The organism is Cypionkella sp. PAMC25878 (assembly GCF_058135695.1).
Window position 1 is genome coordinate 112024 of record NZ_CM176871.1, and the last position, 322977, is coordinate 435000.

General features: G+C 60.4%; 263 protein-coding genes, 1 tRNA gene, 2 rRNA genes and 16 pseudogenes (2 of these 282 cut by a window edge). 170 read left to right on the forward strand and 112 right to left on the reverse strand.

The window, feature by feature from the left end:
* The 6 genes from ACS5RD_RS00560 to ACS5RD_RS00585 form a co-directional block, all read right to left on the reverse strand.
* Positions 1–478, reverse strand: the 5' portion of a protein-coding gene (locus ACS5RD_RS00560; protein ID WP_489929536.1) for an exodeoxyribonuclease III. It extends 311 nt beyond the left edge of the window; only the first 478 of its 789 coding nucleotides appear in the window; it begins with the start codon at positions 476–478; the stop codon falls past the left edge of the window.
* Positions 479–739: 261 nt separating this feature from the next.
* Positions 740–934 (reverse strand): hemin uptake protein HemP, encoded by a 195-nt coding sequence (hemP, locus tag ACS5RD_RS00565; RefSeq protein WP_054008333.1) that lies wholly within the window; start codon positions 932–934, stop codon positions 740–742.
* A 163-nt stretch (positions 935–1097) separates the two neighbouring features.
* A complete protein-coding gene (locus tag ACS5RD_RS00570; RefSeq protein WP_489929537.1) occupies positions 1098–1874 on the reverse strand; it encodes a heme ABC transporter ATP-binding protein in 777 nt (258 codons plus the stop codon).
* A gap of 3 nt (positions 1875–1877) precedes the next feature.
* Entirely contained in the window at positions 1878–2948 is a 1071-nt protein-coding gene (locus ACS5RD_RS00575) for a FecCD family ABC transporter permease (RefSeq protein ID WP_489931430.1), read from the reverse strand.
* A gap of 1 nt (position 2949) precedes the next feature.
* Entirely contained in the window at positions 2950–3813 is an 864-nt protein-coding gene (locus ACS5RD_RS00580; RefSeq protein ID WP_489929538.1) for a heme/hemin ABC transporter substrate-binding protein, read from the reverse strand.
* Positions 3810–4850 carry a hemin-degrading factor gene (locus tag ACS5RD_RS00585; protein WP_489929539.1) on the reverse strand — a complete coding sequence of 347 codons (1041 nt, stop codon included), beginning with the start codon at positions 4848–4850 and terminating at the stop codon, positions 3810–3812. The genes ACS5RD_RS00580 and ACS5RD_RS00585 overlap by 4 nt, the downstream gene beginning before the upstream one ends.
* A 223-nt stretch (positions 4851–5073) precedes the next feature.
* Here ACS5RD_RS00585 and ACS5RD_RS00590 point away from each other — a divergent pair, with 223 nt between their 5' ends.
* From ACS5RD_RS00590 to ACS5RD_RS00605, 4 genes are read left to right on the forward strand one after another with little or no spacing between them, the layout of a single operon-like run.
* Complete coding sequence (locus ACS5RD_RS00590; protein ID WP_489929540.1) at positions 5074–7185, forward strand: TonB-dependent receptor domain-containing protein; 2112 nt, start codon at positions 5074–5076, stop codon at positions 7183–7185.
* Positions 7185–7973, forward strand: coding sequence for a tonB-system energizer ExbB (gene exbB / locus ACS5RD_RS00595; RefSeq protein WP_489929541.1), 789 nt, complete (start codon positions 7185–7187; stop codon positions 7971–7973). The genes ACS5RD_RS00590 and exbB overlap by 1 nt, the downstream gene beginning before the upstream one ends.
* A 12-nt stretch (positions 7974–7985) precedes the next feature.
* Positions 7986–8417: a TonB system transport protein ExbD gene (gene exbD / locus ACS5RD_RS00600; RefSeq protein ID WP_489931431.1), complete on the forward strand. Its 432-nt coding sequence runs from the start codon at positions 7986–7988 to the stop codon at positions 8415–8417.
* Positions 8414–9334, forward strand: a complete 921-nt coding sequence (locus ACS5RD_RS00605; RefSeq protein WP_489929542.1) for an energy transducer TonB family protein — start codon at positions 8414–8416, stop codon at positions 9332–9334. The genes exbD and ACS5RD_RS00605 overlap by 4 nt, the downstream gene beginning before the upstream one ends.
* Here ACS5RD_RS00605 and ACS5RD_RS00610 read toward each other — a convergent pair whose 3' ends face one another.
* The 5 genes from ACS5RD_RS00610 to ACS5RD_RS00630 all read right to left on the reverse strand — a co-directional run bounded on the left by ACS5RD_RS00610 (position 9335) and on the right by ACS5RD_RS00630 (position 14807).
* Positions 9335–10393, reverse strand: coding sequence for a DUF1513 domain-containing protein (locus ACS5RD_RS00610; protein WP_489929543.1), 1059 nt, complete (start codon positions 10391–10393; stop codon positions 9335–9337).
* Position 10394: 1 nt separating this feature from the next.
* Positions 10395–11366, reverse strand: a complete 972-nt coding sequence (locus ACS5RD_RS00615) for an imelysin family protein (RefSeq protein ID WP_489929544.1) — start codon at positions 11364–11366, stop codon at positions 10395–10397.
* A gap of 2 nt (positions 11367–11368) precedes the next feature.
* Entirely contained in the window at positions 11369–12892 is a 1524-nt protein-coding gene (locus tag ACS5RD_RS00620) for a di-heme oxidoreductase family protein (protein WP_489929545.1), read from the reverse strand.
* Between the two features lie 130 nt (positions 12893–13022).
* Complete coding sequence (locus ACS5RD_RS00625; RefSeq protein ID WP_489929546.1) at positions 13023–14288, reverse strand: imelysin family protein; 1266 nt, start codon at positions 14286–14288, stop codon at positions 13023–13025.
* A gap of 12 nt (positions 14289–14300) precedes the next feature.
* Positions 14301–14807, reverse strand: a complete 507-nt coding sequence (locus ACS5RD_RS00630; protein ID WP_489929547.1) for a hypothetical protein — start codon at positions 14805–14807, stop codon at positions 14301–14303.
* 206 nt (positions 14808–15013) lie between these two features.
* Between ACS5RD_RS00630 and ACS5RD_RS00635 the strand changes: the two genes are divergently transcribed.
* On the forward strand, positions 15014–16249 hold the full coding sequence (locus tag ACS5RD_RS00635) for an MFS transporter (protein ID WP_489929548.1): 1236 nt from the start codon (positions 15014–15016) through the stop codon (positions 16247–16249).
* Positions 16250–16458: 209 nt separating this feature from the next.
* Here ACS5RD_RS00635 and ACS5RD_RS00640 read toward each other — a convergent pair whose 3' ends face one another.
* Entirely contained in the window at positions 16459–17145 is a 687-nt protein-coding gene (locus ACS5RD_RS00640; RefSeq protein ID WP_054008531.1) for a response regulator transcription factor, read from the reverse strand.
* A 151-nt stretch (positions 17146–17296) separates the two neighbouring features.
* Here ACS5RD_RS00640 and ribA point away from each other — a divergent pair, with 151 nt between their 5' ends.
* Genes ribA through ACS5RD_RS00655 form a run of 3 tightly spaced genes read left to right on the forward strand, consistent with a single transcriptional unit; the run spans position 17297 to position 20805 of the window.
* Positions 17297–18382 carry a GTP cyclohydrolase II gene (ribA, locus tag ACS5RD_RS00645; RefSeq protein ID WP_489929549.1) on the forward strand — a complete coding sequence of 362 codons (1086 nt, stop codon included), beginning with the start codon at positions 17297–17299 and terminating at the stop codon, positions 18380–18382.
* Complete coding sequence (locus ACS5RD_RS00650; RefSeq protein WP_489929550.1) at positions 18379–18879, forward strand: L,D-transpeptidase family protein; 501 nt, start codon at positions 18379–18381, stop codon at positions 18877–18879. The genes ribA and ACS5RD_RS00650 overlap by 4 nt, the downstream gene beginning before the upstream one ends.
* A 54-nt stretch (positions 18880–18933) precedes the next feature.
* Positions 18934–20805, forward strand: coding sequence for an alpha-amylase family protein (locus ACS5RD_RS00655; RefSeq protein ID WP_489929551.1), 1872 nt, complete (start codon positions 18934–18936; stop codon positions 20803–20805).
* Here the strand turns inward: ACS5RD_RS00655 and ACS5RD_RS00660 are convergent.
* Both ACS5RD_RS00660 and ACS5RD_RS00665 read right to left on the reverse strand, forming a co-directional pair.
* The gene (locus ACS5RD_RS00660; RefSeq protein ID WP_489929552.1) at positions 20802–21455 is read right to left on the reverse strand and encodes a YggS family pyridoxal phosphate-dependent enzyme; all 654 of its coding nucleotides are present in this window, start codon (positions 21453–21455) and stop codon (positions 20802–20804) included. The two genes, ACS5RD_RS00655 and ACS5RD_RS00660, sit on opposite strands and share 4 nt — an antisense overlap.
* Before the next feature lie 113 nt (positions 21456–21568).
* Positions 21569–22507, reverse strand: a complete 939-nt coding sequence (locus ACS5RD_RS00665) for a porin (protein WP_489929553.1) — start codon at positions 22505–22507, stop codon at positions 21569–21571.
* A gap of 289 nt (positions 22508–22796) precedes the next feature.
* Here ACS5RD_RS00665 and ACS5RD_RS00670 point away from each other — a divergent pair, with 289 nt between their 5' ends.
* From ACS5RD_RS00670 to ACS5RD_RS00725, 12 genes are all read left to right on the forward strand, one after another.
* The gene (locus ACS5RD_RS00670) at positions 22797–23312 is read left to right on the forward strand and encodes a DUF3576 domain-containing protein (protein ID WP_489929554.1); all 516 of its coding nucleotides are present in this window, start codon (positions 22797–22799) and stop codon (positions 23310–23312) included.
* 80 nt (positions 23313–23392) lie between these two features.
* On the forward strand, positions 23393–26029 hold the full coding sequence (gene leuS, locus ACS5RD_RS00675; RefSeq protein ID WP_489929555.1) for a leucine--tRNA ligase: 2637 nt from the start codon (positions 23393–23395) through the stop codon (positions 26027–26029).
* Complete coding sequence (lptE, locus tag ACS5RD_RS00680) at positions 26016–26504, forward strand: LPS assembly lipoprotein LptE (RefSeq protein ID WP_489929556.1); 489 nt, start codon at positions 26016–26018, stop codon at positions 26502–26504. The genes leuS and lptE overlap by 14 nt, the downstream gene beginning before the upstream one ends.
* A complete protein-coding gene (locus ACS5RD_RS00685; RefSeq protein ID WP_489929557.1) occupies positions 26501–27151 on the forward strand; it encodes a phytanoyl-CoA dioxygenase family protein in 651 nt (216 codons plus the stop codon). Before lptE ends, ACS5RD_RS00685 begins: the two co-directional genes overlap by 4 nt.
* On the forward strand, positions 27148–28164 hold the full coding sequence (gene holA, locus ACS5RD_RS00690) for a DNA polymerase III subunit delta (RefSeq protein WP_489929558.1): 1017 nt from the start codon (positions 27148–27150) through the stop codon (positions 28162–28164). The genes ACS5RD_RS00685 and holA overlap by 4 nt, the downstream gene beginning before the upstream one ends.
* Positions 28165–28318: 154 nt before the next feature.
* Entirely contained in the window at positions 28319–28657 is a 339-nt protein-coding gene (locus ACS5RD_RS00695; RefSeq protein WP_162232922.1) for a hypothetical protein, read from the forward strand.
* Positions 28645–29733: an HPP family protein gene (locus ACS5RD_RS00700; protein ID WP_489929559.1), complete on the forward strand. Its 1089-nt coding sequence runs from the start codon at positions 28645–28647 to the stop codon at positions 29731–29733. Before ACS5RD_RS00695 ends, ACS5RD_RS00700 begins: the two co-directional genes overlap by 13 nt.
* A gap of 19 nt (positions 29734–29752) precedes the next feature.
* Positions 29753–30184: a GAF domain-containing protein gene (locus ACS5RD_RS00705; protein ID WP_489929560.1), complete on the forward strand. Its 432-nt coding sequence runs from the start codon at positions 29753–29755 to the stop codon at positions 30182–30184.
* Positions 30185–30381: 197 nt separating this feature from the next.
* On the forward strand, positions 30382–31548 hold the full coding sequence (locus tag ACS5RD_RS00710) for an ABC transporter substrate-binding protein (RefSeq protein WP_489929561.1): 1167 nt from the start codon (positions 30382–30384) through the stop codon (positions 31546–31548).
* 117 nt (positions 31549–31665) lie between these two features.
* On the forward strand, positions 31666–32664 hold the full coding sequence (locus ACS5RD_RS00715) for an ABC transporter ATP-binding protein (RefSeq protein WP_489929562.1): 999 nt from the start codon (positions 31666–31668) through the stop codon (positions 32662–32664).
* A 112-nt stretch (positions 32665–32776) separates the two neighbouring features.
* Positions 32777–33709, forward strand: coding sequence for an ABC transporter permease (locus tag ACS5RD_RS00720; RefSeq protein ID WP_489929563.1), 933 nt, complete (start codon positions 32777–32779; stop codon positions 33707–33709).
* Entirely contained in the window at positions 33699–34511 is an 813-nt protein-coding gene (locus tag ACS5RD_RS00725; RefSeq protein WP_489929564.1) for an ABC transporter permease, read from the forward strand. The genes ACS5RD_RS00720 and ACS5RD_RS00725 overlap by 11 nt, the downstream gene beginning before the upstream one ends.
* Before the next feature lie 117 nt (positions 34512–34628).
* Here the strand turns inward: ACS5RD_RS00725 and ACS5RD_RS00730 are convergent, their stop codons facing one another.
* Positions 34629–35051 (reverse strand): GNAT family N-acetyltransferase, encoded by a 423-nt coding sequence (locus ACS5RD_RS00730; RefSeq protein WP_489929565.1) that lies wholly within the window; start codon positions 35049–35051, stop codon positions 34629–34631.
* The gene (gene dapE / locus ACS5RD_RS00735) at positions 35048–36202 is read right to left on the reverse strand and encodes a succinyl-diaminopimelate desuccinylase (protein WP_489929566.1); all 1155 of its coding nucleotides are present in this window, start codon (positions 36200–36202) and stop codon (positions 35048–35050) included. The genes ACS5RD_RS00730 and dapE overlap by 4 nt, the downstream gene beginning before the upstream one ends.
* Before the next feature lie 229 nt (positions 36203–36431).
* On the opposite strand from dapE, the gene ACS5RD_RS00740 reads away from it, so the two are divergent.
* Positions 36432–37511, forward strand: a complete 1080-nt coding sequence (locus tag ACS5RD_RS00740) for a Hint domain-containing protein (RefSeq protein WP_489929567.1) — start codon at positions 36432–36434, stop codon at positions 37509–37511.
* 457 nt (positions 37512–37968) lie between these two features.
* On the opposite strand, the gene ACS5RD_RS00745 is transcribed toward ACS5RD_RS00740, so the two are convergent.
* The 4 genes from ACS5RD_RS00745 to ACS5RD_RS00760 form a co-directional block, all read right to left on the reverse strand.
* Positions 37969–38289, reverse strand: a complete 321-nt coding sequence (locus ACS5RD_RS00745) for a DUF8846 family protein (protein WP_054008362.1) — start codon at positions 38287–38289, stop codon at positions 37969–37971.
* 6 nt (positions 38290–38295) lie between these two features.
* Positions 38296–39123, reverse strand: coding sequence for a 2,3,4,5-tetrahydropyridine-2,6-dicarboxylate N-succinyltransferase (dapD, locus tag ACS5RD_RS00750; protein WP_054008363.1), 828 nt, complete (start codon positions 39121–39123; stop codon positions 38296–38298).
* A 220-nt stretch (positions 39124–39343) separates the two neighbouring features.
* The gene (locus ACS5RD_RS00755; RefSeq protein ID WP_489929568.1) at positions 39344–41515 is read right to left on the reverse strand and encodes an esterase-like activity of phytase family protein; all 2172 of its coding nucleotides are present in this window, start codon (positions 41513–41515) and stop codon (positions 39344–39346) included.
* 99 nt (positions 41516–41614) lie between these two features.
* Entirely contained in the window at positions 41615–42607 is a 993-nt protein-coding gene (locus tag ACS5RD_RS00760) for an AraC family transcriptional regulator (RefSeq protein ID WP_489929569.1), read from the reverse strand.
* Between the two features lie 171 nt (positions 42608–42778).
* Between ACS5RD_RS00760 and ACS5RD_RS00765 the strand changes: the two genes are divergently transcribed.
* Genes ACS5RD_RS00765 through ACS5RD_RS00775 form a run of 3 tightly spaced genes read left to right on the forward strand, consistent with a single transcriptional unit; the run spans position 42779 to position 45323 of the window.
* Complete coding sequence (locus ACS5RD_RS00765) at positions 42779–43543, forward strand: SDR family oxidoreductase (protein ID WP_489929570.1); 765 nt, start codon at positions 42779–42781, stop codon at positions 43541–43543.
* A gap of 45 nt (positions 43544–43588) precedes the next feature.
* A complete protein-coding gene (locus ACS5RD_RS00770) occupies positions 43589–44821 on the forward strand; it encodes a styrene monooxygenase/indole monooxygenase family protein (RefSeq protein WP_489929571.1) in 1233 nt (410 codons plus the stop codon).
* Between the two features lies 1 nt (position 44822).
* Positions 44823–45323 (forward strand): flavin reductase family protein, encoded by a 501-nt coding sequence (locus ACS5RD_RS00775; RefSeq protein WP_489929572.1) that lies wholly within the window; start codon positions 44823–44825, stop codon positions 45321–45323.
* Here ACS5RD_RS00775 and ACS5RD_RS00780 read toward each other — a convergent pair.
* Positions 45320–45886, reverse strand: a complete 567-nt coding sequence (locus tag ACS5RD_RS00780; RefSeq protein ID WP_489929573.1) for a winged helix DNA-binding protein — start codon at positions 45884–45886, stop codon at positions 45320–45322. The two genes, ACS5RD_RS00775 and ACS5RD_RS00780, sit on opposite strands and share 4 nt — an antisense overlap.
* A gap of 135 nt (positions 45887–46021) precedes the next feature.
* On the opposite strand from ACS5RD_RS00780, the gene ACS5RD_RS00785 reads away from it, so the two are divergent.
* The 5 genes from ACS5RD_RS00785 to ACS5RD_RS00805 all read left to right on the forward strand — a co-directional run bounded on the left by ACS5RD_RS00785 (position 46022) and on the right by ACS5RD_RS00805 (position 50524).
* Positions 46022–47113: an LLM class flavin-dependent oxidoreductase gene (locus tag ACS5RD_RS00785; RefSeq protein WP_489929574.1), complete on the forward strand. Its 1092-nt coding sequence runs from the start codon at positions 46022–46024 to the stop codon at positions 47111–47113.
* A gap of 66 nt (positions 47114–47179) precedes the next feature.
* Complete coding sequence (locus ACS5RD_RS00790) at positions 47180–47671, forward strand: flavin reductase family protein (protein WP_489929575.1); 492 nt, start codon at positions 47180–47182, stop codon at positions 47669–47671.
* A gap of 145 nt (positions 47672–47816) precedes the next feature.
* Complete coding sequence (locus tag ACS5RD_RS00795; protein WP_489929576.1) at positions 47817–48572, forward strand: SDR family oxidoreductase; 756 nt, start codon at positions 47817–47819, stop codon at positions 48570–48572.
* Positions 48573–48811: 239 nt separating this feature from the next.
* Positions 48812–49630, forward strand: coding sequence for an LOG family protein (locus tag ACS5RD_RS00800; protein WP_489929577.1), 819 nt, complete (start codon positions 48812–48814; stop codon positions 49628–49630).
* A gap of 408 nt (positions 49631–50038) precedes the next feature.
* Positions 50039–50524, forward strand: a complete 486-nt coding sequence (locus ACS5RD_RS00805) for a hypothetical protein (RefSeq protein WP_489929578.1) — start codon at positions 50039–50041, stop codon at positions 50522–50524.
* 143 nt (positions 50525–50667) lie between these two features.
* On the opposite strand, the gene ACS5RD_RS00810 is transcribed toward ACS5RD_RS00805, so the two are convergent.
* Entirely contained in the window at positions 50668–51315 is a 648-nt protein-coding gene (locus ACS5RD_RS00810; protein WP_054008372.1) for a carbonic anhydrase, read from the reverse strand.
* Positions 51316–51450: 135 nt separating this feature from the next.
* On the opposite strand from ACS5RD_RS00810, the gene ACS5RD_RS00815 reads away from it, so the two are divergent.
* From ACS5RD_RS00815 to ACS5RD_RS00825, 3 genes are all read left to right on the forward strand, one after another.
* A complete protein-coding gene (locus ACS5RD_RS00815; protein WP_489929579.1) occupies positions 51451–51843 on the forward strand; it encodes a hypothetical protein in 393 nt (130 codons plus the stop codon).
* A 104-nt stretch (positions 51844–51947) separates the two neighbouring features.
* The gene (locus ACS5RD_RS00820) at positions 51948–53324 is read left to right on the forward strand and encodes a leucyl aminopeptidase family protein (protein WP_489929580.1); all 1377 of its coding nucleotides are present in this window, start codon (positions 51948–51950) and stop codon (positions 53322–53324) included.
* A gap of 1 nt (position 53325) precedes the next feature.
* Positions 53326–54144, forward strand: coding sequence for a C40 family peptidase (locus ACS5RD_RS00825; protein WP_054008374.1), 819 nt, complete (start codon positions 53326–53328; stop codon positions 54142–54144).
* Positions 54145–54164: 20 nt separating this feature from the next.
* Here ACS5RD_RS00825 and ACS5RD_RS00830 read toward each other — a convergent pair whose 3' ends face one another.
* Both ACS5RD_RS00830 and ACS5RD_RS00835 read right to left on the reverse strand, forming a co-directional pair.
* On the reverse strand, positions 54165–54512 hold the full coding sequence (locus tag ACS5RD_RS00830) for a DUF2794 domain-containing protein (RefSeq protein WP_054008375.1): 348 nt from the start codon (positions 54510–54512) through the stop codon (positions 54165–54167).
* A 308-nt stretch (positions 54513–54820) separates the two neighbouring features.
* Complete coding sequence (locus ACS5RD_RS00835) at positions 54821–55813, reverse strand: asparaginase (protein WP_489929581.1); 993 nt, start codon at positions 55811–55813, stop codon at positions 54821–54823.
* A gap of 191 nt (positions 55814–56004) precedes the next feature.
* Between ACS5RD_RS00835 and ACS5RD_RS00840 the strand changes: the two genes are divergently transcribed.
* From ACS5RD_RS00840 to ACS5RD_RS00865, 6 genes are all read left to right on the forward strand, one after another.
* The gene (locus tag ACS5RD_RS00840) at positions 56005–56526 is read left to right on the forward strand and encodes an invasion associated locus B family protein (RefSeq protein ID WP_489929582.1); all 522 of its coding nucleotides are present in this window, start codon (positions 56005–56007) and stop codon (positions 56524–56526) included.
* A 166-nt stretch (positions 56527–56692) separates the two neighbouring features.
* Positions 56693–56986 carry a hypothetical protein gene (locus ACS5RD_RS00845; RefSeq protein WP_489929583.1) on the forward strand — a complete coding sequence of 98 codons (294 nt, stop codon included), beginning with the start codon at positions 56693–56695 and terminating at the stop codon, positions 56984–56986.
* Between the two features lie 136 nt (positions 56987–57122).
* Positions 57123–57605 (forward strand): 6,7-dimethyl-8-ribityllumazine synthase, encoded by a 483-nt coding sequence (locus tag ACS5RD_RS00850; protein WP_489929584.1) that lies wholly within the window; start codon positions 57123–57125, stop codon positions 57603–57605.
* Between the two features lie 95 nt (positions 57606–57700).
* Positions 57701–58882: a dual-specificity RNA methyltransferase RlmN gene (rlmN, locus tag ACS5RD_RS00855; protein WP_489929585.1), complete on the forward strand. Its 1182-nt coding sequence runs from the start codon at positions 57701–57703 to the stop codon at positions 58880–58882.
* Positions 58883–59102: 220 nt separating this feature from the next.
* Positions 59103–60146, forward strand: coding sequence for a fatty acid desaturase (locus ACS5RD_RS00860; RefSeq protein WP_489929586.1), 1044 nt, complete (start codon positions 59103–59105; stop codon positions 60144–60146).
* 4 nt (positions 60147–60150) lie between these two features.
* On the forward strand, positions 60151–60819 hold the full coding sequence (locus ACS5RD_RS00865) for a dienelactone hydrolase family protein (RefSeq protein ID WP_489929587.1): 669 nt from the start codon (positions 60151–60153) through the stop codon (positions 60817–60819).
* Position 60820: 1 nt separating this feature from the next.
* Here the strand turns inward: ACS5RD_RS00865 and ACS5RD_RS00870 are convergent, their stop codons facing one another.
* A complete protein-coding gene (locus ACS5RD_RS00870) occupies positions 60821–62128 on the reverse strand; it encodes an MFS transporter (RefSeq protein ID WP_489929588.1) in 1308 nt (435 codons plus the stop codon).
* 130 nt (positions 62129–62258) lie between these two features.
* Between ACS5RD_RS00870 and ACS5RD_RS00875 the strand changes: the two genes are divergently transcribed.
* The 3 genes from ACS5RD_RS00875 to cysN all read left to right on the forward strand — a co-directional run bounded on the left by ACS5RD_RS00875 (position 62259) and on the right by cysN (position 65956).
* Positions 62259–62672: a MarR family winged helix-turn-helix transcriptional regulator gene (locus tag ACS5RD_RS00875; RefSeq protein ID WP_489929589.1), complete on the forward strand. Its 414-nt coding sequence runs from the start codon at positions 62259–62261 to the stop codon at positions 62670–62672.
* A 434-nt stretch (positions 62673–63106) separates the two neighbouring features.
* Positions 63107–64042, forward strand: coding sequence for a sulfate adenylyltransferase subunit CysD (cysD, locus tag ACS5RD_RS00880; protein ID WP_489929590.1), 936 nt, complete (start codon positions 63107–63109; stop codon positions 64040–64042).
* The gene (gene cysN, locus ACS5RD_RS00885) at positions 64043–65956 is read left to right on the forward strand and encodes a sulfate adenylyltransferase subunit CysN (protein WP_489929591.1); all 1914 of its coding nucleotides are present in this window, start codon (positions 64043–64045) and stop codon (positions 65954–65956) included.
* Here the strand turns inward: cysN and ACS5RD_RS00890 are convergent.
* Positions 65889–67037 (reverse strand): iron chelate uptake ABC transporter family permease subunit, encoded by a 1149-nt coding sequence (locus tag ACS5RD_RS00890; RefSeq protein WP_489929592.1) that lies wholly within the window; start codon positions 67035–67037, stop codon positions 65889–65891. The genes cysN and ACS5RD_RS00890 overlap by 68 nt on opposite strands.
* The gene (locus tag ACS5RD_RS00895; protein ID WP_489929593.1) at positions 67001–67483 is read right to left on the reverse strand and encodes an iron chelate uptake ABC transporter family permease subunit; all 483 of its coding nucleotides are present in this window, start codon (positions 67481–67483) and stop codon (positions 67001–67003) included. The genes ACS5RD_RS00890 and ACS5RD_RS00895 overlap by 37 nt, the downstream gene beginning before the upstream one ends.
* Here ACS5RD_RS00895 and ACS5RD_RS00900 point away from each other — a divergent pair.
* From ACS5RD_RS00900 to ACS5RD_RS00930, 7 genes are all read left to right on the forward strand, one after another.
* Positions 67473–67670: a hypothetical protein gene (locus ACS5RD_RS00900; RefSeq protein ID WP_489929594.1), complete on the forward strand. Its 198-nt coding sequence runs from the start codon at positions 67473–67475 to the stop codon at positions 67668–67670. The genes ACS5RD_RS00895 and ACS5RD_RS00900 overlap by 11 nt on opposite strands.
* 57 nt (positions 67671–67727) lie before the next feature.
* Positions 67728–67871, forward strand: a complete 144-nt coding sequence (locus ACS5RD_RS00905) for a hypothetical protein (protein WP_156317721.1) — start codon at positions 67728–67730, stop codon at positions 67869–67871.
* 263 nt (positions 67872–68134) lie between these two features.
* Positions 68135–68572, forward strand: coding sequence for an energy transducer TonB family protein (locus tag ACS5RD_RS00910; RefSeq protein WP_489929595.1), 438 nt, complete (start codon positions 68135–68137; stop codon positions 68570–68572).
* 201 nt (positions 68573–68773) lie between these two features.
* Positions 68774–69187, forward strand: coding sequence for a carboxymuconolactone decarboxylase family protein (locus ACS5RD_RS00915; RefSeq protein WP_489929596.1), 414 nt, complete (start codon positions 68774–68776; stop codon positions 69185–69187).
* On the forward strand, positions 69117–70046 hold the full coding sequence (sigJ, locus tag ACS5RD_RS00920; protein ID WP_489929597.1) for an RNA polymerase sigma factor SigJ: 930 nt from the start codon (positions 69117–69119) through the stop codon (positions 70044–70046). The genes ACS5RD_RS00915 and sigJ overlap by 71 nt, the downstream gene beginning before the upstream one ends.
* Positions 70047–70223: 177 nt before the next feature.
* A complete protein-coding gene (locus ACS5RD_RS00925) occupies positions 70224–71459 on the forward strand; it encodes an efflux RND transporter periplasmic adaptor subunit (RefSeq protein WP_489929598.1) in 1236 nt (411 codons plus the stop codon).
* A 3-nt stretch (positions 71460–71462) separates the two neighbouring features.
* Complete coding sequence (locus ACS5RD_RS00930) at positions 71463–74573, forward strand: efflux RND transporter permease subunit (RefSeq protein ID WP_489929599.1); 3111 nt, start codon at positions 71463–71465, stop codon at positions 74571–74573.
* A 211-nt stretch (positions 74574–74784) separates the two neighbouring features.
* Here ACS5RD_RS00930 and gfa read toward each other — a convergent pair whose 3' ends face one another.
* Positions 74785–75357, reverse strand: a complete 573-nt coding sequence (gene gfa, locus ACS5RD_RS00935) for an S-(hydroxymethyl)glutathione synthase (protein ID WP_054008392.1) — start codon at positions 75355–75357, stop codon at positions 74785–74787.
* An 89-nt stretch (positions 75358–75446) separates the two neighbouring features.
* Entirely contained in the window at positions 75447–76682 is a 1236-nt protein-coding gene (locus ACS5RD_RS00940) for a cation:proton antiporter domain-containing protein (protein WP_489929600.1), read from the reverse strand.
* Between the two features lie 181 nt (positions 76683–76863).
* On the opposite strand from ACS5RD_RS00940, the gene ACS5RD_RS00945 reads away from it, so the two are divergent.
* Together ACS5RD_RS00945 and ACS5RD_RS00950 are read left to right on the forward strand one after the other, a co-directional pair.
* Entirely contained in the window at positions 76864–78069 is a 1206-nt protein-coding gene (locus ACS5RD_RS00945) for a winged helix-turn-helix domain-containing protein (protein ID WP_489929601.1), read from the forward strand.
* A gap of 152 nt (positions 78070–78221) precedes the next feature.
* A complete protein-coding gene (locus ACS5RD_RS00950; RefSeq protein ID WP_489929602.1) occupies positions 78222–78977 on the forward strand; it encodes an isocitrate lyase/PEP mutase family protein in 756 nt (251 codons plus the stop codon).
* Positions 78978–79224: 247 nt separating this feature from the next.
* On the opposite strand, the gene ACS5RD_RS00955 is transcribed toward ACS5RD_RS00950, so the two are convergent.
* Positions 79225–80874 carry a DUF4139 domain-containing protein gene (locus ACS5RD_RS00955; protein ID WP_489929603.1) on the reverse strand — a complete coding sequence of 550 codons (1650 nt, stop codon included), beginning with the start codon at positions 80872–80874 and terminating at the stop codon, positions 79225–79227.
* Between the two features lie 117 nt (positions 80875–80991).
* On the opposite strand from ACS5RD_RS00955, the gene ACS5RD_RS00960 reads away from it, so the two are divergent.
* A complete protein-coding gene (locus ACS5RD_RS00960; RefSeq protein ID WP_489929604.1) occupies positions 80992–82329 on the forward strand; it encodes an aspartate aminotransferase family protein in 1338 nt (445 codons plus the stop codon).
* A gap of 92 nt (positions 82330–82421) precedes the next feature.
* Positions 82422–82880 (forward strand): tetratricopeptide repeat protein, encoded by a 459-nt coding sequence (locus ACS5RD_RS00965; RefSeq protein WP_489929605.1) that lies wholly within the window; start codon positions 82422–82424, stop codon positions 82878–82880.
* A gap of 39 nt (positions 82881–82919) precedes the next feature.
* On the opposite strand, the gene ACS5RD_RS00970 is transcribed toward ACS5RD_RS00965, so the two are convergent.
* Positions 82920–83492, reverse strand: coding sequence for a helix-turn-helix domain-containing protein (locus tag ACS5RD_RS00970; protein ID WP_054008541.1), 573 nt, complete (start codon positions 83490–83492; stop codon positions 82920–82922).
* Between the two features lie 118 nt (positions 83493–83610).
* Here ACS5RD_RS00970 and ACS5RD_RS00975 point away from each other — a divergent pair, with 118 nt between their 5' ends.
* On the forward strand, positions 83611–85557 hold the full coding sequence (locus tag ACS5RD_RS00975; protein WP_489929606.1) for an oxidoreductase: 1947 nt from the start codon (positions 83611–83613) through the stop codon (positions 85555–85557).
* 129 nt (positions 85558–85686) lie between these two features.
* Here the strand turns inward: ACS5RD_RS00975 and ACS5RD_RS00980 are convergent, their stop codons facing one another.
* The 3 genes from ACS5RD_RS00980 to ACS5RD_RS00990 form a co-directional block, all read right to left on the reverse strand.
* Positions 85687–86709, reverse strand: coding sequence for an aspartate-semialdehyde dehydrogenase (locus ACS5RD_RS00980; RefSeq protein WP_489929607.1), 1023 nt, complete (start codon positions 86707–86709; stop codon positions 85687–85689).
* A 100-nt stretch (positions 86710–86809) separates the two neighbouring features.
* Entirely contained in the window at positions 86810–87979 is a 1170-nt protein-coding gene (locus ACS5RD_RS00985; RefSeq protein ID WP_489929608.1) for an MFS transporter, read from the reverse strand.
* Positions 87980–88000: 21 nt separating this feature from the next.
* On the reverse strand, positions 88001–89248 hold the full coding sequence (locus ACS5RD_RS00990) for an MFS transporter (protein ID WP_489929609.1): 1248 nt from the start codon (positions 89246–89248) through the stop codon (positions 88001–88003).
* 144 nt (positions 89249–89392) lie between these two features.
* Here ACS5RD_RS00990 and ACS5RD_RS00995 point away from each other — a divergent pair, with 144 nt between their 5' ends.
* Positions 89393–90997 (forward strand): alpha-glucosidase, encoded by a 1605-nt coding sequence (locus ACS5RD_RS00995; protein WP_489929610.1) that lies wholly within the window; start codon positions 89393–89395, stop codon positions 90995–90997.
* 187 nt (positions 90998–91184) lie between these two features.
* Here the strand turns inward: ACS5RD_RS00995 and ACS5RD_RS01000 are convergent, their stop codons facing one another.
* The 7 genes and pseudogenes from ACS5RD_RS01000 to ACS5RD_RS01030 form a co-directional block, all read right to left on the reverse strand.
* The gene (locus ACS5RD_RS01000) at positions 91185–91460 is read right to left on the reverse strand and encodes a hypothetical protein (RefSeq protein ID WP_489929611.1); all 276 of its coding nucleotides are present in this window, start codon (positions 91458–91460) and stop codon (positions 91185–91187) included.
* Positions 91461–91553: 93 nt separating this feature from the next.
* Positions 91554–91787: a beta-galactosidase trimerization domain-containing protein gene (locus ACS5RD_RS01005; RefSeq protein ID WP_235815736.1), complete on the reverse strand. Its 234-nt coding sequence runs from the start codon at positions 91785–91787 to the stop codon at positions 91554–91556.
* A 2-nt stretch (positions 91788–91789) separates the two neighbouring features.
* Positions 91790–92173, reverse strand: a complete 384-nt coding sequence (locus ACS5RD_RS01010; protein ID WP_489929612.1) for a beta-galactosidase — start codon at positions 92171–92173, stop codon at positions 91790–91792.
* A pseudogene (locus ACS5RD_RS01015) lies at positions 92173–92493 on the reverse strand (beta-galactosidase). The gene ACS5RD_RS01010 and the pseudogene ACS5RD_RS01015 overlap by 1 nt, the downstream one beginning before the upstream one ends.
* A gap of 93 nt (positions 92494–92586) precedes the next feature.
* Positions 92587–93438 carry an SMP-30/gluconolactonase/LRE family protein gene (locus tag ACS5RD_RS01020; protein ID WP_489929613.1) on the reverse strand — a complete coding sequence of 284 codons (852 nt, stop codon included), beginning with the start codon at positions 93436–93438 and terminating at the stop codon, positions 92587–92589.
* Positions 93435–94040, reverse strand: coding sequence for a 2-dehydro-3-deoxy-6-phosphogalactonate aldolase (locus ACS5RD_RS01025; RefSeq protein ID WP_489929614.1), 606 nt, complete (start codon positions 94038–94040; stop codon positions 93435–93437). The genes ACS5RD_RS01020 and ACS5RD_RS01025 overlap by 4 nt, the downstream gene beginning before the upstream one ends.
* Positions 94037–94939 carry a 2-dehydro-3-deoxygalactonokinase gene (locus tag ACS5RD_RS01030; protein ID WP_489929615.1) on the reverse strand — a complete coding sequence of 301 codons (903 nt, stop codon included), beginning with the start codon at positions 94937–94939 and terminating at the stop codon, positions 94037–94039. Before ACS5RD_RS01030 ends, ACS5RD_RS01025 begins: the two co-directional genes overlap by 4 nt.
* A gap of 85 nt (positions 94940–95024) precedes the next feature.
* Between ACS5RD_RS01030 and ACS5RD_RS01035 the strand changes: the two genes are divergently transcribed.
* Positions 95025–95801, forward strand: coding sequence for an IclR family transcriptional regulator (locus ACS5RD_RS01035; protein WP_489929616.1), 777 nt, complete (start codon positions 95025–95027; stop codon positions 95799–95801).
* A 26-nt stretch (positions 95802–95827) separates the two neighbouring features.
* Here the strand turns inward: ACS5RD_RS01035 and trhO are convergent, their stop codons facing one another.
* The gene (gene trhO / locus ACS5RD_RS01040) at positions 95828–96730 is read right to left on the reverse strand and encodes an oxygen-dependent tRNA uridine(34) hydroxylase TrhO (RefSeq protein ID WP_489929617.1); all 903 of its coding nucleotides are present in this window, start codon (positions 96728–96730) and stop codon (positions 95828–95830) included.
* Positions 96731–96844: 114 nt separating this feature from the next.
* Between trhO and pncA the strand changes: the two genes are divergently transcribed.
* The 3 genes from pncA to pncB all read left to right on the forward strand — a co-directional run bounded on the left by pncA (position 96845) and on the right by pncB (position 100957).
* Positions 96845–97453: a bifunctional nicotinamidase/pyrazinamidase gene (gene pncA / locus ACS5RD_RS01045; protein ID WP_489929618.1), complete on the forward strand. Its 609-nt coding sequence runs from the start codon at positions 96845–96847 to the stop codon at positions 97451–97453.
* A 64-nt stretch (positions 97454–97517) separates the two neighbouring features.
* On the forward strand, positions 97518–99731 hold the full coding sequence (locus ACS5RD_RS01050) for a sensor histidine kinase (RefSeq protein ID WP_489929619.1): 2214 nt from the start codon (positions 97518–97520) through the stop codon (positions 99729–99731).
* Complete coding sequence (pncB, locus tag ACS5RD_RS01055; protein WP_054008413.1) at positions 99665–100957, forward strand: nicotinate phosphoribosyltransferase; 1293 nt, start codon at positions 99665–99667, stop codon at positions 100955–100957. The genes ACS5RD_RS01050 and pncB overlap by 67 nt, the downstream gene beginning before the upstream one ends.
* On the opposite strand, the gene ACS5RD_RS01060 is transcribed toward pncB, so the two are convergent.
* The 7 genes from ACS5RD_RS01060 to ACS5RD_RS01090 form a co-directional block, all read right to left on the reverse strand.
* Positions 100954–101892 (reverse strand): phosphotransferase enzyme family protein, encoded by a 939-nt coding sequence (locus ACS5RD_RS01060; RefSeq protein WP_489929620.1) that lies wholly within the window; start codon positions 101890–101892, stop codon positions 100954–100956. The genes pncB and ACS5RD_RS01060 overlap by 4 nt on opposite strands.
* Positions 101889–102311 carry an alternative ribosome rescue aminoacyl-tRNA hydrolase ArfB gene (arfB, locus tag ACS5RD_RS01065; RefSeq protein ID WP_489929621.1) on the reverse strand — a complete coding sequence of 141 codons (423 nt, stop codon included), beginning with the start codon at positions 102309–102311 and terminating at the stop codon, positions 101889–101891. The genes ACS5RD_RS01060 and arfB overlap by 4 nt, the downstream gene beginning before the upstream one ends.
* 265 nt (positions 102312–102576) lie before the next feature.
* Positions 102577–103197, reverse strand: a complete 621-nt coding sequence (locus ACS5RD_RS01070; protein WP_054008416.1) for a queuosine precursor transporter — start codon at positions 103195–103197, stop codon at positions 102577–102579.
* 97 nt (positions 103198–103294) lie between these two features.
* Positions 103295–104191, reverse strand: a complete 897-nt coding sequence (locus ACS5RD_RS01075; RefSeq protein ID WP_489929622.1) for an esterase-like activity of phytase family protein — start codon at positions 104189–104191, stop codon at positions 103295–103297.
* Complete coding sequence (gene mepA / locus ACS5RD_RS01080; RefSeq protein ID WP_489929623.1) at positions 104164–105051, reverse strand: penicillin-insensitive murein endopeptidase; 888 nt, start codon at positions 105049–105051, stop codon at positions 104164–104166. Before mepA ends, ACS5RD_RS01075 begins: the two co-directional genes overlap by 28 nt.
* The gene (locus tag ACS5RD_RS01085; RefSeq protein ID WP_054008419.1) at positions 105048–106418 is read right to left on the reverse strand and encodes an MFS transporter; all 1371 of its coding nucleotides are present in this window, start codon (positions 106416–106418) and stop codon (positions 105048–105050) included. The genes mepA and ACS5RD_RS01085 overlap by 4 nt, the downstream gene beginning before the upstream one ends.
* A 67-nt stretch (positions 106419–106485) precedes the next feature.
* A complete protein-coding gene (locus tag ACS5RD_RS01090) occupies positions 106486–107019 on the reverse strand; it encodes an acyl-CoA thioesterase (protein WP_054008420.1) in 534 nt (177 codons plus the stop codon).
* A gap of 126 nt (positions 107020–107145) precedes the next feature.
* Here ACS5RD_RS01090 and ACS5RD_RS01095 point away from each other — a divergent pair, with 126 nt between their 5' ends.
* Genes ACS5RD_RS01095 through yaaA form a run of 3 tightly spaced genes read left to right on the forward strand, consistent with a single transcriptional unit; the run spans position 107146 to position 110326 of the window.
* The gene (locus tag ACS5RD_RS01095) at positions 107146–107433 is read left to right on the forward strand and encodes a YggT family protein (protein WP_054008421.1); all 288 of its coding nucleotides are present in this window, start codon (positions 107146–107148) and stop codon (positions 107431–107433) included.
* 39 nt (positions 107434–107472) lie between these two features.
* Complete coding sequence (gene recQ, locus ACS5RD_RS01100; RefSeq protein ID WP_489929624.1) at positions 107473–109518, forward strand: DNA helicase RecQ; 2046 nt, start codon at positions 107473–107475, stop codon at positions 109516–109518.
* A 34-nt stretch (positions 109519–109552) separates the two neighbouring features.
* The gene (yaaA, locus tag ACS5RD_RS01105) at positions 109553–110326 is read left to right on the forward strand and encodes a peroxide stress protein YaaA (protein ID WP_489929625.1); all 774 of its coding nucleotides are present in this window, start codon (positions 109553–109555) and stop codon (positions 110324–110326) included.
* On the opposite strand, the gene ACS5RD_RS01110 is transcribed toward yaaA, so the two are convergent.
* Positions 110323–112866 (reverse strand): hybrid sensor histidine kinase/response regulator, encoded by a 2544-nt coding sequence (locus ACS5RD_RS01110; protein WP_489929626.1) that lies wholly within the window; start codon positions 112864–112866, stop codon positions 110323–110325. The two genes, yaaA and ACS5RD_RS01110, sit on opposite strands and share 4 nt — an antisense overlap.
* Before the next feature lie 207 nt (positions 112867–113073).
* On the opposite strand from ACS5RD_RS01110, the gene ACS5RD_RS01115 reads away from it, so the two are divergent.
* Together ACS5RD_RS01115 and pbpC are read left to right on the forward strand one after the other, a co-directional pair.
* Positions 113074–118491, forward strand: coding sequence for an alpha-2-macroglobulin family protein (locus ACS5RD_RS01115; protein ID WP_489931432.1), 5418 nt, complete (start codon positions 113074–113076; stop codon positions 118489–118491).
* On the forward strand, positions 118488–120530 hold the full coding sequence (gene pbpC / locus ACS5RD_RS01120; RefSeq protein WP_489929627.1) for a penicillin-binding protein 1C: 2043 nt from the start codon (positions 118488–118490) through the stop codon (positions 120528–120530). Before ACS5RD_RS01115 ends, pbpC begins: the two co-directional genes overlap by 4 nt.
* Positions 120531–120572: 42 nt before the next feature.
* Here the strand turns inward: pbpC and bktB are convergent, their stop codons facing one another.
* Genes bktB through ACS5RD_RS01135 form a run of 3 tightly spaced genes read right to left on the reverse strand, consistent with a single transcriptional unit; the run spans position 120573 to position 122773 of the window.
* Positions 120573–121733 (reverse strand): beta-ketothiolase BktB, encoded by a 1161-nt coding sequence (gene bktB / locus ACS5RD_RS01125; protein ID WP_489929628.1) that lies wholly within the window; start codon positions 121731–121733, stop codon positions 120573–120575.
* Positions 121734–121742: 9 nt separating this feature from the next.
* Positions 121743–122354, reverse strand: coding sequence for a maleylacetoacetate isomerase (maiA, locus tag ACS5RD_RS01130; protein ID WP_489929629.1), 612 nt, complete (start codon positions 122352–122354; stop codon positions 121743–121745).
* Positions 122351–122773 (reverse strand): MarR family winged helix-turn-helix transcriptional regulator, encoded by a 423-nt coding sequence (locus ACS5RD_RS01135; RefSeq protein ID WP_054008428.1) that lies wholly within the window; start codon positions 122771–122773, stop codon positions 122351–122353. The genes maiA and ACS5RD_RS01135 overlap by 4 nt, the downstream gene beginning before the upstream one ends.
* A gap of 91 nt (positions 122774–122864) precedes the next feature.
* Between ACS5RD_RS01135 and ACS5RD_RS01140 the strand changes: the two genes are divergently transcribed.
* From ACS5RD_RS01140 to ACS5RD_RS01165, 6 genes are all read left to right on the forward strand, one after another.
* The gene (locus tag ACS5RD_RS01140) at positions 122865–123992 is read left to right on the forward strand and encodes an MFS transporter (RefSeq protein ID WP_489929630.1); all 1128 of its coding nucleotides are present in this window, start codon (positions 122865–122867) and stop codon (positions 123990–123992) included.
* A gap of 109 nt (positions 123993–124101) precedes the next feature.
* The gene (hmgA, locus tag ACS5RD_RS01145; RefSeq protein ID WP_489929631.1) at positions 124102–125463 is read left to right on the forward strand and encodes a homogentisate 1,2-dioxygenase; all 1362 of its coding nucleotides are present in this window, start codon (positions 124102–124104) and stop codon (positions 125461–125463) included.
* Between the two features lie 100 nt (positions 125464–125563).
* Positions 125564–126829 carry a fumarylacetoacetase gene (gene fahA, locus ACS5RD_RS01150; RefSeq protein WP_489929632.1) on the forward strand — a complete coding sequence of 422 codons (1266 nt, stop codon included), beginning with the start codon at positions 125564–125566 and terminating at the stop codon, positions 126827–126829.
* A complete protein-coding gene (locus ACS5RD_RS01155; protein WP_489929633.1) occupies positions 126830–127780 on the forward strand; it encodes an MBL fold metallo-hydrolase in 951 nt (316 codons plus the stop codon).
* Positions 127781–127784: 4 nt separating this feature from the next.
* Positions 127785–129323: an FAD-dependent oxidoreductase gene (locus tag ACS5RD_RS01160; RefSeq protein ID WP_489929634.1), complete on the forward strand. Its 1539-nt coding sequence runs from the start codon at positions 127785–127787 to the stop codon at positions 129321–129323.
* A 1-nt stretch (position 129324) separates the two neighbouring features.
* Positions 129325–129516, forward strand: coding sequence for a DUF2783 domain-containing protein (locus tag ACS5RD_RS01165; protein WP_054008434.1), 192 nt, complete (start codon positions 129325–129327; stop codon positions 129514–129516).
* Positions 129517–129519: 3 nt separating this feature from the next.
* Here the strand turns inward: ACS5RD_RS01165 and ACS5RD_RS01170 are convergent, their stop codons facing one another.
* The 3 genes from ACS5RD_RS01170 to ACS5RD_RS01180 all read right to left on the reverse strand — a co-directional run bounded on the left by ACS5RD_RS01170 (position 129520) and on the right by ACS5RD_RS01180 (position 133134).
* On the reverse strand, positions 129520–130251 hold the full coding sequence (locus tag ACS5RD_RS01170) for a metallophosphoesterase (protein ID WP_489929635.1): 732 nt from the start codon (positions 130249–130251) through the stop codon (positions 129520–129522).
* Positions 130252–130335: 84 nt separating this feature from the next.
* A complete protein-coding gene (serA, locus tag ACS5RD_RS01175; RefSeq protein WP_489929636.1) occupies positions 130336–131931 on the reverse strand; it encodes a phosphoglycerate dehydrogenase in 1596 nt (531 codons plus the stop codon).
* Positions 131932–131985: 54 nt separating this feature from the next.
* Complete coding sequence (locus ACS5RD_RS01180; protein ID WP_489929637.1) at positions 131986–133134, reverse strand: phosphoserine transaminase; 1149 nt, start codon at positions 133132–133134, stop codon at positions 131986–131988.
* 151 nt (positions 133135–133285) lie between these two features.
* On the opposite strand from ACS5RD_RS01180, the gene serB reads away from it, so the two are divergent.
* The 3 genes from serB to ACS5RD_RS01195 are packed head-to-tail and all read left to right on the forward strand — an operon-like array spanning position 133286 to position 135409.
* Entirely contained in the window at positions 133286–134161 is an 876-nt protein-coding gene (serB, locus tag ACS5RD_RS01185; protein ID WP_489929638.1) for a phosphoserine phosphatase SerB, read from the forward strand.
* Positions 134158–134634 (forward strand): GNAT family N-acetyltransferase, encoded by a 477-nt coding sequence (locus ACS5RD_RS01190; protein ID WP_489929639.1) that lies wholly within the window; start codon positions 134158–134160, stop codon positions 134632–134634. Before serB ends, ACS5RD_RS01190 begins: the two co-directional genes overlap by 4 nt.
* A gap of 13 nt (positions 134635–134647) precedes the next feature.
* On the forward strand, positions 134648–135409 hold the full coding sequence (locus ACS5RD_RS01195) for a TSUP family transporter (RefSeq protein WP_489929640.1): 762 nt from the start codon (positions 134648–134650) through the stop codon (positions 135407–135409).
* A 253-nt stretch (positions 135410–135662) separates the two neighbouring features.
* On the opposite strand, the gene zapE is transcribed toward ACS5RD_RS01195, so the two are convergent.
* Positions 135663–136742 carry a cell division protein ZapE gene (zapE, locus tag ACS5RD_RS01200; protein WP_489931433.1) on the reverse strand — a complete coding sequence of 360 codons (1080 nt, stop codon included), beginning with the start codon at positions 136740–136742 and terminating at the stop codon, positions 135663–135665.
* A gap of 205 nt (positions 136743–136947) precedes the next feature.
* Between zapE and tssK the strand changes: the two genes are divergently transcribed.
* From tssK to tssH, 17 genes are all read left to right on the forward strand, one after another.
* Complete coding sequence (tssK, locus tag ACS5RD_RS01205; protein WP_054008442.1) at positions 136948–138279, forward strand: type VI secretion system baseplate subunit TssK; 1332 nt, start codon at positions 136948–136950, stop codon at positions 138277–138279.
* The gene (gene tssL, locus ACS5RD_RS01210; RefSeq protein WP_489929641.1) at positions 138276–139979 is read left to right on the forward strand and encodes a type VI secretion system protein TssL, long form; all 1704 of its coding nucleotides are present in this window, start codon (positions 138276–138278) and stop codon (positions 139977–139979) included. The genes tssK and tssL overlap by 4 nt, the downstream gene beginning before the upstream one ends.
* Positions 139976–143551 (forward strand): type VI secretion system membrane subunit TssM, encoded by a 3576-nt coding sequence (gene tssM / locus ACS5RD_RS01215; RefSeq protein WP_489929642.1) that lies wholly within the window; start codon positions 139976–139978, stop codon positions 143549–143551. The genes tssL and tssM overlap by 4 nt, the downstream gene beginning before the upstream one ends.
* Complete coding sequence (gene tagF, locus ACS5RD_RS01220; protein ID WP_489929643.1) at positions 143551–144177, forward strand: type VI secretion system-associated protein TagF; 627 nt, start codon at positions 143551–143553, stop codon at positions 144175–144177. Before tssM ends, tagF begins: the two co-directional genes overlap by 1 nt.
* Positions 144178–144270: 93 nt before the next feature.
* Entirely contained in the window at positions 144271–145014 is a 744-nt protein-coding gene (locus tag ACS5RD_RS01225) for a PP2C family protein-serine/threonine phosphatase (protein ID WP_489929644.1), read from the forward strand.
* Positions 145011–147569 (forward strand): serine/threonine-protein kinase, encoded by a 2559-nt coding sequence (locus tag ACS5RD_RS01230; RefSeq protein ID WP_489929645.1) that lies wholly within the window; start codon positions 145011–145013, stop codon positions 147567–147569. Before ACS5RD_RS01225 ends, ACS5RD_RS01230 begins: the two co-directional genes overlap by 4 nt.
* A gap of 121 nt (positions 147570–147690) precedes the next feature.
* Positions 147691–149544 (forward strand): type VI secretion system Vgr family protein, encoded by a 1854-nt coding sequence (locus ACS5RD_RS01235; protein ID WP_489929646.1) that lies wholly within the window; start codon positions 147691–147693, stop codon positions 149542–149544.
* Positions 149544–150140: a DUF6931 family protein gene (locus tag ACS5RD_RS01240; RefSeq protein ID WP_489929647.1), complete on the forward strand. Its 597-nt coding sequence runs from the start codon at positions 149544–149546 to the stop codon at positions 150138–150140. Before ACS5RD_RS01235 ends, ACS5RD_RS01240 begins: the two co-directional genes overlap by 1 nt.
* Before the next feature lie 42 nt (positions 150141–150182).
* A complete protein-coding gene (gene tagH / locus ACS5RD_RS01245; protein WP_489929648.1) occupies positions 150183–151439 on the forward strand; it encodes a type VI secretion system-associated FHA domain protein TagH in 1257 nt (418 codons plus the stop codon).
* A gap of 157 nt (positions 151440–151596) precedes the next feature.
* Positions 151597–152895, forward strand: coding sequence for a type VI secretion system protein TssA (locus tag ACS5RD_RS01250; RefSeq protein WP_489929649.1), 1299 nt, complete (start codon positions 151597–151599; stop codon positions 152893–152895).
* A 130-nt stretch (positions 152896–153025) separates the two neighbouring features.
* On the forward strand, positions 153026–153550 hold the full coding sequence (tssB, locus tag ACS5RD_RS01255; RefSeq protein WP_054008451.1) for a type VI secretion system contractile sheath small subunit: 525 nt from the start codon (positions 153026–153028) through the stop codon (positions 153548–153550).
* Between the two features lie 59 nt (positions 153551–153609).
* Positions 153610–155097, forward strand: coding sequence for a type VI secretion system contractile sheath large subunit (tssC, locus tag ACS5RD_RS01260; protein ID WP_489929650.1), 1488 nt, complete (start codon positions 153610–153612; stop codon positions 155095–155097).
* Between the two features lie 72 nt (positions 155098–155169).
* The gene (locus ACS5RD_RS01265; protein ID WP_489929651.1) at positions 155170–155670 is read left to right on the forward strand and encodes an Hcp family type VI secretion system effector; all 501 of its coding nucleotides are present in this window, start codon (positions 155170–155172) and stop codon (positions 155668–155670) included.
* A gap of 99 nt (positions 155671–155769) precedes the next feature.
* On the forward strand, positions 155770–156324 hold the full coding sequence (gene tssE / locus ACS5RD_RS01270) for a type VI secretion system baseplate subunit TssE (RefSeq protein WP_489929652.1): 555 nt from the start codon (positions 155770–155772) through the stop codon (positions 156322–156324).
* A complete protein-coding gene (tssF, locus tag ACS5RD_RS01275; protein WP_489929653.1) occupies positions 156321–158258 on the forward strand; it encodes a type VI secretion system baseplate subunit TssF in 1938 nt (645 codons plus the stop codon). The genes tssE and tssF overlap by 4 nt, the downstream gene beginning before the upstream one ends.
* The gene (tssG, locus tag ACS5RD_RS01280; protein ID WP_489929654.1) at positions 158255–159250 is read left to right on the forward strand and encodes a type VI secretion system baseplate subunit TssG; all 996 of its coding nucleotides are present in this window, start codon (positions 158255–158257) and stop codon (positions 159248–159250) included. Before tssF ends, tssG begins: the two co-directional genes overlap by 4 nt.
* A 30-nt stretch (positions 159251–159280) precedes the next feature.
* Positions 159281–161914 (forward strand): type VI secretion system ATPase TssH, encoded by a 2634-nt coding sequence (gene tssH / locus ACS5RD_RS01285; protein ID WP_489929655.1) that lies wholly within the window; start codon positions 159281–159283, stop codon positions 161912–161914.
* A gap of 42 nt (positions 161915–161956) precedes the next feature.
* On the opposite strand, the gene ACS5RD_RS01290 is transcribed toward tssH, so the two are convergent.
* Together ACS5RD_RS01290 and ACS5RD_RS01295 are read right to left on the reverse strand one after the other, a co-directional pair.
* The gene (locus ACS5RD_RS01290; protein ID WP_489929656.1) at positions 161957–164215 is read right to left on the reverse strand and encodes a peptidoglycan DD-metalloendopeptidase family protein; all 2259 of its coding nucleotides are present in this window, start codon (positions 164213–164215) and stop codon (positions 161957–161959) included.
* A 169-nt stretch (positions 164216–164384) separates the two neighbouring features.
* A complete protein-coding gene (locus ACS5RD_RS01295; protein WP_054008459.1) occupies positions 164385–164783 on the reverse strand; it encodes a DUF1036 domain-containing protein in 399 nt (132 codons plus the stop codon).
* A 120-nt stretch (positions 164784–164903) separates the two neighbouring features.
* Between ACS5RD_RS01295 and ACS5RD_RS01300 the strand changes: the two genes are divergently transcribed.
* Positions 164904–166085, forward strand: a complete 1182-nt coding sequence (locus tag ACS5RD_RS01300) for a mandelate racemase/muconate lactonizing enzyme family protein (RefSeq protein WP_489929657.1) — start codon at positions 164904–164906, stop codon at positions 166083–166085.
* Between the two features lie 31 nt (positions 166086–166116).
* Here the strand turns inward: ACS5RD_RS01300 and ACS5RD_RS01305 are convergent, their stop codons facing one another.
* Positions 166117–166329, reverse strand: a complete 213-nt coding sequence (locus tag ACS5RD_RS01305; RefSeq protein ID WP_489929658.1) for a hypothetical protein — start codon at positions 166327–166329, stop codon at positions 166117–166119.
* Positions 166330–166606: 277 nt separating this feature from the next.
* Between ACS5RD_RS01305 and ACS5RD_RS01310 the strand changes: the two genes are divergently transcribed.
* Positions 166607–167215: a FecR domain-containing protein gene (locus ACS5RD_RS01310; protein ID WP_489929659.1), complete on the forward strand. Its 609-nt coding sequence runs from the start codon at positions 166607–166609 to the stop codon at positions 167213–167215.
* Here ACS5RD_RS01310 and ACS5RD_RS01315 read toward each other — a convergent pair.
* The gene (locus ACS5RD_RS01315; RefSeq protein ID WP_489929660.1) at positions 167212–169065 is read right to left on the reverse strand and encodes a CHASE2 domain-containing protein; all 1854 of its coding nucleotides are present in this window, start codon (positions 169063–169065) and stop codon (positions 167212–167214) included. The two genes, ACS5RD_RS01310 and ACS5RD_RS01315, sit on opposite strands and share 4 nt — an antisense overlap.
* Positions 169055–169768 (reverse strand): Crp/Fnr family transcriptional regulator, encoded by a 714-nt coding sequence (locus tag ACS5RD_RS01320; RefSeq protein WP_489929661.1) that lies wholly within the window; start codon positions 169766–169768, stop codon positions 169055–169057. The genes ACS5RD_RS01315 and ACS5RD_RS01320 overlap by 11 nt, the downstream gene beginning before the upstream one ends.
* 165 nt (positions 169769–169933) lie before the next feature.
* Between ACS5RD_RS01320 and ACS5RD_RS01325 the strand changes: the two genes are divergently transcribed.
* A complete protein-coding gene (locus ACS5RD_RS01325) occupies positions 169934–171817 on the forward strand; it encodes a calcium-binding protein (RefSeq protein ID WP_489929662.1) in 1884 nt (627 codons plus the stop codon).
* Positions 171818–171986: 169 nt separating this feature from the next.
* On the opposite strand, the gene ACS5RD_RS01330 is transcribed toward ACS5RD_RS01325, so the two are convergent.
* From ACS5RD_RS01330 to ACS5RD_RS01345, 4 genes are all read right to left on the reverse strand, one after another.
* Positions 171987–172802, reverse strand: coding sequence for an ATP-binding cassette domain-containing protein (locus ACS5RD_RS01330; protein WP_489929663.1), 816 nt, complete (start codon positions 172800–172802; stop codon positions 171987–171989).
* Entirely contained in the window at positions 172799–173815 is a 1017-nt protein-coding gene (locus tag ACS5RD_RS01335; RefSeq protein ID WP_489929664.1) for an ABC transporter permease, read from the reverse strand. Before ACS5RD_RS01335 ends, ACS5RD_RS01330 begins: the two co-directional genes overlap by 4 nt.
* A 123-nt stretch (positions 173816–173938) precedes the next feature.
* On the reverse strand, positions 173939–174919 hold the full coding sequence (locus tag ACS5RD_RS01340) for a substrate-binding domain-containing protein (RefSeq protein ID WP_489929665.1): 981 nt from the start codon (positions 174917–174919) through the stop codon (positions 173939–173941).
* Between the two features lie 109 nt (positions 174920–175028).
* On the reverse strand, positions 175029–176057 hold the full coding sequence (locus ACS5RD_RS01345; RefSeq protein ID WP_489929666.1) for a sterol desaturase family protein: 1029 nt from the start codon (positions 176055–176057) through the stop codon (positions 175029–175031).
* Between the two features lie 173 nt (positions 176058–176230).
* Here ACS5RD_RS01345 and ACS5RD_RS01350 point away from each other — a divergent pair, with 173 nt between their 5' ends.
* Complete coding sequence (locus tag ACS5RD_RS01350; RefSeq protein WP_489929667.1) at positions 176231–177277, forward strand: LacI family DNA-binding transcriptional regulator; 1047 nt, start codon at positions 176231–176233, stop codon at positions 177275–177277.
* A 1-nt stretch (position 177278) separates the two neighbouring features.
* Here ACS5RD_RS01350 and ACS5RD_RS01355 read toward each other — a convergent pair whose 3' ends face one another.
* The 3 genes and pseudogenes from ACS5RD_RS01355 to ACS5RD_RS01365 form a co-directional block, all read right to left on the reverse strand.
* Positions 177279–177986, reverse strand: coding sequence for a creatininase family protein (locus ACS5RD_RS01355; protein WP_489929668.1), 708 nt, complete (start codon positions 177984–177986; stop codon positions 177279–177281).
* 26 nt (positions 177987–178012) lie between these two features.
* Positions 178013–178984, reverse strand: coding sequence for an aldo/keto reductase (locus ACS5RD_RS01360; protein WP_489929669.1), 972 nt, complete (start codon positions 178982–178984; stop codon positions 178013–178015).
* Positions 178985–179137: 153 nt separating this feature from the next.
* A pseudogene (locus tag ACS5RD_RS01365) lies at positions 179138–179394 on the reverse strand (hypothetical protein).
* A 177-nt stretch (positions 179395–179571) separates the two neighbouring features.
* On the opposite strand from ACS5RD_RS01365, the gene ACS5RD_RS01370 reads away from it, so the two are divergent.
* The 4 genes from ACS5RD_RS01370 (at position 179572) to ACS5RD_RS01385 (ending at position 189843) form a co-directional block, all read left to right on the forward strand.
* Complete coding sequence (locus ACS5RD_RS01370; protein ID WP_489929670.1) at positions 179572–180324, forward strand: Crp/Fnr family transcriptional regulator; 753 nt, start codon at positions 179572–179574, stop codon at positions 180322–180324.
* Between the two features lie 310 nt (positions 180325–180634).
* A complete protein-coding gene (locus ACS5RD_RS01375; protein WP_489929671.1) occupies positions 180635–181048 on the forward strand; it encodes a hypothetical protein in 414 nt (137 codons plus the stop codon).
* 306 nt (positions 181049–181354) lie between these two features.
* Positions 181355–181522: a hypothetical protein gene (locus ACS5RD_RS01380; RefSeq protein ID WP_489929672.1), complete on the forward strand. Its 168-nt coding sequence runs from the start codon at positions 181355–181357 to the stop codon at positions 181520–181522.
* The gene (locus tag ACS5RD_RS01385; RefSeq protein WP_489929673.1) at positions 181519–189843 is read left to right on the forward strand and encodes a GH36-type glycosyl hydrolase domain-containing protein; all 8325 of its coding nucleotides are present in this window, start codon (positions 181519–181521) and stop codon (positions 189841–189843) included. Before ACS5RD_RS01380 ends, ACS5RD_RS01385 begins: the two co-directional genes overlap by 4 nt.
* Positions 189844–189917: 74 nt before the next feature.
* Here ACS5RD_RS01385 and ACS5RD_RS01390 read toward each other — a convergent pair whose 3' ends face one another.
* The 6 genes from ACS5RD_RS01390 to ACS5RD_RS01415 are packed head-to-tail and all read right to left on the reverse strand — an operon-like array spanning position 189918 to position 195308.
* Positions 189918–190712 carry an aldolase/citrate lyase family protein gene (locus tag ACS5RD_RS01390; protein ID WP_489929674.1) on the reverse strand — a complete coding sequence of 265 codons (795 nt, stop codon included), beginning with the start codon at positions 190710–190712 and terminating at the stop codon, positions 189918–189920.
* A 9-nt stretch (positions 190713–190721) separates the two neighbouring features.
* The gene (gene hpaH, locus ACS5RD_RS01395; RefSeq protein ID WP_489929675.1) at positions 190722–191525 is read right to left on the reverse strand and encodes a 2-oxo-hept-4-ene-1,7-dioate hydratase; all 804 of its coding nucleotides are present in this window, start codon (positions 191523–191525) and stop codon (positions 190722–190724) included.
* A complete protein-coding gene (locus ACS5RD_RS01400) occupies positions 191525–192385 on the reverse strand; it encodes a fumarylacetoacetate hydrolase family protein (RefSeq protein WP_489929676.1) in 861 nt (286 codons plus the stop codon). Before ACS5RD_RS01400 ends, hpaH begins: the two co-directional genes overlap by 1 nt.
* Positions 192382–193362 (reverse strand): 3,4-dihydroxyphenylacetate 2,3-dioxygenase, encoded by a 981-nt coding sequence (hpaD, locus tag ACS5RD_RS01405; protein WP_489929677.1) that lies wholly within the window; start codon positions 193360–193362, stop codon positions 192382–192384. The genes ACS5RD_RS01400 and hpaD overlap by 4 nt, the downstream gene beginning before the upstream one ends.
* A 32-nt stretch (positions 193363–193394) precedes the next feature.
* Complete coding sequence (hpaE, locus tag ACS5RD_RS01410) at positions 193395–194912, reverse strand: 5-carboxymethyl-2-hydroxymuconate semialdehyde dehydrogenase (protein WP_489929678.1); 1518 nt, start codon at positions 194910–194912, stop codon at positions 193395–193397.
* A gap of 9 nt (positions 194913–194921) precedes the next feature.
* A complete protein-coding gene (locus ACS5RD_RS01415) occupies positions 194922–195308 on the reverse strand; it encodes a 5-carboxymethyl-2-hydroxymuconate Delta-isomerase (protein ID WP_489929679.1) in 387 nt (128 codons plus the stop codon).
* Between the two features lie 179 nt (positions 195309–195487).
* On the opposite strand from ACS5RD_RS01415, the gene ACS5RD_RS01420 reads away from it, so the two are divergent.
* The 7 genes and pseudogenes from ACS5RD_RS01420 (at position 195488) to ACS5RD_RS01450 (ending at position 200988) form a co-directional block, all read left to right on the forward strand.
* A complete protein-coding gene (locus ACS5RD_RS01420) occupies positions 195488–196309 on the forward strand; it encodes a metalloregulator ArsR/SmtB family transcription factor (RefSeq protein WP_489929680.1) in 822 nt (273 codons plus the stop codon).
* Positions 196310–196312: 3 nt separating this feature from the next.
* Positions 196313–197323 (forward strand): ArsJ-associated glyceraldehyde-3-phosphate dehydrogenase, encoded by a 1011-nt coding sequence (locus ACS5RD_RS01425; protein WP_489929681.1) that lies wholly within the window; start codon positions 196313–196315, stop codon positions 197321–197323.
* Positions 197320–198015, forward strand: a pseudogene (locus tag ACS5RD_RS01430) (MFS transporter); the annotation flags it as partial. The gene ACS5RD_RS01425 and the pseudogene ACS5RD_RS01430, both read left to right, overlap by 4 nt.
* A 64-nt stretch (positions 198016–198079) precedes the next feature.
* A protein-coding gene (locus ACS5RD_RS01435) for an IS5 family transposase (RefSeq protein ID WP_489927796.1) occupies positions 198080–198837 on the forward strand; the annotation gives its coding sequence in 2 pieces (ribosomal slippage) (positions 198080–198398 and positions 198398–198837; 759 coding nt in all).
* A 26-nt stretch (positions 198838–198863) separates the two neighbouring features.
* Positions 198864–199424, forward strand: a complete 561-nt coding sequence (locus tag ACS5RD_RS01440; RefSeq protein WP_489929682.1) for an MFS transporter — start codon at positions 198864–198866, stop codon at positions 199422–199424.
* 233 nt (positions 199425–199657) lie between these two features.
* Complete coding sequence (locus ACS5RD_RS01445; RefSeq protein WP_489929683.1) at positions 199658–200617, forward strand: response regulator; 960 nt, start codon at positions 199658–199660, stop codon at positions 200615–200617.
* Complete coding sequence (locus tag ACS5RD_RS01450; protein ID WP_489929684.1) at positions 200614–200988, forward strand: hypothetical protein; 375 nt, start codon at positions 200614–200616, stop codon at positions 200986–200988. Before ACS5RD_RS01445 ends, ACS5RD_RS01450 begins: the two co-directional genes overlap by 4 nt.
* Before the next feature lie 19 nt (positions 200989–201007).
* Here the strand turns inward: ACS5RD_RS01450 and ACS5RD_RS01455 are convergent, their stop codons facing one another.
* The 3 genes from ACS5RD_RS01455 to ACS5RD_RS01465 all read right to left on the reverse strand — a co-directional run bounded on the left by ACS5RD_RS01455 (position 201008) and on the right by ACS5RD_RS01465 (position 206956).
* Complete coding sequence (locus ACS5RD_RS01455; RefSeq protein ID WP_489929685.1) at positions 201008–203413, reverse strand: ATP-binding protein; 2406 nt, start codon at positions 203411–203413, stop codon at positions 201008–201010.
* A gap of 71 nt (positions 203414–203484) precedes the next feature.
* Complete coding sequence (locus ACS5RD_RS01460; protein ID WP_489929686.1) at positions 203485–203901, reverse strand: response regulator; 417 nt, start codon at positions 203899–203901, stop codon at positions 203485–203487.
* Positions 203902–204055: 154 nt separating this feature from the next.
* Positions 204056–206956, reverse strand: coding sequence for a PAS domain-containing hybrid sensor histidine kinase/response regulator (locus tag ACS5RD_RS01465; protein WP_489929687.1), 2901 nt, complete (start codon positions 206954–206956; stop codon positions 204056–204058).
* A gap of 589 nt (positions 206957–207545) precedes the next feature.
* Between ACS5RD_RS01465 and ACS5RD_RS01470 the strand changes: the two genes are divergently transcribed.
* Positions 207546–208859 carry a calcium-binding protein gene (locus ACS5RD_RS01470; protein ID WP_489929688.1) on the forward strand — a complete coding sequence of 438 codons (1314 nt, stop codon included), beginning with the start codon at positions 207546–207548 and terminating at the stop codon, positions 208857–208859.
* 173 nt (positions 208860–209032) lie between these two features.
* On the opposite strand, the gene ACS5RD_RS01475 is transcribed toward ACS5RD_RS01470, so the two are convergent.
* Positions 209033–209791, reverse strand: coding sequence for a DeoR/GlpR family DNA-binding transcription regulator (locus tag ACS5RD_RS01475; protein ID WP_489929689.1), 759 nt, complete (start codon positions 209789–209791; stop codon positions 209033–209035).
* 286 nt (positions 209792–210077) lie between these two features.
* Between ACS5RD_RS01475 and glpD the strand changes: the two genes are divergently transcribed.
* The 9 genes from glpD to ACS5RD_RS01520 all read left to right on the forward strand — a co-directional run bounded on the left by glpD (position 210078) and on the right by ACS5RD_RS01520 (position 220407).
* Positions 210078–211667, forward strand: a complete 1590-nt coding sequence (glpD, locus tag ACS5RD_RS01480; protein ID WP_489931434.1) for a glycerol-3-phosphate dehydrogenase — start codon at positions 210078–210080, stop codon at positions 211665–211667.
* A 9-nt stretch (positions 211668–211676) separates the two neighbouring features.
* Positions 211677–212753 carry an ABC transporter ATP-binding protein gene (locus ACS5RD_RS01485; protein WP_489929690.1) on the forward strand — a complete coding sequence of 359 codons (1077 nt, stop codon included), beginning with the start codon at positions 211677–211679 and terminating at the stop codon, positions 212751–212753.
* Positions 212753–213829 (forward strand): ABC transporter ATP-binding protein, encoded by a 1077-nt coding sequence (locus ACS5RD_RS01490; RefSeq protein ID WP_489929691.1) that lies wholly within the window; start codon positions 212753–212755, stop codon positions 213827–213829. The genes ACS5RD_RS01485 and ACS5RD_RS01490 overlap by 1 nt, the downstream gene beginning before the upstream one ends.
* On the forward strand, positions 213829–214701 hold the full coding sequence (locus ACS5RD_RS01495) for a carbohydrate ABC transporter permease (RefSeq protein ID WP_054008493.1): 873 nt from the start codon (positions 213829–213831) through the stop codon (positions 214699–214701). The genes ACS5RD_RS01490 and ACS5RD_RS01495 overlap by 1 nt, the downstream gene beginning before the upstream one ends.
* A complete protein-coding gene (locus tag ACS5RD_RS01500) occupies positions 214701–215504 on the forward strand; it encodes a carbohydrate ABC transporter permease (protein WP_489931435.1) in 804 nt (267 codons plus the stop codon). The genes ACS5RD_RS01495 and ACS5RD_RS01500 overlap by 1 nt, the downstream gene beginning before the upstream one ends.
* A 1-nt stretch (position 215505) precedes the next feature.
* Positions 215506–215907, forward strand: coding sequence for a DUF2160 domain-containing protein (locus ACS5RD_RS01505; RefSeq protein WP_489929692.1), 402 nt, complete (start codon positions 215506–215508; stop codon positions 215905–215907).
* A 69-nt stretch (positions 215908–215976) separates the two neighbouring features.
* Positions 215977–217698: an ABC transporter substrate-binding protein gene (locus tag ACS5RD_RS01510; RefSeq protein WP_489929693.1), complete on the forward strand. Its 1722-nt coding sequence runs from the start codon at positions 215977–215979 to the stop codon at positions 217696–217698.
* 330 nt (positions 217699–218028) lie between these two features.
* Entirely contained in the window at positions 218029–219513 is a 1485-nt protein-coding gene (gene glpK, locus ACS5RD_RS01515; protein WP_489929694.1) for a glycerol kinase GlpK, read from the forward strand.
* A 136-nt stretch (positions 219514–219649) separates the two neighbouring features.
* A protein-coding gene (locus ACS5RD_RS01520) for an IS5 family transposase (RefSeq protein ID WP_489927796.1) occupies positions 219650–220407 on the forward strand; the annotation gives its coding sequence in 2 pieces (ribosomal slippage) (positions 219650–219968 and positions 219968–220407; 759 coding nt in all).
* Positions 220408–220410: 3 nt separating this feature from the next.
* On the opposite strand, the gene ACS5RD_RS01525 is transcribed toward ACS5RD_RS01520, so the two are convergent.
* Positions 220411–223005, reverse strand: coding sequence for an adenylate/guanylate cyclase domain-containing protein (locus ACS5RD_RS01525; protein ID WP_489929695.1), 2595 nt, complete (start codon positions 223003–223005; stop codon positions 220411–220413).
* Between ACS5RD_RS01525 and ACS5RD_RS01530 the strand changes: the two genes are divergently transcribed.
* The 5 genes from ACS5RD_RS01530 (at position 222917) to ACS5RD_RS01550 (ending at position 229701) form a co-directional block, all read left to right on the forward strand.
* A complete protein-coding gene (locus ACS5RD_RS01530) occupies positions 222917–224176 on the forward strand; it encodes a YcaO-like family protein (RefSeq protein ID WP_489929696.1) in 1260 nt (419 codons plus the stop codon). The two genes, ACS5RD_RS01525 and ACS5RD_RS01530, sit on opposite strands and share 89 nt — an antisense overlap.
* A gap of 171 nt (positions 224177–224347) precedes the next feature.
* The gene (locus tag ACS5RD_RS01535) at positions 224348–226114 is read left to right on the forward strand and encodes a peroxidase family protein (RefSeq protein ID WP_489929697.1); all 1767 of its coding nucleotides are present in this window, start codon (positions 224348–224350) and stop codon (positions 226112–226114) included.
* Between the two features lie 30 nt (positions 226115–226144).
* Entirely contained in the window at positions 226145–226606 is a 462-nt protein-coding gene (locus tag ACS5RD_RS01540) for a hypothetical protein (RefSeq protein ID WP_054007381.1), read from the forward strand.
* 644 nt (positions 226607–227250) lie between these two features.
* On the forward strand, positions 227251–228702 hold the full coding sequence (locus ACS5RD_RS01545) for an FAD-binding oxidoreductase (RefSeq protein ID WP_489929698.1): 1452 nt from the start codon (positions 227251–227253) through the stop codon (positions 228700–228702).
* A gap of 486 nt (positions 228703–229188) precedes the next feature.
* Positions 229189–229701, forward strand: a complete 513-nt coding sequence (locus ACS5RD_RS01550) for a universal stress protein (protein WP_489929699.1) — start codon at positions 229189–229191, stop codon at positions 229699–229701.
* A 394-nt stretch (positions 229702–230095) separates the two neighbouring features.
* Here ACS5RD_RS01550 and ACS5RD_RS01555 read toward each other — a convergent pair whose 3' ends face one another.
* Positions 230096–231643 (reverse strand): ISL3 family transposase, encoded by a 1548-nt coding sequence (locus ACS5RD_RS01555; RefSeq protein ID WP_489929700.1) that lies wholly within the window; start codon positions 231641–231643, stop codon positions 230096–230098.
* Between the two features lie 194 nt (positions 231644–231837).
* Between ACS5RD_RS01555 and ACS5RD_RS01560 the strand changes: the two are divergent.
* Positions 231838–232095: pseudogene (locus ACS5RD_RS01560) on the forward strand (IS110 family transposase); the annotation flags it as partial.
* Here ACS5RD_RS01560 and tnpC read toward each other — a convergent pair.
* Together tnpC and ACS5RD_RS01570 are read right to left on the reverse strand one after the other, a co-directional pair.
* Positions 232085–232654 (reverse strand): annotated as a pseudogene (tnpC, locus tag ACS5RD_RS01565) (IS66 family transposase); the annotation flags it as partial. The pseudogenes ACS5RD_RS01560 and tnpC sit on opposite strands and share 11 nt — an antisense overlap.
* A 30-nt stretch (positions 232655–232684) precedes the next feature.
* Positions 232685–233442, reverse strand: a protein-coding gene (locus tag ACS5RD_RS01570) for an IS5 family transposase (RefSeq protein WP_489927796.1) whose coding sequence is annotated in 2 segments (ribosomal slippage) — positions 232685–233124 and positions 233124–233442 — 759 coding nt in all. Because the reading frame shifts where the segments join, the coding sequence is not laid out codon by codon here.
* On the opposite strand from ACS5RD_RS01570, the gene ACS5RD_RS01575 reads away from it, so the two are divergent.
* Positions 233374–234507 carry an MFS transporter gene (locus ACS5RD_RS01575; protein WP_489929701.1) on the forward strand — a complete coding sequence of 378 codons (1134 nt, stop codon included), beginning with the start codon at positions 233374–233376 and terminating at the stop codon, positions 234505–234507. The genes ACS5RD_RS01570 and ACS5RD_RS01575 overlap by 69 nt on opposite strands.
* Before the next feature lie 96 nt (positions 234508–234603).
* Positions 234604–234741: pseudogene (locus ACS5RD_RS01580) on the forward strand (IS3-like element IS981 family transposase); the annotation flags it as partial.
* Between the two features lie 342 nt (positions 234742–235083).
* Here the strand turns inward: ACS5RD_RS01580 and ACS5RD_RS01585 are convergent.
* Positions 235084–244542, reverse strand: coding sequence for a Hint domain-containing protein (locus tag ACS5RD_RS01585; RefSeq protein WP_489929702.1), 9459 nt, complete (start codon positions 244540–244542; stop codon positions 235084–235086).
* 428 nt (positions 244543–244970) lie between these two features.
* Positions 244971–245294: pseudogene (locus tag ACS5RD_RS01590) on the reverse strand (DNA methylase); the annotation flags it as partial.
* Positions 245295–245437: 143 nt separating this feature from the next.
* On the opposite strand from ACS5RD_RS01590, the gene ACS5RD_RS01595 reads away from it, so the two are divergent.
* Entirely contained in the window at positions 245438–245704 is a 267-nt protein-coding gene (locus ACS5RD_RS01595; RefSeq protein WP_489931436.1) for an ATP-binding protein, read from the forward strand.
* Positions 245705–245707: 3 nt separating this feature from the next.
* Here ACS5RD_RS01595 and ACS5RD_RS01600 read toward each other — a convergent pair.
* Positions 245708–246465, reverse strand: a protein-coding gene (locus tag ACS5RD_RS01600; protein WP_489927796.1) for an IS5 family transposase whose coding sequence is annotated in 2 segments (ribosomal slippage) — positions 245708–246147 and positions 246147–246465 — 759 coding nt in all. Because the reading frame shifts where the segments join, the coding sequence is not laid out codon by codon here.
* Between the two features lie 240 nt (positions 246466–246705).
* Positions 246706–247239, reverse strand: coding sequence for a hypothetical protein (locus tag ACS5RD_RS01605; RefSeq protein ID WP_489929703.1), 534 nt, complete (start codon positions 247237–247239; stop codon positions 246706–246708).
* Positions 247240–247356: 117 nt separating this feature from the next.
* Here ACS5RD_RS01605 and ACS5RD_RS01610 point away from each other — a divergent pair, with 117 nt between their 5' ends.
* The 3 genes and pseudogenes from ACS5RD_RS01610 (at position 247357) to ACS5RD_RS01620 (ending at position 249390) form a co-directional block, all read left to right on the forward strand.
* Positions 247357–247494 (forward strand): DUF6900 domain-containing protein, encoded by a 138-nt coding sequence (locus ACS5RD_RS01610; protein ID WP_489929704.1) that lies wholly within the window; start codon positions 247357–247359, stop codon positions 247492–247494.
* 279 nt (positions 247495–247773) lie between these two features.
* A pseudogene (locus ACS5RD_RS01615) lies at positions 247774–248570 on the forward strand (IS66 family transposase); the annotation flags it as partial.
* Positions 248571–248632: 62 nt separating this feature from the next.
* Positions 248633–249390 (forward strand): IS5 family transposase gene (locus ACS5RD_RS01620; protein ID WP_489927796.1). Its coding sequence is split into 2 segments (ribosomal slippage): positions 248633–248951 and positions 248951–249390, totalling 759 coding nucleotides; the frame shifts between segments, so codons are not numbered across the junction.
* 103 nt (positions 249391–249493) lie between these two features.
* On the opposite strand, the gene ACS5RD_RS01625 is transcribed toward ACS5RD_RS01620, so the two are convergent.
* Complete coding sequence (locus ACS5RD_RS01625) at positions 249494–250432, reverse strand: LysR family transcriptional regulator (RefSeq protein WP_489929705.1); 939 nt, start codon at positions 250430–250432, stop codon at positions 249494–249496.
* Positions 250433–250534: 102 nt separating this feature from the next.
* Here ACS5RD_RS01625 and ACS5RD_RS01630 point away from each other — a divergent pair, with 102 nt between their 5' ends.
* The 19 genes and pseudogenes from ACS5RD_RS01630 (at position 250535) to ACS5RD_RS01720 (ending at position 268179) form a co-directional block, all read left to right on the forward strand.
* Complete coding sequence (locus ACS5RD_RS01630; RefSeq protein ID WP_489929706.1) at positions 250535–252094, forward strand: proton-conducting transporter transmembrane domain-containing protein; 1560 nt, start codon at positions 250535–250537, stop codon at positions 252092–252094.
* A 34-nt stretch (positions 252095–252128) separates the two neighbouring features.
* Positions 252129–252377 (forward strand): annotated as a pseudogene (locus tag ACS5RD_RS01635) (putative inorganic carbon transporter subunit DabA); the annotation flags it as partial.
* 105 nt (positions 252378–252482) lie between these two features.
* Positions 252483–253121, forward strand: coding sequence for a DUF6441 family protein (locus ACS5RD_RS01640; RefSeq protein ID WP_489931437.1), 639 nt, complete (start codon positions 252483–252485; stop codon positions 253119–253121).
* 187 nt (positions 253122–253308) lie between these two features.
* A complete protein-coding gene (locus ACS5RD_RS01645) occupies positions 253309–253764 on the forward strand; it encodes a GNAT family N-acetyltransferase (protein ID WP_489929707.1) in 456 nt (151 codons plus the stop codon).
* A gap of 96 nt (positions 253765–253860) precedes the next feature.
* The gene (locus tag ACS5RD_RS01650; protein WP_489929708.1) at positions 253861–254283 is read left to right on the forward strand and encodes an acyl-CoA transferase; all 423 of its coding nucleotides are present in this window, start codon (positions 253861–253863) and stop codon (positions 254281–254283) included.
* Between the two features lie 24 nt (positions 254284–254307).
* Positions 254308–254595, forward strand: a pseudogene (locus ACS5RD_RS01655) (phage tail tube protein); the annotation flags it as partial.
* Positions 254596–254901: 306 nt separating this feature from the next.
* Positions 254902–255576: pseudogene (locus ACS5RD_RS01660) on the forward strand (phage tail tube protein); the annotation flags it as partial.
* Positions 255576–256013: a phage-derived protein YdaY family protein gene (locus tag ACS5RD_RS01665; protein WP_489929709.1), complete on the forward strand. Its 438-nt coding sequence runs from the start codon at positions 255576–255578 to the stop codon at positions 256011–256013. The pseudogene ACS5RD_RS01660 and the gene ACS5RD_RS01665, both read left to right, overlap by 1 nt.
* On the forward strand, positions 256010–256240 hold the full coding sequence (locus ACS5RD_RS01670) for a DUF7697 family protein (protein ID WP_489929710.1): 231 nt from the start codon (positions 256010–256012) through the stop codon (positions 256238–256240). The genes ACS5RD_RS01665 and ACS5RD_RS01670 overlap by 4 nt, the downstream gene beginning before the upstream one ends.
* A complete protein-coding gene (locus tag ACS5RD_RS01675) occupies positions 256233–258689 on the forward strand; it encodes a phage tail tape measure C-terminal domain-containing protein (RefSeq protein ID WP_489929711.1) in 2457 nt (818 codons plus the stop codon). Before ACS5RD_RS01670 ends, ACS5RD_RS01675 begins: the two co-directional genes overlap by 8 nt.
* Positions 258689–259201 (forward strand): annotated as a pseudogene (locus ACS5RD_RS01680) (phage distal tail protein, Rcc01695 family); the annotation flags it as partial. The gene ACS5RD_RS01675 and the pseudogene ACS5RD_RS01680, both read left to right, overlap by 1 nt.
* Positions 259202–259606: 405 nt before the next feature.
* Positions 259607–259798 (forward strand): annotated as a pseudogene (locus ACS5RD_RS01685) (DUF2460 domain-containing protein); the annotation flags it as partial.
* Positions 259795–260679 (forward strand): DUF2163 domain-containing protein, encoded by an 885-nt coding sequence (locus ACS5RD_RS01690; RefSeq protein ID WP_489929712.1) that lies wholly within the window; start codon positions 259795–259797, stop codon positions 260677–260679. The pseudogene ACS5RD_RS01685 and the gene ACS5RD_RS01690, both read left to right, overlap by 4 nt.
* A complete protein-coding gene (locus ACS5RD_RS01695) occupies positions 260679–261119 on the forward strand; it encodes an NlpC/P60 family protein (protein WP_489929713.1) in 441 nt (146 codons plus the stop codon). Before ACS5RD_RS01690 ends, ACS5RD_RS01695 begins: the two co-directional genes overlap by 1 nt.
* A gap of 10 nt (positions 261120–261129) precedes the next feature.
* On the forward strand, positions 261130–265104 hold the full coding sequence (locus ACS5RD_RS01700; RefSeq protein ID WP_489929714.1) for a baseplate multidomain protein megatron: 3975 nt from the start codon (positions 261130–261132) through the stop codon (positions 265102–265104).
* A gap of 10 nt (positions 265105–265114) precedes the next feature.
* Entirely contained in the window at positions 265115–266869 is a 1755-nt protein-coding gene (locus tag ACS5RD_RS01705) for a DUF2793 domain-containing protein (RefSeq protein WP_489929715.1), read from the forward strand.
* 49 nt (positions 266870–266918) lie between these two features.
* A complete protein-coding gene (locus ACS5RD_RS01710) occupies positions 266919–267254 on the forward strand; it encodes a hypothetical protein (protein ID WP_489929716.1) in 336 nt (111 codons plus the stop codon).
* 90 nt (positions 267255–267344) lie between these two features.
* Positions 267345–267998 carry a TIGR02594 family protein gene (locus tag ACS5RD_RS01715; RefSeq protein WP_489929717.1) on the forward strand — a complete coding sequence of 218 codons (654 nt, stop codon included), beginning with the start codon at positions 267345–267347 and terminating at the stop codon, positions 267996–267998.
* Positions 267999–268011: 13 nt separating this feature from the next.
* Positions 268012–268179, forward strand: a complete 168-nt coding sequence (locus tag ACS5RD_RS01720) for a Pam3-gp28 family putative phage holin (RefSeq protein ID WP_489929718.1) — start codon at positions 268012–268014, stop codon at positions 268177–268179.
* Between the two features lie 28 nt (positions 268180–268207).
* Here the strand turns inward: ACS5RD_RS01720 and ACS5RD_RS01725 are convergent, their stop codons facing one another.
* Positions 268208–271039 (reverse strand): UvrD-helicase domain-containing protein, encoded by a 2832-nt coding sequence (locus ACS5RD_RS01725; protein WP_489931438.1) that lies wholly within the window; start codon positions 271037–271039, stop codon positions 268208–268210.
* Between the two features lie 268 nt (positions 271040–271307).
* Between ACS5RD_RS01725 and ACS5RD_RS01730 the strand changes: the two genes are divergently transcribed.
* From ACS5RD_RS01730 to ACS5RD_RS01750, 5 genes are all read left to right on the forward strand, one after another.
* Positions 271308–271562 (forward strand): ribbon-helix-helix domain-containing protein, encoded by a 255-nt coding sequence (locus ACS5RD_RS01730; RefSeq protein ID WP_489929719.1) that lies wholly within the window; start codon positions 271308–271310, stop codon positions 271560–271562.
* A 4-nt stretch (positions 271563–271566) separates the two neighbouring features.
* Positions 271567–271878 carry a type II toxin-antitoxin system RelE/ParE family toxin gene (locus tag ACS5RD_RS01735; protein WP_489931439.1) on the forward strand — a complete coding sequence of 104 codons (312 nt, stop codon included), beginning with the start codon at positions 271567–271569 and terminating at the stop codon, positions 271876–271878.
* 482 nt (positions 271879–272360) lie between these two features.
* Complete coding sequence (locus tag ACS5RD_RS01740; protein WP_489929720.1) at positions 272361–272957, forward strand: hypothetical protein; 597 nt, start codon at positions 272361–272363, stop codon at positions 272955–272957.
* Between the two features lie 2 nt (positions 272958–272959).
* Positions 272960–274030 (forward strand): helix-turn-helix domain-containing protein, encoded by a 1071-nt coding sequence (locus ACS5RD_RS01745; protein ID WP_489929721.1) that lies wholly within the window; start codon positions 272960–272962, stop codon positions 274028–274030.
* A gap of 164 nt (positions 274031–274194) precedes the next feature.
* Complete coding sequence (locus ACS5RD_RS01750; protein WP_489929722.1) at positions 274195–275451, forward strand: tyrosine-type recombinase/integrase; 1257 nt, start codon at positions 274195–274197, stop codon at positions 275449–275451.
* A 42-nt stretch (positions 275452–275493) separates the two neighbouring features.
* On the opposite strand, the gene ACS5RD_RS01755 is transcribed toward ACS5RD_RS01750, so the two are convergent.
* Positions 275494–276090: a hypothetical protein gene (locus ACS5RD_RS01755; RefSeq protein ID WP_489929723.1), complete on the reverse strand. Its 597-nt coding sequence runs from the start codon at positions 276088–276090 to the stop codon at positions 275494–275496.
* A 902-nt stretch (positions 276091–276992) separates the two neighbouring features.
* Between ACS5RD_RS01755 and ACS5RD_RS01760 the strand changes: the two genes are divergently transcribed.
* The 12 genes and pseudogenes from ACS5RD_RS01760 (at position 276993) to ACS5RD_RS01815 (ending at position 290041) form a co-directional block, all read left to right on the forward strand.
* Positions 276993–277256 (forward strand): hypothetical protein, encoded by a 264-nt coding sequence (locus ACS5RD_RS01760; protein WP_489929724.1) that lies wholly within the window; start codon positions 276993–276995, stop codon positions 277254–277256.
* On the forward strand, positions 277253–277645 hold the full coding sequence (locus tag ACS5RD_RS01765; RefSeq protein WP_489929725.1) for a VRR-NUC domain-containing protein: 393 nt from the start codon (positions 277253–277255) through the stop codon (positions 277643–277645). The genes ACS5RD_RS01760 and ACS5RD_RS01765 overlap by 4 nt, the downstream gene beginning before the upstream one ends.
* Positions 277642–278610 (forward strand): helix-turn-helix domain-containing protein, encoded by a 969-nt coding sequence (locus ACS5RD_RS01770; RefSeq protein WP_489929726.1) that lies wholly within the window; start codon positions 277642–277644, stop codon positions 278608–278610. The genes ACS5RD_RS01765 and ACS5RD_RS01770 overlap by 4 nt, the downstream gene beginning before the upstream one ends.
* A 71-nt stretch (positions 278611–278681) precedes the next feature.
* Positions 278682–279074, forward strand: a pseudogene (locus tag ACS5RD_RS01775) (DNA cytosine methyltransferase); the annotation flags it as partial.
* A gap of 52 nt (positions 279075–279126) precedes the next feature.
* On the forward strand, positions 279127–279873 hold the full coding sequence (locus ACS5RD_RS01780) for a DNA methyltransferase (protein WP_489929727.1): 747 nt from the start codon (positions 279127–279129) through the stop codon (positions 279871–279873).
* Positions 279870–280529, forward strand: a complete 660-nt coding sequence (locus tag ACS5RD_RS01785) for a hypothetical protein (RefSeq protein ID WP_489929728.1) — start codon at positions 279870–279872, stop codon at positions 280527–280529. The genes ACS5RD_RS01780 and ACS5RD_RS01785 overlap by 4 nt, the downstream gene beginning before the upstream one ends.
* 93 nt (positions 280530–280622) lie before the next feature.
* The gene (locus ACS5RD_RS01790; protein WP_489929729.1) at positions 280623–282167 is read left to right on the forward strand and encodes a class I SAM-dependent DNA methyltransferase; all 1545 of its coding nucleotides are present in this window, start codon (positions 280623–280625) and stop codon (positions 282165–282167) included.
* A complete protein-coding gene (locus tag ACS5RD_RS01795) occupies positions 282157–283464 on the forward strand; it encodes a restriction endonuclease subunit S (RefSeq protein ID WP_489929730.1) in 1308 nt (435 codons plus the stop codon). The genes ACS5RD_RS01790 and ACS5RD_RS01795 overlap by 11 nt, the downstream gene beginning before the upstream one ends.
* Complete coding sequence (locus ACS5RD_RS01800; protein WP_489929731.1) at positions 283464–284579, forward strand: Fic family protein; 1116 nt, start codon at positions 283464–283466, stop codon at positions 284577–284579. Before ACS5RD_RS01795 ends, ACS5RD_RS01800 begins: the two co-directional genes overlap by 1 nt.
* Positions 284580–284701: 122 nt before the next feature.
* Complete coding sequence (locus tag ACS5RD_RS01805) at positions 284702–287833, forward strand: type I restriction endonuclease subunit R (RefSeq protein ID WP_489929732.1); 3132 nt, start codon at positions 284702–284704, stop codon at positions 287831–287833.
* Between the two features lie 69 nt (positions 287834–287902).
* Positions 287903–288880, forward strand: a complete 978-nt coding sequence (locus ACS5RD_RS01810) for a hypothetical protein (protein ID WP_489929733.1) — start codon at positions 287903–287905, stop codon at positions 288878–288880.
* Positions 288881–289357: 477 nt separating this feature from the next.
* Entirely contained in the window at positions 289358–290041 is a 684-nt protein-coding gene (locus ACS5RD_RS01815; RefSeq protein WP_489929734.1) for a haloacid dehalogenase type II, read from the forward strand.
* Positions 290042–290240: 199 nt separating this feature from the next.
* On the opposite strand, the gene ACS5RD_RS01820 is transcribed toward ACS5RD_RS01815, so the two are convergent.
* From ACS5RD_RS01820 to ACS5RD_RS01865, 10 genes and pseudogenes are all read right to left on the reverse strand, one after another.
* Entirely contained in the window at positions 290241–291215 is a 975-nt protein-coding gene (locus ACS5RD_RS01820; protein ID WP_489929735.1) for an ABC transporter permease, read from the reverse strand.
* A complete protein-coding gene (locus ACS5RD_RS01825; protein WP_489929736.1) occupies positions 291166–292695 on the reverse strand; it encodes a sugar ABC transporter ATP-binding protein in 1530 nt (509 codons plus the stop codon). The genes ACS5RD_RS01820 and ACS5RD_RS01825 overlap by 50 nt, the downstream gene beginning before the upstream one ends.
* Positions 292696–292747: 52 nt before the next feature.
* Positions 292748–293917, reverse strand: coding sequence for a substrate-binding domain-containing protein (locus ACS5RD_RS01830; protein WP_489929737.1), 1170 nt, complete (start codon positions 293915–293917; stop codon positions 292748–292750).
* A gap of 91 nt (positions 293918–294008) precedes the next feature.
* Complete coding sequence (locus ACS5RD_RS01835) at positions 294009–294923, reverse strand: alpha/beta fold hydrolase (RefSeq protein ID WP_489929738.1); 915 nt, start codon at positions 294921–294923, stop codon at positions 294009–294011.
* Positions 294924–295531: 608 nt separating this feature from the next.
* Positions 295532–295621, reverse strand: a pseudogene (locus ACS5RD_RS01840) (transposase); the annotation flags it as partial.
* Between the two features lie 156 nt (positions 295622–295777).
* Positions 295778–296770, reverse strand: a complete 993-nt coding sequence (locus ACS5RD_RS01845) for an ABC transporter permease (RefSeq protein WP_489929739.1) — start codon at positions 296768–296770, stop codon at positions 295778–295780.
* 81 nt (positions 296771–296851) lie between these two features.
* On the reverse strand, positions 296852–298354 hold the full coding sequence (locus ACS5RD_RS01850; protein WP_489929740.1) for a sugar ABC transporter ATP-binding protein: 1503 nt from the start codon (positions 298352–298354) through the stop codon (positions 296852–296854).
* Positions 298351–299337, reverse strand: coding sequence for an ABC transporter permease (locus ACS5RD_RS01855; protein ID WP_489929741.1), 987 nt, complete (start codon positions 299335–299337; stop codon positions 298351–298353). The genes ACS5RD_RS01850 and ACS5RD_RS01855 overlap by 4 nt, the downstream gene beginning before the upstream one ends.
* A 189-nt stretch (positions 299338–299526) precedes the next feature.
* Entirely contained in the window at positions 299527–300513 is a 987-nt protein-coding gene (locus ACS5RD_RS01860) for a beta-keto acid cleavage family enzyme (RefSeq protein ID WP_489929742.1), read from the reverse strand.
* 348 nt (positions 300514–300861) lie between these two features.
* Complete coding sequence (locus tag ACS5RD_RS01865) at positions 300862–301935, reverse strand: substrate-binding domain-containing protein (RefSeq protein WP_489929743.1); 1074 nt, start codon at positions 301933–301935, stop codon at positions 300862–300864.
* Positions 301936–302396: 461 nt separating this feature from the next.
* Between ACS5RD_RS01865 and ACS5RD_RS01870 the strand changes: the two are divergent.
* Positions 302397–303345: pseudogene (locus ACS5RD_RS01870) on the forward strand (IS481 family transposase).
* 105 nt (positions 303346–303450) lie between these two features.
* On the opposite strand, the gene ACS5RD_RS01875 reads toward ACS5RD_RS01870, so the two are convergent.
* Together ACS5RD_RS01875 and ACS5RD_RS01880 are read right to left on the reverse strand one after the other, a co-directional pair.
* Entirely contained in the window at positions 303451–305016 is a 1566-nt protein-coding gene (locus ACS5RD_RS01875) for a glycerol-3-phosphate dehydrogenase/oxidase (protein WP_489929744.1), read from the reverse strand.
* Positions 305009–306046 (reverse strand): zinc-dependent dehydrogenase, encoded by a 1038-nt coding sequence (locus tag ACS5RD_RS01880; RefSeq protein ID WP_489929745.1) that lies wholly within the window; start codon positions 306044–306046, stop codon positions 305009–305011. Before ACS5RD_RS01880 ends, ACS5RD_RS01875 begins: the two co-directional genes overlap by 8 nt.
* 216 nt (positions 306047–306262) lie before the next feature.
* Between ACS5RD_RS01880 and ACS5RD_RS01885 the strand changes: the two genes are divergently transcribed.
* The gene (locus ACS5RD_RS01885) at positions 306263–307210 is read left to right on the forward strand and encodes a carbohydrate kinase family protein (RefSeq protein ID WP_489929746.1); all 948 of its coding nucleotides are present in this window, start codon (positions 306263–306265) and stop codon (positions 307208–307210) included.
* 112 nt (positions 307211–307322) lie between these two features.
* Entirely contained in the window at positions 307323–308270 is a 948-nt protein-coding gene (locus ACS5RD_RS01890; RefSeq protein ID WP_489929747.1) for a sugar-binding transcriptional regulator, read from the forward strand.
* Here ACS5RD_RS01890 and ACS5RD_RS01895 read toward each other — a convergent pair.
* Genes ACS5RD_RS01895 through ACS5RD_RS01925 form a run of 7 tightly spaced genes read right to left on the reverse strand, consistent with a single transcriptional unit; the run spans position 308267 to position 314962 of the window.
* Complete coding sequence (locus ACS5RD_RS01895; RefSeq protein WP_489929748.1) at positions 308267–308863, reverse strand: hypothetical protein; 597 nt, start codon at positions 308861–308863, stop codon at positions 308267–308269. The genes ACS5RD_RS01890 and ACS5RD_RS01895 overlap by 4 nt on opposite strands.
* Complete coding sequence (locus tag ACS5RD_RS01900; RefSeq protein WP_489929749.1) at positions 308856–309563, reverse strand: hypothetical protein; 708 nt, start codon at positions 309561–309563, stop codon at positions 308856–308858. The genes ACS5RD_RS01895 and ACS5RD_RS01900 overlap by 8 nt, the downstream gene beginning before the upstream one ends.
* A gap of 54 nt (positions 309564–309617) precedes the next feature.
* Positions 309618–310574 (reverse strand): carbohydrate kinase family protein, encoded by a 957-nt coding sequence (locus tag ACS5RD_RS01905; protein WP_489929750.1) that lies wholly within the window; start codon positions 310572–310574, stop codon positions 309618–309620.
* Positions 310571–311617 carry an ABC transporter ATP-binding protein gene (locus ACS5RD_RS01910; RefSeq protein ID WP_489929751.1) on the reverse strand — a complete coding sequence of 349 codons (1047 nt, stop codon included), beginning with the start codon at positions 311615–311617 and terminating at the stop codon, positions 310571–310573. Before ACS5RD_RS01910 ends, ACS5RD_RS01905 begins: the two co-directional genes overlap by 4 nt.
* 3 nt (positions 311618–311620) lie before the next feature.
* The gene (locus ACS5RD_RS01915) at positions 311621–312466 is read right to left on the reverse strand and encodes a carbohydrate ABC transporter permease (RefSeq protein WP_489929752.1); all 846 of its coding nucleotides are present in this window, start codon (positions 312464–312466) and stop codon (positions 311621–311623) included.
* Positions 312466–313440: a carbohydrate ABC transporter permease gene (locus ACS5RD_RS01920; protein ID WP_489929753.1), complete on the reverse strand. Its 975-nt coding sequence runs from the start codon at positions 313438–313440 to the stop codon at positions 312466–312468. The genes ACS5RD_RS01915 and ACS5RD_RS01920 overlap by 1 nt, the downstream gene beginning before the upstream one ends.
* Positions 313409–314962: an ABC transporter substrate-binding protein gene (locus tag ACS5RD_RS01925; RefSeq protein ID WP_489929754.1), complete on the reverse strand. Its 1554-nt coding sequence runs from the start codon at positions 314960–314962 to the stop codon at positions 313409–313411. Before ACS5RD_RS01925 ends, ACS5RD_RS01920 begins: the two co-directional genes overlap by 32 nt.
* Positions 314963–315222: 260 nt before the next feature.
* Between ACS5RD_RS01925 and ACS5RD_RS01930 the strand changes: the two genes are divergently transcribed.
* The 5 genes from ACS5RD_RS01930 to ACS5RD_RS01950 all read left to right on the forward strand — a co-directional run bounded on the left by ACS5RD_RS01930 (position 315223) and on the right by ACS5RD_RS01950 (position 321196).
* Positions 315223–316542, forward strand: coding sequence for an NAD(P)H-dependent oxidoreductase (locus tag ACS5RD_RS01930; protein WP_489929755.1), 1320 nt, complete (start codon positions 315223–315225; stop codon positions 316540–316542).
* Between the two features lie 89 nt (positions 316543–316631).
* Positions 316632–317555: a thiamine pyrophosphate-dependent dehydrogenase E1 component subunit alpha gene (locus ACS5RD_RS01935; protein WP_489929756.1), complete on the forward strand. Its 924-nt coding sequence runs from the start codon at positions 316632–316634 to the stop codon at positions 317553–317555.
* Between the two features lie 2 nt (positions 317556–317557).
* Entirely contained in the window at positions 317558–318586 is a 1029-nt protein-coding gene (locus ACS5RD_RS01940) for an alpha-ketoacid dehydrogenase subunit beta (protein ID WP_489929757.1), read from the forward strand.
* Between the two features lie 4 nt (positions 318587–318590).
* Positions 318591–320213, forward strand: a complete 1623-nt coding sequence (locus ACS5RD_RS01945; RefSeq protein WP_489929758.1) for an acetoin dehydrogenase dihydrolipoyllysine-residue acetyltransferase subunit — start codon at positions 318591–318593, stop codon at positions 320211–320213.
* 20 nt (positions 320214–320233) lie between these two features.
* Positions 320234–321196, forward strand: a complete 963-nt coding sequence (locus ACS5RD_RS01950) for a sugar-binding transcriptional regulator (protein ID WP_489929759.1) — start codon at positions 320234–320236, stop codon at positions 321194–321196.
* A 163-nt stretch (positions 321197–321359) separates the two neighbouring features.
* On the opposite strand, the gene ACS5RD_RS01955 is transcribed toward ACS5RD_RS01950, so the two are convergent.
* From ACS5RD_RS01955 to ACS5RD_RS01965, 3 genes are all read right to left on the reverse strand, one after another.
* Positions 321360–321436 (reverse strand) — tRNA-Met (locus ACS5RD_RS01955).
* A 91-nt stretch (positions 321437–321527) separates the two neighbouring features.
* A 5S ribosomal RNA gene (gene rrf, locus ACS5RD_RS01960) occupies positions 321528–321642 on the reverse strand.
* Positions 321643–321890: 248 nt separating this feature from the next.
* A 23S ribosomal RNA gene (locus ACS5RD_RS01965) occupies positions 321891–322977 on the reverse strand; it runs 1756 nt beyond the window's last position.

The following is a 322977-nucleotide window of genomic DNA, read 5'->3' on the forward strand; positions in this document are numbered from 1 at the left end:
CGTCATCCTCACGCGGGGCAATGTTTAGATCGCCGACCAGAATGGCTTTCGCGGGCTTCTCGCCATGAAACCAATCGCGCATCTCGGTTAGGAAATCCAGTTTCTGGCCGAACTTCACATTCTGCGCCCGGTCGGGAATATCGCCACCTGCAGGCACATAGCAGTTGTGGATCACCACGCCGTTCTCCAGCCGGGCAGCCACATGCCGCGCATGACCCATGGTGACGAAATCACGCCCCCCGGCATCCTCCAGCGGCAGCTTGGAGATGATCGCCACGCCGTTATAACCCTTCTGCCCGCGTGCCACCATGTAGCGATAGCCAAGCGCGCGGAACTGCTCCACCGGGATCATCTCGACCGGGCTTTTGCATTCCTGCAGGCACAGCACATCGGGGGCTTCCTCAGCCATCAGCTTGACCACCAGACTTTCGCGCAGGCGGACCGAGTTGATGTTCCAAGTGGCGAGGGTGAAGGTCATGGGCTGCTCCTGATCCAGAGCAATCAGCCTAAGCTGCGCCGCCCGCGTTCTCAAGAGGGCAAAGCCCGCGACGATAGGCTGAGCAGCAAGTACACAAAAAGTCGCCCAGCCAATGTGGCCGGGCGGGAGGTCCAACAGGGAGGTAATGTCGTACATATACCATAGAATACTGCGCATTTCCGTCCGCTGGTGCAAATTACCCAAGCCATGGCTTTTTGGCCACAACCCAAGATTGCGTCATGCGCAAGGCAGGCTTTGCGCCTATTTGGTCAGGATCAGCTTTGCCGATTTGGTGATGCGCAGGGTGTAAATCTGCCCGTCCAACTCGATCAGCGCGGTGCCCGCCCCCCCCGTCAGCGCCCGCGCGTCGTAGCGGAGGGTGCGGTCTGCGGATACGGGTTCGGCAGCGGCTTGCGACGCCAGAAACTGAGGGGTCAGGATTTGAGTTTCGTACATGTTGCGCTCCGCAAGAGATTAGGGTTGGCACTGAAAGACCGGCTTCCCAGAGGCGGGTGGCATGGCGATGGCCTATACCTAGCAAATTTGTCAGGAATATAAAACCTGATTCTTTTACTTATCTTTAGCGGACCCCTGCGCTGCGGCAGGGCTGTAACGCCCGTCAGCTGGCCACCGCCTGGGGCAGCAGCCAAGTGCCGTGGCTGGGCAGCGCGTTGGTGCGAATCGGGCAGTCGTAGGCGTTTGACAGCAATGTGTCGGTCAGCACGGTATCGGGCGTGCCTGCGGCGACCAAAGCCCCGTCAGCCAGCAATGCCAGCTTGTCGGCGAACATCGCGGACAGGTTCAGATCGTGCATCACCGCCACCACACCACCGCCCGCATCGGCAAAGCGCCGCGCAAGCCGCATCACTTGCAACTGATGGCCAAGATCAAGGCTGGCCACGGGTTCATCCAGAAACAACCAACGCGCGCCGCTTGCGCTTAACGGGTTCCAGACTTGCACCAAAGCGCGGGCGAGTTGCACGCGTTGGCGTTCGCCGCCCGAGAGATCTTGATAATTCCGGGCAGCGTGGTGCAGCAGGTCCACCTCGGCCAAAGCGCGCTGCGGCAGATCGCGGGTGTCGGCATTTTCGCCCATACTCAGGCCCAGCCGGATCACCTCTAACACGGTAAAAGGGAAGGCGAGTTGGGTTTCTTGGACCATCACTGCGCGGATCGCCGCCAGCTGCCATGCCTTCGCGCGCGCCACATCAAGCCCGTTCAGCGTGACCTTGCCCTGATAGGCAACCTCGCCCGTTATCGCGCGCAAAAGCGTGGTTTTGCCGGACCCGTTCGGCCCGACAATCGCGGTCAGCGTGCCTGGGCGGGCGGTTAAACTGACCCCACGCAGCACTGGACGGCGGTTCAAGGCCACACAGATATTTTCGACCTGAAGCATCGTCTAAATCCCCACAAGGCCCTGACGGCGCATCAAAATCCATAGGAACACCGGCGCACCCAGCACGGCAGTCACGATGCCAATCGGCAGTTCAGCGGGGGTGACGATGGTGCGGGCGATCATATCGGCTCCGACCAGCAGGCTTGCCCCTAGCAGAGCGACATTGGGCAAAAGGTAGCGGTGGTTTGGCCCGGTAGAGATGCGCAAAAGATGCGGCACGACGATGCCGATAAAGCCGATACCCCCCGCCATCGCCACCGCAGCGCCAGTAGCCGCCGCCACGCCGAGGATAATCAGTTGTTTCAGCCGTTCGACTTCGATGCCCAGATGCGCCGCTTGCGCCTCACCCAAGGCCAGCGCGTTCAGGCCGCGCGCCATCAGGGGGGAGAACAGCAGCACGGGCAAAATCAGCGGCAAAGCGGTTGCCAGCTTGCCCCAGCCCGCGCCTGCCAGTGACCCCATGCTCCAAAACGTCAAATCGCGCAGTTGTTTGTCATCGGCGAGATAGACGAGGATGCCGGTAAATGCCCCCGCTAAAGCCCCCAGCGCGATACCCGCCAGCAACATATTGGCGACCGAGGTATGACCGCCGCGTGTCGCAAGACGGTAAAGCAGCAAGGTCGCGCCCCAACCGCCCAGAAATGCCGCCACTGGCACCAGTTGGCCGCCGAAATGCACCGCAATCCCGGCGGGCAGCAGCCCGCCCACCACAATCGCCAACACCGCACCAAGCCCCGCGCCAGCACCGACCCCGACGATACCGGGATCGGCTAAAGGGTTGCGGAACAGACCCTGCATCAGCGCGCCCGACACCGCCAAGGCAGCCCCGATCAGCAGGCCCATCGCCAGACGCGGCAGGCGGATGTTCCACAGGATCACCTGATCTCGTGTCGAAAGCTCGCCCTTGATCGCCGCATGCGCCAAGTTAGCAAGGTTCAACCCCGCCGCTCCGGTGCCCAAGGACAGCACCGATACCACAAGCAAAAGTCCGATCAGCGCGCGCAGCATCAAAACCGCGCGGGCCTCACGTTCGCCACCCGTGCTGCGGCTGCGTCCCAAGGCGAGTGACAGCATCTCAGCCAGCCTGCGGATAGAGCGCGTCATACAGCGCTTTTGCCGCATCCGGTGTGCGAGGGCCAAAGCCCAGCAGCATCATCCCATCCATCCGCACAATGTTCCCGGCTTGTGCAGCAGGAGTCTGCGACAGCGTCGGGTGCGCCATAACATCCGCATTGCCGATGGCCAGATCGCCCTCGCGGTCCATCATCAGAATCAGATCGGGCGTGGCGGCCAGAACCGCTTCATCCGTCATCTGCTTGTAACCCTGAAACCCGGTCGCGGCATTGATACCGCCCGCCAGCGCAATGATGCCTTCCGCCGAAGACCCCTCGCCCCCCGCCATCACGCGACCGCCTTGCAGCGACAGCACGAACAGCACGCGCTTTTTATCGGTGACGGCGGCGGCGCGGGCTTCAGCCTCGGTCAACCCAGCCTGAACCGATGCCGCCAAAGCCTCGCCTTCCGCATCACGACCCAAAGCCCCGGCCACCGCCTTGATCTTCGCCACCACACCCGCGGGTGTCGGATCGCCCGGCATCCGCAGGAACGGCACGCCTGCGGCAGTCAAGACGTCCACCGCAGCGGGCGGACCTGCATCGGCTTCGGCCAAGATCAAATCGGGGGAAACCGATAGCACCCCTTCCGGCGACAGCGAACGAATATAGCCGACATCCGGCAAAGTGGTAATTTCCGCCGGATAGTTCGAGGTCGAATCCCGCGCCACCAACAGCCCCCCGGCGCCCAACGCCACGGCGATTTCGGTGACCGAGCCGCCCAGCGTCACGACGCGCTTTGCGTCCTCGGCCCCCGCCGGGGCGGTCAGGACGACTGACAAAACCAGCGCCAGACCAACCCGCAGAGAATTCATCGCGTGCATCATGCCATCTCCGCTTCCAGCGCCGGAAGCGCCATCACAAAGGCATCCCAAGCCAGCGGCGGGGCATCCTTGCGATAGCCGAAGATTTGCAGGATCAAACCACCCTCGGCATCAAATGCCTCAACCGAGATCGCATCGCCGCGCTGGGTCGGCTTGGTCACGCGCCAGACTTCGCTGATGTGATCCCCGCGCAGATGCAGGTTAAAGCGCGGGTCCATCACGTTGATCCATGGCCCCATCGGCACCACCTTTTCAATCGGCCCGCCGTGAATCTGGATGCAACCTGCATTGCCAACAAAGATCATCAACGGGATTTTCTGATCGGCAGCGGCGTGCAGCACTTGGGTGATCGCATTGCGCGCAACCGGGACCGCATAGGGTGCGCCGACCATCCGGTTCGCGCCCAAACGGTTGAACTTCAACCGTCGCGTCAGTTTCAGGAACTGATGCGTGTCGGTCATCGCTTTCCATTCGGCGCGCAGATCAGCGACGCGGGCCGGATCACCCTTTGGCGCCTCGACAGGTTCGCGGGGAACAAGAGTCAGCTGATCAGCCTGCTCGGGCAAGCGCAAAGCGGCGACCAAAGCGTCAAACGCCGCCACATTGGATTCAGGTTTCAGATGCACCTTATGCACCGCGTCGCCCGCCGCATCGAACACCTGAATGCTGCGCTTCGGGCCATCTTCGCCCGCCTCCACCACCGCAAAGCCGAATTTCCAATGGCTGGGGAACATCCGCATATCAATCTCGGACCCGAGCACCATCGCGGCGTGGGGACCGGAGTGGTAATCTTTGTAGATCCCCCGCCGCTCATGCACACAGCTTTCGTTGCGGGTCAGCGCCATCACTTCGCCCAGTTCCCCAATCAACGGAAACAAGGCGTCGGGGGTCGCATCAATCGCCGTGGCGCTATGGCCGACATAAGCCGCAACCAGTTCAGCCTCGGTGATTCCCTGCATCGCCGCAAAATCGCGGGCGCGCGCCTTCGGGTTTTCAGCGCGCAAAGCGCGAATCTGTGCGGGTATATGCGTATGGGTCATGCCAGAATCCTAAGTTTTACGAGGGGGCGCGGATCTGGCAGGCCATCGGGCCGTGGCTGGAGCGCAAGGGTCAAAACATATCTGCAGAGATATACTTGACAGTTATAGTCTGGATTTCTATGAGCTTATTCCTGACAGATCAAGTCGGAATATAACTCTGCCCGCCAGCTTGCCGCCATGACGGCAAGGCCAGCCATTCGCAGACCTTAAACAAGGAAAGCCAATGCTGCCTCGCCGCCCCGCCGCTCTGCGCGGTCAACTGCTGTTATCCACCTTTGCGATTGCGCTGATCGCCGCGCCCGTTGCCGCGCAAGAGACGGATGAAGGCATGTTTCAGATGCTGGGCCGGATCATCTTCGGCGCAGGTACGGCCAAGGTTGCCATCGACACGCCGCAGGCCGTCACCGCGCGCGAGCAAGCCGATCTCGACCGCGCCCAGCCCAACACCATGGGCGATGTGCTGAAGGGCATCCCCGGCGTGCAGGCCACGGGATCGTCTGCGCGGCCCATGGGTCAGGCGTTCAACATTCGCGGCATCGGCAATACCGAGCAAACGGCATCCGAAGCCCGCATCGCGGTCAGCGTCGATGGCGCACCCAAGTTTTTCGAGCAATACCGCCTCGGCTCGTTCTTCGGTGATTTTGAGCTGTTCAAGCGGATCGAAGTGCTGCGCGGCCCGGCCTCGTCCACGCTGTATGGTGCGGGTGCGATTGGCGGCGCGATTGCCTTCACCACCAAGGATGCCAGCGATTTCCTCGAAGAGGGCAAGACCACCTCCCTGCGCTTTAAGTCCGGCTATAACAGCAACGGCGACACGAAAAAGCTGGGCATTATCTTTGCCACCAAGCAGGGCAATGCCGAATACTTGGGCTCACTGAACTATTCCAGCGGTGGTGAGATCAAAGATGGCGGCGGCACTGTGCTGGCGGGCACCGCGCATGAAAGCCTGTCGGGCCTGCTGAAAGGCAAATGGACGCTGGGGCAGGATGACGACCAAAGTCTGACCCTATCGCTGTCGCGCACCGATACCGATCTGGACGATACGCTGCTGGCACAAACCGGAGGGGCTGCGGCGGTGTTCTTCGGCACCGCAGATATCCATTCGGTGGACGACACCGTGTCGCTGAGATGGAACAACAGCTTTGCCGAGAACCCGCTGCTCGACCTGTCGGTGCAACTTTCCTACACCAACACCACCGTCGATAAGAGCAACTTCTCGCTCGGCGCTGGCTGTCGCCTCGGGTCCAGCCAAGTGCTGTGCGCAGGTGATTTCGGCTATGCCACCACCACGCTCAAGGTTGAAAACACCGCAGAATTCGGCGGCAGCGGCTGGGATAACCGGGTGATCACCGGTGTGCAACTGTCGCAGCAAGAGCGCAGCGCCCATTCCAGCCTCGGCCCATACAGCTTCCATCCGCAGGGCACCGACACCAAAGTCGGCGTCTATGCGCAAGGCGAGTTTGTCTACAGCGAACGCCTGACCCTGATCCCCGGCGTGCGGATTGACTTCGGCCAGTTCAGCGCGGGCGATATTGCGGGCGGTCTGGACACCGACGACACCGCGATTTCGCCAAAACTGGCGATGATGTACAAGATCAACGATAGCTTCTCGGTGTTCGGCTCACTGGCGCATACTGAACGGATGCCGACGCTGGACGAACGCTATTCGACAGAAGCCGCAAGCACTTTGCCGGAACGGCTGGCAAGCGTGGGTCTGGCCAAAGAGGAAGCAGATTCGGTCGAGTTGGGCTTCACCCTCCGCCATGAAAACCTGCTGTCGGACGGCGATAGCCTGCAACTGAAACTGACAGGCTTTCACAATGATGTGGAGAACATGATCGCCACGACGCCGCGCGTCGCTGGTGGTCCGGCTGTGCCATACTATTCCAACGTCGCGGCTGCCGAATTGTGGGGCGCTGAACTGGAAGCCAGCTACGACGCCGAGCGTTGGTTCAGCAACCTGTCGTGGAGCAAAGTCCGCTCCAAGAACCTGAACCCGGCCGTGGGCGCAACCTCGACCACCCTGCCCGACACCCCGGCAGAAGCGATTTCGCTGACCATCGGGGCCAAACTGCCGGTGCAGAACCTGAACATTGGCTGGACTGGCTATTACTACGACAACATCAAAACTTCGTCGGCCACCACGACGGGCGATTCCTACCAGACCCACGATCTGTTCGTGAAATGGTCGCCACAAGAGGGCGTTCTCAAAGGCTTGGACGTGAACTTTGCCGTCGAGAACATGTTCGACGAGAAGTATAAAAACAACCTCGCCCTCGATAATGGTGTTGGCCGCAACTACAAACTGTCAGTCGCCAAATCGGTGAGCTGGTGATGCGCCACGTTTGCGCCTTTATCATCGGGGTGGGCCTTTTGGCCCATCCTGCCTTTGCCCAAGACATTGCCGCTGGCCTTGCAGCACCCCATGCCAGCACCGATCTGTTCAGCATTATCCTGTCGGCGCATTGGGTTGTGCAGGCGGTGATGGTGATCCTTGCGGTGGCCGCCTTTGCCGCCCTCACCATCATGGTGCAGAAAATCGCCGAACTGACGCTGGCCCTGCGTGCCCTGCGCCGCAGCGCCTTGAAACTGACCGCCGCCACCGATCTTCCTTCGGCGATCCGTGCGATGGCCGCACAACGCGACCCCGCCACCCAGATGATCCGTGTGGCGCATGAGGAATTCGTCAGCCTCGCCGATTTCCCGGTCGATCCCGCCTATGCCCATGCAGCCCAACAGCGCACCCGTCTGGCGATGGACCGGATAGAGGCCAGCGCGCTTGCCCGTCTGCGCGCAGGTTCGGGGTTGCTGGCATCCATCGGGGCGACCTCGCCCTTCATCGGCCTGTTCGGCACGGTGTTCGGCATTATGAACGCCTTTCTCGCCATTGCTGAAACCAAAACCACCAGCCTCGCCGTCGTCGCCCCTGGTATTGCCGAGGCGCTGTTTGCCACCGCCATCGGCCTGCTGGCTGCGATCCCGGCGGTGTTGATCTACAACGGCATGTCGCGCGCGATCACCGCCTATCGCCGCAAGCTGGCCGATGCTTCAGCGCAGATTGAACGGTTGCTCAGCCGTGATCTCGACCGCCGCAGCGCCGCCAATGTCAAAACCGCAGGCTAATCCATGGCAATCATCCCCAGCAGCCGCAGCGATGACGACGATGATGCGATGGCCGACATCAACGTGACACCGTTCATCGACGTGATGCTGGTGCTGTTGATCGTGTTTATGATTGCAGCGCCTCTCTCAACGGTGGATGTGCCGCTGAACCTGCCAACCTCCTCCGCCAAGGCCACCCAGCGCCCGGAAGACCCCATTTGGCTGAGCCTCGCGCCCGATCTGACGCTGACTTTGGGCAACCAGCCTTTGAGCGGGGCCGATCTGCAAGCCGCGCTTGACGCCCAAACCAAAGCCCAGCGCGATGTGCAGGTGTTCCTGCGCGCCGACCGCGTGGTGCCTTATGGCGATCTGATGACCGTCCTCGATCAGTTGCGGGTGGCGGGCTATCTGAAAGTCGCCCTCGTTGGGCTGCAAAGCACGACCGAAACGCAGGCCACGCCATGAGTCACCCCTTCCGCAACTGTCCGGTATCCTGCCCGATCGCCGCCTCCGCGCAGCAGCCGCGCACATGGCTCAGTTGGACCCTGTCGGCCACCATCACCGCGCTTATTCTTAGCGCCGCAAGTGCCTTGGCGCTGACCTCAACCCCCGCCCCCATTTTGGATCAACCGATCTTCCTCGCGCTGCCGCCCGCACCGGCTGCCGCCGAAAGCGTCGCCGCCATATCCGACCCTGCTCCGCTGGCCAGTGCCGAAGCACCCAGCCAAACCGCCGCAGCCCCCGAAGTCGATACTCCCCCCGATATTTCCGAACCGCAGCCCGCAGCCAAGCCAAGCCCACCCGAAATGGCAAAACCCGAACAACTGGCCGATGCCAAGCCCGAGATGGACGCCCCCCCGCAGCCACCCGATCCGCAGCCCGCGCCTGACGCGCCGCCCGCCGCGGCGAAGCCACCTTCGCCCGCACCAAAACCACCAGAAGCAACCAAACCAAAGGCAGAAAAGGCCGAAGCGAAACCGAAAAAAGCCGAGAAGAAGCCAACCAAAACCAAAAAGACCGACGAACCCGCACCAAAGAAAACCGCCAAAGCCAGTTCGGCGACCCCTAATGCGGGCGGCGCTATGGCCGCTTCAAAAGCGGCCAAGGCCACAGCACAAGGGCAATCGCCTGCGACCTACCAAAAGGCGGTGATGAAGAAAATCCGTGGTACCAAAAAGGGATCTAACCCCGGCAAGGGCAGCGCCGTGGTGGGCTTTGCGATCTCGGCAGGCGGTGGTCTATCACTGGTGAAGATCGTCAAAAGTTCCGGCTCGCCCGCCTTGGATGCGGCGGCGGTGGACCATATCCAACGCTCCGCTCCATTCGCGCCACCGCCCGCAGGGGTATCAACCCGGTTTTCATTTGAGTTTGTTGGGAAGTAATTAGCTGAGCGCGATCAAATGGTTATCCCAAGCGGTCGCATTGCGGCTAAGGGATGCCAGACCATCACGGCCATAGCTCCAAACTCCGCCCTGCCCATCGGTCAGCCGCAAGCCATCGCCCAAAGCCGCAGCACCCGAGACATCGGCACGTTGGTCGGTCGCAAGCCAGCCACCCGCGCCGTCAAACAGCATCACCACGCCGGCAGGGGCCGAGGTCAGCGCGATCAGATCACCCGCTCGGGCAACCGCAATCGACCCGGCATAGCCCTTCATCGCAAACGCCTGTTCATCCGGCGGCGGGCACAGTTTCGGCGCGGACCCAGGCACCCAAAGCCCCAGTTGTGCGACAGGCTCAGACGTATCACCCTCCCACTGCATCGCAAAAGCCACGCCCTCGCCATGCAAAGCCAGATGGCGGATTGAGTTTTGGTGCAACTCATCCGCCAATTCCACCTGATCCAACAGCGCACCATCGGCAGACAGCAGCGTCAGATTGGGCCGCATCGTGTTGATGTTCAGCTTGGTGCGGTCGCCGGGATCGGTTTCAATCCCGCCATTCGCCACCACAATCCGGCCATCCGCCAACCGCCGGATGTCATGCGGGCCAATGCCGTGACTGTCCCACTCGGCAATGCGGGCAAAGCCCGCCGTCTCCCACAACCCAATCCGCCCCGCCGAGCCGTCGGCGACCACTTCCGAGGTCATCAGCAGCGCCCCATCCGCCGAGAACGCGCCATGGCCGTTAAATTGTCGCCCTTCAGGTGGTGTCAGACGGTGCCGGACAGCCCCGGTCAAACAATCCAGCACCAGCGCAAACGTGCCGGGGCGGCGCGCAAACGCCACCGCCAAAGCCTGCGACGGATGTGCCGCCGCCGCATGGCCACGCGCGGGCAAGCCAATCTCAAACAGGCTTTCCCCCACCGCACTCAAGCCATGCAGCACAAATTCATCGCCCAGCTTCCCCGCAGCGAGGCAAGCTGGCGAGCCCACCTCGGCCCAAGACACCCGCGGCAAGCTGGCCGCCACCAAACCCGCCAAAAACGCCCGCCGCGTTGCCATCTCAGTCTCCATCCGCCGCGTTAAAGCCGACGCCGACATCCAGTTCGGGGCCAAGCTCAGCCATCACAGTATCAATCAAGGCACTGACGGCCTGCTGCAAAATCTCAACCTTCAGATGGCCCTGCGGCGTGGCAACCCCGGCGAAGGCCGGATCATCCAGCGCCTCCGTCAGCTTGATGGCATGATCAAACCCCGCCAAAGTCAGCGGCGCATCTGGTGTCATCGTCACCACCATCGCGCGCAGGCCATGCAGCGATAACAGCACGTTGCGCTGACTGCGGCCCGAGGCAATCGCCTCGGCCCGTTCCGGGCGCGGTTTGTCAAACGTGCCCAAGGGGCGACCAAGCCGTTGATCTTTATCAAACTCCAGCGCCGCCACCACTTGCGTGAACAGCGTTTGCCGCACTTCGGGCCGGGTCTGGAAGGTGGTGTTGCCCAGATCGCCCGCCGTCAGCACGGTTTTGGAATAAGTGTTGATCCAAGTGTCGTTGATGATCTTCGCCATGCGGGCAAGGTCCAACGTGGTGGCTTGGATCAGCGCGCAAGGGTCAGCGGGCAAAGGTTCCGCCGGATAGAGCAACCGCTCTAACCCCGTCAGACCGCGTGCCGCAACCGATTGATCAGGGAAATGCTCAGGGGTCAATTGCGCCGGATCGCCCAACAACAGCGCCCGCTGCGATTTCGCACCCGAGCCTTTCGGATCAGGCCAAAACGCAATCGCCACCGAAAGCCCATCCGCCTCAGCCGGGCCAAAGCGCAGGTGCTGCACGCCCAGCCAAGTGTCATAGGCCGCGTTGAAGGCAGGCTTCAAATTGTCCGCCGTGCAATCCTTGGCGGCAGCGTCAGACAAAGCCTGCGTGCTGGCCGCGAAAGCTGCATAGCCGGGCAGGATATGGTCGGACAGCGTCTGTTCAAAATCCGCCAGCGCCGGGGTGGCTAAGCATAAGGACAACAGCAGGGAGCGAAGCAGCATGATTACAGACTTTCCAGAAATGCGAGGATGGCGTCGCGGTCGCCTTTCGGCAAAGCCACTACGGCGTCACGTTGCGCCTGCGCCTCACCGCCATGCCACAGAACCGCCTCCAGCAGATTGCGCGCCCGTCCGTCGTGCAAAAATTCGGTATGGTCCGAGACTTGTTGCGTCATGCCAATTCCCCACAGCGGCGGGGTTTTCCATTCCGACCCGCTGGCCCGACCCTCGGGGCGGTTGTCGGCCAATCCCGGCCCCATGTCATGCAGCAGCAGATCGGTATAGGGCCAGATCAGCTGGAAACTTTGCTCGGGCTGGTCTTTCAACCGGTCCGTGACGTATTTCGGCGTATGACAGGACGTACAACCGATGTCGTAAAACACCTGCTTGCCGCGCAACACTTTCGGATCATCCACCCCGCGCCGCTCTGGCACGCCCAAATTACGGGCGTAAAACGTCACCAGATCAAGGCTTTGGTGATCCACCTCTAGCCCATCGCGCACGCCCGGTTCTTGCCCGCTGATTGCCAAGCGGCAGGCGTCTTCCACCTTGGTGCAATCGCCCCACGGATCGGGATGCAGCGAGGTCGCGAGCCCCATATCTCCCGCGAAAGCCCCCGCTGATTGGTCGCGGATACTGGCCTTGCCGCCCTTGAAGCCAAAGCGGCCCAGCATTGGTTTGCCATCAGAACCGCCCGGCACAATGCTGGCGCGGCCCGAAATGCCATCGCCATCCGCGTCAGTCTCATCGACCTTGGCCAGAATATCTGCCTCGGGAATCGCCTCTAGCAACCCCAAGCCGATCATCTGCGGCGCCACACGCGGCGATAGCATCACATCCTTGGCCATCGGCCCATAAGCCAGATCCGCCACCGAATATTTAGGCTGCCGCAGCGCAACCACCGTGCCATCGCCCAAGATCACCGGAACCTCGGTATAGTCGATCACCATCCGGCCCTCAGCGGCGATGCCGGTCGCGGCGAAATCCTGAAACTGCCCGCCATAAGTCGGCTCGTCCTGCGTCGCCAGCCAATCCTTGATCGCGGACGGATTGCTGCTCGCCTGTTCAGCGTTGGCCGGCACAGACAGCCGCAGGAACATCGACACAGCACTTTCTTCGGGCCCCGCAGGGACATGCCCGCGCCCGTCTTTCAGATGGCAATCCTGACAACCGCGCGCGTTGAACAACGGCCCCAACCCGTCCGAGGCCAAGGTCGAGGCAGGCGACGGCACCCAAGTCTTGGTGAACAACGCATTGCCAAGGTTGAAATTCATCTGCCGGTCAAACGGCATATTGCCCGAGAATTGCGAAAACGCATCCGCCGTGGGCCGTGCGCGCACTGTCGCCGCGCCGCCCGGTTTCGCCTCAAACTTCTCAGACGCACTGAAATCTTTGGGGGCCGCCAGCACCCCTGCAATCCGGGCAACCTCGGCCTTGGTGCGAGGGATCACGTTCAGCGGTTGATCATCTGCCCCTTGCGCAAAAGCAGGTCCGGCTAGCAGCGGTAATATCAAAAGGACGCGCAGCATCCGGGTCTTCCCTATATCAGTTGGCAGCGCAGTGGTCCGTTTACCCCGCGCCACCTGCCTACTCAGAGTGGGTTTAGCCGGGCTTTGTCAATCGCTGCTCGCGACCGACAAAGCTCCGTTAACGCAAGCGTTACTGGAACACGGTGCCCGGATTATCTAGGATGTCCGAACCTTCAATGCTGGTGCCGGTGAGCCCCAAAGTGGTGATCGCGCGCTCGATCGACGCGGTCTGGGTGACCAAAGCGTTGACGCCGCCCATCACCAAAGCCTCGCCTTCCTTATTGCCCGCCGCCAGCATCTGATCATAGGCCATGCCGCCATCCGACGCTGCTTTGATCGCACCCAAAGCCGTCACTGTCGCCGTCAGTTCCGCCTTCAACTGCGTATCGACAGCCGGGTCAGCCGCCGCCACAAGTTCCGACACCGACGGCCCCGACACAACGCTGCCATCGACGCGGGTGTATTTGCCGAGATAGACGTTCTGGATGCCGATGCCATCATAGTAATGGCTGTTGGCAGTGTTGTCCGAGAAGCAATCATGCTCCTCCTCGGGGTCGTTCAGCATCAGCCCCAGACGCATCCGCTGGCCCGCAACCTCACCATAAGACAGGCTGCCCATCCCGGTCAGAATGGCCGACAAAGCCGCCTTCGGATCGCTTTCAATCGTGGTGCGCGCAGCCCCGCCATTTGCCCACTGCATCGACATATCGGTCAGATCGCTGACGAGCAAATCGGTCGCCGCCTTCAGATACGCCGCGCGACGGTCGCAGTTGCCGCCCGTGCAGCCCTCGCCCTGCACATAATCGGTGAACGGCCGAGTGCCCGCCCCCGGCCCGGTGCCGTTCAAATCCTGCCCCCAGAGCAAAAATTCAATCGCGTGATAGCCCGAAGCCACATTCGCCTCGATCCCGCCCGCCTCTTGCAGCGTGCCCGAAATCAATTCCGGCGTGATCGTCGTCGCATCGACCTCAACGCCCGAAATCTTGAACTTCGGGTTGGCAATCACGTTCAACGTCGCCAGATCGTTTTCCTCCGACTTGCCGTAAGACGGGTCGACATAGTCGATCAGCCCCTCATCCAGCGGCCAAGCGTTGACCTTGCCCTCCCAATCATCCACTGCGACGTTGCCGAAGCGGAACGCCTCGGTCTGCATGTAGGACGGACGCGAGTCGATCCATGCCGCGCGCGCTGCCTTCAGGCTGTCCTCGCTGGGCGCTGCGATCAGCGCATCGACCGCCGCTTGCAGCGCTTTCGCGGTGATCAGACTATCCTCATATCCCGCCGCAGCAATATCGGCGTAAGTCTTTGCAACCGCTGCCGGATCGGCGGCAAACACGGGCTGGACCGCCGAGACGAAGGCTGTGGTGGCAAGAAGCACGAAGAACGAAGGGCGCATATGGGATCTTTCCTAGTGACGCGTGGCGGTGGTGGCGGAATGGCTGCCGTTGGCGGAGAGACGGTGGATCATATCAAGCGTCGCCCGGCCGACATATTCTGCAATCTGCACGGCTTCAAAAGCGATGTCGGGCGGCAGCATGGTCAGCGCGAACGCCATCGCATCTTCGCGATCGCCCGCCGTGGCCGCGGCCACCATCTGCGCGACGGCACTTTCATCACCGCCAAGGCAAGCGCATTGCGTGTGATGCCGCATCAACGGGCGGCGGCCCATTTGCACCATCAGCGTGATCAGATGCGCGAGGTTATTCACCTCAAGCGCCGCTCGCTCGGCCCCAAAAACCGCGGTGAAATCTTCGGCGACTGCAATACGACCCGCCTCGCCATCGCACCATTGCCGCAGCAATTGTACCACACCGCGCTCAAGCGGCGGCATATCGGCCAGCATCCCCACCGCAGCACCGCCGCGCACCGGGCTGGCAATGGCCACCTTCGACGATTTGAACCAAGAATAGCTCATGACTTCCAACTGCCTTTCGAGACTGCACGTTGCAACCAACGCCCTGCCGACAGGTTGGGCCTTGTTGCATTAACTGACGGATTCCCTCGGAATTGTAAATCCGATTCTTTCTGTCGGCTAATCGCAGCTGACCCTTGCTTGACCTCAGCCCAACTTAACTTCAGCCCATCTTGACCCCGCCTCGCGTGCCATGCAGTCATGCCGCCATGACCCAAAACGCGCTCTGGCAAAACCGCAACTTCCGCCTGATGTTCGCCTCATCCGCCGCCACCAACCTTGGCGATGGCCTGATCACGGTTGCCGTAGCGTGGCTCGCCACCCTGCTGACGCATGACCCTTTCCTGATCGGCCTCGTCGCCGCCGCCCGCAATCTGCCGTGGTTTCTGTTTGCCTTGCCCGCAGGCGTGATCACCGACCGCATCGAGCATCGCCGCCTGATCATCGGAGCCGATTGCCTACGGATCGTGATTTCCCTCGCCCTGCTGACCTTGGCGCTGACCGCCAACCCCGGCACCGCCCCCGTGCTGCTGATGGCCGCCCTGTCGTTCGTCTTGGGCAGCGCCGAGGTGCTGCGCGATAACACCGCGCAAACCTTCACGCCCTCGGTTGTCGAGAAATCGCAACTGGAACAAGCCAATGGCGCGATGTGGAGCGCGGAACAACTCGCAGGTCAATTCATCGGCCCACCGGTGGCGGGCCTGCTGATCGGCATATCGGTGGCGCTGCCGTTCGGCATCCAAGCCGCGATGCTGGTCGCAGCCGTCGTCCTGATCGCCAGCATAAAGCTGCCAAAGCGCGTGCAAACCACTCCACATCTGCCGATGCTGGCAGCCCTAAAAGAAGGCATGCTCTGGCTCTGGCGCGACATCCCGCTGCGCCGCTTGGCCTTCATTCTGGGCGGTTTCAACTTCATCGGCTATGGCTTTGCCGCCATACTGGTGCTGTACAGCCAGCGCGTGCTCGGCCTCGATGCCTTTGGCTTCGGCATTTTCCTGACCCTTCCGGCCATCGGCGGCCTCGCCGCCACCCTGATCGGCCCGCGCATCCTGCGCCACATCACCCCAAGATCGGCCATCCTGCTCGGCATGGCGGGCTTTACCGTTGCGGCCTTGGTCTTGGCGCTAAAATCCCCGCTCTGGCTGATCGCCATTTTCTTGGTCTTAGACGGCTTCTCCGGCATGCTGTGGAACATCGCCCAAGTCAGCTATCGCCAACGCCACATCCCCGCGCCGCTCTTAGGCCGCGTCAACTCCGCCTTCCGCTTCATCGGCACGGGTCCCGCCGCATTCGGCGCGTTCACCTTCGGTTGGCTGATCTCATGGGCGGGGTCGGGGGCCGCGCCTTGGGGCACGGCTGAAGCCGTCTTGCTGCCCTATTGGGTGGCCTTTGCCATCGCCGGCGCGCTCACGCTCTATGCCGCCGCCCGCCTGCAACTGCGATAGCAGGCACGGGATAAAAAAAGGCCGGGCACAAGGCCCGGCCAGGTCCAACAGGGAGGGTGCTGTGTCATAACCCCGACACAGCAAGGGGAACTTTCGGCCATCAGGCGGGGAGGACGCCATCTGGCCTGATCCGATAGATAATCATTCAATCAGGCAACAATAAGACCCGTAAGTGACGAAAACCTTACCTAAAGCGACCAATCCTTGCCTCAAGCGACCAGCTTATAGCCGCCATTCTCGGTCACCAGCAGCCGCGCATTGCTTGGATCAGACTCAATCTTCTGCCGCAGACGATAGATGTGGGTCTCCAACGTATGGGTCGTCACCCCTGCGTTATAGCCCCAGACCTCGTGCAGCAGTACGTCCCGCGCCACCACACCTTGTTGTGCGCGATAGAGATACTTCAGGATGTTGGTTTCCTTTTCGGTCAACCGCACCTTCTTGTCCTTGGCATCGACCAGCATTTTCTGCGCCGGTTTGAACGTATATGGACCCATCTGGAACACCGCATCTTCCGATTGCTCATGCGTGCGCAACTGTGCACGGATCCGCGCCAACAGCACCGGAAACTTGAACGGCTTCGTCACATAATCATTGGCACCCGAATCAAGGCCCAAAATCGTGTCGCTGTCGGTGTCATGCCCCGTCAGCATCATGATCGGGCATTTCACCCCGGCCTTGCGCATCCTGCGGCACAATTCGCGGCCATCGGTATCGGGCAAACCGACATCCAAAATCACCAGATCAAACAGACCTGCCTTCACCTTCTCCATGCCCTCAGCGCCCGTGCGGCCCTCAAACACGTCGAAATCTTCGGTCATCACCAACTGTTCGCTCAGCGCCTCGCGCAGATCGTCATCGTCATCGACCAGCAGAATCTTGCGTAACGTTGCCATATGGGCCTCCATCAGCCGAGCCGTTTGCTCTTGGGTAAACACATGCGCCCGCCTCACGGTTCCGGCAAGATTTGCTACAATCGTCTCACGCGCTCGTGTCGCTGGCTTGGGAAATGTTTCAATCCGTTCCAGTTTCGCCTATGTAACCCGCATGAGCCTACGCCCCTCCACCCCCGAAATCCTCGCCCGCGCCCGCGCTGACCTGCGGCTTGGGTTGGCCATTGTGCTGACAGGTGGCGGCCAAGCCATGCTTTGCGCGGCAGTTGAAGAACTGACCGATGCGCGCATTGCCGCCCTCCGCACCGAGGGCAAGCCCGAACTGGCGCTGACCGCCCGCCGCGCCGAGACGCTGAAGGCGATCCCCTATGACGACGATCTCGCCCGCCTGCGGGTGCCAAGCGATGCCGATCTGCGCTGGCTGCGCGCCGTCGCCGACCCGGCTGATGATCTGAACGTGCCGATGAAAGGCCCGCTGGTGGCTTTGCGCGACGGCCCCGCGACCCTGCACCGCACCGCGATTGCGCTGGCCAAATCCGCGCAACTGCTGCCCGCGATGCTGCTGGTTCCCGTCAGCGATGGCCTCGCTCTCGCCGCCCGCAACAACCTGACGCTACTGGCGAATACCGATTGCGCCGACCTAGACCGCCTCGCGCCTTTAGCCCCGGTGATCTCGGCCCGCCTGCCGATGGCCGCCGCCCAAGCCGGCCGTTTGCACATCTTCCGCCCTGATGATGGCAGCGCCGAACACTACGCCGTTGAGATTGGCCGCCCCGACCGCGACAAACCCGTTCTCGCACGCCTGCATTCCGCCTGCTTCACCGGCGACGTTTTAGGCAGCCTGAAATGCGACTGCGGCCCGCAACTGCACGCCGCCCTCGCACGGATGGGCCACGAAGGCGCAGGCGTTCTGCTCTATCTCAATCAAGAAGGCCGCGGCATCGGTCTGGCCAACAAAATGCGCGCCTATTCTCTGCAAGATCAAGGCTTTGACACCGTAGAAGCCAACCACCGCCTCGGCTTTGAGGATGACGAGCGCGACTTCCGCATCGGCGCCGAAATCCTGCAAAAGATGGGATTTTCCCAAGTCCGCCTGCTGACTAACAACCCAAAAAAACTCGCCATGCTGCAAGCCTGCGGCCTGACCGTGACCGAGCGTGTACCGCTGAAAGTCGGTCAAACCGCGCAAAACCAAGCCTATCTCGCCACCAAGGCCGCCAAATCCGGGCACCTGCTATGAAATCCCGCGACCTGATCCTGACCCCGACGGGTCTGCTGTTCCAAAACCGCCGTTTCCCCTGCACCATCGGGCGCGGCGGCGTAACCTCCGACAAACACGAAGGCGACGGCGGCACTCCAACGGGAACCCACCGCATCGTGGGCATGCTCTACCGCCCCGACCGTATCGCGCGCCACACCCTCCCCGACTGGGCCGTCCCAATCCGCCCCGGCGATCTGTGGTCCGACGACCCCAACGATTTCGACTACAACCAACTGGTCCGCGCGCCCTATCCCTATAGCCACGAGCGCCTGACCCGCAGCGACCCGCAGTATGATCTCATCCTTATCACCGATTGGAACTGGGACGATCCCACCCCCGGCCAAGGTTCCGCCATCTTCATCCACACATGGCGCAGCCCCAGCCACCCCACCGCAGGCTGCATCGGACTATCCCGCCAAAGTCTTTTGTGGATCGCCAACCGCCTGCGCCCCGAAAGCCGGTTGATTGTGCGCTAAGGCTTCCCAAAGCGGTTCGGATTTCTTATCCTAACTCCAAATCGGGGGGATAAGATGGCCAAAGCTGCAAAACCGGACGACCAGATTTTCGCCCTGCGCATGGCGCGCTCTGCCCCCGATCTGTGGCCGATGCTGGAACAGCTTTACGGCCAACATCCCAACTACAACCACTTCTGCACCGATCTGAGAGCCGCCCTCGCCGACGGCTGGAAAGCCCGCCCCGCCGACCTTAAACTGCTGGACCTAAAGCGCGATTTAGAGCCCGACTGGTTCCAGCGCGCCGATATGGCGGGCTATGTGTTCTACATCGACCGCTTTGCGGGCAACCTGCGCGGCGTGCTCGATCACCTTGATTACCTCGAAGACCTCGGCATCACCTACGTCCATTTCATGCCCTGCCTGAAGCCTCGTCCCGGCGATTCCGATGGCGGTTATGCGGTGATGGATTACCGCAGCATCAACCCGGCTTACGGCACACTGGATGATTTCAAAGCGGTTTCAACCGAACTGCGCAAACGCGGCATCTCGCTGTGCATCGACTTGGTGCTGAACCACACCGCGAAAGAACACGCTTGGGCGCAGGCTGCCGCGCAAGGCGACAAAGCCGCGCAAGACCTCTACTGGATGTTCGACACCCCCGACTTGCCCCAAGCCTATTCCAAAACGCTGGTCGAGGTTTTCCCGGACAATGCCCCCGGCAATTTCACCCATTACCCCGACTTCGGCAAATGGGTCTGGACCACCTTCAACAAACACCAATGGGATCTGAATTGGTCTAACCCGCAGGTTTTCCTTGAAATAACCCGCATCATGCTGCACCTCGCCAACATCGGCGTTGATGTGCTGCGCTTGGATGCCGTGGCCTTCATGTGGAAACGCCTCGGCACCCGCTGCCAGTCCGAACCCGAGGTACATATGCTGCTTCGCGCCTTACGCGCCTGTTGCCGCATCGCAGCCCCAGCAGTGATCCATCTGGAAGAAGCGATCGTTTCACCGCAAGAAATGCTGCCCTATTTTGGACGCGGAAAGCATGACGGGCGCGAGGGCAATCTGGCCTATCACAACACCCTTATGGTGCAATTTTGGAGCGCGCTTGCCACCCGCGACACCAGCCTGATGACGCATGTGCTGGCCAGCCACTTCCCGGATCGCCTCACCAACGCCACCTACGCCACCTATATCCGCTGTCACGACGACATCGGCTGGGCCGTCACCGACGAAGATGCGATTGCCGTGGGGATTTCCGGCGCAGCGCATCGCCGCTTTCTGTCGGATTTCTACGAGGGCACGTTTCCCGGCAGCTTCGCCATCGGTGCGCCGTTTCAGGTCAACGAGGCTACCGGAGACAAACGGATTTCCGGCAGCTTTGCCTCGCTTGCGGGGCTAGAGGCGACAGATGAGCATGACCGTGAAATGGCCGTGCAGCGCATGCTGATGGGCCATGCGCTGATCGCAGCGTTCGGAGGTATTCCGTTGATTTACATGGGCGATGAATTGGCCCTGTTGAATGACGACAGCTATCTGAATGATCCCGCCCACGCCCATGACAGCCGTTGGATTCACCGCCCGCGGATGGATTGGGCGCTGGCGGATGCGCGGCATTCCGGCAATTCCCTGTCGTCACAATGCTTCCTTGGCACGCAACACATCCTTGCCAGACGCCGCGCCACGCCAGGACTGCACGGCGCGCATCCGACGCAGATCGTGCAAACCGGGAATCCTACCCTGTTTGCGGTGCAGCGGGGCGCGCCAACCGGGCCGATTCTGTGCCTGTTCAACTTTTCGCACCACTGGCAGCATGTTGCGGGCGGTTGGCTGCAAGCGCAGGGCATCACACATTGGCACGATGCTTTGTCGGATCAGATTGTGACGCTGCATGGCGATTACCTCGCGCTGCCACCCTACGCGCGGGTTTGGCTAACCTAAGCGTAAGTGCGCGCGCCGAAAATCGCGGATCCGACCCGCACATGCGTCGCCCCGGCGGCAATCGCGGCCTCAAAATCGCCGCTCATCCCCATCGACAACCCGCTGAGCCCATGGCGTGCGGCCATATCGGCCAAGGCGGTGAAATGCGGCACCGAATCCTCGCCCTCGGGCGGGATGCACATCAGGCCCGCCAAGCTGAGATCCATCTTACGGCAATTAGCGATAAATCCATCCAGCGCCTCGGGCAGAATCCCGGCCTTTTGCGGTTCGGCCCCGGTATTCACCTGCACAAACAACTGCGGGCAGACCCCGCGCGCCTGCGCCAGCTTTGCCAGTTTCTCGGCCAAGGACACCCGATCCACGGTATGGATCGCATCAAACAGCTCGACCGCCAGTTTTGCTTTATTGGTTTGCAGCGGCCCGATCATATGCACCTGCACAGCCCCAAACTCGGCCCGAAAGCCTGGCCATTTCGCCTGCGCTTCCTGCACATAGTTCTCACCAAACAGCCGATGGCCCTCTGCCAGCACCTCGCGCACCCGCGCGTCAGGTTGCACCTTGCTGACCGCGATCAGTTGCACCGAACCCGAAACCCGCCCCGCCACCGCTTCCGCCGCCCGCATCCGCGCTAAAATCGCCTGCAACGCCATGCTATCTCCACGTTTTTTGGGTCCTTGCTTTGGCCGCACTTGATCACTGCCCTGCACAAAAGAAAAGAGCGGGCACAAGGCCCGCTCTTTCCATAACGTTTTGATCGGTTAGATCAGAACGACATACGCACGCCGAGGTCAGCAGTGGTTTGACCGTCGAAACCCGAGTGGATCGCGCCAGCCAAGGTTGCGCCACCGAGGTCGTAGGCAGCGCCCAGACCGTAAGCGGTGTCTTCTGCATCAACGTCCGAGTCGCTGACATAAGCGCCGAAGGTGATACCGTTGACGGTGTAGTTACCATAGATCGTCGTGGTTTTGCCGATGTTGTAACGTGCATCCGGGGTGAGCGGATTATTGTCCAAATCTGCAAAGCCGTCGCCGTTGTCATTGTAGTTGATGCCAACCGTGCCAGCATCGCTGAACTTGTAAGCAGCGCCAACGAAGGTCACGTAGTTGCTATCGATACCACCAGCGTTGTCAGCATAAGCAGCTGCCAAGGTCACTTGACCGAAGGTGTAATCAGCAGCGATCGACGATTCGTCAACGCTGTTTACATCAGTTTGGTTCGATTTGATGTACGAAGCCTTCAGGTTTACACCCGAAACCGAGTAAGCAGCATAGATGCCGACGCGGTCAGCATCGTAGCCGCCGCTGCTGAACGAGTAGAAGTTGCCGCGCGGATCGCCGTAGGACGATTCGGTGAAGCCGATTTCCGGGTTGTACATCAGAGCAACCGAGTCGATTGCGGTGTTGGCGTTACCAACTTCGATGCGAACGCCGCTTGCTTCAACGTACAGCATTGCTGGCGAGAAGTAAGCTTCACCGGTCGAGCCAGCGTCTTGGAAACGGATACGGCCGCCGTAGGTGACGCCGTTGTCAGCTTCGAACTTTGCGTTCACGTTCACACGCAGACGGTAGGACAGTTGGGTTTCAACAGCGCGGCTGTCGTCAAAGGTCAGACCGAAACGGCCCGAACCGCTCAGGGTGATTTCAGCCGAAGCTGCACCAGCGGTTGCTGCCAGCAGGGCGGTGGTGAGAAGAAGTTTGTTCATCGTGTTTCCTCGTTTTTTCTCAAAGACGCGACCATACTCTAGCGATGCTGAAGCAGGTATGCCGTCGTTTTCCTCCGCCACGGGTCTGATTGCAACGGGAAGCGCAGCAATCGGGCCAATCGGGTACTCGGTGATGCACCCTTGCCACAGTGCCGCCCCCCGCCGTTTCGACAGTTATAGACGCGCATCGAAGGCTGTCGCGGCCCGGAAGCCCGATTTAAATGGGAAAAGCCTTGGCACGCCCGAAGCTGTCAGTATAAACAGCGACAGGTTGGCATGGGGAAACCGGATGATCTTGCGTCGTATCATGGGTAAAGCGCTGAATTTTGGCTTGATGGCCGCGCTTTTGACCGGGATTTCCGCCTGCGGCATGCTTGGTAAAGCTGGCGGCGGGTCATATGACCCGAAAGTGCAGGCCGAACTGTCGCGCGAAAACCGCGATGCGGCGCGCGGTCGCCAAACCGGCATTGGCCAGCTGTTCCGCAAATCTGACAACCCCAACACCACGGTTGAGGTGAACAAATATCTCTGGAAGGCCAGCCTCGACATTCTGAACTTCCTGCCCATCGAATCGGTGGACCCGTTCACCGGCGTGATCGTCACCGGCTACGGCACACCTCCGGGTGGGGGCCGCTCGGTGCGCGCGACGATCTATGTGCAGGATCCGGCCTTGGATGCGCGCAGTCTGAAGGTGGCGATGCAGGGCAGTGGTGGCGGCTCTGTCTCACCCGAAACCATCCGCGCGGTGGAAGACGCCATCCTGACCCGGGCGCGTCAGTTGCGTATCCAAGACAGCGGCTTGTAAGGCGCTAATCTCTAACCGCCACTGGACCTTGCCCCCCAAGCCAGTGTATTCGCGCCTAGGAACTGACCGAGGGGCCTAAGATGTCGCGCTACGAACCCAAAACCATCGAAGCTAAATGGCAAGCGGCTTGGGAGAGCGCCGAGACGTTCAAGGCGCGGCGCGATCCGTCCAAGCCGAAGTATTATGTTTTGGAGATGTTTCCCTATCCGTCGGGCCGCATCCACATGGGCCACGTCCGCAACTATACGATGGGCGATGTGGTGGCGCGCTATAAGGCGGCGCAGGGGTTTTCCGTGCTACATCCGATGGGCTGGGATGCCTTCGGCATGCCCGCCGAGAACGCCGCGATGGAACGCGGCGGCCATCCCAAGGAATGGACCTACGGCAACATCGCCGAGATGCGCAAGCAGATGAAACCCTTGGGCCTGTCCATCGACTGGTCCCGCGAATTCGCCACCTGCGACCCGGAATATTACGGCCAACAGCAGGCGATGTTCATCGACATGATGGCCAAGGGCTTGGTGTATCGCAAGAACGCCGTGGTGAACTGGGACCCGGTCGATATGACCGTGCTCGCCAATGAACAGGTGATTGACGGCAAAGGCTGGCGCTCCAACGCTCCCGTTGAGCGTCGTGAGTTGACACAGTGGTTCTTCAAAATCAGCGATTATTCGGCGGAATTGCTGTCGGCTTTGGACGGCTTGAAAGACTGGCCGGAAAAGGTCCGGCTGATGCAAGCCAACTGGATCGGCCAATCGCGCGGCCTGCAATTTGCCTTCACCACGACAGGCGCGCCGGATGGCTTTGACCGGCTAGAGGTTTACACCACCCGCCCCGATACCCTGCTCGGTGCCTCCTTTGCCGCAATCAGCCCCGACCATCCGCTGGCGAAACATCTGGAGCGTCACGACTCTGCCGTGGCCGCTTTCACCGCCGAATGCCGCAAGGGCGGCACCACCGCCGAGGCGATGGAAACCGCCGAGAAGATCGGCATGGATACCGGCATCCGCGTGCTGCATCCGTTTGATAACACTATAGAACTCCCGGTCTATATCGCCAACTTCATCCTGATGGATTACGGCACTGGCGCGATCTTCGGCTGTCCCGCGCATGACGTGCGCGACTTTGAATTTGCGTCGAAATACGGCCTGCCGATCCCTGCGGTCTTTATCCCCGAAGGCGAAGAAGAAGCCGCGCTGGATGAACCCTACGTCCCGATGAAATCCGAGCGCGTGCAGTATATCCGCGGCTTTGCAGGCAACGATCTGCAAACCGGAGAAGACGCCATCGTCGCTGCCATCGCGGAATGTGAAGCCCGTGGCATTGGCCGCGGCGTCACCAACTACCGCCTGCGCGATTGGGGCATCAGCCGCCAACGCTATTGGGGCTGCCCGATTCCGGTGATCCACTGCGCGACCTGCGGCGTGGTGGCCGAGAAGAAAGAAAACCTGCCCGTCCGTCTTCCCGATGACGTGACCTTCGACATCCCCGGCAATCCGCTGGACCGTCACCCAACCTGGCGCAACTGCACCTGCCCGCAATGCGGTGCCGATGCCCGCCGTGAAACCGACACGATGGACACGTTCGTGGATTCAAGCTGGTATTACGCCCGCTTCACCGCCCCGCACGCCACCACCCCCACCATCGCGGAAGATGCCGACTACTGGATGAACGTCGATCAATACATCGGTGGCATCGAGCATGCGATTCTGCACCTGCTGTATTCCCGCTTCTTCGCCCGCGCCATGCACGCCACGGGTCATCTGCCCGCCAAGGCCATCGAGCCGTTCAACGCCTTGTTCACCCAAGGCATGGTGACGCATGAAATCTACAAAACCACTGACGCCGCAGGCCGTCCGATCTATCATCTGCCCGAAGATGTGACGAGTTTCAGCTTGGCCGACCGCCGCGTCACGGTGCTGGGCGATGTGCCTCCGCCCGACCCCGATATGATCGCCGACATCGACGCGTGGTTGCAGGGTCTGAACGACGAAGGCTCATTGGTCGAGGTGATCCCCTCTGCCAAAATGTCGAAATCGAAAAAGAACGTCGTCGATCCGATGAACATCATCGAAGCTTTCGGCGCCGACACCGCCCGTTGGTTCGTCATGTCCGACTCGCCGCCCGAGCGTGATGTGGAATGGACAGCCTCCGGCGCCGAAGCCACCTTCAAACACCTGTCCCGCGTCTGGGCCCTGTGTTCGCGCATCGGCGACATGCCCGCCGACCATCAGGGCATCGGCGACCAAGACATCGCGAAAGCCACCGCCAAAGCCGTCGAGGAAGTCACTCGCAGCATCGAAACCTTCGCCTTCAACAAGGCCATCGCGGCGCTCTACGGCTTGACCAACACCCTCGCCAAAGCCAACGGCTCCACCGATGCGATGAAACAAGCCATCCGTACCCTTGCGCAACTGATGTGCCCGATGACCCCGCATATTGCCGAATCGATCTGGACGTTCCAAGGCGGCGCAGGCCTCTGCGCCACCGCCCCATGGCCGAAAGCCGATCCGGCGCTGCTGATCGACGATACCGTCACCCTGCCCATCCAGATCAACGGCAAACGCCGCGCGGAAATCTCTGTGCCAAAAGACATGCCCGCATCCGAGGTTGAAAAAATCGCGCTGGCGGATGAAGCTGTGGTCAAGTTCCTTGCGGGTGCGCCCGTGAAGAAGATCATCGTTGTGCCGGGGCGCATCATCAATGTCGTCATTTAGCCGCCGCTCGTTTTTGCTGATGCCGCTGGCCCTCACCGCCTGCGGCTTCCAACCCGCCTATGGCCCCGGCGGCCCGGCGCAAGGCATCCAATCCAGCATCCGCGTCGCCGACCCAACCGACAAAAACGCCTTCGACCTCGTGGAGCGCCTCGAAGAACGCCTCGGCCGCCCGAAAGCCGACCACTTCGATCTGACCTACACGATCAAAACCACCGCCACCGGAGTCGGCATCACCCCCGACAACGCCATCACCCGCTATAACCTGAACGGCACAATCGACTGGGCTCTGACCAACCGCGCGACAGGCACACGCGTCACCGGTGGCCAAGTCAAAAGCTTCACCTCCTACTCTGCCACCGGTTCCACCGTCGCAGGCTTGGCGGCCCAAGAAGATGCCGCCCGCCGCCTGATGCGCATCCTCGCCGACCAGATCACCGCAAGACTGCTGGCAACCTCCGGCAGCTGGAACCAATGACCGCGCCCGCAGATTTTGCAAAGACGGGCAGGCTGTGGCTGCGCAAAGCCCTAAGCGAAGCCGATCTCACCCCCTATGACGCCATCGCGAACTGTAACCACGGCCCCGGCGCGCGGTTGGATCTGGGCGGCGGCTTTGGCGTGCAATCTGCCCTCACCCGCGCCGTAACCGCAATATTTCCCGATTTCCAAGCTGTCCGTGCCGTTGTTTTCAACAAGACCGAGGCCAACAACTGGGGTGTCCCTTGGCATCAAGACCGCCTGATCCCTGTCGCCGCACGGCACGAGATTGAGGGCTTTCACAACTGGTCGCAAAAAGCAGGCGTCTGGCATTGCGAGCCGCCCTTGGCCTTCCTCAACCAAATGCTGTTTGTGCGCCTGCACCTTGATCCCACTGACGCCGACTCCGGTCCGATGGAAATCGCCCTTGGCAGCCATCGCGCCGGACTGATCCCCAGCGCCGCGTCCGACGCCACCTCCGCCACGCATGAAACCGCGCTTAGCACAGCTCAGCGCGGCGATATCCTGATCCTGCACATGCTAACCCTGCACCGCTCTCGCCCAGCGCAGCTGCCGAGCGCCCGCCGCACTCTCCGTATAGACTTCGCCAAAGCCGCCCTGCCCGCACCACTCGAGTGGGCAGCATGAAACTCGCCGGGATCGAGGCCTCCCGCTACTGCGCCAAACCCGACCCCAACCGCGCGGGCCTGCTGATTTTCGGTGCCGACACCATGCGCGTAGCCCTGAAACGGCAAGAGGCCATCGCCGCATTGATTGGCCCGCAGGGCGAAGCCGAGATGCGCCTGACCCGCATCCAAGCCTCCGACTTACGCAAATCCCCCAGCCTTTTGACCGATGCCACCCGCGAAGCAGGCTTCTTCCCCGGCCCCCGCGTGGCTTTCCTGGAAGACGCCACCGACGGCCTCACCGCCTCTATCGCCGCCACCCTGCAAGACTGGCGCGCGGGCGATGCGCAGATCGTAGTGACTGGGGGGAACCTGACGGGCAAATCCACCCTGAAAACCCTGTTCGAAAAACACCTGAATGCCGTCAGCATCGGCCTCTATGACGACCCACCCACTCGCGAAGAAATCGAAGCCGAACTCGCCAAAGCTGGCCTGAAAAACTTCGCCCCCTCCGCGATGGCCGACCTCGCCACCCTCGCCCGCGCCCTCGATCCCGGTGATTTCCGGCAAACCCTAGAGAAAATCGCGCTTTACAAATACAACGACCCGACCCCGCTGACGCCCGAGGAAATCCACGCCCTCGCCCCCGCCACCATCGAGGCCGAGGTCGACGATCTGATCGCCGCCGCCGCCGACCAAAACGCCAATCTGATCGGCCCGCTGCTGCGCCGACTTGAGGGCCAAGGCATCCTGCCCGTCACCCTTTGTATCGGCGCACTCCGCCATTTCCGCAGCCTGCATATCGCCGCTTCCGACCCCGGCGGTATTTCATCGGGCATCATGAAAGCCCGCATCTTCGGCCCCCGCCGCGACTCCATGCAGCGCCAAGCCTCCAACTGGGGCATGCTGCGCCTGGAAGATGCCCTCAGCCTGCTGGTCGAAACCGACCTCACCCTACGCTCCACCTCCCGCGCCCCCGCAATGGCCGTTATGGAGCGCGCGTTGATCCGATTGGCGATGATGAAACGCGGTTAACCCTTAAATCTATCTAAAATTGTCATCCTCTGCGCTCAAATATCCCACGGGGGTCTGGGGGTGTGAAACCCCCAGCTGCAACGGCCACCCCAAGCCAAACCTTGACCTCCCCCGCCCCACCTGCTTCAACCCAACCAAACCAATGCAGGCAGCCATGGCCAAACAGCTCTCCCCGATTGAGACCTTCCTCGTCCCCCTCACCAAACTCGCCCTTAAATACCCCGAGGTTGAGGCCGAAGTGATCTGGGCCAATGGTCCCGAATGGGAACCGCAACAAGGCACCGATGCGCTGCTAGAGGCCGAGGAAATCCCGTTCTACGCCGAGGGCCTGCTGCTGGAAGGCTTCCAGATGCACTACCAAATCCTCGCCGATACCGATGCCCCGAAAGATCCCGCGCATGTCCGGCTGTTCTTCTGGCAAACCGAAGTCCCCAGCTTGCCCACCCCCGAACTGGGTCTTGCTCTGATCGCCGAGGCAACATGGACCACTTAAAGCACTTTTTGCACAGCCTCGGCCCCGCGATGCCTGCGCCAAAAGCCGTTGAGGCGTTGCGGGCCGGCACAGGTGCCGCCATTGGCCTCGGCCTTGCAGCGGCTCTCTTATGGCTGCTCGATCCAACCGCGAGCATGATAGATCACCCGCTGCTGATCGCCCCGTTTGGCGCTTCAGCTTTCCTGATCTTCGCCGTGCCGAACAGCCCGATGGCGCAACCGTGGTCGGCGGTGTTGGGCAACAGCGTCTCAGCCCTCGCCGCAATCTTTACCCTGCACGCGGGCCTTCCGATGCTGCCCACCGCCGCGCTTGCGGTGATGCTGGCGGTCCTCGCCATGGCCGCCTTGCGCGCCATGCACCCGCCCGGCGGTGCCGTGGCGCTTGCCACCGTGCTTTCCGCCCATCCCGACGCCTTGCCGGGCCTGCAGTATCTGCTGCTTCCGGTCGCCAGCGGCAGCCTTGCGCTTGTCGGCCTCGGTATCGCTTGGGCACACGCCACAGGTCGGCGCTACCCGTTCCGCATCGCGCCCGAGCCGACCCAGCACGGCACCAAAGACCCCGCCCCGGACCGCCGCTTCATCCCGTCGGAACAAGTGCTCGCCGCCACCCTCACCCGCCTGCGGCTCAGCGCCAACTTGGGCGTCGAAGACCTCGCCCGCCTGATCGAGACAGCCGAGACCGAGGCCAACGCCAGCCACCTCGGTCCGACCACCGCCGATCAAATGATGTCGCGCGACCTGATCCAAGTCGCCCCCGACACCCCGCTGCCCGTGCTTGCGGAAAGCTTCCGCGGCCACCGCTTCAAAACCCTGCCCGTGCGCAATCCCGATGGCAGCTTCGGCGGCCTCGTTTCGCAATCGGCTTTGGTGGGCCGCGCCGAGCCCAACCTGACCGCCCACCAGCTGATCGAGAGCGACCTGCGCAGCGCCAGCCCGCAAACGCCGCTCGCCGAACTGATCGCCCTGCTTGCCGACGGCGGCCAACAAGCCGTGCCGGTGCTGGAGGCCAACCGCCTTGTCGGCCTGATCACCCGTTCAGATATGATCGCCCTGCTGTCCGGCCACATGCCCACTTAACACCCCACGGAGACTGCAAATGCCCCAAGTCTACGACACCCTGCACACCGCCTGTGCCGCCCTCGGCACCCGGCTGTTCACCGTCACCGTGCAAGACCTGAAACTGGACGTGGCCCGCCGCGCCTATACCTCGCATCCGGTCGAGTACCCGGTATCCGGCACCAAACCGCTAACCCGCGACGGCTGGTATGACCACTGCATCACCGGTCAGCACACCTTCGTCGCCAACACCACGCCCGAATTTGCGAAATACTTTTTCGACCACGAACTGATCTCCTCCCTCGGCCTCGGCTCCTGCATCAACATCCCGCTGGTGGAAGCCGGCCATGTCCTCGGCACCGTCAATCTGCTGGCTGAAGAACACCACTTCACCCCAGAGAAACTGGCCGCTTACGAGGCCCTCGTTGCCCAACACTACGCCGCCCTTGCCACTGAAATGGCCAAAGGCTAAGCCGACCCTTACTGCACACGGGGCGGGTGACAGCCCGCCCTACCCGACTTGATGCCTGCACATTTCCATCGCCTCGATCTATCGTTTGATCAAAAAACTGCCGCCACCCCGCGATTTTCTGTTGCGAAACAGCCCCACCCCGCTACCCTGATGCCATGACCGGGAACCCGGCTTCGCTCAATCACAGGGAGCTTTCCATGACCAAAACCCATAAAGCGGCCACAACCGTCGCACTTCTCGCCAGTCTCGCCACAGCCATCACCCCCGCCTTCGCCGAGATGACCGAGGTTGGCGCCTCGGAAGGCCAAGTCAATATCGTCGCTTGGCCGGGCTATATCGAGCGCGGCGAAACCGACAAAGCCTATGACTGGGTCACGAAATTCGAGGCCGAGTCGGGCTGTAAGGTCAACGTCAAGACCGCCAACACCTCGGATGAAATGGTCGCCTTGATGAACGAAGGCGGCTTCGATCTGGTCACCGCTTCCGGCGACGCCTCTCTGCGCCTTGTCGCGGGTAAGCGCGTGCAGGCGGTCAATACCGCCTTGATCCCGTCTTGGTCAAAAATCGACCCCCGCCTGCAAGATGCCAAATGGTTCACCGTCGATGGCGTCCACTACGGCACTCCCTATCTCTGGGGGCCGAACGTATTGATGTATAACACCGATGTCTTCAAAGAAGCGCCGAAGTCGTGGAACATCGTGTTTGAGAAAATGGACCTGCCCGATGGCAAATCCAACGAAGGCCGGGTGCAGGCCTATGATGGCCCGATCCATATCGCCGATGCTGCGCAATATCTGATGTTCCACAAGCCGGAACTGAAAATTACCTCGCCCTATGAGTTGAACGAAGATCAGTACAAGGCAGCGCTCGACCTTTTGCGTGAGCAACGCAAACTGGTCAGCCGCTATTGGCACGACGCCTATATCCAGATGGACGATTTCAAGAACGAAGGCGTGGTGGCCTCCGGCTCTTGGCCGTTCCAGGTCGGCCTGCTGCAATCTGAGAAACTCCCGATCGCCTCGACCATCCCCGAAGAAGGGGCCACCGGCTGGGCCGACACCACCATGCTCGCCGCCGATGCCGCCAACCCGAATTGCGCCTATAAATGGATGGAGCATACGCTGAATTCTAACCTGCAATCGGATCTTTCGGTCTGGTTCGGTGGCAACCCGGTGGTGCCCGCCGCCTGCACCGACAAATCGGGGATGCAGACAGCCGAGGGCTGCACCGCCAACGGTCTGGATAACTTCGACAAAATCCGCTTCTGGACCACGCCCACCGCCAATTGCGCCCGAGGCGAAGGCGCTTGCGTGCCCTACTATCGCTGGGTGTCGGATTACATCGGCGTGATCGGCGGTCGGTAAGAAAAACCAGCGGTGGGTGAAACTGCGCAAAAGCGCAGAACCACCCATCCTACACGTTTGGCAGGGGTAAATGCCCCTGCCCGTCCCTCCCGCTCCGGCGGATAAAGGCCCATATTCATGCCCGCAGCCGTAGAATTTCGCAGCGTTTCCCGCCATTTCGGCCCCGCCTCCGCCCCGATCAAAGCCGTCGATGGCGTTGATCTGACCATTGCCGAGGGCGCGTTTTTCGCCATGCTCGGGCCCTCTGGTTCCGGCAAAACAACCTGCCTGCGGCTGATCTCCGGCTTTGAATCCCCCACGGCGGGTGAAATTTGCATCTTTGGCGAAAATGTCTCGAACACCCCGCCGCATCTGCGCAACGTCAACACGGTGTTCCAAGACTACGCCCTGTTTCCGCATATGAACGTCCGCGATAACGTCGCCTACGGGTTGATGGTCAAAGGCATGGCAAAGGCCCAGCGCTATGCCAAGGCCGAGGAAATGCTCGCCCTTGTCCACCTCGACGCCTACGGCCACCGCAAACCCGGCCAACTGTCGGGCGGTCAGCGCCAACGCGTCGCCCTCGCCCGCGCTCTGGTCAATGAACCGAAAGTCCTGCTGCTCGACGAACCCCTCGGCGCTTTAGACCTGAAACTGCGCGAAGCCATGCAGGATGAACTCAAATCCCTGCAACAACGCCTCGGCATCACCTTCGTCTTCGTCACCCACGACCAACACGAAGCCCTCTCAATGGCCGATAGCCTTGCGGTGTTCAACGACGGCAAAATCGCCCAAATAGGCACCCCCGCCGAAATCTACGCCCAACCCAAAACCCGCTTCGTCGCCGATTTCGTCGGCTCCTCCAACGTCCTGCCCCCCACGCTAACTCAGTCCCTCGGCGGCCCCGCCAAATGGTCCTCTTTGCGCCCCGAAACCCTGCATCTCGACCCCACGGGAGCCCTGCAAGGCATCGTCACCTCCCTGCGCTACCTCGGCTCCGGCCACCGCATCGCCCTCACCGCCCAAGGCCAAGACATCGCTGCCATCCTGCCCACCGGCACTCCCCTCCCCGAACCCGGCCAAGAAATCCGCCTCGGCTTCACCCCCGACGCCCTGCACATCATGGATGAAGCCTGATGCGCCGCAATTTCATATTGGCAGCAAATACTCCCGCCGGAGGCACCCCCCGCCAATGTGGAAGCCTCCGGCGGGAGTATTTCAAAAAGAGCAAATCCAAGGGGGTCGCACCATGACCGCCATCCTCCCCGCCAAATCCCTCGCCGACCGCCTCACCACCCTGTTCTGGCGCAAACCGAAGCTGCTGCTGGCGCTGCTGATCACCCCACCGCTGCTGTGGCTTGGCGTGATCTACCTCGGCTCCCTCGCCGCCCTGCTGCTGCAATCCTTCTATTCCATCGACGAATTCTCCGGCATGGTGGTCCGTGAGTTCACCCTGAAAACCTATGGCGAACTGCTGCGCCCGCAAAACTACGACATCATCCTGCGCACGCTCACGATGTCCGCCGCTGTCACAATCGGTTCAGTCATCCTCGCCTTCCCCATCGCCTACTACGCCGCGCGCTATGCCAAAGGCCGCTGGAAAGCCGTGTTCTACCTCGGCATCATGCTGCCCTTGTGGTCGTCCTACCTCGTCAAAGTCTACGCTTGGAAACTGATCCTCGCGAAAGAGGGCATCATCACCTGGGCCGCCACAAAAACCCACACCAACTTCCTGCTCGACGCCGCTCTTGCGCTGCCCGGCATCGGCGGCAACTCGCTGTCGACCAGCTATATCGGCATGTTTCTGGTGTTCACCTATGTCTGGCTGCCGTTCATGATCCTGCCGATGCAGGCCTCCTTAGAACGAGTCCCAACCTCAATGCTGGAGGCCTCCCAAGACCTCGGCGCAACCCGTGCGCAGACCTTCCGCACCGTGATCGTCCCCCTCGCGCTACCGGGAATCATCGCCGGATCGATCTTCACCTTTTCCCTCACCATGGGCGATTACATCATCCCGCAGATCGTCGGAAATTCCGCCAATTTCATCGGCATGGCGGTCTACCAACTGCAAGGCACCGCCGGAAATACCCCGCTTGCCGCCGCTTTCGCGGTGATTCCGATCGTGATCATGCTGATCTACCTCAGTCTCGCCAAACGCGCCGGAGCCTTCGATGCGCTCTGACCCCAACGCAGCCCCGCTCAGCCTGAAGATCGCAGCCGTCGGCGGCCTGCTGTTCCTGCACCTGCCGATCCTGCTGATCTTCCTCTACGCCTTCACCACCGAGGAACGCACCTACGCTTTCCCGCCCCCCGGCCTGACCCTGAAATGGTTCGCCGCCGCTTGGGAGCGCCCGGATATCTGGCAAGCCCTGACCCTGTCACTGCAAGTCGCCACCGCCGCCACCCTGCTCGCCCTCATCCTCGGCACCCTGATCTCCGCCGCCATGGCGCAAGCGCGATTCTTCGGGCGTGAGCAGATCAGCCTGCTGATCATCCTGCCCATCGCTTTGCCCGGCGTGATCACCGGCATGTCCTTGCGCTCCGCCTTCGGCCTGATGGACATCCCGTTCTCAACCCTCACCATCATCCTCGGCCACGCCACCTTCTGCATCGTCATCGTCTACAACAACGCCGTCGCCCGCTTTCGCCGCCTGTCCGGGGGCGTGCTAGAGGCGTCAGCCGACCTCGGTGCCAACGCTTTTCAGACCTTCCGCTACATCCTGCTGCCCAACCTCGGCACCGCCCTGTTGGCAGGCGGAATGCTCGCCTTCGCGCTGTCGTTCGACGAAGTCATCGTCACCACCTTCACCGCAGGCCAGCAAGCGACCCTGCCGATCTGGATGCTGGAAGAATTGATCCGCCCGCGCCAACGCCCGGTCACCAATGTCGTCGCCATGGTGGTCTTCGCGGCGACGTTCTTCCCGATCTTGCTGGCCTATTACCTGACCCGCAACGGCTCCGAGACCGCGGGCGCGGGCAAATAACCCCGCCGCAATTCGGTCGAAAAGTTAAGATATGGGGAAAATGTGGTCCTGCCGACCTCTGCGGCGCGGCCATAGCACTGATGCGGTAGCCCAAAAGGCCCGCCGCATCAGCGCGCTTCAAAGCGCCATCACCATATCGCGATGATCAATCCCGGCATCGTCATAAACCGGGCCAAACGCCTGAAACCCCAAGCCTTCATAAAACCCAAGCGCATGCATCTGCGCGCCGAGTTTGACTTGCATCACCCCCGGTACTTCGCGAAACCGCGCCACCGCCGCCTTAATCAAAGCCGCACCAATCCCGCTGCCGCGCGCCTGTTGCAAAACACAAACCCGGCCAATCTTGCCGACCTCGCTCTGCACTAACAACCGGGCCGAGCCCACCGCCTCACCCCCGACCAAAGCCAACAGATGCAGCGCGACCTCATCGAGATCATCCACCTCATCAGCCTCTGAAACACCCTGCTCCTCGATGAACACCACCCGCCGCAGCTTCCGGCACAGCGCAATATCCCGAGTCTCAACAATCTCCAAAGTCACGCGAAATAGTCCCGCAGCACCCGCGTATAAATCGCCTTCAAGGCATGGATCTGCGCCACTTCGACCCGCTCATCGACCTGATGCATGGTCTTGCCGACCAGCCCAAACTCCACCACCGGGCAGTGATCCTTCACAAACCGCGCGTCGGAAGTCCCCCCCGAAGTCGAATATTCCGGCACCCGCCCGGTTTCCGCCTGCACCGCCTTCGCAACCAGTACCGAAAACTCCCCCGGTGGCGTCAGAAAGCTTTCGCCCGACACTGTCACCCGCAAAGCAATCTCCACCCCGGTCGCAACCTGAACGGCATCCGCATGGCCCTGCAACCACGCCGTCAAAGACGCCCCCGAATGGCTGTCATTAAACCGGATATTCACCGTAGCCGTCCCCCGCGCAGGGATCACATTCGTCGCCTTATTGCCGCAATCCATCGTGGTGATCGCCAAGGTCGAGGCGTCAAAATGCGCCGTGCCTTGATCCAAAGGCTCCGCCTCCAACCGCGCCATCAACGCCACCAAAGCACTCATCGGGTTCTTCGCCCGATGCGGATAGGCGGAATGGCCCTGCACCCCCACGGCGGTAAAGTAACAGGTCATCGAACCGCGCCGCCCGATCTTCATCATCTCGCCCATCTCATTCGGGCAGGTCGGCTCGCCCACCAGACAATGCGTCATCCGCTCGCCGTTCAACGCCATCCAGTCCAGCAAAGCCACCGTGCCATCCAGCGCATCAGCCTCCTCATCCCCAGTAATCGCCAAAATCACCGCCCCATCCGGCGGCGTCTGCCGCACGAAATCCACCGCCGCCGCCGCAAAAGCCGCGACGCCCGACTTCATATCGGTCGCCCCCCGGCCATACATCCAGCCGTCCACCACCGCCGCGCCAAACGGGTCTTGCGTCCAAGCCGCCAGATCGCCCACCGGCACCACATCGGTATGGCCATTAAACCCAAACGACTTGTTCGCTCCCGCCACGCCCCAGCGCGCGTACAAATTGCAAATCCCGCCGCGATCCACCCGCGTGCAGGCAAACCCCGCCGCTTCCAGAACTCCCGCCAGCAGCACCAACGCGCCGCCCTCATCCGGCGTGACCGAGGCACAACGGATCAGATCAGCGGTCAGTTTTTCCGGATCGAGTGCAAGATGTGCAGCCATGACGATAGCCTTTTTGCTGATAAAACATGTGCCTCTGGGATACCGCCTTGGCCAAACCAATGCAACGCCCGCCCAATCTGTGACTCTCGCGCCACCATCGCGCCCGCCCTCAGCCGCAACTGCACATTGCCGTAGTCCCGCGCCGCATCCTGCCCTACCTTAACGGCAATACCATGCGCTGGGGCCAACGAGCCCCCGAAGTAACAGCGCCATGGCAACCGAGGCAAAGATGACAGCGGGCTACTTGCGCACCCCCGACCAAAGCCCCAAATCTCCCGATATCCTCGGGCCAATCGGGGATGCGCTGATGACGGACAGCTTCCACCAAGGCTGGGTCGCGCTGTCGGATCGCGGTCTGCTTACTCCCGCGACGCCCGACGCCATGCTGCACCAAGGCCTGTTCGTGATGGAACTCGCCCTGCCGCTGCAAAACGCCAGCCTCTTGCTGGATCACCAATCCAACACCGGCTGGCCGCGCACCTTTGCGATCTTTCACGATCCGGCCACCGGCATCGTCATCCTACACCGCCAAGGCAAAGATGTCGCCCGCCATGTCCTGCCCGGCCCCTTGCCACAAGGCAAAGGCACCGCCCGGCTGTCGTTTCATTTCAACGCCCCGGCCCGGTACTGGAGCCTATCCTTTGAACTCCTCGGCACCGACCCGCCTGTGGCCATCACCGCCGAGGGCCAAAACCCGCTGCCAATTCCGCTGTCCGATCTGCAAACCCTCTGCACCCGTGCCCGCCCCTCTGGCCCGGTGCTGTGGTTCGGCCTGACCGAAGGCGCAGCCCCGCCCGGAGCCGCACCCTGGATCGGCCTGCGCACCCCGGTGGAAACCAGCCTCGGCCCGGTGCTCGCAGGTCATCTGAAACCCGGCGACATCGTCATCACCGAAGACGGCCCCATCCCACTTCTCGCCGCCCAGCGCCTCGCTTTGCCCGCCCGCGGCAGCTTCGCCCCGGTGCTGCTGCGCGCGCCGTTCTTTGGCCAAACCCAAGATCTGCTGGTCTCTGCCGATCAACTGCTGGCGATCTCTGGCCCCGAGGTCGAATATATCTTCGGCACCGACGCCGTCCTCATGCCCGCCGGAGCCTTGGTCGATGGCCGCACCGCCCTTTCGGATCAACGCCGCGCCATCACCGGATCGGTCGCATTAGACCTCGGCACCCCGGCCCTCATCGAATCCAACGGCTGCCTCTTGGCCATCGGCCAAGACCAAACCTGCGACCTGCCGCTGCGCTGCCTGCAAACCTACGAGGTGCTCACTCTGATGACGCTGCTCGGTCGCACCCCGCGCCGCGCCGCGTAAACTCCCTAAAGCTTATCTAAAATTATCATCCTCTGCGCGCAAATATCTCACTGGGGTCTGGGGGTGTGAAAACCCCAGCGGCCAGCCCATCGCGCAACTTCAGCCAAACATCATCCGGCACCCGGTAGCCGCGCGCTATATTTTAACAGCTGACAGCTGGGGACGATAGAAAAGCAGCAGACCTTTTTCGTTTCGAACTTCGACACTGTCCGTGTTGTCCGCGATGCTTTGGCTGACTCCGTGCTGTTTGTCCCTGCGCTTGCAGGATAAAATCCGGGGGGTTCTTTTCAAAAGAATCCGATACGGCATCACGACCTCCCCAAATTTCGTGGCAGTACCTAAAAAAGCCACAAAAATGCGGCTGCAATATGGCGAGCATTGGAATGTCGGCCCAAAATCTACCAGTGCCGCCCCCGCAACCGCACCGAAAAACCACTTAAGTCATTGATTTTATGTATCAGTCAAAGAACGGCGTCATCTGCGCCACAACCACCGAATTCTCCGCCAAAGCCCGCGCCATCAGATCGCGTTCCTCAGCATCAATCTCATCGCCAGCCGCCAGACGCTCCTCCAGCGTGCCGTAACCGGACACATCCAGCGGTGCCAGATCCGCCTGCTTCAAGATCGCCACGGTTTCGCGCACCGCCTCGGCCTCGTCGACGCCCGAGGCATAGATCAGCAAAGCCGCCCCGGTCGCCTTATCCGGCAAGCCATCGCCCGGCTTGCGCCCCACTTCCACCGTCAAGGTATAAACCTGCTGTTTGCTGCCCTCTGACATCGGCCTTCAGTCCCTCAGCAATTCGTTGATCGAGGTCTTGCTGCGGGTCTTCGCATCGACCTTTTTCACGATCACCGCGCAATAGAGGTTGATCCCATTCTTCGACGGCATCGACCCCGCCACCACGACCGAACCGGCAGGCACTTCGCCATACATCACCGCCCCGGTTTCGCGATCGACGATCTTGGTCGATTGGCCGATAAACACGCCCATGCCCAGAACCGAGCCTTCGCGGATGATGCAGCCCTCAACCACCTCAGACCGAGCCCCAATAAAGCAGTTGTCCTCGATGATCGTCGGCCCCGCCTGCATCGGCTCCAACACGCCGCCAATGCCGACGCCGCCCGACAGATGCACATTCTTGCCGATCTGCGCACACGAGCCAACCGTGGCCCAGCCATCCACCATCGCGCCCTCATCAACATAAGCGCCGATGTTCACGAACGACGGCATCAGCACCACGCCCTTGGCGATATAGGCCGAGCGGCGCACGATAGACCCCGGAACTGCCCGGAACCCCGCCTTGCGCCAATCCGCCTCGGTCCAGCCCTGAAACTTCGACGGCACCTTGTCCCACCAGTTCGAGCCGCCATTGCCGCCCGAAATCTCAGACATATCGGTCAGCCGGAACGACAGCAGCACCGCCTTTTTCGCCCATTGGTTGACATGCCAATCGCCATTGCCGCGCTTTTCCGCCACCCGCAATGCACCACTGTCCAGCGCCGTTAACGTGGCTTCAATCGCATCGCGCGCTTCGCCCTTGGTGGTGGTCGAGATCGTGTCCCGCGCCTCCCAAGCAGCCTCAATCGCAGTCTCCAACGCGGCATAGCTCATGGCAATCTCCTCAAAGCTTTGCAGCCCTATAACGACGCAGACCTTGCCATGCAATCGCATCAGGTACGGTAGGGTGGGTGCAACCCACCGCTGGTTCAGATTTGGCGCAACGTTCAAAACCAATCGCCGCCCCTCAAATATTAAGGTACGGCGATGATCCTAACCTGCAAACAGACCCACTCGCGTCCGACGCCCAAAGCCCCCGACGCAAGCGCCCTGCTTACTTCACTTCCCCAATCGACCAGAACAGCGTCTCACCCGAGCTGTCATCGACGCCGTCATTGTCCGTCACCACCCAGCCATTGCCTGCGGCGTCAATCGTAAAGCCTTCGACCTTATCGACAATATACCCCTTCAGCGCAGCCAGATCGGGCACTAAATCCCGCACCAGTTCCTTGCTGACCACCGGAAGCGTACCGCCCAATTCAACCGGAGCCAACTGGCTCACCGCCACCCGGTACAGCTTTTTGGTCACAGCATTGCCCGCGATCTGGTTGTCGCGCTCGATGATATAAGCCCAATCACCCTTCACGGTGATTTCCGACAACCCCATCCAAGCGCCTTCACTCGGGGCATCCAGTGGGTAGTGCACTGCACCCCAGGTTTCTTCCTTGGTATTATAAGCCAGCAGCTTGACCATGCCTTTCGGATCGTCCTTCCACTCGCGCTGCACCGCCATCCACAGCGTGTCGCCCACCACAGTGATGCCCTCAATGCCATAGCGAGTCTCATTGGCCAGCAGGCTTTCCGGCAGACCAATCTCCTGATCAATCGCGCCTTCTGCATCGACATGATAAATCGCATGCGGCACCAAACGGTCGCTGCGGCCTTCCGACGCCAGCCAGAACCCGCCCTCGCCATCCGCAGCAATGCCTTCCAGATCCAACTTCTGCGCCGCATCGCCGCCGCGCGTCACCACCATCGCGCCGGTGATCTTCGCCGGGGTCTTCGTGGCATCAATGCTGAAAATCGTCGGTGCCGCCGCGTAAACGCTGTCGGACACCGCATAAAGCTTGCCCGCCTCTTTCGGATCAGCCGTCAGACCCGAAAGCGCGCCCCAACCGATCAGATTTTCACTGCCCGCCGAGGTGATCATCGGATAGGCCGCAGGCCCTTCCGCCAGTTGGTAAAGCATCACATGCGCCGGGGCCAAACCATCCTCGCGCAGGTCAACCTCATTCGCCGACACGAGCAAATTGCGCTGCGGAATGGCCACCATGCCCTCAGGCGAAACCCCCGCCGGCAACACCTGCTTCAGCACAGGAGCCTTAGGGTCCGTCAGATCATACACCCCAATCACCGAAGCCCGCTCCGAGGCCACAAACGCCATCGGTGTCTCGCCAAAGGTAACAATCTCGACCGATTCCAACTCAACCCCCTTGGTTTTGCTGCGATGCTCCGGGTAATGCCCGATCTCAGCAATAGCCCGCTCCAAGCTGGCACCGCTTTCATAAACCACCGAGCCATCGCGGTTGAAAATCGTCCAGCTGCGCGACCCACCCTTGTAGTCGCCCTCATTCGCCACCGCGAAGTGATCGGCATCCACCCACTTCACCCCATCCGGCTCGCGCAAGGCACCCTCACGCTTGGCCGTAAAATCCAGCTTGCCATCGCGCTTGGTATCAATGCCGTCCAGATCAACCGCCCCGGCGCTGAAATGCCCCGAAACCTTGCCATCCGCGCCGATCAAAACGATCTCGTTGTTCTCCTGCATGGTCAGAACAATCTCACCCGCCGCGTTGATGTCCAGAAACTCCGGCTCAGGATCATCGCCCGCCACACCCGCAAGCCCAGTGACCTCAATCTTCTGCAACCCGGCGCAATCCACCACGCCCGCCTTCACCGGCAGCTTCACCACATAACCCGCCGGCATCTGCGGCAGCTCACCGTCGTTCACATCCTCATCGCGCTCATTCTCTATCGCAATCGCCAGAAACGAGCCATCCTTCGCCGCCGCCACCGAATCCGGCTGCCCGCCCAATTCGCATTCCGCCACCACAGTCTTGGTCGCCAGATCGACGCTGACCAGCTTGCCCGAGGTGTTGACGAAATCCTTCGACGTATTCACCGCCGCAAACGCCGTCCCGCCGATGATTTTCGCCGTGGTCGGCTCGCCACCCATCGCAATATTGCCCAAAGGCTTCGGCGCTGCCGGGTCCGTAATGTCGATCAACCCGATCACCCCCAGCGGGCTGTCGGTATACACCAAAGTCATGCCATCTTCCGAAGCCGAAATGATCTCGGCACTGGTCGCCCGCGCCAAATCCTCGCCCGCCGCCATGTTCAACGGCGTGGCAAAGCTGGCAATACGGTTGAAGCTAGGCTCGGCCAACGCAGGCAGAGCCGCGCAAATCGCCAGAGCAGAGGTCAGGCCAGAGATCGGAAAACGCATCGAGAGCATCCTTGGTCAGATAAAATCAGACCCAGCCATGCCCTGCCCGGATGAAACATAGACGACGCGGTCATGACAGTTTTGCTACGCAGCACCGCGTCAGTCCTGATACCCCTCGCCCCGCGCCGCCCGCAACGTATCGCGCGGCGACAGGCCAAACCGCGCCCGATACATCTCGGCAAACCGTCCGAAATGCGCGAACCCCCAGCGCAACGCCACCTCTGTCACCGACCCCGCCCCCGCCACCAGATCGGCATGCGCATGTGCCAGACGCTGATCACGCCAGAACCCCAGCGGAGTCGTGCCGCGATGCTGCCGAAACGCCAGTTGCAACGCGCGCGGGCTGATCCCGGCCTCGGCGGCAATCGCTTCCACCGTCAACGGCTGATCCAGATGCGCTGCGATATAGCACTCTGCCAGCCGCAAATGCCGGGGCCGGGGTGCCGCCCGCCGCCGCCCCAGATGCGCCGCGTGATCGTGGCGATGCGCCTCCAGCAGACCCGACAGCAACGACGCCTCCACCGCCCGCCCCATCAACCCCGCCCCGATGGGTGAGCGCCCCGCATCAGCCTCCGCCACCAGAAACAACACCATCCGCCGCAACGCCGCCCCCGCGCCGCTGCGCAAATCAAACCCGCCCGAAAACGTCAAAGGCCGCAAAGCCGGCGCGCCCAACTGCGCCGAAAGATGATCCTGCATCGCCTGACGGTCGATCTGGATCAGCACCTGCCGCGTGCCTTCCGCCCAGATCATCGTGGTGGGCAGATGCGGGTTCAACACCGCCGCCACCTCGGGCGAGGAATAATACCGATCCGCCCCATGCGAGATCATCGCGCCACCGGACAGCGGGATCTGCACCAGATAAAACCGCTCCAGCTCGCCCGGCGCGATCAGCGTCTTGGCACCATATTGGATGTAATTCAGGCTTAACCGCTCACCCGGCAAATGGTGCTGGCGGGCATCCACCACCCCCTTGCCGATGCGGTCCAACCGATGCGGACAAAACACCGCCGCCACCCGCGCGCGGGCTTCGTCAAGGTCATGCGTGTGAAACAAAGCATGGCCTTCCAGCGGGGCGGCAACCTGCAGCATCGGCCTCATTCTCAGCAAACCAAGGCCAAAGCCTACCATGCTTTGCCGCCCCGCCAGCAAATTCCTGCAATTTGATGACGATTTTTTCGTTTTGTGGATAGTCGCCCCGTTCCCCGGATAGCGCCGCGCCCGACACAGATCGAAGCTGACCCATCAGCAAAGGGGGCGATCATGCGCGGACTAGCAGGCAAAGTGGCGATTGTGCCGGGCGGCAGCACCAAGATCGGCCAAGCCGTGGTCGCAGCCTTCCGCGCCGCCGATGTGCGGGTGATGGTGGCCGACATCGCTCCCGCCCCCGAAGCCGAAGGCGTGGCCTTCCAGCCCTGCGATCTGCGCGACGATGCCCAGATTACAGCCCTCGTTGCCGCCACCAAAGCCAAATTTGGCCGCATCGACTTTTTGGTCAACGTCGCCTGTTCCTATCTCGACAACGGGCTTGCCACCACCCGCGCCGATTGGCTGACCGCCCTCGATATCAATATCATAGGTTCAGTGATGCTGATGCAGGCGGCCCAAGCCGACCTCGCCGCCAACAAGGGGGCCATTGTCAATTTCGGCTCGATTTCCTCCCGCGTGGCACAGACCGGGCGCTGGGTTTATCCGGTGTCGAAAGCCGCCATTCTGCAACTGACCCGCAGTCAGGCAATGGATCTGGCCCCGCAGGGCATCCGCGTCAACGCGGTGTCGCCCGGTTGGACGTGGAGCAATATCATGGATCAGCTGACCCACGGCAACCGCGCCAAAACCGATGCTGTCGCCGCCCCCTTCCACATGCTGGGCCGCGTCGCTGACCCCGAAGAAGTCGCCGCCGCTGTGCTGTTCCTCTGCTCGGACGAGGCCAGCTTCATCACCGGCACCGATATTTGCGTCGATGGCGGCTATACCGCGATGGGGCCAGAACAGGCCGTGCCCGCGATCCCAAAGCTGATGGAATGAACGCCCCACGGGCGCGAACCGAAAACCAATTCAAAGGGGCTAGACATGCGTAAATTCACCATCATCGGCGGCGGTCAATCCGGGCTTCAACTGGGCATCGGCTTGCTGCAAGCGGGCCATCAGGTGCGCGTCGTGCAAAACCGCACCGCGGAAGACGTGGCCCAAGGAAAGGTCCTGTCCAGCCAGTGCATGTTCTCCAACGCCGTGCAGCATGAACGCGATCTGGGCATTGATTTCTGGTCCACCGATTGCCCCCCGGTTCAGGGCATCAACTTCATCGTGCCAAACCCCGATGGCTCTGGCACCAAGCTGATCGACTGGGCCGCCCGGCTGGATCAGAATGCCTATTCCGTCGATCAACGGGTGAAAATCCCGCGCTGGATGGCCGAATTCAGCCGCCTCGGTGGTCAAATGGTGATCACCGACGCAGGCATTGCCGAGATTGAAACCTACGCCCGCCAGGACGATCTGGTGATCATCGCCTCAGGCAAGGGCGATGTCGGGCGGCTGTTCACCCGTGACGTTGAAAAATCCCCCTTCGACAAACCAATGCGCGCTTTGGCCCTGACCTATGTGACAGGCATGACGCCCCGGCAGCCCTATTCGGCGGTCGAATTCAACCTGATCCCCGGCGTCGGCGAATACTTCGTGTTCCCCGCCCTGACCACCACCGGCCCCTGTGAGATCATGGTGATGGAAGGCATCCCCGGCGGCCCGATGGATTGCTGGGCCGATGTAAAGACCCCCGCGCAGCATCTGGACACCGCACTGAACATCCTGAAAACCTTCCTGCCGTGGGAATATGAACGCTCCAAAACCTGCCAACTCACCGACGACAACGGCATCCTGTCAGGCCGCTTCGCCCCCACAGTGCGCCACCCGGTCGCCACCCTGCCCTCGGGCCGCAAGGTTCTCGGCCTCGGCGATGCGGTCTGCCTGAACGATCCGATCACCGGGCAGGGCTCCAACAACGCCGCCAAAGCCGCCGCGATTTATCTCAACCGCATCCTGAACCACGGAGACCGCCCCTTCGATGCAGCGTGGATGCAGGCGACCTTCGATCAGTTCTGGGATTACGCGCAATGGGTGGTCGGCTGGACCAACATGCTGCTGCAACCGCCGCCGCCCTTCATCCTCGACATCATGGGCAACGCCCAAGCCCTGCCGGAACTCGCCTCTCGCATGGCCAACGGCTTTGACGATCCGCGCGATTTCTTCCCGTGGTTCGCCGATCCCGACGCCGCCGCCAGCTATCTGGCCGAGTTGAAAGCCGCCTGAGATGAGCGTGATCGACACCCAATCCTTCCGCGCCGCGATGGCCCGCTTTCCCGGCGCCGTCACCATCGTCACCGCCCGCGCAGGCCCCGGCCCCGAAGCCCGGCGCGGCATCACCGCCACCGCCGTCTGTTCGGTCACCGCCGATCCGCCCAGCCTGTTGGTCTGCCTCAACCGCCAGACCGGCACCTGCGCCGCCGTCGCCGCCAGCGGCCGCTTCAACGTCAATCTGCTGTCCGGAGACGGCGGCCCGCTCGCCTTGCATTTTGCAGGCGCGGGCGGCGTAACCGGAGCCGACAAATTCGCCACCGGCAACTGGTGTGACGACCCAGACGGAACCCCGATCCTCACCGACGCCGCCCTCACCTTCTGCTGCACCGTCAGCGAAATCCTGCAAGCCGGATCGCACAGCATCTTCATCGGCCAAATCACCAGCCTCAGCCTCGGCGCAGGCACCGCCCTGATCTACGCCCAAAGCGCCTTCCACCGCCTCGCCCCAATCTAAGCCCGCCGATGCGTCGCGGCCACCCTAGCGACCTCCTCATAGATCCCGGTCAGCACGTTCAACACCCGCGCCGCTTCAGCCAACCGGGTTGAGAACCCCGGCAAATTCCCCAACTCCGCCAACAACAACCGCCGCCGCAGCGCGCCGTAATCATCCGTCACCCGCCGCCCCTCGCCCGTCACCTCGTAACTCACCCCCGACCGCCCCGCGCCCTTGCGCACCACCAGCGCCGCCCCAATCAACTTGCGCAGCGAATACTGGATGTTCGGCACATCATCGCGGTTGGTCATCCGCGCCAGATCCTTGATGCTTTTCGGGCGGTCATGCATCCGAATGATGTGCAAAAGCGCGTTCTCTGGCCCCGAGGCCGGCATCTCGCACACCCCCGCCAGACATTCCGATTGCCAGCGCCCGAATCCCTCAAACGCCCGCATCAGCGCGAATTCCAACTCGGTGACCTCAACCTCAACTGCCGTGTCCGCCAAATGCCAGCGGTAATCCAGCGCCTGCGCATTCGGCGGGCCACCCGTATCATTTTGAGTTTGAACCTTTTTTCCCACCATCGCCTCACCCCTCACCTCCCCCGCATCCTCATCCGCCAAACCCATTGACGCAATGCGAATTTACGATAGACTTTCAATCATAAAATATAACCTAAAATCATCCTGCCCCATAATCATCCTGACAGGGAGTCCACAATGACCACCAACCCGATGCTCTCGGGCGATCGCTTTCGCTTGGGCACGTTTTCGACCAACTGTTCCTCCGGCATGACCCCCACCAAAATCGCCGAGCGTTGGGACAATTCCTGGGACAACAACCTCACCCTTGCCAAAATGCTGGATGACGCTGGCATCGACTTCATGCTGCCCATCGCCCGCTGGATCGGCTACGGCGGGGAGACGGACTTTCACGGCAACGTGCTGGAAACCATGACTTGGGCCGCTGGCCTGCTGGCCGCCACCAAAAACATCGCCGTTTTCGCCACCATCCACACCGCCGCCAACCACCCCGCCGTGGTCGCCAAGCAAATCGCCACCATCGACCAGATCGGCCATGGCCGCGCGGGCCTCAACATCGTCGCGGGCTGGAACAAACCCGAATACGAAGCCCTTGGCCTCACCCTGCCCGATGATCACGAAACCCGCTACGCCTATGCGCAGGAATGGTTCGATCTGGTGCGCAAACTCTGGTCTTCGAAAGAGCATTTCGACTGGAACGGCAAATATTTCAAAGCCAAGCAAATCAAGGGCGATCCCGCCCCGACCCGTGGCTCGGTGCCGATCATCAACGCCGCAGGCTCACCGCAAGGCCGCAACTTTGCCACCGACAACGCCGATTTCCTGTTCACCCCGGCGATTGATCTCTCGCGCTCGGTCGGTGAAATCGCTGATCTGAAGGCGCAAGCCAAGGCCAAAGGCCGCAAGATCGACGTGCTGACCTTCAGCCATGTGATCTGCCGCCCCTCGCGCGATGAAGCCGAAGCCTTCCTGCACCACACCGCCGTCGCCAATACCGACACCGCCGCCGTGGATAATCTGGTCAATCTGCAATTCGCCCACGCCCAAAGCTTCCCGCATGATCTGCTGGCCCAGATCAAACACCTGTTCGCCATGGGTCACGGCGGCTTCCCCCTCGTCGGCACCCCGGATGATGTGGCCGAAGGCATCCTGAAACTGCACGCCACCGGATTTGCCGGCACGACGCTTTCCTTTGTGGATTATGTCAAGGAATTCCCCTATTTCCGCGACAACGTGCTGCCAAAACTGCAAGAGGCGGGCATCCGCTGACGGCTTGGGCCGCTGATCCCTTGCGGCACCGCCCCAACGCGGTGCCGCCCAAACCGCGAGTGCTCAATGTCCGAACCCACGCCCAAGCACTTCCGCGACGCCATGCGCGCCTTTGTCGGCAACTGTAGCCTGATCACCACCGGGCAAGCCGAGGCCGCCACCGGTCTGATCGTCACCTCCGCCATTTCCCTTTCCGCCGAACCGCCGCTGCTGCTGGCCTGCGTCAACCGCAGCTCGTCAAGTTGGCCCGTGCTGAAAGAAACCGGCAGCTTCGGCTGGTCCGGCCTTGGGGCCGCCCATCAGGGCGTCGCCGAACGCTTCTCCGGCTTCAACGGCACCAAGGGCCTCGCGCGCTATGACGGTGCCGAATGGGAAACCGCCGTAACGGGCGTCCGCCTGCTGAAAGGTGCGCCCACCGCCTTCGATTGCAGCATCGAAGAAATGATCGACCGTGGCACCCATTCCATCCTGATCGGCCGCGTCCAAGCCATCCTCACCAACCCCGGCGCGGGCGCTTTGATCTACTGGAACGGCGGCTATCGCGCGCTTGCCGACTGATCCAAACGCCGCTCCGGACCACAATCAACGTCCGACCCGTTTCCTGCGCATTCTCGATCCCCTGCGCCACAACCGCAAGATACGGGTCGCTGCACGAAACCCTCACCACCTAAGTCCCCGTCATGCAAAACGGAAAGACATGACCATGGACCTCAACAACAAAACCATCCTGATCACCGGCGCAAGCAGCGGCATCGGTGCCGCCGCCGCCCTGCTATTCGCAGCGGAGGGCGCGCAACTGGTGCTCGGCGCACGCCGCCAACCCGAGTTGCAGCGGCTTGTCGACCAGATCACCGAAAGCGGCGGCAAAGCCATCTGCCTCGCAGGCGATGTCACGGATGAGACCTACGCCACAGCGCTGGTAGACCTCGCCGAAAGCCATTTCGGCGGCCTCGACGGCGCGTTCAACAACGCGGGAATCATCGGCGATATGGTTCCCCTGCCCGCCATGGCCACCGAGAACTGGCACAACGTCCTCGCCACCAACCTCAGCAGCGCCTTCTTCTGCGCCAAAGCCCAACTCCCCGCGCTCGCCAAACGCGGCGGCGGATCGCTGGTGTTCACCGGATCCTTCGTCGGCTTTAGCAACGGCGGATTGCCCGGCATGGCCGCCTATGCAGCGTCGAAAGCCGGGCTGATCGGCCTGGTGCAATCCTTGGCGGCTGATCATGCCGCCGAAGCCATCCGCATCAACGCCATCCTCCCCGGCGGCACCAAAACTGCTTTGGCAGGCGACGACCCTGGCACCCATGATTTTATCGCCAACCTGCACCCGATGAAGCGCATGGCCACCCCGACCGAGATCGCGCAAGTCGCCCTGTTCCTGCTGTCAGATCGCGCCAGCTTCGTGACAGGCGCAGCCCTTGCCGTAGACGGCGGTATGGCCGTGCGCTTGCTGTAATTTCCCGCGCAAAACCCCTGATCGTTGGCCGCAAACCCGGCCGACGATCGCTCAAAGCGATCCCCATCCAGCCAAGCCCTTCGCCCGAAATCGTTAATTTTCTGTTAAAAAAATCGCAACCATCTGAATATTCTATACTTTCAAACGGTCCCAACTCGGGACCACCCCCACCGCACCCTTCCAAACCCTCCCAAAACCCGCTACCCCTAGCCTCAACACGCCCCAATCAAGGCCACCCGATGACCGAAGAAACCCGCCCCCACCCATTCCGAGACTCCGTCCAAGACGTGGCCGCCACCAACCGCCTGCCCGACACCCCGCAAACCCGCTCCCCCGCCTACCGCCTCGCTTTCAACGACCCCGACTTCCTGACAAGGGAAGACCTCCGTCCCGTCCGCCTGCAGTTGGAACTGCTGAAACCCCAACTGATCCTAGACGAGATGGGCATCACATCCACCGTCGTCCTGTTCGGCGGCGCCCGCATCCCTGATCCCGCGCACAAATCCACCGCGAAAACCCCGATGCTGGCGGATCTCACCAAATACTATACCGAAGCCCGCACCTTCGCCCGGATGATCACGGAAAGAAGCCTGCAAACATACGGCCATGAAAACGTGATCTGCACCGGGGGCGGGCCGGGGGTGATGGAGGCGGGGAACCGGGGCGCCGATGATGCAGGCGGGCAGTCGATTGGCCTGAACATCGTGCTGCCGCACGAGCAGGCCCCGAACCAATATGTGACGCCGGAATTGTCCTTCAACTTCCACTATTTCGCGATCCGAAAGATGCATTTCCTGATGCGGGCGCGGGCGATTTGTGTGTTTCCGGGCGGCTTTGGTACGCTGGATGAGATGTTTGAAAGCCTGACCTTGATTCAAACCGGCCGGATGAAACCGATCCCGTTTCTGTTGTTTGGCCGCAGCTTTTGGGAGCGGTTGATTGACTGGAATATGCTGGCCGAGGCGGGGGTGATCTCGGCTGCGGATTTGGGGCTGTTTCAGTTTGTTGAGACGGCTGAGGAGGCGGTGGCAGCGATGGATGGCTGGGGCAAGGAATAGGGTGTGTCCACGCGTGGACATGATAGCCGTTCTATACTTTTCAATGGCTTAACATGGCCTTGTTAATGGGTTTTTAAGACTTATCCATCCCCGCCAAGCCGAGTGCCGCTTTTGCGACTTGATCGCCACACAGGGCAGCGCCTGACAGCCGGGTGGGCGCGGCAACCGTTGTTCTAGGCACTTTATGCCTTAGCCCATTCCCCAGATGTTCCAAGCGAGACTGCACAAAAGCGCCCGCCCGAGCGGGCGGTCGGGCGCTGCCCGGCGGCGCCAAAGCGCCTTGATTCCGGGCGGGGGCTTTGCTTGGAAGGTTTGGGAGCATAGCCTTGGGCAACTGATCAAAATGCGAAAAAGGCAGACATCCTCGTAGGCGTAATATGGGTTCGGACTGTAAAAAATGTGCCCTCCATGGGCGATTGCCCACCAGTTGAGAAACTACTTGCCCTCAACAAAGCTTTGCCGCACAAATACTGCTCTGCTTATGGTCTCGACACAATTAATTGCAGTGCAAAGGTATCATACAAGATGGATTTTGATTTTATTGAGAGCAAACAGATTGGTGGCGATTGGTCTCAGGAATTTATGGTTGTCAGAAGAAAAGTAATTTACCTTCGCGTTGTGGGTGATGGCAAAAACTACCGTGTGATGACTGCAACTGCCGGTGAGCAAGGCTATCGCATCTGCCGTGAAACAGAGCGTCTCTGGGATGCTGCTATCCAGCTTGCAAGATCTTACAATTGCAAGGAAGATATCGACAATGATAGCAAAGGGCGCCGATACATCATGCCATTCAAGGTGGTGCAGGATGAAGGTGAATCAGATAAAAATTTCACTGTAGAGTTCGAGGGGTATATTAGTGAATTCTTTAACATATACGACAATCGAACAGCTTAAGCCGTTTACTGAGCTCGTAGGATTCTGAGCGAAAAAACCGCAGCTTGACCCAAATGTTCTCAACGCCTGCCGAATTGGCTGTGTCCTAAAAACCAACTCGATACATCTCAAAGATGTTGGCGATTTTTGCGTTTTGCACCCCCTCAAACCGGAACAAACCCGCCCTTTGCCGGATCAAACTGCTGCAACTCACCCTCGCCGGTATCGGTCCACAACCCGTGCAGGGTCAGGCGGTCATCCTCGACGGCGGCTTTGATGAAGGGGAAGGTCATCAGGTTTTCCAGCGACACCAGCACCGCCTCACGCTCCAAAGCGGGTTGTTGCAACTCGGGGGGCAGGCCCGCAATGCGCTGATAGCCGGGGCGCAGGATGTCCATCCAGCGGCCGACGAAGCTGGTTTTCTCTAGCAGTTCAGGGGCATGGCCGGAGCACATATCAAGGCAGCCCTTGACGCCGCCACAGTTGGAATGGCCGAGCACCACGATATGAGCAACGCCAAGACTCATCACCGCATATTCGACGGTGGCCGAGGTACCGTGATACTCACCATCGGGGTTATGCGGGGGGACAAGACCCGCGATATTGCGGTGGATGAAGAATTCGCCTTCGTCCGCGCCGAAGATTGAGGTGACATGCACGCGGCTGTCACAGCAGGAAATCACCATAGCGCGCGGGTGTTGGCCGCTAGCGGCAAGCCTACGATACCAAGCCTTATTGTCTTGATATGTCGTGGCTTTCCAGCCCTGAAACCGTTGCACCAGATAGTTTGGCAGCGCGCGAATGTGGTTCATGGTGATCCTTCTCGGCTTGGCTCTTGCCCGTCATTATGCTGCAATCGCAGAAAATTCGAGGGATTTCTTTGGCGGGCAGCAACGATTTCTTCAGCACAACGGCGCAAGGTGGGCGTGGGTGTGTCGGAGGGTATGATGGAAAACGTGGTGGCTTTGCAGCCAAAGGAACGGGTGCGGCAGGATGCCGAACCGATTGCGACGATTTATCGGAATTTGGGCACCTCTGGCGCGGAGCAGGTGGTGGCACGGGCTTTGGGCGAATTGGCGCTGACCATGGCGGGCTTGGCGTCACAGGTGCGGGCGCATGAGATGGGCGATCTGACGCGGCAACTGCGGCGGTTGCAGCGGATGGCGGAGACTCTCGGGATGGTGTCTTTGGGGGTGGTGGCGGGGGATTTGCGCGCCTGTATGGAGCGCGCCGATACCACGGCGTTTGCTGCCGTTTGGGCGCGGCTGTTGCGGATCGCCGAGCGGTCCTTGGCCTCGGACAAGGCGCTGCTGGAGCAGTTGGATCAGACGCCGTTCTGAGGTTGGGCGCGGGTTTAGGCCGGGGCTTGCGGCGGCGGATGGAAGCGCTAGGGTTCGGGCAGGTTTGAGGCTATGGCCTCGGGCAGGTTATGAAGGATGCACCGATGGGTCCCGCTTTTGCTGATAATGCTGCTGCGTCGCGCCCGCTCTATGTGGTGGGGGCCGAGGGGCTGGCTGGGTTTCTGGCGGGGCAGGATGCGGCGGTGCGTGGGTGGCTGACGCATGCAGGGTTTGAGGCGGCCTTGGGCGATCTGCGGCTGGTCCCCGGTGCGCATGGCGTGGCTGCGGCGGTGATTGGGTTTGGCACTGCGAAGACCCACGCGCGGCAACGGTTTGCTTTGGCGAAGGCTGTAGGGTTGCCCGGCGGCGCTTGGCATCTGGTGGGCGATTTGACGCAAAGCCAGCGCGATGAGGCGGCTTTGGGCTGGCTTCTGGCGCAGTATCGCTTTGATCGCTATCGCAAGGCGAAGGTGGTGGAACCTGCTCGGTTGGTGCTGCCCAAGGGTTGCGATGGTGCGCGTCTGCTGGCGATGGCGGCGGGCGAATATCTGACTCGCGATCTGATCAACACGCCGGCGCAGGATATGGGGCCGGATGAGTTGGAGGCGGCGTTTGTGGCGCTGGCGGGGCGGTTCGGCGCACGGGCCAAGGTGGTGAAGGGCGCGGCGCTGCTGGAGCAGAATTTCCCGATGATCCATGCGGTGGGGCGGGCCTCGCCGCGGGAGCCTCGGTTGTTGGAGATGCATTGGGGGTCTGCGGGGCCAAGCCTGACTTTGGTCGGCAAGGGCGTGTGCTTTGACACCGGGGGTCTGAATATCAAGACGGCGGGCATGCTGCTGATGAAGAAGGATATGGGCGGGGCGGCGACGGTGATGGGACTGGCGCAGATGATCATGCAGCTGGGATTGGCCGTAAGGTTGCGGGTGATCGTGGCGGCGGTGGAGAATGTGATCGCGGGCAATGCATTGAAGCCGAAGGATATTTTGACATCGCGCAAGGGGCTGACGGTTGAGGTCAATGACACCGATGCCGAGGGCCGTCTGGTGCTGGGCGATGCTTTGGCGCTGGCTGTGGAAACCCCGACCGATGTGCTGATCTCAATGGCGACGCTGACCGGGGCGGCGCGCACCGCGCTTGGCCCCGATCTGGCACCCTATTACACCGATGATGTGGGAATGGCGGAGGCCTTGGAACAGGGCGCTAAAGACACCTTCGACCCGGTCTGGCGACTGCCATTCCACACGCCCTATGAGCATATCATCGAGCCTGGCATCGCTGATCTCGATAACGCGCCAGGCTGGGGGTTTGCGGGGTCGGTCACGGCAGCGCTATTCCTGCGACGCTTTGCCGATCATCCGCGCTATATGCATTTCGACATCTACGGCCATACGCCTGCCGATGCGCCTGCGCGGCCCAAGGGCGGCGTCGGTCAGGGTGCGCGGGCCATTCTTGCGGGGCTGCCCGCCATGTTGGGATTGTAAGATGGATCGTCGTTTAACCCCCGCCACCGCGCGCGTTGCCCATATCTCGCTGAAGGGGCTGGTGGACGCGCCGCACTTCACCGAAGGCGAGAAACGCCGTATCGCGATGCCACTGGCGGATCTGCTGCGAAGCCCCGGTGGCGCGCGGGATCGTCAGGTGCTGCTGGGCGAAGCCTTCACGGTGATCGACCACCAAGATGGCTATGCCTTTGGCTTTGCTGCCAAAGACGGCTATTGTGGCTGGCTGGCCGAGCAGGCCTTGGGCGAAAGCCCGAAGCCCACGCATTGGATCGCCACCCCCGGCACGCATCTATACCCCGAACCCCGCGTGCAAGCGCCCGAGATTGCAGCGCTGAGCATGGGGGCGCAGGTTGCGGTGATCGCACAGGGCGCGAAGTTCACCGAAACCAGCCAAGGCTTCATCCCGACGCCGCATCTGCTGCCGCTCGGCCAGTACCACAAAGACCCGATCAGTGTCGCCGAAGGCTTCCTTGGGGTGCCGTACCTTTGGGGCGGCAACTCCCGTGCCGGGATTGATTGCTCGGGGCTGGCGCAAATCGCCCTGCTGGCTTGCGGCATCAAAGCGCCGGGAGATTCCGATCTGCAGCAAAGCCTTGGCCATGAAGTACCTAAAGACGCCCCCCTGCAACGCGGCGATCTGCTTTTCTGGAAGGGTCATGTCGCGCTGGTTGTCGACTCTACGCGATTGATCCACGCGAATGGCAATACGATGTCAGTGGCTTATGAGGGCATCGACGCCTGCATCGCGCGGGTTTTGGCGGCAGAAGGCGCTCCGGTCAGCCACAGACGCAGACTGTAAGACCAATCCCCCGCCGTCGCTTACTCCACCGGCCGGATCAGCTTTTGCTCCAACACCCGCAAAACCCCTGCCAGATCATGACCCCGGCGCAGGATGAAGCCGTCCATGCCGACTACCGCATACATGCCTTGCTTGGCGCGCAGCTTGGGGCGCTTCTCAATCCGATAGAGCGGAAACTCAGCCGTGCGGCGGAACACCGAGAACACCGCCGCCTCGCGCAGAAACGACAAGCCGTAGTCGCGCCATTCGCCCGCCGCGACCATCTGGCCATAGAGCCGCAGTATCGCGCCAAGCTCGTGGCGATCAAAAGTAACCTGATCCGGCAGGGGCTCTGGCGTAGGAAAAGGGGTCGGCGTTTGCACCGTCATGGTGAAAGTTTACCCGAGGCCCGCCTCAAATCAACCCCTGCAAATCAAGCTCCACTCAACCCTAGCGAGAAAAGACCCATACATCTTGGGAACTCGCGCCCCGATTTTGCCGCGGGAATGCCCGTAAATGGTCCCGCCCGCTGCGCAATGCCGCCGCGTTCGGGCGGCATAAAGAACGGGCTACAGTGCAACGAAACCGGTGGAGCAGGTCTTTGCCCCCGCCCAGCTTGCTTCACCGGCGCTGTCGCAATGAAGGCCTCTACCGCAAGGTGGGGGCCTTTTCCGCGTTCGGTTAAAGCAAGATGGGGTTACAGAAACCCGGACGCCAGCCGCAACTCGCCCACCGTCAGACCGCGACAGTTGGTCTGCGGCGCAGGCAGCCGCTTTTGCGCCATCGGATGGGCGGCATCGAGCACGCCAAGCTGCGCCAAGATCGCCACCAAAGCGGCTTCCGAGGCGCGGGAATTGCCGTCCTCGATCTTCAGCGCGATGCCCAGTTTCTTCTCGGGGATGATGGCGACAAACACCGCTTCCGCCCCGGTCTTGATCGCCACACGCCCGCCCATCGCCCGCATCAACTCGGTGCAAGCCCGGCCCTCACCTGCGACCAGCTCTGGATGCGCCGCCATAGACCGCGTCAAGCGATGCATCGCCCGATCCCGTGTCGATCCGGCCTCGGCGGCAGAGGCGAATTTCGCCATACCTCTGGCCAAGCCCGCGACGGACATCGCGAAATTCGGCGCCGAGCAGCCGTCGATGCCGTAGCCTGCGCTGGCCTCCCCGGTGACCTCCTCGGTCGCCGCCTTGATCGCCTTTTGCAGCGGGTGGTCGAGTTCGACATATTCCGGTCCGGCTTTCAGGTGCCGGGTGGTGGTGAGAAAGCCCGAATGTTTGCCGGAACAGTTGTTGTGCAACTGGCAGGGGGCTTCATGGCCGATGATCAAGCGATCCCGCTCCGCCCGGTCATAGGGTTCGTGCGCGCCGCAACGCAGGTCAGGCTCGCCCAGACCCAGATCGGCCAACCAGCGGCTGGCCATGTTGACATGCAAGGCCGATCCCTGATGGCTGGCGCAAGACAACGCGATATGGGCGTCGGTCAGACCCGCCGCCTCTGCCGCGCCAGATTCCAGCAAAGGCAGCGCTTGCAGCATCTTGCAAGACGAGCGTGGAAAGATCACCCGGCCCGGATCGCCCCAAGCCTGCACCACTTCACCCTTCTCATCGCAGATCACCGCATGGCCGCGATGGGTGCTTTCCAGCAGCCCACCGCGCCAAAGTTCGACCATTTCTGCCGCTGCCATGTCATCCCCCGTCACATATGCGCGATTTTCTGCCCGTATCGCCCCGGCAGGGCTTTCATGGACCTGTGTTTTTCGGTTATGCATGGCATATCGAGTGAATGTGCCCCGCGCTACCGAAAAACCGCGCCTGAAGCGGAGTTGGGCGGGCAGAGGCAAAGCGGCTTGGAGGCTGACTAAAAATGACAAGCTGGATGACGCGTGCGCTAGGCGTGGCGATGATTTCCATGACAGGGTTTGCGGTACTGACCCCTGCGGCAATGGCGCAGGAATCCACCAATCGCGTCGCCACCATGACGGATTGGAGTGTTTTTGCCGACAAGAACCCCACCGAATGTTGGGGCGTATCCAGTCCGAAGGAAACCGTGAACACCAAAGACGGCAAGCCCGTCTCGGTGCGGCGCGGCGATATTTTGCTGTTCGTCACCTTTCGCCCCGGTGTGAATGGTGAGACCTCGTTCTCGGGCGGCTATCCGTTTGCGCCGGGTTCAACGGTGAAACTGGATGTCGATGGCACCGCGTTTGATCTGTTCTCGGATGGCGAATGGGCTTGGCCGGGAACCTCTGAGGATGATGCGGCGATTTTGGCCGCGCTGAAAAAGGGCACCACGGCGGTGTTGACGGCACATTCCGGCAAAGGCACCCAGACCAAAGACAGCTTCAGTCTGCGTGGCTTTACGGCGGCGATGGACGAAGCTGCCAAGCAGTGCAAATAAGCGCCTGATCCGACCGACCGTCAGGTCAATCGATGTTTTCGCAACCGGGGCTGTCCAGCCCCGGTTGTTTGCATTTGGCGTCGTTGTTCGCATTTTCGTGAGTTTGCTTGAATTTGTTCTCTTTATGTTCTATATTACCTTAACAGAACCAGCCCGAGGTGACGTTATGGAAGACACCACTTTTGCCATTGCTGCGACCGAACGGCAGCTGTCTTACGCGCGGTCTTTGGCGCAGCGCAATGGCGTCAATCTGCCGTGGGAGGTGCAGTTGGATCGCCGCAGCCTCAGCGCCTGGATCGACGCGCAGGCCAAGATGCGGCCGCTGGAAACCGATGGCCGGCCGACCTCGAAACAGGTGGCCTTTGCCGAGAAAATCGCGCGTTACAAACGCCGCGCAGTGCCGGATGAATGTTTTCGGGATCGTCAGTTGTTGTCGCGTTGGATCGACAGCAATCGGTAAGCGGCTGCGGTTAGCGCAATCAGGTCGGAAACGGCATGGAAACCGTGCCATTTTCTCTCTCTGAGTGCGATTTTTCAGAATATGCATCCATTGCCCCGCACTTGCGCCAAAGATATGCAGGGAGCAACTCTTTTGCATGGAATCTGCCGCAATGACCCAAGCCCTGAAGCCCGCCCGCATCGCCTTTATCAAAGCCCGTTGGCATGCCGAGATCGTCGACCAAGCCCACAAAGGCTTTGTCGCAGAGGCGGAAACCCTGCTGCCGGGTGCCAAGATTGATGCGTTTGAGGTGCCCGGCGCGTTTGAGATGCCCCTGGTTGCGAAAAAGCTGGCGCAGTCCGGGCGCTATGATGCGATTGTCGCGGCGGCCTTGGTGGTCGATGGTGGGATTTACCGGCATGATTTCGTCGCAGGTGCGGTGGTGACCGGGCTGATGAACGTGGGCCTTGAGACGGGCGTGCCGTGCTTTTCGGTTTCCCTCACCCCGCATAACTTCCAGCCAGTCGACAGTCTGATCGCCTATTACACAGCGCATTTCGTCAAGAAGGGCGCGGAGGCAGCTCATGCAGTGCAGCAGATTTTGGCATTGGATGCGCAGTTGGTGATGGTCAAAGCCTAAGGCTTCGGGCGGGGCGGCGGAGGATTTGCATTGCGTGGTTTCGTTTTGCCAGCGAATCCCCTATATCGGTCGCTTCAAAGCCCAAGGACTCTGCCATGACGACCGCCCCGATCACCCAAGATGTGCTGACGATTCCGCGCAAAACACCCGAGGGCGGCAAGCCCAATCTGGTGGGCATGACCCGCGATCAGATGCGCGCGGCACTGATTGCGGCGGGCACGCCCGAGAAGACCGCGAAGATGCGGTTGGGGCAGGTTTGGCAGTGGATCTACTTTTGGGGCGTGCGCGACTTTGACCGCATGACCAATCTGGCGAAAGACTATCGCGCGCTTTTGGCCGAGAATTTTGTGGTCGAGGTGCCAGAGGTCGTCACCAAGCAGGTCTCCACCGATGGCACCCGCAAATATCTGGTGCGCATCGCCGGCGGGCATGAGGTCGAGGTGGTCTATATCCCCGAAACCGATCGCGGCACTTTGTGCATCTCCAGCCAAGTCGGCTGCACCCTGACCTGCACCTTCTGCCACACCGGCACGCAAAAGCTGGTGCGCAACCTGACGGCGGCGGAGATTGTAGGGCAAGTGATGCTGGCGCGGGATGATCTTGGCGAATGGCCCAATCCGGGGGATCGCAATGTTGAGACGCGGCTGATCAGCAATATCGTGCTTATGGGCATGGGCGAGCCGTTGTATAACTTTGAGAACGTCCGCGATGGCATGAAAGTGGTGATGGACGGCGAAGGCATCGCCTTGGGCCGTCGCCGCATCACGCTTTCCACCAGTGGCGTGGTGCCGGAAATCGCCCGCACCGCCAATGAGATCGGCTGTCTGCTGGCCGTGAGCTTCCACGCGACCACCGATGAGGTGCGCGACGTGCTGGTGCCGATCAACAAGAAATGGAACATCGCGACGCTGCTGGATGCGCTGCGCGACTATCCGAACCTGACCAATTCCGAGCGGATCACCTTTGAATATGTCATGCTCGACCATGTGAATGACAGCAAAGAAGACGCCTATCGTTTGATCGAACTGCTGCGCGGCATCCCGGCCAAGGTCAACCTGATCCCGTTCAACGAGTGGCCCGGCGCGCCCTATAAACGCTCGTCCGGCAACCGGATTCATGCCTTTGCCGATATTTTGCACAACGCTGGTTTCTCCACGCCGATCCGCACCCCGCGCGGCGAGGATATCATGGCGGCCTGTGGGCAGCTGAAATCGGCCACCGAAAAGCAGCGTAAATCGGCGCTGAAGGCCGCGCCGAAAGCAACGGCGGCTGAGTGAAATCGTCGCAGCCCGCCAAATTCCGCCGATTGTGTCAACACAATGGAACCTTGCCACAAGTTAACGCTTCACAGCAGGCCGCGCTGGCGTCATGATGCGACATCCGTTAACGAAACAGCAACGACGGTCTGGCATCATCGCCGGACCCAATCAACACAAGGCGCTTTTCAGGCGCTGCGGCCTTCCGGTGGCGAACCGGGCGAGCGTTGGGGCGCTTTTGATGACAGAGACTGATCTGGCCGAACAGGCCCCGGTGTCGCACCGCTCGGCTAAAGAGTGGGTGCTGGTTTTGGCGAAATATCGCGAGCCTTCCACCTTCCGTTCGGTGTTTGAGCTGGCGGCGACGCTGGTGCCGTTCGTGATGCTGTGGGGGCTGGCTTGGGTGTCACTCGAGATCAGCTATTGGCTCGCCTTCGCGATTGCCCTGCTGAACGGGGTATTTCTGGTGCGGATCTTCGTGATCCAGCATGACTGCGGCCATGCCTCATATTTCGCCAGCCGCACCGCGCAAGATTGGGTCGGGCGGTGTTTGGGCGTGCTGACGCTGACGCCCTATGATGTCTGGCGGCGCACCCATTCGATCCACCACTCGCATCACGGCAACCTTGATCAGCGCGGCATTGGCGATGTGCTGACCCTTACGGTGGAAGAATACCGCGCCCGCAGCCCGATGGGGCGGTTTTTGTACCGGATGTACCGCAACCCGTTGGTTTTGTTCGTGTTGGGGCCAAGCTATCTGTTCATCCTGCAAAACCGTTTGCCGTTTGGGCTGATGAACAAAGGCTGGCGTTATTGGACCTCGGCGATGGGCACTAATGCTGTGATCGCCATCGGCGTCGGGCTGATGATCTGGCTGGGCGGTTGGATGCCGTTGCTGCTGATCTATCTGCCGACCTCGGTGATTGCGGCGACGATTGGGGTCTGGCTGTTCTATGTGCAGCACCAGTTTGAAGAAACCCATTGGTCGAAAACCGAAGACTGGCAGCTGCATGAGGCCGCGTTGGAAGGCTCATCGCATTACGTTCTGCCACAGCCGTTGCGCTGGTTCACCGCCAATATCGGCATCCATCATGTGCATCACCTCTACAGCCGCATCCCGTTCTACCGCCTGCCTGAGGTGTTGCGCGACAATACCGATCTCGCCCAAGCCCAGCGTTTGACGATTTGGGAAAGTTTCCAGTCCGTGAAGTTGCATTTGTGGGATGAAAAACTACAAAAGCTTATGTCGTTCCGAGAGGCGAAACGACTGTACGGAAGGGCCTGAACCTATGGGTGAAGATATTCGACTGACGGCTTCGGATGGTTTTGTCTGTGACGCCTATGTGGCGCGCCCTGTGGGTGTGCCGAAGGGCGGCATCGTGGTGGTGCAAGAGATTTTCGGCGTCAACGCCCATATCCGCAGCTTGGCGGATCGCTATGCAGCCGAGGGCTATTTGGCCGTTGCGCCTGCACTGTTTGACCGCGCCGAGCCGGGTTTTCAATCGGGTTATCAGCCCGAGGATATGCCGCGCGCCTATGCGATGATCGGCAAGGTGGCCAGTGGACCCGCGCTGTTGGACATTGCCGCTGCGGTGGAATTTGCGGCTGACGCGGGCAAAGTGGGCGTGGTCGGCTTCTGCTGGGGCGGCACTTTAGCGTGGTCGGCGGCGGCAGAACTGCCGGGGCTATCAGCGGCGGTCGGCTATTATGGCGGCGGCGTGTTGGGGCTGACCGATCTGCAACCGAACTGCCCCACAATCCTGCACTTTGGCGCGAAAGACGGGCATATTCCGGTCGACAAGGTGCGCGAATTTGCAGCGTCCCGCTCCGATGTTCCGGTCTACATCTACGACGCCGACCACGGCTTTAACTGCGACGCCCGCGCCTCGTATGACGCGGAGTCCGCGAAGCTGGCGCAACAGCGGACCTCCGCGCATTTCGCGAAACATCTGGCATAACTTAAGTGGCGGGGCCGGGCTTGGCGGCCCGCCCCACGACCACCCCCGGCCTTTGCAGCGACAGCACCGCCAGTGCTGCGATCACGCACATCATCCCTGCCACTTGCAGCGCGGGCATATAGGTCAGCAGATCGTCACGGATCGCGCCTGCGCCGTAAGCCGCTGTCGCCGCGCCGATTTGATGACCCGCGAATATCCAACCAAATGCGAGGTTGGCTTTTTCGCGGCCAAAGCGCTCGGCGGTCAGTTTGACCGTGGGCGGCACGGTGGCGACCCAGTCCATGCCGTAGAACACAGCGAAAATTGAAATCGCATAGATGCCAAAGCCGCTGAGCGACAGGAACACCAAGGACAGCCCGCGCAGCGCGTAGAACCAGAACAACAGCCAGCGGTTGTCATAGCGGTCAGACAGCCAGCCCGAACTAATTGTGCCGACCAAGTCGAACACCCCGATCAGCGCCAGTAAGCCAGCGGCAGCGACGGGAAGGATGCCAAAATCGCCGCAGATCGAGACCCAATGGGTCTGGATCAACCCGTTGGTGGACAGGCCGCAGACAAAGAACGTGCCGAACAGCACCCAGAAGGTGGCGCTGCGTGACATCTCGGCCAGCACCCACAGCGGTGTGGTCAGCAGTGACAGAAGGCGACGGTCGGGCTTGGCGGGGCGGCTGATCTCGGTGTCGCCATAGGCAGGTAGGCCCAGATCAGACGGGTGATCGCGCAGCAGCAGGGCGACCATGCCAAAGGCCAGCGCCAGCACCCCCAGAATGACCGACATCGCCATCCGCCAGCCATAGGCCTCCGTTACCAGTGCGAACATCGGCAGGAACACCAACTGCCCGGTGGCATTGCTGGCGGTCATCATTCCCATCACCAATCCACGCCGCGTGCTGAACCAGCGCGTTGCCACCGTCGCCCCCAGCACCAACGCGGTCATCCCCGTGCCGGTGCCAATGATCACGCCCCAGAGCAGCACCAACTGCCACTGGCTGGTCATAAAAAACGAACCCGCGATCCCGGTGACAATCAGCCCCAAAGCCAAAGCCACGATACTGCGCAGCCCAAAGCTGTTCATCATCGCCGCCGCAAACGGCCCGAGCAGGCCAAACAGCATCATCCGCACCGCGAGGGCGGAAGAAATCTCGGCCTTGGTCCAGCCGAACTCGGTTTGCAGTGGGCCAATCAACACGCCCGCCGAGCCCATCGCCCCCGCTGTTGCCAGCATGGTTAGAAAGGTGACGCCAGCCACCACCCAAGCATAATGCACCCCCTTTGCCGCCAGCCGATCCGCCAAATTCTGCGCGAACATTTCATATCCTTCGTCGATCAAAGCTAGGTTGCGGGTATATGCCCTCTTAATGCGGGCATATACCCGTTGTCAACGGATGTTTGATTTGCTATCTGAAGTGGCACCGCCTTACATCTGACTGGAGCCTCCGATGACCACTGCCGCGCTCGCTTCGGTTTGCTACTGCGCCGCCCTGCGCAAAGCCACACGGCGGGTGACCGCGATCTATGACAGGGCACTGGACAAGCATGGCATCAGCTTGGCGCAATACTCGCTGCTGCGCACGATCCGGCGGCGCGGGCCGATTTCGCTGACCGAGTTGGCGGCGGTGATGGAACTCGACCGCTCAACCATTGGCCGCAATGTGCGGGTGGTGGAAAAGGCTGGCTGGGTGCGGCCTGCCGACAGCCTTGATCAGCGCGAAGCGGCGATCGCGTTGACCGAAAACGGCGCAGAGCTGCTGCTGCGGGCTTATGCAGACTGGGCCGCCACGCAAGACGCGATTGCCGCAAAGCTGGGCGCGGGCGGGGCCGAGGCGCTGCTGGAGGTGCTGGCAGGGCTGTAATCGGCGGCGCTGTGCCACAGCGAAACCTCAAGTTTCCTTGCAGGGTCAAAGATATCTTGACGCCCCGCGCAGGGCCGATAGATACCACGGCGACGAAGCTTGGCCCTTGGGGCCGGGTTTTTTTTGCGCATTCCCGACCAGCCCGGCGAGGACGATGAGTTTTGGTGACGGCAGATGAGTAGGCCTGCGTGTCCCCCGCACAAGTTTGCGGGCCTTTCTGCGCGGCCCATCGCAGAAAAGAAGGGAATTCCAGCTTTCGCCGCATTGCTGGAACCAAATCAAGCCGTTCGCCAGCGCTTTGCACCCCTACGCGCCCGCCCAAGCGCAATCTGGGCCAACATTCTTGGATATTTTGACCGTTTGGCACTGCCCCCGCTGGTACGCGCGGGCGAAAATTGCCACATAGCACCAGCCCATCTTGAAGGAAGCCGACAATGACCACCAGCACCCCCGCCGCAAAGGGCCTGAGCGCCAGCACGCTGACGCATTTGCAGCGGCTTGAGGCCGAAAGCATCCACATCATGCGCGAAGTGGTGGCCAATGCCGAAAACCCGGTGATGCTGTATTCGGTCGGCAAAGACTCGGCCACCATGCTGCATCTGGCGAAGAAGGCGTTCTACCCTGCCCCGCCGCCGTTTCCGTTGCTGCATGTTGATACGACGTGGAAATTCCGCGCGATGTACGATCTGCGCGAGCGCGCCGCCAAAGATGCCGGGATGGATTTGATCGTCTATCACAACCCCGAAGCGGTGGAAAAAGGCATCAACCCGTTCGATCATGGTTCCTTGCACACCGATATGTGGAAGACCGAAGGCCTAAAACAGGCACTGACCAAGTATAACTTCGACGTCGCCTTCGGCGGCGCGCGCCGGGATGAGGAAAAGTCGCGGGCGAAAGAACGCGTGTTCTCGTTCCGCTCGGCCAACCATCGCTGGGACCCGAAGAACCAGCGGCCCGAATTGTGGAAGCTCTATAACACCCGCAAATCCAAGGGCGAAAGCATCCGAGCTTTCCCGATTTCGAACTGGACCGAGCTGGATATCTGGCAATATATCCATCTTGAAGGCATCGAAATTGTGCCGCTGTATTTCAGCGAAAAGCGCCCGGTGGTGGAGCGTAACGGCCTGCTGATCATGGTCGATGATGAGCGGATGCCACTAGCCCCCGGTGAAGTGCCGGAACTGAAATCGGTGCGGTTCCGCACTTTGGGCTGCTACCCACTGACGGGTGCCGTGGAATCTGAGGCGAAAACGCTGCCGGAAGTCATTCAGGAAATGCTGCTGACCACCACATCCGAGCGTCAGGGGCGTGCGATTGACCACGATCAATCCGCCTCGATGGAGAAGAAAAAACAAGAGGGGTATTTCTAAATGACCGCTGCTATTGACCCCATCTACGTCACCGACACGCTGATCGCCGAGGACATCGACGCTTACCTGTTGAAGCATCAGCACAAAACCATGCTGCGGTTTATCACCTGCGGCTCGGTCGATGATGGCAAATCAACGCTGATTGGGCGGCTGCTGTACGACAGCAAGATGATCTTTGAAGACCAGCTTGCGACGCTGGAGCGCGACAGCAAAGCCTCTGGCACCCAAGGGCAGGACATCGACTTTGCCTTGCTGGTGGATGGCTTGGCTGCCGAGCGCGAGCAGGGCATCACCATCGACGTGGCCTACCGTTTCTTCGCCACCGACAAGCGCAAATTCATCGTCGCCGACACCCCCGGACATGAGCAATACACCCGCAACATGGTGACGGGGGCTTCGACCGCCGACCTTGCGGTGATCCTGATTGATGCGCGGCAAGGTGTTTTGACCCAGACGCGGCGGCATTCCTATCTGGTGAAACTGCTCGGCATCAAGAACGTCGTGCTGGCCGTCAACAAAATGGATCTGGTCGGCTATAGTCAGGAACGTTTCTACGAGATCGTCAAGGATTACAGCCACTTCGCCAAGCAGATCGGGATGGAGGCTTTCCTGCCGATCCCGATTTCCGGGTTGAAGGGCGAGAACATGATCACCAAATCCACGCAAATGCCGTGGTACACTGGCCCGACGCTGATGGAGCATCTGGAAACCGCCCCCGTCAATGATGCGCGGATGCTGGATGTGCCGTTCCGTATGCCGGTGCAATGGGTCAACCGCCCCAACCTCGATTTCCGCGGCTTCGCGGGCCAAATCGGCGCGGGCGTGGTCAAGCCCGGCGATGCGATCCGGGTGCTGCCTTCGGGTAAGACCACCACGGTCAAATCCATCGTCACCTATGATGGCGAATTGGATCAGGCGATTGCCGGCCAATCGGTGACGCTGACTTTCAACGATGAGGTCGACTGCTCGCGCGGTGATGTGATCGTCAAGGCGGATGAGCCGTGTGAAGTGGCGGATCAGTTTGAGGCCACACTCGTCTGGATGGACGAACACGAAATGCTGCCGGGGCGGCCGTATCTGCTGAAGATCGGCACCCAAACCGTGACCGCCACGGTGACAGAGCCGAAATATGAGGTCAATATCAATACGTTGGAGCATTTGGCATCCCGCACCTTGGGACTGAATGCGATTGGTGTCTGCAACCTGTCGATTGACCGCGCGATCCCGTTTGAGGCCTATGCTGTTAACCCCGACTTGGGCGGTTTCATCCTGATCGACCGGATGACCAATGCCACCGTCGCCGCCGGGATGATCCATTTCGCTTTGCGCCGCAGCCAGAACATCCATTGGCAAGCCGTGGATGTGGATCGTGACGCCCATGCCGCACTGAAGAATCAAAAGCCCGCTGTGGTCTGGTTCACCGGGCTTTCGGGGTCTGGCAAATCGACCATCGCCAATCTGGTCGAGAAAAAGCTGCACGCCATGGGCAAGCACACCTTCCTGCTCGATGGTGACAACGTCCGCCACGGGCTGAACCGCGATCTGGGCTTCACCGATGCCGACCGGGTGGAAAATATCCGCCGGGTCGGCGAAGTGGCCAAGCTGATGACCGATGCGGGTCTGATCGTGCTGACCGCCTTCATCTCGCCGTTCCGGTCCGAACGTCGCATGGTGCGCGATCTGATGGCGGGCGGCGAGTTCATCGAGGTCTATGTCGATACCCCCTTGGCCGTGGCCGAAAGCCGCGATGTGAAGGGGCTGTATAAGAAAGCCCGCTCGGGTCAGTTGAAGAACTTCACCGGCATCGACAGCCCTTATGAGGCCCCGGAAGCTGCCGAAATCGTGGTCAACACGACTGATCTGACCGCAGAAGAAGCCGCCAGCCGCATCGTGGATGCGATCCTCGCGCGCTGATCTCTGAAAACAAATTGCAGAGGCCGGGGTCACTCCCGGCCTTTTGCTTTGCCCTCAGGCCAGCATCCATCTGCGTGCGAGCAGCAGCAGGAAATAACTGCCGCCCAAGATCGCTGCCACCGATCCGGCAGGCAGTTGCGTCGGATACAGCACAATCCGCCCCCGCGAATAGGGCCACGATCAGTTGATCCTGCATCCGCCGCGCCCCCAGCAGCACCGCCAGATGCGGGCTGATGAGGCCGATAAAGCTGACCGGCCCCATGAAGGCCGTCACCGCCGCCGTCAGCCCCGCCGCCAGAACCATCAACCCCCGCCGTGCCGGGGCCAAAGCCAGCCCGCGCCCCATCGCAATGCCGTCGCCCGCGCCGAGCAAGGTCAACGGGCGCAGGGCCAGCGCGGCAAAGATCAGCCCCACCACCGCGCAGCCCGTCAGCCCCAACGCAGCCTCTGCATCAATCCGATAGGTCGATCCACTCATCCAGCCCATGATCGCAAAGGTCTCGGCGGTGCCGCCCGCCATCGACAGCGGCACCAGCGCATCGAGGCTCGCGCCCAGCGCAATGCCGATCAGTGCCAGCGCTGCCGGGGCATGAGAATGTCTGCGCCCGAACCACAACAAAAGCGGCAGCGCCGCCCCACAGCCTGCCAGTGCTACAGGCAGCCGTGCTGCAGGGATCGAACCACCCGTCAGCAACGCCACGCCCACTAAGACCGCCACCGCCCCCGCCCCCGCCGACATGCCCAAGAAATCCGGTCTGGCCAGCGGGTTACGGATCAGACGCTGCAAAATACACCCCGCCAAAGCCATGCTCACCCCGGCACTCGCCGAAGCCGAAACCCGCGGCCAGCGCAGCGACAGGATCAGCGGATCAATCGACAAAGCCCAGCCGCTTTGCATCCGCCCGACGCACAACGCGGCAACCACCAGCGCGGCAAACCCCAGCCCCAGCAAAACCGCCCGTGCCCCACTCACCCGCGCAGCCCCCGCTGGCAAAGCATGCACCGCGTGATCTTCCGCCCCCAGCTTGCGCCGCAGCAGCCAGATCAGCGCCACCGCCCCGGTAAAAGCCGCCGTCGCCACGTCGGCACGATGTTTGGCACCAAGCCCTGCAACGCCAAAGCCAACACATCCGCCGCAATCAGGCAGACCGCCCCCAAACTCGCCGAGACCCGCAACTCGGCCCCCGCCCGCCGCGCGCCCAGCAGACGCGCCATGTTCGGGGCGACCAGCCCAATGAAGCCGATCATCCCCACCGCTGTCACCGAAACCGCCGCCAGATGCAGCGCCGCAAGGGCAGCCGCCAAGGCCACCGGCCACAGCACCATGCCGCGCCCGCCTGCCGCCTGCGCGCCCAAACGCAGCAGGCTCAAGGGCCGCACCAGCAACACCGCAATCACCGCGCCGGGCACCAAACGCGGCAATAGCCACAGCGCAGGTCCCCAACTGGTCTGCGTCAGATCGCCCGCGCCCCAGAGGAACAGATGCTCGGTATAAGGGTTCGCCAGCAGCTTCCCGGTGGCTGCCATCGAGCCAAACAGCAGGTTCCGCCACCCCCGCCAACGGCGCTTGCATCCCCACCAGCGCGCGGATGAGGCCGTGCCCTATGGCAAGCTGATGGCGGTGACGAACCTATTGCGCGCGGCGGGCTATTTGCGTGTGGCTTTGGTCGGCATTGAAGGCGCAGCGTCAGACCCCAATCCTGCCGAACCATGACAACCCACCCCCGGCCCCTCTGTCGATTGGCTGACCGCGCGCGGCGGGCCTCACCCTGTGGCTTATGCCGCGAAATGGGCGGCGGCGGCGACTTCCGTAGCAGGCACAGTGGCGGCGCTGGTGCTGTGGCTTGACCGAGGCCTTGGCAGCGCAAACCCCCGCGACAATGCCGTGCTGATCGACATGGACCCGCTGCCCTAAGCCCCCCCGGCCATCGCCACGCTGGAACCCGCGCCGAAAGAGCCGATGTCCGCGCTGCCCGACACGCTGCACCCCGTGGCGCAGGATGAACCGCTGCCTGATCTTCCCGATGCCGTGACTACCGCCGAGCCGCAGCGCGCCGACCTGCCCCCCGATGCCGAAGCCCCGCCGGAACAGCTGAAGTCCCAACCTGTGCCGGAAAAGAGCTCGCCCGCCAGAAACCCAAAGTCGAAAAACCCTCCGCCAAAGCCCCGCAGCAACCCATGGCCGAGCAGAAGGCCGCCACGGCCAGCTCAAAAGGCCAAGTCAAATCCCTGACATCGCAATGGGGCGGGCAAATTCGCAAACGGGTTGAATACCGCAAGACCGATCCCCGCTCTGCCGCCGGGGCGGAGGGCAGCGTCAGCCTGCGCCTGACCGTCACGCGCGGCGGCGCGCTTGCGGGTCTGTCGGTGGCCCGGTCCTCCGGCAATGCCACGTTAGACGCCGCAGCGGTGCAAGCGGTTAGCCGCGCGGGCAGCTTCCCACCCGCCCCGAAAGGGCTGACCGACGCGCAATATTCCTTCACGCTGGCCGTCAGTTTCAAGAACTCGCCCCGCCGCAGCTTTCTCAGATTTTCAAATAAATCTGGTGCCAATGTCACAACCGGGCGGCCTACCGCGTCATATCCCGGTAAGATCAAAACAAAGGAAAGATCATGACAATCGTGGTTCTTGGCGGCACCGGGCTGATCGGCTTAAACACCGCAACAGGCTTCAAGGCGCTGCGCCCGCGCGCCCGATTTCGGCGGCATGTTGGATGACACATCAGCGATCACCGGCCCACATCGCCCCGACCACCTTTGACACTCACCGCGCGCGCTGCATTCAAGAACCTGATGTAATCTATATATCGAACCTGAATTGACCCCCCGCATGACCGACAATTTCAAACCCGCCCACCCCGGCGTCAAAGCGATGTTGGCGCTGGAAGCTGCGATCAAAGCCAGCGGTTTGAAGGCCAAGCTGCTGCATCTGGTGAAAATGCGTGCCTCGCAGATCAACCACTGCGCCTTCTGTCTGCATCTGCTGCCCGCTTGGCGCGAGGCCCCGCTCTATTCCGCCCGCGAACGTGCCGCTTTGGCTTGGACCGAGGCGCTGACCTACCTTGCCCAAACCGGGGCGCCGGATGAGGACTACGCTCTGATTGAAGCCAATTTTGACGAGGTCGAACGGTTGAACCTGACCCTCGCTATCGGCGCGATCAATGTGTGGAACAGTATTCAAGGCGGCTTTCTCGCCAGCCCGGCGCTTGGCGCGCACCCCGATACAGCCTGAGGCAACCAGCCTCTTTGAGACGCAGCGGCCCCGGCTGCTGGGATCGCGCACCGAGGCGGAAGACATCGTGCAAGACGCCTATCTGCGTTGGCACAAACTCGACCCGTCCCAGATCGACAGCCCCGCTGCTTACCTCGCCCGCATCGTCACCCGGTTGTGCCTTGATGCGATCAAATCCGCCCGCCACCGCCGCGAGGCTTGTGTCGGCAGTTGGTTGCCAGAGCCACTGACCGAACCCGAAGACGATGCTCTGCGCGCCAACAATCTGACTCTGACCCTGATCCTGGCATTGGAACGGCTGTCTCCGTTGGAGCGCGCCGCTTTCCTTTTGTGCGATGTGTTTGAAACTCCCATCGCCGAGATCGCCCACACCCTCAACCGCGACCCCGAGGCGGTGCGGCAACTCGCCTCGCGCGCCCGCCGCCATGTGCAAACCGAGCACCTGCGTTACCGCGTTGACCGTGAAGAAGGCGAAAACATCACCCATGCTTTCTTCCAAGCCACCCGCAACGGAGATATCGCCGCGCTACAAACCCTTTTAGCGCAAGGCGTGACAATGCACCCGGATGGCGGCGGCAAAGTCTCGACGTTCACGAAAGTCATCATCGGGCTGGCCAAGCTGCTCCGGCTGTTTGCCAGCCTGACCCGCAAGTATGGCCCAAACGAGCAGATGATCCGCCTGATGTGGAACGACGGCTTGCCCGGCTATGTCAGCGTTTACAACGGTGTGCTGCAAACCACCACGTTTGAGATCGACAACGGCCAGATCACCGCGATTTACCGCATCCGCAACCCCGACAAACTGGCGCGCCTGCCGCTGTCGGACTGGTCCAGCGCGGATACGACACGTCCGCAATAAGGGCAGCTTTGCGCAAAGCCCGATTCATTTTGAAGCAATCGCGACGGAAACCTTTCCGCGCCGCGTAAAAGGTTTATCTTCGGCGCAACTCTGCGTCTGCTTGCGGCCCCCATCAGTCCCGCGCCCAATCAGTTTCACCCAGTATTGCTTCCAGAATAATCAAAAAACGGACCCCCTATGCCGCATCCCTTGCCCGCCCAAAGCCCGCGCATCGCTTTTCGGCAGTTTAGTCTCATCTCTTTGATCGCTCTGCTTTTGCTGACAACGCAGTCCACCGCGCAAACCCCACCGGGCGGTGCGCCACAGGGACCGACCAGTGTGGGCACCGTCACCGTGCAAACCGTAGACGTGCCCTATATCCGCACCCTGCCGGGCCGCGCCGTTGCCTTCGAAACCGGCGAGATCAGGGCCCGTGTCAGTGGCGTGGTCGAAGAAATCCTCTACGCCGCAGGCGACAAGCTGGACCCCGGCGACCCGATGTTCAAGATCGAGGATACCACCTATGTTGCGGCCTTCGCTTCGGCCAAAGCCGCCTTGGCGGGTGCGATGGTGCAACGCGACACAGCCCAAGCCACGGTGGATCGCTACATGACGCTGCAAGGCAGTGCGGTCAGCAAAGCCGATCTGCAAACCGCCCAAGCCAGTGCCGCCGCCGCTGTCGCAAGCTATGCCGCAGCGCAAGCCGCCGTCGATGTGGCGCAGCTTGATCTGGATCGCACCACCGTGCGCAGCCCGATTGCGGGCATCGCGGGCATCTCCAACGTCTCTATCGGCGCATTGGTCACGGCAAACCAAGCCGATGCTTTGGCCACCGTCACAAGGCTGGACCCGATCTACATTGATGTCAGCGATTCCAGTGCCGGAATGTTGCGCATCCGGGCGCAGATCGACGATGGCAGCCTGAAGCTGGGCACCAAGGTCGGCGTCGCGCTGGTGCTGGAAGATGGCACCACCTATGACGGCGAAGGCACCGTGGTCGTGCTGGGCAATGTGGTCTCCGCCACCACTGGCACCTTTGATCTGCGGGTGCAGTTCGACAATCCCAAACGGCTGATCTTGCCCGGCCAATTCCTGCGGGTGAAGCTGACCTTGGGCACCACCAGTGCCAAACTGGTGCCGCAACGCGCGACGGGCCGCACCTCGGATGGCACTTTGACGGTGTTTGTCGCCAAGGATGGTGTGGCGAAAAAGGTGGCGCTGACCAGTTCCGGCAGCCAAGACAATGCGTGGATCATCACTGGCGGCATTGAGGACGGCGATCTGGTGATCGTCGATGGCCTGACCAACCTGCGTGACGGCGCCGCGATCAAACCCGTGCCCGTCACGATTGATGCCGATGGCGTGGTGCATGATGCCGCCCCGGAAACCGCTGCCGACGCCAGCAAACCTGCCCCCGCCACCGGGAATAACTAAGACATGGCGCGTTTTTTCATCCACCGCCCGGTGTTCGCCTGGGTTCTGGCAATTGTTGTGATGCTGGCCGGGGCCTATTCGCTGCTGCAACTGCCGGTCTCGCAATACCCCGACATCGCCCCCACCACGATCCGGGTGTCCGCCAGCTATGCTGGGGCCACGGCAGAGGCGGTGCAAACCTCAGTCACCGAAACCATCGAAGACGGCCTGACCGGGCTGGAAGGGCTGCTGTATACCGTCGGATCGTCCTCGACCGGCCGCGCCACCCTGACGCTGACCTTTGATGACAGCGTCAATCCCGATGATGCGCAAACCAATGTGCAGGCCAAGGTCGATCAAATCACCCGGCGTCTGCCCGACGCGGTGCAGAATTCTGGCGTCAACGTCAGCCGCTCGTCGTCGTCAATCCTGCTGGTGGGCTCGCTGGTCTCAAAGGATGGCCGCTACAGCACGGTGCAACTGGGCGACATCATGTCCTCGACCGTCGAAGGCGCTGTTCTGCGCACCGATGGCGTGGGCTCGATCAACTCGTTCGGCTCGGGCTATGCGATGCGGATCTGGCTGGACCCGATGAAACTGGCCGAGTTTGCCATGACCCCCGCCGATGTGGTGAACGCCGTGCAGGCGCAGAACACCACGGTGTCCATCGGCTCGCTCGGCGCGCAACCCGTCACCCCCGGCCAGCAATTCACCGCCACCATCACCGCGCAAAGCCAGTTGTCCACGGTGGAACAGTTTGAGCAAATCCGCCTGACCACCACCGCCGCAGGCAACACCGTGCGCTTGGGCGATGTGGCCACGGTGGAGATCGGCAAAGCAACCTACGGCGGCGATTCGCGGTTTAACGGTGCCAATGCCTCGGGCTTTGGGGTGAACCTCGCCAGCGGGGCCAATGCGGTCGATACCGCCGCCGCCGTACGCGCCACCCTCAGCGGGCTGCAAGCCGCGCTGCCCGAAGGTGTTGAAATCGCTTATGCCTATGACACCTCGCCCTTCGTTGAGCTGTCGATTGAAAAGGTCGAACACACCCTGCTGGAAGCCATCGGCCTGGTGTTCCTCGTCATCCTCGTATTCCTTCAAAACTGGCGCGCCACGCTGATCCCGATCATCGCGGTGCCGATCGTGCTGCTGGGCACCTTCGCCATCCTCGGCGTGCTCGGCTATTCGATCAACACCCTGACCATGTTCGCCATGGTGCTCGCCATCGGCCTTCTGGTCGATGACGCCATCGTTGTGGTGGAAAACGTTGAACGCGTGATCGCCGAAGAAGGCCTGCCCCCGGTTGAAGCCACCGAGAAAAGCATGACCCAGATCACCGGGGCCTTAATCGGCATCGCGCTGGTGCTGTCAGCGGTGTTCCTACCGATGGCGTTCTCGTCCGGCTCTACCGGGGTGATTTACCGACAGTTTTCCGTCACCATCATCTCGGCGATGCTGCTCTCTGCCGCTGTGGCACTGATCCTGACGCCCGCGATGTGCGCCACCATCCTGAGGCCGCACAAACCGAATGAGGCGGGCTGGTTCAGCACCCCGGCGCGCTGGTTCAACACCGGCTTTGGCGCGGCCACGCGTGGCTATGCCAATCTGCTGGGCCGTATCCTGAAATGGCCGTTCGCCATGATCTTGGTGCTGGGCATCGTCAGCGGTGGGGTTGGCGTGATCTACAGCAAGATCAACGGCTCTTTCCTGCCATCGGAAGATCAGGGCGTTCTGATGACGCGAATCTCGCTGTCGCAAGGCTCTACCACCGCCGCGACGCTGGATGTGGTGCGACAGGTCGAGGAGTATCTGAACACCGAGGAAACCAAGGCGGTGGAATCCACCTTCGTCGCCATGGGCTTTGGCTTTAGCGGCACCGGGCAAAATCAGGCCATGGTGTTTGTGAAACTGCGCAGCTTTGACGAACGCAGCAGCGCCGATCTGTCGGCCTCTGCCGTCGCCGCCCGCGCCAATGCCAAGTTCAAATCCCTGCGCGCAGGCACCGTGCAGTTCAACCAGCCGCCTGCCATTCAGGGCCTTGGCAACTCGGCAGGTTTCTCGATGTATCTGGTCGATCAATCGGGGGCGGGCAATGATGCTCTGTTCGCCGCCGCCGCCGATCTGATCAAACAAGCCCAAGCCAGCGGCCGTGTCACCAACCTGCGCAGTGGGGCCTCCGAGGATGAAGCCGCACTGAAACTGGTGATTGACCAGGAAAAAGCCGCCGCTTTGGGCGTGTCTTTGACCGAAGTGAACGCGATGCTGTCCATCGTGTTCGCGGGCGATGAGGTCAACGACTTCCAACTCGGCACCGCTTTGCGCCCGGTGATCGTGCAAGGTGCCGCCGCCTCGCGGATGCAGCCCGAGGATGTGCTGGCATGGTTCGCGCGCAACAATGCAGGCGAGATGGTGCCGTTCTCGGCGTTCTCGAAAACCGAATGGGCGCCTGTCGCGCCCAGCCTTGCCCGGATTGACGCGCTGCCTGCGGTGCAGATCAACGGCTCGCAAGCTGACGGCACCTCGTCGGGTGAGGCGATGGACACGATGGAGGAACTGGTTTCCGCGATGCCGGGCGGCTATGGCGTGGCGTGGACGGATCTATCCTATCAAGAACGCCAATCCGGCAACCAAGCGCCCTATCTTTACGCTTTGTCGGCGCTGGTGGTGTTCCTGTGTCTGGCGGCTTTGTATGAAAGCTGGGCGATCCCGTTTTCAGTGATGCTGGCGGTACCGGTGGGCATCTTGGGCGCATTGCTAGCGGCGTGGCTGTTTGGCCAGTCGAACGATGTGTATTTCAAAGTGGGTTTGCTGACGACAATCGGTCTGGCCGCGAAAAACGCCATTCTAATTATCGAATTCGCCCGAGAATTGGAGACCCATGGCCGCACCCCGGTGCAAGCCGCGCTTGAGGCCGCGCGCACAAGGCTGAGGCCGATCCTGATGACCTCGCTGGCGTTTATCCTTGGTGTGCTGCCCCTCGCCATCGCCACCGGGGCGGGTGCCGGCGCGCAGAACGCCATCGGCATCGGTGTGCTGGGCGGGATGCTTTCCGCCACTGTGCTGGGCATCTTCATGGTGCCGTCGTTCTATGTCGTGGTGCGCAAGCTGACGATGCGGAAGGCAAAGTCTGTTTGACTGTGAACCGAAAGAAAACGCTCCAGTGGAGCGTTTTCCGGTTCGTTGCTCGTAAGGCCGCACGCCGTCGAGCAAGGGGTGTGGTACAGCAAGCCATCGCTTAGCAATCTGGCCGAGCCTGACTGACCTGGCGCGGTATCGCGCCTGCCAGGGACAGGCAGGCGCGGCCAGATTTGTCTGCGGCCAAATCTGGCAAGCACAACCGTTGCGCTTACTTCAACACGCCATTCGCCTTGGCGGTAAACGTGGCAATATAGTCCATCAGCCCCGGCGACAGCGCATCATAGGGCGGCAGGCCCAACTCGTTCAACCGCGCCCGGATAGCGTCCATCTTCGACGGATCAGTGCCGCCCTCGATCACCGAAGACACAAACGCCGCGAAGGTTGGGGCGGCAAAGCCCTCGGTCCCCGACAACTCGGTATGGATGAACGACAGCCCGGTAAACGGATGGTTCGGCCGCGTCACAGGCCCATGCATATGCACACCGCAGCCCTTGCAGGCATGGCGCTGGATCAGCGCGTTGCCATCCACCACCGCCAGCTTATCGGCGTTCTTGGTGACCTTGACGTTGTCAGACGTCACCACCGACACCATCGAGAACGTCGCCCCCGCAGGTTTCCAGCATTTGGTGCAGCCGCAGACATGGTTGTGCAGACAATCCGAGCCGATCTCGACCACCACCGGATCGCTCTTGCAATGGCAGGTCAAAGTGCCACCAGCAAACCCAGGCTTACCGGGCTTCACCCCACCATCAACCGATGGATGAATGGAAACAGATGCCATGAAATTTCTCCCTGAATCGACCCTCCTCCCGGGCCTCCGGGCAAAGCCTAGACTCAGTGGCAGAGTCGGACAAGCGGCGTTCCCGACGCTCAGACCGCCTCAGGTGTCGCTTTCCCGTCATAGCGATCCGCCAAATGGAACAGCAGCGGGTTCAGCAGAATAGAGCCCAGCGCCACCGCCACCACCAGATCGCGCGCGCCCACTGGCACGATCTCCAGCTTGACGCCCATACCGATCAGAATAAATGAAAACTCGCCCACCTGCGCCAAACTCGCCGCCAGCACCAGACCCGCACTGCGATCATAGCCAAACCGGCGCATCAGCCCATAGGCCGCCACCGATTTGATCCCCAACACAATCACCAGCGTGCCCGCCAGCGCCAAAGGCTGCGTCCAGATCACCGACGGGTTGAACAACATCCCCACCGACACGAAGAACAGCACCGCAAACGCATCGCGCAACGGCAGCGTGTCCTTCATCGCCTGATTGGACAGCGTGGACGACGCCATCACCATGCCGGCAAAGAACGCCCCCAGCGCGAAGCTCACGCCAAAGAACACCGCTGATCCGTAAGCCACGCCCAAGGCAATCGCCAGCACGGCCAGCCGGAACAACTCGCGCTGCCCGGTGTGCATCGAGTAATGCAGCACCATCGGGATCACCCGCGCGCCCACAATCAGCATCAGCCCGATAAAGCCCGCAACCTTCACCCCGGTCAGCAAAAGCGTCGCGCCCAGCGGCCCAAACCCCCAACTGGCCACCGCCGCCGCCTCACCCTCAACCGGAACCTCCACCCCGCCCATCAGTCCGGCCAAAGGCGGGATCAGCACCAGCACCACCACCATCACCAGATCTTCGACGATCAGCCAGCCCACCGCCAGCTTGCCCGTCTCATCCTTCAAAATCCCACGGCTTTGCAGCGCCCGCAGCAGCACCACAGTCGAGGCCACCGACAACGACAACCCAAAGATCACCCCCGCGCCAAGCCCCCAGCCCAAACCCCACGCCAAGCCCATCCCGGCCAAAGTCGCCACCGCGATCTGGCCCAAAGCCCCCGGAATAGCCGCCGCCTTCACCGCCAGCAAATCCTTCAGCGAAAAATGCAGACCCACCCCGAACATCAGCAAGATCACCCCGATCTCGGCCAGTTCATTGGCCAAATCCTGATTGGCGACAAACCCCGGCGTGAACGGCCCGATGATGACACCCGCCATCAGATAACCCGCAATCAACGGCAATCGAAACCGATGCGCCACAAGGCCCAGCACGAAGGCCATCGAAAGGCCTATGGCAATAATCGCGATCAGCGGCGTGTCATGCGTCATCCAGAACTCCTTGGGGATATGTTTTAAATTGGGGCCTGCCCGCCCCGTGATCAACCTATTAAATCGAGCGTTTTGGTCACAATTTTCACGCCAATATGTCACTATGTTACGATGCGGCGCGCAGCGGATAAAAAATGTCGTTGTTGACCCACGCCGCAAGCCTGCTACCCCTGTCGCCATGTTGCCCTTGCTTCCCAACCCCGCCGCCCGCCGCCTGTTCCTGCACCGCCATGCTTTGGCCGAGGCCCCCACGGGTGCAGCCACGGGCCAAGCCCTTGCCGATCTGATCCACCGCATCGGTTTCGTGCAGGTCGACAGCATCAACACCGTGGCGCGCGCCCACCACATGATCCTGTTCTCGCGCCGCCAAAGCTACAAACCCGCAGCCCTGAAATCCCTGCTGGAAACCGACCGCGCGCTGTTTGAGCATTGGACGCATGACGCCTCGATCCTGCCGGTGCATCTGCACAGCCACTGGCACCACCGCTTCGCCCGCGACACCGAACGCCTGCACAGCAACTGGAAATCGTGGTTCCGCGACGGCTACGAGGCGCAGTTCGACACCATCCTGCGCCGCATCCAGGATCATGGCCCCGTCACTACTTCAGACGTCGGCCAAGACGAGACACGCGGCAAAGGCGGTTGGTGGGATTGGCACCCATCCAAAACCGCGCTGGAATGGCTGTGGCGCACCGGGCAACTTGCCATCGCAGGCCGAAACGGCTTTCAGAAAATCTACGACCTGACCGAGCGTGTGATCCCCGCTCCGCATCGCACCGCGCCGCCCGATCTGGAGACGATGACCCACTGGGCCTGCACCTCAGCGCTCGACAACCTCGGCTTCGCCAACGCCACCGAACTCCGCGCCTACTGGCACGCGCTCAAACCCGATGAGGTCAAGGCTTGGACCAAGGCCGCCCTCGCAAGCGGCGAGATCATTGAGATCGAAATCGAAGGTGCCACGGGCCAGCACCAACGCAGCTACGCCCGCCCCGATGTACTCAACGCAGCCGAAAGCGCCCCCGAACCCACCAACCGCCTGCGCATCCTCTCGCCGTTCGACCCCGCCCTGCGCGACCGCAACCGCGCCGAATTCCTGTTCGGCTTTTACTACCGCATTGAGGTCTTCGTGCCAGAGCCCAAACGCCAATACGGCTATTACGTCTTCCCGGTGCTGGAAGGCAGCCGCCTGATTGGCCGGATAGATTGCAAAGCCTTCCGGGATGAACGCACCTTGCGCGTCAAAGCCTTCTGGCCCGAAGCCGGGTTGAAACTGGGCCAAAGCCGCATCGCCAAACTAGAGTCAGAACTCTTCCGCTGGGCCGCCTTCACCGATTGCGACCGGGTGGAGTTTCAAGACGGCTGGCAGCGCGAGACTTTGCGCTGATCGCAACGAAAAGGCATCGCCCGTAGGGTGCGTGATTCACGCACCGTTCCTCGGCCTCAAACATACACCACACGAAGGCATCCCCCTTGCCTGCCGCCACGCCCAACCACTATCCTGCACCCACACGACTCCCCATCCAGCCGGAGCCCGCCATGTCCCAAGCTGATAAAGCCCGCCGCTTCAAAGCCCTGCACATCCCCGGCAACCCTGTGGTGCTGTATAATATCTGGGACGCAGGCAGCGCCAAGACCGTCGCCAGCGCAGGTGCTGCAGCCCTCGCCACCGGAAGCTGGTCGGTTGCAGCCGCGCAAGGCTACGGCGACGGCCAAGCCATCCCGCTTGATTTCGCGCTGCACATCATCGCCCGCATCACCCAAAGCACCGAGCTGCCCGTCAGCGTCGACTTCGAGGGCGGCTATGCCACCGATCCCACCGAACTTGCCGCCAACATCACCCGCGTCATCGCCGCAGGGGCCATCGGCATCAATTTTGAGGATCAAATCGTCGGCGGCACGGGCCTGCACCCGATCACCGACCAAGTGCAGCGCCTCAAAGCCATCCGCCAAGCCGCCGATGCCGCAGGTGTGCCGCTGTTCATAAACGCCCGCACCGATCTGTTCCTGAAAACCCAAACCAACCAAGCCGCCCTTGTCGCCGAAACTCTAAGCCGCCAAACCGCCTATGCCGAGGCCGGGGCCGACGGCTTCTTTATTCCCGGCCTCGGCGATGAAGCCCTCATCACCCAAATCTGCCAAGCCTCCACCCTCCCCGTCAACGTGATGATGCTCGGCAATCTCACTTCCCTGCCCACCGCCGCGCGGGCAGGTGCCGCCCGCGCCAGCTTCGGCCCCGGCCCCTACCGCGTGGCGCAAGAAGACCTGAAGGCGCGGGCAGCAAAACTATTCTGAACCCTGCCCGATGACCGGCCCCGCCCAGCCCAGCCAGAACCACCAAGCGTTTGCTCTTTGCCAAATACTCCCGCCGGAGGCTCCACACTGCGCAACCAGCACCCCGCCGCAAGAAAGTCAGGCGCGGACCATCTGCGCAGCCCTGACCCGCCACCCCGACGCGCCAAAAATGAACAGGGGGTGAATGCCGAACATTAACCCCCTGTTTTTCCTCACTCAAAAATCGGCCCGCGCGGAGACCGCCGCGCTATTGCAACTCTTTCCCCTCGGGCCAGCTGATCACGTGATTCAGTTGCACCGCCTTTTTCTCGCCAGCGCCCAGTTCAAACTCCCAAGCCAAAATCCCGCGCTGCCCGTTCACATCCACCTCGGTCGGGGCCGGATCGGCGGTATAGCTGATCTCCAATTCCTCCTGCTCGGAATAGGGCACCTGATCCAGCAGCCGCACCGGCCAGCTTTCGCCAGTCAGGTTCTCTACCTCCAACACCGCCTTCTCCTCGACCTGCGTAGAGCTGGACAAAATCCCGCGATCCCCCTCGGCCCGCAGCGGCATCTCCCGCTTCAACCGAATCCCCTCAATTGCACCGAAACCCATCTCCGCCTCGGCCTGCGGCACCACAGCCTCCAACGTGGTGGACCCGACCAACATACCATCGCGATGCAGGAACGCCGTGCCGGGCAGCAGAGTTTCGGGGCTGTCATTGGTGAACTTGGCCAGCATATAGGCCTCGCTGTCTTGCCGTGGCACCGCCAAAGCCACCACCGTCGCGCTGAGCTGCAACTGATCCAGCTCCAGCCGCAAATTCTCCACCCCTGTCGCAACATCCACCGCCGTCGGGTAGTGATAAACCACCGTATCGCCGACGTAATACATCCGCGCCGCCTTGCTGGCGTACGATCCGACCACTTCGGGCTCCATCACAGGCTCCACTACTCCGCCCATTCCATCCTCAGATGTGTCCTCTTTGACCGGCTCCACCGCCCGCCGCAAATCCGGGTAAAGCTGATAGGGTTCCGACTTGCTCGAAGGCTGAGCCGTCGACAATGTCAGATCCACCCCCTGCCAATCCTCGCCCGAGGCTTGGCTGACCAGCACCCCGCGCGCGACATCCAGTTTGCCCGCCTTGCGGTCAAGAGTGATGTCATAGACCGGCGCCCAAGACGCTTCGCCCACAAACGTCGTCACCGTCAGATGCTGCGTCCCCGCTGTCGTAGTCTCAACCGTCACCGACAAAGCCGCGTAGTTCTGATCGCGCTGCAACGCGGCGTCTTGCGCGGCCACCGCATCCCCCAGAACCTTCTGCGCCTCCTCCAGCGCCTTCACCGCCACCGGCAGCTCGGCTTGCGCCGCCAGCGCCGTTTGCCGCGCCGCCAGCACTTCGGCCCCGATCATCACCGACAGCGCCTTGACGCCATCGACCGTCACAGCCGCGCCTTCCGGCTTCACCTTGCGCAAGAAATCTGCTTGCGCCTCGGCAGCCTCAACCTTGGCGTTGATCGCATCCACCCCGGCCTGGGCCGCCTGCACCCCTGCCTCGGCCGTCTCAACCGCCGCCTTCGCCGCCACCAGCTTATCATCAGCCGCATCCGCGCGCGGCGGCAAACGATCTGTGCGTAAGGCATAAGCGCCCAGCCCAATCCCATCGGCAGACACGCGCATCAGATCGGCTTGGGTTTCCGCAGGCAGATCGGCAATCAGCAATTCGCTGGCCCCGATGGGTGCGGTGAAATCCACCTGCCGTGTCACCTGTGCGCCTTCGGGATAAACCGTCACCGCTGTCACATGACTGGTGGCGAGGATCTGATCTGCCGAAGCGGGCCCGGCAAAACCTAGGCCCGCTAAAGTGCTGATCGACACGCTGGACAACAAAACAGCAAACACACCAAAATGACGCATGAATTCCTCCCGAATTTCCACAAGGTTACTGCGCGCAGACCCCCGCAAGCAACCCTCTGCCGCCCCTTGTCGGCCCATCGCTGCCCTGCCATGTTGGCCAAAATCAAAAGGCTTGCCATGACCGCAAAACCCGACGCCCTGACCGCCACCACCGCTTTGCCGAAAGTCACGCACGGGCGCGGCAGCTATCTGTGGGACGCCAGCGGCAAGCAATATATCGACGGCTCGGGCGGTCCCGCCGTCTATTGCCTTGGCCATGCCAATGCCGAGGTCAACGCCGCCATCACAGCACAACTCGGCCAGATCGCGCATGGCTACCGCTATAACTTCAGCACCGACGCGCTAGAGGAATTGACCGAGATCATCCGGGGCCATTGCGGTGGCACTCTGCGCGAGATGGTGTTTGTCACCGGCGGATCAGAGGCCGTTGAGAGCTGCCTGAAGATCGCGCTGCAATATCAAACCGCCATCGGCCAGAAATCCCGCCGCCGCTTCATCAGCCGCGAACGCTCGTGGCATGGCAACACTTTGGGCGCTTTGGGCGTCTCGGGCTTTGCCGAACGCACCGCCGCCTATGAAGGCGCGTTCATTCCCTCAATCAAACTCTCGCCCGCCAACGCCTACCGCCCCGTCGCCGGGGCCACGGCTGAGTCCGCAGGCGAGGCTTGCGCGGCCGAGTTGGAAGCCGCCATTCTTGCCAATGGCCCCGAAACCATCGCCGCCTTCATCTTTGAGCCCGTCGTCGGGGCCGCAGGCGGCTGCGTGCCCGCCCCTGACGGCTACGCCCAGCGCGTGCGCGAGATTTGCACCGAATACGGTGTCGTGTTGATCGCGGATGAGGTGATGTGTGGCGCAGGCCGTACCGGACCTTGGCGGGCATTGGCGCGTGACGGAGTAGAGCCTGACATCATGTCGATCGCCAAGGGTCTGGCAGGCGGCTACATGCCGCTCGGAGCTGCGATCTGCACCACACAAATCTGGGAGGCGATCCGCGCCAAAGACGGCGCTTTTGGCACCGGCCACACCTTCACCGGCCACACCGCCGCCTGCGCTGCCGGGGTTGCAGTGCAAAACATCATCGCGCGCGAAGGCTTGCTGGCAAAAGTCACCGCCAACGAGGCCCGCCTGAAAAGCTGGCTCACCGAGGCGCTGAATGGTGTTGATGCCATCGGGGATATTCGCGGTCGCGGTCATTTCATCTGTGCCGAGCTGGTCGCCGATCGTGCCAGCAAGCGCCCGTTCGAGGCCGACCGCAAACTGGCCCTAAAAATCCGTGCGGCTGCGATGAACAATGGCCTGATCTGCTATCCGGTCAGCGGCAATGTCGATGGCGTGAATGGCGATATCGTCATCCTCGCGCCGCCCTATAACTGCAGCGATGCCGAACTGACCGAGATCGTCGATAAAACCGCAAAATCCATCCGTCAGGTGCTGATTTCTGAAGATTTGGCATAATTTTGCCATCTCACGTAGGCTTGATGCAGCAAATTTACCGAATCGGGTAGCGTGCCAGCACTCAAGCAACGCGACCAAAGGGAGAAGCCAAAATGCCCCATATCCTTGCTTATGTTCTGATCGGCCTGTTCGGTCTGTTGTCGATGGCGCTGGATCCGGCGATGGCCGCAGGCAGCTCGGACGACAGCAGCGAGACCGACTCCGCCCCGACCTATGCCGAGGCCAAAGCCAAGATCGACGCCGAAGATTATGCCGCCGCCCTGCCGTTGCTGGATAAAATCACCAGCGAAGAACCCCAGAACGCCGACGCCTGGAACCTGCGCGGCTTTGCCAATCGCAAACTGGGCAATATGGATGTGGCGGCAGTGTCCTACACGGCGGCGCTGAAGATCAATCCCGGCCATCTTGGCGCGTTGGAGTATCAGGGCGAGATGTATCTCGAACTTGGCCAGACCGATGCCGCGATGGCGAATTTGAAGAAGTTGCAAGGCCTGTGTGGCGATTGTGAGGAAGCCACAGATCTGGCGGAATCCATCGGCATGAAGGGCTGATCACAGCCCGACACGCGGCTGAGGGGCCGCCGCCAGCCGCTAAAAACTGGGCGGGCTGATCGCCCATAGCACCACCGCCTCCTCGGGGCCGGGGTTGCGATAGCGGTGCGGCTCGCGTGAGGAATAGCTACAGGTATCGCCCGCGTGCAGCAGGAAATGCCGCGCGCCAATCCAGAATTCCAACTGGCCTTGCAGCACGAATCCCACCTCGTCCCCCTCATGCGTGTAAGACTGCTCGCTTTCGGTGCCCGCGGGCATCCGCGAATAGATCATTTCCACCTGCAAACTCAGCTTCGGCGTCAAGAGTTCATCGACGATGCCGCCCGCATAGCGCAGGCTCAACCGATTGCCGCGCCTAATCACATAGCCGCGCTCATCGTCGGGCACCGGAGCTTCCCCGGCGAAAAACCATTGCACCGTCACGCCCAAGCCTTTGGCAATATTCACCAAAGCTGGGATCGAGGGCGAGGCCAAATTGCGCTCCAGCTGGCTGATATAGCCAATCGACAGCCCCGCCGCCTCGGCCAGTTGCGCCAAAGTCAGGCCACGGCGCTTGCGCAATCCGCGCATCCGCTCGCCTAAGAAACCTGCGGGATCAGTCAGTTCGTCCATCCCGAAACCATGCCGCGCCTGCACAATAATCGCAACAAGTTTTGCCTATAGTAAAAATATCTTCCATTTTTTTACTGACCTGCTATCCAAGGCCAGCAACCCAAAGGCCGCCACATCCATGTTCCCGCACCTGTTCGCCCCGCTGACCCTGCGCCGCACCACCCTGAAAAACCGCATCATGTCGACCGGCCATGATACCACGATGCCGACCGATGGCACGGTCAACCCGGCGCTGATCGCCTACCACCGCGCCCGCGCTAAGGGCGGTGTAGGCCTGATCATCACCCAAGTCGCGGGCGTGCATGAAACCGCGCGCTATACCTCGCATTTGCTGATGGCGACCACCGACGCCTGCATCCCCGGCTATACCGACCTCGCGAAAGCCGTCCATGCCGAGGGCGCGGTGATCCTGTCGCAATTGTTCCATCCGGGGCGCGAGATCATGGAAAGCGCCGATGGCTTGCTGGCCGTCGCCTATGCGCCCTCGGCCGTGCCAAACGAGCGTTTCCATGTGATGCCGCGCCCGCTGAGCCTTGCAATGATTGACGAAATCATCGCAGGCTATGCCTCTGCCGCCAAACGCCTACACCACGCAGGCTTTGATGGCGTAGAGGTTGTCGCCTCGCACGGCTATCTTCCCGCGCAATTCCTCAACCCCCGCGTCAACCTGCGCGAGGATGCCTTCGGCGGCAGTGATGCCAAACGTCAGCACTTCCTGACCCGCGTTCTTGCCGCCATCCGCGCTGCGACGGATGAGGATTTCGTCATCGGCCTGCGCATTTCCGCGGGCGAGCGCGATGATGAGGGGCTGACCATGGCGGAGGCTTTGGCGGCCTGCATCGCCTTGGAAGACGCGCTCGATTTCGTCAACGTCACCACCGGCACGTCCGCTTCCGTCGGCGGTGCCGTGCATATCGCGGCCCCGATGGCCTTTGCGGCGGGATATTTCGCCGCTGATGCCAGCGTCTTCCGTAAGGCGCTGAAAATCCCGGTGTTTGTGGCGGGCCGCATCAACCAACCGCAGGAAGCCGAGGCGATTATTGCGAGCGGCAAGGCTGATGTTTGCGGCATGACTCGCGCGTTGATCTGCGACCCCAAAATGCCTGCGAAGGCCGAAGCGGGCGCTGTTGAAGACATCCGCGCCTGCATCGCCTGCAATCAGGCTTGCATCGGCCATTTCCATCGCGGCCTGCCGATTTCTTGCATCCAGCACCCCGAAACCGGGCGCGAATTGACTTATGGCAGCCTGCAACCCGCTGCCAACCGCAAGAAAATCATGGTCGTCGGCGGTGGTCCGGCGGGGATGAAAGCTGCGATCACCGCCGCCAAGCGCGGCCATGAGGTGACTTTATACGAGGCCGCAAACCAGCTTGGCGGGCAGGCTTTGCTGGCACAACTGCTGCCGAAACGCGCCGAGTTTGGCGGCATTATCACCAACCTTTCCCGCGAAATGGAACTGGCGCAGGTCAAGGTGCGGCGCGGCGTGATGGTGACGGCGGCTTTGGCGCAGGCCGAAGCCCCCGATGCGGTGATCCTCGCCACCGGGGCGCGCCCGCATGTGCCGGACCTCCCCACCGATGGCCAAATTCAGATCGTCACCGCGTGGCAGGTGCTGCGGCGTGAGGTGAAACTGGGCGCGCGCGTCGTGGTCGCCGATTGGCGATGCGACTGGATCGCACCCGGTATTGCCGAGATGGCAGCGCGAGATGGCGCGCAGGTAACCTTGGCGGTGAACGGCTTGCACCCCGGCGAAAGCCTGCCGCTGTATGTCCGCGACACGATGGCCGCCGATCTGTACCGTTTGCAAATCGACGTGCGCCCCTATGCGCGCTTGTTCGGCACCGCCGAAGATACTGTCTACCTGCAACACACCCCAAGCGGCGAGGCGATGGAGGTTTCCGGCGTGGATACCTTGGTTCTCAGCCTTGGCCATATCCCGGTTGATGGGCTGGCGTCAGAGTTGCAGGCTTTGGGAATTGCAGTCACGCAAATCGGCGATTGCCTTTCGCCTCGCACCGCCGAAGAAGCCGTTTATGACGGGTTGAAAGCGGGCGCGGCGGCTTGAAACCGTTCAGGTATCGTTAACCTTAACGGAAACCGTTCGGATTTTGGCAATAAAAACAATGGTCCCGAGTTGGGACCAACAAAAAGCCCCGCCAACCGGCAGGGCTTTTCAAATTCAAAAACGGCCAGATCAGCCCTTTTTCAGATACCGATTGCCCAGCACTTCCGCGATCTGAACCGCATTCAAAGCCGCCCCTTTGCGCAGGTTATCCGAGACGCACCACAGATTGATGCCGTTATCAATCGTGCTGTCCTGCCGAATGCGGCTGATATAGGTCGCGTAGTCGCCGACACATTCAATCGGGGTGATGTAGCCGCCATCTTCGCGCTTATCGATCACCATGATACCGGGAGATTCGCGCAGAATATCGCGGGCTTCATGCTCATCCAGGAAGTCTTCAAACTCGATGTTGATCGATTCCGAATGGCCGACAAACACCGGAACCCGCACGCAGGTCGCGGTGACTTTGATGTTTTTGTCGAGGATCTTCTTGGTCTCAGCGACCATCTTCCATTCTTCTTTGGTCGAGCCATCGTCGAGGAACACATCAATATGCGGGATCACGTTGAAGGCGATCTGCTTGGTGAATTTCGACGGGCGCACTTCCTGACCGGGGACGTAGAGGCCCTTGGTCTGATCCCAAAGCTCGTCAATGCCTTCTTTGCCAGCACCGGAAACCGACTGATAGGTCGAGACAACAACGCGCTTGATCCGCGCGCGGTCATGCAGCGGCTTCAACGCCACAACCATTTGTGCTGTCGAGCAGTTCGGATTTGCGATGATCATCTTGTTTTTATAGCCCGCAATCGCGTCGGCGTTCACTTCCGGCACGATCAGCGGCACGGCGGGGTCGTAGCGGTAGAGCGACGAGTTGTCGATCACGACGCAGCCCGCCGCCGCAGCTTTCGGAGCGTAGATTTTGGTCGCATCCGAGCCCACGGCGAACAAGGCAATGTCCCAGCCGGTGAAATCGAAAGTGTCGAGGTCCTTAGTCTTCAGGGTCTTGTCGCCAAAGCTGATTTCAGTGCCCAACGATTTACGCGATGCCAGAGCAGCAATCTCGTCAATCGGGAACTCGCGCTCGGCGAGGATGTTCAGCATTTCGCGGCCCACGTTACCCGTGGCACCCGCGACGACGACCTTATAGCCCATCGGGGTCTCCTAGAATTCTGTCAGTGACCATCAAAGACGTGCCCCCTTAGCGCATGGGGACGTGGGGGGAAAGGGTTTGTTGCGGGAAATCCGCAGTCGGTCAGTCGGTGCGATCTTGGGCACGCAGGTAGATCAGCAGACCAAAGGCGGTGAATCCGGCGTAGAACAGGAAAAGCCCGGCATAGGCGGCCTCGGGCGGGCTTTGCGGCAGGGCGGCTTGCAAACGGCCGGTGGCGATCTGCATCAGGCCCGTAGTGCCGATGCCGAACAAGTTGATCAGGGTAACGCCCCGCCCGACCAGATGCGGCGGCAGGAAGGCGCGGCCATGCGCCATCACCATCGGGAAGGATGATCCGAAGAAGCCAACGCCTGCCAATAGCGCTACGGGTAGGAAACCGGAGGCTGCGGGGAAGGCGTATAGCCCCAGCAGACAGGCCACGGCCAAAGCATTGCCGCCAAAGATCAGCCATTTCCGGCTGCCAAGCAGGCGATCCAGCGGGCCATAGGCGAAATTGCCCGCCACCATCGCCAGACCCATGATCAAGGTCACCACGCCAATCCGGGCGGCGTCGGCTTGGAACACGTCGGTCAGATAGGGTCCCGCCCAAAGTCCGCGCAACCCGGCGGCGGGGGCGTAGCACGTCGCCATCATGATCAAGATCGGCCATAATGCAGGCATCCGCAGCAGATCGAGCAGCGAGCCTTTGCTGGTGTGGATGACCCGCTCGGGGTCGCGCACCAGCAGCCAAACCGCAGCGGCGGTCAGCAAGGTCAGCCCGCTTAGGCCCAACATCGCGCCACGCCAGCCAATCGCCTCGACCGCCAGCGACAAGGGCAGCGAGGCCGCGATATTGCCGAGTGATCCGATCCCAATCACCACCCCTGCCAAGGTGCCAAATACCACGGGCGAAAAACTGCGGGCGAAGATGTAATAGGCCGCCATCAGCACCGGGGCGCAGCCCATGCCGATCAGCACCATCGCCACATTGATCGCCCCCGGCCCGGTTGCCATCGCAAACACCGCAGCCCCGATGCTGCCCACCGCCAGCAACCCGGCGGTGGTCAGCCGTGGCCCGACCTGGTCCAGCGCCATCCCCACGGGTATCTGCATCAGCGCGAAGGCCAAAAACCACAGCCCCGAAGCCGAAGCGAGGTTCTCTGCCGTGGCCCCGATATCCACCGCCAAGACGGGCGACAGCACCGCCAGAAAGGCGCGGTAGAATTGGCTGAGCACATAGGCCAGCACAAGGGCGGCAATTCCGGGGCGCATGAAAGCTCCTTAAGGCGTTGATCAGGCAGGCTGCGCCATCAGAGGTTTCTCGCGGATCGGCAGATGCACGATGGCCGAAAAAGCCCCAACGCCGACGCCGATCCACCAGACGGTGCTGTAGTCTCCGGTCAGGTCATACAGCTTGCCGCCCAGCCAGACGCCAAGGAAACTGCCGACTTGGTGCGAGAAGAACACCACACCATAGAGCGTGCCCATGTATCGCAGGCCATAGATATGGGCGACGAGGCCAGAGGTGAGCGGCACGGTTGCCAACCACAAGCTGCCCATCACCAAGGAGAATATCAGGACGCTCGCGGGGGTCATCGGCAGCATGATGAACAAAGCCGAGGCCACCGTGCGCGCGACATAAATGCCTGACAGCAGGTATTTCTTGGTATAGCGTTTGCCGAGCCAACCCGACATTATGCTGCCCGCGATGTTTGCCAGCCCGATCACTGAAATCGCAATCGCGCCTAAGATCGAAGTTGAGGTTATCCCGATATCCGCCAGCAAGCCCGAGGGGTCAATCGCGCCGCATTTCTCGGTGATGAAGGCAGGGAAATGGGCGGTGATAAAGCCCAACTGATAGCCGCAGGAAAAGAAGCCGACGAAAATCATGGTAAAGGACGGGTCTTTGAAGGCGCGTTTCAGCACGGTGCCAAGGGACTCGTCGAGTTCATGTTTGGTGGCGATGCTGGGCGAGCGCAGGAAGGGCAGCGCAAACAGAGTACACAGGATCACGGCGGCGAAGATCACGAACACGACTTGCCAATGATAATGTTGCAGTAGAATTTGCGCTGTGGGCGCGCCAAACACCTGTCCCGCTGAACCGGCGGCGGTGGCAATGCCCAAAGCCAGCGAGCGGTTTTCGGGTTTGGCAGCGCGCCCCACGATGGCAAGGATCACGCCAAAGCCGGTGCCTGCGATGCCGAAACCCACCAAGATTTCAAGTAGTTGCATCTGGCCGGGGGTGACGGCGTAGCTCGATAGCACAAGGCCCAAGGCGTATAGAATTGCCCCCGCGATGATGGCGCGGCGGTCGCCAAAGCGTTCGGCCAGCGCGCCAAAGATTGGCTGGCCGACGCCCCAAGCCAGGTTTTGGATGGCGATGGCCATGGAAAACTCGGCGCGGGGCCAGTTGAATTCGGCGGCGATCGGAATTTGGAACACCCCGAAACTGGCGCGGATGGCGAAGTTCAGCATCAACACCATACAGCCTGCAATCAGGATCGGCGTGAAAATGCTGGATTTAGGGGAGGTCTGGATCATCGTGCTGCTCCTGCTTGGTCGCCACGGTTAGCCGATGGCTTTGCAGGGTCAATGGCAGAATTGTGCGGACACAAACCCGGCCGGTCTGTGCAAGGCTTTCAAAGCGGTTTAGGCTTTGGGAAACAGCATTTATCGGAGGCAGGAATGGCGGAATGGTGGCGTGGCTCGGTGACCTATCAGGTCTATCCCCGGTCGTTTCAGGACGATAACGGTGATGGGATTGGCGATCTGAACGGCATCACGCGGCGGCTGGACCATATCGCTGATCTGGGCTGCGATGCGGTGTGGCTGTCACCGTTTTTCACCTCGCCGATGCTGGATATGGGTTATGATGTGGCCGATTACACGGATGTTGACCCGGTGTTTGGCACGCTGGCGGATTTCGATGCGCTGGTGGCACGGGCGCATGATTTGGGCCTGAAAGTGATTATTGATCAGGTGCTGAATCATTCGTCTGATAAGCATCCGTTCTTTGCGCAAAGCCGCAAGAACCGCGAGAATGACAAATCCGACTGGTATATCTGGGTCGATCCGCGCCCGGATGGCACGCCGCCCTGTAACTGGCTTTCGGTGTTTGGCGGGCCTGCGTTCACTTGGGACGCGCGGCGCAAGCAGTATTACATGCACTCATTTTTGCCGCAGCAGCCGGACTTCAATTACCGCAATCCGGCGGTGGTGGCGTATATGGAATCTGTGCTGCGGTTCTGGCTGGATCGCGGGGTGGATGGCTTCCGCTTTGATACGGTGAATTACTTTTACAAGGATGCGTTGTTCCGCAATGATGCCGCCGATTTCCGGGTGAAACCCAAGGCCGACGGCAATCCCTATGAGATGCAATATCATTTGTTTTCAAAGGGTCAGCCGGAGAATTTGACATGGATGGAACGTATTCGCCGGGTGATGGACGAATATGTGGATCGCGCCACGGTGGGCGAGATGGGCGAGGCGCATCACGCCATTCGGATGATGGGCGAATACACCGCGCCGGGGCGGCTGCATCAATGCTATTCGTTTGAGATGATGGGCTACGATTACTCGGCAGCGTTCTTTCGCGGCAAGATTGAGGAGTTTTTCACCGGCGCGCCGAACGGCTGGCCGATGTGGGCGTTTTCCAATCATGATGTGGTGCGGCAAGCCTCGCGTTGGGCCAAGCATGGGGTGTCGCAGGACGCTTTGGCGCGGCAGGCGGGGGCGTTGTTGCTATCCTTTCAGGGGTCGATTTGCCTGTGGGAAGGCGAGGAGATTGGGCAGACTGATACTGAACTGGTGTTCGAGGAATTGACCGATCCGCAGGGCATCAACTTTTGGCCGGAGCCTGTGGGGCGGGATAATACCCGCACGCCGATGGTCTGGGATGCCTCGCCGAACGGCGGGTTTAGCACGGGCAAGCCGTGGCTTCCGGTGAAAGCGCCGCAACTGGCGCGCAATGTGGCGTCTCAGATGGGCGTGGCGGGGTCGGTGCTGGAAACCTATCGCGCGATGCTGGCCTATCGGAAAGCGTCGGACGACTTGGTGGCCGGTGCGACGCAGTTCTTCCAGCTGCCCGAGCCGATTTTGGCCTTCACCCGTGGCGATGCGGTGCTCTGCGTCTTCAACCTGTCGCCCGAAGCGGTTTCGGTGGCTGTTGAAGGTGCGAGCGGGCTAGAGGGGCCATCGCAGGGTGCAGTTCTGGATGGAACGCGGTTAGCACTGGGGCCGAATGGCTTTGCGTTTTTAACTGTGGATGGGGCGGCATCGGTGCGGGTCTGAGCGGGCTTACTACATTAAGGTCGCCGGGGGTTTCACCCCCCGGATCCCCGTGGGATATTTGAGCACAGAGGATGATAGTTTTAGTCAAGTTGTCAGGAGTTTTGGGGGCCACGACCACAAGGGTATCGCCCCATTTATTTCATAATTTCTGCCAAGACACGCCAGCGGCGGGAATGCTCTTGCCATCCTATTCGATGTCTAAACCATTGTTATTGAACAAGAAGCGGTGGGCCTCGGCATCCCTGCGCCGCAGGCCTTCCGGCAGTGGGTTGGTCTCAATCCCAGCCTTATGGCACAGTGCCGTCAAGAAGTGCGCCGAGCCGGTATCGTCGAGCCGTCCGGCAAGATAGCAGATACCCCCAGCACAGTTCAGCCCGGGCCAACCGTCGGCAGTGGTTTCAATCACCTCATCCGCGGTCCCAATCTTCTCACGCCAGTGCAGGAACTGAGCGCTGTTGGCCAACCGAACCTTCAGCGCAGGCGGCAGACCTTCGACGTGGGCATTCAAGCCGGGTAGATTGGGCGGTGAGGGGACGGGGGTGGCGAATTCAAACGTCTAGGTGTCGCTGCGCGGGCTGATCAGCGAGATGCCTTTGTGCGCGGCGAGTGCCTTTAGGAAAGGCTGCGACAGGGTGGCGACACCGGGGGCGAGCACAAGTTTGTCGGTCGAAAGATCGGCGCAATCCGGCGGGATGATGTCGATGTTCAGGCCCAACCGGCACAGGGCGCGATTGGTCTCAAACGCAAGGCGGAAATAGCTGAAATCACGCCCCTGCGGCTGTGTCGCCACGCCTAAGCCGAAGCACAATCGGCCACCAGCGTAGCTTCGGCGCGGACGGTAGAAACATCGGGAAACAGTGTCAGTTCGAGGGTGGCCCGTGCCGCTTCGTTGTGCGCCGGGGCGGCCAGGGGATCGGGCCGCAGCAGGCCTGCATGCATCTGTTCTTGTGCATACGCCGCCTGACGCCAACGGAAATAGCAGATCGCTTCGGCACCATGCGCGAAGGGATACCGTGACGCGAGGTCGAGGTCGACTCCGGTTGCGAAGTGATCGGAATCCGTGACTTGGCCCATATAATTATGCATGATGGGTCCCGCAGAGTGGCGAGGAATGATTTCAGCTTGTTGTCGGCTTAAGGAGGCGACTTCGACAGAGGCGCAGCGGTAGAACACCATCAAATGCGCCGAGTTCGCCAGTGCAGTGACGGTCTTGGCCCTTTCGGTGCGGTAGGGCGATGGCTCAAATCATAGTGACGGGACGGTCCGAAGCCGCGTTGCCTGCCGTCCTTATCCATAGCCAGCATGTCAGGATGTTTGGTCTGCATCCAACGCGGTGGGATAGCGGTGGGGTGCCGAGCACGACTTGCAGGCCCGCATTACCCAAGGTTTCGATGGCACGGTCCAGCCCAGCCGCAATCATAGCTGCCGGGCGCAGGTTCCATCCGCGCCCAAGCAAATTCACCGATCCGGACCCAAGTCAGGCCCAGCTTCGCCATCCGCGCAGCATACTCGACCCATTGCAATTAGGGTTAAGGCTCGGGGTCGTCACAAACACCAAGGTACGTTTCATATTTATGACTTTTAATTCACTAAATTATGACCTGATGTTCATGTTGACCTTTGGTGGTGCCTTCGATCACGAAGGTCGCGCCGGAATTGGGGGCTATGCGCAGGGCTTCCGCATCCAAATTCTTGCGCGCCGAGGTGACGATCAGAGCGCTCAGCTGCGGGCCAGCGAAGGCTGGGCAGGTGGTCTGGGGGGCATCGATCGGAATGGATCGCAGGAATGTGCCGTCAGCATCATAGGCAGCGACGCGCGATGCGCCCCATTGTGCCAGCCACATCACACCCGCCGCGTCAATCACTGCGCCGTCAGGGTAGAGGCCCTCGGCTGTCAGGTCGAGAAACACCTCAGGCGCGGCATTTGGCCAGCCATCTGCATCCAGAGCGACCTTCATCACCTTGTGGGTAACGGTATCGGTAAAGTGGGCGAAGGCTCCGCTGGGCGGGAAACAGATGGCATTCGGAACGGTTATATCGCTGTAAAGTTTGCGCAATTCGCCGCGATAATAACGGTAAATCGCGCCCGCACCCGCCGCCTCATCCTTCGCCATTGTACCAATCCAGAAGCCGCCTTGTGGATCGGCGCGGCCATCGTTGGGGCGGTTTTTCGGCTTATCTTGTTCGAGCAAGCAGAGGGTTTCAACTTCCTCGGTTTCCAGATCAAACAGGAACAGATCGCGCTCTCCAGCGATCAGCAGAACATCGTCTGAGACCCAGCCTGCCGCCGAGACGATCTCAGGGAAGCGCCATTCGCGCGGGCCATCGCGGTCTTGCGACAGCAGTTTTTGGTTGTTGATATCGAACCAGAACATTTGTTCACGAATTGGATGCCAAAGTGGACCTTCGCCCAACTCACACAGCCGTGGATCGAAAATCATGCGCTGGCCTCATCATATGCTTTGACAATGGCGCGGGCTTTTGCGCTGACTTCAACAACCGACAGACCCGGCGTGTAGAGCGCCGTGCCAATGCCAAAACCGCTTGCCCCCGCTTTGATCCATTCGCCGAAGTTCGAGGCGCCCGCGCCACCCACGGCATAGACCTCGCAGGTTTTTGGCAATACGGCGCGAATTGCTTTCAAGCCCTCGGGGCCGATCAGATTGGCGGGAAAAATCTTTAGCCCATCCGCCCCCGCCGCCAAAGCCGCGAAACATTCGGTGGGCGTCATCACCCCCGGCCAACTCGCCATACCAGCGGCTTTGCTGGCGCGGATCACATCTGGATTGCAGTTGGGCGAGACGATCAGACGCCCCCCGGCAGCCGCGACGGCGGCCACATCCTCCACGCTCAGCACCGTACCCGCGCCGATTTCTGCTTGCGATTCGAAGGCCTTAACCATAGCCGCAATCGAGTCCAGCGGATTGGGCGAGTTCAGCGGCACCTCAATGCGGGTGATGCCTGCAGCGATCAGCGCCTCGGCCACGGGGACGGCCTCGGCAGGGGTGATACCACGCAGAATGGCGATCAGGGGGCGAGTCATGGCTTGGCTTTCTGCAAAACACCGCGCGCGGCGGCAAGGCCTGCGAGGGTGCAGGCGGTGGCGTCTAGAGATTCGGAAGCGGCCCCTTGCGCGGTCAGTGCAGAGGCATAGCGAGTAGATAGTGCTTCGGCCCCGATTAGGGCAATGCGCTGACCCAGCCAGTAGGGTTTGGCTGCGGCGAGTTCCAATCCGATCAGCAAACCCGATAATCGCGAGCGGGCAGCGGTGGGCGAAAGACCGTTCAACAGCCCTTCGGCGCGCAATGTGAATAGACGTGCGGAAATCTTCTCGGGTCGATCCATCGCTTCGGCCAGGCCTTGCGCAAAGGCATCTTCATCGCTGCCCTCACCGCCCATACCATGCCGCAACACCGACTGTTGCGACAGCAGCGCGAACATTTCTCCGGTCATGAAGGTCTGAAATGATACCACCTCACCCGCCGAGACATGCACCCATTTTGAATGAGTGCCGGGCAGGCAGAACACGCCGTCAAAACCCCGCAGCAGCGCCAAGGCTCCGGCGATTTGGGTTTCTTCGCCGCGCATCACATCGGCGGGCTTGGCCTGAGACAACCCCGGCGCAATCATCATCCGGAGGCGCGGATCAGTGGTTGGCACCGCCATCAACTCACCCGACGCCACCGGGGCGCAGGGGATGTGGCGATAGGGCGCTTCCATCCAACCTTGCCGCGCGCCGACCATGCCACAGGCGATCACCGGCGTCACCTCTGGGCTCAACCAAGGCGCGATCAGCCGCAGCAAGGCGGGTTCAAACTCGGCCCTAGCCAGTTTCCCCATGCCCTCGTCAGAACCTGCCGAGGCCAGCACACCCTCTGGTCCCATCGCCCAAGCCCGCAGGTTTGAGGTGCCCCAATCAACGGCGATCCAGTCGGGTGTCATTGTGGTTCCACTATTTGAAACAATGTCTTGCATAATGGGAATTATGCTATTTACCTTAGGCCCTGTCAATTCCTGCGAGGCACCGATGCGCGATAATCAGCAAGATGGCACCGTCGGCAAGGCGCTGGACGTGCTAGAGACGGTGGCCACCCTCGCGCCGGTGCGGTTCAGCGAACTGCTGGCACGCGGCGGTTATCCAAAGGCGACGCTGTACCGTCTGCTGCAAACCCTGACGCATCAGGGCATGCTGGCTTATGACGAGGATCGCGGCAGCTATAGTTTGGGTCTGCGGTTGGTCAGGTTGGCGCATGGGGCTTGGGCGCAAAGCTCGCTGGCCCCATTGGCGCGGCGGGCGTTGGATGATTTGGCGGCGCTGACGGGTGAGACGGTGCATCTGGCGCAGATGGATCAGGGTCAAGTGCTGTATGTTGACAAACGCAACGCTGCGCGGCCTGTCGAGATGTTTTCGCAGGCGGGCAAGGTGGGGCCAACCTATTGCACCGGGGTCGGCAAGGCGATGCTGGCGTTTATGGCCGATGCGACATTGGCCGAAGCCTTGGCGCAGCAGAGTTTTCACCGTTTCACCGCGCAAACGTTGGACAGCCCTGCGCTGTTGGCTGAACTGGCCGCAATCCGGGCGCGGGGCTATGCTTATGACAATGAGGAGCATGAGGCTGGCATCATTTGTGTGGCCGCCCCCATTCTGGCACGTTCGGGTCGGATGATCGGCGCGGTTTCAGTCACCTCGACCACGACACGCAGCAGTCTGCGGGCCTTGGAGGCGCATGTTGGGCGGCTAAAGCTGGCGGCGGCAGAGATTGCAGCCGAGGCGGAAAGCTGGCGGTTTCCCGAGCACGTTTAGCTGAAGTGCGATCCTGCGCTGTGGCCTCAGTCCGAGAAGTGTTTCTCGCCACGTGCTGCGGCCAGATCCAACTGACGCTGCCGCTCGCGGAAGCGGGTGCGATCCGTCTCGGAATACTCGGCTACGCAATTGTGGCAGCAAGCGCCGCGCTCATATTCAAGGCGCTGCTTGTCTTCGGCGCTGATCGGACGACGGCAGGCGTGGCAACTGTCATAATCGCCCGGAACTAGCCCGTGGCCAACTGAGACGCGGCCGTCAAACACATAACACTCGCCATCCCACATCGAGGCCTCGGCGGGTACGTCTTCGAGGTATTTCAGGATGCCACCCTTGAGGTGAAACACCTCATTCACCCCCTGCCCCAGCAGATAATTCGTTGATTTCTCGCAGCGAATCCCACCCGTGCAGAACATCGCAATCCGCTTGCCACGGTATTCGCCTTTGTGGTCTTCCCACCATTTCGGGAAATCGCGGAAGCTGCGAATGTCGGGGTCAACCGCGCCTTGGAAGGTGCCGATGCCGACCTCGTAATCATTGCGGGTATCAATCAGCGCCACATCGGGAGAGGCAATCAGCGCGTTCCAATCCTGAGGCGCCACATAAGACCCGACCCGTGTGATCGGATCAACATCAGGCTGGCCCATCGTCACAATCTCACGCTTCAGCTTCACCTTCATGCGGCCAAATGGCATCTCGGTGGTGTAGCTTTCCTTGTGTTCCAGCGCCGCACAGCCCGGCAGGTTGCGCAGATGCACGAGAACGGCAGCGATCCCGGAAGCAGGCCCAGCGATGGTCCCATTGATGCCTTCGTGGGCTAGCAGGAGTGACCCCTTCACCCCCTTTGCGATGCAAACATCCAACAGCGGCCCCTGCAAAGCGGCGGGGTCGGGGAAACGGGTGAAGTGATAGAGAGCGGCGACGGTCAGCATGGCCGCGATTTACGCCTTAGTGCGGCGCAGAGCAATATCTTTAGCTGGACGCCTTTGGGTTGACCGGGCGAAAGCTGCCGCTTACCCCTTGAGCAACCGGAACAGGAGACCCCGATGCGCCCCGCCGATGAAGCCCTGATCGTGATCGACATCCAGAACGATTTCTGCCCCGGCGGCGCTTTGGCCGTGGCGGGGGGCGATGCAATTATCCCGCAGGTCAACGCTTTGATGGCCGAGTTTGACTGCGTGGTGCTGACGCAGGATTGGCACCCGGCGGATCATTCCTCCTTCGCCGCCAACCATCCGGGGGCGGGGGCTTTTTCGCAAATCCAGATGCCCTATGGCCCGCAAGTTTTGTGGCCGGTGCATTGCGTACAAGGCTCTGCAGGGGCGGAATTTCATGCCGATTTGCAGGTAAACCCAGCGCAACTGATTGTACGCAAAGGTTTTCGTTCTGGCATCGACAGCTATTCGGCGTTTTTTGAGAATGATCACTGCACCCCGACCGGGTTGGAGGGCTACTTGCGCGCGCGTGGGATTAATGTGCTGACTCTGGTCGGGTTGGCCACGGATTTCTGCGTGGCCTATTCGGCATTGGATGCGGCAAAGCTTGGGTTTTCGGTGACCTTGCTGGAAACTGCCTGCCGCGCGATTGACCTGAACGGCACGCTGGCCGAAGCGAAGGCGAAATGTTTGGCGGCTGGCGTGCATTGGGTGGTCTGACGCTCATCTGACGTTAACTTTTGCAGGTTAGCCTTGCGCTGCGAGAGGCAAAAGGCCGCAGGGAATGAACGCAGCGATCAACAGTGAAATCGGCCTGTTTCTGGCGCGCAATAGCAGGGACGGGCTGTTTCTGCGCTATGCGCGGGGTCGTGCGCGCGGTTTTTTGATCCGTCAGACGATGACGCTGATCGGTTCTGTTAGCATGGCGGCACTGTCGTCGGTCTGGCTTGGGGTTTTGGCCGATTGCCTTGCTTTGATCGGTGAAGCGATTGATTGCACTGCGCTTTTCTGTATCTCACGTCGCTTTGGCGGGGCAACGGTGCCGAAGGCTGCCCGGATATGGGCGACAGTTTCCGGTACGGTGCAGGCACTGACCATTGCCGCTTGCGTGATGATCTGCTGGCGACTGATCCCGCTGCAAGGGGCGCGATTTTTCGCAGCGGCTTTCCTGATGTCAGCGGCGATCAATGCCGGACTGGTGCGACGACATTTTGCCCTCGGCGCATCTTCGCGCTTGGTGGTTTACGCTGCGACTTGTCTGGCGATGCTGCTGTCAGACATGCGCTTGGACACTGACCCACTGCGCGCAGAATCGTGGTTTTTGTTCATTTCCGTGCTGATAATGGCCTATACCGCCACCTTGTTCATCCGCGCAGTCGAGCGTGGCCAAACCGAGCGTTTGCGGTTTGAACAGGCGTTGTTGCAAGAAAGTGTGGCCCTAGACAGCGCGCGAATCGCCGCCGCCGAGGCCGCTCATAAGGCCGAGCGTCTTGCGCTTGTGGCCGAACATGCCACTGATTCTATTGTGTTTACCGCGCCAGATGGCCGCATCGAATGGGTGAATGAGGGCTTTACCCGTATCACGGGCTATAGCTTTGATGAGGCCGTCGGTCAGCAACCGGGCGATCTGCTGAACACCGAGGAGACCAGCCCTGCCGCCTTGAAATATCTATTAGAGGCGCGCGAAAATGTCAGGCCGGTGCGGCGTGACATTCAAAACCGTACCAAATCCGGGCGGGTGATTTGGGTCGAAGTCGCAATGTCTCCCGTGCTTGGTCACGACGGCAAGCCCAGCGTTTACATCGCGGTCGAACGGGATATCACCCAAGCCAAAGCCCATGCCGCAGAGCTTGCCCAGGCCCGCACCGCAGCCGAAGCGGCAGCGCAGGTCAAATCCCAATTCCTTGCCACGATGAGCCATGAGATTCGCACCCCGATGAATGGCGTGATTGGTGTCGCAGAACTGTTGGAGGAAACCCCACTTGACCCAGTACAGCGACAATATGTCAGCGCCATCGTCGATTCCAGCCAGGCGCTCCTGACCATCATCAACGACGTACTTGATCTGTCCAAGCTTCAGGCTGGGAAGTTTGATCTGTTGGTAGAGCCATTTTCCATCAATGAGGCGGTGGCGCGCACTTTGGATCTTCTGCGTCCGACCGCAATGAAAAAGGCGATTCTACTGCGAGCATATCTGCCATCAGCAGAACATTTGCATTTGGGAGATTCTGGAAGGCTGCGTCAGATTCTGCTGAATCTGCTGGGAAATGCCGTGAAGTTTACCGCGACGGGCAGCGTAACTGTATCGGTGCAGAATATTCCTGACGGCAAACTCGACCAAATCCGTATCGCGATCACAGACAGCGGCATTGGCATTGCAGCCGACCGCATCGGGCATGTGTTTGACAGCTTTGCCCAAGCCGACACCACGATCTCGCGGCAATTTGGCGGCTCGGGTCTTGGCTTGACGACCTCGCGTTTGCTGGCGCAGCAGATGGGTGGCGATATTGAGGTGACGTCTGAACCGGGCGTCGGGTCGGTCTTTACGCTGGTTCTGCGTTTGCCCCGCGCGGCGCAAAATCCTGTGGTGCGGTCCGTCCTCACTGTGGTGCCGCTGACAAATTTGCGCCTGCTGGTGGCCGAAGATAATCGCACCAACATGCTGGTGACGCGCAAGTTGTTGGAACGCTCTGTCGCGTCGATTGATGAGGCCGAAGCGGATTTGCCGCGCTGTCCGATTGTGGCGCTGACCGCCTATGCCTCGGCTGAGGAGGCCGCTTTGTGCCTTGCGGCGGGCATGGATGCGGTTTTGACCAAGCCTTTGATCCGCGCTGAACTTTACGCTTTGCTGAAACGCACTGCCGCCGCGCGGGATCGTTTTGACCTTCCCCCCGTTCATGCCTTAGACAGTAAGGCAAAGGGAGGGCCGTCATGGTCGACATCGCCGCACGCGTCTGGAACCACAAGTGGAAGATCGACCCGATCGTCCGCTCGCTGATTGACACAGACTTTTACAAGCTGTTGATGTGTCAATCTATTTTCAGGAACAAGCCGGATACTGTCGTTACCTTCAGCCTGATCAACCGCTCAAAGTCCGTGCGATTGGCTGAATTGGTTGACGAAGGCGAGTTGCGCGAGCAACTGGACCATGTCCGCTCGCTGAGCCTGACGCGGGGTGAAAGCACTTGGCTGCGCGGCAATACCTTTTACGGCAAGCGTCAGATGTTTCGCCCGGATTTCATGGAATGGTTCGAGGGCATGCGGCTGCCCGCCTACCATCTGGAAAAGCGCGATGGGCAGTATGAGCTGACCTTTGAGGGCAGCTGGCCCGAAGTGATGCTGTGGGAAATTCCGGCGCTTTCGGTGCTGATGGAGTTGCGCAGCCGCGCGGTGTTGGAAAAGCAGGGGCGGTTTGAATTGCAGGTGCTTTATGCCCGAGCGATGACCAAGCTGTGGGAGAAAATCACCCAGCTGCGCGAGATTGAGGGCCTGCGGATCGCGGATTTCGGCACGCGGCGCAGACATTCCTTTCTGTGGCAGGATTGGGCCGTGCAAGCCATGCAAGAGGGGTTGGAAGGCAAGTTCACCGGCACCTCAAACTGCCTGATCGCGATGCGGCGCGAGGTGGAGGCGATCGGCACCAACGCGCATGAATTGCCTATGGTCTATGCAGCGCTTGCCAATTCTGACGCGGAACTGGCACAGTCGCCCTATCAGGTTCTGGCCGATTGGCAGGAGGAACATGACGGCAATCTGCGGATCATCCTGCCAGACACCTTTGGCACCGAAGGCTTCCTGAAACGTGCGCCGGATTGGCTGGCGTCGTGGACAGGCATTCGGATTGACAGCGGTGATCCGGCAACCGGCGCAGAAATCGCCATTCAATGGTGGAAGGACCGAGGCGAAGATCCCAAGCAAAAGCTGGTAATTTTCTCGGATGGTCTTGATGTCGACAAGATCATGGAGCTGCAAAAACAGTTTCGCGGCCGGGTGAAGGTTTCGTTCGGCTGGGGGACGATGTTAACCAATGATTTCCGTGGGTTGGCACCGGACGACGGATTGGCGCCCTTTAGCGTGGTCTGCAAGGCGATCGCGGCGAATGGGCGAGCAACCGTGAAGCTTTCTGACAATCCCAACAAGGCGATGGGGCCAGAGGACGAGATTGCGCGCTATAAGCGGGTGTTTGGGGTTGGCGAGCAGGTCGCGCAGGCGGTGGTGGTTTAGGCCATCACGGTTTGCGCGCACATCACTGCGCGGGCTATATGGGATGTATGGATGGGATCATTGGGGGCCAAGCGCGGGGCCGCCCAACCGACCGAAGCACAGGTACGCGCCAGGGTAAAAACCTCAACCATCTTGGTGTTGACGCTGCGGGTCTGGCCATAGCCTGCCACCAGCGCATCGCGGATCAATGGGTAATCCGGTTCATAGAGGTTCTGGCTGAGTGCTGTGCCAAGATCGTAAAGCCGAAAGCCAAAGCCCGAGTCGTCAAAGTCGATCAGCGAAAGCGAACCGTTGTTCACAAGGACATTCTCGCGCAGCACGTCAGCATGGATCAGGCCAAAATCGCCCCCGTCTTTCTGGTGGCTGCTGATCTGATCCCGCAGAAAACCCCGCGCCGCCCACAGGATTTCGGCTTGGTTGGGGCTCGCGGCAGGATGGTCCCAGAACCGACCCCATAACGGAGCCTTGCCAACCAGCCCGTCAATATCCCAACGCGGGCGGGTGAAATCGGCGGGCAGGATCAAGCGATCCGTCGCGGCATGGACATTGGCAAGCAGTTCGCCCAAGGCAAAATGCCGCGTTAGGCGATCCTCCGGCGCGCAGGGCAAGGGTTTGGCGGCCTCGCCGAAGCCCTCACCCTGCATCCAGTTGATGATTGAGGCATTGCGACCGTTGGAAAGCTTCACCAGATAGTCGCCCGAACAACTGGGCAAAGCGGCTGGCACCGCAACGCCTTTTCGGGCCATAGCCGCGCACCACCACAGCTCAGACCGGATTGCGGCATCGTCTTGGTAGCCTTGGCGATGCAGGCGCAGTGCAGCGCGACCTGAGGACAACAGCACCTCGAACACTGCGTTTTCGCGATTGCCCAACAGCCGCGTTACGCTGCCATTCCAATGGCTTGCGGCCTCGACAGCCAAGGCTTCAATCGTCATTCTTCATCACCCGGCTTGCCGCGAAGCGCCTTAACCTCACCGCGCTGCACCTTCGCTGCAACCCTGCGCAACTGGCTGCCATAGCTGGGTTTGGTGGCAATGCGCCGTTTCGGGGCGACCAGAGCGGCCCGGATCAGATCGGCCAGCCGTTCGCGGGCGATTTCACGGTTGCGGGCTTGGCTGCGTGTATCTTCAACCTGAAGCACCAATGCGCCTTCCAAAGTCCAGCGCCGTCCGGCAAGTTTTTTCAACCGCGCCTTCACGCCAGCCGTCAGATTTGGGGATCGTTCCGCCTCAAAACGCAGTTCAACCGCTGTGGAGACTTTGTTGACGTTTTGTCCACCCGGACCCGAGGCGCGCACAAAGCTTTCGCTCAGCTCCCAGTCAGCAATCGAAATGGCGTCAGTGATCCACAACATTCGGTCAAACTAACGAGGTGTGTGGAAAAGAGAAAGGGCTGCCAGCCTGTACGTGGCAACCCTTTCCGAGATCTAAGGAGATGGGCCAGTTAGGTATCAAAAGCCCAATCAGTGGTTTGTTTCGCTAGAGGGCTGCCCCTAGAAAACACCCCCCATGACTGTCCCGACACCGCTCTCCAATATCACTCTAGACACTGGGTCACCTCCTTTCAAAATGTTGCCGATAAGGCAAGCCTGACATAGATTTTCGGTTTGTCAAAAGGTTTTACGCGGTCTTGTTCGCGTATTTTGCAATTGCGAGTCTGAAAGGCATCAGGGCGATTAAATCAACGGCAACTTTTACACAAAAGTCGGCCAAAGCCAGCGATTGCCACAGCGGCACCTCGGGGCCAAAGCCCAACAGCGGCACCAGACCGCTGGCCCAAGACACATCATTTGCGGGCTCTATCCAGATGAAATCGGCGGAGAATGCCAGACTGAAGAACAGCAACGTATCAACGGACGAGCCCAGAAACGAGCCGAGGAAGGGCGCGCGCCACCACTCGGCACGACGCAGTTTGTCAAACACGGTCACGTCCAGAAGTTGCCCTACCAAAAACGCCAAACCCGAGGCGATGGCGACGCGCAATGTAACCAGTGGGCCGAATTCGCCGACGATTTGCGTGCCGATCACCGAGCAGAGCAGACCCACGGCGAAGCCTGCATAAACCACTCGGCGGGCGGCTTTGGCGCCCTCAAAGCGGTTGACCAATTCGGATACCAGAAAGGCGAAGGGATAGGTGAAGGCGCCCCAGGTCAGCCATTGGCCGATCGGATATTGCACCAGAATGTTGGAGGCCACCACGATAATGGCCATGGCGATGACGCCAAGCAGTAGTTTGTTCATTTTATGATCCGTTTTTTACAAGGTCGCGGAGACTTGGTTCAGCAATAGGCTTGGCCCACTATGGGACGCGGTGGCCTAGCGCGGGTGCGGGGGCCTGTCAATCCGGCAGTTGGTATTCGACGATCTGGGTGCGCAGAAAGAAATTGAAATTATCGTCCGAAACCATTGTCGCTGTCAGATGCCTCGCCGCGTCGCGCCAGATTGAGACGCCTTCCAGATTGTCATAAAGCCCGACCGGGGTCTCTAGGAGGGTTTCACCTTTGTCGAAGCCTTTGGGACCTAGGCTAAAGCGGCGCAGGCGGCTTGAAAACCCGGCGAGGCCGCGAAAATTCCGCTCCAGCAGGTAGAACCTGCCGTCAGGGTCAAAATCTGCGCCAACCGGAAGATAACCGCCGTCGCGCGGGATTTGCAGGCGTTTGTCCCACTTGCCGCCTTTGAAAAGATAAACAAGAAATGGTTTATCCTCGGCACCCGAACGTTCAGGCAGGGTGTAAAGGGTGCCTGCGGCGTCAATCGCCAAGGCCTCAAGCGCTGAGTTCTTTTGCATGGCCTTGAAATCGCGGGGTGAGGGCAGGTCTTTCGGCGGGCCACCGAGTTTCGGATAGTGCAGCACACGGGCGGGCCCCTCAAACGAGACATAGACCGAGCCATCGGCGGCCCAAGCAATGCCTTCGCTGTCCGAAAGGCCAGGCTTCAACGGCTTGCCATCTGCGCCTTGCAAGGGCCGCACGGGCTTTGCTGAAATCGACGCGATCCGGCCAGCCTCATCGCGGGTGATCTGGCCAGTTGTGTAAGCCCCCCGGTCCGACAACACGATGATATTGCGGCCATTTTCGGAAACTTCAATACCAGAAAACCCGCCGAAACGCGGATCGTCCATCGTCCAATGGAATGCACCGAGAAAGCCGGGCGGCGGGGTCGGGCTGGCGCTGCCCTCAAGGCCCGCGATCAGCACCATCCCCGCCGCTACGGCGAGGAAAGCACGTCTGTGCATTGGCGGGGCAAATCGGCCATGGTGAACTCACGCGGGCCTTTCTTGTGCGGGGCGGGTTTGGTCGGTTTTTTCGACGGCTTGGGGTTCAGGTAGGCGTCCGACACCCACCACGCAAGGGTTTCATCGCAGCCATCACCCCCATTGGAAAGCTCTGACACCGTTGGAGATTGCGTCTCGCACCGCCGAGCGCCTTTCGGGCATTTCAGACGGACGTGGAAATGCGTGTCATGGCCCGCGATGGGTCGGATTTTTTGCAGCCATTTCTTGTCGGATTTCTTCGCGGTTTTGCACATCTCAATCTTCACGGCGGCGGCGACAAAAATCCGGTCTATCCGCGGATCAGACGCGGCCGCTTTCAGAAGTGCTGCATGGCGCGGAGTCCAGTTCGCAGTCACCGATTTCTGATCAGCCGAGCGCACTGGGATCGAGCTGATATTCTCGCGGTCTTTCCGGGAAAGATTCAGGGATTTCGGTGGCAGCATCCAGATATCAGCATCCAGGCCGATCTGATGGCTGGCATGGCCCGAGGTCATCGGCCCGCCACGCGGCTGGCCCATATCGCCGATATACAGCCCGCGCCAACCGATTTGGGTTGCGGTCTGCGACAGATCTTCCAGATATTGCACGAGCACAGGATGGCCAAAATTGCGATGCCGCGACAGCCGCATCGCCTGCCATGTTGGCCCGGTTTCAGGCAGTTCCATCAATCCGGCGGCACAACCGCGTGCGTAAGACCCAATCGGCATGGCGTCTTGTTGGCTGGGTTGATCCACCGCGCCAAACAGTTTGTTCGCCAGTTTTTCAGCACTCGCCGGAAGCGGGGCCAACAGGGCAGCACACAGAATAAGGTAACGGATCATGCCTGTTCGCCTTTCGGATTGACCCAGATCAGCAGAATTAGCCCGATGATAAATAGCGCGACAATCGGAGAAATCCCCAAACGCGCGTTTTGGGTCACGGCTGTCGCAATTGTGATCAGCAGCGGTGCGATGAAACTGGTGACTTTGCCGGATAGGGCGAACAATCCAAACGCCTCGGTGGCGCGATCTGGCGTGGTGTGGCGCAAAACCATTGTGCGGCTGGCGGCTTGCAGGGGGCCACCAGCCGCACCGATCAGGCCGCCGCAGATATAGAAGATGATGTCTGGCGTGCTGGAGGCCGGGTCCATCGCGATGCCCCAAAGGCTGTCCCGCTCCATCCCGACGATGACAAGGCAGACCACGATCAGCACGATGATCGCACCGACAATCACGGGTTTCGGTCCAAAGCGGCTGTCGAGTTTGCCGCCGAGCCAGCTTGCAATCATCGCGGTGACGCCGCCGAGGATGCCGAACACGCCGATCTTGCCGATATCCCAGCCAAGAACATTTGACGCATAAACCCCGCCAAAGGCATAAATCCCTGTCAAAGCATCGCTATAGGCAAGGGTTGATCCCAAATAGGCGGCCAAACTGCGCCGGAAGCGCAGGCTTTTCAGATTGTCCAGCAGGCTCGCCATCGCTGCGCCGATATGCAGCGAACCCGCACCGCCTTTCGGTTCTTTGACCCACAAGGCGAAGGGGATCATGAACAGCACAAACCAGACCGCGCTTAGGGGCCCAACGATGCGGGTTTCCTCGCGGGCTTCGGTGTCCAAACCAAACATGGTCGGATCAATGCCAGCGCGGGTGACTTCGGAATCGCCATTCAGCACGAAAAACGACAACATGATTGCCAGCGCAAGCAACCCGCCGAGATAGCCAAAGGCAAAACCGCTGCCCGAGATTTTGCCCATATTGTCGCCATCCGACAGCGTCGGCATCAGCGCGTTGGTGAAAATCGCGGTAAACTCCATGCCGATCAGGCCGATGCCGAACAGAATCGCCGCCCAGCGCAAGCCGCTCAGTTCCGCGCCGGGGGCGAGACCCCACAGGCTCCATGCGCCGAAAACATACAGCACAGAGAACGCCCAGACCCAGACCAACCTGCGCCCGGTGCCTTGGGCAACGGCGCCCAAAACCGGGGCCATCAGGGCGATGATCAGGGAGAATATTGCATACCAAAAGCCCCAATAGCTTTGCGCTGCTGCCTTGGCGGCTTCTTCCTCCATGCCCGTGCCCATGAAATAGCCGCGGGCAACTTCGGCAAAATATGGGCCGAAAATGAAGGTCAGCAACAAGGTGTTGTAGGGTTGACTGGCCCAGTCGTAAAACCACCAGCCCCAGATGCGCTGCCGTGCCGTTGCCATGCCCCTGCCCCTTTGTGCGGTTTTGGCCATTCAAGCCTGAAAAACCGCGCCCGTGCAAGCGCCTGCTTTAGCTGCGTTGTGGTGGCCAAGGCCTCATCGCATCGGCGGCGATCCAAGCGGTGATCCAATCCGGCATAACCGGGCTTTCGGTTGGATAGCCCAGCGCCGCGATCACCTCATATGGCTTCACCATCCCCGCCTTCGAGATGAACGCGTAGCGCAGCAGCATATGGCTTGTGCATTCATCGCCGCGCCAGAAACTCTGCTCAATATAGCCGAAACGATCGTCCCAGCCGACCACGCGGCTAACTTGCGTGATCTTCTGAAACACTGTCACCCGCTTGCGATAGCGCGTGGTGTTGCCTGCGACCGTGATGCCCCAGCCGTTGGCCTTGGCGACCTTTTCAAACCCCATCCGCACCGACATCGGAATCCGCCCCAGATCGAACAGGGTCAGGGTGCGACCATTGTTCAACTCGCGCCACGGGTCCAAATCCCACGGCCAGATGCGATGGCTGCTGATATGCGCGTCAAACAGGCCAAGGGGTGGCGCGTTGCGAAACTTCCAAAGCTCTTTGGCCATGCGAATATAGGGATACATCGGGCACCTCCGCCGCCTGAACTGCCTTTTGTCGCGGCAATCGTCAACCAAAACGCTGCGGAAAGCATTGCCCTTTTGGGGGTGGAGCGTTACCTCTGCCACAATCCCTTGTGGTTGGAGCCAATGATGACCTCTGTGTTGCAGATTTTGCTGATGGTGCTTGATATCGCCAAATGGATCATTCTGATCCACATCATCATGAGCTGGTTGATCAATTTTCAGGTGCTGAACCTGCGGCAGTCTTTAGTCGCGCAGATCTGGTATGGTCTGAACCGCCTGCTCGACCCGATTTACAGCCGGGTCAGGTCGATTTTGCCGAACACGCCAGGGCTGGATCTTGCGCCGCTGATCGTGTTGCTGGCGATTTATGCGCTGCGGATCGTGGTTTATAACAATATGTTCAGCTTTTCCTGATCTGATCGCATCAGCGCCCATGTCGCGCGAAGAAAGCCCATGCCCGCACCGCAAGACCTTCTGCATTCGATCTTCGGCTTCTCCGGCTTTCGCCCCGGTCAGGAAGAAATTGTCGATGCGGTGATGGCGGGGCGCAACACGCTGGCGATCATGCCAACGGGTGGCGGGAAGTCCTTGTGTTTTCAACTGCCTGCTTTGTGTCGCGATGGAGTCACTGTGGTGATCTCACCGCTGATTGCCCTGATGCGGGATCAGGTGCGGAGTTTGAAGGAAGCGGGGGTTGAGGCGGGGGCGCTGACCTCGGGCAATACCGAGGAGCAGACCGAGGAAGTCTTTGCGGCTTTGGATGCCGGGCGGCTGAAGCTTTTGTATATGGCGCCCGAGCGGTTGGCTTCTTCTGCCACTCTGCCGCTGCTGCGCCGAATCAACTGCACGATGATTGCGGTGGATGAGGCGCATTGCGTCAGCCAATGGGGCCATGATTTCCGCCCGGATTACCTGCGGATCGGCGAATTGCGTCGCGCCCTGAACGTGCCTTTGGCCGCGTTTACCGCCACAGCAGACGAAGAAACCCGCGCCGAAATTGTCACGCGGTTGTTTGATGGCAAAGCGCCGGAAAGCTTCCTGCGTGGCTTTGATCGCCCGAATATCCATCTTGCTTTCGCGGTGAAAGACAGCCCCCGCGACCAGATTTTGCGCTTTGCTGGGGCGCGGCGGGGGCAATCCGGCATCGTCTATTGTGCGACGCGGGCGAAAACCGAAACGCTGGCGCAGGCTTTGAAAGCCGAGGCGCATTCCGCCTGTTTCTATCACGGCGGCATGGATGCCGAGGATCGCCGCCGGGTTGAAATCCGCTTTCAACAGGAAGACGGGCTGATTGTGGTGGCGACGGTGGCCTTTGGCATGGGCATCGACAAGCCAGATATCCGCTGGGTTGCGCATGCCGATCTGCCGAAGTCTATCGAAGGCTATTATCAGGAAATCGGCCGGGCTGGGCGCGATAGTGCTCCGGCGGAAACCATGACGCTGTATGGCCCGGATGATATCCGCCTGCGCCGCACCCAGATTGACGAAGGTGCCGCCCCGCCCGACCGTAAGGCGGCTGACCACGGGCGGCTGAATGCGCTGCTCGGTCTGGCCGAGGCGATGGCCTGTCGGCGCCAGGTGTTGCTGGGCTATTTTGGCGAAGTCTCTGAGCCTTGCGGCAACTGCGATCTCTGCCAGCGCCCCGCACAACTGTTCGACGCCACCGATGCGGTACGCAAGGCACTGTCCGCGATGCTGCGCACGGGTGAGTGGTTTGGCGCAGGCCACCTGATTGATATTCTCACTGGAAACTCCACCCCAAAGGTACGCGAAAAGGGCCATGACCAACTGCCAACCTTTGCCGTGGGCCGTGACCTATCGAAACCGGCTTGGGGGGCGGTGTTCCGCCAGATGATGGGGCGCGATCTTGTGCGACCGGACCCGGATCGTTTCGGCGCGCTGCGCATGACCGACGCGGCCCGTCCGATCCTGCGCGGTGAAGCCTCGATCACGTTGCGCAAAGATACCATCGACAAAGCCCTGCCGCGCTTGGCGATTAAAACGCAGGTGTCTGAAGAAGACGCCAGCCTGCTTTCGGCGCTGAAAGCCAAGCGGCGGGCTTTGGCCGAGGCGGCGGGCGTGCCTGCCTATGTGATCTTCGCTGATAAGACTCTGATCGAGATGGCAGAAGTCCGACCTGCCACTCTGGATGCAATGATGGGCATCACTGGGGTGGGCGCGAAAAAACTGGAAAGCTATGGCTCGGCGTTTTTGCAGATCATCACTGGAGCGGCAGCTGTACCTATGCACCCGGCGCGGCGGGCTTTGGCTGGGCGGGATGCGAGTGCTGTGTATGATCGGCTGAACGAGGTGCAACTGGAACTCGCGCGTGGCGAGAATGGTATCGGCAAGCATCTGTCGTGCACCCAATCCACCCTGCGCCATATTGCCGAGCGGCGGCCTTCCACCTTGGCGGAATTGGCGGATATTCAGGGCATGGGCGATCAGAAAATCGACCGCTTCGGCACCGCTTTCCTTGATGTTTTGCGCGAGGCCTAATGCCCGCTATGTCTTGCCGCGAAGGAGCGCGCCCATGCTGACCGTGATTTCCCCCGCCAAACGCCTGAATGAAACGCCGCATCCGACCGATGTCGCCGCAACCAAGCCGGATTTCGCCGCCGATGCGCTGCGTTTGGCGAGGGTTGCGGGGGGCTTGAGCGTGGAGCAACTCTGCGCGCTGATGGATATTTCGCCTGCGTTGGGGCGGTTGAACCACGCGCGGTTCAAGGCATTTCGCGGCGATGCGCCCGGTCAACCCGCCGCGTTTACCTTTGATGGTGATACCTATGCGGGCCTTGAGGCACGGCGAATGGAGCCGGATAGCCTGCTCTGGGCGCAGGGGCATTTACGGATTTTGTCGGGGCTTTATGGACTGTTGCGACCATTGGATGCGATCCAACCGTATCGACTGGAGATGGGCAGCAAGTTGGCAAATCCGAAGGGCGCGGATCTTTACGCCTATTGGGGCAGCAAAATCGCCAAAGCTTTGAACACGTTGGCTGCCGAGCAGGGGGCGAAGGTACTGATCAACTGTGCCTCGGCGGAGTATTTCGGCGCCGTTGATCTGAAAGCATTGAAGCCGTCGGTGGTGACTCCGGTATTTCTGGAGGAGCGCAATGGTGAGGCAAAAGTCGTCAGCTTTTGGGCGAAGAAGGCGCGGGGCGCGATGGCGCGGTTCGTCAGCCAGCACCATCTGACCGACCCCGCCGATCTGCGCGGCTATGATCTGGGCGGCTACACCTATCACCCCGCCCAATCGGACGCGACACGGTTGGTTTTCTCGCGCCAAGTCGCTGCCCCTGCTTAGGCGGCCTGTTCTGCGGCGCTAATCGGGCGCACGAAGCTGGGGCAGAAATCTGTCAGCGTTTCGGCAATCGCGCCCTTGCGCAAGGGTTTGGTCATGTAGCGGTCGATGCCAGCGGCCAAAATTCCTTCGGCATCGCCATCCATCGCATGGGCAGTCAGGGCGACGATCGGCACATGGGTTTTGCCATCCTCTAGCGCGCGGATGGCGCGCGCAGCGTCGCGACCATCCATTTCGGGCATGGAAATATCCATGAAAATCAAATCCGGCTTGAAGCTTTGGAACAGGGCCACCGCCTCCACCCCGTTGTTGGCAAAGACCAGTTCGAGGTCGATCTCGCGGACCATTTTCTGAAACACCAGTTGGTTGGTGCGGTTGTCTTCGGCCGTCAACACGCGCATCTGCCGACGTTCGGCCTGTGGCACAGCTTCGACAACGGGCGGAGCGTCGGGTACGGGGGCCGCCAGCGATTGCAGCCGACGATACAGATCAGCCCGCAGGATCGGCTTTTGCAATGTCGCCGTCAGATGTTGCGCGCCCTCGCCCTCACGCGCATTGGCGGGGCTGGACGATAGCAGCAGGATAGGGGTTTCGATCCCCTTAGCACGGATGCGGGCGGCCAGCGTCAGACCATCCATCTCGGGCATCTCGTGGTCGGTGATGATGGCGTCAAAGCTGCCGCTTTCCAGCGCCAACAGGGCCTCAGCGCCCGAACGACACAAAGTCACGGCGATGCCACAGGGCACCAGTTGACGCTCGAGAATGGTGCGATTGATGAACTGATCATCGACAACCAGCACGCGGTTCACCGTGATCGGCAGACGCGGCTCCTCGGCGTCTTCGGCAATCGGCAGCGGGATACGGAAGCCAAAGCAAGCGCCCTTGCCCAGATCGCTGTCAACCCAGACCTCACCCTGCATCCGTTCAACCAGCCGTTTGGTGATCGCCAGACCCAGACCCGTGCCCTCAAACTTGCGGTTTGACTGGCTTTCCACTTGGTTAAATTCGCCGAAGATATGCGCGAGGTTTTCTGGCGCGATGCCGATGCCTGTGTCTTCAACAGTGACGTGCAAATCTTGTTCACCCATCTCGCCCTCTAGCCCGACAACGCGGATCAGCACATGGCCTTTGTCGGTGAATTTCACCGCATTGCCGATCAGATTGGTGAGAATCTGCCGCAATCGTCCCGGATCGCCGATGTAGCGGGTGGGCAAAAACATGTCGAAATCAATCATCAGATCGAGTCCCTTTTCCCGCGCACGCGGCTGCAACAGCATGGCGATCTCGTGGATTGTGCGCTCCATATCAAAGGGTTCGGGATGCAGCGTCAGCCGCTCTGCCTCGATTTTCGAGAAATCGAGGATATCGTTGATGATCACCAACAAAGCTTCGCCCGACGAGCGGATGGTTTCGGCGAACAGGCGCTGTTCTTCGGACAAGGTGGTGTCGCAGAGCAGTTCCGCCATGCCAACCACGCCATTCATCGGGGTACGAATTTCGTGGCTCATATTCGCCAGAAAGGCTGATTTGGCGCGGCTGGCAGCTTCAGCGGCCAACCGGGCGGCCTCCAGCGCCACCTGCTGCGCTTTCAGGTGGGTGATATCCACCCGCAGACCAACCCGCCCCCCATCCGGTGTGGCGTGATCCTGCGCTCTGATCCAGCGACCATCGGCAAGTTGTTGTTCGACCGGCGCTCCGGGGTGGCGGTGTTGCGCCAAGCGTTCGGGCAGCCACTCAGCTTCACGCCCCATGGCATCCAAATGCTGGCCATGATCCAGACCATAAAGCAGAATATCTTCAAACTTCGCGCCCGGCACGATGGCGGGGGCCGAAGCCGAATAGATGTCGCGGTAGCGTTGATTGCAGGTCAAAAGACGTTCCTCTCTGTCAAACAGCACAAAGCCATCGGGAATAGCCTCAATGGCGGCCCAGATTCGCATTTGTTCGGTGATATCCAGCGCAAGGCTGACCATGTCGCCGTCGCGGGCGCGCTGATCGACCATCCGCACCCAAGTGCCGGTCTTGAACTGTACCGTGATTGGCTCGATGGCTTCGGCTTCCCAACGGGCCAGCATATCGGCAACCCAGACGTCTGGGGTAAGCGCGCCCAGTTCCACCAGCCCCCCCTCTGCCACGATGCACAAAAGATCGGCATAGGGCAGGCCCGGCACGATTTCGGGGGCATTGAAGGCGGAAAGATAGGCCGCGTTGGCGGTGATCAGCTGCTGGTTGGAATCGAACACCGCAAAGCCGTCTTTGATGGTGTTGATGCTGTCCCACAGCCGCCGCTCTGCCATCACGGCCATCGTATGCGCGCGGTCAAGATCTTCGACAAAGCGGGATTGCTGACCCTTCAACTGTTCAGCCTCGGTCAGCGCTGATTTCACCACCTGACGTTGTTCGACAATCTGGTCGGATAAAGCCCGCGCGTGCAGGCCAAGCTTGGCATTGGCTGCAAACAGCTCGCGGCTTTTTTGCTCAAGCAACCGCTCTGCCGCCAACCGCGCGCGCCTTTCTTTTGCAAGCCGTTCTGCGAAATCCATGCCGCCCCGTCACATTCTGTGCATCCGCGCGGCAGGCCGCACATAAGTCTTGGGCAATTTGGCGCAACAAAATGAATCATGGATTAAGATGACAAGTTTTGTTGTGCGGATCAGATGTCTTGCCAACGCGGCGGCCCACATGCGACAGTCGATCCACTGATTTCAGGGAGGATTTTGGCGATGCACGTTAGGCTCGGTCGTGCCCTTATGGGCGCTTTTGTAAGTTTGTTCATTCTGTCGGCGATGCCTGCGGCGGCGCAGGATCTGATTCCCGTCAAGCGTTTGGTTCTCAGCGAAAACACTGACATGCCGGGTGGCGATATCGCGTCGATTTTCGACACCACGCTGGACGCTTGCCAGCGCGCCTGCCTAACCAATAAGCTCTGCAAGGCTTTCACCTTCAACACCCGCAACGGATCATGTTTCCCGAAATCCAAAGTGGGCGAAGCTGCGGCGTTTGACGGTGCCTATTCTGGAATTGTACTGGAAGCCGAGAAGGGTGCGGAAGATCGCGCCAAGGCCCGCCACACTGAGTTGAATTTCGTGCAGGATTGGGAGCTTGCGGGCATTACCGATCAAGCAGTGCAACTGGCCAACACCCACACCACCAACGGTTATTCCGCCGAAGATCATCTGGGTGCCGCCGCTGATGCAGAGGCGAATGGCGATTTCGCGCTGGCCAGCAATTACGCAGGAGCTGCGCTGAACCTGACCGATTCTGCTGATGGCTGGGCTGAATATGCTCGGCTGTTGCTGGCGGCAGGGCAAAAGGCCAATGATCGCAGCTATTTGGATCGGGCGTATTATGCCTCGGTCAATGCTTTTCTGCGCTCGGACAACAAGGCCCAGGAACACACGATTCTGTTGACGATGGGCGATGCGCTAGAGGCGACCGACCGGGGTCGCGACAAGGTGCAGGCGTTGCGGCTGGCGCAGGCGTTGCAACCGCGCGACGACACCGCTTTGGCGCTGGACGATGCGATTGGCAAATATGGCTTTCGGATTGTTGATAATGTGGTTGTCACCGACACCGCCCGCCCGCGCATCTGCGTGAATTTCTCGGAGGCTTTGGCGAAATCGGGCGTCGATTATGCCACTTATGTGCAACTTCCCAGCGCCGGCCTGACCGTGACCACTGACGGCTGGCAGCAGCTGTGTGTCGAAGGCGTCACCTTTGGCTCGCGCAACACCATCACCTTCCGCGAGGGCCTGCCGTCTGCCGATGGCCAAACCCTCGCAAAATCCATCGACGTTACTGCCTATGTGCGTGACCGCAATCCCGGCGTACGTTTTCCGGGCCGGGGCTATGTTTTGCCGCGCACTGGGACTGCTTTGATCCCGGTTGAGACGGTGAACACCGAAAAGCTGGAATTGTCGCTGTACCGTGTGACAGACCGTAACCTGTTGCGGTCTTTGCAGAATGGTTATTTCGGCACGCCGATGGCGGATTATCAGGAATATGATTTCTCGAGCCAGATCGGTTCGGAAATCTGGAAGGGTGTCGGTTCCGTCAAGCAGGATGTGAACGTTGATGTCACCACCCGCTTGCCTTTGGATGAGGCGCTGAAGGACCAACCTGCTGGCATCTATGCCCTGAAAGCGGCGGTGCCCGGCGTGGATCCCTATGTGGTGCCTGCGGGCTGGCAGTGGTTTGTGGTGTCGGATCTGGGCCTGACCACAATGTCAGGCGTTGATGGCCTGCATGTGTTTGTGCGCAGCCTTGGCACAGCTGCGGCGAAAGACGGTGTTTCGGTTGATCTGTTGTCCACCACCAACGAGGTTTTGGCGAGCACAAAGACCGACGCGCAGGGATATGCCAAGTTTGACGCCGCTTTGGCGCTGGGCACCGGTGGACAAGCTCCGGCGATGATCGTGGCGCACGATGGCGACAGCGATCTCGCATTTTTGTCGCTGACCGATCCGGAATTTGACCTTTCAGATCGCGGTGTGGCTGGGCGTGAGGCAGCACCTCCGGTGGATGTGTTCCTAACCACCGATCGCGGGGCTTACCGCGCGGGGGAGACGATTTATGCCACCGCTTTGGCCCGCGATGCCGAAACCGCTGCGATTGAAGGCCTGCCGCTGACGGCGATCTTGAAGCGCCCGGATGGCGTTGAATACTCCCGCGCGCAAGTCGCCGATGCGGGGGCTGGCGGCCATGTGTTTGCGCTGCCTCTGGGGGGGTCTGCCCCGCGCGGGCTGTGGACGCTGGAAGTTTACGCCGATCTGGAAGCGGCGGCTTTGACATCGCAAACCGTGTTGGTGGAAGATTTCCTGCCCGAACGGATCGACTTCAAACTGGCACTGGCGGATCAACCGATTCACTTGGGTGATGTGCCGCAGATGACGGTGGATGCGAAATATCTGTTCGGCGCGCCCGGTGCTGATCTGGCCATCGAGGGCGAGGTTCTGCTGCGCGCCGCGAAAGAGCTTGAGGCTTGGCCGGGCTATGTCTTTGGCCGCTACGACGCGCCTTTTGACGCACAGCTTTCGTCGTTCGGTGACATTCGCACCGATGCAGATGGCAAGGCCACGGTCGATCTAACCTTGCCCGAGGTTGAAGACCCCGGCCGCCCGCTGGAAATGCGCGCGACAGTGCGTGTGGCCGAAGGCTCGGGCCGCCCGGTGGAACGCAAGATCACCAAATTGCTGGCCCCGTCGTCTGATCTGATCGGTATCAAGCCGATGTTCAACGATGTGGTGCCGGAAGGTTCGGAAGCGGCGTTCAGCCTGATCGGTATTGACGCCGATGCCAAGCCTGCTGCGATGAAGGTAAAGTGGACGATCACCCGGATTGAGACAGATTACCAATGGTATCAGAGCAATAGCTCGTGGAACTGGGAGCCCGTCACCACCCGCAGCAAGGTGGCCGAAGGCACAGCTGATCTTGGCTCTGAGCCCACCAAAATTTCGGCCCCGGTGCAATGGGGCGAGTACGAGGTTCTGGTAGAGCGCACCGATGGCGCGCCTGCGGCCACCTCGACCAGCTTCTATGCGGGATGGTATGCGCCCGCTGATGCCACGGATTCGCCCGATACGCTGGAATTGTCGCTGGACAAGCCAAAGTATAAATCCGGCGATACCGCCAATCTGCGCATCGTGCCGCGCGCTGCTGGCACGGCATTGATCACGGTTCTGTCGAACCGTCTGGTGTCGATGCAGGCGGTTGAGGTGAAGGAAGGCGAGAATGTGATCCCGCTGAGTGTCACCGATGAATGGGGTGCTGGCGTTTACGTCACCGCATCCGTGCTGCGCCCGATGGACGTGGCCGCTGGTCGCAACCCGGCCCGCGCGTTGGGTCTGACCCATGCCACCATCGCCCCCGGTGCGCGTGCGCTCACAGCTTCGATCGAAACCGCCCCCGAGGCCGCCCCGCGTGGGCCATTGGATGTGGCGGTGAAGGTGGATGGCGTCGAGGCGGGCGATACCGCTTACGTCACCATTGCCGCCGTCGATCAGGGCATTCTGAACTTGACCGGCTTCCAGCCACCACACCCGCAAGACCACTACTTTGGCCAGCGCAAACTGGGAGTCGGTATCCGCGACATCTATGGCCGCCTGATTGACGGCATAAATGGCGCAGAAGGCTCGGTCCGCTCGGGTGGCGATGCGGGAGCGCAAGCGCGTCTGCAAGCACCGCCCCCGACAGAAGAACTGGTCGCCTATTTCGCAGGCCCGGTTCAGGTTGGCGCCGATGGCTATGCGCGCACCTCGTTCACCCTGCCTTCGTTCAACGGCACGGTGAAGGTAATGGTCGTGGCGTGGTCGAAGAAGGGTGTCGGCCAAGCCAGCGCCGATGTGCTGGTGCGCGATCCGGTTGTGGTGACGGCATCCTTGCCGCGCTTCATGCAGCCGGGGGACCAATCGCGTCTGCTGTTGGAAATCGTCCATGCGGCTGGGCCATCAGGCCGGATGTCGCTGGATGTATCTTCGGCGGGGTTGAAGCTGGGCGATGTGCCTTCGGGCTTTGATCTCGGTGACAAGGCCAAGGCCACCTTTGCCATTCCGGTGACGGCGGATGCCATCGGCAACCAAACGATTGAGATCGCTTTGACCACGCCAGACGGAAAGGTTTTGAAGAAAACCCTGACGGTTCCGGTGGAAATCAACGATCCTACCGTGGTGCGGGTCAGCCGTCTTGATCTGAAGAAAGGTCAGGAATTCACCTTTGATTCCAACGCTTTTACAGGCCTGGTCCCCGGTTCGGGTAAAGCCACGATGGCTATCGGCCCGATCGCCCGCCTGAACGCCCCCGGTGTTTTGGCGGCGCTGGATGCCTACCCCTATGGCTGCACCGAGCAGATTACCTCCAAAGCCCTGCCACTGCTGTATTTCGATCAGGTGGCCGTTGCGATGGATCTTCCGGGGTCTGACAACATCAAGCTGCGGGTGGAACAAGCGGTCGCGGAAGTGTTGACCAACCAATCCTCTAACGGCTCTTTCGGCCTGTGGGGGCCGGTCGAAAATGGTGGCGATTTCTGGCTGGATGCGTTTGTCACCGACTTCCTCAGCCGGGCGAAAGCGCGCGGTTATGCGGTGCCGGATCAAGCCGTCCGCAGCGCGCTGGACAACCTGCGCAACCAAGTCAACTATCAGGCCGATTTCGACACCGGAGGCGAGGCTTTGGCCTATGCGCTGATGGTTCTGGCGCGTGAAGGCGCGGCGGCCGTGGGCGATCTGCGCTACTACGCCGATGTGAAGGGCGATGCGTTCAGCACGCCTGCGGCGATGGCACAGCTTGGCGCGGCTTTGGCGAGCTACGGCGATCAACCCCGCGCCGATGCAATGTTCCGGCGTGCGGGCGTTGCTTTGGAAGCGCTGAAAGGCCCCGAGAAAGAGCAGATCTTCCGCGCTGACTACGGCACCAACTACCGCGATGCGGCGGCAGTGCTGGCTCTGGCGGCGGAGTCTGGCTCAAAGGCTGTGGATCAAGAAGCGCTGACGTCGCGCATCGCAACCACCTCGGCCTTGTCAACGCAGGAAGCGACATGGGCGCTGCTGGCCGCCAATGCGCTGATTGATCGCAAGGGCGCGGATGGTATTTTGATCGACGGCGCACCGGCTTCGGGGCCATTGGTCAAGGTGTTGGATGCGGCAAATACCGCACCGGTGGTGGTAAAAAACACCGGCGATAGCGACACTACGCTGACCGTCACCACCTATGGCGTGCCGTCTGAACCGGAACCCGCAGGCGGCAACGGCTATGCTATAACGCGGAACTACTACACGATGGAAGGTGAGGCGACGACTTTGGATGGTCTGACGGTCGGCACTCGGCTGATTACCGTGCTGGAAGTCACGCCGTTTGGGCGAGGTGAAGCGCGGTTGATGGTCAGTGATCCGCTGCCTGCTGGCTTTGAAATCGACAACCCGAACCTGATGTCCTCGGGGTCGGAAGCGCTGTCGGAACTAGGCTTGGAAACCGAAGTCGCGCACAGCGAGTTCCGACAGGATCGGTTCCTGACCGCAATCGACCGTTACAGCAATGAGACGTTCCGGTTGGCTTATGTGGTGCGCGCGATCTCTCCGGGCACGTTCCACCAGCCCGCAGCCTCGGTTGAAGACATGTATCGGCCCGACCTGACGGGCCGGACCGGTGCGGGCACCATCACCATTTCCGAGTGATGGGCGCGCGGTTTCTGTTTGTTTTGGCGGCGAGTTTGGGGCTCGCCGCCTTTTCAAATGACACGCTGAATCAATGGGTTGACGAGACGGTTTTACCACCGTTGCAGGTGGAAACCTCGGTTGAGGTCTTAGACCGCAACGGCGCATTGCTGCGGGCCTACACGGTGGCCGATGGGCGCTGGCGGCTGGATGTGACGCTGTCGGATGTGGACGCGGATTATATCGCGGCGTTGTTGACTTATGAGGATAAACGGTTTTTCCAGCATGGTGGAGTTGATCCGCAAGCGCTGCTGCGTGCCGTTTTGCAGGCGATTTGGAACGGGCATGTGGTGTCGGGCGGCTCTACCCTGACAATGCAGGTCGCGCGGCTGTTGGAGGAAGGCACCACCGGCCAAATTGACGGCAAACTACGGCAGATGCGGGTGGCGATGGCGCTGGAGCGGCGGCTGTCGAAACAGGAAATTCTGTCGTTATATCTGCATCTTGCACCTTATGGTGGCAATCTGGAGGGTATCCGGGCTGCAACGCTTTCGTATTTCGGCAAAGAACCTTTGCGGCTGACCCCGTCTGAGGCGGCGTTGCTGGTGGCGATCCCGCAAAGCCCGGAGACCCGCAGGCCGGATCGGTCGGTTGAACGCGCGACGGATGCGCGGGATCGGGTTTTGGCGCGGGCGTTGCGGGATGGGTTGATTGACGACGAGCAGATGCGGGCGGCACGGACAGAGGTGGCGCCGAGCGTGCGACGGGCTTTCCCAGCGTTTGCGCCGCATATGTCCGACCGGATTATCGCGGAAGAACCGGGGCTTAAGCGGCATCAACTGACGTTGGACAAGACCTTGCAGACCAAGTTGGAGCGGTTGGCTGCGGATGTGGTGGCCAGCCGGGGTGATCGGTTGCAGGTGGCGATTGTGGTGGCGGATCACGCCTCGGGCGAAGTGCTGGCCTCGGTGGGGTCGGCTGCGTTCAGGGCGGATCGCAGGGCCGGGTTTGTGGATATGACGCGGGCGATCCGCAGCCCCGGATCGACGCTTAAGCCTTTGATATATGGGTTGGCTTTTGATGAAGGCCTCGTCCACCCCGAGACGTTGATCGACGATAAGCCCACGGATTTCAATGGCTATAAGCCGCAGAATTTTGATCGGCAATTTCGTGGGACCATTCGGATCAGAGAGGCGTTGCAGGAGTCGCTGAACATACCCGTCGTGGCGCTGACCGATGCGGTGGGGCCTGCTAAACTATTGGCGTCGTTGGATAAAGCTGGCGTGAAATACGATCTGCCGGGGGGGCAGCCGGGGTTGGCGATTGCTTTAGGGGGCATCGGGGTTTCGCTCGAAGATATGGTGCAACTTTACGCCGCCATCGCTAGGGGTGGGGTTTCGCTGCCACTGACCCACCAAATGAAGGGGCAACGCGAGGAGGGACAGCGGGTGTTATCGGCCTCAAGTGCTTGGCAGGTGGGGGATATTTTGGCGGGCTTAGCGCCGCCGCCCGGTGCGCCGGAAAATCGGCTGGCTTACAAGACCGGGACCAGCTATGGCCACCGTGATGCTTGGGCGATCGGGTTTGATGGCCGCAACGTGATTGGCATCTGGATGGGGCGACCGGATGGCACGCCTGTGCCGGGGGCGTTTGGGGCGGATTTGGCGGCACCGGTTTTGTTTCAGGCCTTTGCGCGACTGAAACGGAATCTGGACCCGCAACCAGAGGCTCCGCCTGCTACGCTATTAGTTTCAAATGCAGAACTGCCACAACCTTTGCAGAAATTCCGCAACCGCAATGCGGCGTTTCAGCCGGATAAGGACGGGCCAGCGGTGGCTTTTCCGCCTGATGGCGCGGAAGTAGAGATGCTGCCAGAGGGGCTTTTGGTACGGGTTTCGGGCGGTAAAGCGCCCTATACTTGGCTAGCAAATGGGGTGCCTGTGGCGATCTCATTAGGCTCGCGTGAGGTGATGTTGGGCAGTTTGGGGCGCGGATTTGTCACGCTTTCGGTGATTGATGCGATGGGTAGATCGGCCCGCACCAAGGTGCGATTGCGTTAAACGCTAACGAAACCTTTCCAGTATGGAAAGCGGCCATATAACTTACGCCCGCTCAATCGCCAAAGCGATGCCCTGACCGCCGCCGATGCACATGGCGATCAGCGCAGTTTTGCCCCCCGCACGTTCCAGTTCTGCCAGTGCTTTGGCGACCAGTATCGCACCCGTGGCACCCACCGGATGGCCCAAGGCAATCGCGCCGCCGTTGGGGTTGACGCGGGCCGGATCGAGGCCGAGGGCTTGGGTCACGGCAATTGCTTGGGCGGCGAAAGCCTCGTTCGATTCCACCACGTCGAAGCTGTCGGGTTTGACCCCTAGCTTGGCACAAAGCGCCTGAACGGCGGGGATCGGACCAAGGCCCATCACTTTGGGATCAACCCCTGCCACCGCGCAGCCCATGACGCGGGCGCGAGCTTGGCCCGGGTTGCCGCGCGACAGGATCATGGCTGCCGCGCCGTCGTTGATACCCGAGGCATTGCCCGCCGTGACGGTGCCATCCCTGGCAAAGACGGGGCGGAGGTTTGCTAGTGCTTCAAGCGTGGTGGCTTTGGGGTGTTCATCTTGCGCGAAGATGGTGTGACCTTTGCGGCCCGTCAGTTCAATCGGGGCGATCTGGTCGGTGAAGCGGCCTTCCGCAATCGCGCGGGCGGCGCGGTTTTGCGATTCCAAAGCGAAGGCGTCCTGGGCCTCACGCGTCAGGCCGTAAAGTGCGGCGACATTCTCGGCGGTGATGCCCATGTGCCCGGTGCCGAACGGGCAGGTCAAAGCGCCCGTCATCATGTCGAGCATCTTGGTATCACCCATCTTTTGGCCAAAACGCGCGGTTTGCACGGCATAGGGCGCGCGGCTCATGCACTCCGCACCACCAGCCAAGGCAATTTCGGCATCGCCCAGCAGCAGCATTTGCATGGCTGAAACAATGGCCTGCGCGCCAGAACCACATAGCCGATTGACGTTCATCGCGGACGTGGTTTCGGGCACTCCGGCCTGCATCGCGGCGACGCGGGCCAGATACATATCGCGCGGCTCGGTGTTGATGACATGGCCAAAAACCACGGTGCCGACCTGCCCCGCCTCGATCCCTGCCCGCGCGATGGCGGCTTTCGCGGCATGGGTCGCGATATCGATCGGGGGCATGGCGGCGAGAGAACCGCCAAAGCTGCCGATTGCGGTGCGCGCAGTGGAGAGGATGAAAATGTCGGTCATGGCTGGCCTTTAAGGTTTAACGCGATCCGGATGCGCGGCGGCGATGGCAGGAATTTCACGCAGGTTTGCCACGATCTTTGCTGTTTGGGGGAAGGACGTCACGTCAATACCAACCCGCTCGGCATTATAGATCTGTGGTACAAGGCAAAGATCGGCCATCGTCACGCTATCGCCATGGCAGTAGTGAGCTTCGGTGGTCAGCATCGCCTCAAAAGCGGTCAGACCTTTGGTAATGTAATGGCGGGTCCATTCTTCACTGGTCATCACCCCCATTGAACCTACGTGATCACGGACGGTCAGATTGCAGACTGGGGCGATCTCCATTGCAATCGCGTAAGACAAAGCGCGGACATGGGCGCGGGCCGCGGGATCTTTCGGCAGCAAGCTGCCGCGCGTTTCATCCAAATACTCAATGATCGCAAGGGATTGCGTTAGCCGCAGGCCGTCAATGTCGAGCGTCGGCACCAACCCCTGTGGATTGCGCGCAACATTGTCAGCCCCACGTTGTTCACCTTTCACCAGATCGACCGGGTGGCTTTCATAGCGCAGATTCAGCAGGTTCAGCGCCATCCGCACGCGGTAAGCGGCGGACGAGCGCCAGTAGTCGTAGAGCTTGATCATTTTTCCTCCAACAGACGCAGCAAGGCGGCACGAAACAGCGGGGCATCCGCCCCAATCTGGTCCAAGATTTGTGTTTGATACGCGTCGGCAATCGGCACGATGCGGGCGATCAGATCCTGGCCTTTCGGGGTCAGCCGCATATCCAGCAGGCGACGGTCCTCAAGGTTTTCCCGCTTTTCGATCAGACCCGAGGCCTCTAATCGCGCCGCAGCCCGGCTGACCTTGGATTTGTCCATATCGACGCGCGCTTGGATCTCACGCACTGACACCTGATCAACCTGCGCCAGGTGCGCCAACACCCGCCATTCGGGGATCGTCAGGCCAAACTCGGTGCGGTAAAGCTCGGCAAAGCCCTTGGAAATCCGGCTGGCGACGACGGCCAACTGGTAGGGTAAGAACGCGGAAAGATCGAAACTCATCATCAAGCCTCATGTTTTACCTAAGCCTGCCTGCTGGTGGGGAATTTCGCAAGCGCGTACGGTTGACAGTGCAATGCGGGCGGGGGACACCATGCGCGGCAAACCGGAGATCCCCTTGCGCGACCTGATCAAAACCAATGCGGCGCTGCTGGGGATCAGCATTGCCAGCTTCATTCTGATGGGCGCGGGCACAGCGCTATATGGCCCGGCGCTGCCAGTATTTGCGCGCGTATTTGATATCCATATCGGCACGGCAGGGCTGCTGATTTCGGCGCATTGGATCGGGTGTTCGATCGGTGTGGGGACGATGTTCTTTGTTGGCGCGCGCGCGACGCCCCGGCATGTGGTGATGGCGATGACACTGGGTGCGGCACTGATGGCGCTGGGGGCCAGTTGGGCGCTGACGGTGCTGGGGGCGGTGCTGTTCGGCGCGGGTTATGGGGCGGCCACGGTGGTGTTTAACCCGCGGATGCTGCGGGCGTTTGGCGCACGCGGGCCAGCGATGCTCAGCCTATTGAACGCGACTTTCGGCATCGGAGCCATTGGCGCGCCACTGGTCTTCGTGGCTTTGGGCAATGATGCGGTACTCAGCTTTACCATTTGCGCCGTGATCGGCGTGGTGATCACCGCCTGTGCCGGGCCTGCAGGGCGCGATGCGACGGTGGTGGCCAGCGACTCAGCCACACCATTCCGGCTGAACCTGCCAATCCTGCTCTTCGGTGCGGTGGCGATCAGCGTTGAGGCCTGCCTGACCGGGCTTGGCCCCACTGCCCTGATCAACGCGGGCCTATCCGAGACCTTGGCAGCCCAACTGCTGTCGGCGTTCTTCCTTGCTTTCCTAGCCGCCCGTCTTTGCCTGATGTTCATGGCAGGACTGCTGCCCGCCTTCACGCTGTTCACCCTATCGCTGGCCGGGGCCTGTATCTCGGCCCTGATCGCCGCCTTATGGCTGCCCGGCGCGGGTTTTGTTGGCTTGGGCTTCTGCGCGGGCATGTTCTTCCCCACAGAATACGTCACTGCCACCCGCAAGATGGGCAACAACGCCCGCGTCGCCCCAACCATCATCGGCGCGGGCCTCGTGGGCGGGGTCTTTGCGCCGCTGCTGATGTCGCCGTTTCTGGAAACCATGGGCCAGCGCGGGTTTTTCTGGGTGGTCGCCTGCACCACTGGCCTGCTGTTGCTTGGCGCTTTGGCCAATCTGCGTTCTATGAACAGCTAACCTTCATTAGTGAATTTTTCTGATGGCGGATATCCCTCTTGACATCGTTGCACTTGCAACAATATTTTCCTGCCATAGGTTAAACCCGATTCTGCACCGCGAGGCCGCCATGAATACCCAAAGCCTGCCCTCGGGATTGACCCGCGCTGTGACACCGGTGGGCACGCACGCCCACTACATGCCCGGCTTCGGCAATGACTTTGAAACCGAGGCTTTGCCGGGCGCGTTGCCGCAGGGCATGAACTCTCCGCAGAAATGCAACTATGGGCTTTATGGCGAGCAGCTTTCCGGCACCGCCTTCACCGCGCCGAGCCACCAGAATGAGCGGACATGGTGCTACCGCATCCGTCCCTCGGTGAAACATACGCATCGCTTTGAAAAAATTGATATTCCTTATTGGAAATCCGCTCCGCATATCGACCCGGATGTGATCTCACTCGGACAATACCGCTGGGACCCAGTGCCGCATTCCGACGCTGCGCTGACGTGGATTACCGGTATACACACAATGACGACGGCGGGCGATGTGAACACCCAAGTCGGCATGGCGAGCCACGTTTACCTCGTCACCCAGTCGATGCAGGATGAGTATTTCTTCAGCGCCGATAGCGAGCTTTTGATCGTCCCGCAGCAAGGTCGCCTGCGGTTTTGCACGGAATTGGGCGTGATTGACCTAGAGCCGCAGGAGATCGCCGTGATCCCGCGCGGGCTGGTGTATCGGGTTGAGGTGCTGGAAGGCCCCTGTCGCGGCTTTGTCTGCGAGAATTACGGACAAAAGTTCACATTGCCCGGACGCGGACCGATTGGCGCAAATTGCATGGCCAATCCGCGCGATTTCAAGACCCCGGTAGCAGCGTTTGAAGACCGCGAAGTGCCGTCCTCGGTGGTGGTGAAATGGTGCGGCCAGTTCCACCGCACCCGCATCGGCCACAGTCCGCTGGACGTGGTGGCGTGGCATGGCAATTATGCTCCTGTGAAATACGATCTGCGCACCTATTGCCCGGTCGGCGCTATTCTGTTCGATCATCCAGATCCGTCGATTTTCACGGTTCTGACCGCGCCTTCGGGCGTTGAGGGCACCGCAAACATTGATTTTGTGCTGTTCCGCGAACGTTGGATGGTCGCTGAAGATACCTTCCGCCCGCCGTGGTATCACAAGAATATCATGTCGGAATTGATGGGCAATATCTACGGCATCTACGACGCGAAACCCAAAGGCTTTGTGCCTGGCGGGATGAGCCTGCACAACATGATGTTACCGCACGGCCCAGACAAGCAGGCATTCGAGGGCGCATCAAACAAGGTATTGAAGGCCGAAAAGCTAGAGGAAACCATGTCCTTCATGTTTGAGACCCGCTTCCCGCAACATCTGACTGCCTTCGCCGCCAAAGAAGCTCCGCTACAGGATGATTACATCGACTGTTGGGAGAGTCTGGCGAAAAAATTCGATGGCACGCCGGGGGTGAAATGAGAGCTGTGGTTTCACTGGTAGGAAAACTCTGCCGACTTGACAGCCACATCGGCTTGCCCGCATCCCTAGGCCTTGGGCCGCAGGCATGGGAGAGCGCGCAATGAAACTGCTGAAATCTTGGGTGGAAAGCGCGAATTCCGCGACAACCGACTTCCCGCTGAACAACCTGCCTTGCGGCGTGTTTTCCCTTGCCGATGAACCGGCGCGCTGCGGAGTGGCCATCGGTGACTTCATTCTCGATGTGAGCGCTTTGGAAGCCGAAGGCCTGCTAAAGCTAACCGATCACCCGCTGTTCGACGTGCCATTTTGGAATGAATTTATGGAGGCTGGCCCCAGCATCTGGGCCGAGTTTCGCGCCCAAGTCACCGCAATGCTCATCGAAGGGGCCAGCAAGCGTTGGGTGGTCGAAGATCATCTGGTGGCGATGGGGGGTGCCGCGCTGCACTTGCCGTTCATTGTCGCCGAATACACCGATTTCTACGCCGGCCGTCACCACGCCACCAATGTCGGCACCATGTTCCGCGGCGCAGAAAATGCACTGCCCCCGAACTGGCTGCATATGCCGATCGGGTATAATGGCCGCGCCTCGTCGGTCGTGGTTTCCGGCACCGAAGTCCGCCGCCCTTGGGGCCAGTTGAAAGGCCCAGAGTTTGACATGCCGATCTTTGCGCCTTCACGCCGCTTCGATATCGAATTGGAAATCGGCGCGATTGTTGGGCAAGCTTCCGAGCATGGCCTGCCGGTGACGGTGGCTGAAGCCGACGCGATGATCTTCGGTTATGTTTTGCTAAATGATTGGTCTGCCAGAGATATTCAAGCTTGGGAATATCAACCGCTCGGCCCATTCCAGGCCAAAGCCACCGCCACCAGCTTAAGCCCGTGGATCGTGATGAAAGCGGCACTAGAGCCGTTCCGCACCACGACCCCGCCGCGTGAAGTCCCACTTCTGCCGCATCTGCAAGAGCCGGGACCGATGCTGTACAACGTCGCGCTAGAGGTTGGACTTACGCCTGAAGGTGGTTCTGAAGCCATCATCAGCCGCACCAACTATGCGGAAATGTACTACTCTGCACCGCAGCAACTGGCGCATCACACGACCTCTGGCTGCCCAATGAATGTCGGAGATCTTCTGGGATCAGGCACGATTTCAGGCGCCACCAAGGACAGCCGGGGCAGCCTTCTGGAACTGTCTTGGGGTGGCAAAGAGCCCTTCGCGATTGCTGGCGGGACTCGGAGCTTCATCGAGGACAATGACACATTGACCCTACGCGGAGCTGCGCTGGGAGACGGATATCGGATCGGGTTTGGCGCGTGTTCGGGCAAGGTGATCCCGGCCTTCGCGGACCTCTATGCAAGGAAGAATTGAATGACTAAGGTGTTTGCATCGCAGGGCGATCTGACCGAAAAAAAGACCTCATTCGTCAAAATCGGTGACGGAATATACGCCTTCACTGCCGAAGGTGATCCGAATTCCGGTGTGATCATCGGCGATGAGTCGGTGATGGTGATTGAGGCGCAAGCGACGCCACGACTGGCACGCAAAGTAGTGGAATGTATCCGGTCCGTCACCGACAAACCGATCAGCCACTTGGTACTGACGCATTATCACGCTGTACGCGTTCTGGGTGCCAGTGCTTATGGCGCAAGGGAAATCATTATGTCTGGTGCTGCGCGCGGCATGGTGATGGAACGCGGACAAGAGGATTGGGACAGCGAATTTGGCCGCTTTCCCCGACTGTTCCAAGGGCATGAGGAGATCCCCGGACTGACCCTGCCGACCACCACGTTTAGCGATCAGATGACGGTCTACTTGGGCAAACGCCGCGTCGACATCATGCATCTGGGCCGTGCACATACCGCAGGGGATGCGGTGGTTTGGGTGCCAGATTCCGAGGTGATGTTTACCGGCGATATCGTCGAGTATCACTCAGCCTGCTACTGCGGCGACGGGCATTTTGCCGATTGGACCGACACTTTGGCAAACATTGCGGCCTTCGATCCGGCGGCGATTGCACCGGGGCGCGGGGATGCGTTGATCGGCAGGGAAGTGGTGGGCAAAGCCATCGCCTCGACTGCGGATTTTGTGCAAAGCACCTACCATCCGGCGGCGAAAGTGGCGGCGCGGGGGGGCAGTTTGAAGGAAGCTTGGAGCGCGGTGCGAGCCGAATGTGACTCTAAGTTCGCAAATTTTGCAATCTATGAACACTGCTTGCCGTTCAACGTCGCGCGCGCTTTTGACGAGGCGCGCGGGATTGAAACGCCACGCGTGTGGACGGCCGAACGCGACCGCCAGATGTGGGCAGATTTGCAGGGGTAATACGATGGCTTATGCGTATCAACCCTTTGATTACCTTGCACCACCTGGACTAAAGGCACCCGAGTCGCGTCACAATGTGATCATCGTTGGCGCTGGTCCGGTTGGGTTGGCGATGGCGATTGAACTGGCAAATCACGGCGTGCCGGCGACGGTGCTGGATGACAACAATGTGGTCTCAGTTGGGTCTCGGGCGATCTGCTGGAGCAAGCGTTCGCTGGAGATTCTGGATAGACTTGGCGTAGGTGAACGATCCGTCACAAAAGGTGTGACTTGGAAAGTCGGGCGCACGTTTCACCGCGATAAAGAGGTGTTCAACTTTGATCTGCTGCCCGAGGACGGGCATAAGATGCCCGCGTTTGTGAATCTGCAGCAGTATTTCGTCGAGGAATATCTGGTGCAGCGGGCACAGGAATTGAACATTGACCTGCGCTGGAAAAATCGGGTGATTTCTGTGGATCAGAAAGCGGATTTCGTCTCGATTACGGTGGAAACCCCGGACGGATCCTACATGTTGGAGGCCGACTGGGTGATAGCCTGCGACGGCGCGCGCAGTCCGATCCGGGAAATGATGGGGTTGGAGTTTGACGGCGAATTGTTCGAAGAACGCTTTCTGATCGCCGACATTGAAATGCAGGGCGATTTCGCCAGCGAGCGTTGGTTTTGGTTTGAACCGAACTTCCATCCCGGTCAATCAGCGCTGTTGCACAAGCAGCCGGATAATATTTACCGAATAGATCTTCAGCTAGGCTGGGACACTGACCCCGAAGTCGAGAAGCGGCCCGAGAATGTCATCCCGCGTATTGAGAAAGTGGTGGGTCACGCCGATTTCAAACTGGATTGGGTCAGCGTCTACACCTTCCAATGCCGACGTTTACGAAACTTTGTTCATAATCAGATTTTGTTCGTAGGCGACAGCGCGCATGTCGTTTCGCCCTTCGGCGCGCGAGGCGGAAATGGCGGCTTGGGCGATGTCGACGCTCTCGGTTGGCGGCTGGCGGCGGTGATAAATGGTGCGGCTGCACCTGAAACCCTACAGGGGTATGATCGCGAACGGTGCTACGGCGCGGATGAAAATTTGCTGAATTCCAGCCGCTCAACGCGCTTTATGTCGCCGGAAGCGGGCGTAGAGCGCTTGTTTCGCGATGCGGTTTTGCACCTTGCGGCACGGGCAGATTTTGCGCGGCCAATGGTGAATTCTGGGCGATTGTCGAAGCCCTGTATTTATCCGCTGGATGCGCCCGATGCCGATCTTCCGGTAGGCGCGCGACCGGGGGCTGTGGCACCAGATGCGCCACTGAAAAACGGTTGGATGACCGAGGCTTTAGGGCGCGATTTCGTGCTGTTGGTGTTGGGCTGCGATGCCCCAGAGTTCGGCATACGAGTGGTAAAGCCTGTGCTGACGGATATGATCCGTAGGCGCTATCTGGGCGATCAGCCACAGGCGGTTTACCTGATCAGACCCGATCAGGTGGTCGCGGCGCGCTGGCTTTCGGCCTCGGCAGCTGAGATAGAAGCCGCCTTGGAGCAAAGTTGGGAAGGCTGAGATGATATTGAATACCAAAACAAATATTGCAGATTCAGACGGCTTTTACGCCGACCTTCTAGCTGCGCATCGGGGTCTGCCTGAGGCAGAAAGTCATGCCATGAACGCGCGGCTTGTGTTGATTTTGGCCAATCACATCGGCGACGCTGAGGTATTAACTCAGGCTTTGGCCCTGGCAAAGGCGGGGAGCTAAACCCTATTCGGGCAGTAACGCCACGCGTCCGGCTATGGTCAGTTTAAACACCTCACGACCCTCCAGAACCAACGCCGTCAAGGGCCCACCGTAAGCAGCGCTCGAGTCGATATTGACCCGATTGCCGTAATGCATTGGGGCATCCAGCGCGGTATGGCCATGCACGATCAGCGCGCCAAAATCGCGGGTGTCGTCAAGGAACCCTTTGCGGATCCAGACCAAGTCATCCTCGGTCTGTTGCTCAATCGGGATGCCGGGACGGATGCCGGCGTGGACATAAATTACCCCGCCGCGCTGGTAGTACGTCGAGCGGGATTCGAGGAATTGCAGATGAGCCTCGGGCACGGCGGCCACAGCCTCGGCATGCACCGGGGCCAGCGGGCGATCTGCGGCGTTTTTCACGCCGTAGGATTCCAAAGTTGCCGCTCCGCCGATCTTGGGGTGTAAATAGGATAGGTCGGTGCGCAGGCACGGGTCGTGGTAATTGATGTCGCGGATGTAGTTTGTGAACATGCGGTCATGATTGCCTTTGAGTACCACCCAATCTTGCCCGGCCTCGACCCCTGTGCGCAAGTATTCAACCACGCCCCGGCAATCCGGACCGCGATCAACCAGATCACCGACATGCACAATCGGGGCTGCGCCATGTTTTGCTTGATCAGCGGCAATCCAAGAATGAACCTCTCGCAGAAGTTCAATATGGCCGTGAATGTCGCCGATGGCATAGGTTCTCATGCGCGCCTCTCAGTGCAAAGGCTGGGGGCTTCACGCCCCCGGACCCGTGTTGGATATTTGCGCCAAACCAAAAGCGCAAGCCGATCACGCCACGTCGAATTGCAGCGCTTTCACCGATTGGAACATGCCAGTGGATTCGAGGGTTTCCAGCACCTTGGGGTCGATGACTTGGTCAAGATACAAGATCGCGATAGCCTGTTTGCCGATGCCCTCGCGGCCCAAGGTAAAGTTTGCGATGTTGACGTTGTTTTTCGACATCGTCATGCCGAGAAGGCCGATGATGCCTGGCACGTCATCGTTGGTGGTGTACAGCATATGCTCGCCGATTTCGGCGTCAATGTTGATGCCTTTGATCTGGATGAAGCGCGGTTTGCCATCGCTGAAGCATGTGCCGGCGACCGAGCGTTCGCGTTTTTCCGTGACCATGGTGACTTTAATATAGGCGTCAAAGGTGCCGGTTTTGTCTTGGCGGGTGGTCGAGACTTGGATGCCTTTGTCTTTCGCCACAATCGGGGCCGAGACGAGGTTCACATCGGGGTTCTGGGTTTTCAGCACGCCCGCGATGACAGCCGAGTTCAGGGCGGCAAGATTCATCCCAGCTACGGTGCCATCATAGAGGATGTTGATTGCCTTGATCGGCTCCTCGGTCATCTGGCCGATGAACGCACCCAAGTGGCTGGCGAGTTTGATCCACGGCCCCATCACGGCGGCCTCTTCGGCGGTGACGTTGGGCATATTCAGGGCGTTAGAGACAGCACCCGTCAGCAGGTAATCCGACATCTGCTCAGCCACTTGCAGGGCGACGTTTTCCTGCGCTTCGGTGGTCGATGCGCCCAAATGCGGGGTGCAGACCACGTTGGGCAGGTTGAACAGCGGCGATTCGGTGGCGGGTTCAACCTCAAACACATCCAGTGCTGCCCCGGCAACATGGCCGGATTTCAGCGCCGCGGCCAAGGCGGCTTCATCCACCAGACCGCCACGTGCGCAGTTGATGATGCGCACGCCCTTCTTGGTTTTCGCCAGATTTTCCGCCGACAGAATGTTGCGGGTTTTGTCGGTCAACGGCACATGCAAAGTGATAAAATCGGCGCGGTGCAGCAGTTCGTCAAGTTCCACCTTGGTGACGCCCAGCGTCTTGGCGCGCTCGTCCGACAGGAAGGGATCGTAGGCGACGACTTTCATATGCAGGCCCACCGCACGGTTGCAGACGATGCCGCCGATGTTGCCAGCGCCGATCACGCCAAGGGTTTTGTTGAACAGCTCCACCCCCATAAACCGGGATTTCTCCCATTTGCCAGCTTGGGTGGAGGCGTTGGCCTCGGGCAACTGCCGCGCCACGGCGAACATCATTGCGATGGCGTGTTCGGCGGTGGTGATCGAGTTACCGAACGGCGTGTTCATCACGATCACGCCTTTTTTGGACGCGGCGGGGATGTCGACGTTATCCACGCCGATACCCGCGCGGCCCACCACTTTCAGGTTGGTGGCAGCGGCCAGCAACTTGTCGGTCACTTTGGTGGCAGACCGGATCGCCAAACCATCATACTGATCAATGATCGCGGCCAGCGCGTCTTTATCTTTGCCCAGCTTGGGCATGTAATCAACCTCGACACCCCGGTCGCGGAAGATTTGCACGGCGGTTTCGGAAAGTTCGTCGGATACGAGAACGCGGGGGGCCATGAGGGACTCCTATGATTTGCGAGGGGGATGGCGGGGTAAACCCCGCCATCCCGTTCAAACTTGCGCGGCGATTTCCGCGTCAAAGGCATGGGCGATCCACGGCATCAGCGCCGCAACATCGGCGGTTTCCACTGTGCTGCCGCACCAGATGCGCAGGCCCGCAGGCGCGTCACGGTACGCGCCGATATCATAGGCAACCTTTGCCTGCTCCAACCGCTTGGCGACAGCTTTGGCGAAAGCCTCGCCATCTTTGATGCGGGGATCGTTAAATTTCAGGCAAACCGAGGTCGTTGAGGCAATCGCCGGGGTTTCGGCAAGGTTTTGCAGCCACGGATTTGCAGCGCAGAAATTCCAGACCACTTTCGCGTTGGCCGTGGCGCGACCGACCAGACCGGCCAGACCGCCGACCGATTGCGCCCATTTCAACGACACGAGATAATCTTCCACCGCCAGCATCGAGGGGGTGTTGATCGTCTCACCCACAAAGATGCCTTCGATGACTTTGCCCTTGCTGGTCATGCGGAAAATCTTCGGCAGCGGCCATGCGGGGGTGTAGCTTTCCAACCGCTCCACCGCGCGGGGCGACAGGATGATCATGCCATGCGCGCCTTCGCCGCCCAGCACTTTTTGCCAAGAGAAGGTGGTTACATCCAGCTTGGCCCAATCAAGGTCCATCGCAAAGGCGGCAGAAGTGGCGTCGCAGATGGTCAGGCCTTGGCGGTCAGCCGGGATCGCATCAGCATTCGGCAGGCGGCAGCCAGAGGTGGTGCCGTTCCAAGTGAACACCACGTCGCTGTTGAAATCGACCATCGCAAGATCAACGATCTGGCCGTAGGGGGCGATTTTAACCTTGGCATCCAGCTTCAACTGCTTGACCACATCGGTAACCCAGCCTTCACCGAACGACTCCCACGCCAGCATCTCAACCGGACGTGCACCCAGCAGCGACCACATTGCCATCTCAACCGCGCCGGTATCCGAACCGGGGACGATGCCGATGCGATAGTCGGCGGGGACGCTCAGAATTTCGCGGGTCAGGTCAATCGCCTGTTTCAACTTGGCCTTGCCGACAGCGGCACGGTGCGAGCGCCCCAAGGGCGCATCACCAAGCATATCAAGGGTATAACCGGGGATTTTGGCGCAGGGGCCAGAAGAAAAACGCGGGTTTTCCGGACGCATCGCCGGGGCGGTGAAGTCAGCCATGGTATCCTCACAGATAAATGCCCTTCGTTGGGGAAGGGTGTCCCGACGCCGTGCATATTGGCCCCGCCGGGGTGGCGCAAGCCAAATAATCGCGCTATTCCGGCGCATCATCTGCAAAAACCGACACAAATCTCCACTATCGGAAACACGCATGTTCGTAGCCACTTTGCTGACCAACCCCAATCGCCCCGTGCTTGACCGTGTGACGGTTGAGTCTTTGCGCAATGCTTGGGGGGGGGGGGATGCGGTCTGGCTTGATCCGGGCGTGGCGGCAGAGTTCGCGGTTGAAACGATGCCCGCCAATCGTTGGGATGTGTGGCAGGGTCTGCAAGGAATGGGCGTTGATCTGGTGGTGCAACCTGCGGCGGGTCGGCGCAAGAAACTGCTGATCGCCGATATGGACAGCACGATGATCCAGCAGGAATGTATTGACGAATTGGCCGATGAAGCGGGCGTCGGGACCTATGTCGCCGGGATCACCGCGCGGGCGATGAATGGTGAGCTGGGTTTCGAAGGTGCTCTGCGCGAAAGGGTTGGCTTGTTGAAAGGCCTGCCCGTCACGGTGATCGCGGAGGTGGTGCGCGACCGCATTACGCTGATGCCGGGTGGGCCGCAGTTGCTGGCAACGATGAAGGCGAATGGCGCGCATGCAGCGTTGGTGTCGGGCGGCTTTACCGCCTTCACCTCGGCGATTGCCGGGATGCTGGGGTTTGACGAGAACCGCGCCAATATCCTGCTGATCGAGGATAACAAGCTGACGGGCCAAGTGGCGGAGCCGATCTTGGGTCGTGCCGCGAAGGTGACAGCGCTGGAGGAGATTTCGGCGCGATTGGGGATTTCGGTGGCGGATGCGATGGCGGTGGGGGATGGCGCGAATGATCTGGGGATGCTGGGGCTGGCGGGGGCCGGGGTGGCCTTGCACGCCAAGCCGAGCGTTGCGGCGCAGTGCGATTTGCGGGTGAACCACGGCGATCTGACGGCGCTGTTGTATATGCAGGGCTACGCCCGTGAGGAGTTTGCGCAATGATTATCCGGCCTGCCAGCCCGCAAGACGCCGAAGCGATGGTCACTCTGCAGAATGAGATCATCAGGATTGGCGGCACGACGGCCTATCAGACCCCTCGCGCGGCCGTGGATATGTTGCGCTATATTGCTGGCGCAAGCTTGGTTTCTTGCCATCTGGCTGATGAAGATGGGTTGGTTTTGGGATTTCAGTCCATTTCGCGATCAACGTCGTTGCCCGAGGGCTGGGGTGACATCGGCACGTTTGTGCAGCCAGGGCTGCAAGCGAAAGGCATTGGCGGCGCACTTTTCGCCGCCAGCCTCGCGTCGGCACGAGCGGCAGGATTGCAGGTTCTGAACGCCACCATACGCGCTGACAATGTTCCCGGGCTGGCCTATTACGGCAAGTGCGGCTTTGTCGAATACGAGTCGCAGCCGGATTGGGTGCTGGCGGATGGCCGCAAGGTCGGGCGGGTGAGCCGCCGGTTTGATTTGTGAGGCAGAGTGATTGATGTTTGAAATCGCGATGCATCTGACCCTGCTGCTGGTCTGCGCCGCTTTCGTTGCGGGGTTTGTCGATGCGATTGCGGGGGGTGGCGGATTGATCTCGGTCCCTGCCCTGCTGCTGGCCGGGGCGTCGCCGATTGAGGCTTTGGCGACCAACAAACTTCAGGGCAGTTTCGGCGCAGGCACGGCGGCGCTGGCCTATGCGCGGGCTGGCCATGTGAAGCCGATGGAGCAGTTGGGAATGGCGGCGGTTTCAGCCTGTGGTGGCGGTTTGGGTGCCCTAGTGGCGCATCTGATTCCTGCCGAGTTGTTGCGGTTGATCATGCCGGTGGTGCTGGTCGCGGTGGCTTTGTTTTTCGCGTTCAAGCCGGGGTTGACCGATGCGGACCGGGTGGAGCGCATCAAGCCTGCAGTGTTCACTTTCACGGCGGTGCCGATGATTGCCGCTTATGATGGTTTCTTCGGGCCGGGGACGGGTAGCTTTCTGATGCTAGCCTTTGTGATGCTGGCGGGGTTTGGGGTGTTGAAGGCGACGGCGCATACTAAGATGCTGAACTTTGCCTCGAATATCGGCTCGCTCGCGGTGTTTGTCTGGAGTGGGGCGACGTGGTGGGGGGTTGGGCTGGCGATGGCCGTGGGTCAGGTTGCGGGGGCGGCTTTGGGGGCTAAGCTTGCAATGCGGATCGGAGCACGGTTGATCAAGCCTTTGCTGGTGGTGACGTCGACGGCGATGGCGTTGCGGTTGTTGTGGCAGGCTTTTGGCTGAGGTCCCAACTCGGGACCAAATTTTATTGTTTTATGTCAGTAAGTTGACATAGGCCCGTTAAGGGATTTTTAACGCTCTCGCTTTGTGCAGAGGTAGAACTGGGGGTTTCACACCCCCAGACCCCTGCGGGATATTTAAGCGCAGAGGATAACAATTTTAGTAGAGTTTGCCTTCACATTGGCTCAAATACTCCACGGGGGTGCGGGGGTGTGAAACCCCCGGCATGAGTGGTGCAGCGCGTAGCGGCTGATATTTACTGCCCCCAATCGGCGGCTTGCATTTCACGCAGACGGCTGGCGGTGCGCTCGAACTCAAAGCTGCCGGAGCCTTCGATATACAGGCGTTCGGGTTCATCCGCCGCCGAGCAGATCAGTTTGGTTTTCGCCTCGTATAAAGCGTCGATCAAGATGACGAAGCGTTTGGCCTCGTTGTAGTTGCTGGCGGAAAGCTGCGGGATGTCTTCGAGGATCAGCACGCGGACGGCGGATGCGATGGCGAGGAAATCGGCGGGGCCGAGGGGTTTGGCGCATAGCTCCCAGAAGCTGGCGCGACCGATGCCATTGGCGAAACGGGGCAGGATGGTTTCACGGCCATTGACGGGCAAGCGGAGGGGTTCGCCGGGTGCCCCCCCTGTCAGGTCGCGCCAGATGGCGTTGATTTCGCCATGGGCTTTACCTGCGGGGTGGAAATAGACCTGCGCGCCTGTCAGGCGGTGTTGGCGGTAGTCGTTGAGCGAGGCGATTTCCGCGACCTCCAGCCGTTCGCGCAGCATGGCGATGAACGGCAGGAACAAGGCCCGGCTTAACCCGTCTTTATACAAATCCTCGGGTGGGCGGTTCGAGGTGGTGACGATCACCACGCCTGCAGCCAGCAGCCTTTCGAACAGGCGGCCAACGATCATCGCATCAGTGATATCGGTGATCTGCATTTCGTCAAACGCCAGCAGGCGGATATCGCGGCTGATCGCCTCGGCCACGGGGGCGATGGCGTCGTCAACACCGCCCTTGCGGGCCTCGTGCATGGCGTGGTGGATTTCCTGCATGAAGGCATGAAAATGCACCCGGCGTTTCTGCGTGATGTTCAGATGGATACAGAACAAATCCATCAGCATTGACTTGCCACGCCCGACACCGCCCCACAGATAAAGCCCTTTCGGCGGGGTCACGGGTTTGGCGAACAGGCCCGCGAACAGGCCGACTTTTCGGGTGGCATTTGCCTCTAGCCAGACTCGCAAGTCTTCCATCAGCGGCAGCAGCGCCAGTTGGGCGGGGTCGGGGCGCAGGCGGCCTGCGGCCACTTCGGCCTCATAAATCTCGGTCAGGGTCATTCGCATACCGTTGCATACCAGCGCCTCCGGGTGGAGGGAAGTCTGGGCCAGTTTAGATGCGGCAGCCGGGATGGCAATCTCGGGCTTGATCCGGCGCTGTTGGCGCTGCAAACTGACCTCAGGTTTTTCCTTTAGGCCGCCGCTGTTTTTTCTAGGTGGCAGATTTAGAAGCGCTATTGTGGGCCGAAACGCCCGTTGGATTGAGGTTTGCATGTCTTGGTATAGCAAGGTTGCGTGGAAGGAAGGGCTGTTCTTGCAGCCGCACCACTTGCAGCAAAGTGACCGCTATGTGGAAAAGCTGATCGAGGCGCGGGTGCGGCATGTCTCGCCCTATCCTTGGGGCATCGAGGAGATGAAGGTCAACCGCGACCGTCTGCAACAGGGGCGGATCGAATTGGCTTCTGTGGCGGGGATTTTTCCTGACGGGACGCCGTTTGAAGCGCCGGGGATTTCGCCTTTGCCTAGGGCGGTTGAGGTGCCTGCGGGGTCGGATGGGCTTGGGGTTTGGCTGACGTTGCCCGATCAGGTGATGAACGGTCGCGAGGTGGCGATGGAGGCCGAGGCGGGGTCTCGCTACGTTTTGGGGGCTGAGACGGTGGCGGATTCGGCTTCGGCTTTGCGGTTAGAGCAGCAGATTGAGGTGGCTTCGCCTCGGTTGGAGTTGGACATTCGGGCGACGGCGAAGCCCGGCTATCAGTGCATCAAGATCGCCCGGATCGTGGAAGTGCGCGACAATGTGGTGATTTTGGATGATGCGTTTCCGCCGCCTTTGCTGACGATTTCGGCGCATGGCGTGGCTTTGGGCTGGCTGGATCGGGTGATCGGCTGGGTGGAGACCAAGCTGGACAGTTTGGCGCGCTATGCGGCGGACCCTTCGGCGGCGGGCGGGTTGCAGGCGACGGATTATTTCATGTTGCTGTGTTTGAACCGTCAGATCAATGTGCTCAGGCATTTGCGGCAGAGCCGATATGTGCATCCTGAGCGGCTGTATGAGGAATTGCTGCGGTTCTCGGGTGAGTTGTGGACGTTTGATCAGGATAAGCGCTTGGCGCCGCCCTATGACGCCTATGACCATGCCGATCTGAAGGGATCGGTAGAGCCTGTCGTGCGCGATATTCAGCGGTTGTTGAGCCGTGATGTGGGCCGGGCGACGCGGTTGGATTTGGTGCAGGTGCGGCAGAATTCCTATCTGGCGCAGGTGCCGGATCGCAACCTGTTCCGCGATGCGACGTTTGTGGTCGAGGTGGAGAGTTCGCGGGCTTTGACATTGGTGCAGCAGCAGTTTCCTTTGTTGTGCAAGGTGGGGCCGAACACCCGGATGTCGGAGATTGTGAACAACAACCTGCCGGGGATCGAGTTGATCCATATTCCGACGCCTCCCCGGCAGATCCGGGCGGTATCGCGCAATGTGTATTTCATTCTGGAGAAGAACTCGCCTTTGTGGCGGGAGTTTTCGACCGCGCCGGCGATCGGGATGCATTTCGCGGGGGATTGGCCTGATCTGAAGATGGAATTGTGGGCCATCGTGGAGACGAAGGTATGAGCGGCAGCGGCGATGGCAAAGACAAGACCGTCATTGGCGGGATGGGGATGCCGTCGCCGTTGCCGGGGGGGGTGAACCCGATGCCGGGGGGGAAGCGGCAGTTCAGCCCGAATGAACGCACGGTGATTGGTGGGGCTTTGCCGGGGGCCGGGGGGGCGTTTGGGCCGGGTGGATTTGGACCGCAGGGCGGGATGCCGCCTGCGGCGTCGCCGGGGTTTTCGGGGGAAGCGGATGCTTGGGGCGTGCCTGCGCCTGCTCCCGCCGGTGGCGGTCAGGGCGGGTTTGCGCCGATCCCGCCCGCATCGACGCATCCGGGGGTGAATAGTCCGGGGTTTGGCGGACAGCCGTTTGGGCAACAGCCTGCACCACGGCCAGTCGCAGGGGCGTTTGCGCAACCGGATCAGTTTTTCCCGGATGCTTCGACCGCGCAGCCAACGAATTACGCCAATACCGGGCCGAAGATTGATCTGCGGAAAGCGCTGGTTGCCAAGGGTCTCGGCGCGGGCGGGCCGAAAAGCCCGATGCTGGCGGCGGCGGCGAACCTGTTGATTTTGTTCGGGCGGTTGCGGACTCAGATGGTCGAGATGGAGGCGGTTCCATTGATGGAATACGTCACCCGCGAGATTGAAGGGTTTGAGGAGAACTGCCTGAAAGGCGGCGTGGACGCGCATCAGACTCAGGTGGCGAAGTATCTGCTGTGTGGCACGGCGGATGATATAGTGCAGAATATCCCCGGCACGGATCGGCATTTGTGGATTCAATATTCGATGGTGGCGCGGTTTTTCAATCGGCGCACGAGCGGAGTGGGGTTCTTTCAGGAAGTTGAGAAGGCGTTGCAGGCCCCGGCGCAGAATTTCCAACTGCTGGAATTGGCGATGACCTGTCTTAGCCTTGGGTTTGAGGGGCAGTATCGCTCTGCCCCCAATGGCGCGGTGGAATTGGCGCGGGTGCGGGGGATGATTTATGACTCGCTGCGCCGGGTGCAGAACCGTCCGGACGACGATATCTCGCCGCGTTGGCAGCCTGTTATGGTGGGCGGGCGGCGACGGTTTGGCGGCACGCCGCTGTGGGTGATCGGATCGGTACTGGGGGTGGTGCTGATGGGGGCTTACTTTGGCCTCTCGACGCTGATCGCACAGGAGGGCTCGGTGGTGTCGCAACGGCTGTTGTCGCTGACGCCGACCTCGAAGATTTCGCTGGTGCGGGCGGTGGCGTTTACGCCGTTGGAAGTGGTTCCGGTGACCGAAAGCAGCCAGTTGGACCGCCTGCAACAGAAGATGAAGGACGATATCGCCAGCGGCTTGGTGAAGGTCGATATCAAGGGTGATTTCATCTTTATCCGCGTCAGCAATGCGGCGCTGTTTGCCAGTGGCAAGGCGGAAACCAAGCCTGAATTCAATGAGTTGGCGGCACGAATCACAGCGGCTTTGGATAAGGAGCCGGGGCCTGTTTTTGTCTGGGGCTATACCGATAACGTGCCAATGTCGGGGCGCGGGCGGTTCAAGAACAATCACGATCTGTCGCAGGCGCGCGCCGAAGCGGTGCAAAAGGTGCTGGCGGTTGGCATGACCGACCCCACTCGCTTTGAGGTTGAAGGCAAGGGCGAGGCCGAGCCGATTGGCGACAATACCACCGATGATGGGCGCGGCGCGAATCGTCGGGTGGAAATCATGATCAAGCGGGAAGAGACTTTGCAATGAAGTGGGTAAAGCTTGCGCTGGTTCTGATCGGGTTTTTGGCGTTTTCCGCCGTGGTCTGGTTCGCGGGCCCGCTGATTGGATTCGGCGAGTCGCATCCGTTTGATCCGGTTTGGGTGCGCGCACTGATCATTGGTTTGCTGGCGCTGGTGCTGCTGGTCTGGGGGCTGATTGCGTTTTTACGGCGACGCAAGGGCAGTGCTGCGCTGGAAAAGGCGATTGTCGTCGATGTGCCTACGGGCGATGGCCGCGAGTTGGCCAATCGGATGACGGCGGCTTTGAGCACTTTAAAGAAGTCTGGTAATTCAAAGACTTATCTCTATGATATGCCTTGGTATGTGATCATCGGGCCGCCGGGTTCGGGCAAGACCACGGCCTTGGTGAACTCTGAGATTAAGTTTCCACTGTCAGGCCAGCAGGGCGGCTTACAGGGCTTTGGTGGGACTCGATACTGCGATTGGTGGTTTGCCGAAGACGCGGTGATGATCGACACGGCGGGGCGATATACGACTCAGGATAGTGATGAGGGGACGGATAAGGCGTCTTGGACCAGCTTTCTGAATTTACTGAAGAAAAACCGACCGAAGCAGCCGATCAACGGGGTGATCTTGGCGATTTCGGTGGCCGATCTGATGAACGCGGGGCCGGACAAGATCACTGCCCACGCCGAGACGATCCGGGCGCGGTTGGGGGAAATTCACGAAACGTTGAAGGTGGATTTCCCGGTTTATGTGATGTTCACCAAGGCCGATCTGATCGCGGGGTTCCGCGAGTATTTCAGCAGCTTTGCGGCAGGGCGGCGGAAGAAGGTTTGGGGGGCGACGTTCCAGACCGAAAGCCGGAAGGAGCAGACTTTTGACCGGGTTGCGGGCGAGTTTGATGCGTTGGTGGCGCGGTTGTCGGATGAGGTTATTGATCGGCTTTCCGAGGAACCGGACGGCGTGAACCGGATCGCGATTTTCGGACTTCCCGGCCAGATGGCGATGTTGAAGGACGAGGTGGAATCGTTCCTGCGGCAGGTGTTTGAGCCGACGCGGTATAAGACGAGCGCGATCTTGCGCGGGTTCTATTTCACATCCGGCACGCAAGAAGGCACGCCGATTGATCAGGTTTTGGGTGCGATGAGTCGCAGCCTTGGCGTGCAGGCGCAGCTTTCGGGCAAGGGTAAAAGTTTCTTCCTGCACGATTTGTTAACCAAGGTTATTTTCGGGGAACAAGGCTGGGTTTCTTATGATCGCAAGGCGGTGCGGCGGGCGTCTGTGCTGCGAATCGGGCTGACCACGGCGATGTTTTTAGCCTCGGCTGGCATCTTGGGGGCTTGGGGGTATAGCTATCTGAACAATCGCACGCTGGTGGCCTCGGCGCAGGCGGCGATGGCGGATTACGAGTTGGCGGCGACCGAAGATTTGCAGGCGATTGAGGTGAAGGACACCGATTTTCTGCGTGTGAGCAATGAGTTGAAGCTGCTGCGCACAATGCCCTCGGGGTTCGAGTCGCCCGAGGAGCCGGAAGGCGATTGGACGCGCGGCTTTGGGCTATCGCAGCAGGGCGCGATCCGGCAGGCGGCGCGAGATTCTTACGCGCAGGCGTTGGAGCGGCTGTTGCGGCCGAGGCTGGTGTTGCGGGTGGAAGGCCAGTTGCAACAGTTCGTTTTGGCCAATGAGCCGATCCCGATTTATGAAACGTTGAAGGTGTATAAGCTGCTCGGCGGCGCTGCACCTGCGCCGCAGGATGATCTGGTGAAGACGTGGTTCCATGATGATTGGGAGCAGGTCTTGTTCCCCGGCATCAACGAGGAACCCGCGCGCGATATGCTAAACAAACATCTGGCGGCGATGTTGGAGCTGGATGATACGACTGCGCCGACGGTGGAATTGAACGCCGATCTGGTCGCCAAAGCCGAGGTGATTTTGGCCCGGATGTCGGTGGCGGATCAGGCCTATTCTTTGATCGTGGCTACCGCGCCTGTATCTGGTCTGCCGGATTTCAACGTGGTCGAACGCGCAGGGCCGGATGCGCGGCTGGTGTTTGAGACGGTGGACGGCTCGGACCTTGGCACGCTGACGGTGCCGGCTTTGTATACCTATGCCGGGTTCAATGATTTCTTTCTGGAGCAGTTGGCGGCGGTTGCGCATAAGCTTGAGACAGAACAATGGGTTATGGGGGAGCAGGCAGCAGCAGCGAAGGTGGATGAGCAGTTGTCGCGGTTGGGGCCGCAGTTGCTGGCGCGGTATCGGGAAGATTATCTGGCGGCTTGGGATGCAGTTTTGTCGAATATCAAACTCGCGCCGATGGCGGCGGATAAACCGGCTTATATGGCTTTGTCGGCGGCATCCTCGCCGACCACTTCGCCGATTTTGAAGCTGGTTGAGGGGATCTCAGCGGAGACGAAACTGACGCAGCCGTTGGTGCCGGAAGGTGCCGTGGATAAGGCAGCCGGAGAGGCCGATGCGGTGGCGGGGGCTATTTCTCAGGCGGGCAGCGATGTGACGCAGATGATCGCGAGCCGGACCTCTGGATTGCAGCGGATTGGCCTTGATATAGCTCTGGCGGCAGGAAAATCGCAGAAGCGGGCGGGCGCGGCTGCGGGGGCTGGGCCGACGATTCCGGGCGCGGATATTGAGGCGCAGTTTGCGGAATATCACGCCTTGTTGGAGGGCACGCCGGGGACTCGGCCGATTGATGCTTTGCTGAACTCGTTGGGGGCTATTCAACAGGGTTTGGTGATTGCGGCGGGGTTCAATCAGGCGGAGGCGAATGCGCAAATTCCGGCGCTGATTGGGCAGTTGAAGACGGCGGCGTCTCGGCTGCCGCCGGAATTGTCGCGGATGGTGGGCGAGGCGGTGGATAATTTTGAGGGCGATGCGGCCTCAACGGCGGTGGCGCAGATCAACGCGGATTTGACCTCGCAGGTGACGGCGGTGTGCGAGGGGATTGTCGACGGGCGCTATCCGTTTAGCAAGAGCCCGGCGCGGCAGGTGCCTTTGTCGGAGTTTGCGCAGTTGTTTGCTCCGGATGGGGTGTTGGATCGGTTCTTTAATGCCAACCTTGCGATCCACGCCAATATGGGCGCGGGGGATTGGACGTGGCGCGATGACAGCCCGCTGGCGAAGAAGCTGTCGTTGCAAAGCCTGCGGCAGTTTCAGAAGGCGGCAGCGATCCGGGATGCGTTTTTTCCGGGGCGATCTCCGGTCGTCAAGTTGGACATAACGGTGAACCAGATCACTGCGCATGACCGGATCAAGCAATCGATTCTGGTGATTGACGATCAGCCGATCCAGATGCGGCAGGCGGGAAATACGCCGGTTACCGTGACGTGGCCGGGTGGGGCGGGAAATACTTCGGTGCAGTTGTTGCCCGAAATGAACAACCGCGAAAGCCAGATCATGTATCAAGGGCCGTGGGCGTTGTTGCAGTTCATCCGCGATGGCAATCCGCGGCAGATTGGTGACGTGATGCAGGTGGATTATGTGATTGGCGGGCGCAATATCACCTATGAAATCCGGGTGAATGCGCTGGTCAACCCGTTCAACATGGCGGAACTGCGTGAGTTCCGCTGCCCGACAGGCCTGTGATGCTGGCGCTGTATGGCAAACATCCGTCGAAGGGAGATTTCATCGGCGGCGGTTTGCCGGTTCAAGCGGGGTTGGAGGGCTGGCTGGATTCGGCTTTGGCCGAGGCGCGGCATGGCTTGGATTCTGAATGGGAAGGCGTTTGGGGATCGGCGCGACCCTTGCGGTTCTGGATTGGGCCGAGTGTTTGGGGTGAGGCTTTGGCCGGGGTGCTGGGGGCGAGTGCCGATAAGGTCGGACGACGATATCCGTTGCTGATCGCGGGGTTTGGCGCAGAGTGCCCACCCTGCCCGGTGATTGACCCGGCACAAGACTGGCACGGTGCAGTTGAGGCGAAGCTGGTCGAAATGCTTGCGGGTGAGACTGCCGATCTGAACGGGTTTGCAGCCCCCTGCCCTACCGCGATGCCTGCTGGCCCGCCGGAGTTTTGGGCGGCTCGGCCCGGTGCGGATGTGGTGGCGCTGCTGGAGGATATCGCGACCACAGATCACCACCGCGCCAGCCACAATCGCAGTTATTGGTGGATCGCGGGGGATGACTTTGGCCATTCTCAGGTTTGGGCGGGTGAGGGTTTGCCCTCGGGCCATGTACTTGCGTGGTTTTTGCGCGGGTATGCCGAAAATGCTTAGGCAGGTTGGGGCTAGGCAGTTGCATAGGTTTCCGCCTAAGCTGACCAAATGTTTTCAGCCCGTTGGGCAAGGTTGTTTCAAATGGGTGGGTCGATGATCGAGGCTCCATTTCAATTCGAGACCGGGGCCGCGACCGATACGGGCCGCGTGCGCGATCACAATGAAGACAGTTATCTGACACTGCCCGAAGCCGGGGTTTGGGTGGTGGCCGATGGCATGGGCGGGCATCATGCGGGCGATTTTGCCAGCCGGACGATTGTCGAAAGTGTGGGGTCTTTGGGCCGCCCGGTTTCCGCGCCCGATCTGCAAGCGCGGTTTATGGATCGGTTGCTGCGCGCGCATCAGTTGATCCAAGATCAATCGGCGCTGTTGAATGGGGCCACGGTGGGGGCAACTTTGGTGGCGCTGCTGGCGTTTGATCAGCATTTTGCTTGTGTGTGGTCGGGCGACAGCCGGATTTATCTGCTGCGGGCGGGGCAGTATACGCAGGTCACGGTGGATCATACCGAGGTGAATGAGCTGTTGCGCACTGGCGCGATCACGGCGGAGCAGGCGCTGACGTGGCCACGGCGCAATGTGATCACGCGGGCGATTGGGGTGCATGAGAAACCTCAGACGGATGAGCGTTCGGGTGGGCTGGCGGATGGCGATGTGTTTTTGTTGTGCTCGGATGGGCTAACGGAGCATATCGAAGATCGCGAGATGGCCGAGGCTTTGGCGCAGTTTGCGCCCCAAGCCGCCTGCGATGCTTTGGTGCAGCTGACCTTGCAGCGCGGCGCAAAGGATAATGTGACGGTGGTGGTGGTGCGGGTCGCTGCTGCGAGGGCGTGGTCATGAGTGACGCCTCGGACAAAGGCCCGAACCATGCAACCACGGTGTCTTCCGGCACTTTGATCATGGGCACCTATGAGATTGAGCGGCTGATCAATTCAGGCGGCATGGGTGAGGTGTATCGTGGCCGGAATATCCACAATGACGAGCCTGTGGCGATCAAGATCGTACTGCCATCGTTGGCGCATGATCCAAAGATCGTGGCTTTGTTCCAGAAGGAAAGCACCACGCTGTCGCGGCTAAGCCATGAGGCGATTGTGCGCTATCATGTGTTCACCGTCGATCCGACCATCGGGCGGCCTTGCATGGTGATGGAATTTGTCTCTGGCACTTCGATGTCGGACCGCATTGAGCAAGGGCCGATGCCCGTTGAAGATGTGCGGGTGATGCTGCGGCGGGTGGCCTCGGGGTTGGACAAGGCGCATCGGGCCGGGGTGGTGCATCGCGATCTGTCGCCGGACAATGTGATTTTGGAAGATGGCCATGTGGAACACGCCAAGCTGATCGACTTTGGCATTGCGAAAAGCACCGCTTTGGGGGCGGGGACTTTGTTGCAGGGGCAGTTTGCGGGTAAATTCAACTGGGTGTCGCCGGAACAGTTAGGCGCGTTTGGCGGCACGGTCGATGGGCGGTCGGATATATACTCGCTGGCTTTGGTGACGGCGGCGGCGAGCAAGGGTGAAGTACTGCCGATGGGGGCGTCGATTGTCGATGCTGTGGGCAAACGCTCGGGCGTGCCGGATTTAACCGGGGTGGATGAAGGGCTGGTGCCGCTGCTGTCGTGGATGTTGCAGCCTGATCCGGCTTTGCGGCCTGAGAGCATGGCGAAGGTGATGGCGGCGGTGGATAATCCGTCTCTGGTGCCGCAGATTGCTGCGCCTGCGCCGAAAGCACCTGATCCGAACCGCACGGTGATTGGCGGGGCTTTGCCGATCCAAGAGCCTAAGGTGGTGTCGCTTGCGCCCGTTGCGGCTGCGGTTTCCGTGGCACCGGTATCCGTGGCGCCTGTAGTGAAAACCTCGGCTCCGGTTGGGGCGACGATGATTGCGGCTGTGACGCAGGCCCCGGAAAGCGAAGATGTCAGTCCGTTTGGGGCGCCGGGGGTGGCGGCGGTTGCACGGCACGCGCAGGTCGAGCCGCTGGTGGGGAAAAACAGCAAAAGCGGCCTGATCGCGGTGTTGGCGCTGTTGGCTTTGGGCGGCGGGGCTGCGGGGGCGTATTTCGGCGGGGTGTTTGACAGCAAAGTGGTGCCTGTGGCGGGGGAGACTCAGGCAGAAGCCGATGCGCGGGTGAAGGCTGAAGCGGAAGATAAAGCCGCCGCTGAACAGGCCACAGCCGAGGCGAAAGCGACAGCGGATGCCGCAGCGGCGAAGGCGGTCGAGGACGCGGCGGCTGTTAAGGCTGCGGCAGATGCCAAAGCCGCAGAGGATGCGGCCAAGCAGGCGGAGGCTGCAGCGCAGAAGGCGGCCGAGGAGCTTGCCGCACAAAAAGCCGCTGATGAGGTGGCGGCGCAGAAAGCGGCTGACGAGGCAGCGGCGCAAAAAGCCGCCGAGGACGCCGCAGCTCAGCAAACGGCGGCGCAGAAGGCTGAGGCGGATGCGGCGGCCAAGAAGGCTGCGGAGGCGCTTGCGGCGAAACAGGCGGCAGACGCGGCAGCGGCGCAGAAGCTTGCCGAGGAAGCTGCGGCGCAAAAAGCGGCGGATGAGGCTGCGGCTAAGCAAGCGGCAGAGGCGCAAAGGCTGGCTGCCGAGGCAGAGGCACAAAGGCTGGCGGAGGAGGCTGCAGCTAAACAGGCTGCAGACGAAGCGGCAGCCAAGAAAGCCGCCGATGAGGCTGCGGCAAAGCAGGCAGCGGAGGCTGCGGCGCAGAAATTGGCGGATGAGGCGGCTGCGAAGAAAGCCGCAGAGGAAGCTGCGGCCAAGGCCGATCCGGTGGCGATGCAGTTGGCGTATCTGGCGGGTGTGCAGCCGCCGCTATGTGCTTTGGTGACGCTGAAGGATGCCAAGGCCTCGGGCTTTGGGCTGGAGGGTTATACGGCGGACCCGGCGGCTTTGGCAGGGTTTGTGAAGGACTGGCAGGCGGCGACGCGGACCACGCCGGACCTTGCGGTCCACCCGATCAACACCGCGCAATGCCCGCTGATTGAATTTGCCACCCACTACTCCGCGCCGGATGTCGATCCGCTGGCGGTGGTGATGCAAGCGACGGGGGAGGTGGTGAAAAGCAGCGCCAATGTCAGCGGCAAGGTCGAAGGGCTGGAGGGTCGAAATTTTGCGCTGTTCATCTTCTCGGAGGGCGGCGGGGCGACCAATCTGAAACCTTGGACCACGATGGGCAGCGATGGCACCGCCAGTTTTGAGTTTAACCTGACGCTGGAGGCAAATGCGCCGCCCGCACCGCAGATCCTGGTGGCGATGGTGACGGATAAGCCGTTGCCTGCGCTGGACAAGGTGCCTGCGGGGGTGACGGCGCAATCGCTGATGCCGTTCCTGGAAAAACAGTTGGAGAAAGCCGGGGTGAAACCGACGCTCAGCTTCGCCTATTTCCGGCTGGAGAACTGAACGGGGGGCGGCTGCCAGCTTTTCTTGCCAGATTGCTGCGGCTTGATGTAACGTTGCAGGTATCCGGGGTTATTTTCCCCAGCCTGCCCGTTTTACGCCTATTTTTGAAAGCGATATCCAGATGCCCACGACCTTTTCCCAAGACAATCGCATCGGTCGGATGTTCACGCCATTGAAGGCGAACGACTTGGTGCTGATTGAATTTTCCGGCAGCGAAGCGGTGAACGCGATCAGTCAGTTTCGCGTCAAGGCGCTGTCCGCCAAACCGATTTCAGAGATCGAGCCCTTGCTGGGCGAAGCGATTGCAGTTCAGATTGTCACCCCGCTGGGCGACGTGCGGGATTTTCATCAGATGGTGGATGCGATCCGCTATCTGGGGCCAGAGGGCGATCACCACATCTATGAGTTCGAACTGCGGCCGTGGTTCTGGCAATTGTCACGGCGGACCAATTACCGGATTTTCCACGAGGTGAACGTCGTCGATGTGATCCGAAAAATCGTTGATGAATACGGCAATTCTGATGTGGCGGGCTTTATTGACCTGACTGTCGGCAGTTTTCCTGAAATGGAATATGTCGTGCAGTACAACGAATCCGACATGGATTTCCTGTGCCGCCTGATGGAGCGCTTCGGGATCAACTACCATTTCCAGATGGAGCCGACGCGGCACACCTTGGTGCTGACCACCGGCGCGGATGCGTTCAGCGATGCCCCGGCCTCTGCGCGCGCGTTCAGCCCTTTGGGCAGCCGGGGCGATGCCACCGCAGAGCATTTCGATGCCTGGTCGCCGCAGCGGCAGTTGACCACGGGATCGGTGCGGCTGACCGATTACAACTTCAAGACCGTCTCGGCGCAGATGGAGGTGACGCGCGAGAATTTGCGCGGTTTTGTCGGCGTAAATATGGAAAGCTTTGGCTATCCCGGCGTCTATTTGACCCCCGGAGAAGGCAATCCGATTGCGCAGCGGCGTCTGGATGCCTACCGGATGGGCGATGCGACGGTGCGGGCGAACGGCAATGCAGCCAGCCTTGGCGCAGGGATGAAGTTTCAGCTTTCGGCGCATTCCGATGCTGGGCAGTTGGACGAATATGCCGTGCTGGCGGCGCAGCACTTTGTCTCAAACGGCACGTTCCGTTCGGGCGGGGGTGTGGCTGCGGACACCGCCTATCAAGGGGCTTACGTTCTGACGCGCAGTGCCAATCCGATTGCGCCACAACGCTTAACCCGGCCACCGCGCGTGCTGGGGCCACAGACGGCGGTGGTGGTCACCGGAGCCGAGGGCGACATTGACGAATTTGGCCGCATCAAGGTCAAGTTTTTTTGGGCACCTGACGAGGTGTCAATGTATTGTCGGGTGTCACAGATTTGGGGACAGGATGAATGGGGAACGATCTTTATCCCGCATGTCGACATGGAAGTGATCGTTGAATTCCTAGACGGCGACCCGGATCGGCCCTTGGTGACTGGCTGTGTGTGGAACGAGAAAAATCGCCCGCAGATGCCGGACAACCACCTGACCAGCGGCTTTAAGACTGTGCGCAACAACCAGCTTTTCTTCTATGACACCGAGGGCAAGGAAGAAATCTACATCCGGGCGCAGCGGGATATGACACGGGTGGTGATGCATGATGACAAATCCACCACCCACGGCAAACAGGTGCTGAAGATTGACGCCAGCAAAAGCGAAAGCGTGGGCGGCAGTTCTTCATCCTCGGTCGGCGGCGATATGTCTACCTCGGTCAGCGGCGCTGAAACCCATAAGGTGAAGGGCAGCCTGTCGATCGAATCAAAAGAGAAGATCGAGTTGAAAGTGGGGAGTTCCAGCATCACCATTGATCAAACCTCGATCAAGATCAAAGCTTTGACGGTGGAGGTTGAAGCCACCGCCGAGTTGAAAACCAAAGCGGGGGCGATGGCCACGCATGACGGGGGTGCGATGATGGTGATCAAAGGCGTTCTGGTGACGATTAACTGATGGGCAGCGCATCTGACACCACTCCGCCCGTCACCATTGCGCCTGCACCGGGGCTGCGGGTGCAACTGGGGCGTCAGTTGTTCGGCACCATGCCGGAAATGGCGGATGATATTGTGGCAAGGCCGGGGGAAGGCGAGCATGTGTTCGACTTTTGCCGTCGGCTGCGGTTGGGGGAGACGCCGGAGGAGGCGATCTCGCTGATGGCCTTTGCTTTGCAGCCACGCCCTGCGGTGTGGTGGGGGCATGAATGTCTGAAGGCAGCACCAGAGCTGTTGACCGATCAGGACCGTGAGATGTTGGCGCTTTGCGAGGCTTGGGTGGCGGAACCGACCGAGCCCAACCGCTATCTGGCGCTGGATGCGGGGCTGCATGTGGCGGTTCGCGGGCCGGGGGCGTGGCTGGCACTGGCGGTGGGCTGGGCTTCGGGCTCGATGGCACCGGAAGGCCTGCCGCCCGCACTGGTTCCGATGTTTGCGATTGGGCGGGCGTTGAATGCGGGGGTGTTGACGGCACTGGCGCGGGTGCCGCAAGACAAGCGGCGGCGGATGCTGGACCATTACGTTGGCATGGCCGAGGTGCTGGCAAAAACTGTTTAAGCCGCCTATCTTAGGTCTTGCCCCTGTTGGAATACTCCCGAAATGAAACTGACCCTGCGGATTGAGAATTTGGATAGCCTGCCGGATGGCGGGCCGCTGGAGTTTTCGGCTGTGGCGCGCGGCTTTGAAGTGGGTCGCGATTCCGCGATGGATTGGACGCTACCTGATCCGAACCGCCATATTTCCAGTCGGCATTTTGAGGTGACGTTTCGCGATGGTCAGTTCTGGCTGAACGACATTTCCACCAACGGCACGTTTATCTATGGCGCGTCGATGCGGGTGTCGTCGCCCTTGGCGCTGAGCCATAATGAGCGCTTGCAGGTCGGACAGTATATCATCCGGGTGTTGGTGGTGGACCCGGCGGTCTCGGCCTTTGCAGCGCCGCCGCTGACCGCACCAGTGTCCGATCCGTGGAGCCTTGCGCCCAGCCCGTCGCCGATGCCGCAGTATTCAACCACGCCGCTGCCGCCGCCAACGCGGCCATCGCAGGCACTGGCCGGGCAGTTTGGCGATAGTTTCGTGGAAAACCCGCGGTCTGCGGCCTTTGTGCCGACCACGCCGCCGCAGAATGTGCCGATTGCCCCACTTATCAGCCCGTTGCCGCAAGCGGTGACAACGCCGCCTCCGGTGGTGAATGCGCTTCCGCCCGCCCCGCCTGCCTCTGAACCGTTTCCGCTGCGGCCCGTTCCCGCACAGATCGAGGCCCCGGCCGAGGCTTTGCCGCTGTTAGACGCGATCTGCAAAGGCGCTGGCTTGCCTGCGGGCAGTTTGTCGAAGGTGGATGTGGCGCAACTGGGCGAAGACATTGGCAAATCTTTGCGCATCGCCACCGAGCAAATGATGGCGCTGTTGGGTGCGCGGGCGGCTGCGAAGCAGTTTGTGAAAAGCTCTAGTCGGACAATGATCGGCGGAATCAACAATTCGCCGTTGAAGTTCAAGCCCAACGCCACCGAAGCGCTGACCACGATGTTTGCGCAGAAAACCGAGAGTTATTTGGGGGCGGTGGCGGCGTTTTCCCAAGGCTTTGATGACGTGAAACGCCACCAAACGGCGGTTTATGCGGCGATGCAGCCTGCGCTGGCGCGGTTGCTGGAAGACCTTTCGCCTGAGTCGATTGAAGAACGCTCCACCGGTGGAATCATGTCCTCCAAAAAGGCGCGGGCTTGGGAATTGTTCGTGGAACGATGGGATGCCAAGACCCATCCCTATGAAAACGGTATGTTGGATGTGTTTTTGGCCTATTTTTCCGACGCCTATGACGAAGCGGTGAAGTCCGCCACTCCGAAAAACGCCGGTTGACCATGCCGCGCTGCGGCGCTAGCCTTCACATAAGTTTTGCAAAGGACCGACAATGACTGCCGCATTGATCACCCTTCTCCTTGGCACCGGCCTGCTGGCCGCTTTGCCGAAACCGCAGCCTGCGCGTGTTGCTGCGAACCGCAAGTAACCTTGCCCCATGCGGCTGGATGATCTGATCAAGCCGATCTCGCCGGACGCGCCATGCGGTGAAGACTTGCTTGCGCTGGATGACCCGGATTACTGCGACTATTACTTCAACGTCGAAGACCGTCTGCCCACCAGTTATTTCAACATGGTGCGCGGCACGCTGTTTGATCCCAAGTCCGTTGATCAAAAGGCCGAGTCGACGCAGCTTGACGGCTTGCTAAAGCGCAGCCGAGATTTGCGCCTGTTGGGGCTGGAGGCCAAGTTTCAGATTCTTGCCGGGCGTTTCAAGGGCTTTGCCGATGCGGTGATGGGGTTCGCCGGGCTGATTGAAGCTTATCCGGGCGATGTGCATCCGGTGGATCGGGTTGATCGGCAGAACGCGATTGAGGAACTGAACGCCCTCGCCACGATCGCCGCGCCGCTGGACTATGCGATTTTGCTGACCGACAAGCGGGTTGGCGACATTTTCTATCGCGGCTACGGCACTGCTTCGGGCAAAATTCCGACGCGTGAGGGTGAGCAGCCGGGCGACGTTGGCAGCATCACCGGGGCGCTGAGTTCTTCAGAAAACGCCAAGGCTGTCGATGCTCTGTATGAGCAGCTGAAGGGGCTGCGGGCGGCGATCAAGACCATGATTCAGCTGTGCCAATCTAGCACGCCGCCGTTCTCGCCCAAGCTGGATCGATTGGACGATAAGCTGGCCGATATTCTGGCGATGGTGGTTTCCGCCCGCGGCGATCTGGGGGCTGAAGCGGTCCCGGTGATTGAGGGGGCCGAAGGCGAAGCAGGCGCGGCGGTTGCAGCGGGTGGCACCACCACGATCACGGTGCAAACAGGCACGGCTGAGGTGCCAAACCATCGCGTGGCCTATCAGCTGTTGCAAGCGGTCGAGCGGTATTTTGCCACCACCGAACCCGCGTCTTTGGCATTGGTTCTGGTGACTCAATCGCGGTTGTTGATCGGGCGGCCTCTGGTGGAGGCACTGGACGCTTTGCTTGAAAATTCAGCAGGTTACGCCTCGATCAGCTTTGGCACCGAGACTGGCTTTGCGATTTCCATGGCGCGGATGCGCGATTTGTCGGGGCAGGCGAATATCACATCAGATGATTTCTCGACGCCCGATGAAAATGATCCGCCCGCGCCCGAAGTGGTCAGCCGCGATCATGCGGGGCAAATCCTGAAGCAGATCGAAGATTTCTACCGGATGCGCGAACCGGCCAGCCCGATTCCAATCCTACTATTCAAAGCCCGAAATATGCTGTCTAAAGACTTCCACGCGCTGGTGCGCGAATTGATTCCGCCTTCCTGATTTCGGCTAAATTTTGCCTGACTGACCACCGTTTCCTTTGACCAAATGCCCGTTTCTGGCGCAGAGTTGAAATCTGTTGACTTGTAGCGCCGGTGCGGCTTTCCTTTTCGTATTAGACAGGAGAATTGTTATGGCCTCTTCCGATTCAGCCACCGGCTTTATCAAACGCAATCGACCGCCGCGTGTGCAGATTTCCTACGCTGACCCGATTGAAGCAAACAAACAGGTCGAACTGCCCTTCGTGATGGGCATCATGTCCGACTTGTCAGGCAATGCCAGCAAGGTCGAAAAGCCCCCGGTCGCTGATCGTGAGTTTACCGCCGTGACCTCGGATACGCTGGATGACTATATGGAAAGCGTCTCGCCCGGTTTGGCGATCAACGTCGACAACAAGCTTGACGCGGAACAGGGCGGCAAGCTTTCGGTCAACCTGAACTTCAAGAAAATGGCTGATCTCAGCCCCGGCGAGATTGCGCGGCAAGTGCCTGCGTTGAACAAACTGCTGGAAGCCCGTCAGCAGCTGGCGAACCTTGCCCGCTATATGAACGGCAAGTCCGGCGCGCAAGAGCAGTTGAAGCAGTTGCTGGCTGACCCGGCGCTGATGGCGGCTTTGGATGAACGCCGTGCTGCCGCAAAGCCCGAAGGCGAAGAATAATCCTGAATGGCCGCCGTTGCAGGCTGCTGATTACACAAGACATTTTTTAGGACATCGACATGGCAACTGAACTGCAACAAGACGGCGGAGCCGGTGGCGCCCTTCACGAGCTGGATGAATTCTCTGCGATCCTGAAGCAAAACTTCAAACCGCGCAGCGATGTCGCCGCGCGCGAGGTTGAAAACGCCGTGGGAACGCTGGTGCGTGAGGCTTTGGCCGATGAGACCGTGATCACCGACGATATTCTGGACACCATCGACAAAATGCTGGCCAAGATCGACGAAAAGCTGTCGCAGCAGGTCAACGAGATCATCCACAACGCCGAATATCAAAAGCTGGAAAGCGCATGGCGCGGGCTGGCCTATACGGTGAACAACACCGAGTCGGATGCGACGCTGAAGCTGCAAGTGATGAACATCTCGAAAACCGAGCTGGACAAAGAACTGCGCGGCTATCCGGGCGCGAAGTGGGACCAAAGCCCGCTGTTCAAAAAAATCTACGAGGCTGAATTTGGTCAGCTCGGTGGTCAGCCGTTCGGCGCGCTGGTCGGGGACTTTGCCTTCGACCATTCGTCGTCTGACGTACGTCTGCTGCGTGATCTGGGCAAGATTGCTGCCGCCGCCCACGCGCCCTTCATCACCTCGCCCGCGCCGACCCTGATGGGAATGGACAGCTGGAACGAGTTGGGCAATCCGCGCGATCTGTCCACCGTGTTCGACACACCGGATTATGCGGGCTGGAACTCGCTGCGCGACTCGGAAAACTCGCGCTATATCGCGCTGGCGATGCCACGGGTGCTGGCGCGCGCACCTTACGGTCAAAACGGCGAGCCGGTGGAGGAGTTCAACTTTGAAGAAACCACCGACGGCCATGAGGGCAAGCAATATGCTTGGATGAACGCTGCCCATGCGATGGCGGTGAACATCAACCGCGCCCATAAGGAATATGGCTGGACGGTGCAAATTCGCGGTGTCACGTCGGGCGGGGAAATCACCGCCCTGCCGGTACATAATTTCGATACCGGCGATGGCTCCACCGATATGAAATGCCCGACCGAATTTGCCATTAGCGACCGCCGGGAAGGCGAGCTTTCCAAATCGGGGATCATGCCACTGATCCACCGCAAGAACACCGACCGCGCCGCATTCTTGGGCGCGCAATCGTTGTACCGACCGAAGAAATACCAGAATGAGGAGGCCACGGCCTCGGACAATCTGTCTGCGCGCATCCCTTACATTTTTGCGATTTCGCGCTTCAGCCATTATCTGAAGTGCATGGTGCGCGACATGGTCGGTTCAAACCGCGAACAGGCGCAGCTTGAAAAAGAGCTGCAAAACTGGATCAACCAGTATGTTCACGGCAACCCTGGCACCGCATCCGAGCGGGAAAAGGCTCTGATGCCTTTGGCTGCGGCCAAGGTCGAAGTGATCGCGGATGAAGAAAACCCCGGCTACTATGTCGGCAGATTTTTCCTTCGTCCGCACTACCAGTTGGAAGGCATGGATATCGGGATGAGCCTGGTCTCCAAGCTGCCTTCCGGCAAATAAGTCGCGGTCTGGGGCGCAGACACTCATACGGTCGCCCCGGACAGCTAAAGTTACATTCAAAGGAGAGTACAGATGGCCGGAACAGACATTTTTCTGAAGGTTGGCGGGAATATCAACGGTGAATCCACCGATGACCAATTCAAAGAGCATTTGAACATCGACAGCTATGGTTGGGGCGTGACCCAACAAGGCACGTTCAGCGCCGGGTCGGGCGCGGGCGGCGGCGCGGGCCGTTCGATGGTGCAGGATATGCATTTCACCAAGCTGATCTGCAAAGCCTCGCCCGAACTGATGATCGCTTGCGCTACTGGCAAGCACATCCCGGATGCGACTCTGTACGTGCGCAAAGCCACCGGCGACAAGGCGATGGTGTATTTCCAGTTTGTCATGAAGGACGTACTGGTGTCGTCGTATCAGACCGGTTCGGGCGGCGGTCAGGGCGCGTTGATCAACGAGCAATTCTCGTTCAACTTCCGCGAACTGACCCTGACCTACTGGCAGCAAACCGCCGCTGGTGGCCAAGGTGCCAAGGTGGAGAAGAAATACGACCTCGCCACCAACAAAGCCTCCTAAGTGCAAAGGCCGGGCAAGTGCGCTTGCCCGGCCTTCCCCTTCGATCACCGCTTGACCTATCACCGCTCTCAGGCGACCTGATCTTAAGAAAGTCGGCCTATGGCAGAGCGTGACGGCATTTTCCAAGTCTCTTTGATGAACGTGTTCCGCCAAGCCTCACGCGAGCGGGATGCTTCGGCGCGCGATGACACGCTGACCGATGGCGATGGCCGGGTGCTATCGGCCCGAAGCATTGAGCGCCGCGAAGGAGCGGGACAGGCGACCTTGCGCGATCATCTGGCGATTGATCTGGGCAACCTGATGGCCACCGTTCATCTTGAAGCCTCTATCCCATTAAACGGTTTGGATTATGTGAAGAAGTCGATTTTGAACTACGGCATCCCCGACATGTCGCGGCTGACGGTGGATGATCACCGCCACAGCCAAGTCGCCCGCGATCTGCGGGACGCATTGTTGGCGCATGAACCACGTTTGATCGCCGAAACCTTGGTGGTGAAAATGCGTGGACCTGAGGCGGACGCGGCGCAACGCATCGCCTTTGACATCACCGCCGAAATGGCCGCGCGCCCGGTCGATGTGCCGTTGGAATTTGTCGCCGAGATCGACACCGGGGCGGGCAAAGTCGCGCTGTCGAACCTTGTGGTGCGCGGATGAACCGGGCATTTCTTGAGGCATATAATCGCGAATTGGCTCTGCTTTATGAAGGCGCCAAGGAGTTTGCCGAGGATTTTCCGGGTATTGCCGAGCGCTTGGGTGGCTTGACGCAAGACAATCTTGACCCTGCTGTGGCGGGCTTGCTGGAGGGTGCGGCGTTCATGGCCGCCCGCGTGCAGTTGAAGCTGGACACTGAGTTTGACACCTTTACCAGCGAATTGCTGGATCAGCTTTTGCCGAACTTCATGGCGCCGACTCCCTCGGCCATCCTCGCGCAAGCCGATCCGAATTATGCCGAGGATGAGCTGGAGATGGGTAAGAATTTCCCGGCCGGGGCCTATCTCGATGCACGTTATGTGGATCGGGATCAGCGGATTTCCTGCCGTTTTCGACTGTCTGCCCCGCTGACTTTGTGGCCGCTGCGGCTGACCACGGCGCGGTTTGTCTCTGGCCCGACCGGGTTTCAGGCCTTGGGGCTGGATGTTGGGGCGGATACCGCAGGTGGGTTGATTCTGTCTTTCCTGCGGCCAGCCTCAACTGTGCAGAAGGACAAGCCCGGAAAACCTGTTGCCGCGATTCAGGCCGACATGCTGCCGATATATCTGACAGGCGATCTGGGCGAGCAGATTGCGATTTATGAACATTTATTCACCAACACCATCCGCGCCACGATCCGCTATCTGGATACGCGTGGCGATCCGGTTTTCATGCGGCTGGAGCCGGGCTGGTTGGATCAGATCGGCTTTGAGGATACCGAAGCGATCTTCCCCGAAGACACCCGCGTGTTCCGTGGCTTCACGCTGCTGCGTGAGTTTTTTCTGTTTCCGCAGAAATTCTTAGGCTTCCGCCTGCAAAGCCTGCGCAAGGTTTTGCCGCGGATTCCGGCGTCCGGTTTTGATTTGATGATCGAGATGAACGCGGTGCGCCCCAGCCTGCCCGCCCGGATCACGGCTGAGAATTTCCGGCTGTTTGCCGCCCCGGCGATCAACCTGTTTGAGGAAAACTGCGCGCAGGTGAAGCTGGACAGCTTGCGGCACGACTATCTGGTGAGCGCCGATTCCAGCCCCGCCTCGCATTACGAAGTGCATCGGATCACCGAAGTTTTCGCCTATTACGCTGGCGTGAAAACCAAAATCCCGGTGCATCCTTTGTATGGGATGCCCGCCGACGTTATGGCCCCGCGTGAGGCGCTTTATTACACCGCCAAGCAACGCCCCCGGCGGTTGACGGCGAAGGAGAAACGCTTCGGGCAGGTGCAGGGCTATACCGGCACCGAAAGTTTCATCTCGATCTACGAACCGGGGCATCTGGACAGTGCCGAGCGGGTGAAGCGGTTACAGATCAAACTGCTCTGCTCCAACCGCCACTTACCGCAATATCTGCCGATTGCTCAAGGCGGGGCGGATTTCCGGCTGAACGATGACACCGCCGTGCCACTGCGCTGTATCGCAGGGCCGACCAATCCGCGTGAGTCGGTGCTGGAACTGGACGAAAGTGCGCCGCACCGCGCCAAGGCGGGGCCAGTGCATTGGCGGCTGATTTCCTTCCTGTCGCTGAACTTCCTGGGGCTGGATAATCGCGGCAGCCGGGATGAGGCGGCGGCGTTGCGCGAATTGTTAACCCTGTTCGCGGATGTCTCCGCGCAGATCACCGAGCGGCAGTTGCAAGGGTTGAAAGCCGTTACCTCGCGCCCTGTCACCCGCACCATTCAGCGCGCAGGCGGCTATCACGCGGCACGGGGCACGCAAGTGACGTTGCGGTTTGACGAACGGGCGTTTGAAGGCTCGGGCGTGTTTCTGCTGGGCGCGGTGCTGGATCGGTTTTTCGCCGAATACGCCAGCATCAACAGCTTTACCCAACTGGTGCTGACTTCGGATCAGCGCGGGGTGATAAAGACTTTCCCGCCGCGCACCGGGCAAGGACCGCTGCTATGAGCGCGCGTCGGGATGATCTGAAAGCCGACCCCGCCGCCTTTGGCTTTTTGGCGCTGATGCGGGAGGTGGAACGCGGTCAGCCAGAGCGGCCTCGGATCGGGCGGAATAGCAATCTGCGCGAGGAAATCGTGCGGCTGGGGCAGGAACCGTTTCAGGCCTTCCCCGACCGCAACGTCAGCCAAGTGACGGAAAGCGCCGAAGGAAAGCTGCGGGTGCGCTCAAACTTCCTTGGCTATTTCGGCCCGCAAGGTGCCTTGCCGATGAACACCACGGCGGAAGTGCAGCAGTGGTATATGTTCAAGGACGAGGCGTTTGTGCGCCTTGCTGATCTGTTCACCAATCGGTTTCAGCAGTTGTTTTTCCGGGCTTGGTCGGATGCACGCGGCATCACGCAATATGATCACCCGAGCGATGATCGGTTTCAGGGCTACGTTGGCGCTGCGGTAGGCTTGGCTTCACCGTCCTTGCAAGCGCGGGGCACCGTGCCGGATATGGTGCGGCTGCCGCTGGTGGGCATCGCGATGGCACGGGTAAAAAGCCCGGTGCGGCTGCGGCAGATTTTGGAAAGCCTCTGCGGCGTGACCGTTGAGATTGAAGAAAACGTGCCGGTCTGGCTGGGGTTTGAGCCTTCGGATTTAACCCGGTTGGGCGCGGCCAATTCCGGCCTTGGGCGTGATTGTCGGCTAGGATCACGCGTGCAATCGGTGAATGAGAAGATCCGCGTGGCGGTGAAAACCGAAAGCCTGCCGCAGTATCAAAGCTTTCTGCCGGGTGGTTCCAACTTTCAGCGCCTGACCGAACTGCTGTTCACATATCTCGGGCATGAGACGGAAGTGGAAATCGCGCCGTCTTTGCCCGCCGATCAGATCAAGGGCGTTGCCTTGGGCAAAAGCGGCGCTTTGGGGTGGACGGGGTGGATCGCACCACCACAAGCCCCGCCCGGAACCTACCGATCCGACGCCGTTTTCGCCTCGGACCGCCGCACCGCCTGACATTTGAAAACTGATTTGAAGGGAAACACTATGGCCGATATTAGCCTTGAAACCGTCGCCGGAAAGCTGAACCGAGTCGGCTATGACGCGTTTCTGCAGTCTTTGCGCCACGCGAAAAATGAGGGCAACCGCAATGTGGAACTGTCGCATTGGCTGTTCCATATCGTGCAGAACCCAAAATCGGATATTTCCGCGACGCTGAACCATTTCAAACTCGACCGCGCCAAGCTGGAGAAGGATCTGGCTTTGGTGATCGACAGCTTTCGGAAAAACGCCACTGAAATGCCGTCGGTTTCGGAATCGATGACCACGGTGATGGACCACGGCTGGCGCTATGCCACCCTGCTGTTCGGTGAGGCGCAGATCAGGACTGGACATATTCTGGTCGCGGCGCTGAAGGATAAAGAGGCGCGGACCAAGCTGGTGCAGATGTCGAAGGTGTTCGGCGAAATCAACGTCGATACTTTGGTGAATGAGGCGCGGGCGGCGTGGAAAGACTCGGATGAGGAAGACATGCGCCCGATGGACGGCACCGGGGTGGGTCGGGCGGCGGCAGGGGCTGCGGCGGCGGGTGGGCCCACCGGGACCACGGCATTGGATCGGTTCGCGGTGGATATGACGGCGGTTGCGGCATCGGGCAAGATGGACCCGATTGTGGGGCGGGATGAGGAAATCCGTCAAATCATCGACATTCTGTTAAGGCGGCGGCAGAATAACCCGATCCTGACGGGCGAGGCTGGGGTGGGTAAAACCGCCGTGGTCGAAGGCTTTGCGCAACGCTTGGCGGCAGGTGATGTGCCGCCGAAATTGCAGGGCAACAAGCTGTTTATGCTGGATTTAGGGCTGATGCAGGCCGGGGCCAGCATGAAGGGCGAATTTGAGCAACGCCTGCGTTCGGTGATTGACGAGGTGCAGGGCAGCCCGGTGCCGATCATCCTGTTTATTGATGAAATTCATACGCTTATGGGCGCGGGTGGGGCGGCTGGCACCGGCGACGCAGCCAACCTGCTGAAGCCCGCTTTGGCGCGCGGTACCTTGCGCACCGTGGGGGCGACGACTTGGATGGAGTATGCGAAATACTTCGAGAAAGACCCGGCAATGACCCGGCGCTTCCAGCCGATCACCATTGATGAGCCTTCGATTGACCGCGCGTGCTACATGTTGCGCGGGATTCTGGCCCCGATGGAAAAGCACCACGGTGTGCGAATCTCGGATGAGGCCGTGGTGGCTGCAGTGAACCTTTCGGCGCGCTATATCCCGTCGCGGCAGCTTCCCGACAAGGCGGTGTCGCTGCTGGATACCGCTTGCGCACGGGTGGCGATCAGCCAATCGACCACGCCTGCCAAGGTGCAGGATTTGCGGGTGAAAATTCAGGCTTTGGCGTCAGAGATCGCCGCCAAGGAATCGCAGCGCGATCTGGGGGAAGTGAACGAAGACCGCATTAAGGAAGCGCAGGCCGAACAGGCGGTGGCCGAGGCGAAACTGGCGGTGACCGAGGCGATGTATAGTGGCGAAAAAGCGATGGTCGATGAGATTTTGGCCCTGCGCGCCTCGCTGACCGAAGACGGGGCCGATACTGTCAACCTGCGCGATCAGCTTGCGGGCAAGATGACCGGGCTGGAGGAAACCAAGCCGGATGATCGGATGGTTTATTCCCATGTTGATGAGCAATCGGTTGCCTCGATCATTTCCGACTGGACCGGGATTCCAGCGGGGCGGATGGTATCGGACGAATTACAGATGATCCTGACGCTGGGGGATCGGCTGAAAGAACGGGTGATCGGGCAGGATCACGGCTTGGAAATGATCGCCAAGCGGATCGAGACGTCCAGTGCCAAACTGGCGAATCCGAACAAGCCGATTGGGGTGTTTATGCTTTGCGGGCCTTCGGGCGTTGGCAAGACCGAGACGGCACTGGCTTTGGCCGAGGCGGTCTATGGCGGTGAGCAAAATATCATCACCATCAATATGAGCGAGTTCCAAGAGGCCCATACGGTGTCGCTGCTGAAAGGCGCGCCTCCCGGCTATGTTGGCTATGGCGAAGGCGGGCGGCTGACCGAGGCGGTGCGGCGCAAACCACATTCGGTGGTGCTGCTGGACGAGATCGAAAAGGCGCATTCCGACGTGCATGAACTGTTCTTTCAGGTGTTCGACAAGGGCATCATGGAGGACGGCTCGGGGCGGTCGATCAACTTCAAGAATACCCTGATTCTGCTGACCTCAAATGTCGGCACCGAAGTGATCATGGATATGGCGGAGAAGGGCGAAACCAAACCCGCGGTCGAGGATCTGACCGAGGCGATGAAGCCCCACCTGACCCGCGTGTTCCCGCCTGCCCTGCTGGGCCGCATTGTGACGATTCCGTATTTCCCGCTCTCGGCCGATGTTCTGGCGGGCATCGTGAAGCTGAAACTGAAGGCCATCGTGCGCCGGATGAAGGAAAACCACGGCGCGACTATGACCGTGTCGCCCGAGGTGATGGATTATATTGTCGATCAATGCAAAGATCCGGATTCGGGTGGCCGCATGGTCGATAACATCATCACCAACACCATTCTGCCTGACCTCAGCCGCGAGGTGCTGTCGCGCATGGTGTCGCAGACCGAGATGAAAACGGTGGAGATCGTGATGAAAGACGGCAAGATCGGTTACGATTTCGGCTGACATGTGGTGGCAATGTTGGGTGCGTGCTTGCACGCACCCCTTTTATATCGGCGTGCCCAATATCCCTGCGATGATCTTCTGATAGGCCAGCACTTCGGGCGGGGTCGCAGCAACAGTAGGCAATGAACCGCCACCCTTGCGGCTCATCTTCAATTCAGCCCATTCCTTGACATAGGCAATCGTGCGACCTGCAAGGAACGGGTTGGCCTTAACCACACCGCCGCCCATCACATCGGCGACCAGTTGATCATCCTGCGCGCTCAGCACCATGTTCGCGCCCTCGGCCCCCAAGAAATGGCAGAGATAAAGCCGCCCGGCGGTGATTTCATGGCCGCGCGCGCGCAGATAGCTTTCGCCTTCGCGCGCCAAGGCGGTGACCATATCGCGGCTGATGGTGGGATCGGTGCGCAGGGCCAGAAGGCTGGCGCGGTCCATCGTCGAAGCCAGATCGGGGCGGTATTGCTGCATCATCCTCAGCCATGTGCTCTCAATAAACTGGCCTAGACCCACGGCGCTGGACAGCGGATTGGCGGCATCGGCCTTGCCGCCTGATTCGACGCGGATGATCTGATCGACAAGAATTTCCACCGCCGAGCCGCCACCATCCGCCACCACAGTCACCCCACCCACCAGCGGGTCCACGGCCACGCCGTTCTCATACAACTCGAAATGCAGATGCGGCCCGGTGGATTGCCCGGTGGTGCCGATATAGCCGATCAGCTGGCCTGCGGTGACGGCCATGCCCGCCTTGATGCCATCGGCGAAGGCGCTCAGATGCGCGTAGCGGGTTTCCAGATTGCCGGGATGGCTGATCTTGATCAGGTTGCCATAAGTGCCGCCGTCGCCCGCCGCCAAAATGGTGCCGCCGAAAGCCGCGACCACCGGGGTGCCCACCGGGGCTGCCCAATCCGTGCCCTTGTGCAGCTTTAGCACCTTGAGGATCGGGTGCATCCGGGGGCCGAAGCGTGAGGTCAAAACACCTTTGGCCGGGGTGACGAAGCCCGCGCGCAGGGAAACGCCACCGCCCGCAGCCCCGCCGCCGCCGCTGGTGCCGGGGCCGAAGCAAGTGTAATCTTCTCTGCCTGCGGGCTTGTGGACATGGCATTCCAGCACCTTGCCCTCACCCTTGATCGCGGCATACAGCACCTGACCGGGGCCGGAACCCCCCGTACCCGGGTCACGGGAGTAAAGCAAAGTCATCTTATCGCCGGGGGCGGCGAAGCTATCCATATCAAAGGCTTGGCTCATCATCACGATGGTTTCGGCCACTACCGCCGAAGGCACGCCATTGCGGATAGCCGCCGAATAGAACGCATCCAGCATGCGGTATTTGCGGCTGGTGTCCACGTCTGCGGCGACCTGATCGCCCGCGAAGCTGAACAGATCCTCCTCAACCCAAGGATCCGCCGAAGTCACCACATTGCCCGCATCATTCAGTGCCACCGAGCCGAAATAATCGGTCTTGGTGTAAAGCGAGGCCTGCACCGGCACCATCATGCCAGAACGGTTCGCCGCCCGCATCGCGAGAATTTTCCCCGGCCCCAAGCTGGCAAATTCGGGCAGCAGAAGTGCTGCTGCCTCCGCAAAGCGTTTGGCCGCCGTGGCATCCATGCCGTTCTCGGTCATCAGGCCTATCAGATCGGTGGTGTCTTTCAGCCGCAGGAAGGTGTCTTGATAGGGCGGCTTGCGTTGCGCTTCTGGCAGGATGAAATTGACGCTGGTGGTGTTTTCAATCCGGGTTTTCACATAGGTTTCCGGCGTGGTGGTGCCGTCCATATTCTCGCCCCAACTGGCATCACCATCGGCGACGACAATGGTTTCGGCGGGCTGTTCGGATGGCACCTGGGCTTTCGGTAAGGCGGTGGGAGCGCTACGTTGGGCTTGGAAATAGGCGAAATCCTCACGGCTCGACGGCAAAGTGGTGATCAATTTTTCTTCGCCGGTGATCAGATCATCACTCAGCAAAGACAGCTCATCCCCGGCGCGGTCTGCCGGAATATCTATCGGTCGCAGCAACTTACGGGTTTTCTGCGCGGCCCCAGTATCAAACCGCAGCACCATCGGATCGCCTGCAAGATCGACGAAGGCCGAGACATAGGCGGCGGGCGGCGTATCATCGGCCACATCGAGCGGATCATCCGGGGTGCCAACCGTCACCACGCCACCGAAATACAAAGCCACGGCCACGCCGCACAAAGCCAGCAGCGCCGCGACCCACAGTACAACGCGCACCGCGACCGCGTTGCTACGCCGCTGCGCAGATCGGTCGCGCGCCGCTTTGAATCGGGGGTCGATTTCCATGCCAACCTTGCCGGAATAAGCTGAAATACAATCTATGAACCAAGGCCAACCTAGCGCAGCGGGGATCAACTGGCCAGCGGCTCACAAATTGCTAAACTTGTCTAAAATGGTCATCCTCTGTGCTCAAATATCCTCGGGGTGAGGCCGCAGGCCGAGGGGCGGAAAGCCCCTACTGCGTGGCCGCCAAAAACAACGTCCACCTCTGGGTTTTCAGCGTATCGACCTCAATAAACCCCGCCGAAATATCGCCGCGCGACCAGCATTCCGAAATCCCCCGGATCGAAAACTTGCGCGGCGAGACGCACATCTGCGTCGTGCCGTTCAGGATTGGTTGGCCAAACACGTCTTGCGCATAGAGGTAGATGTAGCGGCTCGTCAGTTCTTCTTTGATCACATTGGCGCATTGGTTTGGGCCGATGGTCCACCAACCCTCGGTCTGAAACTCGCCTTCGACATCCTGTCCAATGGCAACGTTCACCACGTCGAAACTTTGGTTGCAGACCGCAAACTCCGCCGCCGCTGGGCTGGCGAGGCAAAGACCGATCAAAAGGGGCAAGGCGCGGATCATGCCGTCAGCATAGCTGCCCTACCCCGCGCCGCAAAGTGGCAAGCGGCGACTTTTCTTGTCGCAAACGCACCGGACATGCCCTGCGATCCTAGCCACGCTGACCGCAACCAAGGAGCCGCCATGCAGATCAAAGCCATTCGTGCCACGCCTGTCCTGATCCCATTGGAAGCACCTTACCTTTGGTCTTATGGCGCGCTGGATGGGTTTACCAAGACGATTGTGGAGGTGGAAACCAGCGACGGTCTGATCGGTATTGCCGAAGCGCCCAGTCATGGCTCTGCCACGATCATCGCGCGGATGGCGGAAGCACTGGTGGGCCATGATCCGCTGGACATGGCGGGGCTAGAGCGGCGGGTTTTGCCGTCGATGCCCGCCAATCATTCGGTGACGGACTACGCGACGCGGGCGGCTTGGGGCGGGATTGAGATTGCGCTGTGGGATCTGCGCGGCAAGCTGTGGGGTCAGCCGGTGGCGAATCTGCTGGGCGGCATTCAGCGCGAGGACATTCCATTCACCGATTTTTTTTCTTACCGCTTGCCGCAGGGAGGTAAGGGCGGCGAGGCCAGTATTCAGGATGTTGTCGACTATTGCCTTTCCCTGCGCGAAGCCCACGGCACGACGTGGTTTGAAGGCAAAGTCTCCGACCCCGATCTCAACGCCAATATCCGGTTGATGCAGGCCCTCCGCGCGGCTTTGGGCCAGGATGCGATGCTGCGGATCGACAGCAATCAGGCGTTCTCGCTGCCGTCGTGTCTGCATCTTGCACCGCCGTTTGAGGAATTGAATATCCGCAACTGGGAGGACCCGACGCCGGACTGGACAGCGATGAAACGGCTGCGCACTCGCACCACAATTCCGTTTTCGGGGCATAATACCGATATCGGCAAGGCGGTGGCCTATGGCGTGCCGGATGCGATTGTGTCGGATGTGGCGGGGTTTGGCGGCTTTTCGGCGATGCTGCGGTTTGTCTCGGCGTGCCAAGGCGCGGGGATTGATTTCTGGTGCTATTCGGGGGGCTCGGGTCTGGAAACCGCCGCCTATCTGCAGGCCTGCGCCGCCCATCCGCATATCCGTGAGCCGAATCAATCTCTGCTGCGCCAGCAGCCGCATGATGTGATCGCGGAAGGGCCGTTCAGCCCGAAGAACAACCATATTGCTTTGCCAAAAGGCCCCGGCCTTGGTGTGACACTGGATGCGGATCGCGTCGCCTATTGCGCGAGGTTGTTGGTGGAAAACGGCGTGCCGAACAAATACCGCGACCCCGCTGTACCGGGGCAGATGCGGCGGATGCCTCTGGTTTGAGCCCTGCGGGCGGGCTAGGCTGGAGGGGCCCTTATCGAGTGTCTGATGCCCACCAACCTTCACCACGCCTGATGTACCCAGCTTGATCGTTCATGCTGGCGAAAGCTGGCATGGTGATGTGGCGTCCGGGCGGTTTGATTTCTTCAAAAAAACTGGCGGCTAAAGCGCAGACCGGGGGATAGCCGCGGGCTTGGCGCAGGCGGGGCAGCCTGCATCGCAGCAGCTTTTGCAAATCCGAATCCATGTTCACCTTCTGATTGGCCCGCGTCAACCGATCCGCCCCGGCATCCTGCGCGCGCTTCCGGGGTATTTGCGCGGGTTTTGGTATCTCGATCAGGTGGGGGTTAATATGACCTCGTCCCTGCCGCGCCGCGCCCTTAGGCTCGATCAGATCGACGCCAAGGTCGCACGGTTTTTCATTAATGGTGTGACGGCGTGGAACCTACGGCGCGGGCCGAGGCGCTGGCTTGAGCGCCAAAAATCGGCTAGGCTGGGCGGTATTATTGACATGAGGTATTGCGATGGCCCCCCGTACTGAGCTTAGCCGTCGGCAGGTGATGCTGACGACATCTGCTGTGATGCTGCCGCTGCCGATCTGGGCGGCCAGTGATGTCGGCGTGGTGGAAACCACCGAGGGTAAAGCTTGGGCCGCGGGGTCACCTGCCCGGGATCTGGTGGCGCAGGCGGCGGTGTTTCTGGGCGATGAGGTTGGCACCGGGGCGGAGTCTCGGCTGACGATGCTGCTGGCGGGTACCACGCGTATTCTGATGGGGCCACAGACCACGCTGACCATTGACCAATTCACCGCCGAGGCGGGGGGCGAGTTGGTGCTGGGCACGGGGGCCATGCTGTTTGACCGCGCCGAGGGCGCGCCGAAAACGCCAGTTCAACTCAACACAGCGTTTGGCCTGATCGCAGTGCGCGGGACACGGTTTTTTGCCGGACCCAGCAAGGATAGGTTCGGGGTGTTTGTCGAGCGCGGTGAAGTGCGGCTGTCTAGCGGCGGGGTGGAGGTGGCGATTCTGCCGGGCTTTGGCAGCGATATTGCGGCACCTGGGGAAACTCCGTCACAGCCAGCAGCTTGGAAACAGGCGCGGATTGCGGCGGCGATGGCTTTGGTGGGGGCTTAGCTGGTGGGCGGGAGCGTATAGGCCGCCACCTTGCCGAAGCCGCGCAACTCGACCTCGCCAATGCTGTGCCATTGCAGCGCAGGAAGTGCCGCGTATAAAGCTGGCCCTGCCAAAAGCGTGACACCAAGGCCTTTGCCCGCTTGCTCCAACCGTGCGGCGATGTTCATCGCGCGACCGTGGGCGGTGTAATCCAGCTTTTCTCCTGCGCCGACATCACCGACCACCAGCACGCCACATTCCATCCCGACGCGGGTGATGCCGAGGCCTTGGTTCTGCGGATCAGCGGCGAATGCAACGCCGTAGGCTTGTAGCGCTTGCCCCGCTTTCACCGCGCGGGCGCAGTGGTCTGGCAGATCGAAGGGGGCGTTGAACAGCACATGTGCGGCATCGCCGACAAACTTGTCCACCATGCCGCCATGGGCGTGGACGATCAGGGTCAGCCCGGCGAAATAGCGGTCGAGGATGGCGATCAGATCGGTGGGCGACAGCGCGTCGGCATAGGGCGAGAAACCCGCGATGTCGGTGAACAAAGCGGTGATCTCGCGCGCCTCGCCGGGCAGACGGCTGAGGCCGGGTTGGGCGGCGATCCGCGCCACCACGGCGGGCGAGAGATGCCGCTCAAACCGCCGCCGCAGGACTTGGGCATGGCGGCGGGCGGCCAGCATCGCGGCGGCGGTGGCGGTGAGGCCCGTGGCGAGCGGCAGCAGAGCAGGGTTGATCGGGTCGAGTGCAAGGCCCGCGCGCAGCCAAAGTGCGGTGGCGGCGATGGCCCAGAGCAAGGGGAGCGCGAGTGCCACGCCCATCGCCTTCGTGGCGGAACCAGTTGTAGCCACCAAAAGCGCCAGAAGGGTCATTGTCGCAGCGGCAACGATCTCGGCCCATGCGGCCCAAGCCGGGCGCAGCAGAAGGTCGCCAGAAAGCATGGTTTCGATCGCATCGGCTTGGATCTGCACCGAAGGCGCAAGCGGTGTTACAGCCGTGGGGCGCAAGGAGGCCGCCTGCGGCGCGCTGAGGCCCAGCAAGACGATTTTTGCGGAAAAATCGTGGTCTTGTGACAGAGCTTGCGCCAAGCTGATGGTCCGGTTGTGCCATTGGGTGGGGTCTGTCGGGCGGATGCGCAGGTCAGCTTGGGTGCCGAGAGGCAGGACAATCGCACCGAGGCTCAAGTTACCTTGCCCGATGCGCAGCGCGCTGGCCGCTTCGGACAGTCGCACAATTTCGGCAGCAAAACCGGGGGCGGGGGATTGATCTGCCAGCACCAGCAGGGGCACGCGACGGACCCTGCCCTGTGCCTCCCCGCGCAGGGCGCTGACGCCTAGGCCCGCTGCGGTCAGGGTTGAGGCTTCTAAGCCATTGGCAAACCATGGCTGCGTTGGCACCGGCGGGCCGGACGACAGCAGCGGGGCCAACGGTGGCACGGGGGCAGATTGATTGGACAAAGCGGCGGCGAGAACCGTTGGTACGCGGGACAAAGCGATTTGCAGAGCGTCATCGCCATCGGTCAGGGCCTTGCCCCCGGGCACATCGGACAAGGCCAGTGGTCCGGCGGGATCGCGGCCGGAGAGCACCAGATCGAGGCCCAGAACATTGGGATTTTGGGCAGCGATCTGGTCGATCACCCGCGCCAATCTGGTCCGTGGCCACGGCCAGCGGCCAAGTTGGGCTAAATCTTGTGCCGTGATCTCAATCACTTGCACTTGACCCGATGGTGCTGCCGCAGTCGCGGCTAGGCCCACATCAAGCGTCGCCTCGCGCAGATCACGCAAGCGGTCGGGCATCGCCAAAGCCACAGCACCCGCCACCAGCAGCGCCACAAAACCTGCGCGCAGGGCAGCCCGTTCAATCTGCATCGGGTTCGGCCAAGGCTTGCAGCGCGGGAATGTCGCAATCCCAACCGTCTGGCCCTTTGATCAATGCGCCCGCTTCAGCCAGCGCCAAAAGCGCGCGGTTGACCTTGGGGCGGCTGGCGCCCAGCACGGTGGCGAGTTCGGTCTGGCTGATCTCTAGCCGCAGGGTGGCGCGGCTGGGCAGATCGAGACCGTTCAACTGCCGCAAGGTGAACAGCAGGAACCGCGCGGCACGGGCTTCGAGCGGGTAGAGCGCGATGGATTCCAACTGTTCAGTCGTCTCGCGCAGGCGGCGGCTGAGGTAGCGTGCCACGCCCATGGTCAGGGCGGGGTGCTTGCTGGCGAGCGCCTCGTAACTTCGACGGGCGAGGACATAGCCTGTGGTGTTCAGCACCGCGGTGGCATCTGCCGAGCGGGGGTCTTGATCGAACAGCGCCAATTCGCCCAAAGTATCGCCCGCTTCGGCATGGCGCAGGGTCAGTTCGCGGCCAGCTTGGGTGATCAGCGACAGCCGCACGCGGCCCGATTTCAGCGCCAGCAACCATTCGCCCGCATCGCCACGCTGAAAGATCGCCTCGCCCGCTGCCCAGCGCTGCGGGGTGGCGGCGGCATCAATGTACGCAAGCACCGCATCGGGCAGATCCTGAAACAGCGGGAAAGACCGCCAGAAGCTTGGTTTTTCGCGTGAGGGCGGTGCAAGGCTCATCCGGGCTCCGAAGCTTTTGGCAAACTTCGCCTGCCCTGTAATTTCACGCAAGGGTTTGCACACAAGACCCCTGTTCCGCAGGGAACAGCCGCCCGCGCCGCCGCATGGCATTCAAACCTTACGACGGCAATCACGCCGCGTGGCACAGTTTTGATGGAGATTAAAATGGCATCCCTTTTTGGCAAATCCGGCACCCTTGGCAATGACTCGGAAGTCACCGATGGCACTTTGGGCGTCTTGAACGATGTGATTTCCGGTCTGACCGGCAATGACACGCTGTTTTCCTACGTTGGCGACGACACCCTGTCGGGCGGCGAAGGCAATGACGTGCTACACGACGAGGCTGTGCTGGGGGTTTCCGGCAATGACAATCTGAACGGCGATGATGGCAATGACACGCTGTTCGGCGGGCTTGGCAATGACACTCTAAACGGTGGCGCGGATACCGATACCGCCACCTACAGCAGCTCGACCGCTGCGGTGAATGTCGATCTGAATCGTACGGTGCAAAGCGGTGGTTTTGCGCAGGGCGACCATTTGATCAGCATCGAGAATGTGAATGGCTCGGGCTTTGCCGACCGTTTGGTGGGCAACAGCCTAGCCAATCAGTTGCAAGGCTTGAGCGGCAATGACAGCATCTTTGGCGGCTCTGGCAATGACAGTATCTTTGGCGGCAGCGGGCGTGACAGCCTTGATGGCGGCAACGACAATGACCTGATCGACGCGGGGTCCGACAATGACACGGTGTCCGGGGGGGCTGGCAATGACCAGATGTTTGGCGGCTCGGGTCGTGACGCGATGAGCGGCGGCAGCGGCAATGACCGGATGGATGGGGGCACCGATGCCGATACGATGGCAGGCGATACAGGTAACGACAGCATCACTGGCGGCAGCGGCAATGATGTGCTGACGGGCGGCTTGGACAATGACAGCCTTGACGGTGGGGAGGGCGATGATCGGCTGGATGGCGGCGCGGGCAATGATCTGGTGCGCGGCGGCATTGGCAACGATACCGTGCTGGCCAGCTCGGGCGACACGTTGTTTGGCGACACCGGCACCGACACGTTGGATTTCACCAATATGTCTACGCTGTTTCAGGTGATCGGCGGCAACAATCAGATCAACCTTGTGACCGGAACCTTCGGCAGCACCAGCTTCGCGGGCTTTGAAAATGTGATCGGCACCAGCAATGTGGACACGATCAGCGGCAGTTCGGTGGCAAACCGGTTGGACGGCATGGGCGGCAGCGATACCATCCTCGGCGGCTTTGGCAATGACACCATTTTGGGCGGTGACGGCGCGGATAGCATCGAAGGCGGCTTTGATGCGGACCAACTGTTTGGCGGCGCAGGCAATGACCTGATCTTCGGCGGCAGCAGCAGCGACACGTTGGACGGAGACTCGGGCAATGATGTGATGAGTGGCGGTTCCAGCGATGATCGGCTGAACGGCGACTCGGGCGACGATCAGATGCATGGCGATAGCGGCAATGATGTGATGAACGGCGGCACGGGCAATGACGTGATGGCTGGAGATAGCGGCAACGACGTGATGACGGGCTTTCTGGGCAATGACACCCTAACGGGCGGTGATGGCAACGACTCCATCGATGGCAGCTTAGACAATGATCGGGTTGAGGGGGGTGCGGGTGCCGATCTGCTAAGCGGTGGCACCGGCAACGATGTGCTGATCGGTGATGCCGGGGCGGATGTGCTGACCGGGGGCAGTGGCGCGGATGTGTTTGTGTTCCGCGCTGCCACCGACTCGCTGAACCAGTTGGGCGGGGCTGATCTGATCACCGACTTCCAGATTGGCATCGACAAGCTGGACTTCACCGGGCTTGACGCCGATCCAACCACCGCCGGAGATCAGGCCTTTGCCTTGGTTTTGGGTGGCAATGCCGCAGGCACCATCCATATCGAGAAGTTCGGCGTCGGAGCCGATGCGATCACCCAGATCGCGGTCAATCTGGATGGCGACGGCAACCCCGATCTGATCGTGCAACTGACGGGGAACCTGAACTTGGGCGCGGGCGACTTCCTGCTCTGACCCTTGCGCACTGCAAATGCAACGCCCCGGCCTGGCCCGGGGCGTTTTTGATTTGGGTTTGAGGGGCTATCGGCGGCCAAACATCCGTAAAGCGTTCGGGCCGAGGCATGCCCCGGCCCGAACAGGTTTGGGGTGTTGGGAGAAGTCAACACCCTGGGAAATGCTTGGCTCAGGCGCGTTTGGCTGGCTGACCGCCCTGCGCGGTCGTATAACCCTCAATCTCGGCCTCCAGTGTCGCCATTGAAGCCCCGCCCGCCATCAGGTCGGTGATTTCTTCGCGGGTTTTGTCGCCTTTGCGGAAATCGGCGGCAATCGCCCCCCGGATCAGCACGGCAAAATGATCGCCAACCGCCATGGCGTGCATCACTTGATGGGTGATGAAGATCACCGCCAAGCCACGCCGTTTGGCCTCATTGACGATGCGCAGCACATGGGTGGCCTGTTTGACGCCCAAGGCTGCGGTGGGTTCATCCAGGATCAGCACCCGCGCGCCAAAGTGAACGGCGCGGGCGATGGCCAAGGATTGCCGCTCGCCGCCAGAAAGCCCGCCCACCAAACGGTCGCCATCGGTGATGCGGGTGATGCCAAGGCGCTGCACGGCATCCACCGCGATGGCGTTGGCCCTTTTGCGGTCATAGATTTTGAACGGGTCCCAGCCTTTGGTGGGCTCGACCCCGACGAAAAAGCTGCGCCCGATCGACATCAACGGAAAAGTGCCGCCGAATTGGTGAACCGTAGCAATGCCATGATCTGCGGCCTCGCGCGGGCTGCTGAACTTTACCGGCGCGCCGTCCATCTCGATGCTGCCGCTGCTGGGTTGATGTACGCCCGACAACAGACGGATCACTGTGGATTTCCCGGCACCGTTATCGCCCAGCAGGCACAGCACTTCGCCCGCGCGCAGATCAAGGCTGATGTCGTGGAGAACGTCGATGGGGCCGAAAGATTTGTTGACGCCTTTCAGGCTGAGGATCGGCGCGGTCATGCCTTGGCTCCTTTTTTCTTCGGGGCATAGGACAACGCCATCTTGCGGAAAGTGTTGTTCATCAGGACCGCCAGCAGCAAAAGCACACCGATGATCAGGCTGGCCCAATTTGCATCAAACGGGGTGTAATAGATGCCTTGACTGACCACCGCAAAGGTCAGAGTGCCAAGGATGATCCCCACCACCGATCCATAGCCTCCGGTCAGCAGCACGCCGCCGACCACAACCGAAATGATCGCGTTGAAGATATAGGATTGCCCCGCAGACACTTGGGCCGAGTTGTAGAGGATGGCCTGGCTTACGCCAACAAAGGTGGCGCTGGCCCCGCTGCACATGAACAGCAGGATTGTCATCCAGTCGGTCGGAATACCTGCATTACGCGCGGACACCTTGTCACCGCCCATGGCGAAGATCCAGTTGCCAAAGCGGGTGAAGTGCAACAGGAAACCCCAAAGCAGCGCGGCGGCGATCCACCACAAAATGGTGACTTGGAATACGCCACCGATGAAGCGGCCCAGCAGCCATTTCGCCTCGGGCCCGGCCTTCAGCGCGACCGAAGTGGTGCCGGTGACCAAAACCGACAGACCGAGCGTGAGGCCAGCCACCGCGAACAGCGTGCCAAGGGTAACGATAAAGCTGGGAACGGCAGTGCGCACCACCAGCAGGCCGTTGATCAGGCCAACAAATGCCCCGAGTGCCAAGGCAGCCCCAATCCCTAGCAGGATCGGCATGTGAAAATGCCCCGAAATGATCGCAACCATCATCGACCCTGCGGGCACCAAGGAACCGATGGAAATATCCAGCTCTCCGGCGATCATCAGCAGGCCGATGGGGATGGCAATAATACCCAGCGCCGCAGCCACATTCAGCCAAGACGCAGCCCCACCGATTGAGGCAAAGTTGGTGCCGCCAAAGAAGGTGAAAAAGCCGAACACGGCAGCAAGTCCCAGGAAAGAGCCTGTCTCGGGGCGGCGCAGCAAGGCACCGATGGAAAGTGAGGTGGTGGTGGTCATATACGGATTCCCGTCGATGCAGATCCAAGACCATGCCGCGCAGCGTCGCGTATGTCTCAGACCATGGGTCTTGAAATGTCCGGCCCCGTCGCAATCTTGCGGGACCGGACGGCGGATGAAAGCTTAGCGGAACCCAGCCGCAGCGCCAGCGATGGTGGCGTCAACATTGGCGCTATCGACAATGCCCGGCCCGGTCAGCACCGGAGCGGTGGCAATCGCGGTGCCAAAGCTGACATAGGCATCCGCCATCGACACGGCGAGAAAGCCTTGCAGCCACGGCTGTTGATCGACCGCAAACAGTTGCGTGCCCGCCTTGATACGGTCCAGCCCCGCGCCGTCCATATCGAAGGACGCGAGTTGCACCTTTGCCGTCAGGGCTGCCTGCTCGATCCCCGTGGCCGCAGAATTGGCATCCGCTGCCGAAATGGTGGCCACGCCGTTGATGGTGGAGTCTTTCATCAGGGTCGCCTTGATCGCTTCGGCCACCGCTGTCGGATCGCCAAAGCTGGAGGCTGGCAGCGGCAGTTGGGTGGAAACACCACCCTCCTTGGCGATGCCGTCCGCCACGCCCTTGCAGCGGTCTTCAAGGTTCTGCGCACCCGGAACGGTGTTGACACAGATCACGTTTTTGAAGCCATGGCTGCCGAAATAAGCCCCTGCTGCCAAACCTGCCGGATACTCTTCGTTGCCGATGTAGTTGATCGCGCCCAACTCTTTGGCTTTATCCGCGCCACCCGAGTTATACAGCATCACCGGGATTCCGGCATCCATGGCAGCCTTGATCGCCTCGTCCTCCGCATCGGGCACCCAGTTTGGCACCGCAATCACCGAAGCGCCCTGCGAAATCGCGGTGCGCACCAGATTTGCCGCGTCGCCGCCGATGTTGTCATAGTTTTGCAGCATCAGATAATTGACCGTGCCACCATGGGCCGCCACCACCAATGTGGCATCATCAATGCCCTTTTTGACCTTGGCAAAAAACGGGTCGTCCGCCTTGCCACCGACCACCGCAATGCTGACGCCTTCGGCCAGTGCAGCTTGCGCGCCAAAGGCCAGAACCGTCGCCATCAGAGCGGTCTTCATGCTCAGTTTCGGGAATTTCATGGTCGCATCTCCTCCGAGTTGCCGCCGTTGTGGGCGGATATTGGGTGTTATGGGTCGCTGGGCGCTGGGGGATCTCTCCTCCTCCCGCAGTGCCTTTCGGTGATCGACTTTAGCTGCCCGTCGTCGAATTGGTGTTGTTCACCTTCGCGTTGGCTTTGGCGCGGGTGCGTTGGAACCGCACTTCCATCCGAGCTTCACCATCAGCCGAGCCGTCATGCCATGTGCCGAACCATTGGTCGAAGGGCACCATGCCGTCAGAGTAGTTCACCTCAAAATACTTATGGTGCAGATAGTGGGCATATGCGTGGCTATCCATTGCGGCCTCGCCCGCCTCGATCTTGTCAAAGCCGATGTGGCCGACCACAGCACCCGTACCAGTGACTTGCAGATGATAGAGAATCAACAGCGGGTGCGACGGCAGCACCAGATGGATCAGAATATCCGACCAATACAGCAGGTGTTCGACCGGATGCATCGACAGGCTGGACCACGGCGAGGGGTTGACCGAGTTGTGGTGGACCGAATGCACCCATTTATACAGGAACGGCGTGTGGATCAGCCGGTGGATGCAGAAGAAATGCGCCTCGTGAAACAGCGGGATGATCGCAAGCAGCGCGATCAGGGCCCAGGGGTGTGCCTCGAACGTGGTCCAGGGGCCAAAGCCATGCGCCCAAGCATAGAGCATCCCGACTTCATAAGCAGTCCAGATCGGCACGCCTGTGCCAAAACTGCGGATGATGTTGTCGATATTCTGGCTTTTGAACAGGAACACATCCGATTTCTTATCCGCCGGGAACAGAGCGTTGAATTTAAAGCGGTTTCCCTGTGCGCGACGGACATAAAGCCGCAGCTCCAGCGCGCCATAGAACAGGAACACAAGGGCGGCGTTGCGGAGCAGAATGAACGCGATCCATGTCCAGTGCAGGGTTTGCAGCGTTTCCTTGGAGGGCGTCAGATAGAACCAGATCACCGCGGCAAAGCCCATGAACAGCGCGTTCCATGGCAAGATGTAATGCGGCAACCAAGCGAGCAATTTCAGTGGCTTTGGTGGCCAGACGATGATTGGGGCCACCTGCAATGGCGTGCCGGGTGAAAAATCCCCGCGCTTGTTGCGCTTGCCAAATTTCAGATCGTCCATCCATCCCCCCACCGTCTCAAACCGTGCTTTGGTGCCTGTCTTGCAGCCGACGCTTGGCCAAATGCCTTGCGCCGTTCTAGAACTGCTTGACATCTTGTCGCAGTGGATAGTTGATTGAAATCCATCAGGCTTGCTGCACTCTTTTGACCTTAAATCGCTAAACTTTTGGAATTATGACCGAAAATAACCGAACCCCTCGCATCACTTTGGCCGATGTCGCCCAGCTTGCCGGGGTTGGCAGCGCCACTGTGGACCGTGTGATCAACGAGCGTGGCAATGTCTCGGATGAGGTGCGCCAACAGGTTTTGCAGGCGGCGCGCAGCTTGGGGCTTAGGCGGATGCTGCCGGTCAGCCATCACCGCATGGTGCGGATCAACGTCATTCTCGCCCGCCCCGAACTGCCGCTGATCCGCCGCATGGGGGTGGAGTTTCGCCGTCTGTCAGACCGCATGGATCATTCGGTTGCAATCCATCGCACTACGCTTGAGAACGAAGCCCCGGCGACGATTGCGCGGGCGCTGTTGCGCAGCCCCTGCGATGCGGCGATTGTTTATGCCCAAGATCACCCGCAGATCCACGCGGCCATCGCTGAACTGGCCGCGCGCGGCAAACCCGTGGTGACGATGATTTCAGACCTGCCGGGGTCAGCGCGTCTGGCCTATGCCGGGACTGACCACGCTAAGGCGGGGCGTTCGGCAGGATATTTCCTGTCACGCATGACCACACCCGGCCCTGTGATAGTGCTGTGCAACCATCTGGGATTTCAGTCGCATGCCGAGCGCGTGCGCGGGCTGACGGCGTATCTGGCCGCCCATGCGGCGGAGTTTCCCATTGTTAAGATTGTTGAGGGCGGCGATGATATGGTGCGGTCCGAGGCCCGGCTGAAAGACGCTTTACGCCGCCATCCCGAAGCTGTGGCGATCTACAATGTGGGGGCTGCCAATCGCGGTGTGGTGGGCGCAATCCGCGCAGGGATTGCCCTTAGGCCGCCGGTGTTCATCGGGCACGAGTTGACCGCTTTCACCTATCAAAGCCTGCGCGACGGGCTGATGACCCTGACTATCGACCAAAGCCCGGAATTGCAGGCGCAATTCGCCATTGACGTGCTGCTGAACCACTTCGCTTTCGCCGAGGCCACCCATATCGCGCCGCCCTATGCCTCGACCGTGCCAATCGTGCTGTACGGGCCAGAAAACCTGCCCGACAAGGCACCGGACTAGCCTAGATTGTGCCTGCACACGCGGCCAACCATGTGGCCATCGCGCGGCGCAAATTGGCTGCGTCTTCGGGTGTATAGTCGCGCGGATCAGCGCCGAAAATGCCATGTAGGCTATGGCTGGGTGCATGGCGCTGCGGGCCGAATGGATCTTCGCCTGCCTCATCAGGCTGCGGGGGGGACAGCATTGTGATGTCCACGGCCTTCGGATGAAACGCCGCCAGCAGTGTGGTTTCAAACCGCCCCGCGTGATCGGGCGGCAGCGGCGCATCTGCATTGCCGTTGACGCCCAACGCCAAGGCTTGCAATGGCCCCTTCTGCGCGTTCCAGTCGGCGGCAAGCTGCGCAATCATCGCCAATTGCTCATCGGCGAAATGACCGGTGAACAGCACAGCTTGCCGTACACCAAAGGTCTGCAATCGAGTCAGGGTCTGCTCTAGGATGCCGAATATCTCGGTCTGTACTGGCATCATCACCGTCCATGGATAACCGCCATGACCGCCGCCCGTGCCCCACCACAGCGGCGGATAGACCAGCCCGCCCGCGATCTCTGCCGCGTCCAGACAAAGGCCGTGCGCCTGCAAGCCATCCAGACCCACGGGCAAATGCTGGCTGTGGTATTCAATCGTTCCGAGCGGCAGCCAAACCCGTGGGCAACGGGCGATTTCCGCGGCAATCTGGCCGGGTCGCAGCAGTTCTAATTGGCGTGTCATGACCATCCTATGGGTCGAAGCTGTGGCTACTGGTAGAAATTGCGCGGCCAGACGTGTGCGGCAAGTGCGACTTTCAACTCGGCCGGGAAAGGCGCGCCGTCACTGTAGATCACATTCATATCCACCTGCTCTGGGTTCAACATGCCCGGGATCACGCAAGACAGCTCGGGGCAAGACAACACATAGCGCATCGCCGCCTCGGCCAAAGTCGGATAATATGGCGTGCAGAGCGTCTTCAAAGCCCGCACGCGTGCCAGCGTTTCGGCAAACCGATCCCCCCGGAACAACTGCGCAGGAACCGAGCCTGCAGCAAAGCTGGCATAGGTGCCCTCATCCCAATGCCCGACCAGCGACCCTGAATCCAACGGCACCCGTGCGATAAAGCCTTGATGGCCCGCGCCCGCCTGAAACAAGTCCCCCGCCGGGCGTTGCTCGAACAGGTTCAGCACAACTTGTTGGCTGGCAACCAACCCCAACCGCGCCAGATCAACCCCATCGGCAGGGCGATAGTCGCGGATCGAGACGCCGATCTGGTCGATCTTTCCCTCGATGCGCAAGGCGTTCAGGGTCTCAAGCCAATCAAGTTCATAAAGCCCCGACCCCATCCAAGAGTGCAGTTGAAACAGGTCAATCCGCTCCAGTTGCAACCGACGCAGGGCGTCATCGACCATACGGCGCAGATACCACGCCGGATAGCGCCCGCGCATCTGCGGAGCCTCGTCATCGGGTGCGGGCCATTCCACTGGCTGCGCCTTGGTGGCGACGTAAATTTTACGACCAGACCAGGTGCGCAAGGCACGTCCGATCACCTCCTCGGCATGGCCGTTGCCATAGATATAGGCGGTATCCACGAAATTGACCCCGCGATCAAAGGCGTGGTGCAAAGTTCGGATTGAGGTGTCATCATCCACCACGCCCCAATCGCCGCCCAGTTGCCATGCGCCAAAGGCGATCTCGCTGACCTGCCACCCGGTGCGGCCAAAGTATCGATATTGCATCAAACCCCTCCCCTTCGCGTGGCCAAGTTAGGCCACAACGTTGGGTTGGGAAGCGTGACGCTGATCGTTTTCCATCCTGAGTGGCAATCGAAACCCCAAGCGGGCGTTCAGGGGTTTTGCGATGATCTGGGTTTTGACCGCTTGACCCTGAGCCTAGTGGCGGCGCACCGAGTTTCCACCGTCGATGATTTTGTTGATCAGCGCCGCCACGGCCGCATGCGTTGCGGCGGAGATATCGCCGGCAGGCACATTCTCATGCGCAGCGGCAGCGTCTTTGAGGACGCCGACAATTTCAGTTTCAGGAAGAACTTTGCGATCGTTCAGTGCAAGCATCAGGCGTTCAGTGCAAGCATCAGGGATTCGCAGATTGCAAGGGCGGCAAGTCCAGCAACGTCGGGGACAGCGGACATCAAATTTAACTTTCTGTAGGGAGTCTGTGGGGCTACCACGTTTTGCGCAACCCCGCAGATATCTTTACGGTTAAACTGAATAACGTGCTAATCTGCATCAGTATCAACGGCCCTGATATGCAGCACATAGCGCCGGGCTGGTCTCTGGCCCGCAGTCGCAACCCAAAGGGGTAAGGTATGGCGGAACAAAGTACTGGACTGTCGATTTTGGACAGCCCCTTTGCCCGCAAGCTGACAGCATTCGTTCATTTATCGCAGGATGATTTGTCAGTTTTGTCAGATGTTTATCGCCGCAGGCGCAGCTTCCCGGTTGGTCGCGACCTGATCCATCAGGGTCAAGTAGACCAGTCCGCGTATATCGTAGCCTCAGGCTGGGCCTGTTCTTACAAGCTCCTACCGGGCGGCACGCGCCAGATTGTTGACTTCCAGATTCCGGGCGATTTCTTGGGGCTGCGGTCGGTTTTGTTCCGCACAGCGGATCACAATGTCGAACCGATCACCCGAGTTCACGCTTCAGAGGTCAAAGAGCACGATCTGCTGATGGCCTTCACCCAAACGCCGCGTTTGGCCACAGCCGTGCTTTGGGCAGCCTCACGCGATGAGGCGATGGTGGTGGAGCATTTGGTGGGCTTGGGCCGACGCAATGCAAGCGAACGCATGGCGCATTTCCTGCTGGAACTGGGCGCGCGCCTGAAACTGGTAGGGCTTGCGGATCGGAAGGGCTATAACTGCCCGCTGTCACAATATCTGCTGGCAGATGCGCTGGGGCTCAGCGCGGTGCATGTCAACCGCGTGCTGCGCGAGTTGCGCGAGGAAGGGCTGCTGACCTTCCAAAAGGGTAAGGTTTTGTTTCACGACTATGAGTCTTTGGTCGAGTTATCCGGCTTTGACCGCGCTTATCTGGATCACGAAGGCCCGCTGCTGCGGTGATCTTGGTGCTTTAGTAACGCCTATGAGGTGCCGTGAAACGCCAGAGCCAACGAGGAATCGGCCGATTTAGCCCCAACGTTTCACTGCAGTTTTCACCAAAACTGAACCGCACATAGTCACGGTTCAGGGCTAAATCTGCCACTGCAAATGCGCCGTAACACTGATCCAAGTTTGCGTTTGCACATTTTTCACCGCGAGATCGGGGCGCTTACCCCCAGCGGTTTTGCTTTGGCACCATCAGCTTCGTTTTTTGAAAATGCGGATCCCTGACTGATCGTAGTTAGTGCGAAGAATCGTTCCAGAGGCCAAATTGATCGCAGCACGGTTGATCCGCTGCTACCGTTTGGCCCACCCCCACTTTGCGTTTTTCATGATGAGGAGCCAGACAATGGCAAACGAAAACGCTGTTTTTCTCGCCCCGCATGTCGATGCTGGCGGCACCAATAACGATGTCACGGAATATGATGTCGTCGCAGAGATGATCTCTGTGCGGGACGATATGGTCAAATTTGCCCAAAGCTTGCAATGCGTTGCAAATCTCTCGACCGACAGTTTGGGCAATGACCTGTTATTTTGCGCAACCAAGGCCACCAGACATTTTGGGCACGAAGGCCAAGATGCCCAAACCTGCATCACAGCTGCGACAGCGAGAAACCCTTACACCGCGGTTGTCACATTGGAACTTGCAGCCGAAATGAGCAATTTGCTTGGTGCTTTGGGCTGATATTGCAGTCAGATGATCTGATGATCCGGCATTTTGCAATTGCGGGTTGTGAGTTGGACAAGAATATGATGGGCTGTATCAGTGGCTTGGCAACCGACTTGGCAGTTGCTGCCTGCCACCGATGGGCGCGCCACACGCTTAACTCGCCCGATGCCCATGCTCGGCACATATAAAATGCAGGTCTAAGCACCCCGTGAAAATAGCGGCCCTGCTAAACTTGGGCCCAAACAAAACATCGCACGATGGGAACGATTGCCTCTCGTCCGAGTTGTATTTTTATCTTTGCGAATCTTGAAAGGAAAGCCGATGAATTGGGACCAGATCGAAGTCAAATGGGCGGCGATGGCCCGTCGGGTGCGGTCCGATTTGCCGCAAAATGCGCGGCTTGGGCCAAGCCAAGCCAAGCCCCTCACGCAGCCAAGTGACCTGCCCGAGCCGCAACCCGCAGAAGTTAGCGCGGCGAACACAAGGTGACGGGGCGCTTGCGCCTGCGCGGTTGGCTGCAGAGCACGCCCGTCGACAAGCTGTGGAGTGACAAAGCACCGATCCGCTCTGATCTTTTTGGGATCGAGCGGTTAGAGCACCATGCGGTAAGCTTGGCAGCGGCTCAACCCATCAGCCAAGACCACCCTCTTGCGGTGTCCAGTCTGCTGACGCGGGTGAAAGATAATGCCAAGGCTTTGCTCGCCGCCTATCGGGCAGGGGCGCAGTCGCTGGATGCAGGCCAGGCCATCACCCCCGCCGCCGAGTGGTTGTTGGACAATTTTCATATCGTCGAGCAACAGCTGCGCCAGATCGAAGACGATCTGCCGCCCGGCTATTATCGGCATTTGCCGAAACTGGCGGATGGCCCCCTGGCCGGGTATCCGCGCGTGCTGGGATTGGCTTGGGCCTATGTTGCGCATACCGATAGCCTGTTGTCTGAGACGGCCCTTTTGCGTTTTGTCCAAGCCTATCAAACAGTTCAGCCGCTGACGATTGGCGAGCTATGGGCGGTGGCGATCACCCTGCGCATCGTGCTGATCGAGAATATGCGGCGCTTGGCAGAGCAGATCACCGAAGCAAACGGCTTGCGCCAAGCTGCCGACGATTTGGTCGATCAGGTCTTGGCCTCCAGCGCTTCCGGTGTTTCTGCCCATGCGGTTCTGGCCGGGTTGGATGGTGTTGATCTGCGCGAGATCATGGCGGCACAGGTGGCCAAACGCCTGCGCGGCACCGATCCGGCGGAAACGCCGCTGGCGGGTTGGCTCGATGACCGTTTGCGGCATTTGGGGCTGTCGGTTGAGTCGGTGGTGGCGAATGCGCAAGCGCGGCAAGGCGCGTCGAATGTGACCATGCGCAATATCGTCGCCTCGATGCGGCGGCTTTCCGAAATGGATTGGGCCGATTTTTTTGAAGCGGCCAGCTTGATTGAGGCGCGCTTGCGCGCAACTTCGGGCTACGGCGAGATGGATTTTGCCACCCGCAACAGCTACCGCACCGCCATTGAAATGCTCGCCCGCCATTCAGGCCATGGCGAGGCTGCGGTGACGGAAGCTGCTTTGACCATGGCGCAAACGGGCGACACGCCTGCCGCGCGTGATCCGGGTTTTGCGCTGCTTGGCGCGGGTCGCGATGCCCTGTGTCGCAATCTCGGCTATGCGCCGCCCCTGCGCATGACACTGGGGCGACAGTGGCGGCGGATGGGGTTGCCGGGGTATTTGGGCGCGATTGCTTTGGCTTCGGTGCTGTTTCTGACCGCGGCCTTGTGGCTCACAGGATTGCACAGTGCAGCGCTTATTCTCAGTGGCGTCTGCCTGGCGGTTGAGGCTGGAGCCGCGCTGGTCAATCTGCTGATCACCCGGCTGGTCGGACCCAAGCCGCTGCCGGGCCTGTCGCTGGAAGACGGCATCCCCGCAAATTTGCGCACGCTTGTTGCGGTGCCTGTCTTGCTGGCCAATGTGCAAGACCTGATGCAGCAGATCGAACAACTTGAGGTACATCACCTCTCCAGCGTCGGTGGGGCGCTGCATTACGCGCTGTTATCCGATGGCCCGGATGCAGCCGAGGGCACCACGCCACTTGACACCGCTTTGATCACCACAGCGCGCGCAGCGATTGCTAAGTTGAATGCCACCTATCCCTCCGGCGATGGCGACAGGTTTCTGTTTCTGCATCGCAAGCGGCAATGGAACCCGTCCGAAGGCGTTTGGATGGGATGGGAGCGCAAACGCGGCAAGTTAATCGAGTTGAACCACCTGCTGCGCGGCGCGATGGATACCTGCTTTTTGCCCGGTGCTGTGGTGCCGCAAGGCGTGAAATTTGTCATCACGCTGGATGCCGACACACGGATTTTGCGCGACACCGTGCGGCGGTTGATCGGCAAAATGGCGCATCCGCTGAACCGTCCGGTCATCGACCCTGCCACTCAGCGCGTGATTACGGGCTACGGCATTTTGCAGCCGCAGGTGACCCCAGCCTTGCCGCTGGGGATGGACGGCTCGCTCTATCAACGGATCTCCTCCAGCCCCGGTGGGATTGAGCCCTACGCGGCGGCAAGCTCGGATGTGTATCAGGATTTGTTCTCTGAAGGATCGTTTACCGGCAAAGGCATATATGACGTTGATGCTTTCATGGCAGCCATCGAAGGCCGGGTGCCGGACAACACCTTGTTAAGTCATGATTTGTTCGAGGGCAGCTTTGCGCGCGCGGGCCTTGCCTCGGATATTCAGGTGGTCGAGGATTTCCCCGCCCGCCAAGACGTCGACGCCCGCCGCCAGCACCGCTGGGTGCGCGGCGATTGGCAGTTGTTGCCGTGGATCAGTGGCAGCCGGAAAACCACGGGCGGAATTTCGGCGGTCAACCGCTGGAAGATGCTCGACAACCTACGCCGCTCTCTACTGGCCCCGATGACACTGCTTTCGTTGTTTGTTGGCTGGCTGTTGCCGCTGCCGCAGGCCTTAGCTTGGACGGCGGCGGTGCTGGTGTTGCTGGCCCTGCCAAGGCTGATCGCGCTGCCGCTGGCCATTCTGCCGGGACGTGCGGGGATCACCGCGCGCAGTCACTTTCAGGCCCTGTTGGCGGATGTAAAGATCGCGTTTGCACAGATTTGCCTGACGGTGGTTCTTTTGGCGGATACGGCGGCGCTGATGCTGGACGCAATTGTTCGCACCGCTGTTCGGTTGCGCAGCGGCACGCATTTGTTGGAATGGCTGACGGCGGCGCAATCCAGCGGCGGCTGTCTTCCCAGCTATGCCCGGTTCTATTTGCTTAAAGCGCGCGGCGTGGCGCTGGGGCTGCTCATCTGCGGCTTGGCCGTGGCTTTGAATGGCCCTATCTGGCCATTGGCCCTGACCTTTGCCACCATTTGGCTGGCCGCCCCTGCCGTCGCACGCCTGATCAGCCTGCCCCGCATGGGTCGCGCCATGCCACCGCTGACCACTGCTGAGAGCACCGCATTGCGCCTGATCGCCCGCCGCACTTGGCGCTACTTTGAGGCCTTTGTGACCGAGGCCAACCATTTCCTGCCCCCCGACAACTTTCAGGAAATCCCACGCCCGGTGGTGGCCACTCGCACCTCGCCCACCAATATCGGCCTGTATTTGCTGTCGGTGACGGTGGCGAAAGACATGGGCTGGATCGGTCAGGCTGAGGCCGTGACGCGGCTGGAGCAAACCCTGAGCACAATGCAGCGCCTGCCACGGTTTCGCGGCCATCTTTACAACTGGTACGACACCTCAGACCTGCGCGTGCTGGACCCGGCCTATGTCTCCAGCGTCGATAGCGGTAACCTTGCGGGCCATCTGATTGCCGTCGCGCAGGCCTGCCAAGAATGGCAAACACGCCCCTCAGCACCCGACCTGCGCGGGCTGCAGGAGGCGCTGACTTTGGCGCTTGAGGCGCTTTCGGCCAACCCAGAGCCGCAATTGTCTGCCCTGCTTGAGCGCGTGGCAAACCAACCCGCACTTGCACCTCAGGCCGCCGCATTGGCCGAGGCCCATGCCGGAGCAGACTCAGAACTGGCGTTCTGGACCCGTGCGGTTGCCGCCAGCCACGCCAGCCAACTGGCTGATCCCGCTTCACCCGAACGCCTGCGCGCCGTGGGCGATCTGGTGCGGCAACTGGCAATGGATATGGAGTTTGGCTTTCTGATGCAGCCGGAAAAGCAGCTGCTGTCGATTGGCTTTTCCGTCTCGACCAACACGTTAGACGCCAACTGCTATGACCTTCTGGCGTCAGAGGCACGACTTGCCAGCCTGTTTGCGATTGCCAAGGGCGATGTGGAAACCCGGCATTGGTTTCGGCTTGGTCGCGGAGCCACCCCGATCGGCGCGGGATCGGCGCTGATTTCTTGGTCGGGCAGCATGTTTGAATATCTGATGCCCTCGCTGGTGATGCGCGCGCCTGCGGGATCGGTGCTGGATGAGACAAACCGCCGGATCGTCGAGCAACAACAGGCCTATGCTGCAAGTCTAGGTATTCCATGGGGCATCTCGGAATCTGCTTACAATGCCCGCGATCTGGAGATGACGTATCAATATTCCAACTTCGGCGTGCCGGGGTTGGGGCTGAAACGCGGCCTCAGCGAAAACCGCGTGCTGGCCCCCTATGCCACTGGGCTTGCCACAATGGTCGATGCCCAAGCGGCGCTGCAGAACTATGCGGCTTTGGCTGATCTGGGCGCAGAAGGGCGCTTTGGCTTTTATGAAGCGGTGGATTTCACCGCGTCCCGACTGCCCGAAGGTGCCACCAATGTCGTGGTGCGCAGCTTTATGGCGCATCATCAGGGCATGACCATCACCGCCATCGCCAATGTGCTGCATCATGGGCTGTTGCGCGACCGTTTCCACGCCGAGCCGATCATTCAGGCGGTCGAGATGTTGTTGCAAGAACGGGTGCCGCGCGATGTGCCCATCGCCCCGCCCCGCGCCAAAGAAGTCTTGGTGGCGGCGGTCGAAACCCTGTCCACCCCCGTTGTGCGCCATTTTGACAACCCGATCACCGTTGCGCCAACCGCTCATCTGCTGTCCAACGGCAGCTATGGCGTGATGCTGACCCCAACCGGCGCGGGCTTTAGCCGCTGGCGCGATCTGGCGATCACCCGCTGGCGCGCCGATGCAACGCAGGCACAGCATGGCGGCTTCATCTATCTGCGCGATGTGCGCTCGGGCGGGCAATGGTCGGCGGGCGTGCTGCCCATCGGGCGGGATTCCGGCCTACACCGCGCGGTGTTTTGTGAACATCATGCGGCCTTCACCCACACCGCCCGCCATCTGCTGACCCATACCGAGGTGGTGGTCTCTGCCGAGGATGACGCCGAAGCTCGCCGCGTGACGCTCACCAACACCGGGCGTCATCCGCGTGAGATTGACGTAACCTCTTACGCCGAACTCGTGCTGGCGGCCCCCTCTGCCGATCTGTCGCATCCGGCGTTCTCAAAGCTGTTCGTTGTCACCGATTATCTGCCCGAACTGGGCGTGCTGATCGCCACGCGGCGCAAACGCAGCCCGTCTGACCCCGAGGTCTGGGCCGCGCATGTCGCCGTGGTGGAAGGTGCCGAGACAGCACCACTGCAATACGAAACAGACCGGGCGCAGTTCATCGGGCGTGGCCAGATGCTAAGCAATCCCGCCGCCGCCGAATCCCCGCTTTCCGGCACCATCGGCACTGTGCTGGACCCAATATTTTCGCTGCGCCGTCGGGTGCTGATCCCCGGTGGCGGCCGCGTGCGCGTAACGTTCTGGACCATGGTGGCCGACACGCCCGAGGCTTTGTTGGATCTAGTCGAACGCCACCGCGACCCCTCCGCCTTTGGTCGCGCAGTGACACTCGCTTGGACACAAACGCAGGTGCAACTGCGCCATCTGGGTGTCAGCGCGACCACCACCACCGATTTCCAAAGGCTGGCCGGTATGTTGGTGCGCGGCGATGGGCGGCTGCGGGCCAATGCGGCGCAAATCCGCGCCGGGGCCGGGCCACAATCCGATCTCTGGGCTTTGGGCGTGTCGGGCGACCTGCCAATCGTGTTGTTCCTGATCAGCGATGCCGAGGATATCGGGCGGCTGCAAGGGGTGCTCGCAGCGGCAGAATACTGGCAGATGCGGCAGTTGGCGGTCGATCTGGTGATCCTGAACGACCGCGCCTCGTCCTATGTGCAAGACCTGCAAATCGCGATTGAAGCCGCCGTGCGCTCGTCCCAAGCCCGCCCCAGCACAACGGGAACAGGCGGCAGGATCTATACTTTGCGCGCCGATATGACCCCACACGAGACGCGCGCGCGTCTGATGGCCGCAGCCGCCATAGTGCTGATCGCCAGCCGGGGCAGCATCGGCGCGCAGCTTGATCTGCTACCCGTCACCCCAGCCCCTGCGCCGCAAAAACTTGCGCTGCCTGCCTTGCCCAGCGCGTCGATCACTCCGCCGCAGCTTGAGTTCTTCAACGGAACCGGTGGTTTTGATCTGGATGGCCGCGAATATGTCACCGTGCTGCAAGATGGCCAAAGCACCCCCGCGCCATGGATCAATGTTATTGCCAACCCCAGCTTCGGCTTTCAGGTATCCGCCGAGGGCAGTGGTTTCACTTGGGCCGAAAACAGTCGCGAGAACCAGATCACCCCGTGGTCAAATGACCCGGTCAGCGATCCGGCGGGTGAGGCGATCTATCTACAAGACCTTGAAACCGGGCAAATCTGGACCCCCACCGCTCTGCCCATCCGCAGCAAGGGCAGCTACATCGCCCGCCACGGCTTTGGCTATTCCCGCTTTCAGCACACGGCCAACGGCATCGACGCCGATATGGTGCAGTTCGTGCCGATGGATGCTCCGGTCAAAATCACCCGCCTGACGCTGCGCAATGCCTCGGATCGCGCGCGTCGGCTTTCAGTGACGGCCTACGCCGAATGGGTGCTTGGCACCTCTCGCGGTGCTACGGCCACGGCGCTGATCACCGAAATCGACGCGGAGACAGGCGCAATTCTAGTCCGCAATCCGCGCGGCATGGCCTTTCCAGGTCGCGTCGCATTCGCCGATCTGGGGGCTGAAACCACCAGCCGCAGCGCGGATCGGGCGGAAATTCTGGGGCGTGCGGGCTCGATGGCCGCCCCTGCGCGACTCAGCGACCTCTCCGGCAATGCTGGGCCAAAGTTCGATCCCTGCGCGACTTTGCAACGTGAAATCACACTCGCGCCGGGGCAAAGCATGGATGTGACCTTCCTGCTGGGCCAAACCACCAGCCCCGAAGAAGCTCGCGCGCTGATCCTTGCCACCCGCGCCCGCGATTTGACGGCGGTGCTGGATGAGGTAAAGACGTGGTGGGGTGACTTGCTCGGCACCGTCCAAGTGCGCAGCCCAGATCGCGCGCTGGATATCATGCTGAACGGCTGGCTGATGTATCAGTCCTTGGCCTGCCGCATCTGGGCCCGCGCCGGGTTCTATCAAGCCAGCGGCGCGTATGGCTTCCGCGACCAGTTGCAAGATGGCATGGCGCTGACCGCCCTGCGGCCCGAGATGACGCGGGCGCACCTGCTTCGCGCTGCCGCACGGCAGTTCCCCGAAGGCGATGTGCAGCACTGGTGGCTGCCTCACTCCGGCCAAGGCGTGCGCACGCGGATTTCCGATGATCGCGTGTGGCTCAGCTATGCGGTGGCGCAATACATCAGCGTTTCAGGCGATGCCACCGTGTTGGATGAAGTCCTCCCCTTCCTCGAAGGTGCCGATCTGCGCCCCGGCGAGCATGACAATTTCTTCCAACCCGGCATTTCCGACACCACCGCCACGCTGTTCGAGCATTGCGCCCGGGGCTTGGATCAGGCGCTTGTACTGACCGGAGCGGACGGCATGCCGCTGATCGGTACGGGCGACTGGAACGACGGCATGAACCGCGTCGGCGAAGCCGGGCAAGGCACCTCCGTCTGGCTCGGCTGGCTGCTGATCGCCACGATCCGCGCCATGCGCCCGTTCGCCGAAACGCGCGACCCCGCCCGCGCCGCCCGTTGGCAGGCCCATGCGGAAAGTGTGCGGTTGGCGATTGAGCGCGACGGCTGGGATGGCGCTTGGTATCGCCGGGGCCGCTTCGACGATGGCAGCCTGCTTGGGTCGTCCAGTTCGGCGGAATGCCAGATCGACTCCATCGCGCAATCTTGGGCGGTGCTGTCGGGGGCTGCGGAGCCTGATCGCGCGGCTACGGCAATGCAGTCAATGACGGATCGCCTGATCAAACCCGACGTAGCCCTTCTGTTCACCCCGCCGTTTGATCACTCGATGCCAGATCCCGGCTACATCAAGGGCTATCCACCCGGCCTGCGCGAGAATGGCGGCCAATATAGCCACGCCGCAATGTGGGCGGTGCTGGCACAGACCCGTCTTGGCAATGGCGACGCGGCAGGCGCTTTGTTTTCGCTACTGAACCCGATCAACCACGCCCTGACGCCCGCCGAAGCCGCGCGCTACAAGGTGGAGCCCTACGTGATTGCCGCCGATGTCTATTCTGTCGCGCCGAACGCCGGGCGCGGCGGTTGGACATGGTATACCGGCTCTGCCGCATGGATGTACCGCGCCGGGATTGAAGGGCTGCTGGGCATCACCCGCCAAGGTGACACTCTGTGTTTCGCCCCGTGTTTTCCAAAGGGATGGCCGCAGGTGGAGCTTCGATTGAACCTCGGTCCCGCGCCCTGCGTGGTGAAAATCCTGAACCCACTTGGTCTTGGCACCGGCTTGAAAGCCGCAAGGCTGAATGGCGAGGACATTGCTTGCGAGGCGGGGGTTCTGACGGTGTCGCTGGATCGGCTTCAAGGGGAGTTGATTCTTGAGATTGGGTAACGCAGTTGCGGGTTCGGCAAGCGAAGCGTGACCATAGAGGGAGGCTAAAGCCTCCCTCTTAGTAACCCGCTGGCTTAGTAACCCGAAGGCTTCGGACTGGTCGCCGCACCCGCAAAAGCCCCGCGCAACTCTGCGGCTGCGCCAGACAACAACCCAACATCACTGCCCACGGCGACAAAACGGGCCCCCAGATCAAGATAGCGCTGCGCCAAGCCGCGATCAGAAGTCAGGATGCCAGCAGCCTTGCCCAACGACATAATCCGCTTCAAAGCGTCTTCGACCGCCATCTGCACCTCTGCCGCTGCCGGATTGCCCAGATACCCCATATCAGCCGCCAGATCAGCCGGACCAATGAAGATCCCATCCACCCCCGGCGTGGCGGCAATCGCATCAAGCTGCGCCAGCCCCGCGCGGCTTTCGATCTGCAACAGCAGGCAGGTCTGCGCATTGGCACTGGCAAGATAGCCGGGCGTGGTCCCAAAATTCGACGCGCGCGCCAAAGCAGCCCCCACACCGCGCACGCCCTGCGGCGGATACAGCATGGCGCGCGCCATCTCAGCTGCCTGTGCTTCGGTTTCGATCATCGGCACAAGAATGGTTTGCACACCCAGATCAAGGATTTGCTTGATCCGATGCACCTCTCCCACTGGCGGGCGCACGATCACATGCGACCGCTGGCCGATGGCTTGCGCCTGCGCCAGAATGGTGGGGATGTCATTCGGCGCGTGTTCGCCGTCGATCAGCAGCCAGTCGAACCCAGCATTGGCGCAAAGGTCAGCCGTGATCGGGTTGGCCAGACCCAGCCAAAGACCGATTTGCGGGCGGCCTGCGGCAAGACCCGCCTTAAAGGTATTGAATGGGGCAGGCATGGCAATCCCTCAGGCAAAGAAACAGCCGACCGTGCCCAAGGGGCCAAAGTCCGCCAGAATGGTGTCACCGTGCCGCGCCTCAATCGGGCGGATGAACGACCCCGAAAGCACGATCTGCCCCGCCTCGATGCGTTGACCATACTGCGACAGACGATTGGCCAGCCACGCAATGCCGCGCGCCGGTTGGTTCAACACCCCCGCGCCAAGCCCCGTTTCCTCAACCTCGGCATTGCGCATCACAATCGCCCCGGCCCAGCGCGGATCAAAACTATCCGGCCGCATCGCCCGCCCGCCCGTGACGATGCCCGCATTGGCGGCATTGTCGGAAATCGTATCAACGATGGTGCGAGGTTTGCCGGATGCAGGGTCCACGCGCAGAATGCGGGTGTCCAAAATCTCCAACGCGGGCAGGATGTAGTCGGTGGCGTTCAGCACATCGGTCACTGAAACGCCCGGGCCATGCAGCGGCGTCTTCAAGACAAAGGCCAATTCAGCCTCGATCCTTGGCTGGATAAACCGATCCGCCGCAATCGTCGCACCATCCTCAAACACCATATCATCCAGCAGCACGCCGGAATCCGGGGTGATGATGTTCAACGCATATTGCATCGCCTTCGAGGTCAGTCCGATCTTCCAACCAATCGTGCGACGCCCCTCGGCATGACGCTGCGCCACATAGGCGGCTTGCACCGCATAGGCATCATCCATCGTCATCGCCGGATGTAACAGCGACAGCAGCCCGGTCTGCACTCGGGTTTTCTCTGCCGCAACAAGCCGTGTGGCGGCGGCGTCAATCTCAGGTTTCGACAGCATCAGAGAACCTCGTCGGCGATGGTGTTGCGTAGAATACCAATGCCATCGGCCTCAACCTCCACCACATCGCCGGGCTTCAGCCAGATCGGCGGATCAAACCGCGCCCCCGCCCCGGTGGGGGTGCCGCAGACAATCACATCTCCCGGCACCAAAGTGGTGAAGGTTGAGATATAGGCGATGATCTGACGGAAGCCGAACATCATCCGGCTGGTGCGATCCGATTGCCGCACCTCGCCATTCACCCGGGTTTGCAAGCCAATGTCGGCCAGTTGCAACTCGTCCACATAAGGCACAATCCACGGCCCGAGCGCACCCGAGCGGTCCCAGTTCTTGCCCTGCGTGACGTTGAATTTGGCGTGACGCACCCAGTCCCGGATAGTGCCTTCGTTGCAGAGGGTCAGCGCGGCGATGTGACTTAACGCGTCGGCCTCGGCAATCCGGCGACCGCCTTTGCCGATAACAATCGTCACCTCGCCCTCATAATCCAGCTGCGGGCTTTCCGGCGGGCGGATCAGCGGTTGACCATGCCCGGTGAACGAGCGCGCAAAGCGCGGGAACAGCGACATATACGGCGGATTTTCCTGGCCATCCTTATATTCTGCATTGCGGTCCGGAAAGTTGACCCCGACGCAAAGGATTTTTTCCGGCTTCGGGATCGGGATTTGAAAGGTGATGTCCGCCAAGGCGATTTCGGGGCTCAGCGCGGCAGCCATATCCGTCAAGCGCGGCAACGCGCCGTGTTCGATCACTTCGCGCAAGCTCGGCATGTCAGGATGGCGTGCGGATAGCGGGATGACACCCGCATCGGTGATCGCCCCCCATGCTGCGAGGCCTTGATGTGTGTAACTGGCAAATCTCATGGTGCGATGATCGGTTGGGCGGCCAGCACAGCCTCTGTCGTCGCTATACCAGAAAATAGCGAGCCATGCTCGAACCAGCTTCTTGGCGCAGGCGCGCCCCAAAGAGTCTGGCGTTGCGGGTCTTTCAGATCCCATTTAATCGGTTCCAGATCAGGATCAACCGTCTGATAATCCGAGCAATAAATCTCGGTGCGGTGGCCATCTGGATCAAGGATATACAGGAAAAACGCGTTGGAAATGCCATGCCGTCCCGGCCCACGCTCGATATTGGCAACATAGCCCGTCGTCGCCATCAGATCGAGCAGGTCGATGATGTTCATCGGTGTCGGCACCCAGAATGCAAGATGGTGCAGGCGCGGGCCACGGCCATTGGTGAAGGCCATATCATGCACCCCGCCCTTGCGGTGCATCCATGCCGCCCACAGCTTTTTGCTTGCGGCGTCCTCGGTATATTCCGTCACCCGGAAGCCAAAGGAATTGTAGAACGCAACCGAGGCATCGACATCAGGGCTAAAGCAGTTGAAATGATCAATGCGCAGTGGTTTGACGCCATGGTAAAGCGCATATTTCTGATGGATCGGGGCCAAACGGTCCATCTTCGCGTAGAATTCCAACGGAATCCCATGCGGATCTGCCGTGCGTAAAGTGCGACCCATGAACGGGCGCTCCACCCATGCCACCGGCAAACCCTGTTCCGCGAAGAACGTATAAGCGGCGTCGAGATCGGCCTCGGCATAGACCTTGAAGCCTAGCATATTAACCGCTGCCGCATCCGACTTTCGCAGGATCACGCAATGATGGCCGCGCTCCTCCATCGCGCGCAGATAGATCGCATCGGCATCCTCATGGGTGATTTGCAGGCCAAGCAGATCGGCGTAGAATGCCCGGCTGGCGGCCAGATTTTTGACGGCAAGCTCAACGTGGCTCAGACGAATGACGTTGAACGCCGGATACAGCACGGGGCTGGGAACGGGCATTTTCTTCCTCCCTGGAAGCAATTATTGTGGTGTCAGCCGCCAAGTTTCGGAATGGCGTGGGCTTGGGTAGCAAAGGCTATATTCTTGGTTTCCATGTAGAAATCGAACGACCACTCCGCACCGTCGCGGCCGATCCCGGAGTTCTTCACCCCACCAAACGGCGCCGGCAAATGGCGGATGTTTTCCGAGTTCACCCAGATCATCCCTGCCTCCAACGCATCAGTGAAGCGGAAGGCGCGGGTGACATCCGATGTCCACAGATAGCCGGTCAGCCCGTATTGTACATCATTGGCAATCGCCAAGGCCCCGGCCTCATCCGTGAACGGAATGGCAGTCAGCACCGGGCCGAAGATTTCTTCCTGCGCGATACGCATCTGGTTATGCGCGCCGGTAAACAGCGTCGGGCTGACATAGCAGCCGCCCCCCGGCCCGGCAAATTTGCCACCGCCTGCGGCCACAACCGCCCCTTCGGCGCGGCCAATCTCGATATACTCCAGCACCTTGGCCTCATGCACGGGATGGATTAGCGGCCCGACCACGGTTTTCGGGTCCAGCGGATGCCCCACCACGATCCGCTTCGCCTTCTCAGCCACCATCGCGGTGAACTGATCATAAATCGAAGCCTCCACCAGCAGGCGCGAAGACGACGTACAACGCTCGCCGTTCAGCGAGTAGATCATGAACACCGCAGCATCTGCCGCTCGCTCCAGATCAGCATCGGCGAACACGATCACCGGGTTTTTGCCGCCCAGTTCAAAATGCACCCGCTTCAGGGTATCGGCGCCCTGCTTCATGATCATCGACCCGGTGCGGGACTCTCCGACAAAGCCAATCGCCTTGATATCGGGATGTTCCGTCAGCGCTCGCCCCGCATCTTCGCCAAACCCGTTCACCAGATTCCACACCCCGGCAGGCAGGCCCGCACTTTGCGCAATCTCCACCAGCAACCGCGCCGACAAAGGCGAGAATTCGGCGGGCTTATGTACTACCGTGCAACCTGCAGCCAGTGCCGGAGCGATCTTCCACGTCGAGAGCATGAACGGCGTGTTCCACGGCGTGATGATGCCTACCGGACCGATCGGCGTGCGGGTGGTCATGTTGACCTGCCCCTTGGCGCGCAGGGTCTGACCATCGCGGGCCTTGGGGGCAAGATCGGCGAAATAACGGAAATTCTCGGCCCCGCGGAGCGCCGCCTTCGACATGAAGCGAATGGATTGCCCGGTGTCCATCGCCTCGACAAAAGCGATCTCCTCGGCGCGCGCCTCAATCGCATCGGCGATCTTGTGCAACAGCGCCTTGCGGGCTTCGCCATCCATCGCCCGCCACGCCGGAAACGCGGCCTTCGCCGCCGCGGCCGCCTGTGCCACATCCGCCGCCTTGCCCTGCGCAACCCGCGCCAGAGGCTTCAGATCGACAGGGGAAATGATTTCAAACGTCTCGCCGTCCAACGCGGGCACAGCCTTGCCATTGATGTGGTTCAGCACGCCTTCGCTTCGGAACCGCGCCAGATAGTCGTCAGCGCGGGCAATATTGGTATTTAGATCAGACATGTCGGTGCCCTATTTTGCGCGCAGGCGCGGATGGATGGCGTTTTTCTTCCAGCTGAGCACTGGGTCGAGCTCGGAAATATCCAGCGTCAACGCGAAATGGGGTATCCCAAACAGTGGCGCAAAATGCGCGGCTGCCGCGGTAAAGATCATCTCGCCCACCCGCGCCTTGTCCGCCGCGCTGCGCCCTGCCCCAATCCGCATTCGCAGATCGGCGAAGGCGTTTTCCGGCAACAAATCCGCCACTGCAAACTCCGGACACCGTACGGCGCGCACCCGGATCGCGCCCAACTCGAACAAACCTGTCGCCAAAATCGCCGCATGAAGCGCCCGGCAAAGCCCCGCCATATCGGTGTTGCTGTCAAGATTAGCGGAATACTCGATGGTCAGATGCGGCACATCATTCCCTCCTCATTATCATTAACACGTTAAATAGTAACCCTGCAACTGTCAAGCCCACGCGGCGGCTTGACCGCGCGGTTTTTCCACTGTCGGTGACTCTCTCCCAAAGCCACGTCAGGCCTAACCGTTACAAAAGCTTCACTTGGCACTTCTCATATTTCTAATATTCTCGAATTATGGAATCCAACTTGGTCACTCAGGCTTTTGCCACCCTCGGCCACCCCTGCCGCCTCGCCGTGTTTCGTCTTCTGATGCGCTTTGCGCCGCAGGGCGTGCGGCCAACCGAAATTGCCGAAGCCTTGCAGATGAAGCCAAACACCCTGTCTCACCATCTGTCAGAGTTGGAGCAAGCCCGCCTGATCAGCGCGCAGCGCCAAGGCCGATCATTGTTCTACAGCATCCGGCTCGATCAAGTGTCGGCACTGGTTGGCTATCTGGTCATCGACGCAGGCCGAAACCGCCCTGAGATCACTGACGCCCTTTTCAACCCCATGGAGACGGACATGGCCAATCGCCCTTGGAACGTTCTGTTCATCTGTTCAGGTAATTCTGCCCGCTCGATCTTTGCCGAGGCTCTGTTGAATGATATTGGCCAAGGCCGCTTCCGGGCCTATTCTGCTGGCGCGAAGCCAGGCACGCAGTTGAACCCCTTCGCCATCGAGGTTCTGGCGCGGGCTGGTTTGGATGTCTCAACCCTGCGCTCCAAACATGTCTCCGAGTTTGAGACGGCAGAGGCGCCCAAAATGGATTTCGTGTTCACCGTTTGCGATCAGGCCGCGGCAGAGGAATGTGCGCCTTGGCCGGGTCAGCCGATGACCGCGCATTGGGGTCTGCCCGATCCGGTCAAAGCCACGGGGACAGATGCCGAAAGGGCTTTGGCCTTCGCCGATGTTTTCGCAAGCCTGCGCCGCCGGATTCTGGCTTTCACCGCCCTGCCTTTTGCGGAACTTGAGAAAATCGCGCTGCAACAGCAGCTTGACACCATCGGAAGGCAATAACCCATGCCCCGCATTGCCCTCAATGGCCTTGGCCGAATTGGCAAACTTGCCCTGCGCGATTTGATTGACACCGGCGCGGGCGGCGAGATCGTCTTGATCAACGACCCTGTCGGTGAACCAGAACAACATGCGCTGCTGATGGAATTTGATTCGGTGCATGGCCGCTGGCCGCGCGCGATTTCCTATGATGCCGACAGCCTGACTTTGGCCGGGCACCAGATCCGCCTCACCCAAGCCAGACACATCGAGGATTTGCCGCTGGCCGAGATGGCGATTGATCTGGTGATCGACTGCACTGGCGTGTTCAAGACGGCGGCAAAGATGGCCCCCTATTATGCCGCTGGCTTCAAAAAGGTGGTGGTTTCGGCCCCGGTCAAAGATGGCGGAGCATTGAACTTGGTCTATGGTGTGAATCATCACCTGTATGACCCAGTCCAGCACAATCTGATCACGGCGGCCAGTTGCACCACCAACTGCCTCGCGCCCGTGGTCAAGGTGATCCACGAAGCCATTGGTATCCGGCATGGCTCGATCACCACGATCCATGATGTGACCAACACCCAAACCATCGTCGATCGCCCGGCCAAGGATATGCGCCGCGCCCGGTCCGCCCTGATGAACCTGATCCCCACCAGCACCGGTTCAGCCACCGCAATCACGCTGATTTACCCCGAGTTGAAAGGCCGCCTGAACGGCCATGCCGTGCGGGTGCCGCTGCTGAACGCCTCACTCACCGATTGCGTGTTTGAAGTGGCGCGCGAGACGACAGTGGAAGAGGTGAACGCGCTGTTCAAAACCGCCTCCGAAGGTGCCTTGCACGGCATCTTGGACTACGAGCCCCGTCCCCTCGTCTCAACCGACTATGTCAACGATCCGCGCTCGGCGATCATTGATGCAGCCTCGACCATGGTGATCAACGGCACGCAGGTGAAGATCTACGCATGGTATGACAACGAATGGGGCTATTCCTGCCGTCTGGCCGATGTCGTCCGAATGGTGGCGGCCTCGCTATGACTGACCAAGCCAACGGCCTGCGCGCCTATGCGGCAGTGACGGCGGCCTATTGGGCCTTCATGCTGTCGGATGGCGCGCTGCGCTTGCTGGTGTTGTTGCATTTCAACGGCTTGGGCTTTTCCCCGATCCAACTGGCGTGGCTGTTCCTGCTTTATGAACTCGCCGGGGTGATCACCAATCTGTCGGCAGGCTGGCTGGCGGCGCGGTTTGGTCTTGCCACCACGCTGTACCTTGGACTTGGCCTGCAAATCGCCGCCCTCGCGGTCCTCGCCCAGCTTGACCCCGCATGGAGCGTTGCGGCCTCGGTCACTTTCGTAATGGCGGTTCAGGGTGCCTCTGGCGTTGCCAAAGATCTGGCCAAGATGTCGTCGAAATCAGCGGTCAAGGTGCTGGCCCCTAAGGGCGAGGGCGTGCTGTTTCGCTGGGTGGCCATTCTGACCGGATCAAAGAACGCCGTGAAGGGCCTTGGCTTTTTCATCGGCGCGGCCTTGCTGGGCCTCATTGGCTTCAAAGCGGCAATCTGGGCGATGGCCGCCGTTCTCGCGGTGATCTTGCTGGCCATCATCGCCTTTCTGCCGAAAGGACTGCCGGCCGGCCAGAAAGACGCCAAATTCTCGCAGGTCTGGTCCAAGGATGCGCGGATCAATCGCCTCTCACTGGCCCGGATATTCTTGTTTGGCGCAAGAGATGTTTAGGGTCAGGACCTATTGATTTTGCAACGCAGCCGTGATTCAGGCTCCGCAAGGAGACTGAGCAATGAGCAACCTTTACTGGCTGACGGACGAGCAGATGGCTCGACTTAAACCCTTCTTTCCCAAGAGCCACGGGGTGCCGCGTGTCGATGATCGTCGGGTCTTGAGCGGCATTATCTTCATCAATCGCAATGGCTTGCGTTGGTCTGACGCGCCGAAGGAATACGGCCCGGCGAAGACGCTTTACAACCGTTGGAAGCGATGGGGCGACATGGGCGTCTTTGCCCGGATGATGGAAGGGTTGGCCTCCGAGGCGGCGGTCCCGAAGACGGTGATGATCGACGCGACCTATCTCAAGGCGCACCGCACGGCTTCAAGCCTTGGGGTGAAAAAGGGGGGCGCGGTCGTCTGATTGGCCGGACCAAAGGTGGCATGAATACCAAACTGCATGCCGTCACTGACGAAAACGGCCGACCGATCCGCTTCTTCATGACCGCAGGTCAGGTCAGCGATTACACCGGCGCTGCGGCCTTACTGGGCAGCTTACCCAAAGCGACGTGGCTGCTGGCTGACCGGGGTTATGACGCCGACTGGTTCCGAGACGCCCTGAAAAACAAGGGGATCACGCCTTGCATCCCCGGCCGGAAGTCACGCGCGAAGCCTGTCAAATACGATAAACGCCGATACAAACGCCGCAATCGGATTGAGATCATGTTTGGCCGTCTCAAAGACTGGCGGCGGGTGGCAACACGTTACGACAGATGCCCAAAAGTCTTCCTCTCCGCCGTCGCTCTCGCCGCAACCGTCTTGTTCTGGCTTTGACGATCAATGAGTCTGGACCCTAGTTCGTGGTCGGCGTTCCGGTCTATTTCCACGCGGTGCTGTCGGATGGCTCAGCCGATAACAGCCGATCCGCGTTCTTTCTGATCGGCGGGTTCATGGCGCTCTGGACCATCGCCTATGGCGCGGTTCAGGCTTTCTCCCCGCAGATATTACGCGTCAAAGACGAGTCAGAATCGGCCATCACCGCCAAAGCGATACGCTGGGCCGCAGTGCTAACACCCATTCCCTTTACGCTCGCTACACTCGCCCTGACGGCCCCCACGCCCGCGCTCTGGTTCACGCTGACGCTCGCGTCGGGGTTGTTGCTGTTCGGCTTCGTGTTTGCGGTGAACTCCTCCGTGCATTCCTACCTGATCCTCGCCTTCGCTTCATCCGACCGCGTGTCGATGGATGTTGGTTTCTACTACATGGCCAACGCGGCGGGTCGGCTTTTGGGAACCGCATTGTCGGGAATCAGCTATAAAATCGGGGGTTTGCCATTGTGCCTTGCCACAGCAGGCGTCATGGCCGCGGCCAGTTGGGTCGCTGTACGCAAACTGCGGGCCAGCCTGCGGGCCAGCGCCTAAACACGACGACGATTGCATGGCCCAGCCCTTCGCTTCCGCAAGCTTGCGCGTCACCCATCTGCCCATCTCGCACGATGGACAACACAACCAAATGGCGATATTATTTTGCGACAAAACCAATACCGTTAACGATTTGCCCGACATTTGACAAAATTTGAACTTAGCTTTTTCAATAAGGTTTAGAAAAGTGCCGCGCAGTACTATGCAACCAGAAGGCGCATAAGGCGAAAGGGATGACAATGAAGATCCTTGCGGTAGACGATGATCCGGTTTTTCTGGGGGTCTTGCTTCCGATGCTCGGCGCACTTGGCAAAGCCAATGTGACCATCGCGCGCTCGGGCGATGAAGCCTTGCTCAAACTGGCGGACGCGGCTGAGGCATTTGACTGTCTGCTGTTTGACCTCCAGATGCCGGGCATGAGTGGCATACAACTGTGCAATCATGTGCGCAACTTGCCCGTCTATCGGCGCACACCCATCGTTATGATCACGGCAATGACCGGAAAACGCTTCATAGATGACGCGTTTGCTGCTGGGGCGACCGACTATATCACCAAGCCGCTTGACCCGATCGACCTGAAAGCCCGCATCGGCATGGCAGAGCGTTTGCTGAAAGAACGCAGCATCACAGCTTCCCTCGAAAAGAAGTTTGACCAGCGCAACGACATCATCGCCATCGACGTGGATTTTGATACCCCGTTCCCGATCCCCGGATTTGAGCGCGGCGTCGAATATCTTGCGCTTGAAAACTACCTGCTGATGCTGGGAAACAAGCGGATGTACTCCACCGCAGCCTTTGGCATTTCGGTGAAAAATGCGCACTTGTTCTTCAAAAAGTCCTCGCCCTTGGGTTTTGTGAACATGCTGGGCGATGTCGCTTCGGCCATCAGTGATGCGGTAAAGTCCGAACAGATGATGATGGCCTACGCAGGGGCCGGCAATTTCGTCGCTGTCGTGTCGAACAATCTCTCAACCGAGCGGGTTGAACTGGAGGCGATGATACAGTCGGGCATCGAAGATTTCGCCAGCTTTTATGCGGCAGATCGCCTACCCTTGCCGCAGATCAAAGTCGGGGATCTGGCGCGCACCTCTTTCTTTGGCCTGTTCAATCCCACAAGCATCCTTGATCACGCGGTGAACCTTGCCCAATCACGCCAAGACGGAAAACCCAAACCGTGGTGGAGCGCCGCATGACCGGATTGCAATACTTTGGCGGATCAGCAGGCGGCGGGGCCAATGACATGACGGCGGTGCTAGAACCCGCGCGCGCGATGTTTCGTGGCTTGATTGTTGAACGCATCATGGCCTTTGAAGCCTATCGCAAGCTTGTCCAGCATGGCGAAAACCCACAGGATGAGATGGCGAAGATTGCCGATATCGCCCATAAAATTTCCGGCGTGGGCGCGACGCTTGGCTTTTTCAGAACCGGACAACTCGCAGGTGTCTTGGATCGTGCCATCACGGAAAACCTGGCGAAATGTGCCGATCCTGAATATTTCCGGCTCATCGTCGACCCCATACTAGAGGCACTTCTGATCGAAATGGAATCCCTGCTCGACGACTAAAGCGCAGTGTAAGCTTGCCTTATGGCTTGGGTTTTGCTGCCGATCCAACCAAAGCACTGACAGCCAGCGACAGATCAATCGAGCTGATCGGCTTGCCGATACAGCTGTCAAACCCCCAAGCGATATAACCCGCGATCTGATGCGCCATCACATTGGCGGTCACGGCAATGATCGGGATCGGCGGGACGCCGTGCAGCGCTTCAAGCTCGCGGATTTTCCGCAAAGCCGTCGGTCCGTCCATCACGGGCATCGCAATATCCAACAAGATGGCGTCAAAGCGCCCGGCTTCCCAAGCCTGCACAGCTTGTTCGCCATCGTTGACGATGACCACCTCGGCACCAAGCCTGGCCAGCATCATTTCCAGCACGGCGCAATTCGTTTGGTTATCGTCAGCCGCCAGCAAGCGCAGCCCCGCAAGGCCAATAGATTCCATCGGTGCTTTTGCAACCCGGTCGACCGCAACAGTGCTCAGCGGCAGTGGCAACGAAACGCTGATCGTCGTACCGCGCCCGCGCGCGGAATCGACCGTGATCGTGCCGCCCATCCGATCAACCAAAGACTGCGTGATCGCCATGCCCAAACCTGTGCCGCCGTAACGCCGGGTGACCGAACTGTCGGCTTGGCTGAACTCGTCATGCAGACGCGACACTTGTTCCGGTGTCATGCCGATCCCGCTATCGCGCACCTCGATCACCAGCGGCATCGTCGCACGTCCGCTGATCTTGACCGTCACCTCACCGCGATCGGTGAATTTGATCGCATTGCTGACCAGATTGTGCAGCACCTGCTGCACCCGATGCGGATCACCCACCCGTAACAATTCCGCGCCGGACCCGATCAGAACCTCGAAATCCAAACCCTTTTCGTCGGCGCGCAATTCGTACTGATCTTCAATCCGTTTGGCCAGATCAAGCGGGCTGAACGGCAGCGCCTCGAACTCGATCTTGCCAGCTTCAATCTTCGACATGTCCAAAATGTCATTGAGAATGTTCAGCAAGGCCTCTCCCGAACGCCGGATGGTGCCGATCATGCGCTTTTGGTCTGGCTGTTCCAGAGAAGTCTCCAGAAGTTCGGCCATGCCCAGAACCCCGTTCAACGGGGTGCGGATTTCGTGGCTCATATTGGCCAAGAATTTTGATTTGGTCCGGCTGGCTTCCTCAGCATGGTCTTTGGCTAAATAAAGCTGCGTGACGTCCGAACCGACACCGCGAAAGCCGGCGAAGGTGCCATCTTCGTCAAAAACCGGCGCGCCACTCATTCGGCGCCAGCGCACAATACCATCGGTCGATTTTGGCGCACGATAGACAAAATCTTGAAACGGCTGATTCGAGTTCAGCGCCGCCAGCATGATACTCCAGTCGATACCCGGCAACATATCGGGGTTGGTTTGCAACCACTCCTCCTGCGTTTTGCCCAGCAGACCCTCCTTCGGCACGCCGCCATCATCGAAATACGCGCCATCCAACACGAAGACGAAGCGCCGGTCGCTGTCCATCTCCCACAGCCAACCATCTGAGACCGCCGAAATGTCGATCAAACGCTGTTCGACCTTGGCGCGTTCGGAAATGGATCGCTCCAGCTCTGCTTTCACCTCCGTCAGCGCGGTTTCCCGCGCCCGTTGCGCACTGATATCGACATGCGCGCCGATAATCAGCGCCGGAGAGCCGTTTGCAGCACGATGAAGCGTACGGCCCGTATCGAGCACCCAGATCCAGTGACCCGCCTTGTGGCGCAGCCGATACTCGGCCTTGTAGAGATAATTCGGGTCGAGGAATAGATTGTTGAACAGCGCTTCAGCGCCCTCCAAATCATCAGGATGCACCCTTTCCCGCCAGGTCTCAAACGTCACCGGGCGTAGTTCTTCCAGCTGATACCCCAGCACCGCCGCCCAATATTCGTTGACGTGGTGTTCGCTGGTGATGACATTCCATTCCCACGAACAAATCTCGGCGCCGTTGATCAGATTGCTGTACTTTTGTTCTGCCATGAATTGCTTGCTGATGTCGGTATGAACCTCCATCAGTGCGCCATTTGGCAAAGGATGCTCGACAATACGCAAAACACGCCCATCCAGCAGGGTTCGCTCTGAGGTTCGCCCGGCGGTGCGACGATTGGCAATCCGCTCAGCAATCCATGCATCTTCCCGGCCCTCGGCTTCAACAATCTGGCCGTGCGCAATAGAATAGCGCAGAATATCCTGAAATGGACGTCCCGGCAGAAATGCAGGCGCGCTCAACGGATAGAAGTCGCGGAAAGTTTGGTTGCAATAGACATGTCTGTCTTCAGCGTCGTAGATCACCACGCCCTGCTCAAGGATACGAAGCGCCTCAATTTGAAGCAGTTGGCTTGCCGCATTTTCGTTGGCAGCGGTGTCACCAAAACCCGCGCCTGAAGTGCCCGTTGCTGCGTTATCTGCTGTGCTCACATTCAGCCTTTTCATTCACTCTTTCAAAACAGGTCCTCACGATGGCCTGTCACTGTCAAGCAAATGTTGGCTTAAACGCTTGCCTGAGGCACCACGCCACCCAACAACGCGCCCACCGTAGAAAGCAGGTCCTGTCTGCTCAGTGGTTTTGGCAACGTCACCTCAAGCAAGGAGGCAACGGTGCTCAGATCGAACGGCTGAAAATCTGCGGCGGCGGTAAACCGGATCACTGGCGTTGTGGCATTCATCGTCCGTCCTGCCCGCAAATGACGGATCACTCGATCACCGGTAATGAAGGGCATGTTCTGATCGACGATCATCAGATCGAAGCGATGCGTCAACGCCGCTTCCAAAGCTTCCCGCCCATCCGAGGCAATCGTCAACTCGACGTTCACCCCAAACAGGAACGCCTGAACGATGCTTTGATTGACCACATCATCCTCGGCCAACAGGACTTGGAATTTGGTCTGCGGAGCAGCTTCTGTCATTTGGATCAACCCGTCACATGGAGCAAACAAAACATTGTTCCCCTATAAACTGAATTGCATAAATTTTTGCCAGAAAAATGGCCAGATTCCGCGGAATTGGCCTATTTGCTAGGGCTTACAGCTGCTTAACAACTACAGGTTGCGCTGAATGATGTCAAAGCTGCAAAAGGCTGTGCAAAGCGTGCAAAAGATCAAATCGCCGGAACGGTTTGGCCAGATGGCTGTCAAAACCGCCGATAAGATAATCCGCGATCTGAGTCGGCATCGCATGCGCCGTCACCGCAACGGCCGAAACCGGGGGCAAGCCGCACGACGATTCGATGGCGCGAATTTCTGCCAGCGCACTCATCCCATCCAGCACCGGCATGGTGATATCCAGCAGCACTAAGGCAAAGGGTTCCCCGCGATCAAGCGCGGCGGCCCAAGCTTCAACCGCCTCGCGGCCATTTTCAACCTGTGTCGCCACCGCGCCAGTTCTGGCCAGCATCTCGGACAACACCAGCCGATTGGTTGCGTTGTCGTCCGCGCAGAGAAGACGCACTCCTGCCAGCGCATCTTCGCGTAAGGAACCCGCTTTTGGCTTCACCATCATTGAAGGTGCGCTCTCTGCCTCGGGCAGCGGCAACACGATCCGAAACATCGAGCCAAGCCCCGGCGCACTTTCCGCTGAGATCGTCCCGCCCATCAAGGTCACAAGCTCCCGGACAATCGACAGCCCAAGCCCGGTGCCCCCAAACCTGCGTGTCATGCTGCCGTCAGCCTGCTCAAAAGTCTCAAACACCCGCGCCACCTGCGACGTATCCATGCCGATCCCGGTGTCCGAAACCTCGATCTGAACCGGCTTGCCGGTCCGACACGAGAATTTCAGCGTGACCGTGCCTTTCTCGGTGAACTTGAAGGCGTTGTTCAGCAAATTGTTCAGCACCTGCATCAAGCGATGCGCATCGCCCAAACGGGGTTTGTCGCAGCCTGCCGTCGCAAGCACCTCAAACGCCACGCCCTTTTCTTCGGCAGCAATCGCATAGATCGTTTCCGCTTGGCGGATCAGTTCCAGCGGCACAAAGGGTGCCGATTCTAACGCCATCTTACCAGCCTCAATCTTGGACATATCAAGGATTCCATTCAGCACGGTCAGCAAGGTCTCCCCCGACTTGCGGATAGTATCGACCATCTGACGCTGCAACGGTTCGGCAACAATGTCCGCCAGAACCTCGGCCATGCCCAGCACCCCGTTCAGCGGAGTTCGGATCTCATGGCTCATATTGGCCAGAAAGGTCGATTTCGCCCGACTCATGTCTTCGGCCCGCATCAGCGCGTCTTGCAAACGCTGGGTCGCCGCCAGACTTTCCGTGACATCCGAGAATGAAACGACCCCAAAGCGCTGGTCGCCCATATCCAGCAGGGTTGCATTAAACGACAGAATACCGCGCCCGCCATCGGGGCGTAAAAACGCACATTGGATGTTGCGTAGCGGCTCAACCGCCCGCAGCGCCAGTTTGAACGGCGATTGGTCTTCCGCCAAGCCTGTGCCATCGACATGCTCTAGCTTCAGCGCCGAAATGTCGAAATCTTCGCCGGGCGCAATTCTGCAGATCGGCCCCAGAATACGCTCCGCTTCTTGGTTCACATAAGAAATCCTATGCGATCCATCCAGCACAACAATCGCCGAACTGCTGGCATCCATCACGTCCAGAAGGAACGCCCGGCTGGCAAAAACATCCTGCTCAAGCTGCTTTTGATCGCTGACATCAAGGTGCACGCCAGATATCCGCAACGGCGCGCCATCGGGTGTACGCTCGGACACCCGGTAGCGCGAAAGTATCCAAACCCAATGGCCGTCGCTGTGGCGCATCCGAAATTCAGCACTGACATACGGCGCATTTGCGTCCTGATTGAAATCCTCAATGCGCACAAGTTTCGTTTGATCGTCTGGATGGAGCATCGCAAGAAAGTCGGGCACACTCAGAGCACCCAATTTGTCGACCTCAAGCCCAAGGATTTCCTCCCAGCGCCCACCGACATGAATTTTGTTGGTGGTGACGTCCAACTCCCAAGTGCCCACAGCGGAGCCGTCGATGATATCGTTCAGGCGTTGCTCGGTCCGATGCCGGTCGGCAAGCACCTGAGTCAGATTCCTGTTGGCGGCGTCCAATGCGGCGATCTGATTGCGCGTCGCCGTGATGTCAAAGCCCATCGCAATCACGCCACCATCCGCGGTGCGGGTGCTGACCCGGTGCATCCAGCGCCCATCCGGCAGTTGCACCTCATCATCCCAGCGCGGCTTTTGATATTGCGACAGCCGTTTTTGCAGCCACGCCTCTCTTTGCGCCTCAGTCGAGTCGCCCAGAAACGCCTGCTTTTCCAAGCCAACCCGCAAAAGCTCGCCCAAGGTCACACCCACAACGGCATGACTAGCAAGATCTGGGAAGGCCCGATGATAGGCCGCATTGACCGCAACAAGCCGATCCTCGGCATCAAAGATCACCACGCTGTCGGGCAATGCCTGAATCGCATTGTTCAGCCGCATGTGCGAGGCGGCAGCCGCCGACGCCAGCGCCGCCATCGCTGATTCCTGATCCTTCAGCTTACTGACCACCGCACCGATCGAGTCGTAGCCCTGTAGGGCATCTAAATGATCCTGCGCGCGCCCCAAATCAGACCTAGGCTGCTGATCGGCGTCGCCTGGCTTGGCTGCAGCAACACCCTGCACCAGAATGGCCTGCAAGATATCCGTTAGCGCCCGCAACATCTGCATCGAGGCCGCACTGTCAAAATGCTCCGCCCCCAAAGCAGCATACCCGATGGCCCCGATGCATTGCCCGCTCTCCATCATCGGCAAAAACAGGAAATCTTCCGGGCCGTGATCTGCGCCGTCGCCGCGCTGCACAAACCGCGCTGCGGAAATCGGCATCGCCTGAGCGGCCACACCATCGCCCAGCCAATGCGCAACCAGAGCGGTGGGCAATATCTGCGGCAACACACCGATTTGCTCGGGCACCGCCCCGCTCGCGCTATAGGTCAGATGGCACAACCCGTCGCCTCCGCGCAGATACACAACCGCACCACTCACACGGATCAAAGGGCAAAGCTGCGCTAGCGCGGAGTCAACTGCTAAGGCGGCACCACGTCTGCGAGATTCCAGAAGATTGCCAAGAACTGCAACCAAAGGCACAATATTTTGCAACCAAACTTCCCCAATAGGTTGTCCTTTGCTAGCGGTTTCTGGGCCACAGTCATAGGGCTGAACGTAGCCTGCCTCCCTTTCCGCAGCAGATTCCCCCGAAAATCCCTTCGCCCAATCACGAAGCCGCGCTGCCGTCGCGTCAAGCCGCTGCAAGATCCCGCCCGAGATCGAGCCAGTGCCGACCCGGACAGCCCGGCCTGCGCGCGCGCCCAGCTCCCTCTTGACGTTTTCAGACGACCCCATGTCAGCACGCCCGTAATTGCCGCGATATCTGAGCGCCCTGACCCTCTCGCAATACGTCAACAGGGCCGACACAACCCAAGAGAGACTAAAGATAAGATTTCATATGGCATATATATACCTAAGATTGAATTATATCAATATCTCCATTAGGTTGTTAATGGGTGGGGGTGTTGCGAAGAGTTTATCTTCGCTTAACTCAATAGGATAAGTGATTCAGATGACAACCTTTACGGGAACGAACGGCAGCAACATCATGCCAAGCCTGCTTGGTGCGGTTGCGGCACTGGGTGACGACCAATTCTTCGGATTGGGCGGCAATGACCTGATGATCGGCTTTCTAGGGAACGATACGTTCGAGGGTGGCGCCGGTGCAGATATCATCATCGGCGGTGTTCTGAATATAAATCTGCTAAGCGCGACTGTGGATGCAGCAGGCAATGACACCGCCACTTACACAACGTCGGACTCGGGCGTGACCGTTGACCTTTCAACGGCCGCACCGCTTGCGCTTAATTTGCTGAACACCGGCATCTCGCTCAGTGTGGTTGAAGCGGTCACGGGCCATGGCGGACACGCAGAAGGCGATATTTTGATTGGGATTACCAATCTAACCGGCTCGAATTTCGCGGATGCCTTGACTGGCAATGGCCGTGACAACCTGCTTTTGGGCGGCGGCGGAGCAGATACGATTAGCGGAAATGCTGGAAATGACCGCATCTTGAGCCAAGCCGGTGACGATCTGATCTTTGGCGGTGACGGCAGGGACTCCATAGCGGGTGGGGATGGAAACGATACGATCAACAGTGGCAACGACAATGATGTACTGCACGGAAAGGCTGGTGCTGACGTCCTCGATGGCGGTGCAGGCAACGACGTCCTATATGGCGGCACTGGTGCAGACATATTGTCGGGCGGCACGGGCGATGACATATATTATCTTTATTTCGCGGGTGACTCGATCATCGAGAATGTCGGCGAAGGAATCGACGCTGTTCAAACTACGATAACCGTCCAAATGGCGGCGTACAGTCAGAATCTTGAAAATCTTAGAATGCTGGATGTTGGTGGCAATATTAACGCTATTGGAAACAATCTGGGAAATCGGATTGTCGGTAATATCGGAAACAACCTTCTTTCTGGCGGTATTGGCGACGACTCTGTTTACGGCGGTAGCGGCAACGATAAGGTCCTCGGCGACGTTGGCAATGACTATCTCAATGGCGGGCTCGGTAATGATATTGTGACGGGCGGCAGTGGTAATGATACGCTGCTCGGCAGTGCCGGGGGGGATACTTTTGTGTTTGCAGGCGCTTTTGGCAACGACATTGTTCAGGATTTCACGGTATTGAATCCTACCGAGTATATCGATCTGCGGGCATTGCAGGCTGTCACCAGCTGGGAGGATCTGAAGGCCAATCACCTGAGCACAAACGTCGACGGCGATGCGGTTATCACAGTTGGCGTCAATACTATCACGTTGTCTAACATATCGCTGGCTTCGTTGGCGGCGCACGAATTCCTGTTCGTATAGCCCACATTTGTCAGCGGGGCATTTCCTGTCCTTCCTAGAAGGATATGGCGATGCGCCGCTGATATTTTCTAAGCCGCGCCCGGATCAACATGGATAAGTGCCTGTTGGCACGACCTACGGGATCACGGCATTAGCAGACTTCGCCCGACCGTTGCCTTACAAACCCACCACAGCTAGTTGCAGTTAATCTTGGTGCCCCACTCGCTACAGCGCTGCGCCAAATCCTCGGGAAAAGGCTGATCCGTGAAGACTTCACTGATCTCGCTCAGCGACGCCAACCGTGCCGGAGCAGAGCGGCCCAGCTTTGACTGATCGCAAACCAGAAACACCCGCCGCGCCTGCCGAATGATGGTTTTTGACACCCGCACTTCGGCCAGATCGAAATCCAACAGATCGCCATCGCCGTCCAAGGCCGAACTGCCGATGATCGCGTAATCCACCTTGAACTGCTCAAAAAACTGCGTGGTCAACTCACCCACCAAGCCGCCGTCCGAGCGTCGGAACGCCCCGCCCGCAACCATGATGTCGCAGCTTGCATTGGCCACCAGAATATTGGCGACGTTCATGTTGTTGGTGATCACGGTGATGTTTCTATGTTGCAGCAACTCGCGCGCCACCGCCTCGGTAGTGGTGCCAAGGTTGATGATGATTGAGCAATTATTCGGGATCGCCGCAGCACAGGCCTTGGCGATCGCGGCCTTGGCTGCCTCATTCATATACCGCCGCTCGTCATAGCCCAGATTGGTGACCCCCGTGCGCCGCACCGCCCCGCCATGCACCCGGTCGAGAAGCCCCGAGTCCGCCAGTTCCGTCAAATCGCGCCGAATGGTCTGCAAGGTCACGTCAAAGCGCTGTGCGAGATCCTCAACCACCACGCGGCCATCGGCGCGGGCAATTTCGACAATCTCACTCTGTCGAAAGCTGAGGGCCAAGGAGTTTCCTTTCGCGCGATGACGCCGGGTAAGCGGCATCTTTCGGGCAAGTGGCGCCGCCGATCAAGGCCGAAAACACGCTGCGTCGCAGTGATATTTCACGCCGCATCGCAGCGCGAATTTGTGCGAATTTAAGATTATCGCAGCAAAATCAAAGCAGGTAGCGCAATCATTGCAAGATAAATGTTCGCTTTTTCCAAATTCGCACAAAAGCGAAATTAATTGTTGACCGCCCAACGCGATTGCTTCAGCCTAAGTCTCGCTAGGGAGGAGACTTAGCTTGACCATGCAGCAACGGCCCGTAACGGTCGACCTTTTCATTATCGGAGGCGGCATCAACGGCTGCGGAATCGCGCGAGACGCGGTGGGTCGCGGCTTGTCGGTGACGCTAGCCGAGCAGGGCGATCTGGCGCAGGCAACCTCCTCGGCCAGCACCAAGCTGTTCCATGGTGGTCTGCGCTATCTGGAATACTTCGAGTTCCGTCTGGTGCGTGAGGCCCTAGAGGAACGCGAAACCCTGCTGGTCGCGATGCCGCATATCTCATGGCCGATGCGCTTTGTGCTGCCCTACCATCCCGACATGCGGTTCGAGGGCGAAACCCCCACCGGCAAGCTGATGGCCCGCGTGATGCCGTGGATGAAGGGGCGTCGACCGGCGTGGCTGATCCGCCTCGGCCTGTTCATGTATGACACCCTCGGCGGTCGCAAAATCCTGCCAGCCACGCGCACGCTCGATCTGAAGACCGACCCCGCCGGCCGCGCGTTGCAGCCCCGCTTCGCCCATGCTTATGAATATTCCGATTGCTGGATCGAAGACGCCAAACTGGTGTCACTGAACGCCCGTAACGCCGCCCAGCGCGGTGCGCAAATCCACACCCGCACCCGTGTTGTCAGTGCGACCCGCGACGGCGATCTGTGGCACGTCACCACCGAAGATGCGGCGGGACAAACCACCCACACCGCCCGCGCTTTGGTCAACGCCGGCGGCCCGTGGGTCGAAGACATCATCCGCAACGTCGCCCGTATCAACTCGACCGAAGGCGTGCGTCTGGTGCGCGGCTCTCACATCGTCACCCGAAAACTCTACGACCATGACCGCTGTTATTTCTTCCAAGGCAGCGATGGCCGCATCATCTTCGCCATTCCCTATGAGCAAGATTTCACCCTGATCGGCACCACCGACAAAGACCACCAATCCGCCCCCGACAACGCCATCTGCACCGACGAAGAACGTGATTATCTACTAAATTTCGCCAGCCAATACTTCGCCAAACCCGTCACCCGCGATGATGTGGTCTGGAGCTATTCCGGAGTCCGCCCGCTGTATAACGACGGGGCCACCTCGGCCACCGCCGCCACCCGCGACTATGTGCTGTCGCTCGACCAGAACGGCGCGCCCTTGCTGAACGTGTTTGGCGGCAAGATCACAACCCACCGCCGCCTTGCGGAAAGCGCCTTGGCGAAACTCGCACCCTTCTTCCCGCATGCCAAACCCGCATGGACCGCCCGGGCACCGCTTCCCGGTGGGGATTTCCCGCATACCGATGTGGCGAAACTAACCGCCAGCCTTGCGCAATCCTACCCCTTCCTCACCCCAGCATGGGCCGCCCGCCTGATCCGCGCCTATGGGTCTGAGGCGAAAACCCTGCTTGGCCCCGCCAAAACCGCAGCCGACCTCGGCCAAGACTTCGGCGCGACCCTGACCGAGGCTGAAGTGCGCTGGCTGATCACCCACGAATTCGCACGTGAGGCCAATGACATCATCTGGCGCCGCACCAAGCTCGGCCTCCGGATGAATGACACGCAAATTGCACAACTTTCGGCCTTTATGGCTGCTACACTAACCCCGCGGGCGATCAGCCCTGCGGCGGAATGAGGAACCAGAATGTCGATTGAACTGCAATCCGTCTCGCGTGTGGTGAAGGGCCAGAGCTATATCCAGCCCACCAATCTGACGCTGGAAAACGGCACGATGAACGTACTACTGGGGCCAACCTTGTCGGGCAAAACCAGTCTGATGCGGCTGATGGCGGGGCTTGATCAACCGACCACGGGCAAAATTCTGTGGCAGGGCAAAGACGTGACCGGAATGCGCGTGCAAGACCGCAAGGTCGCGATGGTTTACCAGCAATTCATCAACTACCCCGGCATGTCGGTTTACGACAACATTGCCTCCCCCCTCCGCCTGATCGGCAAATCGACATCTGAGATTGACCGCGCTGTCCGCGAAACCGCTGAAATGCTGAAGCTGACCCCAATGCTGCAACGCAAACCACTGGAACTGTCCGGGGGCCAGCAACAACGCTGCGCCCTTGCCCGTGCTTTGGTGAAAGAAGCCGGCCTCGTACTGCTCGATGAACCGCTCGCCAACCTCGACTACAAACTGCGCGAGGAACTCCGCGCCGAGATCCCGCGCATTTTTGAGAAATCCGGCGCTATCTTTGTTTATGCCACCACCGAACCCGAAGAAGCCCTGCTGCTCGGCGGCAATACAGCCACCCTCTGGCAAGGTCGTGTCACCCAGTTTGGTGCAACGCCGCATGTCTACCGCCACCCGATCGATGCGACAACGGCGCGGGTGTTCAGCGATCCGCCGATGAACTTCCTGAATTTCACCAAGCAAGGCAATGCTTTGCGCTTCGGCGACACCCAAGCCGCCGCTTTCAACAGCCTACCCGATGGCAGCTACACCGCAGGCTTCCGCGCCAATCACCTGCATCTGCACAAGCCCAGCGCCAACGCCATCGAACTGCCCTGCACCACCACGGCATCCGAGATCACGGGTTCGGAAACCTTCCTGCACCTCCAGCACGGCCAAGACCGTTGGGTAGCACTTGTGCATGGCGTCCAATCCCTGAACGCGGGCGATAAGGTCAGCCTCTGGCTCGATCCCGCCCATATCTATGTCTTTGACGGCGATGGGCTTTTAGCCTCAACCGCCGCTTACGCGGTGGCTGCATAATGGCGCAAATTACCCTGAAAAACCTCGCGCACAGCTACAGCGCCACCCCCACCAGCGACGCGGATTACGCGTTGAAGCAGATGGATCACGTTTGGCAAGATGGCGGGGCCTATGCCCTGCTCGGCTCCTCCGGCTGTGGCAAGACCACGCTCTTGAATATCATTTCCGGCCTGCTGCGCCCCAGCCAAGGCCGCGTCCTATTCGGCGACCGTGATGTGACCGACGCCGAAACTGCCGAGCGCAACATCGCCCAAGTGTTCCAATTCCCGGTCGTCTACGACACCATGACTGTGCGCGAAAACCTCGCCTTCCCTTTGCGCAATCGTGGCATGGACCCCGCCTATATCAAGGCCCGCGTCGCGGCGATTGCCCAAACCATCGGCATGGAGGCAACGCTGGATCGCAAGGCGCGCGGCCTGACCGCCGATGCCAAGCAAAAGATCAGTCTGGGGCGTGGCATGGTGCGCGAAGACGTCAACGCCATCCTGTTTGACGAACCGCTGACAGTGATCGACCCGCATATGAAGTGGGAATTGCGCACCCAGTTGAAGCAACTGCACCGCGAATTTGGTCACACAATGATCTATGTGACCCACGACCAGACCGAAGCCCTAACCTTCGCCGACAAAGTCGTGGTGATGTATGATGGCCGCGTCGTGCAAATGGGTACGCCGGAAGAACTCTTTGAAACCCCGGCGCACACCTTCGTGGGCTATTTCATCGGTTCACCGGGGATGAACGTGCTGGAGGCTTCCGTGTCGGGCAACGTGGCACATCTGCAAGGCATCGACGTGGCGCTGGGTGCGGCTTACGCCCCGCAAACAGGCCGCACCCAAATCGGTATCCGCCCGGAATACTGCGAGCTTTCCGCCACCGAAGGCCTGCCGATCACCATCCGCCGTGTCGAAGACGTCGGTCGCCACCGCATCATCCGTGGCGAAGTCGCGGGCCAAGTGGTCAACGTCATCGCCGCCGAGGGTGCCGAGATTGCCGCCGACCAAACCCGCGTCCGCTTCGCGCCTTCGCGCATCAACGTCTACGCCAATGACTGGCGCGTACAGGGAGGGGCGATCTGATGGAAAAGACCCAGAACAACAAAGCCTGGTTCCTTGTGCTGCCGGTGCTGATCGTGGTGGCGTTCTCCGCCGTGATCCCGCTGATGACGGTGGTGAACTATTCAGTCAATGACACTTTTGGTCAGAATGATTTTTTCTGGAACGGCCTCGGCTGGTTTGAAGAAATGATCTCCTCCGACCGGATGCACGCAGCCCTCGGCCGCCAAGTCCTGTTCTCGGCGATCATCCTCGCCATCGAAGTGCCATTAGGCATCTTCGTGGCGCTGAACATGCCGAAGAAAGGCTTCTGGGCCAGCTTCTGTCTTGTGCTGATGGCCCTGCCGCTGCTGATCCCGTTCAACGTCGTCGGCACCATCTGGCAAATCTTCTGCCGCATCGACATTGGCCTGCTCGGTCACAGCCTTGCCGCCATCGGTATTGACTACAACTACACCAACGACGCCTTGGACGCATGGATCACGATCGTGGTGATGGACGTCTGGCACTGGACCTCGCTCGTCGCCTTGCTCTGCTACGCAGGCTTGCAGAGCATCCCGCAAGCCTATTACCAAGCCGCCAAGATCGACCAAGCCAGCCGTTGGTCTGTGTTCCGCTACATCGAACTGCCAAAAATGTCCGGTGTGCTGCTGATCGCCGTCCTCCTGCGCTTCATGGACAGCTTCATGATCTACACCGAGCCGTTCGTGCTGACCGGCGGCGGCCCCGGTAACTCCACCACCTTCCTGTCGATTGACCTCGTGAAAATGGCCGTCGGCCAGTTCGACCTCGGCCCCGCCGCCGCCTTCTCGATCATGTATTTCCTGGTGATCCTTCTGGTGTCTTGGGTGTTCTACACCGTCATGACCACCCTCGATGCGCAGGAGACCAAATGATGAAAAACCGCGGCTCACTCATCACCATGACCCTCTACCTGCTGTTCCTGCTGATCCCGATCTATTGGCTGATCAATATGAGCCTGAAGACCAACACCGAGATCACCTCGACCTTCTCAATCTTCCCGCAGACCTTCACCTTCGCCAATTACATCACCATCCTGACCGACCCATCCTGGTATATGGGCTACGTCAACTCGATGATCTATGTGGTGATGAACACTGTGATCTCGATCACCGTGGCCCTCCCCGCCGCCTATGCGTTCTCGCGCTACAGCTTCATGGGCGACAAACACCTGTTCTTCTGGCTGCTGACCAACCGGATGTCGCCGCCCGCCGTGTTCGCCCTTCCCTTCTTCCAACTCTACAGCTCCATCGGCCTGTTCGACACCCATATCGCCGTCGCCCTCGCCCACTGCCTGTTCAACGTCCCCCTTGCGGTCTGGATCTTGGAAGGCTTCATGCGCGGTGTGCCGAAGGAAATTGACGAGACCGCCTATATCGACGGCTATTCCTTCCCGCGATTCTTCATCCGCATCTTCATGCCGTTGGTCGCCTCCGGCATCGGCGTCGCGGCGTTCTTCTGCTTCATGTTCTCATGGGTGGAACTGCTGCTGTCCCGCACCCTGACGGCGGTGAACGCCAAATCCATCGCCGCCACCATGACCCGCACGGTATCCGCCTCCGGCATGGACTGGGGAGTCCTCGCGGCAGCCGGGGTGCTGACCATCATCCCCGGCGCCCTCGTGATCTACTTCGTGCGCAACTACATCGCCAAGGGCTTTGCCCTCGGGAGGGTTTGATATGACCGCTTCACGCTGGAACACCCTCTTCGCCAGCCTTTTCGCCGCAATGGCAGCCCTGCTGGCCTTCCTGATCTGGGCCACCCCGCGCAATGACGAAGGCTTCCAATGGTTTGACCCGATGATCCAAGGCGGCTGGATGGCATGGACCTTCCCGGTCGCGCTATTCTTCTACATCATCGCCGCCTTGCTGATCACTTTCACCCTGCTGGCGATCCGCTACCCCGAAACACCCCGCCACGGCATCCTGCGCATTGAAACCACGCGCGGTGATCGGTTGTTCATCACCCTACTCGGCTCGGCCTTTATCAATCTGGCTTGGCTGTTCTTCTTCGGCGCACCGCTGACATGGGCGCTGATCCTCTGCCTGCTGTATGCCTATGCCGTCTTCCGCTGGGTATAAAGGCAGCAAACCACCCCGGCGGGCAATCGCCGGGTCACAACGAAAACTCAACATTCTGGGAGGAATCGAATGAGACTGCGCACAACATCAACCGCCATTGCGCTTGCGCTGATGGCCTATGGGATGCCGGCTTTCGCCGACATGGAGGCGGCAAAGGCTTTCCTCGATAAAGAAATCGGCGATCTGTCGGTGCTCTCGCGCGCCGATCAAGAAGCCGAAATGCAATGGTTTGAAACCGCCGCCAAGCCCTACGCAGGGATGGAGATCAAGGTCGCCTCGGAAACCCTGACCACGCATGAATACGAATCGAAAGTGCTGGCCCCGGCGTTTGAGGCCATCACCGGCATCAAGATCACCCACGATCTGATCGGCGAAGGTGACGTTGTCGAGAAACTGCAAACCCAAATGCAGTCCGGCGAAAACATCTATGACGCCTATATCAATGACTCGGATCTGATCGGCACCCACTGGCGCTATCAGCAAGCCCGCAACCTGACCGATTGGATGGCGGGCGAAGGTAAAGACGTGACCAACCCCGGTCTCGATCTGGCCGACTTCATCGGCACCAAGTTCACCACCGCACCGGATGGCAAACTGTATCAACTGCCCGACCAGCAGTTCGCCAACCTTTACTGGTTCCGCTACGACTGGTTCAACGATCAGAAAACCAAAGACGATTTCAAAGCCAAATACGGCTATGATCTGGGCGTTCCGATCAACTGGTCGGCCTATGAAGACATCGCCGAATTCTTCACCGGGCGCGATATGTCCTATATGGGCGGTCCGGCCAAGGTCTATGGCAACATGGATTACGGCAAGAAAGACCCAAGCTTGGGCTGGCGCTACACCGACGCGTGGATGTCGATGGCCGGCATGGGCGACAAGGGCGAGCCGAACGGCCTTCCCGTCGATGAATGGGGCGTCCGGGTGGATGAAAAGTCGCGTCCAGTCGGCTCTTGCGTTGCGCGTGGCGGTGCCACCAACGACGCAGCGGCAGTTTACGCCATCACCAAATCCATCGAATGGCTGCAAAAGTATGCGCCACCTTCGGCGGCTGGTATGGTGTTCGGTGAAGCTGGCCCGGTGCCTGCGCAGGGTGAAATCGCCCAGCAAGCGTTCTGGTACACCGCTTTCACCGCCGATATGGTGAAGCCCGGTCTGCCGGTGATGAACGAGGATGGCACGCCGAAGTGGCGCATGGCCCCTTCGCCGCACGGCGCTTACTGGTCGGAAGGCACCAAGGTCGGCTACCAAGACGTGGGTTCGTGGACATTAATGAAGTCCACCCCGGTCGATCACGCGCAGGCGGCTTGGCTTTACGCCCAGTTCGTCACCTCGAAAACTGTCGATATGAAAAAGTCTGATGTGGGTCTTACCTTCATCCGCCAATCGACCATCGACAGCCAGCACTTCACCGATCGCGCGCCTAAATTGGGTGGCCTGATCGAATTCTACCGCTCGCCAGCCCGCGTGGCATGGTCGCCAACTGGCACCAACATCCCGGATTATCCGAAGATGGCGCAGCTGTGGTGGCAGAACATCGGCGACGCTATGTCGGGTGAGAAAACCCCGCAAGAAGCGCTGGATGCTTTGTGCGCCGAGCAAGAAAAGGTGATGGCACGGATCGAGAAAAGCGGCGTTCAGGGCGACATCGGCCCGAAGCTGAACGACGAGCAAGACCCGCAGATCTGGCTTGATGCACCGGGCGCGCCCGTTGCCAAGCTGGAAAACGAAAAGCCGCAGGGTGAGACCATCGCCTATGACGAGCTGATCAAGTCTTGGCAGAAGTGATTTGACACGTTGACAAAGGGGGGCGAGGTGCAAGCCTCGCCCCTTTTCTTATGCAGGATTGCGGGACGGGCGGACCATGAATCGACTTCCTACAATTTGTCTAAAATTGTTTCATCCTCTGTGCGCAAATATCCCACGGGGGTTTGGGGGTGTGAAACCCCCATCGCCCTCAATGCAGCAACGCCCCCGTTTCCCGCGAAGGCTTCTTGCCCTAAATTCACCCAACTCAGCCCCAAACGTTAAAAATCCCTTAACGCGACCACCCCAATCATCTGATATAAAACAACAATAAAAGGTCCCGAGTTGGGACCATACCACCCCGGAGGCCACATGACCCATATCCTCGCCATCGACCAAGGCACCACCTCCTCCCGCGCGATCCTGTTTGATGCGGGCCTGAAAGTCATCGCCTCCGCCCAACAAGAATTCCCGCAACACTACCCCCACCCCGGCTGGGTCGAACATGACCCGGCAGATTTGTGGGCCACAGTAGCCTCCACCACCCGCGCCGCCATCGAGCGCGCCGGAATAGATGCCCATTCCATCGCCGCCATCGGCATCACCAACCAACGCGAAACCACCCTGCTGTGGGACCGCACCACCGGCCAACCCCTCCACAACGCCATCGTCTGGCAAGACCGTCGCACCGCCGACACCTGCACCTCCCTGAAAGATGCGGGGCATGAACCCATGATCACCGCCCGCACCGGCCTGCTGCTCGACCCCTACTTCTCGGGCACCAAACTCAAGTGGCTGCTGGATCACATCCCCAACGCCCGCACCCGTGCCGCAAACGGAGAGCTCGCCTTCGGAACCGTTGACACCTACCTGATCTGGCAACTGACCGGAGGCCGCACCCACGCCACCGACGCCACCAACGCCGCCCGCACCCTTCTTTACAACATCGCCGACGGCCACTGGGACGCCGAAATCTGCGCCCTCCTCGACATCCCCATGCAACTGCTGCCCGAAGTCCGCGACAGCTCCGCCGATTTCGGCCTGACCCGTGCTGATCTGTTCGGCCACGAAATCCCGATCCTCGGCGTCGCAGGCGACCAGCAAGCCGCCACCGTCGGCCAAGCCTGCTTCCAACCCGGCATGATGAAATCCACCTACGGCACCGGATGCTTTGCCCTGCTGAACACCGGCGACAAAATGGTGCCGTCGAAAAACCGCCTGCTGACCACCATCGCCTACCAACTCGACGGCAAACCGACCTACGCGCTGGAAGGCTCAATCTTCATCGCCGGAGCCGTGGTTCAATGGCTGCGCGATGGCCTGAAAATCATCCGTGAGGCAAAAGAAACCCAACCCCTCGCCGAAGCCGCCGACCCCGCACAAGACGTGATCCTGGTCCCCGCCTTCACCGGCCTTGGTGCGCCCTATTGGCGGCCCGATTGCCGGGGCGCAATCTATGGATTGAACCGCAACTCTGGCCCTGCCGAACTGGCCAAAGCAGCACTGGAAAGCGTCGGCTACCAGACCCGCGATCTGTTGGAGGCCATGCGCGCCGATTGGGGCGTTGCCGCCGAGGGTGTCTTGCGGGTCGATGGTGGCATGACCGCCTCGGATTGGGCGATGCAGTTTCTGTCCGATATTCTGGGCGCGCCCGTGGATCGCCCGGTGATCACCGAGACCACCGCATTGGGCGCGGCCTATCTGGCTGGCCTGAAAGCCGGGATTTGTCCTTCTCCTGCCGAATTCCAGAAATCATGGGCGCGGCAGCGGCAATTTCGACCGCTGATGGATGCGACCAACCGCGCCAGCAAATACGCCCGCTGGACCCGCGCCGTCGCCGCAACAATGAGTGTCTAGCAACTGTATCTGTCAGGACGTCGGGGCTGCCCATTTCTGACGGCTCTTGCACAACGCATTAGCGATGGTGACTAGGGTCAGGACCTATTGATTTTGCAACGCAGCCGTGATTCAGGCTCCGCAAGGAGACTGAGCAATGAGCAACCTTTACTGGCTGACGGACGAGCAGATGGCTCGACTTAAACCCTTCTTTCCCAAGAGCCACGGGGTGCCGCGTGTCGATGATCGTCGGGTCTTGAGCGGCATTATCTTCATCAATCGCAATGGCTTGCGTTGGTCTGACGCGCCGAAGGAATACGGCCCGGCGAAGACGCTTTACAACCGTTGGAAGCGATGGGGCGACATGGGCGTCTTTGCCCGGATGATGGAAGGGTTGGCCTCCGAGGCGGCGGTCCCGAAGACGGTGATGATCGACGCGACCTATCTCAAGGCGCACCGCACGGCTTCAAGCCTTGGGGTGAAAAAGGGGGGCGCGGTCGTCTGATTGGCCGGACCAAAGGTGGCATGAATACCAAACTGCATGCCGTCACTGACGAAAACGGCCGACCGATCCGCTTCTTCATGACCGCAGGTCAGGTCAGCGATTACACCGGCGCTGCGGCCTTACTGGGCAGCTTACCCAAAGCGACGTGGCTGCTGGCTGACCGGGGTTATGACGCCGACTGGTTCCGAGACGCCCTGAAAAACAAGGGGATCACGCCTTGCATCCCCGGCCGGAAGTCACGCGCGAAGCCTGTCAAATACGATAAACGCCGATACAAACGCCGCAATCGGATTGAGATCATGTTTGGCCGTCTCAAAGACTGGCGGCGGGTGGCAACACGTTACGACAGATGCCCAAAAGTCTTCCTCTCCGCCGTCGCTCTCGCCGCAACCGTCTTGTTCTGGCTTTGACGATCAATGAGTCTGGACCCTAGCGTCCCCGGACATCATCGCCTTCGTCATCGCCTCGGTGATTGCGGCGCGGTCAGTCGCGCGCCTTATTGGGTAGGCATTGACGAACCAGTCGTGCACCGCAGCGGAGTCGCAGGACGCCTCGCCCGCCCAGATCTGCGATGCAGCCTCCTTCAACCGGGCGAAAGCCGCATGCGCCTCGGGAAGGCGATTCTGCTGTACAAAGGCGATGGCGAGCCAGCCTTGATTATCTACGATTTGATCCCCGGAGCGCAGTGCTGCCTTCTCGGCCTCCTCGGGGTTTCCGCCCAGAAAATGCACCGCCGCCGCATAGCACCACTGGTGCGCGCGCAGCATCGGTGAGAGGCGTATTGCCTGATTGAGGATGTCGCCCGCGCGGATGTGATCGCCGAGAAAGGCGTAGCCCATCGCCGCCGAGATCATTGTCGTTGGACTGAACGGGTTTAGAGTGGTGGCAAGGTCGAGATGCACTGCCGCTTGGTCAAAATGGCCCGCCAGTGCCGCGCTCCAAGAGAGCGCAAGGTGGTTTCGCGCGTCCATCGGGTCAAGCTCTACGGCGCGCATCGCGAAGGCATGCGCAGCGGCGTCCTCGCGATGCTGTCGCTTCTGGCCGGGTTGCAAAATGTGCCGCACATTCAGGATGCTGGCGAGGCTGGCGTAGGAAGGCGCGAAGGTGGGTGCATGTTGAATGAGCCGCTCAAAGATGGCCTGTGCCTCAACCTCGCTGGTGGGTGTCCATTGCAGCAGTAACGCCTCGCCCTGCTGCCAATCGTCGTAGTTTGTGATGTCGGTTGGCACATGACCGACGACCTGCGACAATCGGTCCGACGATATATAGATCTCAAGCGCTGAAGCGACACGACCGATGACATAGCTCTGTTTCTTACGCCAATCCTCGGCGGATAGATAAAACGCTTCGCTCCAGGCGATGCGTCGGTTGCGGGCCTCGAGTAGGCGGAACTGGAGTTGCGCCCGGTTTCCGACTTTGGCGCGCCGCGCTCGCAAAATATAATCGGCACCGCCCGAATCCTCGCCCAAGATGTCGAGCACTGCCCAGTTACGGAATCTTGAGAGGTTGGCAATCAGATCGGTGCGGAACTGCTCGACTGCGTCTGCGTCGAACGGGCTATCCCATTCGAAGGCACCAATCGCGATCTGCGGCACACGCGGGCCCGTCGCCGTGACAGGCGGTGCAGCGACGACGGAACCAAGGTCGCGCAGCGAAGCGCAAAGCTGCACCGCCGCCTCGCCGGGCTGCGCCCCCAATGCGTGCAGGTGTTTCGACAGCCGCTGAAATTCGTTCAGCGCAGCTTCCTTGCGGCCTCGGCTGGCCAAATGCCGTATCAACGCCATTGACGCTGGTTCGTGCCCCGGTTCCAGCCGCAGCAATACCTCTGCCGCGGCGCGCAACGCTGGCCGATCAGACTCGTGACGTTCCAGACAGGATTCAAGCCCATTGATGATCCGATCTCGCCAGATCGACCGGCGCACGCTAAGCCAAGCGTCAAGCGTGGGGCTGATCCGGCCAAGACCTGCCAGCACCTCGCCCGGCAGATCGGTTGCGGACTGCAGGGCTGCGGGCACATCGCCCTCGTCAAGCGCCCGCAAAACGGTTTGCAGGTCAATCTCTGCAACCGCTTGGTTGAGAAACACCAGGGTGCCGCGGGCAATGATCAGGTTTGCTCCCTCAGGGGTGAGCCGATCATTGACATGCCGCCGCGTCCGAGCCACCGCAGCGCGCCCCTGCGCCAACGGTCTGTCCGGCCAAAGCATGGCCGCCAACCGATCGTCGGAGATCGGCTGTCCGGGCTCAAGCGCCAACACCCCGACCATCGCGGCGGCATGTGCCGAGGTCAGAGACAACTGCTTGCCATCCGAATTTGTGATGGTGAGGCTCCTAAGCAGATTCAGCCGCAGACCCTCAACTGGAACAGCCATCTGGGCGCCAACACCTGTAGCGTGCAGCCGGTACAGGGCCAGACCGTCGCCAATGTTCTTCAGCAAAGGGTGACCCATCGCTTCGAAACGGAACCGGGGCGAACGATCCAGTTCGGCCACGATCTGTTGCGAGACAACAATACCGCCGGGCTCGGCTAGCCCCTGCATTCGTGCCGCGACATTCAGAGCGTGGCCAAAGTATTCCTCGTTGCTCAATACCACCTCACCAAGATGAACGCTGATCCGTAATATCAGTTTCGACGTGGCGATCGTGCGCTGGGACAGTCTTTGCAGCACAACGGCACAGTCAACCGCACCGGACACGCTATCGAACAGCGCGATCCAGCCGTCGCCCGTTGTCTTGATAACCCTACCACCAAACCGCTCGCTGCCGCGTCGGGCTCGGGCGAAAGCCCGCTCCACGACGGAAATCGTGCCTGCCTCGTCGAACCTCATGCGCCGACTGTAGCCGACGACATCCGCGAAGAGTATGACTGTGGGAGGACTGTCTGTGAACACGACATGCACCAAACTTCGGGTATTACCGTCAATGATAGAGGAAAAAGACCCTTGGGGCAAAAACGAAACGGGCAATGCCAATCGGCTTGAGGTGCTGGCCGCTGAATTTGACTGCTGCACGATCCAGATTGGCCCGGCGGTTTGGGCCTCGGTCGTGGTGCCGGGCGCAAGGCTGCTGGCGCGCTGTCCCAACTATCCGAAGGCGGCGCTGCCGGTCTCCGGGCGGGTGGCAAACGGATGCGGGTTGGACAAGGAATGCTGCCGCTTAAGCGGACTGGGTGAGGCGGTTGAGTTGGCAAGCTGCTGCGCATGGGGCGACGAAGTGCTGATCCGAGCGCGGCGCGACGATCTGCCTCCCGGCACCATCGTGCCGCAGCAGGCGACAGGGTTCAGCTCGGCGCAGATCCGCGCACGGGCAGCTTGGAACCGGCGATATGGCTTACACGACTGGCGACCTACAGCCTATCGGGGTGCAGAGATCGAGTGGATTGCGGGCACAGACGCGGTCAGCGGGGCCACCGTGCTTCTGCCCGCCGATGGCGTTCTGATTGGTCGGCGCGAGGCCGGTGATCCGGCGGCCACCGCCATCGCAGATTCAAACGGCTGTGCGGCTGGCACGACAAAAGCGCAGGCGATGGAGGCCGCTCTGCTGGAGCTGATCGAACGCGATGCCACCGGGCGGTGGTGGTATGGACGTCGGCTTCGCCCGTCCTTGCCCGCCGCGCTATTGGACAAGTGGCCCGAGCTGACCCGTTGGCTGGATGGACGGACGCGCCTGACCCGGCTTTTGGATCTGACCACCGACATCGGTATCCCTGTGGTCGCTGCCGTCTCGACCACGTCAGACGGCGGCGTACCAGCCTTGGGCTTTGCCGCGCGATTCGAGATGGTGGAGGCAGCGGGCGCGGCTGTGGCCGAGATGTTGGGAGTCGAAGCGTCGCTGTTGTCGGCAGCGGAACAGCCCGATCCGTTGACCGCCGAATGGCTCGCCCGTAGTCCCGCCGGTCTGCCCCCGTCGGGCCCTCGGGCGACAGATACCCGGACGAAAACTCCGACTGAACCGGGCACGCGGCTGGCGGCAGCCATTGACGCGCTCGATCGCGCGGGATGCAGGATCGCCTTCGTGGATCTGACCCGCCCGGCCTTCGGGGTGCCCGTGATCCGTGCTGTGGCCCCCGATCTTTGCCATTACAAGCCAAGGTTCGGGCATCACCGCTTGTTAGCCCCAGACCTGCGTGACCTTGCTCCCGCCCGCTCAAGCCGTCCGAACCCGGTGCCGCTGTTGTTGTAGGCGGCGCCGCGCTCTGACTGTATCCGGTCGCGCAGGCCTAGAGAAAAATTCTTCTGACAAGGCACTTATGCTATGATCCCTGACAGCTGATTCCGCATTGGTAAGATCGGCCTCTGAAGATTTGATTTTCGAACAATTTCTCAGTTCACCACCGTTACACGGGGCAGAACAATGATCGACTTGGCATGTCTTCATGGCGCTGGTTATCGTCTGGTTATCAGGCAATTTTTGCCCGGAGCCGAGCTGACAAGGCAGGCTGATCTGTTTGGTCCCGATGGCATTGCCAATACTGCCGAGGAACCGATTGCCCTCGATGTCGTCGAGACTGAACGCGGGTTGGCATTGGTGATCGGCGACAAAGCCGCAGCCCAGATTGATCGCCTGATTATCGGCTCCCGTAATTCGCCATTGGACTCTGGATCTTTGATGGACGTTGCCCGCTCGGCACCCGTTCGGATCTATGCGAGAATTGCCGCAGGAACCGCTCCGGCAGATGAGTCCATGCTCGAGCGCCTCGGACGGCTTGGGGATGCGCTGCTGGTTGACTACGGCTTTGCCCCGCCGCCGCCGCTGCCAAAGCTGATGAAAGAGACGCCCGCCGCCTACACCTATCTTGGCCAGTTTCTCGCCCATGAACTCACGGTCTGGAAACCGACTGGATCGGAGCGCGAGGCTTTTTCCTCTGTTGTGATTGACAGCGCCATCGACCTTAAAACAATCTTCGTGCGCCCGCTGGACTTTCCCCCCAAGTTGCCCGGCCATGTTCAAGAGGTCGAAGGTCTGGCGCTGGGTGCGACAATCCCGGATTCAGGGATAAAGTTCTCAGGTGGCGGGTTCGACGATTTGCCGCGCATGGCTGACGGTCGCGCCCTGCTGTTTGAAATGCGCAATGACCAGAACCTCGCACTGTCGCAGACGCATGTGGCGGTGACACGTTTCGCACAAGCGGCGCTGGAAATCCTGCAGGGTAACGGTTTGGACGACAAAGCCCATCGACAGACGGTTGTCCGGCATTTCCAGTCGATTGTTTTGCAGGATTATCTTCCGCGTCTGGTCGATCCGCACACCTATGACGACGTGATGAGCCATGGCCGCGTTTATGTCGCCCCATCGAATGAACCGCACGGGCTGCATCAGTTCTTCGTTCCCATCGAGGTCTCTGCCGCGATCTTCCGCTTTGGGCATGCGATGGTGCGCGATGTTTATGCGCCATGGAATACGGCCGATGCCAGTCATACCGTCCCCAGTGCGCTGGCCTCCGATCTGCTGGACTTTACGTTTGACGGTAAAAACCTGACAGATGGCCAGCTTCTGCAGACTTGGACAACCGACTGGCGTCATATGCTTGGTTTGGAGGGGACTGACCCGATCAAGGCGACGCGCATCGACACAGCGCTGAGCCAGGCCTTGTTCTGCCTGCCGGACCGGTTGTTCCAGCCAAGCGGCTACGACCGTCCCTGCGCGATGCACGCGCAGGGGCATCTCAATCTCGCGCGGCGCACCTTGATGAACGGCGCGCTGTTGGAATTGCCGACCGGACAAGCGCTGGCCAAGGAAGTGCAGAAGAAGCTGGATGAGGCCGGGTCGCCCTGCCGCATTCCGATCCTAGAGTCCGAGTTTCTTGACATCCCAGATAACGGTGCCGCGACCGCGATCATGCGCGAGGGCACGGTTGGGGCGCGATTTGTCGATCAAACGCCGCTTTGGCTGTATATTCTGCGCGAAGCGGCGGTTTGCGGTGACGGCAATCGCCTCGGCCCATTGGGCGCCCGCATGGTCGCAGAAACCCTGAGCGCCGCAATTGAGGCAAGCGGTACCGGGATGATCGTGAAGGGTGTCCGCCAACCGTTTGCGCCCGATCCGGCATTTGGCGGGCTGTTCAAGGACAAGTTTGATTACTGCGACCTCGTGAGACTTGCTTTCAGAGTTACAAGTTAGCGGATCACCATCAACCCGAAAGGACCTGTCATGGCCGATATTGTCGTTTTCGATACAACCAAAGTTGGCGATACAGCCCAACGTCAATCAGGCATGAAATTGCTTGGCGAGATATTCAACGCCCATTTTATGGATACCACGCTCACCCCTGATAAAGTGGTCAACATGACAATTCAGGACATCATCACCAATTACCCCGACTATAGGGTGACCTATAAAGGCGACACGAACGTGATGAGCATCGATAGTCTTGCTGCGGGCACCTACATTTATCAGCCCGGCCCACCGACGAAAAAGGTCAAGCTGAAAGCGAAAAAGGATGCGGATGACAGCGGCACTGATGTGATGACCATCGCCCTGTCAGAAGGCCACAGCGATCTGCTTTTGCCCAACAATTATCTGTCCAAGGTCATCGACGATCTGGGCGCTACCGACAGCGGCGACCGGCGAAAGTATCTTCTGGGCACCATTACCTTCCGCCGCTGCCGCTGAAGCGCCAAGGACAAGACCCATCGGGTCGTGACGGGCGGCGCTGGCAGATCGTGTGGCCAATCACTCAGACTTGGTTCTGCGGGCGCGGCAGGTGGTGATCAGATCGCCGAGCTCGATGACCTCCTCGACTCTCTTTTGGGCACATATTGGAACCCGGCGGTGAGGCGCGGTCTTTGCAATACAAGATGCCCGCGACAATGGTTTCCGATTAACTGCGCACCTATCGGTTCGACAGGCAGATCCGCGAGAAGGATCGCCGAATTAAGACGGGCTATGAACGGAAAACACTTTGAAAAGCTTCTTGCGGCCGAATGGCCGTTGGATTTTGAAGCTCATGCACCGGGCAAGTCTAGCCGTTTGAGCCTCGGGCAATTTCCGCCTCACGTCAGCGGATCTTGCCATGCTGGGTGGTCAGGACACCACCCTAACGAGCCGGGGGCCGAACAAACAGCAGCGATCGGATTTGAAATGTAAACCTTGGTGAGAAGACATCGGAGGTCAAACGATGCTCGGACTAGGTGCAGACGTCAGGAATTGGCGGCACCATCACGATTCCCGCTATTGGCGGAATCGTGCTAGAATTCGGGACGGGACACAGACTCGCGAGCGTTTCAGGTATGTTAAGCCCTGGTCGCGCCCCGCCCGTGCCCGCAGGCAGCCAAGCCGATATTTCAAAAAATTACCGCCCGATCAGCGGTCAACTACAAACAATTCAGGAGGAAGAAATGAGTGTTAAGACACCAAATGAACTCCGTGATCTGGTACGCGGGGAAGTGATTGTCGAAGGCGACGCTGAATACGAAAGCGCGCGTTCTGTCCACAATGGCATGATCGACAAACGCCCCGCCGTGGTTGTGCGCGTGATGAACGCCGGAGACGTAATGACCACGGTCAACTACGCAAGGGACAATGGCCACAAACTATCAGTCAGGGGCGGCGGACACAGCGGCCCGGGGTTCGGCACCAACGATGACGGGGTCGTCATTGATCTTTCAAAGATGCGTGGCGTGAGGGTTGACCCAAATGGTAAAACGGCCAGAGCCGAGGGCGGCGCAACTTGGGGCGATTTCAACGCCGCCACCAGTGCGTTTGGCCTTGCCACGACGGGGGGGATCATCTCCACAACCGGGATTGCCGGGTTAACACTTGGCGGTGGCATAGGCTATTTGACGCGCGGCCACGGTCTTTCGCTCGACAATCTGGTGTCGGCGGATGTTGTAACGGCCGATGGCAAGATGCTTGTTGCCAGCGCGAACGAGAATGTGGACCTGTTCTGGGCCATTCGTGGCGGCGGCGGGAATTTCGGTGTGTGTACCTCGCTGGAATACAAACTCCAGCCGGTCAAGACTGTGTACTGGGGGCCGATGTTCTACGAGGTCAGCGAGGCTGCAAACATCCTGCGTTTCTATCGTGACTATATCAAGGATGCCCCCGGGGAGATGGGCGCGTTTCCAGCCTTTCAGATCGCCCCGCCGCTGCCTTTCATCCCCGAAAATCGGCACGGCGACATGTTTGCCGCCATCGTGGCTTGCTGGTCTGGTGATCCCGCCGATGGTGCGCGCCAGTTCAAAGCCTTCCACGATGTTGCCGAGGTGAAGGCCGAGATGGTGGGGCCGGTGCCCTATCCGGTGATCAACGGCGCCTTCGACGGCCTCTTCCCGCCCGGCATCCGGCAGTACTGGAAAGGCAATTTCGTCAAGGAATTGACGGACGATGCGATTGCAGCCCATGTCCAGCACGGACCGAACGCCCCGAATGCAAGCTCGACCATGCACCTCTATCCGATCAACGGGGCCTGCCATCGAGTGGCCTCGGATGCGACCGCGTTCGGCCATCGCGACGCCAACTTTTCCATGGTGATCCTTGCGGCATCGTCAGATCCAGCAGATGACGCGGCCAACACAAAGTGGGTGCGCGACTACTCTGCCGCAGTCGCGCCCCATTCCGAGGTCGGAGGCTATGTCAACTTCATGGATGACGATGACGGAACGCGAGTTCGCGCCAATTATGGCTCCAACTTTGATCGGCTGGTGAAGATCAAGCGCCAGTTTGACCCCGACAACCTCTTCAGGGTCAACCAGAACATCGCGCCCTGAAAAGCAACGAAATCCAAAATCGGGAGTTGCGCCTGACAAACGGGATCCTGCACCTACCCCGAGGCACAACTCCTACGCTGTCAGTGGCAGCTAGTTCAGCCACGACGCGCGAGGACGGCCAGGACCACATCAAACGGTCTTGCGCCGTCCATGGCAGCCGGTGGAATCTTTCTCATCAGCTCATTGCGCTGCAAGAGAATGATCGCACTCTGCTCGCGCAGGCCATCTGGACGTGCCGGCCAAAGGGCTTTGCGAAACGCCGACTTAGGCTGGTTCCCCTGAGCCCCAAACAGTCAGAACCGGTCGCCAGCGTGATAACTTCAAAACGCCACTGTGGGTCAAAACTTTTGAGCCATCGACAACACCCCTAACTATCACCAGCCCAACTTCTTCGGTATCTTCGGTCACTTCAAAGTGATTGCCATGAAGCCCTTTTGGGCGCACCCTTTGACCAGTCTTGGGGATTCAATAAATTTCGGAGGCATCATGTACCGGACAATTTTGCTTGCCTACGATGGTTCCCGTGAGGGTCGGCTGGCTCTCAGAGAAGGTGCTCGATTGGCCCAGATTTGCGGCGCGCGGGTGGTGCTCTTGGCCGTCGTCGATCTTTCGACCGGCTTCTATGCGATGGGCGATGCAAGCGGTGTTTTTGTGCTTTCCGACCCAAAGGAAGACGTGCAGAAGATTCTTGATGAAGGCGTCGAACGGCTGACCCGGATGGAATTCACCCCAGAGTCGCGCTTCGAAACAGGTCCGCCGACGGAACGGATTGTTGCCACAGCAGATGCAGTCGCGGCTGATCTGGTTGTTGTCGGGCATCACCAGCAAGGACCATTCTCGCGATGGCTGATCGGGTCGGTCGCATCGTCGCTGATAGATGGGCTGAAATGCAGCCTTCTGGTCGCAAGACTCGAAGTGTCCGATGACGTTTTGTTTAAGGGACACATCAGCGATGCGACGACCCAACCGCCAGCTCAGACAGACTCTTCGAGCGCGTAACGAAGTGTGAGGGCCTGGACAGTGTCCACGTTGAGTTCTCGCCGTTCATTCTCAAAATCAGCCGATCAGATGTGGGCCTTGCATCGTCATGGAGGATAGAATCAGGTCGAGGACGATACGTTTTTGGGGGTAAATTCGTAGCCTGCAAACCCAAAAGGCACCTGCTTTTAGGGGGCACGTCAAACGTTAACGTGGCGTTCAAAACTCGCTCTGACCCGACCTCGATGCGCTTCGTGTCATGCCCAACGGGCTCGCCCGCAGGAGCGCAAGGTTTGTCTGAGCTCCCCCCGAAATCGGACAGTGACGGAAGCTACGGTCTGAAGTCTGCCGGTCTCCAAGAGCGAGGAGTGTGCTTCGGCGCGCAAAACTGGCTCTGACTCAATTTCGATGCACTTCATGCCATGCCCACCAGCCTTGCGCGCAGGAGATCAAGGTTGGCGCGGCCGTACATCTGGCGTTTGACCAGCTTCAGCTTGGTGATCTGGCCCTCGGTCTGGCCATTGGACCACGGGCTCGTGATGGCGGCGGTTACGGCTGCCCGGTCGGCAATGATCCCGCGAGTGAAGGCGGCGAGCAATGTGGTTGCGCCTTCAATCCAGCGGTCGAGGTCTTCGGAACATCCCGTGCGGATCATGTGGTGGAAGTGTTCGACAAGGTCGCGCACCTGCCGCAGGTTTGGCAGTTCCGCCTCGATCAGTGTGACCAGCATAAGGTCGGCGCGCGACAGGCGTTCCGAGCCAAGCATAAGCAGCCTGGCGATCATGCGCGAACTTGGGCATCTGCGGGGCAACTCCGCCGCCTCATCTCGGCGTCGCCGAGTCGCCCATTCCGCCACGACGCGCAGGGATCCAGCATAGCCTCGGGCGCGCAATCGCCTCCAGAGTTCCGCACCGCTCCGGCATCCGCCATCCCATTCGTAGGACAACCAGTCGAGGTGTCCGTTAAGGGTGCTGGCTCTTGGCCGGAAGATCTCAGACTGGTCGCCACGGGCGATGGCGCGAACGCATTTGCGCGACCGGCCGGTCCGGCGCATGATCTCTTTAATCGGCACCTTGGCCATCACCATGTCCATGATGATGGCATTTTCCGCCGATCTGCGCCGCCAGCCCTCGTATTGATTGCGCTCAACGGCGGTCATCAGCTTAGGGTCAAGCCGCCCCGTGCCCACAATCCGCCGGATGTCTCGCATCGAGTTGCGGACGACGCCAAGGAAGGCCGAGCTACAATTTTCCATGAGATGCCAGCGGTCTGCGACCTGTACGGCGTCCGGACGCCCGCGGAGATCAGCAGGTCCATAGCCGCCACCGCGATCCCGCACGATGATCTCAATGGAGGGTCGTGCCGCCAGCCACGCCTGAACCGTCGCCGTTTCGCGATCCGGCAGGACATCGATGATCCGCCGTTTTTCGAGGTCACAGACGACGGTTCCATAGCGGTGGCCCTTCCGCCAGGCCCAGTCATCGATCCCGATCACTCGGGGTGCGCCATCCGTCGGTGGTGCCCTTCGGCGCACAACCCTGAGCAAGGTATCTCGGCTGACCGGAAGGACCAGTCGCGCCGCGGTCCGCTGCCCTGGCCTGCCACCAAGCGCGAGGCCTATGTGATGGACAATGCCTTCTAGACGCTCTGTCCGCCGCCCAAAACGCTGCGCGACAGCCGGGTCAAATTGCTCGGCAAAAATCTCCACCGGGCAACCGATCGACCTGCATCGGAACCGCCGCGTTCGAAGTTGCAAGCTGACCGCAGACCCATGCGAGGGCAGATCAGCCAGAGTTCTGACGTATCGGCTATGAACCGAAACCGATACCGCCGCGCATCGCGGGCAGGACGATGACTGCGACGACGATCGCGCCACCACCGTGATCTGGCCGTCAGACATTTCGATTGCTTCAACAGTCAGCCCTTCCGGGGCCTCCACACCAGTTTTGTGCATCCGCGGCATCTTGTTGTTCCTCCCGAAGCCATCACAACATGTCGAGCCAGAAAAGGTGCATCAAGATTGAGTCAGAGCCCAAAACTGACCCCTAGGCGGCGTTATCGGCGTCCAAAATTGATGTGGTGGACGGCCCCTGTCCCAACCGTGGCGCATCGGGGCGCCGTGGTATGATCAGGGCTCCAATATAGGAGGGAACCACCATGACGGAGATTGTAACGATCGGCCTAGATCTCGCGAAGAATGTGTTTCAGGTCCATGGCATTGATGCAGATGGCCGGGTTAGCATTCGCCGCAAGTTGCGGCGGGCGGAAGTGCTGCGGTTCTTCGCCACCTTGTCGCCGTGTCTGGTCGGGATGGAAGCCTGCGCGTCGTCGCATTACTGGGCGCGCGAGATCGGCCGGATCGGCCATGAGGTCAAGCTGATGCCGCCTGCTTACGTCAAGCCCTACGGGCGAAGATGTCGGCGAGGTAGGCTTGGGGATCGAGGCCGTTGAACTTGGCGGTCTCAATAATGGTCATCGCACTGGCGAGGGTTTCGCCCCCGGCGTCTGAGCCTGCGAAGAGGAAGTTCTGGCGGCCGATCACGACCGGTTTGATGGCCCGTTCGGCGGCGTTATTGTCGATGGCGACGCGACCATCGTCGAGGAAGAGGGCGAAGCCTTCCCATCGGTTCAGGGCGTAGCGGAAAGCTTTGGCAAGGTCGCTTTTGCCGGGGATGCGGGTAAGTTGGGCTTCCGCCCATGCCTTGAAGGCGCAGACTTTCGGGCGGGTTTCTTCTTGACGGACAGCCCGCCGGGCATCGCGGGATTGGCCTCTGATCTGACGCTCGATGTCATATAGATCACCGATCCGGTCCAGCGCCTCGCGGGCGATCTCGGATTTGGTGGCGGTGTGGACGTCGAAGAAGTCGCGCCGCAGATGGGCCCAGCAGGCCGCCTCGCGGATGCGGGGTTTGCCTGAGGTATCCGGGGTGTAAAGTGCTTTGAAGCCGGAATAGGCGTCTGCTTGCAGGATTCCGGAGAACCTAGGGTCCAGACTCATTGATCGTCAAAGCCAGAACAAGACGGTTGCGGCGAGAGCGACGGCGGAGAGGAAGACTTTTGGGCATCTGTCGTAACGTGTTGCCACCCGCCGCCAGTCTTTGAGACGGCCAAACATGATCTCAATCCGATTGCGGCGTTTGTATCGGCGTTTATCGTATTTGACAGGCTTCGCGCGTGACTTCCGGCCGGGGATGCAAGGCGTGATCCCCTTGTTTTTCAGGGCGTCTCGGAACCAGTCGGCGTCATAACCCCGGTCAGCCAGCAGCCACGTCGCTTTGGGTAAGCTGCCCAGTAAGGCCGCAGCGCCGGTGTAATCGCTGACCTGACCTGCGGTCATGAAGAAGCGGATCGGTCGGCCGTTTTCGTCAGTGACGGCATGCAGTTTGGTATTCATGCCACCTTTGGTCCGGCCAATCAGACGACCGCGCCCCCCTTTTTCACCCCAAGGCTTGAAGCCGTGCGGTGCGCCTTGAGATAGGTCGCGTCGATCATCACCGTCTTCGGGACCGCCGCCTCGGAGGCCAACCCTTCCATCATCCGGGCAAAGACGCCCATGTCGCCCCATCGCTTCCAACGGTTGTAAAGCGTCTTCGCCGGGCCGTATTCCTTCGGCGCGTCAGACCAACGCAAGCCATTGCGATTGATGAAGATAATGCCGCTCAAGACCCGACGATCATCGACACGCGGCACCCCGTGGCTCTTGGGAAAGAAGGGTTTAAGTCGAGCCATCTGCTCGTCCGTCAGCCAGTAAAGGTTGCTCATTGCTCAGTCTCCTTGCGGAGCCTGAATCACGGCTGCGTTGCAAAATCAATAGGTCCTGACCCTAGCAACTGGTTCGGACGCCGCAAGGGGCTGACATTGCTGGGCTACGGCTTAGGTGCGATAACCAAGCCTCTGTTTGCCATGGCCCCCAGTCTTGGCATCGTGCTGACGGCACGGCTGCTGGATCGGGTGGGTAAAGGTATTCGGGGCGCGCCGCGTGATGCGCTGGTGGCCGATATCGCCCCGCCGCATCTGCGCGGTGCGGCGTTTGGTCTGCGTCAATCGCTGGATACAGTGGGTGCTTTTGCCGGGCCGCTGTTGGCCGTGGGGCTGATGCTGCTGTGGCAGAACAATTTTCAGGCAGTATTTTGGGTCGCCGTAATACCAGGCGCCCTTGCCGTTTTGCTGCTGGCCGTGGGCGTTCAGGAACCGCCACCGCAAAACGTGACCAAGCGCACGAACCCGATAAAGCGCGCCAATCTAAAGCGGTTGGGCACCGAATATTGGCGCGTCGTGATCATCGGTGCGGTTTTCACATTGGCGCGGTTCAGCGAGGCTTTTTTGATCCTGCGCGCGCAGCGAAGCGGTATTGCCGTAGCACTGGTGCCCTTGGTGATGGTGGCAATGAATGTGGTCTATGCAGCTTCCGCCTATCCCTTTGGCAAATTGTCGGACCGGATGAGCCACGCTACGCTGCTTGCCCTTGGGCTGGTGGTCTTGATCGCTGCCGATCTGGTGCTGGCCTCTGGGGTGCATTGGGCTGTGGTTTTGGCGGGCGTCACGTTGTGGGGGCTGCACATGGGCATCACCCAAGGGCTGCTGGCCACGATGGTAGCCACCACCGCCCCGGCCGACCTGCGCGGCACGGCTTACGGATTTTTCAATCTGATGAGCGGACTGGCCTTGCTGCTGGCCAGCGCCATCGCCGGGCTGCTGTGGGACCAGTTCGGGGCAGAAGCAACGTTTCTGGCCGGGGCGGCAGTCGCCACGGTTGCCTTGGGGTTGCTGGTTATTTTCAAACCCAAAGCCGCAGCGACTGCGACCGAGATGGATCATTCATCTTAGCCACAATGAGCGCCTCACGGTCGCAATGTTAGACGAAATGTGTCTGCCAGCGCTGACGCAAATGGCTTGCCGCCATAACGCTGAACTCAGGCCGGATACGAGACCTTCGCCGACGTGGCGGCCCGCTTGCCCATCTTCATCGAGCAGGTTTACAATTCGAAAAGACTGCACTCCGCCCTCGGCTACCGAACCCCCGAGGAATTCGAAACCCTATTCGCCCGAAAGGCGGCTTAGTTCGGATGGCACCCTGTGGTCCAGCCCGAGGGGGTCACTCCATACCCGGGTCACTTCCGGGTGGAAATCAACAGATGGAGGTTGGGGCGCACTGATCAAGTCACTAGTTTTTCTGTCACACCGGTAATTCAAGGCAATTTGCCTTGAATTACGCAAAATATACTGGCGGGCAATATAACGTCGGTGGTCTCTGGAAACCGAGTGAGCAACTTAAATTTCTTCCGTATTCGCTGTCAGCACCAGTGGCGCGATGAAGGGTTGACGTTGCAAGCTTCGCGCGCTGAGCGAAATGGCCTAAAGCAAGGTTGGTAGGCTAAGGGCGCATACCGAACTTGATCATCATTAAGCCGCTAGGAGCACGCGTACTTCATAACTCTTGAGCGACAAGCGTGCGGCTTGCATACTGAAGGCTGTCGTCGCTAGTTCGGGAAACAATGCTTCGATCTCAGCTCGTTGATCGCTGCCCATATTAGACAAGGTGCGATCCGCCGGCTGGAAGCTTTCAGTCCATGCCCCATTGGCACGGATGATCTCATGGCGGTCGAACAGCAAGTGAACATAGGTAATTTGACTGGTTTGCAACTGTTCGATGCCAGGCAATGCAGTTAAATGGATTGCCGCGACAAGCACTTCCGCCTCGCCAAATAACATTTCTGCGCGGGGCTCAGCCATGAGCATACGGTGTTGGGGCGAGACCAACATATCTCTGTCGGGCAAGCCGTGGCTAAGAGCCCCAGCGGCAATGCGGATCGGCTGGAGCGATGGCTGCACGATAAGGTCCGCGAGATTAAGGTCGCGCTTGCCGATCCAGCGTACGGGCTGAAGTCCATTGTCCAGCGTGTTTACCAAATCACAAGGCAGTAGATCCTCGACAGCAACCTCTCCGCGCTCAGTAAGGATCATCGTTCCCGGGGTGAAGCAGGGTAAAACCTTCTCAACGTTCGTAAAGCTCATCGTCCCGATCACGTGCCCAGCTGCATCAAGGAACTGGACGGTCCCATTCTCATGGTTGAACGGGTCATAGATGATATTTGTTCGCGACCATCCCCATGCACTCAGGTCAACCACATCGTTATCGGTAATTCCTTCACCACCGTCTATGGTGTCTCCGATACCACCAAAGAAGCTATCGTTGCCGTCGCCGCCGTACAGCGCATCATGCCCCTCCTGGGGAGCAAAGTAATCATCGCCGTTGCCACCGAAGATGGTGTCATCCCCGAGGCCACCATCTAGTTGGTCATTTCCGGTGCCGCCGATCAACGTGTCATTGCCCGCGCCACCGATCAGCGTGTCATTGCCCACGCCGCCGTCAAGCACGTTGGCTCCGGCATCGCCGGTCAGGCTGTCATTGAACGCCGAGCCGGTGAGGTTCTCGATGCTGGTGAGGCTGTCGCCAGCCGCATCGCCGCCAGAGCCAAGACCGGTGGCCAGGTTGACAGTGACCCCCGCAGAGGAGGCCGTGTAATCCGCCGTATCGGTGCCGGTGCCGCCGATCAACGTGTCATTGCCCGCGCCACCGATCAGCGTGTCATTGCCCACGCCGCCGTCAAGCACGTTGGCTCCGGCATCGCCGGTCAGGCTGTCATTGAACGCCGAGCCGGTGAGGTTCTCGATGCTGGTGAGGCTGTCGCCAGCCGCATCACCGCCAGAGCCAAGACCGGTGGCCAGATTAACTGTTACGCCAGAGGCCGAAGCAGAGTAATCCGCCGTGTCGGTGCCGGTGCCGCCAATGAGGCTATCCGCTCCCGCGCCACCAATCAGCGTGTCATTGCCCGCGCCGCCATCAAGGACGTTTGCACCAGCATCGCCGGTCAGGCTGTCATTGAAGGCCGAGCCGGTGAGGTTCTCGATGCTGGTGAGGCTGTCGCCAGCCGCATCGCCGCCAGAGCCAAGACCGGTGGCCAGATTAACCGTCACGCCAGAGGCCGAAGCAGAGTAATCCGCCGTATCGGTGCCGGTGCCGCCGATCAACGTGTCATTGCCCGCGCCACCGATCAGCGTGTCATTGCCCACGCCGCCGTCAAGCACGTTGGCTCCGGCATCGCCGGTCAGGCTGTCATTGAACGCCGAGCCGGTGAGGTTCTCGATGCTGGTGAGGCTGTCGCCAGCCGCATCACCGCCAGAGCCAAGACCGGTGGCCAGGTTGACAGTGACCCCCGCAGAGGAGGCCGTGTAATCCGCCGTATCGGTGCCGGTGCCGCCGATCAACGTGTCATTGCCCGCGCCACCGATCAGCGTGTCATTGCCCACGCCGCCGTCAAGCACGTTGGCTCCGGCATCGCCGGTCAGGCTGTCATTGAACGCCGAGCCGGTGAGGTTCTCGATGCTGGTGAGGCTGTCGCCAGCCGCATCGCCGCCAGAGCCAAGACCGGTGGCCAGGTTGACAGTGACCCCCGCAGAGGAGGCCGTGTAATCCGCCGTATCGGTGCCGGTGCCGCCGTCCAGAAGGTCGGACCCAGCGCCACCCGCCAGTGTGTCATTCTCTGACCCGCCGTAAAGGCTGTCATTACCTGCACCACCGTACAGCAAGTCAGCTCCCGCGGCTCCGGTCAGCACGTTTGCACTGCTATCGCCTGTGAGCAGATCATTGAACGCCGAGCCGGTGAGGTTCTCGATGCTGGTGAGGCTGTCGCCAGCCGCATCACCGCCAGAGCCAAGACCGGTGGCCAGATTAACCGTCACGCCAGAGGCCGAAGCAGAGTAATCCGCCGTGTCGGTGCCGGTGCCGCCAATGAGGCTATCCGCTCCCGCGCCACCAATCAGCGTGTCATTGCCCGCGCCGCCATCAAGGACGTTTGCACCAGCATCGCCGGTCAGGCTGTCATTGAACGCCGAGCCGGTGAGGTTCTCGATGCTGGTGAGGCTGTCGCCAGCCGCATCGCCGCCAGAGCCAAGACCGGTGGCCAGGTTGACAGTGACCCCCGCAGAGGAGGCCGTGTAATCCGCCGTATCGGTGCCGGTGCCGCCGATCAACGTGTCATTGCCCGCGCCACCGATCAGCGTGTCATTGCCCACGCCGCCGTCAAGCACGTTGGCTCCGGCATCGCCGGTCAGGCTGTCATTGAACGCCGAGCCGGTGAGGTTCTCGATGCTGGTGAGGCTGTCGCCAGCCGCATCACCGCCAGAGCCAAGACCGGTGGCCAGATTAACCGTCACGCCAGAGGCCGAAGCAGAGTAATCCGCCGTATCGGTGCCGGTGCCGCCGATCAACGTGTCATTGCCCGCGCCACCGATCAGCGTGTCATTTCCCACGCCGCCGTCAAGCACGTTTGCACTGCTATCGCCTGTGAGCAGATCATTGAACGCCGAGCCGGTGAGGTTCTCGATGCTGGTGAGGCTGTCGCCAGCCGCATCGCCGCCAGAGCCAAGACCGGTGGCCAGGTTGACAGTGACCCCCGCAGAGGAGGCCGTGTAATCCGCCGTATCGGTGCCGGTGCCGCCGATCAACGTGTCATTGCCCGCGCCACCGATCAGCGTGTCATTGCCCACGCCGCCGTCAAGCACGTTGGCTCCGGCATCGCCGGTCAGGCTGTCATTGAAGGCCGAGCCGGTGAGGTTCTCGATGCTGGTGAGGCTGTCGCCAGCCGCATCGCCGCCAGAGCCAAGACCGGTGGCCAGATTAACCGTCACGCCAGAGGCCGAAGCAGAGTAATCCGCCGAATCGGTGCCGGTGCCGCCGTCCAGAAGGTCGGACCCAGCGCCACCCGCCAGTGTGTCATTCTCTGACCCGCCGTAAAGGCTGTCATTACCTGCACCACCGTACAGCAAGTCAGCTCCCGCGGCTCCGGTCAGCACGTTTGCACTGCTATCGCCTGTGAGCAGATCATTGAACGCCGAGCCGGTGAGGTTCTCGATGCTGGTGAGGCTGTCGCCAGCCGCATCACCGCCAGAGCCAAGACCGGTGGCCAGGTTGACAGTGACCCCCGCAGAGGAGGCCGTGTAATCCGCCGTATCGGTGCCGGTGCCGCCGATCAACGTGTCATTGCCCGCGCCACCGATCAGCGTGTCATTGCCCACGCCGCCGTCAAGCACGTTGGCTCCGGCATCGCCGGTCAGGCTGTCATTGAACGCCGAGCCGGTGAGGTTCTCGATGCTGGTGAGGCTGTCGCCAGCCGCATCACCGCCAGAGCCAAGACCGGTGGCCAGGTTGACCGTCACGCCAGAGGCCGAAGCAGAGTAATCCGCCGAATCGGTGCCGGTGCCGCCGTCCAGAAGGTCGGACCCAGCGCCACCCGCCAGTGTGTCATTCTCTGACCCGCCGTAAAGGCTGTCATTACCTGCACCACCGTACAGCAAGTCAGCTCCCGCGGCTCCGGTCAGCACGTTTGCACTGCTATCGCCTGTGAGCAGATCATTGAACGCCGAGCCGGTGAGGTTCTCGATGCTGGTGAGGCTGTCGCCAGCCGCATCACCGCCAGAGCCAAGACCGGTGGCAAGATTAACTGTTACGCCAGAGGCCGAAGCAGAGTAATCCGCCGTGTCGGTGCCGGTGCCGCCAATGAGGCTATCCGCTCCCGCGCCACCAATCAGCGTGTCATTGCCCGCGCCGCCATCAAGGACGTTTGCACCAGCATCGCCGGTCAGGCTGTCATTGAACGCCGAGCCGGTGAGGTTCTCGATGCTGGTGAGGCTGTCGCCAGCCGCATCACCGCCAGAGCCAAGACCGGTGGCCAGATTAACCGTCACGCCAGAGGCCGAAGCAGAGTAATCCGCCGTATCGGTGCCGGTGCCGCCGATCAACGTGTCATTGCCCGCGCCACCGATCAGCGTGTCATTTCCCACGCCGCCGTCAAGCACGTTGGCTCCGGCATCGCCGGTCAGGCTGTCATTGAACGCCGAGCCGGTGAGGTTCTCGATGCTGGTGAGGCTGTCGCCAGCCGCATCGCCACCAGAGCCAAGACCGGTGGCCAGATTAACCGTCACGCCAGAGGCCGAAGCAGAGTAATCCGCCGTATCGGTGCCGGTGCCGCCGATCAACGTGTCATTGCCCGCGCCACCGATCAGCGTGTCATTTCCCACGCCGCCGTCAAGCACGTTTGCACTGCTATCGCCTGTGAGCAGATCATTGAACGCCGAGCCGGTGAGGTTCTCGATGCTGGTGAGGCTGTCGCCAGCCGCATCGCCGCCAGAGCCAAGACCGGTGGCCAGGTTGACAGTGACCCCCGCAGAGGAGGCCGTGTAATCCGCCGTATCGGTGCCGGTGCCGCCGATCAACGTGTCATTGCCCGCGCCACCGATCAGCGTGTCATTGCCCACGCCGCCGTCAAGCACGTTGGCTCCGGCATCGCCGGTCAGGCTGTCATTGAAGGCCGAGCCGGTGAGGTTCTCGATGCTGGTGAGGCTGTCGCCAGCCGCATCACCGCCAGAGCCAAGACCGGTGGCCAGGTTGACCGTCACGCCAGAGGCCGAAGCAGAGTAATCCGCCGAATCGGTGCCGGTGCCGCCGTCCAGAAGGTCGGACCCAGCGCCACCCGCCAGTGTGTCATTCTCTGACCCGCCGTAAAGGCTGTCATTACCTGCACCACCGTACAGCAAGTCAGCTCCCGCGGCTCCGGTCAGCACGTTTGCACTGCTATCGCCTGTGAGCAGATCATTGAACGCCGAGCCGGTGAGGTTCTCGATGCTGGTGAGGCTGTCGCCAGCCGCATCACCGCCAGAGCCAAGACCGGTGGCCAGATTAACCGTCACGCCAGAGGCCGAAGCAGAGTAATCCGCCGTATCGGTGCCGGTGCCGCCGATCAACGTGTCATTGCCCGCGCCACCGATCAGCGTGTCATTGCCCACGCCGCCGTCAAGCACGTTGGCTCCGGCATCGCCGGTCAGGCTGTCATTGAACGCCGAGCCGGTGAGGTTCTCGATGCTGGTGAGGCTGTCGCCAGCCGCATCACCGCCAGAGCCAAGACCGGTGGCAAGATTAACCGTCACGCCAGAGGCCGAAGCAGAGTAATCCGCCGTGTCGGTGCCGGTGCCGCCAATGAGGCTATCCGCTCCCGCGCCACCAATCAGCGTGTCATTGCCCGCGCCGCCATCAAGGACGTTTGCACCAGCATCGCCGGTCAGGCTGTCATTGAACGCCGAGCCGGTGAGGTTCTCGATGCTGGTGAGGCTGTCGCCAGCCGCATCACCGCCAGAGCCAAGACCGGTGGCCAGATTAACCGTCACGCCAGAGGCCGAAGCAGAGTAATCCGCCGTATCGGTGCCGGTGCCGCCGATCAACGTGTCATTGCCCGCGCCACCGATCAGCGTGTCATTGCCCACGCCGCCGTCAAGCACGTTGGCTCCGGCATCGCCGGTCAGGCTGTCATTGAACGCCGAGCCGGTGAGGTTCTCGATGCTGGTGAGGCTGTCGCCAGCCGCATCACCGCCAGAGCCAAGACCGGTGGCCAGGTTGACAGTGACCCCCGCAGAGGAGGCCGTGTAATCCGCCGTATCGGTGCCGGTGCCGCCGATCAACGTGTCATTGCCCGCGCCACCGATCAGCGTGTCATTGCCCACGCCGCCGTCAAGCACGTTGGCTCCGGCATCGCCGGTCAGGCTGTCATTGAACGCCGAGCCGGTGAGGTTCTCGATGCTGGTGAGGCTGTCGCCAGCCGCATCGCCGCCAGAGCCAAGACCGGTGGCCAGGTTGACAGTGACCCCCGCAGAGGAGGCCGTGTAATCCGCCGTATCGGTGCCGGTGCCGCCGTCCAGAAGGTCGGACCCAGCGCCACCCGCCAGTGTGTCATTCTCTGACCCGCCGTAAAGGCTGTCATTACCTGCACCACCGTACAGCAAGTCAGCTCCCGCGGCTCCGGTCAGCACGTTTGCACTGCTATCGCCTGTGAGCAGATCATTGAACGCCGAGCCGGTGAGGTTCTCGATGCTGGTGAGGCTGTCGCCAGCCGCATCACCGCCAGAGCCAAGACCGGTGGCCAGATTAACCGTCACGCCAGAGGCCGAAGCAGAGTAATCCGCCGTGTCGGTGCCGGTGCCGCCAATGAGGCTATCCGCTCCCGCGCCACCAATCAGCGTGTCATTGCCCGCGCCGCCATCAAGGACGTTTGCACCAGCATCGCCGGTCAGGCTGTCATTGAACGCCGAGCCGGTGAGGTTCTCGATGCTGGTGAGGCTGTCGCCAGCCGCATCGCCGCCAGAGCCAAGACCGGTGGCCAGATTAACCGTCACGCCAGAGGCCGAAGCAGAGTAATCCGCCGTATCGGTGCCGGTGCCGCCGATCAACGTGTCATTGCCCGCGCCACCGATCAGCGTGTCATTGCCCACGCCGCCGTCAAGCACGTTGGCTCCGGCATCGCCGGTCAGGCTGTCATTGAACGCCGAGCCGGTGAGGTTCTCGATGCTGGTGAGGCTGTCGCCAGCCGCATCACCGCCAGAGCCAAGACCGGTGGCCAGATTAACCGTCACGCCAGAGGCCGAAGCAGAGTAATCCGCCGTATCGGTGCCGGTGCCGCCGATCAACGTGTCATTGCCCGCGCCACCGATCAGCGTGTCATTGCCCACGCCGCCGTCAAGCACGTTGGCTCCGGCATCGCCGGTCAGGCTGTCATTGAACGCCGAGCCGGTGAGGTTCTCGATGCTGGTGAGGCTGTCGCCAGCCGCATCACCGCCAGAGCCAAGACCGGTGGCCAGATTAACTGTTACGCCAGAGGCCGAAGCAGAGTAATCCGCCGTGTCGGTGCCGGTGCCGCCAATGAGGCTATCCGCTCCCGCGCCACCAATCAGCGTGTCATTGCCCGCGCCGCCATCAAGGACGTTTGCACCAGCATCGCCGGTCAGGCTGTCATTGAAGGCCGAGCCGGTGAGGTTCTCGATGCTGGTGAGGCTGTCGCCAGCCGCATCGCCGCCAGAGCCAAGACCGGTGGCCAGATTAACCGTCACGCCAGAGGCCGAAGCAGAGTAATCCGCCGTATCGGTGCCGGTGCCGCCGATCAACGTGTCATTGCCCGCGCCACCGATCAGCGTGTCATTGCCCACGCCGCCGTCAAGCACGTCATTGCCAGCGTCGCCGATCAGGCTGTCATCACCAACGTCTCCATAGAGCGTGTCATTTTCGGTGCCCCCGGATAATGCGTCGTTGCCGTCGCCACCATAAAGAACATCATTGCCCGCGTCGCCTGACAGTGTGTCGTTCTCGGTGCCTCCGTAAAGGGAATCGTTTCCTGCGCCGCCAAAAAGATTGTCAGTGCCGACATCGCCGCTCAGCGAATCATTACCACTGTCGCCAAATAGAGTGTCATTTTCGGTTCCGCCTGAAACCGAGTCATTGCCGTCGCCTCCATACAGAAGGTCATTCCCGGCATCACCGGATAGGATGTCGTTCTCGGTCCCGCCGTAGAGCGAGTCGTTGCCTAGGCCACCAGACAGGGAATCTGCGCCAGCATCGCCTGACAGATAGTCATTGCCGTTGTCACCCGACAAAAAGTCGTTTTCTGTACCGCCCATCAGGCTGTCATTGCCGTCGCCACCATACAGCAGATCAGTACCGGCATCCCCTGAAAGCATGTCATTGTCGGCGCCGCCATCAAGTAAGTCGTTGCCGTCGCCGCCCAGAAGTAGGTCATTGCCTGCTTCGCCCAACAGAGTGTCATTTCCGGCGCCGCCACTGACAGTATCCTCGCCCGCCCCACCACGGACAGAGTCGTTGTCGAGAAAGGTTGTCGTGTACTTGATGTCTGAAACAAAAATATATTGGTTGCCTGTACCGACGTTGCCATAGCTAATCTGAATCTGAGACAGCGGGCCGGGGATGGTGATCAGCGCTGAGCCAGCTGCATCATTAGGGTTCTCTGAACCTGTGCCCGCCGTGACTGTGTTGCCCGACACTGTATCGGTGCCGCCTGGCGTAATATTGACTGCAACCGGATTGCCATCTGCGTCGTAGGCGCGGATCGAGACGATGTCTTGCCACGTGTCCCTATCGATGTCGTCGATTCGAAAGCTGACGTTGGTGATCGACCCCGAAACATTTGACCCGGGCACGCTGGCAAAATTCAGCGTTGTGGTCGAGGTGGCACCCGATCCAGTTCCTTGCAGGAAAAGCGATGAATTTGCGTTATAGGTTTCGCCTGCAGCCACATATGTCGTGGTGCCTGTATCTACTTGGCTGGCTGTCGAAATTCCATCGTTGCGCACGCTGCCAGTCATCCGCACGCCGCCGTTATCAAGCGTGAAACCGCTGGAAATATTGGTGCCGTTTCCCAAGTTTGACCAGTTCAGTTGCGCAGTACTGGTACTTGCCGTCGCGGAGCCCGCGGTAATGTTGTCATTGCCGCTGCCTGCAATAACAGTGTCGCTGCCGCCGCCAGCGTCGATGGTCGAATTAGTGGAATTGGCTGCGGCATTGATCGAGTCAGCTTGCGCTGTTGTGGTGATGTTCTCGACTTGGGCGAAGCTAGCCGTGCTCGTCCCATCGGTGATCGTACCGGCCTCGCTTCCGGTATAACTGACCGTAATACCGCTGGTCAGACTGCTGGCGGTGATCGTGTCACCCGAGGTTTCACTCGTCTCTCCACCGGTAATCGTGTCATTGCCGAAAGTGCTCGTGAGTTCTATTCTGTCATCGCCTGCGCCGCCTGCCAGGTTATCATTGCCTGTGCCGCCATCCAACGTATCGTTGCCTGCGTCACCGGATAGTGTGTCACCGCCGGCACCTCCAAACAGCGAGTCATTGCCGTCACCGCCATAAAGCGTGTCGCTGCCGCCACCGCCGTAAAGAGTGTCGTCACCAGCATTGCCGCTAATGCTGTCGGCTCCGCCGCCACCTGAAAAAGTGTCGTTGCCTGATGAGCCATTATAATTTGCCATTGTACTTTTTTGCCCGTACCTGCGCTACCATCTCATCAAAACAAGAAGATTTTGTCTGGACGGGGGCTTTTTTTATGTAAGGTCGGAAACAATTATGTCGAAAGTGAGGCACTTGGATAAAACGTGCTGCCACGTGCGGTGGTTTCGGTTTCGCAAAAAAATTACCGCCTTTGAATGAAAAAGCGGCCGTTTGGGAGCTTGAGCGTGTTTTCTCCTCGGAAAATCTCACCCCACGGCATGCAGCGACAAGCAAAAAGCTCCTCAAAAGCTAACCAAAGCCGCTGCCCCGCATCCTTGCGTAAGGCTTGGGCAATGCTGGAATTGGAGCTGATGCCATCGCCGACCGTTTTGGCTGCCCAAGACTTAATCGCATTGGTGGCATAGCCATTGCTGCGGACCAGCCAGCGTGCGCGCGCGTTCATCTCGAGCGGGTCCGTCACCATCACCAGCAGTGGCTTCACATTACCCAGCAGCCGACCGGCGACGTCGGCGGACGTGCTGTCGCCGCAGATCAGCCGATGCATCCCCAACTGCCAAACGGTCGCCCGCCACCGACACCGGCGTGACCGGTGGTTCGGGAATGTCGTCCTCGGCTTCGACCGCGCCACCTTCCACATTATCCGGACCCCGTAGAGCAGGGCGTCCAGATCCTCGTCGGTGACGCCCAGCAGCGACAAGTCGAAATCCTCGGCCAGTAGCCTCGCGATTTCGTCGCGCAACATGGCCTCGTCCCATTCGCCCAGTTTGTTGACCGCGGCGGCCAGCACCCAGCCATGCCGCCATGTTGGGTGATTTTGTGAATGACGTGGGTGGGGACCACGCGACCCTCGCTCCTTCATCACCTGTTCCTGCCACTGTCCGGCCTAATGCACTGAACCGTGCGCTGTGAAACCTGATCGACAATGCGGTGCGCTATGGCGGCGCTGCAGAGGTCAGCCTGACGCAAGAACCGGGGTTCGCGAAGATCGCGGTGGCGGATAAGGGTCCGAGCTTGCCCGAGGACCAATTGGAGGCAGTGTTTGAACCGTTCGTGCGGCTGGAAGCCTCCCGCGTCCGCGATACCGGGGGTGTTGGTTTGGGTTTAGCCATAGCCAGGACCATCATTCAGGCGCATGGCGGCAACATCCAATTGCACAACCGGATTAGGGTCCAGACTCATTGATCGTCAAAGCCAGAACAAGACGGTTGCGGCGAGAGCGACGGCGGAGAGGAAGACTTTTGGGCATCTGTCGTAACGTGTTGCCACCCGCCGCCAGTCTTTGAGACGGCCAAACATGATCTCAATCCGATTGCGGCGTTTGTATCGGCGTTTATCGTATTTGACAGGCTTCGCGCGTGACTTCCGGCCGGGGATGCAAGGCGTGATCCCCTTGTTTTTCAGGGCGTCTCGGAACCAGTCGGCGTCATAACCCCGGTCAGCCAGCAGCCACGTCGCTTTGGGTAAGCTGCCCAGTAAGGCCGCAGCGCCGGTGTAATCGCTGACCTGACCTGCGGTCATGAAGAAGCGGATCGGTCGGCCGTTTTCGTCAGTGACGGCATGCAGTTTGGTATTCATGCCACCTTTGGTCCGGCCAATCAGACGACCGCGCCCCCCTTTTTCACCCCAAGGCTTGAAGCCGTGCGGTGCGCCTTGAGATAGGTCGCGTCGATCATCACCGTCTTCGGGACCGCCGCCTCGGAGGCCAACCCTTCCATCATCCGGGCAAAGACGCCCATGTCGCCCCATCGCTTCCAACGGTTGTAAAGCGTCTTCGCCGGGCCGTATTCCTTCGGCGCGTCAGACCAACGCAAGCCATTGCGATTGATGAAGATAATGCCGCTCAAGACCCGACGATCATCGACACGCGGCACCCCGTGGCTCTTGGGAAAGAAGGGTTTAAGTCGAGCCATCTGCTCGTCCGTCAGCCAGTAAAGGTTGCTCATTGCTCAGTCTCCTTGCGGAGCCTGAATCACGGCTGCGTTGCAAAATCAATAGGTCCTGACCCTAGCGGCGGGCTAATCGCAATCGTTCGCTTGCCGATCGGTGCGGCCTGAATACCCCACGATGGCCAGGAACCCGGGCCGTTCCCATGTGGAAAGGGCATGGCACGGCTTGGATGGCAGATGGCCATCTTTCCCTCGGCGCAGTTAGCGCTCATGTCAGGGCCGTTCGCAAAAGCGCCTTCATCCAAGCGAAACCCGAAGGTCGGCAAGAGCCTCAAGCTGCGAGCGCACATGGGCATCCAGCACCCGCTGCATTGTAGATACCTCGATCACGATCGGTTTGCCCGATTGCTTTTCCACCTCCGCCGCCACTTGCGCGGCCATCAGCGCAGCCACCCGGGCAGGCCAAGTCACCCAGACATCGCGTTCTTGCCGCGCCAAGCGGAACACCATCGCTTCGGCGCGTGCGCGGTCGACCAATGTGCCCTTCTTCTTCTGGATCGCCAACTGGCGTTCCTGCGCATGGTAGACCGTCAGCGCCGTGCGGGCTTTGAGATAGCTGTCGGTTCCGCCGCCGCCGTTGGTTGGCAGGACTGCATCGCCTCCAAGAGAGCGGCGCTGCTGATCGGGGTCGGTCATGTCTGCCCGGCGCACGTCTGACGCGGCGGCGTTTATCGAACCGTCGGCATAAAAGACCAGCCTGCCACCGCGTTTGGCATTCTGGATCGCGCCCCGTGACTGGCCGGAATATTCGCGCTCGCTCATGCCGTTCATTGCAGCCCCATTGTCTAATCAAAGCAATGATATTGCTTGTTTTTTCGTTGATCAAGATCGGCGTAAGAGCGAACGTGATTGCAGGCGCAAAACAGCCCAAGCCCCGGAGTTCAAGCCATGACCACCAAGACCACAGCCCCCGCCAAGGCATCCAGCGAAGCGCTGCTGCTGGAGATCGCCGCCAGGCACTTCCGCCTGGAGACGCTGGAAACCCGCAATTCCGACAGCCTCGACTTCCACGATGTGGCGGTCTGATCGATCCGCGCCGCGCTGGAAGCGGCTTTCGCCGCTGGCCAAGCCGCAACCCGCTGAACAGGAGATCACGCCATGACCAACCGCCGCTCCACCGCCACGAACGACAAAGCCCTCGCCGCCTTCGTGACCGCCAAGGCCGAAATCGACGCCCGACTCGAGCGCCTGAAAGGCCTGAGCGACGACCACTTCCATGCCAACCCCGACGAGATTCACTGGGGCCATGTCGGCGATCTGCAGCGGTACGCAAATCCTACCTCCCTCTCGGGCCATTGCTGCGCAATGCCCTACCGGGCAACGGATGATCCCGCCGCCTTGAAGGCGATGATCGCGGGCTTGCGGGCCGAGAACGCCCGAATTGCAGCCGAGAACATGCGCGTTCAAGCCGATATCGAGAAGATATCCGCCACCCTGCGCGCCCATGAGGCGCTGGTTCAGGCGCTTCAAATCCAGATCGCACGGCTGAAGAAGCAGAAGTTTGGCACCAGCTCAGAACGCATCGAGCGGGAGCTCCCCTCTCGGGCCATTGCGGCGCAATGCCCTGCCGGGCAGCGGAACAGCTGGAACTGGCGCTGGAGCATCTGGAGATTGCCGGGGCGGCGGCGATCAGCGCGATTGCACCCGATGACGACGCCGAACTCAGCGCAGACGAACAAGCTGCGATGCCCAGCACTCCGCGTCGCCGCAAGCCCTTGGTGGCAGAGGGCACGCCGCGCGAACGCATCGTGCTGGACCCCGGTGATGATTGCCCGGAATGCGGCGGCACCCTGCGCCTGATCGGCGAGGACGTCAGCGAGATCCTCGAGTTGATCTCGGCCAAGCTGAAAGTGATCGAAACAGCCCGGCTGAAGAAGTCCTGCCGCCGCTGCGAGAAGATCACCCAACTGCCCGCACCCTCGCGCCCCATTCCGCGCAGCATGGTCGGCCCGGGTCTGCTGGCACATGTTCTGGTGTCGAAGTTCGACGATCACCTTCCGCTCTATCGCCAAAACGAGATACTTGCCCGGATGGGCGCAAACATCCCGGCCTCGACCCTGGTCGATTGGTGCGGCCAGGGCGTTCGGGTGCTGGAACCGCTAGGGTCAGGACCTATTGATTTTGCAACGCAGCCGTGATTCAGGCTCCGCAAGGAGACTGAGCAATGAGCAACCTTTACTGGCTGACGGACGAGCAGATGGCTCGACTTAAACCCTTCTTTCCCAAGAGCCACGGGGTGCCGCGTGTCGATGATCGTCGGGTCTTGAGCGGCATTATCTTCATCAATCGCAATGGCTTGCGTTGGTCTGACGCGCCGAAGGAATACGGCCCGGCGAAGACGCTTTACAACCGTTGGAAGCGATGGGGCGACATGGGCGTCTTTGCCCGGATGATGGAAGGGTTGGCCTCCGAGGCGGCGGTCCCGAAGACGGTGATGATCGACGCGACCTATCTCAAGGCGCACCGCACGGCTTCAAGCCTTGGGGTGAAAAAGGGGGGCGCGGTCGTCTGATTGGCCGGACCAAAGGTGGCATGAATACCAAACTGCATGCCGTCACTGACGAAAACGGCCGACCGATCCGCTTCTTCATGACCGCAGGTCAGGTCAGCGATTACACCGGCGCTGCGGCCTTACTGGGCAGCTTACCCAAAGCGACGTGGCTGCTGGCTGACCGGGGTTATGACGCCGACTGGTTCCGAGACGCCCTGAAAAACAAGGGGATCACGCCTTGCATCCCCGGCCGGAAGTCACGCGCGAAGCCTGTCAAATACGATAAACGCCGATACAAACGCCGCAATCGGATTGAGATCATGTTTGGCCGTCTCAAAGACTGGCGGCGGGTGGCAACACGTTACGACAGATGCCCAAAAGTCTTCCTCTCCGCCGTCGCTCTCGCCGCAACCGTCTTGTTCTGGCTTTGACGATCAATGAGTCTGGACCCTAGGCAGCGGGCCATCAGAGGATCGTGTCTCCCCTACACCAACAGCGTGGCTTCATAGGGTAGCGGATGGGCGACTTGAGCCATCATACATCGTCGTTCAGACCTTTTGCGTTCAGCACAGGTTTATCCGGTCTATCCACTTCAACGACCAGCGGCAGGGTAATCAGCTGTCGCAGCATCGGATTGGGGAACCGACGGTCGAGTGTAACGGCGTAAAACGTCTCTGATATTCCCGGCAAACGATCGGCCTCAATCAGAATGCCCTGTTCCAACTCATCCTTGATGGCGATCAGTGGCAGAACCGCCAGACCTGCATCCTCGCGCGCCAACAGGCGCATCATCGCCATATCGTCGATCTCGGCGACGATGCTGGGCCGGATGCCCAGTTGTGCGACCAGCGCGTCAAAACCGATGCGGATCGAGCTGTTGGTGCTGGGCAGAATGATCGGTAGGGTTGCCAGCCGCTGCGCTAGGTTTTGTGTTGATTTCAGGCGGGCTGGCGTGCCCACTAGACTGACGGGCTGTTCGGCTAGCCGGTGCGATACAAACGAGGTCGTCGCATCGCGCTGCGGCGGCTGATTGGTCAGTACCACGTCAAGGTTCAGCGTTTCCAACAGGGTCAACAGCTCTGACAAGCTGCCGGAACGCAGGATCACTTCAGTTTCCGGCTGGCCCAACACCGGGCGCAGAAACCCCAGTTGAAAGTTGCGCGACAGGGTGGCTAGCGCCCCCACCCTTAACACCTGCAAACCGCGCCCTGCGTCGCGCAGGGTTCCGAGGAGTTCATCGCCTACGGCAAAGATCGCGTCGGCATGGTCGAGCGCGATACGCCCGGCTTCGTTCAGGTGCAATTGCCGCCCCCGCCGCTCGAACAGCGGAAGGCCCAGCCGGTCCTCCAGCTTGCGGATCTGCACCGAGATCGCCGATTGCGACAGGTGCAGCTTTTCTGCCGTCCGGGTCAGGTTACCGTCATGGGCTACGGCCCGGAACAGGTGAAGGTGATGATAATTCAGGTCTGCCATTCGTTCTGTTTAACAGAACGATTTATGTCAAACAATGAATTTTACCCAGCTTAGTGCCACGGCTACTACCGCCAGACCAAGTTTGTCGGAAAGGACACTCCCGTGACCCCAGCGCTGCTTACCTATCTCGCCCCCGTTGTCTTGTTGCTCTGTGCCGCCTTGGGGGCATCGCGTTCCGGGCGGCGGCCTGCGGGAATAGCATTTGCAGCCGAAGCAGCTGGAATGATCGGCATAGCAACGGCGCTTGGCTCGGTCGCCCTGCTCATCCTGTACGGCCCATCCACGGCAAAGCTGCTGCCCGGCCTGTCGATGCGGCTGGATGTGATCAGCGCTGTGATGCTGTGTCTGGTCAGCTTTATCGGCTGGGTCGTGCTGCGCTATGCGGCCACCTATGTGGATGGCGAGGCGCGGCAAGGCGCGTTCATGGGCTGGATGTGCGCGACACTGGCCGCTGTCATGTTGCTGGTGACGGCGGGGCATCTGGTGCAACTGGTGCTGGCCTGGATCGCCACCAGCCTCAGCCTGCATCAGTTGCTGCTGTTTTACCCCGACCGCCCGCAGGCGCGCCGCGCGGCACACAAGAAGCTGGTTACGTCGGGACTGTCCAATCTGGTGATTATCGCCGCGGCGCTTGTTTTGTGGCGCGGCCTTGGCAGCGGGGATATCGCGACGATCCTGGATGCGGCACGGTCCGGTACTGCCCCGACGGCAGCGGCTTGGGCCGCGGGGCTGATAGCACTGGCGGCCGTGCTGAAATCGGCGCAGTTCCCCACCCACGGCTGGCTGACCGAGGTGATGGAGACGCCGACGCCAGTATCGGCCCTACTGCATGCGGGCGTGATCAACGCAGGCGGCTTCCTGATGATCCGGTTTGCCGACGTGATGCTGACTGCGCCGGGCGTGTTGGCGGTGCTGGTGATGCCGGGCGGGTTCACGGCAATCTTTGGCGGCATGGTGATGCTGACACAGTCGGCCGTCAAAACCTCGCTCGCGTGGTCCACCGTGGCGCAGATGGGGTTCATGGTGCTGCAATGCGGGCTTGCTCTGTTCCCACTAGCACTACTGCACATCGTCGCCCATTCACTGTACAAGGCGCACGCCTTTTTGTCGTCGGGTGGCGCGGTTGAGGCTGTGGCCACCGTGCGCCGCCCCGGCCCGATTGCGGTGCCGTCTGGGGGCAAGGTCGGCCGCGCATTTCTGGCCGCGCTGGTTATCTACGCGCTGATGACTGTCGGGTTTGATCTCGGGTTCAGCCACCATCCAAAATCGCCCCAAGCGGTGGCGTTGGGGGCGATCTTGATCTTTGGGGTCGCCTATCTGATTGCTCAAGGGTTGGCCGGTGCCGCGCCAAAGGCATTGACGCGCGCGACGGTTCTGTATGCGGTTGCAGCCTCGCTGGGCTATTTCACGCTGCAAACCGGGGCCGAGTTTCTGACAGCTGGCACGCTGCCTGCCACCCCCGCCCCCCGCCCGCTGGAATGGGCACTGATCGTGCTGGCGGTCCTCAGTTTTGGTCTGGTGGCGGTGGCGCAGGCGCTGTTCCCGCTGTGGGCGCACCATCCGGCGGCGGCAGGGCTCCGCGTGCATCTGACGAATGGGCTTTATGCCAACGCAGTATTTGACCGGCTGCTGGGCGGCGGGTCCAAATCCCGCAACGTCTGATTTAACTATATAACCCAAGGGTTCCCCCATCATGATGATCCATCACCCCGATTTCACCCTCACCCCAAGTGCCGCCCTGATGGCTGCCGCTAATGCGGCCACGCGTGCAATCCCGCCGCTGTTTCCGCTGGCCGCCAGCGTTGCGGTCAACCCGTATCTGGGCCAGACCGGTGACACTTTGGCGATGACGGCGGCGCGTCTGGGCCGGGTCGCGGGAACGCCCGTCACGCAACCGCGCGACTGGTATCTCGCGCGCATCGCAGATGACCGACATGCCGACGCCCAAAGCGGGCGATCTGGTCAGGATCGGGCTGGAGGACTTCATCCTTCAGGGCGAACCGAAACTCGACCGCGAACGCCTGATCTGGATGCTAAACACGAGGACGCCATGAAACTGAATGTCAGCTTCAACCCCGACCTCGTCGCGCTGATGCGCAAAGAGGTGGCGGCAGGCCAGAAAGCGGTTTCGACCACGATGACCCAAGCCGGGACCAGCCTCAAATCTGCCTGGCGAGCGCAGATCACCGGCGCGGGTTTGGGTCAGCGCCTTGCCAACACCATCCGATCGCAGACCTATCCGAAAGGCCGCAACAGTCTGGATGCCGCCGCCCTCGTCTGGTCCAACGCCCCAGTGATCATCGGCGCACATGACACCGGGCCGCTGATCCGCTCAGGCAATGGCTTTTGGCTGGCGATCCCGCTTCCCGCCGCAGGCAAAGCGCTGGGCGGCAAGCGGATCACGCCCGGCATGTGGGAACAAAAGACCGGCCTGCGCCTGCGTTTTGTCTATCGCAGCCGGGGTCCAAGCCTGTTGGTCGCCGACGCCGTGCGGCTGAACACGCGCGGCCAGGCGGCAGTTTCCAAGTCAAAAACCGGGAAGGGTCAGGTGACTGCACCGATCTTCCTGCTGGTGCGACAGGTTAAACTGCCGAAACGGTTGGATCTAGCGAGGGATGCAGAACGGGCGCAGGCGGCCATTCCGGGCAGCATCGTGCGCAACTGGGTCGACGGGCGGGTTGGCCAATGACTGCTATGCGGACGAAGCTGCCGCTCGCTGCATCTGCCCCAATGGCCAGTTTGAATTAGCCACACCCAATCACGCAATCTATCGAGCTTGAGATTCATCTTCACAACTAATATCGACTGCTGGGCACTGATGGAGTTTTGCTCTCGCCAGATTTCTGGGCGATTAGGGCGACAAAGAGGGCGAAGGTTTGAAGACTAGAAATGCGACGAAAGCAGACGCTTTTGCTATCCAAGCCCTGACGCGGGGAGCCTATGCGAAGTGGGTTCCGTTGATAGGGCGCGAGCCTTTGCCGATGACGGTCGATTACCATGATGCCGTCACGCAACATCTTTTTCGACTTGTGCACGTGGGCGAAACATTGGCCGCTCTCGTCGAGACGGTCACAGAAGCTGATCATGTTTTGATAGAAAATCTTGCCGTTTTACCTGCTTTTCAGGGCAATGGCTTCGGGCGACGGTTGCTGAACCTTGTTGAACAGACCGCAAAGGCCGAAGGGGCGATGCGGATCAAGCTTTACACCAACAAGCTGTTTGCCGAGAACATCGAATTCTACTCGCGACATGGCTACACAATTGATTTTGAAGAGCCGTTCAAGGGCGGCATGTTAGTTTATATGAGCAAATCATTGGCACAAGTAACTTAGCCTGCTCGGTTGAGCGGTCGTTGGCCGCACCGCGCAGCATTGTTAAGTTGGGCTCCTTGCGGTTGTTGGCTACGCCATCAGATTTGGAAAGACCAAATGCCCAGCATCCGCGAAACCATTCTAGCCGCCCTTCACGCGCGGTTGCAAACCCTTGCCGCCCCAGTGCTGCGTGGCGATGTGCTGCCCGAACGCATTCCTGCCACGGGCCTGATCATCCTGCGCGACGGCAAGCCTGGCGATCCGGAGGTGACGCTGTCGCCGCTGACCTATTTCTATGAGCATCGCGCTGAACTGGAGGTGGTGATCCAGGCCGGGACCGGGCGCGATTCGCTATTCGATGTGCTGACCGCGTCCATCGGCGCGGCGCTGGCGGCTGATCGCACCTTGGGCGGTCTTTGCGACTGGGTCGATGCGGAAGCGCCTGAGCCGGTCGATCTGCCCATCGAAGGCGCTGCAGCGTTGAAAGCCGCCGTGATCACCGTGGTGCTGCATTACGCGACCCAAGACCCACTTACCTGATTTCCCTCACGAAAGGACACTGACATGGCACGCGCACAAGGCGCGCGGGCGCAGATGGCGCTTGCGTTCGAGACTGTTTACGGCACCCCGCCGGGGTCTGGCTATACCCAGATGCCCTTCATCACCAGTTCGCTGGCGGCGGAACAGCCGCTGCTGGCATCTGAGCTTCTGGGCTATGGCCGCGATCCACGCGCGCCACTGTTGGATGCGATCACCACGGACGGCGATGTCGAGGTGCCGATCGATGCGGTGGGTTTCGGCTTCTGGTTGAAGGCGGCCTTCGGCACACCCACCACCGCTGGCACGGTGGCCGCAACCGGGTCGATCACCTTCTCGACCCAACCCGCCGTAAACGGCACCCTGACGATCAACGGCACGGCCTTCACCTTCGTGGCGTCTGGCGCGACTGGCAATCAGGTCAACATTGGCGCCAACCTGGCGGCGACCATGACGGCCCTCGCAGTGGCGTTGAACGCCAGCGTCGTCACCGGCGTAGCGCTGGCAACTTACACCGGCACGGCCACTGCGCTGACCATGGTACATGACATGCTTGGCAGCACCGGAAACACCTTCTCGCTGGCCACGTCCGTCTCGCCCGCCTCCAACGGCACTGTGTCGGCTGCGACCCTGACCGGCGGGTTGAATGCCCACACTTTCCTATCCGGCAGTTGGACCCTGCCCAGCATGTCTATCGAAGTTGGCATGCCGGAGGTGCCGCGCTTTGCCATGTATTCTGGCTGCGTGCTGGATTCACTGTCATGGCAGATGGAGCGGTCTGGCCTTCTCGGGGCCAAGGCTATGCTGGTGGCGCAGGGCGAAACCATTGCCGCCGCCACCGGTGCCGGAACACCCGCTACCATGGCCCTGAAGCGGTTCGGCCATTTCAACGGATCCATCAAGCGCGATGGGGTGGCGCTGGGCAACATCGTCTCGGCCGATGTGACTTATGCCAACAATCTCGACCGGATCGAAACCATCCGTTCCGATGCGAAGATCGACGGTGCTGACCCGACCATCGCGGCGTTGACCGGCAAGATCGAGGTGCGCTTTGCTGACACCACGCTTCTGACCCAAGCCATCAACGGCACGGCAGCAGCACTGGAATTCTCCTACGCGCTGGCCAGCGGCGAAGGCCTGACGCTGACCGCCCATGCGGTCTATCTGCCGCGCCCCCGCATTGAGATCAAAGGTCCGAAAGGCGTGCAAGCGTCCTTCGACTGGCAAGCCGCCTTGGCCACCAGCCCGGCGCGGATGTGCACCATCGTCCTCGTCAACAACATCGCAGGTTACTGATGATCCGGATCCAACTTTCCCCCGAACCGCAATGGTTTGAGCTCGGCTACGGCGTGCGCCTGCAGCTTCTGCCGCTGACCACGGCGCTGATGGTCGCTACCCGCTCCGACCCTGCCGTGCAGGACCTGAACGCCGATGCCAGCAACGACAACCGGGCGGCGGCCTTCGCCGCAGCTCTCGCTCGTCGTGCCGTGGTGGATTGGGAGGGTGTGGGTGACGCGGACGGCACTGTCATCGCCGTCACACCCGATGGCATCGACGCGTTGCTGTCGCTCTGGCCGATCTTCGAAGCGTTCAACCTGCTGTACGTCAGCCACGGCATGCTGCTGGACGCGGAAAAAAACGGCTCTGCGCCCTCGCCGACTGGCACTTCAGTGGGGGCGACAGCTATTGCCAGGCCTGTGAAACGCAGTGCCCGGAGTGCCCCGCGCGCTTGAACCAGCCGCTCAGCCTCGACGGCTGGCAAGTCTGGGATCTGGTTGGCCGTCTTGGTGGCCAGGTGCGCGTGGCGGGAAAAGCCGTGCTGGGCTGGGACATGAGCGCGGCCATGGCGCTGGCCCAAGCCCTCGGGCTGAACCCGATGGTGGTGGCGGAACTGCTTCCGGAGCTGGAGGCGGTCATGGTCCGCCGCATCAATGAGAAGATCGGAGAGACTGATGGCTGAAAAGCGCGTTTCCGTCCGCCTCGCGGCGGTCGGCGGCAAACAAGTGCGGGCGGAACTGGAAGGTGTCGGTGACGCCGGGGTCAAGGGCTTTGGCCGCATGTCCAAAGAAGCGGAGATCGCCAATGCCAGGCTTGCCGCGTTTTCAACCCGGGTGAAGATCGCGGCGGCGGTGGCCGTGGCAGCAGCTGCGGCGGCTGGGATCGCGATGATTCGCTCGGGGCTGGAGACAATCGACGCACAGGCCAATCTGGCACAATCGCTTGGCACCACCACCCGCAGCATCCAAGTGCTGACCTTCGCGGGTGATCTGGCCGGAGTCTCGATGGACGAGATCGCGGCCGCCACCAAGAAACTGACGCTGAAACTGTCTGATGCGGCGGGCGGAACCGGCACGGCGGTCGATGCTTTGCAACGGCTGCATCTGACGGCCACGGATTTGCAGGCCCTGCCGCTCAATGAGCGCATCGTGGCCATTCAGGATGCGCTGGCGAAATTCGTCCCGCCTGCCGAGCGGGCGGCTGTGGCATCGGCGCTCTTTGGCGACAAGGCGGCCCCCGCTTTTAGCCGGATCGATTCTGCCACTCTGCGCCAAGCCTCCCAGGACATCACCGATTTCGGCGTGGCGGTGTCAGACCAAGACGCTGATCAGATCCGGACGGCCGGTGATGCCATTGATCGGCTCGGTCTGGTCTGGCTCGGTCTGACCAACCAGCTGACCGTCGCGGTCGCCCCGGCGCTGGAAATGGTGGCCAATGCGCTGGCCGATGCCACGCGGGTCGGTGGGGTGTTCCAGACCAGCATCAGCTTCCTCGGCGACCATATCGGCGAGATTGCCAGCATCGCGGGAGCCTTCGCCACCTTCTTTGCCGGGCGATTTGTCATCGCGCTGGGCGCTGCCGCGCTGGGTGTCAGTGGCTTTTCGCTTTCCCTCACAGTTTTGAAAGGGGCCCTGATCCGCACCGGCATCGGTGCCTTGATCGTCGGCGCGGGTGAACTGGTCTATCAGTTCTCTAAGCTGGTCGAGGGCGCTGGCGGCTTCGGCGCGGCGCTGGGCCTCCTCTCTGATCTCGCCAGCGAGGTCTGGGATCGGATTGGACTTGACGTTGATGCCGTCGTCGCCAGCCTTCAGGCCAGCTGGTCTGGCATCACCGCCACCGTGGCCGACGCCATGCAGGGCGCGCTGGAGGCGGTGGTCGGCTTCGGCAATTCGTCGGCTGGGGTGTTCCAGGGAGCTTACGATGCAATGAAGGCAATCTGGGGAGCATTGCCTGCAGCCATCGGAGACTTCGCCTTCCAGGCCGCGAACGGGTTGATCAGCGGCGTCGAGGCGATGCTGAACGGTGTCGTCACCCGGATCAACACCTTCATCTCCGGTTTGAATGCGGCGCTCGACATGCTGCCCGACTGGGCCACCGGCGAGGGCGGCATTCAGATCGGCACCCTCGATCCGGTCGCGCTCGGCCGGGTCGGCAATCCATTTGAAGGGGCGGCAACTGCGGCCGGAGCCGCCGCAGCCGCTGCCTTTCAGGCGGCGATGGGGAAGACCTACCTCGAGACGCCCGACCTCGGGCTTGGCACCATGGCCAGTGACGCCCGCGACCGGGCCGCCGCTTATACTGAAGCCTCCGGCATGCTGACCGACGCCGCCACCAGGCCTCTTGCCAGTTGGCAAGCGTTGCAGGCAGCGATGACCGCAGCCGGAACGGACGGCTCAGCGGCGCTCGATGCCGCCACAGTTGCGGCAGTTGGCACCACCGACGCCCTCAACGACGCAGGCACTGCCGCAGGCGGGGCCGGTGCGGAGGGCAAAGCTGCCGGGGAAGCGGCTGCTTCTGGCGCGGACACTGCGGCCACCGGCTGGGCAGCAGTGACGGCGGCTTTGTCTGACTATGCGGCCAAGGCCCGCGATATTGGCGCCGATGTCGGCCAGGCGCTGGTTGGGGCGTTTCAGAGCGCCGAGGACGCCGTGGGTAATTTCGTGAAGACCGGCAAGCTGAGCTTCGGCGACCTCGTCACGTCTATCCTGGCCGATCTGGCGAAACTCGCGGCGCGCAAGTTCATCCTCGGCCCGATTGCCTCTGCGCTTGACGGCGTGCTGGGTTCGTTCGGTGGTGGCGGGTTGTTTGCCGGTATGACCGGGGCGGCGGTCCATCATGCCGGTGGCCTGGTCGGCGGCACGGCCCCAATGCGGGCGGTGCCGGTCATGGCCTTCGCCGGAGCACCCCGGATGCATTCGGGTGGCTTTGCCGGTCTGCGCCCCGACGAGGTGCCCGCCATCCTGCAGAAGGGCGAACGGGTGCTCTCCCGGCGGGAAACGGCAGGCTACGGCGCAGGTGGGAACGTCAGCATCACGATCCAGACCCGCGATGCGGAAAGCTTCCGTCAGTCGCGCACGCAGGTGGCATCGGACATCGCCCGCGCAGTTTCGCTGGGCAGGAGGGGAATGTAGTGGCGTTTCACGAGATCAGGTTTCCCGACAATATCAGCCGGGGCGCGCGCGGCGGGCCGGAACGGCGCACGCAAGTCGTCGAGCTGGCAAGCGGTGATGAGGAGCGCAATGCCAGCTGGGCCAACTCGCGGCGCCGTTATGATGTGACTTACGGCATCCGCCGCTCCGATGATCTGGCAGCCGTGGTGGCCTTCTTCGAGGCGCGCAACGGGCGGCTCTTTGGCTTCCGATACAAGGATTGGGCGGATTACAAGTCCTGCATCCCGTCAGCCGCACCTGGTCCGAGCGACCAGCTGATCGGTACTGGCACTGGGCTGCAGACATCCTTTCCCTTGGTGAAGCGATACTCATCCGGCGGTGTGGACTATGTCCGGGCCATCAAGAAACCCGTCGTCGCAACCGTCCTCATGGGCATCAACGTGCCAGAAGGCCCTCAGCTGCTGACCAGCTGGAACAATCTTCAGACGGGCTGGTCCAACACCGGCGCGACCGGGGTCAACAGCGCCGCAACCTTTGGATCCTTTGTCAACGCCTACGACCTTGGTGTATCCGGCGCGGGCCTGCGCCAACACACCGCCGCCGCGACGGTCTTGTCGGGGTCGGTGTACCGCGTGCAGGCATGGATCAAAGCCGGAACCTCCGCGCAGGCTCGTCTTAACGTGCGCTGCCAGCCGGGAAACCTAGATACCGACATCCGTGGTACTTATGCGGCCCCCGCAATTGTCGGGACGGCGGGTGGGACCATCGCAAATGTCTCGTCCACCGACCTTGGGGGTGGCTTCTGGCTCTGGAGCTTTGACATCACCGTCGGGCCAGGTTTCACCGGGGCGCTGATCGGCGTGGGCAACATCACTGCCGGAAACACAGTTACGATCCTTGGCACGTCGTTCCGCCAGCCGCCCTTCGCCGGGCCCGCCTCGGGTTACACCGTCGATCATGCGACCGGGCTGGTGACGTTCAGTGCGCCGCCCGTCTCCGGGACCACGATCAGCGCCGGGTTCGAGTTCGATGTGCCGGTGCGCTTCGATACCGATATGCTCGACGTCACCCTCGATATCGAACGGCTGGGGTCGATTACATCCATTCCGCTGATTGAGGTGCGGTCATGAAGTCGCTTTCCCCTGCGCTGCAAGCCCATCTCGACGATGGCACCACCACCCTGTGCTGGTGCTGGCGGATTTCCCGCTCGGACGGGGTGACGCTGGGCTTCACGGACCACGACCTGATGCTGGCCTTCGATGGCACGGATTTCGAACCAGAAAGCGGATTTGCCGCCTCCGAAGTGCGCTCTGGTTCCGACCTTTCTGTCGATGCGCAGGATGCAGAGGGCGTGCTTTCCTCGGATCGCATCACCGAAACCGACATCATCGACGGGCGGTGGGACAACGCGGCGGTAGAGTTGTGGCGCGTGAACTGGGCCGATACCAGCCAGCGCGTCCTGTTGCGCCGGGGTGCGGTGGGTCAAATCCGGCGCGGGCGCATGGCTTTTGTGGCCGAAGTTCGCAGCCTTGCGCATGTGCTGGGTCAGACCGTCGGGCGGACGTTTCAGGCCAGTTGCGACGCGGCGCTGGGCGATAGTCGCTGTGGCATCGATCTCGAAAACGCCGCCTACAAGAGCAGTGGCGTGGTGACCGACCTGCTGCGCGACCGGGCATTCCTGGCGTCGGGCCTTTCCGGGTTCGCGGCGGGCTGGTTCACTTCCGGCACCCTCACCTGGACCAGCGGTGCCAGTGTCGGGCGGATCACCGAAGTGCTGGGCCACGGCTTAACCGATGCCATCGCATCCCTGACCCTGCTGGAAGCGCCGGTGCGCAGCATAGCAGAGGGCGACAGTTTCATCGCCCGCGCTGGCTGCGACAAGCGCATCGCGACCTGCGGGGCCAAGTTCGCCAACACCGTCAACTTTCGCGGCTTTCCCAACATCCCGGGTCAGGATGCCGTGCTGCGCTATGCCAGCCGGGACGGCAGCAATGATGGGACGGTGCTGTGATGACCGCCGATCCCGACCGCGTCGTCGCAGTGGCCCGCTCGTGGCTCGGCACGCCCTACCACGATCAGGCCAGTCTGCGCGGGGTTGGCTGCGACTGCCTTGGGCTTGCGCGAGGGGTCTGGCGAGAGGTTGTCGGAGACGAACCCTTTCCGATCCCGCCCTACAGCCGGGATTGGGGCGAGACGGGGCCGCGTGAAGTTTTGGCGGACGGCGCGCGCCGCATGATGCCGGAGATCGCGCTGGCGGACACCGGTCCTGGCGCACTGATCCTGTTTCGCATGACCCCGCACGCCATCGCCAAGCATGTCGGGATCCTGACCAGGCCTGACAGCTTCATCCACGCCTACGAACGCCTCGGGGTGATCGAGGAAGTCCTAACCCCGACTTGGCGACGGCGCATCGCCTTCGCCTTCCTGTTCCCGCGCTCCAGCAGCATTTGAGATTTTCATCATGGCAACTCTTGTTCTCGGGGCCGTCGGCTCCGCGATTGGCGCTGGCTTCGGCGGCACCATCCTTGGCTTTTCGGGGGCGGCCATCGGGGGCTTCATCGGCTCCACTATCGGATCGGCCGTCGACAGCTGGATCGTGTCATCCTTGGCCCCGGCGCAACGCATCGAGGGTGCGCGGCTCGACAGCTTGCGCATCACCTCCTCGACCGAAGGGGCGGTGATCCCGCGTCTTTATGGTCGGATGCGGCTTGGCGGCAATATCATCTGGGCCACCGATTTTCGCGAAGAGACCCGCACCACCAGTCAGGGTGGCGGCAAAGGTGGTGGCGGCCCGAAGGTTACCACCACCGAATACCTCTACTTTGCCTCTTTCGCGGTTGCCTTGTGTGAAGGGCCGATCACCGGGATTGGCCGGGTCTGGGCCGATGGCAAGGCTCTGGATATGACGGGCGTCACCTGGCGCTGGTATCCCGGCGATGAACTGCAGACGCCGGACCCGTTCATTTCTGCCAAGATGGGGCTTTCGGGCACCCCTGCCTATCGCGGTACAGCCTATGTCGTGCTGGAAGAGTTGGACCTCACCCCGTTCGGCAACCGCCTGCCGCAGATCAGCTTCGAAGTGTTCCGCCCCTTGGCCGACCCAGATACGGCGGAGGGCTTGGTACGGGCCGTCACCATGATCCCGGCCTCGGGCGAATTTGCCTACGCCACAGTACCGGTCAAAAAATCCAGTGGCTCCGGCAGCGCCACCGTGGCGGAGAACCTGAACGCCATCCCCGAGACGCCCGACATTGTCGTGGCGCTGGACCGGCTGCAATCCATGGCACCTGCGGTGGAAAGCGTGTCGCTGGTGGTGGCGTGGTTTGGCGATGACCTGAGGGCGGGCAATTGCAAGGTCCGCCCCGGCGTCGAAGTGGCGGCCAAAACGACGACACCCTCCTCATGGATGGTGAATGGGGTTTCCCGCGCCAATGCCTTCCTGGTCAGCCGGGACGCCGAAGACCGTCCCTTATATGGTGGCACACCGGCGGATTTCGCAGTGGTGCAGGCGATCCAGGAGATGAAGGCGCGCGGGTTGCGGGTGAACTTCTATCCCTTCCTGCTGCTCGATGTGCCGCCCGGCAATACCAAACCGAACCCGTACAGCGCCAATGCCGCCACCTTGGGTCAGCCGACCTTCCCCTGGCGCGGTCGGATTACCTGTTCCCCGGCGGCAGGTTATGCGGGATCGGTGGACAAGACCGGCACCGCCGCCACGCAGGTCGCGGCCCTGTTCGGAACGGCCACGCCCGCCAGTTTCAGCGTTTCTGGTAGCAATGTCAGCTGGACTGGCCCGGTCGGCGAATGGTCACTGCGCCGGATGATCCTGCATTATGCCTATCTCTGCCTCGCAGCCGGTGGGGTCGATGCCTTCCTGATCGGCTCGGAATTGCCGGGCCTGACGACGATCCGAAGCGGGGCCGCGATCTATCCCACCGTGACCGCCCTGAAATCCCTCGCGGCAGATGTGCGTGCCATCCTCGGCGCTGGCAGCAAGATCGGCTATGCAGGCGATTGGTCTGAATATTTCGGTCACCATCCTGCCGACGGCAGCGGCGACGTCTTTTTCCACCTCGATCCGCTCTGGTCGGACGCGAACATCGATTTCATCGGCATTGATAATTACATGCCGCTGTCGGATTGGCGCGACGGCTTTGATCATGCCGATGCCGCTCTGGCACCAGCCATCTATGACCGCGCCTATCTGCAATCCAACATCGCGGGTGGCGAGGGGTTTGACTGGTTTTATGCCAGCACATCGGATCGCGCGGCGCAGATCAGAACTGCCATAACCGATGGCGCGGCGGGCAAAACATGGGTATTCCGCTTCAAGGATCTGCGCGCCTGGTGGCAAAATCCACATTTCAACAGGCCGGGCGGGGTGGAAAGCGGCACGCAAACAGCATGGGTGCCGCAGTCTAAGCCGATCTGGTTTACCGAACTGGGCTGCCCGGCCATTGATCGCGGGACCAACCAGCCGAACGTGTTCTTTGACCCGAAGTCATCGGAAAGCTTCACGCCGTATTTCTCGCGCGGCTGGCGGGATGATGCGATCCAGCGCGCCTATCTGGAGGCTACCTATCTTTTCTGGGGCGCTGCGGCGAATAATCCGACCTCGGTGATCTACGGCGACAGAATGGTCCATGTCCCCGAATGCGCCGCCTGGACCTGGGATGCCCGGCCCTATCCGTTCTTTCCCGAACTGACCGATGTCTGGACCGACGGCCCGAACTGGCGGCTCGGCCATTGGCTGACCGGGCGGCTCGGGGCGGTGTCCCTGGCGGCCCTCCTGCGCCATCTCTGCCTGCGCGCTGGCATGGCCGAAGCCCTGATCGACGTCTCCGGCCTCTGGGGTGCGGTTGAGGGCTATGTCATCTCGGCGCTGGAAGCCCCGCGCGCCTCGATTTCCACGCTGGCCCGGCATTTCGGGTTCGATGCTGTGGAAAGCGAAGGCCGCATCCGCTTCCTGATGCGCGGCCGCGTCGCCACCGCCACCATCATGCCTGATGCGATGGTCGCCGCCACCTCTGCAAAGGGCGACGTGATGGAACTGACCCGGGCGCAGGAATCTGAGCTGCCGCAGGCGCTAAAATGGCAGGTTGCCCGCGCCGACGAGGACTATGACGCGGCCCAAGTCGAAGCCCGGCGCATCACCGTCGACACCAGCCGCATTGCTTCGGAGAGTTTCCCGATGGCGGTGCCGCCGGAGGAAGCCGAGCGCCGCTGCCGCCGCGCGTTGATGGAGGCTTGGGTCGGGCGGGAAAGTGCCGTTTTCAAACTGCCACCTTCGCGGCTGTCGCTGGATCCCTGCGACGTGGTGCTTTTGGACCATGATGGCCGTCTGACGGAACTGCGGCTGGTGACGATTGCGGACTCGGATTTGCGCGGCATCGAGGCCGTGCGCCAGGACCGGGCGGTCTATGATCTGCCGCCCGGCGATGCCCGCCCCGCCTCGTTGTCTTCGCCTGTGGTATTCGGCGCACCCGACGTGATGTTTCTCGATCTGCCGCAACTATCCGAGGATCAGCCTGCGCATCGCCCCTTTTTTGCCGCCCATGCCGAACCTTGGCCCGGCGTAATGGCCGTGTTCCGCAGCGCGGCCACCGATGGTTTTGCCCTGCTGACCACCTTTGGCACCCGAGCCAAGATGGGCGTATTGGCGGCGGATTTCTACGCTGGGCCGGTGTCGCGCCTCGATCTCGGCAATGCGCTGGTGATTGATCTGTTCTCAGGCACCTTGGAAAGCGTCACCGACATCACCCTGCTGGGCGGGGCCAATGCGCTGGCCGTAGAGTCCAGTCCCGGACAATGGGAAATCGTCCAGGCGGGGTCGGCCGAACTGATCGCAGCAGGGCGTTACCGGTTGACCCGGCTTTTGCGCGGCCAGCGTGGCACCGAAAACGCTGTGGTCAGCCTCGTGCCAACCGGCGCGCGCGTCGTTGTTCTCGATACCTCAGTGGCACCTTTGCCCATAAGCGAGGCCGATCTTGGCTTGCCGTGGAATTGGCGCATCGGCCCAGCCTCTCGCCCGGTCAGCGACGAGACCTATGTCGCGGCGAGTTTCACGCCAGCGGGCGCTGGGCTTCAGCCGTTCTCGGTGGCCCATGTCGAACAGCCATGGCGGATGGCGCGCAGCCCCGGCGATCTGACAATTCGTTGGACACGCCGGTCGCGGTCGCTCGCCGCCGACACTTGGGGCGCTGGCGATGTGCCTTTGGCGGAAGACAGTGAGGCCTATGAGGTGGAAATCCGTGACGGACCGGCCGTTAAGCGCACGCTGACCACGACGACGACAACCGCCCTCTACACCGCTGCCCAGCAGATAACCGATTGGGGTGGGCTGCTCGCGCCAGGCAACAGCCTCCAGCTTCGCATTTATCAGCTTTCCGCCCTGATCGGGCGGGGTGCCGCGCTGTCTGTCACCCTAACCTTCTGAAAGCAGGACCATGTCCGACATCACCACCCACCTGCTGCTGCCCTACATCCTGGCGGCACAGGCCCAGAAGCATGTCACCCACAATGAAGCCGTTCGACTGCTGGATGCCATTGTCCAGCTTTCGGTTCTGGACCGGGATCTGACAGCCCCACCCGCGTCCCCCGCCGATGGGGATCGCTACATCGTGGCCTCGGGCGCGACCGGTCTTTGGGCGGGCTGGGATCTGAATGTGACAACCTGGGTCGACGGCGTCTGGATGCGTCTGGTGCCACGCCCCGGCTGGCTGGCATGGATCGCAGACGAGGCCACATTTTTCGTCTGGAACGGTTCCGCTTGGCAATCTGTCGGCGTGCCACAGGACGTGTCCGATGCCATCTTCAGTCTGGTGAATGACGTCGATCCGACAAAACGGGCACTGTTTTCTCTGTCAGGCATCAGCACAGCCTCGACCCGGACATTCACGCTGCCCAACACATCGAGCGAGTTGGCGATCCTTGCAGGCACCCAGACTTTCAACGGTAACAAGACATTCTCGGGCACCCTGACCGCGTCCGGGACCGTGACGATGTCCGGCGCGGCGGCCACCATTGGCACGTCGGCGGCGACCGCCACTTATGGGATCGGCACCGGGGCCACCACGACCGGCCTCACCAAGACCGTGAACCTCGGCACTGGCGGCGCATCCGGATCGAACACCGTGGTCAACATCGGTTCCGCTACGGCAGGCGCGGGCGGCACCACAGTCGTGAACACGCCTACTGTCACCTTTGCCAATGCCGTCACGCAGGTGGGCATGCCTCAGGCAAATCTCACCGCACAGCTCTTAGGGCTGGGCGGGGCCACCGCCGATGCCACCAACCGGCTGAGTGCCAATACGCCGAATGTGCTTCTGAACAACGCTGGCGCATCCATCGATGTGACGGTGAACAAGAACGCCGCCGCCAATGATGCCTCATTCAGCTTCAAGACCGGTTTCTCGGTGCGGGCGTTGTTCGGCACGCTGGGCAGCGATGATTTCACCCTGAAGGTCAGCCCGAACGGTAGCAGCTTTTTCGACGCGCTGATCGCAGATCGCAATACCGGACGGGTGCGGTTTCCCGTCGGTGTCGCGCTGACTGGCCTTGCCGCCGATCCGGGTTCGCCTGCCGACGGCTGGCTCTGGCATAATTCCACCACCGGGCAGTTGCGCGCGCGGCTTGGTGGCGCCACCCGCATTCTTGCCGACCAGGACGTGCCGTGGATCAGCCCGGCAGCAGGGGATTATGCGCTGACCTCCAGCGGTGCCGGTGGTGCCGCAACAGGTGTCTTGGCCGGGGCGGCGGGCCGGATCGATCTGTTCCCCTTCATCTCGCGCGACGACATCACCGTCGACCGGCTGTCGGTCAACGTCACCACCCTGATCGCTGCGGCGCTGGGCAAGATCGTTCTTTACGCCACCGATGCGACTGGGCGACCGGCAACATTGATCCTGGAAACGGGCGATCTCGACTTCTCAACCGTGGGACTGAAGGAAGCGACCGTCGCCCAGAGCCTGCGCCGCGGCATCACCTATTGGATCGGCATCCGGCATTCCTCCACCGCGATCCTGTCGGCATGGGCCTCGACCGCCACGCCCGATCTGAACGGCGGCACCCCGGTCACCACGGCCCGCAAGGTGCTGCGCCGGACATTGGCCTACGCCACTGCCGCGCCGGGCACCTGGGGCTACCTCGCATCCGAGACTAACGCCGGTCCCGGCAGCGCCATCTGGTTGCGAGCGGCGTGATGGCTTCAACGCGGAAATCACAGCAGTATTAACAGAAGTGGCAAAACCCATGATCGAGAACAACGAACGCGGCATCACCATCAACAAGGCGCTGGCTTGGACCATGTTGGTTTCGGCCACCGGGCTGATCTGGTGGGGTGGCGGGACATTGGCCTCGCTCCAAGGGGCTGCCGACCGCCTCACCTCCGCCCTGACCGAAACCCGCGAGATGATCATGGTCGAGCGTGCCAGTTCCGCTCAGCTGGAGGCCCGCGTCCGGGTTCTGGAAAACAGCGCCACAAGGCAGGACACGCGCTTTGATGCGCTGTCGCTGTCGATCAACGAGCTGAAACAACAGGCGCGCGAGACCAACGCGCTGTTGCGGGAACTGGCGCAGCGCCCCTGAACCACACAACCCCAACCAGGACTCAACCACCCCGACCCGCTCGCAAGGCGGGTTTTTTGTTGCCCGCTAATGGGCAGAAAGAGTGATCCCATGAACACAAACTCCGATGACGCCATCCGCCTGATCCAGAGCGGATTGGACAAACTTGGCCACAGCCCGGGTACCATCGACGGCCGCTGGGGCGTCCGGACTGCCCGCGCGCTACGGCAACTGATCTCCGCCAACGGTCGCCCGGCATCACTGTCACCGCAAGGCCCTTTGCCATGGATTACCGAGGCGAAAACCGCGCTGGGCCGCAATGAAGCCCGCGACCGCTCTTGGCTGATGGATTGGCTGAAACGCGATGGACGCAGTCTTGGCGATCCGGCCAAGAACCCTTGGTGCGGGGATTTCGTGGAAACTTGCATCCGCATGGGTCTGCCCGAAGAACCGCTGCTTGGCCCGCTGGGCACCAATCCGTATTGGGCGCGCAACTGGCTGCTGTTCGGCCAGGAGACCAAGCCGGTCATCGGCGCGGTGCTGATTTTTGAGCGCGGCTCCGGCGGCCATGTCGGCTTCGCCGTGGGCCAAGACGACACGCATTTCTTCGTCCTCGGCGGCAACCAATCCGACGCCGTCACCATCGCCCGCATCGCCAAGTCGCGTCTCCTCGGCGCGCGCTGGCCCGCAACCTACCCGCCCCGCCTCCAGCGCCTGCCGACCATGAAGCCGGGCGAATTCCTCACCACCACCAATGAAATCTGAACTGGAGAAAACCATGCTGAAACCTGCAATCCTTGCCCTCATCCGCCAAATCCTCACTGTCGCAGGCACTGCGCTGGTCGCCAAAGGCTATGTCCAAGCATCCGACATAGAACCGGTGATCGGCGCGCTGCTGACCATTGGGTCGGTTGTGTGGTCTGTCGCGGACAAGCGGAACCGATAGGCATCAGGGGCTTGGCCCGTTTGTTTCGCTACCGTCGGCGCTTGCCTGCGGAACTGCGCCCGCTCGGCTCGCGGGGCAATTGCGCTTTCCCGAGGCAAGTTGGGTAACGTACACAGCCCAGAAAGGTGCTGTGCGGGCCAGTGCGTTCCACCAGCCAGCCATCAGCGCATTCCGGGCAACTGGGGTGCACTTTCCCGCAGTTGCACTTGGCTTGCGGCGCACCCTTTACCCGCCGCGGCAGGGCAGCGCCGCATTCCGAACAGGCAGGCAGGAAATTGCCGCAGTGCTCGGAATGCTCGCAGCGATACCAAGTCCGAGCGTCTTGACCTTGCACACTCAGCAGGCGGCCACCGCACTCGCCACATTCATGGACTTCCTGATCGGTGCCGGGCGGTTGAACGATCCCATAGGCGGGATCCTTCGCAAGTTCGGTGACAAAGGCCGACGGTCGGGCATTCGATGCGAGGATGGTCAGGGTGCGCCGCGCCCGCGTCATCGCAACGTACATCACGCGCCGTTCCTCGGCGTTCTGAAACGTCTCCTCGTCGGGCGAGACCAGTCCCAGCAGCGGATCATCGACGATCTCCGATGGAAAGCCCACCCGCCCGCTGTCGGCGTTCAACAGAACCACATGATCTGCCTCCAGTCCTTTTGAGGCATGGATGGTTTTGAAACTGAACGTCAGACGCGGAAACCGCCGCCGCAGATCCTGTAGGTCAGGCTCCAGATATCGATACCGCGCCAGCAGCAGCACGCTTGCCGTCTTGCCAGCCGGGTCTAATTTTGACGACAGCACGGTCAGCACATCTGAAAGCGCCTTCTCACTCTCGTTCTTTGCCGTCGCCACAATCCTTATGGCCGGTTCGGTCGCGATTCCTGCCGGAACGATCTGCTTCTGGATCTGCGCCGGGTTTCTGAGAACAAAGGTTCTGGCCGCAAAAGCGATCTGGTCAACCGACCGGAAGGTTCGGCCCAGATCGACCGTTCTATGAATGGCGGCTTCCCCGTCAAAGGTTCCACCAAACTCTGCCCCAAACTTGCGCATCAGATGGATGTCGGATCCGGCAAAGCGAAAGATCGACTGCCAGTCATCGCCGACGGCGAATATCCGAACGTCCGGATGCTGCCCTTTCAGCGCCTTCACCAGCCGCGCGCGGCTTTGCGAGATATCCTGAAACTCGTCGACCAAGATGTGGCGAAACGGGCTGAGATATTTGCCAGTCTCTACATAATGGGCTGCCCGCAGGATCATGTCCTCAAAGTCGATCCGACCTGTCAGGCGCTTTTGATATTCCTCAAACACAGGCGCAAAAACCGCGAGGAACGCCCGGCCGCGCTTGCCAAGCTTCATTTTGTCGGATGTGCTTTCGCAGTGCTCCAGGCTGTAGCCGCCGCTTTTGAACTTGCGCAGGAATGTCCCGAGCAACTGCGAAAACGTATCAACCTGCTTCATTTCGATGACGCGGTCATAGATCGTGTCAGCTGGCCGGGGTTTCAGCTTGGCGTGTGGCGCGATCTTTTCAGCCAGACCGGTCAGCAAGCGCCCCTCTTGCCGCTCATAGCTGTAGGTTTCGATCATGGTGGTTTCGTGCGTGGCATGAACCTCGCGCTTCCATGCCATGCTGGCCAGATAGTCCTCGCGGTTGACAAATGGCGCGGTGGTCAACCGTTCGGTGCCATCCGCCATCTTCTGACGCCGCACCCCGAAGTGTTCGATGTAGACGCCGCTTTCGGTAAGACGGAAATCCGGCTGATAGTCGCGCCGCCCAGTCTCGGGCAGCTTCGGTTCATAGACGGGTTCGTATTCGTACTCGACGCCGTTTTCATAAAGCCAGTTGGCGATCTGCAGCTCTTCGTAGCTTTTGACCTTTTCGCCTTGCAGGGTGCGCAGATCCTGCTGCTCCATGTGGGTGTAGAATTCGTGCTTGGTCTTGAAGTCCCACTCCGTCTTGGGCTCAACCAGAAAGTGCGCGAACCACTCTATGATCGCACGGGACACAGCGGACAGCGTGTGAACGAGGTCTTTCAGGATCTGCTTCATCAAGGCGGTGAAGGCCGCATCATCGGTGGCATGGTCGGCAAGCGCTGGCTTTGACCCTTCCACGGCGCCGATGATGTCATAGGCAAGCGCGTGAAATGTCCGCGCCACGATGGCCTCACCGGATCGCGCCTCGACCCGTTCCGACATTTCCGCAGCCGCATTCTTTGCAAATGCCAGCAGCAGGATTTCGTCGGGCTTTCGGATCCCAGCTTTGACCAGGTAAGCCGCCTTGGCGGTGATCACGCTGGTCTTACCCGATCCGGCACCGGCCAACACGAGGGTCGCATCTTCATCCACCACGACAGAAAGTCGCTGTTCGGCCGTCAGCGGCTTGCTTTCGATGGTGTCGAAGAATTGCTTCCAGCGATCCAGTTCAGAGGCGACAAAGACCGATATCGCATTTGCCCGCGCTGCCCGGGGATCAGCCACGAACTTGCGCACAAGGGATACGCGCTCTGCCCTGTCCGTCCCGATTGCTTCTGACTTCAGCTTCGAGAGCAGGGTGGCATTGAGGGATCGCGCGTCCTGAAGAACCAACGCCAGACTGCAGGCCGCAGGATATCGGCCTGGTCGCGCCAACCCGGAAACAGCGGCATGAAGCCGATCGAACCGGTGCGCTTCGCGGTCAAACGCACCCGTGTTGAAGCTGATCCACGCGGCTTTGACGCTATCCGCAAAGGCGCGTGCATCGGCATGACTGGCACCGTGCAAGATGAGATTGCTTTGCCCGGACGACTGCATTGACAGCGTCGTTCCAAGTGCGCCCTTCCGAAGGGCTGGGACCTCGCCAATATCCGCCAACGAAACCGACGCGGGCATGCTTCGTCCGGTGACCAGAAGATGATCGCCCTGCAACTCAATGGCGCGCGCTGTCGCACCAAAGGGGTTCACGAGAAATCCGAACAGTGGTCTTTGTTGCAACCGAATCAATAGCATGTGCCCTGTAAACCATCCCAAGCAGCTTGCGCTTTGGTCCCTGGCGTCTGCAACCATGTTTGCCATGCACAAGAGTGCGCACATCGAAAGCTCGGAAACTTGCGCGCGTCTTCATTTTTGCTTATCTTGAAGACACAAACCGGAGGCCGCCATGTCCCAGACCACAACGATGACTGTCCGCATCAGCGGCGCGCTGAGCGAGTTCGTGGCGTCGAACGTAGGAGAGAACGGGTCCTACGAGAACATCAGCGAATACGTCCGCGACCTGATCCGGCGCGACAAAGAGCGGGCCGAGCAGGAAGCGTTCAACCGGCTTAAGGCTGAACTGACGCGCGCCTTCGCGGCGCCGGAGGAAAGCTATCGCCCGTTGACCGCCGCCGAGGTGATCGCCCGGAATCGGGTCTGACATGATGGCCGTGCGCGTCCAGGAAGCTGCATCGCTGCGGCTTGACGAGATCTACCGGTACACGCGTGATCGCTGGGGCGTTGAACAGGCTGATCGCTACATCACCGAACTGTTTGCAGCATTCGACAAAATCGAGGTGCACGGCGTCGCGTCGCGGCCCATCCCGGCAGAGTTCGCCATCGATGGCTTCTACTTCAGGCACGAGCATCATTTCGTTTACTGGCGGCGGCTGTCGAACGGCGACATCGGTATCGTGACGATCCTGCACGAGCGGATGCATCAGATGGATCGGTTCCGGGACGACCTGCCCGACTGATCTTGGCCAGCAATGAGCCGATTGTTTGGCCCGCGTAGGGGGGACTCGCAAAACGTTGACCAGGTGTTGACAAGAATTTTGAATGACAAAAGCCGAGCGTTTTGCTCGGCTTTGAAGTCTTTGATAAGACGTGTATTTTTGGTTGCGGGGGCAGGATTTGAACCTGCGGCCTTCAGGTTATGAGCCTATGGACCCGGAATTTCGCTAATCGTTTAAATTCAGCAACTTAGCCGACAAGCCTTTGAAATCGCAAATCCTTCTGGTTGCCGCTCGGCAGCGTTGGCCGGTTTTCGAAGGATCACAGCGGGTTGGAGCGGGGCAAAACTGCATACGTGGGTTGAGGTGGCGTTGAGGTGAAATCACTTGATGAACAGGCAGGCACCAAAAGGTAAGCACGCCGAAGAATACTTGCATGAATAATTCGAGATTGCTTTCGTAAAAACGGCCATGTATGATCGCCATCAGACCAAGAGGGGCAAATCATGCCGATACCGAACCAAGAAGCAGTGAAGCCCGTGCTCGACACCGTGCGAGACCAGATCCTTGGCGCCGTGCGCGGCGCTTGGGAGGACTGGCAGGGCAGCGAACAATCAATCACTTGGCGGGTGAAGCGTAGCAGAGCGAACTTCGTTTGGGAGCAAATCATCGACCGGGCGCATCGCGCTTTCGCCGAGATGCGCCACGTGGTCATTATAGATGGCGGGGAATCCTTCAAGTTCCTCGTTCAGGACGAGGTCCTGTTTCGATTCAAGAAGGCCGACGAAACTGGCCGCACCTCGAATGTTTCTACCCAGTTGGCGTTGGCCTTCCACGACCATGAGCAAGGTTTGTTCGGGTTGCCGGAGGTTCAACGTGTCGAAGTTGTTTACAAATTGAACCGGCTGGAGACGTCCGTCGCAGATATTTGCGTCGTAGCGCGTGACGGCGACAAAGTCGTCTGGGAATATAGCCTCCTGGACGAGGCAGAAGTAATTGTTCCGCTGCCGTTCCCGGCACCGGCTATCGATCCCGAGAAGCCGGCTGTTCGTCTGGTCAAGGCGCGGGAAGCGCCTGCCCCAGAACGCAAACAGCAAGACTGATCATGGCAAACCAATTCAATCCGGACCTGCTGCGCATCGCGCGGCAGGCACGAGGGTGGAGTCAGGCAGAACTGTCCAAAAACTCCGGCATCTCGCAAGCCAATCTGTCGAAACTGGAAAATGGCCTCATCGGCCCTTCCGATGATGTTTTGGAGAGTGTTTCTCGGTCGTTGCAGTTCCCACAAACTTTCTTCTTCCAAACTGACCGAGTGATCGGATTGCCGGTCAGCGTTCAGTATAGGAAGCGCGCAAGTGTTGGTCAGCGGTCAATTGAACGCCTAGAGGCTGAATTAAACGTTCGAATTCTGCATGTTAGACGATTGCTGTCCGCAGCCCAGTTCGATGCGGAGTTGGTGCTTCCACGCCTTGATGTGGATGAATTTGGAGGAGACCCAGAACGTATAGCGGACTTGGTGCGACGCACTTGGCTTGTGCCGTCAGGTCCGATCAGAAACCTGATCGGATGGGTTGAACGGGCGGGTTGCATCGTGATTCACTGCGATTTTGCTGCTCTGGCAGTCGACGGCGTTACTGTCCAAATTTCGGATATGCCTCCCTGCATCTTTCTGAACAGAAACCAACCCGCCGATCGACAGCGTTTCAGCCTTGCGCATGAGCTTGGCCATGTTGTCATGCATCGAGTGCCGTCGCCTGAAATGGAAGATGAGGCAAATGCATTTGCGGCGGCAATGTTGATGCCTGCGCGCGACATTCGACAATATCTGAGCGGACGGCGCCTCACGATTCAACACTTGGCAGCCCTGAAACCTGTTTGGCGTGCTTCGATGGGATCGCTCTTGTATCGTGCCAAAACGATTGGCGAGCTCAGCGAGAACCAAAGCCAGTATCTTTGGCGCCAAATGAGTGCGATGGGCTACAAGCGGTCAGAGCCGCCAGAGCTCGATTTCAAGGCGGAAGAGCCAAGCGTACTGCCAGAGATTATTCGGATTCACCTTGAGGATCTGGGTTACGGGCTGTCTGACTTGTCAGAGATACTGCACTCCACCGTCGACGATGTTCGAGCGATGCATCCTTTGCCAGGACCCTCTACGCATCTCCGAATTGTGAAGTGATCTGGCACGCGCAAAGGCAAAGATAGGCCAACGCCAAATCTACCGGAATATCCTTCTCTGCCTCAATTCCGGTCTCCGCCTGCATTCCGGTCCCTTCGGCATGCTTAGCTTGATCTGGGCGCGAATCCACGCCTCATGTCGGGACGAGCGAGGGAGTGCGGACCATGGTCAACAGACTGAAACTGAACGAGAAAACTGTCCGGGAGGCCGAGAACCTTGGGCGGGACTACCAGATCTTCGATACCGATGTGCGCGGGTTTTCAATCACCATCTACCCTTCCGGCAACCGGGCCTTCACCCTCGACTACCGGGTTGGCGGGCGGCAGCGGCGGATGACCATCGGGCGCTGGCCGGAGTGGACCACGGTGGCCGCGCGCGAGCGTGCCAAGGATCTGCGGCGCGAGATCGACGAGGGTGTCGATCCGTTGAACCAGCGCGAAAACGCCCGCGAAGCCCCGAGGGTCAGCGACATGACCAAGCGGTATCTTGAGGAACACACGCCGCACTTGGCCGCCCGCAACGCTGCCGACCAACACACCATCATGGCCAAGCTGGTCGAGCCGGACTGGGGCAGGAAGCTGGTGACCGAGATCACCAAGGCCGATGTCGAGAAACTGCTGACCAAGATCGCCGCTGGTCGTGCCCGCCCCTCCAAGGCCAAGCCCAACAATCGGGCGAAGAAGCTTCAGGGCATGAAGCCGACGCCGGTGCGAGCCAACCGGGTCGGCGAAGTGCTGCGCAAGATGTTCACGCTGGCTGTCGGCTGGGGTTGGCGCGAGGACAATCCTGCCAGCGCCTTCCGCCGCAGGATCGAAAATGAACGCGAACGGTTCCTGACGCCGGAGGAGATCGGACGGCTGGCCAAGGCGCTGGATGGGGCGAATGATCAGCGCGCGGCGGGGATCATCCGGCTCTGCATGTTGACCGGCGCGCGGTCGGGCGAGGTGCGTCAGGCGCGGTTTGAACAGTTCAACCTCGAACTCGCAAGCTGGTCAAAGCCTGCCGCGACAACCAAACAGCGCAAGATCCACCGCATCCCGATCTCCGGCGATGTGGCGGCCATCGTGCGCCAGCGCGGGCTCTTGGTGCCGAAGGGCAATCCGTGGCTGTTCCCCGGCGACACGCCCGGCCAGCCGGTGAAGGAAATTCGCCGGTTTTGGGTGGCCATCCAGAAGGAAGCAAACCTGCCAGAGGTCCGGATCCACGACCTGCGCCACACCTTCGCGTCGCTGCTGGTCAGCGGCGGGGCATCACTGGAGATGATCGGCAAACTGCTGGGCCACACGCAAATGCAGACGACCCAGCGCTATGCTCACCTGATGGATTCGCCCCTGCGCGATGGGGTCAACGCCGTGGCAAGCATCTTCCGGCCCCGACCGCAGCTGGTCCATGATGCCGATCAGGAAAAGAAGACAGCGTGAGGCGGAAACATCCGCCCCGCCCTGCCGCACGCTTTCCGCAAGTCAGGCGTTTTCCCGCAGCGCCCGCCAGATCGGCGCAATCTTCTTGCGCGTGGTGCTCTCCTCCGGAATTTCTCCGGTGGGGGAGTTCTGGGCAAACCAGTCCTGCACCTCGGCGATCAGTTCCACCTGTGTCGAGGGTATTCCACGGTCGTTGAACCGGCAAATCAACATGATCATGGCCCCATCCCAATCGAAGCGCGGCGCAGCACCGGGCGGGATTACCGGGCGACGGCGCCGGTCGGCGTCGTCTTCAAGCTTCCGCAAGTCGTCGGCCATCAGCAGTAAGTCAGCCAGTTTGACGACGACACCGCTTGCTGGCTCAGTGATGTGAAGCCATTCGGTGCCACCCTCCGGGCGGACACGGATCACCCGGCATTCCTCGTCGCAGTGGCCATGGCGACGGAACATCTTCAGCATGTCTGCGGCGTTGACGGCGACCATCCCTGCCACGGGTTGCAGGCCGCAGAGCACCGGGGAAATACCGGTGAAAATTGAGAAAAGGCCACCAATCGACCAGGCAGCAACATCTGCATGGGAACAGTCCAGGCGGTCACAAAATTCGTTCAGGGAAAAGAAGGCTCTTGGTGGCAGGGTCATGGGATGTGCGTCCTCTCAGCAATTGGCAACACCCGTGTCAGCGCCGGGCGTTGCGGGATCGTGTTCTTAAACAGTCACTTGCACTTAGGCAGTCGTCCAAAAATACGTCTCAAGGTATGGCAATCAGCCATGCCTTCAGAACCCGGTGCCGGTGGCCCCGATGCCCTGAAACCATGACTGGTAGAATCGCCTTGAGCTGACTTTGTGACGCTACTCGCCTTTTAGGAGAACTTGCACTAGCCATCCCGGCCGCGAGGGTAAAACGTGAACAAAAAGTTTTCAGCGGGCGCTTGGCACGAAGCGGTTGGCCGTAGATACCGGTGCCTGGAGGTTAGTGCTGGCAGTTGATCTGCCTGCGGATCATGGGCTTGGGCGGTGTCCGCGTGCCATTCGCCGCTGGCTGAAGCCCAAAGCTGTCACGCATAGACCGTCACCCCTGCCGAGCGAATATTTCTGGCCATTGGCACCGGAAAAGGCAAAACGGCGCTGGGCGACAGTCCGCCCTGAATTCCGGAGTCCATGCGAAAATCCCAATGAAACAAGGGCCGGAATTGAGTTGGGGCTTTCAATTCCGGTCTCCGCCTAGGTTCCGGTGCCTTGCGTCTGCTTCCCTCTCCCCGTCCCCGGCCTTCGCCGGGATCTCGATGGGAGATAGAAATGCCAAACACTGCCCCTGCATTGCAGGAACAGCCGCTGCACCTGCTGGCGGAATGGATCAGCCGAGAACAGCTGGCCGGTGAACTTGGGATCGCCAGCGACACGCTGGCGCGGTGGGAGGCCCGACAGCTTGGGCCGCCCTGCACTAGGATCGGTCGGAAGGTCCTCTACCGCCGCACCTCGGTCCAGGAGTGGATCAGCGCGCAGGAACAAGTTCGCCCGGCCAAAACACGGCGAGGTCGGATATGAACCAGACCATCAATCATCGGATGGCCGTCCCGTCAGGGGCAAGCGACTGGATGCAGGACCGCCTGATGGAAGCGCGGGCTATCTTGGTTGAAGCACCGCTGCACGCGGACTCGCTGGTCATCCTCGCCGCGCGCGTCGTAGCGGGTCAAACCGACTGCGCCCGCGAATGCGCCGACGCCATCGACCTGTTGTGCCAGCTGGATCGCCGCCCTCTGCATGCCATCGCAGCAGCGGCCTTCCCGAACGGCGGTGCCGCATGAACCGGCGCAGCACACCTGAAGCCGACGCCCAACGCGCCATCGTGCAGGCCCTGCGCTTCGCCCTTCCCCGCACCGCGATCATACATCACTGCGCCAACGAGGTGACCGAACCCGGTCCCCGCGGCGCAAAGCGTCAGGCGATCCTGGTCGGCATGGGCGTGCATGCCGGTTTTGCCGATCTGATGGTCATCTGCGATGGGCGTGTCCTGTTTCTGGAACTGAAGGCACCCAAGGGTCGATTGCGCCCCGACCAGGAGGCGTTCCGGGATGGCGTGCTGGCGCAGGGTTTCGGCTGGGCTTTGGTCCGCAGTCTCGACGATGCGCTGGGAGCTCTGGCTGATCACGGCTTCACCAGCCGGGTCCGCCCAGCGCGGAGGGTGGCACCATGAGCCACAAGGCAACTGTCTGGGCCATCCAGCAACGCGGACTGAAGCCTGCCACCAAGATCGTGCTGTGGTTTCTTTGCGACCGGCACAACCCGGATTTCGGCTGCTTTCCGACACAGGCGCGGCTGGCGGACGACGCGGAAATGTCGATCTCGGCGCTGAACGAACACCTCGCCAAGCTGCAGGAATTGCGCCTGATCCACCGGGTTCGGGCGCAGGACCCCCACACCCACAAGCGCCTGGCGACACGCTACATCCTGGGGTTTGAGGACGGATTTCCACCAGAGCCAACTCCGGAAACCGGAGACGGCTTGTCGGGAACAGAGGGCGAACGTGGCCGCAACCCAACTCCGGATTCCGGACATGGAGCCATCTCCGGATTTTCGGCAAAGCCATCTCCGGATTTTGCCCAAAGCCATCTCCGGAATCCGGAGATTAACCTTGTAAGAGAACCCCTAAGTAAACCTGTAAAGGAGGAGGAGGATGCGCAAGCGCGAGATTCCGATTTTGATCGGTTTTTCGCAGAGCTGCTCGGTGCGCTGGGCTTCGCCGCCAACGCCTCCCTCCCCACCTGGTGGCAAGGTTGGCCAGCACGGCTCCATGTGCAGCGCTGGCGGGATGACCTCGGGCTGTCCGAGGACCGGATCATCGAGACCGCCACTGAAAGCCGGGGCGATCATCCCAACCCGCCCGATGGGCCGAAAGCCCTCGACAGGTTCATGGAACGCGCCGCCCAGCGCGATGCGCTCGTTGCTACCGAAAAGGCCAACGGCAGAAAGGCCAAGCGGCAGCGCAAGGGCGAAGTGAAGCCGCCCCTCAGCGACGACGAAAAGGCAGCGTTCTACGCCAAAATGGTCAATGCCGACGGCTATCTGCCCCAGAGCGTGATCAGCAACACCATCCGGGATGCCATGCTGGTGCGGGGCCTTGTCACTCCGGAACGCCTTCGTCAGCGAGGGGTGCGGTGAATGGCATGGTGTCACGTCCCCGGCACGGATTGTCCCTCTGCGCAGGCGGCGGAGGCCTTGATCTGGGCGTCATGCTGGCCGAACCCTGCTTCCACACCCGCGCCTTTGTCGAGTGGGAAGATTGGCCCCGCGCAGTCCTCATTGCCGCCCAGCGCGCAGGCTACTTCGCCCCGGCCCCGATCTGGGACGACCTGCGCAGCTTCGATGCCCGCCCCTTCCGCGGGGCCTTCGACATCGTCCTCGCCGGATATCCCTGCCAACCCTTCAGTGCCGCTGGCAAACGCGGTGGTGCCGACGATCCCCGCCATCTCTGGCCCGAGGTCGCTCGGGTTGTCAGGGAGTGTTCGCCCGAATGGGTCTTCCTCGAAAACGTCCCCGGTCACGTCACCCTCGGCCTTGAATCCGTCCTGCGAGAACTTTGGCGCATGGGCTACACGCCTGCGGCGGGTCTGTTCTCTGCGGCAGAAGTCGGCGCGCCGCACCAGCGGCTGCGGATCTTCATCCTGGCCCACACCGATGAGCCTGCATCCCGGAACGGCGAACTACAACCCGGCCGGGAACAGCGACTTCACCCGCAAGGCGGAAGCGCTGGCGCTGCACATCACCAACTGGTCGACGCCAAAGGCAACGGATGGCGCGAAGGGTGGCCCGGGCCAGAGTTATGGCTCGGGCGGGATGCCGCCCCTGCCAGCGCAGGCAGCGCAATGGCAGACGCCGGTGGCCGACGATCAGGTCGACCGGCTGCGCGGCAAGATCAACAGTCGGGGCGAGCCGAAGCTGTCTGCGCAGGCGATCCAATGGCCGACACCGGCGGCGCAGAACTGGAAGGGCAGCAGCCAGGCCAGCATCACCCGGGCAGACGGCAAATCACGAATGGATATCCTGCATTACCGGGCGGAGCAGGGCTTCATCCGCCCGGCCCCGGTGATCACGACGCATGGTCTGCCATTTACGCCACACGCCCCGATCTCGCGCCCGCTGTGGGCTTCAATGATTGCATCGCATGGGCGTGTCGTGTCGCGGCGGATCTTGAAAGCCCGGGCGCGGCCGCGGCTGAACCCTCTGTTCGTCGGCTGGTTGATGGGTTGGCCCATCGGTCACGCGCTCTGCGCCTGCTCGGCAACGGAGTTCATCCTCTGGCAGCAGCACATGCTTGGCGCGCTCTCGCGGCTGCCCATGGCCTCGGGCCCTTGGATCTGGCGGCCGACGGATGGAACGGAAGACCCGGCGCAGATGAACCTCTTTGAAGGAATGCTGCCATGAGCATGCAGGGACGGATCGGGCACGCGGGCGGCACGAAGGTGAAACGCGCGCTGGGCGTGCAGGCGGTGCTGGAATGGGCCTTCCGGGTGGAAAAGGCGCAGCTGGAACTGCCACAGCGGCGTGACATCGACGAGGAAGGCTTCGGCTTTGGCATGGAATATGTGCTGATCCAGCGCGCGCGTCTGGGGTGCAAGGTGGACGGTGGTGGTCATAAATCGCAGTCCTATACCCATGAGGATGCTGAGATTGTGGCCGCGACCTTGGCGGGAATGCCAGATAGTCTCGGCGGTAAACGCATGGCGATCTATGTGGCCGAACTGGCCCGCGCAGGATTGACGCCGGACTGGCTGCCGGGCGTGGTGCCGCGCTGCGTCCCTATCGAGACCAAGTTTAACCAGCATGGCGAGCGATCCACCATCATCGTGGTTGGCACCGAGCGCGTGCTGACCCGAGGCAAGTGGCGCATCATCGAGGTTCTGGCCTGCCCTGTCACCTGGCGGCCACACCCTGAGCAGATCGCCTCCGCCCGACGTGGCTATGAGGATTGGTGGAAGGCGCTGGACTGGGTACGCGATGGGCTGGTGGCGGGAGGGATGCTGCGGGAGGTCGAGGTCACGGCGGCGATGCCGAAGGTGCGACCTTGGCAGGCTCGGTGAGTCTCAAAGCCTTTGAATGTTGCTTAATGTCTGGATTTCAGCTTCTGGCTGAAATACGGTTCGGAAAAGAAGTTCCAAGGGGCAGATTAGTCAATGGCATCAATCGACAACGGCTCCGACCTCGGTATTGAAGCCAGCCTGTTCAAGACCGCCGACAAGTTGCGCGGCAATATGGAACCATCGGACTATAAGCATGTCGCCCTTGGCCTGATCTTCCTCAAGCATATTTCCGATGGTTTTGAACTGAAGCGCCAACGACTGCTGGCCGAGTATCCAGAAGGCGCCGAAGATCCCGACGAATATCTCGCCGAAAACGTGTTCTGGGTGCCGCCCGAGGCCCGCTGGTCGCACCTGCAGGCCAGCGCAAAGCAGACCACTATTGGCAAGCTGATCGACGAAGCCATGATAGCCATCGAAAAGGTGAACCCGACCCTCAAAGGCGTTCTGCCCAAGGACTACGGCCGCCCTGCGCTGAATGCGGTTATGCTGGGCGAGTTGATCGACCTGATTTCCGGCATTGCCCTTGGGCAGGATCGTGGCCAGGCGCGCGATCTGCTCGGGCGGGTCTATGAATATTTCCTCGGCCAGTTCGCGGGCAGCGAAGGCAAGCGAGGTGGTGAATTCTACACCCCCCGCTCGGTCGTGCGCACCATGGTTGAAATGCTGAAGCCATATAAGGGCCGTGTCTATGACCCCTGCTGCGGGTCGGGCGGTATGTTCGTGCAGTCGGAAAAGTTCGTCGAGGCACATGGCGGCCGTCTGGGCGACATCGCCATCTACGGGCAGGAAAGCAACTACACCACCTGGCGGCTGTGCAAAATGAACCTTGCCGTGCGCGGCATTGACGCCGACATCAAGTGGAACTCGGAAGGCACCTTCCACAAGAACGAACTGCCCGACCTGCGCGCGGATGTGATCTTGGCCAACCCGCCCTTCAACATTTCGGACTGGGGCGGTGAGCGGCTGCGCGAGGATGGGCGCTGGAAGTATGGCACGCCCCCGGTAGGCAATGCCAACTATGCCTGGCTGCAGCACATCCTGCACCATTTGGCACCTTCGGGCACGGCAGGCGTGGTGCTGGCCAATGGCTCGATGTCCTCGACCCAGTCGGGCGAGGGCGAGATGCGCCGCGCGATGATCGAAGGCGAGGTGATTGACTGCATGATCGCCCTACCGGGGCAGTTGTTCTATTCCACCCAGATTCCGGCCTGTCTGTGGTTTCTGGCCAAGGACAAATCAAACGGCATCGCCCGCGACCGCAAGCTGCGCGACCGGCGCGGCGAGATGCTGTTCATCGACGCTCGCAAATTGGGCTTTATGGTAGACCGCACGAGGAAAGAGTTTACCGACTCCGACATCAGCCGGATTGCCGAAACCTATCACGCTTGGCGTCTTGGCGAGGGTTATGCCGACATTCCAGGCTTCTGCAAATCCGCCGGCATCGCGGAGATTCGGGCGAATGACCACGTCCTGACACCTGGCCGCTATGTTGGGTCGCACGAAGCTGAGGAAGACAACACGTCTTTTGTAGAGCGTTTCTCTGTATTACGTCAGGTTCTGGAGGAGCAGTTTGCCGAAGCAGATGTGCTCACGACGACAATCCGGGCGCGATTGGAGTCCATCGCGTATGACCATTGAGGGCTCAAAGACAGTCGGCGATTTCGTAAAGCTTGTTCGCGGCACGACTTACAAAGGCATGCTCGTCGGGAAACCAGGTCCAGCCTTGCTAGGCCTTGGCGCTATTGTTCCCGGTGGAGGTTTTCGAGGACGGGATTTCAAAACTTACGGCGGCGAGTGCCCTGAAAAGCTGATGCTTCGCCCGGGCGATTTGTTTGTTTCCCTTAAGGGAGCGACAAAAAGTGGAGATATGATCGGGTCCATTGCCCGTGTGCCGCCCGAGGTTGAAACCGGCAGATTGACGCAAGACACTGTTAAACTGGTCCTGAGCACCGAAGCAGAGCCACTAAGATCATATCTATATTGGTTGCTTCGGACGCCCGACTATCGGGCTTATTGTGCTGGCCGTGCAACTGGAAGTGCAGTTGTTGCACTAAGCAGAGATGACTTCCTCTCGTATCCGGTTCCGCCGCTTACCCAAGCGGGCGAGGCAATTGTTGCCGTTCTCGATCAGATTGGTGATAAGATCGAGTTGAACCGGAGGATGAATGAGACTTTGGAAGCCATCGCGCGGGCGCTGTTCCGCGACTGGTTCGTCGAATTCGGCCCCACCCGCGCAAAGATGGCAAACGCTAACCCCTACCTCTCCGACGACCTCTGGTCCCTTTTCCCCGACCGTCTTGACGCGGGTAGCAAGCCGGAGGGGTGGAAGGTTTCGACCATCGGCGACGAGGTGCGCGTGGTCGGCGGCTCAACCCCCAGCACGAAGGAACCCGATTTCTGGGATGGCGGCATCAACTGGGCTACGCCAAAAGATCTGTCAAATCTCGCCGCTCCTGTTCTACTGGAAACCTCGCGCACAATCACATTGGCGGGATTGGCGAGGATCAGTTCCGGCCTGTTACCGGTGGGCGCCGTCCTTCTGTCATCCCGTGCACCAATCGGCTACCTCGCCATTGCAGAGGTGCCAGTGGCGATCAACCAAGGCTTCATCGGGATGATTTGCGATAAGCGGCTTTCCAACGTATTCGCCTGGCTCTGGACGCTGGAGAACATGGAAGCAATCCTCGCCAAGGCCAACGGCTCGACCTTTCAGGAAATCAGCAAAGGCAATTTCCGCCCCCTTCCGGTCGTCTTGCCAAAGGGTGCTTTCCTGGAAGCGTTTGATGCACTGGCCAAGCCAATCTACCAGCGGATCGCCCAGAACGAGAAAGAGTCACGCACCCTCGCCCAGACCCGCGACCTCCTGCTGCCGCGCCTGATGTCGGGCGAGTTGCGGGTGGCCGAGGCCGAAGGCATCATAAATGAGGTGGCCTGATGGCCGTTGTCTATCATCAGGGGCGCTTTCCACCCGACCTGCTCGACTGGCCCCAGCTTCTGCCACTGATCGGCCCGGCCAATGCCGCCGTCGCGCGCTATGAGGGCGTGTTGCACGGCATCCCCAACCCCAATGTGCTGCTCTCACCGCTGACAACGCAGGAAGCCGTGTTGTCCAGCCGGATTGAGGGCACTCAGGCCACCATCGGCGAGGTGTTGGAATTCGAAGCCGAGGGCGAGCCGGGCGATGAAAGCACCGCCAAAAAGGCCGACATCCACGAGGTGCTGAACTATCGCGCCGCCCTTGCCGAGGCCTCGCGGCTGCTGGAGGAATTGCCGCTGTCACAGCGCCTGATCCGGTTGACCCACGCGCGCCTGATGCAGGGCGTGCGCGGCCGCAACAAGGACCCGGGCGAATACCGCCGTATCCCGAACTGGATCGGACCCGAAGGCTGCACCATCGAACAGGCCCGCTTCATCCCCTGTTCCGCCGAAGCGCTGCCAGATGCCATGAGCGCGTGGGAAGCCTACATCCACGCCGCGGCTCCTGATGCGCTGATCCAGTTGGCGGTGCTGCATGCCGAATTCGAGGCGATCCACCCGTTCTTGGATGGCAACGGTCGGCTGGGGCGGCTGATCATCCCCCTGTTCCTGAAATCCAAGGGTCTGCTGTCGGCACCGAATTTCTATCTGTCGGAGTATCTGGAAGCCCACCGCGACGAATATTACGACCGCCTGCTGGCCGTGTCGCGGGATGGCGATTGGACTGGTTGGTGCGGATTTTTCCTGCGTGCGATCATCGAACAAGCGGGCACGAACCAAGCCAAGGCACAGGCGATCCACGCACTTTACACTGCGCGCAAGGACTGGATGGTCGAGGCAACACGGTCACAATACGGGGTGCGCGCGCTCGACTGGTTCTTCAGCCGCCCGATCTTTGTGGCTTCGGATTTCGTGACGCAGGCCGATATTCCCGAACCGACGGCCAAGCGTATCCTGCGGCTTGTGCGCGACAACGGGCTGTTGCGAGAGATAAGGCAGTCCAGCGGCAGGCGGCCTGCGGTGTTGGCTTTCCCGGAGCTTTTGAACATCTGCGAAGGGCGGGCGGCGTTTTGAGGATCACTTATGCACCTCAAACTATCTTGTGGGTCGAAATTCAGGTCAAACTGACCCACAAGATAGTTTGCGGTACAAAAGTGATCGACAACGCCACAGTGCATTTCTGAATCGAGGATTTTATGCCCACACTTTCGGAAGCCGAAGTCGAAGCCGTCCTTCTCGATCACCTGAGCGCGCTGGGCTATACCTGCATCAATGACGCGGTGTCGGGACCCGATGGCCATGCGCCGGAGCGCGAGGCCTATTCTGACACGTTCCTGCCAGGGCGGCTGCGCGACGCAATCGCCAGGTTGAACCCAAAGATCCCCGAAGATGCCCGCGCGGACGCGCTGCGCAAGTTGTTGGGCGTCGAGCGTCCATCACTGATCGAAGAGAACCGCCGCATGCACCGCGCCATGGTCGAGGGCGTGCCGGTGGAATACCGTGCCGAGGACGGCACGATCCGCGGCGATGCCGTGCGCTTGGTCGACCCGGAAGACATGCAGAACGACTGGCTGGCCATCGCGCAGTTCACGGTGATCGAAAACGGCAACAACCGCCGCCCAGACGTGGTGGTGTTCCTGAATGGTCTGCCGGTCGGCGTGATCGAAGTGAAGAAGCCCGGCGCAGAAACGGCAACGCTGGGCGCTGCCTTCAACCAATTGCAGACCTACAAAGCGCAGATCGGATCGCTGTTCCGGGCCAATGCCGTGCTGGTCACGACGGACGGTATTCAGGCGCGCATCGGCTCACTGACCGCTGACCTTGAGCGGTTCATGCCTTGGCGCACGACCGATGGCGCCGATGTGGCCCCCAAGGGATCGCCAGAAATGTCGGTGCTGATCGAAGGTGTCTTCGCCCGACCACGGTTGTTGTCGCTGCTGCGAGATTTCACCGTTTTTGGCGACACCCCGAACGGTACCGCCAAGATCATCGCGGGTTATCACCAGTTCCACGCGGTGAAGCGCGCCGTCGTGAGCACCGTGGAGGCCAGTCGGTCGCAGGGTGACCGCAAAGCCGGGGTGATTTGGCACACGCAGGGCTCGGGCAAGAGCCTGCTGATGGCCTTCTATGCCGGGCAGCTGGTGCGTGAACCAGCGATGGAGAATCCGACAATCGTGGTGATCACCGACCGCAACGATCTGGACGATCAGCTGTTCGCGACTTTTTCGATGTGCCGCGACCTGATCCGCCAGACCCCAGTACAAGCCGACAGCCGCGAGGATTTGCAAAAGGCGCTGGCCCGGGCATCCGGCGGGGTGATTTTCACCACCATTCAGAAGTTCGCCCCTGAAAAGGGCGATACTTATCCGATGCTGACTGACCGTCGGAATGTGGTGGTGATCGCGGATGAGGCCCACCGCAGCCAATACGGGTTCAAGGCTCGCATCGAGAAGACCGGGGCCATCGCTTACGGTTTTGCAAAACACTTGCGGGACGCCCTGCCCAACGCCTCGTTCATCGGCTTCACCGGCACGCCCATCGAGGCGACTGATGTTAACACCCCCGCGGTGTTTGGACACTACATCGACGTCTATGACATAAGCCGCGCAGTTGAAGACGGGGCAACTGTGCCAATCTATTACGAAAGCCGCCTCGCCAGGATCGAGTTGCCCGACTCAGAAAAGCCCAAGGTCGACGCTGAAATCGAAGAGTTGACAGAGGATGAGGCCGTCAGCGAACAAGAACGGCTGAAGCGTAAATGGTCGACCGTCGAGGCGCTTGTGGGTTCCGAAAAGCGCCTGAAGATGATCGCCGAAGATCTGGTCACCCATTTCGAGGCCCGCGTGCAGGCCATGGAAGGCAAAGCCATGGTCGTTTGCATGAGCCGCCGCATCTGCGTGGATCTCTACAATCAGATCGTGGCCCTGCGGCCGGACTGGCATTCGGACGACGATGCAGGCGGCCTGGTCAAGATCGTGATGACCGGCTCTGCCTCGGACCCGGAAGCCTGGCAGCCCCACATCGGCGGCAAAGCACGGCGCGATCTGCTGGCCAAACGTGCAAAAAATCCGAAAGACTCGCTCAAGCTGGTGATCGTGCGTGACATGTGGCTGACCGGCTTTGACGCCCCGTCTATGCACACGATGTACATCGACAAGCCGATGCGCGGGCACGGGCTGATGCAGGCCATCGCGCGGGTGAACCGGGTGTTCCGCGACAAGCCCGCAGGTCTGATCGTTGATTACATCGGCATCGCCCAGAACCTGAAATCCGCGCTGGGCCAGTATTCCCAATCGGACCAGGAGCAAGCTGGCATCGACGAGGCCGAGGCGGTTGCGGCGCTTCTCGAGCGACTGGACGTGGTGCGCGCCATGTTCCACGGCTGCGACTATTCCAAGGGGCTGACCGGCACACCGCACCAGCGCCTTGTGGCTTTGGCAGAGGCGCTCGACTGGATTCTCGCAAGGCAAGACGAGGCGGCGCAGCGGGAAACCGAAAAGGAAGCCAAGAAGGCTGCGCACCGTCGCTATCAGGATGCAGTGTTGGCACTGTCCAAGGCCTTTGCGCTTTGTTCGGCCAGCGATACCGCCCGCGAAGTGCGCGACGAGGTTGGATTCTTTCAGACCGTGCGCGCAGCAATGGTCAAGGCGTCCGATACCTCTGGCCGTTCGGCCGCAGATCGCGACCTGGCCATCCGCCAGATCGTGAATGGCGCCGTCGCATCGACCGAAATCGTCGACATCCTGTCGGCGGCTGGGCTGTCCTCCCCGGACATTTCCATCCTGTCTGACGAGTTCCTGGCCGAAATTGGTCAGATGGAGAAAAAGAACCTCGCCCTTGAGGCGCTGAAAAAGCTTCTGAACGACGAAATCAGATCCCGCAGCCGGTCAAATGTGATTGAAACACGGAAGTTTTCCGAGCGGCTGGAAGAAGCGATCTCACGCTATCACACCAACGCCATCAGCACTGTCGAAGTCCTGCAAGAACTGATCGCGCTGGCAAAGGAAGTGCGCGAGGCCAGAAACCGGGGCGAAGAAACCGGGCTGACACCCGACGAAATCGCCTTTTATGATGCCTTGGCTGACAATCAAAGCGCGGTCGATATCCTCGGCAATGATCAGCTGAAGATCATCGCGCATGAACTGTTGAAGGGGCTCAAAGCCAACGTCACCATCGACTGGGCGCATCGCGACAGCGCCCGGGCGCGGTTGCGGGTTCTCGTCAAACGGATCTTGAGGAAGTACGGCTATCCACCAGATCTGGAAGACGCCGCTGTTCGAGGGGTGTTGGCACAAGCAGAAGCGATGCTTTCGGAAATGGCGGCTTGAGAAGGTGTCCATATTGCGCTGCGCGGAGTTCGGCCCTTCCGAGTCACCGGCATTTGAGAGGCTAATGGCATGAAGTTCAAACCACGTAACCTTCGCGCAATTGCCGAAATGGTCGTTGGCGATGTGGAGCATTTTCCTCGTCGGTCCAGCTTCTACATCACGAAGTTTTTTGAAGAGTGCGATCTCGATTTCGTTCACGATGGCACAACTCGTCCTATCTGGGCTTCACAGCGCCTCGAAGAGCTTTTGGAAGAACCGCAACCTGCGGCCTTCCAGCTCCCGACCCGCTTTGTCGTCTTGCTACGCACGTTGATGGACCTTCGCGAAGCGGAGGACGGCGATCGTGATCGCAGTAAAGCACTCGCTGCACTGAATGAACCGCTTATGAGGGAGGGGTATGAATCCTACTATGACGAAGACCAGACGCTGCAGGTCCGCCACATCGGCAGCAAGACAGTGTCCAAGGCAACCAATCCCCATCGTCCCCTGACCCCGAAGGAGACGGAGCGTAAGAGGCAGCTGAACGCCTATCTCGACGAATGCAGTGAAGATGAGTTGATCGAAGAAATCTTGCTGCCCTTGTTTAGGCAGCTTGGCTTTCATCGGCTTACGGCTGCGGGTCACGCGGACAAAGCCTTGGAATATGGGAAGGACATTTGGATGCGCTTTGTCCTGCCCACCCAGCACGTCCTCTACTTTGGCATTCAGGCAAAGAAAGGAAAGCTCGACTCTGCCGGAATGACAAAGGGATCGAATGCCAACATCGCTGAGATCTACCAGCAAGTCTTGATGATGCTGGGCCATGAAATTTTCGACCCTGAAACGAGTAAGAAGGCCCTCGTCGACCATGCCTTCATCGTTGCTGGCGGCGCCATTACCAAACAAGCGCGCAATTGGCTGGGCGGAAAGCTCGACGCGTCGAAGCGTAGCCAGATAATGTTCATGGACCGCGAAGACATCCTGAATCTCTACGTTACCTACAATATTCCCCTGCCAGTAACCGCCCTGCCCAAGCTTGACATGTTGCCAGACGAAATTCCGTTTTGACTTGTCAGCACGGCGTCGATCTGATTTTGACTGCCCCCCCTGGCATGGTTCCTCCCCGGCACGGTTTGTATGCGGGGGGGCGCAGCGCGGCATTTCGCTAGCGACTGGCTTCTTCACCGGGGAATCCAGGCGGAAGCCACCTGCCGCATGAACTTGGAAAAAGCGACTCATTATCAAAGGCTTGCGGAATCACGACCTTGGCGCGCTGGATTCTTTTGCGGAATCCAGGGAGTCCAGTTTGTGGAAGTCACCACGCCGGAAGCCAGCCAGCGGAATCCGCATGTATTTTTCATTTCTGCAAAGCTGTCCCCTTGGCTTACCCTTTGATCATCGAGCCATCCAGGTTGCAATCTTGCAGGGCTATATACCTACACACTTGACAGTGTCAGCCTACAGAAAACCCGTCGTCCTTCGGGCAAGTTGCAAGTCCTTCTGCCAAAAAAGGAAACAACAGTGAAAGCGCCTTTGAGACCCACAGTGATCGTCTTCGACGTCAACGAGACGCTAATCGACATAACGACACTCGAGCCGTTGTTCGAGCGCATCTTCGGCGACCCCGGCGTCATGCGGGAGTGGTTCGCACAGCTCATCCTCTACTCTGAGGCTGTCACGCTGGCGGGCACCTACGTCCCGTTTGGTGAGCTTGCCGCAGGTGTGTTCCGTATGATCGGCGAAATCCGGCAGATGAAGGTAGGTGAAACTGACATTGCCGAGCTGCGGAAGCTGCTCCAAAACATGCCAACGCATGCTGGCGTGGCCGAAGCGATGATCCGCCTGAAGAAGGCAGGCTTCCGGCTTGTGACGCTGACGAACTCGCCGCCGAGTCCGGGGTTGGGTCCCCTCGAACAAGGCGGTCTTGCCGAGCACTTCGAGCAGATGTTCAGCGTCGATGCAGTCCGGAAATTCAAGCCCGCGAACGAGGTATACAAGATGGTCGCTGACGCCCTTGAGGTCGAGCTTGCCGCTCTGTGCCTTGTCGCGGCGCATGCATGGGACACGCTTGGAGCGCAGGTTGCGGGGTGCGCCGGTGCTCTGGTTACCTTGCCAGGCAATGCAGTTCTTCATGTGCCGGGGCTTCCAGAGCCGGACATCGTGGCGCAGGACATCCCGCGTGTAGCTGAAAAGATTATCCGCCAGTGGGGCGATGCCCGCAACAATTGACCGCTCGAGTGCAGCGATCCCGTGGCAATAACGGCTCATCGACATCAATCTTTCCGGCGTTTTATATGGTTTGCGTTTCGCCATTCCAGAGACCGAGAGGGCCAAGGATCGGCTGGTTCTCAACCGCGGCGACTATCACTGCTGGTATGCCGTCAAGAAGACCGGCAAGGGCCATTGGGCTGGGGAACCCTCTTGAACTTCAGGTCGTGGGTTTCTTGCCGAAGGCGACGGCCAGAATGATTATACCACCGGCAACCATCATCTGTTCGCTTACATCCAGCCCCATGATGATCAGCCCGTTGTTTATTGTGCCGATCAACAGCGATCCGGCAAATGTGCCAAGGATCGTGCCTCGTCCACCGAACAGGCTTGTGCCGCCCAGAATTACGGCCGCAATCGCCATCAACTCGGCCCCTTCACCAAAGTTGAAGCGGGCGGTTTGCATCATTCCGGAGTACAACAGCCCAGCCAGTGCGGCTGCGGCACCTGACAGAAGGAAGGCCGCGAACTTGATGCGGCGGGTCTTCACGCCGGAATACTCAGCCGCCATCCGGTTGCCGCCCGTCGCAAGAACCTCACGCCCGAAGCCTGTGTACTTCAAGACCACAAGGCCCAGAAGCGCCACCATCACCGACCAGATCAACAACGACGGGATGCCAAACAGGCTGCCCGATCCGAAGATCGTGTTGAAGGTCTTGTTCGATATGGCAATCGGGTTCGTATAAGTTATCCGCATGTCCAGCCCGCGAATGAACTGCATCATGCCAAGTGTGACAAGAAACGAGGGTATTCCGATCATCGTTACGAAAAATCCGTTCAGACAGCCGACCATCAGCCCTGCCGCCAGTCCCGATAGAGCCGCCAGCGGCCACGCGAACCCGGCCTGCATCACCAGACCGCATGTCAGGGCGGAAAGTGCGGTAATGGAGCCGACGGACAGGTCTAATTCGCCGGCAGAAATTACGAAGGTCATGGCCACGGCGATCACCGTGATCATCGCGGTTGTGCGTGCGATGTTGAACAGGTTCATCACCGACAAGAAGCCCTTGTCACCGATAGTGATGGCAAAAAACGCCAGTACCACGGCAAAGAAAATGTAAACAACGTAATTCTGCAGTTGAACCTTAGGCCGCGCCGAGATTGGGCGCAGAGTGGCTGTGGCCTTGGATTGCATGGTGAAGTTCCTCCTCTGTCGCCACATCGCGACGGTTCATATTTTGCGCAATGCGTCCGCCATGCAGCACCAGGATGCGGTCACTGATCGCCATAAGTTCTTCCAGCTCTGACGAGATCACCAGAACCGCCATGCCCCTGTCAGCCATGGCGCGGACGGTATCGACAATCTCGGATTTGGCGCCGATGTCGACGCCGATTGTAGGCTCGTCAAGGATCAACAAGCGCGGCGCGCGGGCCAGCCATTTGCCGATGACGATCTTCTGCTGATTGCCGCCCGACAACAGGCGCGCCAGCTTGTCAGGTCCGTCGGTCTTGATCGCAAGGTCACTGATCGTGGCTTGCACCGTTCGCAAGGCAACACTGTCCTGCACAAGGAAGTGGCGGGTGAAACGGTCAAGACTGGGTAGGATGATATTGTCGCCCACTGAGTGTTCCAGCACGAGACCGAACTTACGGCGATCTTCGGGCACCAAGGCCATGCCTCGGGCGATGGCATCAGCCTGGTTGGTCACGGGGACACCATCAAACAAAATTTCACCCGACAGGGCACGGCGGCGGCCGAACAGCGTTTCGGCAATTTCGGTTCTTCCAGAACCCATCAGGCCCGCAAGGCCGACAATCTCTCCCTCGCGGATCTCAAAGCTGGCATCCTCGATCCGCTTGGCCAACCGCAGGTTGCGCACCTGCACCACCGCGCGGGCATCCTCGGGCACATGTCGGTCCTTCCATGCGAAGGACGCGGCATTACCGGCACCCAGCATGGCCTCGACAATCCGTGCGACCGACAGGTCGGCGCAATCTGCTGTCATCACCGTCTCGCCATCGCGCATGACGGTGACGCGGTCGCATAGCGTCAGAATTTCAGCCATCCGGTGCGAGATATAGACGATGGAAATGCCCGATGCGCGCAGACGGCCCACAAGTTCGAACAGCGCCGAAGTCTCGGTCTCGGAAAGCGAGGATGTCGGTTCATCCATCACCAGAATCCGCGCCTTTTTCGACAGGGCCTTGGCGATTTCCACGATCTGCATATACCCGGCGCTTAATCCGCTAACGGGGGCGTTGGGGTCAATATCAACCCCCAATTCCTCAAGTATCGCGCGGGACCGGCGCACCATTTCAGTGCCGTTGATAATTGGCGTGCCCCGAAAGCGCGGCTCGCGTTTCAGAAAGATGTTCTGGGCCACTGTCAACGTGGGCACCAGCGAAAACTCCTGAAAAATCATAGCAACACCCGCACGCTCTGCAGCGGCGGCACCATGTAGTTCCACTTGGTGGCCGTCGATGGTGACGGTGCCGCTATCGCGGGCGTAGACCCCGGTCAAGATCTTCATCAGCGTGGACTTGCCGGCTCCGTTGCCGCCCATCAGAGCATGGATCTCGCCCTTCCTGAGGGTGAAGCCCACACCTTTCAGGACGGGAATGGCCCCAAAGGATTTGCGGATATCCGTCATCTCAAGGATCAGGGCTTCGGTCATGGCTGAAACTCCGTGGGGAAAGGGGCGCGGGTCTGGCCGCGCCCCAAGTCTGTCAGTTGGCCAAAGCCGAAACCATTTCAGCGGGCAGGTCAACACGGTAAATGGTCTTGTACGATTCCGCCAAATTCGAGCGTTCCACCTTCAGCGGCGGCACGACGATGTAGGGAGGGGTCGGTTCACCGATCAACGCCAGCGCGCCTGTCTTGGCTTCGGCTACGCCCTGATCGTAAGGGCGCTGCGACGAGATTCCGGCGATGAAGCCGTTTTGCGCCATGTTCAGCGCAACGATCTGGTCGAAGTTCTCGTTGACAATCTTGAAGTTGTCGAGTGTGCGACCCGCAACGGTTGCAGAGGTCACAGCGCCCATCGCCGGGATCGACCAGCTCGCATAGACGCCATCAAGCGTCGGATAGCGCGCCAAAAGCCCATCAGCGACTTCCTGACCTTTGTTGGGGTTGTTGTGGCCCACCGCGGCAACCACGTGCAGATCGGGATATTTGGCCAGCACGCGGGCAATGAAGCCTTCATAGCGCAGGTTGGTCACGTAAAAGTCGTTGGCATAGTACATCGCCGCGACATTGCCCTTGCCACCCAGTGCGTCGGCCAGTTCGTCGGCCAGATACATGCCCAACTGAAGGTTGTCCGATGAGATGATCGAAGCGTATTCCTTACCAGCGGTCATGCCCTCGACAGCCTGGTCAATGAATACAACCTTGGTGCCCGCAGCGGCGATCTTTTGATAGGCCGAAGCAGTGGTTTGACCATTCAGCGGAATCGAGACCAGAAGGCTGGGCTTGAGCACGGAAATGGTGTCTAGGTCGGCGATTTGCTTGGCGTCATCCCAGTTTGCGTTGGTTTCGGCCACGACCTTGATGCCCATGGACTCAAAGGTCTCTTTCAGACCAATCAATTGTTGGCTTGCCCAGTCATCGCCCATCCACCCCATCGAGATCGCAACCGTGAAGTTGCCAGCCTTGACCTTGGCGAGTTGCTCGTCGGTCAATTTCAGGTCAGCGGCGGGGAAGCCCTTCGCGCCGTCTTGCCCGTCAGAAACGACGACCCCTTCCAAGTTGTCCAGTTTCGCCAGTTCCATCGTCTTTTCAGACGGGGCCTTGTACCACAGCGGATGCTGGATATCGGCGGCCACATCGGCCAGCGCAAAGCTGGGCAGAAGGGCCACCGACAAGGCGAGTGCGGCACGTTTGAAGTTCAGGTGTTTCATGTAGTTCTCCTCCAGTGTTGGGCATGACACAACCTCCTCTCTCCAGAGGCCTGTCGGTTCAGTGATAATCAGTAAGCTCAGCCGCCGCCGCTCAGCCGCGGTTCAGCATGAATTCACGTAGCGTTTGGGCCAGGCGGTCGGGCGCTTCCAAGGCCAGGCTGTGCCCGCATTGCTGAAAAACTTCGGAGCGTTCCACGGCCACCGCCATTTTTTCCATCTGATCGCGCACCAGCTCGCCAAAGAACTCCGGCGCGCCGATGGTCAGAATGGGCAGGGTCAGCTTGGACTGTTTCAGGTCTTTGTTGATGCGCGCGTTCTTCATACCTGCCCGGTAGGTTTCCAGACAACCGCGCAAACCACCCGGCGCGGACAGGTGGGCGATCCATTCGTCAATTGCTTCTTTCGTGATGGCATTGGGGTTCCAGGTTTCAGCCTTGATCCAGAACTCCCAGAACTCGCGCTCGCGCCCGGTGATCAGCATTTCTGGCAGGTGGGGAATCCAGAAGAACGGAATGTGCCAGACCCAGACCCCACGCAGATTGAATTGGGCAGAGACGTTTTCCGGCGTGAAATTCGACCATTCCTCCAGCCCTTCGCCTGACAGCAGCATTTCCGAGAAGGATAGCGTTTTCACCCGCGCCCGCTCAGTTGCTGCCAGAGCATATGCGAATTCCGCGCCCCGGTCTTCGCCATGCAAGTGAAAGCTGTCATGTCCCAGGTGGGTCATCAAGGCAGCCATATCACGCGCGTTGGTAAGACTGTCATAGCCTTCTTCAGCTGGCGGCTTATCGGTATCGCCAAAGCCCCGCAAATCAGGGGCCACGACGCGGAAGTGCTGCGTCAGCAGAGGGATCAACTTGTACCAGTAGAAATGCGTCTTGGGCGTGCCATGCAACAACAGCAATGGTTCACCTTGCCCCGCCGTGACATAATGCATTCGGATACCGTTGACCCGGGCCCGGCCGTGAGTGACAGGCGCACCCGTATGATCAAAAATTTCCGCCATCCTGCCCCACCCTCTTCAGAACATTCATCCTATTTAGGTAATGTATGTTCACGCGCGATGTCAATCAGGAAAAAATCACCCTATGGTGCGCAACGCGCCATTGCTGGCAGGCGACAGCAGAGTGTGTCAATTTCTAACACGCGCTGGTCATGTGCCATCTTGCTATTCGTGACTAACTTAAGTACCGATCTTCGTCGGAATAACGTTATATTTATCAATATCTAACCACAGAAGACAAGAGGGAAGGCTTTAGTTGTGGCCGACGGTTATGGCTGCCCGCCCCTGCTCTTGTCGGCTGCACCTGACGTCTGAGTTTGGGTTAAACCTCAAACGTCCGTACACTTAGTTTTATTTTTGTACCTATGTACAAACCCGAGTGAGGCAGATCAGGAAGGTCGCTGTCGCGGCTCGTTGCTATGTACCCACCGATTCCACAGCAGTCTGTGAATGGTCAAAAAGGACGACTCAGAGGGATTCCAGAGCGACCTGACACCGCCGCTCCCGTTGAAAGGGGAGATTCGAACCGCAAGGTGGACGGCGGTGGCCATAAATCGCAGTCCTATACCCATCAGGATGCAGAAATCGTCGCTGCGACTTTGGTAGGGATGAAAGGCCGCCGTGATCCCCTCGGGGAAGCTCTTCGGCCCGTCCACGACCGCGATCAGCACGTCCTGGACGCCCCGATTGCGCAGTTCGTGTCTGCAGTCGTGATTTCGGCATCTGCCAAAGCAGCTGTCCAAGTGTTGTTCTGGCTAAATGACCCTTGACATGTATAAAGCGGATCATCAGGCGGGGGTACAGACGGCAGAAGGCCGCCGGAAGCACAACAGGAAGGGTGACACCCTTCCCGGCTTTCAGGCCTGCCGACTGTCCTGCCAAGACATGAACAGCATCATCCCCACAATGGCTCCTCCAAGAAAGATGTGCTGGACGTGGGTGCTAACGTTAGTGAGCTGCAATATATTTGTCAGCACAGACACGATCAGCACACCCGACAAAACACCGAAAACCGTGCCGACCCCGCCTGCTAGTCGGACCCCGCCGACGACCACCATCGTGATGGCGACAAGCTCGTAGCCTATTCCCGCATTCGGGTCGCCAATACCCAGCCGGCTTGCTGAGATTACGCCTGCGGTCGCGGCAAGCATACCGCTGATTACATAAACCGAAACCTCGATCCAAGTCACCTTGATCCCGAACAGGCGCGCCGTTTCCTCGGAGCCACCGACCGCATAGACGTTCCGCCCGTATCGCGTGTGGTTAAGGACGACATACGCGCCGAGGAACACGATGCAAAGGAAAAGCACGCCGTTGGGCACAAACAGAGCATTGCCTTGCGCGATTGCCTTGAATCCGTCGGGGATGCCTTCAAACAGCGGTGCGCCACCGGTCATGAAGTAAATCACTGATCGCGCGCCGATCATGGTTGCCAGCGTCGCGATAATCGGCTCCATCCGGCCGTTGGTGATCAACAGGCCATTGATCAGCCCGAACACCGCACCGAATAGGATGGCCGCGACCACTGAAACCGTCACGCCATATCCCTGCGCCGCAAGGATGGCCGCGGTGACATTGCCGATACCCATCACAGAGCCTACCGAAAGGTCGATCCCGCGGGCGAGGACAACAAACAGCATCCCGACCGCAATGATGGCGGGCTCTGCGGCATACTGAAGGATATTGAAGATGTTTCGGGTCTGCAGGAACCTCTCGGACGCGATCGTCCCGATCACCAGCAGCACCAGCACGATCATCGCCGGCGCATACTCGGCGAGCGAGGCCGTATTCGTCGTCTTTCTGCCGCGCATCACGATTGGCGTGGCGCCCTGCGTTTTGTCGCTTGTCATCTTACCTTCTCCGTTCCTCATCGGGATCGCGCTAGCGCTTTGGTCGGGGTCGATTACCCGGCCGGCGCGTTCGTCTTGCCTCTAGTTGGTCAGCGCTTTTTCAAGAATCTTTTCTTCCGTGATATCGCCACCAGACAGAATGGCGCTTATCTTGCCGCTGCGGATCACGACCACGCGGTCGCACATCCCTATCAGCTCCAGCAATTCTGAAGAATAGAGGATCACGGGCAGCCCGCTTTGGGCAAGGGCGTTGATCTCGCCGTAGATCTCGACCTTTGCGCCGATGTCCACGCCGCGGGTCGGCTCTTCCAGCAGCAAAGCGCTGTGGGACCCGATGAGCCAGCGTCCGATCAGCGTTTTTTGCTGATTGCCGCCGCTCAGGCTGCCAACCTTGGCGGCCGGGCCGTCAGCCTTGATGCGAAGCCGCCGGGAAATGTCGGCGGCGGTCTGGTCGACGGCCCGCCGCCGAACCACGAACCCGAGCCACGAAAAATGGCTACGCAGTGAACTCGCCGCGACGTTGAACGGAACCGTCTTGTTCAGGAACAGCCCGTCGGCCTTTCTGTCCTCGGGCACATAGGCCAATCCCTGCTCGATGCTGCGCCGGGGATTGGCAATCGTCACCGGATTGCCGTCAATTTCGACTGTGCCGTGACTAGGCTTCACGAGACCGAACAGCGCCTTCATGACCAGCGTAGCGCCTGACCCTTCAAGCCCGGCGATGCCCAGAATTTCGCCGTGGCGGACGTCAAAACTGATGCCGTCAAGCGCTGCGCCCACGCTGAGGTCACGCACCTTCATGCGCACCGTGTCACCCGGCGGTGGACGCTTGGGGTAAAACTCCGGCAGATCGCGGCCCACCATCAGCTTGACGATTTCATCCTCGGTGATTTTGTCCGTGCTCTCGGTCCGCACCAGACGGCCGTCGCGCAGCACCGAGACGCGGTCTGCGATCTGGAAAATCTCGCGAATCCGGTGCGAGACGTAAATGATGCTAATGCCGCGGTTCTTGAGCTCCCCGATCATCGCGAAAAGCGCGTCGATCTCGCCTTGGTTCAGGTTCGCAGTCGGCTCGTCCATGATGATCACGGACGCGCCGCCTTGGTGCACCGCCCGGACGATCTCGACCATCTTGCGCGACGAGGGGGTCAGATGTCGCATCTTCATCTTCGCGTCGATTTTGAGCCCGATCGCATCGAACTCGGCCTGCGCTCCGCGGAACAGTGCCTTCCAGTCGATCAACATGCCGTATTTCATCGGCTCGTTGCCCGCGTAAAAATTCTCGGCGACGGTAAGATCAGGGATTTCCTGGATTTCCTGGAACAGCGTCGCGACGCCGCCGACCTGTGCCTCGTGAGGGCTGACGAAGGCAACCTGTTCGCCGTTCAGGCGGATGGTCCCTTCGTCGGAGCGGTGGACGCCCGAAATGATCTTGATCAGCGTCGACTTGCCCGCCCCGTTTTCACCCATCAGGGCATGGACCTCGCCCTTGCGGACCTGCAGGTCGAGCTCGGCGATGACCCTGTTCGAACCAAAGCTTTTGGAAATGCCCTTGATTTCCAGCGTGTTAACTGCCTGCATCATCTTCTCTCGCCCCTGCTTGACAGCACTACGACAGCGACAATGATTATCGCCAAAAGAAACCGCTGGAACCAGATGCCCATCCCCAGAAGTATTAGCAGGTTAAGCATGACGGCGCTGATCATGGCACCAAGGAAGGCACCGATGACCGTGCCCTTGCCCCCCACCAGGCTGCCGCCTCCCAGCACGACCGCGGCGATCGCCATGATCACCACCTCGACCGGCGTTCCGCCCGTTGCGGCGGTGGCCGGCTGAAACGTCCCTACCCGGGCAAAGGTCAGGAACCCCGCCAGAGCGGCCAGCATTCCGCTTATCGCATAGACCGAACACTCGATCCAGTTGACGTTGATCCCGACAATCCGAGCGGCGTTTTCGTTGGCGCCCGTTGCATAAACATTCTTGCCATAGGTCGAAAAGCTCATCAGCCACCAGAATATCCCTACGACCAGGAACATCACCAGTGCCGGAATCGGCACACCCACGACCGCCCCGCCGCCGATCGCCCGAAACATCGGGTCGATGTCACGCGGCGCTACCGCATTGCCCTGGCTGTAGGTCATTACGATTCCGGTCATGATGCCGCCAGTTGCCAGCGTGGCAATAAAGGGCTGCATCCGGCCGTACACAATCAGCGTTCCGTTGATCAGGCCCAGCCCCGCGCCAAGAACCAGCGCCGCGATGAACGCCACCCAGGCCGAGAACCCTGCGCCCAGCAGCAGGATCGTGGAGAGCCCGACGAGTTGCATGATGGCGCCGATAGACAGATCAATGCCGCCGATGATCAACACCAGAGACATGCCGACTGCCACAATCGCGAGGTACGATCCCTGCCGGCTGAGATTGAACAGGTTGTCAGCAGTCAGAAAGAACTCTGTGAACAGCGGTGCCAGAACAAAGGCGGCTGTGATAAGCAGCACGAGCATGTACTCTGACCGGTGGTCGTGGAACCAGCCGAACGATGATTTTCGAGTATTGGTGGTCTGCATCGGTGTTCTGCATCCTCCGCCATGCAAGGGTTAGCCGTGTAGAGTCTTGGTTGTAAGGGTCGGCGCAGATAAACGCGTCAGCACGCAAAGATAGACAGATAGGACCCGGCGGGCAAAGCCTGCGCCGCAGGACCCGGGTGCCGAAAGGGTGGCTCCCGGGCCATATGGCCCGGAAACCAGTTGCGGGGATCAGGCAGGCTTGTAGCCGAGCGCAGACTGTTCCGCGATCCCGTAGATTTCGCGCGCCTGTTGTTGGGTGGCCAGCGGACGACCGACTTCGCGGGCGATCGCCTGAACTTCCTGCAACAGCTCAAGGTTCGTGGGGTTTCGCGCCGGATCGTAGAACAGCTCGAGCCCGGTTTTGACATGGCCGCCCAGTTCGATCGTGCGCTTGATGATATCGCGGGTGTCGCGGTCGCCTTCGCCCCAGATCGAGATGCACCAGTTCGGTGTCTTTCCAGTCTGGTTCAGCTGCTCCATCATGTCGAGATAGTAGTAGAGGCTCTCGCGCGTCGGCTCCATGCCGGAGGTGCCGATCGGCTTTGTCGAAGTCAAAGCGTAGGGCCCGATCAGGTAGAAGTCGACGAACGAGCCCGCAGTGGACATGCCGCGGTTGATGTAGTGCATGGCGAGACGCAGCTGGCCGGGCTCGTAGACGCCCCAAATGATGCTCATCTTGTTGGCCAGCGCCTGATCGAGCTGGCCGGCCACCTGCTTGTAGTTCCAGCCGTATTCCCGGCCCTCGATGTGGCCCTTCTCGTTCACGTCGAACGCGAATAGGTTGATGCCCGTATCAATGCAGGAGATGTTGACGTTATGGCTCTTGTGCAGGAAACCGCTGTGCTCGGTGCCGAACTCGTGCTCGTCCAGCAACTCGCGGTTGCAGGTGGTCGGATACCACGTCAGGTCGGGTCGCTGGCGCAGCACTTCGTCGTAGACGGGATGGTAGTCCTTGGCGGCCTCCTCCCCGTGCAGGTTGAAGTTGGTGTTGTGCGTGTGGATCGCGCAGGACCCGGCGTCCCAGCACCGAAGCGCGTCCTCGATCACCTCGTCGTACGTGCGCGGCGTGTTGGGGTTCATCGCCTTGGTCCGCTCGCCGTTGAGATGTGACTCCACGATCAACGGGGTGTCCCAGGCAGGCTTTCGATTTGCGAATTTGTCGAGTGACGTCGCCATGATTTCAGTTCCTCCTCACATTGCCATAGTTATTTGTTGCGCCGTGCCATCCATTTGACCGCCCCCCTCTTGCCGCACTAATATGGTGACCCAAGGCCGGGTCAAAGCCTGCCCGGTCCGTGTCGGCACATCTTCAGTGCGCCCCAACGCAGTTCCGGTCGACCCCTACCGATATGTGGCGCGTGCATCAGTTAAAAGGCAGCTCGCCGTCATTGCCAAAGCGCGCAAGGTACAAGACGGAGTGTCGGCGCAGCCGGGCCCCCTCGACGAGGGCGCCCGGCTTCTGCCCGCCTGGCCGCATTGCGATTACCCGCAGTACTAGCGTCGCAAGGCTAGGTCGTGATCAGGTTATTTTGCAATCCGGTCTAGGAACGCCTGTGCATTGTCCTGGGTGATTAGCTTTTCGTGGTAAAAGATGTTCTTATCCACCTTTGCGCCCTCGACAACCGCCAGAGCGGCTGCGACGACACGGTCCATGTCCGAGTCCCAATACACGCTAGCCTTGGCTGCAGACCCTTTCAGGATCTCCTGAACCAGGTCTTTCTGACCGTCCACGCTGACCATGACAACGCCGTCTTCACGGCCGGCATTGCGCAGCGCGGCCAAAACGCCCATCCCCATCTCATCGTTCATAGCATAGATGCCGTTGATTTCCGGATTGGCTTGCAGCAGGTCAACCGTCGCCGTCATCGCCGGCATGCGGATCCACGCACCCGATTGCTGCCCCACGATTTTGATGTCGGGATACTTGTTGATCGCCTCCATGAACCCGCCAAGGCGGAAATCGTAGTTGGAGGATTCGGCCACGCCTTCGATGACGATGATGTTGCCTTTACCACCCAGCTGGTCAGCCATGTACTGTCCAAGAAGCTTGCCATTTTCCCAATCGTCAGGGCTCATGAACGACGTGTATGGGATGTTCGCACTGTCATCCGGGATGCCGGAATTGTTCATCAGCAGCGGAATGCCCGCAGCGATGACGGCTTCGTAGCCGGGATAAACTGCAGTGCCCGACAGGCTGCTGATGACCATGGCGTCCGGCTTGCGCTGGATCAGGCTTTCGATGTTGGCAAGCTCGACACCAACTTCGCCCGTGCCTTCGGTGACATAGCAGGTCACGTTCGAGAATTTGGCGCAGTTGGATTTGAACGTCTCGACCATGTTGATGCGGACCGGGTGATTCATCACCACCTGCGAGAACGCCAGCGTGATCGGCTTGCCCGAGCCATAGACTCCCTTTGCGACCCCGTCGTTGAACTTGGCCATGATCGCATCGAGGTTCATGTAATTTGGGTCGCTCAGTACAGCGGCCGGGGTAGGATCGTACGCTTTTTTGAAACTCAGGCCATCCGAAAGGGCGGCGGTACCAAATACGCTCATCCCGATAAGAGCTGCCAGCGGCAGCATTGCTAGCTTATTCATCAACACTTTCTCCTCCCATGTGCCGAGACAACCTGCCCCGACCTCCCTCAAACACGCTTGCTTAATGTTGAACATATGTCAAGTATTTACTTCAGATGTAATTCTGTCGAAAGGATACCTGATCGACTCCAATACGCCTCCCGCCTGCGGTTGAACCTGACAGAATACGGAGCCTGCCCGGTTCTTTGTGCAGGTGTATTTCAAAGTAACATATTGTTATCTCGAATATATATCACTTTCTACCGCTTACCAGAGAGGACAAGACCTCAGACGAAAAGGCTCTGCGCAAGGCATAAATGTCCTCGGTGCACAAGCAATTGTACCGAAATCATCTGATCTATTGCGTCCAATCATAAAGTTATGTTCACTTAAGCGCGACCATAAGGACGGCAAGAGATGCTTCTGTTTGATTCCATTAGGTGTTTGATCCGGGAGTTTGATGGTGCAATCTTTTCCTTCGAATGAAAGGAGGCACTAAGGGCCAGATTCTTCACGGGAGCGGCACCACAACTGAGGCAATCCGTAGAGCAATACAAAATAGTAAAGAGAGCTTGAGGGCGCTCTCGGCGCGTTACGGGATCAATCAGAAGACCGTGGCGAAGTGGCGCACGCGGACATCGGTCGCGGATCTGCCTACGGGGCCGACGCACGCCAGGTCGACGGTGGTGCTGAGCCCCTATGAGGAGGCGATCATCGTCGCGTTCCGGCGGCATATCCTGCTGCCGCTGGATGATTGCCTCTATTCATTGCAGCCTTCGATCCCACACCTGAGCCGATCATCCTTGCACCGCTGCCTTAAGCGACACGGTATCAGCCGCCTGCCCGAAGTTGACAGGGACTAGCTTGCGAGATGAAGTTCAGGGCCTATCCGCTCGGCTACTTCCACGTTGATATTGCTAAGGTTCAGACGGCGGAAGGCCAGTTGTATGTCTTCGTTGCCATTGATAGCACCTCCAAGTTCGTTTTCGTGGAACTGCACCACAAGGCAGGAAAATGGCCGCGGCCGCATTCCTGCGCAATCTCTTAGCCGCCGTCCTTACAGGCTCAACATCTCGCTCACCGGTAATGGCATCCAGTTCACCGATCATGATCAGCACATTTATGCCTTCGAACACATCTTTGACCGGGTCTGCCGCGAGCATCACATCGAACACCGGCTCACCAAGATCACGCACCCCTGGACTAATGGCCAAGTCGAAAGAATGAATCGCGATCAACGCCGCGACCGTCAAACGCTTCCACTACGACGACCACGACCAATTGCGAAATCACCTCGCCAACTTCATCAGTGCCTACAACTTTGGGCAAAGGCTGAAAATTCTCAAACGCCTCACGCCTCAAGAGTTCATCTGCAAACAATGGACAATCGAACCCGAAAGGTTCATCCAATCCATCAAATGCCGGGACTGAACAGCCGGACGTCAGCGAGCAAATGATGGTTTCCGGTGGCATCATAATTCTAGCAGTGGCGCTCGGGAAAAAGCCTGCGTCCTGACCGGCGCAGGACCGCCCTGATCAGGTCAGCAGGGCGGCAATCTCGGCGCGCACTAGTGCCGTGTCGCGCCCGGTCAGGCCGATCAGGGTGCGGCGGAACAGGATGTCGTCGATGTCTGTGACGCGTTCGGTCCGGACAATGTGGCGAATTTCCTCAGCCGCAAAATCGCTGATACTGTCCAGCATTTCTTCGCCCGCCCCGGCGAGCGTTGCCAGATACGCCCCGGCCCGCGTGCCATAGCGCGACAGCAGAATATCGGCGCGATCCACCGTCACCCCGCCCAGACCCGCAAGCTGCCCCACCAACGCCTGCCGCCCGGCCACATCGCGGGGAAACCCAAGCCCGCCACCGATGGCGAGCCCTGCGGTTGAGACCGTCCGCCCCCGCCCCAGATCGGCCAGCACTCGGTCAGTGGCAAGTTCGGCAAAGGCGCGGAAGGTTGTCCATTTGCCGCCGATCAGGCAATGCACGGGCGCCGCCCCCCCCGGCAGCGTCATCGTGACGATCGAATGGTCGCGCGTGACTGACGCCACCACACCATCCGAACGGGGCAAAGGACGGACGCCGCAGAACCGGCAAACGATCTGTTCGGGGCGGATCGGAATATTCGGGAATACCTCGGCCACGGCGCGGCACAGATACTCAGCCTCGTCATCGGTGCACAGCGCCGTATCCGGGTTGGCGTGTTTGATGTCGGTGGCCCCGATAAGCACCTTGCCCGCAAAGGGATAGAGCAGATTAATCCGCCCGTCCGGAGTGCCGAAATAGATCATCCGGCCGTTCAGCGCGTGCAGAAGCGCCGGGCTGTCCACCACCAGATGCGACCCGCGGCTGCCGCCCATCAACTGCGTGGGCAATCCCAACGCCCCGTTCACGCTGTCGATCCACGCGCCACCTGCGTTGACGATCACCTGCGCCCGGGCCCTGTGCTGCCCGCTGCGGGCACTGCGCCAGGTCAGAATACCGTCGGCCACCTGTCCCACCTCAGCGTGGTTTTCGGCACGCGCAGACGGATTTGCAGCCTCGCCGTCCAGCACCAGTTCCAGCCCCAACCGCTCGGCATGGGAGATATGGCCCTCGTAATACACACCCGCGCCTGAAATGTCGGCGGCAAGGTCCGGCAGCAGGCGACGCAACCCGTGGCGGCGCAGCATGCGGTGCCCGGGCATCGACTGCTGGGCGCGCCCATAAAGATCATACAGCATCAACCCTGCCGCCGTGATCGCATAGCCACGGTCGGCAATCTTTGTCCTGATCCCCATAAACCGCGCCGCAGACCCGACAATTCCGCCCCAGACGGATTTCACCGGCACCACGCATTCCAGCGGCTGCACATAATGCGGGGCCGTGGCCAGCAGCATGTTGCGTTCAACCAGCGACTCGCGCACCAGCCTGAATTCGCCTGTTTCCAGATACTTCAGTCCACCATGCATCAACCGGGATGATGCCGCCGACGCGCCGGAACAGAAATCACCCCGTTCCAGCAGCAGTACCCGCACCCCCTGCAAGGCAAGGTCGCGGAACGTGGCGCATCCGTTGATGCCACCACCGATGATGACAACATCCCACGCCTCGATGTCAGACATCGGTGATGGCAACTTTCATTGCGTCCCCGCTTTCCGCCATGGCAAAGGCGGCCGCGACCTCGTGCAGGCCGTACCGGTGCGTGACCATGTCGCGCAGGTCGATCCGCCCGTCAGTCACCATGTTCAGGGCATCCTCATAGTCCCGGCGCGACAGGCCGAACGACCCCGTCACCCGCAATTCGTCGTAGTGGATCGTGTTGATATCAAGCATGCCCAATTCTCCGTTGCTGAAGCCCGCAAACAGGCTGACCCCCCCGCCCTTCGCCGCAAGCCCGATCGCCTGCGCCGCGAGTGACGGAATACCGATGGCGCAAATCACCACATTGGCCCCGTGCCCCCGGGTTTCGCTGCGCACCGCTGCCCGCAGGTCGCCCGCGTTCGGGTCGATCACCACATCAGCCCCCGCCTGCAATGCTGCCGCGCGCCGCGCCGGGTTCGGCTCACTCACGATCACCCGGGATGCACCCCGCAGGCGCGCCAGCTTGACATGCAGCGCGCCGATGGGTCCGGCACCCAGAATTACGACCTTATCGCCCTGCTGCAGCCCCACCTTGTTCTGACCGTTCAGCACACAGGCAAGGGGTTCGATCAAGGCCGCATCGCAATCTGTAACGGTATCCGACAGTACATGAACGTTTCCAAGTTCAACGGCACGCGCCGGTATCCGGATGTATTCGGCGAATGCGCCATCAATCTCATATCCGATGGCCTGAAGGTCGGGGCACAGGTTTTCAAGACCCCTCAGGCACTGCGTACAGCGCCCGCAGGGAATGGCCGGGCAAACACCAACCCGCAGCCCGGGCGTGTAGGTTTCAGAGCCGCCCGACGCGATGATCTCGCCAGAAAATTCGTGCCCGATCACCGAAGGATAGCGGATACCAGCCGTCTTGCGCCCGCGGTACACCCGGATATCGGTGCCACAAATCGTGGTTGCTTTGACGCGCAGAATCAGACCCCCCGGCTCCAGAACCGGATCATCCCTCAGGGCCAGCCGCATGTCGTTCGGAGCGTACAGGATCGCAGCCTTCATCAAAGCACTCCTCTATTTGCAAAACAAATATATGTTTAAATTTGCAAATGTGCAAATTAAAAACGGTGCAAATCTCCACTAAATGCAGATAACTGTACCTTCGCGGTATTCTATCGAATGTTACTGGGGCTGATCATGTGAACATCTTCGATCACTTACATTGACAATCTGCCAAATGTTCAGGCATATTGGCCATGTGTCGCCAGGGAGGGTACCATGCGCTACGACTATGTTTCCGTCGGTTTTTACACCTTCGATTGTCTCGGCTGGCCGGTCTCCGATATCCCGCCGGGTGGTGGCACATCGTTTATCGACGAAATCACCCTGGCCGTATCCGGGGCCGCCGGCACTGCGGCCATCGTTGCGGCAAAACTTGGTCTTAGAACACTCGCGGTCGGCGGTTATGGCTGCGACATGATGGGGGACTGGGCCGTCACCCGGCTGGAGGGTTTTGGTATCGACACCTCGGGTCTGCAACGACTGCAAGGGGTGCCGACATCGTCGTCAATCGTTCTGACGCGTCTGGACGGATCGCGCCCTGCCCTACACGTCAGGGGTGCTACCGGGCATTTCGTGGTCGAGCCTGCCGATTTCGACCGGATCACCGACACACGGGTGTTCCATATGGGCGGGGTCGGCCTGATGAATGCGATGGATGGGCCGCGCAATGCCGCCCTGATGGCCCATGCCAAGGCACGCGGTTGCATTACCACTGTCGATATCTTTGCCGGGTCCTCAAGCGACATGCCGGATATTGATGCCGTGCTGCCTTATACCGACTATTTCATCCCGTCGGTTGAGGAAGCGCACGCACTGACCGGGCTGACCGATCTTGATCAGATGGCCACCTTTTTTATCGCCCGTGGCGCTGGTGCCTGCGTCTTTACCCTTGGGGCAGACGGGGCTTATTACCGGGACCGCGCGGGCATGACCTTCCGTATTCCGGCCTTCGCCGTGGATGTGCGGTGCACCTGCGGCTGCGGCGACGTCTTCAATGCAGGTTTTGCCGCAGGTCTGCTGAACGGAATGTCACTGCAGGAGTCGGTTCGCCTGGCACAGGCATCTTCGGCGCTGAACGCTACCGGTCTCGGCAGTCAGGCCGGGGTCGTGTCGCTGCCTGAAACGCTGGCATTCATGCGGACCTGTCCGGTACTGACCGCGTGAATTCCGCAACCGCACCAGTCTGGCGGCAGGAACCTCCTTGCAGTCTGTCCGCGAACCCTTCAACTTGTCTGCATCTATGCGGGCTTGGCCGCACACAGCACGGAGAGACCGCGTGAGCGACGCCGATGTATCAGAGGACGTCAAGACGCGGATCGCCTGGCTTTACCATGTCGAAGGCATGACCCAGGACGAAGTAGCCAAAAAGGTCGGCATGAACAGGTCACGCGTTCTGCGAATTCTGTCTGCGGCACGGCTCGATGGAACCATTCAAATCCGCGTCACAACCCGCCTGTCAAGTTGTGTCGAACTGGAACGCGCGCTTGAGGAGCGCTGGGGGCTGACCCAAGCCATCGTTGTACCCACCCCTCAGGATGAAAGCCAACTGCGCCACATCATCGGGGCAGAGGTTGGCGCGTATATCTCCCAGGCAATAGCCGCAAACATGACTATCGGGCTTGGTTGGGGAAAGACGCTTTCGGCCGCTGTCCCCGCGATCGTGCCGCGCCATCCGGACGGCATCCGCGTCATGTCCCTGTTGGGAGGTCTGACCCGGGTCAGCGACCAGAACCCTTCGGAATTCGCCTGGCGCGTGGCCGCTCGCTTGGGGGCCGAATGCTATATGATGGCTGGCCCGGTTTTTGCCCCCGACCCCACCACCCGCGATGCTTTGGCAGGCCATACTGGCATGAGCGACATCTTCCAGCGTGCGCGTTCGTTGGACCTGGCCATCGTCTCGGTCGGCGATCTGACACCGCACTCAGTTTTCCGGGAATATGGGCTTCTGACCAGCGAAGAACTGGCATCTCTTGAGCGTGCGGGTGCCATTGGTGACTTGCTGTGTCATTTTGTTGATGCTGAAGGCAACGTCGTCGATCACCCGGTGAACAAGCGGGTACTGGCTGTCAATCCGCTTGACCTGCGCGGCACCCGTAAAATTGTGTTGGCCTCAGGCGGCTGGCAAAAGCTGGGGGTGATCCGGGCCGGTCTGAAGATGCTCCAGCCCACCGTTTTGATCACTGATGAACTTGTGGCAGAACGTCTTGCGAGTGAACAGGCCTAGGATCCTTGCAATTCCTGGCTCAGTCTTGCCCGGAAAACATCCGGCATCATCCAATTTGGCTGATGACCCAGCAAGGTTTGCAGGAAGCCAACTGAAAAGGACGCGTCCATCCGGGCATTTTCCTTGAACGACCACCAGTGTCGCAGATCATCAATCGCAGGAGACACCTCTGGCTTATCCTTGAACTCCTGTTGCATGGCGGCAGAGTGCACAGTCAGGCAAAACATCGTGCAAGCGTAGCCCTCTGGCCAGAAGGTTGCGGCAGACGCGGCGTCTGCCTTGGTCGGCGCAGACACCGCGGAAAGCGGCATATCGGCCGTCAACTCACGCAACATCAGCCCTGCGGCGAATTCAAAATAGTCGTGACGGTCCTTGGGATTGCTGGGCTTTTGCCGTTCAACAGACCGCAGCCAGCGCACAAAGATGCCACCAAGCTTGGCCTCGTCGATTTTGTAGGTGCAGCCGATCCGCGCACCAACGGCCTCGACATAAGCCTCAAAAGCGGCCCGGAACCAGCGCATCCGTCGAACCGCAATCCGCAAAGGCTCGTTCGTAGGCGGCAAGCTGCCGGAGAGGGGCGGCAGATCAGACATGCGATGCAAACTCGGCATAAAGGGCTTCGAGCCGTTTCCTGTCGTGCGCGCGAAAGGCCGCGTCGGCCTCAGAAGCGAGTGCCACCGCAAGGTCAGTGGCAGAAAAAAGGGCGGCTTCGTCCTCGGCCTCATTGCGGTTGGATTGCAGCCAAAGCATGACGGCGAAGATCGACGTGTTTTCAAGAGAATTGCCCGGGACGTGTGCCGCATCTTCGGCGGAAACGCCACGCAACACCTTTGCATCTGCGAGGGCCAGCGACAGGTCCGCTGCAATGCCAGCGTCAGAACCAAGCCTTTGATCTTGCGTCAGTCCCAGAAATGCCGCCCTTGCAGCAGTCTCGCTGACATAGGCCGAAGGCGCATTCAGGCGCCGCAGAACCGATTGAACCGCTGCATAGATGCTTTGTGCAAAGGCATCCTCGGCCCCTTGCTTTGCAGTCAATTTTTGCAGCGCCTCAGGCTGTTTGTCATTGGCTTTAAGGGCAAACCGGGCAAGACCCGAGGCGACGTCGTTCACGCCCTTGGCAATCTCGCCCACTTCGCGCAATACAACCCCGGCCAGTTCGGCGGCCGGACGCGGAAGCGAGCCAACGGGCATTACGTCCAGCAAAGTTTCGCCGCCACGGCGCAACGCATGGCGCAACCCACGAAGCGCATCGCGCAGCGGCATGACATCAGGAAGTAGGTTCGGGTTCGACATTTTCACTCTCTTCTCTGTCCGCCCAGGATAGACCATAGCGGGCCGGACGGAAAGCTAGACGTTGGACCGCAACGGAGTGGTAGCGATGAATTCCCGCGTATGGGCCAGATCACGCACCCCGGCCTGACTGCCCAGACCCGTGGCGTTCTGGGCAGAGGATGCCTGCGCGAGTTCGACACATTTCTGCGGTGACAGCCCCAGATGCAGCCCAGTGGCAAAACCGGCGTTGAAGCAATCGCCACAGCCGCAGGTACATTTGACCTCGATCTGAAAAGAGGGCGTCTGAAACTGGGTGCCATCCTTGTTACTATAGAACGCGCCTTGCGCCCCGAGGGTCAAAATCACGCATCCAGCCCCCCGATCAAGCAGAAACTGCGCCAGATCGCGGTTGCCGTGCAATCCTGACAGGGCACGCGCCTCTTCTTCGGAGGGGATGAAATAGTCGGTATAGGGCAGCAGTCGTTCGACCTTGGGCAGATCGGCAGCGGTTGACGCAAAGACGTCCAACGTAGTGATGACGCCACGGCGCTTGGCCTCGGCCATGATTTCCTCGGTCCGGCCCGCGTCCATCCTGTTCATCAGCCCTACTCCGCCCACATGCAGGATTTTGGTGTCCAGCACGCGATCAATCTGGGTGTCGTCGATGAAGAACCCATCGGTGGCGCCGCGTTTGTGCAAGGCGGGGCGCTGACCATCGGGCCGAGTGGTGACGAGCGAAGACGAGGTCGTATACCCCTCGCACCGCTGCATCAGTTCGGTGTCGATGCCGAATTTTCCCAGCTTCATCATCACCCAATCGCCCATGTCGTCATAACCTAGGCCTCCGACGGCCTGACATTTCAGCCCGTGTTTGGCGGCCACGATCACAGCACTTCCGGCGGCACCAGACACGGCCAGGGTCAGTTCTTCGACAAAGTAGGTGTCACCATTTGGCGGGATCTGGGTGACCGGGCGGCAGAGCGCATCAAAGGTGATGAACCCCATCGCGGTATAGTCAAAACGTGCATTCATGCTTTCCCCCGGAGGCGCTGGCCTTGTTCGTCAAAAAAGTAAAGTCGGGCGGGATCAAACCCGATGCTGATGGGCACATCGATGTCAGACCGGAAATCACGCGCGGCTTTGACCTCAATCTGCTTGGCACCCGTGGTGACGGTCAGATAGGTCATGTCCCCTGTGGGTTCGACGCCGTACACCATGCCCTGCATGTTGTCGCCGCCAACGCTGCAATCCTCTGGCCTGATGCCCAAGGTGACTTTGCCTGACAGACTAAGGGGACAGGCAACCCTGACGCCCTGAGCCGCAAACGTGCCGCCGTTCGCGGTTCCCGCGATCAGGTTCATCGGAGGCTGTCCGATGAAGCCCGCCACAAAGGTGTTGGCCGGATCGGCATAAATCTGGTCTGGCGTGCCGATTTGCTGGATAGCGCCCTTGTCCATGATCACGATCCGGTCGGCCAGCGTCATCGCCTCGATCTGGTCGTGAGTCACATAGACGGTTGTCACGCGCAGTTGCCGCTGCAGATGCTTGATCTGCACCCGCATTGAGGCGCGGAGTTTGGCGTCCAGGTTCGACAGCGGTTCATCCATCAAAAAAACCTGTGGCTGGCGCACCACGGCACGGGCCAGGGCAGCGCGCTGGCGTTGGCCACCTGACAAGGCGCCGGGCTTGCGATCAAGGTATTCGCCCAGTTCCACCATCTGCGCAGCCCTGCGGATCAGCGCATCCTGTTCGGCCTTGGGCACCCCGCGCATCCGTAGCGGAAAGCGGATATTTTCATAAATCGACATGTTAGGGTACAAGGCATAACCTTGGAATACCATCGCCACATCGCGGTCACGCGCATCCACACCAGTCACTACCTCGTCACCGATGATGATCTCACCCTCGGTCGGCTGTTCAAGACCGGCGATCATCCGCATGGTCGTGGTCTTGCCGCAGCCTGAGGGGCCCAGCAAAACCAGAAACTCCTCATCCTTGATATCCAGCGTCATTTCGCGGACACCCAAAAAGGCACCGTAGCTTTTAACGATGTTGTTCAACTGTATCGAGGCCATGGCTTATCCTTTCACGGCACCCATCGTCAGACCGCGCGACAAGTGCTTCTGGATCAGGATCACCAGGATCAGGATCGGCACGAAGGCAAGGAAAGACACAAGAGCGATTGCATTGTAGATCACGCCATCCGAGCCGCCCGTGAAGTTGGCAAGCGCCACCGACATCGTGTAGGCCTTCTCTGTCGAGGCGATGAGCAGGGTGAACAGAAACTCGTTGATGGCAAAAATCGCGGCGATTACGGCGGCGGTGATAATACCGGGCAGGCAGGCCGGAATGATGATTTCCCATAGGATGCGCAGATCACCGGCACCGTCGGTGCGGGCGGCATCCTCCAGTTCCTTGGGGATATCCAGCATATAGCTGCGGATGATCCAAGTCACGAGGCTGAGGTTGATGGCAGCATAGACCAGCATTAGCGCCCATACACTGTCCAGCAGCCCCATCTTACGGAACAAAAAGAAAATTGGCACGGCAACGATGGCCGGGGCCATCATGCGGGTGGAAAGAATGTAAAAGCCAATATCCTCACGCCCCTTGAACTCGTAACGCGAAAGGGCGAAGGCGGCGGGGATTGCCAGACACAGGTCAATGATGACGGATCCGGTGACCGACACCAGCGAGTTCCGGAGGTATTGAGCGATAGGCCAGTTCTCGATCAGCTGGAACCAGGCGTCAAGTGACAGAGTAGGGATATATATGGGATACGTGCCGACAATTTCAGTTCTGGGCCGGAAGGCAATCGACAGGAACCAGATAATCGGAGCAAGGCAGGTCAGGGCCCATGATCCCAGAACCAGATAGCGGATCAGCATGCTTTCGTTGCGGTTTTTGCGTTTCGCTTGGGCCATCATTTCTTCCCCGAATGGAAAGCGCGTTTCACCACGGTCTGAGCCACGATGATGGTCAAGGTTAGCATCAGCACCGAGGCGGCAGAGGCGTAGCCGAAGTTGAACATCCGAAAGCCCTGACGGTATATGAAGTAGCTCATCGTTTCAGTGGCTCCGCCGGGAGAACCTTGGGTCATGATGTAGACGTTCGTGAACATCGTGGTGATGTCGATGCCGCGCAGGGTGACCGCTACCACGATGACTGGGCGCATCATCGGCAACGAAATGTTCCAGAAAATCGCGGGCCAGCTTGCGCCGTCTAACCTTGCGGCTTCTTCAATCTCTTGATCTTGCCCCTGCAGGGCGGCCACGAAGATGATGAACAGGAACGGCGTCCATTGCCAGACATCGGCGACGATCAGGGTCAGCCTTGCCAGTGGGATCGAGCCGAGCCAGTCGACATTGCCATCGGTGATGTGAAGCCGCATCAGCAGATCAGAAATCACCCGCCCGTCGTTGAACGCCAGCTTCCAAAGGAAAGCTACCGCCGAGGGCATGAACAACATCGGCATCAAGTAGGTGATGCGCCAGCCGCGGATGAAGGAATCGCGATAGGCGAAATAGGAAATTGTGAGTGCGATCATGGTTTGGACGATAAGGGAAATCCCACCGATGATCGCTGTGTTGGTCAGGGCCTGCCAGAACTCTCGATCGGCCAACAGCGTGGTATAATTGGTCAGGCCCGCCCAGTTCCATGCCTTGAATGTCACGACGAACAGGCTTTGGTAAATCGCAAAGACGCCGGGGTAGAGGGTGATTGCCAGCAGATAGATCAGCGCCGGGGCGACCAGCAGGTATGGAAATGCGGCACGCATCCGGGGTGAACGGTGCCGCGTTGGCCGATTGGGGGTGGCTTGCGCCACCCCCCTCGTCCCAGCCACAGGATTACTGTCGGCCATCGGATCAGAATGGCAGCGGCTTGCCTGCACCCACATAGGTGCCAGCTTTCACATCCGCGTATTGAACCGGTGCCTTATCTGTGCCAAAGCCGTTCTTGGTCAGGATGGCAGCCCAAGCCTTTTGGCCGTTCTCCAGCGCTTCCTTGCCGGTGATCTGGCCGGTGATCGCGCGGTTGATCTCGTTGCCCAAGGCCTGTTCCATCTCGAACATGCCGGGGATACGCGGGCTGCACCAGGCGTGATCCAGGCTTTCGGACCATACCTTCATCGGCTGCGACACTTCACGCAGCTTTTCGTTGGCCAGAACCGAACGATAGCCCGGCGCCACGCCATTGGCGTTGGCTTCGTTCATCGCCATGATCGAGGATGTGGTCAGGAAGGCCAGCATCAGGAAGGCGCCCTCAGGGTTTTGCGCGGTCGCGGTGACGCAAGACGTTGAACCCGCGATATTCGGCGGAGCCCAGATGCCACCCGCAATACGTGGTTCATAAATGGTGGTAAAGTCGCCGACGATCTTGGACTGGTCAGGACGCATGGCTTGTGTGCCGGAATCCTGCCACGAGATGTTGGTGGCAACCTGACCGCCCAGCCATGCCGCTCGGTTTTCACCCCAGCTTGCGCCCGAAACACCTTCAATAGCGTTTTTGGACAGTTGCAGCAGGATATCCATGCCCTTCATCGAGGCATCAGAGGTCAACAACGGCTGGAAGTTGTCGTCGAACAGCTGCATCCCGGCTTGGGCCGCAATATGCTCCCACGTGTAGGTGGACCAGAAGCCGCGCGCACCCAGCATGCCGATGCCTGCCACGCCGCCACCGAGTTTGTTCGCCTCGCCCGAAACGCGGATCAACTCGTCATAGGTCGGGATCGACAGGGCACGGTCCACCGGGCCACCCAGAACCTTTTCCATGACCGAATTGCGAACGTGAACCATCTGAATGTCGCAGTCGAACGGGATGCCGACCAGCTTGCCCCCGAAGTAACCATAGTTCAGGCGATAGGTGTCATAGAAATCGTCCAGCGGCAGGTTCCATTTGGCGGCATAGTCGTCCAGGGGGGCAAGAAAGCCCGGACCCGCAAAATCGCCCAGCCAGGCCGAGAAGAACTGCAGCGCGTCGAACGCGGCATTGCCAGAGATGAACTCGGCAATCGCCTTATCGTAGAAGCTGTCATCCGGGATCGGAACCAGCTCGACCTTGATGCCCGACAGTTCCTCAAATGGTTTAAGGCCCGCGGCGGCGGAATCGGCATCGGCTGCACCAATGGCAAAACGGACGGTCTTTCCGGCCTGTTCGCTGCGAACCTTTTCCCAGTCTACCGTGCGAATCCAGTCCTTCTTGGGATCCCACAGCGGATCATCAGTCATGCTGTACAGCTTGCGATAATCCTCACGTACATAGCCCGCAACCGATATCTTGTCGAGAATCGACTGGATGTCGGGCAGGTCAGAACTGGCCAGTGCAGGCAGCGCAAAGCCAGCAGGCACGGTAGCCAAGCCGAACGCCGCGCCGGTGCGCAAGAACGACCGGCGGGAAAGCCCTCTCATAGATGTATTCATTCCATACTCCTCCCAGAGTGTGATCTGCACTAAGCCTTCATTGCGTGACATCACCCCAATCGCACGCGCTCCCCCGTGCTTCAGGGTCTAAAAAATTGCCACATTGTGAACTTTAAGTTCGCATTTCCATAGTGTGTGCAGACTATGCGACCTGTCAATCCAGTTTTTTGCGGGGATATCAATATGCATCTATGAACTTATGATTGACAATATTGCAAATGTACACATAACTTGTGGCAACTGGATACAGGAGAACAGCAATGCCCACGAATGTCGCCCTGACGGGCTTGGCCAAAGACCTGGCCGCGCGCGCTGAAACTGGCAAGCCCGTGCGAATCGGTCTTGTTGGGGCCGGCGAAATGGGCACTGACATTGTCAGCCGCGTCGCCCACATGCGCGGCATCGAAATTGGCGCCATCAGTGAACTGAACTCTCAGGCAGCCGGGCGTTCTGTGACAATCGCCTACGGTGACCCGGACCGCGCCGTTGCAACCGACACCACAGACGCGCTGAACGCAGCCATCGAGCAGGGCCGCATCGCCACAACCCAAAAAGTCGAAACGCTGCTGGAATCTGGCCTGATTGATGTGGTGATTGACGCGACGGGCATTCCCTCGGTCGGTGCAGAGATCGGCCTTGCTGCCATGGAACGCGGCAAGCATCTGGTTATGATGAACGTCGAGGCCGACGTGACGATTGGCGCCTTTCTTCGATCAGAGGCAGAACGTCTTGGCGTAATCTATTCGCTGGGCGCGGGGGATGAACCGTCGTCCTGCATGGAGCTGATTGAATTTGTCAGCGCCATGGGTCACCGCATCATCAGTGCGGGCAAAGGCAAGAACAATCCGCTTAACTTTGACGCCACCCCGGACACATACACCGAGGAAGCCGTCCGCCGTCATATGAACCCGCGCATGTTGGTCGAATTTGTGGACGGCTCCAAAACAATGGTGGAAATGGCTGCGATAGCCAATGCGACCGGCCTGATCCCTGACCGCCCCGGCATGCATGGCCCGGCCTGTTCGCGTGATGAGCTGAACAAAGTGCTGATCCCGACCTCGGCAGGTGGCGTCCTGTCATCCAGCGAAGGACGCGTGGATTACTCCATCGGCAAGGGCGTCGCTCCTGGGGTTTTCGTTGTGGCTGAGATGGATCACCCGCGTATCCGGGAACGCATGGAAGACCTCAAGATGGGGGAAGGTCCGTACTTCACATTCTTTCGGCCCTATCATCTGACCTCTCTCGAAGTGCCACTGACCTGCGCTCGCGTGGTTCTGTATGGCAAGGCCGACATGGTGCCGATGGCCCGTCCTGTTGCCGAGGTTTGTGCTCTGGCCAAGAAAGACATGGCAGTGGGCGAAACGCTCGATCAGATCGGGGAATATTGCTACCGCGCCTGGATCATGACCGCCGCCGAAGCCCGAACGGCCGGGGCCATTCCTTGCGGGCTTTTGACCGGAGCCAAAGTGACCGCACCGATCAAAAAGGGGGACCTGATCACCCGCGCCAACGCTGCAGTGCCGGTCAACAGCAAGATTGCTGCACTGCGGGCGCGGCAAGACGCGATGCTGGGGTTGTAAAGATGGCAGAACCAGCACTCTCCCCAGACAACCGCCCCTTCGCCATTCGGCAGTATTCGCCTGCCCAACTGCGTGAGGCCCTAAAGCGGATGTACCTGATCCGCCGCTTTGAAGAAGGCGCCGAGGACAGCTACACCCGCGGTCTTATCCACGGCACCATGCACCTGTCCATCGGCCAAGAGGGCAGTGCCATGGCAACCTGTATGGAACTGACCGACGCTGACAAGATCACCTCGACGCACCGTGGCCACGGACATTGCATCGCCAAAGGTGCCGATGTGGGCCGGATGTTCGCAGAATTCTTCGGCAAGGAGACCGGCTATTGCCACGGGCGAGGCGGCTCCATGCATATCGCTGACATAAAGACCGGTAACCTTGGGGCCAACGGCATTGTCGGCGGCGGGCTGCCCATCGCTGTTGGGGCTGCCTTGTCGGCAAAGCGGTTGGGCAAGTCCGACGTGACGGTTTGCTTCTTCGGCGACGGTGCCAACAACGAAGGCGCGTTCCACGAGGCGCTGAACATCGCCAGCGTCTGGAAGCTTCCGGTGATTTTTGTATGTGAAAACAATGGCTACGGCATGTCCACTTCCACCGCCCGATCCACTGCCGTCAAGTTCATATCAGAGCGTGCGGCCGCTTACTCCATGCCAGGCGTAACGGTAGACGGCAACGATTTCTCGGCCGTCTCCGAAGCGTTGCACCACGCCATTGTCCGGGCCCGGGCGGGCGAAGGGCCAAGTCTGGTCGAAAACCTGACCTACCGCTGGCGCGGCCATTCCAAATCCGACCGTAATCGCTACCGAACGAAGGGCGAAATTGAAGAATGGATGGCAAAAGACCCGATTGCCCGCTTCCGGGCCGAGTTGATTGCGCATGGCGTTCTGGATGACGCTGCCGCCGATGCCGTTGCCGCAGAAGCCGTGGCCGACGTGCAAAAGGGCATCGAATTCGCAAAATCGGGCCCTTCGCCGCAACTGTCCGAAGTCACCCGCTACGTCTACGCAGAGGTTTGAACATGAATGTCGTAACCAATCCTGTGACGGCGGGCGGAACTGATCAGCGTATCCTGTCCTATGCCGAGGCCATCCGCGAAGCGATGGCCATCGCCATGCAAGCCGACCCCACCGTGATCCTGATGGGTGAAGATATCGGCGTCTATGGCGGTGCCTTTCAGGTAACATTGGATTTAATCGACCGTTTTGGCCCAGACCGCGTGATGGACACGCCAATTTCCGAACTGGGCGGCGCCGGCGTCGCAGTGGGTGCTGCGCTGACCGGCCTGAAGCCTATTTTTGAGTTTCAGTTTTCCGATTTTGCTATGCTTGCGATGGAGCAGATCGTCAACCAAGCCGCGAAATTGCGCTATATGCTTGGTGGTGAGGCCTCAGTTCCCGTGGTGTTTCGGATGCCGTCAGGCTCTGGCACGGGTGCCGCTGCCCAACACAGCCAAAGCATCGAGGCGTGGTTTGGCCATGTCCCCGGGCTAAAGGTGCTGCAACCCTCTACACCGGAAGACGCCAAGGGGATGCTGCTGGCCGCCTTGGCCGACCCGGATCCAGTGATGATTTTCGAACACAAGTTGCTGTACAAGATGAAGGGTCATGTGCCCGAAGGCAGCTATCTGACACCGATCGGCAAAGCCCTCGTGCGCCGCACCGGGACAGATCTGACCATCGTTGCAGGCTCCATCATGCTGCACCGCGCACTGGAGGCCGCCGAGAAACTTGCCGCCGAAGGCATGAATATCGAGGTGATCGACCTGCGTTCGATCCGCCCGATCGACCGCGAGACCATCCTGACGTCGGTGCGCAAGACAGGCAAGCTTCTGGTAGTTTACGAAGGCGTCAAAGCCTTTGGTGTCGGGGCCGAAATCAGCGCGATGGTCGCGGAAAGCGATGCCTTCGATTATCTTGACGCCCCGATCCTGCGCCTTGGGGCAGCAGATGCTCCAGTGCCGTACAACCCCGATCTGGAACGCGCCTCGGTGCCACAGGTTAACACGATCGAGGCTGCCGCCCGGCGCCTTGTGCGCCGCGAGGTTTAGATCCATGCCGGTCGAAGTTATTCTGCCCAAGGTGGACATGGACATGTCCCACGGCACGCTGTCCACCTGGCACGTAGCCGAGGGTGAGCTGGTCCAAAAGGGCGCACCTTTGTTCGATATTGAAACCGATAAAGCCGCGATGGAGGTCGAAGCCCCCGAGACGGGCTATTTGCGCCGAATCGCGGCACAGCCGGGCGACAAGGTAGCTGTGGGCACAACGATTGCTTGGCTGTACGCCGCGGATGAGGCCTTTGATCTGCAACCAGCGACAGTGCCAGAAGCAGCTGCGTTACCGAGTCCATCTCCAGCCGTCGCTCCGCAAGCGACTGAAGTGATTTTGCCCAAGGTGGACATGGACATGACCCATGGCACGCTTGCGGTCTGGCATGTAGCAGAGGGCGAACTTGTCAAACAGGGTGCCCCGCTATTCGACATCGAGACTGACAAGGCCGCGATGGAGGTTGAAGCGCCTGCGACGGGTCGGCTGCATCACATAGCGGCCAAACCCGGCGACAAAGTCGCTGTAGGTGCCATCGTGGCGTGGATTTATCCCGAAGGCATGGCTGTCAGCCTGCCTCCCGCGCCCGTTGAGGCCGCGGCAAAACCTCTTCCTGTGAAAGCGGTTGTTCCGGTTCAGGCTGCCGAAGTGGCGCAACCCGTCGCAACCTTGGCAAGACGTGCGACACCTGCCGCACGCAAGGCGGCAAGAGACTCTGGGCTGACCCTGTCAGAGGTCACGGGTACTGGCCCGCTTGGTCGGGTTCAACACGACGACGTGACGGATCGTTTGGTGCAACATACAGCACATGTTGCAGTTGAATCAGCATCCGCACCTGGCTGGATACCCGAGTCCGGCTCTCTGAACATTTCGCGCCGCAAGGGTGACGGCAAACCACTTGTCCTGTTGCATGGCTTCACCGCCGACAGCCAGTCCTGGGCCCCGTTCGAGAAGGCTCTCGGCCTTACGCGCCCCTTGGTGCGAATTGATCTTCCTGGTCACGGCAAATCCCCCAAACGGCATGTCCGCAGCTTTCAGGACCTGTCGCGTATGATCGTCGAGACTTTCGATGAAGCCACACGGGATTTGGAAGATGTTCACGTCGTCGGCCATTCGCTTGGCGCGGCTTTGGCGCTGGCGCTGGCCGACATCCGGGGGCGGCGCATCGCCAGTCTGACGTTGATCGCCCCTGCCGGTCTTGGCCCGGAAATTGACGCTGCAGCCCTGAACGGCATTGTTCGCGCCAGTCGCGTCGAAAGTTTGGCTCCTTGGTTGCGAAAGCTGACGGCGACTCGGGAGGGCATCAGCGATGATTATGCGCGTGCCGCGATGCGCTCGCGTGAGGATGCGTCTTTGCGCGCGTGCCAAGCAGACATGGCATCAGCCCTGTTTCCGGACGGCGTACAAGCCTTCGACCTGCGCGCCGCTTTGTCGCGCATTGACCTGCCCACACAGATTCTATGGGGCCGCAGCGACCATATCGTACCATCCGCGCATGGCATCTTCGCAGATGGTGAATTCGCGCTTCATCTTCTGACAGGCGCAGGGCATATTCCCCAGATCGAATGCCCGGACCGGGTTGCGCGGATCGCCCAGCGGATGATCAACGCTGTCGAGGTTCTTGGCTGATCACAAGGCTGGAAACTGTCATGCAAGTTGCAACTCATAGCTTCGGCATTCAAAGCGAGGCTGACAGGCTTCGGGCACGTGCCATCTGGCTGTATCACGTGGAGGGTTCGACGCAGAACGATATCGCCACCCAGCTTGGCATCAGCCGCGTAATGGTCGTTCGGCTTCTGGCCGATGCGCGCCGCAGAAACGAGGTGCGTATCACGATTGCAGCTCCGCTGACCGAGACTTTGCTGATTGAGCGGGATGTCGAAACGCGGTTTGGCATAAACCGGGTCATCGTAGCGCCTTTTTCAGACGCCGAGGCTGATCCGGTCAAAGTCATCGCCGCCGCCGCAGGCAACTTCATATCATGCGAGATGAAGCCTGGCATGACAGTCGGTGTGGGCTGGGGCCGAACCTTGTTCAACACCCTGCCCTTCATCACTGGAGCCACACTGGACGACTTTCGCGTTGTATCGCTTTTGGGCGGTATCGCCGCTGCACGCCGCTTCAACCCCGCTGAATTCGCCTGGCAGTTTGCCGAACTGTTTCAGGGCGAGGGCTTTTTGATCCCCGCGCCCGCCGTCGTTGACAGCCCCGAGACCAAACACGCCCTTCTGGAGCGGTGCGGGCTTTCGGCGATCTTCGAGATGGCGGACAAACTTGACATCGCGCTCCTCTCATGCGGCGGCATCAGTTCTCTGACCACTAGTTATCGGACGGGCTACCTCTCGGAAGCAGACCGCCGCTCTCTCGTCGAGGCGGGGGCCATTGGCGACGTCTTGTATAACTTCATCGATGCAAACGGTGATCTGGTCGATCATGAAGTGAACAGCCGGGTGATCTCGGTCAATCTAGCTCGTCTAAGGCGCACACCAGAACGCGTCCTTATTTCGGGTGGAAAAGACAAATTGGTCGCATTGCGAGCAACCATTAGGACTATAGTTCCCACGACGTTGATTACTGATGAACAAACTGCATTGGCGCTGATTTCTGAATGATATGCATGATCAGCCTCTGCAATTCATTGCCTCTCCAAACGCAGAAAAGTCCCGGCTTTTCAGGGGGACTCGTCAAACGTTGAGGTGGCGTTGAGGTGTTTCGCGTACTGCTATACACAAGCGAAACACTCAACATTTAAGCCATTGATATTTTGTAAGATTTTGGTTGCGGGGACAGGATTTGAACCTGTGACCTTCAGGTTATGAGCCTGACGAGCTACCGGGCTGCTCCACCCCGCGACGGTCGTTCCCGTTGGTGGTGTGGGAACGTGGTCTCAGCTGGTTTTGTGCTGAGGGCTTGCTATCGTATTGAGAGGTTGTTTCTTGTTAGGTTTGGCGGTGACCTACTCTCCCACGTCTTAAGACGCAGTACCATTGGCGCGACGGCACTTAACGGCCGAGTTCGGGATGGGATCGGGTGTTTTGCTCGTGCTATGTCCACCAAACCAAAGAAGAAACAAGCTGTGCTGGAAGGCTGATCGCGGTGTTGGAGTTGATCCAGAACCGCGATGGGCCTTCTTCGCATAGCAAACATCAGTATGTGATCTTTATCCTGCTCATGCAGGGTTTTAGATCATCAGATTGTTCCAAGTTTAGGCTGTCTTTCGACAGCGTATGTACGCTTTTGACATGTCATTTCTTTGACATTACGACCCAGAAGCTTTGGTTATCACTAACCTTGCTGTTACTGGATCAAATCAAGCCTATCGAGCAATTAGTACCAGTCAGCTGAAAGCATTACTGCTCTTACACCTCTGGCCTATCGACGTGGTGGTCTTCCACGGCTCTCAAGGGAGACCTTGTTTTGAAGGGGGCTTCCCGCTTAGATGCCTTCAGCGGTTATCCTGTCCGAACATAGCTACCCAGCACTACCGTTGGCACGATAACTGGTCCACCAGTGGTCCGTTCACCCCGGTCCTCTCGTACTAGGGGCAACTCTTCTCAAGTCTCCTACACCCACGGCAGATAGGGACCGAACTGTCTCACGACGTTCTAAACCCAGCTCACGTACCTCTTTAAATGGCGAACAGCCATACCCTTGGGACCTGCTCCAGCCCCAGGATGAGATGAGCCGACATCGAGGTGCCAAACGATGCCGTCGATATGGACTCTTGGGCATCATCAGCCTGTTATCCCCAGCGTACCTTTTATCCGTTGAGCGATGGCCCTCCCACTTGGGACCACCGGATCACTATGACCGACTTTCGTCTCTGCTCGACTTGTCAGTCTTGCAGTCAGGCAGGCTTATGCCATTGCACTCAACGACCGATTTCCGACCGGTCTGAGCCTACCTTCGCGCGCCTCCGTTACAATTTGGGAGGCGACCGCCCCAGTCAAACTCCCCACCATGCAGGGTCCCGGACCCGGATAACGGGCCGCGGTTAGATATCAAGATGGCGAAGGGTGGTATCTCAAGGGAGGCTCCACGAAGACTAGCGTCCCCGCTTCGATGCCTACCACCTATCCTGCACATCACAATCCTGATACCAGTGCAAAGCTGGAGTAAAGGTGCATGGGGTCTTTCCGTCTAACCGCGGGTAGTGTGCATCTTGACACACAGTTCAATTTCGCTGAGTCCACATTTGAGACAGCGGGGAGATCGTTACGCCATTCGTGCAGGTCGGAACTTACCCGACAAGGAATTTCGCTACCTTAGGACCGTTATAGTTACGGCCGCCGTTTACTGGGACTTCAATTCAGAGCTTGCACCCCTCCTCTTAATCTTCCAGCACCGGGCAGGCGTCAGACTGTATACGTCGCCTTACGGCTTCGCACAGCCC

Excerpts from the sequence above, each read along its gene's own strand:
- ACS5RD_RS01335 (WP_489929664.1), bottom strand. The coding sequence starts at position 173,815 with ATGACCACCACCACCTCACTTTCCATCGGTGCCTTGCTGCGCCGCCCC.
- ACS5RD_RS01320 (WP_489929661.1), bottom strand. The coding sequence starts at position 169,768 with ATGAGCCTTGCACCGCCCTCACGCGAAAAACCAAGCTTCTGGCGGTCT.
- ACS5RD_RS00695 (WP_162232922.1), top strand. The coding sequence starts at position 28,319 with ATGGCCAAACAGCTCTCCCCGATTGAGACCTTCCTCGTCCCCCTCACC.
- ACS5RD_RS01450 (WP_489929684.1), top strand. The coding sequence starts at position 200,614 with ATGACCGGATTGCAATACTTTGGCGGATCAGCAGGCGGCGGGGCCAAT.
- ACS5RD_RS00815 (WP_489929579.1), top strand. The coding sequence starts at position 51,451 with ATGGAAAACGTGGTGGCTTTGCAGCCAAAGGAACGGGTGCGGCAGGAT.
- ACS5RD_RS00700 (WP_489929559.1), top strand. The coding sequence starts at position 28,645 with ATGGACCACTTAAAGCACTTTTTGCACAGCCTCGGCCCCGCGATGCCT.
- ACS5RD_RS01830 (WP_489929737.1), bottom strand. The coding sequence starts at position 293,917 with ATGAAACACCTGAACTTCAAACGTGCCGCACTCGCCTTGTCGGTGGCC.
- dapD (WP_054008363.1), bottom strand. The coding sequence starts at position 39,123 with ATGAGCTATGCCGCGTTGGAGACTGCGATTGAGGCTGCTTGGGAGGCG.
- ACS5RD_RS00975 (WP_489929606.1), top strand. The coding sequence starts at position 83,611 with ATGTTCCCGCACCTGTTCGCCCCGCTGACCCTGCGCCGCACCACCCTG.
- ACS5RD_RS01730 (WP_489929719.1), top strand. The coding sequence starts at position 271,308 with ATGTCCCAGACCACAACGATGACTGTCCGCATCAGCGGCGCGCTGAGC.
- ACS5RD_RS01900 (WP_489929749.1), bottom strand. The coding sequence starts at position 309,563 with ATGTCGAACCCGAACCTACTTCCTGATGTCATGCCGCTGCGCGATGCG.
- ACS5RD_RS00940 (WP_489929600.1), bottom strand. The coding sequence starts at position 76,682 with ATGACGCATGACACGCCGCTGATCGCGATTATTGCCATAGGCCTTTCG.
- ACS5RD_RS01250 (WP_489929649.1), top strand. The coding sequence starts at position 151,597 with ATGCGGCTGGATGATCTGATCAAGCCGATCTCGCCGGACGCGCCATGC.
- ACS5RD_RS00720 (WP_489929563.1), top strand. The coding sequence starts at position 32,777 with ATGACCGCCATCCTCCCCGCCAAATCCCTCGCCGACCGCCTCACCACC.
- ACS5RD_RS01500 (WP_489931435.1), top strand. The coding sequence starts at position 214,701 with ATGAAAAACCGCGGCTCACTCATCACCATGACCCTCTACCTGCTGTTC.
- sigJ (WP_489929597.1), top strand. The coding sequence starts at position 69,117 with ATGTGTGGAACAGTATTCAAGGCGGCTTTCTCGCCAGCCCGGCGCTTG.
- ACS5RD_RS01505 (WP_489929692.1), top strand. The coding sequence starts at position 215,506 with ATGACCGCTTCACGCTGGAACACCCTCTTCGCCAGCCTTTTCGCCGCA.
- ACS5RD_RS01780 (WP_489929727.1), top strand. The coding sequence starts at position 279,127 with ATGAGCCTGCATCCCGGAACGGCGAACTACAACCCGGCCGGGAACAGC.
- ACS5RD_RS01190 (WP_489929639.1), top strand. The coding sequence starts at position 134,158 with ATGATTATCCGGCCTGCCAGCCCGCAAGACGCCGAAGCGATGGTCACT.
- ACS5RD_RS00960 (WP_489929604.1), top strand. The coding sequence starts at position 80,992 with ATGACCGCAAAACCCGACGCCCTGACCGCCACCACCGCTTTGCCGAAA.
- ACS5RD_RS01930 (WP_489929755.1), top strand. The coding sequence starts at position 315,223 with ATGCCCACGAATGTCGCCCTGACGGGCTTGGCCAAAGACCTGGCCGCG.
- ACS5RD_RS00640 (WP_054008531.1), bottom strand. The coding sequence starts at position 17,145 with ATGGCAACGTTACGCAAGATTCTGCTGGTCGATGACGATGACGATCTG.
- ACS5RD_RS01090 (WP_054008420.1), bottom strand. The coding sequence starts at position 107,019 with ATGTATCCCTATATTCGCATGGCCAAAGAGCTTTGGAAGTTTCGCAAC.
- cysN (WP_489929591.1), top strand. The coding sequence starts at position 64,043 with ATGACCGCTGCTATTGACCCCATCTACGTCACCGACACGCTGATCGCC.
- zapE (WP_489931433.1), bottom strand. The coding sequence starts at position 136,742 with ATGCGAATGACCCTGACCGAGATTTATGAGGCCGAAGTGGCCGCAGGC.
- ACS5RD_RS01790 (WP_489929729.1), top strand. The coding sequence starts at position 280,623 with ATGGCATCAATCGACAACGGCTCCGACCTCGGTATTGAAGCCAGCCTG.
- tssG (WP_489929654.1), top strand. The coding sequence starts at position 158,255 with ATGAGCGCGCGTCGGGATGATCTGAAAGCCGACCCCGCCGCCTTTGGC.
- ACS5RD_RS00665 (WP_489929553.1), bottom strand. The coding sequence starts at position 22,507 with ATGAACAAACTTCTTCTCACCACCGCCCTGCTGGCAGCAACCGCTGGT.
- ACS5RD_RS00965 (WP_489929605.1), top strand. The coding sequence starts at position 82,422 with ATGCCCCATATCCTTGCTTATGTTCTGATCGGCCTGTTCGGTCTGTTG.
- tssF (WP_489929653.1), top strand. The coding sequence starts at position 156,321 with ATGAACCGGGCATTTCTTGAGGCATATAATCGCGAATTGGCTCTGCTT.
- ACS5RD_RS01420 (WP_489929680.1), top strand. The coding sequence starts at position 195,488 with ATGGAATCCAACTTGGTCACTCAGGCTTTTGCCACCCTCGGCCACCCC.
- ACS5RD_RS01470 (WP_489929688.1), top strand. The coding sequence starts at position 207,546 with ATGACAACCTTTACGGGAACGAACGGCAGCAACATCATGCCAAGCCTG.
- ACS5RD_RS01865 (WP_489929743.1), bottom strand. The coding sequence starts at position 301,935 with ATGAATAAGCTAGCAATGCTGCCGCTGGCAGCTCTTATCGGGATGAGC.
- tssL (WP_489929641.1), top strand. The coding sequence starts at position 138,276 with ATGAGCGGCAGCGGCGATGGCAAAGACAAGACCGTCATTGGCGGGATG.
- ACS5RD_RS00985 (WP_489929608.1), bottom strand. The coding sequence starts at position 87,979 with ATGCGCCCCGGAATTGCCGCCCTTGTGCTGGCCTATGTGCTCAGCCAA.
- ACS5RD_RS01170 (WP_489929635.1), bottom strand. The coding sequence starts at position 130,251 with ATGAGAACCTATGCCATCGGCGACATTCACGGCCATATTGAACTTCTG.
- ACS5RD_RS00795 (WP_489929576.1), top strand. The coding sequence starts at position 47,817 with ATGGACCTCAACAACAAAACCATCCTGATCACCGGCGCAAGCAGCGGC.
- ACS5RD_RS01265 (WP_489929651.1), top strand. The coding sequence starts at position 155,170 with ATGGCCGGAACAGACATTTTTCTGAAGGTTGGCGGGAATATCAACGGT.
- ACS5RD_RS00785 (WP_489929574.1), top strand. The coding sequence starts at position 46,022 with ATGACCACCAACCCGATGCTCTCGGGCGATCGCTTTCGCTTGGGCACG.
- ACS5RD_RS00955 (WP_489929603.1), bottom strand. The coding sequence starts at position 80,874 with ATGCGTCATTTTGGTGTGTTTGCTGTTTTGTTGTCCAGCGTGTCGATC.
- ACS5RD_RS01310 (WP_489929659.1), top strand. The coding sequence starts at position 166,607 with ATGGCCCCCCGTACTGAGCTTAGCCGTCGGCAGGTGATGCTGACGACA.
- exbB (WP_489929541.1), top strand. The coding sequence starts at position 7,185 with ATGCGCCACGTTTGCGCCTTTATCATCGGGGTGGGCCTTTTGGCCCAT.
- ACS5RD_RS00685 (WP_489929557.1), top strand. The coding sequence starts at position 26,501 with ATGACCGCGCCCGCAGATTTTGCAAAGACGGGCAGGCTGTGGCTGCGC.
- fahA (WP_489929632.1), top strand. The coding sequence starts at position 125,564 with ATGAAACTGCTGAAATCTTGGGTGGAAAGCGCGAATTCCGCGACAACC.
- serA (WP_489929636.1), bottom strand. The coding sequence starts at position 131,931 with ATGGCCCCCCGCGTTCTCGTATCCGACGAACTTTCCGAAACCGCCGTG.
- glpD (WP_489931434.1), top strand. The coding sequence starts at position 210,078 with ATGCAGCAACGGCCCGTAACGGTCGACCTTTTCATTATCGGAGGCGGC.
- ACS5RD_RS01115 (WP_489931432.1), top strand. The coding sequence starts at position 113,074 with ATGGGCGCTTTTGTAAGTTTGTTCATTCTGTCGGCGATGCCTGCGGCG.
- ACS5RD_RS00740 (WP_489929567.1), top strand. The coding sequence starts at position 36,432 with ATGACAGCGGGCTACTTGCGCACCCCCGACCAAAGCCCCAAATCTCCC.
- ACS5RD_RS00930 (WP_489929599.1), top strand. The coding sequence starts at position 71,463 with ATGGCGCGTTTTTTCATCCACCGCCCGGTGTTCGCCTGGGTTCTGGCA.
- ACS5RD_RS00805 (WP_489929578.1), top strand. The coding sequence starts at position 50,039 with ATGGGCGATTGCCCACCAGTTGAGAAACTACTTGCCCTCAACAAAGCT.
- ACS5RD_RS00585 (WP_489929539.1), bottom strand. The coding sequence starts at position 4,850 with ATGACCCATACGCATATACCCGCACAGATTCGCGCTTTGCGCGCTGAA.
- ACS5RD_RS00950 (WP_489929602.1), top strand. The coding sequence starts at position 78,222 with ATGTCCCAAGCTGATAAAGCCCGCCGCTTCAAAGCCCTGCACATCCCC.
- ACS5RD_RS01760 (WP_489929724.1), top strand. The coding sequence starts at position 276,993 with ATGAACCAGACCATCAATCATCGGATGGCCGTCCCGTCAGGGGCAAGC.
- ACS5RD_RS01895 (WP_489929748.1), bottom strand. The coding sequence starts at position 308,863 with ATGTCTGATCTGCCGCCCCTCTCCGGCAGCTTGCCGCCTACGAACGAG.
- ACS5RD_RS00660 (WP_489929552.1), bottom strand. The coding sequence starts at position 21,455 with ATGGCGTTGCAGGCGATTTTAGCGCGGATGCGGGCGGCGGAAGCGGTG.
- tagH (WP_489929648.1), top strand. The coding sequence starts at position 150,183 with ATGAAACTGACCCTGCGGATTGAGAATTTGGATAGCCTGCCGGATGGC.
- ACS5RD_RS00570 (WP_489929537.1), bottom strand. The coding sequence starts at position 1,874 with ATGCTTCAGGTCGAAAATATCTGTGTGGCCTTGAACCGCCGTCCAGTG.
- ACS5RD_RS01720 (WP_489929718.1), top strand. The coding sequence starts at position 268,012 with ATGCTGAAACCTGCAATCCTTGCCCTCATCCGCCAAATCCTCACTGTC.
- cysD (WP_489929590.1), top strand. The coding sequence starts at position 63,107 with ATGACCACCAGCACCCCCGCCGCAAAGGGCCTGAGCGCCAGCACGCTG.
- ACS5RD_RS01165 (WP_054008434.1), top strand. The coding sequence starts at position 129,325 with ATGATATTGAATACCAAAACAAATATTGCAGATTCAGACGGCTTTTAC.
- ACS5RD_RS01925 (WP_489929754.1), bottom strand. The coding sequence starts at position 314,962 with ATGAATACATCTATGAGAGGGCTTTCCCGCCGGTCGTTCTTGCGCACC.
- yaaA (WP_489929625.1), top strand. The coding sequence starts at position 109,553 with ATGCTGACCGTGATTTCCCCCGCCAAACGCCTGAATGAAACGCCGCAT.
- ACS5RD_RS01770 (WP_489929726.1), top strand. The coding sequence starts at position 277,642 with ATGAGCCACAAGGCAACTGTCTGGGCCATCCAGCAACGCGGACTGAAG.
- ACS5RD_RS01805 (WP_489929732.1), top strand. The coding sequence starts at position 284,702 with ATGCCCACACTTTCGGAAGCCGAAGTCGAAGCCGTCCTTCTCGATCAC.
- ACS5RD_RS01850 (WP_489929740.1), bottom strand. The coding sequence starts at position 298,354 with ATGATGCAGGCAGTTAACACGCTGGAAATCAAGGGCATTTCCAAAAGC.
- ACS5RD_RS01910 (WP_489929751.1), bottom strand. The coding sequence starts at position 311,617 with ATGGCCTCGATACAGTTGAACAACATCGTTAAAAGCTACGGTGCCTTT.
- ACS5RD_RS00610 (WP_489929543.1), bottom strand. The coding sequence starts at position 10,393 with ATGGCAACGCGGCGGGCGTTTTTGGCGGGTTTGGTGGCGGCCAGCTTG.
- ACS5RD_RS01855 (WP_489929741.1), bottom strand. The coding sequence starts at position 299,337 with ATGCAGACCACCAATACTCGAAAATCATCGTTCGGCTGGTTCCACGAC.
- serB (WP_489929638.1), top strand. The coding sequence starts at position 133,286 with ATGTTCGTAGCCACTTTGCTGACCAACCCCAATCGCCCCGTGCTTGAC.
- ACS5RD_RS01050 (WP_489929619.1), top strand. The coding sequence starts at position 97,518 with ATGAACGCAGCGATCAACAGTGAAATCGGCCTGTTTCTGGCGCGCAAT.
- ACS5RD_RS01195 (WP_489929640.1), top strand. The coding sequence starts at position 134,648 with ATGTTTGAAATCGCGATGCATCTGACCCTGCTGCTGGTCTGCGCCGCT.
- ACS5RD_RS01290 (WP_489929656.1), bottom strand. The coding sequence starts at position 164,215 with ATGGAAATCGACCCCCGATTCAAAGCGGCGCGCGACCGATCTGCGCAG.
- rlmN (WP_489929585.1), top strand. The coding sequence starts at position 57,701 with ATGACGACCGCCCCGATCACCCAAGATGTGCTGACGATTCCGCGCAAA.
- ACS5RD_RS01835 (WP_489929738.1), bottom strand. The coding sequence starts at position 294,923 with ATGGCGGAAATTTTTGATCATACGGGTGCGCCTGTCACTCACGGCCGG.
- ACS5RD_RS00590 (WP_489929540.1), top strand. The coding sequence starts at position 5,074 with ATGCTGCCTCGCCGCCCCGCCGCTCTGCGCGGTCAACTGCTGTTATCC.
- ACS5RD_RS01735 (WP_489931439.1), top strand. The coding sequence starts at position 271,567 with ATGGCCGTGCGCGTCCAGGAAGCTGCATCGCTGCGGCTTGACGAGATC.
- ACS5RD_RS01140 (WP_489929630.1), top strand. The coding sequence starts at position 122,865 with ATGCGCGGCAAACCGGAGATCCCCTTGCGCGACCTGATCAAAACCAAT.
- ACS5RD_RS01360 (WP_489929669.1), bottom strand. The coding sequence starts at position 178,984 with ATGCAATATCGATACTTTGGCCGCACCGGGTGGCAGGTCAGCGAGATC.
- bktB (WP_489929628.1), bottom strand. The coding sequence starts at position 121,733 with ATGACCGACATTTTCATCCTCTCCACTGCGCGCACCGCAATCGGCAGC.
- ACS5RD_RS01535 (WP_489929697.1), top strand. The coding sequence starts at position 224,348 with ATGATCGACTTGGCATGTCTTCATGGCGCTGGTTATCGTCTGGTTATC.
- ACS5RD_RS01935 (WP_489929756.1), top strand. The coding sequence starts at position 316,632 with ATGTACCTGATCCGCCGCTTTGAAGAAGGCGCCGAGGACAGCTACACC.
- pncB (WP_054008413.1), top strand. The coding sequence starts at position 99,665 with ATGGTCGACATCGCCGCACGCGTCTGGAACCACAAGTGGAAGATCGAC.
- ACS5RD_RS00605 (WP_489929542.1), top strand. The coding sequence starts at position 8,414 with ATGAGTCACCCCTTCCGCAACTGTCCGGTATCCTGCCCGATCGCCGCC.
- ACS5RD_RS00860 (WP_489929586.1), top strand. The coding sequence starts at position 59,103 with ATGACAGAGACTGATCTGGCCGAACAGGCCCCGGTGTCGCACCGCTCG.
- ACS5RD_RS01705 (WP_489929715.1), top strand. The coding sequence starts at position 265,115 with ATGTCCGACATCACCACCCACCTGCTGCTGCCCTACATCCTGGCGGCA.
- glpK (WP_489929694.1), top strand. The coding sequence starts at position 218,029 with ATGACCCATATCCTCGCCATCGACCAAGGCACCACCTCCTCCCGCGCG.
- ACS5RD_RS01425 (WP_489929681.1), top strand. The coding sequence starts at position 196,313 with ATGCCCCGCATTGCCCTCAATGGCCTTGGCCGAATTGGCAAACTTGCC.
- ACS5RD_RS01675 (WP_489929711.1), top strand. The coding sequence starts at position 256,233 with ATGGCTGAAAAGCGCGTTTCCGTCCGCCTCGCGGCGGTCGGCGGCAAA.
- ACS5RD_RS01550 (WP_489929699.1), top strand. The coding sequence starts at position 229,189 with ATGTACCGGACAATTTTGCTTGCCTACGATGGTTCCCGTGAGGGTCGG.
- ACS5RD_RS01035 (WP_489929616.1), top strand. The coding sequence starts at position 95,025 with ATGCGCGATAATCAGCAAGATGGCACCGTCGGCAAGGCGCTGGACGTG.
- ACS5RD_RS00725 (WP_489929564.1), top strand. The coding sequence starts at position 33,699 with ATGCGCTCTGACCCCAACGCAGCCCCGCTCAGCCTGAAGATCGCAGCC.
- ACS5RD_RS01110 (WP_489929626.1), bottom strand. The coding sequence starts at position 112,866 with ATGGATTTCGCAGAACGGCTTGCAAAAGAAAGGCGCGCGCGGTTGGCG.
- ACS5RD_RS00925 (WP_489929598.1), top strand. The coding sequence starts at position 70,224 with ATGCCGCATCCCTTGCCCGCCCAAAGCCCGCGCATCGCTTTTCGGCAG.
- ACS5RD_RS00845 (WP_489929583.1), top strand. The coding sequence starts at position 56,693 with ATGGAAGACACCACTTTTGCCATTGCTGCGACCGAACGGCAGCTGTCT.
- ACS5RD_RS01690 (WP_489929712.1), top strand. The coding sequence starts at position 259,795 with ATGAAGTCGCTTTCCCCTGCGCTGCAAGCCCATCTCGACGATGGCACC.
- ACS5RD_RS01710 (WP_489929716.1), top strand. The coding sequence starts at position 266,919 with ATGATCGAGAACAACGAACGCGGCATCACCATCAACAAGGCGCTGGCT.
- ACS5RD_RS00655 (WP_489929551.1), top strand. The coding sequence starts at position 18,934 with ATGGCCAAAGCTGCAAAACCGGACGACCAGATTTTCGCCCTGCGCATG.
- ACS5RD_RS00780 (WP_489929573.1), bottom strand. The coding sequence starts at position 45,886 with ATGGTGGGAAAAAAGGTTCAAACTCAAAATGATACGGGTGGCCCGCCG.
- ACS5RD_RS01740 (WP_489929720.1), top strand. The coding sequence starts at position 272,361 with ATGCCGATACCGAACCAAGAAGCAGTGAAGCCCGTGCTCGACACCGTG.
- ACS5RD_RS00650 (WP_489929550.1), top strand. The coding sequence starts at position 18,379 with ATGAAATCCCGCGACCTGATCCTGACCCCGACGGGTCTGCTGTTCCAA.
- mepA (WP_489929623.1), bottom strand. The coding sequence starts at position 105,051 with ATGATCCGTTACCTTATTCTGTGTGCTGCCCTGTTGGCCCCGCTTCCG.
- ACS5RD_RS01060 (WP_489929620.1), bottom strand. The coding sequence starts at position 101,892 with ATGACGATTGAAGCCTTGGCTGTCGAGGCCGCAAGCCATTGGAATGGC.
- ACS5RD_RS01625 (WP_489929705.1), bottom strand. The coding sequence starts at position 250,432 with ATGGCAGACCTGAATTATCATCACCTTCACCTGTTCCGGGCCGTAGCC.
- ACS5RD_RS00825 (WP_054008374.1), top strand. The coding sequence starts at position 53,326 with ATGGATCGTCGTTTAACCCCCGCCACCGCGCGCGTTGCCCATATCTCG.
- ACS5RD_RS00705 (WP_489929560.1), top strand. The coding sequence starts at position 29,753 with ATGCCCCAAGTCTACGACACCCTGCACACCGCCTGTGCCGCCCTCGGC.
- ACS5RD_RS00775 (WP_489929572.1), top strand. The coding sequence starts at position 44,823 with ATGAGCGTGATCGACACCCAATCCTTCCGCGCCGCGATGGCCCGCTTT.
- maiA (WP_489929629.1), bottom strand. The coding sequence starts at position 122,354 with ATGATCAAGCTCTACGACTACTGGCGCTCGTCCGCCGCTTACCGCGTG.
- ACS5RD_RS01030 (WP_489929615.1), bottom strand. The coding sequence starts at position 94,939 with ATGACACCCGACTGGATCGCCGTTGATTGGGGCACCTCAAACCTGCGG.
- ACS5RD_RS00575 (WP_489931430.1), bottom strand. The coding sequence starts at position 2,948 with ATGCTGTCACTCGCCTTGGGACGCAGCCGCAGCACGGGTGGCGAACGT.
- ACS5RD_RS01495 (WP_054008493.1), top strand. The coding sequence starts at position 213,829 with ATGGAAAAGACCCAGAACAACAAAGCCTGGTTCCTTGTGCTGCCGGTG.
- ACS5RD_RS00620 (WP_489929545.1), bottom strand. The coding sequence starts at position 12,892 with ATGCTGCGCGTCCTTTTGATATTACCGCTGCTAGCCGGACCTGCTTTT.
- ACS5RD_RS00830 (WP_054008375.1), bottom strand. The coding sequence starts at position 54,512 with ATGACGGTGCAAACGCCGACCCCTTTTCCTACGCCAGAGCCCCTGCCG.
- ACS5RD_RS00770 (WP_489929571.1), top strand. The coding sequence starts at position 43,589 with ATGCGTAAATTCACCATCATCGGCGGCGGTCAATCCGGGCTTCAACTG.
- ACS5RD_RS01555 (WP_489929700.1), bottom strand. The coding sequence starts at position 231,643 with ATGCCGCGGATGCACAAAACTGGTGTGGAGGCCCCGGAAGGGCTGACT.
- ACS5RD_RS01085 (WP_054008419.1), bottom strand. The coding sequence starts at position 106,418 with ATGGCAACGGCACGGCAGCGCATCTGGGGCTGGTGGTTTTACGACTGG.
- dapE (WP_489929566.1), bottom strand. The coding sequence starts at position 36,202 with ATGGCTGCACATCTTGCACTCGATCCGGAAAAACTGACCGCTGATCTG.
- recQ (WP_489929624.1), top strand. The coding sequence starts at position 107,473 with ATGCCCGCACCGCAAGACCTTCTGCATTCGATCTTCGGCTTCTCCGGC.
- ACS5RD_RS00970 (WP_054008541.1), bottom strand. The coding sequence starts at position 83,492 with ATGGACGAACTGACTGATCCCGCAGGTTTCTTAGGCGAGCGGATGCGC.
- ACS5RD_RS00810 (WP_054008372.1), bottom strand. The coding sequence starts at position 51,315 with ATGAACCACATTCGCGCGCTGCCAAACTATCTGGTGCAACGGTTTCAG.
- ACS5RD_RS00820 (WP_489929580.1), top strand. The coding sequence starts at position 51,948 with ATGGGTCCCGCTTTTGCTGATAATGCTGCTGCGTCGCGCCCGCTCTAT.
- ACS5RD_RS01240 (WP_489929647.1), top strand. The coding sequence starts at position 149,544 with ATGGGCAGCGCATCTGACACCACTCCGCCCGTCACCATTGCGCCTGCA.
- ACS5RD_RS01915 (WP_489929752.1), bottom strand. The coding sequence starts at position 312,466 with ATGGCCCAAGCGAAACGCAAAAACCGCAACGAAAGCATGCTGATCCGC.
- ACS5RD_RS01700 (WP_489929714.1), top strand. The coding sequence starts at position 261,130 with ATGGCAACTCTTGTTCTCGGGGCCGTCGGCTCCGCGATTGGCGCTGGC.
- ACS5RD_RS01880 (WP_489929745.1), bottom strand. The coding sequence starts at position 306,046 with ATGAAGGCTGCGATCCTGTACGCTCCGAACGACATGCGGCTGGCCCTG.
- ACS5RD_RS01665 (WP_489929709.1), top strand. The coding sequence starts at position 255,576 with ATGATCCGGATCCAACTTTCCCCCGAACCGCAATGGTTTGAGCTCGGC.
- ACS5RD_RS01795 (WP_489929730.1), top strand. The coding sequence starts at position 282,157 with ATGACCATTGAGGGCTCAAAGACAGTCGGCGATTTCGTAAAGCTTGTT.
- ACS5RD_RS01750 (WP_489929722.1), top strand. The coding sequence starts at position 274,195 with ATGGTCAACAGACTGAAACTGAACGAGAAAACTGTCCGGGAGGCCGAG.
- ACS5RD_RS01355 (WP_489929668.1), bottom strand. The coding sequence starts at position 177,986 with ATGACACGCCAATTAGAACTGCTGCGACCCGGCCAGATTGCCGCGGAA.
- ACS5RD_RS01010 (WP_489929612.1), bottom strand. The coding sequence starts at position 92,173 with ATGGTGTTCTACCGCTGCGCCTCTGTCGAAGTCGCCTCCTTAAGCCGA.
- ACS5RD_RS01885 (WP_489929746.1), top strand. The coding sequence starts at position 306,263 with ATGCGCTACGACTATGTTTCCGTCGGTTTTTACACCTTCGATTGTCTC.
- ACS5RD_RS00910 (WP_489929595.1), top strand. The coding sequence starts at position 68,135 with ATGGCCGAGCAGAAGGCCGCCACGGCCAGCTCAAAAGGCCAAGTCAAA.
- ACS5RD_RS00980 (WP_489929607.1), bottom strand. The coding sequence starts at position 86,709 with ATGGGCTATAAGGTCGTCGTCGCGGGTGCCACGGGTAACGTGGGCCGC.
- ACS5RD_RS00745 (WP_054008362.1), bottom strand. The coding sequence starts at position 38,289 with ATGTCAGAGGGCAGCAAACAGCAGGTTTATACCTTGACGGTGGAAGTG.
- ACS5RD_RS00995 (WP_489929610.1), top strand. The coding sequence starts at position 89,393 with ATGGCGGAATGGTGGCGTGGCTCGGTGACCTATCAGGTCTATCCCCGG.
- ACS5RD_RS01070 (WP_054008416.1), bottom strand. The coding sequence starts at position 103,197 with ATGAACAAACTACTGCTTGGCGTCATCGCCATGGCCATTATCGTGGTG.
- ACS5RD_RS01530 (WP_489929696.1), top strand. The coding sequence starts at position 222,917 with ATGATAGAGGAAAAAGACCCTTGGGGCAAAAACGAAACGGGCAATGCC.
- ACS5RD_RS00840 (WP_489929582.1), top strand. The coding sequence starts at position 56,005 with ATGACGCGTGCGCTAGGCGTGGCGATGATTTCCATGACAGGGTTTGCG.
- ACS5RD_RS01765 (WP_489929725.1), top strand. The coding sequence starts at position 277,253 with ATGAACCGGCGCAGCACACCTGAAGCCGACGCCCAACGCGCCATCGTG.
- ACS5RD_RS01295 (WP_054008459.1), bottom strand. The coding sequence starts at position 164,783 with ATGATCCGCGCCTTGCCCCTTTTGATCGGTCTTTGCCTCGCCAGCCCA.
- ACS5RD_RS00875 (WP_489929589.1), top strand. The coding sequence starts at position 62,259 with ATGACCACTGCCGCGCTCGCTTCGGTTTGCTACTGCGCCGCCCTGCGC.
- ACS5RD_RS01715 (WP_489929717.1), top strand. The coding sequence starts at position 267,345 with ATGAACACAAACTCCGATGACGCCATCCGCCTGATCCAGAGCGGATTG.
- ACS5RD_RS00800 (WP_489929577.1), top strand. The coding sequence starts at position 48,812 with ATGACCGAAGAAACCCGCCCCCACCCATTCCGAGACTCCGTCCAAGAC.
- ACS5RD_RS01810 (WP_489929733.1), top strand. The coding sequence starts at position 287,903 with ATGAAGTTCAAACCACGTAACCTTCGCGCAATTGCCGAAATGGTCGTT.
- ACS5RD_RS01460 (WP_489929686.1), bottom strand. The coding sequence starts at position 203,901 with ATGACAGAAGCTGCTCCGCAGACCAAATTCCAAGTCCTGTTGGCCGAG.
- ACS5RD_RS00895 (WP_489929593.1), bottom strand. The coding sequence starts at position 67,483 with ATGGCAGCCACCGGGAAGCTGCTGGCGAACCCTTATACCGAGCATCTG.
- ACS5RD_RS01945 (WP_489929758.1), top strand. The coding sequence starts at position 318,591 with ATGCCGGTCGAAGTTATTCTGCCCAAGGTGGACATGGACATGTCCCAC.
- ACS5RD_RS00835 (WP_489929581.1), bottom strand. The coding sequence starts at position 55,813 with ATGGCAGCGGCAGAAATGGTCGAACTTTGGCGCGGTGGGCTGCTGGAA.
- ACS5RD_RS01380 (WP_489929672.1), top strand. The coding sequence starts at position 181,355 with ATGAATTGGGACCAGATCGAAGTCAAATGGGCGGCGATGGCCCGTCGG.
- ACS5RD_RS01180 (WP_489929637.1), bottom strand. The coding sequence starts at position 133,134 with ATGGCTGACTTCACCGCCCCGGCGATGCGTCCGGAAAACCCGCGTTTT.
- leuS (WP_489929555.1), top strand. The coding sequence starts at position 23,393 with ATGTCGCGCTACGAACCCAAAACCATCGAAGCTAAATGGCAAGCGGCT.
- pncA (WP_489929618.1), top strand. The coding sequence starts at position 96,845 with ATGCGCCCCGCCGATGAAGCCCTGATCGTGATCGACATCCAGAACGAT.
- ACS5RD_RS01020 (WP_489929613.1), bottom strand. The coding sequence starts at position 93,438 with ATGATTTTCGATCCACGGCTGTGTGAGTTGGGCGAAGGTCCACTTTGG.
- ACS5RD_RS00615 (WP_489929544.1), bottom strand. The coding sequence starts at position 11,366 with ATGCTGCTTCGCTCCCTGCTGTTGTCCTTATGCTTAGCCACCCCGGCG.
- tssC (WP_489929650.1), top strand. The coding sequence starts at position 153,610 with ATGGCAACTGAACTGCAACAAGACGGCGGAGCCGGTGGCGCCCTTCAC.
- ACS5RD_RS00760 (WP_489929569.1), bottom strand. The coding sequence starts at position 42,607 with ATGCTGCAGGTTGCCGCCCCGCTGGAAGGCCATGCTTTGTTTCACACG.
- ACS5RD_RS01155 (WP_489929633.1), top strand. The coding sequence starts at position 126,830 with ATGACTAAGGTGTTTGCATCGCAGGGCGATCTGACCGAAAAAAAGACC.
- trhO (WP_489929617.1), bottom strand. The coding sequence starts at position 96,730 with ATGCTGACCGTCGCCGCTCTCTATCACTTCACCCGTTTCCCCGACCCC.
- tssK (WP_054008442.1), top strand. The coding sequence starts at position 136,948 with ATGTCTTGGTATAGCAAGGTTGCGTGGAAGGAAGGGCTGTTCTTGCAG.
- ACS5RD_RS01860 (WP_489929742.1), bottom strand. The coding sequence starts at position 300,513 with ATGGCGACGTCACTCGACAAATTCGCAAATCGAAAGCCTGCCTGGGAC.
- hmgA (WP_489929631.1), top strand. The coding sequence starts at position 124,102 with ATGAATACCCAAAGCCTGCCCTCGGGATTGACCCGCGCTGTGACACCG.
- tagF (WP_489929643.1), top strand. The coding sequence starts at position 143,551 with ATGCTGGCGCTGTATGGCAAACATCCGTCGAAGGGAGATTTCATCGGC.
- ACS5RD_RS01845 (WP_489929739.1), bottom strand. The coding sequence starts at position 296,770 with ATGACAAGCGACAAAACGCAGGGCGCCACGCCAATCGTGATGCGCGGC.
- arfB (WP_489929621.1), bottom strand. The coding sequence starts at position 102,311 with ATGTTGTGGATCACTGACGCCATTTCGATTGCTGACTGGGAGCTGAGC.
- ACS5RD_RS01225 (WP_489929644.1), top strand. The coding sequence starts at position 144,271 with ATGATCGAGGCTCCATTTCAATTCGAGACCGGGGCCGCGACCGATACG.
- tssE (WP_489929652.1), top strand. The coding sequence starts at position 155,770 with ATGGCAGAGCGTGACGGCATTTTCCAAGTCTCTTTGATGAACGTGTTC.
- ACS5RD_RS01490 (WP_489929691.1), top strand. The coding sequence starts at position 212,753 with ATGGCGCAAATTACCCTGAAAAACCTCGCGCACAGCTACAGCGCCACC.
- ACS5RD_RS01800 (WP_489929731.1), top strand. The coding sequence starts at position 283,464 with ATGGCCGTTGTCTATCATCAGGGGCGCTTTCCACCCGACCTGCTCGAC.
- ACS5RD_RS00990 (WP_489929609.1), bottom strand. The coding sequence starts at position 89,248 with ATGATCCAGACCTCCCCTAAATCCAGCATTTTCACGCCGATCCTGATT.
- ACS5RD_RS01745 (WP_489929721.1), top strand. The coding sequence starts at position 272,960 with ATGGCAAACCAATTCAATCCGGACCTGCTGCGCATCGCGCGGCAGGCA.
- ACS5RD_RS00850 (WP_489929584.1), top strand. The coding sequence starts at position 57,123 with ATGGAATCTGCCGCAATGACCCAAGCCCTGAAGCCCGCCCGCATCGCC.
- ACS5RD_RS00790 (WP_489929575.1), top strand. The coding sequence starts at position 47,180 with ATGTCCGAACCCACGCCCAAGCACTTCCGCGACGCCATGCGCGCCTTT.
- ACS5RD_RS01755 (WP_489929723.1), bottom strand. The coding sequence starts at position 276,090 with ATGACCCTGCCACCAAGAGCCTTCTTTTCCCTGAACGAATTTTGTGAC.
- hpaD (WP_489929677.1), bottom strand. The coding sequence starts at position 193,362 with ATGCCCGTTCCCAGCCCCGTGCTGTATCCGGCGTTCAACGTCATTCGT.
- ribA (WP_489929549.1), top strand. The coding sequence starts at position 17,297 with ATGAGCCTACGCCCCTCCACCCCCGAAATCCTCGCCCGCGCCCGCGCT.
- ACS5RD_RS00630 (WP_489929547.1), bottom strand. The coding sequence starts at position 14,807 with ATGAGCTATTCTTGGTTCAAATCGTCGAAGGTGGCCATTGCCAGCCCG.
- tssH (WP_489929655.1), top strand. The coding sequence starts at position 159,281 with ATGGCCGATATTAGCCTTGAAACCGTCGCCGGAAAGCTGAACCGAGTC.
- ACS5RD_RS01390 (WP_489929674.1), bottom strand. The coding sequence starts at position 190,712 with ATGCCTGCCCCATTCAATACCTTTAAGGCGGGTCTTGCCGCAGGCCGC.
- ACS5RD_RS01400 (WP_489929676.1), bottom strand. The coding sequence starts at position 192,385 with ATGAGATTTGCCAGTTACACACATCAAGGCCTCGCAGCATGGGGGGCG.
- ACS5RD_RS01370 (WP_489929670.1), top strand. The coding sequence starts at position 179,572 with ATGGCGGAACAAAGTACTGGACTGTCGATTTTGGACAGCCCCTTTGCC.
- ACS5RD_RS01135 (WP_054008428.1), bottom strand. The coding sequence starts at position 122,773 with ATGAGTTTCGATCTTTCCGCGTTCTTACCCTACCAGTTGGCCGTCGTC.
- ACS5RD_RS01640 (WP_489931437.1), top strand. The coding sequence starts at position 252,483 with ATGAAACTGAATGTCAGCTTCAACCCCGACCTCGTCGCGCTGATGCGC.
- holA (WP_489929558.1), top strand. The coding sequence starts at position 27,148 with ATGAAACTCGCCGGGATCGAGGCCTCCCGCTACTGCGCCAAACCCGAC.
- ACS5RD_RS01820 (WP_489929735.1), bottom strand. The coding sequence starts at position 291,215 with ATGCAATCCAAGGCCACAGCCACTCTGCGCCCAATCTCGGCGCGGCCT.
- ACS5RD_RS01340 (WP_489929665.1), bottom strand. The coding sequence starts at position 174,919 with ATGAAATTCCCGAAACTGAGCATGAAGACCGCTCTGATGGCGACGGTT.
- ACS5RD_RS01950 (WP_489929759.1), top strand. The coding sequence starts at position 320,234 with ATGCAAGTTGCAACTCATAGCTTCGGCATTCAAAGCGAGGCTGACAGG.
- tssB (WP_054008451.1), top strand. The coding sequence starts at position 153,026 with ATGGCCTCTTCCGATTCAGCCACCGGCTTTATCAAACGCAATCGACCG.
- ACS5RD_RS00580 (WP_489929538.1), bottom strand. The coding sequence starts at position 3,813 with ATGATGCACGCGATGAATTCTCTGCGGGTTGGTCTGGCGCTGGTTTTG.
- hemP (WP_054008333.1), bottom strand. The coding sequence starts at position 934 with ATGTACGAAACTCAAATCCTGACCCCTCAGTTTCTGGCGTCGCAAGCC.
- ACS5RD_RS01300 (WP_489929657.1), top strand. The coding sequence starts at position 164,904 with ATGCAGATCAAAGCCATTCGTGCCACGCCTGTCCTGATCCCATTGGAA.
- hpaE (WP_489929678.1), bottom strand. The coding sequence starts at position 194,912 with ATGTCTGATCTAAATACCAATATTGCCCGCGCTGACGACTATCTGGCG.
- ACS5RD_RS00670 (WP_489929554.1), top strand. The coding sequence starts at position 22,797 with ATGATCTTGCGTCGTATCATGGGTAAAGCGCTGAATTTTGGCTTGATG.
- ACS5RD_RS01585 (WP_489929702.1), bottom strand. The coding sequence starts at position 244,542 with ATGGCAAATTATAATGGCTCATCAGGCAACGACACTTTTTCAGGTGGC.
- hpaH (WP_489929675.1), bottom strand. The coding sequence starts at position 191,525 with ATGCTGTCGAAACCTGAGATTGACGCCGCCGCCACACGGCTTGTTGCG.
- ACS5RD_RS01315 (WP_489929660.1), bottom strand. The coding sequence starts at position 169,065 with ATGCAGATTGAACGGGCTGCCCTGCGCGCAGGTTTTGTGGCGCTGCTG.
- ACS5RD_RS01345 (WP_489929666.1), bottom strand. The coding sequence starts at position 176,057 with ATGGACGATCTGAAATTTGGCAAGCGCAACAAGCGCGGGGATTTTTCA.
- ACS5RD_RS01510 (WP_489929693.1), top strand. The coding sequence starts at position 215,977 with ATGAGACTGCGCACAACATCAACCGCCATTGCGCTTGCGCTGATGGCC.
- ACS5RD_RS01605 (WP_489929703.1), bottom strand. The coding sequence starts at position 247,239 with ATGAACGGCATGAGCGAGCGCGAATATTCCGGCCAGTCACGGGGCGCG.
- ACS5RD_RS01325 (WP_489929662.1), top strand. The coding sequence starts at position 169,934 with ATGGCATCCCTTTTTGGCAAATCCGGCACCCTTGGCAATGACTCGGAA.
- ACS5RD_RS01350 (WP_489929667.1), top strand. The coding sequence starts at position 176,231 with ATGACCGAAAATAACCGAACCCCTCGCATCACTTTGGCCGATGTCGCC.
- lptE (WP_489929556.1), top strand. The coding sequence starts at position 26,016 with ATGTCGTCATTTAGCCGCCGCTCGTTTTTGCTGATGCCGCTGGCCCTC.
- ACS5RD_RS01875 (WP_489929744.1), bottom strand. The coding sequence starts at position 305,016 with ATGTCTGACATCGAGGCGTGGGATGTTGTCATCATCGGTGGTGGCATC.
- ACS5RD_RS01610 (WP_489929704.1), top strand. The coding sequence starts at position 247,357 with ATGACCACCAAGACCACAGCCCCCGCCAAGGCATCCAGCGAAGCGCTG.
- ACS5RD_RS01695 (WP_489929713.1), top strand. The coding sequence starts at position 260,679 with ATGACCGCCGATCCCGACCGCGTCGTCGCAGTGGCCCGCTCGTGGCTC.
- ACS5RD_RS01160 (WP_489929634.1), top strand. The coding sequence starts at position 127,785 with ATGGCTTATGCGTATCAACCCTTTGATTACCTTGCACCACCTGGACTA.
- ACS5RD_RS01230 (WP_489929645.1), top strand. The coding sequence starts at position 145,011 with ATGAGTGACGCCTCGGACAAAGGCCCGAACCATGCAACCACGGTGTCT.
- ACS5RD_RS01075 (WP_489929622.1), bottom strand. The coding sequence starts at position 104,191 with ATGCACAGACGTGCTTTCCTCGCCGTAGCGGCGGGGATGGTGCTGATC.
- ACS5RD_RS01305 (WP_489929658.1), bottom strand. The coding sequence starts at position 166,329 with ATGGATTCGGATTTGCAAAAGCTGCTGCGATGCAGGCTGCCCCGCCTG.
- ACS5RD_RS01095 (WP_054008421.1), top strand. The coding sequence starts at position 107,146 with ATGACCTCTGTGTTGCAGATTTTGCTGATGGTGCTTGATATCGCCAAA.
- ACS5RD_RS01825 (WP_489929736.1), bottom strand. The coding sequence starts at position 292,695 with ATGACCGAAGCCCTGATCCTTGAGATGACGGATATCCGCAAATCCTTT.
- ACS5RD_RS00710 (WP_489929561.1), top strand. The coding sequence starts at position 30,382 with ATGACCAAAACCCATAAAGCGGCCACAACCGTCGCACTTCTCGCCAGT.
- ACS5RD_RS00635 (WP_489929548.1), top strand. The coding sequence starts at position 15,014 with ATGACCCAAAACGCGCTCTGGCAAAACCGCAACTTCCGCCTGATGTTC.
- ACS5RD_RS00865 (WP_489929587.1), top strand. The coding sequence starts at position 60,151 with ATGGGTGAAGATATTCGACTGACGGCTTCGGATGGTTTTGTCTGTGAC.
- ACS5RD_RS01330 (WP_489929663.1), bottom strand. The coding sequence starts at position 172,802 with ATGACCGCGCCGATCCTCAGCCTGAAAGGCGTCAACAAATCTTTCGGC.
- ACS5RD_RS01905 (WP_489929750.1), bottom strand. The coding sequence starts at position 310,574 with ATGAATGCACGTTTTGACTATACCGCGATGGGGTTCATCACCTTTGAT.
- ACS5RD_RS01785 (WP_489929728.1), top strand. The coding sequence starts at position 279,870 with ATGAGCATGCAGGGACGGATCGGGCACGCGGGCGGCACGAAGGTGAAA.
- ACS5RD_RS01025 (WP_489929614.1), bottom strand. The coding sequence starts at position 94,040 with ATGACTCGCCCCCTGATCGCCATTCTGCGTGGTATCACCCCTGCCGAG.
- ACS5RD_RS01235 (WP_489929646.1), top strand. The coding sequence starts at position 147,691 with ATGCCCACGACCTTTTCCCAAGACAATCGCATCGGTCGGATGTTCACG.
- ACS5RD_RS01540 (WP_054007381.1), top strand. The coding sequence starts at position 226,145 with ATGGCCGATATTGTCGTTTTCGATACAACCAAAGTTGGCGATACAGCC.
- tssM (WP_489929642.1), top strand. The coding sequence starts at position 139,976 with ATGAAGTGGGTAAAGCTTGCGCTGGTTCTGATCGGGTTTTTGGCGTTT.
- ACS5RD_RS00625 (WP_489929546.1), bottom strand. The coding sequence starts at position 14,288 with ATGCGCCCTTCGTTCTTCGTGCTTCTTGCCACCACAGCCTTCGTCTCG.
- ACS5RD_RS00715 (WP_489929562.1), top strand. The coding sequence starts at position 31,666 with ATGCCCGCAGCCGTAGAATTTCGCAGCGTTTCCCGCCATTTCGGCCCC.
- gfa (WP_054008392.1), bottom strand. The coding sequence starts at position 75,357 with ATGGCATCTGTTTCCATTCATCCATCGGTTGATGGTGGGGTGAAGCCC.
- ACS5RD_RS01445 (WP_489929683.1), top strand. The coding sequence starts at position 199,658 with ATGACAATGAAGATCCTTGCGGTAGACGATGATCCGGTTTTTCTGGGG.
- ACS5RD_RS01650 (WP_489929708.1), top strand. The coding sequence starts at position 253,861 with ATGCCCAGCATCCGCGAAACCATTCTAGCCGCCCTTCACGCGCGGTTG.
- ACS5RD_RS00755 (WP_489929568.1), bottom strand. The coding sequence starts at position 41,515 with ATGCGTTTTCCGATCTCTGGCCTGACCTCTGCTCTGGCGATTTGCGCG.
- ACS5RD_RS01485 (WP_489929690.1), top strand. The coding sequence starts at position 211,677 with ATGTCGATTGAACTGCAATCCGTCTCGCGTGTGGTGAAGGGCCAGAGC.
- ACS5RD_RS01940 (WP_489929757.1), top strand. The coding sequence starts at position 317,558 with ATGAATGTCGTAACCAATCCTGTGACGGCGGGCGGAACTGATCAGCGT.
- ACS5RD_RS00765 (WP_489929570.1), top strand. The coding sequence starts at position 42,779 with ATGCGCGGACTAGCAGGCAAAGTGGCGATTGTGCCGGGCGGCAGCACC.
- ACS5RD_RS01920 (WP_489929753.1), bottom strand. The coding sequence starts at position 313,440 with ATGTGGGTGCAGGCAAGCCGCTGCCATTCTGATCCGATGGCCGACAGT.
- ACS5RD_RS01725 (WP_489931438.1), bottom strand. The coding sequence starts at position 271,039 with ATGCCCGCGTCGGTTTCGTTGGCGGATATTGGCGAGGTCCCAGCCCTT.
- ACS5RD_RS00870 (WP_489929588.1), bottom strand. The coding sequence starts at position 62,128 with ATGTTCGCGCAGAATTTGGCGGATCGGCTGGCGGCAAAGGGGGTGCAT.